417 protein-coding genes, 4 tRNA genes and 1 pseudogene (2 of these 422 only partly in view) are annotated in these 445,877 nt (G+C 67.8%); 222 read left to right on the top strand and 200 right to left on the bottom strand.

What is annotated here, in order from left to right; genetic code table 11:
- From LPB142_RS10905 to LPB142_RS10820, 18 genes are all read left to right on the top strand, one after another.
- Positions 1 to 281 carry the 3' portion of an NADH-quinone oxidoreductase subunit C gene (locus tag LPB142_RS10905; RefSeq protein ID WP_068766647.1) on the top strand. The gene continues 319 nt to the left of window position 1, outside the view, so 281 of the gene's 600 nt are visible here — the last part of the coding sequence; its start codon lies beyond the left edge, outside the window; the stop codon is at positions 279 to 281.
- 54 nt (positions 282 to 335) lie between these two features.
- On the top strand, positions 336 to 1,577 hold the full coding sequence (locus tag LPB142_RS10900; RefSeq protein WP_071166387.1) for an NADH-quinone oxidoreductase subunit D: 1,242 nt from the start codon (positions 336 to 338) through the stop codon (positions 1,575 to 1,577).
- Positions 1,577 to 2,752, top strand: a complete 1,176-nt coding sequence (locus LPB142_RS10895; protein WP_071166386.1) for an NADH-quinone oxidoreductase subunit E — start codon at positions 1,577 to 1,579, stop codon at positions 2,750 to 2,752. The genes LPB142_RS10900 and LPB142_RS10895 overlap by 1 nt, the downstream gene beginning before the upstream one ends.
- 138 nt (positions 2,753 to 2,890) lie before the next feature.
- Positions 2,891 to 4,186, top strand: coding sequence for an NADH-quinone oxidoreductase subunit NuoF (gene nuoF / locus LPB142_RS10890; protein WP_068766650.1), 1,296 nt, complete (start codon positions 2,891 to 2,893; stop codon positions 4,184 to 4,186).
- A gap of 3 nt (positions 4,187 to 4,189) precedes the next feature.
- Complete coding sequence (locus LPB142_RS10885; protein ID WP_156894365.1) at positions 4,190 to 4,480, top strand: hypothetical protein; 291 nt, start codon at positions 4,190 to 4,192, stop codon at positions 4,478 to 4,480.
- 62 nt (positions 4,481 to 4,542) lie between these two features.
- Entirely contained in the window at positions 4,543 to 6,558 is a 2,016-nt protein-coding gene (gene nuoG / locus LPB142_RS10880) for an NADH-quinone oxidoreductase subunit NuoG (protein WP_071166384.1), read from the top strand.
- Between the two features lie 9 nt (positions 6,559 to 6,567).
- On the top strand, positions 6,568 to 6,981 hold the full coding sequence (locus tag LPB142_RS10875; protein ID WP_156894364.1) for a hypothetical protein: 414 nt from the start codon (positions 6,568 to 6,570) through the stop codon (positions 6,979 to 6,981).
- A gap of 24 nt (positions 6,982 to 7,005) precedes the next feature.
- A complete protein-coding gene (gene nuoH, locus LPB142_RS10870) occupies positions 7,006 to 8,043 on the top strand; it encodes an NADH-quinone oxidoreductase subunit NuoH (RefSeq protein WP_068766653.1) in 1,038 nt (345 codons plus the stop codon).
- Between the two features lie 3 nt (positions 8,044 to 8,046).
- Positions 8,047 to 8,538 (top strand): NADH-quinone oxidoreductase subunit NuoI, encoded by a 492-nt coding sequence (nuoI, locus tag LPB142_RS10865; protein WP_068766654.1) that lies wholly within the window; start codon positions 8,047 to 8,049, stop codon positions 8,536 to 8,538.
- Positions 8,535 to 8,945 (top strand): carboxymuconolactone decarboxylase family protein, encoded by a 411-nt coding sequence (locus tag LPB142_RS10860; RefSeq protein WP_068766655.1) that lies wholly within the window; start codon positions 8,535 to 8,537, stop codon positions 8,943 to 8,945. The genes nuoI and LPB142_RS10860 overlap by 4 nt, the downstream gene beginning before the upstream one ends.
- Positions 8,942 to 9,550 (top strand): NADH-quinone oxidoreductase subunit J, encoded by a 609-nt coding sequence (locus LPB142_RS10855; RefSeq protein ID WP_068766656.1) that lies wholly within the window; start codon positions 8,942 to 8,944, stop codon positions 9,548 to 9,550. The genes LPB142_RS10860 and LPB142_RS10855 overlap by 4 nt, the downstream gene beginning before the upstream one ends.
- A 49-nt stretch (positions 9,551 to 9,599) precedes the next feature.
- Positions 9,600 to 9,905, top strand: a complete 306-nt coding sequence (nuoK, locus tag LPB142_RS10850; RefSeq protein ID WP_068766657.1) for an NADH-quinone oxidoreductase subunit NuoK — start codon at positions 9,600 to 9,602, stop codon at positions 9,903 to 9,905.
- A gap of 6 nt (positions 9,906 to 9,911) precedes the next feature.
- On the top strand, positions 9,912 to 12,026 hold the full coding sequence (gene nuoL / locus LPB142_RS10845; RefSeq protein WP_071166383.1) for an NADH-quinone oxidoreductase subunit L: 2,115 nt from the start codon (positions 9,912 to 9,914) through the stop codon (positions 12,024 to 12,026).
- On the top strand, positions 12,026 to 13,561 hold the full coding sequence (locus LPB142_RS10840) for an NADH-quinone oxidoreductase subunit M (protein WP_071166382.1): 1,536 nt from the start codon (positions 12,026 to 12,028) through the stop codon (positions 13,559 to 13,561). Before nuoL ends, LPB142_RS10840 begins: the two co-directional genes overlap by 1 nt.
- A gap of 12 nt (positions 13,562 to 13,573) precedes the next feature.
- Entirely contained in the window at positions 13,574 to 15,016 is a 1,443-nt protein-coding gene (gene nuoN, locus LPB142_RS10835; protein WP_068766660.1) for an NADH-quinone oxidoreductase subunit NuoN, read from the top strand.
- Between the two features lies 1 nt (position 15,017).
- On the top strand, positions 15,018 to 15,767 hold the full coding sequence (locus LPB142_RS10830; protein WP_156506875.1) for a biotin--[acetyl-CoA-carboxylase] ligase: 750 nt from the start codon (positions 15,018 to 15,020) through the stop codon (positions 15,765 to 15,767).
- 11 nt (positions 15,768 to 15,778) lie between these two features.
- Positions 15,779 to 16,555, top strand: a complete 777-nt coding sequence (locus tag LPB142_RS10825) for a type III pantothenate kinase (RefSeq protein WP_068766662.1) — start codon at positions 15,779 to 15,781, stop codon at positions 16,553 to 16,555.
- Positions 16,556 to 16,602: 47 nt separating this feature from the next.
- On the top strand, positions 16,603 to 18,228 hold the full coding sequence (locus LPB142_RS10820; protein ID WP_156506876.1) for a ribonuclease J: 1,626 nt from the start codon (positions 16,603 to 16,605) through the stop codon (positions 18,226 to 18,228).
- A 265-nt stretch (positions 18,229 to 18,493) separates the two neighbouring features.
- Here LPB142_RS10820 and LPB142_RS10815 read toward each other — a convergent pair whose 3' ends face one another.
- Positions 18,494 to 20,191 carry a DEAD/DEAH box helicase gene (locus tag LPB142_RS10815; RefSeq protein WP_083392666.1) on the bottom strand — a complete coding sequence of 566 codons (1,698 nt, stop codon included), beginning with the start codon at positions 20,189 to 20,191 and terminating at the stop codon, positions 18,494 to 18,496.
- A 202-nt stretch (positions 20,192 to 20,393) separates the two neighbouring features.
- Here LPB142_RS10815 and argS point away from each other — a divergent pair, with 202 nt between their 5' ends.
- From argS to LPB142_RS10785, 6 genes are read left to right on the top strand one after another with little or no spacing between them, the layout of a single operon-like run.
- Positions 20,394 to 22,136, top strand: coding sequence for an arginine--tRNA ligase (argS, locus tag LPB142_RS10810; RefSeq protein ID WP_071166381.1), 1,743 nt, complete (start codon positions 20,394 to 20,396; stop codon positions 22,134 to 22,136).
- A 56-nt stretch (positions 22,137 to 22,192) separates the two neighbouring features.
- Entirely contained in the window at positions 22,193 to 23,338 is a 1,146-nt protein-coding gene (locus tag LPB142_RS10805) for an SPOR domain-containing protein (RefSeq protein ID WP_082872955.1), read from the top strand.
- Entirely contained in the window at positions 23,338 to 24,333 is a 996-nt protein-coding gene (locus tag LPB142_RS10800; protein ID WP_071166380.1) for a glycoside hydrolase family 3 N-terminal domain-containing protein, read from the top strand. The genes LPB142_RS10805 and LPB142_RS10800 overlap by 1 nt, the downstream gene beginning before the upstream one ends.
- The gene (locus LPB142_RS10795) at positions 24,326 to 25,135 is read left to right on the top strand and encodes a segregation and condensation protein A (protein WP_071166379.1); all 810 of its coding nucleotides are present in this window, start codon (positions 24,326 to 24,328) and stop codon (positions 25,133 to 25,135) included. The genes LPB142_RS10800 and LPB142_RS10795 overlap by 8 nt, the downstream gene beginning before the upstream one ends.
- Positions 25,128 to 25,772, top strand: a complete 645-nt coding sequence (scpB, locus tag LPB142_RS10790) for an SMC-Scp complex subunit ScpB (RefSeq protein WP_071166378.1) — start codon at positions 25,128 to 25,130, stop codon at positions 25,770 to 25,772. Before LPB142_RS10795 ends, scpB begins: the two co-directional genes overlap by 8 nt.
- On the top strand, positions 25,762 to 25,971 hold the full coding sequence (locus LPB142_RS10785; protein WP_068766668.1) for a hypothetical protein: 210 nt from the start codon (positions 25,762 to 25,764) through the stop codon (positions 25,969 to 25,971). Before scpB ends, LPB142_RS10785 begins: the two co-directional genes overlap by 11 nt.
- Here the strand turns inward: LPB142_RS10785 and LPB142_RS10780 are convergent.
- From LPB142_RS10780 to LPB142_RS10735, 10 genes and pseudogenes are all read right to left on the bottom strand, one after another.
- Positions 25,952 to 26,314, bottom strand: coding sequence for a YigZ family protein (locus LPB142_RS10780; RefSeq protein ID WP_068766669.1), 363 nt, complete (start codon positions 26,312 to 26,314; stop codon positions 25,952 to 25,954). The genes LPB142_RS10785 and LPB142_RS10780 overlap by 20 nt on opposite strands.
- 172 nt (positions 26,315 to 26,486) lie before the next feature.
- Entirely contained in the window at positions 26,487 to 27,566 is a 1,080-nt protein-coding gene (locus tag LPB142_RS10775; RefSeq protein ID WP_068766670.1) for a 2'-deoxycytidine 5'-triphosphate deaminase, read from the bottom strand.
- Between the two features lie 70 nt (positions 27,567 to 27,636).
- Positions 27,637 to 27,714: transfer RNA gene (locus LPB142_RS10770), tRNA-Pro, on the bottom strand.
- A 126-nt stretch (positions 27,715 to 27,840) separates the two neighbouring features.
- A complete protein-coding gene (locus LPB142_RS19590) occupies positions 27,841 to 28,398 on the bottom strand; it encodes a hypothetical protein (RefSeq protein ID WP_071166377.1) in 558 nt (185 codons plus the stop codon).
- Positions 28,399 to 28,664: 266 nt separating this feature from the next.
- Positions 28,665 to 28,838, bottom strand: a pseudogene (locus LPB142_RS19585) (MerR family transcriptional regulator); the annotation flags it as partial.
- A 52-nt stretch (positions 28,839 to 28,890) separates the two neighbouring features.
- Positions 28,891 to 29,193, bottom strand: coding sequence for an integration host factor subunit alpha (gene ihfA / locus LPB142_RS10755; protein ID WP_068766672.1), 303 nt, complete (start codon positions 29,191 to 29,193; stop codon positions 28,891 to 28,893).
- 205 nt (positions 29,194 to 29,398) lie between these two features.
- Positions 29,399 to 30,373, bottom strand: a complete 975-nt coding sequence (locus LPB142_RS10750) for a beta-ketoacyl-ACP synthase III (protein ID WP_068766673.1) — start codon at positions 30,371 to 30,373, stop codon at positions 29,399 to 29,401.
- Positions 30,374 to 30,376: 3 nt separating this feature from the next.
- Complete coding sequence (plsX, locus tag LPB142_RS10745) at positions 30,377 to 31,483, bottom strand: phosphate acyltransferase PlsX (protein ID WP_071166375.1); 1,107 nt, start codon at positions 31,481 to 31,483, stop codon at positions 30,377 to 30,379.
- Positions 31,484 to 31,560: 77 nt separating this feature from the next.
- Positions 31,561 to 31,767 carry a 50S ribosomal protein L32 gene (gene rpmF, locus LPB142_RS10740; RefSeq protein WP_068766675.1) on the bottom strand — a complete coding sequence of 69 codons (207 nt, stop codon included), beginning with the start codon at positions 31,765 to 31,767 and terminating at the stop codon, positions 31,561 to 31,563.
- Positions 31,768 to 32,001: 234 nt separating this feature from the next.
- Positions 32,002 to 32,553 (bottom strand): YceD family protein, encoded by a 552-nt coding sequence (locus LPB142_RS10735; protein ID WP_071166374.1) that lies wholly within the window; start codon positions 32,551 to 32,553, stop codon positions 32,002 to 32,004.
- Positions 32,554 to 32,714: 161 nt separating this feature from the next.
- Between LPB142_RS10735 and LPB142_RS10730 the strand changes: the two genes are divergently transcribed.
- From LPB142_RS10730 to proB, 9 genes are all read left to right on the top strand, one after another.
- Positions 32,715 to 33,176: an outer membrane protein assembly factor BamE gene (locus LPB142_RS10730; protein WP_071166373.1), complete on the top strand. Its 462-nt coding sequence runs from the start codon at positions 32,715 to 32,717 to the stop codon at positions 33,174 to 33,176.
- Between the two features lie 128 nt (positions 33,177 to 33,304).
- On the top strand, positions 33,305 to 34,090 hold the full coding sequence (locus LPB142_RS10725; RefSeq protein WP_071167223.1) for a GNAT family N-acetyltransferase: 786 nt from the start codon (positions 33,305 to 33,307) through the stop codon (positions 34,088 to 34,090).
- A 189-nt stretch (positions 34,091 to 34,279) separates the two neighbouring features.
- Positions 34,280 to 36,112, top strand: coding sequence for an ABC-F family ATP-binding cassette domain-containing protein (locus LPB142_RS10720; RefSeq protein WP_071166372.1), 1,833 nt, complete (start codon positions 34,280 to 34,282; stop codon positions 36,110 to 36,112).
- 158 nt (positions 36,113 to 36,270) lie between these two features.
- Complete coding sequence (locus LPB142_RS10715) at positions 36,271 to 37,389, top strand: CaiB/BaiF CoA transferase family protein (RefSeq protein WP_071166371.1); 1,119 nt, start codon at positions 36,271 to 36,273, stop codon at positions 37,387 to 37,389.
- A 184-nt stretch (positions 37,390 to 37,573) separates the two neighbouring features.
- Entirely contained in the window at positions 37,574 to 37,960 is a 387-nt protein-coding gene (rplU, locus tag LPB142_RS10710; protein ID WP_068766680.1) for a 50S ribosomal protein L21, read from the top strand.
- A 14-nt stretch (positions 37,961 to 37,974) separates the two neighbouring features.
- Positions 37,975 to 38,244 carry a 50S ribosomal protein L27 gene (gene rpmA / locus LPB142_RS10705; protein WP_068766681.1) on the top strand — a complete coding sequence of 90 codons (270 nt, stop codon included), beginning with the start codon at positions 37,975 to 37,977 and terminating at the stop codon, positions 38,242 to 38,244.
- 224 nt (positions 38,245 to 38,468) lie between these two features.
- Complete coding sequence (locus LPB142_RS10700) at positions 38,469 to 39,005, top strand: GNAT family N-acetyltransferase (protein ID WP_068766682.1); 537 nt, start codon at positions 38,469 to 38,471, stop codon at positions 39,003 to 39,005.
- A 131-nt stretch (positions 39,006 to 39,136) separates the two neighbouring features.
- Positions 39,137 to 40,165, top strand: coding sequence for a GTPase ObgE (obgE, locus tag LPB142_RS10695; protein WP_068766683.1), 1,029 nt, complete (start codon positions 39,137 to 39,139; stop codon positions 40,163 to 40,165).
- Positions 40,153 to 41,268 carry a glutamate 5-kinase gene (proB, locus tag LPB142_RS10690; RefSeq protein WP_068766684.1) on the top strand — a complete coding sequence of 372 codons (1,116 nt, stop codon included), beginning with the start codon at positions 40,153 to 40,155 and terminating at the stop codon, positions 41,266 to 41,268. The genes obgE and proB overlap by 13 nt, the downstream gene beginning before the upstream one ends.
- Positions 41,269 to 41,478: 210 nt before the next feature.
- Here proB and LPB142_RS10685 read toward each other — a convergent pair whose 3' ends face one another.
- From LPB142_RS10685 to hemA, 4 genes are all read right to left on the bottom strand, one after another.
- Positions 41,479 to 42,153 (bottom strand): DUF1236 domain-containing protein, encoded by a 675-nt coding sequence (locus LPB142_RS10685; protein WP_071166370.1) that lies wholly within the window; start codon positions 42,151 to 42,153, stop codon positions 41,479 to 41,481.
- 130 nt (positions 42,154 to 42,283) lie between these two features.
- Positions 42,284 to 43,405: a flavodoxin-dependent (E)-4-hydroxy-3-methylbut-2-enyl-diphosphate synthase gene (gene ispG, locus LPB142_RS10680; protein ID WP_071166369.1), complete on the bottom strand. Its 1,122-nt coding sequence runs from the start codon at positions 43,403 to 43,405 to the stop codon at positions 42,284 to 42,286.
- An 85-nt stretch (positions 43,406 to 43,490) separates the two neighbouring features.
- On the bottom strand, positions 43,491 to 44,720 hold the full coding sequence (locus LPB142_RS10675; protein ID WP_071166368.1) for a helix-turn-helix domain-containing protein: 1,230 nt from the start codon (positions 44,718 to 44,720) through the stop codon (positions 43,491 to 43,493).
- Positions 44,721 to 44,831: 111 nt separating this feature from the next.
- A complete protein-coding gene (hemA, locus tag LPB142_RS10670) occupies positions 44,832 to 46,061 on the bottom strand; it encodes a 5-aminolevulinate synthase (protein ID WP_068766688.1) in 1,230 nt (409 codons plus the stop codon).
- Positions 46,062 to 46,268: 207 nt separating this feature from the next.
- On the opposite strand from hemA, the gene LPB142_RS10665 reads away from it, so the two are divergent.
- Positions 46,269 to 47,645: a M20/M25/M40 family metallo-hydrolase gene (locus tag LPB142_RS10665; RefSeq protein WP_071166367.1), complete on the top strand. Its 1,377-nt coding sequence runs from the start codon at positions 46,269 to 46,271 to the stop codon at positions 47,643 to 47,645.
- 150 nt (positions 47,646 to 47,795) lie between these two features.
- Here LPB142_RS10665 and LPB142_RS10660 read toward each other — a convergent pair whose 3' ends face one another.
- Both LPB142_RS10660 and LPB142_RS10655 read right to left on the bottom strand, forming a co-directional pair.
- Positions 47,796 to 49,019 (bottom strand): N-acetylmuramoyl-L-alanine amidase, encoded by a 1,224-nt coding sequence (locus tag LPB142_RS10660; RefSeq protein ID WP_071166366.1) that lies wholly within the window; start codon positions 49,017 to 49,019, stop codon positions 47,796 to 47,798.
- A 51-nt stretch (positions 49,020 to 49,070) separates the two neighbouring features.
- Positions 49,071 to 50,210 carry a pyridoxal phosphate-dependent aminotransferase gene (locus LPB142_RS10655; protein ID WP_071166365.1) on the bottom strand — a complete coding sequence of 380 codons (1,140 nt, stop codon included), beginning with the start codon at positions 50,208 to 50,210 and terminating at the stop codon, positions 49,071 to 49,073.
- A 156-nt stretch (positions 50,211 to 50,366) separates the two neighbouring features.
- Here LPB142_RS10655 and LPB142_RS10650 point away from each other — a divergent pair, with 156 nt between their 5' ends.
- The 4 genes from LPB142_RS10650 (at position 50,367) to LPB142_RS10635 (ending at position 55,727) form a co-directional block, all read left to right on the top strand.
- Positions 50,367 to 51,113 carry a DsbA family protein gene (locus tag LPB142_RS10650; protein ID WP_071166364.1) on the top strand — a complete coding sequence of 249 codons (747 nt, stop codon included), beginning with the start codon at positions 50,367 to 50,369 and terminating at the stop codon, positions 51,111 to 51,113.
- 255 nt (positions 51,114 to 51,368) lie between these two features.
- Complete coding sequence (locus tag LPB142_RS10645) at positions 51,369 to 53,927, top strand: penicillin-binding protein 1A (RefSeq protein WP_068766693.1); 2,559 nt, start codon at positions 51,369 to 51,371, stop codon at positions 53,925 to 53,927.
- Between the two features lie 84 nt (positions 53,928 to 54,011).
- Entirely contained in the window at positions 54,012 to 55,139 is a 1,128-nt protein-coding gene (prfB, locus tag LPB142_RS10640; protein ID WP_068766694.1) for a peptide chain release factor 2, read from the top strand.
- A 3-nt stretch (positions 55,140 to 55,142) separates the two neighbouring features.
- Positions 55,143 to 55,727, top strand: a complete 585-nt coding sequence (locus LPB142_RS10635) for a P-loop NTPase family protein (RefSeq protein ID WP_071166363.1) — start codon at positions 55,143 to 55,145, stop codon at positions 55,725 to 55,727.
- 142 nt (positions 55,728 to 55,869) lie between these two features.
- Here the strand turns inward: LPB142_RS10635 and LPB142_RS10630 are convergent, their stop codons facing one another.
- The 5 genes from LPB142_RS10630 to LPB142_RS10610 form a co-directional block, all read right to left on the bottom strand.
- The gene (locus LPB142_RS10630; protein WP_082872956.1) at positions 55,870 to 57,015 is read right to left on the bottom strand and encodes a Hint domain-containing protein; all 1,146 of its coding nucleotides are present in this window, start codon (positions 57,013 to 57,015) and stop codon (positions 55,870 to 55,872) included.
- Positions 57,016 to 57,262: 247 nt separating this feature from the next.
- A complete protein-coding gene (locus LPB142_RS10625) occupies positions 57,263 to 58,429 on the bottom strand; it encodes a Hint domain-containing protein (RefSeq protein WP_071166362.1) in 1,167 nt (388 codons plus the stop codon).
- A gap of 245 nt (positions 58,430 to 58,674) precedes the next feature.
- A complete protein-coding gene (locus LPB142_RS10620; protein ID WP_071166361.1) occupies positions 58,675 to 59,187 on the bottom strand; it encodes a bactofilin family protein in 513 nt (170 codons plus the stop codon).
- A complete protein-coding gene (locus LPB142_RS10615; protein WP_071166360.1) occupies positions 59,177 to 60,496 on the bottom strand; it encodes a M23 family metallopeptidase in 1,320 nt (439 codons plus the stop codon). Before LPB142_RS10615 ends, LPB142_RS10620 begins: the two co-directional genes overlap by 11 nt.
- 335 nt (positions 60,497 to 60,831) lie before the next feature.
- Positions 60,832 to 61,308 carry a peroxiredoxin gene (locus tag LPB142_RS10610; RefSeq protein ID WP_071166359.1) on the bottom strand — a complete coding sequence of 159 codons (477 nt, stop codon included), beginning with the start codon at positions 61,306 to 61,308 and terminating at the stop codon, positions 60,832 to 60,834.
- 116 nt (positions 61,309 to 61,424) lie between these two features.
- Between LPB142_RS10610 and LPB142_RS10605 the strand changes: the two genes are divergently transcribed.
- From LPB142_RS10605 to LPB142_RS10580, 6 genes are all read left to right on the top strand, one after another.
- Positions 61,425 to 64,898, top strand: a complete 3,474-nt coding sequence (locus LPB142_RS10605) for a hypothetical protein (RefSeq protein WP_083392664.1) — start codon at positions 61,425 to 61,427, stop codon at positions 64,896 to 64,898.
- Between the two features lie 11 nt (positions 64,899 to 64,909).
- A complete protein-coding gene (gene queA / locus LPB142_RS10600) occupies positions 64,910 to 65,959 on the top strand; it encodes a tRNA preQ1(34) S-adenosylmethionine ribosyltransferase-isomerase QueA (protein WP_071166358.1) in 1,050 nt (349 codons plus the stop codon).
- A 69-nt stretch (positions 65,960 to 66,028) separates the two neighbouring features.
- A complete protein-coding gene (locus LPB142_RS10595; protein ID WP_071166357.1) occupies positions 66,029 to 67,279 on the top strand; it encodes an MFS transporter in 1,251 nt (416 codons plus the stop codon).
- Between the two features lie 213 nt (positions 67,280 to 67,492).
- Positions 67,493 to 68,098, top strand: coding sequence for a DUF924 family protein (locus LPB142_RS10590; protein WP_071166356.1), 606 nt, complete (start codon positions 67,493 to 67,495; stop codon positions 68,096 to 68,098).
- A 127-nt stretch (positions 68,099 to 68,225) separates the two neighbouring features.
- Positions 68,226 to 69,620, top strand: coding sequence for a dihydrolipoyl dehydrogenase (gene lpdA / locus LPB142_RS10585; protein ID WP_071166355.1), 1,395 nt, complete (start codon positions 68,226 to 68,228; stop codon positions 69,618 to 69,620).
- Between the two features lie 91 nt (positions 69,621 to 69,711).
- The gene (locus LPB142_RS10580) at positions 69,712 to 70,887 is read left to right on the top strand and encodes an MFS transporter (RefSeq protein WP_071166354.1); all 1,176 of its coding nucleotides are present in this window, start codon (positions 69,712 to 69,714) and stop codon (positions 70,885 to 70,887) included.
- A 154-nt stretch (positions 70,888 to 71,041) separates the two neighbouring features.
- On the opposite strand, the gene LPB142_RS10575 is transcribed toward LPB142_RS10580, so the two are convergent.
- Positions 71,042 to 71,407, bottom strand: coding sequence for a rhodanese-like domain-containing protein (locus LPB142_RS10575; protein ID WP_068766705.1), 366 nt, complete (start codon positions 71,405 to 71,407; stop codon positions 71,042 to 71,044).
- Between the two features lie 268 nt (positions 71,408 to 71,675).
- Here LPB142_RS10575 and uvrA point away from each other — a divergent pair, with 268 nt between their 5' ends.
- Entirely contained in the window at positions 71,676 to 74,546 is a 2,871-nt protein-coding gene (gene uvrA / locus LPB142_RS10570; RefSeq protein ID WP_071166353.1) for an excinuclease ABC subunit UvrA, read from the top strand.
- 132 nt (positions 74,547 to 74,678) lie between these two features.
- Here the strand turns inward: uvrA and LPB142_RS10565 are convergent, their stop codons facing one another.
- The 7 genes from LPB142_RS10565 to LPB142_RS10535 all read right to left on the bottom strand — a co-directional run bounded on the left by LPB142_RS10565 (position 74,679) and on the right by LPB142_RS10535 (position 79,761).
- Positions 74,679 to 75,008 (bottom strand): hypothetical protein, encoded by a 330-nt coding sequence (locus tag LPB142_RS10565; protein ID WP_071166352.1) that lies wholly within the window; start codon positions 75,006 to 75,008, stop codon positions 74,679 to 74,681.
- A gap of 88 nt (positions 75,009 to 75,096) precedes the next feature.
- Positions 75,097 to 75,300, bottom strand: a complete 204-nt coding sequence (locus tag LPB142_RS10560) for a YgaP family membrane protein (protein WP_071166351.1) — start codon at positions 75,298 to 75,300, stop codon at positions 75,097 to 75,099.
- 117 nt (positions 75,301 to 75,417) lie between these two features.
- Entirely contained in the window at positions 75,418 to 76,077 is a 660-nt protein-coding gene (locus LPB142_RS10555; RefSeq protein ID WP_071166350.1) for a Crp/Fnr family transcriptional regulator, read from the bottom strand.
- A gap of 60 nt (positions 76,078 to 76,137) precedes the next feature.
- On the bottom strand, positions 76,138 to 76,572 hold the full coding sequence (locus tag LPB142_RS10550; protein ID WP_156894362.1) for a hypothetical protein: 435 nt from the start codon (positions 76,570 to 76,572) through the stop codon (positions 76,138 to 76,140).
- Between the two features lie 94 nt (positions 76,573 to 76,666).
- On the bottom strand, positions 76,667 to 77,542 hold the full coding sequence (mmsB, locus tag LPB142_RS10545) for a 3-hydroxyisobutyrate dehydrogenase (protein ID WP_068766711.1): 876 nt from the start codon (positions 77,540 to 77,542) through the stop codon (positions 76,667 to 76,669).
- 30 nt (positions 77,543 to 77,572) lie between these two features.
- The gene (locus tag LPB142_RS10540) at positions 77,573 to 78,616 is read right to left on the bottom strand and encodes an enoyl-CoA hydratase/isomerase family protein (RefSeq protein ID WP_068766712.1); all 1,044 of its coding nucleotides are present in this window, start codon (positions 78,614 to 78,616) and stop codon (positions 77,573 to 77,575) included.
- Positions 78,613 to 79,761 carry an acyl-CoA dehydrogenase family protein gene (locus LPB142_RS10535; protein ID WP_071166348.1) on the bottom strand — a complete coding sequence of 383 codons (1,149 nt, stop codon included), beginning with the start codon at positions 79,759 to 79,761 and terminating at the stop codon, positions 78,613 to 78,615. The genes LPB142_RS10540 and LPB142_RS10535 overlap by 4 nt, the downstream gene beginning before the upstream one ends.
- Before the next feature lie 126 nt (positions 79,762 to 79,887).
- Between LPB142_RS10535 and LPB142_RS19060 the strand changes: the two genes are divergently transcribed.
- Positions 79,888 to 80,061 carry a hypothetical protein gene (locus LPB142_RS19060; protein ID WP_156894361.1) on the top strand — a complete coding sequence of 58 codons (174 nt, stop codon included), beginning with the start codon at positions 79,888 to 79,890 and terminating at the stop codon, positions 80,059 to 80,061.
- 27 nt (positions 80,062 to 80,088) lie between these two features.
- Entirely contained in the window at positions 80,089 to 80,877 is a 789-nt protein-coding gene (locus LPB142_RS10530) for a class I SAM-dependent methyltransferase (RefSeq protein WP_071166347.1), read from the top strand.
- 271 nt (positions 80,878 to 81,148) lie between these two features.
- On the opposite strand, the gene LPB142_RS10525 is transcribed toward LPB142_RS10530, so the two are convergent.
- Complete coding sequence (locus LPB142_RS10525; RefSeq protein ID WP_071166346.1) at positions 81,149 to 82,648, bottom strand: CoA-acylating methylmalonate-semialdehyde dehydrogenase; 1,500 nt, start codon at positions 82,646 to 82,648, stop codon at positions 81,149 to 81,151.
- 105 nt (positions 82,649 to 82,753) lie between these two features.
- Here LPB142_RS10525 and LPB142_RS10520 point away from each other — a divergent pair, with 105 nt between their 5' ends.
- The 3 genes from LPB142_RS10520 to coaD all read left to right on the top strand — a co-directional run bounded on the left by LPB142_RS10520 (position 82,754) and on the right by coaD (position 84,789).
- A complete protein-coding gene (locus LPB142_RS10520; protein ID WP_071166345.1) occupies positions 82,754 to 83,653 on the top strand; it encodes a LysR family transcriptional regulator in 900 nt (299 codons plus the stop codon).
- Positions 83,654 to 83,730: 77 nt separating this feature from the next.
- Positions 83,731 to 84,165 (top strand): CBS domain-containing protein, encoded by a 435-nt coding sequence (locus tag LPB142_RS10515; protein ID WP_068766764.1) that lies wholly within the window; start codon positions 83,731 to 83,733, stop codon positions 84,163 to 84,165.
- Positions 84,166 to 84,291: 126 nt separating this feature from the next.
- A complete protein-coding gene (gene coaD / locus LPB142_RS10510; protein WP_068766717.1) occupies positions 84,292 to 84,789 on the top strand; it encodes a pantetheine-phosphate adenylyltransferase in 498 nt (165 codons plus the stop codon).
- A 6-nt stretch (positions 84,790 to 84,795) separates the two neighbouring features.
- Here the strand turns inward: coaD and LPB142_RS10505 are convergent, their stop codons facing one another.
- From LPB142_RS10505 to purB, 6 genes are all read right to left on the bottom strand, one after another.
- Positions 84,796 to 85,428: a MarC family protein gene (locus LPB142_RS10505; protein WP_068766765.1), complete on the bottom strand. Its 633-nt coding sequence runs from the start codon at positions 85,426 to 85,428 to the stop codon at positions 84,796 to 84,798.
- Positions 85,429 to 85,539: 111 nt separating this feature from the next.
- Entirely contained in the window at positions 85,540 to 86,541 is a 1,002-nt protein-coding gene (gene gap / locus LPB142_RS10500) for a type I glyceraldehyde-3-phosphate dehydrogenase (protein WP_068766718.1), read from the bottom strand.
- A gap of 92 nt (positions 86,542 to 86,633) precedes the next feature.
- A complete protein-coding gene (locus LPB142_RS19410) occupies positions 86,634 to 86,777 on the bottom strand; it encodes a hypothetical protein (RefSeq protein ID WP_198037824.1) in 144 nt (47 codons plus the stop codon).
- A 31-nt stretch (positions 86,778 to 86,808) separates the two neighbouring features.
- Positions 86,809 to 87,810, bottom strand: a complete 1,002-nt coding sequence (gene gap, locus LPB142_RS10495) for a type I glyceraldehyde-3-phosphate dehydrogenase (RefSeq protein WP_068766719.1) — start codon at positions 87,808 to 87,810, stop codon at positions 86,809 to 86,811.
- Between the two features lie 813 nt (positions 87,811 to 88,623).
- Positions 88,624 to 89,664, bottom strand: a complete 1,041-nt coding sequence (locus LPB142_RS10490; protein WP_071166344.1) for a flagellar motor switch protein FliG — start codon at positions 89,662 to 89,664, stop codon at positions 88,624 to 88,626.
- 143 nt (positions 89,665 to 89,807) lie between these two features.
- Positions 89,808 to 91,112: an adenylosuccinate lyase gene (gene purB / locus LPB142_RS10485; RefSeq protein WP_068766720.1), complete on the bottom strand. Its 1,305-nt coding sequence runs from the start codon at positions 91,110 to 91,112 to the stop codon at positions 89,808 to 89,810.
- A gap of 78 nt (positions 91,113 to 91,190) precedes the next feature.
- Here purB and LPB142_RS10480 point away from each other — a divergent pair, with 78 nt between their 5' ends.
- The 3 genes from LPB142_RS10480 (at position 91,191) to LPB142_RS18475 (ending at position 93,392) form a co-directional block, all read left to right on the top strand.
- Entirely contained in the window at positions 91,191 to 91,604 is a 414-nt protein-coding gene (locus tag LPB142_RS10480) for a DUF6314 family protein (RefSeq protein ID WP_071166343.1), read from the top strand.
- 173 nt (positions 91,605 to 91,777) lie between these two features.
- Positions 91,778 to 92,563 (top strand): heme-dependent oxidative N-demethylase subunit alpha family protein, encoded by a 786-nt coding sequence (locus LPB142_RS10475; RefSeq protein WP_068766722.1) that lies wholly within the window; start codon positions 91,778 to 91,780, stop codon positions 92,561 to 92,563.
- 82 nt (positions 92,564 to 92,645) lie between these two features.
- Complete coding sequence (locus LPB142_RS18475; protein ID WP_082872958.1) at positions 92,646 to 93,392, top strand: helix-turn-helix transcriptional regulator; 747 nt, start codon at positions 92,646 to 92,648, stop codon at positions 93,390 to 93,392.
- A 238-nt stretch (positions 93,393 to 93,630) separates the two neighbouring features.
- On the opposite strand, the gene LPB142_RS10465 is transcribed toward LPB142_RS18475, so the two are convergent.
- Complete coding sequence (locus tag LPB142_RS10465) at positions 93,631 to 93,939, bottom strand: TM2 domain-containing protein (protein ID WP_071166342.1); 309 nt, start codon at positions 93,937 to 93,939, stop codon at positions 93,631 to 93,633.
- Between the two features lie 140 nt (positions 93,940 to 94,079).
- Positions 94,080 to 96,833 (bottom strand): aconitate hydratase AcnA, encoded by a 2,754-nt coding sequence (acnA, locus tag LPB142_RS10460; RefSeq protein WP_071166341.1) that lies wholly within the window; start codon positions 96,831 to 96,833, stop codon positions 94,080 to 94,082.
- Between the two features lie 403 nt (positions 96,834 to 97,236).
- Between acnA and LPB142_RS10455 the strand changes: the two genes are divergently transcribed.
- The gene (locus LPB142_RS10455; RefSeq protein ID WP_232230884.1) at positions 97,237 to 98,274 is read left to right on the top strand and encodes a DUF1223 domain-containing protein; all 1,038 of its coding nucleotides are present in this window, start codon (positions 97,237 to 97,239) and stop codon (positions 98,272 to 98,274) included.
- 18 nt (positions 98,275 to 98,292) lie between these two features.
- Here LPB142_RS10455 and LPB142_RS10450 read toward each other — a convergent pair whose 3' ends face one another.
- The 3 genes from LPB142_RS10450 to tkt are packed head-to-tail and all read right to left on the bottom strand — an operon-like array spanning position 98,293 to position 102,205.
- Complete coding sequence (locus LPB142_RS10450) at positions 98,293 to 99,216, bottom strand: lysophospholipid acyltransferase family protein (protein WP_083392663.1); 924 nt, start codon at positions 99,214 to 99,216, stop codon at positions 98,293 to 98,295.
- Positions 99,213 to 100,190 (bottom strand): DMT family transporter, encoded by a 978-nt coding sequence (locus LPB142_RS10445; RefSeq protein WP_232230883.1) that lies wholly within the window; start codon positions 100,188 to 100,190, stop codon positions 99,213 to 99,215. The genes LPB142_RS10450 and LPB142_RS10445 overlap by 4 nt, the downstream gene beginning before the upstream one ends.
- Positions 100,187 to 102,205 (bottom strand): transketolase, encoded by a 2,019-nt coding sequence (gene tkt, locus LPB142_RS10440; protein ID WP_071166340.1) that lies wholly within the window; start codon positions 102,203 to 102,205, stop codon positions 100,187 to 100,189. Before tkt ends, LPB142_RS10445 begins: the two co-directional genes overlap by 4 nt.
- A gap of 198 nt (positions 102,206 to 102,403) precedes the next feature.
- Here tkt and LPB142_RS10435 point away from each other — a divergent pair, with 198 nt between their 5' ends.
- Both LPB142_RS10435 and LPB142_RS10430 read left to right on the top strand, forming a co-directional pair.
- The gene (locus LPB142_RS10435) at positions 102,404 to 103,033 is read left to right on the top strand and encodes a hypothetical protein (RefSeq protein ID WP_071166339.1); all 630 of its coding nucleotides are present in this window, start codon (positions 102,404 to 102,406) and stop codon (positions 103,031 to 103,033) included.
- Positions 103,026 to 103,403: a cell division protein ZapA gene (locus tag LPB142_RS10430; protein WP_071166338.1), complete on the top strand. Its 378-nt coding sequence runs from the start codon at positions 103,026 to 103,028 to the stop codon at positions 103,401 to 103,403. The genes LPB142_RS10435 and LPB142_RS10430 overlap by 8 nt, the downstream gene beginning before the upstream one ends.
- Positions 103,404 to 103,622: 219 nt before the next feature.
- Here the strand turns inward: LPB142_RS10430 and purF are convergent, their stop codons facing one another.
- From purF to LPB142_RS10380, 10 genes are all read right to left on the bottom strand, one after another.
- On the bottom strand, positions 103,623 to 105,095 hold the full coding sequence (gene purF, locus LPB142_RS10425) for an amidophosphoribosyltransferase (protein WP_071166337.1): 1,473 nt from the start codon (positions 105,093 to 105,095) through the stop codon (positions 103,623 to 103,625).
- Positions 105,096 to 105,204: 109 nt separating this feature from the next.
- Positions 105,205 to 105,816, bottom strand: coding sequence for a CvpA family protein (locus tag LPB142_RS10420; RefSeq protein WP_071166336.1), 612 nt, complete (start codon positions 105,814 to 105,816; stop codon positions 105,205 to 105,207).
- 21 nt (positions 105,817 to 105,837) lie between these two features.
- Entirely contained in the window at positions 105,838 to 107,205 is a 1,368-nt protein-coding gene (gene radA / locus LPB142_RS10415; protein WP_071166335.1) for a DNA repair protein RadA, read from the bottom strand.
- A 181-nt stretch (positions 107,206 to 107,386) separates the two neighbouring features.
- Positions 107,387 to 107,806 (bottom strand): paraquat-inducible protein A, encoded by a 420-nt coding sequence (locus LPB142_RS10410; RefSeq protein WP_156506877.1) that lies wholly within the window; start codon positions 107,804 to 107,806, stop codon positions 107,387 to 107,389.
- Positions 107,807 to 107,860: 54 nt separating this feature from the next.
- On the bottom strand, positions 107,861 to 108,607 hold the full coding sequence (locus LPB142_RS10405) for an ABC transporter ATP-binding protein (protein ID WP_068766732.1): 747 nt from the start codon (positions 108,605 to 108,607) through the stop codon (positions 107,861 to 107,863).
- On the bottom strand, positions 108,604 to 109,383 hold the full coding sequence (locus LPB142_RS10400) for an MlaE family ABC transporter permease (RefSeq protein WP_071166334.1): 780 nt from the start codon (positions 109,381 to 109,383) through the stop codon (positions 108,604 to 108,606). Before LPB142_RS10400 ends, LPB142_RS10405 begins: the two co-directional genes overlap by 4 nt.
- On the bottom strand, positions 109,380 to 110,429 hold the full coding sequence (alr, locus tag LPB142_RS10395; protein WP_068766734.1) for an alanine racemase: 1,050 nt from the start codon (positions 110,427 to 110,429) through the stop codon (positions 109,380 to 109,382). Before alr ends, LPB142_RS10400 begins: the two co-directional genes overlap by 4 nt.
- 40 nt (positions 110,430 to 110,469) lie before the next feature.
- The gene (locus LPB142_RS10390) at positions 110,470 to 111,171 is read right to left on the bottom strand and encodes a class I SAM-dependent methyltransferase (protein WP_068766735.1); all 702 of its coding nucleotides are present in this window, start codon (positions 111,169 to 111,171) and stop codon (positions 110,470 to 110,472) included.
- A gap of 45 nt (positions 111,172 to 111,216) precedes the next feature.
- The gene (locus LPB142_RS10385) at positions 111,217 to 112,032 is read right to left on the bottom strand and encodes a hypothetical protein (protein ID WP_068766736.1); all 816 of its coding nucleotides are present in this window, start codon (positions 112,030 to 112,032) and stop codon (positions 111,217 to 111,219) included.
- Positions 112,033 to 112,091: 59 nt separating this feature from the next.
- Positions 112,092 to 114,473, bottom strand: a complete 2,382-nt coding sequence (locus tag LPB142_RS10380) for a glycosyltransferase family 2 protein (RefSeq protein ID WP_071166333.1) — start codon at positions 114,471 to 114,473, stop codon at positions 112,092 to 112,094.
- Positions 114,474 to 114,673: 200 nt separating this feature from the next.
- Here LPB142_RS10380 and LPB142_RS10375 point away from each other — a divergent pair, with 200 nt between their 5' ends.
- Genes LPB142_RS10375 through LPB142_RS10365 form a run of 3 tightly spaced genes read left to right on the top strand, consistent with a single transcriptional unit; the run spans position 114,674 to position 118,579 of the window.
- On the top strand, positions 114,674 to 115,420 hold the full coding sequence (locus LPB142_RS10375; protein WP_071166332.1) for an FkbM family methyltransferase: 747 nt from the start codon (positions 114,674 to 114,676) through the stop codon (positions 115,418 to 115,420).
- A gap of 11 nt (positions 115,421 to 115,431) precedes the next feature.
- On the top strand, positions 115,432 to 117,669 hold the full coding sequence (locus tag LPB142_RS10370) for a glycosyltransferase family 61 protein (protein WP_071166331.1): 2,238 nt from the start codon (positions 115,432 to 115,434) through the stop codon (positions 117,667 to 117,669).
- Positions 117,670 to 117,673: 4 nt separating this feature from the next.
- Entirely contained in the window at positions 117,674 to 118,579 is a 906-nt protein-coding gene (locus LPB142_RS10365) for a hypothetical protein (RefSeq protein WP_071166330.1), read from the top strand.
- A 23-nt stretch (positions 118,580 to 118,602) separates the two neighbouring features.
- On the opposite strand, the gene LPB142_RS10360 is transcribed toward LPB142_RS10365, so the two are convergent.
- From LPB142_RS10360 to pyrC, 3 genes are all read right to left on the bottom strand, one after another.
- On the bottom strand, positions 118,603 to 120,093 hold the full coding sequence (locus LPB142_RS10360) for a replicative DNA helicase (protein ID WP_068766741.1): 1,491 nt from the start codon (positions 120,091 to 120,093) through the stop codon (positions 118,603 to 118,605).
- A 218-nt stretch (positions 120,094 to 120,311) separates the two neighbouring features.
- The gene (locus tag LPB142_RS10355; protein WP_071166329.1) at positions 120,312 to 120,992 is read right to left on the bottom strand and encodes an orotate phosphoribosyltransferase; all 681 of its coding nucleotides are present in this window, start codon (positions 120,990 to 120,992) and stop codon (positions 120,312 to 120,314) included.
- 107 nt (positions 120,993 to 121,099) lie between these two features.
- Positions 121,100 to 122,140, bottom strand: a complete 1,041-nt coding sequence (gene pyrC, locus LPB142_RS10350) for a dihydroorotase (protein ID WP_071166328.1) — start codon at positions 122,138 to 122,140, stop codon at positions 121,100 to 121,102.
- 124 nt (positions 122,141 to 122,264) lie between these two features.
- Between pyrC and LPB142_RS10345 the strand changes: the two genes are divergently transcribed.
- The 3 genes from LPB142_RS10345 (at position 122,265) to LPB142_RS10340 (ending at position 123,389) form a co-directional block, all read left to right on the top strand.
- The gene (locus tag LPB142_RS10345) at positions 122,265 to 122,573 is read left to right on the top strand and encodes a hypothetical protein (protein ID WP_071166327.1); all 309 of its coding nucleotides are present in this window, start codon (positions 122,265 to 122,267) and stop codon (positions 122,571 to 122,573) included.
- Between the two features lie 251 nt (positions 122,574 to 122,824).
- Positions 122,825 to 122,986, top strand: a complete 162-nt coding sequence (locus LPB142_RS19055) for a hypothetical protein (protein WP_156894360.1) — start codon at positions 122,825 to 122,827, stop codon at positions 122,984 to 122,986.
- Between the two features lie 91 nt (positions 122,987 to 123,077).
- Positions 123,078 to 123,389, top strand: coding sequence for a hypothetical protein (locus LPB142_RS10340; RefSeq protein ID WP_071166326.1), 312 nt, complete (start codon positions 123,078 to 123,080; stop codon positions 123,387 to 123,389).
- 3 nt (positions 123,390 to 123,392) lie between these two features.
- Here LPB142_RS10340 and LPB142_RS10335 read toward each other — a convergent pair whose 3' ends face one another.
- The 9 genes from LPB142_RS10335 to LPB142_RS10295 form a co-directional block, all read right to left on the bottom strand.
- Complete coding sequence (locus LPB142_RS10335) at positions 123,393 to 124,334, bottom strand: phosphoadenosine phosphosulfate reductase (RefSeq protein WP_232230882.1); 942 nt, start codon at positions 124,332 to 124,334, stop codon at positions 123,393 to 123,395.
- A gap of 168 nt (positions 124,335 to 124,502) precedes the next feature.
- Positions 124,503 to 125,561 carry a glycosyltransferase family 2 protein gene (locus tag LPB142_RS10330; protein ID WP_068766747.1) on the bottom strand — a complete coding sequence of 353 codons (1,059 nt, stop codon included), beginning with the start codon at positions 125,559 to 125,561 and terminating at the stop codon, positions 124,503 to 124,505.
- A 327-nt stretch (positions 125,562 to 125,888) separates the two neighbouring features.
- The gene (locus LPB142_RS10325) at positions 125,889 to 126,476 is read right to left on the bottom strand and encodes a L,D-transpeptidase (protein WP_071166324.1); all 588 of its coding nucleotides are present in this window, start codon (positions 126,474 to 126,476) and stop codon (positions 125,889 to 125,891) included.
- Positions 126,477 to 126,633: 157 nt separating this feature from the next.
- Positions 126,634 to 127,173 carry a translation initiation factor IF-3 gene (gene infC, locus LPB142_RS10320; RefSeq protein ID WP_082872993.1) on the bottom strand — a complete coding sequence of 180 codons (540 nt, stop codon included), beginning with the start codon at positions 127,171 to 127,173 and terminating at the stop codon, positions 126,634 to 126,636.
- A 237-nt stretch (positions 127,174 to 127,410) separates the two neighbouring features.
- Positions 127,411 to 128,238 (bottom strand): ferredoxin--NADP reductase, encoded by an 828-nt coding sequence (locus tag LPB142_RS10315; protein ID WP_269635314.1) that lies wholly within the window; start codon positions 128,236 to 128,238, stop codon positions 127,411 to 127,413.
- A 153-nt stretch (positions 128,239 to 128,391) separates the two neighbouring features.
- Entirely contained in the window at positions 128,392 to 128,763 is a 372-nt protein-coding gene (locus LPB142_RS10310; RefSeq protein WP_071166323.1) for a DUF934 domain-containing protein, read from the bottom strand.
- Positions 128,760 to 129,533, bottom strand: coding sequence for a phosphoadenylyl-sulfate reductase (locus LPB142_RS10305; RefSeq protein WP_394328595.1), 774 nt, complete (start codon positions 129,531 to 129,533; stop codon positions 128,760 to 128,762). The genes LPB142_RS10310 and LPB142_RS10305 overlap by 4 nt, the downstream gene beginning before the upstream one ends.
- Positions 129,508 to 131,169 carry a nitrite/sulfite reductase gene (locus LPB142_RS10300; protein ID WP_071166322.1) on the bottom strand — a complete coding sequence of 554 codons (1,662 nt, stop codon included), beginning with the start codon at positions 131,167 to 131,169 and terminating at the stop codon, positions 129,508 to 129,510. The genes LPB142_RS10305 and LPB142_RS10300 overlap by 26 nt, the downstream gene beginning before the upstream one ends.
- A complete protein-coding gene (locus LPB142_RS10295) occupies positions 131,162 to 131,467 on the bottom strand; it encodes a DUF2849 domain-containing protein (RefSeq protein ID WP_068767048.1) in 306 nt (101 codons plus the stop codon). The genes LPB142_RS10300 and LPB142_RS10295 overlap by 8 nt, the downstream gene beginning before the upstream one ends.
- Positions 131,468 to 131,607: 140 nt before the next feature.
- Between LPB142_RS10295 and LPB142_RS10290 the strand changes: the two genes are divergently transcribed.
- Entirely contained in the window at positions 131,608 to 132,069 is a 462-nt protein-coding gene (locus tag LPB142_RS10290) for an Lrp/AsnC family transcriptional regulator (protein ID WP_068767047.1), read from the top strand.
- Between the two features lie 140 nt (positions 132,070 to 132,209).
- Here LPB142_RS10290 and LPB142_RS10285 read toward each other — a convergent pair whose 3' ends face one another.
- Complete coding sequence (locus LPB142_RS10285; protein WP_068767086.1) at positions 132,210 to 133,391, bottom strand: cytochrome P450; 1,182 nt, start codon at positions 133,389 to 133,391, stop codon at positions 132,210 to 132,212.
- Positions 133,392 to 133,496: 105 nt separating this feature from the next.
- Here LPB142_RS10285 and LPB142_RS10280 point away from each other — a divergent pair, with 105 nt between their 5' ends.
- The 6 genes from LPB142_RS10280 (at position 133,497) to LPB142_RS10255 (ending at position 140,390) form a co-directional block, all read left to right on the top strand.
- Positions 133,497 to 133,940 carry a GNAT family N-acetyltransferase gene (locus tag LPB142_RS10280; protein ID WP_068767046.1) on the top strand — a complete coding sequence of 148 codons (444 nt, stop codon included), beginning with the start codon at positions 133,497 to 133,499 and terminating at the stop codon, positions 133,938 to 133,940.
- A complete protein-coding gene (locus LPB142_RS10275) occupies positions 133,924 to 135,690 on the top strand; it encodes a sensor histidine kinase (RefSeq protein WP_083392662.1) in 1,767 nt (588 codons plus the stop codon). The genes LPB142_RS10280 and LPB142_RS10275 overlap by 17 nt, the downstream gene beginning before the upstream one ends.
- Positions 135,687 to 136,919 carry a sigma-54-dependent transcriptional regulator gene (locus LPB142_RS10270; protein ID WP_071166321.1) on the top strand — a complete coding sequence of 411 codons (1,233 nt, stop codon included), beginning with the start codon at positions 135,687 to 135,689 and terminating at the stop codon, positions 136,917 to 136,919. Before LPB142_RS10275 ends, LPB142_RS10270 begins: the two co-directional genes overlap by 4 nt.
- A gap of 331 nt (positions 136,920 to 137,250) precedes the next feature.
- Positions 137,251 to 138,255, top strand: coding sequence for a TRAP transporter substrate-binding protein (locus tag LPB142_RS10265; protein ID WP_071167217.1), 1,005 nt, complete (start codon positions 137,251 to 137,253; stop codon positions 138,253 to 138,255).
- Between the two features lie 61 nt (positions 138,256 to 138,316).
- A complete protein-coding gene (locus LPB142_RS10260; RefSeq protein WP_071166320.1) occupies positions 138,317 to 138,997 on the top strand; it encodes a TRAP transporter small permease in 681 nt (226 codons plus the stop codon).
- A gap of 4 nt (positions 138,998 to 139,001) precedes the next feature.
- Complete coding sequence (locus LPB142_RS10255; protein WP_071166319.1) at positions 139,002 to 140,390, top strand: TRAP transporter large permease; 1,389 nt, start codon at positions 139,002 to 139,004, stop codon at positions 140,388 to 140,390.
- Between the two features lie 154 nt (positions 140,391 to 140,544).
- Here the strand turns inward: LPB142_RS10255 and tpiA are convergent, their stop codons facing one another.
- The 4 genes from tpiA to LPB142_RS10235 form a co-directional block, all read right to left on the bottom strand.
- Positions 140,545 to 141,288, bottom strand: coding sequence for a triose-phosphate isomerase (gene tpiA, locus LPB142_RS10250; RefSeq protein WP_068767042.1), 744 nt, complete (start codon positions 141,286 to 141,288; stop codon positions 140,545 to 140,547).
- A 78-nt stretch (positions 141,289 to 141,366) separates the two neighbouring features.
- On the bottom strand, positions 141,367 to 141,726 hold the full coding sequence (locus LPB142_RS10245) for a HesB/IscA family protein (protein WP_068767041.1): 360 nt from the start codon (positions 141,724 to 141,726) through the stop codon (positions 141,367 to 141,369).
- A gap of 76 nt (positions 141,727 to 141,802) precedes the next feature.
- Positions 141,803 to 142,876 carry an alkene reductase gene (locus tag LPB142_RS10240; protein ID WP_071166318.1) on the bottom strand — a complete coding sequence of 358 codons (1,074 nt, stop codon included), beginning with the start codon at positions 142,874 to 142,876 and terminating at the stop codon, positions 141,803 to 141,805.
- Between the two features lie 177 nt (positions 142,877 to 143,053).
- Positions 143,054 to 143,416, bottom strand: coding sequence for an SUF system Fe-S cluster assembly protein (locus tag LPB142_RS10235; protein ID WP_071166317.1), 363 nt, complete (start codon positions 143,414 to 143,416; stop codon positions 143,054 to 143,056).
- 214 nt (positions 143,417 to 143,630) lie between these two features.
- Here LPB142_RS10235 and prfA point away from each other — a divergent pair, with 214 nt between their 5' ends.
- The 3 genes from prfA (at position 143,631) to LPB142_RS10220 (ending at position 146,435) form a co-directional block, all read left to right on the top strand.
- Positions 143,631 to 144,686, top strand: a complete 1,056-nt coding sequence (gene prfA / locus LPB142_RS10230) for a peptide chain release factor 1 (RefSeq protein ID WP_071166316.1) — start codon at positions 143,631 to 143,633, stop codon at positions 144,684 to 144,686.
- Complete coding sequence (gene prmC / locus LPB142_RS10225) at positions 144,683 to 145,525, top strand: peptide chain release factor N(5)-glutamine methyltransferase (RefSeq protein ID WP_071166315.1); 843 nt, start codon at positions 144,683 to 144,685, stop codon at positions 145,523 to 145,525. The genes prfA and prmC overlap by 4 nt, the downstream gene beginning before the upstream one ends.
- 310 nt (positions 145,526 to 145,835) lie before the next feature.
- Positions 145,836 to 146,435 carry a DUF4167 domain-containing protein gene (locus LPB142_RS10220; RefSeq protein ID WP_068767036.1) on the top strand — a complete coding sequence of 200 codons (600 nt, stop codon included), beginning with the start codon at positions 145,836 to 145,838 and terminating at the stop codon, positions 146,433 to 146,435.
- A gap of 106 nt (positions 146,436 to 146,541) precedes the next feature.
- On the opposite strand, the gene rsmA is transcribed toward LPB142_RS10220, so the two are convergent.
- The 6 genes from rsmA to lptF form a co-directional block, all read right to left on the bottom strand.
- Positions 146,542 to 147,387: a 16S rRNA (adenine(1518)-N(6)/adenine(1519)-N(6))-dimethyltransferase RsmA gene (gene rsmA, locus LPB142_RS10215; protein ID WP_071166314.1), complete on the bottom strand. Its 846-nt coding sequence runs from the start codon at positions 147,385 to 147,387 to the stop codon at positions 146,542 to 146,544.
- A gap of 172 nt (positions 147,388 to 147,559) precedes the next feature.
- Complete coding sequence (gene pdxA / locus LPB142_RS10210) at positions 147,560 to 148,531, bottom strand: 4-hydroxythreonine-4-phosphate dehydrogenase PdxA (RefSeq protein ID WP_071166313.1); 972 nt, start codon at positions 148,529 to 148,531, stop codon at positions 147,560 to 147,562.
- Complete coding sequence (locus LPB142_RS10205; RefSeq protein ID WP_071166312.1) at positions 148,528 to 149,769, bottom strand: peptidylprolyl isomerase; 1,242 nt, start codon at positions 149,767 to 149,769, stop codon at positions 148,528 to 148,530. Before LPB142_RS10205 ends, pdxA begins: the two co-directional genes overlap by 4 nt.
- Positions 149,770 to 149,824: 55 nt before the next feature.
- Entirely contained in the window at positions 149,825 to 152,080 is a 2,256-nt protein-coding gene (locus tag LPB142_RS10200; protein ID WP_071166311.1) for an LPS-assembly protein LptD, read from the bottom strand.
- Positions 152,080 to 153,186, bottom strand: a complete 1,107-nt coding sequence (gene lptG, locus LPB142_RS10195; RefSeq protein WP_068767031.1) for an LPS export ABC transporter permease LptG — start codon at positions 153,184 to 153,186, stop codon at positions 152,080 to 152,082. Before lptG ends, LPB142_RS10200 begins: the two co-directional genes overlap by 1 nt.
- Entirely contained in the window at positions 153,183 to 154,316 is a 1,134-nt protein-coding gene (lptF, locus tag LPB142_RS10190) for an LPS export ABC transporter permease LptF (RefSeq protein WP_082872990.1), read from the bottom strand. The genes lptG and lptF overlap by 4 nt, the downstream gene beginning before the upstream one ends.
- Before the next feature lie 291 nt (positions 154,317 to 154,607).
- On the opposite strand from lptF, the gene LPB142_RS10185 reads away from it, so the two are divergent.
- The 3 genes from LPB142_RS10185 to tgt all read left to right on the top strand — a co-directional run bounded on the left by LPB142_RS10185 (position 154,608) and on the right by tgt (position 157,909).
- Positions 154,608 to 156,110 carry a leucyl aminopeptidase gene (locus LPB142_RS10185; RefSeq protein ID WP_071166310.1) on the top strand — a complete coding sequence of 501 codons (1,503 nt, stop codon included), beginning with the start codon at positions 154,608 to 154,610 and terminating at the stop codon, positions 156,108 to 156,110.
- Positions 156,110 to 156,568 carry a DNA polymerase III subunit chi gene (locus LPB142_RS10180; protein ID WP_068767028.1) on the top strand — a complete coding sequence of 153 codons (459 nt, stop codon included), beginning with the start codon at positions 156,110 to 156,112 and terminating at the stop codon, positions 156,566 to 156,568. Before LPB142_RS10185 ends, LPB142_RS10180 begins: the two co-directional genes overlap by 1 nt.
- 210 nt (positions 156,569 to 156,778) lie before the next feature.
- Positions 156,779 to 157,909, top strand: coding sequence for a tRNA guanosine(34) transglycosylase Tgt (gene tgt, locus LPB142_RS10175; protein WP_068767027.1), 1,131 nt, complete (start codon positions 156,779 to 156,781; stop codon positions 157,907 to 157,909).
- A gap of 3 nt (positions 157,910 to 157,912) precedes the next feature.
- Here the strand turns inward: tgt and LPB142_RS10170 are convergent, their stop codons facing one another.
- Genes LPB142_RS10170 through LPB142_RS10160 form a run of 3 tightly spaced genes read right to left on the bottom strand, consistent with a single transcriptional unit; the run spans position 157,913 to position 160,536 of the window.
- The gene (locus LPB142_RS10170) at positions 157,913 to 159,163 is read right to left on the bottom strand and encodes an MgtC/SapB family protein (RefSeq protein WP_071167216.1); all 1,251 of its coding nucleotides are present in this window, start codon (positions 159,161 to 159,163) and stop codon (positions 157,913 to 157,915) included.
- Between the two features lie 49 nt (positions 159,164 to 159,212).
- Positions 159,213 to 159,911 carry a nucleoside/nucleotide kinase family protein gene (locus LPB142_RS10165; RefSeq protein WP_232230881.1) on the bottom strand — a complete coding sequence of 233 codons (699 nt, stop codon included), beginning with the start codon at positions 159,909 to 159,911 and terminating at the stop codon, positions 159,213 to 159,215.
- 4 nt (positions 159,912 to 159,915) lie between these two features.
- Positions 159,916 to 160,536 carry a thiamine phosphate synthase gene (locus LPB142_RS10160; RefSeq protein ID WP_071166309.1) on the bottom strand — a complete coding sequence of 207 codons (621 nt, stop codon included), beginning with the start codon at positions 160,534 to 160,536 and terminating at the stop codon, positions 159,916 to 159,918.
- Between the two features lie 96 nt (positions 160,537 to 160,632).
- Between LPB142_RS10160 and LPB142_RS10155 the strand changes: the two genes are divergently transcribed.
- From LPB142_RS10155 to LPB142_RS10140, 4 genes are all read left to right on the top strand, one after another.
- Entirely contained in the window at positions 160,633 to 161,367 is a 735-nt protein-coding gene (locus LPB142_RS10155) for an RNA methyltransferase (RefSeq protein WP_071166308.1), read from the top strand.
- A 39-nt stretch (positions 161,368 to 161,406) separates the two neighbouring features.
- Positions 161,407 to 162,108 (top strand): hypothetical protein, encoded by a 702-nt coding sequence (locus tag LPB142_RS10150; RefSeq protein WP_071166307.1) that lies wholly within the window; start codon positions 161,407 to 161,409, stop codon positions 162,106 to 162,108.
- A 188-nt stretch (positions 162,109 to 162,296) separates the two neighbouring features.
- The gene (locus LPB142_RS10145; protein WP_071166306.1) at positions 162,297 to 163,331 is read left to right on the top strand and encodes a COX15/CtaA family protein; all 1,035 of its coding nucleotides are present in this window, start codon (positions 162,297 to 162,299) and stop codon (positions 163,329 to 163,331) included.
- Entirely contained in the window at positions 163,328 to 164,797 is a 1,470-nt protein-coding gene (locus LPB142_RS10140; protein WP_071166305.1) for a carboxypeptidase M32, read from the top strand. Before LPB142_RS10145 ends, LPB142_RS10140 begins: the two co-directional genes overlap by 4 nt.
- A 133-nt stretch (positions 164,798 to 164,930) precedes the next feature.
- On the opposite strand, the gene LPB142_RS10135 is transcribed toward LPB142_RS10140, so the two are convergent.
- The 10 genes from LPB142_RS10135 to LPB142_RS10090 form a co-directional block, all read right to left on the bottom strand.
- Positions 164,931 to 166,301: a cytochrome P450 gene (locus LPB142_RS10135; RefSeq protein ID WP_071166304.1), complete on the bottom strand. Its 1,371-nt coding sequence runs from the start codon at positions 166,299 to 166,301 to the stop codon at positions 164,931 to 164,933.
- Complete coding sequence (locus tag LPB142_RS10130; RefSeq protein WP_071166303.1) at positions 166,298 to 167,530, bottom strand: alpha/beta hydrolase family protein; 1,233 nt, start codon at positions 167,528 to 167,530, stop codon at positions 166,298 to 166,300. Before LPB142_RS10130 ends, LPB142_RS10135 begins: the two co-directional genes overlap by 4 nt.
- 53 nt (positions 167,531 to 167,583) lie before the next feature.
- A complete protein-coding gene (locus tag LPB142_RS10125; protein ID WP_071166302.1) occupies positions 167,584 to 168,267 on the bottom strand; it encodes a M48 family metallopeptidase in 684 nt (227 codons plus the stop codon).
- 47 nt (positions 168,268 to 168,314) lie between these two features.
- Positions 168,315 to 168,917 (bottom strand): DedA family protein, encoded by a 603-nt coding sequence (locus tag LPB142_RS10120; protein ID WP_071166301.1) that lies wholly within the window; start codon positions 168,915 to 168,917, stop codon positions 168,315 to 168,317.
- Complete coding sequence (locus LPB142_RS10115; protein ID WP_071166300.1) at positions 168,914 to 169,300, bottom strand: hypothetical protein; 387 nt, start codon at positions 169,298 to 169,300, stop codon at positions 168,914 to 168,916. The genes LPB142_RS10120 and LPB142_RS10115 overlap by 4 nt, the downstream gene beginning before the upstream one ends.
- Entirely contained in the window at positions 169,297 to 170,478 is a 1,182-nt protein-coding gene (locus LPB142_RS10110; protein ID WP_071166299.1) for a vWA domain-containing protein, read from the bottom strand. The genes LPB142_RS10115 and LPB142_RS10110 overlap by 4 nt, the downstream gene beginning before the upstream one ends.
- Before the next feature lie 67 nt (positions 170,479 to 170,545).
- A complete protein-coding gene (locus LPB142_RS10105; protein WP_083392660.1) occupies positions 170,546 to 172,030 on the bottom strand; it encodes a DUF2927 domain-containing protein in 1,485 nt (494 codons plus the stop codon).
- A gap of 465 nt (positions 172,031 to 172,495) precedes the next feature.
- A complete protein-coding gene (locus LPB142_RS10100) occupies positions 172,496 to 173,470 on the bottom strand; it encodes a methyltetrahydrofolate cobalamin methyltransferase (protein ID WP_071166297.1) in 975 nt (324 codons plus the stop codon).
- Between the two features lie 2 nt (positions 173,471 to 173,472).
- The gene (locus LPB142_RS10095) at positions 173,473 to 174,363 is read right to left on the bottom strand and encodes a methylenetetrahydrofolate reductase (RefSeq protein ID WP_071166296.1); all 891 of its coding nucleotides are present in this window, start codon (positions 174,361 to 174,363) and stop codon (positions 173,473 to 173,475) included.
- Positions 174,364 to 174,374: 11 nt separating this feature from the next.
- Positions 174,375 to 174,686, bottom strand: a complete 312-nt coding sequence (locus LPB142_RS10090) for a virulence factor (RefSeq protein WP_071166295.1) — start codon at positions 174,684 to 174,686, stop codon at positions 174,375 to 174,377.
- Positions 174,687 to 175,061: 375 nt separating this feature from the next.
- On the opposite strand from LPB142_RS10090, the gene LPB142_RS10085 reads away from it, so the two are divergent.
- Positions 175,062 to 175,430, top strand: a complete 369-nt coding sequence (locus LPB142_RS10085) for a phasin family protein (protein ID WP_071166294.1) — start codon at positions 175,062 to 175,064, stop codon at positions 175,428 to 175,430.
- A gap of 43 nt (positions 175,431 to 175,473) precedes the next feature.
- Complete coding sequence (locus LPB142_RS10080; protein WP_083392659.1) at positions 175,474 to 177,414, top strand: PHA/PHB synthase family protein; 1,941 nt, start codon at positions 175,474 to 175,476, stop codon at positions 177,412 to 177,414.
- 85 nt (positions 177,415 to 177,499) lie between these two features.
- Here LPB142_RS10080 and mnmA read toward each other — a convergent pair whose 3' ends face one another.
- Positions 177,500 to 178,639: a tRNA 2-thiouridine(34) synthase MnmA gene (gene mnmA / locus LPB142_RS10075; RefSeq protein WP_071166293.1), complete on the bottom strand. Its 1,140-nt coding sequence runs from the start codon at positions 178,637 to 178,639 to the stop codon at positions 177,500 to 177,502.
- Positions 178,640 to 178,764: 125 nt separating this feature from the next.
- Between mnmA and sciP the strand changes: the two genes are divergently transcribed.
- From sciP to LPB142_RS19820, 5 genes are all read left to right on the top strand, one after another.
- Positions 178,765 to 179,043 (top strand): CtrA inhibitor SciP, encoded by a 279-nt coding sequence (gene sciP, locus LPB142_RS10070; protein ID WP_068767008.1) that lies wholly within the window; start codon positions 178,765 to 178,767, stop codon positions 179,041 to 179,043.
- A gap of 95 nt (positions 179,044 to 179,138) precedes the next feature.
- The gene (gene ctrA, locus LPB142_RS10065) at positions 179,139 to 179,852 is read left to right on the top strand and encodes a response regulator transcription factor CtrA (RefSeq protein ID WP_068767007.1); all 714 of its coding nucleotides are present in this window, start codon (positions 179,139 to 179,141) and stop codon (positions 179,850 to 179,852) included.
- A gap of 64 nt (positions 179,853 to 179,916) precedes the next feature.
- Complete coding sequence (gene ligA / locus LPB142_RS10060) at positions 179,917 to 182,046, top strand: NAD-dependent DNA ligase LigA (protein WP_071166292.1); 2,130 nt, start codon at positions 179,917 to 179,919, stop codon at positions 182,044 to 182,046.
- On the top strand, positions 182,043 to 184,133 hold the full coding sequence (gene recG, locus LPB142_RS10055; protein ID WP_071166291.1) for an ATP-dependent DNA helicase RecG: 2,091 nt from the start codon (positions 182,043 to 182,045) through the stop codon (positions 184,131 to 184,133). Before ligA ends, recG begins: the two co-directional genes overlap by 4 nt.
- 77 nt (positions 184,134 to 184,210) lie before the next feature.
- Positions 184,211 to 184,333, top strand: a complete 123-nt coding sequence (locus LPB142_RS19820; protein WP_269635309.1) for a hypothetical protein — start codon at positions 184,211 to 184,213, stop codon at positions 184,331 to 184,333.
- Between the two features lie 138 nt (positions 184,334 to 184,471).
- On the opposite strand, the gene LPB142_RS10050 is transcribed toward LPB142_RS19820, so the two are convergent.
- Both LPB142_RS10050 and LPB142_RS10045 read right to left on the bottom strand, forming a co-directional pair.
- On the bottom strand, positions 184,472 to 185,875 hold the full coding sequence (locus LPB142_RS10050) for a methyl-accepting chemotaxis protein (protein ID WP_071166290.1): 1,404 nt from the start codon (positions 185,873 to 185,875) through the stop codon (positions 184,472 to 184,474).
- A 54-nt stretch (positions 185,876 to 185,929) separates the two neighbouring features.
- Positions 185,930 to 186,358, bottom strand: coding sequence for an iron-sulfur cluster assembly scaffold protein (locus LPB142_RS10045; RefSeq protein WP_071166289.1), 429 nt, complete (start codon positions 186,356 to 186,358; stop codon positions 185,930 to 185,932).
- A gap of 58 nt (positions 186,359 to 186,416) precedes the next feature.
- Between LPB142_RS10045 and hisI the strand changes: the two genes are divergently transcribed.
- Positions 186,417 to 186,773, top strand: a complete 357-nt coding sequence (gene hisI / locus LPB142_RS10040) for a phosphoribosyl-AMP cyclohydrolase (protein ID WP_068767002.1) — start codon at positions 186,417 to 186,419, stop codon at positions 186,771 to 186,773.
- A gap of 2 nt (positions 186,774 to 186,775) precedes the next feature.
- Here hisI and gluQRS read toward each other — a convergent pair whose 3' ends face one another.
- The 7 genes from gluQRS to LPB142_RS10005 form a co-directional block, all read right to left on the bottom strand.
- Positions 186,776 to 187,612: a tRNA glutamyl-Q(34) synthetase GluQRS gene (gene gluQRS / locus LPB142_RS10035; RefSeq protein ID WP_071166288.1), complete on the bottom strand. Its 837-nt coding sequence runs from the start codon at positions 187,610 to 187,612 to the stop codon at positions 186,776 to 186,778.
- Position 187,613: 1 nt separating this feature from the next.
- A complete protein-coding gene (gene trmFO / locus LPB142_RS10030; RefSeq protein ID WP_071166287.1) occupies positions 187,614 to 188,951 on the bottom strand; it encodes a methylenetetrahydrofolate--tRNA-(uracil(54)-C(5))-methyltransferase (FADH(2)-oxidizing) TrmFO in 1,338 nt (445 codons plus the stop codon).
- 57 nt (positions 188,952 to 189,008) lie between these two features.
- Positions 189,009 to 189,359: a DUF6614 family protein gene (locus LPB142_RS10025; RefSeq protein WP_068766999.1), complete on the bottom strand. Its 351-nt coding sequence runs from the start codon at positions 189,357 to 189,359 to the stop codon at positions 189,009 to 189,011.
- Between the two features lie 54 nt (positions 189,360 to 189,413).
- Complete coding sequence (locus tag LPB142_RS10020; protein WP_156894359.1) at positions 189,414 to 190,115, bottom strand: hypothetical protein; 702 nt, start codon at positions 190,113 to 190,115, stop codon at positions 189,414 to 189,416.
- Between the two features lie 74 nt (positions 190,116 to 190,189).
- A complete protein-coding gene (gyrA, locus tag LPB142_RS10015; protein WP_071166285.1) occupies positions 190,190 to 192,967 on the bottom strand; it encodes a DNA gyrase subunit A in 2,778 nt (925 codons plus the stop codon).
- Positions 192,968 to 193,153: 186 nt separating this feature from the next.
- Positions 193,154 to 193,636 (bottom strand): disulfide bond formation protein B, encoded by a 483-nt coding sequence (locus tag LPB142_RS10010; RefSeq protein ID WP_068766996.1) that lies wholly within the window; start codon positions 193,634 to 193,636, stop codon positions 193,154 to 193,156.
- Entirely contained in the window at positions 193,636 to 194,214 is a 579-nt protein-coding gene (locus tag LPB142_RS10005) for a YqaA family protein (RefSeq protein ID WP_071166284.1), read from the bottom strand. The genes LPB142_RS10010 and LPB142_RS10005 overlap by 1 nt, the downstream gene beginning before the upstream one ends.
- 175 nt (positions 194,215 to 194,389) lie before the next feature.
- On the opposite strand from LPB142_RS10005, the gene ypfJ reads away from it, so the two are divergent.
- From ypfJ to LPB142_RS09975, 6 genes are all read left to right on the top strand, one after another.
- Complete coding sequence (gene ypfJ / locus LPB142_RS10000; RefSeq protein WP_071166283.1) at positions 194,390 to 195,229, top strand: KPN_02809 family neutral zinc metallopeptidase; 840 nt, start codon at positions 194,390 to 194,392, stop codon at positions 195,227 to 195,229.
- Positions 195,230 to 195,272: 43 nt separating this feature from the next.
- Positions 195,273 to 195,356, top strand: a tRNA-Leu gene (locus LPB142_RS09995).
- A gap of 856 nt (positions 195,357 to 196,212) precedes the next feature.
- Entirely contained in the window at positions 196,213 to 201,339 is a 5,127-nt protein-coding gene (locus LPB142_RS18470; RefSeq protein WP_083392658.1) for a Hint domain-containing protein, read from the top strand.
- A 198-nt stretch (positions 201,340 to 201,537) separates the two neighbouring features.
- Positions 201,538 to 202,317 carry a Hint domain-containing protein gene (locus tag LPB142_RS09985; protein WP_071166282.1) on the top strand — a complete coding sequence of 260 codons (780 nt, stop codon included), beginning with the start codon at positions 201,538 to 201,540 and terminating at the stop codon, positions 202,315 to 202,317.
- A gap of 196 nt (positions 202,318 to 202,513) precedes the next feature.
- Positions 202,514 to 204,721, top strand: coding sequence for a Hint domain-containing protein (locus LPB142_RS19815; RefSeq protein ID WP_083392656.1), 2,208 nt, complete (start codon positions 202,514 to 202,516; stop codon positions 204,719 to 204,721).
- Positions 204,722 to 204,854: 133 nt separating this feature from the next.
- Entirely contained in the window at positions 204,855 to 205,109 is a 255-nt protein-coding gene (locus LPB142_RS09975) for a hypothetical protein (RefSeq protein WP_068766991.1), read from the top strand.
- A 98-nt stretch (positions 205,110 to 205,207) separates the two neighbouring features.
- On the opposite strand, the gene LPB142_RS09970 is transcribed toward LPB142_RS09975, so the two are convergent.
- A complete protein-coding gene (locus LPB142_RS09970; protein WP_068766990.1) occupies positions 205,208 to 205,396 on the bottom strand; it encodes a DUF1127 domain-containing protein in 189 nt (62 codons plus the stop codon).
- A gap of 87 nt (positions 205,397 to 205,483) precedes the next feature.
- Here LPB142_RS09970 and LPB142_RS09965 point away from each other — a divergent pair, with 87 nt between their 5' ends.
- Complete coding sequence (locus LPB142_RS09965; protein ID WP_071166280.1) at positions 205,484 to 206,896, top strand: aminotransferase-like domain-containing protein; 1,413 nt, start codon at positions 205,484 to 205,486, stop codon at positions 206,894 to 206,896.
- Positions 206,897 to 207,052: 156 nt separating this feature from the next.
- On the opposite strand, the gene typA is transcribed toward LPB142_RS09965, so the two are convergent.
- The 4 genes from typA to LPB142_RS09945 all read right to left on the bottom strand — a co-directional run bounded on the left by typA (position 207,053) and on the right by LPB142_RS09945 (position 210,569).
- Positions 207,053 to 208,870 (bottom strand): translational GTPase TypA, encoded by a 1,818-nt coding sequence (gene typA / locus LPB142_RS09960; protein ID WP_071166279.1) that lies wholly within the window; start codon positions 208,868 to 208,870, stop codon positions 207,053 to 207,055.
- A 59-nt stretch (positions 208,871 to 208,929) separates the two neighbouring features.
- On the bottom strand, positions 208,930 to 209,262 hold the full coding sequence (locus LPB142_RS09955) for a DMT family transporter (protein WP_068766987.1): 333 nt from the start codon (positions 209,260 to 209,262) through the stop codon (positions 208,930 to 208,932).
- Positions 209,262 to 209,876, bottom strand: a complete 615-nt coding sequence (locus tag LPB142_RS09950; protein ID WP_071166278.1) for a YitT family protein — start codon at positions 209,874 to 209,876, stop codon at positions 209,262 to 209,264. Before LPB142_RS09950 ends, LPB142_RS09955 begins: the two co-directional genes overlap by 1 nt.
- A gap of 78 nt (positions 209,877 to 209,954) precedes the next feature.
- On the bottom strand, positions 209,955 to 210,569 hold the full coding sequence (locus tag LPB142_RS09945; RefSeq protein WP_071166277.1) for a YitT family protein: 615 nt from the start codon (positions 210,567 to 210,569) through the stop codon (positions 209,955 to 209,957).
- A gap of 253 nt (positions 210,570 to 210,822) precedes the next feature.
- Here LPB142_RS09945 and LPB142_RS19810 point away from each other — a divergent pair, with 253 nt between their 5' ends.
- On the top strand, positions 210,823 to 210,945 hold the full coding sequence (locus tag LPB142_RS19810; protein WP_269635308.1) for a hypothetical protein: 123 nt from the start codon (positions 210,823 to 210,825) through the stop codon (positions 210,943 to 210,945).
- Between the two features lie 130 nt (positions 210,946 to 211,075).
- The gene (locus LPB142_RS09940) at positions 211,076 to 211,309 is read left to right on the top strand and encodes a hypothetical protein (RefSeq protein WP_071166276.1); all 234 of its coding nucleotides are present in this window, start codon (positions 211,076 to 211,078) and stop codon (positions 211,307 to 211,309) included.
- A 53-nt stretch (positions 211,310 to 211,362) separates the two neighbouring features.
- On the opposite strand, the gene LPB142_RS09935 is transcribed toward LPB142_RS09940, so the two are convergent.
- The 4 genes from LPB142_RS09935 to LPB142_RS09920 form a co-directional block, all read right to left on the bottom strand.
- Positions 211,363 to 212,577, bottom strand: coding sequence for an NADP-dependent isocitrate dehydrogenase (locus LPB142_RS09935; protein ID WP_068766983.1), 1,215 nt, complete (start codon positions 212,575 to 212,577; stop codon positions 211,363 to 211,365).
- A 267-nt stretch (positions 212,578 to 212,844) separates the two neighbouring features.
- On the bottom strand, positions 212,845 to 213,441 hold the full coding sequence (locus LPB142_RS09930) for an HD domain-containing protein (RefSeq protein WP_071166275.1): 597 nt from the start codon (positions 213,439 to 213,441) through the stop codon (positions 212,845 to 212,847).
- The gene (locus tag LPB142_RS09925) at positions 213,438 to 213,677 is read right to left on the bottom strand and encodes a hypothetical protein (RefSeq protein WP_071166274.1); all 240 of its coding nucleotides are present in this window, start codon (positions 213,675 to 213,677) and stop codon (positions 213,438 to 213,440) included. The genes LPB142_RS09930 and LPB142_RS09925 overlap by 4 nt, the downstream gene beginning before the upstream one ends.
- The gene (locus tag LPB142_RS09920) at positions 213,677 to 214,336 is read right to left on the bottom strand and encodes an alpha/beta hydrolase (protein WP_071166273.1); all 660 of its coding nucleotides are present in this window, start codon (positions 214,334 to 214,336) and stop codon (positions 213,677 to 213,679) included. The genes LPB142_RS09925 and LPB142_RS09920 overlap by 1 nt, the downstream gene beginning before the upstream one ends.
- Positions 214,337 to 214,534: 198 nt before the next feature.
- On the opposite strand from LPB142_RS09920, the gene LPB142_RS09915 reads away from it, so the two are divergent.
- The 13 genes from LPB142_RS09915 (at position 214,535) to LPB142_RS09855 (ending at position 225,476) form a co-directional block, all read left to right on the top strand.
- Positions 214,535 to 214,993: a Fe-S cluster assembly transcriptional regulator IscR gene (locus LPB142_RS09915; RefSeq protein ID WP_071167211.1), complete on the top strand. Its 459-nt coding sequence runs from the start codon at positions 214,535 to 214,537 to the stop codon at positions 214,991 to 214,993.
- Positions 214,994 to 215,147: 154 nt separating this feature from the next.
- Positions 215,148 to 216,218, top strand: a complete 1,071-nt coding sequence (locus LPB142_RS09910) for a cysteine desulfurase family protein (protein ID WP_068766978.1) — start codon at positions 215,148 to 215,150, stop codon at positions 216,216 to 216,218.
- A 13-nt stretch (positions 216,219 to 216,231) separates the two neighbouring features.
- Positions 216,232 to 217,752, top strand: a complete 1,521-nt coding sequence (gene sufB, locus LPB142_RS09905) for a Fe-S cluster assembly protein SufB (protein ID WP_071166272.1) — start codon at positions 216,232 to 216,234, stop codon at positions 217,750 to 217,752.
- A 102-nt stretch (positions 217,753 to 217,854) separates the two neighbouring features.
- Positions 217,855 to 218,391, top strand: coding sequence for a hypothetical protein (locus tag LPB142_RS09900; RefSeq protein WP_071166271.1), 537 nt, complete (start codon positions 217,855 to 217,857; stop codon positions 218,389 to 218,391).
- A gap of 31 nt (positions 218,392 to 218,422) precedes the next feature.
- Entirely contained in the window at positions 218,423 to 219,049 is a 627-nt protein-coding gene (locus tag LPB142_RS09895) for a hypothetical protein (protein ID WP_068766975.1), read from the top strand.
- Between the two features lie 25 nt (positions 219,050 to 219,074).
- A complete protein-coding gene (sufC, locus tag LPB142_RS09890) occupies positions 219,075 to 219,845 on the top strand; it encodes a Fe-S cluster assembly ATPase SufC (RefSeq protein ID WP_068766974.1) in 771 nt (256 codons plus the stop codon).
- Positions 219,845 to 221,131, top strand: a complete 1,287-nt coding sequence (locus LPB142_RS09885; protein WP_071166270.1) for a SufB/SufD family protein — start codon at positions 219,845 to 219,847, stop codon at positions 221,129 to 221,131. Before sufC ends, LPB142_RS09885 begins: the two co-directional genes overlap by 1 nt.
- A gap of 510 nt (positions 221,132 to 221,641) precedes the next feature.
- The gene (locus LPB142_RS09880; RefSeq protein WP_068766971.1) at positions 221,642 to 222,238 is read left to right on the top strand and encodes a YIP1 family protein; all 597 of its coding nucleotides are present in this window, start codon (positions 221,642 to 221,644) and stop codon (positions 222,236 to 222,238) included.
- Positions 222,239 to 222,255: 17 nt separating this feature from the next.
- On the top strand, positions 222,256 to 223,476 hold the full coding sequence (locus LPB142_RS09875) for a cysteine desulfurase (RefSeq protein WP_071166269.1): 1,221 nt from the start codon (positions 222,256 to 222,258) through the stop codon (positions 223,474 to 223,476).
- Between the two features lie 193 nt (positions 223,477 to 223,669).
- Positions 223,670 to 223,746: transfer RNA gene (locus LPB142_RS09870), tRNA-Arg, on the top strand.
- A 274-nt stretch (positions 223,747 to 224,020) separates the two neighbouring features.
- The gene (locus tag LPB142_RS09865) at positions 224,021 to 224,302 is read left to right on the top strand and encodes a helix-turn-helix domain-containing protein (RefSeq protein ID WP_068766969.1); all 282 of its coding nucleotides are present in this window, start codon (positions 224,021 to 224,023) and stop codon (positions 224,300 to 224,302) included.
- On the top strand, positions 224,299 to 225,213 hold the full coding sequence (locus LPB142_RS09860; RefSeq protein WP_068766968.1) for a helix-turn-helix domain-containing protein: 915 nt from the start codon (positions 224,299 to 224,301) through the stop codon (positions 225,211 to 225,213). Before LPB142_RS09865 ends, LPB142_RS09860 begins: the two co-directional genes overlap by 4 nt.
- Complete coding sequence (locus LPB142_RS09855; protein ID WP_068766967.1) at positions 225,210 to 225,476, top strand: hypothetical protein; 267 nt, start codon at positions 225,210 to 225,212, stop codon at positions 225,474 to 225,476. Before LPB142_RS09860 ends, LPB142_RS09855 begins: the two co-directional genes overlap by 4 nt.
- A gap of 291 nt (positions 225,477 to 225,767) precedes the next feature.
- Here LPB142_RS09855 and LPB142_RS09850 read toward each other — a convergent pair whose 3' ends face one another.
- The 3 genes from LPB142_RS09850 to LPB142_RS09840 all read right to left on the bottom strand — a co-directional run bounded on the left by LPB142_RS09850 (position 225,768) and on the right by LPB142_RS09840 (position 226,710).
- Positions 225,768 to 225,974, bottom strand: a complete 207-nt coding sequence (locus LPB142_RS09850) for a helix-turn-helix transcriptional regulator (protein ID WP_071166268.1) — start codon at positions 225,972 to 225,974, stop codon at positions 225,768 to 225,770.
- A gap of 165 nt (positions 225,975 to 226,139) precedes the next feature.
- Positions 226,140 to 226,481, bottom strand: coding sequence for a hypothetical protein (locus LPB142_RS09845; protein WP_071166267.1), 342 nt, complete (start codon positions 226,479 to 226,481; stop codon positions 226,140 to 226,142).
- The gene (locus LPB142_RS09840) at positions 226,474 to 226,710 is read right to left on the bottom strand and encodes a helix-turn-helix domain-containing protein (protein ID WP_068767080.1); all 237 of its coding nucleotides are present in this window, start codon (positions 226,708 to 226,710) and stop codon (positions 226,474 to 226,476) included. The genes LPB142_RS09845 and LPB142_RS09840 overlap by 8 nt, the downstream gene beginning before the upstream one ends.
- Positions 226,711 to 226,798: 88 nt before the next feature.
- Here LPB142_RS09840 and LPB142_RS09835 point away from each other — a divergent pair, with 88 nt between their 5' ends.
- From LPB142_RS09835 to LPB142_RS09810, 6 genes are all read left to right on the top strand, one after another.
- A complete protein-coding gene (locus LPB142_RS09835) occupies positions 226,799 to 227,395 on the top strand; it encodes a hypothetical protein (protein ID WP_068766964.1) in 597 nt (198 codons plus the stop codon).
- Between the two features lie 267 nt (positions 227,396 to 227,662).
- A complete protein-coding gene (locus tag LPB142_RS09830; RefSeq protein WP_068766963.1) occupies positions 227,663 to 228,253 on the top strand; it encodes a MerR family transcriptional regulator in 591 nt (196 codons plus the stop codon).
- The gene (locus LPB142_RS09825; RefSeq protein WP_068766962.1) at positions 228,253 to 228,870 is read left to right on the top strand and encodes a head maturation protease, ClpP-related; all 618 of its coding nucleotides are present in this window, start codon (positions 228,253 to 228,255) and stop codon (positions 228,868 to 228,870) included. Before LPB142_RS09830 ends, LPB142_RS09825 begins: the two co-directional genes overlap by 1 nt.
- A complete protein-coding gene (locus LPB142_RS09820; RefSeq protein ID WP_068766961.1) occupies positions 228,867 to 230,303 on the top strand; it encodes a phage major capsid protein in 1,437 nt (478 codons plus the stop codon). Before LPB142_RS09825 ends, LPB142_RS09820 begins: the two co-directional genes overlap by 4 nt.
- Positions 230,304 to 230,667: 364 nt before the next feature.
- The gene (locus tag LPB142_RS09815; RefSeq protein WP_068766960.1) at positions 230,668 to 231,744 is read left to right on the top strand and encodes a site-specific integrase; all 1,077 of its coding nucleotides are present in this window, start codon (positions 230,668 to 230,670) and stop codon (positions 231,742 to 231,744) included.
- Between the two features lie 347 nt (positions 231,745 to 232,091).
- A complete protein-coding gene (locus tag LPB142_RS09810) occupies positions 232,092 to 234,152 on the top strand; it encodes a methyl-accepting chemotaxis protein (RefSeq protein ID WP_071166265.1) in 2,061 nt (686 codons plus the stop codon).
- 4 nt (positions 234,153 to 234,156) lie between these two features.
- Here the strand turns inward: LPB142_RS09810 and feoB are convergent, their stop codons facing one another.
- Both feoB and LPB142_RS09800 read right to left on the bottom strand, forming a co-directional pair.
- On the bottom strand, positions 234,157 to 236,028 hold the full coding sequence (gene feoB / locus LPB142_RS09805; RefSeq protein WP_071166264.1) for a ferrous iron transporter B: 1,872 nt from the start codon (positions 236,026 to 236,028) through the stop codon (positions 234,157 to 234,159).
- A gap of 2 nt (positions 236,029 to 236,030) precedes the next feature.
- Positions 236,031 to 236,312 carry a FeoA family protein gene (locus LPB142_RS09800; RefSeq protein WP_068767079.1) on the bottom strand — a complete coding sequence of 94 codons (282 nt, stop codon included), beginning with the start codon at positions 236,310 to 236,312 and terminating at the stop codon, positions 236,031 to 236,033.
- 192 nt (positions 236,313 to 236,504) lie between these two features.
- Between LPB142_RS09800 and LPB142_RS09795 the strand changes: the two genes are divergently transcribed.
- A complete protein-coding gene (locus LPB142_RS09795; RefSeq protein ID WP_071166263.1) occupies positions 236,505 to 237,410 on the top strand; it encodes a ketopantoate reductase family protein in 906 nt (301 codons plus the stop codon).
- A 147-nt stretch (positions 237,411 to 237,557) separates the two neighbouring features.
- A complete protein-coding gene (gene ygiD, locus LPB142_RS09790) occupies positions 237,558 to 238,373 on the top strand; it encodes a 4,5-DOPA-extradiol-dioxygenase (RefSeq protein WP_071166262.1) in 816 nt (271 codons plus the stop codon).
- Here the strand turns inward: ygiD and arsJ are convergent.
- From arsJ to LPB142_RS09775, 3 genes are read right to left on the bottom strand one after another with little or no spacing between them, the layout of a single operon-like run.
- A complete protein-coding gene (arsJ, locus tag LPB142_RS09785; RefSeq protein WP_232231007.1) occupies positions 238,367 to 239,572 on the bottom strand; it encodes an organoarsenical effux MFS transporter ArsJ in 1,206 nt (401 codons plus the stop codon). The genes ygiD and arsJ overlap by 7 nt on opposite strands.
- 50 nt (positions 239,573 to 239,622) lie before the next feature.
- Positions 239,623 to 240,630 carry an ArsJ-associated glyceraldehyde-3-phosphate dehydrogenase gene (locus tag LPB142_RS09780; protein WP_071166260.1) on the bottom strand — a complete coding sequence of 336 codons (1,008 nt, stop codon included), beginning with the start codon at positions 240,628 to 240,630 and terminating at the stop codon, positions 239,623 to 239,625.
- 1 nt (position 240,631) lies between these two features.
- Positions 240,632 to 241,420 carry an arsenate reductase/protein-tyrosine-phosphatase family protein gene (locus tag LPB142_RS09775; protein WP_068766953.1) on the bottom strand — a complete coding sequence of 263 codons (789 nt, stop codon included), beginning with the start codon at positions 241,418 to 241,420 and terminating at the stop codon, positions 240,632 to 240,634.
- Between the two features lie 126 nt (positions 241,421 to 241,546).
- Here LPB142_RS09775 and LPB142_RS09770 point away from each other — a divergent pair, with 126 nt between their 5' ends.
- The 4 genes from LPB142_RS09770 to LPB142_RS09755 are packed head-to-tail and all read left to right on the top strand — an operon-like array spanning position 241,547 to position 243,555.
- Complete coding sequence (locus LPB142_RS09770) at positions 241,547 to 241,867, top strand: ArsR/SmtB family transcription factor (protein ID WP_071166259.1); 321 nt, start codon at positions 241,547 to 241,549, stop codon at positions 241,865 to 241,867.
- The gene (locus tag LPB142_RS09765) at positions 241,864 to 242,916 is read left to right on the top strand and encodes a permease (protein ID WP_071166258.1); all 1,053 of its coding nucleotides are present in this window, start codon (positions 241,864 to 241,866) and stop codon (positions 242,914 to 242,916) included. Before LPB142_RS09770 ends, LPB142_RS09765 begins: the two co-directional genes overlap by 4 nt.
- Before the next feature lie 11 nt (positions 242,917 to 242,927).
- Positions 242,928 to 243,158, top strand: coding sequence for a thioredoxin family protein (locus tag LPB142_RS09760; protein ID WP_156894357.1), 231 nt, complete (start codon positions 242,928 to 242,930; stop codon positions 243,156 to 243,158).
- A gap of 10 nt (positions 243,159 to 243,168) precedes the next feature.
- Entirely contained in the window at positions 243,169 to 243,555 is a 387-nt protein-coding gene (locus LPB142_RS09755) for a rhodanese-like domain-containing protein (protein WP_071166256.1), read from the top strand.
- Here LPB142_RS09755 and LPB142_RS09750 read toward each other — a convergent pair.
- Positions 243,498 to 244,532, bottom strand: coding sequence for an AraC family transcriptional regulator (locus LPB142_RS09750; RefSeq protein WP_071166255.1), 1,035 nt, complete (start codon positions 244,530 to 244,532; stop codon positions 243,498 to 243,500). The two genes, LPB142_RS09755 and LPB142_RS09750, sit on opposite strands and share 58 nt — an antisense overlap.
- Positions 244,533 to 244,650: 118 nt before the next feature.
- Here LPB142_RS09750 and LPB142_RS09745 point away from each other — a divergent pair, with 118 nt between their 5' ends.
- The 8 genes from LPB142_RS09745 (at position 244,651) to LPB142_RS09710 (ending at position 253,735) form a co-directional block, all read left to right on the top strand.
- The gene (locus LPB142_RS09745; protein WP_068767078.1) at positions 244,651 to 245,418 is read left to right on the top strand and encodes an SDR family NAD(P)-dependent oxidoreductase; all 768 of its coding nucleotides are present in this window, start codon (positions 244,651 to 244,653) and stop codon (positions 245,416 to 245,418) included.
- Positions 245,419 to 245,429: 11 nt separating this feature from the next.
- The gene (locus LPB142_RS09740; RefSeq protein WP_083392764.1) at positions 245,430 to 246,623 is read left to right on the top strand and encodes an acetyl-CoA C-acyltransferase; all 1,194 of its coding nucleotides are present in this window, start codon (positions 245,430 to 245,432) and stop codon (positions 246,621 to 246,623) included.
- Positions 246,624 to 246,826: 203 nt separating this feature from the next.
- Positions 246,827 to 247,855, top strand: coding sequence for a BMP family protein (locus LPB142_RS09735; RefSeq protein WP_083392654.1), 1,029 nt, complete (start codon positions 246,827 to 246,829; stop codon positions 247,853 to 247,855).
- A 2-nt stretch (positions 247,856 to 247,857) separates the two neighbouring features.
- Positions 247,858 to 249,426: an ABC transporter ATP-binding protein gene (locus tag LPB142_RS09730; RefSeq protein ID WP_071166253.1), complete on the top strand. Its 1,569-nt coding sequence runs from the start codon at positions 247,858 to 247,860 to the stop codon at positions 249,424 to 249,426.
- Positions 249,416 to 250,465: an ABC transporter permease gene (locus LPB142_RS09725; protein ID WP_068766945.1), complete on the top strand. Its 1,050-nt coding sequence runs from the start codon at positions 249,416 to 249,418 to the stop codon at positions 250,463 to 250,465. The genes LPB142_RS09730 and LPB142_RS09725 overlap by 11 nt, the downstream gene beginning before the upstream one ends.
- Positions 250,465 to 251,409 (top strand): ABC transporter permease, encoded by a 945-nt coding sequence (locus LPB142_RS09720; RefSeq protein ID WP_068766944.1) that lies wholly within the window; start codon positions 250,465 to 250,467, stop codon positions 251,407 to 251,409. The genes LPB142_RS09725 and LPB142_RS09720 overlap by 1 nt, the downstream gene beginning before the upstream one ends.
- On the top strand, positions 251,409 to 252,686 hold the full coding sequence (locus LPB142_RS09715; RefSeq protein WP_156894440.1) for an amidohydrolase family protein: 1,278 nt from the start codon (positions 251,409 to 251,411) through the stop codon (positions 252,684 to 252,686). Before LPB142_RS09720 ends, LPB142_RS09715 begins: the two co-directional genes overlap by 1 nt.
- Positions 252,687 to 252,694: 8 nt before the next feature.
- Positions 252,695 to 253,735, top strand: a complete 1,041-nt coding sequence (locus LPB142_RS09710) for a GlxA family transcriptional regulator (RefSeq protein ID WP_071166251.1) — start codon at positions 252,695 to 252,697, stop codon at positions 253,733 to 253,735.
- Positions 253,736 to 253,847: 112 nt separating this feature from the next.
- On the opposite strand, the gene LPB142_RS09705 is transcribed toward LPB142_RS09710, so the two are convergent.
- Together LPB142_RS09705 and LPB142_RS09700 are read right to left on the bottom strand one after the other, a co-directional pair.
- Positions 253,848 to 255,938 (bottom strand): TRAP transporter permease, encoded by a 2,091-nt coding sequence (locus tag LPB142_RS09705; RefSeq protein ID WP_071166250.1) that lies wholly within the window; start codon positions 255,936 to 255,938, stop codon positions 253,848 to 253,850.
- 111 nt (positions 255,939 to 256,049) lie between these two features.
- On the bottom strand, positions 256,050 to 257,054 hold the full coding sequence (locus LPB142_RS09700; RefSeq protein ID WP_068766940.1) for a TAXI family TRAP transporter solute-binding subunit: 1,005 nt from the start codon (positions 257,052 to 257,054) through the stop codon (positions 256,050 to 256,052).
- Between the two features lie 251 nt (positions 257,055 to 257,305).
- Between LPB142_RS09700 and folE the strand changes: the two genes are divergently transcribed.
- The 4 genes from folE to LPB142_RS09680 all read left to right on the top strand — a co-directional run bounded on the left by folE (position 257,306) and on the right by LPB142_RS09680 (position 260,544).
- Complete coding sequence (folE, locus tag LPB142_RS09695) at positions 257,306 to 258,031, top strand: GTP cyclohydrolase I (RefSeq protein WP_068766939.1); 726 nt, start codon at positions 257,306 to 257,308, stop codon at positions 258,029 to 258,031.
- A 29-nt stretch (positions 258,032 to 258,060) separates the two neighbouring features.
- Positions 258,061 to 258,465 (top strand): DUF2177 family protein, encoded by a 405-nt coding sequence (locus LPB142_RS09690; protein WP_071166249.1) that lies wholly within the window; start codon positions 258,061 to 258,063, stop codon positions 258,463 to 258,465.
- A 243-nt stretch (positions 258,466 to 258,708) separates the two neighbouring features.
- Positions 258,709 to 259,698, top strand: coding sequence for a tRNA dihydrouridine(20/20a) synthase DusA (dusA, locus tag LPB142_RS09685; protein ID WP_071166248.1), 990 nt, complete (start codon positions 258,709 to 258,711; stop codon positions 259,696 to 259,698).
- A gap of 33 nt (positions 259,699 to 259,731) precedes the next feature.
- Positions 259,732 to 260,544 carry a sulfite exporter TauE/SafE family protein gene (locus LPB142_RS09680; RefSeq protein ID WP_071166247.1) on the top strand — a complete coding sequence of 271 codons (813 nt, stop codon included), beginning with the start codon at positions 259,732 to 259,734 and terminating at the stop codon, positions 260,542 to 260,544.
- A gap of 95 nt (positions 260,545 to 260,639) precedes the next feature.
- Here the strand turns inward: LPB142_RS09680 and LPB142_RS19805 are convergent, their stop codons facing one another.
- Positions 260,640 to 261,575, bottom strand: coding sequence for a helix-turn-helix domain-containing protein (locus tag LPB142_RS19805; RefSeq protein ID WP_071166246.1), 936 nt, complete (start codon positions 261,573 to 261,575; stop codon positions 260,640 to 260,642).
- 339 nt (positions 261,576 to 261,914) lie between these two features.
- On the opposite strand from LPB142_RS19805, the gene LPB142_RS09670 reads away from it, so the two are divergent.
- Genes LPB142_RS09670 through LPB142_RS09645 form a run of 6 tightly spaced genes read left to right on the top strand, consistent with a single transcriptional unit; the run spans position 261,915 to position 265,654 of the window.
- Positions 261,915 to 263,072 (top strand): amine dehydrogenase large subunit, encoded by a 1,158-nt coding sequence (locus LPB142_RS09670; RefSeq protein ID WP_198037822.1) that lies wholly within the window; start codon positions 261,915 to 261,917, stop codon positions 263,070 to 263,072.
- The gene (locus LPB142_RS09665; RefSeq protein ID WP_083392651.1) at positions 263,069 to 263,626 is read left to right on the top strand and encodes a MauE/DoxX family redox-associated membrane protein; all 558 of its coding nucleotides are present in this window, start codon (positions 263,069 to 263,071) and stop codon (positions 263,624 to 263,626) included. The genes LPB142_RS09670 and LPB142_RS09665 overlap by 4 nt, the downstream gene beginning before the upstream one ends.
- The gene (locus LPB142_RS09660) at positions 263,627 to 264,223 is read left to right on the top strand and encodes a thioredoxin-like domain-containing protein (protein WP_071166244.1); all 597 of its coding nucleotides are present in this window, start codon (positions 263,627 to 263,629) and stop codon (positions 264,221 to 264,223) included.
- Between the two features lie 11 nt (positions 264,224 to 264,234).
- Positions 264,235 to 264,768, top strand: a complete 534-nt coding sequence (locus tag LPB142_RS09655) for a methylamine dehydrogenase light chain (protein WP_071166243.1) — start codon at positions 264,235 to 264,237, stop codon at positions 264,766 to 264,768.
- A complete protein-coding gene (locus tag LPB142_RS09650; RefSeq protein WP_071166242.1) occupies positions 264,765 to 265,214 on the top strand; it encodes a c-type cytochrome in 450 nt (149 codons plus the stop codon). Before LPB142_RS09655 ends, LPB142_RS09650 begins: the two co-directional genes overlap by 4 nt.
- On the top strand, positions 265,214 to 265,654 hold the full coding sequence (locus LPB142_RS09645; RefSeq protein ID WP_071166241.1) for a c-type cytochrome: 441 nt from the start codon (positions 265,214 to 265,216) through the stop codon (positions 265,652 to 265,654). The genes LPB142_RS09650 and LPB142_RS09645 overlap by 1 nt, the downstream gene beginning before the upstream one ends.
- Before the next feature lie 153 nt (positions 265,655 to 265,807).
- Here LPB142_RS09645 and mazG read toward each other — a convergent pair whose 3' ends face one another.
- Positions 265,808 to 266,641 carry a nucleoside triphosphate pyrophosphohydrolase gene (gene mazG / locus LPB142_RS09640; RefSeq protein WP_071166240.1) on the bottom strand — a complete coding sequence of 278 codons (834 nt, stop codon included), beginning with the start codon at positions 266,639 to 266,641 and terminating at the stop codon, positions 265,808 to 265,810.
- Positions 266,642 to 266,706: 65 nt separating this feature from the next.
- On the opposite strand from mazG, the gene LPB142_RS09635 reads away from it, so the two are divergent.
- From LPB142_RS09635 to LPB142_RS09590, 10 genes are all read left to right on the top strand, one after another.
- Positions 266,707 to 267,870, top strand: coding sequence for a M20 aminoacylase family protein (locus tag LPB142_RS09635; protein WP_071166239.1), 1,164 nt, complete (start codon positions 266,707 to 266,709; stop codon positions 267,868 to 267,870).
- A gap of 284 nt (positions 267,871 to 268,154) precedes the next feature.
- Positions 268,155 to 268,490 (top strand): preprotein translocase subunit YajC, encoded by a 336-nt coding sequence (gene yajC, locus LPB142_RS09630; protein WP_068766927.1) that lies wholly within the window; start codon positions 268,155 to 268,157, stop codon positions 268,488 to 268,490.
- A gap of 15 nt (positions 268,491 to 268,505) precedes the next feature.
- Positions 268,506 to 270,170, top strand: a complete 1,665-nt coding sequence (secD, locus tag LPB142_RS09625) for a protein translocase subunit SecD (protein WP_071166238.1) — start codon at positions 268,506 to 268,508, stop codon at positions 270,168 to 270,170.
- 10 nt (positions 270,171 to 270,180) lie between these two features.
- Positions 270,181 to 271,164, top strand: coding sequence for a protein translocase subunit SecF (gene secF / locus LPB142_RS09620; protein WP_071166237.1), 984 nt, complete (start codon positions 270,181 to 270,183; stop codon positions 271,162 to 271,164).
- On the top strand, positions 271,151 to 271,516 hold the full coding sequence (locus LPB142_RS09615; RefSeq protein ID WP_071166236.1) for an Mth938-like domain-containing protein: 366 nt from the start codon (positions 271,151 to 271,153) through the stop codon (positions 271,514 to 271,516). The genes secF and LPB142_RS09615 overlap by 14 nt, the downstream gene beginning before the upstream one ends.
- A gap of 10 nt (positions 271,517 to 271,526) precedes the next feature.
- Positions 271,527 to 272,171 (top strand): heme ABC exporter ATP-binding protein CcmA, encoded by a 645-nt coding sequence (gene ccmA / locus LPB142_RS09610; RefSeq protein ID WP_071166235.1) that lies wholly within the window; start codon positions 271,527 to 271,529, stop codon positions 272,169 to 272,171.
- A 136-nt stretch (positions 272,172 to 272,307) separates the two neighbouring features.
- Positions 272,308 to 272,964 (top strand): heme exporter protein CcmB, encoded by a 657-nt coding sequence (gene ccmB / locus LPB142_RS09605; RefSeq protein WP_068766922.1) that lies wholly within the window; start codon positions 272,308 to 272,310, stop codon positions 272,962 to 272,964.
- Between the two features lie 83 nt (positions 272,965 to 273,047).
- Positions 273,048 to 273,776, top strand: coding sequence for a heme ABC transporter permease (locus LPB142_RS09600; RefSeq protein WP_068766921.1), 729 nt, complete (start codon positions 273,048 to 273,050; stop codon positions 273,774 to 273,776).
- Positions 273,773 to 273,931 (top strand): heme exporter protein CcmD, encoded by a 159-nt coding sequence (ccmD, locus tag LPB142_RS09595; RefSeq protein WP_083392650.1) that lies wholly within the window; start codon positions 273,773 to 273,775, stop codon positions 273,929 to 273,931. Before LPB142_RS09600 ends, ccmD begins: the two co-directional genes overlap by 4 nt.
- The gene (locus LPB142_RS09590) at positions 273,924 to 274,454 is read left to right on the top strand and encodes a DsbE family thiol:disulfide interchange protein (protein ID WP_156894356.1); all 531 of its coding nucleotides are present in this window, start codon (positions 273,924 to 273,926) and stop codon (positions 274,452 to 274,454) included. The genes ccmD and LPB142_RS09590 overlap by 8 nt, the downstream gene beginning before the upstream one ends.
- A 63-nt stretch (positions 274,455 to 274,517) precedes the next feature.
- Here the strand turns inward: LPB142_RS09590 and LPB142_RS09585 are convergent, their stop codons facing one another.
- On the bottom strand, positions 274,518 to 274,709 hold the full coding sequence (locus LPB142_RS09585) for a hypothetical protein (protein WP_068766919.1): 192 nt from the start codon (positions 274,707 to 274,709) through the stop codon (positions 274,518 to 274,520).
- Positions 274,706 to 275,257 carry a hypoxanthine phosphoribosyltransferase gene (gene hpt / locus LPB142_RS09580; protein ID WP_068766918.1) on the bottom strand — a complete coding sequence of 184 codons (552 nt, stop codon included), beginning with the start codon at positions 275,255 to 275,257 and terminating at the stop codon, positions 274,706 to 274,708. The genes LPB142_RS09585 and hpt overlap by 4 nt, the downstream gene beginning before the upstream one ends.
- Positions 275,258 to 275,347: 90 nt before the next feature.
- Here hpt and LPB142_RS09575 point away from each other — a divergent pair, with 90 nt between their 5' ends.
- Positions 275,348 to 275,806: a type II toxin-antitoxin system RatA family toxin gene (locus LPB142_RS09575; RefSeq protein WP_068766917.1), complete on the top strand. Its 459-nt coding sequence runs from the start codon at positions 275,348 to 275,350 to the stop codon at positions 275,804 to 275,806.
- A 179-nt stretch (positions 275,807 to 275,985) separates the two neighbouring features.
- Positions 275,986 to 277,422: a calcium-binding protein gene (locus LPB142_RS09570; RefSeq protein WP_198037821.1), complete on the top strand. Its 1,437-nt coding sequence runs from the start codon at positions 275,986 to 275,988 to the stop codon at positions 277,420 to 277,422.
- A gap of 56 nt (positions 277,423 to 277,478) precedes the next feature.
- Here the strand turns inward: LPB142_RS09570 and LPB142_RS09565 are convergent, their stop codons facing one another.
- The 4 genes from LPB142_RS09565 to LPB142_RS09550 form a co-directional block, all read right to left on the bottom strand.
- Positions 277,479 to 278,579 (bottom strand): ammonium transporter, encoded by a 1,101-nt coding sequence (locus LPB142_RS09565; protein ID WP_071166232.1) that lies wholly within the window; start codon positions 278,577 to 278,579, stop codon positions 277,479 to 277,481.
- 151 nt (positions 278,580 to 278,730) lie between these two features.
- Positions 278,731 to 279,213 carry a CinA family protein gene (locus tag LPB142_RS09560; protein ID WP_071166231.1) on the bottom strand — a complete coding sequence of 161 codons (483 nt, stop codon included), beginning with the start codon at positions 279,211 to 279,213 and terminating at the stop codon, positions 278,731 to 278,733.
- On the bottom strand, positions 279,213 to 279,692 hold the full coding sequence (locus tag LPB142_RS09555) for a phosphatidylglycerophosphatase A family protein (protein ID WP_071166230.1): 480 nt from the start codon (positions 279,690 to 279,692) through the stop codon (positions 279,213 to 279,215). Before LPB142_RS09555 ends, LPB142_RS09560 begins: the two co-directional genes overlap by 1 nt.
- 1 nt (position 279,693) lies before the next feature.
- On the bottom strand, positions 279,694 to 280,833 hold the full coding sequence (locus tag LPB142_RS09550) for a bifunctional 2-C-methyl-D-erythritol 4-phosphate cytidylyltransferase/2-C-methyl-D-erythritol 2,4-cyclodiphosphate synthase (RefSeq protein ID WP_071166229.1): 1,140 nt from the start codon (positions 280,831 to 280,833) through the stop codon (positions 279,694 to 279,696).
- Between the two features lie 218 nt (positions 280,834 to 281,051).
- Here LPB142_RS09550 and dusB point away from each other — a divergent pair, with 218 nt between their 5' ends.
- From dusB to hflX, 9 genes are all read left to right on the top strand, one after another.
- The gene (dusB, locus tag LPB142_RS09545) at positions 281,052 to 282,026 is read left to right on the top strand and encodes a tRNA dihydrouridine synthase DusB (RefSeq protein ID WP_068766911.1); all 975 of its coding nucleotides are present in this window, start codon (positions 281,052 to 281,054) and stop codon (positions 282,024 to 282,026) included.
- Complete coding sequence (locus LPB142_RS09540; protein ID WP_068766910.1) at positions 282,023 to 283,090, top strand: two-component system sensor histidine kinase NtrB; 1,068 nt, start codon at positions 282,023 to 282,025, stop codon at positions 283,088 to 283,090. The genes dusB and LPB142_RS09540 overlap by 4 nt, the downstream gene beginning before the upstream one ends.
- Before the next feature lie 3 nt (positions 283,091 to 283,093).
- Positions 283,094 to 284,464, top strand: a complete 1,371-nt coding sequence (locus tag LPB142_RS09535; protein WP_068766909.1) for a response regulator — start codon at positions 283,094 to 283,096, stop codon at positions 284,462 to 284,464.
- A 69-nt stretch (positions 284,465 to 284,533) separates the two neighbouring features.
- Complete coding sequence (locus tag LPB142_RS09530; protein WP_071166228.1) at positions 284,534 to 286,813, top strand: sensor histidine kinase NtrY-like; 2,280 nt, start codon at positions 284,534 to 284,536, stop codon at positions 286,811 to 286,813.
- Complete coding sequence (gene ntrX, locus LPB142_RS09525; protein ID WP_068766907.1) at positions 286,810 to 288,216, top strand: nitrogen assimilation response regulator NtrX; 1,407 nt, start codon at positions 286,810 to 286,812, stop codon at positions 288,214 to 288,216. The genes LPB142_RS09530 and ntrX overlap by 4 nt, the downstream gene beginning before the upstream one ends.
- A 220-nt stretch (positions 288,217 to 288,436) precedes the next feature.
- The gene (gene trkA, locus LPB142_RS09520) at positions 288,437 to 289,813 is read left to right on the top strand and encodes a Trk system potassium transporter TrkA (protein WP_068766906.1); all 1,377 of its coding nucleotides are present in this window, start codon (positions 288,437 to 288,439) and stop codon (positions 289,811 to 289,813) included.
- A gap of 9 nt (positions 289,814 to 289,822) precedes the next feature.
- Positions 289,823 to 291,349, top strand: a complete 1,527-nt coding sequence (locus tag LPB142_RS09515) for a potassium transporter TrkG (protein WP_071166227.1) — start codon at positions 289,823 to 289,825, stop codon at positions 291,347 to 291,349.
- 151 nt (positions 291,350 to 291,500) lie between these two features.
- Entirely contained in the window at positions 291,501 to 291,734 is a 234-nt protein-coding gene (hfq, locus tag LPB142_RS09510; protein ID WP_068766904.1) for an RNA chaperone Hfq, read from the top strand.
- 11 nt (positions 291,735 to 291,745) lie between these two features.
- Positions 291,746 to 293,029, top strand: coding sequence for a GTPase HflX (gene hflX / locus LPB142_RS09505; protein WP_068766903.1), 1,284 nt, complete (start codon positions 291,746 to 291,748; stop codon positions 293,027 to 293,029).
- A 164-nt stretch (positions 293,030 to 293,193) separates the two neighbouring features.
- Here the strand turns inward: hflX and LPB142_RS09500 are convergent, their stop codons facing one another.
- Positions 293,194 to 295,659, bottom strand: coding sequence for a penicillin acylase family protein (locus tag LPB142_RS09500; RefSeq protein WP_071166226.1), 2,466 nt, complete (start codon positions 295,657 to 295,659; stop codon positions 293,194 to 293,196).
- 122 nt (positions 295,660 to 295,781) lie between these two features.
- On the opposite strand from LPB142_RS09500, the gene LPB142_RS09495 reads away from it, so the two are divergent.
- On the top strand, positions 295,782 to 296,654 hold the full coding sequence (locus LPB142_RS09495) for an NAD(P)-dependent oxidoreductase (RefSeq protein WP_071166225.1): 873 nt from the start codon (positions 295,782 to 295,784) through the stop codon (positions 296,652 to 296,654).
- Here LPB142_RS09495 and LPB142_RS09490 read toward each other — a convergent pair.
- Positions 296,647 to 297,936, bottom strand: coding sequence for an Nramp family divalent metal transporter (locus LPB142_RS09490; protein ID WP_071166224.1), 1,290 nt, complete (start codon positions 297,934 to 297,936; stop codon positions 296,647 to 296,649). The genes LPB142_RS09495 and LPB142_RS09490 overlap by 8 nt on opposite strands.
- 186 nt (positions 297,937 to 298,122) lie before the next feature.
- On the opposite strand from LPB142_RS09490, the gene mntR reads away from it, so the two are divergent.
- Positions 298,123 to 298,575 carry a manganese-binding transcriptional regulator MntR gene (gene mntR / locus LPB142_RS09485; protein ID WP_068767074.1) on the top strand — a complete coding sequence of 151 codons (453 nt, stop codon included), beginning with the start codon at positions 298,123 to 298,125 and terminating at the stop codon, positions 298,573 to 298,575.
- A gap of 68 nt (positions 298,576 to 298,643) precedes the next feature.
- Here the strand turns inward: mntR and ssb are convergent, their stop codons facing one another.
- Positions 298,644 to 299,171: a single-stranded DNA-binding protein gene (ssb, locus tag LPB142_RS09480; RefSeq protein WP_071166223.1), complete on the bottom strand. Its 528-nt coding sequence runs from the start codon at positions 299,169 to 299,171 to the stop codon at positions 298,644 to 298,646.
- Between the two features lie 227 nt (positions 299,172 to 299,398).
- On the opposite strand from ssb, the gene LPB142_RS09475 reads away from it, so the two are divergent.
- The gene (locus tag LPB142_RS09475; protein ID WP_071166222.1) at positions 299,399 to 300,007 is read left to right on the top strand and encodes a lytic transglycosylase domain-containing protein; all 609 of its coding nucleotides are present in this window, start codon (positions 299,399 to 299,401) and stop codon (positions 300,005 to 300,007) included.
- Between the two features lie 74 nt (positions 300,008 to 300,081).
- Here the strand turns inward: LPB142_RS09475 and LPB142_RS09470 are convergent, their stop codons facing one another.
- Together LPB142_RS09470 and hemB are read right to left on the bottom strand one after the other, a co-directional pair.
- The gene (locus LPB142_RS09470; protein WP_068766897.1) at positions 300,082 to 300,639 is read right to left on the bottom strand and encodes a lipid-binding SYLF domain-containing protein; all 558 of its coding nucleotides are present in this window, start codon (positions 300,637 to 300,639) and stop codon (positions 300,082 to 300,084) included.
- A gap of 124 nt (positions 300,640 to 300,763) precedes the next feature.
- Positions 300,764 to 301,762: a porphobilinogen synthase gene (gene hemB / locus LPB142_RS09465; protein ID WP_071166221.1), complete on the bottom strand. Its 999-nt coding sequence runs from the start codon at positions 301,760 to 301,762 to the stop codon at positions 300,764 to 300,766.
- A 133-nt stretch (positions 301,763 to 301,895) separates the two neighbouring features.
- Here hemB and LPB142_RS09460 point away from each other — a divergent pair, with 133 nt between their 5' ends.
- Positions 301,896 to 302,435 carry a component of SufBCD complex gene (locus tag LPB142_RS09460; RefSeq protein ID WP_071166220.1) on the top strand — a complete coding sequence of 180 codons (540 nt, stop codon included), beginning with the start codon at positions 301,896 to 301,898 and terminating at the stop codon, positions 302,433 to 302,435.
- A gap of 7 nt (positions 302,436 to 302,442) precedes the next feature.
- On the top strand, positions 302,443 to 305,892 hold the full coding sequence (mfd, locus tag LPB142_RS09455; protein WP_071166219.1) for a transcription-repair coupling factor: 3,450 nt from the start codon (positions 302,443 to 302,445) through the stop codon (positions 305,890 to 305,892).
- 150 nt (positions 305,893 to 306,042) lie between these two features.
- On the opposite strand, the gene LPB142_RS09450 is transcribed toward mfd, so the two are convergent.
- The 4 genes from LPB142_RS09450 to LPB142_RS19405 are packed head-to-tail and all read right to left on the bottom strand — an operon-like array spanning position 306,043 to position 310,142.
- Positions 306,043 to 307,359 carry an HlyC/CorC family transporter gene (locus tag LPB142_RS09450; RefSeq protein WP_071166218.1) on the bottom strand — a complete coding sequence of 439 codons (1,317 nt, stop codon included), beginning with the start codon at positions 307,357 to 307,359 and terminating at the stop codon, positions 306,043 to 306,045.
- A 32-nt stretch (positions 307,360 to 307,391) separates the two neighbouring features.
- Entirely contained in the window at positions 307,392 to 308,384 is a 993-nt protein-coding gene (locus LPB142_RS09445; protein WP_071166217.1) for a site-specific tyrosine recombinase XerD, read from the bottom strand.
- Positions 308,381 to 310,006 carry a hypothetical protein gene (locus tag LPB142_RS09440; RefSeq protein ID WP_083392649.1) on the bottom strand — a complete coding sequence of 542 codons (1,626 nt, stop codon included), beginning with the start codon at positions 310,004 to 310,006 and terminating at the stop codon, positions 308,381 to 308,383. Before LPB142_RS09440 ends, LPB142_RS09445 begins: the two co-directional genes overlap by 4 nt.
- Positions 309,996 to 310,142: a hypothetical protein gene (locus LPB142_RS19405; RefSeq protein ID WP_197474243.1), complete on the bottom strand. Its 147-nt coding sequence runs from the start codon at positions 310,140 to 310,142 to the stop codon at positions 309,996 to 309,998. Before LPB142_RS19405 ends, LPB142_RS09440 begins: the two co-directional genes overlap by 11 nt.
- A 220-nt stretch (positions 310,143 to 310,362) precedes the next feature.
- Between LPB142_RS19405 and LPB142_RS09430 the strand changes: the two genes are divergently transcribed.
- Both LPB142_RS09430 and aroB read left to right on the top strand, forming a co-directional pair.
- Positions 310,363 to 310,935 (top strand): shikimate kinase, encoded by a 573-nt coding sequence (locus tag LPB142_RS09430; protein WP_071167206.1) that lies wholly within the window; start codon positions 310,363 to 310,365, stop codon positions 310,933 to 310,935.
- 1 nt (position 310,936) lies between these two features.
- Positions 310,937 to 312,049, top strand: a complete 1,113-nt coding sequence (gene aroB / locus LPB142_RS09425) for a 3-dehydroquinate synthase (RefSeq protein WP_071166215.1) — start codon at positions 310,937 to 310,939, stop codon at positions 312,047 to 312,049.
- A 166-nt stretch (positions 312,050 to 312,215) separates the two neighbouring features.
- Here aroB and LPB142_RS19400 read toward each other — a convergent pair whose 3' ends face one another.
- The 9 genes from LPB142_RS19400 to LPB142_RS09380 all read right to left on the bottom strand — a co-directional run bounded on the left by LPB142_RS19400 (position 312,216) and on the right by LPB142_RS09380 (position 321,545).
- Positions 312,216 to 312,977, bottom strand: a complete 762-nt coding sequence (locus LPB142_RS19400; RefSeq protein WP_198037820.1) for a GNAT family N-acetyltransferase — start codon at positions 312,975 to 312,977, stop codon at positions 312,216 to 312,218.
- A gap of 105 nt (positions 312,978 to 313,082) precedes the next feature.
- Positions 313,083 to 314,642 (bottom strand): glutamine-hydrolyzing GMP synthase, encoded by a 1,560-nt coding sequence (gene guaA, locus LPB142_RS09415; protein WP_068766889.1) that lies wholly within the window; start codon positions 314,640 to 314,642, stop codon positions 313,083 to 313,085.
- A 171-nt stretch (positions 314,643 to 314,813) separates the two neighbouring features.
- Complete coding sequence (locus LPB142_RS09410) at positions 314,814 to 316,145, bottom strand: branched-chain amino acid ABC transporter permease (RefSeq protein WP_071166214.1); 1,332 nt, start codon at positions 316,143 to 316,145, stop codon at positions 314,814 to 314,816.
- Positions 316,142 to 317,149, bottom strand: a complete 1,008-nt coding sequence (locus LPB142_RS09405; protein WP_071166213.1) for a branched-chain amino acid ABC transporter permease — start codon at positions 317,147 to 317,149, stop codon at positions 316,142 to 316,144. The genes LPB142_RS09410 and LPB142_RS09405 overlap by 4 nt, the downstream gene beginning before the upstream one ends.
- The gene (locus LPB142_RS09400) at positions 317,149 to 317,535 is read right to left on the bottom strand and encodes a hypothetical protein (protein WP_071166212.1); all 387 of its coding nucleotides are present in this window, start codon (positions 317,533 to 317,535) and stop codon (positions 317,149 to 317,151) included. Before LPB142_RS09400 ends, LPB142_RS09405 begins: the two co-directional genes overlap by 1 nt.
- A gap of 1 nt (position 317,536) precedes the next feature.
- Positions 317,537 to 318,241, bottom strand: coding sequence for an ABC transporter ATP-binding protein (locus LPB142_RS09395; RefSeq protein WP_068766885.1), 705 nt, complete (start codon positions 318,239 to 318,241; stop codon positions 317,537 to 317,539).
- 55 nt (positions 318,242 to 318,296) lie between these two features.
- Positions 318,297 to 319,106 (bottom strand): ABC transporter ATP-binding protein, encoded by an 810-nt coding sequence (locus LPB142_RS09390; RefSeq protein ID WP_068766884.1) that lies wholly within the window; start codon positions 319,104 to 319,106, stop codon positions 318,297 to 318,299.
- A gap of 106 nt (positions 319,107 to 319,212) precedes the next feature.
- The gene (locus tag LPB142_RS09385) at positions 319,213 to 320,397 is read right to left on the bottom strand and encodes an ABC transporter substrate-binding protein (RefSeq protein ID WP_071166211.1); all 1,185 of its coding nucleotides are present in this window, start codon (positions 320,395 to 320,397) and stop codon (positions 319,213 to 319,215) included.
- 155 nt (positions 320,398 to 320,552) lie between these two features.
- Entirely contained in the window at positions 320,553 to 321,545 is a 993-nt protein-coding gene (locus LPB142_RS09380) for a GlxA family transcriptional regulator (protein ID WP_232231005.1), read from the bottom strand.
- 316 nt (positions 321,546 to 321,861) lie between these two features.
- Between LPB142_RS09380 and LPB142_RS09375 the strand changes: the two genes are divergently transcribed.
- The gene (locus LPB142_RS09375) at positions 321,862 to 323,232 is read left to right on the top strand and encodes a class II 3-deoxy-7-phosphoheptulonate synthase (RefSeq protein WP_068766881.1); all 1,371 of its coding nucleotides are present in this window, start codon (positions 321,862 to 321,864) and stop codon (positions 323,230 to 323,232) included.
- Between the two features lie 64 nt (positions 323,233 to 323,296).
- On the opposite strand, the gene LPB142_RS09370 is transcribed toward LPB142_RS09375, so the two are convergent.
- On the bottom strand, positions 323,297 to 324,040 hold the full coding sequence (locus LPB142_RS09370; RefSeq protein ID WP_071166209.1) for a PAS domain-containing protein: 744 nt from the start codon (positions 324,038 to 324,040) through the stop codon (positions 323,297 to 323,299).
- 233 nt (positions 324,041 to 324,273) lie between these two features.
- On the opposite strand from LPB142_RS09370, the gene LPB142_RS09365 reads away from it, so the two are divergent.
- From LPB142_RS09365 to LPB142_RS09350, 4 genes are read left to right on the top strand one after another with little or no spacing between them, the layout of a single operon-like run.
- Positions 324,274 to 325,152 (top strand): YicC/YloC family endoribonuclease, encoded by an 879-nt coding sequence (locus tag LPB142_RS09365; RefSeq protein ID WP_071166208.1) that lies wholly within the window; start codon positions 324,274 to 324,276, stop codon positions 325,150 to 325,152.
- Between the two features lie 3 nt (positions 325,153 to 325,155).
- Positions 325,156 to 325,797 (top strand): guanylate kinase, encoded by a 642-nt coding sequence (gene gmk / locus LPB142_RS09360; RefSeq protein WP_071166207.1) that lies wholly within the window; start codon positions 325,156 to 325,158, stop codon positions 325,795 to 325,797.
- Positions 325,794 to 326,315: a gamma carbonic anhydrase family protein gene (locus LPB142_RS09355; RefSeq protein ID WP_068766878.1), complete on the top strand. Its 522-nt coding sequence runs from the start codon at positions 325,794 to 325,796 to the stop codon at positions 326,313 to 326,315. Before gmk ends, LPB142_RS09355 begins: the two co-directional genes overlap by 4 nt.
- A gap of 10 nt (positions 326,316 to 326,325) precedes the next feature.
- The gene (locus tag LPB142_RS09350) at positions 326,326 to 326,499 is read left to right on the top strand and encodes a DUF3329 domain-containing protein (RefSeq protein WP_156506889.1); all 174 of its coding nucleotides are present in this window, start codon (positions 326,326 to 326,328) and stop codon (positions 326,497 to 326,499) included.
- A gap of 3 nt (positions 326,500 to 326,502) precedes the next feature.
- Here LPB142_RS09350 and LPB142_RS09345 read toward each other — a convergent pair whose 3' ends face one another.
- The gene (locus tag LPB142_RS09345) at positions 326,503 to 326,901 is read right to left on the bottom strand and encodes a hypothetical protein (RefSeq protein ID WP_156506888.1); all 399 of its coding nucleotides are present in this window, start codon (positions 326,899 to 326,901) and stop codon (positions 326,503 to 326,505) included.
- 169 nt (positions 326,902 to 327,070) lie between these two features.
- On the opposite strand from LPB142_RS09345, the gene LPB142_RS09340 reads away from it, so the two are divergent.
- Positions 327,071 to 328,126 (top strand): ATP-binding protein, encoded by a 1,056-nt coding sequence (locus LPB142_RS09340; protein ID WP_071166206.1) that lies wholly within the window; start codon positions 327,071 to 327,073, stop codon positions 328,124 to 328,126.
- Between the two features lie 65 nt (positions 328,127 to 328,191).
- On the opposite strand, the gene LPB142_RS09335 is transcribed toward LPB142_RS09340, so the two are convergent.
- A complete protein-coding gene (locus LPB142_RS09335) occupies positions 328,192 to 329,778 on the bottom strand; it encodes an alpha-amylase family glycosyl hydrolase (RefSeq protein WP_071167204.1) in 1,587 nt (528 codons plus the stop codon).
- A gap of 203 nt (positions 329,779 to 329,981) precedes the next feature.
- On the opposite strand from LPB142_RS09335, the gene LPB142_RS09330 reads away from it, so the two are divergent.
- The 12 genes from LPB142_RS09330 to LPB142_RS09275 all read left to right on the top strand — a co-directional run bounded on the left by LPB142_RS09330 (position 329,982) and on the right by LPB142_RS09275 (position 345,673).
- On the top strand, positions 329,982 to 332,309 hold the full coding sequence (locus LPB142_RS09330; protein ID WP_156506897.1) for a glycogen/starch/alpha-glucan phosphorylase: 2,328 nt from the start codon (positions 329,982 to 329,984) through the stop codon (positions 332,307 to 332,309).
- A 20-nt stretch (positions 332,310 to 332,329) separates the two neighbouring features.
- Positions 332,330 to 334,489 (top strand): 1,4-alpha-glucan branching protein GlgB, encoded by a 2,160-nt coding sequence (gene glgB, locus LPB142_RS09325; protein WP_071167203.1) that lies wholly within the window; start codon positions 332,330 to 332,332, stop codon positions 334,487 to 334,489.
- A gap of 18 nt (positions 334,490 to 334,507) precedes the next feature.
- Positions 334,508 to 335,779: a glucose-1-phosphate adenylyltransferase gene (glgC, locus tag LPB142_RS09320; RefSeq protein WP_071166205.1), complete on the top strand. Its 1,272-nt coding sequence runs from the start codon at positions 334,508 to 334,510 to the stop codon at positions 335,777 to 335,779.
- A 26-nt stretch (positions 335,780 to 335,805) separates the two neighbouring features.
- The gene (gene glgA, locus LPB142_RS09315) at positions 335,806 to 337,233 is read left to right on the top strand and encodes a glycogen synthase GlgA (RefSeq protein WP_082872976.1); all 1,428 of its coding nucleotides are present in this window, start codon (positions 335,806 to 335,808) and stop codon (positions 337,231 to 337,233) included.
- The gene (gene glgX, locus LPB142_RS09310; protein WP_071166204.1) at positions 337,230 to 339,263 is read left to right on the top strand and encodes a glycogen debranching protein GlgX; all 2,034 of its coding nucleotides are present in this window, start codon (positions 337,230 to 337,232) and stop codon (positions 339,261 to 339,263) included. Before glgA ends, glgX begins: the two co-directional genes overlap by 4 nt.
- Positions 339,263 to 340,888, top strand: coding sequence for an alpha-D-glucose phosphate-specific phosphoglucomutase (locus LPB142_RS09305; protein ID WP_071167202.1), 1,626 nt, complete (start codon positions 339,263 to 339,265; stop codon positions 340,886 to 340,888). The genes glgX and LPB142_RS09305 overlap by 1 nt, the downstream gene beginning before the upstream one ends.
- A gap of 171 nt (positions 340,889 to 341,059) precedes the next feature.
- Positions 341,060 to 342,040: a class 1 fructose-bisphosphatase gene (locus LPB142_RS09300; protein ID WP_071166203.1), complete on the top strand. Its 981-nt coding sequence runs from the start codon at positions 341,060 to 341,062 to the stop codon at positions 342,038 to 342,040.
- A 126-nt stretch (positions 342,041 to 342,166) separates the two neighbouring features.
- Positions 342,167 to 342,859 carry a ribulose-phosphate 3-epimerase gene (gene rpe / locus LPB142_RS09295; protein WP_068766869.1) on the top strand — a complete coding sequence of 231 codons (693 nt, stop codon included), beginning with the start codon at positions 342,167 to 342,169 and terminating at the stop codon, positions 342,857 to 342,859.
- A gap of 119 nt (positions 342,860 to 342,978) precedes the next feature.
- Positions 342,979 to 343,533: a thioredoxin family protein gene (locus LPB142_RS09290; RefSeq protein ID WP_068766868.1), complete on the top strand. Its 555-nt coding sequence runs from the start codon at positions 342,979 to 342,981 to the stop codon at positions 343,531 to 343,533.
- Complete coding sequence (gph, locus tag LPB142_RS09285) at positions 343,530 to 344,195, top strand: phosphoglycolate phosphatase (protein ID WP_071166202.1); 666 nt, start codon at positions 343,530 to 343,532, stop codon at positions 344,193 to 344,195. Before LPB142_RS09290 ends, gph begins: the two co-directional genes overlap by 4 nt.
- 110 nt (positions 344,196 to 344,305) lie before the next feature.
- Entirely contained in the window at positions 344,306 to 344,746 is a 441-nt protein-coding gene (locus LPB142_RS09280; RefSeq protein WP_068766866.1) for a TIGR01244 family sulfur transferase, read from the top strand.
- A gap of 123 nt (positions 344,747 to 344,869) precedes the next feature.
- On the top strand, positions 344,870 to 345,673 hold the full coding sequence (locus LPB142_RS09275) for a helix-turn-helix transcriptional regulator (RefSeq protein ID WP_071166201.1): 804 nt from the start codon (positions 344,870 to 344,872) through the stop codon (positions 345,671 to 345,673).
- Positions 345,674 to 345,925: 252 nt separating this feature from the next.
- Here the strand turns inward: LPB142_RS09275 and tsf are convergent, their stop codons facing one another.
- Both tsf and rpsB read right to left on the bottom strand, forming a co-directional pair.
- On the bottom strand, positions 345,926 to 346,837 hold the full coding sequence (gene tsf / locus LPB142_RS09270) for a translation elongation factor Ts (protein ID WP_068766864.1): 912 nt from the start codon (positions 346,835 to 346,837) through the stop codon (positions 345,926 to 345,928).
- 118 nt (positions 346,838 to 346,955) lie between these two features.
- Positions 346,956 to 347,720, bottom strand: a complete 765-nt coding sequence (gene rpsB, locus LPB142_RS09265) for a 30S ribosomal protein S2 (RefSeq protein WP_156506887.1) — start codon at positions 347,718 to 347,720, stop codon at positions 346,956 to 346,958.
- 411 nt (positions 347,721 to 348,131) lie between these two features.
- Between rpsB and LPB142_RS09260 the strand changes: the two genes are divergently transcribed.
- The 3 genes from LPB142_RS09260 to LPB142_RS09250 all read left to right on the top strand — a co-directional run bounded on the left by LPB142_RS09260 (position 348,132) and on the right by LPB142_RS09250 (position 350,690).
- Positions 348,132 to 349,040 (top strand): PfkB family carbohydrate kinase, encoded by a 909-nt coding sequence (locus tag LPB142_RS09260; protein ID WP_071166200.1) that lies wholly within the window; start codon positions 348,132 to 348,134, stop codon positions 349,038 to 349,040.
- On the top strand, positions 349,037 to 349,951 hold the full coding sequence (locus LPB142_RS09255; protein ID WP_071166199.1) for a pseudouridine-5'-phosphate glycosidase: 915 nt from the start codon (positions 349,037 to 349,039) through the stop codon (positions 349,949 to 349,951). Before LPB142_RS09260 ends, LPB142_RS09255 begins: the two co-directional genes overlap by 4 nt.
- A gap of 67 nt (positions 349,952 to 350,018) precedes the next feature.
- Positions 350,019 to 350,690: a DUF502 domain-containing protein gene (locus LPB142_RS09250; protein WP_156894355.1), complete on the top strand. Its 672-nt coding sequence runs from the start codon at positions 350,019 to 350,021 to the stop codon at positions 350,688 to 350,690.
- Positions 350,691 to 350,694: 4 nt separating this feature from the next.
- Here LPB142_RS09250 and LPB142_RS09245 read toward each other — a convergent pair whose 3' ends face one another.
- Both LPB142_RS09245 and LPB142_RS09240 read right to left on the bottom strand, forming a co-directional pair.
- Positions 350,695 to 351,744, bottom strand: a complete 1,050-nt coding sequence (locus tag LPB142_RS09245; protein WP_071166197.1) for a patatin-like phospholipase family protein — start codon at positions 351,742 to 351,744, stop codon at positions 350,695 to 350,697.
- A gap of 166 nt (positions 351,745 to 351,910) precedes the next feature.
- Positions 351,911 to 352,684 (bottom strand): 3-hydroxybutyrate dehydrogenase, encoded by a 774-nt coding sequence (locus tag LPB142_RS09240; RefSeq protein ID WP_071166196.1) that lies wholly within the window; start codon positions 352,682 to 352,684, stop codon positions 351,911 to 351,913.
- Positions 352,685 to 353,086: 402 nt separating this feature from the next.
- On the opposite strand from LPB142_RS09240, the gene LPB142_RS09235 reads away from it, so the two are divergent.
- The 3 genes from LPB142_RS09235 to LPB142_RS09225 all read left to right on the top strand — a co-directional run bounded on the left by LPB142_RS09235 (position 353,087) and on the right by LPB142_RS09225 (position 355,476).
- Positions 353,087 to 354,922 (top strand): extracellular solute-binding protein, encoded by a 1,836-nt coding sequence (locus LPB142_RS09235; RefSeq protein ID WP_071167201.1) that lies wholly within the window; start codon positions 353,087 to 353,089, stop codon positions 354,920 to 354,922.
- Positions 354,919 to 355,035: a lipoprotein gene (locus LPB142_RS09230; protein WP_068766857.1), complete on the top strand. Its 117-nt coding sequence runs from the start codon at positions 354,919 to 354,921 to the stop codon at positions 355,033 to 355,035. The genes LPB142_RS09235 and LPB142_RS09230 overlap by 4 nt, the downstream gene beginning before the upstream one ends.
- Positions 355,036 to 355,155: 120 nt before the next feature.
- Positions 355,156 to 355,476: a hypothetical protein gene (locus LPB142_RS09225; RefSeq protein ID WP_068766856.1), complete on the top strand. Its 321-nt coding sequence runs from the start codon at positions 355,156 to 355,158 to the stop codon at positions 355,474 to 355,476.
- A gap of 141 nt (positions 355,477 to 355,617) precedes the next feature.
- Here LPB142_RS09225 and LPB142_RS09220 read toward each other — a convergent pair whose 3' ends face one another.
- Positions 355,618 to 356,241, bottom strand: a complete 624-nt coding sequence (locus LPB142_RS09220; protein WP_068766855.1) for a helix-turn-helix domain-containing protein — start codon at positions 356,239 to 356,241, stop codon at positions 355,618 to 355,620.
- 47 nt (positions 356,242 to 356,288) lie between these two features.
- On the opposite strand from LPB142_RS09220, the gene LPB142_RS09215 reads away from it, so the two are divergent.
- The 3 genes from LPB142_RS09215 (at position 356,289) to LPB142_RS09205 (ending at position 359,761) form a co-directional block, all read left to right on the top strand.
- Positions 356,289 to 357,821: a class I adenylate-forming enzyme family protein gene (locus tag LPB142_RS09215; RefSeq protein WP_071166195.1), complete on the top strand. Its 1,533-nt coding sequence runs from the start codon at positions 356,289 to 356,291 to the stop codon at positions 357,819 to 357,821.
- Entirely contained in the window at positions 357,818 to 358,447 is a 630-nt protein-coding gene (locus LPB142_RS09210; protein ID WP_071166194.1) for a DsbA family oxidoreductase, read from the top strand. Before LPB142_RS09215 ends, LPB142_RS09210 begins: the two co-directional genes overlap by 4 nt.
- A gap of 93 nt (positions 358,448 to 358,540) precedes the next feature.
- Positions 358,541 to 359,761, top strand: coding sequence for a multidrug effflux MFS transporter (locus LPB142_RS09205; protein ID WP_071166193.1), 1,221 nt, complete (start codon positions 358,541 to 358,543; stop codon positions 359,759 to 359,761).
- Positions 359,762 to 359,906: 145 nt separating this feature from the next.
- Here LPB142_RS09205 and LPB142_RS09200 read toward each other — a convergent pair whose 3' ends face one another.
- The 6 genes from LPB142_RS09200 to LPB142_RS09175 all read right to left on the bottom strand — a co-directional run bounded on the left by LPB142_RS09200 (position 359,907) and on the right by LPB142_RS09175 (position 367,794).
- Positions 359,907 to 361,466: a trimethylamine methyltransferase family protein gene (locus LPB142_RS09200; protein WP_071166192.1), complete on the bottom strand. Its 1,560-nt coding sequence runs from the start codon at positions 361,464 to 361,466 to the stop codon at positions 359,907 to 359,909.
- Positions 361,467 to 361,535: 69 nt separating this feature from the next.
- Positions 361,536 to 362,621: an ABC transporter ATP-binding protein gene (locus tag LPB142_RS09195; RefSeq protein ID WP_071166191.1), complete on the bottom strand. Its 1,086-nt coding sequence runs from the start codon at positions 362,619 to 362,621 to the stop codon at positions 361,536 to 361,538.
- Positions 362,614 to 364,257 carry an alpha-glucosidase gene (locus tag LPB142_RS09190; RefSeq protein ID WP_071166190.1) on the bottom strand — a complete coding sequence of 548 codons (1,644 nt, stop codon included), beginning with the start codon at positions 364,255 to 364,257 and terminating at the stop codon, positions 362,614 to 362,616. Before LPB142_RS09190 ends, LPB142_RS09195 begins: the two co-directional genes overlap by 8 nt.
- Entirely contained in the window at positions 364,258 to 365,391 is a 1,134-nt protein-coding gene (locus LPB142_RS09185; RefSeq protein ID WP_071166189.1) for a carbohydrate ABC transporter permease, read from the bottom strand.
- Entirely contained in the window at positions 365,391 to 366,386 is a 996-nt protein-coding gene (locus tag LPB142_RS09180) for a carbohydrate ABC transporter permease (protein ID WP_071166188.1), read from the bottom strand. The genes LPB142_RS09185 and LPB142_RS09180 overlap by 1 nt, the downstream gene beginning before the upstream one ends.
- Positions 366,387 to 366,438: 52 nt before the next feature.
- Positions 366,439 to 367,794, bottom strand: a complete 1,356-nt coding sequence (locus tag LPB142_RS09175) for an ABC transporter substrate-binding protein (protein WP_071167200.1) — start codon at positions 367,792 to 367,794, stop codon at positions 366,439 to 366,441.
- Between the two features lie 320 nt (positions 367,795 to 368,114).
- On the opposite strand from LPB142_RS09175, the gene LPB142_RS09170 reads away from it, so the two are divergent.
- The 10 genes from LPB142_RS09170 (at position 368,115) to LPB142_RS09125 (ending at position 376,532) form a co-directional block, all read left to right on the top strand.
- A complete protein-coding gene (locus tag LPB142_RS09170) occupies positions 368,115 to 369,146 on the top strand; it encodes a substrate-binding domain-containing protein (protein WP_071166187.1) in 1,032 nt (343 codons plus the stop codon).
- Positions 369,143 to 370,483, top strand: coding sequence for a GH1 family beta-glucosidase (locus LPB142_RS09165; protein ID WP_071166186.1), 1,341 nt, complete (start codon positions 369,143 to 369,145; stop codon positions 370,481 to 370,483). The genes LPB142_RS09170 and LPB142_RS09165 overlap by 4 nt, the downstream gene beginning before the upstream one ends.
- Positions 370,480 to 371,457 (top strand): glucokinase, encoded by a 978-nt coding sequence (locus tag LPB142_RS09160; RefSeq protein WP_071166185.1) that lies wholly within the window; start codon positions 370,480 to 370,482, stop codon positions 371,455 to 371,457. Before LPB142_RS09165 ends, LPB142_RS09160 begins: the two co-directional genes overlap by 4 nt.
- A gap of 109 nt (positions 371,458 to 371,566) precedes the next feature.
- Positions 371,567 to 371,842: an STAS domain-containing protein gene (locus LPB142_RS09155; RefSeq protein WP_068766842.1), complete on the top strand. Its 276-nt coding sequence runs from the start codon at positions 371,567 to 371,569 to the stop codon at positions 371,840 to 371,842.
- Complete coding sequence (locus tag LPB142_RS09150; protein ID WP_068766841.1) at positions 371,839 to 372,204, top strand: response regulator; 366 nt, start codon at positions 371,839 to 371,841, stop codon at positions 372,202 to 372,204. Before LPB142_RS09155 ends, LPB142_RS09150 begins: the two co-directional genes overlap by 4 nt.
- Positions 372,205 to 372,215: 11 nt before the next feature.
- The gene (locus LPB142_RS09145; protein WP_071166184.1) at positions 372,216 to 374,417 is read left to right on the top strand and encodes a chemotaxis protein CheA; all 2,202 of its coding nucleotides are present in this window, start codon (positions 372,216 to 372,218) and stop codon (positions 374,415 to 374,417) included.
- Positions 374,418 to 374,423: 6 nt separating this feature from the next.
- A complete protein-coding gene (locus LPB142_RS09140) occupies positions 374,424 to 374,885 on the top strand; it encodes a chemotaxis protein CheW (protein ID WP_068766839.1) in 462 nt (153 codons plus the stop codon).
- Positions 374,882 to 375,766, top strand: coding sequence for a CheR family methyltransferase (locus tag LPB142_RS09135; RefSeq protein ID WP_068766838.1), 885 nt, complete (start codon positions 374,882 to 374,884; stop codon positions 375,764 to 375,766). The genes LPB142_RS09140 and LPB142_RS09135 overlap by 4 nt, the downstream gene beginning before the upstream one ends.
- Positions 375,757 to 376,143 carry a response regulator gene (locus tag LPB142_RS09130; protein WP_068766837.1) on the top strand — a complete coding sequence of 129 codons (387 nt, stop codon included), beginning with the start codon at positions 375,757 to 375,759 and terminating at the stop codon, positions 376,141 to 376,143. The genes LPB142_RS09135 and LPB142_RS09130 overlap by 10 nt, the downstream gene beginning before the upstream one ends.
- The gene (locus tag LPB142_RS09125; protein WP_071166183.1) at positions 376,140 to 376,532 is read left to right on the top strand and encodes a hypothetical protein; all 393 of its coding nucleotides are present in this window, start codon (positions 376,140 to 376,142) and stop codon (positions 376,530 to 376,532) included. The genes LPB142_RS09130 and LPB142_RS09125 overlap by 4 nt, the downstream gene beginning before the upstream one ends.
- 173 nt (positions 376,533 to 376,705) lie before the next feature.
- On the opposite strand, the gene LPB142_RS09120 is transcribed toward LPB142_RS09125, so the two are convergent.
- The 10 genes from LPB142_RS09120 to recA all read right to left on the bottom strand — a co-directional run bounded on the left by LPB142_RS09120 (position 376,706) and on the right by recA (position 390,427).
- The gene (locus LPB142_RS09120; protein ID WP_068767065.1) at positions 376,706 to 377,227 is read right to left on the bottom strand and encodes a chemotaxis protein CheD; all 522 of its coding nucleotides are present in this window, start codon (positions 377,225 to 377,227) and stop codon (positions 376,706 to 376,708) included.
- Between the two features lie 14 nt (positions 377,228 to 377,241).
- Positions 377,242 to 378,273, bottom strand: a complete 1,032-nt coding sequence (locus LPB142_RS09115; protein WP_071166182.1) for a protein-glutamate methylesterase/protein-glutamine glutaminase — start codon at positions 378,271 to 378,273, stop codon at positions 377,242 to 377,244.
- A 58-nt stretch (positions 378,274 to 378,331) separates the two neighbouring features.
- Complete coding sequence (locus LPB142_RS18460; RefSeq protein ID WP_083392647.1) at positions 378,332 to 381,475, bottom strand: methyl-accepting chemotaxis protein; 3,144 nt, start codon at positions 381,473 to 381,475, stop codon at positions 378,332 to 378,334.
- A 119-nt stretch (positions 381,476 to 381,594) separates the two neighbouring features.
- Complete coding sequence (locus tag LPB142_RS09105; RefSeq protein ID WP_071166181.1) at positions 381,595 to 382,344, bottom strand: squalene/phytoene synthase family protein; 750 nt, start codon at positions 382,342 to 382,344, stop codon at positions 381,595 to 381,597.
- Positions 382,341 to 383,963: a citramalate synthase gene (gene cimA, locus LPB142_RS09100; protein WP_071166180.1), complete on the bottom strand. Its 1,623-nt coding sequence runs from the start codon at positions 383,961 to 383,963 to the stop codon at positions 382,341 to 382,343. Before cimA ends, LPB142_RS09105 begins: the two co-directional genes overlap by 4 nt.
- Before the next feature lie 57 nt (positions 383,964 to 384,020).
- Positions 384,021 to 385,406: a cysteine--tRNA ligase gene (gene cysS, locus LPB142_RS09095; RefSeq protein ID WP_071166179.1), complete on the bottom strand. Its 1,386-nt coding sequence runs from the start codon at positions 385,404 to 385,406 to the stop codon at positions 384,021 to 384,023.
- A gap of 79 nt (positions 385,407 to 385,485) precedes the next feature.
- Positions 385,486 to 386,265: a class II glutamine amidotransferase gene (locus tag LPB142_RS09090; protein WP_068766831.1), complete on the bottom strand. Its 780-nt coding sequence runs from the start codon at positions 386,263 to 386,265 to the stop codon at positions 385,486 to 385,488.
- A gap of 57 nt (positions 386,266 to 386,322) precedes the next feature.
- Entirely contained in the window at positions 386,323 to 386,613 is a 291-nt protein-coding gene (locus tag LPB142_RS09085; protein ID WP_068766830.1) for a DUF1330 domain-containing protein, read from the bottom strand.
- Positions 386,613 to 389,270, bottom strand: coding sequence for an alanine--tRNA ligase (gene alaS / locus LPB142_RS09080; RefSeq protein ID WP_068766829.1), 2,658 nt, complete (start codon positions 389,268 to 389,270; stop codon positions 386,613 to 386,615). The genes LPB142_RS09085 and alaS overlap by 1 nt, the downstream gene beginning before the upstream one ends.
- A gap of 116 nt (positions 389,271 to 389,386) precedes the next feature.
- Entirely contained in the window at positions 389,387 to 390,427 is a 1,041-nt protein-coding gene (recA, locus tag LPB142_RS09075) for a recombinase RecA (RefSeq protein ID WP_231879034.1), read from the bottom strand.
- Positions 390,428 to 390,662: 235 nt separating this feature from the next.
- On the opposite strand from recA, the gene LPB142_RS09070 reads away from it, so the two are divergent.
- Positions 390,663 to 391,256 (top strand): hypothetical protein, encoded by a 594-nt coding sequence (locus tag LPB142_RS09070; RefSeq protein WP_068766827.1) that lies wholly within the window; start codon positions 390,663 to 390,665, stop codon positions 391,254 to 391,256.
- Positions 391,257 to 391,259: 3 nt separating this feature from the next.
- Here the strand turns inward: LPB142_RS09070 and LPB142_RS09065 are convergent, their stop codons facing one another.
- Both LPB142_RS09065 and LPB142_RS09060 read right to left on the bottom strand, forming a co-directional pair.
- Positions 391,260 to 393,548, bottom strand: a complete 2,289-nt coding sequence (locus LPB142_RS09065) for an ATP-binding response regulator (protein WP_071166178.1) — start codon at positions 393,546 to 393,548, stop codon at positions 391,260 to 391,262.
- Between the two features lie 171 nt (positions 393,549 to 393,719).
- A complete protein-coding gene (locus LPB142_RS09060; RefSeq protein ID WP_071166177.1) occupies positions 393,720 to 394,895 on the bottom strand; it encodes an RsmB/NOP family class I SAM-dependent RNA methyltransferase in 1,176 nt (391 codons plus the stop codon).
- 307 nt (positions 394,896 to 395,202) lie between these two features.
- Between LPB142_RS09060 and LPB142_RS09055 the strand changes: the two genes are divergently transcribed.
- A complete protein-coding gene (locus LPB142_RS09055; RefSeq protein WP_071166176.1) occupies positions 395,203 to 395,604 on the top strand; it encodes a TadE/TadG family type IV pilus assembly protein in 402 nt (133 codons plus the stop codon).
- 3 nt (positions 395,605 to 395,607) lie between these two features.
- The gene (locus tag LPB142_RS09050; RefSeq protein WP_083392646.1) at positions 395,608 to 396,954 is read left to right on the top strand and encodes a pilus assembly protein TadG-related protein; all 1,347 of its coding nucleotides are present in this window, start codon (positions 395,608 to 395,610) and stop codon (positions 396,952 to 396,954) included.
- Positions 396,955 to 397,056: 102 nt separating this feature from the next.
- Here LPB142_RS09050 and LPB142_RS09045 read toward each other — a convergent pair whose 3' ends face one another.
- The 7 genes from LPB142_RS09045 to LPB142_RS09015 all read right to left on the bottom strand — a co-directional run bounded on the left by LPB142_RS09045 (position 397,057) and on the right by LPB142_RS09015 (position 405,536).
- Positions 397,057 to 398,715 carry a cation acetate symporter gene (locus LPB142_RS09045; RefSeq protein WP_198037819.1) on the bottom strand — a complete coding sequence of 553 codons (1,659 nt, stop codon included), beginning with the start codon at positions 398,713 to 398,715 and terminating at the stop codon, positions 397,057 to 397,059.
- A gap of 7 nt (positions 398,716 to 398,722) precedes the next feature.
- Positions 398,723 to 399,022 carry a DUF485 domain-containing protein gene (locus tag LPB142_RS09040; RefSeq protein WP_071166174.1) on the bottom strand — a complete coding sequence of 100 codons (300 nt, stop codon included), beginning with the start codon at positions 399,020 to 399,022 and terminating at the stop codon, positions 398,723 to 398,725.
- A gap of 301 nt (positions 399,023 to 399,323) precedes the next feature.
- Positions 399,324 to 400,499 (bottom strand): anaerobic sulfatase maturase, encoded by a 1,176-nt coding sequence (locus LPB142_RS09035; protein WP_071167198.1) that lies wholly within the window; start codon positions 400,497 to 400,499, stop codon positions 399,324 to 399,326.
- The gene (locus LPB142_RS09030) at positions 400,492 to 401,871 is read right to left on the bottom strand and encodes a sulfatase-like hydrolase/transferase (protein ID WP_071166173.1); all 1,380 of its coding nucleotides are present in this window, start codon (positions 401,869 to 401,871) and stop codon (positions 400,492 to 400,494) included. The genes LPB142_RS09035 and LPB142_RS09030 overlap by 8 nt, the downstream gene beginning before the upstream one ends.
- A gap of 137 nt (positions 401,872 to 402,008) precedes the next feature.
- Entirely contained in the window at positions 402,009 to 403,460 is a 1,452-nt protein-coding gene (guaB, locus tag LPB142_RS09025; protein WP_068766820.1) for an IMP dehydrogenase, read from the bottom strand.
- 68 nt (positions 403,461 to 403,528) lie between these two features.
- Complete coding sequence (locus LPB142_RS09020; protein WP_071166172.1) at positions 403,529 to 404,494, bottom strand: TDT family transporter; 966 nt, start codon at positions 404,492 to 404,494, stop codon at positions 403,529 to 403,531.
- 145 nt (positions 404,495 to 404,639) lie between these two features.
- Entirely contained in the window at positions 404,640 to 405,536 is an 897-nt protein-coding gene (locus tag LPB142_RS09015) for a GNAT family N-acetyltransferase (RefSeq protein ID WP_071166171.1), read from the bottom strand.
- A gap of 82 nt (positions 405,537 to 405,618) precedes the next feature.
- Here LPB142_RS09015 and LPB142_RS19050 point away from each other — a divergent pair, with 82 nt between their 5' ends.
- The 7 genes from LPB142_RS19050 (at position 405,619) to LPB142_RS08985 (ending at position 411,934) form a co-directional block, all read left to right on the top strand.
- Entirely contained in the window at positions 405,619 to 405,765 is a 147-nt protein-coding gene (locus LPB142_RS19050; protein ID WP_156506885.1) for a hypothetical protein, read from the top strand.
- Between the two features lie 145 nt (positions 405,766 to 405,910).
- Entirely contained in the window at positions 405,911 to 407,035 is a 1,125-nt protein-coding gene (locus tag LPB142_RS09010) for an OmpP1/FadL family transporter (RefSeq protein ID WP_071166170.1), read from the top strand.
- A 126-nt stretch (positions 407,036 to 407,161) separates the two neighbouring features.
- On the top strand, positions 407,162 to 408,016 hold the full coding sequence (locus tag LPB142_RS09005; protein ID WP_068766816.1) for an ATPase: 855 nt from the start codon (positions 407,162 to 407,164) through the stop codon (positions 408,014 to 408,016).
- A 54-nt stretch (positions 408,017 to 408,070) separates the two neighbouring features.
- Positions 408,071 to 408,991, top strand: coding sequence for a homoserine O-succinyltransferase (locus LPB142_RS09000; RefSeq protein WP_068766815.1), 921 nt, complete (start codon positions 408,071 to 408,073; stop codon positions 408,989 to 408,991).
- A gap of 207 nt (positions 408,992 to 409,198) precedes the next feature.
- Positions 409,199 to 410,140, top strand: a complete 942-nt coding sequence (gene ppk2, locus LPB142_RS08995) for a polyphosphate kinase 2 (protein ID WP_083392643.1) — start codon at positions 409,199 to 409,201, stop codon at positions 410,138 to 410,140.
- Entirely contained in the window at positions 410,133 to 410,750 is a 618-nt protein-coding gene (locus LPB142_RS08990; RefSeq protein WP_068766814.1) for a TetR/AcrR family transcriptional regulator, read from the top strand. The genes ppk2 and LPB142_RS08990 overlap by 8 nt, the downstream gene beginning before the upstream one ends.
- Positions 410,751 to 410,761: 11 nt before the next feature.
- Positions 410,762 to 411,934, top strand: coding sequence for a pyridoxal phosphate-dependent aminotransferase (locus LPB142_RS08985; protein WP_071166169.1), 1,173 nt, complete (start codon positions 410,762 to 410,764; stop codon positions 411,932 to 411,934).
- A 147-nt stretch (positions 411,935 to 412,081) separates the two neighbouring features.
- Here the strand turns inward: LPB142_RS08985 and LPB142_RS08980 are convergent, their stop codons facing one another.
- Positions 412,082 to 412,711 (bottom strand): LysE family transporter, encoded by a 630-nt coding sequence (locus LPB142_RS08980; protein WP_071166168.1) that lies wholly within the window; start codon positions 412,709 to 412,711, stop codon positions 412,082 to 412,084.
- Between the two features lie 2 nt (positions 412,712 to 412,713).
- Positions 412,714 to 413,160, bottom strand: coding sequence for an Lrp/AsnC family transcriptional regulator (locus LPB142_RS08975; RefSeq protein WP_068766811.1), 447 nt, complete (start codon positions 413,158 to 413,160; stop codon positions 412,714 to 412,716).
- A gap of 198 nt (positions 413,161 to 413,358) precedes the next feature.
- Here LPB142_RS08975 and LPB142_RS08970 point away from each other — a divergent pair, with 198 nt between their 5' ends.
- Complete coding sequence (locus LPB142_RS08970; protein WP_071166167.1) at positions 413,359 to 414,210, top strand: TPM domain-containing protein; 852 nt, start codon at positions 413,359 to 413,361, stop codon at positions 414,208 to 414,210.
- Here LPB142_RS08970 and LPB142_RS08965 read toward each other — a convergent pair whose 3' ends face one another.
- The gene (locus LPB142_RS08965; RefSeq protein ID WP_071166166.1) at positions 414,211 to 415,041 is read right to left on the bottom strand and encodes a DUF2059 domain-containing protein; all 831 of its coding nucleotides are present in this window, start codon (positions 415,039 to 415,041) and stop codon (positions 414,211 to 414,213) included.
- A 228-nt stretch (positions 415,042 to 415,269) separates the two neighbouring features.
- Here LPB142_RS08965 and LPB142_RS08960 point away from each other — a divergent pair.
- The 4 genes from LPB142_RS08960 to LPB142_RS08945 all read left to right on the top strand — a co-directional run bounded on the left by LPB142_RS08960 (position 415,270) and on the right by LPB142_RS08945 (position 422,333).
- A tRNA-Ser gene (locus LPB142_RS08960) sits at positions 415,270 to 415,359 on the top strand.
- A gap of 206 nt (positions 415,360 to 415,565) precedes the next feature.
- The gene (locus LPB142_RS08955; RefSeq protein ID WP_071166165.1) at positions 415,566 to 419,009 is read left to right on the top strand and encodes a transglutaminase family protein; all 3,444 of its coding nucleotides are present in this window, start codon (positions 415,566 to 415,568) and stop codon (positions 419,007 to 419,009) included.
- 23 nt (positions 419,010 to 419,032) lie between these two features.
- Positions 419,033 to 421,444: a circularly permuted type 2 ATP-grasp protein gene (locus LPB142_RS08950; protein WP_068766808.1), complete on the top strand. Its 2,412-nt coding sequence runs from the start codon at positions 419,033 to 419,035 to the stop codon at positions 421,442 to 421,444.
- Between the two features lie 7 nt (positions 421,445 to 421,451).
- Positions 421,452 to 422,333, top strand: coding sequence for a transglutaminase family protein (locus tag LPB142_RS08945; protein ID WP_071166164.1), 882 nt, complete (start codon positions 421,452 to 421,454; stop codon positions 422,331 to 422,333).
- On the opposite strand, the gene LPB142_RS08940 is transcribed toward LPB142_RS08945, so the two are convergent.
- The 14 genes from LPB142_RS08940 to pyrH form a co-directional block, all read right to left on the bottom strand.
- Positions 422,334 to 422,546 (bottom strand): hypothetical protein, encoded by a 213-nt coding sequence (locus LPB142_RS08940; RefSeq protein ID WP_071166163.1) that lies wholly within the window; start codon positions 422,544 to 422,546, stop codon positions 422,334 to 422,336.
- 57 nt (positions 422,547 to 422,603) lie between these two features.
- Positions 422,604 to 423,749, bottom strand: coding sequence for a lipid-A-disaccharide synthase (gene lpxB / locus LPB142_RS08935; RefSeq protein WP_071167196.1), 1,146 nt, complete (start codon positions 423,747 to 423,749; stop codon positions 422,604 to 422,606).
- Positions 423,746 to 424,558 (bottom strand): LpxI family protein, encoded by an 813-nt coding sequence (locus tag LPB142_RS08930; protein WP_071166162.1) that lies wholly within the window; start codon positions 424,556 to 424,558, stop codon positions 423,746 to 423,748. Before LPB142_RS08930 ends, lpxB begins: the two co-directional genes overlap by 4 nt.
- Positions 424,555 to 425,346 carry an acyl-ACP--UDP-N-acetylglucosamine O-acyltransferase gene (lpxA, locus tag LPB142_RS08925; protein WP_068766804.1) on the bottom strand — a complete coding sequence of 264 codons (792 nt, stop codon included), beginning with the start codon at positions 425,344 to 425,346 and terminating at the stop codon, positions 424,555 to 424,557. The genes LPB142_RS08930 and lpxA overlap by 4 nt, the downstream gene beginning before the upstream one ends.
- Positions 425,347 to 425,351: 5 nt before the next feature.
- On the bottom strand, positions 425,352 to 425,813 hold the full coding sequence (fabZ, locus tag LPB142_RS08920; protein WP_068766803.1) for a 3-hydroxyacyl-ACP dehydratase FabZ: 462 nt from the start codon (positions 425,811 to 425,813) through the stop codon (positions 425,352 to 425,354).
- A gap of 93 nt (positions 425,814 to 425,906) precedes the next feature.
- Positions 425,907 to 426,509: an OmpH family outer membrane protein gene (locus tag LPB142_RS08915; protein ID WP_068766802.1), complete on the bottom strand. Its 603-nt coding sequence runs from the start codon at positions 426,507 to 426,509 to the stop codon at positions 425,907 to 425,909.
- Between the two features lie 4 nt (positions 426,510 to 426,513).
- A complete protein-coding gene (bamA, locus tag LPB142_RS08910; RefSeq protein ID WP_071166161.1) occupies positions 426,514 to 428,910 on the bottom strand; it encodes an outer membrane protein assembly factor BamA in 2,397 nt (798 codons plus the stop codon).
- 142 nt (positions 428,911 to 429,052) lie between these two features.
- The gene (locus tag LPB142_RS19395; RefSeq protein WP_198037818.1) at positions 429,053 to 429,223 is read right to left on the bottom strand and encodes a hypothetical protein; all 171 of its coding nucleotides are present in this window, start codon (positions 429,221 to 429,223) and stop codon (positions 429,053 to 429,055) included.
- Between the two features lie 128 nt (positions 429,224 to 429,351).
- Positions 429,352 to 430,731 carry an RIP metalloprotease RseP gene (rseP, locus tag LPB142_RS08905; RefSeq protein ID WP_071166160.1) on the bottom strand — a complete coding sequence of 460 codons (1,380 nt, stop codon included), beginning with the start codon at positions 430,729 to 430,731 and terminating at the stop codon, positions 429,352 to 429,354.
- Positions 430,732 to 430,734: 3 nt separating this feature from the next.
- Positions 430,735 to 431,913, bottom strand: coding sequence for a 1-deoxy-D-xylulose-5-phosphate reductoisomerase (dxr, locus tag LPB142_RS19045; protein WP_068766799.1), 1,179 nt, complete (start codon positions 431,911 to 431,913; stop codon positions 430,735 to 430,737).
- A gap of 11 nt (positions 431,914 to 431,924) precedes the next feature.
- Positions 431,925 to 432,731 (bottom strand): phosphatidate cytidylyltransferase, encoded by an 807-nt coding sequence (locus LPB142_RS08895; RefSeq protein ID WP_068766798.1) that lies wholly within the window; start codon positions 432,729 to 432,731, stop codon positions 431,925 to 431,927.
- Positions 432,728 to 433,402, bottom strand: a complete 675-nt coding sequence (gene uppS, locus LPB142_RS08890) for a polyprenyl diphosphate synthase (protein ID WP_232231001.1) — start codon at positions 433,400 to 433,402, stop codon at positions 432,728 to 432,730. The genes LPB142_RS08895 and uppS overlap by 4 nt, the downstream gene beginning before the upstream one ends.
- A gap of 119 nt (positions 433,403 to 433,521) precedes the next feature.
- The gene (frr, locus tag LPB142_RS08885) at positions 433,522 to 434,085 is read right to left on the bottom strand and encodes a ribosome recycling factor (RefSeq protein ID WP_068766797.1); all 564 of its coding nucleotides are present in this window, start codon (positions 434,083 to 434,085) and stop codon (positions 433,522 to 433,524) included.
- 136 nt (positions 434,086 to 434,221) lie between these two features.
- Positions 434,222 to 434,953 carry a UMP kinase gene (pyrH, locus tag LPB142_RS08880; RefSeq protein ID WP_068767057.1) on the bottom strand — a complete coding sequence of 244 codons (732 nt, stop codon included), beginning with the start codon at positions 434,951 to 434,953 and terminating at the stop codon, positions 434,222 to 434,224.
- A gap of 134 nt (positions 434,954 to 435,087) precedes the next feature.
- Here pyrH and miaA point away from each other — a divergent pair, with 134 nt between their 5' ends.
- Both miaA and LPB142_RS08870 read left to right on the top strand, forming a co-directional pair.
- Positions 435,088 to 435,981, top strand: coding sequence for a tRNA (adenosine(37)-N6)-dimethylallyltransferase MiaA (gene miaA / locus LPB142_RS08875; RefSeq protein ID WP_071166159.1), 894 nt, complete (start codon positions 435,088 to 435,090; stop codon positions 435,979 to 435,981).
- Positions 435,982 to 436,080: 99 nt separating this feature from the next.
- Positions 436,081 to 436,953 carry an AraC family transcriptional regulator gene (locus tag LPB142_RS08870; RefSeq protein WP_232230880.1) on the top strand — a complete coding sequence of 291 codons (873 nt, stop codon included), beginning with the start codon at positions 436,081 to 436,083 and terminating at the stop codon, positions 436,951 to 436,953.
- Positions 436,954 to 436,990: 37 nt separating this feature from the next.
- Here LPB142_RS08870 and LPB142_RS08865 read toward each other — a convergent pair whose 3' ends face one another.
- From LPB142_RS08865 to LPB142_RS08855, 3 genes are all read right to left on the bottom strand, one after another.
- Complete coding sequence (locus tag LPB142_RS08865) at positions 436,991 to 439,219, bottom strand: methyl-accepting chemotaxis protein (protein WP_071166158.1); 2,229 nt, start codon at positions 439,217 to 439,219, stop codon at positions 436,991 to 436,993.
- A 235-nt stretch (positions 439,220 to 439,454) separates the two neighbouring features.
- A complete protein-coding gene (gene adh / locus LPB142_RS08860; protein WP_071166157.1) occupies positions 439,455 to 440,981 on the bottom strand; it encodes an aldehyde dehydrogenase in 1,527 nt (508 codons plus the stop codon).
- 176 nt (positions 440,982 to 441,157) lie between these two features.
- Positions 441,158 to 442,066, bottom strand: coding sequence for a LysR substrate-binding domain-containing protein (locus LPB142_RS08855; protein WP_071166156.1), 909 nt, complete (start codon positions 442,064 to 442,066; stop codon positions 441,158 to 441,160).
- Between the two features lie 96 nt (positions 442,067 to 442,162).
- Here LPB142_RS08855 and LPB142_RS08850 point away from each other — a divergent pair, with 96 nt between their 5' ends.
- Positions 442,163 to 443,188, top strand: a complete 1,026-nt coding sequence (locus LPB142_RS08850; protein WP_156506882.1) for a YeiH family protein — start codon at positions 442,163 to 442,165, stop codon at positions 443,186 to 443,188.
- Here LPB142_RS08850 and LPB142_RS08845 read toward each other — a convergent pair.
- The 3 genes from LPB142_RS08845 to LPB142_RS08835 form a co-directional block, all read right to left on the bottom strand.
- Positions 443,185 to 444,177: a helix-turn-helix domain-containing protein gene (locus LPB142_RS08845; RefSeq protein WP_071166155.1), complete on the bottom strand. Its 993-nt coding sequence runs from the start codon at positions 444,175 to 444,177 to the stop codon at positions 443,185 to 443,187. The two genes, LPB142_RS08850 and LPB142_RS08845, sit on opposite strands and share 4 nt — an antisense overlap.
- Before the next feature lie 115 nt (positions 444,178 to 444,292).
- Positions 444,293 to 445,066 carry an RlmE family RNA methyltransferase gene (locus tag LPB142_RS08840; protein WP_068766791.1) on the bottom strand — a complete coding sequence of 258 codons (774 nt, stop codon included), beginning with the start codon at positions 445,064 to 445,066 and terminating at the stop codon, positions 444,293 to 444,295.
- A protein-coding gene (locus LPB142_RS08835) for a Ppx/GppA phosphatase family protein (protein ID WP_068766790.1) crosses the window boundary here: on the bottom strand, positions 445,066 to 445,877 show its 3' portion. It continues 304 nt past the right edge of the window; the window shows 812 of its 1,116 coding nt (coding positions 305-1,116); its start codon lies off the right edge, out of view; its stop codon occupies positions 445,066 to 445,068. The genes LPB142_RS08840 and LPB142_RS08835 overlap by 1 nt, the downstream gene beginning before the upstream one ends.

The raw sequence follows: 445,877 nt of genomic DNA, 5'->3' as shown, positions 1-445,877 counted from the left end.
CCTCGGCCAACTGGTTCGAGCGCGAGGTCTTCGACATGTTCGGGATCCTGTTCTCGGGCCACCCGGATCTGCGCCGCCTGCTGACCGATTATGGCTTCCGCGGCCATCCGCTGCGCAAGGATTTCCCGACCACGGGCTATGTCGAGCTGCGCTATGACGAAGTGCAAAAGCGCGTCGTCTACGAGCCGGTGAACCTGACCCAGGAATATCGGCAGTTCGACTTCCTGAGCCCCTGGGAAGGCGCCCATTACATTCTGCCCGGCGACGAAAAGCAGGGCTGAGCCCGCCCGGGCCAGCCTCCTGGCCCCGGCCATCGGCAAGCAAAGGTAAAGAACATGGACGGCGACATCCGGCAAAATACCTACGATGACGGCTCGACGGATTTCGTGACCGGCGAACAGAGCATCCGCAACTTCAACATCAACTTCGGGCCCCAGCACCCGGCGGCGCACGGCGTGCTGCGGATGGTGCTCGAGCTCGACGGCGAGATCGTCGAGCGGGCGGACCCGCATATCGGCCTGCTGCACCGCGGCACCGAGAAGCTGATGGAAAGCCGCACCTATCTGCAGAACCTGCCCTATTTCGACCGTCTCGATTATGTGGCGCCGATGAACCAGGAACATGCCTGGTGTCTGGCGATCGAGAAGCTTACCGGCACCGAGGTGCCGCGCCGCGCGCAGCTGATCCGCGTGCTCTATTCCGAGCTCGGCCGGATCACCAACCACCTCCTCAACGTCACCACCCAGGCGATGGACGTGGGCGCGCTGACCCCGCCGCTGTGGGGCTTCGAAGAGCGCGAGAAGATCATGGTCTTCTATGAGCGCGCCTGCGGGGCCCGTCTGCACGCCAACTATTTCCGCCCGGGTGGCGTCCATCAGGACCTGCCGCCGGAGCTGATCGACGATATCGAGAGCTGGGCCAAGGGCTTCCCGCAGGTGCTCGACGATATCGAGGGCCTCTTGACCGAGAACCGGATCTTCAAGCAGCGCAACGCCGATATCTGCATCATCACCGAAGACGAGATCGAACGCTGGGGCTATTCGGGCGTGATGGTCCGCGGCTCGGGCCTCGCCTGGGATTTGCGCCGCGCGCAACCCTATGAATGCTATGACGAATTCGAATTCAAGGTCTGCATCGGCAAGAATGGCGATTGCTATGACCGCTATCTCGTGCGGATGGCCGAGATGCGCGAGTCGACCAAGATCGTGCTGCAGGCCTGCGCCAAGCTGCGTCTGGCCGAGAACCAGGGCGACGTGCTCGCGCGCGGCAAGATGACCCCGCCCAAGCGCGGCGAGATGAAGCGCTCGATGGAGAGCCTGATCCACCACTTCAAGCTCTACACCGAGGGCTTCAAGGTTCCCGCCGGCGAGGTCTATGCCGCCGTCGAAGCGCCGAAGGGCGAGTTTGGCGTCTATCTCGTCTCCGACGGCACCAACAAACCCTATCGCGCGAAGATCCGCGCCCCGGGCTTCCTGCATCTGCAATCGATGGATGAAGTCTCGAAGGGCCACATGCTCGCCGATGTCTCTGCAATCATCGGCACGATGGATATCGTGTTCGGGGAGGTCGACCGCTAATGCTCCGCCGTCTTCATCACGAGCAACCCAGCTCCTTCGCCTTCACGCCCGCGAACCTCGCCTGGGCTGAGGCGCAGATCACCAAGTTCCCGGTCGGCCGTCAGGCCTCGGCGATCATCCCGCTCCTGTTCCGCGCGCAGGAACAGGAGGGGTGGCTCTCCAAACCCGCGATCGAATATGTCGCCGACATGCTCGGCATGCCCTATATCCGGGCGCTCGAGGTCGCGACCTTCTACTTCATGTTCCAGCTCGCGCCGGTGGGCTCGGTGGCCCATATCCAGATCTGCGGCACCACCTCCTGCATGATCTGCGGCTCGGAAGATCTGATCAAGGTCTGCAAGGAGAAGATCGCCGCGCATCCGTTCGAGCTCTCGGCCGATGGCCGGTTCTCCTGGGAGGAGGTCGAGTGCCTCGGCGCCTGCGCCAATGCGCCGATGGCGCAGATCGGCAAGGATTACTACGAGGATCTGAGTGAGGCGAGTCTCGCCAAGCTGATCGACGACATGGCCGCGGGCTCTGCGCCGCGTCCGGGCTCGCAAGTGGGCCGCTTCTCGTCGGAGCCGGCCTCGGGGCTGACTTCGCTGGCCGACAGCAAGGGCGAGCGCGAGGCCGCGAATGCCTCGGTCGGCACCGCGCTCGCGCAGGCTGACGTGGTCAAGAAGATCGACGGCACCGAAGTGCCGCTGCGCGCGCCCTGGCAGATGTCGGGCCAGCATGCGCCGATCGGCATCATGGGGGTGGGCCAGCGCCCGCTCTCCGCCGTGCAGCAGGCCGCCGCCGCGAAAGCGGCCGCCGAGGCCGCTGCTGCGGCGCCCGCGCCTGCGCCGGTTGCGGCCGAGGCCGTGGCCGCCGAAGCCGGCGACGGCGATGACAGCGTCGACGAGAGCGCCGGCGTCAAGCCCGCGGGTCTCGCCGCGCCGCGCGAGGGCCGCGCCGATGATCTCAAGCTGATCGAAGGCATCGGCCCGGTGCTCGAGCAGCGTCTGAACGAGTGGGGGATCTTCCACTTCGACCAGATCGCCGCCTGGGGCGCCGAGGAGATCGCCTTTGCCGACGCCAATGTGCCGCGGTTCAAGGGCCGCTGCAGCCGCGACAAATGGGTCGCGCAGGCGAAAATCATCGTGACCGAGGGGCTCGAGCGCTTCCTCGAGCGCGCCAAGACCAACGACTACTGAGGCTGACCATGGCGGGGATGATGCATCAGGGCCGAACCGACGGGCAGGGCAGCCGCCCGGCCCCGGCCCGCGTCACGCCCGCCGCCGCCACCATCGCGCGCCGGGGCCCCGGCCGCCCGCGCAACTGAGGGACGAAACATGCTGAAAGATCAGGACCGGATCTTTACCAACCTCTACGGGATGCACGACCGCTCCCTCAAAGGCGCGATGATGCGCGGGCATTGGGACGGCACGGCGAACCTGCTGGCCAATGGCCGCGACTGGATCATCGAGCAGGTCAAGGCCTCGGGGCTGCGCGGGCGCGGCGGCGCGGGCTTCCCGACCGGCCTGAAATGGTCCTTCATGCCCAAGCAGACCGATGGCCGCCCGGCTTATCTCGTCATCAACGCCGACGAATCCGAGCCCGCGACCTGCAAGGACCGCGAGATCATGCGCCACGATCCGCATACGCTGATCGAAGGCGCGCTGATCGCCGGTTTCGCGATGGGCGCGAGCGCGGCCTATATCTATATCCGCGGCGAATATGTGCGCGAGAAGGAGGCCCTGCAGGCCGCCATCGACGAGTGCTATGAAGCCGGGCTGATCGGCAAGAACGCCTGCAAATCGGGCTTCGATTACGATGTCTATCTCTCGCATGGTGCCGGCGCCTATATCTGCGGCGAGGAAACCGCGCTGATCGAGAGCCTCGAGGGCAAGAAGGGGATGCCGCGGATGAAGCCGCCGTTCCCGGCCGGCTCGGGGCTCTATGGCTGCCCGACGACGGTGAACAACGTCGAATCGATCGCCGTCGTGCCGACGATCCTGCGCCGCGGCGCGGATTGGTTCGCGGGCTTCGGCCGGCCGAACAACGCGGGCGTCAAGCTCTTCGCGATGTCGGGCCATATCAACACGCCCTGCGTCATCGAGGAGAGCATGTCGATCTCGATGAAGGAGCTGATCGAGAAACATGGCGGCGGCGTGCGCGGCGGCTGGAAGAACCTCAAGGCGGTGATCCCCGGCGGCGCCTCCTGCCCGGTGATCCCGGCGGCGATGTGCGAAGACGCGATCATGGATTACGACGGCATGCGCGCGCTGCAATCTTCCTTCGGCACCGCCTGCATGATCGTGATGGATCAGTCGACCGACATCATCAAGGCGATCTGGCGTCTGTCCAAGTTCTTCAAGCATGAGAGCTGCGGCCAGTGCACGCCCTGCCGCGAAGGCACCGGCTGGATGATGCGCGTGATGGACCGTCTGGTGAAGGGCGAGGCGGAGGTCGAGGAGATCGACATGCTGCTCTCGGTCACCAAACAGGTCGAGGGCCATACGATCTGCGCGCTCGGCGATGCGGCTGCCTGGCCGATCCAGGGTCTGATCCGTCACTACCGCGACGAGATCGAGGACCGGATCAAGGCCAAGAAGACCGGCCGCATGGGCGCGATGGCGGCGGAGTAAGCGATGCATCCTGCGCTCCCCCTCTCGGCTGCGATGGTGCTGGCGCTTGGCGCCTGTGCCCGCCCCGGCGTCGGCGAGGCCCCGCGCGGGGCCCGCACCGCGCCCGAGGGCTATGCGGTGGCCGAGGGCGCGCAGGGGCTCGTGGTGACGCGCGCGGGCCAGCCCTTCGGCTATGCCGATGGCGCCGAGGCAAAACGCGCGGCCAAGGCCTGGTGCGGCCCGCGGGGCGTCGCCTCGGGGGATCTCGACAATTTCAGGGAGGGCGTCTGGCTCTTCCCGGGGGGCTGCGCATGATGGCCCCCGCCCAAATTCAACGCGCGGGCCTCCGCGCCCGAGCCAAGTGACGGATCAGACACATGTCGAACACGCGCAAAATCATCATCGACGGCCATGAGGTCGAGGTTGATCCGAACCTGACCCTGATCCAGGCCTGCGAACAGGCCGGGATCGAGGTGCCGCGCTTCTGCTACCACGAGCGGCTCTCGATCGCGGGCAACTGCCGGATGTGCCTCGTCGAGGTGGTCGGCGGCCCGCCCAAGCCCGCCGCCTCCTGCGCGATGCAGGTCAAGGACCTGCGCCCGGGCCCGAACGGCGAGCCCTCGGTCGTCAAGACCAACTCGCCGATGGTCAAGAAGGCGCGCGAAGGGGTGATGGAGTTCCTGCTCATCAACCACCCGCTCGATTGCCCGATCTGCGACCAGGGCGGCGAATGCGACCTGCAGGACCAGGCGATGGCTTACGGCGTCGATTTCTCGCGCTACCGCGAGCCCAAGCGCGCCTCCGAGGACCTGAACCTCGGGCCGCTGGTCTCGACCTGCATGACGCGCTGCATCAGCTGCACCCGCTGCGTGCGCTTCACCTCCGAGGTCGCCGGCATCACCCAGATGGGCCAGACCGGCCGCGGCGAGGATAGCGAGATCACCTCCTATCTGAACATGACGCTCGACAGCAACCTGCAGGGCAACATCATCGACCTGTGCCCGGTCGGCGCGCTGACCTCGAAACCCTATGCCTTCACCGCCCGCCCGTGGGAGCTCACCAAGACCGAGACCATCGACGTGATGGACGCGCTTGGCTCGAACATCCGCGTCGATACCAAGGGCCGCGAAGTCAAACGGATCGTGCCGCGCAACCATGACGGCGTGAACGAGGAGTGGATCTCGGACAAGACCCGCTTCATCTGGGACGGCCTGCGCCGCCAGCGCCTCGACACGCCCTATGTGCGCGAAAACGGCAAGCTGCGCCCGGCGAGCTGGCCCGAGGCGCTGCGCCGCGCGGCCACCGCGATGAAGGGCAAGAAGGTGCTCGGCCTCGTCGGCGATCTCGCGCCCACCGAAGCCGCCTTCTCGCTCAAGACCCTCGTCGAGGGGATGGGCGGCAATGTCGAATGCCGCACCGATGGCGCGCGTCTGCCGGTGGGCAACCGCTCGGCCTATGTCGGCTCGGCCGCGATCGCCGATATCGACACCGCGCAGCATATCATCCTGATCGGCACCAACCCGCGGGTCGAGGCGCCGGTGCTCAACGCGCGCATCCGCAAGGCCTGGGCGCAGGGCGCGACGGTCACCGTGATCGGCCCCGATGCCGATCTGACCTATGATTACGAGAAGCTCGGCGAAGACCGCGCGACGCTGGCGCGGTTCGCCGCCGAGGCGGTCGCGGTCGAGGGCGCGCTGGTGATCGTGGGGCAGGGCGCGGTGAGCGAGGCCGATGGCGAGGCGGTTCTGGCCCATGCGCAGGCGCTGACCGAGAAGCTCGGCGGCAAGATGCTGGTGCTGCACACGGCCGCGGGCCGGGTCGGCGCGATGGATGTCGGCGCGGTCACCGAGGGCGGGATTCTCGCTGCGGTCGAGGGCGTGCAGGTCGTCTACAACATGGGGTCGGACGAGGTCGAAGTGGCCCCGGGCCCGTTCGTGATCTATCAGGGCAGCCATGGTGACCGGGGCGCGAGCCGCGCCGATGTGATCCTGCCGGCCGCCGCCTATACGGAAGAAAACGGCCTCTTCGTGAACACCGAAGGCCGCCCGCAGCTCGCCTTCCGCGCCGCTTTCGCGCCGGGCGAGGCCAAGGAAAACTGGGCGATCCTGCGCGCGCTCTCGGCCGAGCTCGGTCAGACGCTGCCTTGGGACAGCCTCGCGGGGCTGCGCCGCGCGATGCTCGCCGCGGTGCCGCATCTGGGCCAGGTCGATCAGGTCGTGGAGAATGTCTGGACCCCGGTCGCGCCGCGCGAAATGGGCCGGGCGAGCTTCCGCACCGCGATCCAGGATTTCTACCTCACCAACCCGATCGCGCGGGCCTCGGTCCTGATGGCCGAGCTCTCGGCGCAGGCCAAGGCGCGCCGCGAGGCCGCCTCGGCGGTTGCGGCCGAGTAAGGAGCCCCGATGACCCGTTTCCCCGCCCGTCTTGCGCGCCTCGCCCCCGGCCTTCTGGCCGGGCTGGCGGCCTGCGCGCCGGCGGGGGCCGCGACCGATGCGGGCGCCTCAGCGCCGGTCTATCGCGGGGTCGAGACCCGGCTTCTCGACGGGGATCTGGTGGAATTTCGCGTGGCGGTTTCCGATGCCGCGCAGGGACGTCAGCAGGTCGCGGATTACGCGGTCTGTGCGGCGGCGCAATATGCGCTGATCCGCGGTTATGGCTTCGCGCGCCATGTGCGCACGAAGGTTTCGCACAACGGTGGCATCTGGCGGGCAGATGCGGTCTACACCATCTCGCCCGCGCTGCCCCGCGGCTTGCGGACGATCGACGCGGAAGTGACGGTCGCCGATTGCGCGGATCAGGGAATACCGACGGTTTGAAGATAAGGCGGTCTGAGGGACAAAATGGCTGAGTTTCTGGCAACACCACTGGGCACGGCGCTCCTGATCGTCGTGCAGGCGCTGGGGATCATCGCATTCGTGATGATCTCGCTGCTCTTCCTGGTCTATGGCGACCGCAAGATCTGGGCGGCGGTGCAGATGCGCCGCGGCCCGAACGTGGTCGGCCCCTGGGGCCTGCTGCAATCGGTGGCGGATGCGCTGAAATATGTCGTCAAGGAAATCGTCGTGCCGGCGGGCGCCGACAAGTTCGTATATTTCCTCGCGCCGGTGCTCAGCTTCATCCTCGCGATGGTCGCCTGGGCGGTGATCCCGTTCAACGAGGGCTGGGTGCTCTCGGATATCAACGTGGCGATCCTCTATGTCTTCGCGATCTCCTCGCTCGAGGTCTATGGCGTGATCATGGGCGGCTGGGCGTCGAACTCGAAATATCCGTTCCTCGGCTCGCTGCGCTCGGCCGCGCAGATGATCTCCTATGAGGTCTCGCTCGGGCTGATCATCATCGGCGTGATCCTCTCGACCGGCTCGATGAACTTCTCCGATATCGTCAATGCGCAGAAGGGCTCCTTTGGCCTGTTCAACTGGTATTGGCTGCCGCACCTGCCGATGGTGGCGCTGTTCTTCATCTCGGCGCTGGCCGAGACGAACCGCCCGCCGTTCGACCTGCCGGAAGCGGAATCGGAACTCGTCGCGGGCTTCCAGGTGGAATACAGCTCGACGCCGTTCCTGCTGTTCATGGCCGGCGAATATATCGCGATCTTCCTGATGTGCGCGCTGATGTCGCTGCTGTTCTTCGGCGGCTGGCTCTCGCCGATCCCCGGCATCCCGGACAGCGTGCTGTGGATGGTCGCGAAGATGGCGTTCTTCTTCTTCCTGTTCGCCATGGTGAAGGCGATCGTGCCGCGCTACCGCTATGACCAGCTGATGCGGATCGGTTGGAAAGTGTTCCTGCCGCTGTCGCTCGGTTGGGTCGTTCTGGTGGCATTCCTTGCGAAATTCGAAGTTCTCGGCGGCTTCTGGGCCCGCTGGACGATGGGGGGCTGAGACATGGCTTTCGACTACGCACGCGCTGCAAAATATTTCGTCCTGTGGGACTTCATCAAAGGCTTCGCGCTCGGCATGCGGTATTTCGTGGCGCCCAAGCCCACGCTGAACTACCCGCATGAAAAGGGCCCGCTGTCGCCGCGCTTCCGCGGCGAGCACGCGCTGCGCCGCTATCCGAACGGCGAAGAGCGCTGCATCGCCTGCAAACTCTGCGAGGCGATCTGCCCCGCGCAGGCGATCACCATCGACGCCGAACCCCGCGAGGACGGCTCGCGCCGCACCACGCGCTATGACATCGACATGACGAAATGCATCTACTGCGGCTTCTGCCAGGAAGCCTGCCCGGTCGATGCGATCGTCGAGGGCCCGAATTTCGAATTCGCCACCGAGACCCGTGAAGAGCTCTTCTACACCAAGGAGAAGCTGCTCGATAACGGTGCGCGTTGGGAGGCCGAGATCGCCCGCAACCTCGAGCTGGATGCGCCCTACCGATGACCGAAGAATTCTCGAAACTCTTTTCGGCGATGATGGAGCAGGGGGCGGAGATGGCCCGCCTGTTCAATCCCGCGCTCGAGAGTTTCAACCCCGCCGCCTTCGAGAAGCTGTTTCCGACCATGTCGAAGGACATGATGGAGATCTGGTTCGGCAAGACCTTCAACCGTGAAGGTCTCGATGCCCGCACCCGGCTGCTCGTGACGATTGCGGCGTTGACGGTCTTGGGCGCGCAGGCCGATGCGCAGCTGCGCCTGACGATCCGCCACGCGCTGGAGGCGGGGGCCACCCAACGGGAGATCGCCGAGACGATCTTCCAGATGAGCATGTTCGGCGGGGTGCCCGCCATGACCCGCGCGCTGGAGATCGCGCGTTCGGTCTTTGACGAAAAATCGGGGGAAAACACATGACGGTGTTTGCATTCGCCTTTTACCTCTTCGCCATTACGGCGGTGGTCGCGGGCTTCATGGTGGTCGTGTCGAAAAACCCGGTCCACTCGGTTCTCTGGCTGATCCTGACCTTCCTCTCGGCGGCCGGGCTCTTCGTGCTGATGGGGGCGGAATTCGTGGCGATGCTGCTGATCATCGTCTATGTCGGCGCGGTCGCGGTGCTGTTCCTCTTCGTGGTGATGATGCTCGATGTCGACTTCGCCGAGCTGAAGGGGGAACTGGCGCGCACGATGCCGCTCGGGCTCCTGATCGGCGTGGTGATGCTGGTGCAGATCGGCGCGGGCTTCATGGCCTGGCATTCGGCCGAGGGCGCCGAGGGCTTGCGCGCGGTGCCGCTGGTCGAGGGCCAGCAGAACGCGGTCGCGCTCGGCATGGTCATGTATGACAAATATCTCTACCTGTTCCAGGCGGCGGGGCTTGTGCTGCTCGTCGCGATGATCGGGGCGATCCTGCTGACGCTGCGCCACCGCAAGGATGTCAAGCGGCAGAACGTGATCGCGCAGATGCACCGCGATCCGGCCAAGGCGCTCGAGCTCGTGGATGTCAAACCGGGGCAGGGGCTGTGATGAACACCAAGATCAAGATGAAGACGGGCGCGAACCCGGAGGGACAGCGATGATCGGACTTGAACATTATCTCGGCGTGGCGGCATTGCTGTTCGTCACCGGCATCTTCGGCATCTTCGTGAACCGCAAGAACGTCATCGTCATCCTGATGTCGATCGAACTGATCCTGCTGGCGGTGAACATCAACATGGTCGCCTTCTCGACCCATCTGGGCGATCTGGTGGGCCAGGTCTTCACCATGCTGATCCTGACCGTCGCCGCCGCCGAGGCCGCGATCGGGCTCGCGATCCTGGTGGTGTTCTTCCGCAACCGCGGCTCGATCGACGTCGAAGACGTCAACGTGATGAAGGGGTAAGCGCCAATGGAAACGATCATCCTTCTTGCGCCCCTCGTCGGCGCGATCATCGGCGGCTTCGGCTGGCGCGTGATCGGCGAAAAGGGCGCGATGACCGTCACGACGGGTCTGCTGTTCCTCGCCTGCGCGCTCAGCTGGGTCGTGTTCCTCGGCCAGGACGGCACCACCCGCCACGTCGAGCTCTTGAGCTGGATCCAGTCGGGCGGGCTCGACACCTCCTGGGGGATCCGCGTCGACCGGCTCACCGCGATCATGCTGATCGTGGTCACCACGGTCTCGGCGCTCGTGCACCTCTATTCCTGGGGCTACATGGCCCATGACGACAACTGGACCCATCACGAGCATTACAAGGCGCGCTTCTTCGCCTATCTGTCGCTCTTCACCTTCGCGATGCTTTCGCTGGTGACCGCCGACAACCTCGTGCAGATGTTCTTCGGCTGGGAGGGCGTGGGTCTCGCCTCCTATCTGCTGATCGGCTTCTACTACAAGAAACCCTCGGCCAATGCCGCCGCGATCAAGGCTTTCGTGGTCAACCGCGTGGGCGACTTCGGCTTCTCGCTGGGGATCTTCGGTCTCTTCTTCCTGACCGGCTCGATCAACATGGATGTGATCTTCGCCGCCGCCCCGCAGCTCGCGGAGACCTCGATCCATTTCCTGTGGCGTGACTGGAACGCGGCCAACCTGATCGGCTTCCTGCTGTTCATCGGCGCGATGGGCAAATCGGCGCAGCTCCTGCTGCACACCTGGCTGCCCGACGCGATGGAAGGCCCGACGCCGGTTTCCGCGCTGATCCACGCCGCGACCATGGTGACGGCGGGCGTGTTCCTCGTCTCGCGGATGTCGCCGCTCTTTGAATTCGCGCCCGAAGCCAAGATGTTCATCGTCTATATCGGCGCCACCACCGCCTTCTTCGCGGCGACCGTCGGCCTCGTGCAAAACGACATCAAACGCGTCATCGCCTATTCGACCTGTTCGCAGCTCGGCTACATGTTCGTGGCCGCCGGCGCGGGTGTCTATTCGGCGGCGATGTTCCACCTGCTGACCCACGCCTTCTTCAAGGCGATGCTGTTCCTCGGCGCGGGCTCGGTCATCCATGCGATGCACCACGAGCAGGACATGCGCAACTACGGTGCGCTGCGCAAGAAGATCCCCTTCACCTTCTGGATCATGATGATCGGCACCTTCGCCATCACCGGCGTCGGCATCCCGATGACCTCGATCGGCTTCGCGGGCTTCCTGTCGAAGGACGCGATCATCGAGAGCGCCTATGCCTCGGGTTCGAGCTATGCCTTCTGGGCGCTCGTGATCGCGGCGGGGATGACCTCGTTCTACTCGTGGCGCCTGATCTTCATGACCTTCTACGGCAAGGAAAAGGGCGATCATCATGCGCATGAACATGCCCATGAAAGCCCGATGGTGATGCTGGTGCCGCTCGGCGTGCTCTCGCTCGGCGCGATCTTCTCGGGGATGCTGTGGTACAACAGCTTCTTCGGCGATCATGCCAAGGTGCTGTCGTTCTTCGGCATGCCCTCGCATGAGGTGTCGGCGACCGAAGGCCATGCGACCGAAGCCGCTGCGGGCCATGCGACCGAAGCCGCGACCCATGTCGCGACCGAGGCCGAGACCGCCGGTCTGGCGGCCGAACATGCCACGGCCCATGCCGGCGCTCCGCAAGGCGCGATCTTCATGGCGCCCGACAACCATGTGATGGACGACGCCCACCATGCGCCCGCCTGGGTCAAGGTCTCGCCCTTCGTCGCGATGGTGATCGGCTTCGTGATCTCGTGGATCTTCTACATCGCCAAACCCGCCCTGCCGTCGCGTCTCGCCGCGGCCAACCCCGCGCTCTACGATTTCCTGCTCAACAAGTGGTATTTCGACGAGCTCTATGACGCGATCTTCATCCGTCCGGCGCAGTGGCTCGGCCGCTTCTTCTGGAAAAAGGGCGACGGCGCGGTCATCGACGGGGCCATCAACGGGGTGGCGCTCGGTCTCGTGCCGCGGCTGACCCGTCTCGCTGGCCGGGTGCAATCCGGCTATCTCTTCCACTACGCTTTCGCCATGGTCGTCGGCATCGTGGTGCTCATGTTCTGGGTCGTTCTGACCGGGGGGTCGCACTAATGCAGAGCCTGCTTTCCATCATCACCTTCACGCCGCTCGTCGCGGCGGCGATCCTCGCGCTCGTGATGCGCGGGGGCGGGGAGGCGGCGGACCGCAACGCCAAATGGTTTGCGCTCACCGCGACCACGGCGACCTTCCTGATCTCGCTCTTCCTGCTGGCGGGCTTCGATGCCTCGAACACCGGCATGCAGTTCGTCGAGGACCGGCCCTGGATCATGGGGCTGCACTACAAGATGGGCGTCGACGGGATCTCGATCCTGTTCATCCTTCTCACCACCGCGCTGATGCCGCTGACCATCGCCTCGGCCTGGCATGTCGACAAGCGCGTCAAGGAATACATGATCGCCTTCCTCGCGCTCGAGGGGCTGATGATCGGCGTCTTCGCCGCGCTCGACCTCGTGCTCTTCTACCTGTTCTTCGAGGCCGGCCTGATCCCGATGTTCCTGATCATCGGTATCTGGGGCGGCAAGGACCGGATCTACGCGACCTTCAAGTTCTTTCTCTACACCTTCCTCGGCTCGGTGCTGATGCTGGTGGCGATGGTCGCGATGTATATGAGCGCGGGCACCACCGATATCGTCGCGCTGATGGCGCATGATTTCCCCTCGACCACGCTCTCGGTCTTCGGCTTCACCGTCGTCGGCGGGATGCAGACGCTGCTGTTCCTCGCCTTCTTCGCCTCCTTCGCGGTGAAGATGCCGATGTGGCCGGTGCATACCTGGTTGCCCGACGCCCACGTTCAGGCGCCGACCGCCGGTTCGGTCGTTCTGGCCGCGATCTTGCTGAAGATGGGGGGCTACGGCTTCCTGCGCTTCTCGCTGCCGATGTTCCCGGTGGGCTTCGAGGTGATGACGCCCTTCGTGCTCTGGATGTCGGCGATCGCGATCGTCTACACCTCGCTCGTCGCGCTCGCGCAATCGGACATGAAGAAGCTGATCGCTTACTCCTCGGTCGCGCATATGGGCTATGTCACCATGGGGATCTTCTCGGCGACCCAGCAAGGCATCGACGGCGCGATCTTCCAGATGATCTCGCACGGCTTCGTCTCGGGCGCGCTCTTCCTCGCGGTCGGCGTGATCTATGACCGCATGCACACCCGCGAGATCGATGCCTATGGCGGCCTCGTGACCCGGATGCCGGCCTATGCGCTCGTCTTCATGTTCTTCACCATGGCCAACGTCGGCCTGCCGGGCACCTCGGGCTTCGTCGGCGAATTCCTGACGCTGATGGGCACCTTCCAGGTCAACACCTGGGTGGCGATGGTCGCGACCTCGGGCGTGATCCTGTCGGCGGCCTATGCGCTGTGGCTCTATCGCCGCGTGGTGCTGGGCGATCTGATCAAGGAAAGCCTGAAGACCATCACCGACATGACCGCCCGCGAGAAATGGATCTTCGCGCCGCTCGTCGTGATGACGCTGGTGCTGGGTGTGTACCCGAGCCTCGTCACCGACATCATCGGCCCGTCGGTCGGCCAGCTCATCCAAGACTACCACGCCAGCCTGCCCGCCGAAGTTGCGGCGGCGGCCGGGCACTGAGGGGAAACGACAATGACTTTCGCGGATTTCTCCACGATCCTCCCGGAATTCCTGCTGGCCGTCTTCGCGATGGGCGCGCTTTTGGTGGGCGCCTATGGCGGCAAGGACAAGATCGCCGTGCCGCTCCTGTGGGTGACGGTTGCGGTCATGGTCGCCTTCGGCGCCTGGATCGGGCTGCGCCTGCCCGGTGAGGGCACCGCTTTCGGCGGGCTCTTCATCGACGACGCCTTCGCGCGCTTTGCCAAGGTGGCGATCCTGTTCTCGGCCGCCGCGGTGATCGCGATGAGCGCCGATTACATGCTCCGCCGCGGCCTGCTGCGCTTCGAATTCCCGATCCTGGTCGTCCTCGCCGTGATCGGCATGATGATGATGGTCTCGGCCGGCGATCTGATGTCGCTCTACATGGGCCTCGAGCTGCAATCGCTCGCGCTCTATGTGGTGGCCGCGATGCGGCGCGACTCGGCGCGCTCCTCGGAAGCGGGTCTCAAATATTTCGTGCTGGGCTCGCTCAGCTCGGGCCTGCTCCTCTACGGCGCCTCGCTGACCTATGGGTTCGCCGGCACCACCTCTTTCGCGGGCATCATCTCGGTCGTGACCGAGAGCGGGCATCTGCCGCTCGGCGTGCTCTTCGGCATGGTCTTCCTGATCACCGGCCTCGCGTTCAAGGTCTCGGCGGTGCCGTTCCACATGTGGACGCCCGACGTCTATGAAGGCTCGCCGACCCCGGTCACCGCCTTCTTCGCCACCGCGCCGAAAATGGCCGCGATGGCGCTGATCGCGCGGGTGCTGCAAGATGCCTTCGGTCAGGTCACCGCCGAATGGGGCCAGGTCATCGGCTTCATCGCGCTCGCCTCGATGTTCGTGGGCTCGATCGCCGGTATCGGCCAGAAGAACATCAAGCGCCTGATGGCCTATTCCTCGATCGCCCACATGGGCTTTGCGCTCCTCGGCCTCACCGCCGGCACCGCCGAGGGCGTGCAGTCGATGCTCCTCTACATGGTCATCTATATCGGCATGAACATCGGCGTCTTCGCCTTCATCCTCTCGATGGAGCGCGACGGCCAGCCGGTGACCGAGATCGCCGCGCTCAACATGCTCTCGAAGACCGAGCCGCTGAAAGCCTTTGCGCTTCTGGTGCTGTTCTTCTCGCTCGCGGGCGTGCCGCCGATGCTCGGCTTCTTCGCCAAGTTCGGCGTGCTGAAAGCGGCGGTGGATGCGGGCTATGTCGCGCTGGCGACGGCCGGTGTGGTCGCCTCGGTGATCGGCGCCTTCTACTACCTGCGTGTGGTCTACTACATGTATTTCGGCACCGAGACCGACGCGCTCGACAGCCGGATGCCGGCGGTGCAATGGCTGTTCCTGATCGCTTCGGCGGCGATCATGGTGGCGGGCGCCTTCAACCTCTTCGGCATCGAAGGCGCCGCGCAGGCGGCGGCGGCTGCGCTTGTCCACTGATCTGGGAACCTGGCCCGAGGGCGTGGCGCGCCACGTCCTCGCCCGGGTCGAGACCACCATGGCCGAGGCCTCCCGTCTGGCCCCGCATCTTGCGGGGCCTGCGTGGATTCTGGCCCATGAGCAAACCGCCGCGCGCGGGCGGCGGGGCCGGCCCTGGCGGATGCCGCCGGGCAATTTCGCCGCGACGCTCGTCTTCCACCCGCCCGGCGGGCCCGCCCATGCCGCGCTTTACTCCTTCGTGGCGGCGCTCGCGCTCGACGAGGCGCTGGGATATCTGCTCGGCCCCGCCGCGCGGCTTTCGATCAAATGGCCCAATGATGTGCTCCTCAATGGCGGCAAGATCGCCGGGATCTTGCTCGAGAGCCTCGGCATCGGCGGGCAGATCTCGCATCTCACCGTCGGCATCGGCGTGAACCTCGCCGCGGCCCCGCCGCCCGCGGATCTCGAGCCGGGCGCGATGGCGCCGGTCTCGGTCGCGGGGGAAACCGGGCTCACGATCACGCCCGAGGAGCTCCTGACCCCGCTCGCCGCCGCCTTCGACCGCCGCGCGCGGCAGTTCGAGACCTATGGCTTCGCGCCGATCCGCACCGCCTGGCTCGCCCGCGCCGCCCGGCTTGGCGAGAAGGTCATCGCGCGCACCACCACCGAGACGCATGAAGGCGTCTTCGAAACCATCGACGAGAGCGGCGCGATGATCCTGCGCACCGCCCATGGCCCCCGCGCGATCGCCGCGGCGGACGTGTTCTTCTGAGGAGAGAGCCCATGCTGCTCTGCATCGACTGCGGCAATACCAACACCGTCTTCTCGATCTGGGACGGGAGCGAGTTTCTCGCCACCTGGCGCATCGCGACCGACCACCGCCGCACGGCGGATGAATATTTCGTCTGGCTCTCCGGGCTGATGGCGCTCAAGGGCGTGCCGCGCGGCATCTCGGAGGCGATCATCTCCTCGACCGTGCCGCGGGTGGTGTTCAACCTGCGGGTTCTGTGCAACCGCTATTACGATTGCCGCCCGCTGGTCGTGGGCAAGCCCGATTGCGCGCTGCCGGTGGGGCCGCGGGTCGACCCGGGCACCACGGTCGGCCCCGACCGGCTGGTCAATACCGTCGCGGGCTATGACCGCCACGGCGGCGATATCGTCGTGGTCGATTTCGGCACCGCGACGACCTTCGACGTGGTGGCCTCGGATGGCGCCTATATCGGCGGCGTGATCGCGCCGGGCGTGAACCTCTCGCTCGAGGCGCTGCATATGTCGGCCGCGGCGCTGCCGCATGTCGATGTGACCCATCCCGCGCAGGTGATCGGCACGAATACGGTGGCCTGTATTCAATCCGGGGTCTATTGGGGGTATATCGGTCTTGTCGAAGGGATCGTGCGCCAGATCCGCGCCGAGCGCGACCGCCCGATGAAGGTGATCGCGACGGGGGGGCTCGCCGGGCTCTTCGATCAGGGGTTCGACCTCTTCGACGCAGTCGAGGACGACCTGACCATCCATGGGCTGCGGCTCATCCACGATTACAACAAGGGGCTGAGCCAGTGAGCGAACGGCTGATCTATCTTCCTCTGGGCGGCGCCGGCGAAATCGGCATGAACGCCTATGTCTATGGCTACGGCCGGCCGGGGAAGGAGCGGCTGATCGTCGTCGATCTGGGCGTGACCTTCCCGGATATGGAGGGCTCGCCCGGGGTCGATCTGATCATGGCCGATGTCGCCTGGCTCGAGGAAAACGTCGAGCGGATCGAGGCGGTGTTCATCACCCACGCCCATGAGGACCATATCGGCGCGCTGCCGCACCTCTGGCCGAAGCTGAAAAAGCCGATCTATGCGCGCCGCTTCACCGCCCGCATCGGCCAGATGAAGCTCGAGGAGGCCGGGATCGCCTCGAACGACCTGCATGTCGTCGAGCCGCGCCCGACGGTGATCGAGGCGGGGCCGTTCAAGGTGCAATTCGTGCCGGTCTCGCATTCGATCCCGGAAAGCTCGGCGCTGGTGATCGACACGCCGGCGGGGCGCATCGTGCATACCGGCGATTTCAAGCTCGACGGCAACCCGGTGGTGGGCGAGGCCTTCGACCCGCTGCTCTGGCACGAGATCGCCCATGAGGGCGAGGGCGTGAAGGTTCTGGTCTGCGATTCGACCAACGTCTTCTCGCCGCAGCCGGGCCGCTCGGAGGCAACGCTCGCCGGGCCCTTGGCCGAGATGATCGCGGCTCAGACCGGGATGGTCGTGGCGACCACCTTCGCCTCGAATGTCGCGCGTCTGAAGACGCTGGCGGAAGCGGGGCGCGCCGCGGGGCGGTCGGTCTGCCTCTTGGGCCGCGCGATGAAGAAGATGGTGACGGCGGCCGAGGAGACCAATGTCCTCACCGGCTTTCCCGGCCATGTGCCCGCCGAACAGGCGGTCGAGCTGCCGCGCCAGAACCTGATGCTGATCGTGACCGGCAGCCAGGGCGAGCGCCGCGCCGCCTCCGCGCAGCTCTCGCGGGGCAAATATCTCGGGCTCGAGATGAAGGAGGGGGATACCTTCCTCTTCTCCTCGCGCACGATCCCGGGCAATGAGCGCGGCGTGATCCGGATCATGAACGCGTTTTCGGAAATGGGCGTCGAGGTGATCGACGACCGCGGCGGGCTCTACCATGTCTCGGGCCACGCGAACCGCCCCGATCTCGAGGCGGTGCATGACCTCTTGCGCCCGCAGATCCTGATCCCGATGCACGGCGAACACCGCCACATGCGCGAGCACATGAAGATCGCGCTGGCCAAGGGCATCGCCTCCGAAGTCGCGACCAATGGCACGATGCTCGACCTGACCGGCCCGGCGCCGAAGGTCGTCGAATATATCGAGGCCGGGCGGACCTATCTCGACGGCACGGTGCTGATCGGGGCGATGGATGGCGTGGTGCGCGACCGGATCCGCATGGCGCTGAACGGCCATGTGCTGATCACGGTGATCATCGATGAGGATGACGTGCCGCTCGGCGATGCCTGGGTCGAGCTGATGGGCCTGCCCGAAACCGGCCGCGGCGGCGCCGCGATCGCCGACCGGATCGAGGATGAGCTGGCCGAGTTCCTCGAACGCGCGCCCGACAAGGTGATCGGCAATGACGACAAGATGGACGAGGCGCTGCGCCGGATCGCGCGGCAGGTGACCATGGAAGAGATCGGCAAGAAGCCCGAGGTCACCGTCGTGGTGAGCCGCCTGATGGCGGATTGATCGCCCGATCAGAGAGAGCAAAAGCGGCGGGGGGAAACCTCCGCCGTTTCGCTTTTGGCGGGCGGGCAGGGGGGCGCTGCCCCCCGGCTTCGCCTCCCCCCGGGATATTTATGGCAAGATGAAATCCACCTCTTTCATCTTGCTGCAAATATCCCGGGGGTGAATGGCCGCAGGCCAGAGGGGGCAGCGCCCCCTGACCCGGCTCCAAGAAAAAGCCCCGGTCGCCTAGTGCGCGCCGGGGCTTTTCATCGAAGGGGGCTCGGTCTCAGCTTTCGCTGGTTCCGCTTTGCGGCGCCGGGGTGGGCGCGGCCTCGGGGGCCTCGGCTTTGGGCGCGGCGGTTTCCTGGCTCACCGGCGTCTCGGCGGTTTCGGCTTGCAGATCCTCGGCCTCGGGCTTGGCGGCCGGACGCGGGGTGGTGCGGAAGCTGCGCAGCAGGAAATCGGGCACATGGTCGCCCATGCCGACGACCACCGGGCCGTTGTCGCGGCCGCGACCGCGGTCGCGGTTCTCGCGGCGGGGGTCCTCGCGGCGGGGGTCTTCGCGGCGCTCATCACGACGATCCTCGCGGCGCTCTTCGCGGCGGGGGGCTTGGGCGCGGGGGGCGCTCTCCTGCGGCTCGGGGGCGGCGAGCGGCGTTTCGATCACCTCGGCCTCGAGGGCGCGCGGGGGTTCGGTGCGGTCGCCGCGTTCGGTGCGCTCGCCCCGTTCGCCCCGGCCACGGCCGCCGCGGCTGCGCGATTTGCCCGCGCCGCCACGGCCGGGTTTCTCGTCATATTGCTTGGGTTCGCGATGCGCGGCTTCGGAGAGGGTGAAGCCCTCGGGCGCCTCGACGCGCGGGATCTCCATCTTCACCAGCGCCTCGATCGCGGCGAGATATTTCGCATCCGAGGGCGTCGAGATCGAGAAGGCGGTGCCGAGCCGCCCGGCGCGGCCGGTGCGGCCGATGCGGTGGACGTAATCCTCGGCATGGCTCGGCAGGTCGTAGTTGAAGACATGGCTCACCGCCGGGATATCGAGCCCGCGCGCGGCCACATCGGAGGCGATCAGCAGTTGCAGCGAGCCGTCGCGGAAGCTGTCGAGGGTCTTCATCCGCTGCGACTGCTCGAGGTCGCCATGGATCGGCGCGGCGTTGAAACCGTGCGTTTTCAGCGACTTGGCGACGATATCCACATCCGATTTGCGGTTGCAGAAGATGATCGCATTGGTGCAGGCCTCGCCTTCGGCATTGATCAGCGCGCGCAGGAGTTCGCGTTTGGCCTTGGCGGCCTGATCGCGGCGCGGCGGGGTGATCTCGACGAGTTTCTGGGTGATCGTCTCGGAGGTGGTGGCTTGCCGCGCGACCTCGATACGCTCGGGCGCATGCAGGAAGGTGTTGGTGATGCGTTCGATTTCCGGCGCCATGGTGGCCGAGAAGAACAGCGTCTGGCGGGTGAAGGGGGTGAGCTGGAAGATCCGCTCGATATCGGGGATGAAGCCCATGTCGAGCATCCGGTCGGCCTCGTCGACGACCATGATCTGCACGCCGGTGAGCAGGAGTTTGCCGCGCTCGAAATGATCGAGCAGGCGCCCCGGGGTGGCGATCAGCACGTCGACGCCGCGGTCGATCAGCTTGTCCTGCTCGCCGAAGGACACGCCACCGATCAAGAGCGCCTTGGTGAGCTTGGTGTGTTTGGCGTAGATGTCGAAGTTCTCGGCCACCTGGGCGGCGAGTTCGCGCGTCGGGCAGAGCACCAGCGAGCGCGGCATCCGGGCGCGGGCGCGGCCCTTGGCCAGAAGCGTGATCATCGGCAGCGTGAAGGAGGCGGTCTTGCCGGTGCCGGTCTGGGCGATGCCGAGCACATCCTTGCCCTCGAGCGCGTGGGGGATGGCGCCCGCCTGGATCGGCGTCGGCGTTTCATAGCCCGCTTCGACAATGGCGGTGAGGACCTTCGGGTCCAGCTTCAGGTCGGAAAATTTGGTCATTAGCGTCCTTCGTTGCGGTATCGGACCGCAGGGTGGAGGGACGCGGCCTTTGGCGCCCCGGTCTGCCCGCCGGATGCGGGTCTGCGGCTGCATAGAGGAAATGCGACAAAACGTCAATCTTCGAGGCACGCGGCCCGGGGGGCGGGCATTGACGGCGTGCGCGCGCTCTGGCAGGGGTGAAGGCAACCGAAGGAAAGCCGATATGAACCTGTTTGCCGATATTCGTCTCGCGGTGATCGCCGCTCTGGATGCTCTCGTGGCCGAGGGGGGGCTCCCCGCGGGTCTCGATTATGCGAATGTGGCGGTCGAGCCGCCGCGCGACGCGCTCCATGGCGATATGGCGACGAATGCGGCGATGGTGCTGGCGAAGCCCGCGGGCGCCAAGCCCCGCGACATCGCCGAGGCGCTGGCTGCGAAGCTCGGGGCGGATGCGCGGATCATGGCGGCCGAGGTGGCGGGGCCGGGGTTCCTGAACCTGCGTCTGGCGCCCGGCGTCTGGGCCGATGTGGTGCGCGCGGCGCTCAAAGCCGGGGCGGGCTACGGGCGCTCGAGCCTTGGCAAGGGCGTGAAGGTCAATGTCGAATATGTCTCGGCCAACCCCACCGGCCCGATGCATGTCGGCCATACCCGCGGCGCGGTCTTTGGCGATGCGCTGGCGAGCCTGCTCGATTTCGCGGGCTATGAGGTCACGCGCGAATATTACATCAACGACGGCGGCGCGCAGGTGAATGTGCTCGCGCGCTCGGCCTATGAGCGCTACCGCGAGGCGAACGGGCTCGAGCCCGAGATCCGCGAGGGGCTTTACCCGGGGGATTATCTGATCCCGGTGGGCGAGGCGCTGAAGGCGAAATATGGCGAGAGCCTGCTGGGCCAACCCGAAGAGGTCTGGCTCGCCGATCTGCGCGAATTTGCGACCGAGGCCATGATGGGCATGATCCGCGAGGATCTGGCGCTTTTGAACGTCAAGATGGACGTCTATTCGAGCGAGAAGGCGCTTTACGGCACCGGCAAGATCGAGGCGGCGCTGAAGCGGCTCGAGGATCTCGGGCTGATTTATGAGGGCGTGCTGGAGCCGCCGAAGGGCAAGCTGCCCGAGGATTGGGAGGAGCGCGAGCAGACGCTGTTCCGCTCGAGCCAGTTTGGCGATGATGTCGACCGGCCGGTGAAGAAATCGGACGGCTCCTGGACCTATTTCGCGCCTGATATCGCCTATCACTTCGACAAGGTGGAGCGCGGGTTCGACCAGCTGATCGACGTTTTCGGCGCCGATCATGGCGGCTATGTCAAGCGGATGAAGGCGGCCGTTGCTGCGCTTTCGGAAAACCGCGTGCCGCTCGATATCAAGCTCATTCAGCTCGTGAAGCTCTTCAAGAACGGCGAGCCCTTCAAGATGTCGAAGCGCGCGGGCACCTTTGTCACGCTTCGCGATGTGGTCGAGCAGGCGGGGGCGGATGTCACGCGCTTCCACATGCTGACCCGCAAGAACGACGCGCCGCTGGATTTCGATTTCGACAAGGTGCTCGAGCAGTCGAAGGACAACCCGGTCTTCTATGTGCAATATGCCCATGCCCGGGTGGCCTCGGTGCTGCGCAAGGCGGCCGAGGCGGGGGTGGATGTCTCGGATGCGGCGCTTGGCGCGGCGGATCTGAGCCTCAACACCCATCCCGCCGAGCTCGAGCTCGCCCGCAAGATCGCCGAATGGCCCCGCCATGTCGAGATCGCCGCGCGCGCCAACGAGCCCCATCGGATCGCCTTCTTCCTCTATGAGATCGCTTCGGATCTGCATGCGCTGTGGAATCGCGGCAATGAGGAGCCGGCTTTGCGCTTCGTGCAGGACGATGCCGCGATCACATCGGCGAAAATCGCCCAGGCGCGGGCCTGTGCCGTTGTCATTTCCGCGGGTCTTGGTATTCTTGGCGTGACCCCGGCCGAAGAGATGCGCTGAAGCGTGCCCCGCCGGGTTTTCGGCAGTTGTGTCGGGTGACCGACGGCGAGGCAGGCATGGCGAGCTCATATTCCCGTCACGGGGGCGATTACGGCTATCAGGAGCCGGGCTGGCAGGGCGGTGAGCCCGGGGCCTATGGTGCGCCCGAGCCTGACGCGCCCTATCCTGGCGCGCCGCTCGACCCGGCGGCGCCGGTGCCGGTCGCCTCGCGGCTCGTGCAATATGCCGGCGCGGCGACCTCGGTGGCGCTGATCCTCGGGGTTGTGATCTGGGGCTATCGGCTGGCGGTGCGCGATGTCTCCGGGGTGCCGGTGATCCGCGCGATTGCGGGGCCGGCGCGGATCGCGCCGGAGGATCCGGGCGGGGATCTCGCGCGTCACGTCGGGCTTGCGGTCAATCAGGTGGCGGGGACGGGGCTTGCCGCGCCCGGGCCCGAGCGCGTCGTGCTGGCGCCCGCGCCGAGCGATCTCGCGCCCGAGGATCTGCCGATGACCGGGGTGAAGCTCGACCGCGAGGGGCGTGCGATTGTCGCCAAACCGGCGGCGAGCGTGCAGCCTGCGGCGCTGCCGGTGGCCGAGGTGCCGCGGGTGGGCGCCGGGGCGGTGACCGGCAAGGTCGAGGCCCTGCCCGAGGGCGAGGTCGATGAGGAGGGCGCCGCTGCGCCCGCGCCCGCGCCCGAGGTGGAGGCCGCGCCGCAAGCCGTCGCCCCGCCCGCCGCGCCCGCGCCCGCAGCCGAGGCCGCCGCACCCGAGGTCGCACCCGAGGCTGCGCCGGAGGCGCCGGCGCTCAAGATCATTCCCGCTTCGGTCCCCGGGGTTGCGGTCTCGCCGCGCCCGCTCGCGCGGCCGGGCAAGGATTTCGGCACCGAGGCGCTCGCCGCCGCGCTGACCCGCGAGATCGGCGGCGAGACCGCGCCCGCGGTGCGCGAGGTCGAGGCCGCGAGCCTCAAGGAGGGCACGCGCCTCGTGCAGCTTGGCGCCTTCGACACGCCTGAACTCGCCCGCGCCGAATGGGACAAGGCCGCCACGCGCTTCGAGGCGCTGATGGCGGGCAAGGGCCGCGTCGTGCAGGAGGCGAGCTCGGGCGGGCGCACCTTCTACCGGCTGCGCGTCGAGGGCTTTGCCGATGTCGACGAGGCGCGCCGGTTCTGCGCCGCGCTCGTCGCCGAGGGGCAAAACTGCATCCCGGCGCTGGTGCGCTGATGATCGGCGCGACGATTTTCGGCTGTGCGGGCCCGCGCCTTGCCCCCGAGGAGGCCGCCTTCTTCCGCGCGGCCGCGCCTTGGGGCTTCATCCTCTTTGGCCGCAATATCGAGACGCCCGCGCAGGTCGCCGCGCTCTGCGCCGATCTGCGTGCCGCCGTCGGGCGCGAGGCGGTGATCTTGATCGACCAGGAGGGCGGGCGGGTGCAGCGGCTGCGCGCGCCCCATTGGCGCGAATGGCTGCCGCCGCTCGATCAGGCGCGTGCCGCGCGCGACCCGGTGCGCAGCTTCTGGCTGCGCGCGCGCCTGCAGGCGGCCGAGCTGGCCGCGCTCGGCATCGACGGCAATTGCGCGCCGACCTGCGATGTGGCGGGGCCGCGCACCCATCCGTTCCTGCGCAACCGCTGTTTTGGCACCTCCGCCGCCGAGGTGATCGCGCATGCGCGCGCCACCGCCGAGGGGCTCCTCGCGGGCGGCGTTCTGCCGGTGCTCAAACATATGCCGGGCCATGGCCGGGCCGAGGCCGACAGCCATCTCGACCTGCCCACCGTCACCGCCCCGGCCGCCGATCTGGCCGAGGATTTCGCGCCGTTTGCGGCGCTCGCGGGCATGCCGATCGGGATGACCGCGCATATCCGCTTCACCGCTTTCGATGACGCGCCGGCCACGCAAAGCGCGCGGATGATCGGCCTCATTCGCGAGCAGATCGGCTTTCAGGGCCTTCTGATGACCGATGATATCGGCATGGAGGCGCTCTCGGGCGATATGGGGGCGCGGGCGGCGGCCTCGATCGCGGCGGGCTGCGATCTGGTCTTGCATTGCAAGGGCGACCAGCCCGCGATGGATGCGGTGGCCGCGGCCGCGGGCGCGCTTTCGGGCGCGGCGCTTGCGCGGGCCGAAGCCGCGCTCGCCGCGCGGCGCGCGCCCGAGCCCGTTGACATCTCCGCGCTGGAGGCCGAGTTTGAAAGCCTCCTGAGCGGCGAGGCGCATGGCTGAAGAGGTCCATCTGTTCGAGGCGACGAGTGTCAGCGAGCGGCTTGCGGCCGAGGCGCTGATCGTCGATGTCGAGGGCTTCGAGGGGCCGCTCGACCTGCTGCTCACGCTCTCGCGCACGCAAAAGGTCGATCTGCGGCGGATCTCGGTGCTTGAACTGGCCGAGCAATATCTGCGCTTCGTCGATCAGGCGAAGGCGCTCAGGATCGAGCTCGCGGCGGATTATCTCGTCATGGCGGCCTGGCTCGCCTTTCTCAAATCGCGGCTCCTGCTGCCGCCCGAGCCCGGCGCCGAGGGCCCTTCGGCCGAGGATATGGCCGCGCATCTGGCGTTCCAGCTCGAGCGGCTCGCCGCGATGCGCGAGGCCGCGGCGCAGCTCATGGCGCGCGATCAGCGCGGGCGCGATTTCTTCGTGCGCGGCCAGAGCGAGGAGGTCGCGCGGGTGCGCGCGGTGCGCTATACGGCGACGCTCCTCGATCTCATGCAGGCCTATGCGCGGATCCGCACCCGCGATGAGTTCCGCCCCTATGCCTTTGATCGCAAAGACCTTCTGACGATGGAGCAGGCGCTCGAGCGGATGCGGGCGCTGGTTGGCCATGCGGTCGAATGGACCGATCTCGTCAGCTATCTGCCCGAGGGCTGGGGGATGGATCCGAAAAAGCGCCGCACCGCCACCGCCGCCACCTTCGCCGCCTCGCTCGAACTGGCCAAACAGGGCCAGATCGAGATCCGCCAGAGCGGCACCTTCGCGCCGATCTCGATCCGCGCGCGCACCAGCCCAAGGAGCCGACCCGCCGATGAGTGAGAGCGAGAAATCCCTCTTTGCAGCGCCGCCGATCGCCGAGCAGGAGCGGATGGTCGAGGCGATTCTCTTCGCCGCGACCGAGCCGGTCAGCCTGCGCGAGATGGAGGAGCGGATGCCGCATGGCTCGGACCCCGCCGAGGCGATCGCCTATCTGCGCAAGCGCTATGAGGGGCGGGGCGTGCGGGTGGTGAAGGTCGGCGAGGCCTGGGCGATCCGCACGGCGCCGGATCTGTCGTTTTTGATGCAAAAGGAGGTCGTCGAGACCCGCAAGCTCAGCCGCGCCGCCGTCGAGACGCTCGCGATCATCGCCTATCACCAGCCGGTGACGCGGGCGGAAATCGAGGAAATCCGGGGGGTTGCGGTCAGCCGCGGGACGGTGGACCAGCTGCTCGAGATGGAGTGGATCCGGTTCGGGCGGCGGCGGATGACACCGGGGCGGCCGGTGACCTTTGTGGTCACGCAGGGCTTCCTCGACCATTTCGGCCTCGAATCGGCGCGCGACCTGCCGGGGCTGAAGGAGCTGCGGGCGGCGGGGCTGCTCGATGCCCGCCCGATGCCGGGGGCCGAGGACGAGGACGAGGGCGCGATCGGCCAGAGCGAGCTTTTCGAGGTGTTGGAGGATGGCGATGAGCCTTGAGAAACTGATCCAGATGGTGGTGAACCTGGTGCTCAAGCGGCTGGTGAACCTCGGCGTGACGAAGGGGATCGATCTCGTCGCGGGCAAGGGCAAGCCCGGCGCCAAGATGACCCCCGAAGAACGCGATCAGGCCAAGGGCCTGCGCGAGACGGTCAAACGCGCCCGTCAGGCCGCGCAGATCACCCGCCGTCTGCGCTGAGCGCCTCGAGATAGGCGCGCACCGCGTCCTGCACATGGCGGAAGCGGTCGCCGCCTAGGTGCTTGCCGCCATACCAGCGCGTGACCACGACGAGGTGGCCCTCGAGCCCCGCGCCTTCGAGCATCCGCAAGATGATCGCCCCCGCGCCCGCCTCGCCATCATCGTTCTTCACGCCGCCCTCGGGGCCGAGAAACCCCCAGGAATTATGGGTGGCCTTGGCGTATTTCTTGGCGCGTTTGAGCTCCTTCAAAAGCGCCTTTGCCTCCGCCTCCGAGGCGCAAGGCGCGCCGGATACGGCATATTTCGAGCCGCGGTCGGAGATGATGTTCTCGAGCTGAAGCATGAGGCGAGGGGTAAGCAATCGCGCTCGCGCGCGCAAGAGGGGCCGGGGAGGGGGGCGCTGCCCCCCGGCTTCGCCTCCCCCCGGGATATTTAGGGCAAGATGAAAGGGCTGTTTTCAACGATGCCGAAATATCCCGGGGGTGAATGCCGAAGGCAGAGGGGGCTGCGCCCCCTTACCCCGCGCGGAAATGTTTGGCGAGTTTGAGGCCCTGGCCCTGGTAGTTCGATTTCAGATCGGCGCCGTAAAGGTGCTCGGGGCGGTCTGCCATGCGTTCATAGACGAGCCGGCCAACGACCTGTCCATGCTCGAGCGCGAAGGGCGCCTCATGGCAGCGCACTTCGAGCACGCCGCGCGAGCCGGTGCCGCCAGCCGCGCCATGGCCGAAGCCCGGGTCGAAGAAGCCCGCGTAATGGACGCGGAATTCGCCGACCATGGCCAGATAGGGCGCCATTTCGGCGGCGAAATCGGGCGGGATCGTCACCGCCTCGCGCGAGACGAGGATATAGAAGGCGCCGGGGTCGAGGATGATCCGGCCCTCGCGCGTGCGGATTTCTTCCCAGAAATCCGAGGCGGGGTAATGGGCGATGCGGTCGAGGTCGATCACGCCGGTATGGGGTTTGGCGCGGTAGCCGACCAGATCGCCGCTCTCGGGGCGCAGATCGACCGAGAAACCGAGGCCGTGGTCGATCACCGCGGTGCCCGAGACGAGCGGCTCGGCGGCGTGCAGGGCCTTGAGCTCGGCATCCGAGAGCGCGGCCTGGCCTGCGCGGAAGCGGATCTGGTTGAGGCGCATGCCGGGGCGGACGAGGACCGAGAAGCTGCGCGGGCAGATCTCGGCGTAAAGCGGGCCCGCGTAGCCTGCGGGGATACGGTCGAATTCCGTGCCCTCATCGGTGATCACCCGGGTCAGCAGGTCGAGCCGGCCGGTCGAGCTTTTCGCATTGGCGACGGCGGTGATGCCCTCGGGCAGCGCCAGCCCCTCCATCAGCGGCACGAGATAGACGCAGCCCTTTTCGAGCACCGCACCCGCGTCGAGATCCATCCGATGCATCTCGAACTCGCCGAGTTTCGTCGCGATCGGCTGGCCCGGCCCGGCGAGGAAAGAGGCGCGGATCCGGTAGGCGATGCGCCCGAGCCGCAGATCGAGGCTCGCGGGTTGGATCTGGCCGGGGGTGACGGGCTCGGAGGCGGTGATCTCGCCGCGCGCGATCATGGCGCGGATCGAACGGTCGGGCAGGACGCCTTGGGTCATCTCGGGCTCCCCTCCTGGGCGCGGATATGCGAACGCCCACCCCGGGTTACGGAGTGGGCGTTGTTCGGATTGGTCGGGCCGGAGAGATTCGAACTCTCGACCTTCCGCCCCCCAGACGGACGCGCTAACCAGGCTGCGCCACGGCCCGACGAGGGGCATATAGAGGCAAGCGGGCCCCGGGCGCAAGCGGCAAAACGCAGATTTTTGCAACGACTTGCACGGGGCGGGGCGGCGGCGGCGGGGCGGCGGGCGCAGGCGCCTTTGGGCGCGGCGCTCACGCCGATTTCGGCGGCTGGCCGAGGCGCCCGGCAAGGCCGCGCAGCCGTTCGCGCGCGATCACGAGGCGGGTGCGTTCCTGGGCGCTGAGCGCGCCGGGCGCGAGCGCGGCCAAGCGCAGGGCGAGGCGGGCGAGAGGCGTCGGCTCGGGCGCGGGCAGGGGCGCGGCCTCGGCCTCGGCCCCGGGCGCGGTTTCGGGCGCGGCGGGCGCGGGCGGCGCTTCGCGGGTGGGAATCATCAGGCTGACCACTTGGGCCGGCGCGGCCGCGGCTGCGGGCTCTTCGGGCACATCGAAGGCGAAGGGCGCCTCGGGGGCCTCTTCCGGGGCGCTCGCGGGAGAATCACTTTCGAGCAGGGGCTCGTCCGGCTCGTCGGGCGGGTCGTCGAAAAGCGAGCGCTGTTGCCAGCCGCCCTTGCGCACCGGCGTGGGGCGGATGATCCGCGGCGCGGCGGCCGGGGGCGGTGCGGGCTCGGCTTCGGCTTCAGGAAGGTCGGGGTCGAGCGGGAACAGCGCCTCCGCGGCGGGCGGTTCGACGGCCGGCGCGAGCGGCGGCAACGCGATCGCCGCCTCGGGCGCCTCGGCCTGTGCGGTGGCGGGCGCTTCCTCGGGGGGGCTTCCACGGCAGGCGCGGCGTGGAGCGTCACCACCGGCGCGGGCTCCGGCGCCTCGATCAGCGAGGCGACAGTCTGCGCGACATCGGCGCCCTCCTTCTCGGAGCCAAGCTCGAGCCCGGAGAGCGCCATCACCGCCCGGGCGCCCTCATCCTTCAGGATCTTCTGCACGCCGCGGATCGCAAGCCCTTGTTCATGCAGCAATTTCTTGATGCCGCCGAGGAGCATGACATCATCGGGGCGGTAATAGCGCCGCCCGCCCGCGCGCTTCACCGGCTTGATCTGGGGAAAGCGGCTTTCCCAGAATCGCAGCACATGGGTGGGCGTTTCCAGCAGGTCGGCGACCTCGGAAATCGTGCGGAATGCTTCGGCTGATTTGGACATCACACCGCCTCGCTCGGGGGCTCAGGCCCGCCCGGGGCCCGATCCGGGCCGATTATTTGGAATTGCCCGCGGCGACGCGTTCTTTCATCAGATGCGAGGGGCGGAACGACAACACCCGGCGCGGCGAGATCGGAACCTCCTCGCCGGTCTTCGGGTTGCGGCCCATGCGCGAGCTCTTTTCGCGCACCGAGAAGGTGCCGAAGGAGGAGATCTTCACCGTCTCGCCCGCGGCCAGCGCGTCGGACATGTGTTGCAGCACGCTCTCAAGGAGCTGCGCAGATTCGTTGCGCGACAGGCCGACCTCGCGGAACACCGCCTCGCTCAGATCCATACGCGTAAGGGTCTTCTCGGACATATCATCCCCCCGGAGTGATTTTGGCCACGATGGGCGCAAAGAAATCCCGAGTCAATATCAATGACTTGCGCGGCGCAGTTGAGGCAGGATTGCGGGCCGAAAACTCTGTGGTTCCGCCTTCTTCTTGGACCAAATACGCAAAATCGCGGCCGCCACGCGGGCTCAGGCCGGGGTATGCGTATTTAGGGCCAAGAAGAAACGGCACTCACCAGCGCAGGACGACCGCGCCCCAGGCCAGCCCGCCGCCGATCGCCTCGGTGACGATCAGATCGCCGGTCTTGATCTGGCCGCGCGCGCGCCCGACCGAGAGCGCGAGCGGGATCGAGGCGGCGGAGGTATTGCCGTGGTCCTGCACGGTCACGACGACGCGCTCCATCGGCACCTGCATGCGCTCGGCGGTGGCTGAGATGATCCGCAGATTGGCCTGATGGGGGACGATCCAGTCGACATCCTCGCCCGAGAGGCCAAGCTTGTCGAGCGCGGCATGGGCGGTTTCGGCGAGCTTGTGGACGGCGTGTTTGAAGACCTGGTTGCCCTGCATGCGCAGATGGCCCGCCTGGCCGGTCGAGGAGACGCCGCCGTCGACATAGAGGAGTTCGCGGTAGCGGCCGTCGGAATGCAGATCGGTCGCCAGCACGCCGCGGTCGCCGTTCTGGCCCGAGCCGGTGGCGGCCTCGAGCACGAGCGCGCCCGCGCCATCGCCGAAGAGCACGCAGGTGCCGCGGTCGGTCCAGTCCATGATCCGCGAGAAGGTCTCCGCGCCGATCACCAGCACCCGTTCGGCCTGGCCCGAGACGATCAGGCCGTTGGCATTGGCGAGCGCATAGATGAAGCCCGCGCAGACCGCCTGCACATCATAGGCGAAGCCGCGGGTCGAGCCGAGGCCGGCCTGGACCATGGTCGCGACCGAGGGGAAGGTGAGGTCCGGCGTCGAGGTGGCGACCACGATCGCGTCGATCTGGTCGGCGCTCATCTCGGCGTCGAGGAGGGCGGCCTGGGCGGCCTTGATCGCGAGCTGCGAGGTGGTCTCGCCCTCGGCGGCGAAATGGCGCCGCTCGATGCCGGTGCGGGCGCGAATCCAGTCATCGGTGGTCTCGAGCGAGGCTTCGAATTCGGTATTCTCGACGATACGCTCGGGCAGGTAATGGCCGACGCCCCGAACCACGGCTCTGATTTTCATCTTTTACTCGCTGACTGCCTCGATATCGGGCGCATCCTGCCCCGAGACTGACGCAGAGGCAACCCGTGCCGCGAGTTTTGCCCGGAAGCCCGAGCGTGCGAGGCGCGCGGCGAGTTCGAGCGCGGCGGCAAAGCCCGTGGCATCGGCGCCGCCGTGGGATTTCACCACCGTGCCATTCAGCCCGAGGAACACGCCGCCATTGGCGCGGCGCGGGTCGATGCGGGCCTTCATGCGTTTGAGCGGGCCCATCGCGAGCAGCGCGCCGAGTTTCGACAGCCACGAGGCGGTGAGCGCGTCCTTCAAGAGATCGCCCGCGAGTTTCGCGGTGCCCTCGCCGGTTTTCAGCGCGATATTGCCGGTGAAACCGTCGGTCACGATCACGTCAACGCGGGCCGAGGGCAGGTCATTGCCTTCGACGAAGCCGATGAATTCGAACTGGCCGGCGTCCTGGGCCGCGCGCATCAGCTCATAGGCGGCTTTCAGCTCGGCATGGCCCTTGTGCTCTTCGGTGCCGACGTTGAGCAGGCCGACCCGCGGGCGGGTGAGCCCGAGCGCGTTGCGCGCGTAAGAGGTGCCCATCAGCCCATAGGTCAGCAGATCGGGCGCATCGGCCTTCACATCGGCGCCCATGTCGAGCATCACGTTCCAGCCCGACGGGTTGCGCGAGGGCCAGAACGAGGCGATCGCGGGGCGGTTCACGCCCGGCATCTTGCGCAGCCGCAGCATCGAGACCGCCATCAGCGCGCCGGTGTTGCCGCAGGAGACGGCGACCTCGGCCTCGCCGGCGCGCACCGATTCGATCGTGGACCACATCGAGGTGCCCTTGCCGTTGCGCATCACCGCGGAGGGTTTGTCGTGCATGGTGACGACGCCCTCGGCGTGGCGCAGCGTGCAAACGCCGGACAGCCCGCGGGCCGCGAGCAGCGGCGCGAGCGTGGCTTCGGGCCCGTGCACGATGAAGCGCAGGGCAGGAGAGGATTTCGCAACGATCGCCACCCCGTCGAGCACCGCTTCCGGGCCGCGATCGCCGCCCATCGCATCGACAGAGATGACAAGGGCGCCGGAGGTTCCCGGCGCCGTCGTGCCAAGAGCGTGAACTGCGTCAGCCATATCGATCGGAGACAGATTTGCAAGGCGCGGCGGGCCGGGGCCCGGGCGTCGGCAAAGCCGTGCGCGAGCGGCGCGGCTTACGCCGCGTCGTCGTCCAGATCGGTTTCGGCGGTCTGCGCGACCACTTCACGGTCATCATAGTGACCGCAGGCGCCACAGACGTGGTGCGGGCGCTTGAGTTCGCCGCAGTTCGGGCATTCCGCCGGGTTGCCGGCGACAAGAGCATCATGCGCGCGGCGCATGTTGCGGCGGGAGCGCGTGACTCGGTTCTGGGGGACAGCCATGTCTCAACCTCGGGTCTGATTGGGCGCGAAGGCCCTGATTTTCCTAGAGTTTCGTCACTGGAGCGCGCTGGCGAACCGGGTGCGAACCCAAACTTTGAATGAGGCCGGGAACATACTGCGATTCTGTCCCGGCGCAAGTCCTAAATTTCGCTTTTTTTGTCGGGTTCCGGGCGGGCCGGAACGGGGCGAAAAAGGCGCTTGCGAGGGGCCCCGAGGGGCCGCCGCGGGGGTGCTTTACTCGCTTTCGTCGCGTTTGGCCAGCAAATCACGCAGGTTCGCGAAGGGGCGCGTCGCTTCCTCGGTGAGCGGCGCGGCGCCCTCGGGGGCGGCGGAGAGTTTCGCCTCGTCGGCATCGGGCGCGCGCGGGTAGAGCGGCAGCGCGAGCTCGAGCGCCTCGAGCGCCACCGCCGCGAGGTCGATCTCGGTGCCGAGCCGCTCGAGGCTGTCATCCTCGGGCATCTCGACCTCCTCGCCCTCGGGTTCGGGCAGATCGGCGACATAATGGCGGGTGACGGTCTCGGCGAGCGCGGTCTTCACCGGCTTGAGGGTGACGGCGCAGGGCTGCACGACGCGGGCCGCGAATTCGGCCTCGAGCTGCCAGTCGTTGCGCCCGCGCGGCGTGAGCTGGCCCTTGAAGGTCAGGCTGTCGAGCGCGGAAATATCGGTCCATTGGGCCACCGCGGCGCGCAGATCCTCGGGCAGGCTGAGCGCAAAGCGGGTCGGTTTGCGGCCGTTGAGATCGGCCACGCGCAGCGGCGCGCTCCAAGGCAGGGCGTCTTCGGTCATCGCGGGCTCCTTCGAATGGGCGGTCAAGGCGGCGGGGCGGGGGCGGCGGGGGCCGCCGGCCGCGGGCGCATCGCGCTTGAGGGCCGGGCCGGGTTGTTGTAAGCGGGATAAAAGGCCGCAGGCTCCGAGGCAAGAGGGGGATCGAGGTGGGACACGACGCGATGAGCGGATCGGGCATGACCCGGCGGGTGACGCTGGCGCTGTGCCTTGGCGCGATGATGGCCGTGGGCGGGTGCGCCGCGATCTATCGCAACCATGGCTACGTGCCCGAAGATGCGGATCTGGCGCAGATCGTGGTCGGCAAATCGACCCGCGAGGAGGTTGCCGCGGCGATCGGGCGGCCGGCCTCGACGGGGCTGATGGAGGGGGCGAGCTGGTATTATGTCGGCTCGCGCTGGAAATATTACGGCGCGCTGCCGCCCAAGGAAATCGACCGGCAGGTCGTTGCGGTGAGCTTCGACGGCGCCGACAAGGTCGCCAATGTCGAGCGGTTCGGGATGGAGCGCGGCGAGGTCGTGGTGTTGTCGCGGCGCGTCACGGCGAGCTCGGTCAAGGGCATGGGCGTGATCCGCCAGCTCCTCGGCTCGCTCGGCCGCGTCTCGGCGGGGCAGATCGTCGACTGATCGCCCCCGCGCGGGGGTCGGGATCAGAGAAACCGCCGGGCGCGCTGCGCTGCGGCGGTTTTGCTTTGCCGCGGGCGGGGGTTGGGCTATGCTCGGCCCGGGTCGGGCCATGCATGGGTGAGGCGAAGATGCAGGTGTTCGAGAAGGGCCGCTACCGGGTGCGTCTGGCGACGAGCCCCGAGGATCTGGCGGCGGCGCAGGCGCTGCGCTGGCGGGCGTTCGTGGGGGCCCGGGGTGGGGCCCGGGGTGAGGCTCGGGGCGGGGCTGAGGCGCCGGCGGAGAGCGCGCTCGATGCCGATGATTTCGATGCGATCTGTCGGCATGTGCTCGTCGAGGAGATCGCGGGCGGGCGTCTGGTGTGCTGTTTCCGGCTCTTGCCGCTCAAGGACGGCTCGGAGATCGGGCGCAGCTATTCGGCGCAATATTACGAGCTCGACGCGCTGCGCGATTTCAACGGGCCGATGGTCGAGATGGGGCGATTCTGCATCGACCCGGAGGTGACCGACCCCGATATCCTGCGCCTCGCCTGGGGGGCGATGACGCGCTTCGTCGACGAGGCGGGGGTGGAGATGCTGTTTGGCTGCTCCTCCTTCATGGGCACCGATTGGGAGGGCTATGCGGATGCGTTCGCGGTGCTGGCCGAGCGGCATCTGGCGCCGAAACGCTGGTGGCCAAGGGTGAAGGCGCCGAAAGTGGTGCGCTATGCGCGCGCGCTGATCGGGCGGCGGGGCGATCCGAAACAGGCGATGCTGAAAATGCCGCCGCTTTTGCGCACCTATCTGATGATGGGCGGCTGGGTCAGCGATCATGCGGTGGTGGATACCGATCTCAATACGCTCCATGTCTTCACCGGGCTCGAGATCCGGGCGATCCCGCCGGCGCGGGCGCGCGCGCTGCGCCTCGTGGCAGGCTGAGGAGGGGGGCGCTGCCCCCCGGCTTCGCCTCCCCCCGGGATATTTGGGGCAAGATGAAAAGCGGAGTGGGTTTCATCTTGCCATAAATATCCCGGGGGGCTGCCCGCAGGGCAGTGGGGGCAGCGCCCCCTCCGCGCTCGCCGCTGCGCCCCCGTTGACGTTTTGCCCGCGCGCCTGTAGCCCGGGCGCATGGCACGCGCACCTCTTCTCCAGCTTTCCGGCATCACGCTGACTTTCGGCGGTAACCCTGTCTTCGACGGGCTCGATCTCACCGTTCAACCGGGCGACCGGGTGGCGCTGGTCGGGCGCAACGGCTCGGGCAAATCGACCTTGATGAAGGTGATGGCCGGCCTGGTCGAGCCCGATCAGGGCGAGCGGGTGGTGCCGGCGGGCGTGCGGGTGGGCTATATGGAGCAGGAGCCGGATCTTTCGGGCTTTGCCACCTTGGGCGATTTCGCGGCCTCGGCCTTGGGGGATGCGGAGCGTTACAAGGTCGAGATGGTCGCCCAGGGGCTGAAATTCCGCCCCGAGACGCCGGTCGAGACCGCATCGGGGGGCGAGCGGCGGCGCGCGGCTTTGGCCAAGCTTCTGGCCGAGGCGCCCGAGCTCATGCTGCTTGACGAGCCCACCAACCACCTTGATATCGAGGCGATCGGCTGGCTCGAGGCCGAGCTGCGCCAGACCCGCACCGCCTTTGTGCTGATCTCGCACGACCGGGCGTTCTTGCGCCATCTGACCCGCGCGACCCTCTGGATCGACCGCGGCACGGTGCGCCGCACCGAGCAGGGGTTTGAGGGCTTCGAGGAATGGCGCGAGCGGATCTGGGCCGAGGAGGACGAGGCGCGCCACAAGCTCGATCGCAAGATCAAGGCCGAGGCGAAATGGGCCGTCGAGGGGATCTCGGCGCGGCGCAAACGCAATATGGGCCGGGTGCGCGCGCTCGAGGCCTTGCGGGCCGAGCGCGCGGGCCAGATCCGCCGCCAGGGCACCGCCGCAATGGAGCTCGAAACCTCCGGCCCCTCGGGCAAACGGGTGATCGAGGCCAAGGGGCTCGAGAAGGTCTTTGGCGAGAAGGCCATCGTCAAGGGGTTCGATCTGCGCGTGCTGCGCGGCGACCGGGTGGCTTTTGTCGGCCCGAATGGTGTGGGCAAGACCACGCTTCTGAAGATGCTCACCGGCGAGGTGGCCCCCGATGCGGGCGCGGTCACCCAAGGGACCAACCTCGAGATCGCGGTCTTCGACCAGGCCCGCGCCACGCTCGACTTCTCGATGACGCTCTGGGATGGCATGGTCAACGACCCCGATATGCGGGTCTCGGGGCGCTCTGATCAGGTGATGGTGCGCGGCACGCCCAAACATGTCGTGGCCTATCTCAAGGATTTCCTCTTCGACGAGCAACAGGCCCGCGCGCCGATCGGCTCGCTCTCGGGGGGCGAGCGCGCGCGGCTGCTGCTTGCGCGGATCATGGCGCGGCCCTCGAATGTTCTGGTGCTCGACGAGCCGACGAACGATCTCGATGTCGAGACGCTCGATCTGCTCCAGGACATTCTGGGCGAGTATGACGGCACCGTGCTCCTCGTCAGCCACGACCGCGATTTCATCGACCGCGTGGCCACCACCACGATCGCGATGGAGGGCGACGGGCGGGCAACCGTCTATGCCGGCGGCTGGTCCGATTATCAGGCGCAAAAACTCCTGAGCGCCGAAGCGCCCGCAGGCGCCGCGACGAAGCCCGCGCCGAAGAAAGACGCCCCGAAAGAGGCCGCCCCCGCCGCGAAAGAGGCGCCGAAGAAATCGGGCCTCTCCTTCACCGAGAAACACCGCCTCGAGGCGCTGCCCGGGGTGATGGAAAAGCTCGAATTCGAGATCCGCAAACTCGTCGATCTGCTCGCCGACCCGGAGCTCTTCTCGCGCGAGCCGGTGAAGTTCAAGAAAGCCACCGAGATGCTCGCCGAGCGTCAGGCCTCGCTCGAGGCGGCCGAGGAGGAATGGCTCGCGCTCGAGGAAAAGGCGGGCGGCTGAGCCTGAGGCTGGCCGCGGACGCCTCCGGCGGGCGTATTTGGGCCAAGAAGAAACGGATGACGTCGCGTCACGAAATCCCCGGCTTCCCCTTCATCTTGCCTGAAATATCCTGCGGGGGTCCGGGGGTGCAAAACCCCCGGCTTGCAACGGGAGCCTTCATGACTGACCAGCCCGCCCGCGGCCCGCTTGCCGGCCTGCGCCTCGTCGAGATCTCGGGCCTCGGCCCCACGCCCTTCACCGCCCAGCTCTTTGCCGACCTCGGCGCCGAGGTGATCCGCATCGCGCGGCCCGATTCCGCGGGCGCGGCCCATAATGTGCTCGGCATGGAGAACGACCCGCTCGAGCGCGGCCGCGATGTGCTCGAGCTCGATCTGAAGGCGCCGGCTGATCTCGCGGTGGCGCGGGCGCTGATTGCGCGCGCCGACGGGCTGATCGAGGGGATGCGGCCGGGCGTGATGGAGCGGCTCGGCCTCGGCCCCGCCGATTTCCCCGATCACCCCGCGCTTGTCTACGGGCGGATGACCGGCTGGGGCCAGACCGGGCCGCTCGCGCAGACCGCGGGCCATGACATCAATTTCATCGCGCTCTCGGGCGCGCTCCATGCGATCGGCACGCCCGAGACGCCCACGATCCCGCTCAATCTGGTGGGCGATTTCGGCGGCGGCACGCTGTGGCTTGCCTTCGGGATGATGGCGGCGCTCTGGCGCGCGCGGGCGACGGGGCAGGGGCAGGTCGTCGATGCCGCGATCACCGACGGGGTGGCGGGGCTGTTGGGGATGATCTGGGGGCTCAAGGGCAACGGGCTCTGGGCCGAGCGGCGCGGGGTCAACCTGCTCGACGGCGGCGTGCCCTATTACGGGATATACCCCTGCGCCTGCGGTGGCCATATGGCGATCGGCCCGATCGAGGAGAAATTCTGGCGCCTCTTTCAGGAGTTGATGGGCTTTGCCCCGGGCGATCTGCCCGACCGGGGCGACCGCGCCGCCTGGCCCGCGCTGCGCGCCGCGATCGGGGCGCGGTTTTTGGAGCGCAGCCGCGACGACTGGGCCGCGATCTTCGAGGGCTCGGATGCCTGTGCGACGCCGGTGCTCAGCCTCTCCGAGGCCGCGGCGCATCCGCATAACATCGCGCGCGGGGCCTATCTCGAGCATGAGGGCATGACCCAGCCCGCGCCGGCGCCGAAGTTTTCCGCCACCCCGGGCGCGATCGGCCCGGGCTCGACGCGCGCGCGGATCACCGCGGCCGAGGCGCTGGCGCGCTGGGGGGCGGCCCTGTAACAGCGGGCGATCGGGGCTTGACAGGGGGCGCCAGTTCACCGATAAGCCGCAGACCCGGCGGGAGGAGTCTCTTCTCGCGGGGGTTTTGTTTTCACACCGCCCCTCAGGGGCGCGCTGTCCGAGGCGGGGCAACCCGGTAAACCGCAAGGTGCCACAGGGCGCGGCTGACACGAAGGAATGGCCCATGTTTGCGGTCCTCAAGACTGGCGGCAAGCAATACAAGGTTCAGGCGGGCGATGTGCTCCGCGTGGAGCTGATTGCCGCTGAAGCTGGCGACAAAGTCCAGTTCAATGAAATTCTGATGGTCGGCGGTGACACCCTGACCGTTGGCGCCCCGCTCGTCGAAGGTGCCGCGGTCGTTGCGGAAGTCATCGACAACATCAAGGCCGACAAGGTCATCACCTATCACAAGCGCCGCCGGAAACATTCGTCGCAGCGCACCCGTGGCCACCGTCAGAAACTGACGCTGGTGCGCGTGACCGAGGTTCTCGCCTCGGGCGCCGCTGCCTCGGGCGTGAAGGAAGCCGTCGGCACCGCTGCTGCGCGCGTCGCCGCGCATGAAGCGAAGTAAGAGGAGACTGACAGATGGCACACAAGAAAGCAGGCGGTTCGTCCCGTAACGGTCGCGACTCCGCTGGTCGTCGCCTCGGCGTCAAACTCTACGGCGGCCAGGCGGCCATCGCCGGCAACATCATCGTCCGTCAGCGCGGCACCACCTGGTGGCCGGGCGAAGGCGTCATGATGGGCCGCGATCACACCATCTTCGCCGTCACCGAAGGCAAGGTTACCTTCCGCAAGGGCCTCAAGGGCCGCACCTTCATCTCGGTGCTCCCCGTTGCGGAGGCGGCCGAGTAAGCCGAGCGCTACCCGGATACGCATTTGGGGGGGATCGGCGAAACGCCGGTCCCCCTTCGCGTTTCCGGGCCCCCGCTTGGGTCCGGTTGGGAGGCCGGATCGGAGCGGGCAGGGGGCAAGCGCCCGTTCATCAATAAAATTTCAACGGGGTTGGGTTAAATTGTCATCAACCCGCCCCATTTAAGGGCCAAGGTCAGAATGACCGCGTTCGAGGAGGAGCGCCCATGTTTCAGGAAACCATTACCGCGCAACCCGTGATCGAGGCCGGCCGCTTCGTTCTGCGCCCGCTGCGCCGCTCGGATGCCGGGCTGATTTCCCTGTATACCGCGGATAAACGGGTCGCCGAAGGCACCCGCGCGATCCCCCATCCGCTGCCGCCGGGCGCGACCGAGGCCTATATCGCCCGCGCCCAAGGGGCGGATCGGCGCGAGGATGTCTGGGCGCTCGACGGCTCGGGCCAGGGGCTCGCCGAAGTGCTCGGCGTCGTCTCGCTCACCCGCATCGAACCCGATCAATCCGAGGTCGGCTTCTGGGTCGCGCCGGGGTTCTGGAACACGGGCTTCGCCTCCGAGGCGGTCGCGGCACTGGTCGCCGCCAATCCCCATGACAGCCGCACCCTCTTTGCCGAGGTCTTTCAGGATAACCCGGGCTCCGCGCGAGTGCTGAGCAATTGCGGCTTCGACTATCTGGGCGATGCCGAGAGCTGGTCCGTCGCCCGTGGCGCCCGCGTCCCGACCTGGACCTATCTGCGCAAGATGTAACCCCCTTCATCTTGCCCAAAATATCCCGGGGGCGCGGGGGCAGCGCCCCCGCATCCTGCGCTCCCCAAGCCGGGCCTTGATCAAACGCCCCGCGCGGCGTAAACGGACGCCTTGCAACAAGGGCTCATGCGATGAAATTTCTCGATCTTGCGAAAGTCTATATCCGCTCCGGCGGCGGGGGCGCGGGCTGCGTCAGCTTCCGGCGCGAGAAATTCATCGAATTCGGCGGCCCCGATGGCGGCGACGGCGGCAAGGGCGGCTCGGTCTGGGCCGAAGCCGTCGACGGGCTCAACACGCTGATCGACTTCCGCTACCAACAGCATTTCTTCGCCCAATCCGGCCAGCACGGCATGGGCTCGCAGCGCACCGGCAAGGACGGCGACGATATCGTGCTGCGCGTGCCGGTCGGCACCGAGATCATCGACGAGGATGAAGAGACGGTGATCGCCGATCTGACCGAGGTCGGCCAGCGGATCCTGCTCGCCAAGGGCGGCAACGGCGGCTGGGGCAACCTGCATTTCAAGAGCTCGACCAACCGCGCCCCGCAACGCGCCAACCCCGGCCAGGAGGGCGTCGAGCGCACGCTCTGGCTGCGCCTCAAGCTGATCGCCGATGCGGGGCTTCTGGGCCTGCCCAATGCCGGCAAATCGACCTTCCTCGCCGCCGTCTCGAACGCGCGCCCGAAGATCGCCGATTACCCCTTCACCACGCTGGTCCCGAACCTCGGCGTCGTCGGCATCGACGGGCGCGAATTCGTGATCGCCGATATCCCCGGCCTGATCGAGGGCGCCTCCGAGGGCCGCGGCCTTGGCGATCAGTTCCTCGGCCATGTCGAGCGCTGCTCGGTGCTCCTGCACCTCGTCGACGGCACCTCCTCGACGCTGACCAAGGATTACCGCACGATCATCGCCGAGCTCGAGGCCTATTCGCCCGAGCTCGCCGACAAGCCCCGCGTGACCGTGCTCAACAAGATCGACGCGCTCGACCCGAAGACGCTCTCGAACCGCAAACGCGCGCTCGAGAAAGCGGTCGAGGGGCCGGTGTTCCTGATGTCGGGGGCGGCGAAAAAGGGCGTCAACGAGGTGCTGCGCGCGCTCTGGGCCGAGATCTCGGAGGATCGCGCCGAAGCGGGCGATGAGGGCGGGGCGTGGCATCCGTGAAACCTGATGTGCGGGCCGCCCAGCGGCTGGTGATCAAGATCGGCTCGGCGCTTCTGGTCGGCGCCGAGGGGCTGAAGACCGAGTGGCTGCATGCGCTTGCGCTCGATGTGGCGCAGGCGCGGGCGCGCGGCGCCGATGTGGTGATCGTCTCCTCGGGCTCGATCGCGCTCGGGCGCCGAGTGCTCGGCCTGCCCGCGGGCGCGCTGCCGCTCGAGCAAAGCCAGGCCGCCGCCGCGGTGGGCCAGATCCGCCTCGCGCGCGCCTATGAAGAGGTGCTCGCGCCCCACGGCGTGAAGACCGCGCAGGTGCTGGTCACCCTCGAAGATACCGACGACCGCCGCCGCTATCTCAACTCGCGCGCGACGATGGAGACGCTTCTGGGCCTCGGCGTCGTGCCGATCGTGAACGAGAACGACACGGTTGCGACCGACGAGATCCGCTTTGGCGATAACGACCGGCTGGCGGCGCAGATCGCGGTGACGGTGGGCGCCGATCAGCTCGTGCTGCTCTCCGATGTCGACGGGTTCTACACCGCCAACCCGAAGGAAGACCCGAGCGCCACGCGCTTTGAGCTGGTCGAGCATATCACCCCCGAGATCGAGGCGATGGCGGGCGACCCGATCTCCGGCCTCTCGAAGGGGGGTATGAAGACGAAACTCCTCGCCGCGAAAACCGCGGTCGCGGGGGGCTGTGCGATGGCGATCATGGAGGGCTCGGTCGCGCGCCCGCTGACCGCGCTCGCCGAGGGGGCGAACACCACCTGGTTCCTGCCCGAGGGCGACCCGCAGGCCGCGCGCAAACGCTGGATCGCGGCGATGAAACCGCGCGGCGAGATCTTCGTCGATGCCGGCGCGGTCGAGGCTCTGGCTTCGGGCAAATCGCTGCTGCCGGCGGGGGTGACGAAGGTGGTGGGCCGTTTTGGCCGCGGCGAGCCGGTGGCGATCGCCGGGCCCGACCGCGCGGTGCTGGCCAAGGGGCTCGTGCGCTACACCTCGGAAGAGGCGCGCGCGATTGCCGGCCACCATTCGCGCGAGATCGGCGAGATCCTCGGCTATCCTGGCCGCGCGGCGCTGATCCACCGCGACGACATGGCGATCGGCTGAAGCTGACGCCGGGGGCGAAGGGGGCGCTGCCCCCTCTGGCCTGCGGCCATTCACCCCCGGGATATTTGCACATCATTGAAACGCAGGAGAGACTGCTTTCAACGATGTCGAAATATCCCGGGGGGAGAGGCAACGCCTCCGGGGGCAGAGCCCCCGATCAGCCCGCCGAAGGGGAGGAAGGCCGGGCGCGAGGTCCGGCCTCCCCAAGGCTCAGTTCACCACATAGAGGATCTGGCGCGTCTCCGGCTCGACGAGCACCGGCCGGTCGTTGACGTTGAGATAGGCGTAGGTGGTGTCGGGCACCGGGACGAGGGTCACGGTCTCGGGCAGGATCGCGCCGGCGGTCACTTCGCCCTCGAGATAGATCGGGTCGACCGGATGCGCCTCGACATAGGTCACGACCTGTTCGTCGGGCACGCTCGCCGCCGCGCCGAGCGAGCCGCCGATGATCGCGCCGGCGATCATCGCCGCCGGGCCGCCGACCGCGGTGGCGGCCACGGCGGCGCCGGCGGTCATGCCGGCGGCGGTTGCGCCCTCATGCTCTTCATGCTCGGCCTTGTCGACGTAAGTCACGGTTTTCACGGTCAGATCCTTCGGCCCATCGGAGAGGGGGATGATCGCATCGCCCGATTTCACCGCGATCTCGGTGCCGCGCAGCCAGCCCATCTGGCCGCCGGTCTTCACCTCGCACCAGTCGCGGGTATCGAGACAGCCGTTCACCTCGAGCGCGGTCTGGGCGTTCAGCCCGGTCAGCACGGCGGTCTCGGCGCTCGGGCCCGCGCGCAGGTTCGAGGGCTCGGTGGTCACCGCCTCGAAGGCCGAGGCCGAGCCCGCGATCATCACGCCGGCCAAGGTCAGCGGCAGCAGGGTGTTCCGAAGGGTCATGGTCTTTCTCCTCACTTTCGCGCGGGCCGTTCGGGCGCCGCGCCCTATGGGGAAAGAACACCGCCCGGGCGGAGAGGTTCCGGCCCGGGCGGTCACGATGTTTTCAGGGTCTCGGCGGGAACCCGCGCGCTCAGCCCTTGGCGCTTTCCTCGGCCTCGATGGCGGCGGCGCGTTTCTCGACGAGCTCGACGATATGGTCGATCATCTTGTCATTGGAGAGTTTGTGGTCCTGTTTGCCGGCCAGATAGACCATGCCCGACCCCGCACCGCCGCCGGTGAAGCCGATATCGGTCATCAGCGCCTCGCCCGGGCCGTTCACCACGCAGCCGATGATCGACAGGCTCATCGGCGTCTTGATATGCTCGAGGCGTTTTTCCAGCGCCTCGACGGTCTTGATCACGTCAAAGCCCTGCCGCGCGCAGGAGGGGCAGGAGATGATCTGCACGCCGCGCGTGCGCAGGCCGAGCGATTTCAGGATCTCGTAGCCGACCTTGACCTCCTCGACCGGATCGGCCGAGAGGCTCACGCGGATCGTGTCGCCGATCCCCATCCACAACAGGTTGCCCAGCCCGATCGCGGATTTCACCGTGCCCGACATCAGCCCGCCAGCCTCGGTGATGCCGAGGTGGATCGGCGCGTCGGTGGCCTCGGCCAGCGCCTGATAGGCGGCCGCGGCGAGGAACACGTCGGAGGCCTTCACCGAGATCTTGAACTCATGAAAATCGTTGTCTTGCAGGATCTTGATATGGTCGAGCCCGCTTTCGACCATCGCCTCGGGGCAGGGCTCGCCATATTTCTCGAGCAGATGTTTCTCGAGCGAGCCCGCGTTCACGCCGATGCGGATCGAGCAGCCGTGGTCCTTGGCGGCGCGGATCACCTCGCGCACGCGGGTCGCATCGCCGATATTGCCGGGGTTGATGCGCAGGCAGGCCGCGCCCGCCTCGGCCGCCTCGATCGCGCGTTTGTAGTGGAAATGGATATCGGCCACGATCGGCACCGGGCTCTCGCGGCAGATCTCCTTCAGCGCGCGGGTCGAGGCCTCATCGGGGGTCGACACGCGCACGATATCGGCGCCGACATCGGCCGCGCGCAGCACCTGATCGAGCGTCGCCTTGACGTCGGAGGTGTCGGTGTTGGTCATCGTCTGCACCGAGATCGGCGCATCGCCGCCCACGGGCACGCGCCCGACCATGATCTGACGCGAGGTGCGGCGGTAGATATTGCGCCACGGGCGAACGGGGTTGAGCGACATATGGAGCCTCCGACACTGAGCCGCCCCAGACATAGGACAGCCGTCGCCCGAGGGCAACGGCTGGCAGAGCGCGGCGCGCGGAAGGTTATTCGACCGGCACCGGGGCGCCGCTGTCGGCAACCGCGACCATCTTGGCCAGATCGCTGTCCGAGGCCATGTCGGCGGCGGCATATTTCGCGCTGAGCGCCTCGGCGGAGAGCACGATGCCCTTGGTGACCTCGCCGCGCGCGCCGACCGGGCCATGCGCGACGCCATTCACCGCGAAATAGATCGCGCCGGATTCGCCGGTGCGCATCTGCGGCGCTTCGGCGAGTTTGGGCAGCGCGAAGCGTTCGCCCGCATCCATGACCTTCTCGAAGATCACCGTGCCGTCGGCTGCCGAGATCCGCACCCAGGAGGGCCGGACGGCGAGCACTTCGACCTCGGGCGCCTCGGCGCCGAGCGTGCGCACGACCGCGGGGCCGGAGGGCAGGGCGCTTTCGCCGGCTTCGGCGAGCGCCATCTCGATCGAGTTGCCGGCGGGCGCGGCGGGGGCCGCGGCGCCGGTGCCGACGAGGAGCCCCGCCTGCGCCGGGTCGATCGCGGCGATCGGGCCATCGCGGGCGATCAGAACCGGGGTGTCGAGCGCGGCCGGGCGATAGATCCGGTCGAGCGCTTCGGCGGAGGGGAGCTCGGGCAGGCTGTCCTCGGCCGAGGCGGTCTCGGTCTCGGTCTCGGCGGGCTGCGCCGCGGCGAGCGGGTCGAGCTCGGCCACCACGCCCGGCGCCTGATCGACGGGGGCGAGCTGCACGCGCTGGACCTCTTGCAGGACCGACCAGCCGCCGTAGCCGATGCCGCCCGCGAGCAGCGCCAGCACCAGCACCGAGCCTACCGCGCGCGGTTCGATCTTCGTCCAGAAGGCCTGGCCGCGCGGGATGAAGGAGGCGTTCGGATTGGCCAGCGCCTCGGCCACTTCGGCGGGGCGGCGCTGCGGTTTCGGGCCCGAGGCGGCGGGCGCCATGCCATGGGTCGGCTGGAAGCCCGATTCGGCGCAGAACCGCGCGAAGGCCCAATCCGGGTCCATGCCGAGATAGCGCGCGTAGGAGCGCACATAGCCCGCGATGAAGGAGGGGGTCTCGAAGGCCGCGACATCGCCGCTTTCGATCGCGGCGATATAGGCGGCCTTGATGCGCAGCTCGCGCTGCACATCCAGAAGGGATTTCGCGAGCGTTGCACGCTCGCCGCGCATCAGGTCGCCGAGCTTGAGCTCGAAATCGTCGAAGCCTTTCGGCTTGTCCTCAACCTGCGTCGAAGGTTTGCTCCTCCGCCCGATCATGTGCCTGTCCCTGCCTCAAACGCTAATGGTGGACGATTCGGGCCCCCAAGCCCGTGATCCTTAGCCGCTGTTTATCACAAGCCAGAGAGCCGTGCACCCGCAGAACGCGGCTCAGGCCGAGGCTTCGGCGCGATTCAGCGCACAGCGCGACCAGAGCGCATCCATCGCATGCACGAGGTGGTCGATCTGCCCCAGATCGTGCACCGGCGAGGGCGTGAAGCGCAGCCGCTCGGTGCCGCGCGGCACGGTCGGGAAGTTGATCGGCTGGACGTAGACGCCGAATTCCTCGAGCAGCATGTCGGAGAGCGCCTTGGTATGCACCGGGTCGCCGATCACCACCGGCACGATATGCGAGCCGTGGTCGATGATCGGCATGCCGAGCGCCTTGAGGCGCATTTTCAGCACCTTGGCGTGGAGCTGTTGCGCATCGCGCAGCTTCTGCCCCTCGGCGGTCTTGAGAAACGCGATCGAGGCGGCGGCACCGGCGGCCACCACCGGCGGCAGCGAGGTGGTGAAGATGAAGCCCGGCGCATAGGAGCGGATCGCGTCGACCATCTTTTCCGAGGCCGCGATATAGCCGCCGAAAACGCCAAACGCCTTGCCGAGCGTGCCGTTGAAGATGTCGATGCGGCCCATTTCGCCGAGCTTCTCGGCAAGCCCGGCGCCGCGCGGGCCATACATGCCCACCGCATGGACCTCGTCGAGATAGGTCAGCGCGTTGAATTCCTGCGCCAGATCGCAGATCGCCGAGATCGGGCCGAAATCGCCATCCATCGAATAGACCGATTCAAAGGCGATCAGCTTCGGCGCCTGCGGGTCATCGGCGGCCAAGAGTTCGCGCAGATGGGCGGTGTCATTGTGGCGGAAGATGCGCTTGGCGCCGCCGTTGCGCTTGATGCCCTCGATCATCGAGGCGTGGTTGAGCTCGTCGGAATAGATGATCAGCCCGGGGAACAGCTTGTGCAGCGTCGAGAGCGTCGCGTCATTGGCGATATAGGCCGAGGAGAAGACGAGCGCGGCTTCCTTGCCATGCAGATCGGCCAGCTCCGCCTCGAGGCGCTTGTGATAAACCGTGGTGCCCGAGATGTTGCGCGTGCCGCCCGAGCCCGCGCCGGTGGCGTCGAGCGCCTCATGCATGGCGGCGAGGACGGCGGGGTGCTGGCCCATGCCGAGGTAATCGTTGCCGCACCAGATGGTGATCTCCTTGCGGCTGCCGTCGGGACGGGTCCATTCCGCTTTCGGATAGGCGCCCTTCTCACGCTCGATATCGATGAAAACGCGATAGCGGCCTTCGTCGTGCAGCCGTTGGATCGCGGTATCGAGTGCGTGATTGTAGTCCATGTCGTTTCCCTCGCCAAAGTTCGCTGGGGTGAGCCATACCGGCCCGGTTCGCGTCGGGCATTGATAAAGGTCAAACTCATAAAAAGGGAGCGCAAAAATGTCGCGGATTGAAATCGGGGCGGCGGATCTGTCTCGAAATGCAGGGCAGGGCTGCGCTGGACAGTGGCGCGCGGGGTGCTAGGGTCTGGCCAAGACAAGGAGAAGACCATGACCCTCGAAAGCGTTTTGACCCGGATCGACGAGAGCTTGCCCGAAGCGATGGAGCGGCTGATGACGCTCCTGCGCATCCCGTCGATCTCCACCGATCCGGCCTATAAGGCAGAGTGCGAGAGCGCCGCCGACTGGCTCGTTACCGAGTTGAATTCGCTCGGTTTCAAGGCCGAGAAACGGAGGGTGCCGGGGCACCCGATGGTGGTGGCGCGCCATGAAGGGCCGGGGCCGCATCTGCTCTTTTACGGCCATTATGATGTGCAGCCGGTCGATCCGCTCACGCTGTGGGATCGGCCGCCGTTTGAGCCCGCGATCGAGGAGGGCCCGAACGGCCCGGTGATCCGCGGGCGCGGCTCCTCCGATGACAAGGGCCAGCTGATGACCTTCCTCGAGGCCTGCCGCGCTTACAAGGATGTGACCGGCACGCTGCCCGGCAACCTGACGATCTTCTTCGAGGGGGAGGAGGAATCGGGTTCGCCCTCGCTCATTCCGTTCCTCGAGGCCAACCGCGACGAGCTCGCCTGTGACCTCGCGCTGATCTGCGATACCTCGATGGTCTCGCCCGGCGTGCCCTCGATCGCGGGGCAGCTGCGCGGCATGCTGAAGGAGGAATTCACCCTCCACGGGCCGCGGATCGACCTGCATTCGGGCCATTACGGCGGCCCGGCGCTGAACCCCTTGCGCGAAATCTCGAAGCTGATCGCGAGCTTCCATGATGAGGCGGGCCGGGTCGCGGTCGAGGGCTTTTACGAGGGCGTCGCCGAGGTGCCGGCCGAGCTCAAGCGCCAGTGGGAGGCCTGCGGCTTCGACGAGGCGGCCTATCTCGGCCATGCCGGGATGACGGTCGCGCATGGCGAGGCGGGCTATTCCGCGCTCGAGCAGCAATGGGCGCGGCCCACGCTCGAGATCAACGGGCTCTGGGGCGGCTATCAGGGCGCGGGGTCGAAAACCGTGATCCCGGCCGAGGCGCATTGCAAGATCACCTGTCGGCTCGTCGGCGCGATGGAGCCGGGCGATGTGCGGCGCAAGCTGCGCGCCCATGTCGAGGCGCGGCTGCCCACCGATGCGCGCATCACCTGGGACAGCGATCTCGACGGCGCCCCCGCGGCGGTGATGGATACCTCGCGCCCCGAATTCGAGGCCGCGCGGCAGGCGCTCTCGGAGGAATGGAACCGCGAGGCGGTGATCGTCGGCATGGGCGGCTCGATCCCGATCGCCTATTACTTCAAGTCGATCCTCGGGATGGATGCGATGCTGATCGGCTACGCCAATGACGATGACGCGATCCACAGCCCGAACGAGAAATACGACGTGAAGAGCTTCCACAAGGGCATCCGCTCCTGGGCGCGGATCCTCGACCGGATCGCCAAGTGACTTGCGCCGGGGGCTGTCTGCCCCCGGACCCCCGAGGATATTTGGACATCATTGAAGGAGGGGCTTTTCCCCTTCAACGATGTGAAAATATCCCGGGGGTGAATGCCGCAGGCAGAGGGGGCAGAGCCCCCTTCGCCGCTCGGCCCGGGGTTACTGGCGCAAGAGGCGCGCCTCGGCGGCATCGGCTTGCGCCCAGGTCATCACGCCTTGCGCCGCGGCCTGCGCCATGCGGGCCCGCCATGCGTCATCGAGCAGGCGCTGGCGGTCGGCCTCGGAGGAGAGAAAGCCCAGTTCGAGCAGCGCCGAGGGGATGTCGGGCGATTTCAGCACCGAGAAATTCGCCCCCTGCACGGCATGTTTGTGCATCTTGAGCCCTTCGGATTTGATCGCGCCGGCAAGGGTTTGCGCAAGGCGCAGGCTGCGCGGCTGGGTCTCGGTGCGCGCCAGATCCATCAGCACCATCGCCACCGCATCGTCATGGCCGGCGAGATCCACCCCGGAGAGCAGATCGTCGCGGTCATGGCGCTCGGTGAGTTTTTGCGTCGCGGCGGTCTCGGCGGTTTCGGCGAGGTGATAGACGGTGGCGCCGGTCGCCTCGCCCTCGGGCAGCGCATCGGCATGCAGCGACAGCAGCAGATCCGCCCCGGTTGCGCGCGCCACCGTGATCCGGGTTTCGAGCGGCACGAAGACATCCTCCTCGCGCGTCATCACCACCTCGACGCCCGCCCGCGTCAGCGCCTCTTTGAGCGCGCGCGCGAAGGTCAGCACCAGAACCGCCTCCGATTGCGCGCCGGATTCGGCGCCCGGGTCGATGCCGCCGTGGCCCGGGTCGAGCACCACGCGCAGCGGGCGGGTGCCGTCCTGGCGGCGGTGGGGGGGCTCGGTCGCGGCGGGTTGCGGCAGATCCCAGAGCGCGGAGGAGGGCGCGCCGACACGGGTGGCGAACTCCTCCTCGGCCACCGGCAGGAGCCGCAGGCGCACCTGCGCGGCGCCGGGCTCAGTCAGCTCCACCGCTTCGGCGATCTCGACGGGGGTGTTGAGCTCGGCCACGAGCCGCGACCAGCCGGGCCGGAACCGGCCCCAGCGCAGGGTCGCGACCGCGCCGGCGGGGGCGAGCGCCTCCGCGCGGGTCGCGGAGAAATCGACCTCGCGGAAATCCACCACGAGGCGGCGCGGGCTGTCGAGCAGATAGGCGCGAAACGGCACCGGCTGGCTCAGCCCGAGCGTGATCTCGGTCGCGGCGCCTTGCGCCACGATCGCCGAGCGCGCGGGCTCGAGCCGCGCCAGCGCTGCGAGCTCTTCGGCGCGCGCGCCCGTCAGAGCCCCGAAAAACGCCAGGAACCCCAGCGCGAGTGCCGCGAAAATCCGTTTCATCTGCCTGTCCGGTTGACCCCGTTTGCGCCACTATAGCGCGGGGCGCGCGTCTCAGCGAGAGGCCATGAAGGCGGTCAGCCGCGCCAGCCCCTCGGCGATATCGGCGCTCGCGCGCGCGTATGAAAAGCGCAGCGTCCGGCCGCCGCGATGGGGGTCGAAATCGAGCCCCGGGGTGACCGCGACGCCGGCTTTCTCGAGGATCTCGGCGGCGAGCGCGCGGCTGTCCTCGGTCAGGTCCGAGACATCGGCGTAGATGTAGAAGGCGCCATCGGGGGGGGCGATTTTCGTGAAGCCCGCGCGCGGCAGGCCCTCGAGCATGAGGCGGCGGTTTTCGGCATAGACGGCGCGGTTGGCCTCGAGCTCGTCGATCCCCTCGAGTGCCGCAAGTGCGGCGATCTGGCTGGCGTGGGGCGGGCAGATGAACATGTTCTGCGCCAGCCGCTCGACGGTGCGGATATGGCTTTCGGGCACCACCATCCAGCCCACCCGCCAGCCGGTCATCGAGAAATATTTCGAGAAGGAGTTGATCACGAAGACCTCGTCGGAGAGCTCGAGCGCGGTGACCGCGCGGGCCTCGTAATGGAGCCCGTGATAGATCTCGTCGGAAATGAAGGCGATGTCGCGCGCGCGCGCGGCCTCGATCAGCGCGCCGAGCTCGGGCGCGCCGAGCATCGTGCCCGAGGGGTTGCCGGGCGAGGCCACGATCAGCCCCGCGACGCCTTCGGGGATCTCGGCGGGCACCGGCTGGTAACGGTTTTCGGCGCGGGTGGGGATGCCGACCGGCTCGACCGACATCGCGCGCAGGATCTGGCGATAGCTCGGATAGCCCGGCTCGCCGAGCGCGACGCGATCACCGGCATCGAAAAGCGCCGAGAAAGCGAGCAGGAACGCCCCCGAGGAGCCCGCCGTGACCACCACCCGCGCGGGGTCGAGCTCGACGCCATACCAGCGCTTGTAAAGCGCCGCGATGCCCGCGCGCAGCTCAGGCAGGCCGAGCGCCACCGTATAGCCAAGCGCCTCGCGCTCGAGCGCCGCGGCCAGCGCCGCGCGCGCGACCGCGGGGGCGGGCGTCGAGGGCTGGCCCACCTCCATATGGATGATGTGTCGCCCCGCAGCTTCGGCGGCGCGCGCGGCCTCCATCACATCCATCACGATAAAGGGATCGACCTGACCACGGCTTGAGAAACGCATCTTTCGGCTCCATGCTTGGGAGGCTTCGCGATAGGCCGGCGGCCGGGCGCGGTCAAGACGCGCGACCCGGTGCCGCGCCCCCCTTGCGCCGCCCGCCCCGAGCCGCCACTGTGCCGCCCAACCGCCCCCCGGGGCCCCACCGATCCAGGAACCGCCATGATCCGCACGACTTTCGCCGCTCTCGCCCTCTCGACCGCGCTCGCCGCCCCCGCCGGCGCGCTCGACCTCTCCGCCATGACCGATGCCGAAAAGGCGGCCTTTGGCGAGGCGGTGAAGGCCTATCTGATGGAAAATCCGCAGGTTCTGGTCGAGGCGATCAATGTCCTCGAAGAGCGCCAGCAGGCCGCCGAGGCGCAAAACGACAAGGTTCTGGTGGCGACCAATGCCAAGGACATCTTCGAGGCGCCGGCCGATTGGGTCGGCGGCAACCCCGAGGGCGATGTCACCGTGGTCGAGTTCATGGATTACCGCTGCACCTATTGCCGCAAGGCCTATTCGGAGGTGGAGGAGCTCCTCAAACAGGACGGCAACATCCGCTTCGTGGTCAAGGAATTCCCGATCCTCGGCCAGGAAAGCGAGCTCTCGGCGCGCTTTGCGGTGGCGGTGAAGCAGATCGCGGGGGATGCGGCCTACAAGACCATCCACGACGCGCTGATCGGTTTCCGCGGCGCGATCACGCTCGAAAGCCTCACCCGGCTCGCCGAGGAGAACAAGCTCGACGCCAAGGCGATCATGCAGCGGATGAACGAGGAAGAGGTCACCGCGGTCTTGCGCGCCAACCACCAGCTCGCCGAGCGGATGCGGATCTCGGGCACGCCGGCCTTTATCATCGGCGAGGAGCTGATGCGCGGCTATGCGCCGCTTGCGACGATGCAGGAGATCGTCGACGGCCAGCGCGGCTGAGCCCGGCGGGGAGGGGGGCGCTGCCCCCCGGCTCCGCCTCCCCCCGGGATATTTATGGCAAGATGAAATCCCCCCTTTCATCTTGCTTCAAATATCCCGGGGGTGAATGGCCGCAGGCCAGAGGGGGCAGCGCCCCCTGCGCCGCTTCAGATGAGCGAAGGGGCGCCGTTTTGACACCAAGTTGTTTTGACCCGGGCCCGCGCGCGCGATATAGGGGGCGCGACATGGGGGCGGGTGCCCTCCGGGGGTAAGTCTTTGATCCGTTTTCTTCTGTCCTCGATCGGTGGTCTGTTCTCGTGGATCGTCACCGCGTTGTTCTTCGCGGCGCTGACGATTGGTGCGATTTTCTGGATGTATTCGCGCAATTTGCCGAGCCATGAGCAGCTCGCGCAATATACCCCCAAGACGATCTCGCGGATCTACAGCGGCGAGGGCCGTTTGATCGACGAATTCGCCGAGGAGCGGCGGATCTTCGTGCCGATCAACGACATGCCCGACCTCGTGAAGAACGCCTTCGTCTCGGCCGAGGACAAGAATTTCTGGGTGCACAAGGGCTATGACGCGCGCGGCATGATCGCGGCGATGGTCGATGCGGTGCGTTCGGGCGGCAAGGAGATGCGCGGCGCCTCGACGATCACCCAGCAGGTGATGAAGAACTTCCTGCTCTCCTCCGACCGTTCGGTCGAGCGCAAGATCAAGGAGTTGATCCTGGCGAGCCGGGTCGAGGAGGCGCTCTCGAAGGACCGCATTCTCGAGCTCTATCTCAACGAGATCTTCCTCGGGCAGAACTCCTACGGCGTGGCCGCGGCTGCGCAGACCTATTTCAACAAGACGCTGGCGCAGCTCGATGTGGCCGAGGCCGCCTATCTCGCCGCGCTGCCGAAAAAGCCCGCGCAGCTGCACCCGGTGCGCAATTATGAAGAGGCGCGGCTGCGGCGCAATTATGTGCTGCGGCGGATGTATGAGGACGGCTATATCGACCAGCCGACGATGGAGGCCGCGCAGGCGAGCGAGCTCAAGACCGTGCAGCGCGGCGATTATGCGCCGTTCCGCGACCAGCTGCCGCCGCGCGATTATTTCACCGACGAGATCCGCCGCCAGCTTTCCAAGACCTTCGGCCATGATGAGTTCTTCGGCGGCGGTCTGACGATCAGGGCGACCGTCAACCCCGACATGCAATCGGCCGCCGCCAAGGCGCTGCAGGAGGCGCTCGAGAAATATGACCGCGGGCAGGGCGTCTGGCGCGGCACCGGCGCGGTGATCGGGGCCGACAGGCTCGGCACCGAGGCCGACTGGCGCGCCGCGCTGGCCGAGGTGCCCACCGACAAGGCGCCGCGCGATATCGAGGGCTGGCACCCGGCGGTGGTGCTCGAGCTGGGCGACAGCGCCGCGCGGATCGGCATCGAGGGTATCGCCGAGGATGAGGACGGGCATTGGATCCCGGCCGAGGATGTCACCTGGGCGCGCAAGCGGCTCGAGGGTGGCAAGCTCGGGCCGAGGGCGCGCAAGGCGGGCGATCTCGTTTCGGTGGGCGATGTGGTTCTGGTGCGCGCGCTCGGCGGCGACGGGGCCGATTTCAAGCGCTGGTCGCTGCGTCAGGTGCCGGTCGTCGAGGGCGCCTTCATGGCGATGGATGTCAACACCGGTCGCGTGATCGCGATGCAGGGCGGCTTCTCCTATCAGGCCTCGGTCTTCAACCGCACCACTCAGGCGCAGCGCCAGCCGGGCTCGAACTTCAAGCCCTTCGTTTACGCCGCCGCGCTCGATTCGGGCTTCGCGCCCGAGACCGTCGTCGTCGACGCGCCGATCGAGGTGAACACGCCGCAGGGCCTGTGGCGCCCGAAGAACGCCTCGAACAAATATTACGGCCCGACGCCGATGCGCACCGGGCTCGAACAATCGCGCAACCTGATGACGGTGCGGATCGCGCAAGAGATCGGCATGGAGACGGTGGCGCAATATGCCGAGAAGTTCGGCGTCTACAACCCGATGAAACCGTTTCTCGCCAATGCCTTGGGCTCGCAGGAGACCACGATGTATCAGATCGTGAGCGCCTATGCGATGTTCGCCAATGGCGGCGAGCGGGTGGAGCCGACGCTTGTGGACCGGGTGCAGGACCGCTGGGGCCGCACCATCTACCGCCATGACCAGAGCGTGTGCGAGGATTGCGCCGACGAGGTTCTGCCGGCCGGCCTCGGGCCGCGGGTGCGCACCGACCGCGAGCGGGTGATCGACCCGATCACCGCCTATCAGATGATCTCGCTGATGGAGGGTGTGGTGAAACGCGGCTCGGGTTCCGGGGTCAACCTGCCGGTGCCCGTCGCGGGCAAGACCGGCACCACGAATGACGCGAAAGACGTGTGGTTCACGGGCTTTACCTCGAATATCGTGGCGAGCTGTTACATGGGCTTTGACCAGCCGCGCTCGCTCGGGCCCGGCGCCTATGGCGGCACGCTCTGTGTGCCGGTTTTCAACGCTTTCATGAAAGAGGCGGTGAAGGAATATGGCGGCTCGAAGTTCAAGGTGCCGCCGGGGGGGCATTGGGTGAAGTTCAACCGCTTCACCGGCGAGCGGCTCTCCGACGATGCGACGGGCGATTTCGTGCAGGCGGAATATCTGCGCGACGGTCAGGAGCAGATGGCGGGGCTCGGCCTCGTGGTCGATGGCGGCTTTGCGATGGGCGCCGATCTGCCGCTCTTTGCGCAGGGCGAGACCGACGAGGGCGATGCGACGGTCACCACCTCGACGGGCAAGACCAAGGTGATCCCGAAGAAGGCCGATTTCGGCACGGTGAGCTCGGGCGGGCTTTACTGAGGGCGCGCGGGCGCGGGCAAGGCTTGCCCGCGCGCGGGGGAGGCTGTATCACCGCGACCAAGATAAAAAGAGGACTGCAGCGAGATGCGCGCCGAGACGCTCAATACCGTGGAAGCGATCAAGAAATCGCTGAAACTTCTGGCCCAGCGGATGGATTGGGAAACCGCCCCGCACCGGCTGGAGGAATTCAACGCCATGATCGAGGACGGCGATCTGTGGTCCGACCCGGCGCGCGCGCAAAAGCTGATGCGCGAGCGGCAGATGCTGATGGACAAGGTCGAGACCTATCGCAAGATCGAGCGCGAGCTGACCGACAATGTCGAGCTGATCGAGCTCGGCGAGGCCGAGGGCGACCCGGAGATCGTCGCCGAGGCCGAGAAATCGCTCAAGGAGACCCGCGAATTCGCCGCCGCGAAGGAGCTTGAGGCGCTGCTCGATGGCGAGGCCGATGGCAACGACACCTTCCTCGAGATCAACGCCGGCGCGGGCGGCACGGAGAGCTGCGATTGGGCCTCGATTCTGGCGCGGATGTATGTGCGCTGGGCGGAGAAAAAGGGCTACAAGGTCGAGCTGCAGTCGGAATCGGCGGGCGACGAGGCGGGGATCAAATCCGCCGCCTACAAGATCTCGGGGCCCAATGCCTATGGCTGGCTGAAATCGGAATCGGGCGTGCACCGGCTCGTGCGGATCTCGCCCTATGACTCGGCGGCGCGGCGGCATACCTCGTTCAGCTCGGTCTGGGTCTATCCGGTCGTCGACGACAATATCGAGATCGACATCCCCGCCAGCGATATCCGCATCGATACCTATCGCTCCTCGGGCGCGGGCGGCCAGCACGTCAACACCACCGACTCGGCGGTGCGGATCACCCACTTGCCGACCAATATCGTGGTGACGAGCTCGATGAAATCGCAGCACCAGAACCGCGAGATCGCGATGAATGCGCTGCGCTCGCGGCTCTATCAGCTCGAGCTCGAGAAGCGCAACGCGGCGATCAACGCGGCCCATGAGGCCAAGGGCGATGCCGGCTGGGGCAACCAGATCCGCTCCTATGTGCTCCAGCCCTATCAGATGGTGAAGGATCTGCGCACCGGCTACGAGACCTCCGATACGCAAGGCGTGCTCGACGGCGATCTCGACGGGTTCATGGCGGCGACATTGGCGATGGGCGTCGAGGGCAAATCCCGCGCCGATGCGCAGGCGGAGGATTGATCCATGGCGGCGCGGGTCTATATCACCGGCGCCGCAGGATCTGGAACTTCCTCTCTCGGGCGCGCACTCGCCGAAAGGTTGAGCGTGCCCCATCTCGATACCGATGATTTCTTCTGGGCGCCGAGCGAGGTGCCCTATACCGCCAAGCGCCCGGTGGCCGAGCGGCTGGCGCTGATCGCGGCCGCGCAGGCGGGGCAGGAGGCGGCGGGCGCGGCGGCGGGCGAAACCGGCGGCTGGGTGCTCTCGGGGGCGGCCGATGGCTGGGGCGAGCCCGCGATCGCGGGGGCCGCTCTGATCATCCTCGTGCTCACGCCGACGCCGGTGCGCCTTGCGCGGATCCGCAAGCGCGAGGCGGGAAAGTTCGGCGCGCGGGTGAAGCCCGGCGGCGATCTCTATCACAATCACGCGGAATTCCTGAAATGGGCGGCTTCTTATGACGAGCCCTATTTCGGCGGCCGCTCGCTCACCCGCCACCGGGCCTGGCTTGCGGGGCGCGATGAGCCGATCCTCGAACTTTCCGGCGCGCGCCCGGTCGAGGAGATCACCGAGGCGGCGCTGGCGCGGCTCGCGGCGCTGGGCGTGCTCTGAGGGTCTGGCGGCGCGCCCGCTGAAGGGTCGGAATTTGCGTATTTTTTCCAAGAAGAAGGGGGGAGTGCCGCCCCTGGTTTCTTCTTGGTCCAAATACGCAAGCGCGCTCGGGCCGGGGCGCGCGGCCGGGCGGGGGCGGCGGTCAGCCTGCCATCACCAGGGGTTTGTGGTTCTTGGCGTGGCGCAGGCTGAGCTTCCGGCCAATCCGGCCATTGGCCAGCGGGCGGGCGGTTTCGGGGGCGGCCTCGGGGCGGCGCAGTTCGGGGAAGAGCTCGAAGATCTCGGCGCGCGCGGCGCGGGTCAGGCTGCGCAGCGCCTGCGCGCCAGTGTAGAGCGATTCCGCCTCGGCGCCATTGGCGAAGACCACCTCATGGCGGTCGAAGAGCAGGTGCAGGTAGCTCACCGGCCCCGCGCCGGGCGGCATCTGGGTGATGCCCGGATAGCCGACGAGATGTTTGGCGCCGATCAGCACCTCGCGCGCGCCGCTCATCCGCTCGGCGATGGCGGAGCGCAGCAAGATCCGATGTTGGGGCGAGACGAGGAGATCGTGGCGTGGCAGGCCGCGGCCGAGTGCCTCGGCGCGGATCCTGACCGGCGCGAGATGGGGCGCGGCGGCGAGCGCGGTCGCGTCGAGATCGCGCCGGCCGATCCAGCGCAGCGGTTGCAGCCCGTGATCGAGTGTGCGCACCCGGTCGCCCGGGCGCAGCGTCTCGATCGCGCGCGGGCCGGTTGCGGTTTCGATCAAGGTGCCCGCGCAAAAGCAGATCGGGTCGAGCGCGGTATAGGCGTCGGAGAAATCGAGCTGGCCGTCATTGTCGCCGACCGTCGTATCGCCCTGCTCGTCGGTGGCGTAATAGGTCAGCGTGGTCGGCTGGGTCGGCAGATTGCCGGAGAGATCGAGCAGCAGAAACTGGCCGTGCCCTTCGAAGACGATGTAATCATCGCCCGCGCCGAGGCCCGCGACGAGGTCGTTCTTCGGGGTGAGGTTGCCAAAACCGGGCGAGGCGCTCCAGCCGCTGTTGCCGGTCGTCGGGTCGCCGTCCTTGTCGATGCCGGGGGTATAGACCTCGAGTTTCCAGAACTGGCCGTTCGAGAATTCGGTCGCGGAGGCGTTCTTGTTGCCGGTCCAGACGAGGCGATAGAGCGTGTCGGAGCCCGAGAGCGCCTGGGCATTGGGCAGCACGATCCCGAAATTCGCGTCGCCCGGGTTGCCCAGATTCGTGGGCTGCCCGGAGAGCTTCGCCAGCATGTCGCCGGTGAGATAGATCGGGTCGGTATAGGTCGCCATGGCCTGCCTTGGGGATCGCGCGCGACCGCGCCCGGGGGGGGGCGGGGGCGGCGGGATCGGGTGGGTCTGCTCGGTCGTCCGTCTTGGCGGCGGATCGTGGTAAATTTCTGTTAACCAAGCTGCCACAGAATGGCCGCAAAGCAAGCAAAACCCGCCGAAAGCGGCGGGTTTTGGCGGGGTTTGCGCGAAGGTGAGGGGGATCGGCCACGATTTTGGCCGCCCCGGGGGGGGGCGGTGCCGGTCGCGCTCAGCCTTGGGGCGCGCCGATCACCCGCGGCGGCGGCGCGCGCAGGCCGTTCGCGCCCGGTTCGACGAGGGCGCGGGCGTTTTGCAGATGGCGCTGGGCGAGGCGGCGGCCGAGCCGGCCCGAGAGGATCAGCCGCGCGGGCTCGGGCGGGGTCGGGGCGGCGAGAAGCTCGGGGAACAGCGTCAGGAGCTCGCGCCGCTGCGCGCGGGAGAAGGCGCGCAGCGCCTGTTGGCCGGTGTAGAGCGACTCGCTCGCCGCGCCGTTCGCGGTCACGATCTCATGGCGGTCGAAGAGCAGGTGCAGATAGACCACGCCTGTGCAATCGGTATCGACGGTGATCCCCGGCAGGCCGACGAGCTGTTTGGCCGCGACCAGCACTTCGCGCGTGCCGCTCATCCGCTCGGCGATGGCGGAGCGCACCAGCATCCGGTGCTGGGGCGAGACGCGCAGCGCGCGCGCGGGCAGGCCCGGGCCGAGCGCGCCCGGCGCGATCACGATCGGGCGCAGCTCGGGGGCGGCGCGCAGCACCTGAGCCGAGAGCCGGCGCTTGCCGATCCAGCGCAGCACCTGCGCGCCGTGGCCCTGGGTGGTGACGAGATCGCCGACCCGCAGCCGCTCGATCGGGCGCGGGCCGGTGGGGGTGAGGATCTCGGTGCCGGGGGTGAAACAGGGCACCACGCTTTGATAATCATTCGCGCTGCCCGAGACATAGGTGAGCGGCACGCCGACCGGCGGCGCCGGCCCGTCCCAGGCGAAGCCGATCAGCGAGCTCGAGACCCCGCCATCGGGCGAGAGCGAGATGCCGACGAAGCGATAGGTATTGGTGCCATCGGTCAGCGTCACCTCGTATTCGTCCTGGATGACATTGCCGTCGGCGGCGAGATAGGTCACGCCGTTCACGGTGATGTCGTTCATCAGGATCTGGTGGCTGCTGTCGTCATCGAGGCTTTGCGCGGAGAGGGTCATCGCCGGGTTCCAGCTCGGCGTGCTGCCGTCGAGATCGGTGTCTTCGATCAGCGCGGTGACGGCAGGGGCGGCGGTCATCGTCAGCCCCGCGCCCGCGACGTTCGGCCAGCCGCCGTCGGAGAGGTTCCAATTCGGGGTGAACCAGGCGGGCGAGAAACTGGCCGCCGAGAAGGAGAAGATCTGGAGCGAATAGAGCGCCATCTCAGCGCCCCCGGGCGGCGGCGGGGAGGGCGAGCGGGGCGACAGCGGCAGGCATTTGCGAAAATCCGTTCAGGGCAGGTCTCAAAACGCTTTGGATTCAAGATCGCCGCACCTTCGAGCCGGATTGGGCCGAAATTATGGTGAAAATTCGGTAAATTCATTCGGGGCGCCCGTGACTTGGCGGCAGCCTGCTGAATGAAAAAGAGCAGCCCGGGGGCTGCTCCTCAAAGCGCTGTGCGGCGGGCTCAGAGGCCCTGCGCGGGGTCTTGCGGCGCGGCGGGCGCGGGCGGCGCGAGCTTCGGCGCGCCGGCGCCTTGCAGCGGGTCTTCCTGACGCTGCACCGAGCCTTCGAAATGCGCGCCCGACTCGATCGCGATGGTCTTGTGAATGATGTCGCCCTCGACGCGGGCGGTCGAGGTCAGGCGGACCTTGAGGCCCCGCACCCGGCCCACGACGCGGCCGTTGATCACCACGTCATCGGCGATGATCTCGCCCTTGATGGTGGCGGTTTCGCCGACGGTGAGCAGATGGGCGCGGATATCGCCCTCGACCACGCCCTCGACCTGAACGTCGCCGGTGGTCTTGATATTGCCGACCACGGTCAGGTCGGAGGAGAGCACCGAAGCCGCGGGTTTGCCGCGCGCGGTGGGCACGAAATCGCCCATCGGACGCGAGGGCACCGAGGTCTCGGCCTTCGGCTTCTCGGTTTCGGCGGCGGCCTTGGGGCCCGGCTCGTGGATTTTGCTCTTAGAAAACATCTCTGGCAGCCTTGATGAAGGTCATCGGGTTGGTGGGTGAACCGTCCACCCGGATTTCATAGTGCAGATGCGGCCCCGTGGACCGTCCGGTATTGCCCATATCACCGATGCGATCCCCGCGCGAGACTTTTTGCCCGACGCTCACGCGGATTTTGGACAGATGGCCGTAGACGGTCGAGATCCCGAAATCATGGCGGATCTTGACGACGTTGCCGTAGCCGCTTTCCCATTCGGCGGCGGTGACGGTGCCGTCGGCGGGTGCGGTGATCGGCGTGCCCACCGAGCCCGCGAGATCGACGCCCGCATGCAGCCGCCCCCAGCGATAGCCGAAGGGCGAGGTGAAGCGGAAGTTGCCCGGCCGCACCGGCAGCGCGAAGGGCAGCTTGTCGAGCGCGATGCGATACATGTTCATCGCGTCGAGATGCTTGAGGATGTCATTGGCGCGCGCGGCATCGGCGGAGAGATCGGCGACGCTTTTCGACGAGATCGAGACCGGCATCAGCGGCCCGCCGGTGCCCGAATAGCCGCGCCGCACCTGGCTGAGGATGGTGTCGGGGTTCATGCCGGCGGCCTTGAACATCTTGTCGAGCGGCGCCATCGAGATCTGCACCGCGCCTTCGAGGGTGGTGAAGATCTCGTCGTTGCGCTCTTCGAGCAGGCGTTTTTCCAGCGCGATCTCATCGGCTTCGGAGCGCGCCGCGGCGGCGTCCTGGCTGGCCTGATCGCGCTCGGTCGCGACCTGGCCGAGCGCGGCCGAGAGCATGTCGACGGTGCTCTCCATTTCCTCGGCGCGCAGGCTCGGCGTGCGGCCGGCGGCGCCGGTGCCGGTCTCGGCGGCGGCGAGCTTGATGCGCGCGGCGTCGCGTTCGGTCATCGTGCGGCGCAGCGTCGATTGGATGACGTTGATCCCGGTCTGCAGCTCGCGGTTGCGCTCTTCCGAAGCCAACAGCGCCGATTGCATCTGCGAGACCTGCTCGAGCGCGGTCTGGAAACGGTTTTGCGCGGCCAGCGCCTCGGCGGCGCGGCTGTCGCGCTCGCGGGCGAGGCTGTCGAGGCGGTTCTCGAACGCCGCACGCGCGATCGCGGCCTGGTCGCGCGCCGAGCCCGAGGAGATCCCGTCGATGAACAGCAGCGCCGAGGCGATGACCGCCCAGGTGAACAGGAGCGCCGCCCCCGCCAGCCCGGCGAGCTGCGTCAGCGGGCGCAGCCGCACGAAGCGGGTGGTGTCGTCGGATTTCATGAACAGACGTTGCTCGGGCAGCCAGCGCTCGAGGCTCGCGTTCACGCGGAGAAGAAGGCGTTTGGGCAAACCGGAAGTCCTGTGTCGCAGCCATCGGGAGGCCCTCGGGGCGGGGCGGCGGCGGGCCGCGCCACCCGAAGGGGCCGCGACGGACTTAGCAAGCGCGGGCGGCGCGGCGCAACCGCTTTCGCCCGGACGCGGCGTCGCAGGGCGCGGGGCGGGCGGGTTTGGGCGAGATTCTGCCGAAGGCCGGGGGCGCGAAAGGCGGGCGCTGCGCCGACCCCGGCGGGGCTTGCGTATTTTTGCCAAGAAGAAACCAGGGCGCGCGCAGCTGTTTCTTCTTGGTCCAAATACGCACGCTTTGCCCGCAACCGGGCGCGGCGCCGGGCAGGGGCGGGGGCGGCTCAGCCGAGCGCGCGCACCGCTTCGAGCACCTCCTCGGCATGGCCCGCGACCTTCACCTTCGGCCAGACCTGCGCGACCTTGCCCGCGCCGTCGATCAGGAAGGTCGCGCGCTGGATGCCCATGGAGGTGCGCCCATACATGCTTTTCTCGACCCAGGTGCCGTAGCGCTCACAGGTGTCGCTCTCGGCATCCGAGACGAGCACCACGCCGAGCCCGTGTTTGGCGCAGAATTTCTCGTGTTTGGCAGTGGTATCCTTCGAGATCCCGATCACCGTCGCGCCGGCGGCGGCGAATTCGGCCCCGAGGCGGGTGAAATCGAGCGCCTCGGTGGTGCAGCCGGGGGTATCGTCCTTGGGGTAGAAATAGAGCACGACCTTGCCCGGGCGCAGCGTCGAGAGCGTCAGCTCGGCGCTCTCGGTGCCCGCTTCGGTGCGGGGCAGGGTGAACTCCGGCGCGGTTTCGCCGATGGCAATCATTTGTCTCTCCTTTTCCTGCGCAAGGCTGCTAAACTCCTCACGAAGTTAGGTCGTCTCGCCGAAATGTAAACCGGAGGCCGCGAGAGCGCCGGGGGCGGGGCGGCACATGAGGGTTGATGAGCGAAGAGCGTCCAGACGGTGATCCTCGCGCGTGGCGCGCGCGGCCGGAGAGCGCCCCTCTGGGGGAGGCTGACGGCTGCGCGGTTGCGCCCGATGCGGCGCCCGATGCGGCGCCTGATGCGGGGGCGGCGCCGCTTTCCGGGGGGGCGCGGGCCGATCTGGTGATGGCGGTCGCTGCGGCGCGGGGCGCGCGCGCGGGCGCGCGGGCGGAGCCGCCGCCCTGGCGGGCGCTGCGCCGGCCGCGCTTCGGGCTCGTCGTGGTGCTCGCGGTGCCGCTTTTGCTGATCGCGGCGCTCTTTGCGGCGATGGTGGTCACCCATCAGCCGGTGCCGGTGCCGCGCGCGCTCGTCGACCGGATCGAGACGCGCGCCAATGCGGCGCTCGGCGGGCGGCTCAAGGTCACGCTCGGCGGCGGGGCGGAGATCTTCGTCGATGAGGGGTTCTTGCCGCGGGTGCGGTTTCGCTATGTCGAGCTCACCCGCGCCTCGGGGTTGCCGATCGCGGTGCTGGGCGAGCTGCGCGCGACGCTCGACACCGAGGGCCTTTTGGCCGGGCGGCCGGGGCTGAAGAGCCTGCGGGTGCGCGGCGCGACGGTGGCGCTGCGCCGGCTCGAGGATGGCCGGATCGACCTCGATCTCGGCCAGGCGCCGATGCCTTTCACCACGATCACCGCCGCGCTCGACGCGTTCGAGGCGGCCTTCGCCACGCCCGCGCTCAAGGGGCTCGAGCAGATCACCGCCGAGGAGCTGACGCTGCGGCTGCGCGATGAGCGGCTCGGGCGCAACTGGGAGGTCTCGCAGGGGCGGCTGCGGCTCAGCCAGGATCCGCAGGCGATCGGGCTGACGCTCGCCTTCGATGTCGGCGAGGCGGGGCGGCTGCCCGCGCAGGTGGCGCTCACCGCCTCGACGCGCAAGGGCAGCCCCGAGGCGAGTTTCGGCGCGGCGGTTACCGATGTGCCCGCCCGCGATCTGGCGCTGCAATCGCCCGCGCTCGCGGTCCTTGGGCTGATCGATGCGCCGATCTCGGGCAGCCTGCGCTCGGGGCTCGATGCGGCGGGCACGCTCGAGCGGATGGATGCCACGCTCGAGCTCGGCCAGGGCGCGCTCAGCCCCGCCGAGGGCGCGCGCCCGATCCCCTTCGAGGGCGCCCATCTCGCGCTCGCCTATGACCGCGGCGCGCAGCGCGTCAGCGTCTCGGAGCTGAGCTTCACCAGCCGCGCGCTGCGTTTCAAGGCGGCGGGGCAGGCGCTCTTGCGCGAGTTCCGCAAGGGCCTGCCGCAAAGCGTGCTGACGCAGGTCTCGCTCTCGGATCTGCAGCTCGACCCCGAGGGCGTGTTCGAGCGCCCGGCGCGGTTCTCGGAAGGCGCGGTCGATCTGCGGCTGCGGCTCAAGCCCTTCCGCGCGGAACTCGGCCAGCTCCAGCTCGTCGAGGGCGACCACCGGCTGAGCGCGCGCGGCGCGGTTTCGGCCGATGCGGCGGGCTGGCGGGTGGCGGTCGATACCGGCATCGACCGGATCAGCCATGGCGATCTGCTCGCGCTCTGGCCGCCCGCGCTCGTGCCCCATACCCGTAATTGGGTCGATCTCAATGTCGCCACGGGCGAGCTGCAAAACGTGCGCGCGGCGCTGCGGCTTGCGCCCGGCGCCGAGCCGCAGCTGGCGCTCGGATATGAGTTCCGCGGCGCCGATGTGCGGGTCCTGCGCGAGCTGCCGCTGATCCGAGAGGGGCGCGGCTTTGCCACGATCCATGCCTTCTCGCATGCGCTGATGGTCGAGGAGGGGCATGTGATCGCGCCCGCGGGCGGGCAGATCGAGGTGGCCGATTCGACCATGGTGGTGCGCGATATCCGGGTGAAACCCGCGCCCGCCGAGGTCCATCTCGTCACCCGCTCGCCGATCCCGGCGGCGCTGTCGCTCCTCGATCAAAAGCCCTTCGAATTCATGACCAAGGCCGGGCGCGGCACCGATATCGCCGAGGGCTGGGCCGAGGCCGAGACCAATCTGCGCTTCGTGATGAAGAAGAAGCTGCCGCCCAATGAGGTCGATTTCGACGTGCGCGCGAAACTCATGGATGTGCGCTCGGAGAAGATCGTGCCGGGGCGGGCCTTCACGGCGGATCTCTTGCGCCTCACGGCCGATCGCAAGGGGCTCGTGATCTCGGGGCGCGGCGCGCTCGACGGGGTGCGGTTCGACGGGCGCTGGGCGCAGAATTTCGGGCCCGAATACAAGGGCCTCTCCGCGGTGCGCGGCTATGTCGAGATCACGCCGGCGGGGCTCGAGACCTTCAAGGTGGGCTTGCCGGCGGGGATGGTCTCGGGGGCGGGCTGGGGCTCGCTCGCGGTCGATCTGGTGCAGGGGGGGCGCTCGGGCTTCCGGCTCGAGACCGATCTCAAGGGGCTCGCGCTGAAGATCCCCGAGGTGGGTTTTGCCAAGGCCGCGGGCCCGAAGGGGAATTTGCAGATCGCGGGCGCGCTCGGCGCGCCGCCCGAGATCGACCGGATCGCGCTCACCGCGCCGGGGCTTTCGGGCGAGGGGCGGCTGGCGGTGGCGGCGGGGGGCGGGCTCGAGCGGCTGAGCCTGTCGAAGCTGCGGCTGGGCGGCTGGTTCGATGGCGCGGTCGATCTGGTGGGGCGCGGCGCGGGGCGCGCGCCCGATGTCGAGGTCAAGGGCGGCGCGCTCGATCTGCGCAAGATGAACCTCGGCGCGGGCGGCAAAGCGGCGGGCGGGGGCACGCGAATCTCGGGCCGGCTTGATCGGCTCACCGTCGCAGAGGGGCTCGCGCTGACCGGGCTGAAGGGCGCCTTCACCACCCGCGGCGGCTTTTCGGGGAGCTTCACCGGCCAGATCAACGGCGGCGCGGCGGTGGCGGGGCTGGTCGAGCCCGGGCCCGGCGGGCGCCCGGCGGTCAAGGTCTCGGCGCGCGATGCGGGGGCGGCGCTCGCCTCGGCCAATATCTTCGGCAAGGCGCGGGGCGGCGCGCTCGGCCTCACGCTCACCCCCACCGGTAAGCACAGCTATGACGGCTCGGCCACCGCCACCAACCTGCGGGTCAAGGATGCGCCGGTGCTCGCCTCGATGCTCTCGGCCGCCTCGATCATCGGGCTTCTCGAGCAATTGAACGGCGAGGGGATCTTGTTCTCCACCGCCGAGGCGCGCTTCCGCTTGACGCCGGAGGGGCTCAGCCTCACAAGGGGCGAGGCTCTGGGCGCCTCGATGGGCGTCACGATGACGGGCAATTACTATCCGGGCAGCGGGCAGATCGACATGCAGGGCGTGATCTCGCCATTCTATATCGTCAATGCGATCGGCCAGATCTTCGCCCGCAAGGGCGAGGGGCTCTTCGGCTTCACCTATAGCCTGACCGGCGCGGCCAAGGCGCCGAAGGTGGTGATCAACCCGCTCTCGATCTTCACGCCGGGGATGTTCCGCGAGATCTTCCGCCGGGCGCCGCCCAAGCTGGTGACGGAATAACGGGTAAGGCCATGAAACTCGACGATTTTGATTTCGATCTGCCGGAGGGGCTGATCGCGACCCGGCCCGCGCGCCCGCGCACGGCGGCGAAACTGCTGGTGGCCGAGGGCGACACGATCCGCGATCTGCATGTGGCGGATCTGGTCGATCTCTTCCGCCCGGGCGACCGGCTGGTGCTGAACAATACCAAGGTGATCCCGGCGCGGCTGTCGGGCACGCGGGCGCGGGTCACCGGGCAGGGCACCGCGGTCGCGCGGATCGAGGTGACGCTTCTTGAGCCCGCGCCGGGCGGCGCGTGGATGGCGCTCGCGAAACCCCTCCGCAAACTCGCCGAGGGCGAGGAGATCCGCTTCTCGGACGCGCTCTCGGCGCGGGTCGAGGCGATCGCCGGGGGCCAGATGCGCATCGCCTTCAACCTGACGGGGGGCGATTTCGACGCGGCGCTGGCAGAGGCGGGGGCGATGCCGCTGCCGCCCTATATCGCGGCGCTGCGCGCGCCCGATGAGGCCGACAAGACCGATTACCAGACGGTCTTTGCCCGCCATTCGGGCGCGGTGGCGGCGCCGACGGCCTCGCTGCATTTCACCCGTGAGCTGCTCGAGGCGCTGGCCGCCAAGGGGGTCACCTTCACTGAGGTGACGCTGCATGTGGGCGCGGGCACCTTCCTGCCGGTCAAGGTCGAGGATGTGACGACCCACAAGATGCATGCCGAATGGGGCGAGGTCTCGGAGGCCGCGGCGGCCGAGATCAACGCGACGCGCGCCGAGGGCGGGCGGGTGATCCCGGTCGGCACCACGGCCTTGCGGCTGATCGAGAGCGCGGCGCCCGAGCCGGGCCGGGTCGCGCCCTTCCGCGGCACCACCGAGATCTTCATCTACCCCGGCTACCGCTTCAAGGTGGCCGATGCGCTGATGACCAATTTCCACCTGCCGAAATCGACGCTGATGATGCTCGTCTCGGCGCTGATGGGGCCGGAGCGGATCCGAAAAATTTATGACCATGCGGTCAGGAACGGCTATCGTTTCTTTTCTTATGGCGATGCGTCGCTTTTGATTCCCTGACGTCGCCCGCGACACTTGGCTTTCCGAGGCGCCGCGCTATCTGCGGCGCTCCGACTTGAGGAGTTTTCGATGCTGACCGTGCTGCGCCAATCCTGGCCCCTGCTTCTGGGGGTGATGTTGTTCATGGTCGGCAACGGCATGCAGGGCACGCTGCTCGGCATCCGCGGCGGTATCGAAGAGTTCGGCACCTATGAGATGTCGATCGTGATGTCGGGCTATTTCCTCGGCTTCCTGTTCGGCTCGCAGATGACGCCGGTGATGATCCGCCGGGTGGGCCATGTGCGGGTTTTCGCGGCGCTGGGCTCGATGATCTCGGCGGTGCTGATCCTTTACGCCGCGGTGCCGCATTGGGTCGCCTGGGCGCTGATGCGGGTGGTGATCGGGTTTTCCTTCTCCGGCGTCTATATCACCGCCGAGAGCTGGCTGAACGCCTCGTCGACCAACGAGACCCGCGGTCAGGCGCTCTCGGCCTATATGATCGTGCAGATGATCGGCATCATCGCGGCGCAGATGCTGATGAACACCGCCGACCCGGCGGGCTGGCTGCTCTTCGTGATCCCCTCGGTGCTGGTCTCGGTGGCCTTCACGCCGATCCTGCTCTCGGTGGCGCCGGCGCCGGCCTTCGCAGAAGTTCAACGGTTGAACTTTGGCAAGCTGTTCCGGGCCTCGCCGCTCGGCGTGGTGGGGATGTTCCTGATGGGCGGCACCTTCTCGGCGCTCTTCGGGATGGTTTCGGTCTGGGGCACGCGGGCGGGGCTCACCGTGCCGCAGATCTCGACCTTCGTCGCGATGATCTATGTGGGCGGGCTCGTCGCGCAATATCCGATCGGCTGGGCCTCGGACCGGATGGACCGGCGCAAGCTGATCCTCGGGGTCTCGGTCGCGGGGGCGCTGGCGATGCTGGTGGCCTTTGTCTTCTCGCCGGGGTTCTGGGTGCTGGCGGGCTTGGGCGCGGTGATCGGGGGGGTGGCGAACCCGCTCTATGCGCTGCTCGTGGCCTATACCAACGATTACCTCTCCAAGGAGGATATGGCGGCGGCCTCGGGGGGGCTTCTGTTCGTCAACGGCATCGGCGCGATGGCCGGGCCGCCGATCACCGGCTGGCTGATGGAGACGGTGGGCAATGGCGGCTTCTTCCTGTTCCTCGCGCTCCTGATGAGCGGGATCGCGGGCTATGCGGCCTGGCGGATGACGCGCCGGCCGTCGCTCTCGCCGGAGGTGACGGGCGCCTATGCGGTGCTCTCGCCCACGGCGACCGCGCTGGCGGTCGATGCGGCGCTCGGCTCGGCGCAGGAAGAGGGCCCGCCCGCGGGGGGGTGAGTCGGGGGCGCGCTGAGCGCGCTGCGGCGCGCGGATGCCGCTTTGCGGCATATTTGCCGCCGCGCTGCCGCTTTGTGCGCCGCATAACCGCCCATTTACCGGGCAAACCCCTTTTTTCATTGGTTGCGCGGCGGGCAGGTCGCGGTTTTTCTTGCCCGCTCGCGGCTTTGTGTCATGGTCTCGACACGTCCACAAATCGAAGGCAAGTCTCTGATGGAACAGGTCACTTCCGTGATCGCGTTCTGGCGTGACGTGGTCGGGCCGGAACGCTGGTTTGATGCCGATCCCCTCCTTGATCAGGAGCTGCGACTCCGGTTCGAGCGCCTTTGGCGCAAGGCGCGGGTGGGGGCGCTCGAGGGCTGGGAGGAGAGCCCCGCGGGGCGGCTCGCGCTCATCTTGCTCCTCGACACTTTCCCGCGGCGGATGTTTCGCGGCACCCGCGAGGCGTTTCTCGGCGATCCTGTGGCACGCGGGGTGGCCGACCGGGCGCTCGCGCGCGGCGATGATGCCTGCCACGGCGCGGGCTGCGGGGCGGATCCGCTCGAGGGGGCGGTGCGGCTGTTCTTCTACATGCCCTTCCTCCATGCCGAGGATCTGCGCGCGCAGGAGCGCGGGCTTGCGCTCATCGCCGAACATATCCGCGGCGCGGCCGAGGAGGATGCGCGCGCGCGCCACATGGTGATCCGCCGGTTTGGCCGGTTCCCCTGGCGCAATGCCGCGGTCGGGCGGCACAGCTCCGACGAGGAGGCGGCGTTTCTCTGGGCGGGCGGCTATGACTGGGCGCTGCGGGCGCAACGCCCGCGCGGGCGCGCCGCCTGAGACCGCTGCGATCGGAAGGCTCCGGGCCCGGAGGTGTGACGGCACCCCCGGGCTTTTCTCATTGGCCTGTTGCTGCGCTGGCAAAAATAGTTTAATGCCAAACTAGTTTTCAGACGGAGGAGAGACCATGGCCGCCAGCAGCTTCGACATGATCGTGATCGGCGCCGGGCCCGGTGGCTATGTGGCCGCCATCCGGGGCGCACAACTCGGGCTCAAGGTGGCCGTGGTGGAGCGCGAACATCTGGGCGGTATCTGCCTCAACTGGGGCTGTATCCCGACCAAGGCGCTGTTGCGCTCGGCCGAGGTGTTCCACCTGATGCACCGCGCCAAGGAATTCGGCCTCTCGGCGGGTCAGATCGGCTATGATCTCGACGCGGTGGTGGCGCGCTCGCGCGGGGTGGCCAAGCAGCTTTCCGGCGGCATCGGCCATCTTCTCAAGAAGAACAAGGTCACCGTGGTGATGGGCGAGGCCACGCTGCCGAAGGCGGGGATGGTGTCGGTCAAGACCGAGAAGGGCACCGAGGAGCTCAGCGCGAAGGCGATCGTGCTCGCCACCGGCGCGCGGGCGCGCACGCTGCCCGGGCTCGAGGCCGATGGCGATCTGGTCTGGACCTACAAGCACGCGCTTGCGCCCAAACGGATGCCGAAGAAGCTCCTCGTCATCGGCTCGGGCGCGATCGGCATTGAATTTGCGAGCTTCTTCAACACTTTGGGCGCCGATACCACGGTGGTCGAGGTGATGGACCGGGTGCTGCCGGTGGAGGATGCCGAGATCTCGGCGATTGCGAAAAAGCAGTTCGAGAAACAGGGGATGAAGATCCGCGAGAAGACCACGGTGGTCAAACTCGACCGCGCGCCGGGCAAGGTCACCGCGCATCTCGAGGCGGGCGGCAAGACCGTCACCGAGGCGTTCGACACGGTGATCTCGGCGGTCGGCATCGTCGGCAATGTCGAGGGGCTGGGCCTCGAGGGGCTCGGCGTGAAGATCGACCGCACCCATGTCGTCACCGATGAATTCTGCCGCACCGGCGTGCCGGGCCTCTATGCGATCGGCGATATCGCGGGGGCGCCCTGGCTTGCGCACAAGGCCAGCCACGAGGGGGTGATGGTGGCCGAGCTGATCGCGGGCGGGCATCCGCATCCGATCAAGCCGGGCTCGATCCCGGGCTGCACCTATTGCCACCCGCAGGTCGCTTCGGTCGGGCTGACCGAGGAGAAGGCGAGGGCCGCGGGCCATGAGGTCAAGGTCGGCCGCTTCCCCTTCATCGGCAACGGCAAGGCGATCGCGCTGGGCGAGCCCGAGGGCCTCGTGAAGACCGTGTTCGACGCGAAGACGGGCGAGCTTCTGGGCGCGCATATGGTCGGCGCGGAGGTCACCGAGATGATCCAGGGCTATGTGATCGGGCGCACGCTCGAGACGACCGAGGCCGAGCTGATGGAGACCGTCTTCCCGCATCCGACGCTGAGCGAGATGATGCATGAATCGGTGCTTTCGGCCTATGGGCGGGCGATCCACTTCTGACCTTTCGGTCAAATCGCTTGACGCCGCGGCGCGGCAGGCAAAGATATCAGGGCCCGGGCATGCGCTCGGGCCTTTCGTTTCAGGGGGCGCGATGCGCGACGAGACCGAGGCGCGGTGGGGCGCGATCTTTGCGCTGTGGTTCGCGGCGCTCTGCGCGGCGGGGCAGTTTGCCAAGGTCGGGGTGATCTTGCCCGAGCTCGGCGCGCGCTGGCCGGGGCAGGGGGCGCTCTTGGGGCTCACCGTCTCGGTCGTGGGCGGCATGGGGATCGTGTTTGGCACCACGGCGGGGCTGGTGGTGGCGCGGGCGGGCGCGCGGCGGCTGATGATCGGGGCGCTGATCGCGGGCGGGCTGATCTCGGGGGTGCAGGCGCTCGGGCTGCCGTTCTGGGCGATGCTGGCGAGCCGGGTGGTCGAGGGGGTAGCGCATCTGACGGTGGTGGTCGCGGGGCCGGTCTTGATCGCGGGGGCGGCGGGGCCGCGCCATCAGGCGGCGGCGGCGACGCTCTGGTCGACCTATTTCGGCCTCGCCTTCACGATCGTCGCGATCTTCGGCCTGCCGCTGGTGCGCGCCCATGGCCCCGAGGCGCTCTGGGCGGTGCATGGCGCGCTGACGCTCGTCTCGGCGGCGGTGCTCGCGGTGGTCTTGCCGCGCGAGGTGGTGCTGCCGGCGCCGCCCCTGCGGCTCGGGCGGCTACTGGCCGATCATCTCGAGATCTACCGCAGCCCCTGGCTCGGCGCGCCGGCCTTCGGCTTCATCTTCTACACGCTGATCTTCGTGGCGATCGTGACGGTGACGCCCGGCCTCGTGCCCCCCGAGAGCCGAGGCACGACCGCCGCGCTGATGCCGCTCCTGTCGATCCTCGTCTCGATGAGCCTTGGCGTGCAGATCAGCCGCCGGCTGAGCGCGGTGCTCTGCGCGCAACTGGGCTTTGCCGGGGGGGCGGCGGCGGCGCTTTTGTGGGCCTTCGCCACCGGGCCGCTGGCCGTGCTCGCCGCCTGCGCGATGGCGGCCAGCCTCGGCCTCTCGCAAGGCGCGAGCTTCGCCGCGGTGCCCGAACTCAACCGCTCCGCCGAGGACCGCGCCCGCGCCTCCGGGGCGCTCGCGCAGATGGGCAGCCTCGGCAATACGCTCGGCACGCCGATCCTCGTGACGCTGATCGAGGCGCAGGGGCGCGGCGCGCTCACCGCCTTCGTGCTGCCGGTCTGCCTTGGCGGCATCGCGATGCATCTGTGGCAAGCCAACCGCCGCGCGCGCGCCCCGAGATGAAAAAAGAGGCCGCAGCCCCTTCATCTTGCCACAAATATCCCGCGGGGGTTCGGGGGCGCGAAGCCCCCGGCGCGGGGCTTGTGGAAAGCGCGCGGAGGCGCTGCCCCCCTGCCTCCGGCAGTCCCCCGGGATATTTTTACATCATTGAAACGGATCAGACCCGCTCGATTGCGCCCCCGGCGGCGTGCCAGTCGTAGAGCCCGCCGAGGTTGTAGACCGTCTTGTAGCCCATCTGCGCCAGCATCTGCGCGGCGCCGGCGCTGCGCGCGCCCGAGGCGCAGTAGAGCGCGACCGGCTTGTCGACCGAGAGCTGCTTGAGGCATTCCGGGCTCGAGGGATCGCATTTCATCCGGATCGCCGCCAGCGGCACATGCAGCGCGCCCTTGGCCTTGCCGCTCGCCTTGAGCTCCATGCCGTCGCGCACATCGATCACGACGAGCTCGCCCGCCGCCGCCTGCGCCACCGCATCCTTGCCGCTGATCCGCGCCGCGCCGCCCGAAGGCCGAAGGAAGTTGAACATTGCGAAAACCCTTTCCGTGCGGGCCGGAGGCGGCCCTGCTGCGCCTGATTTGGCAGATCGGGCGGTTAAATCAAGCCCCGGCACCGCGCCGCCGCGAAAATAATATTCACAAAGGCGAATATCAGCCGGGCGGGCCGCGGCGCCTGCCTGCGGTTTGTGCATTTTCCGTGCCGGGCGGCGCGATGTTCGGCCTTCGTTCGCATATTTCGGTTGGAGACTCGCGCGCCGCCCCCTATCTAGGGCGGGTGACCGGGTTCAGGGGTGCGACATGGCCGAACAGAAGTTCATCGAGGTGCGCGGCGCGCGCGAGCATAACCTCAAGGGGGTCGATCTCGACATCCCGCGCGATGCGCTCACCGTGATCACCGGGCTCTCGGGCTCGGGCAAGAGCTCGCTCGCCTTCGACACGATCTATGCCGAGGGCCAGCGCCGCTATGTCGAGAGCCTTTCGGCCTATGCGCGCCAGTTCCTCGACATGATGGGCAAGCCCGATGTCGACCATATCTCGGGCCTCTCGCCCGCGATCTCGATCGAGCAGAAGACCACCTCGAAGAACCCGCGCTCGACCGTCGGCACGGTCACCGAGATCTATGATTACCTGCGGCTTCTCTTCGCGCGCGCGGGCACGCCCTACAGCCCCGCGACCGGCCTGCCGATCGAGGCGCAGCAGGTGCAGGACATGGTCGACCGGGTGATGGCGATGGAGGAGGGCGCACGCGGCTATCTGCTCGCGCCGGTGATCCGCGACCGCAAGGGCGAGTATCGCAAGGAATTCGCCGAATGGCGCAAGGCGGGCTTCCAGCGCGTCAAGGTCAATGGCGCGTTTTACGACCTGGAGGAGCCGCCGACCCTCGACAAGAAATTCCGCCACAATATCGATGTGGTGGTCGACCGGATCGTGGTGCGCGAGGGGCTCGAGACGCGGCTGGCCGACAGTTTGCGCACCGCACTCGACCTCGCCGACGGGATCGCGCTCTGGGAGGAGGCCCTGGCCCCCGATGCGCCCGAGGGCACCGAGCCCGCGCGGATCACATTCTCGGAGAAATTCGCCTGCCCGGTTTCGGGGTTCACGATCCCGGAAATCGAGCCGCGGCTCTTTTCCTTCAACGCGCCGTTTGGGGCCTGCCCGGTCTGCGACGGGCTCGGGGTCGAGCTTTTCTTCGACGAGCGGCTGATCGTGCCTGATGCGGCGCTTTCGATCCCGGGGGGGGCGATCGCGCCCTGGGCGAAATCGAAAAGCCCCTATTTCACCCAGACGGTCGACGCGCTCGCCAAGCATTACGGCTTTGATAAACGCAAGCCCTGGAAGGACTTGCCGGACAAAGTCAAAGCGCTTTTCCTGCGCGGTTCGGGGGCGGAGGAGATCCCGTTCCGCTTTGACGAGGCCGGGCGCGTCTATGAAGTCAGCCGCACCTTCGAGGGCGTGATCCCCAATATGGAGCGGCGCTGGCGCGAGACCGACAGCGCCTGGGTGCGCGAAGAATTCGAGCGCTATCAGAACAACCGCCCCTGCGGCGCCTGCGGCGGCTACCGGCTGAACCCGGCGGCGCTCGCGGTGAAGATCGGCGGGATGCATATCGGCCAGATCGTCGAGCTCTCGATCCGCGAGGCCCATGACCGGATCGGCGAGGTGCCCGCGCATCTCACCGGCCAGCAAAACGAGATCGCGCGGCCGATCCTGAAGGAGATCCGCGAGCGGCTGGGCTTTCTGATCAATGTCGGGCTCGATTACCTGACGCTGAGCCGCGCGGCGGGCACGCTCTCGGGCGGCGAGAGCCAGCGGATCCGGCTCGCCAGCCAGATCGGCTCGGGGCTCACCGGCGTGCTCTATGTGCTCGACGAACCCTCGATCGGGCTGCATCAGCGCGACAATGACCGCCTGCTCGCCACGCTGAAAAACCTGCGCGATCAAGGCAATACCGTGCTCGTGGTCGAACATGACGAGGATGCGATCCGGCATGCGGATTATGTCTTCGACATCGGCCCGGGGGCGGGGGTGCATGGCGGGCAGGTGGTTGCGCGCGGCACGCCCGAGGAGATCGCGGCCGACCCCGCGAGCCTCACCGGCCAATATCTGAGCGGGGCGCGCGCGATCGAGGTGCCGGCGCTGCGCCGCGAGGGCAATGGCAAGAAACTCACCGTGGTGAAGGCCTCGGGCAACAACCTCAAGGATGTGACGGTCGAGTTCCCCTTGGGCAAATTCGTCTGCGTGACCGGGGTGTCGGGCGGGGGCAAATCGACGCTGACGATCGAGACGCTCTACAAGACCGCCGCGATGCGGCTCAACGGCGCGCGCGAAACGCCCGCGCCTTGCGAGCAGATCAAGGGCTTCGAGCACCTCGACAAGGTCATCGACATCGACCAGCGCCCGATCGGCCGCACCCCGCGCTCGAACCCCGCGACCTATACCGGCGCCTTCACGCCGATCCGCGACTGGTTCGCGGGCCTGCCCGAGGCGCAGGCGCGCGGCTACAAGCCGGGGCGGTTCTCCTTCAACGTCAAGGGCGGGCGCTGCGAGGCCTGTCAGGGCGATGGGGTGATCAAGATCGAGATGCATTTCCTGCCCGATGTCTATGTCACCTGCGAGACCTGCAAGGGCCAGCGCTACAACCGCGAGACCTTGGAAATCAAGTTCAAGAACAAGAGCATAGCGGACGTTCTTGAGATGACGGTTGAGGATGCGCAGGGCTTCTTCAAGGCGGTGCCCTCGATCCGCGAGAAGATGGATGCGCTCGTCGAGGTGGGGCTTGGCTATATCAAGGTCGGCCAGCAGGCGACGACGCTCTCGGGCGGCGAGGCGCAGCGCGTGAAGCTCTCCAAGGAGCTCAGCCGCCGCGCGACGGGGCGCACGCTCTACATCCTCGACGAGCCCACCACGGGGCTGCATTTCGAGGATGTGCGCAAACTCCTCGAGGTGCTGCACAGCCTCGTGGATCAGGGCAATACGGTGGTGGTGATCGAACACAACCTCGATGTGATCAAGACCGCCGATTGGGTGATCGACATCGGCCCCGAAGGCGGCGACGGCGGCGGCGAGATCGTCGCGACCGGCACGCCCGAGGCGATCGCCGCGAGCCCGCGCAGCCACACCGGGCGCTATCTCGCGCCGATGCTGGGGATCCGCACGGCCGCCGAATAGGGGGCGCTGCCCCCTCGGGCTTCGCCCTCACCCCCGGGATATTTCGACATCGTTGAAAACACCCCGTTTCAATGATGTGCAAATATCCCGGGGGGCTGCCCGCAAGGCAGCGGGGGCAGCGCCCCCTCCGGGCTAACGGCTGCGCGCGGGGCCCACCACCTCGATCACGAGATGGCTGTCGGCCGCAACCTTATAGATCATGCGATTGACGAGGTAGTAGCGCCACGGGCCATCGACGGGCGCGAGCCCGTAGCGGTCGAGTTCCATCAGCATCGAATGATCATAGACCGGGAAGGGGTCGCCCACCGCATAATCGGGGGCGCGGGCGTTTTGCAGCACCCAGCGGTTGCCCTGTTTGCAAAACCGGTCGCCCGTGCTTTGCATGATGCGACATTCCTCGGCCCGCGCGAGGCTCGGCGCGAGGGTCAGGAGGGCGAGGAGGAGCGGTGCGGCGGAGCTCATGGGGTCAGTTTACCCCAGCCGCCGCACGGGCCAAGAAAAAACCGCCCGAAGCTTCCCCCGGGCGGTCCAAGCGGTTGAAAACCTCCGCTTATTTCTTCATCGGGCAGGTGTTCATCCCGAAGATCGAATAGGCCGGGCAGCTGCCCAGGATGCCGGTGAAGAGCGGGATGATCCCGATCAGATAGGCCCAGCGGTAGGTCGCTTCGGTGTTGAGGAAGAAGCCCGCGATCAGCGCGAGGCCGAGGACGATGCGCAGCACGCGGTCGATACCGCCGACGTTATATTTGAACATGATCTAAGCTCCCTGATCATTCGGATGGTCGTCGGGCGCGGGCGCGCCCTGGATAAGGCCTTCTTAACCTGAGTCGGCGTCCATGTCTGTGACATGATCACCAAGGGCCGGCGGGGCTCAGCCGGCCTCGCAAAGCGCCAGCCGCTCGAGCGCGCGCGGATCGAGGATCTGCACCGCGCCGCGCTCCGTCGCGACCCAGCCGCGCCGGGCGAAGGCGTCGAGCCGGCGGGAGACGACCTCGCGCGCCGAGCCGATCTGGGCGGCGATCTCGGCATGGGTGGCGGCGACGCGGCCCGCTTCGGCGCGCGCGCAGAGCCAGCCCGCAAGCCGCGCCTCGACCGATTGGAACGAGACCCGTTCCATCAGCGCGATCATGCCGTTCATCCGCTCGGCGAAAGCGGCGAAGACCATCTGTCGAAAGCTCGGCGCGCGGTCGATCAGCTCGAGAAAGAGCCCGCGCGGCACGAGCACGATGCGGGTCGGGCGCGTGGTGACCGCCTCGCCCGCGTAATCGCCCCCGCCGAGCAGCCCGAGCGTCGTCTGCACGCAGCTTTGCCCCGGCTCGACCGCGTAGAGCAGAAGCTCGCGCCCGTTCGCGCCGGTCAGGAAGACCTCGATCCGCCCCTCGAGCACGATCGCGAAGCCCGCCACCGGCTCGCCCGGGCGAAAGAGCACCGCGCCGCGCGGCAGATCCATCGGCACAAGCGCGCCAAGTGCGGCGCGCGCGGCGTCGTCAAGGCCGGTGAGGGCGGGGGAAAGCTGGGTCCAGTCGCTCATGGCGCTGTTCTAGCGGCTGGGGGCGGGCGGCGAAAGGGGCGCCGCCCGTCCGGCGGCCGATCAGTTCAGCAGATCGGTCATCAGCCCGACGACGGCGAGCACCTTCATCGTGGTGTCGTCGACGCGCACGATGGTGCCGTCGATCACCCGGTAGTGCTGATGATCGGGCAGGCGCGGCAGCCGTCCGTCATAGCGGCTGCGGTCGATGATCACCCAATCGCGGGCGTCATCGCCCAGATGCGGGCCGCGTTGCAGGCCCGGCGCGCGCACGCCCGAGGGCGTCACGCCGAGCTGCGGGGGCGTGGCTTTGTGGGCCTTGTCATGGCCTTTGCCCGGGTGCTTTTGCGGCGCGCTCTCGCACAGCATCTGGCCATTGCCGAGCGCGATGCAGCCGGCTTGCGATTTGGACCCGGCCAGCGCGGGCGGCGCGGCGAGCGTCACGCCGAGCGCGCCGATCAGCGCGACGAAAGCGGGCCGGGACATATGGCGAAACATGGATCTCTCCCCTCGAGTGCTTTGGCTATAAACACCCTCGGGGCGAGAAGGTTCCAGCCTCCCGGCCCGTTTGTCGCGCGGATGTGACCGCGCGTCAGGCGCCGTGAGGCCGCGCCGCGAGCCGCGGCAGCATCGCGGAGAAATCGCGGCCGCGGCCGTCCTCCTCCTCGACGAAACGGCCGTAGAGCTCGGCCGCGAGCGCGCCCATCGGCGTATCGGCATCGGCGCCCGCCGCGGCTTGCTGGCTCAGGCGCAGGTCCTTGAGCATCAATTCCGCCGCGAAGCCAGGCTTGTAGCCGTTGTCGGCGGGCGAGCTGGGGCCCACCCCCGGCGCCGGGCAATAGGCGTTGACCGACCAGCTCGACCCAGACGAGGTCGAGACCACGTCGAAGAGCTTTTGCGCCTCGAGCCCGAGCTTTTCGGCCAGCGCGAAGGCCTCGCAGGTGGCGATCATGGTGACGCCGAGGATCATGTTGTTGCAGATCTTCGCCGCCTGGCCCGCGCCCGCCGCGCCGCAATGCACCGCCTTCTGGCCCATCACCTCGAAGAGCGGCAAGACGGTGGCAAAGGCCGCGTCCGTGCCGCCGACCATGAAGGTCAGCGTGCCCGCGCTGGCGCCGCCGACGCCGCCCGAGACCGGGGCATCGAGCGCGCCGAGCCCGGCCGCCGCCGCCATCTCGGCCACCGCGCGCGCACTCTCGACATCGACCGTCGAGCAATCGCACAGCACCGCGCCCGGCGCCATCGCCGGGATCAGCTCGCCCGCCACCGCGCGCAAGATCGCGCCATTGGGCAGCATGGTGATCACCACCGCGGCGCCGGTGGCCGCCTCGGCCGCGGAGGCGGCGCGCTGCACCCCCTCGGGCGGCGCGGCCGCGAGGTCGAAGCCCATCACCTCATGGCCCGCTTTCGCGAGATTGGCCGCCATCGGCCCGCCCATGTTCCCAAGTCCGATAAAACCGATTTTCATGTGTCCTCCCAAGACATTACGAGCCGTTCTTCAGGCGGCGAAAGGGATTTCCCAGCCTTTCGGCAGGGGCTCCAGAAGCGCCGCGACCGCCGCTTCGGGCAGCGTTTCGAGGCTGTATTTCCAGACCGGCTTGCGGTCCTTGTCGATGATCTGGGCGCGCACGCCCTCGAGGAAATCGGCGTGTTCGACCGCGCGCAGCGTGAAGCGGAACTCGTTTTCCAGCGCCGAGCGGATGTCGGGCGTGGCGCGCGTCATCCGCACCAGCCGCAGCGCCGCCTCCATCGAAAGCGCCGAGTTGCGCCGGATCGTGGCGAGCGTCTCGGCGGCGAAAACCGTGCCCGCCGTTTCCAAAGACGCAACAATCTCGCGCAGGTTGGCGCCGCCGAAGGCCGCCTCGATCTGCGGCCGACGATCGGCGAGAAAGCCCTTCGCCTCCGGCATCCGCCCGCGCGCGATCACGCCGAGATCGGCGGTCTCGACAAGCCGCGCCTTCAGCGCCTCCCATTCCGCCTCCGGAGCGTAAACATCGGCAAAACCTGCATAAATCGCATCCGCCGCGCCGATCCGCGCGCCGGTCAGGCCGAGATATTCGCCCACCCGCCCGGGCGCGCGCGCCAAAAGCAGCGTGCCGCCGACATCGGGGATCAGCCCGATCCCGCATTCCGGCATGGCGATCTGCGTGGTGTCGCCGACCACGCGGCAGGTCACATGGCCGCCGACGCCGACGCCGCCGCCCATCACGAACCCCTGCATGAAGGAAACAATCGGCTTCGGATATTCGGCCAGATCGGCGTTCATCCGATATTCGTCGCGCCAGAATTTCGGCCCGGTGGTGAAATCGCCCGCGCGGCCCTGATGGTAGATCTTGGCGATATCGCCGCCCGCGCAAAAGGCGCGCGGCCCGACTGCGTCGATCACCACGATCTCGACCTCGGGGTCGTCGCGCCAGGCGACGAGCGCGCGCTCGATCGCCATCGCCATATCGAAATCGAGCGCGTTGAGCGCCTTCTCCCGGTTGAAGGTCAGCCGCCCCGCGCGGCCTTCCTTGCGCACGATCATCGTCTCTTCGCTCATTCGCCCCGCTCCGCTTTCATGGCGCGGCTGATGATCAACCGCATGATTTCATTGGTGCCTTCGAGGATCTGGTGGACGCGCAGATCGCGCACGATCTTCTCGATGCCGTAATCGGCGAGATAGCCGTAGCCACCGTGCAGCTGCAGGCATTGGTTGGCCACCTCGAAGGCCGCGTCGGTGACGTAAAGCTTTGCCATGGCGCAGAATTTCGTCGCGTCCGGGGCGCGGTTGTCGAGCTTCCAGGCCGCCTGGCGCAGGAAGATCCGGGCCGATTGCAGCTTGACCTCCATCTCGGCGAGGCGGAATTGCAGCGCCTGGAACTGATCGAGGCTCTGGCCGAAGGCCTGGCGCTCGGACATGTAGCGCTGCGTCGCGTCGAGCGCGGCCTGCGCGCCGCCGAGCGCCGAGGCCGCGATGTTGAGCCGCCCGCCGTCGAGCCCGGCCATCGCATAGGCAAAGCCGCGCCCCTCCTCGCCGATCAGGTTCTCGGCCGGCACCGGGCAGGCGTCGAATTGCACCTGCGCGGTGGGTTGGGCGCGCCAGCCCATCTTGTCCTCGGCCGCGCCGAAGCTCAGCCCCTCGGTGCCGGCCTCGACGACGAGGGTCGAGATCCCTTTCGGGCCGGGGCCGCCGGTGCGGACCATGGTCAGATAGGCGTCGGAGTAGCCGCCGCCCGAGATGAAGGCCTTGGTGCCGGTCACCGCCCAGCCGCCCGGCGCGGCTTCGGCGCGGGTGCGCAGCGCGGCCGCATCCGAGCCCGAGCCGGGTTCCGTCAGGCAGTAGGAAAACACCGTCTCCATCGTGCAGAGTTTGGGCAGCCAGCGCGCCTTGTTCTCGGGCGTGCCGAATTTGTCGATCATGCCGCCGCACATGTTATGGATCGACAGAAACGACCCGACCGCCGGGCAAGCCATTGCCAGCGCTTCGAAAATCAGCGTCGCATCGAGCCGCGAGAGGCCCGAGCCGCCCCAGTCCTCGGCGACATAGATCCCGCCGAGGCCAAGCTCGGCGAGCTTTGGCCAGAGGCTTTTGGGGATCGTGCCCTCGGCCTCCCAGGCGCGGGCATGGGGCGCGATCTCGGCTTGGCCAAAGGCATGGGCCATGTCGAAAATCGCCTGTTGTTCCTCGCTGAGTGCAAAATCCATGAGCTCCTCCCGAAGTCGTCTGGGTCAAAGTGTCTGCGCCGCGCGGCGCGAAGGCAAGGGTGCGCTTGTCGGGCGCGGGGGGCGTTGATAGGGGGGCCGCCGAGCCCAGAAGGAGAGCGCCCCAGAATGTCTCAGACCCCGACGCCCGAGCCCGCCCCGACGCCCGAAGCGCTCGACATGGCCGCGGGGTTGAAAGACGCGCTGAAGACCGTCGACGGCCTCTTCGGCATCGAAAAGATGCTGCGCGACGAGGGCGAGGACCGCACCAAGATCTATTACGAGCAGTCGCGGATCGGCTAGGAGAAGTTCTACAGCCAGCGCGGCTGCATGCATCTTGCGATCAACATGGACCGTGTCTACCACCCCTCGGGGTTCCGCGCGCAGGCGGTCATGGTCAAGCGCAAGATCGTCAACCGCGGCGCGAAACGGGTGCTCGAGCTGGGCGCGGGGATGGGGTTCAACGTGCTGCATCTGGCCGAGCAGCTGCCCGAGGTGGAGTTTGTCGCGCTCGATCTGATGCCCGCCCATGTCGCGGCGATCCGGGCGCGCGCGGCCGAGCTCGGGCTGACGAATGTCACCGCGGTCGAGGCGAGCTACGAGCCGATCCCGGCGGAGCTGGGCACCTTCGATGTGGTCTTCAGCGTCGAGACGCTGTGCTATGCGGTCGATCTCGACGCGGTTGCGGGCGCGATCGCGCGGGTTCTCGCGCCGGGCGGCTGGTTTGTCATGTTCGACGTGTTCCGCAACCTGCCCTTCGAGGACTTCGCCCCCGAGATGCAGCGCGCGGTGAAGCTCTATGAAATCTCGATGGCGGTGAACAACGGCTTTTCCAACGCCCCGGCCTGGGAGGCGGCGCTGACGGGGGCGGGGATGGCGATCGAGAGCTGCGTCGATCGCAGCCTCGAGGTTCTGCCGGGGCTGTGTGATCTGCACCGGCGCACGGCGCCCTTCGTCGGCGACTGGAAGGCGCGGCTCGCGGTCAAGGCGGTGCCCTATCTGGCGCGCAACGCCGTCGCGGGGATCCTCGGCCCCTATGTCTATGCGCAGTTCGAGCTGCCCGCGGGGCGCGAGACCGGGCCGCTCAGCTACATGCGGCTGTCGGCGTTCAAGCGCTGAGGCGGGCCGCGGGGGCGCGGTGATTTCCATGGTTTCCTCCCCGAAACTCTGGAAATGAACTATCGTTTAATTTTTTCGGCGAAAGCAAGAGGCGCCAGCGCGGCGCCTCTTGAGAGCGGGGTGGGGGCGCTGCCCCCCGGGCCTTGCGGCCCTCCCCCCGGGATATTTGGGGCAAGATGAAAGCGGATGCGTTTCTTCTTGGTCCAAATACGCAAATCCGGGGTCGGGGCCGGGCGCCGCCCTTGCGAGGAGGGCACCCGGGCGCGAGGGCTCAGTCGAGCGCCTTGAAGTTCAGGCTCGCGCCTTCCTTGATGCCCGAGAACCAGCGCGCGGTGACGGTCTTGGTCTTGGTGTAGAAGCGGAAGGCGTCGGGGCCGTATTGGTTGAGATCACCAAAGGCCGATTTCTTCCAGCCGCCGAAGCTGTAGTAGCTGAGCGGCACCGGGATCGGGAAGTTGATGCCGACCATACCGACATTGACGCGCGAGGCGAAATCGCGGGCGGTGTCGCCGTCGGCGGTGAAGATCGAGGTGCCGTTGCCGTATTCGTTGTCGATCACGAGCTTGAGCGCCTCTGCGTAGGTCTCCATCCGCACGGTCGAGAGCACCGGCCCGAAGATCTCCTGTTTGTAGATGTCCATCTCCGGGGTCACGTCGTCAAAGAGGGTCGGGCCGACGAAGAAGCCGTTTTCATAGCCCTGGATCTTCAGCCCGCGGCCGTCGACGACGAGGGTGGCGCCCTGATCCACGCCCGAGCCGATCAGCCCGGTGATCCGGTCGAGCGCCTGTTTGGTGATGACGGGGCCGAAATCCACGTCCTCGCCGGCGGTATAGGGGCCGACCTTCAGCTTCTCGATCTTCGGGATCAGCTTTTCGATCAGCTTGTCGGCGGTTTCCTTGCCCACCGGCACCGCGACCGAGATCGCCATGCAGCGCTCGCCCGCAGCCCCCATCGAGGCGCCCACCAGCGCGTCGGCCGCCTTGTCGAGATCGGCGTCGGGCATGATGATCATGTGGTTCTTCGCGCCGCCGAAGCATTGCGCGCGTTTGCCGTTATTGGCGGCGCGGCCGTAGATATATTGCGCGATCGGGGTCGAGCCGACGAAGCCCACCGCCTGCACGGTCTCGTTGTCGAGGATCGCGTCGACGACCTCCTTGTCGCCGTTGACGACCTGGAGCACGCCATCGGGCAGGCCCGCTTCCTTCGCGAGCTCGGCCAGACGCAGCGAGGTCGAGGGGCAGCGCTCGGAGGGTTTGAGGATCATCGCATTGCCCGCCGAGAGGGCCGGGCCCATCTTCCACAGCGGGATCATCGCCGGGAAGTTGAACGGCGCGATGCCCGCGACCACGCCGAGCGGCTGGCGCATCGCGTAGAGGTCGATGCCGGGGCCGGCGCTGTCGGTATATTCGCCCTTGAGCATCGCCGGCGCGCCCATGCAGACCTCGATCACCTCGAGGCCGCGCTGCACATCGCCGCGCGCATCGGGCAGCGTCTTGCCGTGTTCGGCCGAGACGAGGGTGGCGAGTTCTTCCATGTGCTGGTTGATCAGATCGCCGAATTTCATCATCACGCGGGCGCGGCGCTGCGGGTTGGTGGCGGCCCAGCCCGGTTGCGCGGCTTCGGCGGCGGCGACGGCGGCGTCGAGCTCGGCCTTGGTCGCGAGCGAGACCTTCGCCTGCACTTCGCCCGTCGCGGGGTTGTAGACATCCGTGAAGCGGCCCGAGGTGCCCGCCACGAGCTTGCCGTTGATCCAGTGACCGATCTCTTTCATCGCATCCTCCCAAGGATTGGTTCGGGGCGAGATTATGATTGCGAAAATGCCGAGAAAAGCGGAAGTGTGGCAAAAGCGTTTTGCATTTTTGCAAAGGGAGCGGCGATGGATTGGGATGATCTGCGGGTGTTTCTGGCGGTGGCGCGGGGCGAGAGCCTGTCGGCGGCGGGGCGGGCGCTGAAATGCGATGCGGCGACGGTGGGGCGGCGGATCGGGCGGCTCGAGGAGGATCTGGGCGCCAAGCTCTTCGTCAAATCGCCGCAGGGCTATCAGCTGAGCGAGGCGGGCGGGCGGCTTTTGCCCCATGCCGAGGCGGCCGAGGCCGCGATGAGCGGCGCGGCGGAGGAGCTGTCGGGCGCGGCCGGGCGGCTCACCGGCCAGCTCAGGATCGGCGCGCCCGATGGCTGCGCCAATTACCTGCTGCCGCAGGTCTGCGCGGCGATCTGCGACGCGAACCCGGGGCTCGAGATCCAGATCGTCGCGCTGCCGCGGGTCTTCAACCTCTCCAAGCGCGAGGCCGATATGGCGATCGCGGTGTCGCGGCCCTCGGCGGGGCGGCTCACGGTGCAAAAGCTCGCCGATTATCACCTGCATCTGGCCGCGCATGAGGATTACCTCGCGCGCACCCCGCCGATCCGCGCGAAAGCCGATCTCGCGGGGCATCGGATGATCGGCTACATCCCCGACATGATCTTCGACAAGGAGCTCGATTATTTCGCCGAGACCGGGGCGGGGACGGTCGGGCTCGCCTCGAATTCGGTCTCGGTGCAGATGCAGATGGTGCGCGCGGGCGCGGGCGTCGGCATCGTGCATGATTTCGCGATCCCGTTTTGCCCGGGCGTGCGGCGGGTCTTGCCCGGCTCGGTCGCGATCGCGCGGACCTTCTGGCTGATCCGTCATGCCGACGACCGCCGCTCCGAGCGCCTCACGCGGCTGGCCGAGGCGCTGGGGCAGGGGGTGCGCGCCGAGGTCGCCCGGCTCGAGGCGCTGGCGGCGCAAGAATAGTTAACGCTAACATTCCGGCTTGACAGATTCTTGCGTGGCGGTGACGCTAAGGCATGGCTGCGCAAGGGGAGGATGCGATGCAGGTTCTGCAAATTCTGAAGACCAAGAAGGACGACAGCGTGACCACCGTCGCGCCGGGCACGAGCGTCGCCGAAGTGGCCGAGATCCTCTCGGCGCGGCGGATCGGCGCGCTGATCATCTCGCGCGATGGGCGCCATGTCGACGGGATCGTCTCGGAGCGCGACGTGGTGCGCGAGCTCGGCCGGCGCGGCGCGGCGGTGCTGGCGCTGCCGGTCGATGAGATCATGACGAAAAACGCCATCGGCTGCACCCGCACCGATACCACCGCCGAGGTGATGGAGCGGATGAGCAAGGGCGGCTTTCGCCACATGCCGGTGATGGAGGGCGAGGTGATGGTCGGGCTGATCTCGATCCGCGACGTTATCGCGGCGCGGCTCGCTGAGCTCAACATGGAGAAAGAGGCGCTCACCGGGATGATCATGGGGAGCTGAGCGGCGGGCCGACGCGGCGGTCACGGGCCCGTGACGCTGCGCCGCGGCGCTTCGGGGCTTGCAAAAGGGCGCGCAATATCGTTGCGTGCCCTGAACCCTTGCTGAAACGGTCTCGAGGAGGAGCCCATGCGCGTCGGTCTTTACCCCGGAACCTTCGATCCGGTGACCCTGGGGCATATCGACATCATCCAGCGCGCGCTCGCGCTCGTCGACCGGCTGGTGATCGGGGTCGCGATCAACCGCGACAAGGGGCCGCTGTTCTCGCTCGAGGAGCGGGTCGAGATGATCGAGGCGGAATGTTCCGAGATCACCGCGCGCTGCGGCGGCGAGATTGTCGTGCATCCGTTCGAGAACCTGCTGATCCATTGCGCGCGCGATGTGGGGGCGAATGTGATCATCCGCGGGCTGCGGGCCGTGGCGGATTTCGAGTATGAATTCCAGATGGTTGGCATGAACCGCGCGCTCGATTCCTCGGTCGAGACGGTGTTCCTGATGGCCGATGCGCGCCGTCAGGCGATCGCCTCGAAACTGGTCAAGGAGATCGCGCGGCTCGATGGCGATGTCTCGCGCTTTGTGACGCCCGCGGTCAAGGACCGGCTGCTCGAGCGCCTCGGCAAGGCCTGAGCCGGCTCAGCCCGCGTAAGCGGGCAGCACGCCGATCGTGACCAGCGCCTTCAGCACCGCATCGACCGCCACCGCGGCGAGGATCATGCCCATCACCCGGCTGATCACCGCCGCGCCCGTCGTGCCGATCACCCGCACCAAGGGCCCCGCCGCGAGCAAGATCCCGAGCGTCGCGCCCAGCACGAGCGCCATCAGCCCCGTCGTAATCGCCTGATGGGCGAGCGAGAAGCGGTCGTTGTCGGTCAGGATCACCACGGTGAGCATCGCGCCGGGCGAGGCGATCGAGGGGATCGCGACCGGAAACACCGAGGTCTGGCGCACGCGTTCGGCCTCGGCGATCTCCTCCTCGGGCTTGGAATGGCCGAAGATCATCGTCAGCGCGAAGAGAAACAGCACGATCCCGCCCGCGATCTGGAAGGCCGGCAGAGCGAGGCCGAGCGCATCGAGCACGACCTGGCCGAGCACGATGAACACGGTCAGCACCACGAAGGACACCGTCACCGCCCGCAGCGCCACCGAGCGGCGCTGCGCCGCGCTCATCCCCGCGGTGACGGCGAGAAACACCGGCAGCGTGCCGATCGGGTCGATGACGACCCAAAGCGTGATGAATTCCTGCAAGATCTGGGCGGGGGAGAGCAAATCGGATCCTTTCGTGAGCCCGAGCACTCTAGCGGCGCATCCGGGAAACGACAAAGGGGCGGGCGGTCACATTCCCGCCAGCCCCTTCATTTTGCGCAAAAAATCCGCGTCTCAGATCAGCTTGCCCATCGCGACGGCGGTATCGGCCATGCGGTTGGAGAAGCCCCATTCGTTGTCATACCAGCTCAGCACCCGGATCATGTTGCCTTCCATGACATGGGTCTGGTCGAGCGCGAAGGTCGAGCTGTGCGGGTCGTGGTTGAAATCGATCGAGACATTGGGCCGCGCGGTATAGGCGAGGATGCCCTTGAGCGGCCCCTCGGCGGCGGCGATGATCGCGGCGTTGATCTCCTCGACGGTGGTGTCGCGCTCGGCCTCGAAGACCAGATCGACGACCGAGACATTGGGGGTCGGCACCCGCACGGCCACGCCGTCGAGCTTGCCCTTGAGCTGCGGCAGAACGAGCCCCACCGCGCGCGCCGCCCCCGTCGTCGTCGGGATCATGCTCATCGCCGCCGCGCGGGCGCGGTAGAGATCCTTGTGGAACGTGTCGAGCGTCGGCTGATCGCCGGTATAGGAGTGGATCGTGGTCATGAAACCCTTGGTGATCCCCACCGTCTCGCTCAACACTTTCGCCACCGGCGCGAGGCAGTTCGTCGTGCAGCTCGCATTCGACACGACGAGCTGATCGGCGGTCAGGCTGTCATGGTTGACGCCGTAAACCACGGTATTGTCCGCGCCTTTCGAGGGCGCCGAGACGAGAACCCGGCTCGCGCCATTCTCGAGATGGATCGCGGCCTTCTCGCGGTCGGTGAAGATGCCGGTGCATTCCATGACGATATCGACATGCGCCCAGGGCAGCTCGGCGGGGTTGCGCACCGCCGAGACCTCGATCGGCCCGCGGCCGACGTCGATCGTGTTGCCGGCGGTTTTCACCTCGACGGGGAAGCGGCCGTGAACGGAATCGAATTGCAGCAGATGGGCGTTGGTCTCCACCGAGCCGAGGTCGTTGATCGCCACCACCTCAATGTCGGTGCGCCCCGATTCGATGATCGCGCGCAAGACATTGCGCCCGATCCGCCCGAAGCCGTTGATTGCCACTTTAACCGCCATCTCTGCCTCCTCTGGCCACGCGCCACACTGCGGCGCAGCGTTGGCGCTAACATCGCACGAAAGCACGAAAGGTCAACAGAAGATAGCGCGGCTCAGCGCCAGAATTCGACCCAGTCGATCAGCAGGAGCATTTTTCGGGCGAGAAAAAGCATTGCGCCCCAATCGTTGGCAAAGCCGTCGATCAGAGCGCAAAGAATGATCAGCGATGCAAGCCCGATGGCGATAGGGGTGTTCATCCGTCCCTCGTCCCCCGGGCCCGCCCGGGTGTTAGATGAGCCGCCCGATCGCGCCGGCCACATCGGCCATGCGGCAGGAGAAGCCCCATTCGTTGTCATACCACGCCAGCACGCGCACCAGCTTGCCGCCGGTGACCTTGGTCTGGTCGGGGGCGAAGATAGACGATTGCGTGGTGTGATTGAAGTCGATCGAGACTTTCGGTTCCGGGTCATAGCCGAGCACGGCGCCCATATGGCCCGCGGCGGCCTCGCGCACGATCTCGTTGATCTCGTCGCGGGTGACCGATTTGCCGGCGATGAAGGTCAGGTCGACCGCCGAGACATTCGGGGTCGGCACGCGCAGCGCGGTGCCGTCGAGCTTGCCGGCGAGTTCGGGCAGCACCTCGCCGATCGCCTTCGCAGCGCCGGTCGAGGTCGGGATCATCGCCATCGCCGCGGCGCGGGCGCGGTAGAGATCCTTGTGGCGGCGGTCAAGCGTCGGCTGGTCGCCGGTGTAGCTGTGCACCGTGGTCATGATCCCCGATTCGATGCCGACGGTGTCGTTGAGCACCTTGGCCAGCGGCGCGAGGCAGTTGGTGGTGCACGAGCCGTTCGAGACGACGAGATGCTCGGCGCGCAGATCGCGGTGGTTCACGCCATAGACGATGGTCTTGTCGGCGTTGGTCGCCGGCGCCGACACCAGCACGCGTTTCGCGCCGCGGCCGAGGTGGACGGCGGCCTTGTCGCGCGAGTTGAACTTGCCGGTGCATTCCAGAACGACATCGATGCCGTCCCAGTTCAGCTCATCGGGGTTGTAGGTCGACATCACCTCGATCGGGCCCTGGCCGAGGTCGAGCGTCTTGCCCTCGACCTTCACCGGGCCGCCGAACCGGCCGTGGACCGAGTCGTATTTCAGCAGATGCGCGTTGGTCTCGATCGGGCCGGTGGCGTTGATCTTGACAACCTGCACGTCGTTGCGCGCGGCTTCCGCGATATGGGCGAGGGTGCAGCGGCCGATGCGGCCGAAACCGTTGATCCCGATGGTGACGGTCATAGCGCTCTCCTGACTAGGTAAAGGGGCCAAGGCAATCGGAGCGATTGCGTTGCAAGGCCGATACCATGGCTTTGCCGAGCGGAAAACCCGCAGTTTCAGGGTGGTAGCGGAAACATCTTCTGGTGGCGGTAACGTTAGCGGCCACGGTGTGCCATTGTGCACAAAGCCGCCGATCCGCGGTCCGGCCCGCCGCCGGAATTGGGCGCGCAAAGCCCCGCCGCCGCCCGCAGCCCCCGGTCTGAGTCGCGCCAGCCCCGCCCCGGTCCTGCGGCCCGAGCCCCGCAGGACCGGGGCCGCAAGCCCCGCGGCCTTGCCGCCCGCGCCCAAGGCCCGGGGCGCGCCCGCCCTGAGCCGGATCCGCCGCCGGGCCCGACAGCCCGCCCGCCCGCGGCCCCGTCGCCCGCGCCCAAGGCCCGGGTCGCGCCCGCCCTGCGCCGGATCCGCCGCCCGCGCCCCGCAGGACCGTGACCGCAAGCCCCCGCGGCCCCGCCGGCCGCATCCGAGGGTCGCGGTTGGCTTGCCTGTGCCGGATCTGCCACCGACGCCTGATAGCGCGGCCGCTCGAGGCGCCGCGGCCTTGCCGCCCGCGCCCAAGGCCCGGGTCGCGCCCGGCCTGACCCGGATCCGCCGCCGACGCCATGCAGGGCTGCCAACGGAAGCCCTGTTGCACCGGCCCGCGAATCCCACGTCCCCGCCGCCCAAAGCCCCGCCGAGCCTCCGAGCCGCCGCGCCCGGTATCGCCCGCGCCCGGCCCCGGCTTTCAACGATGCCGAAATATCCCGGGGGAGGCCGCAGGCCGGGGGCAGAGCCCCCTTACTCCTCGTCCTCCGCGACGAGGAAGATCTCGCCCGAGGCTTCCATCTCGCGGATCGCATTGACGACTTCGTTCGCGGCTTCCTCGGCATCCTTTTCCTTGACCTTGCCAAGGTTCGCCATCTCGTCGCGCAGACTTGCCGCCATCCGCTGCGACATGTTGGTGAGGATGAATTCCGCAGCCTTCTCCGCCTCGCCCTTGGCGCCCGCCAGCGCGGTGATGAGCCGCGCCTGATCGACATTGCGCAAGATCTTCGGGATATCGCGCGGATCGATCCGGGAGGGGATATTGGTAAAGGTGAAAATCGCCTTGCGGACCTGTTCGGCGAACACCTGATCCTCCTCCTCGAGCCCTTTGAGCACCGCATCGCGGGTCGCGGCGGGGGAGTAGTTGAGGATCGCGCCGACGCGCTCCACCGGGCCGGTGTCAAAGGCCTTGGGCGGCGCCGCATCGAGCTGCTGGGCGAGGGCGAGGCCGATCCGATGCACCGTCTCGGGCGCGACATTGCCGGTCAGCGACACCGCATAGGCGATCCGCCGCGCCTTCTCGCCCGGCAATTTCCCCAGGATTTCCGCGGCCTTGGCGACCGAGAGCTTGGAGAGCACGACCGCCCCCACCTCGGTGCTTTCCGCCTCGATCACCGGCAGAAGCACCTGCGCGTTGAGCCCGGCGAGCCGCTCCCAGGGGTCGGCGCGCGAGCTGCCCGAAGCGAGCCGGCGCAGCCGGGTCGCGGCGGAGGCCGAGAGCTGCCCATCGAGCAGCGAGAGCGCGCCATCGAGCCCGCCGGGGAAGGCGAGCCCCACCGCCTCGAGCTCATGGCAGAATTCCTCGACAACCTCCTGCAGCGTCTCCTTGTCGACGAGTTTCATCGCCGCGATATGCTCGGTCAGCTGCGTCTGCTGATCCTCGCTCAGATCGGTCAGCGGCACCTTCAGCCCCTCGGCCGACAGAAGCCGCACGATGATCGCGGCCTTTTGCTTTTTCGACAGCACCGGCCGCGCCGAGCCGCCAAAGCCCGTCAACTGACCCAAGGGCTGCATCTGAGCGATCGCGTTCACCCGTTCCTCCGATTCCTGCGGCTTTCCGGCAGGGTGGCACGAAGGCGGTTAAGGCGCGGTTACCATCGCCCCGTCGCCCATGCAAAAGGGGCCCCGAAGGGCCCCCGGATCGCGCGTCGCGCCGATCACGCGCCAAACACGCGGCGGAAGATCGTGTCGACATGTTTGGTGTGATAGCCGAGGTCGAATTTCTCCTCGATCTCGGCGGGCGAGAGCGCGGCGGTGACCTCGGGGTCGGCCAGGAGCTCGGTCTTGAAATCCGCGCCCTGTTCCCAGACTTTCATCGCGTTGCGCTGCACCAGCCGATAGGCATCCTCGCGCGACACCCCCGCCTGCGTCAGCGCCAGCAAAACCCGCTGCGACATCACCAGGCCTTTGAACTTGTTCATGTTCTTGAGCATGTTGTCGGGGTAGATCACGAGGTTCTCGATCACGCCGGCGAGCCGGTTGAGCGCGAAATCGAGGGTGATCGTCGCATCCGGGCCGATGCCGCGCTCGACCGAGCTGTGCGAGATGTCGCGCTCATGCCAGAGCGCCACGTTCTCCATCGCCGGCACGACCGCCATCCGAACCAGCCGCGCAAGCCCGGTGAGGTTCTCGGTCAGCACCGGGTTGCGCTTGTGCGGCATCGCCGAGGAGCCCTTCTGGCCCTTCGAGAAGAACTCTTCCGCTTCCAGCACCTCGGTGCGCTGCATGTGGCGGATCTCGATCGCGACATTCTCGATCGAGCTCGCGATCACGCCGAGCGTCGCGAAGAACATCGCGTGACGGTCGCGCGGGATCACCTGGGTCGAGATCGGCTCGGGGCGCAGGCCGAGCTTCTCGCAGACATGTTCCTCGACCGCCGGGTCGATATTGGCGAAGGTGCCGACCGCGCCCGAGATCGCGCCGGTGGCGACCTCCCAGCGCGCCTTCTCGAGGCGGTTCTTGTTGCGGTCCATCTCGGCGTAGAAGCGCGCGAATGTCAGGCCCATGGTGGTGGGCTCGGCGTGGATGCCGTGCGAGCGGCCGATGCGCACCGTGTCCTTGTGCTCGAAGGCGCGCTTTTTCAGCGCCGCGAGCAGCCGGTCCATGTCCTTGAGCAAGATATCGGCGGCGCGCACGAGCTGCACGTTGAGCGTGGTGTCGAGCACGTCCGAGGAGGTCATGCCCTGGTGCACGAAGCGCGCCTCGGTCGAGCCGATATGCTCGGCCAAATGGGTCAGGAAGGCGATCACGTCATGTTTGGTGACGGCCTCGATCTCGTCGATCCGCGCGACATCGAATTCGACATCCTTGGCGGTCCAGACGGCGGCGGCGCTTTCCTTCGGGATCACGCCGAGAGCCGCCTGCGCGTCACAGGCATGGGCCTCGATCTCATACCAGATCTTGAATTTCGTGGCGGGTTCCCAGATGTCGACCATCTCTTTGCGGGAATAACGCGGGATCATGGCGGGCCTCTTGCTTGTGGCGGATCTGGCGCGCTTCTAGACTGGCAGGGGCTTTGGGGCAAGGCGGATGGGGGGCGGATGGCGCGGAAACTGGCGGATTTTGCGGGGGAATGGACGGTTGCGCGGCGGATCCGGGCGGCGGGGCAGCCCGAGGCCGCCTTCACCGGCCGCGCCTGGCTCCGACCCGAGGGCGGGGGGCTTGCCTACCGCGAGGAGGGGGAGCTCCTGATCCCCGGCGCGCGCCCGATGCGCGCCGAACGCGCCTACGCTTGGGCCGAGGAGGGCGGCGCGATCGCGGTCCATTTCTCCGACGGGCGGTTCTTTCACCGCTTCTCCCCCGATCAGACCGCGGCCGAGGCGCAGCATTGGTGCGACCCCGATGATTACCGCGTGCGCTATGATTTCTCCGTCTGGCCCGCCTGGCGCGCCGAGTGGCGGGTGCGCGGCCCGCGCAAGGATTACACGATGATCTCCGATTACCGGCGGGCGTGAAGGGGGCGCTGCCCCCTCTGCCTTCGGCATTCACCCCCGGGATATTTGGAGCAAGATGAATGAGCCCCCTTCATCTTGCCAAAAATATCCCGGGGGGAGGCGAAGCCGGGGGGCGGCGCCCCCCTGCAGCGTTGGGTCTTGCGCGGCGCCCGGTTCGGCGCGAGCTTGGCGCCATGAGCCCGATTCTGCAAAACCGTCTGTCGTTTGCCCCCTGGCATGATCCGCGCACCCGTCGTTTGCCCGGGGTGGTGCCGATCGAGATGGCGGACTGGCTCGAGGTGGATGACGCCTATAGCGCGCAGATGGCCGAGCGGGTGCGGCTGATCGAGGGCGATCGGGCGGCGGTTCTGGCGCTTGCGGAGGCGGCGCGTCCGGCGGCGGAGGAGCTTTATGACCTGGTTCTGGGCCTCTTGCCGGGGCTTGGGTTCGAGTTCGCGGGGGGCGAGGTGCGGCGCCCGGATGGGGTGTGGGTCACGCTCGAGCGCGCCGATCCGCTCGCCACGCTCGGGCGCCTCGTGCAGGAGGATTTCTGTCTGATGGAGGCGGGCCCCGAGGGCCATGTCCTGACCGGGGCGGTGCTCTGTTTCCCCTCGGGCTGGCGTCTGGCGGAGAAATTCGGCCGCCCGATGATGGGGATCCATGTGCCGGTCAAGGCCTATACCGAGGAGATCGGCGCGCGGGTGCAGCGGCTGCTCGACGGGGTGCAGCCCGGCCGCCCCTTGATGCGCGGCACGGCGCATTTCTCCGATGCGCCGCTCCACAACCCGCGCGGCGAGGCCGAGGACCGCGCCTTGCATGGCGCGGCGCCCTTCATCCGGGTCGAGCGGCAGGGCCTCGTGCGGCTGCCCGAGAGCCGGGCGGTGGCGTTTTCGATCCACAGCTATTTGGTGCGCCCCGAGGCGCTCAGCCCCGATCAGGCCGCCTCGCTCGCGGCGTTTCCGATCCGCGCCTCGCAATAACCTCGGCGCGCCGCTTTCGCGCTTGAATGGCGCGGGCGCTCGGGTCATCTGAGAGGAGGGCAATTGAGGCCGTGGGGACAGGATGCGTCAGTATGAGCTGGTGGGGTTGGCCGAGCTATTGCGCGCGGCCGAGAACCCCTATGAGATTTTTGATCGTTTCTTGCGCGACCATGGGGGTGTGGGCTGGTTTTACGGTTTTGCCGCGATGCCCTCGGATCTCTTGACCCTGCCCTATACCCGCGCGCTCTATTTCCACCACACCTACCCCGAGGATTGGGTGCAGGCGGTGGGCGCGGGCACCTTGCTCGATCACGATGCCTCGCTCGAGTTGCTGGTGAATGGCGCCGCCGAGGTGCAATGGGAGCCGCCCGATCTGGCCGGCTGGATGGCGCAGATGCGCCCCGAGCAGCGCGCGCAATTCGAGATCGAGCGCGATCTGGGGATGCGGTTTGGCGTGAGCCTGCCGATCAGCGCCGATCCTGCGGGGCGGGTCGTCGCGGGGCTCGGCGTGTGGCATGGCGCGACGGCGGCGCCGGCCTATCGGCGCGACTGGGAGGCGCAGGGCGCCACGATCCGCGCGGCGGGGCGGCTTCTCGATGCGCGGGTGCGGCGCGACCGGGCCAATGATTTCGTGGGCCTCACCCCGCGCGAGCTCGATTGTCTGAGCTATCTCGCGGCGGGGTTGCGCCCGGCGGAGATCTGTTTCCGGCTGGGGATCTCGGAGAAGACCTTCGAGAAGCATATCGCCCGCGCCAAGGACCGGCTGCGCGCGCGCACCCGCGATCAGGCGGTGGCCAAGGCCTTGATCCTGAACATCGTCACGCCCTGAGCGGGGGGGCTGAGCGGGGGGGGGCTGAGCGACTGACCCGGGGCGCGGCAGGCCCCCGGCGAATGGACCCCGGCGGCTGGCCCCCGGCGAATGGCCACCGGCCCGGGGGCCGATGGCAGAGGGTCTGAAAAGCCTGGTGAAAACCGGCTCCGGGGCGGTGTGTCGCCAAGGCGCCGTGGCCCATCGTGGCGGGCGGGGGCGTGCCGGGCCAGAGGGGGAATTTCCCCGCTTGTCGTGGTTAACCGCCGTAGGCGATCTGGGCGCGCAAGATGGCGCGGTCGGTCGCGATCATCCCGGGGATCAGGAGCGCATCGAGCAGCCACCAGAGCCCGACGAGCGCGAGCGGGATATAGCCCACCAGGATGAAGGCCAGCGCCGAGCCGATCCCGAAGAGCACGAGCATGATCAGCCCCGAGAGCCAGCGCCCGAGGTAGAAGCGATGCGCGCCGAACATGCCGAGGAAGAACCACAGCAGGTAAGCCACCAGCGCCGAGGGGCTTTCATTGGCGACGCGTTGTTCGATGTAGAGCGCGCGGGTGTCGGTCATGTGAACCTCCTTAACATGGGGGAGATATGGGGAGGGCCGGGCGGTTGCGCAAGGGGGGAGGGCCTCGCCCGGCGCAGCCCCTCGTCGCGCAATGCAAAAGGCCCCGCAAGCGCGGGGCCTTTCGGTTCGGTGTGGGGCGCTTACGACTTGGCGAGGTTGCGCAGCACGTAGTGCAGCACGCCGCCGTTCTTGAGGTATTCGATCTCGACCTCGGTATCGATGCGCGACTTGAGCTGGATGGTTTTGACGGTGCCATCCTTGAAGGTGATCGTGCAGGGCACGAGCGAGAGCGGCTTGATATCGCCTTCGAGCCCTTCGATGGTCACCACTTCGTCGCCGGTCAGGCCGAGCGACTTGCGGTTTTCGCCGCCGGTGAACTCGAACGGGATGACGCCCATGCCGATCAGGTTCGAACGGTGGATCCGCTCGAAGCTCTCCGCGATGACCGCCTTGACGCCGAGCAGGTTGGTGCCCTTCGCCGCCCAATCGCGCGAGGAGCCCGCGCCATATTCGATGCCGCCGAAGATCACCAGCGGGATGCCGGCCGCCTGGTATTCCATCGAGGCGTCGTAGATCGAGGTCTGCTCGCCGTTCGGGCCCTTGGAATAGCCGCCCTCGACGCCGTCCAGCATCTCGTTCTTGATGCGGATATTGGCGAAGGTGCCGCGCATCATGACTTCATGGTTGCCGCGGCGCGAGCCGTAGCTGTTGAAGTCGACCGGCTTCACGCCGCGCTCGGTCAGGTATTTGCCGGCCGGGGTGGTCGGCTTGAACGAGCCCGCGGGCGAGATGTGGTCGGTGGTGATCATGTCGCCGAGGATCGCGAGCACGCGCGCGTTCTTGACGTTCGAGATCACGCCCGGCTCTTGCGACATGCCGCGGAAGTAGGGCGGGTTCTGGATGTAGGTCGACTCGGCCGGCCAATCATAGGTCTCGCCTTCCGAGGTCTGCACGCCCTGCCATTTGGCGTCGCCCTTGAACACATCGGCGTATTTCGACAGGAACGCCTCGCGCGTCACGGTCTTCTCGACCAGCTCGGCGATCTCGGCATCGGTCGGCCAGATGTCCTTGAGGAAGACATCCTTGCCCTCCGGGGTCTGGGCGATCGGATCCTTGGTGATGTCGATGTTCATGTCGCCCGCGATCGCATAGGCGACGACGAGCGGCGGCGAGGCGAGGAAGTTCGCGCGCACATCGGGCGAGATCCGGCCTTCGAAGTTGCGGTTGCCCGAGAGCACGGCCGCGGCGACGAGATCGTTCTCGTTGATCGCCTTCGAGATCGCCGGGTCGCCGAGCGGGCCCGAGTTGCCGATGCAGGTGGTGCAGCCGAAGCCGACGATGTTGAAGCCCATCGCGTCGAGATCGTCTTGCAGGTTCGCCGCGGCGAGATATTCCTGCACGACCTGGCTCCCGGGGGCGAGCGAGGTCTTCACCCAGGGTTTCGATTTGAGCCCGAGCGCGCGCGCCTTGCGGGCGACGAGACCGGCGCCGATCAGCACATAGGGGTTCGAGGTGTTGGTGCAGGACGTGATCGAGGCGATCACCACCGAGCCGTCACCGACCGAATAATCCTTGCCCTCGACCGCGACGGTCTTGATCCCCGATTTCGGCGCGACCGCGAGGCCGCCTTCATCGGTCATTTCCTTGGCGGGCGCGCTCATGTCCACGCCGCGGTAATCGGCGACGACCTTGGCGAAGGCCGGGGCGGCATCGGTCAGCGGCAGGTAATCTTGCGGGCGTTTCGGGCCCGAGATCGCCGGCACGATCGCGCCCATGTCGAGCTCGAGCGTCGAGGAATAGACCGGCGCGTAATCGGCGCCGCGCCAGAAGCCGTTTTCCTTGGCATAGGCTTCGACGAGCGCGATGCGGTCCTCGTCGCGGCCGGTCTGGCGCAGGTAGCGCAGGGTTTCATCGTCGATCGGGAAGAAGCCGCAGGTCGCGCCATATTCGGGCGCCATGTTGGCGATCGTCGAACGCTGCGCGAGCGGCAGGTTGTCGAGGCCTTCGCCGTAGAATTCGACGAATTTGCCGACCACGCCGTGTTTGCGCAGCATCTGCACGACTTTCAGCACGAGGTCGGTGCCGGTGCAGCCTTCCTTGAGCTTGCCGGTGAGCTTGAAGCCGACGACTTCGGGGATCAGCATCGAGATCGGCTGGCCGAGCATCGCGGCTTCCGCCTCGATCCCGCCCACGCCCCAGCCGAGCACGGCCATGCCGTTGACCATGGTGGTGTGGCTGTCGGTGCCGACGAGGGTGTCGGGGTAGGCCACGGTCTCACCGGCCTGGTCGGTATCGGTCCAGACGGTCTGGGCCAGATATTCGACGTTCACCTGGTGGCAGATGCCGGTGCCGGGCGGCACCACGCGGAAGTTGTCGAACGCGCCCTGACCCCATTTGAGGAACTGGTAGCGCTCCATGTTGCGCTCATATTCCAGGTCGACGTTCTTCTGGAAGGCGCGCGGGTTGCCGAATTCGTCGATCATCACCGAGTGGTCGATCACCAGGTCGACCGGGACCAGCGGGTTGATCTTCTTGGCGTCGCCGCCGAGCGCCTTGATGCCATCGCGCATCGCCGCGAGGTCGACCACGGCGGGAACGCCGGTGAAGTCCTGCATCAGCACGCGCGCCGGGCGATAGGCGATCTCGCGCGGGTTCTTGCCGCCCATCTTGGCCCAGTCACCGAAGGCTTTGATGTCTTCGACCGAGACGGTGAACCCGCCATCCTCGAAGCGCAGCATGTTCTCCAGAACGACTTTCAGCGAAGCGGGCAGCTTCGAGAAATCGCCCAGGCCCGCGTCCTGCGCGGCGGGGATCGAATAATAGGAAACGGATTTGCCGCCGACCGTCAGCTGACGGCGGGTCTTGGCGGTATCCTTGCCGGTAACGATGGGCATCAGATGGCCTCCCTTGGCTCTCTAGGGTGTCGCTGGGCAAGTGTTTGCCCCTTTTGCGAGAGTCGATCAAGGGGGGGGTGGCAAATTTGTATACCATTGCACACAGTTTTTGCCGATGCGCCGGGGCGCCGGCCGCAGGCGGGCGCGGGCGGTTTGGCGGGCGGCCCGCCTCTATCTGGACCGGAAACCGCCTTGGGGGCAAGGCCGGATCGGCCTGCGGGGCCGGGAAAGCGCGCGCGCGGGCGTCGGGGCGCGGGCGTCGGGGCGCGGGCGTCGGGGCGGGGGCGTCGGGGCGGGGGCGTCGGGCTGTGCCGCGGCGCGGCGCCGGGCGCGCCTCGCAAAACCTTGATTGGCAAAGGCCCCTGCGGCGTTTTAGGTAGGGGACAGCTACGACAGAGGCAGTATGGCACGCGCGACGATCAACGCAGCTTTCGGTGGATGGATCGCCCTTGTGGCGCTCGGGTTTGGCGCGGGCACGGCCCTTGCGCAGGCCGTGGGCGCGGCCTCGGGCGGCGCCGATACGGCTGCGGGGGCGGCCAATGGCGCGGGCCCGGGCGGCGCTGGCCCCGCTTCGGTGTCTGGGCCCGCCTCTGGCGCCGCGTCGGGCGCGCTCTCGGCGGCAGGCTCGGCGGCCTCGAATGTCGCGGGCGCGGCCTCGGCGGTCGCCGGTGCGGTGACGGGCGCGGTTTCCGGTGCGGTTTCGGGCGCTGTCGCGGGCGCCGTTTCGGGCCCCGCCGGCCCCCTCAGCGCCCCTGAGATGGCCGCCACCGCGAGCCGCCCGCCGGTGCAAAGCCCGATCGTCGTCGAACTCTTCACCTCGCAGGGCTGTTCGGCCTGCCCGCCCGCCGATGCGCTGATGGCCAAGATCGCGCCGCGCACCGATATCATCGCGCTCGCGCTGCATGTCGATTATTGGGATTATCTCGGCTGGGAGGACCCTTTCGCCCAGCCCGCCTTCACCGCCCGCCAGAAGGCCTATGCCCGCGCCAAGGGTGAGCGGATGATCTACACGCCGCAGATGATCGTGGGCGGCGCCGAGGCGCTCGTCGCGCCTGAGGCGCCCGCGCTCGAGGCCGCGGTGGCGAAGGCCGCCGCCGCGCCGAGCCCGGTCGGTATTCAGGTTTCGGGCGGCGCCGGGCAATATCAGATCGAGCTCTGGGCCAACCCGCCGCTCACCGAGGGCACCGTGGTGCAGATCGTGCGCTATGCGCCGCAGGCCCGGGTCGAGATCCTGCGCGGCGAGAATGCCGGGCTTGAGCTCGATTACGCCAATGTCGTCACCGCCTGGCATGCGGTGGCCGAATGGGACGGCACCGCGCCGACCCGGCTCAACGCCAAGATCGAGGGCGAGCAGCCCGCCGTGGTGATCGTGCAGCGCGCCCATCCGGGCAAATCGGTGCCGCTGCCGGGGGCGATCCTCGCCGCGGCGCGGTTGCAGTAACCCCCTGATTTCGCGGGCTCAGTCGATCTCGCCTCGGGCGCGGGCGAGCTCTTCCTCGTGGTTCCAGACCTTCCAGCGCCGATGCACCCAGAGCCATTGCTCCATATGGGCGCGCACCTGCGCCTCGAGCCGGTCGTTGAAGGCCTGTGACATCTCCTCGGGCGTGCCCGACGGGATCGGCGCCTCGACGGTGATCTCGAAGCGCAAGCCATCGGGCAGGCGGCGGGCAAAGATCGGGATCAGCGGCGCGTCATATTTCAGCGCGAGCTCGGCGGCCGAGAGGGGGGTGTTGGCGATCTGGCCGAAGAAGGTCAGCCGCGCGCCGATATGGAAGAACTGGTCGATCGCGAGCCCGACCATGCCGCCCTCGCGCAGATGGCGCAGCATCTGGCCCATGCCGCGTTTGTCGCGCGGCCACATCGGCCCGGCGATGCCCTGGATCGCGGCGACATAAGCGTCGTTGAAGGCGCGGTTGTTCATCGGCCGGTAGAGCGCGCCGACGGGGTAGCCGCGCTGGCCGAGTGCGCCGCGCCAGGCGTCGTAATTGCCGTAATGGCCGGTCACCAGCACGGCGGGCTTGCCCTCGGCCTTCAGGCTTTCGAGGAGCGCCGCGCCGGGGCCGGTGAGCGGCAGATCGCGCACCCGGGCGAGGAATTCGGGGCCGGCGTAGATCTCGGCGAGCGAGCGGCCGATATTGTCGGGCACCGCGCGGGTGAGCCGCGCGACCTCCTCGGGCGGCAGATCGGGGCAGGCGAGCGCGAGGTTCTCGCGGATCCGGCGGCGCCAGCCGATCAGCGGCGCGAGGCCGCGCGCGATGGCGCCGGCGGTGGCGATCCGGCGCGGATAGGGCAGGCGCCCGAGCGCGCCCATCGCCAGCGCAAAGCCGCGCGCGACGAGGCGGTCGGTCAGCGGCGCGGGGGAGGTGGGGTCAGTGTCGCTCATGGCTCGAAAGGATCGGGGGCGGGCGCGGGCCGCGCCGCACGGCGTTCTCGGGCCCAGACATAAACACCCGCGCCCACGATCACAAGCGCACCGAGGCAGGTCGCGACGTCAGGCAATTGCCCGAAGATCAGCGCGCCCCAGAGGCTCGCGAAGATCAGCCCGAAATAGCCGAACGGCGCGAGCGCGCCGGCCTCGGTCTCGGCGAAGGCGCGCAGCAAGAGGAGCTGGCCCAGCGAGCCGAGCCCGCCGAGCGCCGCGAAAAGCCACAGATCGGCGAGCGCAGGCGGGGTCCAGACGAAGGGCAGCGCGAGCGAGGAGGCCAGCACCCCCACCAGCGCCGACCACAGAAGCGAGGTGCCGATCGGCTCGTCGCGCAGCACCCGCGTGAGCAGCGCGCCCGCGGCATAGGTCACCGCACCCGCGAGCGCCAGAAGCGCCACCGGGTCGAAGGCCGCCACCCCGGGGCGCAGGATGATCAGCGCGCCGACAAAGGCCGCGCCGATCCCCGCAAGGCGGCGCGGCCCGAGCCGCTCGCCCAGAAAGAGCGCCGCGCCGAGCGAGATCAGCACCGGGTTGATATCGAAAAGCGCGGTGACCTCGGCAAGGCCGAGCCGGCTCACCGCGGCGAAGAAGAGCGTCACCGTCGCCACCTGCGCGAGCGTGCGCGCAAGCTGCAGCCCCGGCTGGCGGCTGCGCAAGAGCCCCGGCACCCGGGCGCGGAAGATCGCGAGCAGGATCAGGAAGTTCAGCGCGAACCGCACCCAGACGATCTCGAACGGATGGTAGCGCGTGCCGAGGAATTTCGCCGTCGCATCCATCAGCGTGAAGAGCGCGAGCGCGCCGAGCAGATAGGCGATGCCGCGCGCGCTCGCGCCCTGCGGCGGGGCGGCGGGGGCGGCGGCGGAGGGGCACGAAATGGCAGAGGGGGCCGCGGCCGGCCCCCCCTTGGATGTCTCCTGCGCGCTCAGGCTCACAGCAGGGCCTTGACCTTGGCGACGATCGCCTCGGGGGTGATGCCGAATTCGGCATAGAGCCGCTCGGCCGGGGCGGAGGCGCCAAAGCCCTCCATGCCGACAAAGCCCGCCTTCTTCTCGGAGCCGCGCTCGCCCAGGAGCCAGCGATCCCAGGGCTGGCGCACCGCGGCCTCGACCGCCACACGCACCGCGCCGGGCGGCAGGATCTTGCGCCGGTAGGCCTCGTCCTGCGCCGCGAAAAGCTCCATGCAGGGCATCGAGACGACGCGGGTGCCGATCGCCTCGGCTTGCAAGAGATCGCGCGCTTTCAGCGCGATCTCGACCTCGGAGCCGGTCGCCATCAGGATCACCTGACGCTTGCCCGCCGCTTCCTCGAGCACATAGGCGCCCTTGGCGACCATGTTGGTCGCGGTGTGCTTGGTGCGCAGCGTGGGCAGGTTCTGGCGCGAGAGCGCGAGCACCGAGGGGGTCTTCTCGGCCGAGAGCGCGAGCTCCCAGGCCTCGGCGGTCTCGATCACATCGGCGGGGCGGAAGGTCCAGGTGTTCGGCGTCGCGCGGCAGATCGCGAGATGCTCGACCGGCTGGTGGGTCGGGCCGTCTTCGCCCAGGCCAATCGAGTCATGGGTCATGACATAGACCGCCGGAACCCCCATCAGCGCCGAAAGACGCATCGCGCCGCGGGCGTAATCGGTGAAGCAGAAGAAGGTGCCGCCATAGGGGCGCACGCCGCCATGCAGGTAGAGCCCGTTCATCGCCGCCGCCATGCCATGCTCGCGGATGCCGTAGCGCAGGTAACGGCCCTTGCGGTTGTCGGGCATGAAATCCGAGATGTCGGAGGTCTTGGTCAGGTTCGAGCCGGTCAGGTCGGCCGAGCCGCCCATCGTCTCGGGCACCACCGGGTTGACGGCGGCCAGCACCATCTCGGAGGCCTTGCGGGTCGCCACCTTCGGCGCGGCCTCGGAATTGGCCTTCTTGAAGGCGCGGATCGCGGCGCCGAGCTTCTTCGACACACCGCGGCTCATCTGCCGCTCGAACTCGGCCGCTTTCGCCGGCGAGAGCGCAGCCAGTCGCGCCTCCCACTCGGCCCGCTCCGCCGCGCCGCGCGCGCCGATCGCTTCCCATTCGGCCTTGATCTCGGCCGGGATCTCGAAGGGCCCATGCTCCCAGCCATAGACCGCCCGCGTCGCGGCGATCTCGGCATCGCCCAGCGGCGCGCCATGGACCGAATAGCTGTCGGCCTTGTTGGGCGAGCCGAAGCCGATGATCGTCTTGCAATCGACCAGAACCGGGCGCTTGGCCTTTTTCGCCTCAGTCAAGGCGCGGTCGATATCGGCCGGGTCATGGCCGTCGCAGGCCAGCACATCCCAGCCCGAAGCGGCAAAGCGCGCGTGCTGATCGGTGATGTCCGACACCGTGACGCGGCCATCGATGGTGATGTTGTTGTTGTCCCAAAGCACGATCAGGTTGTCGAGCTCCTGCTTGCCCGCAAGGCCGATCGCCTCCTGGCTGATGCCCTCCATCAGACAGCCATCGCCCGCGATCACCCAGATCTTGTGATCGACGACCTTGGCGCCAAAGCGCGCCTTCATCGATTTCTCGGCGATCGCCATGCCGACCGCGGTCGAGATCCCCTGGCCGAGCGGGCCGGTGGTGGTCTCGACGCCCTCGAGATGGCCGTATTCCGGGTGCCCCGCCATCCGCGAGCCCCATTGGCGGAAGGTCTTCACTTCGGCCAGCGTCGCCTGGGCATAGCCGGTCAGATGCAAGAGCGCATAAAGCAGCATCGAGCCATGGCCCGCCGAGAGGATGAAACGGTCACGGTCCGCCCAGTTGGGGGCCGAGGCATCGAATTTGAGGTGGTTGCGGTAGAGCACCGTGGCGACATCGGCCATGCCCATCGGCATGCCGGGGTGGCCCGAATTCGCCGCCTGCACGGCATCCATCGCAAGCGCGCGGATCGCGGTGGCGAGTTTCCAATGGTCGGGGTGCGCGGCACGCAAGCTGGCGATATCCAAGAGCCTGTCCTCATTGCGGTGATAACGGTAACTTGCGCCCCTGATAGCAGGGATCGGCGCGAGATCAAGCGCGGCGCCCAAGTCCTTGATGCAAAAGGGTGGGCTTGGGGTGCGCTTGATGTGTAAACTGTTACGAAAGAGCCCCAGGTGCGATTCGCGCCGCCAGGGGCGGGTTTGCGGGGGCAGGGAAAGAGGCCGATGAGCGAGATTGCCGAATATGAACGCCGGATCAGTTTCGCGCTGGAACGGATCTCGCGCGGGGTCGAGACGCTGACCAGCCGCCCGGCCGCGCCCGAGGCAGGGACGGTCGAGGAGGAGGCGGTCGAGACGCAGCCCGAACCCGCGCCCGAACCGCAGCCCGAAGCCGCGCCCGAAGCCGCGCCTGAGATCCCCGCAGTGCTGGCCCGCGCCGCCGAGCAACAAGCCGCCGCCGCCGCCCAGGCCGAGATCGCGCGGCTGACCGAGGCGCTCGAGGCCGAGCGCACCGCCAATGCCCAGCTCTCCGAACGCGTCCGCGCGATCCGCGAGAAACAGGAAACCATGGTCTCGGCGATGGAAAAACGCCTCGCGCAGACGATGAAGAGCTATGAGGCCGCGCAGGTCGAGATCGCCCGGCTGCGGCGGGTCAACAAGGATCTGAGCACCGTCAACGCGGAATTCATGGAATCGGGCACGTCGCCCGCCGCGCATCTGATCAACCGCGCCGCGATGGCCGAGCTCGAGGCGCTGCGCGCGGCGCGGGCGAGCGAGGCGGCGGAGATCGAAGAGGTGCTGGGCGCGATCGAGCCGCTCTTGGCGGCCAAGGAAACGGGGGCGGAACATGCCTGAGGTGAAAGTCACGATCGGCGGGCGCGATTTCGACGTGGCCTGCCAGCAGGGCGAGGAACATTTCCTGCGCGCCGCGGCCGGGATGCTCGATACCGAGGCGCAGGTGATCATGGGCCAGATCGGCCGGATGCCGGAATCGCGGATGCTCCTGATGGCGGGGCTGATGCTCGCCGACAAGACCGCCTCGATGGAGGATCAGCTCCGCCTCGCGCAGGAAAAGCTCGACGCGCTCGAGGCCGAGATCGCCGATCTGCGCGCCAACCCCGCGAAGGTCGAGGTGCCGGTGATCCCCGCGCAGGTGAGCGAGACGCTGGCCGAGATCGCGGCGCGCGCCGAGGCGCTGGCCGAGCGGGTCGAAGAGGCGCTCTGAGCCCCGCCGGGCGCCTTTGGCCCGCGGGGATTTGCGTATTTGGCCAAGGAGAAGAGGGAGGGCGCGCGCCTCTGCCCCAAGTCTCTTGCCCGGACCTTGCCGTTTCTTCTTGGCAAAAATACGCAAAATCCGACAGCGCCCGCTCCGCAGACCGGTCGGGCAGGAAAAAACCGGCGCGCGAGGGCTCCGCACGCCGGTTTTTCATTTCAGGGCAAAGGCTTACTCGGCGGCCTTCATCTGGAAGCCATGCGCGATCCGATCCGAGGGCGCGATCGGATATTCGCCCGAGAAACAGGCGTCGCAATATTGCGGGCAGGCGTTGTTGCGCCCGCCGCTTTCGCCCGCGGCGCGGTAGAGCCCGTCGAGCGAGATGAATTTCAGGCTGTTCACCCCGATCCAGTCGCGCATCTCGTCCTCGGTCATCCGCGCGGCGAGGAGCTTGTTGCGATCGGGCGTATCGACGCCATAGAAGCACGGCCAGGCGGTCGGCGGGGAGGCGATGCGGAAATGCACCTCGGCCGCGCCCGCATCGAGGATCATCTCCTTGATCTTGCGCGAGGTGGTGCCGCGCACGACCGAGTCGTCGACGAGGATCACCCGCTTGCCCTTGATGATCGACTTGTTGACGTTGAGCTTCAGGCGCACGCCCATGTTGCGGATCTGCTCGGTCGGCTCGATGAAGGTGCGGCCCATGTATTGGTTGCGGGTGATGCCGAGCGCGAAGGGGATCCCCGACTGGTGCGAATAGCCGATCGCGGCGGGGGTGCCGCTATCGGGCACCGGGCAGACGAGATCGGCCTCGACGGGGGCTTCTTTCGCGAGTTCGACGCCGATCTGGAAGCGCGTCTCATAGACCGAGCGGCCGCTGATGATGCTGTCGGGGCGCGAGAAATAGACATGTTCGAAGATGCAGAAGCGGCCTTTCGAGGGGCCGAAGGGGCGCGAGCTCTCGACCCGGCCGTCCTGGATCACCACCATCTCGCCCGGCTCGATCTCGCGCACGAATTCCGCGCCGATGATGTCGAGCCCGCAGGTCTCGGAGGAGAGCACGAAGCCGTTGTCGCCGATCCGGCCGAGCACCAAGGGGCGCACGCCGAGCGGGTCGCGCACGCCGATCAGCTTGGTGCGCGTCATCGCGATCACCGAGAAGGCGCCCTCGACGCGGCGCAGCGCATCGGCGATGCGGTCGGCGTGGTGCTTCTGGATCGAGCGCGCCATCAGGTGGATGATGCATTCCGAATCCGAGGAGGATTGGAAGATCGCGCCGCGTTCGATCAGCTCGAGGCGCAGCGCCTCGGCGTTCGTCAGGTTGCCGTTATGCGCGATCGCGCAGCCGCCCATCGAGAATTCGCCGAAGAAGGGCTGGATATCGCGGATCACCGCGCCCTTCGAGCCCGCGGTCGAATAGCGCACATGGCCGATCGCGAGCGGGCCCGGCAGGGTCTCCATCAAGGAGGCCTTGGTGAAATTGTCGCGCACATAGCCGAAGCGATGGGCGGAGTTGAAGCCCTTCTCGGGGTGATGCGAGACGATGCCGCCCGCTTCCTGGCCGCGGTGTTGCAGCGCGTGGAGCCCGAGCGCCACGAAATTCGCGGCATCCGCCACGCCGATGACGCCGAAGACGCCGCATTCTTCCTTGAGCTTGTCGTCGTCGAACGGGTGCGAGAGGAACGGGCTGGCCGGGTGGGTCATGGGGAGCTGTCCTTGGTCCGGGAGGCTTGCGAGGGTCATTTAATGCGAAACGGGAGGGCTGCAAAGCCCTCCCGCCTGGAAAGTTGTCACCTTGATGTCACTTTCGCGCTCAGTTCGCGGGCGCGGTCGTGGGCGCGGGCGTCGCCGCAGGTGTCGCGGGCACGGCGGGCGCCACGCATTTCGACACGAGCTGCTCATAGCGCGCCACGATCCAGCCGGGCGCATCGGCGGGCATGGTCTCATCCATCTGCCCGCTCATCCGCGAAAACACCTTGGCCGAGCGCGAGGCCTCGACCACCGGGATCGCATCGGAGACCACCACCCGGTCATAGACCACGAAGGCCACCGCCACGAGCACGACCCCGCGCAGCACGCCAAAGAGGAAGCCCAGGCCCTGATCGAGCCCGCCGAGCGCCGAGCGCTGCACCGCCGAGGCAAAGAGCGGCGTCAGGATCGAGAAGACCACGAGCGCGAGCGCAAAGACCGCCGCAAAGCCGCCGATCGTGGCGAGCTCGCAGCTGTCGGCGAGGAATTTGTTCAGCACCGGCAGCTGCGCGATCAAGGGCCGCGCCGCATCGGCGAAGATATAGGCCACGACCGCCGCCGCGACCCAGCCCGCAATCGCGAGCCCTTCGCGCACGAAGCCGCGGCTGTAGGCGAGGATCGCCGAGAGAATGATGACGATCGCCACGATGGCGTCGATGATGGTAAAGCCGTCCATGCGTCCCCGCTTCAGGGCGCGTCACCCCGCGCCGAACATGTCCCCAACGAATGTCACGAGATCCGGCAGCTGTCGCAGCCGCATCCCGGCGCCGCCCGCGACCTTGGTCCCTTGCGGCAGGATTGCCTGTGAGAAACCAAGTTTCTCCGCCTCTTTCAACCTGTTTTCCGCCTGACCGACCGGCCGCAGCGCCGCCGAGAGGGAAATCTCGCCGAAAATCACCATGTCTGGCGGAAGTGCCACATCTTCGCGCGCGCTCAGAAGCGCCGCGGCGAGGGCGAGATCGGCGGCGGGCTCCATCACGCGCATGCCGCCCGCGACGTTGAGAAACACATCGAGCCCGGTGAAGGGGATGCCGCAGCGGCTCTCGAGCACGGCGAGGATCGTCGAGACGCGGCCCGAGTCGAGCCCCACCACCGTGCGCCGGGGCGAGGCGAGCGAGGAGGGCGCGACGAGCGCCTGGATCTCGGTCAGAACCGGGCGCGTGCCCTCGATGCCGGCAAAGACCGCAGAGCCCGGCGCGGGCTGGCCGCGCTCGCTCAGAAACAGCGCCGAGGGGTTGGCGACCTCGGCCAGCCCCGCGCCGGTCATCTCGAAGACGCCGATCTCGGAGGCCGGGCCGAAGCGGTTCTTGACCGCGCGCAGGATGCGGAACTGATGGCCCCGCTCGCCCTCGAAATAGAGCACCGTGTCGACCATATGCTCGACGACGCGCGGGCCCGCGATCTGACCCTCCTTGGTGACATGGCCAACGAGCACGATCGAGACGCCGCGCGATTTCGCGAAGGTGACGAGCTCATGCGCGGCCGCGCGCACCTGGCTGACCGAGCCGGGCGCGGCCTCGACCGTGTCGACCCACATCGTCTGGATCGAATCGATCACCGCGAGATCGGGGCGCTCGGCCTCGAGCGTGGTCAGGATATCGCGCAGATTGGTCTCGGCACCAAGCGCCACCGGCGCATCCGCAAGCCCGAGCCGCGCGGCCCGCATGCGCACCTGCGCCGAGGCCTCTTCGCCGGAAATGTAGATCGTTTTCAGCCCCTTGCGGGCAAAACTTGAGATGGCTTGCAGCAGCAGCGTGGATTTCCCGATGCCCGGATCGCCGCCCACCAGGATCGCCGAGCCCGGCACCAGCCCGCCCCCCAGCACCCGGTCGAACTCCGCCATCCCCGAGAGCGTGCGCGGCGGCGGCGGCTCTTCGACCGAGAGCGTGGTCAGCGCGATCTGGCGCCCCTTGACCCCGCCCAGCCCCTTGCCCGAAGGCCCCGCCGAGAGCGGCGCCTCCTCGATGATCGTGTTCCAGGCGCCACAAGCCTCGCAGCGCCCGGCCCATTTCTTGTGGGCGGCGCCGCAGGCGGTGCAGGTGAAAAGAGCGGGTGCTTTGGCCATGGCCCTTCATGGCAGAGCCCCGCGCGGGCGGCAAGGGCGCTCGGGGGCGCTGCCCCCCCGAGGCAGAGCCTCGGTCCCCCGGGATATTTGCACATCGTTGAAAGCAGACGGTTTCCCTTCAACGATGTCGAAATATCCCGGGGGTGAGGGCGTAGCCCGAGGGGGCGGCGCCCCCTGGCGCTCAGGCCTTGCGCGGCGGCAGATGCGAGAGCGCGAGCGAGGCGAGGATGCAAAAGCTCAGCAGGTAAAGCCCCCAGCCGGTCTCGAGCCGGCCGACGCCGACGCCCTTCGCGATGACAATATAGAGCGCGATCAGGAAGATATCGGCCATTGCGAGGCGGCCGAGGGCGGTGAGCGGGCGGGCGAGGCGGGCCGGCGCGCGGCCCGATTGCAGCGCGATCAGGCCGAGGAGCTTCAGCCAGGGCGCGACGATGGCGAAAAAGGCCACGAGGAGCGCGAGCAGGATATCTTTTTCCCAAAGCGCCGCGAGGCCGGAGAGGACCGAGATTTCCTCGAGGCCGAAGATCGGCAGGAGCCCTGCGCGCAGCAGCGGCGCCGCCCAGGCGATGGGGAAGAGAAGGAGCAGCGCAAAAGGCGCCATTTGGAAGAAAAATGATTTCAGCTCAGGGGATTGCGGTGTGATCTTCATGCGGGGTCAGCGCAGCGCGGCGATCGGGCCGGTGGCGCGGCCATGGATGAACTGTTGGACGTAAGGGTTTGAGGTTGCGTCCATTTCCGTGATCGGCCCGGCCCATTCGATACGCCCCTGATAGAGCATCGCGACGCGGTCGGCGATGGCGCGGACCGAGGTCATGTCATGGGTGATGGTGATCGCGGTGGCGCCCATTTCGGTCACGATCTCGCGGATCAGGTCGTTGATCACGCCGGCCATGATCGGGTCGAGGCCGGTGGTGGGTTCGTCGAAGAAGATCACCTCGGGCTCGGCGGCGATGGCGCGGGCCAGCGCCACGCGTTTTTGCATGCCGCCCGAGAGTTCGGCGGGGTAGAGATCGGCGACCTCGGGGGCGAGGCCGACGCGGCGGAGCTTTTCGACCGCGATCTCGCGGGCCTCGGCGCGGGGGCGTTTGAGGCGCCCGCGCAGCAGCCGAAACGCCACGTTTTGCCATACCGGCAGGCTGTCGAAGAGCGCGCCGCCCTGAAAGAGCATGCCAAAGCGCGCCAGAAACGCCTCGCGCGGGGCCTCGCGGACATCGCGCCCCTCGAGCCGGATGACCCCGCCATCTGGTTCAACAAGGCCGAGGATGCATTTGAGAAGAATGGATTTTCCGCTGCCCGAGCCGCCGATCACCACGAGGCTTTCGCCGCGCGCGACGGAAAGGTCGAGCCCGCGCAGGACGGCGTTCGGGCCGAAGGATTTGGTGACGCGCTCAAGCTCGATCATGACCGGAAGAACGCCTCCGTGAGCAGGTAATTCGAGCCGAGGATCGCGATCGAGGCGAGCACGACGGCCGATTTCGTGGCCCGCCCCACGCCCTGCGCGCCGCGCCCCGACTGCATCCCCGCATAGCAGCCCGCGAGCGCGATCACCGCGCCGAAGACCGCGCCTTTCACCAGCCCCGAGCCCACATCACAGGGCTCGAGATAGGCCCAGGTGTTGTCGAGATAGGCCGCCGCGTTGAAGCCGAGCCGCCCGGTGCCCACGAGCCACCCGCCCAGGATCCCGATCGCATCGCCCACCGCGACGAGCGCCGGCACGCTCACCACTGCCGCCAGAAGCCGCGGCGCCACGAGATATTTCATCGGGTTGGTCGAGAGGGTGACGAGCGCGTCGATCTGTTCGGTGACCTTCATCGTGCCGATTTCGGCCGCGATCGAGGAGGCCACGCGCGCCGCCACCATCAGCCCGCCGAGCACCGGGCCGAGCTCGCGCACCATGCCGATCGCGGTGATCGTGGGGACAACGCTTTCGGCCGAGAACCGCGAGGAGCCTGCGTAGATCTGCAGCGCGAGCGCCGCGCCGGTGAAGAGCGCGGTGAGCCCGACGACCGGTAGCGAGAGCCAGCCGATCTGCAAAAGCGCCTGGCCGAATTCGCGCGGGTAGAAGGGCGGGCGGACGATATGGCTCGTCGCCCGCGCCGCGAAGAGGGCGCCGCGTCCGAGGCCCGCGAGCGCGCCCAAGGCGGCGCGGCCGAGGCCTGCGAGCGCGGCAGCGATCACCGCGCGCCCTCGACATAGTGGCGCGCGTAGCGCTGGCCGAGCCCGGTCAGGATCTCATAGCCGATCGTGCCCGCGACATCGGCGACATCATCGACCCCCTGACAGGGCCCGAGCAGGTCGAGCCCGGCGGGGATCTCGCTCAGATGGGTGACATCGACGGTGATCAGATCCATCGAGATCCGGCCGACGACCGGGCAGGGCACATCGCCCGCCCAGAGCGTCGCGCGCCCGCCGAGCGTGCGGTGGATGCCGTCGGCATAGCCCGCCGAGACGGTGGCGATGCGGCTCGGCCCCTCGGCCTCCCAGGCGTTGGAATAGCCCACCGTCTCGCCCGGCGCGACCTCGCGGACCTGCACCACCGGCAGGGTCAGGCGCACAACGGGCTCGGCCGCCTCGAAGGGCAGCCCGCCGTAAAGGCCGATGCCGGGGCGCACCACGTCGAAGTGGAAGGCCGGGCCCATCAGGAGCCCGCCCGTCGCCGAGAGCGAGCGTTTGACGCCGAGCCCGTCGGTCATCGCGTGGAATTGCGCGAGCTGGGCGGCGTTCATCGGGTGTTCGGGCTCATCCGAGCAGGCCAGATGCGACATCACGAGTTCGGGGCCCTGCGGCAGCACGATCGGCGCGACGGCCTGCCATTCGGGCGCCTCGAAGCCAAGCCGGTTCATGCCGGTATCGAGCTGGATCCCGAAGGGCGCGCCGGGCAGGGCCTCGAAATGGCGGGTGACCTGATCGAGCGAGTTGAGCATCGGCGTCAGCCCGAGATCGGCGATCATCTCGGTATCGCCCGCCATATGGCCGGAGAAGATGAAGATCTGCGGCCCCTCGCCGAGCGCCTGACGCACCGCCACGCCCTCCTCGGTGCAGGCCACGAAGAACTTGCGCGCCCCCGCGCGGGCCAGCGCGCGCGCCACGCGCGCCGCGCCGAGCCCGTAGCTGTTGGCCTTGACCACCGCGCCGGTTTCGGTGGCGGGGCCCGAGAGCGCGTCCAGCGCGCGCCAGTTGGCGAGGATTGCGTCGAGGTCGATGCGGAGCGAAGCGGTGGCCATGGTCTATCCGGTCTTGGTCTGGGAGGGAGGGGGGAGGGCGTCAGTCGTGGACGTAATGGCCCTGGATCGGCGGTGCGTAGGGCGGCGCCTCGAGCGGTTTGCGCGCGGCATAGACGATCATATGCGGGCCCTCGAGGAAGCGCTCGCCGCCGCGGGGCTGGCCGGTCGGATCGGGGATCTCGATCAGCTGGCCGGGGAAGGCGCGCGGCGCGATCGAGACCTCGAGCATCTCGTAGCCGCGCGCATGGTGCCAGTAGCGCCAGGGCACATCGGGCCCGGTCTGGAAGAAGCCATGCCCGAACCAGCCATCGGCCGCGACATAGGACATCACCACGCCGCCGGGTTTGAGCAGCTCATGGCAGGTATCGAGCGCGGCGCCGATGTGGAAGATATGTTCGGTCGTGCCGCCATCGAGCACCACGTCGAACTGGCCGCGCAGATGGTCGGGGCAGGGGTGGTTGAGGTCGTGCACATGCTGCGCGCCCTCGGCATCGGTGAAATCGAGCGCCTCCATCTCCGGGTAGCCGAGCGCGGTGAAGAGCGCCTCGGTGAAGCCGTCCTCCTGGCGGATCTGCTCCTCGGTGAGCGGCTTGCCCATCGCGGCCATCATCTTGAGAAAGCGCACGACGCGGCGGTCGCGCATGTGCAGCTTTTGCCGCCCGAGCACCAGCCCGCGGCCTTCGGGGGCGACATGGGCGGCGTTGCGGGCCAGAAACAGCGCGGGGATCAGGGAAATGCCCATGGTCGTCCTTTCAGGTGCGGGGGGCGGCGGGCCCCCCGACCGGGATTATTCCTCGAGCGCCTTGGCCGGGTCGACGCCGGTCTGCGCGGCCATCCGCGCGGCATAGGAATTCTCGAGCGGCACGTTCTTGCGCCACCAGGGCTTGGTGCCGTTGGTGTAGAGATGGACCGAGAGGGTCGCATCGGTGAACCAGCCCTCGACGCGGCCATAGGGGTCGTAGAAGATGTCGTTGAGCTGGAACGGCACCGGGTAGAGCACGTCGTGGCTGAGCGCCTTCTCGTAATCGCCGGTCTGCTGGGCGAAATAGGTGAAGGCCTGCGGGCCAAAGGCGGTGCGCTCGGCGTTGTAGATCCGCACCGCCTGCGGCAGCGAGGTGTCCTGCTTGGCGATCCGCTTGCGTTGCTGCTTGTTGAACCACGGCGGCGCCTCGGGGAGGTTTTCGTAGTAATCGAGCAGCACGTCGATCAGCTCGCCCTCGCGCGGGATATAGACCACCCCGCAGTTGAGCGCGCCGCGGAAGCCGTGGCCGGCGTAGATGTTCTGCATCTCGTCGGGGAAGGGGCGGTGGCAAAACGCATCGCAGTCGATCCAGACCGCATCGGTCTTCTTGATCATCTTGTAGCGGAACACGTTCGACAGGAACGAGGCCGAGGTCTGCTCGACGATCGCCATGTCGATATCCATGATCTCGGTCGCCGGGCGGACCTCGACGCCCTCGGGGACATTGGTCACCGTGTCGGTGCAGTAAAGCGTGGTCGGGTGGCCGGCCTGGACATGGGAGAGCAGGCACATCTGGTTGAGATAATGCAGGCGCTCGCCGATCCAGAGCGAGGCGACGGGGCGGCGGATGGTGTTCGACACGGGAAGGCGGCCTTTCGCTTTGGCCGCGCGCGGCGCGCGGCGGCGGGGTTTCTCAAGGGTTACAACTCGCCTGCCCCTCGGGCAAGGTCGGAGTTCGGGGCAAGGTCGGCGTTCGGGGCGGTCTCGTCGGTCCGGGGTTCGGCGCCCTCGGCCCCGTCGGTCTGGGGCTCGTCGCCCTCGGACTGCGCCGCTTTCTTGCGCTTGCGCGCCTCGCGGGCGGCGGGGTCGGGCGGGGCGAGGCCATAGCCATAGCCGCGCGTCAGGTTCGGGTCGAAGCCAAAGCCCTGCACAAAACCGCGCGGCTCGATCAGCGCGTCATACTCCGCCAGCCGCGCGCGATGGGCCTCGAGGAGCCGGCCATGGAGGAACACCAGCCCCGGCATCGGGCAATCGGGCCGCCCCGCATGGGCGAGGATCGCGGCGAAGACCTCGGGCGAGATCCGCGGATCGGCGAGCAGCAGCGCCTGCGGGCGGCGCGCGGCGATCTGGGCGAGGATCGCGCCGGCCGGGTCGGCGCCGAGCGGCGCGGCGATCAGCTCGGGCGCGCGGGTCAGATCGCGGCCGTTTCGCGCCGCGATCAGCCGCAGCGCGGCGGCGAGCCCTTCGTCCTCCTCGGCCATCGCGAGGGTCAGATCGGGGCGCACCGCCGCCAGATGGCCCATCACGAAGCCCACCCCCGCGCCGATCTCGAGCACGCTGGCGCCCTGCGGCAGCACCGAGGGCATCCGCCGCGCGAGCCCGCGGTCGAACTTGCCCTTGCCGATCACGCCGAGCATCGGGGTGTTGAAGATCCGGTGGTCGAGCGGCAGCTCCATCGTGTGGTTCTTGACCCAGTCGCCCGCATAGGGCGGCTCGGTCACCACCGGCCCGGCGACGAAATTGCCCAAAGGCACCGTCTCGATCGGCTCGCGCGGGCCCGCGGCCTTGCGCTCCTCGCGCGCTTTCAGCCCGCGCTGGCGCTCCACCTCGCTCATCAGCGCGGCGATCTTCTCGCGGTCGCGCGCCTGCGGGGGTTTGGCGACGATCTGGCTCAGCGGCACCGCCGAGGCGGCGGCGAGATCCTCGACGAGCTTGACATAGGCCTCGGTGCCCTTGATCTCGGCCAGCCGCGCCTCGGCGCGCGCCACCGCGGCATGGTGGAGGCGGTTGAGCACCGGATCGGTCAGCAGCTCGGCAATGATCGCATCGCGCCGCGCCTTGTAGCGCAGCATCGTCTCGTCGCGCACCTCGTTGCGGTCCTGCAGCGACCAGTAATCGGAATTATACTTGTCTTTCTTGTTGTTGACATTGCCGCGCAGCTTGCGGATCGCGTAGCTGTCGACCGATTTCACCGCGTAATGGTTGAGCTGCACCCAGTCATAGCCGACCGTGCGCGTGATCGAGCGCCAGCCGCGGAACTTGAAGTAATCCTCCATCTCGCGGCCCGAGCCGTTGAGCCATTTCACCTGATCGGGGAACTCGGTCTTGATGTGGCGGGTCTTCATCTTCGGGCGGTGGATGCCGAGCTTCCAATACTCCGGGTCGAAGGTGAACAGCGTCTTCACCCCCCAGCCCTTGTTCCATTCGGGCGGTGCGGCCATCAGATATTGCTCGCTCACCGGCGCGCGCGACCATTCGACGACGCCGCCCGAGCCGAAGATCCGCCAGGTGATCACGATGCCATTGGCGCCTTGCTCCTTGGCGGCGGCGATCAGCTGATCGAGCGTGCCATCGCCGTATTTGATCGAGACGAATTCATCGGCATCGAAGACCAGAACCCAGTCGGAGAGCCCGACGAGCGGGTCGTCCTGAGCGTAGTTGAGCGCGGAGGGCTGCGGGCGGATGCCTTCGGGGATCACGTTGCGCCGGTGATGCGCGAGGCCGAGCTCCTCGAGGCGGATCAGCATGTCATCGGTGCCGTCCGAGCAATCATTGGTGTAGACGATCAGGTCGGTGAAGCCGATCGCGAGGTGATGGGCGACCCATTCGATGACATAGGGGCCTTCGTCCTTCATCATCGAGACGGCGGTCACCTGACCGTGGGGCGAGACATGGCGCTTGAGCGAGAAGGGCACGGTGCCCCACAGCGGCGCCGCGCCGCGCGGGCGCTCGGGGTGGCGCTCGGCCTCTTCGCGGGCGGCTTTCAGGCGGGCGCGCGGCGAGGGCTGGCCTGCGGCTTCGGCGGCGGCCTCGCGCGCCTCGTCGTCATCGGGGCTGTCGAGATCGTCCTCGCCAAAGCCCTCCTCCTCGGCCTCCTCCTCGGCGTGGGGGGGCTTGGCCTTCGCCTTGGCGGCGGCCTTGGTCTTGGCGGCGGCCTTTGCGCCGCCCTGGCCCTTGGCTTTGCCCTGGCCCTGGCCCTGGCTCTTGCCCTTGGCGGGGCGCTCACCCGCCGCGCGCGCCGCGTCGTCGCCCGGGGTCGCCGCCTCGGCCTCTTGCCCCTCGGGCGATGCGTCCTTGGTCATCGCTTGCCTTTCTGCCCCGCCGGGGTAATGCCCGCTCGTAAACCGTTTATTTCCATATTTTCGCCAATTTATCGCAGGATCCTCTGCAACGGCAAGGGGCGGTGCGGCATTGGCCGGTTTTGGGGTGACAGCCCTGTTAACCGTCTCTATTCTGGAAACAATGCCCGGACGTGGCGGACCAGACACAAAGGTGAGGCAGGATGAGCAATATCGACACGCAAGCGGCCTTCGCGGCGCCGGATCTCGAAACGCCGGGCGCGAAGGTGCCCTATGGCGCGCTGCTTGCCGTCTATCACGGCGTCGAGGTGCTCAACATGCCGCATTTCACGCCGCGGATGCGCGGGCGGCTGCGCGAGGGCGGCTATGAGGGCAAGGAGGTCGCCTGCGGCCTCAAGGCGATCCCGCGGGGGGCGCGGCTGCTCGAAATGGGCGCGGGCTCGGGCGTGGTGGGGGCGGTTCTGGCCAAGAACCTCGATCTCGCCGCGGTGCTCTCGATCGAGGCCAACCCGAAGATGATCGACCCCGCGCGCGCGCTTTACGCCCATAACGGGCTCGCCGACCGGATCGAGCTGCGCCATTCGGTGGTGTTTTCCGCCCCCGATGCGCCTGAGCATGTCAGCTTCCATGTCGCGACCAATTTCCTCGGCTCGGGGCTCGATGCCTCGAAGGCGGCGGCGGGCACCGCGGTCGAGGTGCCGGTGATCCGCTATGCCGATCTGAGCGCCGAATTCCCCCATGATGCGATCATGATGGATATCGAGGGGGGGGAGCTGCCGTTCCTGCGCGATGCCGATCTGAGCGGGGTTTCGGTGCTGGTCTTCGAGGTGCATCGCAAGATCTATGGCCGCGAGGGGATGCGCGAGATCCGCCATATCCTGCGCGACAAGGGCTTTGAGCAGGACGAGGAAAACTCGCTGCCGGGTGTGCATATCTATCGCAAGGGTTGAGGAGAGCGGCGATGAAGCCGGAAGAAGCGGCCGGGGTGCTGGACGAGACGCGGGCCGCGCAGGGGCAGGGTGAGGCGCCGGAGGAGACCCGCGCGCCCGAGGATCTGGCCGAGGACGGCGATGGCGCGGATGATCAGGAGCCGGGGCTGAGCCGGCCCTATCCGGCGCTCTTTGAGACCCCCGAAGAGGCGCCCGACGCCGCCGCGGCCGCGGGGCGCGCGGCGTTTGTGCTGCGCGCGGGGCTCGTTGATGCGTGGTTCCTGCACCGCTCCGACACGCTCTGGGTGACCTTCGACAACCTCAATTCGATCGGCGAATATGACCCGCCGCAGCCCTGGTTGCAGGGCCGCGCGGCCAAGGCCGGGGCCTCGATCCTCGGGATCATGGCCTCGCGCAAGGATTGGTATCGCAATGCCGAGACGGCGGCGGTGATCACCGCGCTGCGCGAGGCGGGGTTCTTCGCGCGGTTTCGCAACATTCTCTTCGTCGGCGCCTCGATGGGCGGCTATGCGGCGCTGGCCTATGCGGGGCTGGTGCCGGGGGCGCGGGTCTTGGCGTTTTCGCCGCAGACGACGCTCGCGCGCAAGATCGTGCCCTTCGACAAGCGCTACCGCTATGCGCAGCGCAAATGGGATTGGAGCGAGGAGCTGCCCTATCGCGACGCGGCCGCGGCGATCACCGATCAGGAGGTGACGCTGGTCTATGACCCGCTCGAGCATGAGGACCGGCTGCATGCCGCGCGGATCGCGGGGCCGCGGGTGACGCGGCTGATCGCGCCGCTCTTTGGCCATCGGGCGATCCGGATGGTCAAGGAGCTCGGCGTCTTGCAAGATCTGATCGAGGCGGCGGCGGCGGGGCGGGTCGATGCGCAGGCCTGGGCGCGCGCGATGCGCGGGCGGCGCGATCTGCATGGCTGGCGGCGCGGGTTGATCAAATCGGCCGATGCGCGCGGCCATGATGCGCTGGCGGCGCGGGTGGCCGAGCTCAGCCTCGAGATCGACCCGGAGATGAAGGCCGCGCGGCGGCTCTTGCGCAAGCAGCGCAAGGCGCGGCGCGCCGAGAAGGAGGCGCGCGGGCGGATGAGCGCGGCGCGCGCGGAGGGCGATGAGCGGATCCTCGTGCCCGGCGGTGCGGCCGGGGTGTTCACCGGCGAGATCCTGTCGCTCGGCGCGGCGCTTGTGGTGCCCGAGCGCGAACATGACACGCCGCTGGCCTCCGGGGTGATCGACGCCAAGGGCGACTGGGTCGAGCTCTCGAAAGCCTGGATCCGGGCGCGCAAGACCACGCCCGCGCCGACCATCCACCCCGAGGACGAGATCGAGGAGCTGGCCGGGCGGCACCTCTTCTGCGGCCATTTCCGCGGCCATTTCGGCCATTTCCTGGTGGAATCCTCGGCCCGGCTCTGGGCGCTCGACCATATCGAGGGCGGCGTCGACGGGCTGATCTATCTGCCCTATCGCGGCGCGATCGAGCCGGTGCGGCGCGCGATCGAGGGGCAGGCGGGGTTCTTCCAGACGCTCGGCATCGACCTGCCGGTGCGCAGCTTTGCCCATATCCAGCGCGTCGAGCGGCTGTTCGTGCCCGAGCTCGGCTTTGGCTGGAACGAGCGCTATGCCGGCTCGCCCGCCTACCGCGCCTTCATGCAGGGCCGGCTCGGCGCGGCGGCGCCCGCGGCGGGGGGCGAGAAGCTCTATGTCTCGCGCGCGCGGCTGCCGGCGCAACGCGGCGGGGTCCTGGGCGAGACGGTGATCGAGGAGAACCTCGCGCGGGCGGGCTATGAGATCTTCTACCCCGAGAAGGCGCCGCTGACCGAGCAGATCGCCCATTACAAGGCCGCGCGGCAGATCGTGGCGCTCGATGGGTCGGCGCTGCATCTGGCGGCCTATGTGATGCCCGCGGGCGGGCGCGTGGGCATGATCTTGCGCCGCTCGAAGGCCAATGCGGCCGATTACGACCTGCAATTTCGCAACTTCTGCGGCATTACCCCGGATGTGATCGATGTGATCAAGGCCGATTGGGTGGCGGGCGATGCGGCGCGGGTCGATTTCCGCTCGATCGGCGAGCTCGATTTCGGTGCGCTCTTCGCGCAGCTGATCGCGCGCGGCTATCTGCCGGCCGATTTCCGCCCCGAGCTGCCCAGCGAGGCCGAGATCCGGGCGCTTCTGGAGAGTTATGAGGAGCGCCGGGGCGAGCCGTTCCGGGCGCTGGGCGCGCAGGAGCGCCACCCTGAGGACGAGGAAGAGGAGTAACGAGATGGCGCCGCGGATGACCGTCTATTTCATTGTCGAGCCGCCGAGCTATCAGATCATGGCCTGTTATCTCGCCGCCTCGCTGCGCGAGCAATTCGCCGAGGGCGAGCTCGCGCTCGTCGGCTATTGTCCGGCGCCGCGGATGGGCGAGGTCTCGGGGGATGTGCGCAAGGTTCTCGACCGGCTCGGCTGCGATCTGCGCCCCTTCGAGGTCGAGGGGCGGTTCGACCCGCCCTATCCGCATGGCAACAAGCTCCTCGCCACGCTCGAAAAGCGCGACACGCCGTTTTCGTGCTTCATGGATTCCGATGTGCTGTGCATCCGGCCGAACGTGGTCGAGGCGCTGGCGCGGCCCGGGCATGTGTCGCTCTCGAAGGCGGCCTCGATGAACTGGGCGCCGCAGACGATCTGGGACGATATCTACCGGGTGTGCGGGATGGAGATCCCCGAGGAGCGCTTCAAGCTGATGAAGCAAAAGCGCGGCGAGGAGCGGGTGCCCTATTTCTCCTCGGGGCTGTTTTGCTTCCCCGAGGATCATCGCTCCGCCGAGGGGCTGAGCTTCCCCGAGGTCTGGATGCAGGTCGCCCAGGAGATCGACGCCGCGCCCGAGATCCCGAAAAAGCGCCCCTATCTCGACCAGATGTCGATGCCGCTCGCGATCCGCCGGGCGGGGCTGGCGTGGAACATCCTGCCCGATGAGCAGCACTGGATCCTCGGCGGGCGCTCGCGCGGCGAGCCCTTGCCGGCGGATCGCGAGATTTTCACGGTGCATTACCGCAATCTCGAGGTGCTGCGCGAGGTCGGCCTTGTGCGCCCGGCGAAGAATTATCTCGAGAAATGGGCGGGCGTGCGCCGGATCGGCCAGATCAAGAACGCCGCCCCGGCCGCGGCCGGCGAGGCGCTGGAATAGGCCCGAGGCGGGGGGGGCGGGGCTCAGAAGCCCTCGCCGCCCTCGCCCTGCCAGGGTTTGGCGAGATCGGAGAAGCGGGTGAAGCGGCTCTCGAAGGCGACCTCGACGGTGCCGATCGGCCCGTGGCGCTGCTTGCCGAGGATCACCTCGGCCTTGCCATGCACCCGCTCGGCCTTCTGCATCCATTCGGCGAATTTCGGGTCGTCTTCCGGCGGTTTCATGCGCTCGTGGTAATATTCGTCGCGGTAGACGAACATCACCACGTCGGCGTCCTGCTCGATCGAGCCGGATTCGCGCAGGTCGGAGAGCTGCGGGCGCTTGTCCTCGCGGCTTTCCACCGTCCGGCTGAGCTGCGAGAGCGCCATCACCGGGATGTTGAGCTCCTTGGCGATCGCCTTGAGGCCCATCGAGATCTCGCCGATTTCCTGCACGCGGTTGTCGGTGCGCCCGGTGCCGCGCAGCAGTTGCAGGTAGTCGACGATCACCACATCGAGCCCGTGGGTGCGCTTGAGCCGCCGGCAGCGCGCCGCGACCTGGCTGATCGGCAGCGCGGGCGTGTCGTCGATGTAAAGCGGGCAGGTCTCGAGCGCCTTCGCCGCCTCGACGAAGCGGCGGAACTCGGCCTCGGTCATGTCGCCGCGGCGGATCTGTTCGGAGGGCACTTCGGAGGCCTCGGAGAGCACCCGCGCGGCGAGCTGCTCGGCCGACATTTCCAGCGAGAAGAAGCCCACGACCCCGCCCTCGACCGCGCCCTCCGAGCCGTCGGGGCGCTGGCCGCGCTTGTAGGCCTTGGCGATGTTGAAGGCGATGTTGGTGGCGAGCGAGGTCTTGCCCATCGAGGGGCGCCCGGCGAGGATCAGAAGGTCGGACGGGTGCAGCCCGCCGAGTTTCTTGTCGAGATCGCGCAGGCCCGTCGAGACGCCGGCGAGGCCCCCCTCGCGCTGATAGGCGGCATTGGCCGATTGCACGGCCTCGGTCACCGCCTTGAGAAAGCTCACAAATCCCTTCTCGGCGGTGCCGGTCTCGGCGAGCTTGTAAAGCGCGCCCTCGGTCTTCACGATCAGCTCCTCGGGCTCGATGCCGACATCGAGCTTGGTGGCCGAGGCCGAGAGATCCTTGCCGAGCCGGATCAGCTCGCGGCGCAGCGCGAGGTCATGGATCATCTGCGCATAATCGCGCGCCGCATAGGCCGAGATCGCCGCGCCCGCGAGCCGCGCGAGATAGGCCGGCCCGCCGAGCTCCTTGAGCCCCGGGTCATCCTCGAGATAGCCCTTGAGCGTGACCGGCGAGGCCAGCGCATTCTTCTGGATCCGCGCGATCGCGGTTTCATAGATGCGCCGGTGCACCGGCTCGTAGAAATGCTCGGGCCGCACGATCGCGGCGATCCGGTCGAAGATGTCGTTGTTGGTCAGGATCGCGCCGAGAAGCTGTTGCTCGGCCTCGATATTATGCGGATCGATGTCTTCCGCGGCGGTTGCGGGCATTTCGGTGGGGATCGCGGCAAGGGTGGTCATCGTCGCCTCTGTCTGCTCAAGGGGCTCTCTTAGCGGAGCCTGCGCCGGTTCGGCTATCTGGATAAAAATGGGGATAAGCCCGGCCGCGGGGCCGAGCTTGGCGGGTTTGATGTGGGGGGCGCGGGGGCGCACCGCAAGATCTGGGGGCGCGGGGCGGGGCGGGACGATTCGGCGCGCGAACCGTCCCCAACCTGTCCACAGGCTTTTCCCCCGTTATCTCAGCCCTGCTTGCGGGCCTCTTGCCAGGGGCGCGGATCGCTCAGGAAGGCCTCGACCTCATCGAGGGTCTCCTTCGAGAAATGCCCCTGCGCGCGGGCCTCGGCCAGCACATCCCACCAGGTGCACAGGTAATGCAGCCCGACGCCATGCTCCTCGAGCTTGCCCACCGTCTCGGGGAAGATCCCATAATAGAAGATCACCGCCGTATGCGCACAGCTCGCCCCGGTCTCGCGGATCGCGTCGACAAAGCTCAGCTTCGAGCCGCCGTCGGTGGTCAGATCCTCGACGAGGAGCACCCGCTCGCCCTCGGTCATCACGCCTTCGATGCGCGCGTTGCGCCCGTAGCCCTTCGGCTTCTTGCGCACATAGGTCATCGGCAGCGCGAGCCGCTCGGCCACCAGCGCCGCGAAGGGGATCCCCGCGGTTTCGCCGCCCGCGATATTGTCGAAGGCCTCGAAACCCGCCTCGCGCATCACCGTCACCGCCAGGAAATCCATCAAGGTCGCGCGGATCCGCGGGAAGCTGATCAGCTTGCGGCAATCGATATAGGTCGGGCTCGGCAGGCCCGAGGCGAGGATGAAGGGCTCCTCGGGGCGGAAATTGACCGCGCCGATTTCCAGCAACATCCGCGCGCTGAGGCGGGCGATTTCGTCCTTCGCGGGGAAGCTCGTCGGGATCATCTCTGTCGTCCTTTCATGCTTTCATCTTGCTCCAAATATCCCCCGCGGAGCGTCCGATGGCGGGGCCGGGAGCCTCCGGCGGGGATATTTATGGCAAGATGAAAGGGTCAGTCTTTCACATGCCAATAGACCGGGAAGCCCGGGTTGAAAACGGTCACGGGGCCGGCGCCGGTGACGATCTTTTCGGGCCAGGCGGCGGGGGCGTCGGTTTTCACCAGCGTCAGCCGCGCGGTGTTCACCGGCAGGCGGTAGAAGGCCGGGCCGTTCTCGGAGGCGAAGGCGGCGAGGTTGGCCAGCCGGCCCTCGGCCTCGAAGACATGGGCCAGGAGGCTCATCGTGTTGGTGGCGGTGAAGCAGCCCGCGCAGCCGCAGGCGGATTCTTTCAGCTCGTCGATATGGGGCGCCGAGTCGGTGCCGAGGAAGAAGCGCGCCTCGCCGCTGGTTGCCGCTTCGACCAGCGCTCGGCGGTGGATCTCGCGTTTGGCGACCGGCAGGCAGTAGTAATGCGGCTTGATCCCGCCCACGAGGATGTGGTTGCGGTTGATGATCAGGTGATGGGTGGTGATCGTCGCGCCGAGGTCATCGCCCTGAGCGCGCGCGTAATCGACGCCGTCCTTGGTGGTGATATGTTCCATCACCACCCGCAGCCCCGGGGTGGCGCGGCGGATCGGGTCGAGCACAGTGTCGATGAACACCGCCTCGCGGTCGAAGATATCGAGCTCGGCGGTGGTGACCTCGCCATGGACGCAGAGCGGCAGGCCGATCTCGGCCATTTTCTCGAGCACCGGGCGCACTTTATCGAAATCGCGCACGCCGGAGGCGGAGTTGGTGGTGGCGCCGGCGGGGTAGAGTTTGACCGCGCGCACGAGGCCCGTGGCGGCGGCCGCGGCCACGTCCTCGGGGTCGGTCTCTTCGGTCAGGTAGAGCGTCATCAGCGGCTCGAAGGCCATGCCGGGCGGCAGCGCGGCGCGGATCCGGTCGCGGTAGGCCGCGGCCTGCGCCCCGGTCACCACCGGCGGCACGAGGTTCGGCATCACGATGGCGCGGGCGAAATGGCGCGTGGTTTCGGGCAGGACACCTTTGAGCATTGCGCCATCGCGCAGGTGCAGGTGCCAGTCGTCGGGGCGGGGGATGCTCAGCTCGGTCATGGCGTTGCTCTAGCGCGGGCGGGGGTGAAAATCCAGTGGCATGATCGCGCCGATGTGAGGGGCGGGGCGTTGCGGGGCGCGCGGGGGCGGTGCATCTTGGCGCAACTGTTTCCGGGAGGTTTTGATGATCCGATCCGCTTTGACGCTGAGCTGTGTGGCGGCTCTTCTGGCCGGGTGCAACGACCCGGGCTTTCGCGGCGTGCCCGGCGTGCGGGTGGCCGAGGCGGGCGAGGTCGGCGCGTGTCGGATGGTCTCGCATATCTCGATGCGGCCCTCGGTCTATGGGCCGGTTCTGGCCGAGGAGGGGGTGAAATACGCCCGCAACAAGGTGCTCGAATCGGCGCAGGCGGATGGCGCGAATACGGTCGTCTTCGAGACCGTGGTGCCGGGCGAGCCGGTGCTCGAGGTGAAGGGCACGGCCTATAGCTGCTGAGGGCGGCCGGGGAGGGGCTCCGCCCCGCCGGGCAGGCCCGGCCCCCGGGATATTTCGGCATCGTTGAAGGGGCGGGCTTGCGCGGGGCGCATGGCCGGGTTGCCTGGCGCTGGCAGGTCAGGTCAGCAATATTGACGCATCCTGAGATCCGGGAGAACCCTCCCTGGACCCGATCTCAGGAGGTTTCGATGGCTTTCACTCTTTCTCGGGCCCCGCATTTGTCCGGTTTGCGCCGGGCCTTGGCCCCGTCCGTGGCGCATTTTGGCGCGGCGGTGACGGCCTATCTTGAGCGACAGGGCCGCGCGGGCGAGCTTGCGCGGCTCGAGGCCAAGAGCGATGCGGAGCTCGGGGCGATGGGGGTGAGCCGCGCGCGTCTGGCCGGTCACCTCTATCGCGACCGGTTTTATTGTTGAGGCGGGCCGGGGGGCGGGGCGCGGTTGCCTCTTGCGGCGGGCGGCGCGCGGGCGGATAGTCGGGGCGGGCCAGCCGAGCCGGGAGGACGCCATGACACAATCCGCCTTTACTCTCATCGAATGCCGCGGCGATCTCGTTCTTGCGGCGCTTTGCGTGGGGCAGTTCCGGGCGCCGTGCCAGATCGAGGCGGATCGGCTGATCGTGCGGGCGGGCGAGCCTGTGATGGCGGCGCTGCGGGCGCTGGGCATCGATGTGGTGCCGGCGCCGGAGGGGGCGGTCTTCACCCCCGCGCCGAGTTTCGCGCCCGAGGGGCCGCATCTGCGCGCCGCGCGCACCCATGTCAGCCGCCACCACGACGACGAGGCGCCCGACGAGGATTTCTCGCCCGGTTCGAACGCCTGAGTCTCAGCCCTCGCGGGGCTCGGCGCGCATCGGCGGCAAGCTGATCTCGCGGGCTTCGAGTTCTTCCTCGAGCTGGCTCAGCCGGGCGCGGAAGCGCGGGCCGTTGATCCGGGTGACCATGGTGCGGCAGGCCAGCGCCTCGAGATAGGGGCGGTCGGCCTCGGCGAGGCGGGCGAGCAGCGTGCGCAGGTAGCGCGGCGTATCGCGGCGCGCGCGGTAGAGGCGCCAGAACCGCGCCGCATCGAAGCTGCCCGCGCAGGCGCTGCGCAGCAGCTCCTCGAGGATCCCCATTTCGACGAACATCCGTTCCACCGCGCGCCCGGCATGGGGGCAGGGCAGGAGCATGACATTGGGGCGCGCGTAGAGCGCGGCATGCATCGCATCGAGCGCGACATGGGGGTCGTAGAGGATATAGGCGGCCTCGGCGCCGTCGATCATGTCGGGGGCGAAGCCGTAGCGATCGGTGAAGGAGGTGCGGCGCATGAAGCGGAAGCGATCATCCCAGCCGGCGAGGCGGGCCTCGAGCGTGGCTTGCGGCTGGGCGGCGATCACGATCGCGCCGGGGGCGGCGACGGAGAAGGCGGCGGCCGCATAGCCGCAGGGGCCCGAGCCGTAAAACACCACCCGGTCGAAATCGGCGAAGAAGGCCTCATCGACCAGCCGGTCGAAATAGGCATAGACCGCCGGGTCGCGAAACCAGGTCTCGCGGTCGGCGATCAGCGTCAGGCTCGAATGGCCCTCGGCCTGGGCGAGCGTGAAGCCGCTCGGCAGATGGTCCTCGTTGCGGCGCCGGATCTGGGCGCGCGTCTCGAAGGTGACGAGCAGCACCGGCCCCGCATCTGAAAACAGCGCGCAATGGCTCGCGCCGAGGGGTTCGAAATAACCGGCCTCCTCGCCGATCTCCTCGATCCGGCCCTGCCAATCGGCATCGCTGAGCGCTTCCATGGGTCTATGCCTGTCCTCAATGGTCGTCATCCTGTCCTCCCCGGGAAGATACGTCAGAGTGTCAGGTTAATAGTTAATCTATCACTAGCGGACTGCGGCCGAAATGAGGGGATGTTCAGGAATTTCAGGGGATTGATGCGTGGGGCGGGGGTAATCCGGCGCTTTGGCTCAGATTGTTTCCCCTGCGTCACCTGCCGCCCGCGCCCGCATCCCGAGCTCGAGCATCCGCCGCGCCAAGGGCGCCGGCAGCGGCCGCGACGGCGGGGTCAGCATCAGCCGCCCGAAGAGGCTGCGATAGTCCTCCTCGAGCATCAGCGCGTCGATTCGCGCCCGCCGCCAGGCCACCGCCCGCTCGTGCAGCGCCCCAAGCACCGGATCGGCGCGCAGCTCGGCCAGAATCGCGCCCGAGGCCGCCGCCATCCGCGCGATCGTGCGGTCCTCCTCGGCGCAGAAATTGCGCTCGACCCAATAGGAGATGTCGAAGGGGCTCGCCTCGCGGTTGGCGCGCCCGCGCGCGGCCTTGAGGACATAGCTCTGCATCGCGCCGAGCGCGTAATGGTTGAGCTGCACGAGGCGGTGGCAATCGAGGCCCGGGGGGGTGAAAATCCGCGAGCGGGCGTAATCGGGGGGCAGGGGCGTGCCCGAGCCGTCAAACCAGCGCGCCGCGCCGATCCGGGCGGGGTCGGGCTGGCGGGGGCGGTGGACGCCGAGCTTGCCATAGGTGCCGTCGTTGCGAAACAGCGTCTTGAAGAGCGAGGCGCGCCAGGGCCAGAGCATCGAGGAGGGGGCGGCGCGGGTGAATTGCTCGGTCACCGGGGTGTCGCGGTAATCGACCACGCCGCAATTGCCGAAAAACCGCCAGGTGAGCGGGATCGCGCTGGCCTCGGGCAGGGCGGCGCGCAGCGCGTCGAGGGTGCCGTCGCCGGCGTGGATGTTGACGAATTCATCGACGTCGAGAAACAGGATCCAGTCGGCGGCGCGGGTCAGCGGGTGGCGGTCGGCGGCCTTCAGCGCGGCCCATTGCGGGCCCTCGGGCCAGGGGCCGGGGTTGGGCACATGGCTGAGCCACCCAAGCGCCGCGAGCCGCTCGAGCATCGCATCGGTGCCATCATCGCAATCGTTTGAAAAGACGAGGAAATCCGTGAAGCCCACGGCGCGGTGGTGGGCCAACCATTCCAGCAGAAAGGCGGCTTCGTTCTTGACGGTGAGAATGGCGAGGCTGCGCATGGCGCCAAGGTGCCCGCTCCGCGCGCCGATGTAAAGCGCGCGGCGCTTTCGCCAAAATGTCGCAGGGACGGTGCGCCCGGGTTTGACCTAGGTCAAAGTGAGCGCCCCGCCCGCGCGGCTATCAAAGGGCATCGGGTTCGTGATCTCCCTGAAATGCGGCGGCAGCCGCCGGAGCCCGAAACAGGATGCGACGCTCTCCCTCGTAGCATCCCATAACGCGCTGCGGGCCTCCCTCCCGCAGCGCTTTATTTTTTGGCGGGGCGGAATGAAGGGAAATCAAGGGGTTAGATGTCGCCCCTTATTTGCGAATTTCGCCAAATAACGAAATCAGATGATCTTCACCCGGCTGCCCACCGGGCAGAGCTCATAAAGCTCGGCGATCTTCTCGTTGAAGAGCCCGATGCAGCCCGAGGAGCTCTTGCGGCCGATCTTCCGGGTGTCATGGGTGCCGTGGATGATATAGGCGGGCCAGCTCAGATACATCGCATGGGTGCCGAGCGGGTTGTCGGGGCCGGGCGGCATGTAATGCAGGCTCGGGTCGCGCGCGAGCATGGATTGCGTCGGCGTCCAGTCGGGGCCCACCTTCTTGCGCGTGATCTTGGTGTAGCCGCGCTTGGTCAGCTCCTCGCTCATCGGCACCGAGGTCGGGTAGAGCCGGTATTCGGCGCCGTCCTTGGCCCAGTAATGGAGCGCTTTTGACCGCGTGTCGGCGATCAGCGTCACGGTGTCGAGCGTGTCGAAATGGTCGCGCCAGTCGATCTCGCGAAAGCCCGAGATGTTGTGGTTGAGCGCGGGGGCGACGATGGCGGGCTGCTCGGCCATCGGGATGTCTTGCGTGGCGGCGCGGGCGAGAGCGGGGGTGAGCAAAAGCGCTGCCCCCGAGGCGAGCGCCCGGCGGCGGGTGAGGTGGGTCATGGGTCCTGTCCGGTTGTCGCGTGTCCGGGGGCAGGGTCTCACGGGGGCGCGCCGGGGGCAAATCACGCCCGCTCACAGCGCCGCGAGGGCCCATGAAAAAACCCTCCCGCGGGGGAGGGTTTCGGGGGGGGGGGGGGGGGGGATGCCGCGGGCCGGATTACTTCGGCGCGATCATCATCACCATCTGGCGGCCTTCGAGCTTCGGCATCGACTCGACCTTGCCGGCCTCGCCCACGTCATCCTTGACGCGGTTGAGCAGCTCCAGGCCAAGCTGCTGGTGCGCCATCTCGCGGCCGCGGAAGCGCAGCGTGATCTTCACCTTGTCGCCATCCTCGAGGAAGCGCATCACCGAGCGCATCTTGACCTCGTAGTCATGGGTGTCGGTGCCGGGGCGGAATTTGACTTCCTTGATCTCGATGATCTTCTGCTTCTTGCGGGCCTCGGCTTCGCGCTTTTGCTGTTCGTATTTGAACTTGCCGTAGTCCATGATCTTGCAGACCGGCGGGACCGCGGTGGGCGAGATTTCCACGAGGTCGAGCCCGGCCTCTTCGGCCATCATCAGCGCCCGCTGCGGCGTCACGACGCCCACGTTCTCGCCATCGGCGCCGATGAGGCGAATCTCGGGCGAGCGAATGCGGTCGTTGACGCGGGGGCCGGTGTCGCGCTGAGGCGGGGCATTGTGCGGTCTGCGGGCTATGGCTGTGATCCTTCTGTGGCCAAGCGTGAATGGCGCGCAAAATAGGCACGCACGCGCCGGTATTCAACCGAAAAACGGGGGGCGGGCGCAAATCCCGCGGGGGGAAGGGGGCGCTGCCCCCTCGGCGCCAGGGCGCCTCACCCCCGGGATATTTAGGGCAAGATGAAGAAGCGACCCTTTCATCTTGCCCTAAATATCCCGGGGGAGGCGAAGCCGGGGGCAGAGCCCCCTCTACGCTCAGATCCCCTCGCCGACGAAGGCTTTCTCGACGACATATTCGCGCGGCTCGGAATTCGCGCCCTCGCGCAGGCCGAAATGCTCGAGCACTTCCATGACATCCTTGTTGAAGGCCAGCGAGCCGCAGACCATCGCGCGGTCATGTTCGGCATCCATCGGCGCGATGCCGAGGTCTTCGAAGACCTTGCCGCTCATCAGGTTGTCGGTGATGCGTCCGCGGTGGTGGAACTCCTCGCGCGTCGCGGTCGGGTAGTATTTGAGCTTGTCGCCGACCAGTTCGCCGATCAGCGGGTCGTCTTTCAGGCTTTCCACGAGCTGGCGGCCGTATTCGAGTTCCTCGACCGTGCGGCAGGTGTGCATCATCACGACTTCTTCAAACTTTTCATAGGTTTCCGGCTCGCGCATCAGCGAGGCGAAGGGCGCGATGCCGGTGCCGGTGGCGAGGAACCACACCCGTTTGCCGGGCAAGAGCGCGTCGATCACCAGCGTGCCCACGGGTTTCGGGCGCAAGATGATCTCGTCGCCCACCTCGATATGTTGCAGCCGCGAGGTCAGCGGGCCATCGGGGACCTTGATCGAGTAGAATTCGAGTTCTTCATCCCAGGCGGGCGAGGCGATCGAATAGGCGCGCAGGAGAGGTTTGTTCTTGTCGTCGAGCAGCCCGATCATCACGAATTCGCCCGAGCGGAAGCGCAGCGTCTGCGGGCGGGTGACGCGGAAGGAAAAGAGCCGGTCGGTCCAGTGGCGGACCGAGGTCACGGTCTGGGCGTCGGGGAGGTGTTTGACGGGCGGGATGGTGGCGGTCTCGGTCACGTCGGTGTCTTTCACTTGGGCCCCGCGCGGGGCAGAGGGGCGCGCAGCGGACGCGCGCGGCAAACATATGCCGCAGATACCTCTTCGCGCGGGGTCGATTCCTTGATTTGGCTCAAGTCGGTGGCTGAAAGCCTCATAGGCAAGAAAGGTTAAGGCGGGAAGAAGAAATCAGCCCATCAGCCGCGCGCGATAATCATGGGCCTGCCAATCGGCGCGCGCGCGCCATTGCTCGGGGCCCTGACGGGCGGCGAGCTCGTCGGAGATCTCGACCTCGTCGAAGCCCGCGCGCCGCGCCATGGCGTATTGATCGGCGAGCACATGGCCCGCCGCGCGCAGCCGCCCCGTGAAGCCCTGCGCGCGCAGCCAGCGGGCCAGCGTGAAGCCGCGCCCGTCGGAAAAGGCCGGGAAGGCCACCCGCACGAGCCCCGCCCCCGCGGTCAGCCCCGGCAGCGCCTCGGGCGCGGTGTCGGGGGCGATCTCGACCATGGGGCCGGTCCAGTCCTCGGCGTGGAACCCGTCGTCGCGGATGATCGTGCTCATGCGACTTTCTCCTTGTTTTCAGGCGCTTCCGCCTCGTTCTTGATGCGCACGGCCTTGCCGCCGATGAAATGGATCCCGCATTCGGTCTTGGCTTGGCCGCGCCAGCGGCCCGCCCGCGGGTCTTCGCCGGGTTTCACCGGCGAGGTGCAGGGCGCGCAGCCGATCGAGGGGTAGCCCTTGGCCACCAGCGGGTGCCGCGGCAGCCGGTTCTCGACCATGTATTCCTCGAGATCTTCCCGGCCCCAATGCGCCAAGGGGTTGATCTTCATGCGCTTTTCGGTCTCGACCTCGAAGAAGTCGATGGTCTGGCGGGTCGCGCCCTGATAGCGTTTGCGCCCGGTGATCCAGGCATCGAAGCCCGAGAGCGCGGCCTCGAGCGGCACTGTCTTGCGCAGCGCGCAGCAGGCATCGGTGTTGAACTGATGCAGCGTGCCGTCCGGGTCGTCGAGCTTCAGCGCCGCCTCGCTCGCGCGGATCGTGCGGACATCGGTCAGCCCCAGCTGCGCCGCGACATCCTGTTGATAGCGCAGCGTTTCGGGGAACAGCATCAGCGTGTCGATGAAGAGAACCGGCGTGCCCGGCGCGATCACCGAGACCATGTGCAGGAGCACGACCGATTCCGCCCCGAAGGAGCTGACCAGCGCCACCTCGCCGGTGTCGGGGTCTTTCAGCGCCTTTTCCATCACCGAAACCGCCGCGTGATGGCGGTAGCGGTCGTTGAGCGCGGCGACGCGCGGGCCGATCTCAGGCAGCATTGCGGGCCTCGCCATAGAGGGCCTCCTTGAACGGCGCGGGGCCGAGGCGGCGGTAGGTCTCGATGAAGGTCTCGGCCGGGCTTGCGCGATGCGCGAGATAGGCGCGCAAGAGCCGCTCGACCGCGGGCACCACCTCGTCATAGGCAAAGCCCGGGCCCGCGCGCTCGCCGATCGCGGTCTCGGGGCCCGCGTCGCCGCCCAGCGTGATCTGGTAATTCTCCACGCCCGCCCGGTCGAGGCCGAGGATGCCGATATGGCCGATGTGGTGATGCCCGCAGGCATTGATGCAGCCCGAAACCTTGATGTTCAGCTTGCCGACCTCGCGTTCATAGCCGAGAGCCTTGAACTGCAACGCGATTTTCTGCGCGATCGGGATCGAGCGGGCGGTGGCCAGCGCGCAGTAATCCATCCCCGGGCAGGCGATGATATCGGAGAGCAGCCCCGCGTTGGCGGTGGCGAGGCCCGCGCGCATAAGCTCGGCATGGAGCGCCGGCAGATCGGCCTTCGCCACATGCGGCAGCACCACGTTTTGCATATGCGAGATGCGCAGCTCGCCATAGCCGTAGCGATCGGCGAGATCGGCGAGAAGCCGCATCTGCTGCGCCGAGGCGTCGCCCGGGGTCGCGCCATGTTCCTTCAGCGAGACCGTCACGATCGCGTGGTTGGCCTCGCGATGGGCGGTCAGGTTGGTCTCGGCCCAAGCCCGGAAGAGCGGGTCGACGGCGCGGGTCTGCTCGAAATGATCGGGCGCGGTCGGCGCGAAGGCGGGGGGCGCGAAATGGGTCGCGATCTCGGCCAGCGCCGCCTGATCGACGCCGCTGAAGAGCGGGCGCACGCGGGCGAACTCGCCCTCGACGGCGGCGCGGAAGGCCTCGATCCCGGTCTCGAAGACGGTGATCTTGATCCGCGCTTTATACTTGTTGTCGCGCCGGCCGATCAGGTTATAGGCCGAGACGATCGCCTCGAGATAGGGCAGAAGATCCGCCGCGGGCAGGAAATCGCGCAGCTCGGGCGCGACCATCGGGGTGCGGCCCAAGCCCCCGCCGACGAACACGCGGAAGCCGATTTCGCCATCGCGCTCAATGAGTTGCAGGCCAACGTCATGGGCGCGGATCGCGGCGCGATCCTCGGGCGAGCCGGTGATCGCGATCTTGAACTTGCGCGGCAGGAACTGGAACTCGGCATGGTCGGTCGACCATTGCCGGATCAGCTCGGCATAGGGGCGGGGGTCGGCCACCTCATCGGCGGCCGCGCCCGCGAACGCATCGGTCGTGACGTTGCGGATCGTGTTGCCCGAGGTCTGGATCGCATGCATCTGCACATCGGCCAGCGCGTCGAGAATATCCGGGATCTCGGTGAGCTTGGGCCAGTTGAACTGGATGTTCTGGCGGGTGGTGAAATGGCCATAGCCCTTGTCCCAGCGCTCGGCGATCAGCGCGAGCTGGCGCATCTGCGCCGAGGAGAGCGTGCCATAGGGGATCGCCACGCGCAGCATATAGGCGTGGAGTTGCAGATAGACGCCGTTCATCAGCCGCAGCGGGCGGAACTCGTCCTCGGTCAGCGCGCCCGAAAGGCGGCGCTCGACCTGGGCGCGGAATTGCGCGGTGCGCGCGCGCACGAAGGCTTCGTCGAAATCCGAATACTTATACATGCGCGGTCTCCTGCTTGCCGTGGGCGTAGTTCGAGGGCCCGCGCGTGCGGAAAGCCTCGCGGAAATGGACGGGCTCGGGGCCCGCGGCGCCGGCGCGCGCCTCGGCCAGATAGGCGCCGACCACACGCTCGCCCTGGCCCATCGCCGCGATCAGCCGCAGCTCGGCGATCGCCTCATCCTCGATGAGCTCGGCCTCGTGGTGGTGCTCCGACCAGGCGCCCGCGGCGGTCATATAGACCACGAAGCCTTCGCGCAGGTCGTTCGCGGTGACGACTTTCGGGGTGAATTTGCGGCTCATGGCGGCCTCCGGGGCTGGTTTCTGCCCTGCAATATAGAAAATTGTTCCCCTATTTCGCCAGCCGCCCTTGCGAATAAGGATCGTTGTTCTATTCTGGCGCGGAATGGGGATAGGCTTCCCCGGATCAGGAGAAAACGCGAATGGCCGTCCGGCTCGATGACATGGATCGCAAAATCCTCTCCCAGCTGCAGGAGGACGCCAGCCAGTCGCTCGACGAGATCGCGCGCAAGGTGGGCTCGTCGAAAACCCCGGTGTGGAACCGAATCCGCAAGATGAAGGAGCTCGGCGTGATCGGCCGCCAGACGGTGCTGCTGGACCCGGACTCGCTCGGGCTCGAGGCCTGTTTCTTCGTGCTGATCCGCACCTCGGAACATGAGGCGAGCTGGCAGCAGGCCTTCCTCAAGACCCTGCGCGAGCGCCCCGAAGTGCTCGAGGCGCACCGGCTGGCGGGGGATATCGATTATATCCTGAAGGTGCGGGTGAAGAACGCGCGCGCCTATGATCAATTCTATCAGGCGCTGATCTCCGAGGTGAAGATCTACAATGTCACCGCGCTGCTGAGCATGGAAGAGATCAAGTCGACGACGCTTCTGCCGCTCTGAGGGCGGAGGGGGGGCGCCGCCCCCCGGCTTCGCCTCCCCCCGGGATATTTGGGGCAAGATGAAATCAGCTCTTTTCATCTTGCTGAAAATATCCCGGGGGTGAATGCCGAAGGCAGAGGGGGCAGCGCCCCCTTCTTGCCTCAGTACCGCACGCGCAGCCGCTCGAGCCCGTGGAAATGGTAGAGATCGGCGTAGCGCGGCGCGTCGTCGAGCGCGAGCGCGGGGAGCCGTTTGAAGAGCGCGGGCAGCGCGAGGCTCATCTCGAGGCGCGCAAGCGGCGCGCCGATGCAAAAATGCGCCCCCGCGCCGAAGCTGAAATGGGTCTGGATGGGTCTGCCGGGGGAGAAGGTTGCGGGCGTCTCCCAGGGCCCCGGGTCGCGGTTCGCGCCGGCGAGCAGGAGCCCGATCCGATCGCCGCGCCGAAACTTTTGCCCCGCGATTTCAAGATCTTCGCGCACCCAGCGGGTGAAGAGGTGGAGCGGCGGGTCGAAGCGCAAGAGCTCCTCCACCGTGCCCTCGACGCGGTTGCGGGTGAGCCAATAGGCGCCCGCGCCGCTCTCGAGCAAGGTCTTCACGCCATTGCCGAGGCTGTGGACGGTGGCCTCGTGGCCTGCGTTCAGAAGCAGGATGCAGGTCGAGATCAGCTCGGCCGTGCTGAGCTGTTCGCCCGCTTCCTCGGCCGCGATCAGATCGGTGATCAGGTCATCGCGCGGCGTGCGGCGGCGCTCGGCGATATAGCCCTCGAGGAAGGCCACGAAGCGCTCGGTCGCGGCGACGGCTTCGGCCTCGATCTCGGGCGTGCGCCGCGCCTGATACATCGCGACCATCGCGTTCGACCAGGCGAGCAGATCGGGCGCGCGTTCCTCGGGCACGCCGAGCAGCCGCGCGATCACGATCACCGGCAGGGGTTTGGCGAAATCTTCGATCAGATCGGCCCCGTCTGCGGGCAGCGCGTCGATCAGCCGGTCTGCGAGCGCGGTGATCTGTGGCGCGAGGGCGGCGATGCGCGCCGAGGTGAAGGCGCGCGCGACGAGCCGGCGCAGGCGCGCATGGCGCGGCCCGTCAAGCTCGAGCATCGATTGCGCCTCGACGGCGTAGAACGGCGCGAGATGGGCGGGCGGTTCGGGCGCAAAGCCCGGAGGCGCCTCGCGCCCGAGCCGCCGGTCGCGCAGCGCCGCCCCCACCACCGTCGCCCGCGCGCTCACCGTGAGGTCATAGTCGTCCCAGCGCGCGAAGGGCCCCGCCGCGCGGATGCGGTCGTAAAACGGGTAGGGGTCTTGCACGAAGCCGGGGTCGGTCGGCGATTGGCTGAGGCTTTGCATCGGGTCTCCTGTCGGGCGCAGGGTGCCGTGCAAATGCGGCATCGGCAAGGGCTTGATCTGCGCGCGCGCGCCGGGCACACCGGGGGAAAGCCAAGGGAGACCCGCATGAGCCTGACGATCCGCCCGGTGGAGGGACCCGACCGCGCCGCATGGGAGACGCTGTTTCGCGGCTATGCGGCCTTTTACGCGACCGATCCGGCGCCGGTGCTCGAGCGGGTCTGGGGCTGGGTCACCGACCCTGAGGAACCCTATTGGGCTGAGATCGCTTGGGGCGAGGCCGGCCAAGCCCTTGGTCTTGTGCAATATTCGCTGATGCATCGCTCGCTTTCGGGCGGGGCGGTGGTCTATCTCTCCGATCTCTTCACCCAGCCCGCGGCGCGCGGGCTGGGCGTCGGGCGGGCGCTGATCGAGCGGGTGCGGGCGTTTGCGCGCGAGAACGGTTACCCTTCGGTGCGCTGGCTCACCGCCGAGACGAATGCGCCGGCGCGCGCGCTTTATGACAGTTTCGCCCCGGCGTCGGGGTTCATCCTCTATGCCGTCGCGCCCTGAGCCGCCGCCTGCCGGGGCGCCGCCCGACGCCGCCCCGCGCGAGCCGATCCTGCGCCGGATCGGGGTTCTGGCGGCGGGGCTCGGGCTGATCCTCTGGGCCTCGGTTGCCGTCTGGCAAGGCGCGCTGGCCCGCGGTCTGATCCAGCTCGAGGAGCGCGGCGCGGCCGATCTGCGGCTCGCCTCGAACCGGCTCGTCGCGGCGCTCGCGGCCTATCGCGAGGTGGTCGCGATGGCGGCGGCCCATCCCTATATCGTGGCGCGGGCCGAGGGCGCGGCCGAGCCCGGCGCCGAGACCGTGGGCGCGGTGTTGCGCCGCATCGCCGATCAGGCCGGCGCGCGCGATCTGGCTCTGCTCACCCCGTCGGGCGAGGTGCTGGCGAGCTCGGGCGGCGTTGCGCCGGGCGCGCGGCTCGACCCCTCCGCGGCCGATCTTGCGCGCGCGGCGCAGGGCGCGGCAGGGGCCTTTCACTTCGTCGATCCGGCCACCGGCGAGCGGCTCTTTCGTTATGCGGCGCCGGTCTTTTCGCGCGCGGGGCCGGTCGCGGGGCTTCTGGCGCTGAGCTTTGCCGCCGAGCGGGTCGAGGCGCCCGGGCGGGGCGACCCGGTGCCGGTCTGGTTCACCGATGCGGCGGGGGTGGTCTTTGTCGCCAACCGCTCCGAGATGCTTTTCGCGGCGGAGCCCGGCGCGCTGCGCCCCGCGCCGCTGATCGGGGTCGATCTGGTCACCGGCGGCGGCTATCTGCCGCGCTATGGCCTCCTGCTCACGCGCGATCTGCCGGTGATCGAGATGGTGGGCCATTCGATGGCCGATGCCGGGCCGCTCCTGCGGCTCGCGCGGGCGCAGGCGCTCTCGGTGGCGCTGGCGCTCTTCGGCTTTGGTGCGGTGATCCTCGCGCTCCTCGAGCGGCGCCGGACCTTGGCCGAGCGCCTCGCCGCCGAGGCCCGCGCCAAGGCCGAGCTCGAGGCGCGGGTGGCGGCGCGCACCGCCGAGCTCAGCGCCGCCAATGACTTGCTCACCCGCACCCAGGCCGAGCTCGTGCAGGCGGGCAAACTCTCCGCGCTCGGCCAGATGTCGGCGGGGATCAGCCATGAGCTCAACCAGCCGCTGATGGCGATCCGCTCGTTTGCGGAAAACGCCGAGCTGCTGCTCGAGCGCGGCCGCGTGCCCGAGGCCGCCGCGACGCTTGGCCGGATCTCGGACATGGCGCGCCGGATGGGGCGGATCATCAAGAACCTGCGCGCCTTCGCCCGCGCCGAGACCGAGCCCGCGACGCGGGTGGGGCTCGCGGCGGTGGTGGAAAGCGCGCTTGAACTCTTGCAGCCCCGCCTTGCCGCCGCCGGGATCGCCCTTGATTGGCGCCGCCCCGAGGGGCCCGCGGTGGTGATGGGCGGCGAGGTGCGCCTTGCGCAGGTCGTCGTCAACCTGATCGCCAATGCGATCGACGCGATGGAGGGGCGGGCGCTGCGCCGCCTGACCATCCGCATCCGCCCCGAGGGGGCGCGGGTGCGCCTGACGATCCGCGACACCGGCCCCGGCATCGCCGAGCCCGAGCGGATCTTCGACCCGTTCTATTCGACCAAGGAGCCCGGCTCGGGCGAGGGGATGGGCCTTGGCCTCTCGATCTCCTATGGTCTGGTGCAGGGCTTTGGCGGCACGCTCACAGGCGAGAACCCGCCCGGCGGCGGGGCGCTCTTCACGCTCGGGCTGGTCGCGGCGCCCGAGATCGGCGGCGAGGGAGGGGCGCGATGATCGGCAAGGTGCTTTTGGTCGATGACGACCGGGCGGTGCGCGAGGCGCTGGGCCAGACGCTCGATCTGGCCGGGCTCACGCCGGTGCTCGCCTCGAGCTATATCGAGGCCAAGGATCACGTCGGGCCGGCCTTCGAGGGCGTCGTCGTCTCCGATATCCGAATGCCCGGCAAGGACGGCTTCGCGCTCCTCGAACTCGTGCAAAAACGCGACCCGGAGCTGCCGGTGATCTTGCTGACCGGCGAGGGCGATGTGCCGATGGCGGTGCGCGGGATGGCGGGGGGCGCTTTCGATTTCCTCGAAAAACCCTGCGCGCCCAAGGCGTTGCTGGCCGTGGTCGAAAAGGCGCTGAAGACCCGCGCCTGGGTGATGGAGAACCGCAAACTCTCGCGCGAGGCGAAACGCGGCGATGCGGCGGCGCGGATGCTGGTGGGGGCCTCGGCGGTGGCCGAGGCGCTGCGCGAGGCGGCGCGGGCGGCGGCGCGCTCGGGCGCCGAGGTCTTGATCACCGGCGCGCCGGGCGCGGGCAACGCCAAGGTCGCCGAGGTCATTCATCTGCTCTCCGCCGCCGCGCCGCGCGCCTTTGTCAAACAGGCCGCGGCCGGCCTCGCCCCGGAAACGCTCGGCGCGGAATTTGCCCGCGCCGAGGGCGGCACGCTCTACCTCGACGAGGTGGCCGACCTGCCGCCGCCCGCCCAATTCGCCCTGATCGAGCTGCTCGAGGCGCGCCCCGCAACGCGGCTGATCGCGGGCACCTATCGCGACCTCGCCGCCGAGGCGCAGGCCGGGCGCTTCCACCCCGAGCTCTTCTGGAAGCTCGAAGGCGTCAAGCTGCGCATCCCCTCGCTCGCCGAGCGCCCCGAGGATATCCCGCTGCTCTTTCGCCACTACGTCCAGCAGGCCTGCGAGCAATCGAACCTGCCCGCGCCCGAGATCACCCCCGAGCTACTGGCCGCGCTGATGGCGCGCGATTGGCCGGGCAATGCGCGCGCGCTGATGGCGGAGGCGCTGCGCTTTGCCACCGGCGGCGCCGCGCCCCCCGCGCCCGAGGCCGCGGCGCTGGGCCTGGCCGCGCGGATGGCCCAAGTCGAGCGCACGCTCTTGACCGAGGCGCTCGCCCGCGCACAGGGCAACGCCACCGAGGCCGCCGCGGCGCTGAAACTGCCGCGCAAGACCTTCTACGACAAACTCGCGCGCCATGGCCTCAAACCCGAAGATTTCCGCCCCTGAGCCTGCGGGAGGCCTCTCCCTGCGCCCGCCCGGGGCCGAATCCTCCCCGTTTCTTCTTGGCCCAAATACGCAAATCCCGCCCTCACCCCGAGGCGCGCGGCGCGCAGGGAAGCCCCAGAGATGTGCGGATTTCCGCACATTCGCCCCCTCGGCCTTGTGCGGAAATCCGCACGGCCCGCGCCGCGCCCGCCGCCCAAAAACTCCCCAAATCCCTGATATAAAACAATTTCCAACCCCCATCACGGGCTCTTCACGAAACACTTGATCGACGCGCCCGGCGCAGGATTCTTCCGCCAAGCGCCCGCTGGGGGCGCAAAGGGAGGATACCATGATCAAATTCAGCGCGACCCTCGCGGCGCTTGCCCTCACCACCTCGGCCAGCGCGGCGCTCGCCGCCGGCGCCTGCGACCCGGGCGAAATGGTGATCAAGTTCAGCCATGTGACGAACGCCGACAAACATCCCAAGGGCATCGCCGCGCAGCTCTTCGCCGACCGGGTGAACACCGAGATGAACGGCAAGGTCTGCGTCGAGGTCTATCCGAACTCGACCCTTTACGATGATGATCAGGTGCTCGAGGCGATGCTGCAGGGCGATGTCCAGATGGCCGCGCCCTCGCTCTCGAAATTCGAGGCTTTCACCAAGGTTTTCAACCTCTTCGATCTGCCCTTCATGTTCAAGAACATGGAAGCCGTCGACGCCTTCCAGACCTCCGAGATGGGGCAGGAGATGAAGGGCTCGATGGAGCGGCGCGGGCTCAAGGGGCTCGAGTTCTGGCATTCGGGGCTCAAGCAATTCTCGGCCAAGAAGCCGCTCCTGCTGCCCTCCGATGCCAAGGGGCTGAAGTTCCGCGTGCAGCCCTCCGATGTGCTGGTGGCGCAGATGCAGGCGCTCGGCGCCTCGCCGCAGCCGATGGCGTTTTCCGAGGTCTATGGCGCGCTGCAGACCGGCGTGGTCGATGGTCAGGAGAACACCTGGTCGAACAGCTATGGCCAGAAATATTACGAGGTTCAGGACAGCATCACCGAGACCAACCACGGCCTGCTCGACTATCTCGTCGTGGTCTCGACCGATTGGTGGGACAGCCTCGACCCGGCGGTGGCCGAGCAGATCGCGACGATCCTGAACGAGGTGACGCTCGAGCGCAACGCGGCGGTGAACGAGGTCGAGATGCAGGCGCGTCAGTCGATCCTCGATGCCGGCGGCAAGATCAACGAGCTCACCCCCGAGCAGCGTCAGGCCTGGGTCGATGCGATGAAGCCGGTCTGGGCGCAATTCGCCGAAGGTGTCGGCCAGGACAAGATCGACGCGGCTCAGGCGATCAACGCCGCGCACTGAGGCCCAAGGCCCGGCGGCGTGAGGCCCTCGCGCCGCCCCAACCCCTCTCGGGAGACAGACCATGAGCGCGAGATATGCGCCGAAAACCCCGCTCGGGCGGGCCGTCCACGCCTTTGAGGAGACCGCGATCGCGGTGATCCTCGGACTGATGACGGCGATCACCTTCATCAACGTGGTGCTGCGCTACGTGTTCAACCATTCGCTCCTGTGGGGGCTCGAGGCGTCGCTGATCCTGTTTGCCTGGCTCGTGCTCTTTGGCATGTCCTATGCGGTCAAGGTCACGGCGCATCTGGGTGTCGATGCGGTGCTGGGCATGGTCTCGCGCGGGCCGCGGCGCGTGATGGCGCTCGTCTCGGCGGCGCTCTGCCTGCTCTATGCGGTCTTCCTGCTCAAGGGCGCGTGGGATTATTTCGCCCCCTTCGCCGGGCTCGAGCAGACCAGCGGCCGCTGGTTCCCCACCGGCTTTGTGAAAACCCGCGATCAGGCCTGGTATGAGACCGAGACGATCCCGATGCCGGGCTTCCTGCGCTTTCTCGAGGGGTCGATGAACGGCGGCGAGGAATATCGCAAGCTGCCGCGGTTCATCCCCTATTTCATCCTGCCCTTCGGCTCGGCGCTGCTCCTGTTCCGGCTGGCGCAGGCGAGCTGGGAGGTGCTGCGCCACCGCCGCGAGGCGCTGATCGTCAGCCACGAGGCCGAAGACGCCGTGGCCGATGTCGCCCATATGAACGCCGAGGAGTGATCCCATGGATGTCATCATTCTGTTTGTCATGGTGATCGGCTTCATGCTGATCGGCGTGCCGATCGCGATCTCGCTGGGGCTGAGCTCGATGCTCTTCCTGCTGCTGTGGTCAGATACCTCGCTCGCCTCGATCGCCCAGGCGCTTTACCAGGCGATGGAGGGCCATGCGACGCTGCTCGCGATCCCGTTCTTCATCCTCGCCTCGTCCTTCATGTCGACGGGGGGCGTGGCCAAACGCATCATCCGCTTCGCGGTGGCCTGCGTGGGGCACCTGCCGGGCGGGCTTGCGATCGCGGGGGTGCTGGCCTGCATGCTCTTCGCCGCGCTCTCGGGCTCCTCGCCCGCAACCGTGGTCGCGATCGGCTCGATCGTGATCTCGGCGATGCGCCAGGTCGGCTATTCGAAGGATTTCGCCGCCGGCGTGATCTGCAACGCGGGCACGCTGGGCATCCTGATCCCGCCCTCGATCGTGATGGTCGTCTATGCCTCGGCGACCGATGTCTCGGTGGGGCGGATGTTCCTTGCGGGGGTGATCCCGGGGCTTCTGGCCGGGGGGATGCTGATGGCCACGATCCTCGTCATCGCGATCTACAAGAAGCTGCCCAAGGGCGAATGGCAGGGCTGGGGCGAGGTCTGGGCGAGCTTTCGCGATGCCTTCTGGGGGCTGATGCTGATCGTGATCATCATGGTCGGGCTCTACGGCATCCCGGGCATCACCGGCGGGATCTTCACGCCCACCGAAGCCGCCGCCGTCGCCGCCGTCTATGCCTTCCTCGTGGCGAATTTCGTCTACCGCGACATGGGCCCGCTCGATGCCGGCACGGCGAAGATCCCGCTGTGGAAAAAACCGCAGGCGCTCCTGACGGCCTTCGCCCACCCGGGCACCCGCGCGACGCTCTTCGAGGCCGGCAAGCTCACCGTGACGCTCATGTTCATCATCGCCAACGCCTTGATCCTGAAACATGTTCTGACCGATGAACAGATCCCGCAGAAGATCACCGAAGCGCTCCTCGGCGCGGGCTTGGGCAAGATCATGTTCCTCGTGATCGTCAACGTGATCTTGCTGATCGGCGGGCAGTTCATGGAGCCCTCGGGGCTGATCCTGATCGTCGCGCCGCTGGTCTTCCCGATCGCGATCGAACTCGGCGTCGACCCGATCCATCTGGGGATCATCATGGTCGTGAACATGGAAATCGGGATGATCACGCCGCCGGTGGGGCTCAACCTCTTCGTGACCTCGGGCGTTGCGGGGATGCCGATCATGCGGGTCGTGCGTGCGGCGCTGCCGTTCCTTGGCGTGCTCTTCGCCTTCCTGATCCTGATCACCTATGTGCCGGTCCTGAGCACCTGGCTGCCGACCTCGGTCATGGGGCCCGAGACGATCGTCAAGTGACCGGCAAGCCGGGGGGCGCCGCCCCCGGACCCCCCGGGATATTTGCAGCAAGATGAAAGGGAAGGGGCCTCGCGCGACCGGGGCCCCTTTCATCTTGCCAGAAATATCCCGGGGGTGAATGCCGCAGGCAGAGGGGGCAGCGCCCCCTGCGCCCTCAGGCCCGCTCGAGCGCGCTGATGATCGCGCCGAAATCGGCGGCTTTCAGCGAGGCGCCGCCGACCAGCGCGCCATCCACATTCGAGGTCGCGAAGATCTCGGCCGCGTTCGAGGGTTTGACCGAGCCGCCGTAGAGGAGCCGGATCAGCCCGCCCTCGGCGCCAAACCGGCCGACGAGTTCGGAGCGCAGGAAATCATGCACTTCGGCGATCTGCGCGAGCGTCGGCGTGCGGCCGGTGCCAATCGCCCAGATCGGCTCATAGGCGATCACCGTGTTGGTGCCGGTCGCGCCCTCGGGGGTCGAGCCGAAGAGCTGGCGCCCGACCACCTCGAGCGTGGTGCCCGCATCGCGCTGGGCCTCGGTCTCGCCGAGGCAAATCACCGCGACAAGCCCCTCTGTGCGCGCGGCTTCGGCCTTGGCGCGCACCATGGCGTCAGTTTCGGCGTGATCGGCGCGGCGCTCGGAATGGCCGAGGATCACATGGGTCGCGCCCGCATCCTTGAGCATCCGGGCCGAGATATCGCCGGTATGGGCGCCCGATGTCGCGCTGTGGCAATCCTGACCGCCGACGCCGATCCGGCCCGCAGCCTTGGCCGCCATCGCGCCCACCAGCGTGGCGGGCGGGCACAGCAGCACCTCGCAGCCCGGGTTCGGATGCGCCGCGATCAGCGCCTCCACCTCGGCCAGGCTCGCGCCCGTGCCATTCATCTTCCAATTGCCTGCCGCGAGTTTTCTGCGCATCCGCCCCTCCATCTTTGCCGCCAATCTAGGCCGAAGGGCGGGCGGGCGCAAAGGGCAAATCGGCGCGGGCGGGGGCGATCAGCTCTCCGCCGTGTCGCGGAATTTCACCGACTCGCCGCAGCCGCAGGCCTCGACGACATTGGGGTTGCGGAATTTGAAGCCGCTCTCAAGGAGGCCCACCTCATAGTCGATCTCGGTGCCGAGCAGGAACATCTGCGCCATTGGCGCGATCAGCACCCGCGCGGCGCCCTCCTCGACGACGATATCCATCGGCCCCGCCTCGGCCGCGATCTCCATCGTATATTCCATGCCCGCGCAGCCGCCCTTCTTGACCCCGATACGGAAGCCCGCGGCGCCCTCGCGCGCCATCAGCCGCGCGATCTGGTCGATCGCGGCCTGGGTGAGGGTGACGGGCGGTTTCCCGGGAATGGCGAACATCGGTCTCTCCTGTGGCGCGCCCCTAAGATAGGCGCGCGGCCCGGGCAGGGCAAGGCGCCCCGCCCGGGTCCGGGTGTCAAAGCGTCGGGTAATCGGTATAGCCCTCGGCGCCGCCGCCATAAAGGAGCTCGGCGCGCAGCGGGTTGAGCGGCGCATCGCGTTTGAGCCGCTCGACCAGATCGGGGTTGGCGATGAACGCCCGCCCGAAGGCCACCGCCGCCGCGCGCCCCGCCGCCACCGCCTCGAGCGCCATCGCGCGGCTATAGCCGTTGTTGGCGATATAGGGCGCGCGGATCTCGCCGCGCAGCGCCTCGAGCGCGCCCTCGGGCCACTCCCGCGGGCCGCCGGTCTGGCCCTCGACCATATGCACGAAGGCGAGCCCGCGCGCATTGAGCGCCGCGATCACCGCGCCAAAGAGCGCAGGCGTGTCGCTGTCGATGCCCACATTGTTCGCGTTCGAGAAGGGCGAGAGGCGGATGCCCACCCGCCCGGGCTCCCAGGCGCCGGTGACCGCATCGACCACCTCGGTCAGGAACCGCACCCGGTTCTCGATCGCCCCGCCATAGGCATCGGTGCGCTGGTTCGAGGTATCGCGCAGGAACTGGTCGATCAGATAGCCGTTCGCGGCATGGATCTCGACGCCATCAAACCCCGCCGCGCGCGCGCAGCGCGTGGCATGGGCGTAATCGGCCACCGTCGCGGCGATCTCCTCGAGGCTCAGCGCGCGCGGCTCGGCCGTCTCGACAAAGCCCGCGCCGTCAAAGGTCTTCGAGGCCGCGCCGATCGGCGAGGGGGCCACGGGCTGCGCGCCGCCCAGCACATTGGGGTGCGAGATCCGCCCGACATGCCACAGCTGCACGACGATCTTGCCGCCCGCCGCATGGACCGCCTCGGTGACCTTGCGCCAGCCCGCGACCTGCGCCTCGGTGTGAATGCCCGGCGTCCAGGCATAGCCCTGTCCGATCGGCGAGATCTGCGCGCCCTCGGTCACGATCAGCCCCGCGCTCGCGCGCTGGCGGTAATATTCCACCGTCAGATCGGTGGGCACGCCCTCGGGCGCACGGTTGCGGGTCAAGGGCGCCATGACGAGACGGTTGGCGATCTCGATCGCGCCGAGCTGGCCTTGGGTGAAAAGCATCGGTTGGGGCATGAGGGGCTCCATGTTGATCCGCCCGCAGGCGGGAAGTGAACTGCTGCGTTCAGAAATACGCCGCCCCGCGCCCAAGACAACGCCGCGCCCACGCACAGCGCCGCCCGCTTCTGTGCACGGACGCAAATGAAAACGGCGCCCCGAGAGGCGCCGCCGCATCCGCCCGCAGGGCCCGGCTCACATGAAGCCAAGCTCAAGCCGCGCCTCGTCGGACATCATGTCCATCCCCCATTGCGGATCGAAGGTCATCTCCACATCGACCTCGCGCACGCCGGGCACACAGCTCACCGCATCTTGCACCCAGCCGGGCATGTCGCCCGCCACCGGACAGCCCGGCGCGGTCAGCGTCATGATGATCTTCACCGCGTTTTCCGCGCTGATCTCGATCGTGTAGATCAGCCCGAGGTCATAGATATTGACCGGGATCTCGGGGTCGAACACCGTCCGGCAGGCCTCCACCACCGCCTCATGCAGCGGATGGTCGGTCGTCGACGGTTTGATCAGCGGCGTGCCCTCGAGAGGCGGCTCGGCGTCGGTCATGATCGGAAATCCCGGGTTCGCGCGAAAGTCGAGGGTTTATATAGGGAAAGCCCGGCCGAAGGTAAAGGTCGCCTTTGTCACAGTTTCCCCCCCTTCATCTTGCCGAAAATATCCCGCGGGGGTCCGGGGGCGCGAAGCCCCCGGCGCCGCCACCCCGCGCCGCCCTCACGCCGCTCCGCTTGACGCGCGCGCCCAACCGCGCCAAACCCCGGGCATGGTTCCGCTCGATACCCTTGCCCAGATCACCCAGCGCTTCGAATTCCTCGAGGCCCGCCTCGGCGCGGCCGCAACCCCCGCCGAGATCGCCGCGCTCTCGCGCGAATATGCCGATCTGCGCCCGGTGGTGGCGGAAATCGCGGCCTATCGCCAACTCCTCGCCGATCTCGCCGAGGCCGAGGGCTGGCGCGCCGACCCCGAGCTGCGCGGCCTCGCCGAGGAGGAAATCACCCGCCTCTCCGCCGCGCTGCCCGCCGCCGAGGCGGCGCTCAAACGCGCGCTCCTGCCCAAAGATGCCGCCGATGCGCGCCCGGCGATCCTCGAGATCCGCCCCGGCACCGGCGGCGAGGAGGCGGCGCTCTTCGCCGCCGATCTCCTGCGCATGTATCAGCGCTACGCCGAGGCCAAGGGCTGGCGCTTCGAGCTGCTCGATTTCGCCGCCTCCGATCTGGGCGGCGTGCGCGAGGCGGTGGCGCGGATCGAGGGCGAGGGGGTCTTCGCGCGGCTCAAATATGAAAGCGGCGTGCACCGGGTGCAGCGCGTGCCCGAGACCGAAGCGGGCGGGCGCATCCATACCTCCGCCGCCACCGTCGCGGTGCTGCCCGAGGCCGCCGAGGTCGATATCGAGATCCCGGCCGCCGATATCCGCATCGACACGATGCGCGCCTCGGGCGCGGGCGGCCAGCATGTCAACACCACCGACTCGGCGGTGCGGATCACCCACCTGCCGACCGGGCTGGTCGTGACCTCCTCGGAGAAGAGCCAGCACCAGAATCGCGCCAATGCGATGGCGGTGCTGCGCGCGCGGCTTTACGAGATCGAGCGCGCCCGCGCCGCCGATGCCCGCGCCGCCGACCGGCGCGCGCAGGTCGGCTCGGGCGATCGCTCCGAGCGGATCCGCACCTATAATTTCCCGCAAGGCCGCCTGACCGATCACCGCATCAACCTCACGCTCTACGCGCTCGCGCAGATCCTCGCGGGCGATCTCGACCCGGTGATCGAGCCGCTGATCGCGCAGGATCAGGCCGAAAAACTCGCGGAGCTCGAAGGATGATCGCGCAAGCCGCCCTTGTCGCGGCCACGCGGCGGCTCGCGGGCGCGGGCATCGAGGGCGCCGCGGGCGATGCGCGCCGGCTTTTGGCCCATGCGCTGGGCCTCGCGCCCGAACGCCTGACGCTCGCGCTGCAAGACCCGCTCTCGGAGGCCGCGCAGGCCACCTTCGAGGCGCTGATCGCCGCCCGCGCGGCGCGCCAGCCGGTTGCGCAGATCGTCGGCGAACGGCTCTTCTGGGGCGCGCCCTTCCGCGTCACCCGCGACACGCTCGACCCGCGCCCGGAGACCGAGATCCTGGTCGCGGCGGCGCTCGAGGCGCCGTTTGCGCGGGTGCTTGATCTGGGCACCGGCACCGGCTGCATCCTGATCTCGCTCCTGCGCGAGCGGGCCGAGGCGACCGGCCTCGGGGTGGATCTCTCGCCCGCCGCGCTCGAGGTGGCCGCGGAAAATGCCGCGGCGCTCGGCGTCGCCGCGCGGTCGGAGTTTGCGGTCTCGGATTGGTTTTCGGGCGTGGCGGGGCTGTTCGATCTGATCGTCTCGAACCCGCCCTATATCGCCGAGGCCGAGATGGCGGGGCTCTCGCCCGAGGTGCGCGGCTGGGAGCCCGAGGGCGCGCTGACGCCGGGCGGCGACGGGCTCGCGCCCTACCGCGTCATCGCGGCCGAAGCGCGGGCGCATCTTGTGCCCGGCGGGCGGATCGGCTTCGAGATCGGCCCGACCCAGGGCGCGGCGGTGGCGGGGATGCTGCGCGCGGCGGGCTTTGAGGCGGTCGAGATCCGCCCCGATCTCGACGGACGGGATCGCACGGTTCTGGCGCGCGCGCCGCTTGACCACGCCTGAGCGCGGAAAATCGCGCAAGCCTTCACGGAATCGCAAGAAAATTCCCCGAAAATAGCGCTAACCGGGGGTTTTGGCACAGATTCCCGCTTGCCAGCCTGCCCGGCGCATGGTTAGTCAAACCTGTGCCGGGAGGAAGTCGATCCCCCGCACGGCTCAGCTTCACACTGCGGGTCTTGATGGTCTTCTCGGGCGCGGCCCGATCTGTGAGACCGATCCGCGGGAAGCGGCTCCTATCCGCGCCGGATTTCCGGTCCCGGTCCCGGGCCGTATCAGGATTTCAGCGCCCTTTGGGCAAAACGAACGAAAGCTCATGAGATCTTCCAAATCCCGTTCGCGCAATAAATCGAACCGTCAGCGCTCGATCGGCAATATCATCAACCGGGTGTTCGACAGCTCCGGCCCCGAGGGCAAGGTGCGCGGCACGCCGCAGCAGATCATTGACAAATACCTGATGCTGGCGCGCGATGCGCAGCTCTCCAATGACCGCGTGGCGGAGCAGAATTTCCTGCAGCACGCCGAGCATTACACCCGCATGCTGGGCGAGGCGCAGCGCGAAATGGCCCGCGAGCAGGAAGAGCGCGCGCGTCAGGGTGGGCAGAATTTCAACGGCAACACCGGTCAGAACGGCGGCCAGAACGGCAACCGCGAGCGGTTCGAGCGCGCCGAGCCGCGTGAGGATGAGGCCCAGGCCTTGCCCGAGGTGAGCGCCGAGGACGAGGGCTCGACGCTCGTCGAGACGCCCGAGATGCGCGCCGAGGCCGAGCCGGTGGCCGAAGAGGCCGCGCCCGCCGCCGCGCCCGAGGGCGAGGCGAAAGCCCCCCGCTCGCGCTCGCGCCGCAGCCCGCGCAAGCCGCGCGAGCCGAAGGCCGAGGGCGCGCCCGAGGCCCCGGCGACCTCCGCGCAGGACTGAGCCCGCGCAGGACATTTTTCAGCCGCGTGCCCCCGGGCGCGCGGCTTTTTCCTGGCCCGCGCCGGGGCTCTGCCCCGGACCCCGGGATATTTCGACATCGTTGAACTCAGGCGGCGGCTTTCACCAGCCGGGCGAGGTGGCAAAACTGCTCGAGGCTGACCTGTTCGGCGCGTTCGGTGGGCGGGATGCCGGCCTTAAGGAGCAGCTCCTCGATCCGCGGATGCACGCCCTTGAGCGAGGCGCGCAGCATCTTGCGGCGTTGGTTGAAGCCGGCGGCGACGATCCGCTCGAGGGTTCTGGCGTCGGCCGGGAAGCGCGGCTCGGGCAGCGCCTTGAGGTGGACGACGGCGGAATGGACCTTCGGGGCGGGGGTGAAGGCCTCGGGCGGCAGGACCATGACGATCCGCGCCTCGGCCCGCCATTGGGCGAGAAGGGCGAGGCGGCCATAGTGGTTCGTGCCCGGTTTCGCGACGATCCGCTCGGCGACCTCCTTTTGGAACATCAGCGTCAGGCTCTCCCAGAAGGGCGGCCAGTCGGGCGGGGTCAGCCAGCGCACCAGAAGCTCGGTGCCGACGTTATAGGGCAGGTTCGCGGCGATCTTGATCGGCGGGGTGAGATGGGCGCGCACATCGACCTCGAGCGCATCGCCGTTGATCACCTCGAGCCGGCCGGGGTAATGCGCGGCGATCTCGGCAAGCGCGGGCAGGCAACGGCTGTCCTTCTCGACCGCGAGCACGCGCCGCGCCCCCTCGGCCAGAAGCCCGCGGGTGAGGCCGCCGGGCCCGGGGCCGACCTCCAGAACATCGGCGCCGGTCAGATCCCCCGCCGCCCGGGCGATCTTCGCGGTGAGGTTGAGATCGAGCAGGAAGTTCTGGCCGAGGCTCTTCTTGGCCACGAGCTCATGGTCGCGGATCACGTCGCGCAGCGGTTTCAGCCCGTCAATCGCCGCCATCCCGGCCTCCTGCTTTCATCTTGCCACAAATATCCTCGGGGGTCCGGGGGCAGACAGCCCCCGGCGGTCGTCTCTAGGCCGGGCGGTTGGCAGGGGGCGCTGCCCCCTCGGCCTGCGGCCTCACCCCCGGGGTATTTCAGGCAAGATGAAAGGGCAAGGGGCGGGGCCGGGCTCAGCGCCGTGCGGCGCCCATCTGGGCGGCCATTTTCAGCGCGGCGATCAGGCTGGAGGGGTTGGCGCGGCCTTGGCCGGCGATATCATAGGCGGTGCCATGGTCGGGCGAGGTGCGCACGAAGGGCAGGCCGAGGGTGACATTCACCCCCTCGTCGAAGGCGATCGTCTTGATCGGGATCAGCGCCTGGTCGTGATAGGCGCAGATCGCCGCGTCATAGCGGGCGCGCGCCGCGGGGTGGAACATCGTATCGGCGGGCAGCGGCCCGGCGAGCGCATAGCCCTCGGCGCGCAGGCTCTCGATCTCGGCCGCGATCCAGTCGCGCTCCTCGCAGCCCATCGCGCCGCCTTCGCCGGCATGGGGGTTCAGCCCCGCCACCGCTAGGCGCGGGTTCTCGATGCCGAAATCGCGGCGCAGGCCCTCGGCGGTGATCCGCACGACCTCGCGCAGCAGCTCCGGCGTGAAGGCGCGCGGCACGTCTGCGAGCGCGATATGGATGGTGGCGGGCACCACCCGCAGCGCGGGCGCGGCGAGCATCATCACCACTTTCGCGCCGCCCGCGAGATGGGCGAGATATTCGGTATGGCCGGGGAAGGCGAAGCCCGCGCCGTCTTTGAGCGCCTTCTTGTGGATCGGCGCGGTGGTCAGCGCGAGCCCCTCGCCGCGCATCACCAGATCGACGCCGCGGGCGATCACGTCGATCACCGCGCGGGCGTTTTCCGGGGCGGGCTGGCCGGGCAGGGCGGCGGCCGGGAAGGGGTGGGGCAGCACCGGCAGCCCCGCACCCGCCGCGCTCATCGCCTCGGCGGGGCTCGCCACTTCGCGCAGCCGCGTGCCGCGCGGCAGATGCGCGGGGTCGCCGATCCAGACGAAGGGCAGCGTCGAGCCGAGCGCCTCCCAGGCCTTCGCGGCGAGCTCGGGGCCGATGCCCGAGGGGTCGCCGCAGCTCAGGATGACCGGCGCGTCGCTCATTTGCGGGTGATCACCGCCTGTGCCATCAGATCGGCCAGATCGGCATCGGCATAGGCGTTGAGCGCCTGATTGGTGAGGTTTTGCGCGACCTGATTGCGGTCGGGCTTGGCGGCCTCGGTGCCCTCGGCGGGCAGCGCGCTGCGCGCGCAGAGCATCACCAGCTCGGCATTCGCGCCGCGTTGCAGGACCGTGCTTTCGCCGATATCCATCGCGCCGAGCGCGAGCGAGAGATCGGCGGGCAGCGCGCCTTGCGCGCCGCTTTCGCGCAGGAGCCGTTCGGCCGGCAGACCCTTCGCGAGCCCATAGAGATCATCGCAGCGATCGGCGCCCGCTTTCAGCGTCGCGATCAGCGCGGAGGTTTCCGGCGCGCCGGCGGGACCCGCGATAAAGCGCGCGTAATCAAGCTGTTGCGGGGTGTTCTTCACGTTGCCCTTGTCGTCGATCCCGCGCAGCATGAAGACCGCGACGGCGTTCGGGATGGCGAGGGGCGCGCTCGCCTGACCGGGTTTGAGGCCGAGGATCACCGGGCGCAGCTGCGGCGGCAGGTTGTCGAGATCCATCCAGTCGAGCCGGCCGCCGCGCTCGGCGGAGGGCGCGGCGGAGATCTCGCGCGCGAGCGCCCCGAAGCTGCCGTCGCCCGAGGCCGCCGAGGCGCGTTTGGCCGCCGCCATCGCCTCGGCCTCGCGGCCGGGCGGCGCGGGGACGATGATTTCCGAGATCAGCACCCGCGTGCCTTGCCCGCGCGCTTGCGTCTCGAGCAGGAGCGCGCGGTCGATATCGGCATCCGACACCCGCACCTTCTGCGCGTATTTCTGCTTGACCACCTCGCGCCAGAGCATCCCCGCCTCGACGAAATCGCGGAAGGTCTGCGCCTCGACGCCGCCCTTGGCGAGCTCGGCGAGGAATTGCTCGGTCGAGAGGTTCGCGCGGCTGGCGAATTCCGCCATCCCCTGCGCGAGGCCTTCCTTGTTGAGCGTGATGCCCATGCGCTTGGCCTCGCCGATCCGCAGCCGGTCCTCGATCAGGCCCTTCTCGGCCTCCTTGCGCAGATCGCCCGGCTGACGCAGCAGCGTCATGAATTTCATCCGCTGGTCGATCTCATAGCCGGTGATGCCGAGATCATTGACCAGGATCACCGGCGCGAAGGGGTTTGCCGATTGGGCGGGCGCGGGCGCGGGGGCGAGCGCCGCGAGCGTGAGCGCCAGCGTGGTGGCCAGAAGGGGAAGGGGTCGCGTCATCACTCGGTCCGTCATCTGTCTCATCTCTTCTCCGGGCTCGGCCTCTTGTCCGGGCTCAGCCGCCACAGCTGCGCCGCGCGACGTTGTTGGCCGCCGAGGCGCCGAAGCCGATCAGTTCCACCGACAGGCCGATCCCGGTTTCGGGCTTCACACTAGAGGAGGATGTGAAGCGGCGCGAGAGGGAAAGATCGACGGCGAGGCACTCGGTGGCGTATTGCAGCCCAAGCGCCGCCTTGGTGGCGCGGTTGGCGGTGAAATCATAGCGCGCATCGAAGCTGCCCGACCAGCCCTCGGCCAAGCGCCAGTCGCTCTCGAAAAGGAGCTCGGAGGTCGCCACCGCGCGGCCCTCGGCGGCATTGGCCTCCATCCACAGATAGCCCGCCGCGACCGTGCCGCGCGCCGCGCCATAGCCCATCCGCAGCTCGCCGCGCGAGATGTCGAAGCCGCTGTCGAAGAGCATCCGGTTTGACAGGATCAGCCCGGCCTCGGTGGTCAGATGGGTGGCGAGCAGCCAATCCGAGAGCTCGCCCGAGAGCCCGGAGCCGGCGGAGAACTGGCCCAGATCCTCGGCGCGCACCACCCGCCCCGCGGTCACGCCGAGCGACCAGCCCGAGGCGTCGTGGCGCGTCCAGCTCAGCCCGAGATTCGCCCGCAGCCCGCGCTCGCGCGCGTCCTCGCCGGGGAAGCGGGTCATCGAGAAGAGGTTGCCCTCGTCGAATTCGGTCAGCCAGCTATCCTCGTCGGGGAAGGGTTTGAGGCTGCCGCGGCTCCACACGATCTGGGCGACCGGCTCGATCACATGGGCCGCGCGCCCCGAGGTCTGCACCCAGGGCCAGCGCAGCTCGAGCCCCGCCGAGGGCAGCGCGCGGGTCATCGTCGAGCCATAGGCCGGGTCTTGATTGACATGAACCGCGTCGAAGGCGAGCGCGGCCTCGGTCGCGGCGATGATCCCGCCCGAGAGCAGGTAATTGCGCCGCCAGTCGGTCTTCAGCGTCAGCCGCGTGCGGTCGCGCCCGTCGGAGATCGTGTCGAAATCGGCGCCGTCGGTGGTGGCATCCGAGGCGCGGCGCGCGCTCGAGAGGCTCGCCTCCACCGTCGCCTCGCCGCCCAAGCCCGCCGGCCGGATCACCCGCACCCAGCGCGCATCGCCCGCCAGCATCGGCTCGGTCGAATTGCTCTCGCCCTCGCGGATCGAATGGGTGTTGCCGATCCGCGCCCAGATCAGCTCCTCGGCGCGCACCCGCTCGAGCGTGACGCCCGACCACAGGCGATCCTCGTCGGTCACGTCGTAGTTGAGCAGATAGCTGTCGTCGGAGGTGGTGCGGATCTGCAGGCCGAGCTTGAACTCATCGGCGAGCGCGAAGCTGCCATCGGCGAAGAGATAGCCGCGGGTCTCGCCCGGGCGGATGTCATCGCGCGAGAACGCGCCGGCGATCTCGAGCGCGCCCGCGTCGAAGGCCTGGCGGTAGCGCCCCTCCAGCGTGCGGGTGCGCGAGGTCGAGACATAGGGGGTGAGCGTCAGATCGCGGCTGGGCCCCAGCGCGAGGAAATAGGGCAGCTTGATGCCGGTGCCGAGGCTCGAGGTGGTGCGGACCTCGGGGCGCAGGAAGCCCGACATGCGCTCGACCGTCGGGTCGGGCATGCGCAGATGCGGCAGATAGGCGAGCGGCACGCCCATCGCGCGGAACTGCGCGCCCTCGAACAGAAGCTGGCGGGTTTCGGCGTCATGGGTGATCTTCTTCGCGCGGATCTCCCACAGCGGCACCGGGTCGGTGATGCACACCACGCAAGACGAGGCGGTGACATGGTCGAGCTCGGTATAGCGCCCGTCGCGGCGCTCGATCTTGGCGGCGGCGAGTTGCAGCTCGCGCGCCATCACCATCCGCGCGCCGATCAGGATACCGTCTTGCAGATCGCGCGAGAGCTCGGCCTGTTCGGCGAGGATCACCGAGCCGGTCTGGCCCGGTTCGATCAGCTTGATCGGGCCCTCGATGCTGAGCGTGTCGGTCTTGCGGTCATAGGTGAGGCGCGTGGCGGAGAGCCGGTTCGAGCGGTAATAGACCTCGACCGCGCCCTCGGCGATGAGCTGATCCGAGCCGGTGAGCAAGATCCGGTCGGCCAGAAGGGTGGCGGCATTGTCGACGGGCTCGACGACCGGCGCGGGGGCCTGTGCGGAGGCGGGCGCGGCGGCCTCCTGCGCGCGGGCAGGCGCGAGCGCCCAGAGCCCCGCCAGCGCCGCGGCCGAGCACAGCGCCAGCGCGCGCGCGCGGCGCGCGGCGATGTTGCGAGGGGTATCGGCGCGCGCGGCCATCAGCCGTCCTCCAGATGCAAAAGCAGCGTCATCGCGAGCATCAGCGCGATCGCCGGCGGCGCCCAGCCCGCCAGCAGCACCGGAATCTGCCCGTTGTCGCCCAGAACCTGCGCGATATTGCGCAAGAAGAACACCCCCAGACCGGCGATGAAGGCCAAAAGCACCATCACCCCGGTATGGCCAAAGCGCGCCGGGCGCATGGTGAAGCCCGCCGCGATCAGCACCATGGCGGCGAGCACCAGCGGCTGGGCGAGCTCCATGTTGAGCCAGACCTGATGGCGGCGCGCCGAGAAGCCGGCCTTTTGCAGCGCCGAGATGAAGCTCGGCAGATCCCAGATCGGCACCGCCGAGGGGGTGCCGAAGCTGTCGCGGATGCGCTCGGCGGTCAGGTCGCTCTCGAGGCGCAGGCTCTCGGCGCGGGTCGCGTCGCGCTCGGGGTTGGTCGAGGCGCCGAGCGGCCAGTCCTTGACATCGGTGAGCTGCCAGGCGCCGGGCGTGAGGCGCGCGGCGCCCGCGTCGATGCGGCGCACCGGGCCCTCGTCGGGGGCGAAGATCAGGAAGGTCACGTCGTAAAGCTCGGTCGCGTCGAGATTGGCGCGCGCGGCGCGGATCACCGCCTGGCCGCCCGCGATCTCGTCGGAGCCCTGGCGCATCCAGACCCCCTCGCGGCCGATCGAGACGGTGGCGAGCCCGCCCTGCTTGTAGCGGCTGACGAGCTCTTCATAGCGGTTCGAGGTGGCCGAGACGATCGGGTTGCCAAGGCCGATGGCGAGCAGGCCCACGAGGAGCGCCACCGTGACCGGCGCGGCGAGCATCCGCAGCGCCGAGCGCCCCGAGGCGCGGATCACCACGAGCTCGGAGCTGCGCGCGAGCCCGATGAACATCACCACCGCCGCGAGCACCACGATCAGCGGCAAGATCGTGTAAAGCGAGGCGGGCACGTTGAGCGCGGCGAGCTCGGCGGCCTGACCAAGCCCGACCCGCGCGGCGTCGAAGGCGCGGATCTTCTCGACCAGGTCGATCAGGAACAAAAGCCCCCAGAACGCGCCGAGCACGAGCCCGAGCGCGCGCAGGAAGCGCCGCGCGAGATAGAGCGAGAGCGTCATGCCGCGGCCTCCGCGCGGTCCGCATGCGCGCAGATCTTGCGCGGCCGCCCCGCGAGCCACAAGATCGCCGCCGCCGCGCCGAGCCCGGCCAGCGCGGGCAGGTAACTGAGCCACCAGGCCTCGGGCATCGCGCGGCTCGCCGAGGCCGCGGCGTTGAGCGCGAATTGCACCACGATCAGCCCGAGCACCGCCCCCGCGATCTGGCGCCAGAGCCCGAAGCGCGAATAGCCGCCGAGCATCAGGATCGCGGCGCCGAGCAGCGAGACGGCCAGCGGCAGGAGCGGCTGGGCGAGGCGCTGATGAAGCGCGCGCGCGATCTCGCGCGCCGCGAGCCCGGTCTCGGCGCCGACCCGCTCGGGGAAGCGCAACAGCGTCAGCGTGGCGAAGCTGTCGATATCGCGCGGGCCCGAGGCGCCGCCGGTCATCAGCGCGCCGATATCATAGGTGAAATCGGAAAACCGCGTGATTGCAAGGCTTTGGTCGGCTGTGCGCAGGGTCTGGGCCATGCCGTCGAACATCACGAGCTTGGGCCCGGTCTCGGAGCGGGTGATCAGCGCGCGCTCGGCGGTATAGCTGGTGCGATGGCTCGGCGAGCGGCTGTCGGAGAGGAAGAGGTCGCGAAACTCGCCAAGCTCGGTGATCTCGCGGATATAGATCGTGACGCCCGCGGCGGGGTGCTGGAAGGAGCCCTCGATCAGAAAGCGCGCGGTGACATTCTCGGCGATCTGCGCCTGCCGCTCGGCCAGCCGCGCCGAGGCGAGCGGCACGAGGAGATTGACGAGCACCACCATCAGCGCCCCCACGATCAGCCCGAACACCGCCACCGGCCGCGCCAGCCGCCAGGGCGAGGCGCCGGTCGCCTGCATCACCACAAGCTCGCTGTCCTGGCTGGCGCGGTTGAGCGCGTAGACGCTGGCCGCAAAGGCCGCCACCGGCAGCACGAGGCGGATCACATTGGGCAAGGTGAGCGCGGTGAATTCGAGCACGACCCAGGCCGTCTGGCCATCGCCGATCAGCCGGTCGAAGAGCCGAACCGCCTGGTTGACCCAGTAGACCGACACCAGAACCAGCGCGAAGAAGCCGAACAGCGCCATCAGCTGCGCCAGAATATATCGGTCCAACCGCGTCAAACTTGCTCATCCCCCCGGATGTTTTGTCCTCTCTAACCCGTCCGGGGCGCGCGCGAAAGCCCCCACGGCGGGCGGCGGTGGTGGGCGGCGGATTTGCGTATTTGGGCCAAGAAGAAGGGGGAAGGGGCCGCGCTCCCCCGGCCGTTTCTTCTTGGCAAAAATACGCACTGTCCCGCGCGCGGGGCGGGGCGCGCGGCGGGGGATGGGCGCTTTTCATTTCCGCGGGCGCGGCATAGGCTCGGGGGCGAACCGGCCAACCCGGCCCTGTCTGCCCTGATCTTCGAGGACCCCATGACCCATCCCGTCGCGATCCAGTTCCGTGAGACCGATCCCGCTGCCCTCGCCGCGCGCGAGGGGGCGATTGCGCTGCTCGTCGATCCGGGGGCGGGGCTCGGCGCGGCGGGGCGGCGGCTTGACAAGCTCGCGCGCGGGGCGCTGAGCCGGGCGCTGGCGAGCGAGGCCTGGGGCAAGGCCAAGCCCGGCGAGGCGCTCGAGATCGGCTATCCGGCGGGGCTCGCGGCGGAGCGGGTCACGCTGATCGCGCTGCCGCGCCGGGCGGGGGTCGAGGAGGCGCGCAAGGCGGGGGCGACGGTGGCCAAGGGGCTCGGGCCGCAGGGCGCGCTGATCGTGGCCGAGGGGCATCCGCGCGCGGCCGAGGTGGCTTTCGGGCTCGCGCTGCGGGCCTATCGGTTCGATTACCACACCGCCGAGAAGCCCGGCTTCGGCCCGGTCGAGATGATGGTCGCGAAGCCCGAGGAGGTGGCGCGCCGCGCCGCGCCCCATGCGGCGCTCGCCGAGGGGGTGTTCTTCACCCGCGATCTGGTCAATGAGCCCGCCAATATCCTGACCACCGATGATTTCGCCGCCCGTCTGGCCGCGATGCAGGAGCTCGGGCTCGAGGTCGAGATCCTCGAGGAGGCCGAGCTCGAGCGGCTCGGGATGCGCGCGCTTCTGGGGGTGGGGCAGGGTTCGGTCAGCCCCTCGAAGGTGGTGGTGATGCAGTGGAAGGGCCTGCCCGACGAGGAAGACAGCTGCGGCGTGGCCCGGCCCGTCGCGCCGCTCGCGCTCGTTGGCAAGGGGGTCTGTTTCGACACCGGCGGGATCTCGATCAAGCCCGCGGCGGGGATGGAAGAGATGACCATGGACATGGGTGGCGCGGCGGTTGTCGCGGGCGTGATGCGCACGCTTGCGCTGCGCAAGGCGCGGGCCAATGTCGTGGGGCTCGTGGGGCTGGTCGAGAACATGCCCGATGGCGCCGCGCAGCGCCCCGGCGATATCGTCAAATCGATGAAGGGCGATACGATCGAGGTGATCAATACCGATGCCGAGGGGCGGCTCGTGCTGGCCGATGTGCTCTGGTATGCGCAGGAGCGCTTCGCCCCCGCCGCGATGATCGATCTGGCGACGCTGACCGGGGCGATCATCGTCGCGCTCGGCCATGAGCACGCCGGGGTATTCACCAATGACGACGGCTTTGCCCATGAGGTGCTGAAGGCCGCCAAGGCCGAGGGCGAGGGCGCCTGGCCGATGCCGCTGACGCCTGCCTATGACCCGCTGATCAAATCGCGGCTGGCCGATATCAAGAACACCGGCGGGCGCTGGGGCGGCTCGATCACCGCGGCGGCGTTTCTCAAGCGCTTCGTCAAGGACGAGACGCCCTGGTGCCATATCGATATCGCGGGGGTTGCGCTGCCGCCGGGCGAGACCACGCTCGCGCCGAAGGGGGCGACGGGCTGGGGGGTGATGACGCTCGACCGGCTGGTGCGGGAGCGGTTCGAGCCCAAGGAGGGCTGATGCCGGCGCTCTTTTATCATGTGACCCAATCGCCGGTGGAGGATGTCGTGGCGATGCTGCTCGCGCGCGCGCTCGAGCAGGGCTGGCGGGTGGAGCTGCGCGGCCGCGCGCCCGATCAGATGGCGCGGTTCGATCATCGGCTCTGGCTCGGCCCCGAGGAGGGGTTCCTGGCCCATGGCCTTGCGGGCGGGCCCCATGATGCGCTCCAACCAGTGCTGCTCACCACCGGGCCGGTGGCGGGGGCGGGGCGGTTTCAGGCGGTGATGTCGGTCCATGGCGCGGAGGTCAGCGCCGCCGAGACCGAGGCGCATGAGCGGGTCTGGATCCTCTTTGACGGCCATGACGGGCAGGCGGTCGAGCACGCCCGCGGCCAGTGGCGCGCGCTGACCAGGGCGGGGGCGAAGGCGCAATATTGGAACGACGAAAGCGGGCGGTGGCAGAAGAAAGCGGAGGCGTGAGGCTCAGGCCCGGCCGCGCGCCCCTTGCGGCGGTGCTTTTGCGTATTTGGACCAAGAAGAAGGGAGAAGGCGCGCGCTTGCCGTTTCTTCTTGGCAAAAATACGCATGCCGCCGTCGGGCCCGGGCGCGCGGCGGGGCAGGGGCGATCGCCCGGCTTCCCATCGGGGCGCGCTTGCGCTACACCCGGCGCCTGATCCGCAGGAGGCCCCCATGGCGCAAAACTTCGCCTTCACCCTGAACGCCACCGATGGTGCGGCGCGCACCGGCGTCATCTCGACCCCGCGCGGCGAGATCCGCACGCCCGCTTTCATGCCGGTGGGCACGGCGGCGACGGTCAAGGCGATGCTGCCGGAAAGTGTGCGCGCGACGGGGGCGGATATTCTCCTTGGCAACACCTATCACCTGATGCTGCGCCCCACCGCCGAGCGGGTCGCGCGGCTCGGGGGCTTGCACAAGTTCATGAACTGGGAGCGGCCGATCCTGACCGACTCGGGCGGGTTTCAGGTGATGAGCCTCGCCTCCTTGCGCAAGATGACCGAGGAGGGGGTGACGTTTTCGAGCCATATCGACGGCTCGAAACATTTTCTCAGCCCCGAAAGAAGCATGGAGATTCAACGGCTTCTGGGCTCGGATATCGTCATGGCCTTTGATGAATGCCCGGCGCTGCCGGCCACCGACGAGGAGGTCGCGCGCGCGATGCGGCTCTCGATGCGCTGGGCGCAGCGCTCGCGCGACGCTTTTGGCGACCGGCCCGGGCATGCGCTCTTCGGGATCATGCAGGGCGGCGTCACGCGCGAGCTGCGCGAGGAAAGCGCCGAGGCGCTGAAGGCGATCGGGTTCGACGGCTATGCGATCGGCGGGCTTGCGGTCGGCGAGGGGCAGGCGGCGATGTTTGGCGTTCTCGATTACGCGCCCGGGTTCCTGCCCGCGGACAAGCCGCGCTATCTGATGGGGGTGGGCAAGCCCGATGACATCGTTGGCGCGGTCAAGCGGGGCGTCGACATGATGGATTGCGTGCTGCCCTCGCGCTCGGGGCGCACGGGCCAGGCCTGGACGCGCCGCGGTCAGGTCAATATCAAGAACGCCCGCCATGCCGACGACCCGCGCCCGCTCGACGAGGCCTGCTCCTGCCCGGCCTGCACCGGCTATTCGCGCGCCTATCTGCACCATGTGTTCCGCGCGGGCGAGATGATCTCAGGGATGCTGCTCACCTGGCACAACCTGCATTATTTCCAGGAGATCATGCAGGGCATGCGCGAGGCGATCGCGGCGGGGCGGTTTGCGGAGTTCGAGGCGGAGTTCCACGCGCGCCGCGCCGAGGGCGATATCGCGCCGCTCTGAGGCCTAGAGGAGCGCCCAGGCGGCCCCTCCCGCGGCCAGCGCGGCGAGGCTGGCAAGCCCGAGCGGCGCCCAGAACCGCGCAGGCCCCGCAGCCGCCGCGAGCGCGACTTTGCCCACCGTATTGGCGGCGAGCGCGACAAGCACCGCGCGCGCGATCAGATCGGGGCCGAGCGTGGCCGGGTCAAGGCGCAGCGCGCTGAGCACCGCCACATCGACATCGAACAGCGCGGAAAGCGCCGAGCTGGCGAGCAGGCTGGTCGCGCCAAAGCGCCCCACCAGCGCGGCGTTGGCCACCGAGAGCGCGGCGAAACCGGCCGCGAAGGCCAGAAGCGCGCGCAGATCAAAGGGGTTGCGCAGCGGCTCGGGCGCGGGGGCGGCGGGCGCGCCGCGCGCGATCAGCGCGCCGCCCGCGAGCGCGAGCACGAGCCCGCCCGCGCCGACCGGCCCCGCGATATGGGGCAGGAGCGCGGGGGTCAGGAGCGCGACCACCCCGCTCACCCGCAGGATCGACACGAGCGCCGCCAGCATCGCCGCCCCGGCCAAGGGCCGCGCCGCCCCCTCGCGCGCCATCCGCGCGAGCGCCACCGTCACCGCCGTCGAGGAAACGAGCGCGCCCGCAAGCCCGCTCACCAGCACCCCGCGCCGTGCCCCGAGCACCCGCACCGCGATATAGCCCGCGTAGGAGATCGTCGCGATCAGCACCGTGAAGAGCCAGATCTGGCGCGGGTTCAGCCCGCCCCAGGGGTCGATCGTGCGATCAGGCAGGAGCGGCAGCACGATCGCGCTCATCACCGCAAGCACCAGCGCCGAACGCAGCTCGGCCCAGCTCAGGCGCCGCAGACCCGCGTGCAGCACCTCGCGGCTGGCCAGAAGCGCGGTCAGCGCCGTGGCCGCGGCCACCGCCACCCCCCGGTCGCCCAGCACCGCCAACGCGCCGAGGCCGAAGGTCGTCAGCCCCGCAAGCAGCGAGGTCACCGAGAAGGTGCCGTCATGCACCGCCTCGCGCCACTGAAACGCGCCAAAGAGCAGCGCAAAGCCGAGGAACCCCGCCGCGAGGACGCTCGCCGCGCCCGAGGCCACGCTCAGCGCCGCAAAGACCCCGCCCATCAGCCCGAAGATGCCGAAGCTGCGCAGCCCGGCGGTGCGGCTGCCCTCCGGGTCGTCGCGCTCGCGCCAGCCGCGTTCGAGCCCGACAAGGAGCCCGATCGCGAGCGCGGTCGCGAGATCGAGAAGCAGGGTTTCGGTCGGGGTCATCGGGGCCTCCGCGCCGATCATGGCGCAAGGGCGGGCCGGAGGGAAGGGCTCAGCCGGCGATGACGAGATCGGCGGCGCGGTTCTCGGTGCGCAGCAGCCGGCCGTTGGGCAGATCGTTCTCCTCGATCTTGCGGGCGGCCTCGTCGGCGGGCAGATCGGCCCAGCGCGCGGCGAGGCGGGCGCGCAAGGTGGCCTCGGGCACCGCGAGGCGGATCGTGAGGTCGAACAGCGGGAAGAGATCGCGCCAGCCCGGGCGGGTCAGGAGCAGATAATTGCCCTCGACGATCAGATGGCGCGCGGTGGCGGGGATCGCGGCGCCCTCCGGGTCGGGCTCGTCGGCGGCGCGGTCGAAGACCGGCACGAGATGCGCGGTGCCGGGCGCGCGGATCGCGCCGAGGCTGCGCGAAAGCCCTTCGATATCAAAGGTTTCCGGCGCGCCCTTGCGGGGCAGCAGGCCGCGCTCGGCGAGCACCCGGTTGGGCAGGTGAAAGCCGTCCATCGCCACCACCACCGCCGAGCCGGGCGCGTGGGCGTTCAGTTCGGCGGCAAGTTCGGCGGCGAGATGGCTCTTGCCCGAGGCCGGCGCGCCGACCACCGCGATCAGCGCGCGCGGCGCCTCGATCTGGCGGATATAGGCGGCGAGATCGGCGCGGTCGACGCGCAGCTCGCTGGCCATGAAGGCGCCCACGTCGCCCATCGGCCCGTCGCTGTCGCCCAGCCAGAATTCGCGCGCCTCCCCCGCCTCCATCGGCTCAGCCCATCGCCGCGATCAGCCGGCCGAGCGCGGCGGCCGGGTCGTCCTCGGCCCAGATCTCGGCGCCGATGCCGAAGAAATCGGTCTTCGGCGCGAGGGCGGCGACGAGATCCGCATCGAGCGCGCCCTCGGCCACCACCGGCACCTCGATCATCTCGGTCCACCATGCGAAAAGATCGGCCTCGGCGCGCGCGCCATGGCCGAGCGCGGAGGCGCCCGCCGGGCCGAAGGCCACATAATCGGCCCCCGCCTCGCCCGCGTTCATCCCCTCATGTTTCGAGGCGCCACAGAAGGCGCCGACGATCGCATCGGGGCCGAGCGCCTTGCGCGCGGCGCGCACCGAGCGCGCGCCATCGGTCAGATGCACGCCATCGAGCCCGTGGCGCTCGACGAGCGCGATGTGATCCTCGATCACCAGCGCCACGTCATGTTCATGCGCCACCACCCGCACCGCATCGGCCGCGCGCATCACCTCATCCTCGTCGCGCGAGGCGAGCGCGAGGCGGATGCAGGCGACCTCATGGGCGGCCAGCACCCGCGAGAGCGTGGCCGGGAAGGTGTCGAGCGAAAAGCTCGGCGGCGTGATGAGGTAGATCTGCGGGCGTTCGAGCTCGGCCATGGCGCGTCCTTTCGGTTTGCCGAGCCTTCTAGCGCAGGGGGGCCGCCCTTGCCAGAGGGTTTGCGCGCGCGTATGGGGGGGCCGAAAGGAGCCACCATGACCCCAACGCCCCCGCTTTTCATCCTCGTGCGCCCGCAGATGGGCGAGAACATCGGCGCCGCGGCGCGGGCGATGCTGAACTTCGGGCTGGAGCGGATGCGGCTGGTGGCGCCGCGCGATGGCTGGCCGAACCCGAAGGCGGTGGCGATGGCCTCGGGCGCGGCGGGGGCGGTGCTCGAACATGCGGGGGTGTTTGACGATCTGCCGGCCGCGATCGGGGATTGCGATTTCGTCTTCGCGACGACGGCGCGCGCGCGTGAGCTGACGAAGCCGATCTACACCCCCGAGACCGCGATGGCCGAGGCGCGGGCGCGGATCGCGGCGGGGCAGCGGGTGGCGGTGCTTTTCGGGCCCGAGCGCACCGGGCTCGAGAACGACGATGTGAGCCGCGCCAATGCGATCATCTCCGTGCCGGTGAACCCGGCCTTCCCCTCGCTCAACCTCGCGCAGGCGGTGCTGCTGACGGGCTATGAATTCATGCGCCAGGAGGTCGGCGCGCTGCCCGTCGACCCGGGGCTCGCGGGGGCGGATCCGGCCAGCCGGATCGAGATCGAGAAGCTCGGCGATCATTTCGAGGAGAAGCTCGAGGCGGCGGGGTTTTTCTATCCGCCGACCAAGGCCGCGCCGATGAAGCTCAACCTGCGCAACCTGTGGTCGCGGATGCCGTTCACCCGCGCCGATGTGCAGACGCTGCACGGGATGCTGCGGCAAATCACCCGCTCGCAGGGCTGAGCCCTTGCCGCGCGCGCGCCCAGGCGTCACCTTTGCGGGATGCGGGCGCTGAAACTCTCCCTTCTGGCGATGGTGGCGGGCGGGCTCTTGGGGCTCGGCGCGCTGGTCGCGTTCCTGCCGGTGCTGCGCGGGGCATTGGCGCCGGGGGCCTATGGGCTCGCCGAGGCGGCGCCCGGGGTCTTCGTGGAGGCCGGCATGGCGGCGCCCGAGCGCGCAGCGCTCCTCGCCGAGATCGCCGCCGCGCGGGCCAATGTCGCGGCCTTTTACGGGCCCGCCCGGGCGCATCTGCGGATCCTTGCCTGCGCGAGCGCGGCCTGTGACCGCGCGCTCGGCGGGCGCGGGGCGGCGGCGGTGACCTATTCGCTGGGCCCCGTGTCGGTGGTGCGGCTTGCGCCACGCGGGCTCGGGCTGACGATCCTCACCCATGAGCTCGCCCATACCGAGACCCATGCCCGGCTCGGCCTTTGGGGGCAGCTCAGCGGCCGGATGCCGACCTGGTTCGACGAGGGGCTCTCGGTGCTGATCTCGCAAGACCCGCGCTATCTCGGCCCGCCGCCCGCGCCCTGCCTGCGCCCCCCGCGCGCCGATCTGCCGCAAAGCCCGTTCGATTGGGCGCCGGCCGCGGCCCTGGACCGGATGCTCTACGCCGAAGCCGCCTGTGCGGTGTATCTGTGGGCCGAGGCGCGGGGCGGGCGCGCGGCGGTGCTCGCGGCGCTCGCGGCGGGGGCGCGCTTGCCCTGAGGCCGGAGGGGGCGCTGCCCCCGCCCGTTCCGGGCCCCCCGGGATATTTCGACATCATTGAAACGGCTTGTCCTCTTCAACGATGTGCAAATATCCCGGGGGTGAATGCCGCAGGCAGACGGGGCAGCGCCCCCTTGCTCCCGCCCGGGCCAAAGCCTAGGGTCGGGGCGACGACCAAGGGGGAGCTGATGGGCCAAAAGCGCAGCATTTTCGAAGAGGTGGGCGCCGAGAGCCGCCCGCAGGCGCCTCGTGGGGGCATGATCGACGCAGGCCCGAAGGGCGGGCGCGGCGCGGTGCGGCTTTGGCTTGCGGCTCTGGTGGCGCTGATCGGGGCGATGCTGCTTCTGGGGGGCGCGGCGCGGCTTCTCGATCCGGCGCTGGCGGGGGCGGGGCTGGAGCTCGGTTGGTTTGCGCCGGTGCCTGGTGCCGAGGGTGCGCCGGGGGCGGTTCTGCCATGGCTTGCGGCCTCTGCGGGGCGGGGGGCGCTTCTTGGCTGGGTCTTGGGCGTGCTGGGCTTTGGCCTGACCGGGCGGTTGCCGAAGGGGCGCGGCTGGGCGATTGCGGGCATTGGGCTCACGCTTGCGGGCGCGGGGGGCATGGGCGGCTGGCTGCCCGGGCTTTCGGGCGTTTCGGCGGCGGTGGCGACGGGCTCGTCGGTGCTGGGCGGCTTTGCGGCGCTTGGCATGGCGGCGGGCAGCTGGCTGCGGCTGGCGCGCCCCGAGGCCGCGCTCTTGCAGGCGCGCCGGCTTGGCGAGCGGCGGCTTGCGGGGCTCGCGACCGGGGTGATGCATCTGAGCCTCGTGCAGATCCTGCTTGGCGGCATGCTCGCCGGGCTCGACGCCGGGCGCAGCTTCACCGATTGGCCCTTGATGGGGGGCGCGCTCTGGCCCGCGGGGGCGCTTGACGGCGCGCTGTGGGAGAACACCGCGCTGATCCAGTTCGCGCATCGCGGCCTTGGCTATCTCGTCGTGATCCTGGCGCTCGTCGCGGCGCTGAAGGGCCGCCGTTCGGCCCATCCGGTGACGCAGACCGCGTTTCTCTGGCTCGGCGCGCTGGCGATCTTGCAAGCCGCGCTCGGCATCGCGAGCGTGGTCCATGCCGCGCCCTTGAGCTTTGGCCTCGCGCATGGCGTGGGCGCCATCCTGCTCTGGCTCGCCACGATCCGCGCCCGGATCCTCGCCCGCCTGCCCATCGTGCAATCCATCCGAGGAGGAGCAAAATGACCGCATTTCAGGAGCTTATGACGTTCCAGCGGGAGACGGAGGCGCTCTCGGGCATCGCCGAGCGGCTCGGCTGGGATCAGGAGACGGTGATGCCGCGCGGCGCCGCCGATCAGCGCGCCGAGGAAATGGCGGCGCTCGAATCGGTGCTGCATGCGCGGCGCACCGACCCGCGGATCGAGGATTGGCTGGCGCGGGCGGAGGCCACCACCCCGGCCGAGGCGCGCAGCCTCGATCTCGTGGCGCGCAGCTACAACCGCACCACGCGGATCCCGGCGCGGCTCGCGACCGAACTGGCGCGGCTCGTGTCGCGCGCTCAGGGCATCTGGGCCGAGGCGCGGGCGAACGAGGCGCCTGCGGCCTTTCTGCCGACCCTCGAGGAGGTCGTGCGGCTCAAGCGCGAGGCGGCGGCCTGCCTCTCCGAGGGCGATCTTTACGACGCGCTCCTCGAGGATTACGAGCCCGGCGCGACCCATCGCCAGATCGGCGCGATGTTCGACCGGATGCGCCCGCGGCTCGTCGCGCTGCGCGAGAAGGTGCTCGGCGCCGAGCGCCGCGTGCCGGTGATCGCGGCGGGCTTTCCGGAGGCCACGCAGCTGCGCCTCGCGCGGATCGCGGCCTCGGCCTTCGGCTATGACTGGACACGCGGGCGGCTCGATCTTGCGGTGCATCCGTTCTGCTCGGGCTCGGGGCAGGATGTGCGCATCACCACCCGCGTGGTCGAGGCCGAGCCGTTCAACTGCCTCTATTCGACGATCCATGAAACCGGCCATGCCTGCTATGAACAGGCGATCGAGCCGGCCTATCTGCTCACCCCGCTCGGGCGCGGCGCCTCGATGGGCGTGCATGAGAGCCAAAGCCGGATCTACGAGAACCAGCTCGGCCGCTCGCGCGCCTTCACCGGCTGGCTCTTCACGCGGATGGTCGATGCCTTCGGCGACTTCGGGGTGCGCGATGCCGAGGAGTTCTACGCGATCGTGAACCGGGTCAGCCCCGGCTTCATCCGCACCGAAGCCGATGAGCTGCACTACAACCTGCATGTGATGCTGCGCTTCGATCTCGAGCGCGCACTGATCGGCGGGTCGCTCGAAGTGGCAGATCTCGAGGAGGCGTGGAATGCGCGGTTCGAGGCGGATTTCGGGGTGAAGGTCGACAAGCCCTCGCACGGGTTCTTGCAGGACGTGCATTGGTCTTGCGGGCTCTTTGGCTATTTCCCGACCTATGCGCTCGGCAATGTCTACGCGGGCTGCCTCAACCAGGCGATGCGCGCGGCGGTGCCGGGGCTCGATGCGGCGCTGGCCGGGGGCACGGCCAAACCCGCGACCGACTGGCTGCGCGAAAACCTGCAACGCCACGGCAGCCTGCGCGCGCCGGCCGAGACGATCGCGGCGGCCTGCGGCTTTGCGCCGAACGAGGGGCCACTTCTGGACTATCTCGAGGCGAAATTCGGCGCGATCTACGGGGTTTGAGCGACGACGGGGGCTTTGCGCCCCCGCACCCCCGCAGGATATTTCTGCATCATTGAAGACGGTGTCGTTTCAATGATGTGCAAAGATCCCGGGGGTGAGGCCCGCGCAGGGGCAGCGCCCCCTGCGCGGGCGGTCACGCGCGCGGCGTCAGGTGTAGCCAGATGCCATCCTGGCCGCGCACGGTCAGATGCGCGACCGGCACGGGCGCGCGCCCTTCGACGGGGGCCACACGAAATTCCTTGAGGATCATTGCGAGGATCAGCGGGCCTTCGGCCATGGCAAAGCCTGCGCCGGGGCAGACGCGCGCGCCTGCCGAGAACGGGATATAGGCCGTGCGCTGGCCCTCCTTGCCGTTTTCGCTCTCCCAGCGGCCGGGGTCGAAATCGTCGGGGTTGTCCCAGATCCGTTCATGGCGGTGCAGGTGCCAGGGGCTGATCACCACCTGCGCGCCGGGCGCGACCGCGCGGTCGCGGAAGCGTTCGGGGCAGCGCGCCTCGCGCACGAACATCGGCACCGGCGGGTAGAGGCGCATCGCCTCGCGAAACACCGCGCGGGCGGTTTTCAGCCGGCTCAGGACCGAGAAATAGGGGATCTCGGGGCCGATTTCGGCGCGGGCTTCCGCGGCCACGCGGTCTTGCCACTCGGGCGCGCAGGCGAGCAGATAGAGCGACCAGGCGAGCGCCGAGGCGGAGGTTTCATGGCCTGCGAGAAAGAAGATCGCGACCTGATCGACCATTTCCTCGGTGCCGAAGGTTTCGCCGGTCTGCGGGTCGGGGGTGGTCATGATCTTGGTGGCGAGATCGTCAGGCGCGGTGCCGGCGCGGATCTCGCGGGCGCGGGCGGCGGTCAGGCTCTCGATCAGGGCGCGGATCTTGCGCGCGGTGCGTTTGGTGGCGCGGGAGTGAAAGCGCGGCACCCAGCGCGGCAGCGGCAGGAGCGCGCCGAGGTTCACCACCGGGGCGGAGCGTTGATGGGCGCGGAACTCGGCGAAGACGGCTTGGGCGGTTTCATTCTCGATCGGGATCGAGAACAGCGTGCGGAAGATCACATCGGCTGCGGCGTGTGAGGTTTCCGCCTCGATTTCAAGGGGTTCCGGGCCGATCTTCATCCTCAGCCGGGCGGTGCAGGCCTGGGCTGCATCCCACATCGCGGGGAAGGTCTCGCGTAGTTTGCCGCCCTCGAAGGCGGGGTCGATGATCCGGCGTTGGCGCGCCCAGGTCTCGCCATTGGTGATGAAGACGCTCTCGCGCAGGAGCGGTTTGAGCCCCTCGCGGATCCGGTCGGATTTCGGGAAATCCATCGGGCGCTCGCGCAGGACGAGATCGACGAGGGCGGGGTCGTTGCACAGGTAGGAGCGGAAGAACGGCGTGCGGAACTCGGCCATCCAGGCGCGGTAGAGGCGGGCGGGCTGGGCCGAGAGGATATCGGCGCGAAAGAGCCGCAGGTAGCGCCAGAGCGAGACCTTGTCGGGGCGGGCGGCGGGTTTGGGCGGGCGCGGGGTCATTCTGTCGTGGTATAGCGATTGACGGCGCGCTCAATGCGGCTTTTTGACGGGGGGCGGCCGGCGTAGCGGGCGGCGAGGGTTTTCGGCCCCGCGGTGAGGCGGAAATAATCGTAATCGCCCGGCCGGTCGAAGGCGCACAGATATTGAAAATGCAGCCGGAAGAACCGCCAGCGGAGCTCAGCCCAGCGTTCGGGCGAGAGCGTCTGGGTGAAGGCGGCGGAGAGGATAAGGGGCTGGTGCTGATCGGCGGGGGCGACGCCCGAGACCTTGACCGGGTCACAGAGCGCGAAGGCGCAGCCATCGCCGGGCGCGGTGACATCGACCCAGGCGAGCGCGCGGGTGGCGCCGAGGAAGGCCAGATCAGCGCGCAGGCGTTTGGCCGCGGGCAGGAAGCTCACCATCGGCACGACCTGGCCCAGCGTGAGGAGCGCAAGCGCCGGGCCGCCCGGCCGCGGGGGGGCTTCGCGGATCAGATCGGCGAGGATCGAGATCGCGAGATGCGCGCCCGAGCTGTGGCCGACGACGAGCACCTCGTCCCAGTCCTCGCTCAGCGCCTGCGCGATGGTGGCGCGGAATTCGGCCATCCGGGCCTCGAGCGCGGGCGGGTTGGCGCCGCCCCAGCGCGCCGAGAAGGCGTAATCATGCATCAGGTAATAGGCGTAGAAGCGCCCGTCCTGGCGGCGAAACCAGCGCAGGGTCGCCACGAAGGCCGCAAGGCCCGCCGCCGCGCCCGCGAGCCCCGCGCCGGGCAGCGGCACCTGCGCGATCAGCGCGCCGAGCGCGGCGCCGAGCCCGAGCCCGAGCGCGGCCTGCAAGAGCAGCGCGAAGATCGGGTAGAGCGCGGCGATGATAGGCCCCTTGCGCAGCCGCATCAGCCGGAAGAGCGCGCCGGTCAGGATATAGGTGGCGGCGGTGCGGGCGAGCTGGGCATAGGTCGCGCCGATCGAGGCGCCCATGCTGGCGCGCACGATATCGGACCAGACCAGCACCTCGACATCGGCCTCGGTCGCGGCGCCGTCCTGGCGGGAGGTGACATGCCAGCCATAGGGCCCGCCCGCGCGTTTGGGCGCGAGCGCGATCTCATAGCCCGAGATCGCGGCCTGGGCGGCGGCCTCCTTGCGGTAGAGCTCGCGGTAGCGGCGGGGGTGAATCGGGTCATAGCCGGGGATGTAGAACACCCGGCGGCGGCGCACGGCGGCGTGGTCTGGCGGCGGCTCTGGCTCGGTCATCGGCCCTCTCTCGGGGCCGAGATTAGGCGAGTTTTCCCGCGCGCGATAGGGGGTTAGCGCCAGCGCGCGGCATTGGCCTCGATCGCGGCAATGCGTCTGGGGGTCGCGGGGTGGCTCAGCAGCCAGGCGGGCGTGGCGCCGCGCGCGCCGCCGGTGAGCGCATCGAGTTTGGCTAAAAGCGAGATCTGCGGCGCGGCGCCGATCCCGGCCTTGATCAGGAGCGCGGTGGCGAAGGCATCGGCCTCGAATTCATCGCGCTGGCTGAGCCGCGCGGCGAGCGCCGAGGTGACGAGCCCCGCAAGCCAGGGCCCGACGCCCGGCAAGGCGCGCGCGAGCAGCGTGCCCAGCGCGAAGCGCAGCGCGTTTTGCCCGGAGAAATCGATCATCCGGCGGCGCGAATGGCCGTGGGCGACATGGCCAAGCTCATGGGCGATGACGGAGGCGAGCTCCTCGGGGGTGACGCGGCCCGCGTCGAGCGCAGCGAGAAAGCCCTGGGTCAGGAACACCCTTCCATCGGGCGCGGCGAGGCCGTTGATCGGCGCGATCCGGTAGAGATAGACCGGCACCTCGGGCAGATCGAGGGCGCGGGCGAGGCGGGCGAGCACCGGCGCGAGGCGGGGGTCGGTGAGGCGGGTGGAGTTCGCGCTGAGCTGGCGGGCGAGCGCGCGCGCGGAGAGATGCCACATCACGAGGCCGCCGAGGAGCGCGAGCAGGAGGGGCAGGAGAAGCCGGATCATGGCAGGGATATGGGGGCGCGGCGGCGGGCGGTCAAGCGGGGGGCGGCTCAGGGACGGGGGCTCTTGGCCGCGCGCCAGAGCCACCAGCCAAAGCCGAGGGCTGCGCCCGCGCCCGCCATCATGCCAAGCGCGTTGGTGGCGAGATCGGCGGCGGCTTCGAGGTTTGCGCCGAAGGTGATGCCGAGGCCGACATAGACCGAGACCCAGACGAGCTCGCCCAAGACCCCCGCGAGGGTGAAGCGCGGATGGGCAAAGCCCGAGGCGCCGGCGGCGAGGTTCACCCAGGGGCCGAGCGCGGAGAACATCCAGCGGGTGAAGAACACCGCCACAGCGCCGCGCCGCTCGAGCTGGGCCAGCGCGCCCGCGACGAGGCGGCCGCGGCGGCTCTCGGGGGCGGGCAGGAAGCGCCCGGCGCGCCGGCCGAGCCAGAAGCCGACCTGATCGCCCGAGACCGCGCCCGTGAGCGCCGCCCCCGCCACCGAGGCGAGCGCCAGATCGCCCGAGCCCACGAAGGCGCCCGAGGCGATCATCATCAGCGAAGACGGCACCGGGATCGCGAGGCAGCTCAGGAAGGTCGTGAGCCCGAGCAGCCACGGCCCCCAGACCGGCAGGAGCGTCAAGATCCAGTCGGTGAGCGCGGTCTGGCTCATTGCGGCGCGCCCGGGGCGGGCGCGTCGGGGTCGGCGCCCTCGGGCAAGGGCGCGATCTGCGGCAGCGCCCGGGTGAGCTCGTCGATCAGCACCTCGACCGGGATGCCGCGCGCGCGCGCGATATCGGCGAGGCGCTGGCGGCCCTTGCCCTCCTGCGGCGCGCCGAGCAGATCGACGAGCGCGCCATTGGGCAGATGCCAGCTGCGCGCGATATAGCCCGGCGTCATCCAGGGCTCGGGGGTCTGGCGAAGATGCGCGGGGTCGGCCCAATAGAGCGCGCGGCTGACCGTGCGGGCGCCGAAAAACACCATCAGCCCGAGCGCGAGGCCAAAGCCGATCATCGCGAGGCGCTGCTCGCGCCAGAGGCGGCGCAGCACGTTCATCCCATCGCCTTCATCGCGGCGGTGATCCCCTCGAGGGTGAGCGGATACATCCGGTCTTCGAAAATCTCGCGCACAAGCCCGATCGAGGCGGTATGGCCCCAGGCGCGCTCGGGCACCGGGTTGAGCCAGGCGTGCGCCGGCCATTGCGCGCGCGCGCGGGCAAGCCAGACATGGCCCGCCTCCTGGTTCCAATGTTCATTGGCGCCGCCGGCATGGGTGATCTCATAGGGCGACATCGACGCATCGCCCACGAAAATGCATTTGTAATCAGGCCCGTAGCGGTGAAGCACCTCGAAGGTCGGGGTCACCTCGTCCCAGCGGCGGCGGTTCGATTTCCAGACGCCCTCGTAGAGGCAATTGTGGAAATACCAATATTCGAGGTGTTTGAACTCGGCCTTGGCGGCGGAGAAGAGCTCCTCGACGAGGCGGATATGGGCATCCATCGAGCCGCCGACATCGAGAAACAGCACGACCTTGACGGCGTTGTGGCGCTCGGGGCGGGTTTTCACGTCGATATAGCCGGCCTCGGCGGTGGCGCGGATCGTGCCGGGCAGGTCGAGCTCCTCGGCGGCGCCATGGCGCGCCCAGCTGCGCAGCCGTTTGAGCGCCACCTTGATATTGCGGGTGCCGAGCTCGACATTATCGTCGAAATCGCGAAATTCTCTTTTGTCCCAGACCTTTACGGCGCGTTGGTGACGGCTTTCATGCTGGCCGATGCGCACCCCTTCGGGGTTGTAGCCATAGGCGCCGAAGGGCGAGGTGCCGCCGGTGCCGATCCATTTGTTGCCGCCCTGGTGGCGGCCCTTTTGCTCCTCGAGGCGCTGCTTGAGGGTCTCCATGAGCTTCTCGAACCCGCCCAAAGCCTCGATCTGGGCCTTTTCCTCCTCGGTCATGGTGCGCTCGACGAGCTTGCGCAGCCATTCCTCAGGCAGCGCGACGGCCTCCATCACCTCACTTGAAGAAATCGCTTCAAGGCCTTGGAAAGCCTGAGAAAAGGCGCGGTCGAAGCGGTCGAGGAAGCGCTCGTCCTTGACCAGGGTCGCGCGGGCGAAATAGTAGAAACCCTCGATGTCATAGGTGCAAAGCCCGGCCGCCAGCCCCTCGAGAAAGCTCAGATATTCGCGCAGGCTGACCGGCACGCCGCCCGCGCGGAGCTTTTCGAAAAACGGCAGGAACATCGGCCCTCCTTCGCAGCCGCGCGCCGCGGGCGGGCCCGCGGCGGCGCATCTTCGGGCCCGGGCCCGCTCAGTTCATCCGCGCCCCGGCATCGGCGAGCGCGGCGACCTCGGCCGCCCGCGCGCGCACCGCGGCATCTGAGCCAAAGCCATAGCGCGCCCATTGCGCCGAGTCGAGGCGGGCCTGCGCGGCCTCGGCGGTGTGACCGAGCGTCTCATAGGCCTCGGCGCGGATCAGGTAGAGCGTCGCCATCAGCGCAGCGTTCTCCTCCTCGAGCGCGGCCGAGAGCGAGCGGTTGACGAGCGCGATCGCGTCCTGCGCGCGGCCGGCCGAGAGGGCGAAGGCGGCGAGCTGCATGTCGACATGGGCGGCCTGGATGCCGGCGCCGGGGGTGGCGCGGTAGATCGCGCCCGCGTTGAGGAAGGCGCGCAGCGCGGTCTGCGGGTCGTCCTTCATGCTCAGCCGGCCGAGCGCGAACCAGGCAAAGCCCGCGCGGGTATCGGTCCAGCCCTGGCCCGCGGCGATCTGCACGGCCTCCTGCGCGGCGGCGGTGCGGCGCGCGCCGCGCGCCTTGGCGCCAAGCGCGCGCTCGATCGCGGCGATATAGGGGCGCGGGGTCGGGTCTTCGCGCAGCCGGGCGACGGCGCCGCCGGCGGGGTTGATGCGGGCAAAGACCTTCGGAAGCGCGGCGGCGACCTCGGGTTGGCTCATGCCGGAGCGCAGCTCGGGCGCATAGCTCGCGCGCAGGATCGTCATGTCGTAGCGGGTCAGGACGGTGTGGAAATTGTCGTCGTTCCAGACCGTGTCGGGGAGCCGGTAGAGATCGTTGAGCGGCCCGAGCGCCTGGCTGATTTCCTCATGCAGGCAGTCGCGGACCTCTTGCGGGGCGCTGTCGGAGGGCACGAAGACGGTGGCGGCGGTGCGGGTGGCGAGCGCCGCCCAATCGGCGCGCGGGGTGCGGCGGGCGGCGCGGTAATCGGCCCAGCCGGTGACATTGGGCACCACGAAACAGGCGGCGTTGGGCACCTCGGCCTGCATCTGGCGCTTGGGCACGAATTCGACGGTGATGCGGTTCGCGGCGCCCGCGCCGGTGGAGATATCGAGCCCGGCCTCGGAGCGCAGGCGGGCGACGAGGCGCTCGAGCTCGCGCGGCGCAGTGGCGGGCACCGGGCCCGAGAGGGTGATCGAGATCGGCCCCTCGAAGCGGGTGAAGCGCGGCAGGGCGCGGCCCGATTCGAGCGCGAAGCTCAGTTCGAGGAAATCGCGGGTCAGCGCCGCATTCGAGGGCAGGCCGGCGCGCGGCACCGGATCGCGCGCGCCGAGCGTCGGATCGGCGAGCGGCAGGGCGATCGCGGCCGAGGAGGCACGCGTGGTCGGCGCCTCAGGCGGCGGGGTCACCGTGCAGGCGCTCAACGCCCCGGCGAAAACGAGCCCCGAGAGGGCTTTGAGGAGGACCCCACGGCGCGCCCCGGCGGCAGAGCGCAGGGCGGCGGGGGCCCGGGCGGTCTCCGTGGCAGCGGAGACCGCCTCAGGCGGCAGACATGTGTCACGCATGGCAGTGCGTATTCCCAGGTTTGTGTCTGGAGCTTAGCCACAGAACTTTAACTTCGACTAGCAAATCTTTGGATTGTAATGAGATTTAATTGTGGCGGGGCCAGATATAGTGTCCGGCCCGCGCCGCGGACACGCCTTATTGTTGCCACAATTGGGCGCGGAAGGCGGGATTGGCGCGTTTTCCGAAACAGATTGATGCCGATCACAGCGAATCGCGCCGCCGTGATCGCGCTGGCGCGACGGGTTGTTTCCAAAACGGTGATCCGATTTTTGCCGGCGGGCGGCGCGGCGGGGGGCGGCGCGGGCGGTTTGGCGGGGGTGGGCGCGGGCCGGGGCCGGGGACGGGGACGGCGCGCGCCGGATTTGTGCGCGATCGCAAAACAAAACCCCGGAGCGCGGGGCGCTCCGGGGCAGAGTCAGGGTCAAGGCGAGGGGAAAATCGCGCGCGATTTCCCCCCTATGGGCTCAGCCGCGGCCGCGGCGGCCGCGACGCCCGCCCGCCGAGGTGGCGGCGGCCGAGGCCTCGGCGAAGGTCGCGCCCTCTTTCATCGCCTCGAGCACCTTCGAGAGCTTGATCCACTCCATCGCGTTATCGTCGTGGTTCATCAACAGGTTGGCGGCGCGGATCGCCTCCATCTCCTGCGCGCGCACCGGGTTCATGATGGCCGAGGTCATCCCCGCGCCGATCGCCATCGGCAGGAAGGCGGCGTTGACGCCATGGCGGCCGGGCAGGCCGAAGGAGATGTTCGAGGCACCGCAGGTGGTATTCACGCCGAGCTCGCTGCGCAGGCGCTGCACCAGGGTGAAGACCTGACGCCCCGCCGAGGCCATCGCGCCCACCGGCATCACCAGCGGGTCGACGACGATATCATGCGCGGGGATGCCGAAATCGGCGGCGCGCTGGACGATCTTGCGGGCGACTTCGAAGCGGACATCGGGGTCTTCCGAGATGCCGGTATCGTCGTTCGAGATCGCGACGACGGGGACGTTGTATTTCTTCACCAGCGGCAGCACGCGCTCGAGGCGCTCTTCCTCGCCGGTGACGGAGTTCAGCAGTGGCCGCCCCTCGGCCGCCTCGAGCCCCGCCTCGAGCGCGCCGGGCACCGAGCTGTCGATACAGAGCGGCACATCGACCACCGCCTGCACCCGCGCGACGAGCTCGCGCATCAGGGGCGGCTCGACGAAGTTGTTGTCGGCATAGCGCGGGTCTTCGGCCATCTTGTTGGAGAACACCGCGCCCGAGTTGATGTCGAGCACCGTCGCGCCGCAGGCCACCTGTTCGAGCGCATCGCGCTCGACGGTCGTGAAATCGCCCATCTCGAGCTCGGCGGCGAGCTTCTTGCGGCCGGTCGGGTTGATCCGCTCGCCGATCACGCAGAAGGGCTCGTCAAAGCCGATCACGACGGTCTTGGTCTTGGACTCGATTACGGTGCGGGTCATGGTCAGCCTTTCGTCTTTTCCGCGATCCAGGTCGCGTTGGCGGTGATCCCCCCGAGGGGGAAGAAATGCACATGTTCGATGCCGAAGGCCGGGTTGGCGGCCTTGTGGGCGGCAAGCTCGGCCACGAGCTCGTTCGGCTCGAAGGGCAGCAGGAGCTTGGTGACATCTTTCGCGCGTTTTTGCAGCACTTTCAGCGAGGGGCCGACGCCGCAGGAGATCGCGAATTTCAGAAGCGTTTGCAATTTCGCCGGGCCCGCCACGCCGATATGGATCGGCATCGAGATGCCCTCGGCCGCCAGCCGGTCGGCCCAGGCGATGATCGGGCCCGCCTCGAAGGCGAACTGGGTCACGATCGCCATGTCGGCATCGGTGCGGTTGGCGAAATCCTGTTTGAATTTCAGCGCGTCCATCACCACGCGGTCGCCGCCGGCGGGGTCGATGTCGCGGTTGCCTTCCGGGTGGCCGGCGACATGGAGCCGCGCGAAGCCGTTGAACGCACCCGTCTCGACGAGCTGCATCGAATTGTCGAAATCGCCCGCCGGGGTCTTCACGCCGCCGCCCAGAAGCAGCGCCTGTTGGACATCGGCCTCGCCCTTGTAGCGCGTCACCCAGTCGTTGAGCTCGGCCGCATCGCGGATCAGCCGGGCGGGGAAATGCGGCATCGGCTCGAAGCCCTCGGCGCGCAGCCGTTTCGCCGTCTCGATCATGTCCTCGATCGGCGTGCCCTCGATATGGGCGATATAGACGCGCGTGCCCTGCGGCAGGAGCGGGCGGAAATCGTCGATCTTGGCGGCGGTGCGCGGCATCACCTCGATCGAAAAACCTTCGAGGAAGGCGGTCACGGCCCCGTTGGCGGGGGTCTCTTGATCACGACGAAACTTCAACAGGGCCATTCCTCTCTCCGTCAGGCGGGCGGGGCGTTTTCCCAGCCATCGGTTGCAATCAGCGCGGCGATGCGCGCGGGCGTGTAGTCCGAGAGGATCCGGTCGAGTTCGGCATCCGCCGCCTGGGCCTCGTCGCCGGGGCGTTCGCCCATCGCGACCTTGCGCCATTCGGCGAGATAGGCATCGCTGTCGCGCGCCCCCACTTTCATCGCGCAGCGGTCGATGGCTTGCTCGAACCGCTCGGGCAGCGCGCGTTTGGCGCCGCGCCGGCCTTTGCCTGCGATGATCTGCGCGGGGATGTCGCGCCAGAAGACGATGGTGATCTCGGCCATGTGATTCCCTCCTGATCCACAGATACGCCCGCGAGCGACCTGCCCGATGACGAATTTCGACATTTGGCGAGGGGTTGGCGACCTCGCGTCAGATGCTTAGCGGGCGGCGCGGCGCGGCGCTACCGGGGCGGAGTGGAAAAATCCGCACCAAGATCATGAGCGCGGCTCATGCGGGGGGCGAGGCGGGCTAAATCTGCGGTTGATTCGGCGCCGCGGCGAGAGGCGGATGCGGCGGCGCGGCATTTACGGGCAAATATCGGGCGCGCGGGGCCGGTTTGGCGGGGCGAGGCCCGTAAAACTTGCGGCAAATCAATTCTGCACATGCAAAATTATGCTAATGTTTACATTGTTGACCCAAGCTAATGGAGGACAGACATGGGAACGATGAAGAAGGATTTGATCGGCGGTTTGCCGATGCCGGGTCTTGATATGGCGATGTTCCTGCGCCCGCAGGTGCGCATGGCCGAGGCTCTGCTCAAGCAAAACGTCGAGGTGCTCGATTTCCTGAAGGTGCGGTTCGAGAGGGACCGGGCGCTGATGGGCGAGCTGGCGAAGGCTGCCGACCCGCAGGAAGCGATGGCGATCTGGTCGGGGTTCTGGCAAGGCGCGCTCGGGGATTATGCGAGCGAAACCAACAAGCTCGCGGCTGCGGTGACGGAAATCGCCGAACAGGCCGTGCGCACGGCGACCGAGGAGGGGGCGGCCCTCACCAAGGTCATGACGCCGGTGACGAAAGCCGACTGAACTTACCGGGCGGGCGAACCGCCCGCCACAGGAGACGAGACGAATGAGCGATAAAGCCCCGAAAGCGCGCGCGTCGCGCGCCAAGGTTTCGGCTGCGGTTTCGGCCGCGGCCGATGAGGTGATCGAGGCCAAGCCGGCCCGCGCGCCGCGCAAGGCCGCGCAGGCCGAGACGGTGGGGCTCAAGACCGAGCCCAAGACCAGCCTGCCGGTGCCGGTGATGGCGGCGATGGGGGAGACGGCCGAGAAGAAGGCCGCCGAGGAGGCCTTCATCAGCCTCGACCGCTATGTCCATGCCTTGATGGGCAAAACCGGCGGCGGGCTGTCGCCGATCTCGCTCGCGCTCGCCTATGGCGACTGGGCCGCGCATCTGGCGATCAGCCCGGGCAAACAGGCCGAGCTCGTGTGGAAATCGGCCCGCAAATGGCAGCGTCTGGCGGCCGAGATGATGTGTCAGCTCTCGGGCGGGGCGGGCGATGGCTGCGTGCAGCCGCTCAAGCAGGACCGCCGCTTCGCGGGCCCCGAATGGCTGCGCTTCCCGTTCTCGCTCTATTCGCAAAGCTTCCTGCTCTCGCAGCAATGGTGGCACAATGCGACGACCGATATTCACGGCGTCGAGGACCGGCATGAGAAGATCGTCGAGTTCTACGGGCGGCAGATGCTCGACATGTTCTCGCCCTCGAACTTCCTCGCGACGAACCCGCTCCTGATCCAGAAGACCCTCGAGGAGGGCGGGCGCAACCTCGTGCGCGGCGCGCAGTTCTTCGCCGAGGATGCGATGAAGCAGGTCACCGGCCAGACCGCGGTGAAGCCCGAGATGACGCCGGGGGTCGAGGTCGCGCTGACGCCGGGCAAGGTGGTGTTCCGCAACCGGCTGATCGAGCTGATCCAATATGCGCCGACGACGGCGAGCGTGCATTCGGTGCCGCTGCTGATCGTGCCGGCCTGGATCATGAAATACTATATTCTCGATCTCACGCCGCCCGAATCGATGATCAAATGGCTCGTCGATCAGGGCTTCAGCGTGTTCTGCATCAGCTGGAAGAACCCCGATGAGGGCGACCGCGATCTGGGCTTTGACGATTATCGTCAGCTCGGCGTGATGGCGGCGATCGATGCGATCACGGCGATCACCGGCGCGCCGAAGGTGCATGGGCTGGGCTATTGCCTCGGCGGCACGCTTCTGTCGGTGACGGCGGCGACGATGGCGCGCGATGGCGATGAGCGGCTGGCCTCGCTGACGATGCTCGCCGCGCAGGTCGATTTCACCGAAGCGGGGGAGCTCTCGCTCTTCACCAACGAAGATCAGCTCTCGCTGATCGAGGACATGATGTGGGAAGAGGGGTTCCTCGAGAAAGAGGCGATGGCCGGCACCTTCTCGATGCTGAAATCGCAAGACCTCGTCTGGTCGAAGATCGTGCGCGAATACATGCTGGGCGAGCGCGAGGCGCCGTCTTCGCTCGGTGCCTGGAGCCATGACGCGACGCGGATGCCCTACAAGATGCATTCGGAATATCTGCGCAAGTTGTTCCTGAACAATGACTTGGCGGATGGCCGGATGGAATCGGGCGGCGCGCATATCTATCTGCAGGACATCTCGGCCCCGGTCTTTGCGGTGGCGACCGAGCATGACCATATCGCGCCGTGGAATTCGGTCTTCAAGCTCACCTATCTGATGCATTCGCCGGTGACCTTCGCGCTGGTGTCGGGCGGGCACAACACCGGGATCGTGGCGCCTCCGGGCAGCCCGCGGGCGAAATACAAGATGATGGCGCATGAGCAGGGTCGCGCGCATCCGGGGCCGAAGGAATGGGCGGCGAGCGTGCCGAAGGTGACGGGCTCGTGGTGGCAGCCCTGGGCCGAGTGGCTGCGCGGCACGGGCGTTGCGGCCGGGGGGGCGGAGATTGCGCCGCCGGCGATGGGCAATGTCGAGGCCGGGTTTGCGCCGCTCGAGGCGGCGCCGGGCAGCTATGTGCTGATGGAGTGATCGGCGGCGGGCGCCGGGGCTCTGCCCCGGACCCCGGGATATTTCTGGCAAGATGAAAGGGCGGGGCTTTGGCTCCGCCCTTTCCTTATCGGCCTTTCCAGATCCAGCCGCCGCCGAGGATCCGCGAGCCGCCGGTTTCGTAGAAGACGCAGGCCTGGCCGGGGCTGACGCCCTCTTCGGGGGCGAGGAGCTCGACCTCGGCCTCGGTGGCCGAGAGCGGGCGCAAGATCGCTTCGCGCGGCGGGCGCGTCGAGCGGATGCGCACCGAGACATGCCATTCGGGGCGGCTGTCGAACGGGGTGTCGCCGAGCCAGTTGATCTCGCGCACGGGCACGGTGCGGGTGGCGAGCGCCTCTTTCGGGCCGACGATCACGCGGCGGGTGTCGGGATCGAGTTTGACGACGTAGAGCGGCTCGCCAAGGCCGCCGATGCCGAGCCCGCGGCGCTGGCCGATCGTGTAATGGATCACGCCGCGGTGTTGGCCGAGCACATTGCCCGCCAGATCGACGATTTCGCCGGGGTCGGCCGCGCCGGGGCGCAGTTTCTCGATCACCGAGGCGTAATTGCCGTTGGGGACGAAGCAGATATCCTGGCTGTCGGGCTTGTCGGCGACGGCGAGGCCGTATTTGGCGGCGAGCGCCCGGGTCTCGGCTTTCGAGGCGAGGTGGCCGAGGGGGAAGCGCAGATAGGCGAGCTGTTCGGGGGTGGTCGAGAACAGGAAATAGCTCTGGTCGCGGTTGGCGTCGGCGGCGCAATGCAGCTCGGGGCCGTTCGGGCCGAGCTTGCGCTGGATGTAATGGCCCGTCGCCATGCAATCGGCCTCGAGATCCTTGGCGGTTTCGAGCAGATCCTTGAATTTCACCCGCTCGTTGCAGCGGATGCAGGGCACCGGCGTCGCCCCGCCGAGATAGGCGTCGGCAAATTCCTCGATCACCGCCTCGCGGAAGGTGTTCTCGTAATCGAGCACGTAATGCGGAAAGCCCATCGTCTCGGCGACGCGGCGGGCATCGTGGATATCCTGGCCCGCGCAGCAGGCGCCCTTTTTCGCCAGCGCCGCGCCGTGGTCGTAAAGCTGCAGCGTCACGCCGACGACATCATAGCCTTCCTCGGCGAGTTGCGCGGCCACGACCGAGCTGTCGACGCCCCCCGACATCGCGACGACGACGCGGGTTTCGCTCGGCGGCTTGGCGAAACCGAGCGAATTGACAGGGATTTCCTTACGCATCTGAAGGGTCCTTTAACCAGAACCGCAGGAATATAGGAAAATCCGAACTACTCACAACCCCGCGTTTCACCCGTCGTTAAGGCGATCGCGCCATTCTTGGGCCAGAAAGACGAAGGGGTGTGCCCATGTATCTCAAGAAAGTCGATGGACCGCGGGCGGTTACGCTTCCCGATGGCACGATTCTCACCCGTGCGGACCTGCCGCCGAAGGAAACGCGTCGCTGGGTGGCGAGCCGCAAGGCCACGCTCGTGCACGCGGTGGCCTATGGTTTGATTCCCCGCTCCGAGGTGCTCGAGCGCTATGATCTCTCCGAGGAGGAGTTCGATCTGTGGAGCGAGGCGATCCAGAAACATGGAATCGCGGGGCTCAAGGTCACGGCGATTCAGAAATATAGACAACTTTAAGTTGCAAAGTAAGTAAATGCTGCGAGAGTAACTGGGTGTTAACCATTTGGTGCAAGTCTCGATGGTGATCGAGGGATTAATGCGGAGAACCCAGGATGCGGATTTTGTTGGTGGAGGACGACCCTACGACCTCGCGCAGCATTGAGCTTATGCTCACGCATGCGAACTTGAACGTCTATTGCACCGATCTTGGCGAAGAAGGCATCGACCTCGCCAAGCTCTATGATTACGACCTGATCTTGCTGGATCTGAACCTGCCGGACATGAACGGGCATGAGGTTCTCCGGCAATTGCGCCTCGCGCGGGTCGATACGCCGATCCTGATCCTGACCGGGGCCGACGACACCGAGAACAAGATCAAGGGCTTCGGATTCGGCGCCGATGATTACATGACGAAACCCTTCCACCGCGAAGAGCTCGTCGCGCGCATCCATGCGATCATCCGCCGCTCGAAGGGGCATGCCCAATCGGTGATCCGCACCGGCAAGATCTCGGTCAACCTGGACGCGAAAACCGTCGAGGTCGAAGGCAAACCCGTGCATCTGACCGGCAAGGAATATCAGATGCTCGAGCTCTTGTCGCTGCGCAAGGGCACCACGCTCACCAAGGAGATGTTCCTCAACCATCTCTACGGCGGCATGGATGAGCCCGAGCTCAAGATCATCGACGTGTTCATCTGCAAGCTTCGCAAGAAACTCGCGGAAGTGACCGGCGGCGAGAATTACATCGAGACCGTCTGGGGCCGCGGCTATGTGCTGCGCGATCCCGATCCGGGCGAGATGGAGCGTCGCGTCGCGATCGGCGCCTGATCTCCCCCTCTGGACGCCCCCGGCGGCTGACCCTAAACCTTGAGGTCAGCCGAGGGGAGACAAGATGACGGCAGAAGACAAGATCGACGTCGCTCAGTTGAGCCGGGATGCCGCTGTGGCGGAGGTTGCGGAGTTGACCGCACGGCTCGTGGCCGCCAATACCGCCTATCATACCCTCGATCGCCCCGAGATCTCCGACGCCGAATATGACGCCCTCAAGCGCCGCCTCGCCGAGATCGAAACCCGCTTCCCCGATCTGCAAAGCCCCGACAGCCCGACCCTCAAGGTCGGCGCTGCGGTGGCGGATGGGTTTGCCAAGGTCACCCATGCGCAGCGGATGATGAGCCTCGAAAACGGCTTTTCCGAAGAGGATATCGCCGATTTCGTGGCCCGGGTGCGCAGCTATCTCGGCCTTGCCGAGGATCACCCGGTCAGCTTCACCGCGGAGCCGAAAATCGACGGGCTCTCGCTGTCGCTGCGCTACGAAAACGGCCGTCTCGTTCAAGCGGCCACCCGGGGCGACGGCGCGGTGGGCGAAAATGTCACCGAAAATGCCCGCACGATCGCGGATATCCCGGGCGAGCTGCCATGCGCGCCGGAGGTTTTGGAGGTGCGCGGCGAGGTTTACATGGCCAAAGAGGATTTCGAGGCGCTCAACTCCCGCCAGCTTGCTCGCAGCGAGAAGCCCTTTGCCAATCCGCGCAACGCCGCCGCGGGGTCGCTGCGCCAGCTCGATGCGAAAATCACCGCCGCGCGCCCGCTGCGTTTTTTCGCCTATGCCTGGGGCGAGCTCTCCGCCCCACTGGCCGAGACCCAGTTTGACGCGATCGCCCGCCTCGCGCGTCTCGGCTTCCAGACCAACCCGCTCACCGTCCTGTGCCAGACCCCGGCCGAGCTCCTCGCCCATTACCGCCGGATCGAGCAGCAGCGCGCGACGCTTGGCTATGACATCGACGGCGTCGTCTACAAGGTCAACGACCTCGCCCTGCAACGCCGCCTGGGCTTCCGCGCCACCACGCCGCGCTGGGCGATCGCGCATAAATTCCCCGCCGAGCTCGCCTGGACGCGGCTCGAGAAAATCGAGATCCAGGTCGGCCGCACCGGCGCGCTCAGCCCCGTCGCGCGGCTCGCGCCGGTCACCGTCGGCGGCGTCGTCGTCTCGAATGCGACGCTCCACAACGAGGATTACATCGCCGGGCGCGATTCCCGCGGCGCTGAAATCCGCGGCGGCAAGGATATCCGCGAGGGCGATTGGGTGCAGGTCTATCGCGCGGGCGATGTCATCCCCAAGGTCGCCGATGTCGACCTCTCGCGCCGCAACATCCACGCGCAACCCTTTGAATTCCCTCATCTCTGCCCGGAATGCGGCTCCGAGGCGATCCGTGAGGAGGGCGATTCCGTGCGCCGCTGCACGGGCGGGCTGATCTGCCCGGCGCAGGCCGTCGAGAAGCTCAAACATTTCGTCTCGCGCGCGGCCTTCGATATCGAGGGGCTCGGCGCGAAACAGGTCGAGGCCTTCTACAAGGACGGCTGGATCCGCACCCCGGCCGAGATTTTCACCCTGCGCGCGCGCTTTGGCCCGGGCAACCTGCGCCAGCTCGCCAATCGCGACGGCTGGGGCGAGAAATCCGCGCTCAAGCTCTTCGACGCGATCGACGAGCGCCGCCGCATCCCGCTCGCGCGCTTCCTCTTCGCGCTCGGCATCCGCCATATCGGCGAGAGCACGGCGGCGCTTTTGGCCAATCATTACACCTCCTGGGCGCGGCTCGCCGAGGCGGTCGCGGCCGCCGACAGCTTCACCGGCCCCGCCTGGGAGGAGCTGCTCGCGATCGATGGCGTCGGCGAAACCACCGCGCGCTCGCTGATCGCGACGCTCAACCACTCCGCCGACAAGGCCGCGATCGCGGCGCTGCTCGAGGAGGTCACCCCCGAGGACGCCGAGATCCGCGACACCTCGGGCAGCCCGATCGCGGGTAAGACGCTGGTTTTCACCGGCACGCTCGAGCGGATGACCCGCGCCGAGGCGAAGGCGCGCGCCGAGGCGATGGGCGCCAAGGTCGCGGGCTCGGTCTCGGCCAAGACCGATCTCCTGATCGCGGGCCCGGGCGCGGGGTCAAAGGCGAAAAAGGCCGCCGAGCTCGGCATCGAGGTGATCGACGAAGACGCCTGGATCGCGCTGGCGGGCGGCGTATGACGGGCCGCCCGGAGGCGCTTTTTCCGCTCTTCGCGGGCGCCGAGGTGCTCCCCGGCGTCGGCGCGAAATCGGCGCAGGCGCTCGCGCAGATCGGCGTGACGCGGCCGCGCGACATGGCGTTCACGCTGCCCTATTCGGTGATCGACCGCCGCCCCGTCGCCACGATTCGCGGCCTCGCGGCGCCGCTTGTCGTCACCGTCGAGGTCGAGGTCGAGGCCCATATCCCCGCGCGCCGCCGCGGCGGGCCGGCGCGGGTCTTCGTGCGCGACGCGGCGGCGGAATTGCAGCTCGTCTTCTTCCACGCGCGCGGCGACTACCTCGAAAAGATCCTGCCGCAGGGTGCGCGCCGGCTCGTTTCGGGCAAGCTCGAGGTCTTCGACGGCATCGCGCAGATCGTCCACCCCGATCACATCCTGCGCCCCGAGGAGGCCGATCAGCTGCCGCGGTTCGAGCCGGTCTATCCGCTCGGCGCGGGGCTGACGCAGAAGCTGATGGCGAAGGCGGCGGCCGGGGCGCTGGCGCGGCTCCCGGCGCTGGCCGAGTGGATCGACCCGGCGCTGAAGGCGCGCGAGGGTTGGCCCGATTGGGCCGAGGCGCTGCGCGCGGCCCATGCGCCGCAGGCGCAGGCCGATCTCGCGCCGACGGCACCGGCCCGGGCGCGGCTCGCCTATGATGAACTCTTCGCGCATCAATTGACGCTTGCGCTGGCGCGCCGCACGGCGCGGCAAAGCCCCGGTCGCGCCACGCTCGGCACTGGAACTATGTCGCGCAAGGTTATGGAATCGCTTGAATTTGCGCCGACGGGGGCGCAGCGGCGCGCGGTGGCCGAGATCGCCGAAGACCTCGCCAGCGGGCGGCGGATGAACCGGCTTTTGCAAGGCGATGTGGGCTCGGGCAAGACCTTGGTGGCGCTTTTGGCGCTCCTGATCGCGGTTGAGGCGGGCGGCCAGGGGGTGATGATGGCGCCGACCGAGATCCTGGCGCGGCAACATTTCGAGGCGCTCGCGCCGCTTGCCGCCGCCGCCGGCGCGCGGCTCGCGATCCTGACCGGGCGCGACAAGGGCGCCGAGCGGGCGGCGAAGCTCGCCGATCTCGCCTCCGGCGCGATCGACCTGCTCGTCGGCACCCATGCGGTGTTTCAAAAGGACGTGGCGTTTCACGATCTGCGGCTCGTGGTGATCGACGAGCAGCACCGGTTTGGCGTCGCGCAGCGGATGGAGCTTGGCGCGAAGGGGCAGGCGGCGGATGTGCTGGTGATGACCGCGACGCCGATCCCGCGCTCGCTCGCGCTTGCGCAATATGGCGACATGGATGTAAGCGTGCTCGACGAAAAGCCGCCCGGGCGCCAGCCGGTGCGCACGGCGTTGATCTCGACCGAGCGGCTGGGCGAGGTGGTGGCGCATCTGAGCCGCGCGGTGGCCGAGGGGCGGCAGGCCTATTGGGTCTGTCCGCTGGTCGAGGAGAGCGAGCGGGTCGATCTGACCTCGGCGGAGGAGCGATTCGCGATGTTGCGGGCGGCGCTTGGCGAGGGGGTGGTCGGGCTCGTGCATGGCCAGATGCCGGTGGCCGAGAAGGACGCGGCGATGGCCGATTTCGTCGCCGGGCGCAGCCGGGTTCTGGTGGCGACGACGGTGATCGAGGTGGGGGTGAATGTGCCCAACGCCTCGATCATGGTGATCGAGCGGGCGGAGAGCTTTGGGCTGGCGCAGCTCCATCAGCTGCGCGGGCGGGTCGGGCGCGGGGCGGCGGCCTCGACCTGCCTCATGCTCTATCAGGCGCCATTGAGCGAGAGCGGCGAGCGGCGGTTGCAGATCCTGCGCGAGACCGAGGACGGGTTCCGCATCGCCGAGGAGGATCTCGCGATGCGCGGCGCGGGCGATGTGATCGGCACCGCGCAATCGGGGCTGCCGCGGTTTCGCATCGCCGATCTTGAGCGGCAGGCAGGGTTGATGGCGGTGGCGCAAAGCGATGCGCGTGCGCTTTTGGTGCAAGACCCGGAGCTTGCGGGCCCGCGCGGGCGGGCGGCGCGGGCGTTGCTTTGGTTGATGGAGCAGGACCGGGCGATCCGGCTGATGGAGGTCGGCTGACGGATGTTCTTAAAAAGTTCTTTACTTGGCGGCACAGATATGAGAACAAAATAGCAACAAGCAACAGGAGGTCACCGATGCACCGCGACGTTCACGATGTTCTCAGCCGCAGCGCGGCGACGCTTCTTCCCGATGCGCTCGGGGCGGCCTCGCTCTGCGTGACCTTCCTTGCGCTGTTGTTCATTCCGGGCCTGTTCTGAGGCCCACCTGCTCACTGCCTTGCGCTTTCGCGGTCTCCTGTCCCCAAACGCCTGACCGCCTGTCCCGAACGGCTTATGCCTGAGAGCGCAGACTCGCGCCGCCATCCCCCAAAGATGGCGGCGTTTTTTCTTGGGGGCTCAGAATTTGTAGCCGATCCGCAGCCCGCCCCAATGGCGCCCGCGCACCACGATCGGCGCGGAGAGGTCTTTCATCAGCACGAATTGCCCGCCGCCCATGTCGCGGCGGTAGATCTGCAGCACGAAAGGCGCGGTCGATTGCCCCGCGCGCAGGCCCACCCGGTCGTTGAAGAGGCGCCGGTTGCGGCAATTGGCGCTGTTCCAGACCGGATCGCCGCTTTGCGGTTGCGAGAATTTGCGATTGTGGGTCGGCAGATAGCCCTGTCGGTCCACCGCGGCGCAGAACACCACCCGCGGGTCGGTCTCGAGCGCGCTTTCCTGCAACGGTGTGAAGAGCGTATCGGTCAACCGGGTGAAGGGCGCCATATATTGCGGCGGGTTCGTGCCCGGGATCGGCGCGTAGCTCTGGCTGAAGAGATCGGATTCGGTGATTCGCCCCTCCTCGATCGCTGCGCCGAGCAGCCGGCCGAACTCGCCCGCCGTGGTCTGGGCGAAATCGATCAGCAGGCTGTCCGAGGTCGAGCCGCCCATCACCACCGCGTCCTGCACGATGGTTTCGCCCGCCTCGATCAGCCCGTTGGTGCGCCCGCGCGCGGTGTCGATCTGTTTGACGGTCAGCTCCATCGCGCCGGCCATCCGCTGGAAGGCGGGGCCGAAGAGCGCATTGGCCTGGCGCACGGTATCGGCGCGCGCGGCGATATCTTGCACGGCCGAGCGGGTGCGGCTGACGCTTTCGGTCATCTGGCCGAGCGCCGTGTCGCTTTCCGAGGCGCCCGAGAGCACCGCGGCGGCGTTTTCGGAGATCGTGCCGGCCTCCTTGCGCAGCCCGTCGATGCGCTCGGAGAGCCCGCCCACCGCGGTGCCGATCCCGTCGGCGGCGTTCGCGGTCTTGCGCGAGAGCTCGTTGATCGCCTCGGCCACGACCGCAAAGCCGCGCCCCGCGTCGCCCGCGCGCACCGCCTCGATCTTGGCGTTGATCGCGAGAATGTTCACCTGTGTCGCGATCGAGCGGATCTCGGTATTCTCGGCGCGCACCTCGCTCAGCGTCTCGGTCACTTCGGCCATCCGGCTGACGACCGATTGCACCCATTCGGCGATCTTCTGGGCATGGGCGCCGGTCTGGCGCAGCTGGCCCACCGCCTGGCTCACCGCGGACATCGTATCCTCGGCGGCCTGCGAGACCTGATCGACGCCCGCCGTCACACGGCCGTTGGCCTCCTGCACGGTGCCGGCGGCCGCGCGCGCCTCGGCGAGCAGCGCCAGCTGCGCGTCCGCCGCCTGCGCGAGCGTATCGAGCGCCGCAGCGATATCGACGATATCGCGCCCGAGCCCGATCGCCTCATTCGCGATCCGGTCGAGCATGTCATGCGCCGGCGGATGCGGCGTGTGGGAGAGATCGTTCATGGCGCCTCCGGCCTCGTTTGGCCCGCAGAGTCGCACAGCCGCCTTTATTAGCGGTTAATTTCCCCTCAGCGCGGCGCGCGTCGCCTCGGGCGCGAGCAGGATCGAGGCATGGCGGTTGGGGTAATCGCGCGCGGCGGTCAGCACCTCATACTCCGCGAAGGGCGCGGCGGGCACCGGGGCGCCCTTGAGCATGGCGGCGAGCGTGTCACAGAGCGCCGCGATCTCGGCCGGTGTGCGCCCGATCACCGCCGCGCCGAAGATCGCCGCCGAGGCCTGGCCGAGCGCGCAGGCATGCACCTGCTGGCTGTAGCCGGTGATTTTCTCGCCGTCGAAGGTGAGCGCGACGGAGACCGTCGAGCCACAAAGCGGCGCGCGTTTGGTGGCGCTGTGGCTCGGCGCGGCGAGCGGCTCGGTCAGCGGCATGTCGGCGGCGAGCGCCAGGATGCGCTGCGAATAGAGCTTGAAGAGATCGGTGTCGCTCATGGCTTTCCCCGGGAGGCTTTGGCGGATAGATAGGGCGGCACAGCGACGGAGAAAAGCCATGTTCGACCCTGCGAGCCTCACCTATGACGCCAACGGCCTGATCCCCGCGATCGCGCAAGATCATGCGACGGGCGAGGTGCTGATGATGGCCTGGATGAACGCCGAGAGCCTGGCGCGGACGCTGGCGAGCGGGCAGGTGACCTATTGGTCGCGCTCGCGGCAGAGCTTCTGGGCGAAGGGGGAAAGCTCGGGCCATGTGCAGCGGCTGGTCGAGCTGCGGGTCGATTGCGACCGCGATTGCCTTCTGATGCTGGTCGATCAGGCGGGGCCGGCCTGCCACACCAACCGGCGCAGCTGTTTTTATACGGCGGTGCGCGGTGGTGACGAGGTCGAGATCCTCACGCCGATGGTGTGAGCCTAAAGCCCGATCAGGCGGCGGATATCGGCGGGGCTGGCGCCTTCGGCGCGGTAGGTCGCAAGCGCGCGGGCATCGTCGCGCTTGGCGAGGCGCTTGCCGGCTTCGTCTCGGATTAACATGTGGTGGCAATAGGTTGGCGTGGGAAGCTCAAGCAGTTTCTGAAGTGTGACATGGATCTTTGTGGCCTCGAAGAGATCGGCGCCGCGGGTGACATGGGTGATGCCCTGCGCCGCGTCGTCGAGCACCACGGCGAGGTGGTAGGAGGTGCCCATCTCGCGCCGCGCGAGCACCACATCGCCTACCTCGCGGATCATTTCGGCGCGGGTGATCGCGTGGCGGCCCCGGTGGATCTCACAGATTTCCTCGAAAGAACAATCCGTTGCCGCGCGTTCTTGATTGAGGCGCAAGACCGCGTCGGGGAGCGGTTGGCCCGGGCGCGGCGCGCCGCTCGCGCGGCAGGTGCCGGGGTAGATGATCCCGTCGGGGCCGTAGCTCACGCCTTCCTGCGGCGCCGAAGCCGCCGCCTCGATATCGCGCCGCGAGCAGGTGCAGGCGTAGAGAAAGCCGCGATCCCATAGCTTTTCAAGGGTTTGGCGGTAGATGTTGAGACGCTCGGATTGGCGCATCACCGGCCCGTCCCAGCTCAGACCGAGCCAGCGCAGATCGTCAAGGATCTGCGCCTCCCAGGCGGGTTTCGAGCGTTGCCGGTCGATATCCTCGATGCGCAGCAAGAACCGCCCGCCCGCGGCCCGCGCCATGTCATGGGCGCGGATCGCGGCATAGGCATGGCCGAGGTGAAGGGGCCCGGTGGGCGAAGGCGCAAACCGGGTGATCACCTCAGCTTTGCTCCGCAAGCCATTGAGAAAAGGCCTCTTTTGCGCGGTCGGTATAGGCCTTGTAGCGGTCCTTCCGGCCGCGGCGGCCGCCCTTTGCCTCGATCGGCGGGAACAGGCCGAAGTTCACGTTCATCGGCTGGAAGGTCTTGGCCTCGGCGCCGCCGGTGATGTGGTTCACGAGGCTGCCCATCGCGGTCTCGAAGCCGGGCGGCGGCAGGGTCGCGCCCTTGATTTCGGCCGCGGCCATCCGGCCCGCGAGGAGGCCCATGGCCGCGCTTTCGACATAGCCCTCGACGCCGGTGATCTGGCCCGCAAAGCGGATCCCGGGGCGCGATTTCAGCCGCATCTGGCTATCGAGCAGCGTCGGCGAGTTGATGAAGGTGTTGCGGTGGATCCCGCCAAGGCGCGCGAAGGACGCATTCTCGAGCCCGGGAATCATTTTAAAAACAGCGGTTTGCGCGCCGTACTTCATCTTCGTCTGGAAGCCGACGATATTGTAGAGCGTGCCGAGCGCATTGTCGCGGCGCAGCTGCACCACCGCATAGGCCTTTTCCTCGGGTTTGTGCGCATTTGTCAGGCCCACCGGCTTCATCGGCCCATGGCGCAGCGTCTCGCGACCGCGTTCGGCCATCACCTCGATCGGCAGGCAACCGTCGAAATAGCCCGCGGTCTCGCCCTCGTGGAACTCGGTCTTCTCGGCCGCGAGCAGCGCGTCGATGAAGGCCTCATATTGGTCGCGGGTCATCGGGCAGTTGAGGTAAGCCTTCTGCTCCTCCTCGGTCTCGCCCTTGTCGTAGCGGCTTTGCCGCCAGGCGACCGACATGTCGACCGTCTCGGCATAGACGATCGGCGCGATCGCGTCGAAGAAGGCGAGGCTCTCGGCGCCGGTGGCGGCGCGGATGCTCTCGGCCAGCGCGCCCGAGGTCAGAGGCCCCGTCGCGATGATCCATTTTCCACTTGAGGGAAGCTCCGTAACCTCTTCATTTGAAAAGGAAATCAGCGGATGCGCGCGGAGCGCTTCGGTGACCGCCGCGGAGAAGGCATCGCGGTCGACCGCGAGCGCGCCGCCCGCCGGGAGCTGATGGCGATCGGCCATCTGCATGATCAGCCCGCCCGCGGCGCGCATCTCCCAATGCAGGAGCCCCACCGCGTTGCGCTCATCATCATCGGAGCGGAATGAGTTCGAGCAGACCATTTCGGCGAAATCGCCGGTGCGATGCGCGAAGGTGGCCACATGCGGGCGCATTTCGTGCAAGACGACCGGCACGCCGGCCTCGGCCGCCTGCCAGGCAGCCTCCGAGCCGGCCATGCCGCCGCCGATGATGTGAAGCGTTTCCATGGCGCGGTGATAGCGCCGCGCGGGGCCTCGCGCAACGGGGCGCGCGCGCGTGCGCGGTCAGATCAGCGCGATGCGTTCGCGCCGCTCGGGGTCGGGGAAGGGGCGGTAGAGGCCCATCTCGGCCGAGGCGATCATCGCATGCATCAGATCATAATGCCGGGTCATGCCCTCGGGCAATTGGCCGACCGTGCGGAAGGCCTGATCGAGCGCCGACATGCTCGCCACCTCGATCTCGAGCAGGAAATCGCTGTGCGAGGAGCCGGCGAGGCCAAGTTTGCGCCGCATCAGACGCCAGTTGCCGATCAGCCCGCGGGCGGAAAGCTCGCTCATCCATTGTTCGAGCGCGCTGGCGAAGGCCAGCGCCTTCGCGTCGCTCTTCAGTTCGATCATGCAGTGATAGAGGTTCATGCTGTCCTCCCTTCGTGACGAGAAGAGCATGAACCTCTTGAAACTGCGTTAAGATCAGAGGCCGGGGACGAAGTCCTGGATGCCGCGGCCCGAGAAGGTCACGCCCTTGCCCTGGCCGAAGGTGGCCTTCAGGCCGACGCCGACGAAGCTTTCCGCATCCATGCCGTCGCCGTCATAGAGGCCGAGCTCGCCGGTGGCGCGCAGGCCGGGGGTGAGCTGATAGCCGGCGGTGGCGGCGGCGCGGTAGCTCATCTGGCCCTGGCCGTGCATCGCGGCGACCTTGCCGCCCAGATCGAGCGCCTCGGTCATCGCGAGGGCGCCTTCGCCTTGCAGGGCGTTGGCGTTCTGGCCGTTGCCGTTGAGGTGGGTATAGGCGGTCTGCCAGCTCACGCCGTTCATCTCGCCCGCAGCCTCCAGGCCGAAATGCTGGATGTTCTGCCCGTCGAGCCAGTCATGGCCGCCAAAGGCGCCGATCTTGGTGCCGTTGCCGATGTCATAGGCGCCATGCGCGGTGAAGGTCGTGCCGTTCCAGTTGCTCAGGCCGTAGTAGCGCTGCGCGAGGTCGCCCTGGACGGTGAATTGCGGGGTGATCGCATATTCGAGCGCGCCGCCGAGGGTCGCCTTGTTCACATCGCGCGCGCCGCCATCGGCGAGCATCGAGTAATTGAAGCCGATTTCGGCATTGGTGACCTCGGCCAGCGCCGGGGTCACGGTGAGCGCGGCGAGGGTGAGGGCGAGGGGGAGGAGTTTGGACATCATTTGCCTCATGCAAGACGCGCCCCCGGGATGGGGGCGCGAGGGGTGCCGCCCTTGGCGGGCGGTCGTTTCGGTTATTCGGGGGTCGGGCCGGCGGCCTCTGCGGGCACGGCGTCGGGTGCGGTCTCGGCCTCGGCCTCATCGCCCTGATCGGCGATGCGGGCGACGGTGACGACCTCTTCCTCGGCGCCGGTGTTGAACACCTTGACCCCGCCCGCCGAGCGCGAGCGGAAGGAGATGCCGGCGACCGGGCAGCGGATCGACTGGCCCGTCGAGGTGGCGAGCATGATCTGATCCGAGGTCTCGACCGGGAAGGAGGCGACGAGCGCGCCCGAGCGGCCCGACATCTTGAAGGCGCCAACGCCCTGGCCGCCGCGGCCGCGCACCGGGTAATCATGCGAGGAGGAGATTTTGCCGAGCCCGGTCGCGGTGATCGTCAGGATCAGATCCTGCGCCGCGCGCATCTCGGTGTAACGCTCATCCGAGAGCTGGCCCTCGGCCACCGGGGTATCCTCCTCGGCATCGGCCTCGAGCTCCTCTTCCGCGCCCAACTCGGTGCGGAAGCGTTTGAGGAACTCCGCGCGCTCCCAGGCTTCGGCCTCGAAATGGCGGATCACCGACATCGAGACGACCTTGTCGCCCGCCGCCAGCCGCACGCCGCGCACGCCCGTCGAGGAGCGGCCCTTGAAGACGCGCACCTCCGGCACCGGGAAGCGGATCGCACGGCCCGAGGCGGTGACGAGCATGATGTCGTCCTCCTCCGAGCACATCCTCGTATCGACGAGCGTCACCCCCTCGGGCAGCTCCATCGCGCGTTTGCCGTTGCGCATCACCTTGGCGAAATCGGAGAGCGCATTGCGGCGCACATCGCCATCCGAGGTCGCGAAGAACACCTGGAAGGCGTCCCAATCTTCCTCGGGCGCATCGACCGGCATCAGCGAGGCGATCGAGACGCCCTGCGGGATCGGCAGGATATTGACGATCGCCTTGCCCTTCGAGGTCCGCCCCGCGAGCGGCAGGCGCCAGCATTTCAGGCTGTAGACCATGCCATCGGTGGTGAAGAACAGAAGCTGGGTATGGGTGTTGGCCACGAAGAGCGTGGTCACCACATCGTCTTCCTTGGTGGCCATGGAGGCCAGCCCCTTGCCGCCGCGGCGCTGCGCGCGGAACTCGGCCAAGGGCGTGCGCTTGATATAGCCGCCCGAGGTGATGGTCACGACCATATCCTCGCGCTCGATCAGATCCTCGTCGTCGAGATCGCCCGCCCAGTCGACGATTTCGGTGCGCCTCGGCACCGCGAAGAGCTCTTTGACCTCTTTCAGCTCGGTCGCGATGATCTCCATGATCCGCGCGCGCGAGGCCAGGATCGCGAGATAATCGCGGATCTTGGCGGCGAGCTCGGCCAGCTCGTCGGTGACTTCCTTGACGCCGAGCTGGGTCAGCCGTTGCAGCCGCAGATCGAGGATCGCACGCGCCTGCACCTCGGAGAGGTTATAGGTGCCGTCCTCGTTCATCGAGTGCAGCGGGTCGTCGATCAGGCGCAGATATTCGGCGATGTCATGGGCCGGCCAGCGCCGCGCCATCAGCCGCTCGCGCGCCTCCGCCGCATCGGAGGAGGAGCGGATCGTCGCGACCACCTCATCGACATTCGAAACCGCCACCGCGAGGCCGCACAGCACATGGCTGCGCTCGCGCGCACGGCGCAGCTCATAGGCCGTGCGCCGCGCCACCACTTCCTCGCGGAAGGTGATGAAATGGGTGAGGAAATCGCGCAAGGTGAGCTGCTCGGGGCGGCCGCCGTTGAGCGCGAGCATGTTGCAGCCGAACGAGGTTTGCAGCGGCGTGAAGCGGTAGAGCTGGTTGAGCACGACATCGGGCGTCGCGTCGCGCTTCAATTCGATCACCACCCGCACGCCGACCCGGTCGCTCTCATCGGCGATCGAGGAGATCCCCTCGAGGCGCTTGTCGCGCACCAGTTCCGCGATCTTCTCGATCATCGCGGCCTTGTTGACCTGATAGGGGATCTCTTCGACGATGATCGCATGGCGGTCCTTGCGGATCTCCTCGATGCGGGTCTTGGCGCGGATGATCACCGAGCCGCGGCCTTCGAGATAGGCCTTGCGCGCGCCGCCGCGCCCCATGATCTGGGCGCCGGTCGGGAAATCGGGGCCGGGGATGATCGCCATGATCTCCTCGGTCGTCATGTCGGGGTTTTCGATCAGCGCGAGTGTGGCGTCGACCACCTCGCCGAGGTTGTGCGGCGGGATGTTCGTCGCCATGCCGACGGCGATGCCGCCCGCGCCATTGACGAGCATGTTGGGGAACCGCGCCGGCAGAACGGTCGGCTCGCGGTCCTTGCCGTCATAGTTGTCCTGGAAATCGACGGTGTCCTTGTCGATATCGGCCAGCATGAAGGCCGAGGGCTTGTCCATGCGCACTTCGGTGTAGCGCATCGCCGCCGCCGAGTCGCCGTCCATCGAGCCGAAGTTGCCCTGCCCGTCAAGGAGCGGCAGCGACATCGAGAAATCCTGCGCCATCCGCACCAGCGCATCATAGATCGCCGCATCGCCATGGGGGTGGTATTTCCCCATCACATCGCCAACCGGGCGCGCCGATTTGCGGTAGGGCTTGTCGGCGGTGTTGCCGGTCTCGTGCATCGCATAAAGGATGCGCCGGTGCACGGGCTTGAGCCCGTCGCGCAGGTCCGGGATCGCGCGCGAGACGATCACGCTCATCGCGTAATCGAGGTAGGCCGTCTTCATCTCCTCGGCGATCGACACCGTCGGCCCGTCATGAACGGGGCGTTTCGGGCCTTCCTCGAGGGTTTCGGGCGTTTCGGGAGTGTCGGTCACGCGCGTCTCGTTCTTCTAGATCTTGTTGGCCTGTTTTATAGCCACCCGAGGGCTTGGGTGCAATCACTCAGGCGGCTGCGCGGGCGGCACGGTGCGGAATTTGCGTATTTTTGCCAAGAAGAAGGGCAGGGGCAGCGCGGCACCTTGCCGTTTCTTCTTGGTCCAAATACGCAAGCCCGGCCAGCCTCAGGCGCCGCGGCGGGCCTTGGCGAAGGCGATCAGCCACCAGACGACGAGCCCCGCCGAGAAGACGGCGTTGAGGTTGGGCATGGTGATGCCGAAGATGTCCCAGACGATCTCGTCGCAGCGCACGAGCGGCGCGGTCTGGATCTGGGCGAGCAGGTCGGTGGCGTTGAGCCCGGTCACGCCGTTCGAGGTGCAGCTCGTCGGGCCCTCGAAGATATGCCGCTCGACGCCCGAGTGATAGACGCCGAGCGCCGAGGTGGCGGCGGCGGCGAGCGCGCCGGCGATCAGCGTCACCGCCGGCAGGCGCAGCGCCAGATAGGCCGCGCCGATCAGCGCCGCGGCCAGATGCGGCCAGCGTTGCAAGATGCAGAGCTCGCAGGGCGCAAAGCCGAGCGACTGGAAGATCAGCGCGCCGATCAGCAGCCCCGCCGAGCCCGCCACCGCGAGCGCGACCATCTGGCGCGAGGAGAGGGGCAGGGTCATCACAGATACCTCAACAGATAGAAGCCGCCCGCGAGGCCGACGACGAAGACGGTGAAGACGAGGCCGAGCCGGCGCTCGATGAAATCGCGGATCGGCGCGCCGAATTTCCACAGCAGCCCCGCCACGATGAAGAATCGCAGCGCCCGCGCCAGCACCGAGACGCCGAGAAACAGCGGCAGCGAGAGCTGCGTCGCGCCCGAGAAGATCGTGATCACCTTGTAGGGGAAGGGCGTCACCCCGGCGATCAGCACCGCCCAGCCGCCCCAGTCGTTGAACCGCGCGGCGAGCTCGTCGAACTTGTCGGCCTTGCCGTAGAACTCGAGGATCGGCTGGCCGATCGCATCCATGAACCCATAGCCGATCGCATAGCCGAGGCAGCCGCCGAGCACCGAGGCGAGCGTCGAGACCAGCGCGATCTGGAAGGCTTTTTCGCGCGCGGCGAGCACCATCGGGATCATCAGCACATCGGGCGGGATCGGAAACACCGAGCTTTCCACGAAAGCCACCGCCGCCAGCGCCCACATCGCGTGACGCGAGCTTGCGAGCCCCATCGTCCAGTCATACAGCCTGCGGATCATGCCTGTCCCCGTTTGGGCCCCCATTTTCGCCAAGGCTTCGCCCGGCCTGCGGCCAAGGTCAAGCCGGATCGGCGGGCGCGCGGGGCGGGGCGGGGCGAAATTCCCCTCTCAAAGCGCTGTCATTGTCGCGCCGGGGGGGCTAATCTCGGCTTCGTGAACGGTGGGAGGGCTTTCGATGAAATGGCAGGGGCGGCGCGGCAGCGACAATATCGAGGATCGGCGCGGGCGCTCGGTGGGCGGGGTCGGCGGCGTGACCGGGCTTGGCGCGGTGGCGGTGCTGCTGATCGGCTATTTCCTCGGGGTCGATGTGACGCCGCTGCTCGAGGGGGGGCCGAGTGTGCAATCGAGCGGCCAGCTTAGCGAGCGCGACCGGCAGATGGGCGATTTCGTCTCGGTGACGCTCGCCGATACCGAGGAGATCTGGGCCGATATCTTCCGCGAGGATCTCGGGCGGACCTATCATCCGGCGACGCTCGTGCTTTATTCGCAGCTCACCCAATCGGCCTGCGGCAATGCTTCGGGGGCGACGGGGCCGTTTTACTGCCCCTCCGACAAGAAGGTCTATCTCGACACCGATTTCTTCGCGACGCTGGCGGGCGAGCTCGGCGCCGAGGGCGATTTCGCCGCGGCCTATGTGGTCGCCCATGAGGTGGCGCACCACGTTCAGGACGAGCTCGGGATCCTGGCGCAGGTGAACGGGCTGCGCGCGCGCTCGAGTGCGGCGCAAAGCAACGCGCTTTCGGTGCGCATCGAGCTGCAGGCGGATTGTTTCTCGGGGATCTGGGCGCGCCGCGCGGCGGAGGATTTCGGCTCGATCGAGCCGGGCGATATCGCCGAGGCGATGACGGCGGCGGCGAAGATCGGCGATGACCGGCTGCAACGCGCGGCCGGGCGGGTGCCGGTGCCCGACAGTTTCACCCATGGCACCTCCGAGCAGCGGCAGCGCTGGTTCGCGACGGGCTTTCGCGCGGGCGATCTCGGGGCTTGCGACACCTTCGCGGCGCAGACGCTCTAAAGCGCTTGTCTTGGCGCGCGGGGGCGGCTAGAGGAGGAGCCGTGCCCGAGTGGTGGAATGGTAGACGCAGGGGATTCAAAATCCTCCGCCGCAAGGCGTGCGAGTTCGAGTCTCGCCTCGGGCACCAGCTTCAAGCAGAATCTCAAGCCGGACATCCCGGCCGCGCGGCCAGGGCGAGGGCCGGTGTTTTCTTGAGCAAACCGAAGTCAAGGCGCGGGGCGCGGCTCTGCGCTCTTCTCGCCGGTGCGGGCCGCGCGGGGCGGTCGCGATTCGGGCGATTCGCGCGCTGCAGCAACAAATCCGGCAGAAGCCCCGTTTTGATCGCGATTTGCGGACAATCTTTGTGGTGAATTGTTCAGCGATTGGCACGAATGCGATACAGGGACGGAAACCGCGGGGGCGGGCGGGCTGTTTCCGGGGCGGCAACAGTCGGTCCGGGCGGGCTGCGGGCGGGGCGGGGCGGCGGCAGGGTTAAGGCGCCGTTAGTCTTCATTCACCGCAGATTCACCTTAAATTGAAGCAAAGTCAGCGCTTCCGTGAGGAAACAATCGGGAACGAAGCAGGGCCGAAATTGGGCGCGGCCCCCCGCAAATGCGGCGAGGCGGGGCGATATCTGGGCATTTTCGTGGCAAATTCTCCTTCCCCCGGCGTCAGCCACGCGGTAATTTGATCCTGCCCGATTGGGGGGCAAAATGGCCATGGGGGTGGCCAGTGAAGAGTTGAAGGCACTTCCGGGTGCCTGTTGTCGAAGGTGCTGCCAGAGAACGAGGCGCTGCTGCTTGGTTCTTGATGTGATCGGGACGGAACATGCTTTCGCATGAGTCCCTTGCTGCGCCCTCAGCCGACAGGCGTCGCTCCTTCTCTTTTCAAGTTCATTTTGCGGGCCTTGACCGGCCTTGCGGGGATTTCACTGGCGCTGCCAATCGCGCCGATCAAACGGCGTGCGATTGCCAGATCGCAGGGCGGTGAAGGAGAGGGTTGAGATGACGTTCTTTATCAACTGGTACAACTCGGCGCCCGATGCGCGCAACGACGTGGCGAGCACCGATTTCAATTCGGCGGTGACGATCGCGGTTCTGAAGAACGACACGGACCCGAATTGTGACAAGCTCACCGTCACCAAGGTGACCGACCCGCTCGGCGGCACCGCCTCGATCAACGCCGACGGCACCGTGACCTTCACGCCCGATGCGGGCTTCGTCGGCACGACCTCCTTCTCCTACACCATCTCCGACGGCAAAGGCGGCTATGATACCGCGACCGTCTCGGTCACCGTCTGCGAGCCGGAAAGCGACGGGATCGTGTCGGGCACCGCGGGCGATGACCTGATCGACGGGGCCTATACGGGCGACCCCGATGGCGACATGGTGGACCACAAGGATGCGATCCTCGCGGGCTATGCGGGCGATGATGACCTGATCAAGGCCGGCGCGGGCAATGACACCGTGATCGCGGGCGCGGGCAATGACGACGTTTACGGCGAAGATGGCGATGACTCGCTTTCGGGCGGCGCGGGGGCGGATTACCTCTCGGGCGGCGCGGGCGATGACACGCTCTCGGGCGGCGCGGGCAATGACACGTTCAACGGCGGCACCGGCCTCGACATCATCGATTACTCGAATTCGACCGCGGGGGTGAATGTCAACCTCGGCACCTCCGTGCTCTCGGGCGGCGAAGCCTCGGGCGATGTGATCGAATCGGGCGTCGATGGCGTGCTTGGCTCGGGCTATGCCGATACGCTGACCGGCTTCGACCATCAGGGCACCTCGGCGGCCGACACCTATACCAACGTCTTCTACGGCAATGGCGGCGATGACATCATCTCCGGCGCCGGCGGCGACGACAGCCTCTATGGCGGCGCCGATGATGACAGCATCTCGGGCGGCACCGGCAATGATTACATCGAGGGCGATGGCGCCTCTCACGATGCGGGCACCGGCGCGGGCACCGAGCTCACGCTCGACTGGTCGGATCTGGGCGCGTCGGGCTGCGGGCTGAGCTCGGGCGCGTCGGTCGATACCGGCGGCGTCAAGGTCACCTTCGGCTTCCAGGCGCAGGATTCCGGCGCGACCGCCTCGGTCACCAATGAGGTGCAATATGTCGAGAGCGGCGACGGGCTCGACGCGGCGGGCGGGCTGAAGCTCTACGGCTGCGGCGGCGAGGGCGGGGTCGACAACACCTCGACCACCACGATGACCTTCTCCTCGACCAACGCCGCCTATGGCGACGCGGTCACCGATGTCAGCTTCCGCATCAATGACATCGATATCGGCACCTCGGCCGATTACCACCAGGATATCGTCACCGTTCACGCCTATGACGCAGACGGCAACGAGCTGCCGGTGACCTATACGCTCGAGGGCGGCCAGACCGTCTCGGGCAACACGATCACCGGCCATGATGTCGACAGCGGCACGATTTCCTCGGCCTCGGCGACCGGCTCGGTGCTGGTGCAGATCGACGGCGCGGTGGCGAAGATCGTTGTCGATTACGACAATGGCGGCAATACCGATCAGGCGATCTACCTGACCGATGTGAATTTCTCGACCACCTCGGCGACCGATGACGACGGCGAGGAGGGCGATGACACGCTCGACGGCGGCGAGGGCGACGACACGATCCTCGGCCAGGGCGGCAATGACCTGCTGACCGGCGGCGCGGGGGCGGACAGCCTCTCGGGCGGCGCCGACCGCGACGTGATCCACGCCGATGCGGGCGATACCGTCGACGGCGGCGCGGCGGGCGATGATTACGACACGCTCGATCTGACCGGCCAGGGCACCTACCGGGTGGTCAACACCACCCAAGACAGCAACGGCAACGGCCTCGACGGCACCGTCGAATTCCTCGACGCGACCGGCGCGGTCACCGGCTCGGTAGCCTTCACCGAGATCGAGGCCATCCTGGGCGACAATGCGGCGCCCGATGCGGTCGATGATACCGCCAGCACCGCCTATAACACCCCGGTCACTGTCGCGGTTCTCGGCAATGACAGCGACCCTGATGGCGACACGCTGAGCGTCACCGGCGCGACCTCGGCCAATGGCACCGTCAAGATCAACCCCGATGGCTCGATCACCTTCACCCCGGCGACCGGCTTCACCGGCGTGGCCGAGGTCGATTACACGATCTCGGACGGGCAGGGCGGCGTCGATACCGCGACGGCCTATATCACCGTGGCGGGCCCGGCGCTCGACGGCGTGGTCGAGGGCACCGCAGGCGCCGATCTGATCGACACAGCCTATACCGGCGACCCGGAAGGCGACCGGATCGACAATAATGACGCGCTCCTGCCCGGCGAAGCGCCGCAGGACGATATCGTGCAGGCCGGCGCGGGCAATGACACGGTCTATGCCGGGCTCGGCAATGACGATGTCTACGGCGAAGACGGCGACGACAAGCTCTATGGCGGCGACGGCGACGACAAGCTCGACGGCGGCGCGGGCAATGACCTGCTCGACGGCGGGCCGGGGGCCGATACGCTGCTGGGCGGGCTCGGCAACGACACGCTGATGGGCGCCGAGGGCGGCGATTATCTCGACGGTGGCGAGGGCAATGACTCGATCACCGGCGGCACCGATGCCGATACGATCCTCGGCGGCGCGGGGGCGGATACGCTGCGCGGCAATGCCGGCGACGATACGATCACCGGCGATGCGGGCAATGACACGATCGACGGCGGCGACGGCGATGACAGCCTCTCGGGCGGCGCCGACAATGACAAGATCGACGGCGAAGCGGGCGATGACACGATCCTCGGCGGGCTCGGCAACGACACGATCACCGGCGCGACCGGCAATGATCTGGTCGATGGCGGCGACGGCGCGGATTACATCAACACCGCGAACGGCTCCTATGCGCCCGACCGCGGCTACCCGGGCTTCTTCGCCGGCGACACCAACCCGAGCGACGATCTCGACACGGTCATCGGCGGCGCGGGCAATGACACGATCCTCACCGGCGATGACGCCGACAGCATCGACGGCGGCACCGGCGATGACAGCATCGACGCGGGCTGCGATGACGACACCGTCACCGGCGGCGCGGGCAACGACTTCATCGTCGGCGCCGAGGGCTCGGATCTGATCGACGGCGGCGACGGCAATGACACGATCTATGCCGGCCTGACCCCGAACTACCCCGATGCGCTCAACATCCCCGACGCGACCGATCTCGTGCAGGACAATGGCATGGACACCGTCCATGGCGGCGCCGGCAATGACGTGATCTATGGCGGCGACGACGATGACGCGCTCTATGGCGATGCGGGCAACGATTACATCGACGGCGGCATCGACGAGGACACGATCTCGGGCGGCACCGGCAACGACACGATCCTCGGCGGCCAGGGCGCGGACCTGCTCTCGGGCGATGACGACCGCGATACCTTCGTCGTCTCGACCGCCGAAGCCGGCGCGGGCGACTTCGTCGACGGCGGCGAGGGCGGCGACGACTTCGACGTGCTCGACCTGACCGGCGCGGGCCCGGTGAACATCATCTATGCCAACGACAACCCGGAAAACGGCACCGTCCAGTTCCTCGATACCGATGGCAATGTGGTCGGCACGCTCGATTTCGTGAATATCGAGAATGTCATCACCGACGGCGGTGACGGGATCGTCGAGGGCACCGATGGCGCCGATCTGATCGACTACAGCTATACCGGCGACCCGGAAGGCGACATGATCGATCACAACGACGCTCTGCTCGCCGGCGAAGCGCCCAATGACGACATCGTTGTCGCGGGCGCGGGCAATGACACGATCTACGCCGGCGCGGGCGATGACGATATCTATGCCGGCGCGGGCAATGACGTGGCCCATGGTGGCGATCAGAACGACATCATCCGCGGCGAAGACGGCAATGACACGCTCTTTGGCGAGGGCGGCCGCGATACGCTCGAGGGCGGCGCGGGCGATGACAGCCTGTCGGGCGGCTATGACGAGGACAGCCTCTCGGGCGGCACCGGCAACGACACGCTCGATGGCGGCGATGCGCGCGATACGCTCGAGGGCGGCGCGGGCAATGACTCGATCCTCGGCGGCGAGGGCGATGACCTGCTCTCCGGCAACGAGGGCAATGACACGCTCGACGGCGGCACCGGTCAGGACACGATCTACGCCGGCGCGAACGACGACGTGGCCTCGGGCGGCGAGGGCGATGACCGGCTCTATGGCGAGGACGGCAATGACTATCTGACCGGCGGTCAGGGTCAGGACAGCCTCGACGGCGGCGCGGGCGACGATACGCTGATCGGCGGCGACGGCGTCGACACGCTCTTCGGCGGTCAGGACAGCGATACCTTCATCGTGACCTCGGCCAATGACGGCAACCACGACCTCGTCGATGGCGACGAAGACGCCGATGGCAGCGACTGGGACGTGCTCGATCTCTCGGGCGTCGGCCAGGGCAACTTCAACATCATCTACTCGACGCCGGACCACGAGAACGGCACCGTGCAGTTCCTCGATAGCTGGGGCAATGTCACCGGCTCGATGAACTTCGCCAATATCGAGCAGATCGTTCCCTGCTTCACGCCGGGCACCCTGATCGCGACCCCGAAGGGCGAGCGTCTGGTGGAAGAGCTGCAGGTCGGCGACCGGGTGATCACCCGCGACAACGGCATCCAGGAGATCCGCTGGGTCGGCCGGCGCGACCTGAACCGCGCCGAACTGATCGCCGCGCCGCATCTGCGCCCGGTGATGATCCGCGCGGGCTCGCTCGGCAACGGTCTGCCCGAGCGCGACATGCTGGTCTCGCCCAACCACCGGATGCTGGTCGCCAATGAGCGCACCTCGCTCTACTTCGAGGAGCACGAGGTTCTGGTCTCGGCCAAGCATCTCGTCGACAACCGCGGCGTGATGGCGGTGGAAACGCTGGGCACCAGCTACCTCCACTTCATGTTCGACCGTCACGAAGTGGTGCTCGGTAACGGCGCCTGGACCGAGAGCTTCCAGCCCGGCGATCAGACCCTCGGCGCGATGGGCAATGCCCAGCGCAACGAGATCTTCGAGATCTTCCCCGAGCTGAAGACCGAAACCGGCATCGAGGCTTACGGCGCGGCCCGCAAGACCCTCAAGCGCCACGAAGCCAAGCTCCTGCTCGGCTGATCCAAGAGACGATATGGGGGCATCGGCGCCCGGGGGGCTTTCCCCCCGGGCCCTTTCCCGTTCCCGCTGGGGAAACTCTGATATTCGGGTCTTTATGACAACTTCGAGGCAATTTGGATTTTATTAAGGCTTTTCGTGGAGTATGGTTGCATTGGGGGCGCACGATGTCTTGGAACCCCAAGATGGATGGGCGTTAAGATGACTGCAACCGACCTGCGACTGAGCCTTGAGGGCGATTTGAGCTTCCGGACGCGCCTTGAGGGCGGGTTTGCCGAGCGTGGCGACAGCGCCACGCGGGAGCTTCGCTTCATCTTCTCGGATTACGACCTCGCCGACGGCGTGGTGCAGGCGCGTGATCGCAACAGCAATCGTGTCTTTTCGGGAACCTTGAGCGCTTTCTCCGGCGCGGTTCCCTGCTTTACCCCCGCCACCCAGATCGCAACGGGCCAAGGCCTGATCGCGGTCGAAGATCTGGTGCCGGGGATGCGCGTGGTGACGCGCGACAACGGGTTGCAAACCGTCCGCTGGGTCGGGCGCCGTCGCTTCGGCTGGCGTGCGCTGGGCCTGATCCCGGCGTTGCGACCCATCAAGATCCGGGCTGGCGCGCTCGGGAACGGCTTGCCGGAACGCGATATGGTGGTCTCTCCCAACCATCGCTTCCTGACGCAAAGCCCGCTCCCGTGGGACCGCGGCGAAGGTCTTGTGCAGGCCAAGGATATGACCGTATTCGACGGGGTGACCTCTGACACCCGCCCCGAAGTCGAGTATGTGCAGATCCTGTGCGACCGGCATGAGCTTTTGCTGGCGGATGGCTGCTGGTCCGAGAGCTTCCGGCCGACCCGCGCCTCGCTGCCGCTTCTGAGCGAAGCCGATGCGACAGGGTTGCTGGAGGTCCTGCCTGAGCTCGCTCAGACCGATCCGGCCTATCAGGGCGTGCGCCCCGATCTGGTCGCCGATCCCGGGCTCGCAACGGCCTGACGGCCGGGCAGGGGAACGCCTGCCCGGCCGGCCAACCACCCGCTCCGACCTCGCCCGCGCCGCCACCGGGCCGCGCGTTGCCCTGCGGGCGCCACAATCTCGCCGTTCAATTAACCTTACCGCGTCCCAAAACCGTCCGCTTCCGTCGCCATAACGATCCCACGTTCCGAGGGAGGTCGGGGCGCGTGAGGGTGTGATGGCGACGATTACCGGAAACAGTTTTGGCAATACTTTGAACGGCACGGCCGATGCCGACACGATCACCGGCCTTGGCGGCAACGACCGTCTGACCGGCTATGCGGGCGACGATCTTCTCGACGGCGGCACCGGCAATGACACGCTCGACGGCGGGGATGGCAATGATTCCCTCCTCGGCGGCGATGGCACCGATTCGATCCTCGGCGGCACCGGCAATGACACGATCGAGGGCGGCGCCGGCAACGACACGATCCGCGCCGGCGCGGGCGATGATGTCTGGTTCGCCGGCGACAGCCTCTCGGGCACCGATCTCGTCTATCTCGAGGACGGCAATGACCTCGCCTATGTCGGCTGGTTCACCGCAGGCTCGCCCGACACGATCGACGGCGGCACCGGCAATGACACGATCTCGCTCCAGTCGATCCCCGACACGACCGATTTCGGCATCACCCTCAACGATGACGGCACCTCGACGACGATCCTCTTCGGCACCGTCGTCAACAATTTCGAAAACGTCATCGGCAACGGCGCGAACAACGCGCTGACTGGCAATTCCGCGGCCAACTCCCTCTCGGGGCTCGCGGGTAACGACACGCTCGTCGGCAATGCTGGCAATGATACGCTCGATGGCGGCACCGGCGCCGATAGCCTTTCGGGCGGCGCCGACAATGACACGCTGATCGGCGGCGACGGCAACGATACGCTCGATGGCGGCACGGGCAATGACTGGCTCACCGGCGATACCGGCGCGGATAGCCTGCTCGGCGGCGATGGCAACGACACGCTCCTCGGCGGCGCCGATAATGACACGCTCTCGGGCGATGCGGGCAATGACACGCTTTCGGGCGGCACCGGCAATGATGCGCTCTATGGCGGCACCGGCAATGACACGCTCGCGGGCGGCGCCGGGGCGGATATCCTGTCGGGCGGCTCCGGGATGGACTACGCCGATTACACCGCCTCGGGCAGCGGCGTGTCGGTCAACCTCGCCGCCGGCACCGGCGCGGGGGGCGATGCGGCGGGCGACAGTCTCTCGGGTATCGACGGGATCTACGGCTCGGCCCATGACGACACGCTGATCGGCTTTGACGGCGAGGTCACCTCGGGCACCGATGCCTATACCAACGTGTTCTACGGCGGCGCGGGCAATGATTACATGGACGGCGCCGGCGGCTCCGATTCGCTTTACGGCGATGAGGGCAATGACACGATCCTCGGCGGCGCGGGCAATGACCTCGTCGCGGGCGGCACCGGCAATGATTCGCTCGACGGCGGCAGCGGCAACGATACGGTCGATGGCGGCGATGGCGATGACACGGTTCTCGGCGGGGCGGGCGATGACGCGCTCACCGGCGGGGCGGGCAATGACCTGCTCTATGGCGGGGCTGGCGCCGATACGATCACCGGCGGCGCGGGCTCCGATACGATCGTCATCTATGCGGGCGAGTCGGCGGGCGATGTCATCATCGGCGCCGAGGATGCCGATAGCAGCGATTACGACGTGCTCGAGCTGCATGGCGATTACACCGTCGTGCGCGACCCGAACGACTGGGAGAGCGGCACGATCCTGTGGGCGGATGGCTCGACGACCTCCTTCCAGAATATCGAGAAAATCATCCCCTGTTTCACCCCCGGCACGCTGATCGAGACCCGTCGCGGGCCGGTCGCGGTCGAAGATCTGGCGCCGGGCGACCGGGTCTTGACCCGCGACAACGGCTATCAGCCGATCCGCTGGATCGGCCAGCGCGCGCTCGGGCCCGCCGATCTCGTGCTGCGCCCGCAGCTTCAGCCGGTGCGAATCGCGCGCGGTGCGCTCTCCGCCAACGAGCCCGAGGCCGATCTGATCGTCTCGCCGCAGCACCGGATGCTGCTCTCCGGCTCGCGCGCCGAGCTGTTCTTCGGCGAGCCCGAGGTGCTGGCCGCGGCGCTCCACATGGTCGGCCGGCCCGGCATCACGCGCCTGACCTGCGCGCGCGTGACCTATCTGCACCTGCTCTTCGACAGCCACGAAATCATCCGCGCAAACGGCGCCTGGACCGAGAGCTATCAGCCCGGCAAGGCCACGCTCGGCGCGATGAGCGACCCGCAGCGCAAGGAAATTCTCGATATTTTCCCGGAGCTTGCCGAGATCGAGGCGGAGAATGGCTGGGCCGCGGCGCGGCTCTCGCTGAAGGCCCATGAGGTGCGGCTGATGCTCGCGGCCTGAGCGGATTGTGGCCTGCGTGCCGCAGATCGGGCCCGGCGGGGGCGGTCTCACAGCGCCGTGAATTGACCGGGCCCCGCGGCGGGCGCATCTAGAGCTTACCGAAAATAAAAACAACTCGGGCAGTTCAGAAAAAATGGCACAATCCGCCTACCACACCTCCGCCGGGGGGTTCGATTATATTGGTCTGCGCAAGGGCGCGCGGGGCGCCGTCGAGATCGTCTATGACGATGGCGTGGCGCGGCGCCGGGTCTGGCGCGTTTTGGGCGCGGTGAGCGAAAACCAGCTCGGCGATGCGATCGCGCGCGCGGCGCGGCAGGTCAAGGTGCTGCCCGCGCTCTATGACGAGCTGCGCAAGCGCTCGATCTCGGTGGAAGCGGTCCTGCATTAAGATCGCTCCCCAAGGCATTGTTTTGTAAATAAAAAAGAGGCCGGGCAAAGCCCGGCCAAGGAAGAGGATCCGACAGGGGACTGCGGGTCCTTTGGGAGTTAGAAGAGCCGGCGCGCCTCGCGCGTGGCTCTGGTCGTATCAAGCCCGACATCGGCCAAGAGCCGCGCATCGAGCCGCCCGAGGGCGCGGCGGCTGCGCAGGCGCGCCAGCCAATCCGCAACCTGCCGGCGCAGGGTCTTCGCCGGGACGCGGGCGGAGAACGGGCGGTGCAGCGACGGGCTGAACATGGGGCACCTTTTCTGTATTGATACAATCCGGGGATCTCTGATAGGTTGACCCTATCCGAGGGATACAATGCAATCCAGAGAAACATTGTGACAGATACAAGTTGGGCGCCGAACCTGGTGGCGCAAACCGGGCCGAAATATCTCTCGCTGGTGCGGGCGCTGCGAGAAGGCGTGCGGCGGGGCGATCTCGCGCCGGGCACGCGCCTGCCGACGGTGCGAAATCTGGCGTGGAAACTGGGGGTTACGCCCGGCACCGTGGCGCGGGCCTATCAGATCGCGACGCAGGAGGGGCTCCTGGAGGCGGCCGTCGGGCGGGGCACGTTTGTATCGACACAATCGCGCCGCCTCGGCCCGACCGAGCCGCTCTACCGCCATCCGCTCACCGACCCGAATGATGACGACGGCGTCGTCGATCTCCGCTCGCCGCAGCTCCCCGATGTCGGCCAGGTCGCCGCGCTCGCGCAGGCGATGGCCGAGGCCGCGGGCGAAATCGGCCGGCAATATCTCGAATATCCGGGCCTGCGCCGCGACCGCTATTGCCGCGAGGCCGCGCTCGACTGGTTCGAGGGCTATTCGATCGCCGGGCAGATCGACGCCGATGACCTCGTGCTGACCCATGGCGGGCAAAACGGCATCAATATCGTCATGCAATGCTGCCTGCGCGGCGACCGGCCGGTGGTGTTTTGCGAAGAGCTCGCCTATCCGGGCTTCCGCCATGCCGCGCGGCTCAATCGCGCCGAGGTGGTTCCGATCGCGCTCGATGCCGAGGGGATGGTGCCCGAGGCGCTCGAGGCGGCCTGCCGGCGCCATGGCGGGCAGATGGTCTGCATCACGCCCGATGCGCAGAACCCGACCACCGCGCGGATGTCGAACGCGCGCCGCCACGCGATCGCCGAGGTCGCGCGGCGCCATGATCTGCAGATCATCGAGGATGATTGCTATACCGCGCCGGTGTCCGGGCTCGACAGCCTGCGGGTGATCGCGCCCGAGCGCGCCTGGCATGTGACCTCGCTCTCGAAGACGATCTCGGCGGGGATGCGCTTTGGCATCGTGGTGGCGCCCGAGGGGATGGGCGAGGCCGGGCGGCTGACGGCGCAGCACGCTTTCTTCGGCCTGCCGCGGCCGGTGACCGATATCATCACGCGGCTCTTCCGCTCGGGCGAGGCGATGCGGCTGCGGCACGCGGCGCAGGAGGTGATGTCGCGGCGGCTGCAGATGGTGGTGCAGGCCTTTGGCGATCAGGATATCGGCTGGCAGCCGGGGCTGAGCTTCATCTGGCTCCGCCTGCCGACCGGCTGGCGCGGCTCGACCTTCGCGCGGGTGGCGGAGGCCGAAGGGGTGCTCTTGCGCTCGGCCGATGAATATGTGCTCCAGGATGGCCATGCGCCGAATGCGGTGCGGATCGCCATGGCGGGGGGCGTGCCCGAGGAGCGATTCCAGCGCGCAATCTCGCGGCTCGTGCGGATCCTGGAGAAGCCGCCGCTCGATCTGCCGGTGTAGGGGGCGCTGCCCCCTCGGCCCTTCGGGCCTCACCCCCGGGATATTTCGGCATCGTTGAAGGGGGAGGGATCCCTTTGGTTTCAACGATGTCCAAATATCCCGGGGGGTGAATTTGCGCAGCAAAGAGGGGGGCAGCGCCCCCCTTTTCTTATCGTCTCACTCGGCGCGGGCGGCGCGTTTGCGCTCATGCGGGTCGAGGTGGCGTTTGCGCAGGCGCACGATCTTCGGCGTGACCTCGACCAGTTCGTCGTCGTTGATATAGGCGATCGCCTCTTCGAGCGACATCCGCACCGGGGGCGTGAGGCGCACGGCTTCGTCGGTGCCGCTCGCGCGGACGTTGGTCAGCTTCTTGCCCTTGAGCGGGTTCACCTCGAGATCGTTGTCGCGCGAATGTTCGCCGATGATCATGCCGGTATAGACCTGCTCCTGCGCGCCGATGAACAGCTTGCCGCGCTCTTCGAGGTTCCACAGCGCATAGGCCACCGAGACGCCGTTCTCCATCGAGATCAGCACGCCCTGGCGGCGGCCCTGGATCGCGCCTTTATAGGGCGCCCAGCTGTGGAAGATGCGGTTCAGCACGCCGTTGCCGCGGGTGTCGGTCATGAACTCGCCCTGGTAGCCGATCAGGCCGCGCGAGGGCACATGGGCGACGATGCGGGTCTTGCCGTGGCCGGCGGGGCGCATCTCGACCAGATCGCCCTTGCGGTTGCCGGTCAGCTTCTCGATCACCACGCCCGAGAATTCGTCATCGACATCGACGATGACCTCTTCGATCGGCTCGAGCCGCTCGCCGCCTTCCTCGCGGAAGATCACGCGCGGGCGCGAGATCGAGAGCTCAAAGCCCTCGCGGCGCATGTTCTCGATCAGAACGCCCATCTGAAGTTCGCCGCGGCCCGAGACGATGAAGGCCTCGCCGCCGGGGGTATCCTCGACGCGGATCGCGACATTGGTCTCGGCCTCTTTCATCAGGCGCTCGCGGATCACGCGCGATTGCACCTTGGTGCCGTCCTTGCCCGCGAGCGGGCTGTCGTTGATGCCGAAGGTGACCGAGATCGTCGGCGGGTCGATCGGCTGCGAGGGCAGGGCGGTCTCGACATCGAGCGCGCAGAGCGTATCGGCGACGGTCGCTTTCGACATGCCCGCGATCGAGACGATATCGCCCGCGACGGCTTCGTCGATCGGCTGTTGGGTCAGGCCGCGGAAGGCGAGGATCTTGGTGCAGCGGAACTGCTCGAGCTTTTCGCCCTCGCGCGAGAGCGCCTTGAGCGGATCGCCCACTTTCAGCGTGCCGGCCTCAACGCGCCCGGTCAGGATGCGGCCGATGAACGGATCGGCGCCGAGCGTGGTGGCGAGCATCTGGAAGGGCTCGTCGGCGCGGAATTCCTGTTTCGGGGGTTCGACATGTTCGAGGATCAGATCGAACAGCGCCGAGAGATCCTTGCGCGGCCCGTCGAGCTCCAGATCCGCCCAGCCGCCGATGCCCGAGGCATAGACATGCGGGAAATCGAGCTGCTGATCGGTGGCGCCGAGGTTGGCGAAGAGGTCGAAGACCTCGTTGAGCGCGCGGTCGGGTTCGGCGGCGGGCTTGTCGACCTTGTTGAGCACCACGATCGGGCGCAGGCCGAGGGCGAGCGCCTTGGAGGTGACGAATTTCGTCTGCGGCATCGGGCCTTCGGCGGCGTCGACGAGCAGGCACACGCCGTCGACCATGCTGAGGATCCGCTCCACCTCGCCGCCGAAATCGGCGTGGCCGGGGGTGTCGACGATATTGATGCGCGTGCCCTTCCATTCGACCGAGGTCGCCTTGGCGAGGATGGTGATGCCGCGTTCACGTTCGATGTCGTTGCTGTCCATCGCGCGTTCGGCGACGGCCTGGTTCTCGCGGAACGCGCCGGATTGCTTGAGGAGTTGGTCGACGAGCGTGGTCTTGCCGTGGTCGACGTGTGCGATGATCGCGATATTGCGAATGTCCATTGGTCCGCCTGTTCGTGGTTTGGGGCGGCCATAGCCGAAACCGCCCGCTTGCGCCAGCCTCAATGGCTGGCAGAGTTGGAAAACAGGTTGATGACAAGGATTCCGGCGATAATCAGCGCGATTCCGGCGATTGCCGCCCAATCGAGGCGCTGTCCGAAGATCAGCCAGCCCGAGCCCGCGATCAGCACCATGCCGATCCCCGACCACATCGCATAGGTGATGCCGAGCGGCAGCACCTTGAGCACCAGCGTGAAGAAGTAAAACGCGCCGGCAAAGCCGAAGACCACGCCGACGGTTGGCCAGAAGCGGGTGAATTGCTGGCTGGCTTGCAGACAGCTCGAGCCGAAGGTCTCGAACATCACGGCGATCAGGAGGAAGAGATAGGTGCGCATCAGGTCACGATATACCAGTCTCGGCGGTGATTGAAAGCGATCACGAAATTCAGGATCACCGCGCCAAGGAGCGACCAGGCGACGCGGTCCCAGGGCAGGAAGGCGAGGGCGAGCGCAAAGAGCGCGAGGTCGTGGATGAGCTGCGTCCAGCCGGCCTTGAAGCCGAAGCGGTCTTGCAAGATCACCGCCACGATCGAGACGCCGCCGAGCGAGCCCGAATGGCGAAAGAGCCCCAAAAGCCCGACGCCCGCCGAGACCCCAAAGAGCGCCGCCGCCACGCCCGGCTGGATCTGGCCGACGGTGAAGAGCGGTTTGAGCGCCTCGGCCATCAGCGAGACCAGCGTCACCGTGGTCAGGCTTTTCAGGCAGAAGGTCAGCCCCCGCGCCCAATAGGCAAAGCCGTAAAACGGGATATTGATGAGGAAGAACACCGCCCCGAAGCTCCAGCCGGTGATATAGGACAGGATCAGGGCCAGACCGGCGGTGCCGCCGGTGACAAGCCCCGCCGCGCGCAAGAGGTGGATCCCCAGCGCGGCTTGGGTGGAGGCCAGGATCAGCCCCTGGATATCCTCGAAGAGGGTGTAATGTTTGTTGGGGGCAAGGTCAGCACTCATGACCTAACTCTGCCGCAAGCCGCGCGCGCTGTCCAGAGGGCGCGCGGGCGGGCGGGGTTGCGCGGCGCGCAGGGCTCGTCAGGCGATATAGCGGTCGCGGCGGTGGTTCATCGCGATCACGAGGTTGAGCACCAGCGCGCCGAGGAACGACCAGGCCACCGTCGTCAGATCGCGCAGGCTGAGCGCGATGGCAAAGACGCAGGCGTCGAAAATGAGCTGCGTCCAACCCGCCTTGAAGCCGGTTTTATCCTGCAGATACAAGGCCATGATCCCCACGCCGCCGAGCGAGGCGCCATGCCGGAAAAGCGCCAGCAGCGCCGAGCCCGAGATGAAGCCGATCAGCACCGCGCCAAGGAGCGGGTTGAGCGTGGCAAAGCTCACATAATTCGGCAGCACCATCGAGAGCCCCGACAAAAGCGCCACCGAGGCGAAGGTCTTGAGCACGAAGATGCCGCCCAGCCGGCGATAGCCGAACCAGTAGAACGGCAGGTTGACCGCGAAGAACACCGGCCCGAAGCCCCAGCCGGTCGCATAGGAGATCAGGATCGCGAGCCCCGCCGTCTGGCCGGTGACGAAGCCCAGATGGGTCAGCATCACGATGCCAAAAGCCGCCATCACCCCGCCATAGGCGAGGCCCTGGGCATCGTCGAGCAGCGTGTGGCGGGCGGGGTTTTCGGGGGTGATCTCGGTCATGGCCCTCTCTCTCACGGCGCGGGGGCGCTCGCAAGGGGCGGGTGGGGCCGGGCGGTTTCGTTTCTTCTTGGCCCAAATACGCCCTGCGACGCGGGGGCCCGGGCGTTGCTTGCGTATTTTTGCCAAGAAGAAGGGCTGTTACGAAATCGCCGCAGGGGCGCGGCGCGCGGTGACAGGGAAATAAGGGGTTGCGCCGACTCGCCCGCGCGGGGATCGTCTCGCCATCCGGCAATTTCAGACAGGAGGGCGGATCATGACCAGTCTCGCATTCGCCCCGACCGCCGGGTGGCTCAAGACCCGCGCCGCGACCTATCTGGTCGCTGCAACTGGCAAGCCTGTCGCGCCCGCGTATCGACGCGCCCGCCGACAGGCCTGATCCGAGCCCGGGGCGCCACGCCCCTGACAGCCTCGTCTGACCCTTCCGCCCGGTCTCTCTCTCCCGTCAGGGTCGCTTTGGTCCGGGCTTTCCAACCCCCAAAATGAGGCCGGCGCCCGCCGGAGATCCCATGACCGGAACCGACCCTTTGGCACCCTTTGGCGCACCCCTTGAAGAGATCATCGCGCATTTCGGCCTGCACCGGGTGCTTCTTGCGGCGCTTGGCGCGCAGATTGCGCGCCACCGCGCGCGGCCGCTTTCGAGCCTTGTCGCGCTCGATGATCACTTGCGGCGCGACATCGGCCTGCCGCCGAAAGCGGCCTCGCCGCCGCCGCTGCCAGATGTCCTCACCCATCTGAGGTGAAACGAAAAAGGCCGGCGCAGGCGCGCCGGCCCCCCTCCCGCGCGGCGGCCTCCTCAGCCCGCCAGCGCCTTGTTCAGATATTCGTCGACCTTCTCGAGGAAGCCCATCGTGGTGAGCCATTTCTGATCCGGGCCGACGAGAAGCGCGAGATCCTTGGTCATGAACCCGTCCTCGACGCAGGCCACGCAGACCTTCTCGAGCGTCTCGGCAAAGCGCGCGAGCTGCGCGTTGCCATCGAGTTTCGCGCGGTGCTTGAGCCCGCCCGTCCAAGCGTAGATCGAGGCGATCGAGTTCGTCGAGGTCTGCTTGCCCGCCTGATGCTGGCGGTAGTGGCGCGTCACCGTGCCATGCGCGGCCTCGGCCTCGACGGTCTTGCCATCGGGCGTCATCAGCACCGAGGTCATCAGCCCGAGCGAGCCGAACCCTTGGGCCACCGTATCCGATTGCACATCGCCGTCGTAGTTCTTGCAGGCCCAGACATAGCCGCCCGACCATTTCAGGCAAGACGCCACCATGTCGTCGATCAGCCGGTGCTCATACCAGATGCCCTTGGCCTTGAAGGCTTCAGCGAATTCCTCCTCATAGACCTTCTGGAACAGGTCCTTGAAGCGGCCGTCATAGGCCTTGAGGATGGTGTTTTTCGTCGAGAGATAGACCGGCCAGCCGAGGTTCAGGCCGTAATTGAGCGAGGCGCGGGCGAAATCGAGGATCGAGGCGTCGAGGTTGTACATGCCCATGTAAACACCCGCGTCGGGCGCGTCATAGACCTCGCGCTCGATCGCCGTGCCATCCTCGCCGACGAATTTCATCGACAGTTTCCCCTTGCCGGGGAAGCGGAAATCGGTGGCTTTGTATTGATCGCCAAAGGCGTGGCGGCCGACGACGATCGGCTTGGTCCAGCCGGGCACCAGACGCGGCACGTTGCGGCAGATGATCGGCTGGCGGAAGATCACGCCGCCGAGTATGTTGCGGATCGTGCCGTTGGGCGATTTCCACATCTGCTTGAGGCCGAATTCCTCGACGCGCTGCTCGTCGGGGGTGATGGTGGCGCATTTCACGCCGACGCCATATTCCTTGATCGCATTGGCCGCATCGATGGTGATCTGGTCGTTGGTGCGATCGCGCTCCTCGATGCCGAGGTCGTAATATTTCAGATCAATGTCCAGATAGGGCAGGATCAGCTTTTGCTTGATGAAATCCCAGATGATCCGGGTCATCTCATCGCCGTCGAGCTCGACAACGGGGTTCTCAACCTTGATCTTCGTCATGCGTGGCTTCCTCGGTTGGGTGACTCACTCGCTGGCGTGTCATAGCGCATTTTGACGCAGGGTTCCAGTCATTGTATGCAATTGCATACCGAAATTTGCGCCACCCCCCCTTTGGCGCGCATGGCGGGGTGGGACGCTCCGCGGGGGATATTTGGGGCAAGATGAAAGGGAGAGGGCTCCGCTCTTTCATCTTGCCAAAAATATCCCCGCCGGAGGCATCCGACCTCAGGTCCGGGTGGGCCAATCGAGAGGGTGGAGTGGCCGGGCTCAGCGGCCGCGGGCGGTGAACCAGGGGCGGATGCGCGCCTGCACTGCCGCCCAGACGCCGGGCAGCCCGCGCGCGATCTTGGCGCCGACGCGGGTTTCGAGCTGGTCCCAGCTCACATCATATTCGAGCCAGGAGCCGCCGCCGCCGGCGAGGTTGAGCATCACCGGCTGCACCCGGTCGAGCGATTTCGCATAGATCGCGGTGGGGGTTTCGGCGGCCTCGAACTCGTGCCAGAGCGCATGGAGATCGTCGCCCAAGGGCTTGGGAAGAAGGCCAAAAATCCGCTCGGCGGCTTTCGCCTCGGCGGCCTGGATTGCGGTGGAGGAATGCGCCGTGCCGCCTTGCGAATGGATCGGCACATCGCCCAGGTCGATCTCGACGAGATCATGGATCAGGAGCATCTTGACCGCGCGCATCACATCGACGCCGGGCGCGGCCTGATCGGCCAGAACCAGCGCATAGAGCGCCAGCGTCCAGCTATGTTCGGCCGAATTCTCGCGGCGCGAATTATCGGCGACGGGGGTCGCGCGGCTCACCGATTTGAGCTTCTCGATCTCGAGAAGGAAGGCGAATTCCTTGTCGAGGGGCGCGCTCATTCGCCCTGGCTCTCGGCTTCGGCGCGGCGCTGGCGCAGCACCTGTTCGAGATAGGCGCGGCCGCGCTGCTCGGAGAGGCGCAGCCGGCAGGAGGTCATGAAGGCCTCCTGCAACGATGGCGAGGAGGTGCCGATCACCTTGCCGACATCCATGTAGAGCCGGTCATCGCCGAGCTCGGCCATCGCCGCCATCGTATCGGCGGCGAGGGCATCGGCGAGCTCGTCGAGCAGCGCCATCAGCGCGAGCCTTCCGTCAGGCGGCGCTTCACATAGCTCTGCACCGTGTCGATCATCGGCTTCATATGCGCCTCGTCATCCTTGAAGAAGTGGTCCGCGCCCTCGACCTCTTCATGGGTGATGGTGATGCCCTTTTGCTCGCGCAGCTTCGACACGAGGTTGGCGGTATCCTTCGGCGGCGCCACGCGGTCAGCCGAGCCGTTGATGATCAGCCCCGAGGAGGGGCAGGGCGCGAGGAAGGAGAAATCATACATGTTCGCCGGCGGCGCGACCGAGATGAAGCCGGTGATCTCGGGGCGACGCATCAGCAACTGCATGCCGATCCAGGCGCCGAAGGAGAAGCCCGCGACCCAGCAATGTTTCGAATTCGGGTTCATCGCCTGCAGGTAATCGAGCGCCGAGGCCGCATCCGAGAGCTCGCCGATGCCCTGATCATATTCGCCCTGGCTGCGGCCGACGCCACGGAAGTTGAACCGCAGCACCGTGAAGCCGATCTTGTGGAAGGCATAATGCAGATTATAGACGACACGGTTGTTCATCGTGCCGCCGAATTGCGGGTCGGGGTGCAAGATGATGGCGATCGGCGCGTCGGGGGCGGGCTGCGGGTGATAGCGGCCCTCGAGGCGACCTTCGGGACCGGGGAAAATGACTTCGGGCATCGTCTCTCGCTGCGATCTCATCTCTGCCCCGGGGTGCGACGGCGCGCTAACTTGACGCTTTCGCTCGGACACCCTAGGACGGAAGTACCCGGCGGGATGCCGGGAATTCGGGTGTTCAGGAGTTAAGCGGCCAAGCGCGCGGCGTCAATGGCCGGGCCCGTTTTTGCGGGCAATCAGGCCGCGGCGGGGGAGGCTGAGATGAAACTTTCGACCAAAGGGCGCTATGCGATCGTGGCGCTGGTGGATCTGGCGATCGCGGGGGCCGATCAGATGACCTCGCTCGCGGCGATCTCGAAGCGGCAGGATATCTCGCTGCCCTATCTCGAACAGCTCTTCGTGCGGCTGCGGCGCGCAGGGCTCGTGGTCTCGGTGCGCGGGCCGGGGGGCGGCTATCGGCTGGCGCGCGCGCCCGAGGAGATCCGCATCTCCGATGTCTTCGAGGCGGTCGATGAGACGGTCTCGGCGCTGCATGTGGGCGCGGGGGCCTCGGGGGGGGTGTGCGGCTCGCGCGCGCAATCGCTCTCGAACCGGCTCTGGGAAAGCCTCTCGGCGCAGGTCTTCGTGTTCCTGCATCAGACGACGCTCGCCGATGTGGTGAAAAACGGGCTCAAACCCTGCCCGGCGGTGCCCTCGCTCTTTTCGGTGGTGGACGAATGAGCCTCCGGCGCGCCTCTGGGGGAGGTCGGACGCCTCCGGCGGGGGCGTATTTGGGCCAAGAAGAAACCCGGGGGCTTTCGCAACTTTCCCGTTTCTTCTTGGTACAAATACGCAAATTCAGCGAAATGGCCGGGTGCGCGGCTTGGGGGGCGTGATGCGTCCGCGGCTCTATCTCGATTGGAATGCCACGACGCCTTTGCGCGCCGAGGCGCGGGCGGCGATGATCGCGGCGATGGATCTCGTCGGCAATCCGTCTTCGGTTCATGCCGAGGGGCGCGCGGCCAAGGGGCTGTTGGAGCGGGCGCGCGCGCAGGTGGCGGCGGCGCTTGGCGCCGAGGGGCAGGATGTGATTTTCACCTCCGGCACGACCGAGGCGGCGGCGCTTGCGCTCGAGGGCAAGGGCTTTGCCTGCGGTGCGGTCGAGCATGATGCGGTTTCGGCCTGGTGCGTGGCGGATCTGCCGGTCGACGGCTATGGGCGGGTCGCGGTGGCCGAGCCTGCGCGCACGGCTTTGCAGCTTGCCAATTCCGAGACCGGGGTGATCCAGGATCTGCCGGCGGGTTTGGCGGTCTCTGACCTGACCCAGGCCTTTGGGAAAATTCCCTTTGCGTTCAACTGGCTCGGTTGCACGGCGGGGCTGGTCTCGGCGCATAAGCTCGGCGGGCCGAAGGGGGTTGGGGCGCTTGTGGTGCGGCGCGGCACCGAGGTTGCGGCGCGTCTGCGGGGCGGCGGGCAGGAGATGGGCCGCCGCGCGGGCACCGAGAACATCCTTGGCGCGGTGGGCTTTGGGGCCGCGGCCGAGGCGGCGGCGCGCGATCTGGCCAATGGGGTTTGGGAGGAAGTTGCCGAAATTAGAAATATTCTAAAAGAGGCACTGGAAAACCCGACAAAAGACCTCTATTTTCCCGGCTGGGAGACAGCGACAGGGGAGATCGGGACGCCGCCGGCGATCCTGCCCAATACACTGTCGGTTGTCACGCCCGGCTGGAAGGGGGAGACGCAGGTGATGCGGCTCGACCTGATGGGATATGCGGTGTCGGCCGGTTCGGCCTGCTCCTCTGGCAAGGTCCGCGCGAGCCGGGTGCTTACCGCGATGGGCTGGCCCGAGGCGGCGGCGGGTTCGGCGCTCCGGATCTCGATCGGCCCGGGGGTGACACGGGAAGAGGTATTGCGCTTTGCCGAGGACTTCGGCGCGGCACGTGAAAAACATCGCGCAAAAGTCTGACGCGGAAAGGAAAATGATGGTGGAGCAAGAGCTGGAGATCCGCGAGGGCGTGGACCGGGAAACGGTTGAGACCGTGGCCAACATGGGCTCCTACAAATATGGCTGGGAGACCGAGATCGAGATGGATTATGCCCCGAAGGGCATTTCCGAGGAGATCGTGCGGCTGATCTCGGCCAAGAATGACGAGCCCGAGTGGATGCTCGAGTGGCGGCTCGCGGCCTATCGGCGCTGGGTCACGATGGAGGAGCCGCAGTGGGCGCTCCTCGATGTGCCGAAGATCGACTATCAGGATCTCTACTATTACGCGCGCCCGAAAAGCATGGCGAAGAAGCCCAAATCGCTCGACGAGGTCGATCCGAAGCTCTTGGCGACCTATGAAAAGCTCGGCATCCCGCTGAAGGAGCAGATGATCCTCGCCGGGATCGAGGGCGCCGAGAACATCGTCGAGGGCGAGCGTCAGGTCGCGGTCGATGCGGTGTTCGATTCGGTCTCGGTCGGCACCACCTTCAAGGCCAAGCTCGCCGAGGCGGGGGTGATCTTCTGCTCGATCTCCGAGGCGATCAAGGAGCACCCGGAGCTGGTGAAGAAATACCTCGGCTCGGTCGTGCCGCAATCGGACAATTTCTTCGCGACGCTGAATTCGGCCGTGTTTTCCGACGGGTCCTTCGTCTACATCCCGCCGGGCACGCGCTGCCCGATGGAGCTCTCGACCTATTTCCGGATCAACGCCGAGAACACCGGGCAGTTCGAGCGCACGCTGATCGTGGCCGACCGGGGCGCCTATGTGTCCTATCTCGAAGGCTGCACCGCGCCCAAGCGCGACACCGCCCAGCTCCATGCCGCGGTGGTCGAGATCGTCATCCTCGAGGATGCCGAGGTCAAATATTCGACCGTGCAGAACTGGTTCCCCGGCGATGAAGAGGGCAAGGGCGGGATCTACAATTTCGTCACCAAACGCGCCGATTGCCGCGAGGCCCGCGCCAAGGTGATGTGGACCCAGGTCGAGACCGGCTCGGCGATCACCTGGAAATATCCGTCGTGCATCCTGCGCGGCGATGAATCCCAGGGCGAGTTCTACTCGATCGCGATCGCCAACAACTACCAGCAGGCCGATACCGGCACCAAGATGATCCACCTCGGGCGCGACACGCGCTCGCGGATCGTCTCGAAGGGGATCTCGGCGGGGCGCGCGCAAAACACCTATCGCGGGCTCGTCACCATGCACCCGAAGGCGAAGAATTCGCGCAACTATACCCAGTGCGACAGCCTGCTGATCGGCGACAAATGCGGCGCCCATACCGTGCCCTATATCGAGGTGAAGAACAATTCGAGCCGCGTCGAGCACGAGGCCACCACCTCGAAGGTCGATGACGATCAGCTCTTCTACTGCCGCGCGCGCGGCGTGGGCGAGGAAGAGGCGGTGGCGCTGGTCGTCAACGGCTTCTGCCGCGAGGTGTTGCAGGCGCTGCCGATGGAATTCGCCATGGAGGCGCAATCGCTGGTGGCGATCTCGCTGGAGGGGTCGGTCGGGTGAGACAGACCGTCGCAGGTCACGGCTTTTGCCTCGATTTGCCTAAATTCGGGCAAATTCAGGCGCTTAACCTTTCCTCGGGACGACCGGGGGAAGGGCTTGGCCATGGCGGTATCGACAACCACGTTCAACGAGCGGCTGCGGCGCATCGAGGCCGAGCGCGCGCGCGCCAAGGGGCGGATCCTGCTCCATGTGGGCGGCGAGGAGATCGCGGTGCGCTCGCTGGCCGAGATCGCGCCGGAGATCTGCGCCGAGAAACCGCGCCGGTTCGGGGCGGTCAAGGTGGTGCTGGCCTTTGCGCTCGGGGCGCTGGCGGTGGCGCTCGCGGTCGCGCTCAAGGTGCGCTTCATGCCGGTCTCGGTCGAGCAGGCGCTGAGCTTCGGCGAGGGGCAGACGGTGGTGATGCTGGCGCTCGGCGCGGGGCTGTCGTTTGTCTTGACCTTTGCCTTCGGGCTGCGGGGCGGGGCGGCGATGACCGGGCAGATGCTCGGCGTGGTGCTTGCCGTCTCGGCGCTGCACAACCTCGCCTTCTGGGCGCCCGGCGCGGCGGAGATGCTCTTCACCAAGGATTGGGTCGAGGTGCAGCGCGTCTCGGCGGTGCCCGATTCGCTGATCTTCCGGGGCGTGGTCTACACGCTCTGAGCGCCCGGCCCGCGGGCCTTGGGGGCGCGCGATGAGCGGCGCGCCCAAACCCGGCCTCTCGGCTGCGCCCGCCGCCGCGCAGGCGCCCGCGCTGACCTTGCCGCCGGCCGAGGCCGAGGCGCTTGGCGCGGCCTATGGGGCGGCCGAGGTGATCTTGGAATATGGCTCGGGCGGCTCGACGGCGCTCGCCGCCGCGATGCCCGGCAAGCGGATCTTCTCGGTCGAGAGCGATGCGGCCTGGGCGGCGGGGCTTGGCGCGTGGTTCGCCGCCAACCCCGGCGCGAGCCCGGTCACGCTGCATCACGCCGATATCGGCCCGACGAAGGACTGGGGCCACCCGGTCAATGCCGCCGCCTTCCGGCGCTGGCCGCTCTATGCGCTCTCGGTCTGGGATCGGGAGGATTTCGTCCACCCCGATGTGGTTTTCGTCGACGGGCGCTTCCGCGCGGCCTGTTTCCTGACCACGCTTTTCCGCATCACCCGGCCGGTCACGCTGCTGTGGGACGATTACGCCGACCGCCCCGCCTATCACGAGATGGAAGATTTCGCCCCGCGCACGGGGTTGATCGGCCGCATGGCCATCTTCGATCTCACCCCCGCCCCCATCCCGGCCGATCGCCTCGGCCAGATCTTGCAAACCTATCTCCGACCGCTCTGAGCGGCGCCGAAACGGGACCCTGAAAATGTTGGAAATCAAGAACCTGCACGTCAAACTGGAAGAGCATGACAAGGTCATCCTGAAAGGGGTGAACCTGACGATCGGCGCGGGCGAGGTGCATGCGATCATGGGCCCGAACGGCTCGGGCAAATCGACGCTCTCCTATGTGCTCTCGGGGCGCGACGGCTATGAGGTCACCGAGGGCTCGGCCGCGCTCGAGGGCGCGGAGTTGCTCGAGATGGAGCCCGAAGAGCGCGCCGCGGCGGGGCTGTTCCTGGCGTTCCAATACCCGGTCGAGATCCCGGGCGTGGGCAACATGACCTTCCTGCGCACCGCGGTGAACGCGCAGCGCAAGGCGCGCGGTGAGGAGGAATATTCGGCCGGTGAGTTCCTCAAACTCGTGCGCGAAAAGGCCAAGGCGCTCAAGATCGACGCCGAGATGCTCAAGCGCCCGGTCAATGTGGGCTTCTCGGGCGGCGAGAAAAAGCGCAATGAAATCCTCCAGATGGCCATGCTCGAGCCGAAGATGTGCATCCTCGACGAGACCGATTCGGGGCTCGATGTCGATGCGATGCGGCTCGTGGCCGAGGGCGTGAACGCGCTGCGCGATGCCAACCGCTCGTTCCTCGTCATCACCCATTACCAGCGCCTTCTGGACCATATCAAACCCGATGTCGTCCATATCATGGCCGATGGCCGGATCATCCAGACCGGCGGCCCGGATCTCGCGCTCGAGGTCGAGGCGAACGGCTATGCCGAGATCCTCAAGGCCCATGGCATCGAGGGGGTGCTCTGATGTCTGCGGCCGAGAAGATGACCCCGCTCGAGGCGCGTCTGGCGGCGCTCGGGCCGCTTTCCGGCGCGGCCTTCGGCGCGGCGCGGGCGGCGGCGCGCGCGCGGCTTGGCGCGATGGGCCTGCCGGGCAAGCGCGATGAATATTGGCGCTGGACCGATGCGAGCGCGCTCAACGCCGCGCAGCCGCCGGCGGCCGCGCCCTTTGAGGCGGGCGATGAGGCGCCGGTCTTTGGCGAGACCGACCGGCTCAAGATCGTCTTCGTCGATGGCGTCTTCGACGCGGCGGCCTCCGACCCGCTCGAGCTCGCCGGGCTCGAGATCTCGCGCCTTGCGCTCGCGGGCGAGGGCCATTGGGCCGAGGGGCTTTACGGCGCGCTCGAGGCCGATGGCCAGAGCCCGGTTGCGCGGCCCTTCGCGGCGCTCAACACCGCGGTCGCGAGCGATGGCGTCTTGATCCGCGTGACGGGGCGGCCCGCGAAGCCCGTGCATCTGATCTATATCCATGCCGATGCGACCTCGGACCCGGTGCTGCACCATTTGATCCGGGTGGAAACCGGCGCCGAGCTGACCGTTCTGGAAAGCGGCCCGGCGGGGGCGCGGTTCAACAAGGCGATGGAGGTCGATCTGGCCGAGGGCGCGCGGTTCCACCATATCCGCGTGCAGGGGCGCGACCATGAGCGCCGCGCCGTCACCGGCATCTTCGCGCGCCTCGCGGCGGGGGCGCTGTTCAAGAGCTTCACGCTGACCGCGAACGGCGTGCTCACGCGCAACGAATGTGTGATCGACATGCAGGGCGATGATGCGGTGGCCCATGTCGCGGGGGCGGCTCTGGGCGACGGGGCGCGCGCGCCCTTCCACCATGACGACACCGTGTTCATCACCCATGGCGCCGAGCGCGGCGAGAGCCGGCAGGTCTTCAAGAAAGTGCTCAAACACGGCGCGGTCGGCGTCTTTCAGGGCAAGATCCTGGTCAAGCCCGGCGCGCAGAAGACCGACGGCTATCAGATCAGCCAGTCGCTCCTGCTCGATGACGACAGCCAGTTCCTCGGCAAGCCCGAGCTCGAGATCTATGCCGATGACGTGAAATGTTCGCATGGCTCGACCACCGGCGCGATCGACGAGACGGCGCTCTTCTATCTGCGCTCGCGCGGTGTGCCGGTGCAGGAGGCGGTCTCGCTTCTGGTGCTGAGCTTCCTCGCCGATGCGATCGAGGAGGTCGAGGATGAGGCGCTGAAAGACGAGATCGTCGGGCGGCTCGAGGGCTGGCTGGCGCGGCACCGCGACTGAGCTTTGGGGGGCCGATGAGCGCCGTTGACGATATCTTCCGCAGCTACCGCGCGCCGCGGGCGGTGGTGCGCGCGCATCTGGCGCGCGGCCGCTCCGAGCCGCGGGCGCTGACCTTCCTGCTGGCGGCGCTCGGGGTGATCTTCGTGGCGCAATGGCCGCGGCTGTCGCGGCTGGCCTATCTCGAGCCCGATCTGCCGATGACCGGGCTGATGGTGGGCACGGGGCTTGCGCTTCTGGCGATGATCCCGGTGTTTTACCTGCTCGCGCTTGGCGCGCATGGGGTGGCGCGGCTCGCGGGCGGGCGCGGCAGCGGCTATGGCGCGCGGCTGGCGCTCTTCTGGGCGCTCTTGGCGGCCTCGCCGCTCATGCTGCTGCAAGGGCTCGTCTCCGGCTTTCTCGGCCAGGGGCTTCAGCTTTCGCTCGTCAACCTCTTGATTTTCGCCGCCTTCGGGCTGATCTGGGGGCGGGGATCCGGGTGGCGGAATTTGACCTCCCCGCAGGAGAGCGCGGATGAGCACGCCCGATGTCAAGGAGCTTCTGATCGAGACCTTCCGCGCGCCGAAGGATTTGGCGCGGCGGCTCATCGCGATGAACCTGCCGCTGCAGGCGCGGCTGATCGCGCTTGGCGCGGTGGTGGCGGCCTCGGCCGCGCTTGGCACGCTGGCCGAGATCCTGTTTGCCTTCATCACCAAGATCGACCTCGGCGCGGTCGGCAGCCCCTTGCCGATGGCGGTGGTGCAGGGCGTCTTGATCCTCTACGGCGCCTTTGCGATGGTGCTGGTGGGGGGCTGGTTTGGCGGGCGCGGGCGCTATGCGGATGCGCTTTTGCTGATGGTCTGGATCGAATTCGTGCTGATGGTCGCGCAGATCGTGCAGGTCTTGATCATGGTGTTCTTTCCGCTCACCTCGGTGGTGGTGTCGCTCGCGGTGGTGGGGCTGCTCTTTTGGCTGCTGGTGCAGTTCACCGCGGCGCTGCACGGGTTCACCGAGATGGTGCCGGTCGCCTTCGGGGTGATCGCGACGTTTTTTGTCAGCGCGCTGATTGCGGGCGTGCTGCTGGTCAGCCTCGGGATCGTGCCGGTGCCGGTCGCCGGGGCGGGCGCCTGAGGGCGAGGAGTTGGGCGATGTATGATGTGACGCAGATCCGCGCGGAGTTCCCGATTCTGGCGCAAAAGGTCAACGGGCGGGCGCTCGTCTATCTCGACAACGGCGCCTCGGCGCAAAAGCCACGCGCCGTGATCGACGCGATGACGCGCTTTTACGAGGAAGATTATGCCAATGTTCACCGCGGCTTGCATCATCTCTCGACGGTGGCGACCGAGGCTTATGAGGGCGTGCGCGGCAAGATCGCGCGCTTTCTGAACGCGCCCTCTGAGGAGCATATCGTCTTCACCACCGGCTCGACCGAGGGGATCAACCTGGTCAGCTATGCCTGGGCCGCGCCGCGCCTCGAGGCCGGCGACGAGATCGTGCTGAGCGTGATGGAGCATCACGCCAATATCGTGCCGTGGCATTTCCTGCGCGAGCGGCAGGGGGTGGTGCTGAAATGGGTCGAGCCCGAGGCCGATGGCGCGCTCGATCCGGCGCGGGTGCTCGAGGCGATCGGGCCGCGCACGAAACTCGTCGCCGTCACCCATATGTCGAACGTGCTCGGCACGCTTGTCGATGTCGCCGCGATCACCCGGGGCGCCCATGAAAAGGGCGTGCCGGTCCTCGTCGATGGCTCGCAGGCGGCCGTCCACATGCCCGTCGATGTCGCCGCGATCGGCTGCGATTTCTACGCGATCACCGGGCATAAACTCTATGGCCCCTCGGGCTCGGGCGCGCTTTATATCCGCCCCGAGCGGATGGCCGAGATGCGCCCCTTCCTCGGCGGCGGCGACATGATCGACACGGTGACGCGCGAGGCGGTCAGCTATGCCAAGCCGCCGATGCGCTTCGAGGCGGGCACGCCCGGCATCGTCCAGCAAGTGGGCCTCGGCGTTGCGATCGATTACCTCACCGGGCTCGGCATGGCCAATATCGAGGCCCATGAACAAAGCCTGCGCGCCTATGCCGAAGAGCGGTTCCGCGGCCTCAACTGGTTGAATATCCAGGGAAATGCTCCGAAAAAGGGGGCGATTTTCTCGATGACCCTCGACGGGCCGGCGCATGCCCATGATCTCTCGACGATCCTCGACAAACGCGGCATCGCGGTGCGCGCGGGCAGCCATTGCGCGATGCCCTTGATGCAATGGCTCGGCGTCTCGGCCACCGCGCGCGCCTCCTTCGGGCTCTATAACACCCGCGAGGAGGTCGATGCGCTGGTCAGCGGGCTCGAGCTCTGCCACGAGTTGCTCTGCTGACCCCGGCCGGGGATTTTGCGTATTTTTGCCAAGAAGAAACAGCGCCCCGGCAAGGGGGAAACCGGGGGCTGCGCGCCTCCCGGTCTCTTCTTCTTGGCATAAATACGCCCTTGCGCGGTTTGGCCCGGGCGTGGCGTTTTGAGTGATTTTGCCCGTTGCAGGGGGCGAGAGCCTCGTTTATACCCGCCCGCAGGCACCCATAGCTCAGCTGGATAGAGCGCTGCCCTCCGAAGGCAGAGGCCAGGGGTTCGAATCCCTTTGGGTGCGCCAAACAATTCCAGACGCTTAGCGGCGTTTCAGAGGCTCGGATTTTCGGCGGAAGTTGCACGATCGTGCAGTTTCCCCCGAATTCGGGCCTTTTTCGCGCCTTCGGAGGCCGGAATCGGCATCTCGGCACAGGGAGCCTGACAAAGGAAAACCCCGGCCATGCCGAGGGCGCGACCGGGGTTCAAGGATTGTCATTTGGGCAAATGACCCCGGCAGAATATGGGCTCTCGTCGTCTCGCACAAGCGCCAAGACGGCATTCAGCGGGAGGGCGGCGGCATGAGCCACGAAGCCACCCTTTGGGCCGTCAGGGCCTGCGACGTGCCGCTCGATGAGCGGATGGTGCTGGTCTACCTCGCCGACTGCCATTGCCCGGACAACGGGTGTCTGGTGACGCCCGAGCGGCTCGCCAAGGAAGCAGGGATCGACGTCAGCGAGCTGCACGGGATCCTCGACCGGCTCGAGGCGCGCGGGAAGGTCATCAGGTTCGCGGACACGGACAGATGGTTGCTCGAGTTCGAACCGGTGTTCGCCTCCTTGGCAGAGGGGGCGCGGGCATGAGCTACCAAGCCACCAACTGGGCCATGAAGCAGCGCGACATGAAGCCCGCGACGAAGACGGTCCTGCTGTGCCTCGCGGATCGCCACAATCCCGAGAACGGGTGCTTCCCATCCCACAAGCGCATCGCGACGGACGCCTGCATGTCGGAGCGGAGCGTCCGAAACCATCTGGCCGAGCTTGAGGCGATGGGCCTCCTGCGGCGGGTGAAGGGCACGGGCGGGCGGCTCAAGCGCGCCGCGACTCGGTACGTTTTCGCGTTCGAGGACGGCTTCGAGGCTGTGGATAACTCGGCCGAGCGCGCCGAAAGTCGACGGCAAAAATGCGCGGAAAGTCGACGGCAAATTTTGCCGCCTAACACTGTAAGAGAACCCTTAAAGGAGGAGGACGCGCGCGAGGCGCCGGATTCGAATGATCTTTTCGAAGGGGTGAAGCGGGCGGTGGGCTTCGGACCAAACGCCATCCTCCCGAGCTGGTGGCGCGAGCGGGCCGCGAGAGACCACGTGATCGGATGGACGAAGCGCTTCGGGCTGACCGAGGCAGAAATCCTCGACGTGGCGGCAGCGACGCGGAAGGAACACCCGATCCCGCCTGACGGGCCGAAGGCGCTCGACAGGGCGATGGAGCGCCGGTGGCGGGCGAAGCAGGCTGCGAAGAGCGGGGACAAGCGCAGGCGGCACGACAAGCGCCCCAGCGCGGCACCTGCGAAGCCGGTGTCAGAGCACGATGCGCTGAAGCTTCGGGCCGAATGGCTGAACGGTGACCGATACGTGCCGCCCACCCTGATCACGAACGTGCACGTGGCACGGTTGCTCGAGACCGGGATGGTTTCGCCCGAACGGTTCCGGAGGCACAATCTTGGCCACCTGCTGCCGAGCGGCGCGGTGGGATCGAGAAGGGAGGCGGTGGCATGAGCGAAGACGATCTGGTGGCTGAGCTGGCGCACGAGCTCGACCGGCTGATGCTTGAGTTCGTCGGGCGCGGCCTGCCGGGCCTGCACGTCCTCAGCGCCGCGCACGGCCACATGGTGGGGCGCCTCGCGGCGATCTGCGGGCCGGAGGGCACCGCAGCCCACCTGCGGGCCACAGCGGCCTCCGTGGGCCGTCTCCCAGCCAAGCACGAGGCACGGACACCCGCGCAGGTGCTGGCGGCTGCGAAGCCTGCAGGGCACGCCTGAGCATGAGGGGGGGCGCGCGGAACCGGGGGGGAGCCAGAGAACAGGCGCGAAGCGCCTCGCGGCTGGTTTCGGGCGGCGCGGCGCTAGGAAAGCAGGGCGCGGGCGGCTCGGAAATCGCCTCTCGCGGACTCCTCGCGGGCCACCCCCCCCCGGCTTTGGTTCCTCCTGCGCGCCAAACGTATGCGGGGGGCGGAAGCGCGCTAAGTCTCTAGCGTCAAAGGATTTTTACGGGTTTCCACCCTTGGGTTTCCACCTTTGGGTTGCCGGGTTGCCACCCGGTTTTCGGGCCGGTCAGCCTTTCCGAACGACGGGGGTTTTCAGCCACTCGCGGATCGCGTCCTCGTGGTAAAAGACCTTCCGACCGACCTTGATCAGATCGGGGCCGATCCCTTGCGTCGACCATCGCGCGACGGTGTCTCTCGTGACGCCCAGCTTCTCGGCCAGCTGCTCGCGAGTGAGATACCCCTCGAAAATGTCGGCTTCTTGCTGCTCTGCCATCCGTTCCTCCGGTTCTGGTCAGCGGTTGATCGCGGCGCGCCGGGCCTCGACGCCTTGCTGGTGCTTGGCTTCGCGATCGGCGATGCCAGCCTCCACTCGGTTCGCGGCCAGCTTGAGTGACCACAGCTGCACGAGGCGCTGCTCGAGCGTGGCAGGGCCCAGCCGCTAGAAGTCGCCAGACAGATCGGCGAGGCGCGCGCGCAGCGAGGTCACATCGGCCAGAGCCTGCTCCATCTCATTGTCCAGCTGCTGCCTCGCTCCCGAGTGGAAGTTCCCGTTCGCGGCCATCAGCGCATGCCAGTTTGCCTTCACCTTCGGCACGCGGGACGAGAGGTCGCCGAGCTGCTCGCCAATCTCGGCCGCGAGACGCCCGGCCTCCATCGCATGATCGCCGGTTCGGAACCGCGTGTTCTGGCGAAGCGCGAAGACGGAAAGCACGATGGCCAACAGCGAAACCACCAAGGCGATCCAGTCGACCGAAAGCGACGTCGGGATCCACTCAGGCATTGCGATCTCCTTTCAGGCGGACGCCAACGCCCGCGGTCTCGGTGGCCTCGATGAATTCCACGCCCGCTTCTTCCAGCGCCGCGCAGATCGCCTCGACTGTTCTTGGCCGCAGCGTGTCACCGCGCTCGAGCCTTGCGACGGTATCGATGGCGACACCCGCGCGCTGGGCGAGCTCCCGAATGCCGAAGCCGACTGCCGCCCGCGCCATCCTGCATTGCACCGCGTTCATCGGAATCCTGTCCTGATTTAAGTTGACGGCTTGCGCGCCTATCCTCATTCGTAACCGTGTCACGAATTCAGAACAAGGACCGAAGCCCATGCCGCTACCAGGACAGAGCCTGTTCAGCATCGATGAAGTCTCGGCACGGTGGATCGCTGCGCCGCATCAGGTGGCGCAGTGGGCTGCCCAGGAGCGCCTCGAGGTCACCACCAGCATTCCACCGGTGCATGCGGGCAGCGAGGAAGTGGCCGGGCTGGTCGTGGTCGCCATGGCTGACCTTCTGCCGATGTTCCGGCGCGATGGCTCGGGTCCGACGTCGATGCGCTTGCGGCGGCTGCGCAGGGTGGGCGAGCGCGAGTGGCGAACGGTGAGCGATCCTGCGGATGGCGTGATGGTCGCGGCAGGTGACCTGCTGATCGACGTCGCCGAGATGGGGCGGTTCGAGGACGAGCACGAGCTGATGCGCCGCCCGCACGCAGGGAAGGGACCGGAACCGAAGTACGATTGGGACGGCTTCTGGCGCGCGGTGGCGATCTACGTTCACCAGCACGGGGTTCCGCCCACTCTGAAGGAGTTCACCGAGGCCATGTCGAATTGGTTTCTGGACCAGACGCACGGCGCGGAATGCCCGAGCGACAGCGTCATCAGGAAGAAGCTGAGCCCGCTCTGGAACGAATTGCGCCGCGAAGCCTGACCAGCATTTGCGCAAGGTGGCTAAAGGAATGGATGCCCAGCGCCCCCTTCGAAATGGGGTGTCCTGCAAAACCGCGAATTTCTCACGTTTCCCAATGCCTTAAAGGCGAATCACCGAGGGCGCTGCGGATGAAACCCGCACAAAGCGCGCTGTAGGACGCTGCGGACGCCGCTCAATTGGACGAGCACGCGCAACGCTTGGCTCGCTGCAAGTGGCGAACGCGATTACCTTGTTTCCAATAGCTTACGGGAACGGGGTGGCGCGAAAATGGCAGATCATGGGCGGATACGACTGAGCGATTTCGCGACCTTCGCGGGCGAGAGCGTCGATGTGATCAAGAAGCGGCGCGGCGCTGGCATGCTCCCCTTCGAGGCTGACGGAACAGGGCAACGGACCTATGGGCCTGCCGACCTTCTTGCGTGGAAGCTGCAGGACGCGCTGACGGCGCAGGGGATGGCGATCCGCACAGCGGCGCTGTCCGTCCTTGCCTCTCGCGCGGCTCACGCTTTCCTCGGTGCTCTGGCGCTGGGCCACGACGTCTCGGACCTGCACCTTGTCGCGTGGCGCGAAGGCGAAGACGGCTGCGATGGCCGCGAGGTGAACCATCGTGCCGCGACCATGACGGGCGACGAGCTCACCGAGCTGCGCCTTGATCGCCCGGTGCCTGACCGGACGTGGCGGCGCCTCGACAAGGACGGAAACGAGACCGAGGTGCGGCACGCCACACCGGTTGGTCCGATTTCGATTACCTCGGTCCAGATCGCTCGCCAGTGGCGGGCTGCGGTCGAACGCGCGCGCGCAGCCGGTCTGGACCTGCTTCCGGGCTCGGTGGCGGTGCTGTCGGAGGATGCGGCCTGATGGATCGCCCCACCTTTCGGATATCCGGCTACATCGGCGCTGGGCGCAACACCGCCCTGGCGCTGGCCGAGTTCCTCGCCGGGCATTCTGGCCGCGACGTCGACGTGATCGTCAACAGTCCCGGTGGAGATGCTTTCGAGGGCGCGGCAATCCTCGCCGAGGCGGAGGCCCATGGCCGGGTGCGGTTCCGGGTGCGCGGCGTGGCCGCGAGTTCGGCCTCGCTGCTGATCTGCGGTGGGGCCTCTGTGCTGATGCACCCAGCAGCGTTCTGGATGGCTCACCACCCGTGGTCGATCATCGCTGGTGACGCAGACGCCCACCGCAAGGAAGCCGAGTTGCTCGAGAAGGTCGGACGGACCGACGCGGAAATCTACAGCCGCTTCTCTGGTCAGCCGGTGGCGCGGGTCCAGGCATGGCTCGCCGAGGAAACATGGCTCAGCGCCGAAGAGGCGATCGCGCTGGGCTTCGCGGACGGCCTCGATGGCGATGCGAAGCCCGAAGCGCCAGCAGAACACGACTACACGAAGCACTCGGCCGCACCGTCGGCCTTGCAGCGCCTCGCGCGCGAAAACGGCTGGGCGGCCGTCCCGTCCGAACCCAAAGGAGGCGAGCAATGAACGCACCCACCCAAATCCAGCCGCCCGCGCGGCTCTTGGCGCAAGCGCGCCTCTTCGCCCAGGAGCGGAAGCTTCCGGCGATCATGGCCGACGTCCTCGCGGCGCGGCCGCAGATGACGATCAAGCGCATGGAGACGCTGGCACCGGGTCTCGAGCTGATCCGCGACCTGACCGAGAAGAACAAGGTCGCCGCGGATGATCTTGCCAAGGCCGTGAAGGACTATCTCGCGGAAATCGATACCGAGCAGGATCCCGAAACCGACAAGGTCCAGCAGACGGCTCGGACCGTGGTGTTCTCGATGCTCGCCGACGCCAGCGTTCGCGACTACGGGCCGACGCGCGAATTCAGCACGGTGGGCACGGACTGGAACAGTGGGCCCGGCTTGCATGCGCGTGTGCGTGACGCTGTGGAGGCGCGGCTTGACCGGAGCCACACTCCCACCCTCGGACGCGACCTTGCCGGTGACTGGGGCGACATCATCATGGCGATCTGCGAAGGGCGCGGGGAGCGTGTTTCCAGCCGCACTCAGGCAGCGCGCCTGATGAGTAGCGGCACCCACACCGCAAGCGACTTCGCGATGATCACCGCCGACGCCATGTCGAACGTGGTTGCCCGGCAGTTCGCCCAGCGTGTCCCTGATCTGGCACGGGCCTCGCGGGAAATCCCGCGCGACACGTATCACCAGGGCAAAGCTCTGACCCTGTCGGCATCGGGCATGCCGCAAGAGATCGCCGAGGCCGGCGAGATCGAGTTCGTCACCATGGACGAGAAGGGCGAAGCGCTGCCGACGCCGCGTGACTTCGGCGCGGGCTTCAACCTGACCAACACCGCGCTGGTCAATGATCCGACCGGGCTGATGCAGCAGGCATCGGAGCGGATGGTTCGCGGCGCGGTCGAGCGGCTGCGGCGGGTACTCCTGGAACCCCTCGAGGCGAACGCGGGCGCTGGGCAGACGATGGCCGATGGACAGCCGATGTTCCACACCTCGCACGGCAACACGACCAGCACCGGGGCCGCGCTGAGTGTCACCAGCCTCTCCGAGGCGCGTGTGGCACTGCGCAAGGCCAAGGGGCTACAGGGTGAGCTCTACGCGATCGAGCCTTGGGCGCTGGTGGTCCCGGCAGAGCTCGAGACGGTGGCGCAACAGGTGGTGGCCGAAATCCAGGCGACGAAGTTCTCGGACGCGAACCCCTTCTCGGGCAAGCTCGAGATCATCGTGGAGCCCGGCCTCGCGGACGATGGCGCATGGTACCTGATCGGGAACCCTGCGCTGCACGACGGCCTCGCCCATGCCTTCCTGACCGGCCAGAGCGCGCCTCGGGTCGAGTCCCGGCCTGCCTGGGAAACCCTCGGGATGCAGTACCGCCTCGTCTGGGCGGTCGACGCCAAGTTCATCGAGACGGCGGCTTGGTTCCGTAACCCCGGCGCCTGATCCTGAATCACCGGGCGGAAAGGCATCCCGCCCGGTGACACCAGCAGTTCTCTCGGGCTGCGGAGCCCAGCGGGCGGTGGCGAATAACACCCGCAGCATCGGCGCATCACTCCGACGCGTGACGGTGCACTCAGCCGCGCTGGGCCTCGATGCGAGGATGATGCGCCCGAACGCCCAGCGCGGCACTCCACCAGGACGGGTTTGCGATGCAAGACAGACCGCTAGCCACATTGGACGAAGCCGCGCATGAATTGGGTGTTCCGAAGATGTCCCTTCGGAATGCAGCTGAAACACATGGCCTGCTCGTCCGAATGGGGTGCGCTCTGCGCATCGAGCGGGCCTCTTACCCGGAGTTGATCGAAGCATGCCGCAAAAAGCCAAGGGAGCCCGCCTGCACCAGCGGAAGACAGGTATCTGGTACATCCGCGATACCGGCCGCCACGACATATCGACCGGCACGCGAAGTCGCAGAGATGCTGAAATCGCGCTCGCCAACTACATCGCCACGCGCGGAAGGCCAACTGGTCCCGCTGCAGCGGAAGAAATGACGGTGGGCGGCTTGTCCATCTACGGCACCGAGCACGCTCCGCACGTCGCTGATCCGGTGCGCATCGCCTGCGCGATCCTCCCCCTCGATCGCTTCTTCGGAGGCTTGAAGGTTTCTGCGGTGACCGGCGCGACCTGCCGCCGCTACGGCAACACCCGGGTGAAGCCGGGCAAGCGGGATCCCGAGACGAAGGAAGTTCTCGAATGGCTCCCGGTCTCGCCCGGCACGATCCGGCGCGAGCTGGGCGTGCTGCGCGCGGCGCTGCAGTACTGCCACAGGGAAGGGCACCTTCTGTCGGTTCCGGGTGTGGCGCTGCCTGATAGGCCTCCCTCCAAGGATCGATGGCTCACCGAGAAAGAGGCAGCGCGCCTCCTGCGCGCGGCTTGGCGGAATCCGCACTCGAAGCATCTGGCTCGGTTCATCCTCGTCGGCCTCTACACCGGCACCCGCAAGACAGCCATCCTCGGCCTGCAATACCATCCCAACACAACGGGCGGCTGGGTCGACCTCGAGCGCGGCCTCATGCATCGGCGCGGCAACGCGCAGCGCGAGACAAAGAAGCGCCAGACGACAGCACGCATTCCTCAGCGGCTCTTGGCTCACCTGCGGCGCTGGGCGGGCGCAGGAAGCCGTCACGTGGTCTCGGAAGGGGGAGCGCGCATCGGCGACATCAAGACCGCCTGGCGGCGCGCCTGCCGCGAGGCTGGGCTGGCGGACGTCACTCCCCACACCCTCCGGCACACCGCGATCACGTGGGCGATGCAGAACGGCGCCCAGAAGTGGGACGTCGCCGGGTACTTCGGGGTGAGCATGGAAACCCTCGAGCGAACCTACGGCCACCACCACCCAGACTATCAGGCGACGGCGGTCGAGGCGATGGAGCGGAGACGGTGAAACTGCACGCTCGTGCAGCTTGACTTGTTTCGAAGTCTACGGAACCAGAACAAAACAAGGAGATTTGGGCAAATGAAAGGTGAACAAATGGGCTGGCATAGTCCTCCGAAGGCAGAGGCCAGGGGTTCGAATCCCTTTGGGTGCGCCATTTCCCTCAATATGACCCCCGGTAACGGGGGCGCTGCGGCGCCGATCGCCGGGTTTGCGCCTGTGATTTGGTGGATTTGAAGCAAATCCTCTTTGCAATCCGTCAACCAATCGCAACAATTCTAGGCAATCCGGCTTGTCGAAAATCATTGTTTAAGGGTTTGGGGGCAGGGTTGCGGGCATCCAAGTCGAGGTGCTCCATGTTTTTCAATCGCCGTTCCGCCGCCATCACCCCCCGCGATCCCGCCACGCTCGCCGCCGCCAACACCGCGCTGGCGATGATCTGGTTCGATCCTCAGGGCACGATCCTCGACGCCAATACGAATTTCTGCGCGGCGCTCGGCTATGATCTGGCGGAGATCGTCGGGCAGAAACATGCGATGTTCCTGCGCCCGGGCGAGACCGAGCGGGCGGAGTATCGCGCCTTCTGGGAGGCGCTGCGCGCGGGCAAGACCCAATCCGCGACCTTCGCGCGCCGCCGCAAGGATGGCGAGATGGTCTTCATCGAGGCCTCCTATGTGCCGATGACCGATGCCGCAGGCGCGGTGACCGGCGTGGTCAAATTCGCCGCCGATGTCACCGCGAAAACCCGCGAGGCGTTGCGCGCGAAGGGCTGGACCGAGGCGATCAACCGCTCGAATGCGGTGATCGAATTCACCCCCGAGGGCAAGGTTCTCGACGCCAACGAGGCGTTTCTCAAGACGCTCGGCTATGAGAAATCCGAGATCGTCGGCCAGATGCACCGCATGTTCATGCCCGCCGATGAGATCGGCCAGCCCGCCTATCAGCAATTCTGGGCCGATCTGCGCGCCGGCAAGTTCCGCGCGGGCGAGTTCCTGCGGATCGGCAAGGGCGGGCGCGAGGTCTGGATCCAGGCCTCCTACAACCCGGTCTTCGCGCCCGATGGCTCGGTCGCGAGCGTGGTGAAATTCGCCTCCGACATCACCGCGCAAAAGCTGCGCGCGCTCGATGCCCGCGGCCAGCTTGCCGCGCTCGATCGTGCGCAGGCGGTGATCGAATTTGATCTGTCCGGCAAGATCCTGACTGCGAACGATAATTTTCTCTCGGCGCTCGGTTATGAACTTTCCGAGGTGGTCGGCAAGCATCATTCGATCTTCGCGCGCCCGGGCGAGCGCGGCACGCCCGCCTATGCCAGGCTCTGGGAGCAGCTCGCCGCGGGCCAGTATCAGGAAGCCGAATATTGCCGGGTGACCAAATCCGGCGGCGAAATCTGGATCCAGGCGACCTATAACCCGATCCTCGACGCGCGCGGGCGGCCCTACATGGTGGTGAAATTCGCCACCGACATCACCGCGCGCAAACGCGCCGTGCAGCAATTCCAGGCGGCGGTGGGCGAGCTGGCGAGCGGGGATCTCGTGCATCGGCTGAGCCAGAAGATGCCGGGCGAGCTCGAGACGCTGCGGGGCGATTACAACGGCGCGGTGGAGCGGATGGCGGGGCTGATCGGCGCGATCCTCGGCGCGGCCGATGCGATTCAGGGCGAGGTCTCGACGATCCAGCAGACCTCGCTCGAGCTGGGCCGGCGCACCGAGACGCAGGCGGCCTCGCTCGAGGAAACCGCGGCCGCGCTCAATGAGCTGACCTCCTCGGTGGCCTCGGCGACCGCGGGGGCGCGCGAGGCGGCCGGCGCGGTGTCGCAGGCGCGCGAGCGCTCGAGCGCCGGGCGGCAGGTCGTCGATCAGGCGATCACGGCGATGAATGCGATCGCGGCGAGCTCGGGGCAGATCTCGAAGATCACCTCGGTGATCGATGATATCGCCTTCCAGACCAATCTGCTCGCGCTCAACGCCGGCGTCGAGGCGGCGCGGGCCGGCGAGACCGGGCGCGGCTTTGCGGTGGTCGCCTCGGAGGTGCGCGCGCTTGCGCAGCGCTCGTCGGAGGCTGCGCGCGAGATCGCCGAGCTGATCGCGACCTCGGAGAAACAGGTGCGCGACGGGGTGTCGCTCGTCGATCGCTCCGGGCGCGAGCTTTCCGAGATCGACACGCTGGTGCGCACGGTGGCCGATCTCGTGCATGAGATCGCCAATTCCGCATCCGAGCAATCGGTGGGGCTGGCCGAGATCAACACCGCGATGAACCATCTCGATCAGGTCACCCAGCAAAACGCCGCGATGTTCGAGGAGACCTCGGCCGCGGTGACCACGCTGCGCGATCAGACGCAGGATCTGGTGCGCGAGACCTCGGTCTTCACCACCGAGGGCGGCGGCCGGGCGGAGCCCGAATACCGCTACGCCTCCTGAGGGCTCATGCCCCGAAGGCGCGCGCGATGTGATAGGTGAGGAAGGCCGCGAGATAGGCCAGCGCGAACATGTAGCCAAGCGCCACCCACATCCAGCGCGCCCCGCCGGTCTCGCGTTTGATCACCGCGAGCGTCGAGATGCATTGCGGCGCGAAGACATACCAGGCGAGGAAGGCGAGCGCGGTGGCGAGGCTCCACTGTGACGAGAGCGCCATCGCGACCGAGGCTTCGGTGCCCGCGACCGCGTAGACCGTGGCCAGCGCCGCCACCGCGATCTCGCGCGCGGCCATGCCCGGCACCAGCGCCACCGCGATCTGCCAGTTGAAGCCGATCGGCGCGAGGAGCGGCGCGGCGAGATGGCCGATCTGCGCGGCAAAGCTCGTCTCGATCGCGGGGCCGGTATGGCCCTCGGGCGGCAGCGGGAAGGTCGCGAGCAGCCAGATCACCACCATCGCGAGGAAAATCGTCGTGCCCGCGCGGCGCAGGAAGGCCCAGGCGCGTTGCCACAGCCCGAGCGCCACCCCCTTCAGCCGCGGCAGCTTGTAATCGGGCAGGTCGAGCATCAGCGGCGCTGCGGCCTCGTGGCGCCGGAACAAGAGCCGCGCGGCGAGCGAGACGCCGAGCGCGCTGATGATCCCCGCGGCGTAAAGGCCAAACATCACAAGGCCTTGCAGCCCGAGCCCGCCGAGCACCGTCTTTTGCGGCACGAAGGCCGAGATGATCAGCGTATAGACCGGGATCCGCGCCGAACAGGTCATCAGCGGCGCGATCAGGATCGTGGTGAGCCGGTCGCGCCGGTCGCCGATCACCCGCGCCGCCATGATCCCCGGGATCGCGCAGGCAAAGCTCGACAGAAGCGGGATGAAGGCGCGCCCGTGCAGCCCCGCCGCGCCCATGATCCGGTCCATCAGGAAGGCCGCGCGCGCCATGTAGCCGAGGTCTTCGAGGAGCAGGATGAACAGGAACAGGATCAGGATCTGCGGCAGGAAGATGATCACCGAGCCGACGCCGCCGATGATCCCGTCGACGAGGAAGGAGCGCAACAGCCCGTCGGGCACGACCCGCGTGACGAGCTCCCCCGCGAGGCCAAAGCCCGCGTCGATCAGCTCCATCGCGGGCGCGGCGCCGGCAAAGACCGCCTGGAACATCGCAAAGAGCAGCGCGAGCAGGAAGATCGGCCCGAAGACCGGGTGCAGGAGCCAGCCATCGACCCGCCCGGTCAGGGTGCGCGGGCGCGGCGGCGCGGTGACGGCGGCGGCGAGCACCCGGTCGGCCTCGCGCTGCAACGCGCGCAAGCTCGTCGCGCTCGGCTCGGCCCAGGCGCCCGGGCGCGGCGCCGGCAGCCCCGCGCCGATCATCTCGTCGAGCCGCGTCCAGAGCGCCTCCATCCCGCCCCGGCGCACCGCCGTCGAGGCCACGACCGGCAGGCCGAGCTCGGCCGCAAGCCGCGCCTCGTCGATCCGGATGCCGCGGTGGCGGGCGATGTCGATCATGTTGAGCACGAAAAGGATCGGCCGGCCGGTCGCTTTGAGCTCCTGCACGAGGCGCAGCGCGCCGCGCAGGTTGGTCGCATCGGCCACCATCACGATCAGATCGGGCGGGGCGGTATCGGCGCGCTGGCCGAGCACCACCTCGCGGGTGACCGCCTCATCGGGCGAGCGCGCGCGCAGGCTATGGGTGCCGGGCAGGTCGATCACCGCGAGCGCAAAGCCCGCCGGCGTGCGGGTGCGGCCGATCTTGCGCTCGACCGTGACGCCCGAATAATTGCCCACCCGCTGGTTCGCGCCGGTCAGCGCGTTGAACAGCGAGGTCTTGCCGCAGTTCGGCGCCCCCACCAGAGCGATCTGGAGCTCCGCCGCCGCATCCTTGGAAGCCATTGTTATTCCGCCAGAATTGCCATGGCATCGCGGCGGCGCAGGGCCACCGTGGCCGAGCCCACCCGCACCGCGATCGGGTCGCCGCCAAAGGGCGCCTCATGGAGCACCTCGAGCTCGACGCCCTCGATGAAGCCGAGCTCGATCAGCCGCCGCTCGAGTTCCTCCGGGTCGAGCCGGCCCATCGCCTTGAGCGGCAGAAGGCTCACCAGCCGCCCGCGAAAGCCCTTGCGCGCCTCGGCGAGGCTCAGGGCACAGGTTTGGGGCGCAGTTTGGTCGGTTCGCATGGCATCCTCGCTTGCGGTTTCCGAGTAAAGCGCTCGGAAATTGCGGGCAAACTGCACCCTTTCGCGCGGCGCTTCAACTGAAATAGTCAAGAATGCCCTTCACAATTTTCGGCCCGGGCGTTTTGTCGCGGCGCCGGGCTGGCGGGGGCGGGGCGGGGCGGCTAGATTTCCGCCCAGACACAGGAGGGCGCGATGGCGGGCAAGGTTGCGGTGATGGGCGCGGGGGCGGTCGGCTGCTATTACGGGGCGAAACTTGCGCAGGCGGGCGAGGCGGTCACGCTGATCGGGCGGCCGGCGCTGGTCGAGGCGGTGGCGGCGCGCGGGCTGATCTTCGAGACGGGCGGTGAGACGCACGCGGTCGCGCTTGAGGCGAGCCTGGACCCGGGCGCGGTGGCGGGGGCGGATCTGGTGCTCTTCGCGGTCAAATCGGGCGATACCGAGGCGGCGGGGCGCGCGATCGCGCCGCATCTGGCGCCCGGCGCGGTCGTGCTGAGCTTGCAAAACGGGGTCAGCAATGCCGAGCGGCTTTCGGCGGTGCTCGGGCGGCCGGTGGTGCCGGTGGTGGTCTATGTGGCGGCGGAAATGGCGGGGCCGGGGCATATGCGCCACAACGGCCGGGGCGAGCTGATCCTGGCGCAGGCGCCGGGCGCCGAGGCGGCGGCGGCGCGGCTCGCGGCGGCGGGGGTCGCGGTCGAGGTCTCGGCCGAGGCGGCGGTGGTCATGTGGACGAAATTCACCGTCAACTGCGCCTTCAACGCGATCTCGGCGGTGGCGCGGCTGCCCTATGGGCGGATCTGGCCGCAGCCCGGGGTCGAGCAGTTGATGCGCGATGTGATGGGCGAATGCGTGGCGGTGGCGGCCGCCGAGGGGATCGTTCTGCCCGAGACGCTCTGGGAGGTGATCCACGCGGTCGCGGTGCAGATGGAGGGGCAGTTTTCCTCGACCGCGCAGGACCTTATGCGCGGGCGCCCGAGCGAGATCGATTATCTCAACGGCGAGATCGTGCGCCGCGCGGCCGCCTTGGGGCTCCCGGCGCCGGCCAACAACGCGCTGTGGGTGATGGTCAAGCTGATCGAGGCGCGGCTGGTCGAGGCGTGATTGCGAACAAATCGGGGAAAGTCATTCGCGAGTAGCGCTGTTTCATTCTGAAACGGGCTGGGCCATATCTCTCCCATGCCCCGCGGCCAGCGTGCCGCACCGGGTCCCCTCTTTGGGCGCCTCGTCGCCCGTCTGAAAGGAACGATCATGAGCCTCGCTTCCGCCCTGCAAAGCCTGCGCGACCGCTTCAAGACCACCGAGCGGATGCCGCTCGTCTTCCTCGGCCATGGCAGCCCGATGAACGCCATCGTCGAGACCGATTACGCCCGCAATTGGGCCGCGCTCGGCCGCGCGCTGCCGCGCCCGCAGGCGATCCTCGTCGTCTCGGCGCATTGGATGAGCCGCGGCACCACGCTCGTCGATGTCTCGCGCCTGCCGCGCACGATCCATGATTTCTACGGCTTCCCCGAGGCGCTTTACGAGCAGCAATACCCCGCCCCGGGCGCGCCCGACATCGCCCGCGAGGTCGAGACGATCCTCGCCTCGCACCATGCCGAGGGCGATGACCGCTGGGGCCTCGATCACGGCGCCTGGTCGGTGCTGAAATGGCTCTTCCCCGAGGCCGATGTGCCGGTCTTCCAGCTCTCGATCGACATGTCGCGCGATCTCGACTGGCAGCTCGAGATCGGCGCCGCGATCAAGGATCTGCGTCGGCGGGGGATCTTGATCCTCGGCTCGGGCAATGTCGTGCACAACCTGCGCCGGATGCGGGCGGGGAGCCCCTGGGATTGGGCGATCGAGTTCGATCAGGGCTTTGCCGAGCGGCTCGAGGCGCGTGATTTCAAGGCCTTGGCCGACCGGCGCGGGATGGGAGCGCTCTTTGATCTCGCCCATCCGACGCCCGATCACTATCTGCCGGCGCTCACCGTGGCGGGGGCGGCCGAGGCGGGCGACGAGCTTCTCTTCATGAATGACTCGATCGATATCGCCTCGGTCTCGATGCGCAGCTTCGTGTTCTACTGAGCCCCCTCGGGGCGGGGGATCCGCCCCAGCCGGCGCGCGGCGAGCCAGCTCGCCGCCGCCATCGCCCCCGCCGTGGCGAGGCAAGCCGGCAGGCCGCCGAGCTGATAGCTCAGCCCCGAGAGCGCCGTGCCCGCAAGCCGCCCCGCGGCATTGGCCATGTAGTAAAACCCCACATCGAGGCTCACCCGCTCGGCCCCCGCGAAAGCGAGGATCAGATAGCTGTGGAGCGAGGAATTGACCGCGAAGACCGCGCCGAAGAGCAAGAGCCCCGCAATGAGCGTGGCGGTGAGCCAGGGCGCCGGGGCGGGGGCGAGCGCCACCGCGAGCGCGAGCGCCAGAGGGATCGGCACGAGCGCGCCCGCCCAGTGCCGCGCGGCGCCCTCGAGATCGGCCTCCGAGCGGCGCGCGGCGCCAAGGAGGCGCGGCGCGAAGGCCTGCACCGCGCCATAGCCGATGATCCACAGCGCCATGAACCCGCCGACGAGGAAGAAGGCCGCGCGCCCGCCCTCCGGCGTGCCATCGTCAAACAGCGCGCTGAAATAGATCGGGATACCGACCACGAACCAGGTATCGCGCGCCCCGAACAGAAAGAACCGCGCCAGCGACAGCCCGTTCACCCGCGCATCGCGCGAGAAAATGGCGGAGACCTTCGCCCCCTTCTTGCCCGCCGGCAGCCCGGGCGGCAAAAACGCCACGATCGCGCCGAGAATGAGCGCCAGCCCCGCCGCCATGACCCAGAGCGCGGGCCGGAAGCCGATCAGCCCGAGCAGCGCCGCGCCGAGGAAAAACCCGAGCCCCTTGACCGCGTTCTTCGAGCCGGTGAGCGCCGCGACGAGCCGGAAGAGCGCCCCCTCGGCCGCCGGCGCCAGGAGCTTCACCGCCGATTTCGCCGACATCTTGGCGAGATCCTTGGCCACGCCCGAGAGCCCCTGCACGACCATCACGAAGACGACCGAGGCGCCCACCCCCCAGGCCGGATCGAGCTGCGCCAGCGCGCCGAGCGCGAGGATCTGGAGCGCGAGCCCGCCGTAAAGCGTGCTCGCGAGCCCAAAGCGCGCCGCGATCCAGCCCGCGGCGAGATTGGTCACCACCCCGGCGATTTCATAGAGCAGAAAGAGCCACGCGAGCGTCAGCGCCGAGAAGCCCAAGCCGTTGAAATGCAACAAAACCAGCATCCGGAGCGCGCCATCGGTCAGCATGAAGCCCCAATAAGCCGCCGTCACCGCCCCATAGGCGCGCAACGGCCCGCTCACGCGAGCCCCCCGACCAGCCGCGCCACATCGACGAGCCGGCAGGCATAGCCCCATTCATTGTCATACCAGGCGTAGAGCTTGAGCTGGGTGCCCGCGGTGACGAGCGTCGCGCCCGCGTCGATCACGCCCGAGCGCGCATCGCCCAGATAATCGCAGGAGACCAGCGGGCGCGTCTCATAGCCCAGGATCCCCGCGAGCGGCCCCTCGGCCGCGGCCTTGAGCGCGGCATTCGCCTCCGCCACCGTGGTCTCGCGCGCCAGCTCGAAGGTCGCATCGGTGAGCGAGGCATTCACGAGCGGCACCCGCACCGCATGGCCCGCGATCCGCCCGGTGAGCTCGGGGAAGATCTGGGTGATCGCGCTGGCCGAGCCCGTCGTCGTCGGGATCAGGTTCATCAAGGCCGAGCGCGCGCGGCGCATGTCCTTGGCGGGGCGGTCGATGATCGTCTGGGTGTTGGTCACGTCATGGATCGTGGTGAAGGAGGCATGACGGATCCCGAAGCTCTCGAGCACCACCTTGACCATCGGCGCGAGGCAGTTCGTCGTGCAGCTCGCCGCGGTCACGATCGGGTGGCGGTCGGGGTCATAGCTGGCGTGGTTCACGCCATAGACGAGATTGGCGACGCCCTCGCCCTTGACCGGCGCCGAGACGACGACCCGCGCGACGCCCGCCGCGAAATAGGGGGCGATCTTCTCGGGCGTCTTGAAGACGCCGGTGCAGTCGATCACCAGATCGACCCCCATCGCGGCGAGCGGCAGATCCTCGATCGTGCGGGCCTGGGTCAGCGCGATCTCGCGCCCGCCGAGGGTGAGCGCGCCGGGGCCATGGCCGACGCTCTGCCAGCGGCCCTGCGCGCTGTCGAATTCCATCAGGAGCGCGAGCTGTTCGGGCGTGCCCGCGGGTTCGTTGATCAGCACGATATGGCCGCCGAGGCCGAGGTTGAAGAGGCGGCGCAGGGCGAGTTTGCCCATCCGGCCAAGGCCGTTCAGCGCGATGCGGGTCATGTCAGCACTCCATCTGGTCAAGGCCGATCCGGTCGAGCGCGGCCTGAAGGCCCGCGCGGTCGAGATCGGGGGGGAGGGTGGAAAGCGCGGTGATCCGCGCGTTGAGCGTTGAAAAGGCTTGCGAAAAGGCCTCCGGGCTGGCCGCGCGCACGGGGTCGGGCAGGCCCCAATGCGCGGCCAGCGGCGCGCCGGGCCATTGCGGGCACTCCTCGAAAGCGGCCTGATCGCAGAGCGTGAGCACGAGATCGGGGGGCGGCGCCTTGGCGAGCGCGGTGAGGCCTTGCGGGCGGTGGCCGGGGGCCGCAAGGCCCCGCGCGGCGAGCTCGGCCAGCGCCAGCGGATGCACCGCGCGCGCCGGCCGCGTGCCCGCCGAATAGGCCGCCATCCCCGGCGCCCGCGCCGCCATCAGCGCCTCGGCCAAGATCGAGCGCGCCGAATTGCCCGAGCAGAGGAAATAGACCACCCGCGGCGCGCGCGCGGGCGGCGCGGCGGGGGCGAGGCCCGCGCGCCCGCGCGCGCAATCGAGGCTGAGATAGTCAAAGAGCTCGGCCACCCGCGCGGGCTCGACCCGGTAGAGCCGGCCGCGCCCGACCCGGGCATGGGAGATCAGCCCGGCGGCCTCGAGATCGGCCAGATGATGCGAGAGCGTGTTGTGCGGCAGCCCCATCGCCAGCGCCATCTCGCGCGGGCGCCCGCCCTGCGGCGCGAGGCGCAAGAGCATCCGAAAGAGCGCAAGCCGGCCCGGATGGGCCAGCGCGGCGAGGGGTTTTATGGCGTCATTGAGTTCCATGATTCTGGAATACTCAAAATTCGGCGCGCCGGCCAATGAAGGTTTTGTAACGGCTTTTCGACAGGGCTGCGGCGCGTGGTCACGGGGGGCAGGGCGCGCTTGCACCGACTCGCGCCCGGGCAGAACATGCGCCTGACCGCATATGCGCGAGGCCGCACCTTGCCGCTTGATCTGCTCACCGCCCTTGCCGAACCGACCCGCCTCGGCGCGCTGCGGCTTCTGGCCGATGGCGGCGAGCATTGCGTGTGCGAGCTGATGGCGCGGCTCGGGGCCACGCAAAGCCGGATGTCGCGCCACATGCAGGTGCTCAAGGCCGCCGGCCTCGTCATCGACCGGCGCGATGCGCAATGGGTGCGCTACCGGCTGAACCCCGATCTCGCGCTGCCCGCGCGCGCGATCCTCGAGGCGGTTCTGGCGGCGGCGAACCATGAGGAGGCCCTCGCATGAGCTTGATTTCCCATGAAAATCCACCCCGCGAAAACCCCTGGCTGTGGAGCCTCGCGCTCGCGGCCGGCCTTGTGGGCTGGGTCGCGCTCTATCGCGAGCTCCCCGCGCTTTCGGCCGCGCTCGTCCGCCTGACGCCGCTCGACCCGGCAAGCCCCGCCGGTTCGGCGCTCGCCTTCTTCTTCTATGACGTGCCGAAGGTTCTGATGCTGCTTGGGCTCATCGTCTTTGCGATGGGCGTGCTGCGCAGCTTCTTCGCGCCCGAGCGCACGCGCGCGCTGCTGGCGGGGCGGCGCGCGGGGGTGGGCAATGTCCTTGCCGCGCTGTTGGGCGTGGTGACGCCGTTTTGCTCCTGCTCGGCGGTGCCGCTCTTCATCGGGCTCGTCTCGGCCGGGGTGCCGCTGGGCGTGACCTTCTCCTTCCTGATCGCGGCGCCGATGGTCAATGAGGTGGCGCTGGTGCTGCTCTTTGGCCTCGTCGGCTGGCAGGTGGCGGCGGTCTATTTCGGCTTCGGGCTCGGGCTTGCGATGGTCGCGGGCTGGGTGATCGGGCGGCTCGGGCTCGAGGGCTGGTTGCAGCCCTGGGTGCGCGATCTCCTCGCCACCGCGCCCGCCGAGGCCGAGGTCGCGGCGATGCCGCTCGTGGCGCGCTACCGCGCCGGGCTCACGGCACTTGGCGAGATCTTCGGCCGCGTCTGGATCTGGGTGATCCTCGGCATCGCGATGGGCGCGCTGATCCACGGCTATGTGCCCGAGGGGCTGATGGTGCGGATCATGGGCGCCGAGGCGTGGTGGAGCGTGCCGGCGGCGGTCGCGCTCGGGATCCCGATGTACACGAATGCCGCGGGGGTGATCCCGATCGTCGAGGCGCTCCTGGGCAAGGGCGCGGCGCTCGGCACGGTTCTGGCCTTCATGATGAGCGTGATCGCGCTGAGCCTGCCCGAGATGATCATCCTGCGTCAGGTGCTCAGCCTGCGGCTGATCGCGGTCTTCATCGGCGTCGTGGGGGCCGGGATTCTGGCCGTTGGATATCTCTTCAACATACTGTTCTGAAAGGATAAATCATGGATATCAAGGTGCTCGGGACAGGCTGTGCGAAATGCCGCGCGACGGTCGATCTGATCGAGAAGATCGCCGCCGAGACGGGGGCGGAGATCGCGCTCGAGAAGGTCGAGGAGATGCGCGCGATCGTGGGCTATGGGGTGATGTCGACGCCGGCGGTCGTGATCGACGGCAAGGTGGTGCACAAGGGCTCGGTGCCGGCGGCGGAGATGGTCCGGGGCTGGCTGGCGTGAGGGGGAAAATATGAACGATTTCAAGGAACTGCCGGAGCTTCGTGAGATGTGCCCGACCTCGAGCCGCAAGGCGCTTGGCGATGGCGCGGTGCTCCTCGATCTGCGCGCGGCGGCGGATGTCGCGCGGGTGGGGTTTGCGGGCTGCAAGGTGATCGCGATCCCGCTCGAGGCGCTGGAGGAGCGGCTGGGCGAGCTGCCGCAGGGCCGCCAGATCATCGCCGTGGCCGAGACCCCGGAGGGCGCGAAGAAGGCTGGGTATTTCCTGCTTTATCAAGGCTTTGAGCGGGTCGCGGCGATGAACCCGGGGCTTGCGCGCTGGGTGGCGAAGGGCTTTCCGACCTATGGCGATACGGCGGCGCTCGGGGGCTCCTGCGGGGCGGGGTGTTGCTGCGCCTGAGCGGCGCGGAAGGCCGCCGGGCTGGTGCCGCGCCAGCCGCGAAAGGCGCGGTGAAAGGCGCTCGGCTCGCTATAGCCGAGCTCGGCCGCGATCTGCGCGATCCCCAGCGCGCCGTCGCGCAGCATCTCCTCGGCGCGGCGCGCGCGCAGCTCGTCGCGGATCGCGGCGAAGCTCTGCCCCTCCGCCGCGAGCCGCCGGCGCAGCGTCGCGGGCGAGAGGCCAAGATCGCGCGCGGCGGTCTCGTGGCTGGGCCAGCGCGCGGCGGGCAGGCTGCGCAGGCGCGCACGGATCTGGCCGGAGATCCCCTGATCATGGCGGTAGCGCACCAATAAATTCCCCGGCGCCTCGCGCAGAAAGGCGCCAAGCGCGGCTTCCGAGCGGATCGGCGCGAGGGCGAGATAGCGCGCATCGAAGCCCAGCGCGCTGACCTCCGCCTCAAACCGCACCGGCGCGCCGAAAAACTGCCGGTAATCGCCCCGGTCGGGGGGCGCGGCGCAGGCGAAATCGACCTGCGCGAGCGCGATCCGCCGCCCCGTGAGCCAGCACGCCAGCCCCATCACGATCAGCCAATAGGTCCGGTCGGCGAAGGCGCTGCGCGGCGCGGGGCCGCTCAGGGTGATCGTCGCGCGGCCCTCGGCCTGGGTGAGCCGCCCGGCGGGCGCATCGAGCACGATGGTCAGGAATTCGAGCATCCGGCGCAGCGCGGCCTCGAGGCTTGGCGCATGGAGCGCGGCCTGCGCCATCAGCGCAAAGGCCCCCGGCCGCATCGGGCGCGCGCCAAGGCCGAAGAATTCGCAGCCGATCGCCCGCGCGATCCGCCGCCAGAGCCGCCCGTAAAGCTCATGCGAGATCGGATGGCTCACCGGGGCGGTGAGGCCGAGCGGGCCGAGCACGGCCTCGGGCGCGCCGCCGGCCGCGATCAGCGCGGCGAGCGCATCCTCGACAAAACCGGGGGCGATGGTGCGGCGGGGGAGCATCTTGTCTCCGGGGTGACAGTCTCGCTCACGATATTGGAGCCGGGATGTCATTGTTTGCAAGTCAATTGCGGTGCAATCTGACGCCGCCGCCGGGGAGGGCGGCCTGAGGGAGGATGCGATGCAGATCAGCGAAAGCGTGATCGCGATCACCGGCGCGGGCTCGGGGCTCGGCGCGGCGGTGGCGCGGATGGTGGTCGAGGGCGGCGGGCGCGCGCTCCTGATCGATGTGAACGCCGAGGCGGGGGCGGCGATGGCGGCCGAGCTCGGCGGGGCGGCGCGGTTTCAGCGCACCGATGTGACGAGCGCGACCGAGGGCGCGGCGGCGATTGCGGCGGCGGTGGAGGCCTTCGGGCGGCTCGACGGGCTGGTCAATTGCGCCGGGATCGCGCCGGGCGAGAAGATCGTGGGGCGCGAGGGGCCGCATGATCTCGAGCGGTTCGCGCGCGCGATCGCGGTGAATTTGACGGGCACTTTCAACATGTTGCGCCTTGCTGCGGCGCAGATGGCGGGGAATGCGCCGGGCCCGGGCGGCGAGCGCGGGGTGATCATCAACACCGCCTCGATCGCGGCGTTCGATGGCCAGATCGGCCAGGCGGCCTATGCGGCCTCGAAGGGCGGGGTGGCGGCGCTGACGCTGCCCGCCGCGCGCGAGCTTGCGCGCTCGGGGATCCGGGTGATGACCATCGCGCCGGGGATTTTCGAGACGCCGATGATGGCCGGGCTGCCGGCGGAGGTGCAGGCCTCGCTTGGCGCCTCGGTGCCCTTCCCCTCGCGGCTCGGGCGGGCGGCGGAATATGCGGCGCTCGTGCGGCATATCATGGAAAATCAGATGCTTAACGGCGAAGTGATCCGGCTCGACGGGGCGCTTCGGATGGCGCCGAAATGAGCGGGGGCGAGATGGATCCGGTGGTGATCGTGGGGGCGGCGCGCACGCCGATGGGGGGCTTTCAGGGCGCGCTCGGGGCGCTTGCGGCGGCCGAGCTTGGCGCGGTGGCGATCCATGGCGCGCTTGGCGCGGGGCCGATGGGGGCGGGGCTCGCGGCCGAGGCGGTCGAGGAGGTGGTGATGGGCTGCGTTCTGCCCGCGGGCCAGGGCCAGGCGCCGGCGCGGCAGGCCGCGCTCGGGGCGGGGCTACCGCTTGGGGCGGGGGCGACGACCGTCAACAAGATGTGCGGCTCGGGGATGAAGGCGGCGATGTTCGGCGCCGATCTGATCGCGGCGGGTTCGGCGCGGGTGGTGGTCGCGGGGGGCATGGAGAGCATGTCGAACGCGCCCTATCTTTTGCCGAAAGCGCGGGCCGGGCTGCGGATGGGGCATGGGGCGGTGCTCGATCACATGTTCCTCGATGGGCTCGAGGACGCCTATGACAAGGGCCGCCTGATGGGCACCTTCGCCGAGGATTGCGCCGAGGAATTCGGCTTTTCGCGCGAGGATCAGGATGCGTTTGCGCTGCAGTCTCTGGCGCGCGCGCAGGCCGCGATCGCCGAGGGGCGGTTTCGGGCCGAGATCGCGCCGGTGGCGGTTTCGGGGCGGGCGGGCGCGGTCGAGGTGGCGATCGACGAGCAGCCCGGGCTCGCGCGGCCCGAGAAGATCCCGCAGCTCAAGCCCGCCTTCCGGGCGGGGGGCACGGTGACGGCGGCGAACAGCTCCTCGATCTCGGACGGGGCGGCGGCGCTGATCTTGATGCGCGCTTCCGAGGCCGAGGCGCGGGGGCTCAGGCCGCTTGCGCGGATCGTGGGGCATGCGAGTTTCGCCGATGCGCCGGCGCGATTCCCGACCGCACCGATCGGCGCGATGGAGCGGCTTCTGGCGCGCGTCGGCTGGTCGAAGAACGACGTGGATCTCTTTGAAATCAATGAGGCTTTCGCGGTTGTTGCGATGGCGGCCACGCGCGCGCTCGGGCTTGATCCGGCCCGCGTCAATGTCAATGGCGGGGCCTGTGCGCTTGGCCATCCGATCGGCGCCTCGGGGGCGCGGGTGCTGGTGACGCTTCTGGGCGCGCTCGCCGATCGGGGCTTGCGGCGCGGGGTGGCGAGCCTGTGCATCGGCGGCGGCGAGGCCACGGCGATGGCGATCGAGCGGCTCGACTGAGCCCCGCGACGCCGGGTCGCGCGGGTTTGTGCCCAAATACGCGCCATGGTGCTTGCAAAAGCGGCGATCTGGGTGGAGAGTTTGCGCGCGGCTCCGGCCCCGGTCGGGCCTTGCGGCGCGGGCCTTGACCGGAGGGGGGCGAAAGTTTTTCCATTCGGTCGAATCCCGACCCCGGTCGCTTTACATCCCCTGAGGAGGACCCCATGGCTGCTGATCTGACCCGCTCGTTTGCGCCCTCGCGGCGCGCATTCCTGCAAAGCTCGCTCGCGGTGGCGGCGCTGACCGGCCTCGGCGCGGGGCGTGCGCGGGCCGAGGGCGAGGTGCTCAAGGTCGCGGGGATCTATACCGTCCCGGTCGAGCAGCAATGGGTTTCGCGCATCCATGTCGCGGCGATGGCGGCCAAGGAGCGCGGCGAGATCGACTACACCTATTCGGAAAACACCGCCAATACCGATTACCCGCGCGTGATGCGCGAATATGCCGAGAGCGGCTACAAGCTGATCGTGGGCGAGATTTTCGGCGCCGAGCAGGAGGCGCGCGAGGTCGCCGCCGAATACCCCGAGGTGGCGTTCCTGATGGGCTCCTCCTTCGCGCCCGATGCGGCGCTGGCCAATCTCTCGGTCTTCGACAATTACATCCAGGACGCCTCCTATCTGAGCGGCATCATCGCCGGCGCGATGACCAAGACGGGCAATATCGGCATGGTCGGCGGCTTCCCGATCCCCGAGGTGAACCGGCTGATGCATGCGTTCATGGCGGGCGTGAAGGAAACCCGCCCCGATGCCACCTTCCAGGTGAGCTTCATCGGCTCGTGGTTCGACCCGCCGAAGGCCAAGGAAACCGCTTATGCGATGATCGAGGCGGGCGCCGATCTGCTCTATGCGGAGCGGTTTGGGGTCTCCGATGCGGCCAAGGAAAAGGGTGTCCTTGCGATCGGCAATGTGATCGACACCCAGGCCGATTACCCCGAAACGGTGGTCGCCTCGGCGCTGTGGAACTTCCAGCCGACGCTCGACGCGGCGATTGCGGCGGTCAAGGCGGGCGCCTTCACCGCGGCCGATTACGGGCAATATTCCTTCATGAAGGCCGGGGGCTGCGCGCTCGCGCCCCATGGCACGTTCGAGGGCAAGATCCCGCAAGCCGCGCTCGACAAGGTCGCCGCGCAGGAGGCCGCGATCAAATCGGGCGCCTTCACCGTCGCCATTGACGATTCCGAGCCGAAATCCTCCTGATCATGGCGCAAGAAGCCGGGGCGCAGCCGGTGGTGCTGCGCCTGTCCGAGATCTCGAAGAGCTTCGGCGCGCTCAAGGCGCTCGATGGCGTCAGCCTGAGCCTTGCGCGCGGCGAGGTTCTCGCTCTTCTGGGCGAGAATGGCGCGGGCAAGACCACGCTGATGAACGTGCTCTTCGGCCAATATACCGCCGACCGGGGCTCGGTCGAGGTGATGGGGCGGGCGCTGCCGCCCGGCGCGCCGCGTGCGGCGCTCGCGGCGGGCGTGGGGATGGTGCATCAGCATTTCACCCTCGCGGGCAATCTCACCGTCTGGGAAAACATCGTCCTTGGCACGCAGAGCCTGTGGCGCGGGCGGATCGGGGCGCGCGCGGCGCGTGCGCGCATCGCCGATCTCGCGGCGCGGTTTCATCTCGCGGTCGACCCGGAGGCGAAGGTCGGGCGGCTGAGCGTGGGCGAGCGTCAGCGCGTCGAGATACTCAAGGCGCTTTACCGCGACGCGCGGATCCTGATCCTCGACGAGCCGACTGCGGTGCTCACGCCGCAAGAAAGCGACGCGCTTTTTGCGACGCTGCGCGAGGCGGTGGGGCAGGGGCTCTCGGTCGTGTTCATCTCGCACAAGCTCCATGAGGTGATGGCGATCGCCGACCGGGTGGTGGTCTTGCGCCATGGGCGGATGGTGGCCGAGCGGGCCGCGGCCGAGACCTCGGCGCCCGAGCTCGCGGCGCTGATGGTGGGCGGCGCGCTGCCCGAGAGCGAGATCGCGCCGCGCCCGGCGGGGCCGGCGCTCTTGCGCCTCTCGCAGGTCTCGACCCGGCCCGAGGGCCGCGCGCCGGGGCTGCGCGAGGTCACGCTCTCGCTGCACGCCGGCCAGATCACCGGCCTTGCGGGCGTTTCCGGCAACGGTCAGCGCGCGCTCTCCGATCTCGTCTCGGGGCTGGTGGCGCCGAGCCTTGGCGGCTTCGAGATCGGCGGCGCGCCGGTCTCCCGCTGGAGCCCGCGCGCCGCGATCGCGCGCGGCATCGGCCGGATCCCCGAGGACCGCCACCGCACCGGCACGATCGCCGATTTCGACCTGACCGAGAACGCCGTCCTCGAGACCTATGCGCGCGATTTCGCCCGCCATGGCTGGCTCGACTGGCGCGCCGCGCGGGCCCATGCCGAGGCGCTGATCCGGGGCTATGACGTGCGCTGCCCGGGGCCCGGCACGCGGATCCGGCTGCTCTCGGGGGGCAATATGCAAAAGCTGATCCTCGGGCGCGTGCTCGAGACCGGGCCGCGGATCATCCTCGCCAACCAGCCGGTGCGCGGGCTCGATATCGGCGCGGTGACCTATGTGCACAACCGCCTCGCGGCGGCGCGCGATGGCGGCGCGGCGGTGCTCCTGATCTCGGAGGATCTCGACGAGGTGATGAAATTGTCCGATGTGATCCATGTGATCTCCGAGGGGCGGCTCAGCCCGCCGTTTGCGCGCGGCGCGGTCTCGGTCGCGACCTTGGGGGAATGGATGGCGGGGGCGCATTTCGCGCCCGCGGCGGCCGGGAAAACGGGGGGCGCCCATCATGCGGCTTGAGCCGATCGCGGCGCCCTCGCTCGCGCGCCGTATCCTGCCGCCGGCGCTGGCGATTCTGGGGGCCTTTGTCGTCGCGGCGGTGCTGGCGCGGCTCGCCGGGGGGGCGCCGTTTGCGGTCTTTTCCGGGATCGTGACCGGCGCGGTCGGCTCGAAATTTGCCGCCCTCGAGACGCTCAACCGCGCGACGCCGCTGATCTTCACCGGCCTTGCCGTGGCGGTGGCGTTTCGCGCGAAGCTGTGGAACATCGGCGCCGAGGCGCAGCTTTACGCGGGCGCGCTGGTCACTGCGGTGCTCGGCACCGGCGCTCTGCCCTTGCCCGCGCCGCTTCTGCTGCCCTTGATCTGCGCGGTGGCGATGCTGGCGGGGGCGGCGCTGCTCTTCGGGCCGGCGGTGCTCAAAACCCGGCTCGGCGTCGACGAGGTTGTCACCACGCTTCTGTTGAACTTCATTTTCCTGTTGTTCGTCAGCTATTTGCTCGAAGGGCCGCTGAAAGACCCGATGGGCATGGGCTGGCCGAAATCGGCGCGTCTGGTGCCCGAGGCGCGGCTGCCGCGGATCGTCGAGGGGCTGCGGCTGCATTGGGGGTTCGTGCTCGCGCTGATCGCGGCGGCGCTGGTCTGGGTGATCAACGCGCGCACCACGCTCGGCTTCGAGATGCGCGCGGTGGGCGCGAACCGCGAGGCCGCGCGTTTTGCCGGGATCCCGGTGACCGCGGTGACGCTGAAAACCGCGCTTTTGTCGGGCGGGCTTGCGGGGCTTGCGGGCTTTTCCGAGGTCTCGGGGCTCAAGGGCGCGCTCACGCTCGATCTGAGCCCGGGCTATGGCTATAGCGGCATCGTGGTGGCGATGCTGGCGCTGTTGCATCCGCTCGGCGTGGTGGCGGCGGCGCTCTTTGTGGCGGCGATCTTCGTCGGCGCCGATGCGATGAGCCGCGCGCAAGGCGTGCCGACATATCTCGCCGATATCATGCTCGCCGCGGCGCTTCTCTTCATGGTTCTGGCGATCCTCTTGACGAAATTCCGGGTGGTGAGGGACTGATGGAGATCTTCGACATTCTCGCCTCGGCCGCCTTCTGGGCCGCCGCGATCCGCATCGCCTCGCCGCTCATCTTCGCGACGATGGGCGAGCTGATCTGCGAGCGCGCGGGGGTTTTGAACCTCGGCATCGAGGGGATCATGGTGGCGGGGGCTTTCGCGGGCTGGATCGCGGTCTGGGCGGGGCTGCCGCTTTGGGGGGGCGTGGCGGTGGCCTTTGCGGCGGGCGCGGCGTTTGGGCTCCTCCATGGTGTGCTCTCGGTGCCCTTCGGGCTCTCGCAGCATGTCGTGGGGATCGGCATCACGCTCTTGGCGACCTCGCTGACCTTCTACACCTATCGGGTGGTACTGCCCGAAGTGTCCTCGCCGCCGAAGATCGTGGCTTTCGCGCCCTGGCCGGTGCCGGGGCTGTCGCAGATCCCGCTGCTTGGCCCCGCGCTCTTCACGCAGACCCCGCTGACCTATCTCGCCTTCGGGCTCGTCGGGCTCGTGAGCCTCGTGCTCTACCGCACGCCCCTGGGGCTTGCGCTGCGCGCGGCGGGCGAGGCGCCGGCGGCGGTGGCGGCGCAGGGGCTCTCGGTCACCGGGCTGCGGCTTGGGGCGGTGGTGGTGGGCTCGGGGCTGATGGCGGTGGGCGGCGCGTTCCTGACGCTTTCGGCCTTCGACAGCTTCTTTTTCGACATGGTGAACGGGCGCGGCTGGATCGCGATCGCGCTGGTGGTCTTTGGCGCGTGGCGGCCGGGCAAGGCGATGCTGGGCGCGATCCTCTTTGCCGCCTTCGACGCGCTGCAAATCCGGTTGCAACAGACCGCGCTCGGCGCTTTGGTGCCTTATCAGGTGTTCCTGATGCTGCCCTATGCGCTCTCGATTCTCGCGCTCGTCGCCATGTCGCGGCGCGCCGAGGTGCCGGCGGCGCTGATGGTGCCGTTCAACAAGGGGGAAAGATGATGCTCGATCTGCTGGTGCGCGGCGGCACGCTGCCCGATGGGCGGGTGGCCGATATCGCCATTCAGGGCGACCGGATCGTCGAGATCGCGCCGCGGATCGAGGCCGAGGCGGTCCGGGTGATCGAGGCGGCGGGCGATCTCGTCAGCCCGCCCTTCGTCGACCCGCATTTCCACCTCGATGCGACGCTGAGCTACGGGCTGCCGCGGGTCAACGCCTCGGGCACGCTTCTCGAGGGGATCTCGCTTTGGGGCGAGCTGCGCGATCTGGCCACGGTCGAGGAGATGGTGGCGCGGGCGCTCGCCTATTGCGACTGGGCGGCCTCGATGGGGCTTTTGGCGATCCGCAGCCATGTCGACACCACGCCCGATCATCTCAACACCGTCGCCGCGATGCTCGAGGTGCGCGAGAAGGTCAAGGATTACATCGACTTGCAGCTCGTGGCCTTTCCGCAAGACGGGCTGTACCGGGCGCCGAACGGGCGGGCGAACCTGTTGCGCGCGCTCGATATGGGGGTCGGGGTGGTCGGCGGTATCCCGCATTTCGAGCGCACCATGGCGGCGGGCGCCGAGAGCCTGCGCGATCTGTGCGAGATCGCGGCGGCGCGGGGGCTTTGCGTCGATATCCATTGCGACGAGACCGATGACCCGATGAGCCGCCATATCGAGACGCTGGCGGCCGAGACGCTGCGGCTCGGGCTCGGCGGGCGGGTGGTCGGCTCGCATCTGACCTCGATGCATTCGATGGACAATTATTATGTCTCGAAGCTCTTGCCGCTGATCGCCGAGGCGGGGATTGCGGCGGTGCCGAACCCGTTGATCAACATCGTCTTGCAGGGCCGGCACGACAGTTTCCCCAAGCGGCGCGGGCTGACGCGGGTGCGCGAGATGCAGGCGGCGGGGATCGCGGTCGGCTGGGGGCAGGATTGCGTGCTCGACCCGTGGTACAGCCTCGGCACGGCCGATATGCTCGATGTGGCCTTCATGGGGATGCATGTCGCGCAGATGACCCATCCCGAGGAGATGGCGCGCTGTTTCACCATGGTGACCGAGACCAATGCGGCGATCCTCGGGCTTGGCGATTACGGGCTGCGCAAGGGGGCTTTGGCCTCGCTCGTGGTGCTTGATGCGGCGACGCCGGTCGATGCGCTGCGGCTGCGGCCGGCGCGGCTCGCGGTCGTCTCGAAGGGGCGGGTGATTGCCGAGAGCGCGCGCGGCGATGCGGCGCTTGCGCTGCCCGGGCGGCCGGCTTCGGTGCGCCGGCGCGCGCCGCGGCTCTGAGGGCCCCCATGTCGAGCGAGGAGTCCGCCACCGCCGCGGTCGTGCCGATGGGCGCGGCCTTCTTCCCGGTGGCGCCGGGGGCGGTGACGCGCAAATATGCCTTCATCCTGGTGCCGGGGTTCACGCTTTTGGCGTTTTCCTCGGCGGTCGAGCCGCTTCGGATCGCCAATCAGCTCTCCCAGCAGCCGCTTTACCAATGGCGTCTGATGTCGGAGGGGGGCGCGGCGGTGGCCTCGTCTTCGGGGATTTCGGTCTGTGTCGACGGGGCGCTCGCGCCTTTGGGGCGCGATACGCGGGCCTTCGTCTGTGCGGGCAACCCGCCGCAGGCCGCGGCGGCGGCGCCGGTGGTGGCGCTCTTGCAGCGTCATGCGCGCTTTGGCGGCGCGGTTGGCGGGATCTGCACCGGGGCGGTGGCGCTGGCGGCCGGCGGGCTGATCGGGGGGCGCGAGTTCACGCTGCATTGGGAGAACCAGCCCGCCTTTTGCGAGGATTACCCCGAGCTCAGCCCATCGGCGAAGAAATTCGAGATTTCGGGCGGGGTGATGACCTGCGGCGGCGGGGCGGCCTCGACCGACATGATGCTCCAGCTCATTGCCGAGGACCATGGCGCGGAGTTTTCGGCGATGGTGTCGGAGATGTGTCTGCGCAAGGTGATGGTGGGGGTCGAGCAGGAGCAGCGCAGTTCGCTCTCGGTGTTGATCCGCTCGCGCAACCCGGGGTTGTTGCGGATCGTCGGGCTGATGAACGCCCATATCGAGGATCCGCTCACGCTCGAGGATCTGGCGCAGGCGGCGGGCTATTCGCGCCGGCATATCGAGCGGATGTTCCTCTCGGTTCTGGGCGAGACGCCGGGGGATTATTACCGGGGGCTGCGGCTCGACCGGGGGCGGAGCCTGTTGTCGACGACGGATATGGAGCTTCTGGAGGTGGCGACGGCCTGCGGCTTTGGGTCGGTCGCGCATTTCTCCAAGAGCTTCAAGGCGCGGTTCGGGATGGCGCCGACGAAGTACAACCGCCGGCTTGTGCGCGGCGGGCGCCGGGGGGGCTGAGGGCGCTGGCCGAGGCGGGCTGAGGGGGCTCTGCCCCCGGCTGCGCCCCCCCGGGATATTTTCGGCATCGTTGAAGGGGGCGCGGGGGGCGCCCCCTTCGGTTGTTCGGGGCTCAGGCGGGGGCGGCGCCGGGGCCCTTGCCCTTGAAGAGGAGCTGGCGCGCCGCGATCGGGGCGACGAGGCCGAGGCCCACGGCGGTGGCGGTCAGGTTCGGCGCGACGAGCAGGAGCGCGGCCAGGACGAGGACCGCGCGTTCATACCAGTGCAGCGGCGCGAAGAGCCAGCTCGAGACCGCCGAGGCCAGCACCCAGATGCCGAGCGCCGCGCCCGAGAAGGCCAGCGCGAAGGCCTCCCAGGTGAAGCCATCGGTGACGATCAGGAGCGCGGGCTGGAAGGCGAAGACGAAGGGCACCAGCGCCTTGCCCATCGACAGGCGGAAGGCCGTGTTGCCGGCCTTGAAGGCATTGGCGCCCGCGATGCCCGCGCCGGCATAGGCGGCCATGGCGACGGGGGGCGTCACATCGGCGAGCACCCCGTAGTAGAAGACGAAGTAATGCGCCACGAGCGGTTGCACGCCGAGCAGGCCGAGGATCGGCGCCGCCACCGCGACCATGATGATATAATTCGCCGTGGTCGGGATGCCGCAGCCCATCAGGATGCAGACCACCGCCGTCAGGATCAGCGTGAAAAGCAGCGTGAGCGTGGGCACGGTCATCAGCTCGAAGGGCAGGACAGTGAGCAGATCATGGGCCGAGACCGCCCAGCCCTGTGCGATCGAGGTCACCATATAGGCGATCTTGAAGCCGACGCCGGTCAGCGTCACGACGCCGATCACCACGCCCACGAGCGCGGCCGCGGCGGTCACCGAGAGCGATTGCTTGGCGCCGAGGATGAAGCCCTCGAAGACGCCATGCGCGGTGGCCCTGAGGCCCGCGCCGAGGCCGCCCGCGCGGATCTGCTGGATCGCGAGGACCGCGATACAGGCGGTGATCGACCAGAAGGCCGCCGCGAAGGGGGTGCGCCCGGAGAGCAGCACCGCGACGAGGATCGCGAGCGGCAGGACCGAGAGCCAGCCCGCCTTCAGCACTTTCCAGGCGTTGGGCAGCTCGGCCGGCGAGAGCCCGCGCAGCCCGAGCCGGCGCGCCTCGAGATGGACCTGCACCAGCACGCCGAAGAAATGCATGAAGGCCGGCACCAGCGCCGCGGTCAGGATCGTGGTGAGCGGCACGCCGAGATATTCGATCATCAGGAAGGCCACCGCGCCCATCACCGGCGGCGTGATCTGCCCGCCGGTGGAGGCCGCAGCCTCGACGGCGGCGGCGAAATGGCGCGGGTAGCCGATGCGGATCATCGCCGGGATGGTCAGCGCGCCGGTGGTCACGGTATTGGCGATCGAGGAGCCCGAGATCGAGCCCAGTAGCGCCGAGGAGAGCACCGAGACCTTGGCGGGCCCGCCCGCATAGCGCCCGGCCAGCGCCGAGGCGACATCTATGAAGAGCTGGCCGAGGCCAATGCGGGTCGCCATCACGCCAAAGAGCACGAAATGGAACACATAGGTCGCGATCACGCCCAGCGCGGTGCCGTAGATGCCTTGCGAGGTCAGGTAGAGGTGGTTGACGATATTGGACCAGCTCGCACCCGGGTGGACGAGGATGCCGGGCATGGATTTGCCGAAATAGGCATAGGCCATGAACAGGATCGCGATCACCGGCAGCGGCCAGCCCATCGAGCGGCGCACCGCCTCGAGCAGCACCCCGATCAGCACCGTGCCCATGACGATATCGATCGGCAGCGGGTTGCCGACGCGGAAGGCCAGCGCGTCATAGATCCAGGGCACATAGAGCGCGCTGACCACGCCGGCGAGCGCGAGCGCCCAGTCCAGGAGCGGCATCCCGAAGGGCGCGCGCCAGCTCGGCGCGACTTCCTTGCGCCCGAAGGCCGCGAAGCTGAGAAACACCACCATCAGCGTGACGCCCAGATGCAGCCCGCGGTGCACCGTCGCCTGCGGGATGCCGAAGCCGGCGGTGTAATAATGATAGCAGGAGAGCGCGAAGAGGATCACCGAGGCCGCGATCGCGAGCGGCCAGGCCAGCACCCGAAAGCGCAGCTCGGGGTCGAATTCTTCCTCGATCGCCTGCAGCTCATCGGCGCTCAGGTGGCGGATCTCATCATGGTCGCCGGCGGGCGGGCTCTTCTCGGTCATCGGGCTCTCCTTGAGGGGCAGGGGGAGGAAAGGAGTAAAGGAGGAAAGGGCGAGGGGCCGCGATCGCGCGCGGCCCCCCTGATCTTGCGCACAGGGCCGAAGCCTTGCGGGTTATTTCAGAAGGCCGGCTTCCTTGTAGAACTTCTCGGCGCCCGGATGCAGCGGGATGCCGATGCCGTTGAGCGCGCTCTCCTTGGTGATCATCTTGCCCTTGGCATGGCCCGCGTCGAGCTGCTTGCGGGTGGCGTCGTTCCACAGCGCCTTGGTGATCTCGTAGATCAGCTCTTCGGGCTGATCGGCGCTCGTCACCCATTGCGCGCCGACCGAGAGGGTCTTCACGTCGTCGGGGTTGCCCTCATAGGTGCCGCCCGGCACGGTATCGGCGGAGAAGAACTTGAAATCCTCGCAGATCTTCGGGGCTTCCTCGCAGCTGATCGGGATCAGCTTGACGGCATGTTGGCTGGCAAGCTCCGAGATCGCGCCGGCCGGATAGCCGCCGACGAAGAAGAACGCATCCATCGCGCCGTCGCGCATCCGGTCGGCGGCCTGATCGGGCTTGAGATATTCGGGTTTGATATCGCCCTCGGCGAGGCCATAGCCCTCGAGGATGATCTTGGCATCGACGAGCGTGCCCGAGCCCGGCTCATCGAGCGAGACGCGCTTGCCCTTGAGATCGGCCACGCTCGAGATGCCGGCTTCGGCGCTGGCGACGAGGTGGATGCTCTCGGGGTAGAGATTGGCGATCGCGCGCAGTTTCTCGACGGGCGGGTTGCCCTCCCACAGGCCGGTGCCGGTATAGGCCCAGGTTGCCACGTCCGATTGCGAGAAGCCCGATTCCAGCGAGCCGCCGGCGATGGCGTTGATATTGGCGACCGAGCCATTGGCCGAGAGCGCCGAGGCGATCAGCCCGGGCACGCCGCACGAGCCGCCCTCATCGCAGCCGCGCGAGCCGGGCGGGTTGGAGATCGCATTGGCCAGAAGGCCGCCGATCGGGTAATAGGTGCCCGCGGTGCCGCCGGTGCCGATCCGGAAGAACGACATCTGTTGGGCGCCGGCCGCGGCGGCCGTGAGGCCAAGCGCCAGGGCGACGCCGGTGAAAATCTTTTGATGCTTCATCAGATATCCTCGCTGTCAACGGATGAACTGCCCAAGACTACGCCCATTTGTCATGCGTTAACAAGTTTGACCGGGCAGAAAATTTTTCCGCGCCCGCGGGGGCGAAACTTCTGGCGCGAGTGATCCGGGCGGCGGGCTCGGCCGTAGGAAGGGGATCAGCAGGGCCGCGCCGCGCTCTGCGGTGTCCGGGCGGGGCCCGGGTTGGTGGTCACATGGCGCGGGCGCGGCCCGCCGCAAGATGGAGAAAGACGATGCTGGACCGTTCCCTGAGCGATCGGACGCCGCCTGCCGAGGCTCAAGACAGCCTGCCGGTCTCGGAGCGGATCCGGGCGCGGCTGACCGAGAGCGGGCAGCGCTTTCATGCCAATGACAATATCTCCGCGGTGCTGCGCGAGGGCGAGCTCGACGCGCTGCGCGCCGAGGTGGCGGCGCGGATGCAGGGCGTGCTCAGCGCGCTGGTGATCGACACGGCGTCCGACCACAACACCGCCGAAACCGCGAAACGGGTGGCGAAGATGTTTGTCGACGAGGTGTTTGGCGGGCGCTATCGCCCGGCGCCCGAGCTGACCACCTTCCCCAATGTCACCCGCCTCAACGAGCTGATGATCGTCGGCCCGATCACCGTGCGCAGCGCCTGTTCGCATCATCTGTGCCCGATCATGGGCCGGGTCTGGATCGGGGTTCTGCCCAATGCCGGCTCCGAGCTGATCGGGCTGTCGAAATATGCCCGGCTGACCGAATGGATCATGGCGCGCCCGCAGATCCAGGAGGAGGCGGTGGTGATGCTGGCCGATGAGCTCGAGGCGCGGATCCGCCCCGACGGGCTTGCGGTGGTGATGGAGGCCGATCACTTCTGCATGCATTGGCGCGGGGTGAAGGACAGCCAATCGGTGATGACCAATTCGGTGATGCGCGGCGCGTTCCGCACCGATGCGGAGCTGCGCCGCGAATTCCTGAGCCTGCGCCGCGACGCGTGAGTGACAGCCCGAGCCCGACGGAGCCCCCGATGCCCAGCTATGCCGCCCTTTACGCCCTCACCGCCGTCGCCTTTCTGGGGCTCGACATGATCGGGATCCGGCTTCTGATCCGGCCGGTCTTCGAGCGCCATGTCGGGCATCTGCTCGCCGATCCGCTGCGGCTCGGGCCGGCGGCGCTCTTTTATCTGGCCTATGTGGCGGGGCTGTTGTGGTTCGTCTCGGTGCCGGCGCTGAAGGCGGGGGCGCCGCTGCAGGCGCTCGTCGGGGGGATGGTGCTCGGGCTTTTGTGCTACGGCACCTATGAGATGACGAATTACGCGACACTCGAGGATTGGTCGGTGCGGCAGGTGGTGATCGACGGGCTGTGGGGGACGGTGCTCACGGGCTTTGCCGCCTGGGTCGGGGTGGCCGCGCTCACGGGCAAGCTCGCCTGAGCGGCGGGGGCTTGATCTCCGGCCCGCGCGGGGGGCCGGCCCGGGCGGGGCGTGGGCGCAAAGCCCCCTCGGGCCGCCCCCGGCCCGCCAAACGCGCCGCGAAGCCCGGCGCCCGGGCGGCGCGAAACCGGCTCTGGCCCGGCCGTTCGCTGTGACGACGGGTTGCGGGCGGCCCCCGATCGCGGGTAAACCGGCCGGGGGCGCAGGCCCTGTCAGCATCGCCACCAGCTCGTGAACCCGGATATGACATTGCAAACCCGCGCCGCCGCGCGCCTCTCCGTCGCACCCATGATGGACTGGACCGACCGTCATTGCCGGGTCTTCCATCGGCTGATCTCGCGCGAGGCGCTGCTTTACACCGAGATGGTCACCGCGCCGGCGGTGATCCATGGCGATCGCGACCGGCTTTTGGGGTTCTCGCCCGCGGAGCACCCGGTCGCGCTCCAGCTTGGCGGTTCGGACCCGGCCGAGCTCGGCGCGGCGACGCGGATCGCGGCCGAGTGGGGCTATGACGAGATCAACCTCAACTGCGGCTGCCCCTCGGACCGGGTGCAATCGGGGGCCTTTGGCGCGGTGTTGATGAAAAGCCCCGATCTGGTGGCGGAGTGCGTGGCCGAGATGATCGCGGCGAGCCCGGTCGAGGTGACGGTGAAATGCCGCATCGGCGTCGATGAGCAGGAGCCCGAGGAGATCTTGCCGCGGTTTCTCGAGACGGTGGCGGCGGCGGGGGTCAGACGCTTCACGATCCATGCCCGCAAGGCCTGGTTGCAGGGGCTCTCGCCGAAGGACAACCGCGAGATCCCGCCGCTCGATCACCCGCTCGTGCACCGCATGAAAGCGGCCTTCCCGGAGCTGCATCTGTCGCTCAATGGCGGGATCGCGAGCCTCGCGGCGGCCGAGGCGGAATTGGCGGCGGGGCTTGACGGGGTGATGGTCGGGCGCGCGGCCTATCATGAGCCGATGAACATCCTCGGCGCGGCCGATATGCGGATCTTTGGCGCGGGCGCCGAGGCCGACCCGTTTGCGGTGGCGCGCGCGCTTTTGCCCTATATCGAGGCCCATCTCGTCGCGGGTGGGCGGCTTCATCAGATCTCCCGGCATATCCTCGGGCTCTTTCATGGCCGGCCCGGCGCGCGGCTGTGGCGGCGGGTGCTCTCCGAGGGGGCCTGCCGCGAGGGGGCGGGGGTCGAGCTTGTCGAGAAGGCGCTGGCCGAGGTCGAGGCGGCGCGGTAAGTCTCGCGGGTTGGCCTTGAGGGGAGCGAGAGGATGGATCTGAGCACGCTGGCGCCGCTTGTGGCGATCTTGATGGCGGTGGGGGTGTTCGCGGGGGTGCTTGCGGGGCTCTTGGGCGTTGGCGGCGGGATCGTTCTGGTGCCGGCCTATTTCTATCTCTTCTCCGGGCTCGGCTATGGGTCGGAGGATCTGATGCAGATCTGCGTGGCGACCTCGCTCGCGACGATCATCGTCACTTCGGCGCGTTCGGTGATGGCGCATCACCGCAAGGGGGCGGTCGACTGGACGATCTTGCGGCAATGGGCGCCGCCGATCGCGGTCGGAGCGGTGGTGGGGGTGCTCGTGGTGGCGCAGCTCCATACCCGCAGCTTGCAGATCATCTTCGGGGGGATGCTGATCTCGATCGCGCTTTACATGATCTTCGGCAAGGCGAGCTGGCGGATTTCGGATCATCTGCCGGGGCGGGGGTTTCGGCTTTCGTTCGGGCCGGTGATGGGGTTCATCTCGGTGCTGTTGGGGATCGGCGGGGGCTCGATCGGCACGCCGATGCTGACGCTGCATGGGGTGCCGATCCACCGGGCGGTGGCGACCTCGGCGGGGTTCGGGGTCACGATCGCGCTGCCCTCGGCGGTGGGGTTTCTGCTCACGCCGGTGGCGGCGGCGCCGCCCTGGACGTTGGGGGCGGTGAATATCCCGGCGTTCTTGATCACCATCGCGATGACCACGCTCAGCGCGCCCTGGGGTGCGGCGCTCGCGCATCGGCTCGATGCGAGGCTTCTCAAGCGGGTGTTTGCGGGGTTTCTGTTGCTGGTGGCGCTCAACATGTTGCGCAAGGCGCTGATGTGAGCGGTTGAGCGGGGGTTTTGCACCCCCGCGCCCCCGCAGGGTATTTTGGCATCATTGAAGGGGGGCGGCTCAGGCGGGCCGCTCAGGCAGGCGGCTCAGGGGCGGGCGCGTTTGCGCGTGGCCGAGGGGCTTTCGCCGAATTGGGCGCCATAGGCGGCCGAGAAGCGCCCCAGATGGGTGAAGCCCCAGGCCATGGCGATTTCGGTCACGGTGCGTTCGGGGGGGGCGGCGAGCAGGGCGCGGCGCGCGCCGTCGAGGCGGTAGCGGCGCAGCCAGTCGGTGGGGCCGAGGCCGGTCGTGTTGAGAAAGGCGCGGCGCAGGGCGGGCACTTCGAGGTCGAGGGCGGCGGCGAGGGCGGAGACGGTCGGGGTTTCGAGCGCGCCGTCGCGGGCGAGCGCCTCGGCGCGGCGGAAGATGCGGTAATCGGCGCGGCAGGCGGGGGCGAGGGCGCGCGCCTCGCGCCGGGTGCGGCCCCAGAGCCGGCCGAGGTTATAGAGCATCAGATCGGGGATCAGGGCGCTCATCGGGGCGGGTTCGCGCAGCAAGAGCGCGAACCATTCGGCGAGCGCGCGGATCTCGGCGGCTTCGGGCAGGGCGAGGAAGGCGGTTTCGAGCAGGAGGCTGCGCGGCGGCTCGCCCAGATCGCGGGCGAGCAGCTCGGTATCGGCCTCGACCATCAGCACCTCGGCGCCGGCGGGCAGGACCGCGAGATGTTCCTCGCCGCCGCGGATGAAGCCGGTCAGCCCCGCCATGCAGCTTTGCGCGTTGAACCGCCAGGGGCCGGCGGGCACCAGCGTCTGGCAGAAGATCACCCGGCCCGCGGGGGGGGCGGTGCTTTGCTCGACCGCGCAGGCGACGCTTTCGCGCGAGATCGCGAGGCCGGGCAGCTCCAGCCGGTCGATGCGCCCGGCATAGGGGCCCGGGTCGCATTGGGCATAGCGTTGCTCCCAGCCGATCAGGCCGCGCTCCTGTTCGGAGCTGTCGGCGTAGCGGTGGGAGCTCAGGCGATGGGGCGCGGGAATCGGGGTCATGGCGGGTGGCTGATGGGTCCGGGGCGGGCAGGGCGCGCGGGCGCGGCGGGCCTTGGCCCGGGCGACGGCGCCCCGGTATCGCGCGCCGCGCTGCGGCATCTGTAAAGCCCGGGGGGCGGATCGCGGGCGGTTTGCTGCGCGGATGCGCCGGCTCTGGCGGGAAATGCGCCGGCGCCGCGGCGGGCTGCCCGAAATTTGATCAAATCGCGCGAATCACCGGGGCGGGCTCTTTCGCGCTTGCCTGAATTTTAAGCGCAATTGGCGGGCTGCGCCGGATAGCCGCCGCCGCCCGGGCTCTTCTAGCCTGAGCGAAGACCCCAACCGATGGAGTGACTGCCCGTGTCTGATCCGACCTTCCCCCGCCGCGCCTTGCGGCCCCTGATCCTCGCGCTGCCGCTCGGCCTCGCGCTGCTGGCCCCGGCGCTCGCCGAGGAGTTCACCCCCGAAGTCGTCACCACCAAGGAGACCATCGACCCCGGCGCGAATGTCTTTGTCTCGCAGCAACAATGGATCGGCGCCGGCTCGATCGCGGTTTTCGATCAGGAAACGCTCAAGCTCAAGGAGCTGTTGCCGACCGGCGCGATGAGCCTGATGCTGATCTCGCCCGACGGCAAGACCGCCTGGGCGCAGAGCTCGTTCATGAAGCGCATCACCTATGGCCCGAACGAGATGGTGCTGACCTCCTATGACATCCCGACCGGCAAGATCGGCCCGGAGGTCGTCTTGCCGCCGAAGGCCGCGATGGCGCTGGGCTATTCGTCGCTCCTCAAGGTCACCGCGGATGGCAAGTTCATCCTCGTGCAGAACGCCACGCCCGCCTCCTCGGTGACGGTGGTCGATCTGGCCAAGGGGACGGTCGCGCAGGAGCTGCCGACGCCCGGTTGCTGGGGGATCTACCCCGCGCCCGAGGGGGCGAAATTCTCGACGATCTGCGGCGATGGCTCGTTTGCGAGCTACACGCTCTCCGAAGATGGCGCGAGCGCCGAGAAGGCCGCGAGCGCGCCGGTCTTCGACCCCGAGGCCGACCCGATCTTCATCCAGGAGGCCCGGATCGGCGACACGCTCTATTTCGTGACCTATGGCGGCAAGCTGATCGGGGTCTCGGACAAGGGCGCGGCGCCCGAGAAGGTCTCCGAGGCCGATTTCGTCGCGGGCACCGAGGGGGCCTGGGCGCCGGGCGGCTATAACCTGCTCACCGCCAATGCCGAGAAGGGCGTCCTTTTCGTGACCATGCATCCGGGCGCCTATGACGGCAGCCACAAGCTCGCCTCGAAGGAGATCTGGGCGATCGAGGCGGCCTCGGGCAAGGTCTTGGCGAAATCGGAGGCAGAGGGGCTCGGCTCGATCTCGGTGACGCCGGGGGCGGAGCCGGCGCTCTTTGCCACGACCGAGGAGGGCCATCTCTACAAGTTCACCATGGATGGCGATTACAAGCTGACCAAGGCGGGCGAGGCGGGGCTTGCGGGCTTTGCCATGCATGTCGCGGTGGTCGAATGAGCGCGCTGGCCGATGGCGCGGCGATGGCTGCGCTCGCCTCGGCGGCGGTGGCGGCCTTCGCGGCGTTTCTCTTTGCGCGCGCCGCGCTCCACAAGGGCTGGGATTTCACCGCCTTCACCGGCTTCGTGCAGGATTATGCGCTCCTGCCCGAGCGGCTGGTGAAACCGGCCTCGGCGGCGCTGATCGGGGCCGAGGGGGCGGTGGTGGGGCTGATGCTCCTGCCCGGCGGGCGGGCCTTCGGGCTCATCCTCGCGGCGGCGCTGGTCGGGCTCTACGCGGTGGGCATGGGCGTCAATCTCGCGCGTGGGCGGCGGCATGTGGAATGCGGCTGCGGGGGCGCGGTGCAACCGATCACGCCCGCGCTTTTGGTGCGCAACGCGGTGCTGGCGGGGCTCTTTCTCTTCGGCGCGGCGCTGCCCGCGGCGGGGCTGGGCCTGGCCGAGACGCTTGCGGCTCTCGCCGCCGCGCTGATCGCCTTCGCCGGCTATGTGATGGCCGATCAACTTCTCTCGAACGCCGCCTATCTGGTGCGGCGCGAACAAGGAACCCATTGAATGACTGCTCTGACCTTTCTCGTGGCCGTGCTCTTTGCGATGGTGATCGCGCTGACGGTGGCCGTTTTCGCGCTGGCGCGGCAGGTGGGGGTGCTCTTCGAGCGCATCGCGCCGATGGGGGCGCTCGTCAATGACAGCGGCCCGAAGATCGGCGAGGCGAGCCCGCGGTTTACCCTCGAGACGCTGACCGCCACCGCCCCCGTCGTGATCGGCCCGGCCGAACGCGCCAAGCTCGTGTTCTTCCTCTCGCCGACCTGCCCGGTCTGCAAGAAACTCCTGCCGATCCTGAAATCGGCGCGGGTCGAAGAGGCGGGCTGGCTCGATGTGGTGCTCGCCTCGGATGGCGAGGAGGCCAAACTCAAGCGCTTCATCGACACCGCGGAGCTCGGCGATTTCCCCTTCGTCAACTCGACCGAACTCGGCCTTGCCTATCGCGTCGCGCGGCTGCCCTTCGCGGTCGTGCTGGCCCCCGATGGCACGATCCGCTCGAAAGGGCTGATCAACTCGCGCGAACAGCTCGACAGCCTGTTCAACGCCCATGACCTCGGCGTGCCCTCGATCCAGAGCTGGCTCGACCGCCCGGCAATCACCTCCTGAGGAGCAAATCCATGAGCATTTTCGACAAGATCACCGACTGGATGGACCGCGCCACCGAAGCGGGCGTGCGCTCGGTCGCGCATAAATCGGGCCGGCGCAGCTTCCTTGCGCGGGCGGGGCTCGGCCTCGTGGGCGCGGCGGTGCTGCCGGTGCTGCCCTTCGATCGCTCGGGCAGCGGCGGGCGCGCTTTCGCGGCGCAAACCTCCGATGAATATGCCTGCGATTACTGGCGCTATTGCGCGCTCGACGGCAACCTGTGCAACAGCTGCGGCGGCACGCTGACGCAATGCCCGCCGGGCTCGGAGGTCTCCAAGGTCAGCTGGGTCGGCACCTGCACCAACCCCACCGACGGCAAGGATTACCTCGTCTCCTACAACGATTGCTGCGGCCGCTCGGAATGCGACAACTCGCCGTTTTGCAACTCGAACGAGCGCGAGCGTCCCGGCTACCGGATGGGCCTGCACAACGACATCAACTGGTGCATGGCGAATGCGAGCCAGGGCTATCACTGCACCGTCGCGGCTCTGGTGGGGATCGCCGAATGAGCTCGACCCTGTTTGCGGGGGCCCTCGTGGCCCTCGCTCTCTCGATGGGCGCCTCCGCGGCGCTGGCCGCCGAGGGCGCCACGATCTTCGCCGATGTCTGCGCGGCCTGCCATGGCCCCGAGGGCGTCGGCACCCCGGGCGTCGCACCGCCCTTGCAAGACCCGCCGCTCTGGGCGGCCTTGGGCGACAAGGCGCCGGGCTTTGTGGCAGGCGTGGTGATCTCCGGGCTCTCGGGCACGATCATGTCCCAGGGCGTGGGCTATTACGGCCTCGTGATGCCGCCGCAGAGCGACTATTCCGATGAAGATCTCGCGGCCGTGGCGAGCTATGTGCTCAAGGATCTCGCCAAGGTCGAGGGCGTGGTGACGCCCGAGATGGTGGCCGAACGCCGCGCCGCGCCGCTCAGCCACAAGGAGCTGATGGCGATCCGCGGGGGAGGGATGTGATGCGGCTGGCGGCTTATCTCGTGCTCGCACTCGGCGCCGCCCCGGCGGGCGCGGCCGAACTCTCGGCGCAAACCAATTTCGTGCTGCGCTGCACCGGCTGTCACGGCATGGACGGCTCGGGCAGCGAACAGGCCGGCATCCCCGATTTCCGCGGCTATGTCGGCTCCTTCGCCCGCTCCGCGGACGGCCGGCGCTACCTGATGCATGTGCCCGGCGTGGTCAGCTCCTCGCTCACCGATGCCGAGATCGCCGCGGTTATGAATTACGTCATGACGACCTATGCGGGCGCCTCGCTTGCTCCCGAGGCCAAACCCTTCACCGAGGCCGAGGTGACGCAATTGCGCGCCGAGCCGGTCAAGGATGTCGTCGCCCTGCGCCGCGAGGTCGCCGCGCGCTACAAGGCCGATGGCTGGCCCGTCGCGGGCTATCCCTGGCCCTGAGGCCCGGCTTTCATCTTGCCAGAAATATCCTGCGGGGGTCCGGGGGTGCAAAACCCCCGGGCTCTCCAGAGGCACACCGGTCGGAGGGGGCGCTGCCCCCGCCGGGGCAAGCCCCGGCCCCCCGGGATATTTGCACATCGTTGAAGGGCGGGCCTATTTCACGCCCGCGCGTTTCGCCGCCTCCCAAAGCGCGTCCATCTCGGCCAGATCGCTTTCGCGCGGATGCTTGCCGCGCGCTTCAAGTTCGCGCTCTATGTAGCTGAACCGATTGGTGAATTTGCGGTTCGCGGCGCGCAGCGCGGCCTCCGGGTCGAGGCCGAGGTGGCGGCCGAGATTGACCATCACGAACAAGAGATCGCCATATTCCTCGGCGAGCTCCTCGGGCCCGAGCCTCTCGCGCGCCTCCTCGAGCTCGCGCGCCTCCTCGACGATCTTGTCGAGCACCTCGGCTGTCGACGGCCAATCGAACCCCACCCGGGCCGCGCGGTTTTGCAGCTTGAGCGCGCGGGTGAGCGCGGGCAGCCCCAGCGCCACCCCGTCGAGCACGCCTTTCTCGGCGCGGCCCGCGCGTTCGGCGGCCTTGATCTTCTCCCAATCCTCGGTCTGCTGCGCGGAGGATTTGTCGCGGCTCTCCGCGCCGAAGACATGCGGATGGCGCGCGATCATCTTGGCGTTGATCGCGCCGATCACATCCTCGATCGCGAAATGCCCGGCCTCGGCGGCCATCTGCGCGTGAAACACCACCTGCAGCGCCAGATCGCCAAGCTCGCCCGCCAGCTCCCCCCAGGCCTCGCGCGCGATCGCATCGGCGACCTCATGGGCCTCCTCGATCGTATAGGGCGCGATCGAGGCGAAATCCTGCTCGATATCCCAGGGGCAGCCCGCCTCGCGGTCGCGCAGCTGCGCCATGATCGCGACGAGCCGCTCGAATTGCGCGCCCGCCCCGCCGGTATCGTCGAAGAAGATCGGATCGGTGGATTTCGCCATTGCAACGCCCCGCGCTTGGGTTGATCTTGCCCCGGTCTACCCCCCTCAAGCCGATAGAGTCCACCATGCCCGTGATCAATAGTCTTGCCGCCCTCGCCCCGGAAATGGCTCAGTGGCGCCGCTGGCTGCACCGCCACCCCGAGCTCGAATTCGACCTGCCCGTGACCTCGGCCTTCGTCGCCGAGAAGCTGCGCGGCTTTGGTGTGGACGAGATCCACGAGGGGATCGCGACCTCGGGCATCGTGGCGCTCATTCGTGGGCGCGGCGAGGGGCCGGTGATCGGGCTGAGGGCCGATATGGATGCGCTGCCGATCACCGAGCTGACCGGCAAGGATTATGCCTCGGAAAACGAAGGGAAAATGCATGCCTGCGGGCATGATGGCCATACCACGATGCTGCTTGGCGCGGCGAAATATCTCGCCGAGACGCGCAATTTCGCGGGCACGGTGGCGCTGCTGTTCCAGCCTGCGGAGGAATCGGGCGGCGGCGGCGAGGTGATGGTGCGCGAGGGGGTGATGGAGCGCTTCGGGATCACCGAGGTCTATGGCATCCATAACGCGCCGAATGTGCCGCTCGGGCATTTCTACACCACCCAGGGGCCCTTGATGGCGGCGGTCGATACCGCTTGGGTGACGGTCACCGGCAAGGGCGGCCATGCGGCGCAACCGCAAGATTGCACCGACCCGGTTCCGGCGATCGCGGCGATGGTCACGGCGCTGCAGACGATCGTGAGCCGCAACCTCTATCCGATGGATGAGCTGGTGGTTTCCGTGACCCAGATCCACACCGGCTCGGCCGACAATATCATCCCCGAGGATGGCTGGTTCTGCGCCACGATCCGCTCCTTCACGCCGGCGGTGCGCGATCTGGTCGCGGCGCGGTTTCGCGAGATCGTGCAAGGGGTTGCGGCGGCCTTCGGGGTCTCGGCCGAGATCCGCTATGAGCGCGGCTACCCGCCCACGATCAACGACGCCGAAAAGGCGCGCTTTGCCGCGGGCGTGGCGCGCGAGGTCGCGGGCGAAGACGCCGTGCGCGACAATTTCGGCCGCGAAATGGGCGCGGAGGATTTCGCCTATATGCTCGAGGCGCGGCCCGGCGCCTATCTCTTCATGGGGATCGGGCCGGGCGAGGGGCTGCACCATCCGGGCTATGATTTCAACGATGCCGCGGCGCCTTATGGGGCAAGCTTCTTTGCGCGGCTCGTGGAACGTGCGCTGCCGTTCGGCTGAGGTTTCCTTTCATCTTGCCAGAAATATCCTGCGGGGGTCCGGGGGTGCAAAACCCCCGGCGGCGGGGCTTGTGAGGCGCCGGGCAGGGGGCGCTGCCCCCTCGGGCTTCGCCCTCACCCCCGGGATATTTTGGGCAAGATGAAAGGGCGGGGCGCACTTCTGACAGGGCCGTGAGGCGGGGCGGTGTCGCCTTGCCAAGGCGGAGGGCGCCGGATAGGGTGCGCCCCGACACCCGCTGCCGCGCCTTTCGGGCGTGGCTCAGGCCCTAAAGAGAGGACCACACCATGTTCGCAACGCCCGCTTTCGCCCAGGCCGCTGGCGCCCCCGCCGGGGCTGCCGCTTTCGGTCAGTTCCTGCCGCTGATCCTGATCTTCGTGATCATGTATTTCCTGCTGATCCGCCCGCAACAAAAGCGCGCCAAGGAGCACAAGGCGATGGTCGAGACGCTGCGCCGGGGCGATCAGGTCGTGACCCAAGGCGGGATCATCGGCAAGGTCTCGCATGTGCGCGAAGATGGCGAGCTCGAGATCGAGATTGCGCCGAACGTCAAGGTCCGCGTGATCAAATCGACCATCGTCCAGGTTCTTTCGAAGACCGAACCGGCCGCCAACGCCGGCTAAGGAAGGCGCCCCGCCATGCTGCAGATTTCGCTCTGGAAGCGCGTGCTGATCATCGGGCTTTGCCTTCTGGGGCTGGCCATGGCGGCGCCGAACCTGTTTTACAACCGCGTCGAGGGCCATAACGACGCGCTCGCGGCCTTCGAGAAGACCGGCGCCATGACCGCGGCGCAGGAAGAGGCGCGCGCGGGCTGGCCCGATTGGCTGCCCTCGGGGCTCGTCAATCTCGGGCTCGACCTGCGCGGCGGCGCGCATCTTCTGGCCGAGGTCAAGGTCGCCGAGGTCTACAAGGCGCGGATGGATGCGCTCTGGCCCGAGATGCGCAAGGCGCTCGCGGCCGAACGCGCCACGATCGGCTCGGTGCGGCGGATGCCTTCGGGCGAGGATGAGCTGAAGATCCAGATCGGCGAGCCCGGCCAGATCGCGCGTGCGGTCGAGATCGCGCGCACGCTCGCGACGCCGGTCGTCACGCTGACGGGCGTCGGCCAGAACGACATCGAGGTCACCGGCACGGGCGACACGATCACCGTGCGGCTGAGCCCCGCCGAACAGGCCGCGACCGATGAGCGCACCATGCAGCAATCGCTCGAGATCGTGCGCCGGCGGGTCGATGCCGCGGGCACGCGCGAGCCGACGATCATGCGCCAGGGCAATGACCGGATCCTGATCGAGGTGCCGGGCATCGGCTCGGCGGCCGAGCTCAAGGATCTGATCGGCACGACCGCGAAGCTGACCTTCCAGCCGGTGGTCGGGCGCGGATCGAACCCGAATGCGAACCCCGGCGCGGGCAATGAGATCCTGCCTGCGGCCGATGACGCCAACCTCTTCTACACGCTCGATAAAGTTCCGGTCGTCTCGGGCGACGAGCTGACCGATGCGCGCCCCGATACCGATCAGAACGGCACCCCTGCGGTCGCTTTCCGCTTCAACCCGACCGGCGCGCGCGCCTTTGGCGATTATACCGCCAACCATATCGGCGAGCCCTTCGCGATCGTGCTCGACGGCAAGGTGATCTCGGCGCCGGTGATCCAGTCGCATATCGCGGGCGGTTCGGGGATCATCACCGGGCGCTTCTCGGTGCAGGAGGCGACCGACCTGGCGCTCCTGCTGCGCGCGGGTGCGCTGCCGGCGGGGATGACCTTCCTCGAGGAACGCACGATCGGGCCGGAGCTCGGTCAGGACAGCATCGACGCGGGGCGCATCGCGGCCGTGGTCGGGCTGGTCGCCGTGGTGGGCTTCATGATCGCCACCTATGGGCTCTTCGGGGTCTTCGCCTCGCTCGCGCTGCTGATCAACATCGCGATGATCTTCGGCTTCATGTCGATGATCGGGGCGACGCTGACGCTGCCCGGGATCGCGGGGATCGTGCTGACCATGGGCACCGCGGTCGATGCGAATGTGCTCGTCTTCGAGCGGATCCGCGAGGAGCTGCGCACCGCCAAGGGGCCGGCGCGCGCCATCGAGCTCGGCTATGAAAAGGCGATGTCGGCGATTGTCGACGCCAACGTCACCACCTTCATCACCGGCGTGATCCTCTTCGTTCTGGGCGCGGGCCCGGTGCGCGGCTTTGCCGTCACGCTGATCGTGGGGATCGTCACCTCGGTCTTCACCGCGATCTGGGTGACGCGGGTCATGGTCGCGGCCTGGTATGCCCGGCGCCGCCCGAAAACCATCACGCTCTGAGGAGAACGACATGTCCTTCCGGCTCAAACTCGTTCCCGACCACACGAGCTTCGACTTCTTCAAACATGCCTGGCTGACCTTCGGGGCGTCGGTCGTGGCGGTGATCGCCTCGGCGGTGATCGCGCTGGTGATGGGGCTCAACTTCGGCATCGATTTCAAGGGCGGCACCACGATCCGCACGGAATCGACCCAGGCGCTCGATATTGCCGGCTACCGCGCCGCGCTGAGCCCGCTCGGGCTTGGCGATGTCGCGATCACCGAGGTCTTCGACCCGAATTTCGCCGCCGATCAGCATGTCGCCTCGATCCGCATCCAGGCGCAGGGCGATGCCGAGGCGGTGACGCCCGAAACCATCACCAAGATCGAGGCCGCGCTCCAGGCCGTCGACCCGGAGGTGCGCTTCATCTCGACCGAATCTGTCGGCCCGAAAGTCTCGGGCGAGCTGATCTGGACGGCGGTCTGGTCGGTGCTGGCGGCGACGGCGGCGATCGTGGTCTATGTCTGGGTGCGCTTCGAGTGGCAATATTCGATCGGCGCGCTGGCCGCGCTCGTCCATGATGTCGGCCTCACGATCGGGATCTTCTCGCTCTTCCAGATCAAGTTCGATCTGACGATCATCGCGGCGCTGCTCACCATCCTCGGCTATTCGATCAACGACACCGTGGTGGTCTTCGACCGGCTGCGCGAAAACCTGATCAAATACAAGACGATGCCGCTCAAGGATGTGATGAACCTCTCGGTCAACGAGACGCTCTCGCGCACCGTGATGACCTCGGGCACGACGCTGATCGCGCTGATCTCGCTTCTCGTGCTTGGCGGCGATGTGATCCGGGGCTTTGTCTTCGCGATGACCTGGGGCGTGATCGTGGGCACCTATTCCTCGGTCTATGTCGCCAAGAACATCGTGCTCTTCATCGGGCTCGATCGCGACAAGCAACCCGAAGATCCCTCGGCGATATTCTTTACCGAAGGGGGGGCGAATGCCGATCCTTGAGGCCGAGTTCGGCTCCGCTCTGCCGGTCGATGGCTATGGGCCCGGGGTGTTCCGGGTCGCGGGGAAGCTGATCCGCGGCGCGATCGTGATCGAGGCGGGCGGCGTCAGCGCCTGGGGCGGCTATGACGACCGCGCCACGCTGGCCGGGCTGGCTGGCAAGGTCGAGCTCCTCTTTGTCGGCACCGGCCAGGAAATTGCCTATCTTCCCAAGGATTTCGTGGCCGAACTTGAAGCGCTCGGGATCCTTTGCGAGGCGATGGCCAGCCCCTCGGCCGCGCGCACCTATAACGTGCTGCTCTCCGAAGGCCGGCGCGTGGCCGCGGCGCTCCTGCCGCTGCCCGAGGCGCCGTGAGGGGGGCCGCATGACGCTCCTTTCGGTCGAAAACCTCACCGTCACCCGCGGCGGGCTCGCGGTCCTCGAGGGGGTGAGCTTCACGCTCGGCGCGGGCCAGGCGCTGGTCTTGCGCGGGCCGAACGGCATCGGCAAGACGACGCTCCTGCGCACGCTCGCGGGGCTGCAACCGCCGCTCGCGGGCCGCGTCTCGATGCCGCCCGAGGCGATGGCCTATGCGGCCCATGCCGATGGGTTGAAGGCGACGCTGTCGGTCGCGGAAAACCTGCGCTTCTGGGCCTCGGTCTATGGCACCGGGCCGATCGGCGGCGCGCTCGAGCGGATGAACCTGCGCGCGCTCGAGACACGCGCGGCGATGAGCCTCTCGGCGGGGCAAAAGCGCCGGCTGGGGCTCGCGCGGCTCCTCGTCACCGGGCGGCCGGTCTGGGTGCTCGATGAGCCCACCGTCTCGCTCGACGCGGCCTCGGTCGCGCTTTTCGCCGAGGCCGTGCGCGCCCATCTCGCCACCGGCGGCGCGGCCTTGATTGCCACCCATATCGACCTCGGTCTCGCCGAGGCCGAGGTGCTCGACCTTGCCCCCTTCAAGGCGCGCCCGCCGCATCTGGGCGGCCATAAAGGCGCCTTTGACGAGGCCTTCGAGGAGGGCTTCGCATGAGCGCATCTGGCAGCTTCGGGACGCTCCGCGGGGGATATTTGGAGCAAGATGAAAAGCGAAGGATGTCCGACTTTCATCTTGCCATAAATATCCCCGCCGGAGGCATCCGCGGCCGGGCCGAGACGGGAGGCCGGGCATGATTGCGGTTTTGCTGCGCGATTTGCGGCTCGCGGTGCGGGCGGGGGGCGGATTTGGCCTCGGGCTTGCGTTCTTTCTGATCGTGGTGACGCTGGTGCCGTTCGGGGTCGGGCCGGAGGGCGGGGGCTTGGCGCGGATCGCGGCGGGGATCTTGTGGATCGGGGCGCTTCTGGCCTGTCTGCTCTCGCTCGACCGGATTTTCGCGCTCGATTTCGAGGATGGCTCGCTCGATCTGCTGGCCACGGCGCCGATCCCGCTCGAGGCGGTGGTGTCGATGAAGGCGCTGGCGCATTGGCTCACGACCGGGCTGCCGCTGATCCTTGCGGCGCCGGTGTTCGGGGTGCTCTTGCATCTGCCGGGGCCGGCCTATCTGTGGCTGGTGATTTCGCTCTTGCTCGGCACGCCGGCGCTTTCGGTGCTCGGCACCTTCGGCGCGGCGCTCACCGTCGGGCTCAAGCGCGGGGGGCTCTTGCTCTCGCTCCTCGTGTTGCCGCTCTATGTGCCGACGCTGATCTTCGGGGCGGAGCTGATCAAGCGCGGCGCGAGCGGGATGGCGGTGGAGGTGCCGCTTCTGATGCTCGCGGGGATCACTGCGGCGGTGGTTGCGGTGGTGCCTTTCGCCTCGGCGGCCGCGATCCGGGTCAATTTGCGGTGAGTTTGACCCTCGTCAAATGGTCGCGTTGCAAAACGTGGCAAAGGCCTTAGGCAGAAGCGCGAACGAACAGGGAAATCCGGCAGATGTCGATTTGGGAATACGCCAACCCGGTGAAATTCATGAAGACCTCGAGCTATGTTCTGCCCTGGGCGGCGGGGCTGGCGGGGGTTTGCATCGTCACCGGGCTTGTCTGGGGCTTTTTCTTCACGCCCGAGGCCACGAATTTCGGCTCCACCGTCAAGGTGATCTATGTCCATGTGCCGTCCGCGATGATGGCGATCAACATCTGGGCGATGATGCTCGTCACCTCGCTGATCTGGATCATCCGGCGCCACCATGTCTCGGCGCTGGCCGCCAAGGCCGCGGCGCCGATCGGGGCGGTGATGACGCTGATCGCGCTGATCACCGGGGCGATCTGGGGCCAGCCGATGTGGGGGACCTGGTGGGAATGGGATCCGCGGCTGACCTCGTTTCTGATCCTGTTCCTGTTCTATCTGGGCTACATGGCGCTCTGGGGGGCGATCGACAACCCCGATACGGCGGCCGATCTGACCGGGGTCCTGTGCCTCGTGGGCTCGGTTTTCGCGCTGTTGAGCCGCTATGCGGTCAATTTCTGGAACCAGGGCCTGCATCAGGGCGCGACGCTCTCGCTCGACGAGAAGGAGAATATCTCCGATGTCTACTGGTTCCCGCTGCTGATCTGTATCGCGGGGTTTGTGCTGTTCTTCGTGGCGCTGGTGCTGTTGCGCACCCGCACCGAGATCCGGGCGCGCCGGCTCAAGGCGCTTGAGCAGAGGGAGCGGATGGCATGATGCCGGAACTGGGGAAATATGCGGTCACGGTGCTGGGCTCCTATGGGGCGACGGTGGTGTTGCTCGCGGGGCTGGTGGCGGTGTCGCTGTGGCGCGGGGCGAAGGTGAAACGCGCGCTCGAGGCGCAGGAAAAACGGATGAAGAACCATGGCTAAGCCGTTGATGTTCCTGCCTCCGGCGCTGTTTGCGGCGCTGGCGGGGATGTTTGTTTGGGGGATGAACCGCGAGGATCCGAGCCAGCTGCCGACGGCGCTGGCGGGCAAGCCTGCGCCGGCGGTGCAGCTCGGCTCGCTGGAGGGCGCGCCGGTCTTTACCCAGGCCGATCTGGCCGACGGGCAGATGAAGCTGGTGAATTTCTGGGCCTCGTGGTGCGCGCCGTGCCGGGTCGAGCACCCGAACCTCGAGGCGCTCGCGCGGGATGGCGTGACGGTGCTCGGCGTCAATTACAAGGACGACCCGGAGAAAGCCGCGGGCTTTCTGGCCGAGCTCGGCAACCCCTATGCCAAGATCGGCACCGATCGCGAGGGGCGGATGGCGCTCGACTGGGGGGTCTATGGCGTGCCGGAGACTTTCGTTGTCGATGGCGAGGGCAAGATCGTGTTGCGCTTTGCCGGGCCGATCACTGAGAAGGTGATCGAGGAACAGCTCTCGCCCTATCTCGGCGGCGAGGGGGAATAATCGTTCCGGGGCAGGGGTTTCGGGGCCGTTCTTAACGTAATGGGGCGCCGCGCGGCGCCCTGTTCATTTCAGATGCGGCACCGAGAGCGTGCCGCGCGGGCGCTCCATCTGCGCCCAATCGGGCCAGAGCCCCGCCCAGTCGAGCGTCACGATCACCACCACCACCGCGACCACGGTCAGCACGATGTAAAGCTGGCGCATCGAGGGCGGGTGGCGCACCCAGCGCGCCATCCGCACCAGCCACATCAGGTTCATGCGCCGCTCTCATCGGTGAAGCGCACCGTGCCGATGAACGGCAGGTTGCGGTGGTTTTGCGCGAAATCGAGCCCGTAGCCCACCACGAATTTGTCGGGGATCTCGAAGCCCGTCCAGGTGGCGCGCACATCGACCTCGCGGCGCGAGGGTTTGTCGAGCATCGCGCAACATTCGATCCGCCGGGGCCCGCGCGCGCGCAAGAGCTCCATCACCTTCGAGATCGTGTGCCCGGTATCGACGATATCCTCGACGACCAGCACATCGCGCCCGCCAATATTGCCGCGCAAGTCCTTGAGAATGCGAACCTCCCGGCTCGAGGTCGTTTCATTGCCATAGCTCGAGGCCTCGAGGAAATCGACCTCGCAGGGCAGGTCGATCTCGCGGATCAGATCGGCGATGAACAGGAACGAGCCGCGCAGAAGCCCGATCACCACGAGCTTGTCGGTGCCGCGGAAGCTCTCCGAGATCTCCCGCCCGAGGGCCTCGACCCGCGCGGCGATCTGTTTGGCCGAGATCATCTGCTCGATGACATAGGGGGGCTGCGACATCCGTTTCTCCTTGGCTGCCCGGCGGTTCCGGGCCTTGAACCCGCCCCCGGTTTATCGCAACAAGGGGCGGGAAGGAACCGGGGACGAGCGATGCCGACACATTCCGAAAAGCGTGTGATGCCGTATTCTGCGCAGCAGATGTATGATCTCGTGTCGGATGTGGCGCGCTACCCGGAGTTTCTGCCCTGGAACTCGGCCGCGCGGGTGCGCACGCGCCGCCCGGGCCCGGAGCCGGGCTCCGAGGTGCTCGAGGCGGATCTGGTGATCTCGTTCAAAGTGTTTCGCGAGCGGTTTGGCTCGCGCGCGGCGCTCTACCCCGGGCGGCACCGGGTCGAGGTCGACTATCTCGACGGGCCGTTCAAATATCTGCGCAGCTGGTGGCAATTCGCCGATCGCGCGGAGGGCGGCTGCGATGTCGAGTTTTTCGTCGATTTCGAGTTCCGCAACGCGATCTTGCAAAAGGTGATCGGGGTGGTCTTCGACGAGGCGATGCGGCGAATCGTGCGCGCTTTCGAGGACCGGGCGGTGGCGCTTTACGGCAAGGCCTGAGCGGAAACAATCGCGCGCCATGGCGCGGATTGTTTCGCGCGCGCCTAGCGCCGACTGTCGTAACCCGCTGAAATCTGGCGAAATCAAGGTTAACGATTTCGTGATCCGTGGTATCTTCAGGCTGGCCGTTTGGGCCGTCAGCCTGGGGGGGCTGCATCAAGTATCTAGGGCTTATGGTTTTGGCGTTTCTGCCGGCGATTGTCGGGATCGGCTTTGCGGTGGAGGCGTTTGACGAAGACGAGGACGAGGACGAGCCGGGGGAGCCCGCGCCCGAGGCGGGGCAGGATCTGCTCGGCAGCCAGGGCGCCGATACGCTCGAGGGCGGCGATGGGGCCGATACGCTGACCGGGCTTGGCGGGGCTGATCTGCTTGCGGGGGGCGATGGCTGGGATGCGATCACCGGCGGGGCGGGCGATGATACGCTTGCGGGCGGCGCGGGCCGCGATACGCTGATCGGCGGGTCTGAGCGCGATCTGCTCAACGGCAATGCCGGCAACGATCAGGTTTCGGGCGATGACGGCGCCGATACGATCCGCGATTTTGACGGGCTCGACACGCTTCTGGGCGGCGACGGCGATGATCTGATCCTCTCGGACGACGCGGAGGCCGATTATATCGGCGGCGGGCCGGGGGCGGATAGGATCACGCTCGGCGCGATGGCGGAGGATACCGTGAACGCGGGCGGCGGCGATGATGTGATCACGGCGGCGGGCGGCGTGGGGGTGATCCGCGGCGAGGATGGTGATGATCTGATCTCGGTCGGCCAGGCCGATGACGTTGCGGTCTGGGCGGGGGCGGGCGCCGATACGGTGATCGCGAGCGGCACCGCGACGATCTGGCTCGACGAGGAGGGCGGATCGGCCGCCGATGTGCTCGAGCTCGGGCTCTGGGAGAACCAGGGGTTCCCGACCGTGGCCGATTTCGTGGTGGGCACCGATCTTTTGCAGCTCGCCGATGGCAGCGACCCGGCCGATCATGTGATCGGCGGCTATGACACCGATACGGGCGCGCTCGTGGTGACGCTCGACGGCGCGGAGATCGGGTTTTTCACCGGGCTCGCGGGCACCGATCCGGCGGCGCTCTTCACGCGCGCGACGGTCCATGAGATCACCGGCACCGCGCTTTCGGATACGCTCGTCGATACCGCGGGCGATGATCTTCTCTCGGGGCTTGGCGGCGGCGATACGCTGATCGGCACCTCCGGCGCGGATACGCTTTCGGGCGGGGCGGGCGGCGATTTTCTCGATGACGGGATGATCCAGAACCCCGCGCATCTCTCCGATTTTGCGGCCGATGATGCGGCGGTGATCGAGGGCGGCTCGGGCAATGATACGATCACCGCCTCGAACGCCGATACCGTCGCGGGGGGCTCGGGCGCAGATCTGATCGTGGTCGAATATGGCGAGGGGACCGAGCCGGTTCTGATCACCGATTTCGAGCCGGGGGTGGATGAGCTCTCGGTGCAATATGCCGGGGGGGATGCGAGCGGGATCTGGTCGACGCAGCTCGCCGCGAGCGGCACCGATCTCGAGATCGTCGATGAGGCCGGGCGGGTCTATGTGATCTTGCAGGGCATCACGGCGCTTTCGGTCGCGGATTTCCCGCAGATGGCCTGAGCGCGAAAGGCCGCCCCAGGGGGGCGGCCTTTTTCTTTCCTATCAACCGGTTGCGGTCAGGAGTTCATGTCATAGGCGCGCTCGCCATGGGTGGAGAGATCGAGCCCGTTCGTCTCGGCCTCGCGGTCGACCCGCATCGGCAAGACGAGCGCCACGGCCTTCGCGAGGAGCCAGCTCACCGCGAGCGTATAGACCCCGACCACCGCCAGCGCGCCGAGCTGCGCGACCCAGGTGCCGTGGCCGAAGACCGCGATCATCACCGTGCCGAAGATCCCGCCGACACCATGGACGGCGAAGACATCGCGCGTGTCATCGACGCCGATCCGCTCGCGGATCAGCACCACCGCCTCCTGGCACAAGATCCCCGCGAGCGTGCCGGTGACGATGCCGACGAGCGAGCTGCGGCCGAATTTGATCCGCTCCCAGGCGGCCCAGCTCAGGCTCGCGGCGGCGGCGGAGAGATGCGTGACCGTGATCGCCATCGCCGCGCCGCCATCGGCCGCGAGCTGCGAGCCGCCGTTGAAGCCAAACCAGCCGACCCAGAGCATGCCCGCGCCCATCGCCACCATGCCGGGGCTGTGCGGCGGCGTGGTGCGGTGGCGCCGCGGCCCGATCATCACCGCCAGAAGCAGCGCCGCGAGCGCCGCGGTCTCATGCACGACGATGCCGCCGGCGAAATCGCGCGTGCCGGTCGCGCCCCAGATCCCGCCATCGGCCATCAGCCCGCCGCCCCAGATCCAATGCGTGACCGGCGCATAGACGGCGAGCATCCACAGCCCCGAGAAGGTCATCACGAAGGCGAAATTCACCCGCTCGACAAAGGCGCCGAGGATCAGCGCCGGGGTGATCACCGCGAAGGTCATCTGGAAGGCGAAAAACGCGATCACGGGGAGGGTGCCGCGCAGCGTCTCGGGCCCGACGCCGAGGAGCGCGACCCGCCCGAGCCCGCCCCAGACGCCGTTCGCCCCGCCAAAGGCGATCGAATAGCCCAGAAGCAGCCACAGAACGCTCATCAGCGCCGCGATGCCGAAACATTGCATGAAGACCGAGAGCACGTTGCGCGCCCGCACCAGCCCCCCATAGAACAGCGCCAGCCCCGGCAGCGTCATGAACAGCACCAGCGCCACCATGATCCAGGCGGTATCCGCCCCGTTCATCCCCGAATCCCTCCGATTTGCCTATTGCGCAGGCAAGGCGCATGAATTGGGCGTTCGGAAAATCGGCAGATGCGCGGATTGGGCGCTTAAATCGACGGCAGTTCGAGGAGTGCCGTTTGTTTGGGCGATATTCTGGCGCGCGGGGTGAAAATTAGGCGCCTTCCGAAGCGCCCAACGCCGCTTCCAACAGCCCGAGCGCATGATCGCGCGCCGCGGCGCGCACCGCGGAGCGGCCAAGCGCGCCGAACTCCACCGTCTCGACCCGCGTCGGCGCGCCCTTGCGGGCGAGGCCGAAACAGACCCGGCCTTCGGGTTTGAACTCCGACCCGCCGGGGCCGGCGATGCCGGTGATCGAGACCGCGAGATCGGCGAGCGACCGGGCGAGCGCGCCCTCGGCCATCTCGCGCGCGACGGGCTCGGAGACCGCGCCATGGGCGGCAAGCGTCGCGGCCGAGACGCCGAGCATCGCCTCCTTGGCGGCGTTGGAATAGGTGACGAAGCCGCGCTCGAAGACATCGGAGGCGCCCGGGATCTCGGTCAGCGCGGCGGCGACGAGCCCGCCGGTGCAGCTCTCCGCGGTGGCGATGCGGGCGCCTTGGGCGCGGGCGGCGGCTAGGATCCGAACTTCAGACATTACATGAAGAACCCGTGGTAAAGCCCTGCAAGAATGAGCGTTCCGATCCCGGCGAAGAGGCCCGCCCAGAGGTCGTCGAGCATCACGCCCGGCGCATCGCCGCGCCGATCCGCGCGGCCGACGAGCCAAGGTTTCCAGATGTCGAAGAGGCGAAACAGCAAAAAGGCCGCGAACGGGCCGGGCCAGACCATCGGCACATCGCGCATCCAGAAGCCGAAGGCCGGGAACAGCAGCGCGAGCCACATCCCCGCGACCTCGTCGATGACGATCTCGGACGGGTCTTCGCCGGGGCGGCCGCGCAGCTCGACCCCCACCGCCCAAAAGCCGAGCGCGGTGACCGCGACGGTGGCCACCGCGAGCGGCCAGGCGCCCCAGAAATGCTCGATCGCCCAGCCAAGGAGCACCGCCACGAGCGAGCCCCAGGTGCCCGGCGCCGGGCGCATCAGGCCGACAAAGCCGAAGGTGGTGATCGCGCGCATGTTACTCTCCGATCAGCGTGGCGGTGGCGATGGCGGCGATGCCTTCCTCGCGGCCGGTGAAGCCAAGCCGCTCCGAGGTGGTGGCCTTGACCGAGATCCGGCCCGCCTCGAGCCCCATGATGCGGGCAAGTTCTGCCGCCATTTCAAGGGCATGCGGGCCGATCTTCGGGCGCTCGCAGATCAGCGTGACATCGCAGTTCGAGATCCGGTAGCCCTTGGCCGCGGCGAGTTTCACCGCGTGATCGAGGAAGATCCAGCTCGCCGCGCCCTTCCATTGCGGGTCGGAGGGCGGGAAATGGCGGCCGATATCGCCCTCGGCCAGCGCGCCATAGATCGCATCGGTGAGCGCATGCATCCCGACATCTGCATCAGAATGGCCCAGCAACCCCTTGGAATGCGGGACTTTTACCCCGCAGAGCACGACATGGTCGCCCTCGCAGAACGCATGCACATCATAGCCATTGCCCAGCCGCACATCCATCGCGCGCTCCTTTCTGGCCCGCAAGATCGCCTCGGCGCGGGCGAAATCCTCGGGATAAGTGATTTTCAGATTGTCCTCCGAGCCCGCGACGATGTCCACCGCGAGGCCTGCGGCACGCGCGACCTCCACATCATCGGCCGCGCCGCCCGGATGGGCGCGATGCGCGGCGAGGATCGCGTCGAAGCGGAAGCCCTGCGGGGTTTGCGCGCGCCACAGGCCCTCGCGCGATTGGGGGCCCGCAACGCGCCCTTCGGCGCCGCGCCAAAGCGCATCCGAGACCGGCAGTGCCGGCGCCGCGGCGGGGCCCCGGTCGAGCGCCTCAAGCACGCGCCGGGTCACCTCGGCGGGCACCAGCGGGCGCGCACCGTCATGGATCAGAACCTTGGAAATATCCATGCCCTCAAGGGCTTCGAGCGCGTTCTTCACGCTCTCCGAGCGGCTTTCCCCGCCCGCGACCAGGGTCGCCGAGCCGCCGAGCAACGCCGCGCCGCGCGCCATATCCTCGGGGTGCAGCACGACCACGATCCGCCCCAGCCCGCGAAAGGCCGCGACGGTCCGAGCGAGCACCGGCAGGCCCGCCAGATCGCACCATTGTTTGGGCTCGGCCGTGCCCGCGCGCGTGCCGCGCCCCGCGGCCACGATCACCACTGCCACCGTCATCCCCGACTCCTCGCTGCTCAAGCCTTGGGCTACAGGCTTAGGTCATGCGCGCATCCCATGCAATCCGCGCCTTTCGGTCGCAGTTTGGCGCGCTAACAGGGCTTGCATGCTGAAATATTAGGCTGATGCTGATTTTTGCCGCCGTTTTCGCGCGGCCGGAATTGTGATTCCCCCGCGAAACCGTTAGCGAGAAGACACATCAACCCAAGGTAGCCTGCGTGACCATTCATCTCGACGATCATCGCCTCGATCCGCCGGTGCTGCTTGCGCCGATGGCGGGGATCACCGATCTGCCGTTCCGGCGGATGGTGGCGCGGTTTGGCGCGGGGCTCGTGGTGTCGGAGATGGTCGCTTCGGGCGAGATGCTGACGGCCAAGCCTTCGGTGCGGGCCAAGGCGCGCAGCGAGCTCGGGCTCGATCTGCCGTCTTCGGTGCAGCTTGCCGGGCGCGAGGCGCGGCCGATGGCGGAGGCGGCGAAAATGGTCGCCGACATGGGCGCGCGGATCATCGATATCAACATGGGCTGCCCGGCGAAAAAGGTCACCGGCGGGGCCTCGGGCGCGGCGCTGATGCGCGACCCGGACCATGCGTTGCGGCTGATCGAGGCGGTGACGGCGGCGGTTGACGTGCCGGTGACGCTGAAGATGCGGCTCGGCTGGGATGACGAGAGCCGCAACGCGGCCGATCTGGCGCGCCGGGCCGAGGGCGCCGGGGTCAGGATGATTGTCGTGCATGGCCGCACGCGGATGCAGTTTTATCAGGGCCAGGCCGATTGGTCGGCGATCCGCGAGGTGGTCGAGGCGGTTTCGGTGCCGGTGGTGGCCAATGGCGATATCACCGATGCGGCGAGCGCGCGGGCGGCCTTGGCGGCGAGCGGCGCGGCGGGGGTGATGGTCGGGCGTGGCGCGCAGGGGGCGCCTTGGGTTCTGGCGGAGATCGGTCATGCGCTGCATGGCGGGCCGGCCCCGCGCATCCCGCGAGGCAACGAGCTTTCTGACCTGATTTCAGAGCATTACGAGGCGATGTTGAGGTTTTACGGGGGCGATGTCGGGCTGCGGCTCGCGCGCAAGCATCTGGGCTGGTATGCCGACCGTCTGGGGGCGCCCTTGCGCGCCGAGATGATGGTGGCGCAAAGCCCGGAGGCGGTGCTCGCGCTGATCCGGGCGGCCTTTGGCGAGAGGGCTGCCGCATGAACCTGCCGCCGCCCGGGATCATCTGGAACTCGCTGCCGACGCCGGCGTTGTTGATCGACGAGAACGACCGCATGGTCGAGGTCAATCCGGCGGCGGAGCTTTTCTTGAATCTGTCCGCCAAGTCCTTGAAAGGGCAGTCTATTCTCGAACGTCTGGCGATCACCGCGCCGCTGGAGGAGATCTTCTTTCGGGTGCGCAAGAACCGCGCCTCGCTGTTTGTGAACGATGTCGATGTCACCACGGGCGAGAAGGCGCCGGTGCAGTGCAACCTGCAGGCGGCGCCGGTGGGCGAGGAGCCGGGCACGGTGCTTCTGCTGATCAGCCCGCGCGAGATCGCCGACCGGCTGGGCCGGGCGAGCATGGTCAAATCGGCGGCGCGTTCGGCGATCGGGATGGCGGAGATGCTGGCCCATGAGATCAAGAACCCGCTCGCGGGGATCGCCGGGGCGGCGCAGCTCCTGAGCATGAACTTATCCGGCGAAGACCTTGAATTGACAGATCTTATTGTCGATGAGACCCGGCGGATCGTGAAGCTGCTCGAACAGGTCGAGCAGTTTGGCAATGTCCGCCCGCCGGAGAAGAAATCAGTCAATATCCATGACGTTCTCGACCGGGCGCGCAAATCCGCGATGGTGGGCTTCGGCGCGCATATGACGATCCTCGAGGATTACGACCCCTCGCTGCCGAACACGCTTGGCGACGCCGATCAGCTCACTCAGGTGTTCCTCAATCTGCTCAAGAACGCCGCCGAGGCGGCCAAGGGCTCGGGCACGATCCGGCTGCATACCTTCTACGATTTCGGGCTGCGGCTGCGGCGCGCCGATGGCAAGGGCCAGGCTCTGCCCTTGCAGATCGAGGTGATCGACGACGGCCCCGGGATCCCGCCCGATCTCGCCAATTCGATCTTCGAGCCCTTCGTTTCGGGGCGCGAAAACGGCACCGGCCTCGGCCTCGCGCTGGTGTCCAAGATCATTTCCGAACACGACGGCTGGATCAGCCTCGATTCTGTGCCTGGGCGCACCGTGTTCCGCATTTCACTCCCTGTCGCCCCGAAGGAGACTTGACCGATGGACGGCACCGTTCTCGTAGCTGACGACGACCGCACGATCCGCACCGTGCTGACCCAGGCGCTGACGCGCGCGGGCTGCAAGGTCCATGCGACGGCGTCGCTGATGACGCTGATGCGCTGGGTCGAGGAGGGCAAGGGCGATCTTGTGATCTCCGACGTGATGATGCCCGACGGCAACGGGCTCGAGGCGCTGCCGAAGATCGCGCAGGAGCGGCCCGGGCTGCCGGTGATCGTGATCTCGGCGCAAAACACGATCATGACCGCGATTCAGGCGGCCGAGGCGGAGGCTTATGACTATCTGCCCAAGCCTTTCGATCTGCCCGATCTGATGAAACGCGCCGCGCGCGCGCTCGAGCAAAAGCGGCGCGCGCAGGTGGCGCCGAAGGTGATCGAGCCGCGCACCGAGGGGGGCGATCTGCCGCTCGTCGGGCGCACGACCTCGATGCAGGCGCTCTACCGGCTCGTCGCGCGGGTGATGAACGCCGATCTGCCGGTGTTGATCCTTGGTGAAAGTGGCACCGGCAAGTCCTTGATCGCGCGGGCAATTCACGATTTCTCCGACCGGCGGACGCTGCCTTTCGTGGTGGCGCAGGCGGCCGATCTCGCGGGCGCGGACGGCCCTTCGAGCCTTCTGGCGCGGGCCAAGGGCGGCTCGCTCGTCTTTGACGAGGTGGGCGATTACGACGACGATACCCAGGGCCGGATCGTGCGGATGCTCGACGCGCTGCCCGACCCCGCGCCGCGGATCATGGCCACCACCCAGATCGACCTCTCGGCGCAGATGGAGGCGGGCAAGTTCCGCCAGGATCTCTTCTATCGGCTCGGCGGCGTCACGCTTGCGGTGCCGAGCCTGCGCGAGCGGGTCGAGGATATTCCGCTGCTCTCCGACCATTTCCTGACCCGCGCCGAGCGCGACGGGCTCGGCACGCGCCGCTTCTCGGCCGATGCGATGGCGCTGGTGCGGGCCTATGCCTGGCCGGGCAACGTCCGCCAGCTCGAGAACACGATCCGCCGCCTCGTGGTGACCTCGTCGGAGGAGGAGATCAGCCGCGCCGAGGTCGAATTCGTGCTCGGCAACCAGCCGGCGATCGAGCCGTTGCGTCAGGGCGGCGAGGGGGAGAAGCTCTCCGCCTCGATCGCGCGGCATCTGCGGCGCTATTTCGACCTGCATGGCGGCAACCTGCCGGCGCCGGGGCTTTATGACCGGATCCTGAAGGAAATGGAGGGGCCGCTGATCGAAATCGCGCTCGATGCGACCGGCGGGAACCAGGCCAGATGTGCCGATTTGCTGGGCATCAACCGCAATACCTTGCGCAAGAAGATCACCGATCTGGATATTCAGGTGACACGGCGCCGCAAACTGATGTAAACCCGCAACAGGGGGTTGTGGCAAATCTGCCCGTCGGATTCGCCACCCGCCCTGTTGTTGGGGGGTCGCTTGAGCGCGCTTGCACATCGTTCCGTGTGGGACCAATTCGTTCGTTTGCGCCGTCAGCGGCGCTTTCAGAACGCGGCCACGCTGGGCCTCGTCGGGCTCGGGCCGGTGCTCGCGCTTGGCACGTTCACGGTGCTCGGCCCGTTCGGTCAGGGCGCCGATTCGACCGCGCTGCGGCTGATCCTGCTGGGCGATTTCATCTATTTCCTGCTGCTCGCCGGGCTGATCGTGATGCGCGTCGTGCAGATGCTGGCGGCGCGGCGCGCGCGGGCCTCGGGCTCGCGGCTGACGCTGCGGCTGACCGGGGTTTTCGCCGGGATCGCGCTGGTGCCGACGGTGCTTGTCGCGCTGTTTGCCGGGCTCACGGTGAATATCGGCCTCGAGGGCTGGTTTTCGGACCGGGTGCGCGAGGTGGTGGGCACCTCGCTCACCGCCGCCGAGGCCTATCAGGACGAGCACCGCCGCGATCTGACCGCGGATGCCGAGGCGCTCGCGGGCTTCATCAACCTGCGCGGTCAGGCCGCGACCTTCATGTCGGATGGCGATCTGCGCGAGGTTCTTGTCGCCGGCCAAGCGGGCATCCAGCGCGGCCTCAAGGAGGCCTATGTCATTGACGGAACAGGCGAAATCATCGCGCGCGGCGATCGCTCCTATCTCTTTGACTTTGAAAAACCCGCGCCTGAAAAGCTCGTCGCCGCGCAAAAGGGCGAGACCGTCCTGATCGAGGATTGGCCGAACAGCGAGTTCCGCGCGCTGATCCAGCTCTCGGCCTTCGTCGACCGCTATCTCTATGTCTCGCGCTCGGTCGACGGCAAGATCCTGTCGCTGCTCGACGACACGCGCGCCACCGTCCGGCTCTATCAACAGCTCGAGGCGACGCGCGGGCGGGTGCTTTTTGAGTTCGGCCTCGTCTATATCGGCTTCGCGCTGATCCTGATTCTCGCCGCGGTCTGGATGGGGCTGTGGTTCGCCGAGCGGCTCTCGCGGCCGATCGGGCGGCTGGCGGCGGCGGCCGAGCGGGTCGGCGCGGGCGATCTCGACGCGCAGGTGATCGAGGCGGAGGGCGATGACGAGATCGCGACGCTGGGCTCGGCCTTCAACCGCATGACGCGGCAGCTGAAGGGCCAGCGTGTCGCGCTGATCGAGAACCACCGCGCCACCGAGGAGCGCCGGCGGCTCTTTGACTCGGTGCTCTCCTCGGTCACTTCGGGGGTGATCGGGCTCGACGCCGAGGGGCAGGTCGATTTCCTCAACCGCTCTGCGATCCGGCTCTTGGAGCTCGAGCGGAGCCGTGACCACGACCGGGCGCTCGCCGAGGCTGTCCCGGAGTTTGAAAGCCTTTTCAAACGCTTGCAGGACGGTCTTCACGAGGTGGTTCAAGAAGAGGTGCGGGTCTCGCGCGGCGGGCGGCTCGAGAGTTTGCTCGTGCGGATGGCGGTGCGGCGCGGCGATGATGGCGCGCCGGAGGGCTATGTGGTGGCCTTTGACGACGTGACCGAGCTCGTTTCGGCGCAGCGGCTCGCGGCCTGGGGCGATGTCGCGCGGCGGATCGCCCATGAGATCAAGAACCCGCTGACGCCGATCCAGCTCTCGGCCGAGCGGATCAAGCGCAAGTTCTCGAAAGGTCTGGGCGCGGAGGAGGCCGAGGCGCTCGATCAGCTTACCGGGGTAATCGTGCGCCAAACCAATGACTTGCGGCGCATTGTTGATGAGTTTTCGCGGTTCGCGCGGATGCCCGAGCCCGACCGGCGCGACCATGATCTCGCGCAGCTCCTGCGCGATGCGGTGACGCTGCAAGAGGGCGCCTTGCATGGCGCGACGCTTGCCGCGACGATCCCGGCGGGGCCGGTCACCGTCGAGCTCGATGCGACGATGATCTCGCAGGCGGTCACGAACCTTATCAAGAACGCCGGCGAAGCCATTGAATCGCTTTATGAAAAGGGCGCGCCTGAGGGCTATGTGCCGCAGGTGCGGGTGAGCCTCGAGGAGAGCCCCGAGCAGGTCTTGATCCGCATCGCCGACAATGGCATCGGCCTGCCGCCCGAGCGCGCGCGGCTCTTCGAGCCCTATGTCACGACGCGCGCCAAGGGCACCGGGCTCGGCCTGCCGATCGTGAAGAAGATCATTGAGGAACATGGCGGGACGTTGAGCCTTCTCGACGCGCCCGTCTTCGAGGGCTGCGCGCATTTTGGCGCATTGGCCGAAATCCGGCTGCCGCGCGCGCGCGCGGTCGCCCGGGCGATCAAGGAGCGGGGGGCGGAGACCTCCGGGGATCTCACATGAGCGATATTCTGATTGTTGACGACGAAAAGGACATCCGCGAGCTGATCGCCGATATTCTGGGCGATGAGGGGTTCGCGACGCGGATGGCGGCGAATTCCGACGAATGCATGGAGGCGATCAACGCCGAGGCGCCGGCGCTGATGGTGCTCGACATCTGGCTCAAGGACAGCCGGATGGACGGGATCGACATCCTGAAAACCGTCAAGCGCGACAACCCCGATATCCCGATCATCATCATTTCGGGCCATGGCAATATCGAGATCGCGGTCGCGGCGATCAAGCAGGGCGCCTATGATTTCATCGAAAAACCCTTCAATATCGACCAGTTGATGGTGGTGATCGGGCGCGCGATGGAAACCGCGCGGCTGCGGCGCGAGAATTCGAGCCTGCGCCGGCGCGATCTGCATCAAGGCGAGATGCTCGGCACCTCCGCGGCCTTCCGCAAGCTCAAGGACCAGCTCGAGAAGGTCACCAAATCGAACGGGCGGGTGATGCTGACGGGCGAGCCGGGCTCGGGCAAGGAATCGGCCGCGCGCTTCATCCATCAGCATTCGAGCCGCGCCTCGGCGCCTTTCATCACCGTCAATTCCGCCTCGATCGCGCCCGAGCGGATGGAGGAGGTGCTGTTTGGTCGCGAAACGCCCGAGCGCGGCATCGAGAAGGGCTTGCTCGAGCAGGCCCATGGCGGGGTGATCTATTTCGACGAGGTGGCCGAGATGCCGCCGGGCACGCAATCGAAGATCCTGCGGGTGCTCACCGAGCAGCAGTTCATGCGGGTGGGCGGCGCCGACAAGGTGCGGGTCGATCTGCGGGTGATCTCGTCGACGACGCGCGATCTGGCGGCCGAGATCGCGGCGGGGCGGTTCCGCCAGGAGCTCTTCGACCGGCTCAACGTGGTGCCGATCGCGGTGCCCGCGCTTTCCGAGCGGCGCGAGGATGTGCCGCTTCTGGCGAGCCATTTCATCGAGGCCTTCAACCGCACCCAAGGCCTGCCCGCGCGCGAGATCTCCGAGGAGGCGGCGGCGGCGCTCCAGACGATGGAATGGCCCGGCAATATCCGCCAGCTGCGCAATGTCATCGAGCGGGTGCTGATCCTCGGCGAGGGGCAGGGCCCGATCGAGGCGCGCGAGCTGCCCGGCGAGGCCGCGCCCGCCGAGGAGGGGCGGATCGTGCTCGGCGGCCAGCTCGCCACGCTGCCCCTGCGCGAGGCGCGCGAGCTTTTCGAGCGCGAATATCTGCTCACCCAGATCAACCGCTTCGGCGGCAATATCTCGCGCACTGCGAATTTCGTCGGCATGGAACGCTCGGCGTTGCACCGCAAGCTGAAATCGCTCGGTGTGGTGACCTCGGCCAAGGCCGGCGGGCGCGTCGCGCATTTCGAGGACGAGGACGAAGAGGTCTGAGCCGCGCCCCCGGGCGGCTGTCGGATTTTGCGTATTTGGGCCAAGAAGAAGCGGAAGTTGCGTTTCATCTTGCCGCAAATATCCCCGCCGGAGGCATCCGCCGCCCGGGGCCGCGGCGCCGGCGGGCAGGGGCGCGGGGCCGCGCGATTGACCGCCCGCGCGGGCACGCATAGAACAGCCCTTGGGCCCGCGGGCCGCGAAGGGCGCGAAAGGACAGCATATGAAGGTGATCATCTGCGGCGCGGGTCAGGTCGGTTGGCAGATCGCGCGCCATCTTGCGGGCGAGCGCAACGATGTGACCATCGTCGACAGCAACCCCGAGCTTGTGCGCCGCGCCTCCGATACGCTCGATGTTCAGGGCGTGGTGGGGTTTGCCTCGCATCCCGATGTGCTCGAGCGTGCCGGCGCGCGCGATTGCGATCTGATCATCGCCGCGACCCATTCCGACGAGGTCAACATGGTGACCTGTCAGGTCGCGCAATCGGTCTTCGGCATCACCCGCAAGATCGCCCGGATCCGCGCCCAGACCTATCTCGCGCCGCAATATGCCGACCTTTACCGCCGCGATCACCTGCCGATCGATGTGATCATCTCGCCCGAGCGCGAGGTCGCCGAGGCCGCGTTGCAGCGCCTTGCCGCGCCCACCACCTTCGACACCGAGAGTTTCCTCAAGGGCCAGATCCAGCTCCTCGGCATCGTGCTCGATGACGATTGCCCGGTGCTCAACACCCCCCTGCGCCAGCTCACCGAGCTCTTCTCGACGCTCCGCGCGCTGGTCGTGGGCGTGCGCCGCGACGGGCGGCTCTTCGCGCCCGAGCCGGGCGATCAGCTCTTCGCCGAGGATCAGATCTATGTCTTCTCGCACAGCCAGGATGTCGGGCGCACGCTCGAGATCTTCGGCAAGGCCTCGAAGAAGCAGGAGCGGATCGTGATCATCGGCGGCGGCAATGTGGGCCTTGGGGTCGCGCGGGCGCTCGAGGCGCGCTCGGACCGGGTGCGGGCCAAGATCATCGAGAAGGACCGCGCGATTGCCGAACGCGCCGCCGATGCGCTCGAGCGCACCATCGTGCTCAACGGCGATGGGATGAGTGCGGAGCTTCTCGAGGAGGCCAATATCGAGCGCGCCGATGCGGTGCTGGTCGTCACCGATGACGACAAGACCAATATCCTCGCCGCGGTGCGCGCCAAGCAGGCGGGCTGCAAGATGGCGATCTCGCTCGTCAACGACCCGACGCTGGTGCCCTTGATGGCGCCCCTCGACATCGACGCCTATATCAACCCGCGCGCCACCACCGTCTCCTCGATCCTGCGCCATATCCGGCTCGGCCGCGTGCGCGCGATCTATTCGATTGGCGACGCCGAGGCGGAGGTGATCGAGGCGCAGGTGATGGGCACCTCGCCGATGGCGGGCAAGATGGTGCGCGACATTGATTTCCCCGAGGGCGTGCTCCTCGGCGCGGTGATGAAGGGCGAGAAGGTGATCAAGCCCGCGGGCGATACCAAGATCGAGGAGGGCGATGTCGTCGCGATCTTCGCGCTCGCCGCCGATGTGCCGGTCGTCGAGCGGCTCTTGCAAGTCTCGATCGACTTCTTCTGAGGCGGGGGCATGTTGCAGCGCATCGGGCGCCAGATCCAGGAGCTGCCGCTGATCCTCATCGAGATGGGGATCGGCGCGGTGGCGATGCTCCTCCCGGCGCTGCACGGGTTCTTCCTGCGCGATTATGATGCGGCGCGGCCGTTTCTCTATTCGCTGATCCTGTTTGGCGTGCTGACCGCGCTGCTCGCGCTCGCCACCGGCGCCAACCCGCGCGGGCCGCAGGGCCGCAGCCAGCTCCTCGCCATGCTCGCGACCTTCACGCTCTTGCCGGTGATGCTCGCGGTGCCGTTCAACGAGGCGGTGCCCGATACCGGGTTCTTCAACAGCTGGTGGGAGATGGTCTCCGCGCTGACCACCACCGGCGCGAGCCTTTACGCGCCCGAGCGGCTGCCCGCCACGCTGCATCTGTGGCGCGCCGAGGTGGCGTGGCTGGGCGGGTTCTTCATGCTGGTGATGGCGATTGCGGTGCTCGCGCCCCTGCGGCTTGGCGGCTTCGAGATGTTCGTCTCGGGCGGGGCGAGCTCGGCGCCGCTTCTGGCGGCGGGCGAGGACAGCGCGGAGCCCGGCGAGCGGATCGTGCATTATACGCTCAAGCTGCTGCCGGCCTATCTCGGGCTGACGGCGCTTTTGTGGCTGGCGCTGCTTGTCGCGGGCGATCCGCCGCTGATCGCGCTCATTCATGCGATGTCGACGCTCTCGACCTCGGGGATCTCGCCGGTGGGCGGGGTCGGCGGCGCGCCTTCGGGGATCGTGGGCGAGATGCTGATCTTCCTGTTCCTGATCCCGGCGCTCTCGCGCAGGCTCTGGCCGGGCGGGGGCGAGCTGCGCGCCTCGGCGCGGCTCATCGACGACCCGGAGCTGCGGCTGGCCGCTGCGCTGGTGGCGCTGGTGCCGGTGGTGCTGTTCTTGCGCCACTGGATCGCGGCGCTCGAGGTGCAGACGCCCACCGCGCTCGGGCCGATCGTGAAATCGCTCTGGGGGGGCGCGTTCACCTCGCTCTCCTTCCTGACGACGACCGGCTTCGAGGGCTCGACCTGGGATGATGCGCGCAACTGGTCGGGGCTTGGCACGCCCGGGCTCGTGCTGGCCGGGCTCGCGATCACCGGGGGCGGCATCGCCACCACGGCGGGGGGCGTGCGGCTCTTGCGGGTCTATGCGCTCTTGCGCCACGGCGAGCGCGAGCTCGACAAGCTGATCCACCCGACCTCGATCGCGGGCGGCGGCGACATGGCGCGGCGGCTGCGCCGCGAGGGCGCCTATATCGCCTGGATCTTCTTCATGCTCTTCGCGCTCTCGATCGCGGTGGTGATGATGGCGGTCTCTTTCGTCGGGCTGCCCTTCGAGCCGGCGACGATTCTCTCGATCGCGGCGCTCTCGAACACGGGGCCGCTCGCCTCGGTCGCCGCCGATACGCCCTTGCAATGGGCCGAGCTGAGCGAGGCCACGCGCGCGATCCTGGCGATGGCGATGGTGGTCGGGCGGCTCGAAACGCTGGCGATCATCGCGCTCTTCAACCCCGAACTATGGCGCGCCTGACACAAGGCGCCGCTTTTGCCCGCTAACGGGCTGTTTTTGGGGCTGGAATCTGGCGGTTTCTTCCGCATACTGATTCTGAGCGGGCAAAACGCCCGCCCAGACGCGCGACATGAGCTCCGCGGAGCTTCAAGAACATAAAGGCATAATAAAAATGGCAGCCGATAAACAGAATTTGCAGGACGCGTTCCTTAACCACGTCCGCAAGACCAAGGTGCCGGTCACGATTTTCCTGATCAACGGGGTGAAGCTGCAAGGGGTGATCACCTGGTTCGACAATTTCTGCGTGTTGCTGCGCCGCGATGGCCAGAGCCAGCTCGTCTACAAACATGCGATCTCGACGATCATGCCGGGCGCGCCGATCTCGCTCTATGAGGGCGAGGACTGAGCGGCGCCGCGGTGACCGAACCCGTCTTTCAGCGTGAGCGCCCGACCCGGGCCTATGTGCTGCATCCCGATCTGAAGGCGCAGGACGCGCGCCGCATGCCCGAACACCGCCTCGCCGAGGCGGTGTCGCTCGCGGTTGCGCTGCCGATGCTCGAGGTGGTGGGGGCCGAGGTCGTGCGCCTGCCCAAACCCCATGCCGGCCATCTCTTCGGCACCGGCAAGCTGGCCGAGCTGAAAGAGCGCCTCGCCGAGGCCGAGGTCGATCTCGTGCTCGTCGACGGGCCGGTCAGCCCGGTGCAGCAGCGCAACCTCGAGAAGGAATGGGGCGTCAAGCTCCTTGACCGCACCGGGCTCATTCTCGAGATCTTCGCCGATCGCGCCCGCACCCGCGAGGGGGTGCTGCAGGTCGAGCTCGCCGCGCTCTCCTATCAGCGCACGCGGCTGGTGCGCGCCTGGACCCACCTCGAGCGGCAAAGGGGCGGGCTTGGCTTCGTCGGCGGCCCCGGCGAGACCCAGATCGAGGCCGACCGCCGCGCGATCGACGATCAGGTGGTCAAGATCCGCCGCCAACTCGCCAAGGTCGTGAAAACCCGCGAATTGCACCGCGCCGCGCGTCGCAAGGTGCCGTTCCCGGTCGTCGCGCTGGTGGGCTATACGAACGCGGGGAAATCGACGCTGTTCAACCGGATGACTGGCGCCGATGTGATGGCGAAGGACATGCTCTTTGCCACCCTCGACCCGACGATGCGCGGCATCACGCTGCCCAACGGGCGCAAAGTGATCCTCTCGGATACGGTGGGCTTCATCTCCGAGCTGCCCCATGAACTCGTCGCGGCCTTCCGCGCCACGCTCGAAGAGGTGCTCGAGGCCGATCTGATCTTGCATGTGCGCGACGTGGCCCACCCCGAGACCGAGGAACAGGCCGCCGATGTCGGCGAGATCCTCGAGAGCCTCGGCGTGGCCGAGGATGTGGCGCTGCTCGAGGTCTGGAACAAGATCGACGCGCTCTCGCCGAGCCTGCGCGCGGCGCTTCTGGCGCAAGACGCGCGGCGCGAGGAGGTGCAGGCAGTCTCCGCGCTCACCGGCGAGGGGATCGAGGCGCTCTACGCCGCGATCGAGACGCGGCTGGGCGAGGAGCGCTTCGACGAGGCGCTGATCCTGCCCTTCGAGAAGGGGCGCGCGCGGGCCTGGCTGCATGAGCAAAATGTCGTGCGCTCCGAGGTCGAGACCGAAGAGGGCTGGCAGCTCGAGGTGAACTGGGCCGCAAGCCAGCGCGCGCGCTTCCGCGCACTTTGATCCGCCGCGCAGGGGGGCGCCGCCCCCCTCGGGCTGGCGCCCTCACCCCCCGGGATATTTGCGGCAAGATGAATGAGAACGTTCTTACTCTTTCATCTTGCTCCAAATATCCCCGCCGGAGGCTTCCGCCGGGTGGGGGAGGCGACCGGCCGGGGGGCTCGGCCTCAGGGCGCGGGGGCGGGTTCGAGCCGGGTGATGCCGGCGGCGGCGGCGCGGGCGAGTTCGGGGTCGAGCGACATCGGGATATAGTCGCCGCGGCGCCATAGTTCCGCCAGATCGTCGTAATGGCGCGAGAACGGGTGGCCCGATTGACCGGTTGCGATGATGAAGACCGAGCTGTCGGGGTCGGCGAAATCATAGACGCCGCGGAAGCCCGCCGCATGGACGTTCTCGAACGGCATCGCGCCCGAGCCGCGGGTCATGCCGCGCATCAGCGTGAAATCGCCCCCCGAGGTCGATTGGCGGATATTCGTCAGCCAGCCGAAGAGCCGCGCGCGGCCGAGCACCTGGTGTTGATGCACCGCCTCATGGGCATCGCCCCAGCGCCAGCTCTCGATCTTCGGGCCGTATTTTTCGCTGAGCGCAAGCAGCGCCTCGTCGAGCGCGATCCGCGCGATATCGGTGCAGCTCTCGACCGGCGCCGATTGCATCACGTCGCACCAGCGGGCCGCGCCTTCGGTGTTGCGGAACACGCGTTCGATGAAGAGCGGCTCGAGGTGTTTGAACTCGCTCGCGAGCGGGCCGAGCTCGTCGCGGATCAGCCGGTTTTGCAGCGCCCGCATCCAGGCCGCGTAGATCAGCGGCTCGGGGAGGTGTTCGTTCATCTCGCCGTCCCAGGCCGCGAGCAGCTCGAGCGCGCGTTGGCGCATCCGCTCGGGCGTGCCCTCGGGCGCGGGGGCGGCGGTGAACCACAGATCGGCGCCGACGAGCGGCAGGAGCCCGCGCGCGGCGGGGCTCACGGTATCGAGCTGGGCGGCGATGAAGCTCTCGCGGGTATGGACCTCGCGCTCGCCCATCAGCCGGGTGAGGCGCTGCACGCGCTGGCTGTCGCCCCAGTCGAAGCTGACATGATCGGGGAAGGGGCGCTCGACGGTCTTGTTGTTGGTGTTGATCACGATCCCGCCCTCCGGGTCGAGAAAGCGCGGGTTCTTGGCGAAGGGGGCGCGGCCCTGCCAGCGGTTTTGCGCCTCCCATCCGGGCGAGGGCATCCGCCCTTGGGTGACATGGCCCGGGTCGCGCGCGGGGATCGCGCCGACGGTGACCATGCCCACCCCGGTCTGATCGGCGAGGATCAGGTTTTGCGCGGGCGCGATATAGCGCTCGCCCGCCGCCGCGGCCTCGGCCACCGAGCCCGCGCGCATCAGCGCGAGCCCTGCGCTCATCGAGGTATCGGCGGTGTCGAGCGCGGTCCAGCTCATCGAGACGACATGATCGGGCGGCGTGATGGTGGCGAGGTTGAAATGCCCGCCGGGGATCACGGGGCCGTTTTCGGTCCAGCGCAGGGTGATCGTGACGGGCTCGGCGTCTTTCACCTGGATGATCTCGCGGCGGGTGGTGAAGCTGGCCCAGCCCTCGGGCGTGCGGTAGCGCTCCGGGCGCGCGGGGTCGAGCGCCTCGATATGCAGGTCGAGATCGTCGACATAGGCCGAGGTGATGCCCCAGCCAAGGCGCGGGTTGCGCCCGGTGAGCACCAGCGGGATCCCCGGGATCGTGCCGCCGATCACGCCTCCCGAGGCGAGCTCGAGGCGGGCGAGATACCAGATCGAGGGGGCGGTGAGGCCGAGATGGGGGTCGTTGGCCATGAGCGAGCCGCCCGCCGCCGAACGCCCGGGGGCGGCGGCGAATGCGTTCGAGGCGCCGGCGAAATCGCGCCCGGGGAAGGGCGAGAGCGGCGGCGGGGCGCTTTCGGCCACGCGCGCGGCGCGCGGCGTGCCGGGGAAGAGGGCGGCATAATCGGGCAGGGCGGCGGTGCCCTGGCCGGGCATGTCGGGCAGGATGTCGCGCACGAAATCCTGGCCGAGCATCGAGACGCGGGCGCGCAGGACCTCGGTCTCGATCTGGCTTTCGAGCTGCACCGCGAGGAGTTTCAGGATCGAAAGCGAATCCTCGGGGGTCCAATAGGCGATCGGCGCGTCGAAGAGGAAGAACTCCGGCGCGCCACGGCCGCGCGCGCCTTCGTTCACCAGCGTGATCCATTGGTTCACGCCCGCCGCATAGGCCTCGAGGGCGGCGCGGGTATCGGCGTCCTGGGCGGCAAGCGATTTGCGCGCCGCGCCCGCCAGATCGAGCCGGCGCATCAGCTCATCGGTCTTCAGCGTATCGGCGCCGAACACCTCGGAGAGGCGGCCCTGCACGGTGCGGCGCAGCATGGTCATCTGCCAGAGCCGGTCCTGCGCATGGGCCAGACCCAGCGCGAAGAATACATCGCGGTCGGTCGCGCCGAAGATATGGGGCACGTCTTCGGTCGAGCGCACGATCTCGACGGGCGCCGAGATGCCGGAGACCTCATAGGTCGCGTTGTAATCGGGCAGCGAGCGCGCCGCGAAATACCAGATGAAGAAGCCCGCGACGAGCAGCGCCAGAAGCGCCGCCGAAACGATCCGGACCATCCATTGGAAGAGCTGATACATGGCGCCTCGCGTGATTTGGCCCGGGCCTGGTTGACGGCGCGGGCGAGGGCGTTACTAAGTCAGGCCAGACAAATGATCAACGCGCGTTTCGCGCGCGAGGGCACAGCTTGGCGGAGGCTTGCATGGCGAAAGTGGCGTTTCTCGGGCTCGGGGTGATGGGCTTTCCGATGGCGGGGCATCTGGCCGCGGCGGGCCATCAGGTGACGGTCTATAACCGCACCGTCTCGAAGGCCGAACATTGGGTGCGCGCGAAGGGCGGCGAATGGGCGGCGACCCCTGCCGATGCGGCGCGCGATTGCGATTTCGTGATGGCTTGCGTGGGCAATGACGATGACCTGCGCGCGGTTTGCACCGGGCCCGAGGGGGCTTTCGCGGGGATGAAACCGGGCGCGATCTTTGTCGATCACACCACGGTTTCGGCGCAGGTCACGCGCGAGCTCGCGGCGGCGGCCGCGGCGGCGGGGCTCGGCTTTGTCGATGCGCCGGTGTCGGGCGGCCAGGCGGGGGCGGAAAACGGCGTGCTCTCGGTGATGTGCGGGGGCTCGCAGGCCGATTACGCCGCCGCCGAGCCGGTGATCGCGGCTTACGCCAAGATCTGCCGCCGGATGGGCGAGAGCGGCGCGGGCCAGCTCACCAAGATGTGCAACCAGATCGCGATCGCGGGGCTCGTGCAGGGCCTCTCGGAGAGCCTGCATTTCGCCGAGAAGGCGGGGCTCTCGATCTCCGACGTGGTCGAGGTGATCAGCCAGGGCGCCGCGGGCAGCTGGCAGATGGCCAACCGCTTCAAGACGATGGAGGCGGGCGAGTTCGCCTTCGGCTTCGCGGTCGACTGGATGCGCAAGGATCTGGGCATCTGCCTCGCCACCGCCGAGGAAACCGGCGCGGGGCTGCCGGTCACCGCGCTCGTCGATCAGTTCTACAAGGATGTGCAGGCGATGGGCGGCGGGCGCTGGGATACCTCGTCGCTTATTGCGCGGCTGCGCAAGCTCAGCTGAGATAGGGGATCGGCAGGCCGAACGCCTCGGCCAGCAGCACGAAGTTCAGGCTCAGGACCACCCCCGCGCCGACGATCGCGAGGGTGCGGGTGAGCGGGCGCGTGGCATGCGCGCCCATGATGTCGCGCCGCGAGGTGAAGACGATCAGCGCCACCATCGGCACCGGCAGCGCGATCGAGAGCACGACCTGGCTCATCACCAGCGCATCGGTCGCGTTGACCCCCGCCGCCACCACCGCGAAAGCCGGCACCATGGTGATCGCGCGGCGCAGCCAGACCGGGATATACACCCGCAGAAAGCCCTGCATGATCATCTGGCCCGCCATCGTGCCCACAACCGAGCTCGAGACCCCCGAGGCGATCAGCGAGACGAGAAACACCCCCGCCGCGGCCGCGCCCAGAAGCGGGGTGAGCGTGTGATAGGCGCTCTCGATCTCGGCCACCTCGGAATGGCCCGCATGGAAGGCCGAGGCCGCCATCATCACCATCGCCATGTTGATCATCCCCGCGACCGCGAGCGCCACCACCACCTCGATATTGGAGAAATGCAGCATCCGCCCGCGCTCGGCCTCGTTGCGAAACTGCGCGCGCGCCTGGGTCAGGCCGGAATGGAGATAGATCGCATGGGGCATCACGGTCGCGCCGATGATGCCCACCGCGATGGTCAGCGCCGCGGCATCGGGCATCGCGGGGGTGACGAGGCCGAAGCCCGCCGCCTCCCAATCGATCGGCGCGATCAGCACCTCGGCGAGATAACAAAGCCCGATCACACCGACGAGCGCGCCGATCACCAGCTCCATCGGCCGGAACCCGCGGCTTTCAAACATCAAGAGCGCATAGGTGATCACCGCCGTGACCCCCATGCCGACGATCAGCGGCATGTTGAAGAGAAGCGCCAGCCCGATCGCGCCGCCCAGAAACTCCGCCAGATCGGTCGCCATCGCGGCGATCTCGCTCACCACCCACATCGCGAGCACCACCGGGCGGGGGAAGGTGTCGCGGCTGAGCTCGGCGAGGTTCTTGCCGGTCACGATCCCGAGCCGCGCCGAGAGCGCCTGAAACAGCATCGCGATCAGATTGGCGAGCAGCACCACCCACAGGAGCGTATAGCCATAGCCCGCGCCGGCCTGGATGTTGGTCGCGTAATTGCCCGGGTCCATATAGGCCACCGATGCGATCACCGCCGGCCCCGCCACCACCAGCACCGCGCGCAGCCCGTGCCGCTCGCCGGCAAGCACCTGCGAGAGGCCGGTGCGGGTCTTTTCGGTCAGGCTCGTGCGCATCGGTCCGTCCTTGCATCCTGTCGCGGCTCAAAAATATAGCCTTGGCTTCATTTTCCGCAAGCGCCAATCCGCGGCGGGGCGCAAAAAGGGCAGGGGCTCTGCCTCACTTTGTCGCGAGGGGCTGGCGGGGCGGCGGGTTTTCATATTGAAGCCGAGGCTATAGAATATGCGCAAATGGGGGGCGAGATGGCCGAGGACGAGAGTTTCGAGAGCGCCGATGAGGCCGAGGGCGCGTTGCCCGAGCGCTTTGCCCATGCGCGGGTGGCGCAGGCCTCGGCAGTGCTGGAGGATTACGTCGAGATGATCGGCGATCTGATGGCCGATCATGGCGAGGCGCGGATCGCCGATATCGCGGCGCGGATGGGGGTGACGCATCCGAGCGCGACGAAGGCGGTGGCGCGGCTCAAACGCGCGGGGCTCGCCGTGTCGCGGCCCTATCGGGGGGTGTTTTTGACCGAAGCGGGGGCCGATCTCGCCGCGAAGGTGCGCGCGCGGCATCGGGTGGTGGTGGATCTCCTGATCGCGGTGGGGGTGCCGCCCGAGACCGCCGAGATGGACGCCGAGGGGATGGAGCATCATGTCTCGGAGGCGACGCTGCGCGCCTTCGAGGCCTATCTGGCGGGGCGCGCGGGCGGCTAGGCCCGGTGCATGAACTTCGCCCGCCAAGGGATTGAAAAGAAAAGGGCGCCTCTCGGGCGCCCTTGGTCTTAGAAGGGGATTTCGTCGTCGAAATCCGGCCGGCCGCCGCCGCCGCCACCCGAACGGCCGCCGCCGCCCGCGCCGCCACCATAGGACGGGCCGTCATCATAGCCGCCGCCATAGCCGCCACCCGAGGCGCCGCCGCCGTAATTGCCGCCGCCGCCGCCGCCCGAGCCGCCGCCATCGCGCCCGTCAAGCAGCGTCAGGTTGCCGGTGAAGGGGCGCAGCACGACCTCGGTCGTGTAGCGGTCCTGGCCCGATTGATCTTGCCATTTGCGGGTCTCGAGGCTGCCCTCGATATAGACCTTCGAGCCCTTGCGCAGATATTGCTCGGCGATTTTCGCCAGCGGCTCGGAGAAGATCGCGACGGAATGCCACTCGGTGCGCTCCTTGCGCTCGCCCGATGCCTTGTCGCGCCAAGTTTCCGAGGTCGCGATGCGCAGGTTGCAGACCTTGCCGCCGTTGGCGAAGCTGCGCACCTCGGGGTCGCGCCCCAGATTGCCCACCAAAATGACCTTGTTGACGCTGCCCGCCATGCTTCCTCCGCCGATTGAGCCGCACGGCAGGGGCGCGCGGCGATTCTGAACCTTGTCCGGGAGGTATAAAGCAGGTGCGGCCCGGGGCATAGGGGGCGCGGCCCGGGCCGGTGAGCCAAACCCTGCCGATGCGGAAAATCCCCAGGGAACCCGTTGGTCTCGCGGCTTTTCAGGGCGCGAAAAATCCCGTATAGTCGCGCGAGTTTGGGGCTGTGGGTAGAGAACGCATGCGGAAATTCGCCGGTGGGATCGTGCTGGGGCTGGCTGTCGGGCTTGCGCCGGCGGGGGTCATGGCTGAAGGCCTGTCGCTGAAGGGCGCGTCGTCGAAATCGCGCGCGCTGCTGTTTCGCAACCAGACGCAGCTTCTCGACAGCCGCGCCTCGCAACAATACGCCAATTCCGGCCGGCTCAAGCCCAATGCCGGCGCCGAGGTCACGGCGGCGGCGGCTCTGCCGCGCTACAGCGGCGCCTATCGCGGCGAATATATGACGCTCGCGCGGGCGGCGGCGGCGCGCCATGGGGTGCCGGAGGATCTGTTCTTGCGGCTTGTGCAGCAGGAAAGCGGCTGGAATGCGGGGGCAGTCTCGCCCAAGGGCGCGACGGGGCTTGCGCAGCTGATGCCGGAAACCGCGGCGCTTCTGGGTGTGAACCCGAATGACCCCAAGCAGAACCTCGAGGGCGGCGCGCGCTATCTGCGGCGGATGTATGAGCGCTTCGGCAATTGGCGCCATGCGCTCGCGGCCTATAACGCCGGGCCGGAAGCCGTTGAGAAATATAACGGAATCCCGCCCTATGCGGAGACGAAGAATTATGTGCGGGTGATCTACGGAAGCTGATTTCCGTTTTCGTTCAACCCGTTCTGGGCCGAGCTTCGGATGGCGCATGAAGATCATGCGCCATCTTTTTGTTTTTACGGGATAATCCGGGTATATTTGGTGCCCGCGAGCGTCGCCCCCGCGATCAGCCCCGATTGCCCGAAGACCAGCGCGATCACCGGCGCGAGCGAGGTGGTGGTATCGGCGCCGATCGCGCCGCCGCGGTCGGGCAGCGCATAGCGCGCATCCGCGCCCATCTCCCAGCCCGGGTTGCGGCGGAAATCGGCGAGCGCCTCTTGCGTCATGAAGAACAGCGCATGGGCATATTGCTGCGCGCCGATCTGGAAGCCGAAGGAGGCCGAGGCGGCGGAGTAATAATCCACCGTGACATTGTTGATCCGCAGCGCGCCGCGCCCATAGGCGCCGCCGATCCCGAAGCCCGCTTCGGTCATCAACGGCATGTAGAGCACGCCCACCGATTTGTTCATCAGCGTATCGGTGCCGGGGTATTTCTGAAGGAGGTAGTTGCGGGTGGCATCGACCCGGGCGTCAAGCCGTGCCGCGCCCTGGCTGCCGACCCCGTTGCCGCAGGCCGCAAGGCCCAAGCCCGCGCCGCCGAGGGCCAGAAGACCGCGTCTGGTGAAATGCGTCATGTGCTGCTCCGCTCCTGTGATCGGGCGTCATCCGCGCCCGTTGGCACAAACTATAGGCAAGATTATGCGCCCTGTCACTCATTCTTGAGAGCGACGGGCGGGCTCTTGCCGATCGGTGGCGCGCTCAGGCGCCCAGAAGCCGCGCCGCGGCGGGCGCGAAATAGCTCAGCACCCCGTCGCAGCCCGCCCGGCGGAACGCCATCAGGCTCTCCAGCATCACCTTGTCATGGTCGAGCCAGCCGTTCTTCACCGCCGCCATGATCATCGCATATTCGCCCGAGACCTGATAGGCATAGGTCGGCACGCCGAAGCTCTCCTTCACGCGCCGCACGATGTCGAGATAGGGCATGCCGGGTTTGACCATGACCATATCGGCGCCCTCCGCGAGATCGCGCGCGACGAGCCGGATCGCCTCGTCGGAATTGGCCGGGTTCATCTGATAGGTCTTCTTGTCGCCCTTGAGCGCGCCCGAGGCGCCGACCGCGTCGCGGAAGGGGCCATAGAAGGCCGAGGCATATTTCGCGGCATAGCTCAGGATCGTGACATCGGCGTGGCCCGCGGCCTCGAGTGCGCTGCGCATCGCGCCGATCCGGCCATCCATCATATCCGAGGGGCCGAGGATATCGGCGCCAGCCTCGGCCTGAGCGATCGCCATTTTCACAAGACATTCAACGGTTTCGTCGTTGAGGATCACGCCGTCGCGGACCAGCCCGTCATGGCCGTTGGCGTTATAGGGGTCGAGCGCGATATCGGTCATGATCGCGATCTCGGGCACCTCGGCCTTGATCGCGCGGATCACCCGGTTCGAGATATTCTCCGGGTTCCAGGCCATTTCGCAGCCCTCGGTCTTCTCGGCCGGGTCGGTATAGGGGAAGAGGCAGATCGCCGGGATCCCGAGGCGCGCGGCCTCTTCGGCGGCGCGCACCGCGCCCGAAAGCGTGAGGCGCATCACCCCCGGCATCGAGGCGATCTCGCAATCGGCGCCCGCGACATCGGTGATGAAGATCGGCCAGATCAGATCCTTGACCGAGAGCCGGTGCTCCTGCGCCAGATCGCGCAGCGCCTCGGTGCGGCGCATGCGGCGCAGGCGGGTCGTCGGGAAGGGCGGAAGGATCGGATGCATGGGCTCACTCCTCTGGCTTGGCCTTGGGGTGCCACGGATCGGCGGAGGCGGCAAGTCAAACCGTGCTGGGAGCGGGTTGGAGCCGCCCCGGCTTTGGTCTAGTCTGGCGCAAATCACTCTCGCGGACGCTCAGGTGCAGATCCTCAATATCCTCCTTTCGCTGATCGACATGCGGTCGTTTTCCAACCTCTGGTATTGGATCGCGCTCGCCGTGACCTGGTCGACGGCCTCGCATTGGGTGCTCGGCGTGCCGTTTGACATGGTGCTGCGCGCGCGCCGGCGGGGCGGGGCCTCGGCCGAGGCGCTGCTCGATCAGACGCGGATCTCGACCGAGCGGCTGCTGGGCATCGGGCGCGAGGCGGGCATGGTGCTCGCGGTGGTGATTCCCTTCGTGCTGAGCGTGCTCGTCGTGCTCGGCTTTGGCTATGACATGGAGTTCGCCCAGGCGCTCGCGCTGATCCTCGTGCCGCTCGCGGTGGTCTGGCTGATCAGCCTGCGCGCCGCGGCGCGGCTCGCGCCGGTTCTGGCCGCCGCGCCGCGCCCCGAGGCGGTGGCCGAGGCGCTCACCCACCACCGCTTCCGCATCCAGCTGATCGGCATCGCGGCGATCACCGCGACCGCCTTCTGGGGGATGATGCAGAACCTGCGGCTCTCCAGTTTCGGGATTCATTGAGGCGGTGATGGCGCATTTTCTCTATTCCGGCGCGCCCGAGGGGTTTGATGCGCGGCTGATCGCGCAGGAATTGGCCAAGGGCCAGCCGGTGATCCATGTCGCGCGCGATGATCGCCGGCTCGAGGCGATGCGGGCGGCCTTGGCGTTTTTCGCGCCCGAGGCGGTGGTGCTGAATTTTCCGGGCTGGGATTGTCTGCCCTATGACCGGGTCTCGCCCAACCCCGATATTTCGGCGACCCGGATGGCGACCTTGGCCGCGCTCAGCGCGGGCGTGCCGGGGCCGTTTGTGCTCTTGACCACGCTCTCGGCCGCGATGCAGCGCGTGCCCGCGCGCGCCACCGTCGCGGGGGCGAGCTTCACCGCGCGCGTCGGCGGGCGGATCGACGAGGCGCGGCTGCGCCAGTTTCTCGCGCGGATGGGCTTCTCGCCGGCCTCGACCGTCTCCGAGCCCGGCGATTACGCGGTGCGCGGCGGCATCATCGACATTTTCCCGCCCGGCGAATCCGGCCCGGTGCGGCTTGATCTCTTCGGCGATGTGCTCGACGGGGCGCGCCGCTTCGACCCGGTGAGCCAGCGCACCACCGAAAAGCTCACCGCGATCGAGCTCGCCCCGGTCAGCGAGGTGATCCTCGACGAGGCCTCGATCAGCCGGTTTCGCCAGAATTACCGGGTCGAATTCGGCGCGGGCGGCGCGGAGGATCCGCTTTACGAGGCGGTCTCGGCGGGGCGCAAACATGCGGGGATGGAGCATTGGCTGGGCTTCTTCCATGACCGGCTCGAGACGATTTTCGACTATCTCCCCGAGGCGGCGGTGCTCTTGGATGACCAGACCGGCCCGCAGCGGATCTCGCGCTGGGAAGGCATCGCCGATCAATATGATACGCGCCGCGAGGCGATGAGCCGGCGCGACCGGCTCGACAGCGTCTACAAACCCGCGCCGCCCGAGCTTCTCTATCTCGACGAGGCGGCCTGGGGGGCGGCGCTCGCGCCCCGGCGGGTGTTGCAGCTCCAGATCCTGCGCGCCCCGCCCGGGCCCGGGGTCGTCGATGCGGGCGGGCGCATCGGGCGCAATTTCGCGCCCGAGCGGCAGCTTGAAAATGTGAGCCTTTTCGGGGCGTTGAAGGATCATCTTCTCAAACAGCTCGCGCTTGGCCCGGTGGTCGTCGCGAGCTGGTCGGAGGGCGCGCGCGAGCGTCTGAAGGGGCTTTTGGAGGATGAGGGGCTGAGCGGCGCGCGCGCCATTCGCGACGCGCGCGAGATCGGGCCCGGCGTGAACCTCGCGGTCTGGCCGCTCGACGCGGGCTTCGAGGTCGAGCGCGCGGCGGGCGGGCTCACCGTCATCTCCGAGCAGGATGTGCTCGGCGACCGGCTCGTCAGCCGCCCGAAGAAAAAGCGCAAGGCGGAGAATTTCCTGACCGAGGCGCAGAGCCTCACGCCCGGCGATCTCGTCGTCCATGTCGATCACGGGGTCGGGCGCTACAAGGGGCTCGAGACGGTCTCGGCGCTCGGCGCGCCGCTCGATTGTGTGCTTTTGGAATATGCGGGCGGCGATCGGCTCTATCTGCCGGTGGTGAATATCGAGCTTCTGAGCCGCTATGGCCATGAGGAGGGGCTGCTTGACAAGCTCGGCGGCGGCGCCTGGCAGGCGAAGAAGGCGCGGCTCAAGGAGCGGATCCGCCAGATCGCCGATAAACTCATGCGGATCGCGGCCGAGCGGCTGTTGCGCGCAGCCCCGATCCTCGAGGCGCCGCATCACGAATGGGAGGCCTTCGCCGCGCGCTTCCCCTATAGCGAGACCGAGGACCAGCTCAGCGCGATCGACGATGTGGTGAGCGATCTGGGCACGGGGCGGCCGATGGACCGGCTCGTGGTGGGCGATGTGGGCTTTGGCAAGACCGAGGTCGCGATGCGCGCGGCTTTCATCGCGGCGGTCTCGGGGGTGCAGGTGGCGGTGATCGCGCCGACCACGCTGCTCGCGCGCCAGCATTACAAGACCTTCGCCGAGCGCTTCCGCGGCACCGCGGTCAATGTCCGGCCGCTGTCGCGCTTTGTCTCGGCCAAAGCCGCCGCCGAGACCCGCGCGGGCCTCGCCGAGGGCTCGGTCGATATCGTGATCGGCACCCATGCGGTGCTCGCCAAGGCGGTGAAATTCCGCAACCTCGGCCTGCTGATCATCGACGAGGAGCAGCATTTCGGCGTCAACCACAAGGAGCGGCTGAAAGAGATGCGCTCCGAGATCCATGTGCTGACGCTCACCGCGACGCCGATCCCGCGGACGCTGCAACTGTCGCTGACCGGTGTGCGGGATCTCTCGATCATCGGCACGCCGCCGGTCGACCGGCTCGCGATCCGCACCTATGTGAGCGAGTTCGATACCGTCACGATCCGCGAGGCGCTCTTGCGCGAACGCTTCCGCGGCGGGCAGAGCTTCTATGTGGTGCCGCGGATCACCGATCTCGCCGAGGTCGAGGAGTTCCTGAAAACCCATGTGCCCGAGGTGAGCTATATGGTCGCCCATGGCCAGATGGCGGCGGGCGAGCTCGATGAGCGGATGAACGCGTTTTACGACGGCAAGGCCGATGTGCTTTTGGCCACCACGATCGTGGAAAGCGGCCTCGATATCCCGACCGCGAATACGATGATCGTGCACCGCGCCGATATGTTCGGCCTGTCGCAGCTCTACCAGATCCGCGGCCGGGTCGGGCGCTCGAAGTTGCGCGCCTATTGCTATCTGACCACGAAACCGCGGATGCCGCTCACCCCGCAGGCGACCAAGCGGCTGCGGCTTCTGGGCTCGCTCGACAGCCTCGGCGCGGGGTTCAATCTGGCCAGCCAGGACCTCGATCTGCGCGGCGCGGGCAATCTTCTAGGCGAGGAACAATCGGGCCATATCAAGGAAGTGGGCTACGAGCTCTATCAGGCGATGCTCGAGGAGACGATCGCCAAGCTGAAATCGGGCGAGCTGACCGAGATGGCCGAGGATGGCGAATGGTCGCCGCAGATCAACCTTGGCGTGCCGGTGATGATCCCCGAGGCCTATGTGCCCGATCTCGATGTGCGGCTGGGGCTTTACCGGCGGCTCTCGGGGCTGACCACCAAGGTCGAGCTGGAGGGCTTCGCCGCCGAACTCATCGACCGCTTCGGGGAGCTGCCCAAAGAGGTCAACACGCTGCTCCTCGTCGTGCGGATCAAGGCGATGTGCAAACGCGCCCATATCGCGCGGATGGATGCCGGGCCGAAAGGCGCCACGGTGCAGTTCCACGCCGACAAGTTCCCCAACCCGGCGGGGCTCGTCGAATTCCTGCAAGCCCAGCGCGGCCAGGCCAAGATCGCCGGCAACAAGGTGGTGGTGCAGCGCGATTGGTCCTCGGATGCCGAGAAGATCAAGGGCGCTTTCGCGATCGCCAAGGATCTGGCCGAGAAGGTCATCGAGGCGAAGAAGGCTGCGAAAAGCTGAGGACCGGGCAGGGGGGCGCCGCCCCCCTCGGGCTGCGCCCTCACCCCCCGGGATATTTCGGGCAAGATGAAATCAATCCCTTCATCTTGCCGAAAATATCCCGGGGGTGAATGCCGAAGGCAGAGGGGGCAGCGCCCCCTGCGCGGCGGGTCAGGGGGCGAGCGGCGCGAGCGGGCGGATCTTGAGTTTGGTGATCCGGTTGTCCTTGCGCTCCATCACCTCGAAGCGGAAGCCATGGAAGGCAAAGACCTGCCCCGCCTCGGGGATCGTTTGCGCCTCATGGATGACGAGGCCCGCGATGGTGTTCGCCTCCTCATCGGGCAGCGTCCAATCCGTCTCGCGGTTCAGATCGCGGATCGTCATCGCGCCTTCGACGAGGTAATCGCCGCTTTCGGTGGGTTTGAGCATCCGCTCGGCCTTCGGGTCGAATTCATCGGTGATCTCGCCGACGATCTCCTCGAGGATATCCTCGAGCGTGAGCAACCCCTTCAGATCGCCATATTCATCGACGACTAGCGCGAAATGCGTGCGCCGCTTGAGAAATTCGCGCATCTGCTCGTCGAGCGGCGTCGTCTCGGGGATGAAATAGGGTTTCATCATCACCTTGGTGATGTCGAGATCGGCGACGCTGTCGAGGTTGCCGTCGCCGGTGCGCAGGAAGCGTTCGACCGCGCGCAGCAGGTCCTTGGCGTGGATCACGCCGATGACATTCTCGCGCTCGCCCTTGTAGAGCGGCAGCCGCGTATGGGGCGAGTTCAGCACCGCCGTCAGGATCACATCGGGCGCGGCCTCGGCGTCGAGCATCTCGATCTGGCTGCGGTGGAGCATGATCTCCTCGACGGTGCGGTTGCCCAGATCGAGCGCGCCGATCAGCCGGTCGCGGTCTTCCTTGTCGACCGTGCCCTCCGAGGTGCCGATCGCGAGCGCGCCCATGATCTCGTCATGAATCGAGAACATGTGCTGGCCCGCCTCGATCCGCTGGCCGAGGATGAAGAGGAGCCCCCGCACCACCAGCCGCACCACCGCGACGAGCGGCGAGAGCAGCCGGATCACCCAGCGGATCGGCAGCGCGACCCGCGCCGCGACCGCTTCGGGCTGCGAGATCGCATAGGTTTTCGGCAGCACCTCGGCGAAGATCAGCACGAGCACCGTCATCACCAGCGTCGCCAGCGCCACGCCCGAATTGCCGAAGAGCTGGGTGAGCAGCGAGGTGGCGAGCGAGGCGGAGAGGATGTTGACGACGTTGTTGCCCAAAAGCACCGCGCCGATCAGCCGCTCGCTATCCTCGGTGACCTCGAGCGCGGCGGTCGCGCCGGTCTCGCCCTTGTCGGCGCCGGCGCGCAGTTTCGCCCGCGAGGCGGCGGTGAGCGCGGTCTCGGAGCCCGAGAAAAACGCCGAAAAGCCCAGAAGGGCGAGGATTCCGGCGGCGGTGAGCCAGAAGGAGGTGTCGAGAACGGTGGTATCCATGGCGCTCAATCTGGGCAAGGCCCGCGGCGAGTTCAAGAGGGTTTGCGGGGGGCGGGCTCGGGCGCGGGCGCGGGTTCAGGGGCGGGGGCGCGCGCGAGCGGGTGATGGTCGAGCACCAGCGCCTTGAGATGGGCGTCGAGCACATGGGTATAGATCTCGGTGGTGGAGAGATCGGCGTGGCCGAGCAGCGTCTGGATCGCGCGCAGATCGGCGCCGCCTTCGAGAAGATGGGTCGCGAAGGCGTGGCGCAGCACATGCGGCGAGACCCGCGCGGGCGCGATCCCGGCTGCGAGCGCGAGGCCCTTGAGCAGCACCGCGAAGGCCTGGCGGGTGACATGGCCCTCCTTGCCCGAGGAGGGGAAGAGATAGCGCGAGGGCGGGATGCGGCGGGCGAGGCGGGCCTCTTCCTCGGCCGCGTCGCGCAGCGCGAGCCAGTCGGCCAGCGCCGCGCGGGCCGGGGCGGTCAGCGGCACGATCCGCTCCTTGCCGCCCTTGCCGCGGATCAGGAGCACCTGCGGATTGCCGCGCGCGGCCGCCACCGGCAATCCGACGAGCTCGCTCACCCGCATGCCGGTGGCGTAGAGAAGCTCAAGCAGCGCGCGGTTCCTCGCCTGTTCGGCGGCCGAGCGGCCGTGCTCCTGCGCCTGAGCCAGGATCGCCTCGACCTCGGAGCGCGAGAGCACCTTGGGCAGGCGCGCGGGCTTGCCCGGGCCCTTGAGCCGGATCGCCGGATCCTCGGCGCGCCAGCCCTCCTCATAGGCGAAGCGGAAGAGCTGGCGGATCGCCGAGAGGCGGCGCGCGCGGGTCGCGGGGCCAAGGCCCTCGGCCTCGCAGCGGATCAGGTAGCTCTCGATATCGTCCTGGGTGAGCGTCGCGAACTCGAGGCCCTTGTGGGCGGCAAAGCCCGCGAAATCCTCCAGATCACGGGCATAGGCGAGGAGCGTGTTGCGCGCCGCGCCCGCTTCGGCGGCCATCGCCTCGAGGAAGGTCTCGATCCAGCGCCGCGCGAGGGGGGGCGGGGTCATCCGTTGCGCTCGAGGATCACAAGCTCAAGCGCGGCGCGGCGGGCAAGCGTCTCGAGCCCGGTATAGCGCAGGAGGTTCAAGCCATTGACAACGCGGGGGTAATCGCCCTTCGCGCCCTCGGTCACATCGTCGATCGCGCTGAGCAGGGCGAGGCCGAGCTGGCCGGGCAGGAGCGCCTGATAGGGCGCGGGCACCGCCGCGGGGGGCGCGTCGAAGACCTGTTTGAGCACCAGCCCGAGCTGGTCCTGCGCGGGCACGCCGGCGGTGGCGCCGCGCGCCAGCCCGATCAGGAGCCGCTCGTCGAGATCGGCGGGCGTGCGCGCGGCGGCCACCGCCTCGAACTCCTCGGACAAGAGCCCGAGCCGGAAGGCCAGCGCGCCTGGCTCATAGGGCAGGCCGAGCGCCGCCACGCGCGCCCCGTAAAGCTCGGCGAGCGCGGGTTCGAGCTCCTGGGCCTGCATCGCATCGAAGGTCGCGGGCAAAAGCTGCGCCACCCGCGCCGCCCGCCCCGCGCCAAGCGCCGCATCGAGATCGGAGACGAGCGAGACCCGGTCCCAGACCCCGCCCGAGGCCGCGGCCCTTTGCTGGGTATAAAGGCCCAGAAGCTGGTTCGGGTCGAGCGCGCCCATCCGCGTCAGCCGCTCGGCCGCCTCGATCTGCGCCTTCCAGCCGGTGTTCGAGCGCAGATCGGATTGCGCGAAGGCGACCGGCAGCGGCCCGGTCGGCAGCGGCTGGCCGATCGCCTCCATCATCCGGAAGACAAGCGGCGAGGGGCGCGCGGGCGGCGGCAGATCCTCGGCGCCCTCGGCAAGCTCGGGGTCGAGAAAGCGCGCCAGCAGCGGCTCGAGATCGGGCTCGATCTGGCCAAGCGTGGCGCCGGTGTCGAAGGTCAGCGCCGCCGCCTGCCAATCGCCGCGCCGCGCGAGGCAGAAGATCCGCGCGGGGTAGGAGGGCGCGAGCGCGGGCGTCTCCTCCATCACCTTGCAGGCCTCATCCTCCTGCCCGAGCAGCAGCGCGGTATCGAAATGGCGGCGGAAAATCTCCGGGTCGGTGGTGTCGGCGGCCTCGAGCATGGCAAGCGCGGGCTCGAGCGCGCCGATATCGAGCAGCCGGTCGATCCGCGCAAGGAAGAGCACATTGCGCCCCTCGGGCGCGGGCGTGACCGGCGGGCGCAGCTCGGCCAGAAGCAGCTCGATCAGGAAGGATTGCACCGCCGGCAGCGTATCGAGCCGCTCCTTGTGCAGCGCGGCGGCGAGATCGGCCTCGGGCGTGGTGCCCCACAGATCGGGCGGCAGGCCGGTGCGCGCGGTCGGCAAAAGGCCAAGCGCATTGGCGGAGGGGGTGTCGAGCGAGGCCACCGAGACATCCTCGAGGCTCACCCCGCCCGAGACGGGGGGCTCGCCCGCGCGCGCGCCGTGGCCGGGGGCCGGCGTCGCATGGCTGCCGGGCAGGGCGCCGGGCGCCATCGCCGCGGGCGTGACGACCGAGCGCGAGAGCCAGTCGATCGCCGACATCGGCGCGGATTTCTGGGCAGAAGCGCCCTCGGCCCGGGCCTCTGCCCCGGGGCTCGCGGCCAGCGCCGCGCAGATCAGAAAGGGGAGCGCGTGCCGCTCAGGTCCCACTCGGCGCCCCCGGAAGGGTGATTTCCTGCACCGCGGGGGCCTGCACCGGCGCCATGTCGCCCAGATAGGCATAGCCCACCACCGCAAGCGCCGCCAAAATCACCAAGACCACGATCGCCTGAAGAATTCGCCCCATGAGTTGCCTTTCGCTTCGCCTGTGCGCGCTCTTGCGCGTCCTGTCCTGCGGAGCCCTGCCGCCTGAGTGCCGCATGGCGCCGATTTGCCCCGGGAGCAAGCCCCGAAAACTGCCTCGGGCGGAATTATATATGGCAATTGGCGGAAGTTCACGCCATTCAGGGGGAAAATGATCACGTTTGCGCAAGGCCCCGCCGAAGGGCCCGCGCGAGGGAGGCCCGATGACCGACAGCCCGCAAACCCCGCCCGCGAGGGCGCCGCTGCGCAAGACGATCGTTCTGGTGGGGATGATGGGCTCGGGCAAGACCGCGGTGGGCACCGCGCTCGCGCGGCTCTTGGGCGTGCCGTTTCTCGACAGCGACGAGGAGATCGTGAAGGCCGCGCAGATGTCGGTGGCGGAGATCTTCGCCCGCGATGGCGAGCCGTTCTTCCGCGCGCGCGAATCGGAGGTTCTCGAGCGGCTGCTCTCGGGGCCGCCGGCGGTGGTCTCGACGGGGGGCGGCGCCTTCTTGAGCGCGCATAACCGCGAGATGATCGGGCGGATGGGGGTGTCGGTCTGGTTGCAGGCCGATCTGGAGCTCTTGTGGAACCGGGTGCGCCACAAGACCACGCGGCCGCTTTTGCGCACCGACAACCCCTATGAGACGCTCAAGGGCTTGCTCGCGGCGCGCGAGCCGGTCTATGCGCTGGCGCAGGTGGCGGTGGGCGCGGAGCCGGGGCTGTCGATCGAGGAGATGGCGCGCAAGGTCGCGCAGGCGCTGGCGGAGCAGCCGGGGCTGTTTGGGGAGGGTTGAGATGCGCGAAACGGTGCGGGTGGAGCTCGGCGAACGGGCCTATGAGGTGCGGATCGGCGAGGGGCTGATCGCGCGGGCGGGCGCCGAGATCGCGCCGCTGTTGCGCCGCAAGCGGGTGGCGGTGGTGACCGACGAGAACGTCGGCGCGCTGCATCTGGAGGCGCTGCGGGCGGGGCTTGGCGATGTCGAGATGGTGTCGCTCACGCTCCCGGCGGGCGAGGCCACGAAATGCTGGGCGCAGTTCGAGCGGGTCTGCGAATGGCTGCTCGCCGAGAAGGTCGAGCGCAAGGATATCGTGGTGGCCTTCGGCGGCGGGGTGATCGGCGATCTGGTGGGCTTTGCGGCGGCCGTCCTGCGCCGCGGCGTGCGGTTTGTGCAGGTCCCGACCTCGCTTCTGGCGCAGGTCGACAGCTCGGTCGGCGGCAAGACCGGGATCAATGTCGCGGCCGGCAAGAACCTGATCGGCGCGTTTCACCAGCCGAGCCTCGTGCTCGCCGATATCGATGTGCTGGGCACGCTGACCGCGCGCGATTTCCTCGCGGGCTATGGCGAGGTGGTGAAATACGGGCTTCTGGGGGATGCGAAATTCTTCGACTGGCTTGAGGAGATGGGCCCGAAACTGGCCGCGGGCGACCGCGCGGCGCGGCTCGCGGCGGTGCGCCGCTCGGTCGAGATGAAGGCCGAGATCGTGGCGCGCGACGAGACCGAGGAGGGCGACCGCGCGCTTTTGAACCTCGGCCATACCTTCTGCCATGCGCTCGAATCGGCGACGGGCTATTCCGACCGGCTCCTGCATGGCGAGGGGGTGGCGATCGGCTGCGCCTTGGCCTTCGAGCTCAGCCAGCGGCTGGGGCTGTGCTCGCAAGAGGCGCCCTCGCGCGTGCGCGCCCATCTGCGCGACATGAAGATGAAGGTCGATCTCTCTGATATCGAAGGGGAATTGCCCGACGCCGAGGGGCTGATCGCGCTGATGGCGCAGGACAAGAAAGTGCTCGACGGCAAGATGCGCTTCATCCTCGCGCGCGGCATCGGCGAGGCTTTCGTGACGGCCGATGTGCCGCGCGATGTGCTCAAGACGCTCCTCGAGGAGGCCCTGGCGGCGCGCCGGGTCTGACCGGCGCAGGGGGCTTTCCGCCCCCTCGTCCGGGCTCCGCCCGGCCTTCACCCCCGAGGATATTTCAAGCAAGATGAAAGGGTTGGGAGGCGCTCCTTACCCATTTCATCTTGCCCTAAATATCCCGGGGGGCGGCGAAGCCGCGGGGGCAGCGCCCCCTCCGCGCTCAGCCCAGCGCCGCGAAGGCGGGGGCATGGGTGACGGGCCCGGTCGCGAGAGGTTTACCACTCAAGTTCAGCATCTGGAAATGCGCGCCCGCATAGGGGCTCGGATAGGCGCGTGCGGGCGCGGCGGCAAAGCCGAAGCGGGCGTAATAGGCCGGATCGCCCAGCACGAAGAGCGCCTCGATCCCGCGCGCGCGGGCGATGGCGATGCCGTCCTGGATCAGCGCTGCCGCGATGCCCTGGCCGCGGGCGGCGGCGCGCACCGAGACGGGTGCCAGCGCCCAGGCGCGGATCGGCCCGGTCATTGGCGAAAAGGCGGCATGGCCGAGGAAGGCGCGGCCCGCCCGCGCGGTGAGCGAGAGCGCCAGATCGCCGGCTTCGCGCAGCGCGTCGATCAGCTCGGCCTCTTCGGGGGCGTCGAAGGCGGCGCGGGTGAGCAGGTAGATCGCGCGGGCATCCTCGGCGGTTTCGGGGGCGATCTCGGGGCGGATTGCGCGGATCGTATAGTCGCGCCGGAGGCCTTGGGTGGCGGCGCCCCAGCGGCTTGCGGCGGCGCGGGTCTGATGGGCGGCGAGGGCGGCTTTCGAGGCGAAGATCTCGTCGACCTGCCAGACCATCGGATCGGCGCTTTGGGCGATATTGAAGCTCAGGCAGCCCGGCTCGCGGACGGTGGCGCGGATATGGAGCGGCAGTTCGGTCAGAACCAGACGGCGTTCGGCCTCGCTTGCGCAGATCAGGCGGCCGGTCAAACGGGTCAGTGTCATGCGCTCCTCCCGGGGGCGGGGCCGCGCCTTTCTCTCGCCGGGCATAGCGCGGCGCGAGGGGTGCGGCAAGAAAAACGGCGCCGCGAGGGCGCCGTTTTCAAGGGATCATTCCCACTCGATCGTGCCCGGGGGCTTCGAGGTGATGTCATAGGTGACGCGGTTGATGCCTTTCACCTCATTGATGATCCGGGTGGCGGTCTCGCCGAGGAACTCATGCGTGAAGGGGTAGTAATCCGCGGTCATGCCGTCGACCGAGGTCACCGCGCGCAGCGCGCAGGCGTAATCATAGGTCCGCCCGTCGCCCATCACGCCCACGGTCTTCACCGGCAGGATCGCGACGAAGGCTTGCCAGATTTCGTCATAGAGCCCGTGTTTTCGGATCTGGTCGATATAGACGGCGTCCGCCTTGCGCAGGATCTCGAGCTTTTCGCGGGTGATCTCGCCCGGGCAGCGGATCGCGAGGCCCGGCCCCGGGAAGGGGTGGCGGCCGATGAAGCTCTCGGGCAGGCCGAGTTCGCGGCCAAGCGCGCGGACCTCGTCCTTGAAGAGCTCGCGCAGCGGTTCGACGAGCTTGAGGCCCATTTTCTCGGGCAGGCCGCCGACATTGTGGTGCGATTTGATCGTGACCGAGGGGCCGCCGGAGAAGCTCACCGATTCAATGACATCGGGGTAGAGCGTGCCCTGGGCGAGGAATTCGGCATCCTCGATTTCATTGGCGTATTTCTGAAACACGTCGATGAAGAGCCGGCCGATCGTCTTGCGCTTGACCTCGGGGTCGGAGACGCCTTCGAGCGCGCCGAGGAAGAGATCGCTCTCATCGGCCGCGATCAGCTTGATGTTGTAATTGTCGCGGAACATGGCGACGACCTGTTCGGCCTCGCCCAGCCGCAGCAGGCCGTGGTCGACGAAGACGCAGGTGAGCTGATCGCCGATCGCCTCGTGCAGCAGGATCGCGGTGACCGAGCTGTCGACGCCGCCCGAGAGGCCGCAGATGACGTGGGATTTGCCGACCTGGGCGCGGATCTGTTCGATCGCCTGTTGGCGGTAGCCCGCCATCGTCCAATCGCCGGTGAAGCCCGCGAGGCGGATGAAATTCTCGTAGAGTTTCGCGCCGTTCGGGGTGTGGTGCACCTCGGGGTGGAATTGCACGGCGTAGAAATTGCGGCTGAGATCGGCGGTGATCGCGAAGGGGGCGCCGGGCGAGGTGCCGAAGACCTCGAAGCCCGGGGCGAGGCGCGAGACGTGGTCGCCGTGCGACATCCAGACCTGTTCGCGGCCCTCGGTGAACCAGCCCTCGAGGATCGAGAGGCTCTTCTCGGTGGGCGTCACATAGGCGCGGCCGAATTCGGCGGTGTGGCTTTGGCCGGCTTCGACGAGGCCGCCGAGGTCTTGCATCATCACCTGCTGGCCATAGCAGATGCCGAGGACCGGCACGCCGAGCTCATAGGCGGCGCGCGGCGGGCGGGGGGAGCCTTCACGGGTCACCGAATCCGGGCCGCCCGAGAAGATGATCGCTTGGGGGGCGAAATCGCGCAGGAACGTGTCGGTGACGTTCTGATAGGGGTGGATTTCGCAGTAGACGTTCAATTCGCGCAGGCGACGCGCGATGAGCTGCGTGACCTGGGAGCCGAAGTCGATGATGAGGAGGCGTTGATGCTGGGTCATGGCGAGGGAATAGGCGGGGTTGGGGCGGAAAGCAAGGGTTTGCTGGGGGGAGAGCGGGGGGGAGGGCAAGCCGGGGCTCTGCCCCGGACCCCGGGATATTTTGGGCAAGATGAAAGGGGGGGCAGGTGTGAAAAGGGGCCCCGCGGGGCCCCTTCTGGATCTGATCTCGGATCAGCGTTCGGGCAGCAGGCCGCGTGGGCTGAAGCGCAGCACGAGGATCAGCACGAGGCCCATCACGATCAGCCGCATATGGGCCGCGGAATCGACCAGATGTTGTTTGAAGGCGCCCTCGCCCAGATGGGCGGTGATCATCGCCATGATCTCGGGGCCCCAGGCCTCGGCCTTGATCCAGAGATACCAGATCAGGAGCCCGCCGAGCACCGAGCCCCAGTTGTTGCCCGAGCCGCCGACGATCACCATCACCCAGATCAGGAAGGTGTAGCGCAGCGGGTTGTAGGAGGCGGGCGTCATCTGGCCGTCGAGCGAGATCATCATCGCGCCGGCGAGCCCGATCACCGCGGCGCCGAGCACGAAGATCTGCAGGTGGCGGCGGGTGACGTTCTTGCCCATCGCGGCGGCGGCGATCTCGTTGTCGCGGATTGCGCGCATCATCCGGCCCCAGGGCGATTTCAGCGCGAGCTGCGCGCCGATCAGGAGCAGGGCGAGCACGGTGGCGAAGAGCCCCGCGTAGAGCAGCTTGACGAAGATCGTCGAGGCGGTGACCGGGTCGAGGCCGAGCTTGGCGGCGCGGGCGACGAAATCGGCCGAGTTTTGCAGGTCGATCTCATAGGGCACGGGCCAGGGGCGCGGGATGCCGTTCACGTTCAACACGCCGCGGTCGAGCCATTCCTCGTTTTTCAGCACTGCGACGATGATCTCGCCGATGCCGAGCGTCGCCACGGCGAGGTAATCGGAGCGCAGGCCGAGCGCGGTCTTGCCGACGAGCCAGGCCGCGCCGGCGGCGAGTGCCGCGCCCACCGGCCAGGCGAGCAGGACCGGCAGGCCGAGCCCCCCGAGATAGCCCAGCGCCGAGGGGTTGATCGCCTGCACCGCGTCAACGGCCGGGTCGAGCACCGCGCGGTAGACAAAGAAGCCCGCGACGAGGGTGGCGATCATGGCGGCGGCTTTCGCGCGGCCCTTCAGCCGCCCGTTGAGCCAGACCGCGGCGATCAGCACTGCCCCCGCGATCACCAGCGCGCCGAGGATCCGCCAGCCGCCCGCGGCCATCGCGCCCGCGGTCGGCGGCATCGCCACCAGCACCGGCGCGAGGCCACCGAGCGCGATGAAGCCCACGACGCCGGTGTTGAAGAGCCCGGCGTAGCCCCATTGCATGTTGACCCCGAGCGCCAGGATCGCCGAGATCAGCCCCATGTTCAGGATGCCGAGCGCGCCGTTCCAGCCCGTCGAGAGCCCCTCGATCACGATCAGCACCGCCATCACCGCGAAAAACGCCGGCGCGCGCAGCTTGCCGCCCTTGGCGGCGGTCGGTTGATGGGTGCTCATACCGATTTCCCCTTGAAGATGCCGGTGGGTTTGAACAGAAGCACGATGATCAGGATCGCGAAGCTCACCGCGAATTTATATTCGGTGGACAGCAGTTGCAGCAGCCCCTCGGACTCGAAGCCGGGGATCAGATAGGTCGCCACCTTCTTCCAGGCATAGGTCACGCCGACCTCGGAGAAGGCGATGATGAAGCCCCCCGCGATCGCGCCGAGCGGGTTGCCGAGCCCGCCCACGATGGCGGCGGCAAAGATCGGCAGAAGGAGCTGGAAGTAGTTGAAAGCCTTGAAGCTTTTGTCGAGCCCGTAGAGCACGCCGGCGGTGGTGGCGAGTGCGGCCGCGAGGATCCAGGTCACCGCGACGACGCGGTTCGGGTTGATGCCAGAGAGCAGCGCGAGGTCTTCGTTGTCGGAGAAGGCGCGCATCGATTTGCCGGTGCGGGTGTGGTTGAGGAACCAGAAAAGCGCCCAGACCACCAGCGCCGCGATCGCGAGCGTGAGAAGCTGGGTCGAGCGGATCGCGAGGGGTTCGGCGAGCCCGGTCGCAGCCTTGAACTCGGCCGCCGAGATCGCAAACCGCGCGCCATCGGCAAAGCGGATCTCATCGACGCCGATCAGGAAGCGGGTGACGCCGTTCATCACAAACATCACGCCCACCGAGACCATCACCAGGATCACCGGCGCCGCGCGCACCTTGCGGTAATAGGCATAGACCATCCGGTCGGTGGCGAGAACGAGCGCCGCCGTCGCCGCGATGCCGAAGGGCAGGGCGATCAGCGCAGTGGGCAGCGGGCCGAAGCTCACCCCCAGCGATTGCAGCCCCCAGGTGACGATGATCGTGATCGCGGTGCCAAAGGCCATCGTGTCGCCATGGGCGAAGTTCGAGAACCGCAAGATCCCGTAGATCAGCGTCACGCCAAGCGCGCCGAGCGCGAGCTGGGCGCCATAGGCCGAGGCGGGGACCACGACATAATTGAGTATCGCGACAAGCGCGTTGAGGAAATCCATCAGCTGTCCTCCCAGCAGGCGCCGTCGAAGGTGATGCCGAGGGGCTTGCCCTCGGCTTGGGTATGTGTCGTCATGAGCGCCCCGCCCTCTTCAAAGACGCTGACGAAATAGCTTGCGTTGTCAGCGGGTTCGGAGACGAAGCTCACCTGGCCCGTGGCGGTGTCGATGCCGCCCGAGAGGGCGAGCTCCTGGGTCTCGTCGCGCAGCGTTGCGCCCGCGCCCTCGACCTCGAGGAGGATGTCATGGTTTTCCTCGCCACAGCCGCCGCCGCTGCACGAGCGCGAGAAATGGCAGCGCAGCACATAGGCCACGTCGTCGGTGATGTCCTGCGCGGGCGCGGGCTGCGCCAGCACGAGGGCGCCGAAGGCAAACAGAAGGTGTCGCATCTCAGCCCCCCAGGAAGGTGCGCCGAACCTCGGGGTCGGCCATCAGCGCGGCGCCCGTGTCGGTGTATTTGTTGGCGCCCTGTACGAGCACATAGCCCTGATCGGCGATCTCGAGCGCCTGACGGGCGTTTTGCTCGACCATCAGGATCGAGATCCCGGTGCGCGCGACCTCGATGATCCGGTCGAACAGCTCGTCCATCACGATCGGCGAGACGCCGGCGGTGGGCTCGTCGAGCATCAGAAGCTTCGGCTTGGTCATCAGCGCGCGGCCGACGGCAACCTGCTGGCGCTGGCCGCCCGAGAGCTCGCCTGCGTTCTGGTGGCGCTTGTCGCGCAGGATCGGGAACAGCGCATAGACCTGCTCCATCGTCTCGCGGAAATCATCCTCGCGGATGAAGGCGCCCATTTCGAGGTTCTCCTCGACCGACATGGTCGGGAAGACGTTGTTGACCTGCGGCACGAAGCCCATGCCCTTGCGCACCCGCTCTTGCGGCGAGAGCGTGGTGATGTCCTCGCCGTCAAGCGTGACGCGGCCCGCGCGCAGCTTCAACATGCCGAACACCGCCTTCATCGCGGTCGATTTGCCGGCGCCGTTCGGGCCGACGATCACCGCGATCTGACCCTTTTCGACCTTGAGGGTGCAGCCATGCAGAATATCGGCAGCACCATAGCCGCCGGTCATGTCAGAGGCATCGAGAAAGCTCATGCGTTACCTCCGGTAAGGCGTGCAACACCCTGTTTCTTCTTGGAAAAAATACGCATTACCCGGCCACCCCGTTGCGCAGGGTCGCGGCTTCCGCCTTGACCTTGTTCTTCAGACCGCGGCCCAGATAGGCCTCGATCACCGCCTCGTTTTGCATGATCGTGGCGGGCGGGCCCTCGGCCAGCACCTTGCCCTCGGCCATCACGATCACCGGGTCGCAGAGCCGACCGATGAAATCCATGTCATGCTCGATCACGCAAAACGTATAGCCGCGCTCGCGGTTGAGCCGCACGATCGCGTCGCCGATGGTGTTGAGAAGCGTGCGGTTGACCCCCGCGCCGACCTCGTCGAGGAACACGATCCGGGCCTCGACCATCATCGTGCGACCAAGTTCGAGGAGCTTTTTCTGGCCGCCCGAGAGATTGCCGGCGCGCTCGTTCTTCAGATGCGAAATCGTCAGAAAATCAAGGACTTCATCGGCCTTCTTGAGAAGCTCCGCCTCTTCCTTCTCGATCCGGGCGCGGTGGAACCAGGCGTTCCAGAGCGTCTCGCCCGATTGGCCGCCGGGCACCATCATCAGGTTCTCGCGCACCGTCATCGTCGGGAATTCATGCGCGATCTGGAAGGTGCGCAGCAGCCCCTTGTGGAAGAGCTCGTGCGGCGAAAGCCCGGTGATATCCTCGCCCGCCATCGTCACGCGCCCTGAGGTTGGTTTATGAACCCCGGCTATGACGTTGAAAAGCGTGGATTTACCGGCCCCGTTCGGGCCGATCAGCCCGGTGATGGAGCCCTTGGCGATCTCGAGCGAAGCGCCATCGACGGCATGGAAGCCGCCAAAGTGCTTATGCAGGTTCTCAACCCGTATCATGCAGTCCCCTGACTTCATGCGTTGCATGAAGAATGCTGTTTACAGCCTTGTTTTTGAATGAGAAACAGCCCGGAAACCCGGGCTGTCTCCAGCTTGCCCGCCGGTCTCAGCGGTATTTCACGGTCTCGATCTTGCCGTCCTTGATCTCGATCTCGCGGAAGGTGCCGGCGGATTCGCCCGCGCCGATCAGCTCCACCGAGGAGGCGCCGTCATAATCGATATCCTGGCCCGCGGCCAGAAGCTCGAGGCCTTTGCCCAGCTCGCCGGGCAGGATCTTCTCGCCCGGGCCGTTCGCGATCTCCATGATCTTCTCTTTGTAGACCGCCGGGTCGGTCGAGTTCGCCGCCTGCATCGCGAGCAGCATCAGCGCCGCCGCGTCATAGGCCTCACCCGAATAGACCGAGGAGCCATCGAAGCCCGCGGCTTTCGCGAGTTCGATGAATTTCTCCTTGCCAGCGCCTTCCGAGGACGGGATCTGGCCGAAGGAGCCGTTGATTTCCGGCCCGAAGTTCTTTTCGAGAACCTCGCCGACCATGCCGTCGGGGAAGACGAAGGTCGAGAAGGCGCCGGTGTCGAGCGCGCCGCGCAGGATGCCCGAGCCGCCCTGGTCGACATAGCCCGCGATCACGAGCGCGTCGCCGCCGGCCGAGGCCAGCGCGCCGACTTCGGCGGCGTAATCGGCCTTGCCGTCGTCATGGGCGGCGTTGATGGTGACCTTGCCGCCCTTGGCCTCAAAGGCCGCCGCGAAGCTGTCGGCGAGGCCCTTGCCGTAGTCGTTGTTGGTATAGGTCACGGCGACCGATTTGATGCCGCGCTCCATGATCTCGTCGGTCATGACTTCGCCTTGACGGGCGTCCGAGGGCGAGGTGCGGAAGAACAGGCCGTTGTCTTCGAGCGTCGAGAGCGCGGGCGAGGTGGCCGAGGGCGAGACCATCACGATGCCGTTCGGCATGGCGACGTTTTGCAGCGAGGCGGTGGCTTCGCCCGAACACATGCCGCCAACGATGCCCTTCACCTTTTCGGCGGTGATCAGGCGCTCCACGGTGGCGGTGGCGGCGGCGGCGTCGATGCAGGTCGAATCCCCGCGCACGCCGGTGACGGTGGTGCCGCCCAGCAGTTTGCCCGAGTCCGACACTTCCTTCATCGCCATCTCGGCGCCCTGCGCCATGGCCGGCGACATCGATTCGAGCGGGCCGGTGAAGCCCAGCGAAATCCCGAGCTTGACCTCTTCGGCGAAGGCCCCGCCGGCGACAAGCGCGGTGGCGGCGGTGGCGAGAAGCAGCTTTTTCATATGTTCACTCCCTGTTGGAACGGCGTGCCGGCGGCGAGGTTAGAGCGCGGCATGGGAAAAGAAAAGCGCCTGCGCCGTCGCAGGCGTGTCGATTTCCGACCGCATGGCCAAATTTTTCGCGCCGCGACGCAAGGGAAGGCGGCCCCGGCGCGCCTTCAGTCGAGCGCATCGAGGTCGAGATCGTCGAAATCGGCGTCGAAATCCTCGGCCGGGTCGAGCAGGGGAGACTCGGCCTCGGCGCCGGGCGTGCCGGAGGTGCCGCGCTCGCGGTAGGGGGTGGTCGAGTAATGCGCGCGGTAGCATTTCGAGAAATGCGAGGGCGAGGCAAAGCCGCAGGCCAGCGCCACGTTGATCACGCTCATCTCGGTCTGCATCAGCAGGTTGCGCGCCTTTTGCAGGCGGATTTCCATGTAATAGCGCTTGGGCGAGCGGTTCAGATAGCGGCGGAACAGCCGCTCGAGCTGGCGCGTCGACATGCCGACCTCGGTGGCGAGCACCGCGGGGCTGATCGGCTCCTCGATATTGGCCTCCATCCGCTGGATCACCTGGGCGAGCTTGGGGTGGCGCACGCCGATGCGGGTCGGGATCGAGAGGCGCTGGCTGTCCTGATCGGTGCGGATCGCGTTGTAGATGAGCTGATCGGCGACGGTATTGGCCAGCCCCTCGCCATGGTCGCGCGCGATCAGTTTCAGCATCAGGTCGAGCGAGGCGGTGCCGCCCGCCGTGGTCAGCCGGTTGCCGTCGATCACGAAGACCGATTTGGTGAGCTTCACCTCGTCGAAATCCTCGCAAAAGCTGTCCTGATTCTCCCAGTGGATGGTGGCGCGCTTGCCATCGAGCAGGCCCGCCTTCGCCACCGACCAGGCGCCGGTGCACAGCCCGCCCACCGCCGCGCCGCGCCGCGCCTCGCGCCGCAGCCAGTTGAGCACCGGCTTCGTCGTGGCCTCGGCGACATCGATGCCGCCGCACACGAGCACGGTATCGTCGCGGGTGATTTCCTCGAGCCCCATATCGACGCGCATCGTCACGCCGTTCGAGCACGACGCATCCGAGCCGTTCGCCGAGGCGAGCTTCCAGCTGTAGAGCTTTTGCCCCGAGACCTGATTGGCGAGCCGCAAGGGCTCGATGGCCGAGGCGAAGGCCATCATGGTAAAGCGTTCCAGCAAAAGGAAAATATAGCGCCGGGGCCGCTCAAGCGTGGCGACGCGGACGGTGCCCTGCGAGGGGGCGGGGCGGGTATGGCTGCGAGGGGTCGAGGAGGGGATGCGCATTTGCGACCTTGATATGTCGTTTGGGCGACGAAATCAGGCTTTCACGGCGCCCGCAAGAGGGATCGTGGGGCGCGTTGAACGGCGCGGGCGGCTGTGCTTTCGGCGCCCGGGCGGGGCGCCCAAAATTGGGGTTTGTTCTCGCTAACGGCAGGCTTTATAAGCGGCGAACGAATTTGAGAGCTCGGAGGGGAAGATGGGCAAGGGATGGATGAAATCGGACTGGCGCGCGAAACCGCGGGTGCAGATGCCGGACTATCCCGACCAGGCGGCGCTGAACGCGGTCGAGGAGCAGCTGGCGAAGATGCCGCCGCTCGTCTTCGCGGGCGAGGCGCGCCGGCTGAAGGCGGATCTGGCGAAGGCGGCGCGGGGCGAGGCGTTCTTGCTCCAGGGCGGCGATTGCGCCGAGAGTTTCGCGGAGTTTTCCGCCGACAATATCCGCGACACGTTCAAGGTCATGTTGCAGATGGCGATCGTGCTGACCTGGGGCGCGAAAGTGCCGGTGATCAAGGTCGGCCGGATGGCGGGGCAGTTCGCCAAGCCGCGCTCGGCGCCGACCGAGATGATCGGCGGCGTCGAATATCCGAGCTATCGCGGCGATATCATCAACGGCTTTGACGCCACGATGGAGGCGCGTCTGCCTGATCCGGCGCGGATGTTGCAGGCCTATACCCAGGCCGCGGCCTCGCTGAACCTGCTGCGCGCGTTTTCGACCGGCGGCTACGCCGATATCCACCGCGTGCAGAGCTGGATCGCGGGCTTCACCGACGAGGATGAGGCGGCGCGCTACCGCGAGGTTGCCGGCCGGATCGCCGATGCGATGGATTTCATGTCGGCTGCGGGCGTCACCTCGGCCACCGCGCAGGAGCTTGCCAAGGTCGATTTCTACACCTCGCACGAGGCGCTGCTTCTGGAATATGAAGAGGCTCTGTGCCGGATCGACTCGACCTCGGGCCTGCCGGTCGCGGGCTCGGGCCATATGATCTGGATCGGCGACCGCACCCGTCAGCCCGACGGCGCGCATGTCGAATTCGCGCGCGGGGTGCAAAACCCGATCGGGCTGAAATGCGGGCCCTCGACCACTGCCGAGGATCTCAAGGTGCTGATGGCCAAGCTCAACCCCGAGAACGAGCCCGGGCGGCTGACGCTGATCGCGCGGTTCGGCGCGGGCAAGGTCGGCGAGCATCTGCCGCGGCTCATTCGCGCGGTGGCCGAAGAGGGCGCGAATGTGCTCTGGTCGTGCGACCCGATGCATGGCAACACGATCAAATCGGCCTCGGGCTACAAGACGCGGCCCTTCGACTCGGTGCTGCGCGAGGTGCGCGAGTTCTTCGCGGTGCACAAGGCCGAGGGCACGATCCCGGGCGGGGTGCATTTCGAGATGACCGGCAAGGATGTGACGGAATGCACCGGCGGCGTGCGGGCGGTGTCGGACGAGGATCTCTCGAGCCGCTATCACACCGCCTGCGACCCGCGGCTCAATGCCTCGCAATCGCTCGAGCTTGCGTTCCTCGTCGCCGAGGAACTGCAGGACCGGCGCGCGATGCAAAAGGCCGCGAACGCCTGATTTCGCGATAAATCAAAAAGTTACGGCCCGAAGTTCATGCTCCGGGCCGTTGCTTTTTCGGGGCTCATTCCTCCGAGGCCACAACCCGGAACATCGCGCGGCGTTGTTCGGGCGTGGTGGCGGTGACGGCCGGGCGCGGCGCTTGCGGCGCGGCGGCGCCGGGTTTGGCGACGCGCGGCACGAAGGGCGTTTGCGGCTCGGCAAAGCCCATCTCGCGCAGCCGCTCCGCGGCCACCGGCGCGGGGCCGGCGAGCGGTTCGCCCGCGACGATCTCGGTCACCTCGACCGACACCACCTCGAAGCGGCGCGGCGTGCGCCCGATCGCCTCGCCCTCGGCCACGAGGCAGCCAAGCGCGCGGGTGACATCGCCCAGATCCGATTTCAGCGGCAGCATCAGCAGTTTCGCGGTCAGCGGCGGCTTGCCCACCCCGGTTTCGCCGGCGAGCGTCAGTTCGACCACCGCGGGGGAGTTGAACATCACCTCGGTCGCGTCGGCCACGCGTTTGCGCGCCTCGGGGGTGAACATCGCGGTGAGCGGCATGCCGCGCACTTCCATGCCCATCAGGTCGTTGAGATGCATGCCGGCGAGACGGAAGCGGCCCATGCCCGGCGCCACGCGTTCGATGATGAACGCATATTCGAGCGCCCGCTCGATGCCACGCGGGTCGACCTCGGAGCGCGGCGGCACGAGACGCCCGCGCCGCAGCCCTTCCCAATAGGCCCGAACCTCCGCCGCCACGCGCCGCGCGGTGCCCGCCTGGTTCACCATCGAAACCACCTTCCCGAAGCTTCCGTTGTCGCGTTCCATCTTGTCACCCGTTCATTCGTCCGCCCGCACGCTTTGCGGGATGCTATACTGTGAGGGCTCCGAGGGCTTCTGCCGTGCTGGTCTTCTTGACCACGGGAGCGAAATGCTTACGAAACTCTTAATACGCCTTTTTTCTGCCTTAGTGGGAACTAAAGTCTTAAATGGTTAAAGCCGATCCTGCGCAACGCGCGCCGCACCCCCCCTCCCAGCCCCCCTTCGCCGGGCCGGTTTCGATGACCGGATTTGCCGCCGCGAGCGGCCATGATCTGGGCCATGACTGGGCCTGGGAGATCCGCTCGGTGAACGGCAAAGGGCTCGATCTGCGGCTGCGGATGCCCGAGATCGAGGGGCTGGAGGCGGCTGCGCGGGGCATGGTTGCGGCCCGGGCGGCGCGGGGAAATATCCAGCTGAATCTGAGGCTTGGGCGGGTTGACGCGGGCGAGGGGATGCGGCTGAGCGGGCCGGGTCTGGCGGCGGCGCTCGCCGCGCTTGCCGAGGTCGAGGCGCGCGCCGCCGAGCGCGGGATGGTGCTCGCGCCGACCTCGGCCGCGGAGGTGATTTCGTTGCGCGGCGTGATCGAACAGGGGCCGGTCCAGACCGAGGACCCGGGCCCGCTGCGCACGGTTTTGTTAACACATCTCGACCGGGTTTTGGGCGAATTTGTGGCAATGCGGCGCGCCGAAGGGGCCCAGATCGGGGCGGTGATTGCGGCACAATTGGGCCGAATTGAGGCATTAACCGAGTCGGCGGCCACAATTGCCACCGCGCGGAAGGACGATTGGGCGGCGCAGATGCGCGCCAACCTTGCCCGGGTGATGGAGGGCGCGCCCGGCGCCGACCCCGACCGCGTCGCGCAGGAGCTCGCGCTCCTTGCCGTCAAGGCCGATGTCACCGAGGAGGTCGACCGGCTGCGCGCCCATGTGGCGGCGGCGCGCGCGCTTTTGGCCGAGGCCGCGCCGATCGGCCGGCGGTTCGATTTCCTGACCCAGGAATTCGTGCGCGAGGCGAATACCTTGTGCTCGAAATCGGGCTCGAGCGAGCTGACCGCGATCGGGCTTGACCTCAAGCAGGTGATCGACCAGATGCGCGAGCAGATCCAGAATGTGGAGTGAGCCATGACCCCGACCCGCCGCGGCCTTCTGATCATCCTGTCCTCGCCCTCGGGGGCGGGCAAATCGACGCTGGCCAAGCGCCTGATGGCCTGGGACGCGAACCTGCGCTTCTCGGTCTCGGCCACGACGCGCGCGCCGCGCCCGGGCGAGACCGACGGGGTGGAGTATTATTTCCGCTCGAAGCACGACTTCGAACAGATGGTCGCCGAGGGCGAGATGCTCGAACATGCCGAGGTTTTCGGCAATTTCTACGGCACGCCGAAAGCGCCGGTCGAGGCGGCGATGAAGGCCGGGCAGGACACGCTCTTTGATGTCGATTGGCAGGGCGGGCAGCAGATCCGCCGCTCGAGCCTTGGCAAGGATGTGATCTCGATCTTCATCCTGCCGCCCTCGATCGCCGAGCTCGAGAGCCGGTTGCGCGGGCGCGCGCAGGATAGCGACGCGGTGATCGCGGGGCGGATGGCGAAGAGCATGCATGAAATCAGCCATTGGGCGGAGTATGATTATGTCGTGGTGAACCACGATGCCGATCAGGCGGCCGAGGAGCTGAAGGTGATCTTGCGCGCCGAGCGGGCGCGGGCCGAGCGCCAGCCCTGGCTGACCGAATTCGTGCGCGGGCTGAACAAGGAGTTTGAAGCGCGATGATCTATGAGCTTGACGGGGTGGCGCCGGTTCTGGGCGCGGGGGCGTGGGTTGCGCCGGATGCCAATCTGATCGGCAAGGTGGTGCTCGAGGCGGAGGCTTCGGTCTGGTTCGGCTGCACCTTGCGCGGCGACAATGAGGAGATCCGGGTCGGGCGCGGCTCGAATGTGCAGGAAAATGTCGTGATCCATACCGACATGGGCTATCCGCTGGTGATCGGGGCGAATTGCACGATCGGCCACAAGGCGATGCTGCATGGCTGTCTTATCGGCGAGGGGACGCTGATCGGGATGGGGGCGACGGTGCTCAACGGTGCGAAGATCGGGCGGGGCTGTCTGATCGGGGCGGGGGCGCTGATCACCGAGGGCAAGGAGATCCCCGATGGCTCTCTCGTGATGGGTGCGCCGGGCAAGGTGGTGCGGGCGCTCGATGAAGAGGCGCAGGTGCGGCTTCTGAAATCGGCCGAGCATTACCGGGCGAATGCGGCGCGCTATGCGCGCGGGCTCAAGGCGCTCGGCTGAGGGCGGGGGGATGCGGCTTTTCGACCCGCAAGAGCCGATGTTTCGGCCGCTCTGGGTGCGGATCGCGGTGTGCGCGGTGCCGCTGATGGCTTCGGCTTATGTCTTCGCGGTGGGCTATGTGCTGCCCGGGGCGCTTTTGGCGGGGCTGGGGGGCTGGGTGTTTCGGCGGATGTTCCTGCCGTAACGCTCAATCGGGGCGCGGATGCACCTCGAGGATGTCGAAATCCACCTCGGGCCAGATCTGTTGCACCTCGGCGCGGATCAGCCGCGCGTTCGGCACCGGCTGGCAATAGGCGCGCAGCGCGCCACTATAGCCGAGCTTGTGCAGCAGCCGGGCGAGATCGAGGATGTCATGTTCGGGGCTCAGGAGGGGCGCGAGCACCACATCGGGCGTGGCGCGGGCGAGGAGTGCCGCATCGATCATCGCGAGGCGCGCGATGGTGACCGAGGCCCCGGCCACGCCGCGCAGCGCAAGCGGCAGCGTTTGCGAGGGTTCGACGACGAGAATACGCCGCCCGCCAAGATCGTCACGCAGGCCTGGCAGGCCCGCGGGGCGCTTTGGAAAGAACACTGGTGGAACCGTCATCCATCCATCCCATTTGTCGCCCGTGCGACACAACCAGAAGCTGATTCTGATTAATAAGCTACACTTAATTCCTTAACTGCCCGTTTACGCTCTCTCAAGATCGGTCGGTCCATGGTTTACTCGGTCAAGGATTTGGTCAAGGTTGAGCATTGAAAATCCGGGGGAAATTATGTCGGTCTGGTTAACAATGCCGCTGCTGGAAGCGATACCGTTGCCGGTTATCGTGGTAAACGCGCAGGAGCGGGTGGTGGCGGTGAACTGCCGGGCGGAGGCGCTGCTCGGGCAGGGGATCGTCGGGCGGCCGTTCGTGACGGTGCTGCGCCAGCCCGCGCTTGGCGCGGCGCTCGAGGCGGTGCTGCGCGGCGGCGCGGCCGAGCAGGTGCGGATCCGGCTTGGCACGCCCGCGCAGGAGATGCTCGCGCAGGTCACCGTGGCGCCGCTCGCGCCGATGCCGGAGAGCGGTTTGGCCGAGGCAGGCGCGATGCTGTCGATCGAGGATATCACCGCGACCGAGGAGGCCGAGGCGATGCGGCGCGATTTTGTCGCCAATGTCAGCCATGAGCTGCGCACGCCGCTGACCGCGCTGATCGGCTTTGTCGAGACGCTGCGCGGGGCTGCGAAGGACGATCCGGTCGCGCGCGAGCGGTTCTTGTCGATCATGGCGCGCGAGGCGGGGCGGATGAACCGGCTCGTGGGCGATCTTCTCTCGCTCAGCCGCGTCGAGGCGGAGGAGCGGCAGCGCCCGCGCGCGACGGTCGATATTTCAGCGGTGTTGCGCGGGGCGATGCAGACCCTGCAGCCGGTGGCGGAGGCGGCGCAGGTGCGGCTGTTGCGCTCGGGCGAGACGGGGGCTTTGCCGGTGGTGGGCGACCCCGACCAGCTCACGCAGGTTTTCTCGAACCTCATTGAAAACGCGGTGAAATATGGCGGCTCGGGGGGCGAGGTGACGGTTCATGTCGAGGCGCTGGCGCATGAGCCGGTGAGCCGGGGGCCGGCGCTCAAAGTCGCGGTGATCGACCGCGGCGAGGGGATCGAGGCGCTGCATCTGCCGCGGCTGACGGAGCGGTTCTACCGGGTCGACACGCATCGCTCGCGCGAGCAGGGGGGCACGGGGCTCGGGCTTGCGATCGTCAAGCATATCGTGGCGCGGCACCGTGGGCGGCTGAAGATCGAGAGCGAGAAGGGCAAGGGCAGCACGTTTTCGGTGATCTTGCCGCGCGGGTGAGGGCGGAGGGGGCGCTGCCCCCGCGGCTGCGCCGCCCCCCGGGATATTTTTGCATCGTTGAAGGCTCAGGCGAACCAGATCGCGGCATTGGGCCCGAGGTGCAGGCTCTGGCCGCGGATCTCGGCGGCGCGCACCGGGCCGGTCGGGCGGCCGGGCGGGGCGGGCAGGGTGACGGGCACCGGGCCGAGGTTGAAATAGCAGGTGAGCCGGGCGCTCTCGGTCTCGCGGCGGAAGGCGAGCACCGGGTCGGGCGCGTCGAGGAAGGTGGTGCGGCCGCGGCGGAGCGGCGCGGTGGCGCGGCGGAAGGCGAGCATCTCGCGATAGTAATGCAGCACCGAGGCCGGGCGGGCCTCCTCGGCGGCGACGTTGCGGGCGGCCTGTTCGGGTTTGACCGGCAGCCAGGGTTTGCCCGTGGTGAAGCCCGCATTCGGGCCCGCGTCCCAGACCATCGGCGTGCGGCAGCCATCGCGGCCCTTGTTCTCGGGCCAGAAACGCAGCCCCGGCGGATCGGTCAGCTCGTCATAGGTGAGCTCGGTCTCGGTCTGGCCGAGCTCCTCGCCCTGATAGAGGCCGATCGTGCCCTCGAAGGAGGCCAGGAGCGCGATCGCCTGTTTGGCGAGCGCCTCGGGGGTGCCGTGCTCGGCCCAGCGGGTGACGTGGCGGTTCACGTCGTGGTTGGAGAACGACCAGCTCGGCCAGCCATCCGGCGCGCCCTGGAAGAACCCCTCGAGGATCTTGCGGAAATGCGCGGGCGAGAATTTCGGGCCGAGCATGTCGAAGCTGTAGGCCATGTGCAGCCGCTCCGAGCCGGCGGTATATTGCTTCATCAGGGTGAGCGCGCGATGGGGTTGTTCGCCCACTTCGCCGATCAGGCAGCGGCCCTCGTAGCGGTCCATCAGCGCGCGCATTTTCTTCAGGAAATCAAGGTTTTCCGGCTGGTTCTTATCGTAGATATGATCTTGCATGTCATAGGTGTTGACGGGCGGCCAGCGCTCCGGGTCGGGGGGCATCGGCGGGTTCGGGCGCAGGGCCGCGTCGTGGATGTAGTAGTTGACCGTATCGAGGCGGAAGCCGTCCACGCCGCGCTCGAGCCAGAAGCGCAGCACCTCGAGCATCTCGGCCTGCACCTCGGGGTTGCGCAGGTTCAGATCGGGCTGCTGGATCAGGAAATTATGCAGGTAATACTGGCCGCGCTCGGGGGCATATTCCCAAGACGAGCCGCCGAAGACCGAGAGCCAGTTGTTGGGCGGCGAACCATCGGGGCGCGGATCGGCCCAGACATACCAATCCGCTTTCGGGCCGCGGCGCTTGGAGTCGAGAAACCACGGATGGCGGTCGGAGCTGTGCGAGAGCACCTGGTCGATGATCACCTTCAGCCCGAGATCATGCGCCCGCGCGATCAGCGCGTCGAACTCGGCCAGCGTGCCAAAGAGCGGCTCGATGCCGCGATAATCGGCGACATCATAGCCCATGTCGGCCATCGGCGAGGGGAAGATCGGCGAGAGCCAGATCGCATCGGCGCCGAGCCGGGCGACATGATCGAGCCGCGCGGTGATGCCTGCGAGGTCGCCGATGCCATTGCCGGTGCTGTCCTGGAAGCTGCGCGGATAAATCTGGTAGATCACCGCGCCGCGCCACCATTCCTTTACCATGATCTGCTCTCCTGCCTCAGATTCGGGCAAAGCATAGCCCTCTTCGCGCGCGCGGCAAATCTTTCTCGACGGGCGCTTGACGGGGACGGCCGCGCGGCCCATCAATTGGTTAAAGGACGCAGAAAGGTGTGACCGTGAAAGATGTTATCGCCCCCTCCGCCGATGATCTGCGTCAGGATATCCTGCGGCATCTGACCTTCACGATGGGCAAGGATGCCGATCACGCCTCGGTTTATGACTGGCGGATGGCGCTCAGCTTCGCGATCCGCGACCGGATCGTCGAGCCTTGGTTCGCGGCGACGAAACAGACCTGGGAGCAGGGGCGCAAGCGGGTTTATTACCTCTCGATGGAGTTTCTGATCGGGCGGATCCTCGAGGATGCGGCGATCAACCTCGGGCTGCGGGCGGCGGCGCGCGAGGCGATCGAGGGGATGGGGCAGAGCTGGTCGGCGGTGGTCGAGGATGAGCCCGATGCGGCGCTCGGCAACGGTGGCTTGGGGCGGCTTGCGGCGTGCTACATGGAGAGCATGGCGACGCTCGGCTGCCCGGGCTATGGCTACGGGATCCGCTATGAACACGGGCTTTTCAAGCAGCGCTTCGAGGGCGGCCGGCAGGTCGAGGCGCCCGAGGATTGGCTCAAACAGCGCCACCCGTGGGAGTTCGAGCGGCCCGAGGCGGCCTATGAGATCGGCTTCAAGGGCGCGGTCGAGATGCGGGCGGGCAAGGCGGTCTGGATCCCGTCGGAGACGGTGCTGGCCGAGGCATTCGACATGCCGGTGATCGGCTGGAAGGGGCGGTGGGCCAATACGCTCAGGCTCTGGTCGGCGAAACCCACGACGATGTTCGACCTTGCGCGGTTCAACCATGGCGATTACGCGGCCGCGGCCGAGCCCGAGGCGCTCGCGCGCACGCTTAGCCGCGTACTCTACCCCGATGACACGACCTATCAGGGCAAGGAGCTGCGGCTCAAACAGGAATATTTCCTGACCGCCGCGGCGCTCCATGACATCATCCGCCGCCATCTCGCGGGGGGCTACCGGCTCGAGGATCTGCCCGCGCATGTCGCGATCCAGATGAACGATACGCATCCGGCGATCGCGGGGCCCGAGCTGGTGCGGATCCTCGTCGATCTCTATGGCATGAGCTTCGAGCAAGCCATTGAGATTGCGGTGAAATGTCTCGGCTATACGAACCATACTCTGCTGCCCGAGGCGCTTGAACGCTGGGCGTGCTATCTGATGGGCTCGGTGCTTCCGCGGCATATGCAGATCATCGAGCAGATCGACGCCTGGCATCTGAAGACCAACCCGAACCGGCCGCATTATGTGGGCGTGGTGAAGCACCAGGAGGTGCGGATGGGCGAATTGGCCTTCATCACCGCGCATAAGGTCAACGGCGTCTCGGCGCTGCATACCAAGCTGATCAAGCAAAACCTCTTCCCCGAGCTCGACACGCTGCACCCCGGGCGGATCGTCAACCAGACGAATGGCATCACCCCGCGGCGCTGGCTCAGGATGTCGAACCCGGCGCTGTCGCGGCTGATCACCGAGACGATCGGCGAGGGCTGGGAGGCCGATCTCGACAAGCTGCGCGCGCTCGAGCCGCATGTCGAGGACCCGGGCTTCCGCGACGATTTTGCGGACGCCAAGCGGCGCAACAAGGATGCGCTGGCCAATTGGATCGCGCGCGAGCAGGGGATCAAGATCGACCCGGCGGCGATGTTCGATGTGCAGATCAAGCGCATCCATGAGTATAAACGCCAACTCCTGAACATCCTCCAGACGATTGCGCAGTGGCATGAGATCCGCGAGAACCCGCAGGCGGACTATCAGCCGCGGGTCAAGATCTTTGGCGGAAAGGCCGCGCCGGGCTATCAGACGGCGAAGGAAATCATCCGTCTTATCAACGATGTGGCGACCGTTGTTAACGCGGACCCGCTGGTCGGCGACCGGCTCAGGATCGTCTATCCGGCGAATTACAACGTCTCGATGGCCGAGCGGCTGATCCCCGCGGCGGATCTGAGCGAGCAGATCTCCACCGCCGGCAAGGAGGCCTCGGGCACCGGCAACATGAAATTCGCGCTCAACGGCGCGCTGACCATCGGCACGCTCGATGGCGCCAATGTCGAGATCCGCGAGGAGGTGGGGGCGGAGAATTTCTTCCTGTTCGGGCTCACCGCCTCGGAGGTGATGGAGCGGCGCAAGGACCCCGAACACGCCCGCCACGCGATCTTGCAAAGCCAGGCGCTGCAAGATGTGTTGCAGATGATCGCCGAGGGCCGGTTCAGCCCCGATGAGCCCACGCGCTATCACGGGCTCGTCCACAACATGTGGCATTCGGATTACTTCCTCTGCGCCTCCGATTTCGAGGCCTATCGCGCGGCGCAGGTCGAGGTGGACCGCGCCTTCGCCGACCCGGAACGCTGGTGGCGGATGGCGGCGCTCAATACCGCGCGGATGGGCTTTTTCTCCTCGGATCGCGCGATCCAAGGGTATATGACGGAGATATGGGGCACGGAGTCGGCGCTCTGATCCCGGAACGGCAGGACGATATGGAACTGATCGACCACGGCGCGGCACAGGCTCTGGCAGAAGGCCGGCACGGGGATCCTTTCGCGGTTCTGGGCTGGCATGAGGGGCCGGGCGGCGGGCGGATCGTGGCCTTGGTGCCCGATGCCGATCGGGTCTGGGCGCTTGGCGCGCGGGAGGTTGAACTTCAGCGCGTAAGGGACGGAGTTTTCGCGGGTTTGTGGTCTGCGGGGCGGTATCGGCTGCGGGCGCAGAACGCCACGGCGACCTGGGATTTCGAGGACCCCTATCGGTTCGGCCCGGTGCTTGGCGAGATCGACGAATATCTGATCGGCGAGGGCACGCACCGGCAGCTCTGGCACGCGCTTGGCGCGCATGTGATCGTGCATGAGGGCGTGCGCGGGGTGCATTTCGCGGTCTGGGCGCCCTCGGCGCAGCGGGTCTCGGTGGTCGGCGGGTTCAACAACTGGGACGGGCGGCGCCATCAGATGCGCAAGCGCGGCGCGACCGGGGTCTGGGAGATTTTCGTCCCCGGCATCCAGGCGGGCGAGGCCTATAAATACGAGATCCTCGGCGCGGAGGGCACGCTCTTACCGGTGAAGGCCGATCCGCTCGGGTTTGGCGCCGAACATGCGCCGGCGACCTCGTCGGTGGTGCGCGAGTTGGGGCTGCACCCCTGGGGCGATGGCGCCTGGATGACCAAGCGCGAGGCGCAGCAGAACATCCACACGCCGATCTCGATCTATGAGGTGCATCTGGGCTCGTGGCGGCGGGTCTGGGAGGACGGCGGACGGCCGCTGAGCTACTTTGAGCTCGCCTCGCAACTCATTGATTATGTTGTGGATATGGGGTTCACCCATATCGAGCTCCTGCCGATCACCGAACATCCGTTCGACGGCTCCTGGGGCTATCAGCCGATCGGGCTCTATGCGCCGACGATCCGCCACGGCCGGCCCGAGGAATTCGCCGCGCTGGTCGATGCGGCGCATCGGCGGGGCGTGGGCGTGATCCTCGACTGGGTGCCCGGCCATTTCCCGACCGATGACCACGGGCTGCGCCGCTTCGACGGCACCGCGCTTTATGAACATGCCGACCCGAAAGAGGGGTTCCATCAGGATTGGAACACGCTCATCTATAATTACGGCCGGCGCGAGGTGTCCAATTATCTTCTGGCTAACGCCTTGTTCTGGCTGGAGGAATATCACCTCGACGGGTTGCGGGTCGATGCGGTGGCCTCGATGCTCTACCGCGATTATTCGCGCTCGGCGGGCGAATGGGTGCCCAACAAATTCGGCGGGCGCGAGAATCTCGAGGCGATCGAGTTTCTCAAGGCGATGAATGCGCAGGCTTATGGCGGCGCCAAGGGGATCGTGACGATCGCCGAGGAAAGCACCGCCTTCCCCGGCGTGAGCCGCCCGGTCGACCGCGGCGGGCTTGGCTTCGGCTTCAAGTGGAACATGGGCTGGATGAACGACAGCCTGCGCTATTTCGCCCGCGACCCGATCTATCGGCGCTTCCACCATAACGAACTTACCTTCGCTAGTTCATACACTTACAGCGAGAACTTCATCCTGCCGATCAGCCATGACGAGGTGGTTCACGGCAAGGGTTCGATGATCAACAAGATGCCGGGCGATGAGGCGGAGAAATTCGCCAACCTGCGCGCCTTCTACGCGTTCCAATGGGCCCATCCGGGCAAGAAGCTTCTGTTCATGGGGCAGGAATTCGCGCAATGGCGCGAATGGGCTCATGCGGAGGCGCTCGATTGGGGGCTGCTCGACGAGCCGCGCCATGCCGGCGTGCAGCGGCTCGTGCGCGATCTCAACCGTCTCTATCGCGCGCGCCCGGCGCTGCATTGGGGCGATTGCGAGCCTTCGGGCTTTTCCTGGATCGAGGCCGATGATTCCGAGACCTCGGTCTATGTGTTCGAGCGCCGTGCCCCCGGGGCGGCGCCCGTGGTGATTGCCGCCAACCTCACGCCGGTCGAGCGCACGATGCGCATCGGCCTGCCGCAGGGGGGCGAGTGGTTGGAAATTCTCAACACCGACAGCGCGCATTACGGGGGGGCGAACTGGGGGAACTTGGGCTATATTTCGGCCGAAGAGATCCCGTGGTCGCGGCGCGCCTTCAGCGCAGAGGTCTATCTGCCGCCCTTGGCGGTGGTCATGTTCGCGCCCGATTGAGGCGTGGGGGGAGGGATTATGAAACCGCAACCGAACCAGAGGCTTTCGTCGCAGGCGATGGCATTCGTGCTTGCCGGCGGGCGCGGCTCGCGGCTCAACGAGCTGACCGACCGGCGGGCGAAACCGGCGGTCTATTTCGGCGGCAAGACCCGGATCATCGATTTCGCGCTCTCCAATGCGCTCAATTCCGGCATCCGCAAGATGGCGATCGCGACCCAATACAAGGCGCACAGCCTGATCCGCCACATGCAGCGCGGCTGGAACTTCTTCCGCGCCGAGCGCAATGAATATCTCGACATCCTGCCCGCGAGCCAGCGGGTCGATGAGAGCAAATGGTATATGGGCACCGCCGATGCGGTCGCGCAGAATATTGATATCATTGAAGATTATGGCGTGAAATATGTCGTGATCCTGGCCGGCGACCATGTCTACAAGATGGATTACGAGATCATGCTGATGCAGCATGTCGAGACCGGCGCCGATGTCACGATCGGCTGTCTGACGGTGCCGCGGCGCGAGGCGAGCGCGTTTGGCTGCATGGCGGTGGATGCGACGGGGCGTATTACCGAGTTTCTCGAAAAACCGAAAGACCCGCCCGGGATGCCCGGCGATCCGAGCCAGACGCTCGCCTCGATGGGGATCTATGTCTTCGATTGGCAGTTCCTGCGCGAGCTGCTGATCCGCGATGCCGAAGACCCGCATTCGAGCCATGATTTCGGCCATGACCTGATCCCGCAGATCGTCAAATACGGCAAGGCGATGGCGCATAAATTCTCGGAAAGCTGCGTCACCTCGGGGCTGGAGACGGAGCCCTATTGGCGCGATGTCGGCACGGTCGATGCGTTCTGGCAGGCCAATATCGACCTGACCGATTTTACGCCCAAGCTCGATCTTTACGACAACGCCTGGCCGATCTGGACCTATGCCGAGCTCGTGCCGCCGGCGAAATTCATCCATGACGAGGACGGTCGGCGCGGCTCGGCGGTGAGCTCGCTGGTCTCGGGCGATTGCATCGTTTCGGGCTCGGAGGTGCGCAATTCGCTGCTGTTCACCGGCTGCCGGGCGCATAGTTTCTCGAGCCTCGATTACACGGTGGCGCTGCCTTACGTCGATATCGGGCGGGGCGCGCTCCTGAGCCGTTGCGTGGTCGATCGCGGCGTGAAGATCCCGGCCGGGCTCGTCGTCGGCGAGGATCCGGAGGAGGACGCGAAATGGTTCCGGCGGACCGAGGGGGGCGTGGTGCTGATCACGCAAGCGATGCTCGACCGCCGCGCGGCGGTGCTCGGCTGAGCGGCGAAATGGCCGGGGAGGGCGCGATGAAACGGGTTCTGTCGGTGGCATCCGAGGCGGTGCCGCTCGTGAAAACCGGCGGGCTGGCCGATGTCGTGGGGGCGCTGCCGGCGGCGCTCGCGGGGCAGGGGTGGCAGATGCGGGTGATGATCCCGGCCTATCCCGGGGTTCTGGCGAAGCTCGCGCCGGCCGAGGAGGTCTGGAAGACGGCCGATCTCGGCGGCGGCCCGGCGCGGCTGATGCTCGGCTCGGTGGGCGGGGTCGAGGTTCTGGCGCTCGATGCGCCGCATTTCTTCGACCGCGCGGGCGGGCCTTACGCCGATATGTGGGGCGATTACGGCGACAATGCCGAGCGGTTTGCGGCGCTCTCTTGGGTGGCGGCGGTGGTGGCGCGCGACGGGGTGGCGGGCTGGAGGCCCGATGTCGTCCATGCCCATGACTGGCAGGCCGGGCTCGCGCCGGCGTTCTTGCGCTATTGGGGCGTGGCGGTGCCCTCGGTGATGACGATCCACAACATGGCGTTTCAGGGCCGGGTGGGGGCGGCGAAAATGGCCGCGATGCGGCTGCCGCCGGAGCATTTCAACCGCGAGGGCTTCGAGTTCTGGGGCGATATCTCGACGCTGAAGGCGGGGCTGATGGCGGCCGATGCGATCACCACGGTCAGCCCGCGCTATGCCGAGGAGCTGATGCGGGCCGAATTCGGGATGGGGCTCGAGGGGGTGATCCAGGCGCGCGCGGGCGTTGTCCATGGTATCCTGAACGGCGTCGATACCGCGGTTTGGGACCCGGAAACCGACCCCGAGATCCAACCGTTCTCGGCCGCGAAATTTTCCGCAAAATCGCGCAATCGCAAGGCTTTGCAGCGCGAATTTCATCTGGATGTGCCGGGGCCGCTCGCGATCCTCGTCTCGCGTCTGACGCCGCAAAAGGGCATCGATCTGCTGCCCGGCGCGGTGGCCGATTTCGTCGCCGCGGGCGGCGGGCTCGCGATCCTGGGCTCGGGCGACCCTTGGGCCGAGGATATGGTGCGGGGCTTGGCCGCGCGCTTCCCCGGCCGGGTCGGCGTCAAGATCGGCTATGATGAGGGGCTCAGCCACCGGATGTTTGCGGGCGGCGATGCGGTGCTCGTGCCCTCGCGGTTCGAGCCTTGCGGGCTGACCCAGCTTTACGGGCTGCGCTACGGCACGGTGCCGGTGGTGGCGGCGACCGGGGGCTTGGCCGATACGGTGATCGGCGCGAGCCCGGCCACCGAGGCCGCGGGCGCGGCGACGGGCGTGGTCTTCCACCCGGTCGATGAGCTCGCCCTGCGCCAGGCGCTGCGCCGGCTCGTCACGCTTCATGCCGATCGCAAGGCCTGGGCGGCGATGGCGAAACGCGGGATGAAGGCCGCGCTTGGCTGGGAGGCCTCGGCCGCGCGCTATGCCGCCCTTTACGAGGGGCTGATCGCGCGATGATCATCGAGCCGGGGCGCGGCACGCATCTGGGCGCGACGCTGGTGGGCCCGGCCGATGCGCCCGAGGGGGTGAATTTCGCGCTCTTTTCCGCCCATGCGGAGCGGGTTGAGCTCTGCCTTTTCGAGGGTGGGCGCGAGACGCGGCTCACGCTGCCCGAGCGCTCGGGCGAGGTCTGGCACGGCTTTGTGCCCGGGCTTGGCGCGGGGGCGCGCTATGGCTACCGGGTGCACGGGCCTTGGGCGCCCGATCTCGGCCATCGGTTCAACCCGGCGAAACTGCTCCTCGACCCCTATGCCCGCGCGCTCAGCGCGCCGCTCATCTGGGATCCGCTGATGCAAGGCGGGGTTGGCACCGCGCGCCCCGATCGGCGCGACAGCGCCCCGGTGATGCCGCGCGCGCAGGTCTGCGCTGTTGAGAAACTGGATTGGGAACGCCCCGCAACGGCTTGGTCCGAAACGATTATTTATGAGGCGCACCCGAAGGGGCTGACGATGGGCCACCCCGAGGTGCCCGCCGCGCTGCGCGGCCGTTTCGAGGGGCTCGCCTCTGAGCCGATCCTGCGCCACCTGCGCCATCTCGGCGTCACCACGCTCGAGCTTCTGCCCTGCGCGGCCTTTCTCGACGACCGCTTCCTCGTCGAAAAGGGCCTGCGCAATTATTGGGGCTATCAGCCGGTCGGCTTTTTCGCGCCCGACCCGCGCTATGGCGGGCCCGAGGCGTTTCGGCGCATGGTGCGGGGGCTGCATGGCGCCGGGATCGAGGTGATCGTCGATGTGGTGTTCAACCATTCGGGCGAGGGCGATGGCGCGGGCCCGACGGTGAGCCTGCGCGGCATCGACAACGCCGCCTATTACCGGCTGGCCGAGGGCGGGCGGGCCTATGTCAACGACACCGGCACCGGCAATACGCTCGATCTCTCGCATCCCTTCGTGCTGCGGATGGTGATGGATTGTCTGCGCCACTGGGTCGAGGATCTGGGCGTCGACGGGTTCCGCTTCGACCTCGCCGCGACGCTCGCGCGCGATGCGACGGGGGCGTTCAACGCGCAGGTGTCGTGTTTTCTGGCCGCGATCCGCCAGGACCCGGTGCTCGCGCAGGTCAAGCTGATCGCCGAGCCTTGGGATATCGGGCCGGGGGGCTATCAGCTCGGCGCCTTTCCGCACCCTTTTGCCGAGTGGAACGACCGCTTTCGCGACGGGATGCGCAAGTTCTGGCGCGGCGATGCGGGGCAGATGCCGGAGGCGGCGCGGCGGTTGGCGGGCTCGGCGGAGGTGTTCGACCATTCCGGCCGGGCGCCTTGGGCGAGCGTGAATTTCCTCTCGGCCCATGATGGCTTCACCCTGCAAGATCTTGTTTCCTATAGCGAAAAGCAAAACCAGGCGAATGGCGAGAACAACCGCGACGGCCATAATGCGAATTTCTCCGAGGCGCTGGCGGAGCCCGGCGCACGGGGGGCGCGCAAGCGGGCGATGCTGGCGGCGCTGATGCTCGGGCAGGGGGTGCCGATGGTGCTGGCGGGCGACGAGATGGGCAACACGCAAAGCGGCAACAACAACGCTTACGCGCAGGATAACCCGCTTGGCTGGGTCGATTGGGGGCGCGAGCCGGAGCTTGTCGACTTTGTTGCGCGGCTCGCGCGGATCCGGCGGGCGCATCCGGTCTTGCGTCAGCGGCGGTTCTTGCACGCCAATATCCGCGCCCAGGACGGGATCCGCGATCTGATCTGGCGGCTGCCGAGCGGGCAGGAGCCCTGCCCGCAGGATTGGCACGACCCGCAGGCGCGATGTCTGTGCGCCGAGATCCGCGGTGCGGCCGAGGGCCCCGAGGGCGGCGCCGCGCGCGAGGCGGTGTTCGTGATCTTCAACGCCGGCGCCGCGGTCGAGGTGGCGCTGCCCGAGGGGCGCTGGACCCAGATCCTCGACAGCGCTGCGCCCGATGCGCCGGAAACCGCCTGCGACGCCGCCACGGCTTGCGTCGCGGCGCAATCTGTTCAACTCTTCACCCGGCCAACCGCGCCACAGGAGCAATGATGACGACCTTCCCGACCCGGCCCTTTGACGGCCAGAAACCCGGAACCTCGGGCCTGCGCAAGAAAACTCCGGTCTTCATGCAATTGAATTACCTTGAGAATTTTGTTCAGGCGACCTTCGATGCGATTGGGGGCGTGGCGGGCAAGGTTCTGGTTCTGGGGGGCGACGGGCGCTACTTTGGCGCCGAGGCGGCGCAGGTGATCGTGAAGATGGCGGCGGCGAACGGGGCGGCGCGGGTGATCGTCGGGCAGGGCGCCTGGCTCTCGACGCCGGCGGCCTCGAACCTGATCCGCACGCGCGGCGCCGATGGCGGGATCATCCTCTCGGCGAGCCACAATCCGGGCGGCCCGGAGGAGGATTTCGGCGTCAAATACAATATGGCGAACGGCGGGCCCGCGCCTGAGGCGGTGACCGAGGCGATCTTTGCGCGCACCAAAGAGATCACCGCATTTCATAAGCTCGAGGCGCCGGATGTGAACCTCGAGGCGATCGGCGAAAGCGCGCTCGGGGGGATGGTCGTCGAGGTCGTCGACCCGGTGGAAGCCTATGCCGACATGATGGAAGAAATCTTCGATTTCAAAGCCTTGCGCGGCCTTTTTCATGAAGGTTTCACGATGCGCATGGACAGTATGTGCGCGATCACCGGGCCCTATGCGGTCGAGATCTTCGAAAACCGGCTTGGCGCGGCGAAGGGCACGGTCGTGCATGAGCAGCCGCTGCCCGATTTCGGCGGCATGCACCCGGACCCGAACCCGACTTGGGCGCATGAGCTGATGGCGGAGATGATGGGCGATGCGGCGCCCGATTTCGGCGCGGCCTCCGATGGCGACGGCGATCGCAACATGATCGTCGGGCGCGGGGTCTATGTCTCGCCCTCCGACAGTCTCGCGGTGATCGCGGCCAATGCGCATCTGGTGCCGGGCTATGCGGGCGGGCTGAAGGGCGTGGCGCGCTCGATGCCGACCTCGGCGGCGGTCGACCGGGTGGCCGCGGCGCTCGGGATCGATTGTTACGAGACGCCGACGGGGTGGAAATTCTTTGGAAATCTGATGGATGCGGGGCGTGTTTCACTCTGCGGCGAGGAGAGTTTCGGGACCGGCTCGGACCATGTGCGCGAGAAAGACGGGCTCTGGGCGGTGCTGATGTGGCTCAATATCATCGCCGCGCGCGGGCAAGGCGTGGGCGAGATCATGGCCGATCATTTCGCGCGGTTCGGCCGGAATTACTATTCGCGCCATGATTACGAGGCGCTGCCGGTCGATGAGGCGAACGCCATGCTGGGCGATCTGCGCGACCGGCTCGAGGGGCTGAAAGGCAAATCTTTCCAAGGGCTTGTGGTCGAAAGCTCAGATGAGTTCTGTTACACGGACCCGGTCGATGGCTCGGTTTCGGCGCATCAGGGGTTCCGGATCCTGTTCGAGGGCGGCTCGCGGGTCGTGCTGCGGCTCTCGGGCACGGGCACCGAGGGCGCGACGCTGCGCGTCTATCTCGAGCGCTATGTGGCCGGGCCCGAGGGGCTCGACGAAGATCCGCAGGCCGCGCTCGCACCGATCATCCGCGCAACCGAGGAGATCGTCGGGATCGCCGCGCGGACGGGGCGTGAAGAACCGAACGTAATTACCTGATTAAACGCAGAAATCGGCGCTCGCAGGGGTGCCGGTTTCCCGCCACCAATAGCGCCGATAATCGGTATTATGGAAAATATGCACGCATTTTGGGGGCCCTGAGCGCGGACTGGCCTTGCAAAGCCCGTGCGATGAGCGCAACAAGTCCCCAACCAGCGCAAGGAGTTTGCCATGTCTCTCGATCTCGACGGTTTGGATCTCGCGCCCGATCTGGCCGATGTGATGCAGCGGTTGACGGTCGTCGGTGTCGAGCTCGCGCGGCTGATTGCGCGCAGCGGGCTTGAAGGCGATCTGGCGGCCGCGCAAGGCACGAACGCCGGCGGCGACGGTCAGAAAGCGCTCGATGTGATGGCCGACGCGGCTTACTTGCGCGCGCTGCATGGCTCGGCGGTCGCCTATTATGCCTCCGAGGAGGAAGACGAGATCCTGACGCTCGGGCCCGGCACGCTGGCGCTGGCGGTCGACCCGCTGGACGGGTCTTCGAATATCGACGTAAACGTCTCTATCGGAACGATTTTTTCGATCTTCCCGGCGGCCGGCAACGCCGAGGCGAGCTTCCTGCGCAAGGGCTCGGAGCAGATCGCGGCGGGCTATATGATCTTCGGGCCGCAATGCGCGCTGGTCGCGAGCTTTGGTCGCGGCGTGCATCTGTGGATCCTCGACCCCGATACCGGCCGGTTCGAGCGGCTTCCCGATATCGCCGGCGTGCCGCGCGACACGGTGGAATTCGCGATCAACGCCTCGAACCGGCGCCATTGGCCCGCGCCGATCCGCGCCTATATCGACGACCTGATGGCCGGCGTAGACGGCCCGCGCGGGCGCAATTTCAACATGCGCTGGATCGCGTCGCTGGTCGCCGAGACGCATCGGATCCTGCGCCGCGGCGGGGTTTTCCTCTATCCGGGCGACAGCCGCGCGGGTTATGAACGCGGCCGCCTGCGCCACGTCTATGAATGCGCGCCGATCGCCTTTGTGGTCGAGCAAGCCGGTGGCGAGGCGACCGATGGCTACCACCCGATCCTCGATGCGGTGCCGAGCTCGATCCATGCACGCACGCCGTTCGTCTTTGGCTCGGCGCCGAAAGTGCGGCGCATCGCGCGCTATTATGATGATGCGGAACAGGCCGCGCTGACCCCGGACGAGCATCTGTGAGCCTTGCGTGCGGGCGGGTTTTGCGCCAAACAACGGGCGCGCGCCCTGCCCGCTTGGCCGCGTGGATGAACTTCGCCTTGTAACCCCTTGACTGGGCAAGCTAAGCCCTCTCGCCGCGAGGATGCCATGACCGCTTTTGACCGTTCCATCAAGATCGCCCCGTCGATTCTCTCCGCCGATTTCGCCAATTTCGGCCAGGAAATTCAGGCGATCGAGGCCCAGGGCGCCGATTGGGTCCATGTCGATGTGATGGATGGCCATTTCGTGCCGAATCTGACCTTCGGGCCGCCGCTGTGCAAGGCGATCCGCCCGCATATCAAGACGGTGATGGATGTTCACCTGATGATTGCGCCGGTCGACCCCTATATCGAGGCCTTTGCCGAGGCCGGAGCCGATGTGCTGACCGCCCATCTCGAGGCCGGGCCGCATATCCACCGCACGCTGCAGGCGATCCGCGCGGCGGGCTGCAAGGCGGGTCTCGCGCTCAACCCGGGCACCGGGCTCGACGCGCTCACGCATCTGCTCGACATGATCGACCTGGTCTGCATCATGACCGTGAACCCGGGCTTCGGCGGGCAAAAATTCATTCATTCCCAAGTGGATAAGGTAAAAACTTTGCGTGCGATGATCGGCGATCGGCCGATCCATATCGAGATCGACGGCGGGATCACGCCGGAGACCGCGCCGCTGATGGCGGCGGCCGGGGCCGATGTTCTGGTGGCCGGGTCCGCCGTTTTCAAGGGCGGTTCGGTGGCCGACCCCGCCCCCTATGGCGCGAATATCCGCGCGATCCGGGCCGCAGCGGAGGCCGCGCGTTAAGATCGGCGCGCAAGGTGCTGAAAAGATAAGAAAAGCGACGGCGTGATCACTTTTGATCCGCCGCCGCTTGCGTTCAGGGCCGCAGCGGTTACCCTGAGGAAAATTCGCAGGAGAGACCGATGGCCGTCAGCCCGCCCGTGTGTGATTTCGGCGCCCCCGCGCCCGGCTTTCGCTTGCCCGGCACCGATGGCCGCGCGTGGAGTTTCGAGCAGATCCGCGGCCCGCGCGGCACCTTGATCCTGTTCATCTGCAACCACTGCCCCTATGTCATGGCGGTGCTCGACCGGATCCTGCGCGATGCCGAGGGGCTGATCGCCGCCGGGATCGGCGTCGCGGCGATCTCGTCGAATGATGTCGAGGCCTATCCCGAGGACAGCTTTCTCAACATGGTGCGCCTGAGCCGCGAAAAGGCCTTCCCCTTCCCCTATCTCTTCGATGAAAGCCAAGAGATTGCAAAGGCTTACGGGGCGGTCTGCACACCGGATTTCTTTGGCTACAATGCCGAAGACGCGCTGCAATACCGCGGTCGGCTCGATGCTTCGGGGCGCTCGGCGGGCCCGCCCGAGGCGCGGCGCGAGCTTTATGAGGCGATGCTAGAGATCGCCGAAACCGGCCGCGGCCCGGCCGATCAGATCCCCTCGATGGGCTGTTCGATCAAATGGAAAAACGCATGAGACCCGCTGCGCTGATCTTCGACCTCGATGGCACGCTGATCGATTCCGCGCCCGATATTCACGCCGCCTCGAACGAGGTTCTGACCGCGCATGGGTTTGCGCCGCTCGACATGCCCGCGGTGCGCAGCTTTGTCGGCCGCGGTGTGCCGCATCTGGTGCATTGCCTGCTCAAAGCCTCCGAGGCGGACCCGGATGGGCCGCTCCACGCCCAGATGGTTGCGGAATTTACCGCGCATTATCATGGGGCTGTGGGCCTTACTTCACTTTACCCCGGGGTGCGCGAGGCGCTTGAGGCGCTGGCCGCGGCGGGCCATCCGCTCGGCATTTGCACGAACAAGCCGCTCGGGCCGACGCGGGCAGTGTTGCGGCATTTCAACCTCCTTGATCTTTTCGCAACGATCGTTGGCGGGGACAGCCTGCCCCAGCGCAAGCCCGCGCCCGAGCCGCTTCTGGCCGCGCATCTCGCGCTTGGTCAAGGGCGCGCGCTGTTCATCGGCGACAGCGAGGTGGATGCCGAGACCGCGCAGCTGGCGGGGCTGCCGTTCTTGCTCTTCACCGAGGGCTATCGGCGCAGCGCGGTGGCCGATCTGCCCCATGCGATCGCCTTTTCCGATTTCGCGATGCTGCCCGGCATCGTGGCGCATTTCCCCTGGGGTGCATGAACTTCGCATTTGAATGTGTTGATCGGTAACGAAATTCCGGTTTTGCGCGATGGGCGCTTGATCCCGGGCGCGGGGCGCGGCAAAGAGAGAGTTGAGAGCGGGAGAGAGCCATGGATTTGCGCAAGATCACCCCTGAATTCGCGGTCGCGCCGCAGCTTCTGCCCGAGGATATCGCGGCGGTAGCGGCGCTTGGGTATCGGGTGTTGATCGACAACCGCCCCGATGAGGAGACCGACCCCGGTCAGGACAGCGCCGCGATGGCCGCGCTCGCCGCGGCGGCGGGGCTCGGCTTTCATTACCTGCCCTATTATCCGGGCCTGATGACGCCCGATCTCGTCGCCGATTTCGAGGCGCTGATGGCGGGGCTCGAGGGGCCGGTGCTCGCCTATTGCCGGTCGGGCACGCGCAGCTCGCATCTTTGGGCGATGTCGCAGGCCGGGCGGATGCCGATCGAGGAGATCGTCGGCGCCGCGGCGCGGGCGGGCTATGACCACACCGGGCTGATGCCGCTGTTGGCCGCCCATGGCGCGGCGCGCGTGAAGAACGGCTGACAAGCCCCCAATTTCAAAGCTATTTTTCTCGCGGTCTGGCCAAGGTCTGACGCTCGGGCGCGGCTTGTCAACGGGGTTGCGAGGCTGTTACAGTGATGCCAGGGTTTGATGGCGAGGGTGAGAATGCTCGATCACCTCGAGAAGTTGCTCGATTGTCGCACGATCGAGGGGGTGTGGGCGCTGCATTGCGACCGCATGACGGGCTATGGTTTTGACCGTCTGCTCTACGCCTTCACCCGGTTTCGCACCGCCAACGGCTTTGGCAGCCTCGATGACACGCTGATCCTGTCCAACCACGACAGCGCCTATCTCGACGAATTCGTCGGCGGCGGGCTGTTTGAAGATGCGCCGATGGTGAAATGGGCGGCGAGCCATGAGGGGGTGTGTTCGTGGCACTGGATCGAGGATCTGGCGCGTTCGGGCAAGATGACGGCGGCCGAGCAGCGGGTGGTCGATTTCAACCTGCGCCACGGGGTGCGCGCCGGGATCTCGATCTCGTTTTCCGATGTGAATGCGCGCACCAAGGGCGGGATCGGGCTTTGCGCCGAGCCGGGGCTGCGGCAGGTCGATGTCGATGCGATCTGGGCCGAGCATGGGCGCGAGCTCTTGGTGCTCAACACGCTCACCCATCTGCGGATTTCCTCGATGCCCTTCGCCACCGCCCGGCGCGCGCTGACGCGGCGTCAGCGGGAGGCGCTCGAATGGGTGGCCGATGGCAAGACCGCCGCCGATATCGCGACGATCATGGGGCTGACGGTGGCGACGGTCGAGAAGCATCTGCGGCTCGCGCGTGAGGCGCTTGATGTCGATGCGACCGCGCAGGCGGTGCTCAAAGCCTCTGTGCAGAAACAGATTTTTCTCCGCGGCAGTCTGCATCCGGCGCCCGTCGAAGACGGGGCGCGGGCGCGAAAAGTCAGGAAAACCTGACTGCCACGGCCTGCCGCTTTATGGTCAAATTCTCGGGTTCCGAGAGTGGTGGCTTCGGCCAGGAACAGGGGGAGCTGAGCGAATATTGGTCCGTGAGGGCCCCCACCGGGCAACCGGATTGGGCCGGGCGCGCGTATTTTCGGGCGCTCGGCCTTTTCCGGGGGGCGGGTGCCCTGCCCCGGCCAAATCCGAAACGGCCAAATGCAAAACGCCGCCCCGGGGGGCGGCGTTCGCATTCGGTGGTCCGAAGGATCAGGCGTTGCCCAGGGTCTTGGCGACCTCGGCGGCGAAATCCTCTTCCTTCTTCTCGATGCCTTCGCCAACCGCGACGCGGGCATAGCCGGTGATCTCGACGCCGGCTTCCTTGGCCGCCTGTTCGACGGTCAGATCCGGGTTGATCACGAAGGACTGGCCGAGCAGCGTGTTCTCGGCGAGGAATTTCTTCATCCGGCCCGGGATGATGTTGTTGTGGATCACCTGCTCGGGCTTCGGCTTGGCCGAGGTGGCGTTCTCTTCGAGCGCCTTGGCGGTTTGCACCTGCAGTTCGCGCTCGAGCAGCGCCGGGTCGAGGGTAGCTTCCGACAGCGAGAGCGGGTTGGTCGCCGCGATATGCATCGCGAATTGCTTGCCGATCTCTTGCGCCTTGGCCGCATCGCCCTTCAGCGCGACGAGCACGCCGATCTTGCCCATGCCATCGGTGGCGGCATTGTGGACATAGGAGACCACGGTCTCGCCTTCGAGCACATGCATGCGGCGGAAGGTCATGTTCTCGCCGATCCGCGCGATCGCGTCGGTGAGGACTTGCTCGACGGTCTGGCCGTTGAGGTCAGCCGCCTTCACCACCTCGATCGACTCGCCGGTTTGCAGCGCGATCTTGGTGATTTCGCGCACGAGCGACTGGAAGTCGGCGTTCTTGGCGACGAAGTCGGTTTCCGAGTTGATCTCGATGGCGACGCCGCGGCCGGCGTCGACGGCCACGCCGATCAGGCCTTCAGCGGCCACACGGTCGGCCTTCTTCGCGGCTTTCGCGAGGCCCTTGGTGCGCAGCCAGTCGATGGCGGCTTCCATGTCGCCATTGGTCTCGGTCAGCGCCTTCTTGGCGTCCATCATGCCTGCGCCCGAAGTCTCGCGCAGCTCTTTCACCATCGCAGCGGTAATCGCCATGGGATCTCTCCTCTGAATAGGGTCTGGGCGGGTATAAACCGGCCCCGTCTCAGGACTGTGACGAAGCGCGCCCCGGGGCCCGAGACGCGCGAAAGGGGGGCCGAAGCCCCCCCGAGGCTCAGGCCTCTTCGGTAACTTCTTCGACCGGCGCGTCTTCGAGGGCGCCAAGGTCGACGCCGGCGGCGCCGAGTTGGGCCGACATGCCGTCAAGTGCGGCGCGCGAGACGAGGTCGCAGTAGAGCGAGATCGCGCGGGCGGCGTCGTCGTTGCCCGGGATGATGTAATCGACGCCCTTCGGCGAGCAGTTGGTGTCGACAACGGCGACGACCGGGATGCCCAGCTTCTGCGCTTCGAGGATCGCGAGGTCTTCCTTGTTCACGTCGATGATGAACAGCAGATCCGGCAGGCCGCCCATTTCGCGGATGCCGCCGAGCGAGGCTTGCAGTTTGACCTGCTCGCGTTCCATCTGCAGACGCTCTTTCTTGGTCAGGCCCTCGGCGCCGGCGGCGAGCACTTCGTCGATGTGCTTCAGACGCTGGATCGATTGCGAGACGGTTTTCCAGTTGGTGAGCGTGCCGCCCAGCCAGCGGTGGTTCATGTAGTATTGCGCGCATTTCTCGGCGGCGTCGGCGATGGCTTTCGAAGCCTGACGCTTGGTGCCGACGAAGAGAACGCGGCCGCCCTTGGCGACGGTGTCACGCACGACTTGCAGAGCCGCGTCGAGCATCGGCACGGTCTGGGTCAGGTCGACGATATGGATGCCGTTCCGCTCGCCATAGATGAACTCCGCCATGCGCGGGTTCCAGCGTTGCGTCTGGTGACCAAAGTGAACGCCAGCTTCGAGCAGCTGACGCATGGTGAAATCGGGAAGCGCCATGTCCATTTCCTTTCCGGTTTGCGCCTGAGCGGAGGTTCTGAGGGTTTGCCCCAACCGGTGGACCTGACCGGGATGTCTCCCCGGAAGGCCCGCCTCCGCCTGTGAAGTGCGCGCCGTATAGCCGCCGCCGCTGGTGCTGACAAGCCCCCTGCCCGGCCGAATACGCGGTTTTGCGGGCAGATTTTGCGTATTTTTGCCAAGAAGAAACGAAAGTCGCGGCCAACCCCAGCCCCTTTCATCTTGCCCCAAATATCCCGGGGGGCTTTCGCCGCCAGGCGAAGGCGGGGGCAGCGCCCCCTCGCGGGCGGGGCTTGCGCCGCCTTTCCCCTTGCGCGCGCCCGCATCTCCTTTCCTCTTGCGCGTGCCCGCACCGCCTTTCCCCTTGCGCGTGCCCGCGCGGGCAGGCACCAAAGGCTCATGACCCAGACACCCGACATTCTCTGCATTGGCTCGGTGCTGTGGGATATCATCGGCCGCGCGCGGCTTCATATGCGCGCAGGCTCCGATGTCCCCGGCCGGATCGAGCGCCTGCCCGGCGGCGTCGCGATGAATATCGCGATGACGCTCACCCGCTTTGGCCGTCGGCCCGCCGTGCTCACCGCGATCGGGCGCGACCGCGAGGGCGAGGAGCTCGTGCGCGCCGCCGAGCTTCTCGGCATCGACTGTAGCTTTGCCTATCGCTCCGAGGATCTGCCGACCGACAGCTATCTCGCCATCGAGGGCGCGAACGGGTTGATCGCGGCGATCGCGGATGCCCATTCGCTCGAGCGCGCGGGCGAGAAGATCCTGCGTCCGCTCGAGGATGGCCGTCTCGGGCGGCCCGGCGCGCCCTGGCGCGGGCCGGTGGCGCTCGATGGCAATCTCACCCAGGCGCTTCTGGCCGAGATCGCCGCCTCGCCGCTCTTCGCCGAGGCTGATCTGCGGGTGGCGCCTGCCTCGCCGGGCAAGGCCGAGCGCCTCGCGCCGCTGCTCGCCCATCCGCGCGCGACGCTCTATCTCAACCTCGAGGAGGCCGGGATCCTCTGTCAGGCCGAGTTTGCCACCGCCGCCGAGGCTGCCGAGGGGCTGATCGCGCGCGGCGCGCGCCATGTGCTCGTCACCGATGGCGGGCGCGCGGCGGCCGATGGCGCGGCCGAGCCGGGCGCGGGCCCGCGCGTGATCGAGGCCGCCCCGCCCGCCGTTCTCGTCACCCGCGTCACCGGCGCGGGCGATACGTTCATGGCCGCCCATCTCGTGGCCGAAGCCGCCGGCGCGCCTCGCGCCGAGGCCCTCACCCAGGCGCTCGCCGCCGCCGCCCGTTACGTCTCCGGAGATCTTGCCCTATGACCGCCCCCCTCACCTTCTCCCCCGAAGTTCGCGCCGCACTCGACGCAGGCCGCCCCGTCGTCGCGCTGGAATCGACGATCATCACCCATGGCATGCCCTATCCGCAAAATCTCGAGACCGCCCGCGCGGTCGAGGCCGAGGTGCGCGCCGCCGGCGCCGTGCCCGCCACGATCGCGGTGATGGGCGGCCATATCCATATTGGCCTGACCGAGGCCGAGCTCGAGCGCCTTGCCCAGGCCCAGGGCGTGATGAAACTCTCGCGCGCCGATCTCGCGGTCTGCCTCGCGGCCAATGCGACCGGCGCCACCACCGTCGCCGCGACGATGATCTGCGCCGCGCTTGCGGGCATCGCGGTCTTTGCCACCGGCGGCATCGGCGGCGTGCACCGCGGCGCCGAGGCGAGCTTCGACATCTCCGCCGATCTGGCCGAGCTCGGGCTCACCCCGGTCACCGTGGTCGCGGCGGGCGCCAAGGCGATCCTCGATCTGCCCAAGACGCTCGAGGTGCTGGAGACGAATGGCGTGCCGGTGATCGCCTATGGCCAGGATGAGTTCCCCGCCTTCTGGTCGCGCAGCTCGGGCCTCAAGGCGCCGCTGCGCGCCGATACCGCCGCCGAGATCGCCGCCGCGCACCGGATGCGCGCGCGCCTCGGGCTCGCGGGCGGCCAGCTGGTCGCGAACCCGATCCCCCCCGAGGCCGAGATCCCCCGCGCCGAGATCACCCCGGTGATCGAGGCCGCGCTGGCCGAGGCCGAGGCGCAGGGCATCGCCGCGAAAGCGGTCACGCCGTTCCTGTTGCAGCGGATCTTCGAGCTGACCGAGGGGCGCTCGCTCGCCTCCAATATCGCGCTGGTTCTGAACAATGCGCGCCTTGGCGCCGCGATCGCGGCAGAAATTGCGGCGCAGCGTTAGCGCCCCCATTGCGCCCGGCCCGGCGGCCCCCTAACTATCGCCTGAGCCGCGCGCCCCGAGGAGCATCATGACGCACACCGAGCCCAGACATCGCCGCAGCCTCTTTGCCGGGCTGCGCGCCTCTTTCCTGACCGGGCTCGTGGTGATCGCGCCGATCGGGCTCACCGTCTGGATCATGTGGACGGTGGCGGGCTGGGTCGATGGCTGGGTGCTGCCGATGGTGCCCGCCGCCTGGCAGCCCGAGCAATATATCGGCGTGAACCTGCGCGGCATCGGCGTGGTGATCTTCCTGATCTTCACGGTAGTGGTGGGCTGGCTCGCCAAGGGGCTGATCGGGCGCTCGCTCCTGCGCGCAGGTGAGCGGCTCGTCGACCGGATGCCGGTGGTGCGCACGGTTTATGCCGGGCTCAAGCAGATCGCCGAGACGGTGTTCTCGCAGGGCGAGACGAAATTCGACCGCGCCTGCCTCGTCGATTACCCGCACCCCGGGGTGAAGGCGATCGCCTTCGTCTCGGCCCGCGCCAAGGGCGAGATCGCCGCGCGCGGCACCCGGGAGGATCCGCTGATCACCGTCTTCATGCCGACGACGCCGAACCCGACCACGGGGTTCTTGATGTTCCTGCCCGAATCGCAGGTCGAATATCTCGACATGAGCGTCGAGGATGCGGCCAAGCTGATCATCTCGGCGGGCCTCGTCTACCCCGCGCCGAAAGAGGCCCCCGCCGCGCCGGCGCCCTGATCGCTCAGGAGAAGAGCGCCGCCAGATCGACCGAGGCGCGGGTGCCGAGATCGCCGGCATGGGCGGAGAGAAACCGATCCGCCGCCGCCTGACCGGCCGCCTTGAGCCGCTTGAGCGTGCCCTGCGTGGGCGTGACCTTCTCCGCCGCGCCAAGCTCGACCATCACCTCGTCATCGCCGACGATATGGATGAGCACATCCTTCATCGCCCCCGCAGGCAGGCGCTCCTCCGCGATCAGCCGGCGCACGAAGCTGATCGCACGCAGCTCGCGCAGCAGGCTCGAGTTGAAGGAGATCTCGTTGATCCGCTCCTCGATTTCGGCGGGGGTCTTGGGCACCCCCTCGCGCGCCATCGGGTTGATCGCGACAATCAGCACATCGCGCGGGAATTGCGGCTCGAAGAGCGGAAACAGCGCCGGGTTGCCGGTATAGCCGCCGTCCCAGAAGGCCTCGGTGCGCCCGGTCGTCTCGTCGAAGATCTCCACCGCGCGAAACAGCGTCGGCAGACAGGCCGAGGCGAGGATCGCCTGCGAGCTGACCTCCTTGCCAGAGAAGACGCGGATCTTGCCGGTGCGCACATTGGTGGCCGAGACGAAGAACTGCGGCCCACTCTCGGCGCAGACATGCTGGTATTCGAAGCGCTCGACGATCCGCTCGAGCGGGTTGACGTAAAACGGCCCGCTGTCATAGGGCGAGACCATCCGGGTGATCTGATCGACCCAGGCCGCGGGGCTGAAGGCCTGCATCCAGCGGCCGATCAGCTCGGGGTTGGGAAAGAGCGCCTGCACCCAGCTGTCGAGACGCAGATCATTGACCTCGGAGACCTGCGACCAGAGCCAGTCGAGGTTCTCTCGCGCGGCCATGCGCCCGCCCTTGGCCCCGCCGCGCGCAAGCCCCGCCTTCAGCGCCGCGCCGTTGAGCGCCCCCGCCGAAGTGCCCGAAATCGCGTCGATCTCGAGCCAGCTCTCATCGAGCAGCCGGTCGAGCACGCCCCAGGTGAACGCCCCCAGGGCGCCGCCGCCCTGCAGGGCGAGGTTGATATGCCGGGTTTGCATCGTCGGTCCTTCTGACAAGGGGCGCAGGGGGCGCTGCCCCCTCTGCCTGCGGCATTCACCCCCGGGATATTTATGGCAAGATGAAAGGTCGCCGTTTCATCTTGCCATAAATATCCCGGGGGGAGCCCGGAACGGGCGGGGGGCAGCGCCCCCCTCGCCCCGCGTCTCAGAGCGCGGTCCAGCCGCCATCGACCGAGATCGTGGTGCCGGTGATCTGGTCTGCCGCGGCCGAGCACAGGAACACCGCCGTGCCGCCGAGCTGTTCGACGGTGGCGAATTGCTTCGAGGGCTGGCGCGTCAGCATCACCTCGCGGATCACCGTTTCGCGGTCCATGTTGTGCACCTTCATCTGATCGGGGATCTGCGCCTCGACGAGCGGGGTGAGCACATAGCCCGGGCAGATCGCATTGGCGGTGATCGGTTCTTCGGCGGTTTCGAGCGCGGTGACCTTGGTGAAGCCGACGACGCCGTGTTTGGCCGCGACATAGGCCGATTTGAACGGCGAGGCGGTCAGCCCATGCGCCGAGGCCACGTTGATCACCCGCCCCCAGCCCGCTTCGCGCATCTTCGGCAGCGCCGCCGCCGTGGTATGGAAGGCCGAGGACAGGTTGATCGCGATGATCCGGTCCCAGGTCGCGGGCGGGAAGCTCTCGATCCCCTCGACATGCTGGATGCCGGCGTTGTTGACCAGGATATCGCAGCGCCCCGCCTGTTCGATCAGCGCCCGGCATTCCTCGCCCTTCGACATATCGGCCTTGACATAGCGCGCGCTGACGCCGAATTCGGCGCCCAGATCGGCGGCGAGCTTGTGGTCTTCCTCCCGGTCGGTGAAGGAGTTCAGCACCACATCCGCCCCCGCCCGCGCCAGTTCGCGCGCGATGCCAAGGCCGATCCCCGAGTTCGACCCGGTGATGACGGCGGTTTTTCCCTTCAGGCTCATGACGGCCTCCTTTGCTGTCTGTCGTTGCCTTGGACATTAGCCCGAAGCGGGCGCGCGTCCATGCCCCAATCACACAGTTGTGGTTCGCCTTTGCGCAGGGCTTCGGCCAGAACGCCCCCCGCGCCCCTCAGCGCGGCCCCTCAGGGCGGGCGGTCGGGGCGGGCGGCCTTGCCCCTGCCCCGGCCGGTCCTGCGCCCGGCCTCCCCTCAGCGCCAAAAAAAACGCCCGCTCGAGGCGGGCGTTAAGTCATGAGGCAGGTTTCATACAGGCAAGAAACCTATCGAGCAGTGAGATCTTTATAAGCGTTTCATCGCCGGCTTGAAAGGGAAAAGTTTGCGCCCGCCCGCCGGCGCGGCTAGCTTCCTGCCTGAAATTGCAGGCAAACCGGGGATTGTTGCGATGATGCGATCTGTTTTTTTCCGCGCCGTGAGGGCGGGGGCGCTCGCGCTGGCCCCTGTATTTCTTGGGTCGGTAGCGGTTGCAGGGCCGGGGCTCGGCCCCCAGCCCGCGATTGCGATGTATGGCGCGCCCGCCCTGCCCCCGGATTTCGATCATTTGCCCTATGCCAACCCCGAGGCGCCCAAGGGCGGGCGGATAAGGATGGGCGAATCGGGCAGTTTCGACAGCCTCAACCCCTGGATCTTGCAGGGCCGCCCCGCGGCGGGCATCGCCTCTTATGTGACCGAATCGCTCATGGCGCGCTCAATCGATGAGCCGTTCACGCTTTACGGGCTCCTGGCCGAGAGTATCGAGACCGATGCCGAGCGCTCCTGGGTCGAATTCACCCTGCGCCCGGAGGCGCGGTTTTCCGATGGCCAGCCGGTCACCGTCGAGGATGTGATCTGGTCCTACGAGACGCTCGGGCGCGACGGCCACCCGCGCTATCAGAACGCCTGGCGCAAGGTCGCCCGGATCGAACAGACCGGTCCCCGCAGCCTCAAGATCACCTTCACCGAGCCCGACCGGGAGCTGGCGCTCTTGATGGGGATGCGCCCGGTTTTGCAAAAGGCGCAATGGGCGGGGCATGAGTTTGCCACCGAGACGCGGCTCGTGCCGGTGGGCTCGGGGCCCTACAAGGTCGGGCGCGTCGAGATGGGCCGCTTCATCAGCCTCACGCGCGACCCGGCCTGGTGGGGGGCTGCGGTGAATTTCAACAAGGGGCTGCACAATCTCGACGAGCTGCGCTGGGATTATTTCGGCGATGGCGGGGTGGTGTTCGAGGCCTTCAAGGGCGGCGAGATCGACCTCTTCCGCGAGACGAACGCCGCGAAATGGGCGCGCGATTACGGCTTCCCGGCGGTGCGCGAGGGGCGCATTACCCTCTCCGAGATCCCCCATCAGCGCCCCTCGGGGATCACCGGGCTCGTGATGAACACCCGCAAGCCGGTCTTTGCCGATTGGCGGGTGCGCGAGGCGATGATCCTGGCCTTCAACTTCGAGTTCATCAACAAGACGCTGAACGGCGGGGTCGAGCCGCGGATCACCTCCTATTTCGCCAATTCCGCGCTCGCGATGCGGCCGGGGCCGGCCGAGGGGCGGGTGGCCGAGCTGCTCGCGCCCTTCGCCGCCGCGCTGCCGCCCGGCACGCTCGAGGGTTATGCGCTGCCCGCCTCGGACGGCTCCGAGCTCAACCGCGCCAATGCGCGCAAGGCGATGAAGCTCCTGCGCGAGGCGGGCTGGACGGTCGATGACGCGGGCGTGCTGCGCGATGGCGCGGGCGCGCCCTTCCGCTTCGAGATCGTGCTGCAACAGGGCGCGGCCGAGACCCAATCGATCGTCGATATCTATGTCGAGGCGCTCAGACGGCTCGGCATGGAGCCGCAGGTCACCACCATCGACGACGCCCAATATCAGGCGCGCACCAATGCCTATGATTTCGATATGGCCTGGTACACCCGCGCGCTCTCGCTCAGCCCGGGCAATGAGCAGATGCTCTACTGGGGCGCGCGCGGGGTGAGCGAGCCGGGTTCGCGCAACTGGATGGGGATGAAGTCGCCCGCGGCCGAGGCGATGGTGCAGGCGATGCTGACCGCGACCGATGCCGAGGAGTTCACCGCCGATGTGCGCGCGCTCGACCGGGTGCTGACCGCGGGGCGCTATGTGATCCCGACCTGGTATCCGGCGGTTTCGCGCCTCGCGCATAACCGCGCCCTTCACTTCCCCGCGCGTCTGCCCTTATATGGAGACTGGCCGGGCTTTCAGCCCGATGTCTGGTGGTATGATGAGGCAGAGCAATGAAAAAACTCCTCCTTCTGGCCGCCCTCGCGGCGGGTCTGGCGGGCTGTAACACGGTGGCGGGCGTGGGCGAAGATGTCTCGGGCACCGCCCGCACGGTGCAGGGCTGGCTCTGAGGCCGGGTATCAATTGATTCAGATTGCGGCGCGATTTCCCTTTTCTCGCGCGGCGTCCGGACGCAAACTTGGGCTGTGCCCGCCTGGGAGGGGCGGCGTCGCCGAGGGAAGGAGACTGCGATGAAATGGCAGCATGTTCAGGAAAATTGGCCGGCCTTTGCCGAGGCGATCCTCGATCGCTGGCCCGAGGCCGATGAGGCCGAGCTCGAGGCGATCGACGGCGATCAGCGCGCCTTCATCGGCTATATCGCCGAGCTGACCGGCCAGGAGCCCGGCGAGGCGCGCGACGAGATCCGCGAATGGCTGGTGGGGGAATTGCCCTCCGATGTCGTCATGGACCCGCGCCACGACAACCATTCGATCGCGCTCTCGGCGAAATATGTCAACGAAGGCGAGGATGAGTTCGACGACGATTCCCGCTTTGGCGACGACGACGCCTGAGACATCGCGCGCAGGGGGCGCTGCCCCCTCGGCCCTGCGGGCCTCACCCCCGGGATATTTGCACATCGTTGAAGGGGGAGATCCTGCGTTTCAACGATGCAGAAATATCCCGGGGGGCAGCGCCCCCTCCGCCGGCCTCCCTCAGCTCAGCGAGGTGACCCAGAGCACGCTCGCATCCTCGGGGCTGACCGAAATCAGGTTGTGCCCCATCGTTGCGTCATAATAGGCGCTGTCGCCGCGCTTGAGCTCGACCGGCTCGTAGAACTCGGTGAAGAGCTTCACCACCCCGGTCAGCACGAGCAGGAATTCTTCGCCGTCATGGCGCACCCAGCCGTTGAACTCCTCGACCGAGCGGGCTCGGATCCGCGCGCGATAGGGCAGCATTTTCTTGGTGCGCAAGGGGCTTGCGAGGAGCTCATGTTCATAGGTCGTGGTGATATGGGCCTGGCCCTCGCCCATCTTGGTGACCGCCATCCGCCCCGTCACCTGGCCCGCGGCGGGTGGCGTGAAGAGCTGCGGCACCGAGATCTCGAGCCCCTCGGCGAGCTTTTTCAGCGCCTCATAGGTCGGGCTCATCAGCCCGTTTTCGATCTTGGAGAGCGTCGAGCGCGCGAGCCCCACCGAGCGCGCCGCCTGTTCGAGCGTCCATCCCCGCGCCAGCCGCAGCTCGCGCACCCGTTGCGCGAGATCGACCGGCTGGGGCGCGATTTCCTCGCCGTTTTCCCGCGCGATGCGGATGATTTTCGCCTGTTCGATCTCGCCCATCGCGGCCTCCGGCTTGCATCGGCAGGCCCCAGCCACTAGCAGGAGGCATGCTCTCTGTCCATGCCTCGCCCGCCCTGCCCGCCCCGCCCGGCCGCTTCAACCTCGCGGCCCATGTGCTGGCGCGCGCGCCTGCGCTCGGCGAGCGCTCGGCGTTGCAGATCCTGCGCCCGACGGGGGCCGAGCGGTGGTCCTATGCGCGGCTCGAGGCGGCGGTGCGCGGTGCGGGCACGGGGATGCTGGCGCGTGGCCTTGTCCCCGGCGACAGGGTGCTCTTGCGGCTCGGCAATACGCCCGAGTTCCCGGTGGCCTTTCTCGGCGCGATCGCGGCGGGGCTCGTGCCGGTGCCGACCTCGGCGCAGCTCACCGCGCCCGAGATCACGAAGCTCGCCGCCGAGCTCGCGCCCGCGCTGGTGATTGCGGGGGACGGGATCGCGCGGCCCGATCACCCCGCGCCGGTGCTTTCGGAGGCCGAGCTGCGCGGCTTCGAGGCGCTCGCGCCCTGCGCCTATGATCTGGGCGCACCCGATCGGCTGGCCTATCTCGTCTATACTTCGGGCAGCTCGGGCCGGCCGCGCGCCGTGATGCATGCCCATCGCGCGATCTGGGCGCGGCAGATGATGCATCAGGGCTGGTATGGGCTCGCCGAGACCGACCGGCTGATGCATGCGGGCGCCTTCAACTGGACCTATACGCTCGGCACCGGGCTGATGGACCCCTGGAGCCTCGGCGCGACCGCGCTGATCCCGGGGGCGGGTGTCGGGGCGGAGGCTCTGCCGCTCCTGATGCGCCGCTTCGATGCGACGATTTTTGCAGCTGTTCCGGGGGTTTACAGGCAGATCTTGAAGCATCACGAGCACCTCGCTCTGCCGAAACTCCGCCATGGGCTGAGCGCGGGCGAGGCGCTGCCGGGCTCGGTGCGGGCGCGTTGGCGCGAGGCCACCGGCACCGAGATCCATGAGGCGCTCGGCATGTCGGAATGTTCGACCTTCATCTCCGGCGCGCCGGGCCGGCCCGCGCCCGAGGGGGCGATGGGCTATCCGCAGGCGGGCCGCCAGATCGCGGTGCTGGGCGCCGAGGGCGCGCCGGTGCCGCGCGGCGCGGGCGGGGTTCTCGCCGTCCACCGCTCTGACCCGGGGCTGTTTCTGGGCTATTGGGGCGCGCCCGAGGAGACCGCGGCGCGCTTCACCGCCGATGGCGCGTGGTTTCTGACCGGCGACAGCGTGGCCATGGCCGAGGAGGGCGCGATCACCTATCTTGGCCGCGAGGATGACATGATGAACGCGGGCGGCTTCCGGGTCTCGCCGCTCGAGGTGGAGGCGGCGATGGCGGGCTGCCCGGGCGCGGGCGAGGTCGCGGCGGTGGAGATCCGGGTGAAGGCCGAGGCCTCGGTGATCGCGCTGGCCTGGACGGGCCCGGCCACCGAGGCCGAGATGGTCGCTCAGGCCGAGGCGCAGCTCGCGCGCTACAAGACCCCGCGGCTCTGGCGGCCGATACCCGCCCTGCCGCGCAACCAAAATGGCAAGATCGACCGCCGCGCGCTGCGCGTGGAATGGTCTCAACTTCTCGGTGCAAACCCATGATTACGCTCGATATCTTTGCGGACCCCGTCTGCCCCTGGTGCCTGATCGGCAAGGCGCGCCTCGACCGCGCGCTCGAGGCGCGCCCCGGCCACCCCTTCGCGATCCGCTGGCAGCCCTTCCAGCTCAACCCGACGATGCCCGAGACCGGCATGAGCCGGCCCGCCTATCTCGAGGCGAAATTCGGCCGCGAAGGCGCCGCGCGCGCCTATCTCGAGGTGCTCGAGGCCGCCAAGGATGCGGGCGTCACCCTCGATCTCGCCGCGATCCAGACGATGCCCAACACGTTCGATGCGCACCGGCTTCTGCATTGGGCCGAGCTCGAGGGCCGTCAGACGCCGGTGATGGCGGCGCTTTTGCGCGCCTATTGGCGCGAGGGGCGCGATATCGGCGCGATCACTGTGCTCACCGAGATCGCCGCCGAGGCCGGGATGGACCGCGCCCTCGTCGCGCGGCTGCTCGACGGCGCGGCCGATGTCGAGGAGATCCGCGCCCGCGAGGCCCATGCCCGCGAGCGCGGCGTGCGCGCGGTGCCGACCTTCATCCTCGACAACCGCTATGTTCTGGCCGGCGCGCAGCCGACCGAGACCTGGCTGCAGGTGATCGACGAGCTTGCCGCACAGGGTTGAGGGCGGCTGAGCGCTGATGCACAGCGCGCGGCGGAATGGGCTCTGGCCCTCGCAGCGCGAGAGATTATGGTGGCGCCAAACAGGAGCCCCCCGATGTCCGCCCCCTCCCCCCGCGGCGCGCCTGAGCGTCGCCTTTCGCTGCCCGAATTCACCGCCATGCTCGCCGCGCTGACGGCCACCGTCGCTTTCTCGATCGATGCGATGCTGCCCGCGCTGCCGCAGATCGCCCAGACGCTTTCGCCGGGCGATATCAACCGCGCCCAGCTCGTGCTCACCGCCTTTGTGCTCGGCATGGGGCTTGGCACCTTCCTGATCGGGCCGATCTCCGATGCGCTCGGCCGCAAGCGCACCCTCGCGGGCGGCATCGTCGTCTATATCCTCGGCGCGCTCCTTGCCACGCAGGCGCAAAGCCTCGAGGCGCTGCTCGCGGCGCGGGTGTTGCAGGGGCTGGGCGCCTCGGCGCCACGGATCGTGCCGATGGCGCTGGTGCGCGATCTCTACGCCGGGCGCGAGATGGCCAAGGTCACCTCCTTCATCATGATGATCTTCATCCTGGTGCCGGCGCTGGCGCCCTCGATCGGGGCGGTGATCATCGGCTTTGCCGGCTGGCGGGGGGTGTTTTTCGCCTTCGTGCTGTTCGGGCTGCTCGGCATGAGCTGGGTGGCGCTGCGCCAACCCGAGACGCTGCGCCCCGAAAACCGCCGCCCGCTGCGCCTTGCGCCGCTCTACGCGGGCGCGCGCGAGGTGCTGGCCAGCCGCGAGGTGCGGCTCTACACGGTGGTGATGACGCTCGGCTTTGGCCAGATGTTCGCGCTCTTGTCCTCCTCGCAACAGCTCTTCGCGGCCTATGGGGTGAGCGAGAGCTTCCCGAAATGGTTCGCGGCGATGGCGCTTCTGGCGGGCTCGGGCTCGGTGCTGAACGCGCGCTTCGTGATGCGGCTCGGGATGCGGCGGATCGTGTCGATGGCCTATTGGATGCAGGTCGTGGTGGCCGGGGCGATGATCGTGCTGCTCGCGCTCGGGCTCACGCAAGGGGGCTTCGGCTTTGCCGCGATCTTCCTCTGGGCGGTCAGCCTGTTCTTCATGGCGGGCGTCACCTTCGGCAACCTCAATGCGCTCGCGATGCAGTCGATGGGCCATCTCGCCGGGATGACGGCCTCGGTGGTGAGCGCGCTCTCGACCTTCGGCGCGGTCCTGATCGCGGCGCCGGTCGGGCTGATGTTCAACGGCACCGCCTGGCCGGTGGTGGGCGCGGCGCTGATCTGCTCGCTCATCGCGGCGCTCCTGATGCGACGGGCGAGCGAGCCGAACTGAGCGACGAAAAAAGGGGGCGCTGCCCCCTCGCCCCTGCGGGGCTCACCCCCGGGATATTTGATCATCATTGAAGGCAGGCCTTTCAACGATGGATAAATATCCCGGGGGGGCGAAGCGGGGGGCAGAGCCCCCCTCCCCGGGTTTTTCACATGAAGGCGTCGGGCACGGCGGCCTTTTTCTTCGCCACATATTCGGCCAGCGCCTCGGCCACGCCCGGGTCGATCGCCGGGGCCTGGAACTCGCCGAGCATCTTCTTCACCCGCGCCGAGGCGAGCGTCGAGGTGTCGCGCGCGCCCTCTTCTTCCCAGGTCTCGAAGGGTTTGTAATCGAGCAGGTCGGTCTTCCAGAAGGCCGATTTGAAGTTCTCCTGGGTGTGGCCGCAGCCGAGGAAATGCCCGCCCGGGCCGACCTCGCGCAGCGCGTCCATCCCCTGCCCGTTCGCGCTCATGTCGATGCCTTGCGAGAGCCGCTGCAGCGCGCCGAGCTGATCGGCATCCATCACGTATTTCTCGTAGGAGGACACGAGCCCGCCCTCGAGCCAGCCGCAGGCGTGGAGCATGAAGTTCACGCCGGCCAGGAGGCCGATGTTGAGCGTGTTCGCGGTCTCATAGGCCGCCTGGGCATCGGGCAGTTTCGAGCCGCAGAACGAGCCCGCCGAGCGGAACGGCAGCCCCAGACGCCGGGCGAGCTGGCCCGCGCCCAGCGTGATATGGGCGGCCTCCGGGGTGCCGAAGGTCGGCGCGCCCGAGTTCATGTCGATCGAGGTCACGAAGGCGCCGAAGATCACCGGCGCGCCGGGGCGGATCAGCTGGCTGTAGGCCACGCCCGCCAGAACCTCGGCCAGAACCTGGGTCAGCGTGCCCGCGACCGTCACCGGCGCCATCGCGCCGCCGACGATGAAGGGCGAGATGATGCAGGCCTGGTTCGCGCGGGCATAGACTTCGAGCGCGCCCATCATCACCGAATCGAAGGTCAGCGGCGAGTTGATGTTCACGAGCGAGGTCATCACCGTGTTCTGATCGACGAAGTCCGAGCCGAACAGGATCTTCGACATCTCGACCGAATCCGCGGCGCGCGAGGGCTCGGTCACCGAGCCCATATAGGGCTTGTCGGTGAGCATCATATGCGCGTGCAGCATGTCGAGGTGACGCTTGTTCACCGCCACATCGGTCGGCTCGCAGACGGTGCCGCCCGAGTGGTGGACATATTTCGACATATGTCCAAGTTTCACGAAATTCCGAAAGTCCTCGATCGTCGCATAGCGGCGCCCGCCTTCCAGGTCGCGCACGAAGGGCGGCCCGTAAACCGGCGCCAGCACAAGGTTTTTCCCGCCGATGGTGACGTTGCGCTCGGGGTTGCGGGCGTGTTGGACAAATTCGCGCGGCGCGGTGGCGCAGAGTTTGCGCGCCAAGCCCCGGGGGATCCGCACCCGCTCGCCCTGCACATCGGCGCCCGCCGCACGCCACAGATCGAGCGCGGCCGGGTTCTCGACGAAGTTCACGCCGATCTCTTCGAGCACCGTCTCGGCGTTATGCTCGATGATCTCGAGCGCTTCCTCGTTGAGGATCTCGAGATTGGGGATCCTGCGCTCGATGAAGCGCGCAAATTCGATCTTCGGCGCGGTGCGCTCCGCCCGCCGTGCCGCCCCGCCGCCGCCGCGTGCCCGACGACCTGCCCCCGCCGATTGCTCTGCGATCTCGTCCATGAAGTCCTCCGGTGAAACTTTTCCCCGTTTTACCCCGCGCCGCCGCCCGGCCATGCGCGGATTGCGACTTCAGCGGTAGAGAAGCGACCGCCCGCCCGCGAAAAGATGCACCTTGGCGGGGTCGGCGGTGAGCGACACGCTGTGCCGGCGCAGCCCGGTGTGGATGCCGGGCAGCTTCGCGATCAGCGCGGGCGCGCCCGGGGCGTGGAGGAAATGCAAAAGCGTCACCTCGCCGAGCGCCTCGACCATATCGACCGTGCCGGTGAAAATCGCCGCGCCCGGGGTCGGCACGAGATCCTCGGGGCGCAGCCCGATATTGACCGCGCGCCCGAGATCGCCCGCCGCCGTCGGCACGCTCGAGACCGCCTCCCCGCCGCCGGCAAGGCGCACCCGCGTTTGCGCCCCGGTCGCGATGATCTCGCCGGGCAAGAGGTTCATCTGCGGCGAGCCGATGAACTGCGCGACGAATTCATCGACCGGGCGCTCGTAGAGCTCGAGCGGCGTGCCGACCTGCGCGATGCCCTTGTTGGCGAGCACCACGATCCGCGAGGCGAGCGTCATCGCCTCGACCTGATCATGGGTCACATAGATCATCGTGCGCCCGGGCATCGCCTCCTTGAGCTGGGCGATTTCGAGGCGCGTGGCGACGCGCAGCGCCGCGTCGAGGTTCGAGAGCGGCTCGTCGAAGAGATAGACCTTCGGGTCGCGCACGATCGCGCGGCCGATCGCGACGCGCTGGCGCTGGCCGCCCGAGAGCGCCTTGGGCAGGCGATCAAGATAGGGGGTGAGTTGCAGCATCCCGGCGGCTTTCTCGACCGCCGCGGTGATCTCGGCGCGCGGTTTGCGCGCGATCTTCAGCGCGAATTCCATGTTCTCGCGCACCGTCATATGGGGGTAGAGCGCGTAGCTCTGGAACACCATCGCGATCCCGCGCGAGGCGGGCGGCACGTCGTTGACGCGCGCCCCGTCGATGAAAAGCTCGCCCCCCGAGATCTTCTCGAGCCCCGCGATCATCCGCAGAAGCGTCGATTTCCCGCAGCCCGAGGGCCCGACGAAAACGATCAGCTCGCCCGCCTTGATCTCGAGGTCGATGTCTTTCAGGATCGAGACCTCGCCATAGGATTTCGCGAGTTTGCGCAGCGAGAGATCAGCCATGGCGGCCCCCCTGGTTGAGCAGGAGCGAGGGCTGCCAGGGCCCGAGATGCAGGCTGTGATCGGGCAAGGGCCGGGTCGAGCCGAGCTCGCCGCCGATCGTGACCCAATCGCCCGCGGGCACGGTGGTCTCGGCGGGCGCGTCGGAGAGGTTGAAGAGGCACAGGATCTCTTCGCCCTCGACGCTCCGGCGGAAGCTCAAGACCGCGCCGCGCACTTCAACCTCTTTCATAACTCCGGCCCGCAAGGCCTTGTGATGTTTACGAAAAGCCACGGCACGGCGGTAGTGGTGCACGAGCGCGGCGGGGTCGGCCTCGGCCGCATCGGCGGCGAGGCCGTAATGCGCCGCGGCCACCGGCAGCCAGGGTTTGGCGGGCGAGAAGCCGGCGTTCACCGCGTCCTTCTCCCAGGCCATCGGCGTGCGGCAGCCATCGCGGCCCTTGAACTCGGGCCAGAACTCCTTGCCATAGGGGTCTTGCAGGTCTTCAAAGGCGATCTCGGCCTCGGGCAGGCCGAGCTCCTCGCCCTGATAGAGGCAGGCCGAGCCCTTGAGGCACATCAGGAGCGTCGTGTAAGCCCTTGCCGCCGCGGCAGAAAGACCCCAGCGCGAGAGATGGCGCACGACATCGTGGTTGGAATAGGCCCAGCAGGGCCAGCCCCCCGGCGCGGCGCGTTCGAGATCGGCGAAGACCCCGGCGATATAGGCCGCCGAGAGCGGCTCATGGCCGGACAAGAGCTCGAACGCATAGGACATCTGCATCTTGTCCTCGCCCGAGGTATACTCGCCCAGGATCTCGAGCCCGCGCTGGCTATCGCCGACCTCGCCCACCGCGGCGGCGTTGTAGCCGTTCATCAGCGTGCGAAGTTTGCGAAGGAATTCAACGTTCTTCGGGTGGTTCTTGTCGTAGATGTGGCGCTGGTGGTTATAGGGGTTCACCTTCGGCGCGGTCTGGTCGTTGCGCTCGTCTGGCGGCAGAGGCGGATTGTCGCGCAGATGCTCGTCATGCATGTAGAAGTTGATCGTATCGAGCCGGAAGCCATCGACCCCGCGGGTGAGCCAGAACTTCGCGACCTCGAGGAGCGCGTCCTGCACCGCCGGGCAATGGAAATTCAGATCGGGCTGCGAGGTCAGGAAATTATGCAGGTAATATTGTTCGCGCCGCGCATCCCACGCCCAGGCCGAGCCGCCGAAGATCGACAGCCAGTTGTTCGGCGGCGTGCCATCGGGTTTGGGGTCGGCCCAGACATACCAATCGGCCTTTTCGCCCGTGCGCGCCTTGCGGCTCTCGGAAAACCAGGGGTGCTGGTCGGAGGTATGCGAGAGCACGAGGTCGATCATCACCTTCAGCCCGAGCGCATGGGCCGTGGCGATCAGCTGGTCGAAATCGGCGAGGCTGCCGAACATCGGATCGACATCGCAATAATCCGAGACATCATAGCCGAAATCGCGCATCGGCGAGGTGAAGAACGGCGAGATCCAGATCGCATCGACGCCGAGGCTGGCGACATGGGGCAGCCGGCGCACGATGCCCAGGAGGTCGCCCACCCCGTCGCCATTCGTGTCCTGAAAGCTGCGCGGATAGATCTGATAGATCACCGCGCCGCGCCACCAATCGGGATCCTTGCGGAGCATGGTCATTCAACCCCCTTTCACCGAGCCGGCCAGCAGGCCGCGCACGAGGTATTTCTGCATCGCGAAGAACACGCCAAGCGGCACCGCGATCGAGACAAAGGCCGAGGCGGCGAGGATTTCCCAATCGCCCCCGCGTGAGCCCAGAAGTTCGCGCAAGACGCCGGTCATCACAAGCTGATCGCGGCGGTTGCCGAGGAAAACGGTGGCGACGAGCAGATCGTTCCAGACCCAGAGGAACTGGAAGATCGCGAAGCTCGCGAGCGCGGGGAAGCTGAGCGGCAGGATGATCCGCCGGAAGATCTGAAACTCGGTCGCGCCATCGACGCGGGCGCTCTCGATGATCTCCCTGGGCAGGCCGACCATGTAGTTGCGCAGGAGATAGATCGCGAGCGGCAGGCCGAAGCCCGTATGCGCGAGCCAGATCCCCATGTAGCCCTTGCCGAGCCCGATTTCGTTGTGGAATTTCAGGAGCGGGATCAGCGCGAGTTGCAGCGGCACGACGAGGAGCCCGACCACCGCCGCGATGATCAGCGCGCGGCCCGGGAACTGCATCCAGGCGAGCGCATAGGCCGCGAAAGCCGCGATCAGGATCGGGATCACGGTGGCGGGGATGGTCACGGTGAAGGTGTTGAGAAACGCCTGGCCGAGCCCCTCGGCGCCGATCACGCGGGCGTAATTCTCGAGCGTCATCCGCGGCGGCGTGACGGTGGTGACGAAAATCCGCATCCCGCGGGCCTCGGTGAAGGCGGCGGGCGCGCTCAGCCGATAGGCTCCGTCCGCCGCCACGGAGAGCGTCGCGCCGTCTTTCAGCTCGGCCACCTCGCCCGGCGCAAAGGCCGCCGGCGCGCGCGCGCTCACCCCCCAGGCCGAGAGGCTTTGCCCGGGCGCGAGCACATGGCCCGCGATGACGTAGAGATCGCCCTCGCGGATCTGCTCGCCCGCGCCGCCCGCGCGCACGAAATCCGACGCCTCCGACGACAGCGCCGCGCGCCACCAGCCCGAGGTCACGATCTGGTCGCGGTCGCGGAAGGAGGAGACGAGCAGCCCGAAGGTCGGGATCGTCCAGAGCACGACGAGAAGCGCCGCCGCGAGGTTCACCGCCCAGGTGAGATGGGCCTTTTGCCCGGCCATCTGGCTCATCACGACATCTCCCGCCGGGCGTTGCGGATGTTCCAGATCATGATCGGCGTGACGAGCGCCATGATCACCAGCGCAATCGCCGAGCCGCGGCCGTAATCGGGGGCGCCGCGGAACATCCAGTCATACATGAGATTGGCGAGCACCTGGGTTCCCCATTGGCCGTTCGTCATCACGAAAACGATGTCGAAGACCTTCAGCACGACGATGGTGATCGTGGTCCAGACGACCGCGATCGTGCCCCAGATCTGTGGCACCTTGATCTGGAAGAACACCTGCCAGGGGCTCGCGCCATCGAGCACCGCGGCCTCGAGCGTCTCCTCGGGGATGCCGCGCAGCGCCGCCGAGAGGATCACCATGGCAAAGCCGGTCTGGATCCAGATCAGCACGACCATCAGGAAGAAATTGTTCCAGAAAGGCAGGGTGAGCCAGGTCTCGGGCGGGTGGCCGAGCGCGGTCCAGATCGCGTTCAGCAGGCCGATCTGATCCTGACCCTCGGCGCGGAAATCATAGATGAACTTCCAGATCACCCCGGCGCCGACGAAGCTGATCGCCATCGGCATGAAGATCAGGCTTTTGGCGAGATTGCCCCAGCGGATCCGGTCGGTGATCTGCGCGGCCAGCAGGCCCAGCACCGTCGCCGCGCCCGGCACGATCAGGAGCCACAGCAGGTTGTTGGCGAAGGCCTCGCGGAATTTCGCATCCTCCAGAAGCCAGCGGTAATTGGCGAGCCCCACGAAATGGCGGCTGTCGGCGTCTTGCAGCGAGCGCAGGACCGAGGAGAAGACCGGGTAGACGAGGTAGAGCGCGAGGAAGAGCACCGCCGGGCCGATGAAGAGCCAGGGCCGGACGAGGTTCGCGCGGGTGATATTGCGCCCGGCATGGGCCCCGCGCGGCGGCAGCGCGAGGTCAAGCAGCCCGTTTGCGCCCCAAAACCACGCCACGCAGCCAAAGACGCCCGCGACGATCGTGGTGGTGGCGTAAAGCAATTGGTCCATGGCGCCCTCCCCGAGGGCCCGCTCCGGGGTCCGGCACGGGCGGCGGCGGTGGTTACTTCAGCGTATCCCAGGTGGTCTGGATGGATTTCGCGACCTCTTCGGCCGGTTTGCCGCCCGCGTAATCGACCATGCCGGTCCAGAAGGCGCCCGCGCCGATCGCGCCGGGCATCAGATCCGAGCCATCGAAGCGGAAGGTCGTGGCGTTGAGCAGGATCGCGCCCATTTTCTTCAGCGTTTCATCGCCATAGACCTCGGGGTTGACCGCCTTGTAGGGGGTGACGAAGCCGGTCTGCGCCATCCAGATCTCATGCGCGATCGGGCTTTCGAGGAAGCTGATGAAGGCGTCCGCCGCCGGGTTGTCGGTCATTTTCGCAAACATCGTGCCCGCGCCGAGCACCGGCTGGCCGAGATCCTGGCTCGCATAGGCCGGGAAATAGAAGAAATCGGCGTCCTGGCCGATCACCGTGCCCTCGGGGAAGAACGAGGGGATGAAGCTCGCCTGGCGGTGCAGGTAGCATTGCGGGGGCGCGGCGAAGAGCCCCTTCGGGCTGTCGCGGAAATCGGTCGAGGCGACGGCGCCCGCGCCGCCTGCGACGAATTTGTCATTGCGCGCGAACCAGCCGAAATCCTCGATCGCGGCGATCACCTTCGGGTCGTCGAATTTCAGATCATTGGTCGTCCAGGCGTCGTAATCGGCGGGGCTGTTGAGGCGCAGCATGAAATCCTCGACCCAATCGGTCGCGGGCCAGCCCGTCGCGCCGCCCGAGCCGAGCCCGATGCACCAGGGCGTGCCGCCATCGGCGACGATCTGCTCGGTGAGCGCCTTGAGATCCTCCATCGTCTGCGGCACCTCATAGCCCGCATCGGCGAAGTTTTCCGGCACATACCAGACGAGCGATTTCACATCGGCCTTGAAGGGGAAGGCATATTGATGGCGCGCGCCATCGGGGCCCGGGTAATTGCCGTAGGCCGCCCAGCTCTCGCCCGCGGCGTAGTTTTGCTTGATCCAGTCCTCGGTGCCTGCGGCGAGCGGTTTGAGATGGCCCTTGCGCGCCAGATCGGCCGCAAGCCCCGGCTGCGGGAAGATCGCGACATCAGGCGGCGAGCCGGCTTCGGCGTCGATCACGATCTGCTGCTCGAAACTGTCGGAGCCCGAATAGTCCACCTCGACCCCGGTCGCGGTCTCGAAATAGGCCAGAACGCTTTCCACGAGATCCTTGTCGGCCGAGAGCCAGGGCCCGAGCACGGTCAGCTTCTGGCCCTTCAGATCCATGGATTTCAGCGCCTCATAGGAAGCCCAGTTGAAGCGCGCATCCTCCCCGGGCGGGAATTTCAGCTCGCCCGCGGTGGCAGCGCCCGCCAACAGCGCCAGCGCCGCGGCAGAGAGGTGGAGCGTTTTCGTCGGCATCATCAAGCAGTCCTCCCAGACCGGGGCGCGCGGAGGGCGCCCTCGCATGTGTGCTGCAACTTTGGCGGGAAATTGCCCCCGAAGGCCAAAGCGTTTTGGATGCCTGAGCCTCCCGCATCGGGGCGCGAAAGTCAATCGGCGCCTTTGCCGCATGCGCAAGATAAGACGGGGAAATCGCCTTCGCATCCGCAGCATCCCGGCGCGGCCGTCATGCTGCGGTGCAGGAATTGACCGGCGCGGGGCGAGGGTATAATTTGAAAGGACATCAAACCGCTTTGAGAGCCGTTTGAAGGCGCGTTCCGGTTGATAGGGCCCCTCCGATGACCTTGAAAGAGCTTGCCAATCTGCTTGGCCTTTCGCCGACGACCGTGAGCCGCGCGCTCAACGGCTACCCCGAGGTCAATGCCGAGACGCGGGCGCGCGTGGCGGCCGCCGCGCTGGCCCACAACTACCGCCCCAACACCCAGGCCAAGCGCCTCGCCACCGGCCGCGCGATGGCGATCGGCCATGTGATCCCGATCTCGATCCGCCATGAGATCGTGAACCCGGTCTTTGCCGATTTCATCGCCGGCTGCGGCGAGATCTATGCCCAGCAGGGCTATGACATGGTGCTGACCATCGTCCCCGATGCCGATGAGGCGCGCGCCTATCGCGAGGTGCGCTCGAAGGGCAATGTCGACGGGATGATCGTGCATGGCCCGCGGCTGAATGACCCGCGGATCGCGCAGCTCACGGAAATGGGCCTGCCCTTTGTCGTCCATGGCCGCGCGATGGGGGTCGAGACGCCCTATTCCTGGGTCGATGTGAACAACACCCGCGCCTTCACCCGCGCGACCGAGTTTCTCGCCGATCTCGGGCATCGGCGGATCGCGCTGATCAACGGCATCGAGGAGATGGATTTCGCCGCGCGGCGCCGGCGGGGGTTTGAGCGCGCGATGGCCGAGCGCGGGCTCGAGGTGGACCCCGCGCTGATGGTGGCGGGCGAGATGACCGAGGCGCAGGGCTATGATGCGGCGCGCGCGATGCTGGCGCGCCCGGCGCCGCCGACGGCGTTTCTGACCTCGTCGCTCCTTTCGGCGATGGGGGTGCGGCGCGCGGTCGAGGCGGCGGGGCTGCGGCCCGGGCGCGAGGTCTCGATCGTCACCCATGATGACGAGCTCGGCTTCCTGAAGAACGGCGCCGAGGATCCGGTCTTCACCGCGACGCGCTCCTCGGTGCGCGAGGCGGGGCGGCGCTGCGCGCGGATGCTTCTGGAGATGATCGCGCAGGGCGAGCGCGCGCCGCGCCACGAGCTTCTCGAGGCGGTGCTGGTTGTGGGCCAGTCGAGCGGCCCCTGCCCGGTGCGGCCATGAGCGGCGCCGCGCTGCCGCCCCGCGCGGCCTTCCCCGCGGGCTTTCTCTTCGGCACCGCGACCTCGGCCTATCAGATCGAGGGCCATGGCTTTGGCGGCGCGGGCCAGACGCATTGGGACACTTTCGCCGCCACGCCAGGCAATGTCACCCGCGCGGAAAACGGCGCGCGGGCCTGCGATCATTACCACCGCTGGGCCGAGGATCTCGATCTCGTCGCGGGCGCGGGCTTTGATGTCTATCGCTTCTCGACCTCCTGGGCGCGGCTCCTGCCCGAGGGGCGCGGGCGGGTGAACCCCGAGGGACTGGCCTTCTATGACCGGCTGATCGACGGCATGCTCGCGCGCGGGCTGAAACCGGCGCTGACGCTCTATCATTGGGAGCTGCCGGCCGCGCTCGCCGATCGCGGCGGCTGGCGCAACCGCGAGATCGCCGATCATATCGCCGAGTTTGCCGAGATCGTGGGGCGCGCCTATGGCGACCGGCTGTGGTCGGCCGCGCCCTTGAACGAGCCTTATTGTGCGGGCTGGCTTGGCCATTTCGAGGGGGTTCATGCACCGGGCCTGCGCGATATCCGCGCCACCGCGCGCGCGATGCATCACCTGCTTCTGGCGCATGGCCGGGCAATCGAGGTCTGGCGGGGCCAAGGGCTGCAAAACCTCGGCGCGGTGTGCAATTTCGAATATGCCCTGCCCGCCGATGAAACCCCTGAGGCCGCGGCGGCCGCGCGCCGCTATGATGCGATCTACAACCGCTTCTTTACCGAGGCGCTGTTTCTGGGCCGCTACCCCGAGGAGGTGCTCGAGGGCTTTGCGCCCCATCTGCCCGCGGGTTGGGAGGCGGATTTCGCCACGATCCAGGCGCCGCTCGACTGGTTCGGGCTGAATTATTACACCTGCGCGCGGATCGCGCCGGCGCCCGGGCCCTGGCCCGCGCTTGGCACCCGCCCGGGCCCCGGCCCGAAGACCGAGATGGGCTGGGAGATCTGCCCCGAGGGCCTCGGCGCCTTTCTGCGGCGCATCGCGCGCGACTATACCGGCGCCCTGCCCCTCTATATCACCGAAAACGGCATGGCCGCGCCCGACCGGGTGATGGATGGCGCGGTGGAGGATGCCGACCGCATCGCCTATACCGCCGCCCATTTGGCCGAGGCGCGCGCGGCGATTGCGGCGGGGGTGCCGCTGCGGGGCTATATTGCCTGGTCGCTTCTCGATAATTACGAATGGGCCCTCGGCTATGAGAAGCGCTTCGGCCTTGTCCATGTCGATTTCGAGAGCTTGCGACGCACCCCGAAGGCGTCCTATCACGCCTGGAGAACGGCATTGGAGACGCGCGCATGAACGATCAGACCCGCCTGAGCCTTCTGGCCGATATCGGCGGAACGAATACCCGCGTGGCGCTGGCCGAGGGCGGGCGGCTCCGGCCCGAGACGATTGCGCGGTTCACCAACGCCGGGCGCGCGAGCCTCGAGGAGGTGCTGGCCGAATATTGCGCCGCGCGCGAGATCGGTGCGCTGGCGGGGGCTTGCGTGGCGGTGGCGGGGCCGGTCGCGGTCGATGGTTCGAGTGCTGTGATGACCAATCTCGATTGGCAGATCCGCGCCGAGCGGATCGCCGAGGTCACCGGCGCGGGGCGCGTGGCGATCCTCAACGATCTGCAGGCGCAGGGCTATGCGCTCGGCCATCTGGCGCCGGGTGCGACGCGCGTGATCCTGCCCGGCGCGCCCGCGCCGCGCGCGGCGGGGCAGCTCGTGATCGGGCTCGGCACCGGCTTCAACGCGGCGCCGGTGCATGAGGCGCATGGGCTGCGCTTCGTCGCGGCCTCGGAATGCGGCCATATCTCGATGCCGGTGCAAAACGCGCGCGACATGGCCTTGATGCATTATGTGCAGGGCAAGCATCTCTTCGCCTCGGTCGAACATGTGCTCTCGGGGCGCGGCTTCGAGCGGGTTTACGGCTTTGTCACCGCCGAGGCCGGCACCGAGACGCTGCGCGCGGCGGCCGAGATCATGGCCGGGCTCGAGGCGGGCGAGGCGCTGGCGCAAAGCGCGGGCCGGCTCTTCGTGCGGATGCTCGGGATGACGGCGGGGGATCTGGCGCTCGTGCACCTGCCCTTCGGGGGGATTTACCTTTGCGGCGGCGTCGCGCGCGCCTTCACACCCTGGCTCGAACGATTCGGCTTTGCCGAGGCCTTCCATGCCAAGGGCCGATTCTCGGAAATGATGGAAAAATTTCCGATTTCCGTGATTGAAGACGATTATGCCGCGCTCACGGGCTGCGCGGCCCATCTCGAGACGCTTGCCGCGCGAAAATAACCGCGTGCGTCAAACCAATCTTAACTGGTGGCGGGTTAAGCCTCTTTCATCTGGAATGAAAGGGGAACACGGTGCGCCTTTTCCTGACCACTCATTTTGAGGTCGTGCGATGACAGTGCTCGCGCTTCCTCCTCGGGTCGATCTCTCGCATGTGGGCGAGCTCACGGCGCAATTGCGCGCCGCTCAGGGCGCGCCGCTGACACTGGATGCGGGGGCGGTGACCCATTTCGGCGGCCTCGGGTTGCAAGTCTTGCTGGCCTCGGCCCGCAGCTGGCGCGCCCGGGCCCTGCCCTTCTCAATTTCGCCGCGCTCGGAGGCCTTTGACGAGGCTCTGGCGATCTTCGGCGTGGAACTCAGTGATGTGCAATCCGAGGAGGCCGCATGAGCCTGACAGTCCTTGCGGTCGATGACAGCCGCACGATCCGCGATATGCTCAAACTCGCCCTGACGGAGGCCGGGATCACCCTGCATCTGGCGGAAGATGGCGTGCATGGGCTCGAGGTGCTCGAGGGCATCGCCCCCGATGCGATCATTTCCGACATCAACATGCCGCGGCTCGACGGTTTCGGCTTCATCGAGGCGGTGCGGGGGCAGGACAAGCACCGCGCCACGCCGATCCTCGTGCTGACGACGGAATCCGCGCCCGAACTGAAGGCGCGCGCCCGCGCCGCCGGCGCGACCGGCTGGATCGTCAAACCGTTCGATCCGCCCAAGCTGATCAAGGCCCTGCAGATGGTTGCGGGCTGAAGGAGGAGACCATGGCGACCGACCCGATGGCCGAAATCCGGGCAAGTTTCTTCATCGAATGCGAAGAACTGCTCGAAAGCCTGCAAGATGCGCTCTCCGACATGGACGAGGGCAACTACGACAATGAGACGATCAACGTCGTGTTCCGGGCTGTTCATTCGATCAAGGGCGGTGCCGGGGCCTTCGGCCTCGATGCTCTGGTCGGCTTCGCCCACCGTTACGAGACGGTGCTCGATGAGCTGCGCTCGGGGCGGCTCGAGCTGACCCCCGAGGCGATGAAGCTGTTCTTCCACGCGGCGGATCTGCTCGGCGACCATGTGCGCGCGGCGCGCGATGCGGGACCGGTGCCGCCGGGCTCGGAGGAATGTCTGGTCGAGCTCGAGAAGCTGATCGGCGGCGGCGCCGGCCCCGCCGCGGAGGAAGAGGTCACCGATTTTCAGCCGATGGGGCTGAGCTTCGATTTCGGCGGCGCTCTGGACGAGGATCTCGCGCCCGAGGAGGCGGCCTCGGAATTGCCGGTCTGGACCGTGGTGATGCGCCCCAGCGCGGCGCTCTATGCCTCGGGCAATGAGCCGCTGCACCTGCTGCGTGCGCTCGCTGCGCTCGGCGAGGCTTCGGTGCTTTGCATCGAGGACAGCCCCGCCGATCTCGACGCGCTCGACCCGGAGGCGGTGACGCTGCATTGGCAGATCACCCTCACCGGCGACATCACCGATGCCGACATCCGCGAGGTCTTCGATTTCGTCGAGGATGTCTGCCAGATCGACATCACCGAAGGGGCCGCGGGGCTGCCCGATCTGGCGCCCGCGCTTTCGTCCGCCCCCACGCTCGCCGCGCTCCCCGACAGCGCGACCGAGGACACGGGCTTTGGCTTCTTCGAGGATCCGCCCGCGCCGACTGCGGCCGCCGCGCCCGCCCCGTCCAGCGCCGAAGCGCCGGAGAGCGCCGCCGCCCTGTCGGCCGTGGTTGCCCCTGCGGCGGCGGCGGCCAATTCGAAAGAACATGCCGAGGCCTCGGCCACCGTGCGCGTCGATCTCGACCGCATTGATCGTCTCGTGAACCTCGTGGGCGAGCTGGTGATCAACCAGGCGATGCTCGCGCAATCGGTCGCCGAAGCCGGCTTGCCGCCCAATTCCGCGGTGATGACCGGGCTCGAAGCCTTCATGATGCTGACCCGCGACATCCAGGACAGCGTGATGATGATCCGCGCCCAACCGGTCAAACCGCTGTTCCAGCGCATGGCCCGGATCGTGCGCGAGGCCTCGCATGCGGTGGGCAAGGAAGTGCGCCTGCGCACCGAGGGCGAGGCCACCGAGGTCGACAAGACCGTGATCGAACGCCTTGCCGATCCGCTCACCCACATGATCCGCAACGCGGTCGACCACGGGCTTGAAACCCCCGACACGCGCGTCGCCGCCGGCAAACCGACCGAGGGGGTGATCACCCTTTCCGCGCAACACCGCTCGGGCCGCGTGGTCATCGAAGTCTCCGACGATGGCGCCGGCATCAACCGCCCGAAAGTGCGCGATATCGCCATCGCCAAGGGGCTGGTCGCCCCCGATGCGCAACTCAGCGATGCCGAGATCGACAATCTGCTGTTCCTGCCCGGGTTCTCGACCGCCGACAAGGTCTCGGCGCTCTCGGGGCGCGGGGTCGGCATGGATGTGGTGCGCTCCTCGATCCAGTCGCTCGGCGGGCGGATCAGCATCTCCTCCGAACCCGGCAAGGGCACCCGCTTCTCGATCTCGCTGCCGCTGACGCTCGCGGTGCTCGACGGGATGGTGGTCAGCGTGGCGGGCGAAACCCTCGTCGTGCCGCTCTCCTCGATCCTCGAAACCGCGACGCTTTCGGGCGAGGATATCCGCGCGCTCGGCCCGGAAACCAATGTGATCCATGTGCGCGGCGCCTTCGTGCCGCTCTATGACCTCGGCGCCGAACTCGGCTACCGCTGCCCGCGCGCCAATTACGAGGGCGGGATCGTGCTCCTCACCGCACAGGAAAACGGTGCGCGCAGCGCCCTGATCGTCGATGCGATCCTCGAACAGCGCCAGGTCGTCATCAAGGGCCTGCAACGCAGCTATGGCCATATCCCCGGTGTCGCCGCGGCGACGATCCTGGGCGACGGTCAGATCGCGCTGATCCTCGACCCTGCCGACCTCGTGCAGAACGCTTCCGGCCGGACCCGCGGCCCCAACCTCGCTCTTGCAGGATAACACCCCATGGCTGACCATAGCTCCAACACCTCCGAACTCGAACTGCTGTCGTTTCGCCTTGCCGAGGAAGAATACAGCGTCGACATCATGTCGGTGCGCGAGATCCGCGGCTGGACCCGGGCGACGCCCCTGCCCCATGCGCCCGCCTATGTGCGCGGCGTGATCAACCTGCGCGGCACGGTGCTGCCGGTGGTCGACCTCTCGGTGCGCCTCGGGATGGCGCCGGTCGAAGGCGATGCGCGCAACGTCATCATCGTCGTTCAGGTCGGCAGCCAGACGGCGGGCCTGCTCGTCGATGCGGTCTCCGACATTCTCGCGCTGCCGCGCAATGAGCTTCAGGCCCCGCCCGAGCTTGCCGCCGACACCGCCCACAGTTTCATCGAGGCCCTCACCATCGTCGATGGCCGGATGATCCGCGTTCTTGATCTCGGGGCCGTGCTCCCCGACGAAGCCTCGGAAGCCGCATGACACAAGCCTTCCCCCCTCCCTCCGGGCATCAGCCCCCCAGCGCGTCGGAATTGCAGGCGATCGCGGCCATTCTCTATGAATATGCCGGGATCGTCATCAATCCGAACAAGAGCTCGATGGTTCAATCGCGCCTTGCCAAACGCCTGCGCAAGCTGGGTCTGAGCGACTATCAGGGCTACATCGCCTTGGTGAAATCCGAGGAAGGGGCCTCCGAACGGCGCGAGATGATCTCCGCGCTGACCACCAATGTGACCCATTTCTTCCGAGAAAAGCACCATTTCGATACGCTGCGCGAAAAGGCCCTGCCGCCGCTTCTGGCGCGGGCCAAGGCGGGCGGCCGGGTGCGGATCTGGTCGGCGGGCTCGTCCAATGGCCAGGAAGCCTATACGATCGCGATGGTGCTGACCGAGATGTGCAGCGAGGTCGGCTCGCGCGATGTGCGCATCCTCGCCAGCGACATCGACCCGGTGATGATCGCGCGGGGCACGCGCGGTGTCTATGACAGCGCCGCGCTCGATGGCATCCCGGAGCCGTTGCAAAAGAAATACACCCGCCCCCACCCCGAGGGCTTCGAGATCGTGCCGCAATTGCGCCAGCTCGTCTCGTTTCGGGAACTGAACCTGCACGAAACCTGGCCGATGAAGGGCCGCTTCGACATCATCTTCTGCCGCAACGTGGTGATCTACTTCGACCAGCCGGCGCAAACGCGCCTGTGGCAACGGTTCGAAGCCTGCCTGAACCCCGGCGGCTGGCTGTTTGTCGGCCATTCGGAGCGGGTGCCGCTTGGCGGCGCATCGCGGCTCGAGACCGCGGGCATAACAACCTACCGTCTCCCCGAGGAGGGAGCGGTGCAGACAATCGGAGAGAGCAGATGGCCCTGAGAGATCAATTGAGAATCATGGTGGTCGATGACATGTCGACCAGCCGCGGCCTGATCACGCAGGCCCTCGATGCGATGGGCATCCGTCAGGTCGGCTATGCGACCGACGGTCCGGGCGCGCTGCAAATCCTTGAAAAGACGCCGGTCCATCTGGTGATTTCGGATTACAACATGCCGGGGATGGACGGGCTGCAACTTCTCCATGCGCTGCGCACCAATCCGCGCACCAAGGGGCTCGGCTTCATCCTGATCACCGGCCGTGCCGACAAGGAAATCATCGACACCGGCCGCAAGCTCGGGATGAACAACTTCCTCAAGAAACCCTTCACCCCGCAGGATCTGCGTGCCTGCATCGAAGCGGTTGTGGGGCGGCTATGATCAATGCCCTCCCCCATGACACGCTGGAGCCCGCGCGGCGCGACCTGCCGCTCGACGCGCTCGCCGCCCGGATCGGAGATGAGCTCGACACGCTCGCGCGCCTCTCCTCCGAGGTCCAGAAAGCCCTTTCGATGTGCCATTTCGCCGATCATACCGATCCGAAAGCGATCATGGGCTTGCAAGGGATCGACCGGATCACCCAGGCGCTCGAGGATCTCGGGCGTCTGATGGCCGCGGTCTCGGGCGAAATGCCGTCGGATGTGAAGCTGCATGCCGTGCCGATCCTGTCGCGGCTGCGCCTTCATGAGCTGATCAACAATCTCGACCCCGAGATGCCGAAGATCTCGGTTCAGGAGGCCGCGGACGAGGGTGAAATCCAGTGGTTCTGAGCACCTCCGAGAGGTGCTCGGATCGGTAACGGGGCAAAGGCCTCGCCAGACGATGTGACGGATGCGTCGGCCTCTCGGGCCGATTTTTTTTTGCCTTCGGTGCGGCGGCGTTGACGCAAAGGAAAACGGCCGCGCGGGGCGCGCGCGGCCGTTGGTCTGAGGGGGTGGCGGCGTCAGAAGAGCTCGACCTCGTTGCCTGGGGTGACCGGCGGCGGCGCTTCAAAGACCTTCGCCTCGCCGAGCAGCTTTTGCCGCGCCCGGCCGGAGTGCGGCCAGAACTCGATCCGCCGGGCCTGATTGCCGCCAAGGCTCTGCCCCGTGCATTCGATCCCCTCGCGGCGCAGGAAATCCAGCACGAAGGCGGCGTTCTTCTGGCCGATATCCGACAGACCCGCGATCATCCGCGCGCCGCCGAAGACCTTGGCCTTGAGCCGCGGGCGCGCGGCGCCGTGCTTGATCATGTCATTGATCAGAAGCTCCATCGCATTGACGCCGAAACTCGCCGCCTGGGTTGTCGTTCCGGTGCTCTCGGGCAGCAGAAAATGGTTCATCCCGCCGACGCCGGCTTGCGGATCATAAAGGCAGGTCGCCACGCAGGATCCGAGGATGGTCGTGATCGCACGTTCATCCGTGCGGCCGGAGGCATATTCTCCTTGCGAGATGTGCTGCGGACGAAGGGGTGCGCGGTGGGTCATGGAGGCCTCGACGATCACACCGACACAGCCGAAGTGCGGCCGGTCAGTTGCAGGATGTTCTGGGCGATCCGGCCGAGCGGCACGGCCCGTTCAGCCGCCCCGATCTCGAGCGCGGCGCGCGGCATGCCGAAGACGACCGAGGTCGCCTGGTCCTGGGCGATGCAGGTGGCCCCGGCTTGACGCAGCGCGAGCATCCCCTCGGCGCCGTCGCGGCCCATCCCGGTCAGGAGGCAGGCGACGGAGCGTTGGGCGATCGGGCGGGCCGAGTCGAAGAGTACATCGACCGAGGGCCGGTGGCCGTTGCGCTTCTCGTCGCTCAGGAGTTTGCATTTCGGGGTATCGCCGCCGGAAACGCCGAGGTGATAGGCGCCACCGGGCGCGATATAGACTTTGCCTTGCAGCAAAGGTGCGTTGTCGGTCGCAAGTTCGAAGCGCGGGGCAATCTTCGGGGCGAGGCGGCGCACGAAACTCTCGAGGAAGGTTTCGGGCATATGCTGGGTGATCAGCGTCGGCGGACAGTTCTCCGGGAATTCGGAGAGGATCGTTTCGAGCGCATCGACGCCCCCCGTCGAGGAGCCGATCAGCACATAGCGGCCGTTCCAGCGAAAGCCGGTGGCTGGATCGACGGGTTTGCGCAGCCCCGGTTCGCGCAGGCGCGCGTCCGCCGCGGCGACCAGCAGATCGCCGAGATTCTGGAACGCTTCATCGAGCGCGCCGCTCGCCGGCTTGCCGATACAGTCGATCGCCCCCAGAGACAGCGCCTCGAGAGCCGCCGCCGAGCCCTTTTGCGTCTCGGTCGAGACCATGACCACCGGCATCGGCCGCAGACGCATCAGCTTTTCCAGGAAGGACAGGCCATTCATCCGCGGCATTTCGACATCGAGCGTGATGACGTCGGGGGCGAGATCCTTGATCTTCTCGCGCGCTTCGTAGGGGTCGCCCGCTTCGCCAACCACCCGCAGCCTGCGGTCATTGGCGAGCAAGGTCCGGATGAGCTGACGGATCGTCGGCGAGTCATCCACGATCAGGACGCGTTTTGCCCCCATAGTCAGCCCTTCCCGTTGGCGGTGCATAAACAAACCACTGTTCCTTCTTCAATCTTGCTCAGAAATCTTCCCAGTCGTCCTCCTCGGCGGCGGCTTTCCGAGCGAGATTGCCTTGCCGAAGCGGAGCGCTGGCGGGCGTCTTGCGGTCGGGCATCGGCGTGTCGACTGCGCGCGCGGCCGGAGCGATGACGGAGGGGGCGACGACCGAGGGGGGGGCTGCGGGGGCGGAGGGCGCCGCAACCGGTGCCGCGCTGGCGCGCCGGCCCGTGCCTTGTGGCGTGCGGAACCGGTTCGTGGTTTCGGTCAGCGCCTGGGCGCCACGGGTCAGCGAATGGCTCGCCGCAGTGGTCTGTTCGAACATCGCGGCGTTTTGCTGCGTCACCTGGTCGAGTTGGTTCATCGCGGTGTTGATCTCGGCAAGGCCCGAGGCCTGCTCGCGCGACGAGGCGGCGATTTCGGAGACTCGGTTGGCGATGTCGATGACCGCGGCAAGGATACCCTCGAGCGCCTCGCCCGTTTCGCCCACAAGGCCGACACCCTGGCGGACATGTTCCGAGGAGGTGGTGATCAACGCATCGATCTCGCGCGCGGCATCGGAGGACCGCTGCGCAAGGGCGCGCACCTCCGAGGCGACGACTGCGAAGCCGCGCCCCGCCTCGCCGGCCCGGGCCGCCTCGACGCCCGCATTGAGCGCCAGAAGATTGGTCTGGAAGGCGATATCGTCGATCACCGAGATGATCCGCGAGATCTTTTGCGAGCTCTCCGCGATCTTGCCCATCGCATCGACGGCCTGTTGCACGATCTGGCCCGAGGTCTCGGCGCTGCCTTGCGCCTGTTTGACGACGCGATCAGCTTCGGTCACGCCCGCGGTGGCGGTGTTCACCGACGAGGTCAGCTCGTCGAGCGCGGCGGCGGTCTCTTCGAGCGTGGCTGCCTGGCGCTCGGTCCGGCGGCTGAGATCTTCCGCCGCATTCGAGATCTCGTGGGCCTCGCTGTCGATCGCTTCGGCGTTGTCGATCACCTCTTGCATGGCGCGGGCGAGATTGCCGACCGCGGCGTTGAAATCGGCGCGCAGCTGCTCGTATTCGGGCGAGAATTTCGCCTCGATCGGGCTCGTCAGATCGCCATCCGAGAGCCGGGTCAGGCCGACGCGGAGCGCCTCGACCACGGTGCGTTGTTCGGCATGCATCGCCTCGTTGCGCGCCTGGATCTCGCGCAGACGGGTCTGCGCTTCGGTCACATCATTGGCGATCAGGACGATCTTCAGCATCCGGTTGTTGCGGTCGGGCACCGGCGTCAGGCTGCCCTCGACGATCACGCTGCGGCCATCCTCGCCCGGCAGGTAGAAGCGCCCGAGCACGGTTTCCATGGCTTGAGCCCGCGTCCAGTAATCGGCGCTTTCGTCATCACCGCACAGAACGGACTCATGCGAGCGGCCGAGGAGTTCGGCCTCGGGCAGGCCGATTGCGGCGGCGAAATGCGCATTGGCGCGCGTGATCCGGCCGGCGGGCGAAAATTCGCAGACCACCTGATTGTCGTTGAGCGCGTTGAGCAGGGCGCGGTTCATCCGCAGCTCGGTCACATCGCGCCATTCGACGACGAAGCCGATCGGCCCCTGTTCGGGCGTCGAGATCATGTTGACATCGAGCCCGAAGCGGCCCTCGCCGACCACGATATCGGCGTGATAGGGGAAATTCTTCGGGTCCGAGAGGATTTCGCGGGCGCGGGCGGGCAGCTTGTGGAAGGCGTCCATTGAGCGGCCGACGAGCTCCTCGGCGACGATATCGGGCGTCACGGTGCGGAAATCATCGAGGCGCGAGCTGACCAGTTTGATCATCGCGGGGTTGTTGTAGGTGATCTGGAAGTCGCGATCGACGATCATCATCGCGGCCGAGGAGCAATCGAAGGCGGTGCCCTGCATCGCGGCCTGACGCTGCACGACGGCGGCCTCGGCGAGATCGACGCGCAGGGTCTCGATCGCGCGGGCGATGGTGCCGACCTCGTCATTGCGCTTGGTGTTGCTCACCTCGACGGTGTGATCGCCATTCGAGATCGCGCGGACGGTCTCGCTCATCCGGCCGAGCGGGCGGGCGATCGAGCGGGCCATCAGCCAGGCGAGGAAGGCGAGCACCGCGGTCATGCCACCAGCTTGCAGCAACATCTCTTTGCCGAGTTTGCGCGCCGGGCCGAAGAGTTCGGCGGAGGCTTGTTCGGCGACGCCCACGACCTTCAGACCGAAGATCTCGATCGGCGTATAGGCGGCCACGACCGGCGTGCCGCTGATGCCGGTTTCTTCGATGAAGCCGGTTTCGCCGCGCAGCCCGGCCTGGAAGGCATTGTTGGCGGCGTTCTTGACCAGACGTGCGCTCGCCGAGGCATTGCGCAGGTTGTTCAGGAGCACCCCCGATTGCGAGACGAGATAGGCCTGGCCGGTCTCGCCCAGGGCGCGGGGCGATTCCATGATCGTGCCGATCGGGGTGATCGAGACGTTGAAAGCGATCACCCCGAGCGCGACGCCTTGCGGGTTGAGCACTGGCGCGGCGATCACCATGCCCGAGACATTGCGCCCCTTGGCCGCCGAAGAGCGGAAGAACTCGGTCGTCGCGGTCTTGCCGCGGCCGAGCGTCACCGCCTTGCGCGCGGCCTGGGCGAGCGGGGTATCCTTGAAGGGGCCGTTATTGAGATTGGTGGTGAACTCGCCGTCCTTGGCCAGCGAATAAAGCACCGTGCCATCCGGCGCGATCAGGTAGATATCATTGATATCATGGGTTTTTGCGAACTCGACAAGGGCCGGGTGATAGCGGCGATGCGCGATCGAAAACTCCGTCACATCGCCGGCATAATCATAGGCGAGCCGCTCGCCCTCCGGGTTCGGGTTCTCGGTCACATAGGCGTTGAGCAGATAGCCCGCCGGATCGGCGCCGAGCGTCTTCCACGAAGCGGTGAAATCGCGCAGCGCGCGCGAGGTGCTTTGCGCCGCGGTCAGCTCGGCAATCGCGCTCGAGGTCTTTTCCGCCCAGAGCTCGAGCGACTCGCGGCGCATATCGAGCGCGCTCTCGATCCGGTCGGTGCCCTCCTTGGCGAGCAGCGCACGCGCATCGCGATAGGCGTTGACCCCCATGACTCCCATGGCGAGCAAGGAGATCGCGACCAGCATAAGGGGCAGTTTGACCCCAAGTTTCTGATTGTGAATCAGATTCATCCCAGATCCTCCGACGGTTCCGCGCCTAGGCACAGAATCGTGACGTCATCCAAAAGGCAGCGCCCATTGGGAGGAACATGAATGGAACAACTGAAGATTCGTTTAAGGCGTTCAGCTTTTTAACCGAGACGCAGCGCCTGCCAGACAAGCCCCGCGCGGCGGCCAAATTCGCTGCCCCTGAGCCGGCCTTCGGCGACCCGCGCGGGCTCTTTCGCGGCGGCGCGGAGCCAGCCGCGCGCCTGCCAGCCGGGCAAGAGCGCCGCGCGCAGGGGCGCGGGCGTTTGCGCAAGCCCCCGCTCGAGCGCCGCAAGCCCCTCGCGCGCGAGCGCCGCCACCGCCTCGGGGCGGCCATCGACCAAGGGCAGACGGCCGCGCGCCTCGAGCTCGGGCACTGCCGCGAGCCAGGCCGCCACCCCCGCGCCAAAGCCAAAGGCGCGCACCGCCCCCTCGGCCTCGGCCCCCGCCCCGATGCGCCGCGCCGCGGCCCAGTAAAGCCCGCCCGAGGTCGCCTGAAGATAGTCGACGAGCGCGGCCTGATCCTCGAAGGGCTCGCGCCAGCACTCCCAGCGCCGCGCCTCGGCAAGCGCCTGCAAAAGCCCCGCCTCGGCGCGCAGATCGGCAAACTCCGCCCCGAGCTCATGGGCCGGGGCACGCCCCTCTTCGGCGAGCGCGGCAAAGGCATCGACCCACCATTGCAGGCGCATCTCCGCCACGATCGGCTCGGCCGAGGCCCAGGGCGCGCGCGCAATCTCGAGGTTTGCCGCGTAAAGCGGCCAGAGCCGCGCGCGCAGATCCGCCCGCGTCGCCATCAGCGCGGCGAAGCGATCGGGGTCGCCCGCCGCCAGCATCTCGGCCGCGCGCGCGCTCATACCGGCGCCGCCCCGTCGCGCAGAAGCTTCCAGGTGATCGAGTCGAGAAGCGCCTCGAAAGAGGCATCGACGATGTTCGGGCTGACCCCCACCGTCGACCAGCGCTGGCCCTTGCCATCCTCGCTGTCGATGATCACCCGCGTCACCGCCTCGGTGCCGCCCTGGGTGATGCGCACGCGGAAATCGACCAGTTTCATGTCGTCGATGAAATGCTGATAGGGGCCGAGATCCTTGGCGAGCGCCTTCGAGAGCGCGTTGACCGGGCCGCCGTCCGAGCCATCCTCGACGATCCCCTCCGAGACCGAGAGCGTGCGCTGACCGCCGATATTCACCACCACCACCGCCTCGGAGAGCGAGCCGATCCGGCCGCGCGCATCGCGCTTGCGCTCGACTGTGACGCGGTAGCGCTCGACCTCGAAAAACGCGGGCAGAAGGCCGAGCTCGCGCCGCGCGACCAGCTCGAAACTCGCCTGCGCGCCGTCATAGGCATAGCCATGATCCTCGCGCCGCTTGATCTCATCGAGGATCGCCGCAAGCCGCGGGTCCTTCGGCTCGACCTCGATCCCCATGCCCACGAGCCGCGCGCGCAGGTTCGACTGGCCCGCCTGGTTCGACATCGGGATGAGCCGCGCATTGCCCACGAGAGAGGGCTCGACATGCTCATAAGTCGTGGGGTCCTTCAGGATCGCCGAGGCATGCAGCCCCGCCTTATGCGCAAAGGCCGAGGCCCCGACATAGGGCGCCGAGCGCAGCGGCACGCGGTTGAGGATATCGTCGAGCTTGCGCGAAAGCTGCGTGAGCCCGGCCAGCGCCTCGCGCGAGATCGCGGTCTCGAAGCGGCTCGCGAAAGGCTCCTTGAGCAGGAGCGTCGGGATCAGCGAGGTGAGATTGGCATTGCCGCAACGCTCGCCCAAACCGTTCAGCGTGCCCTGGATCTGGCGCGCCCCCGCCATCACCGCCGCAAGCGAAGCCGCCACCGCCTGGCCGGTGTCATCGTGACAATGGATGCCCAGATGATCGCCCGGCACCCCCGTCGCGATCACCGCCGCCACCGCCTCGGCCACCTCATGGGGCAGCGTCCCGCCATTCGTGTCACAGAGCACGACCCAGCGCGCCCCCGCCACATAGGCCGCCTGCACAGATTCAAGCGCATAGGCCCGGTTCGCCTTGAACCCGTCGAAGAAATGCTCGGCATCGAACAGCGCCTCGCGCCCAGACGCCACCACATGCGCGATCGAGGCGCGGATATTCTCGAGATTCTCCTCGAGCGTGATCCCGAGCGCGGCGGTCACATGATAATCATGGCTCTTGCCGACGAGACAAACCGCCGGCGTGCCCGCGTTCATCACCCCCGCAAGCACCTCGTCATTGGCCGCCGACCGGCCCGCGCGCTTGGTCATGCCAAAGGCCGTGAACACCGCCTCGGTCTCGGGGCGCACGGCGAAAAACTCGCTGTCGGTCGGGTTCGCGCCCGGCCAGCCGCCCTCGATATAATCAATGCCGATCGCGTCGAGCGCCTCGGCCAGCGCGATCTTCTCGGCCACCGAAAACTGCACGCCCTGGGTCTGCTGGCCGTCGCGCAGCGTGGTGTCATAAAGATAAAGTCGCTCGCGGCTCATGGCTGGCTCCTCCCGACCTGTTCCGTTTCTTCTTGGCTCAAATACGCAAATCCGCCCTCAGCCAAGCGCGGGCAGCTTGGCCGCATCGAACCCCGGCCCCGCCAGAAGCTCGACCCCCGCCTTCGACATGCGCACCTCGACCCCCGCCGCGATCAGCGCCGCCTTCATCGCATCGACCGGCGCGAAATCCTTGCTCGCCATCGCGCGCGCGCGCAGATCGGCCAAAGCCGCCGCATGCGCCGACAGATCCGCCCCCGGCGCCGCCGCCCATGCGCCCATGCCGTCCTCCAAAAGCCCCAGAAGCGCCGCCGAAGCCTTCAGCTCGGCCGGGTCCTTGATCGCATGCAGCGCCGCGATCGCCCCGGCGGTGTTGAGATCATCCGAGAGCGCCTCGATCACCGCTTGCGCCGGCGCGCTCGCCGCAACCCCCGCCACAGCCGCGCGCCATTTGCGCAAGGTGGCCTCCGCCTGCGCGGCCTTCTCCGCCGTCCAGTCCATCGGCTTGCCGTAATGGGTCTGCAAGAACACGAAGCGGATCACCTCGCCCGGGATCCCCTGCCCCAGCAAATCGCGCACGGTGAAGAAATTGCCGAGACTTTTCGACATTTTCTTGCCCTCGACCTGCAACATCTCATTGTGCAGCCAATAGCGCGCAAAGCCCCCCTCGGGATGCGCGCAGCAGCTCTGCGCGATCTCGTTCTCATGGTGGGGGAATTGCAGGTCGATCCCGCCCGCATGGATATCAAAGGACGCGCCGAGGAGTTCATAGGACATCGCCGAACATTCGATATGCCAGCCCGGCCGACCGCGGCCCCAAGGGCTCTCCCAGCCCGGCAGATCGGCGTCCGACGGCTTCCAGAGCACGAAATCCATCGGGTCTTCCTTGAAGGGCGCTACCTCGACCCGCGCCCCCGCGATCATGTCATCGACCGACCGCCCCGACAGCGCCCCATATCTGGTATAGCTGCGCACCCGGAAGAGCACATGGCCGTCCTTGGCATAGGCATGGCCCTTCGCGATCAGCTCCTCGATCATCGCGATCATCGCGCCGATGAAATCGGTCGCGCGCGGCTCGAGATCGGGGCGCAGCGCGCCGAGCGCATCCATATCGGCATGATACCAGCCGATCGTCTCCTCGGTGCGCGCGCGGATCAGCTCCTCGAGCGTGCCGGGGGCGCCTGCCTCCTTGCGCGCCAATGCGGTCGCGTTGATCTTGTCATCGACATCGGTGAAATTGCGCACATATGTCACCGCGCCCACGCCATATTTGAGCCGCAGCAGCCGGTAGAGCACGTCGATCACCACGACCGGGCGCGCATTGCCCAGATGCGCGCGGTCATAGACCGTCGGCCCGCAGAGATAGAGCCGGACATTGGTGGCGTCGATCGGCTCGAAAACCTCCTTGCGGCGGCTGAGCGTGTTGTGCAGGCGGATCTCGGTCATCGGTCTTCTCGGTCTTGGAACGTCGCGGGCTTAGCAGGTTCGGCGCGGCATGGGAATGGCGCGGCGCCGGCGCGGGGGCTCAAATCGGCGGACAGAACGGGCTGATCTCGACCGATTTTCCGTCGAAAATGCAAAACGAGCCGGGCGGAACCTCCTCCCAATCGCGCTGATCCTCCTCGAGCGGCTCGGAGACCACCGCCCGCCCCCGCCTTGTATCGGACCATTTGTGATAGAGCGTCGGCGGCGCCGCGTCGGAGGCGTGGCGCACCGCGTAAAGCCGCGCGCCATCGGAAAACGCCGCCGTCAGCCGCATATGGGGCGCGGCGCCGCGCTGTCGGGCAAGCTCGGTCAGCCGCGCCGTCGCGCGTTCGAGTGCGCATTTCGGATCGGCCTCGAGCCCCTCGGCCAGCGCCAGCAAGAACAGCGCCTCGCTGTCGGTCGCGCCCTTGCGCTGCGGGTAGAGCGCGTCGGGGATCAACATCTCGCCCGCGCGGCGGAAGTGCTCATAGCCGCCGATCTGGCCGTTGTGCATGAAGCTCCAATGGCCGACGACGAAGGGGTGACAGTTGTTGCGGCTCGTCGCGGTGCCGGTCGAGGCGCGCACATGGGCCAGAAACAGCCCCGATTTCACCGTCGCGGTGAGCGAGCGCAGGTTCGGGTCCGACCAGGCCGGCATCACATCGCGGTAAAGCCCGGGCTCGGGGCGCTCGCCATACCAGGCCACGCCAAAGCCATCGGCGTTGATCTGGGTATGGCACTGCGTCGCGCAATGGCTCTGGTGGATCAGCGAGTGCCCGGGCCTGCTGATGATATCCTCAAGGAAGATCGGTTGCCCGATATAGGCGGCCCAACGGCACATGGCGGCTCCTCGGGGGCCCGGCGGCCCGGTGGGGAGGGGGCGCGGGCGCCCCCGCCGTTATTCCATCGCCTCGACGATCACGAGGTCGCGCTCGGAGGCGCCGATCGCATGGGCGAGCGCGGCCTGATAGGCGGGCCCGCGGTAGCAGGCCTCGGCGGCCTCGAGGCTCGGGAACCAGGCGAGCACATTGCGCTTGCGCTCATTGCCCTCGAGCTGGACGTAGCGCGACCCGCGGGCGAGGAATTTCCCCCCCGCCGCGGCGATCGCGGGGCCCGCGGCCTCAGCATATTTGCCATAGGCCTCGGCGTCGAGAACGGTCACATGGGCGATCCAGTAAGCGCCGGGCATCAGACTTCTCCTGCAATCACGGCCTTGACGGCGGCCACCGCCTCATCGGCCTTCGACGGGTCGGCGCCGCCGGCTTGCGCCATATCGGGCCGGCCACCGCCGCCCTTGCCGCCAAGCGCCGCCGCCGCGGCCTTGACCATATCCACGGCCGAGATCACGCCGGTCTTGTCGGCGGTGACGCCCGCCGCGACCGCGGCCTTGCCGCCGGTATCGGCCACCACGAGCACCGCGCCCGAGCCGATCTTGTCCTTGAGGCTGTCGACCAGCGCCGGCAGATCCTTGCCCGACACCCCGGAGACGACTTGAGCCATGAACTTCAAGCCGTTGATATCAATGGCTTCCGGCCCGCCCGCGCCGCCGCCGCCGATGGCCAGCTCGCGGCGCAGCTGCGCCACTTCATTGGCGAGCGCCCGGCGCTCTTCGGCGAGCGCCTGAACCCGCTCGACGAGATCGGCGGTCGAGGTTTTCAGCACCGCCGCCGCTTCCGCAGCCAGGGCTCCTTGGGCCTTGAGATGATCGAGCGCCGCCTGCCCGGTCAGCGCCTCGATCCGGCGCACGCCGGCCGAGGACGCGCTGTCGCCGAGCAGAACGAAGGCGCCGATCTCGCCCAGACGCGCGACATGGGTGCCGCCGCACAGCTCGATCGAATAGGTCTTGCCACCCGTGCCCTTGCCCGAGCCGAGAAGCTCGCCCATCGACACGACGCGCACCTCATCGCCGTATTTCTCGCCAAACAGCGCCTGCGCGCCGAGCGCACGGGCGTCATCGGGGGTCATGATCCGGGTCTCGACAACGGTGTTTTGCCGAATGAAATCATTGACTTCGCGCTCGACGGTGGTGAGCTCCTCAGCGCTGAGCGCCTTGGTATGCGAGAAGTCGAAGCGCAGCCGGTCCTCGGCGTTGAGCGAGCCCTTCTGCGCGACATGGGCCCCGAGCGCGCGGCGCAGCGCCTCGTTCAAGAGGTGCGTGGCCGAGTGGTTGGCGCGGATCGCGGCGCGGCGGCCGTGATCGACCTCGAGCTTGGCGGGCTGGCCCTTCACGACCTTGCCCGCGACGACCTCGCCGATATGCAGGAACACGCCCGCGACCTTTTTCGTGTCGCTCACGCGGATCTCGGCGGTTTCGGTGCGGATGATCCCCGCATCGCCGACCTGACCGCCCGATTCCGCGTAGAAGGGCGTCTGGTTGACGACGACGGTGACCGCGCCGGTGGCCTCGCCGACCTGCGCGCCGTCTTGCACGAGCGCGAGGATCTGGCCCTCGGCGGCTTCGGTGTCATAGCCGAGGAATTCGGTCACGCCCTTGTCCTCGGCGATCTCGAACCAGAGCTTGCCGTCGCTGGCCTCGCCCGAGCCCGCCCAGCTCGCGCGCGCCTTCGCCTTCTGCTCGGCCATCGCCGCGTCGAAGCCCTCGGTATCGACCGCCCGGCCCTTCTCGCGCAGCGCATCTTGCGTCAGATCGAGCGGGAACCCATAGGTATCGTAGAGCTTGAAGGCCGCAGCCCCCGGCAGATCGGCCCCCGCGGGCAGCGCCGCGAGCTCGTCATCGAGCAGTTTCAGGCCGCGGTCGAGCGTGACCTTGAAGCGGGTCTCCTCGAGCTTCAGCGTCTCCTCGATCAGCGCCTGCGCGCGAGTCAGCTCGGGGTAAGCCGCGCCCATCTGGCGCACGAGTGCGGGCACCAGCGAATGCAGCACCGGATCCTTGGCGCCGAGCATATGCGCATGGCGCGCGGCGCGGCGCAGGATGCGGCGCAGCACATAGCCGCGCCCGTCGTTCGAGGGCATCACGCCATCGGCGATCAGGAAGGAGGTCGAGCGCAAATGGTCCGCGATCACCCGGTGGTGGACCTTGCCCGGGCCATCGGGGTCGGCCGAGGTGGCATGGGCCGAGGCCTCGATCAGGCTGCGCATCAGGTCGGTGTCGTAGTTGTCATGCTTGCCCTGCAAGAGCGCGCCGATCCGCTCGAGGCCCATGCCGGTGTCGATCGACTGCATGTCGAGCTCGACCATCGAGCCGTCCTCGAACTGCTCGTTTTGCATGAAAACGTTGTTCCAGATCTCGATGAACCGGTCGCCGTCCTCGTCTTTCGAGCCGGGCGGGCCGCCCCAGATATGGTCGCCGTGGTCGTAGAAGATCTCGGTGCAGGGGCCGCAGGGGCCGGTCGGGCCCATCTGCCAGAAATTGTCCTTGGTGGCGATGCGGATGATCCGGTCATCGGTCAAGCCCGACACCTTCTTCCAGATCGCGGCGGCCTCGTCATCGGTGTGGTAGACGGTGACCAGAAGCCGCTCCTTCGGCAGCGCGAAATCCTTGGTCAGCAGCTCCCAGGCATAGGTGATCGCCTGTTCCTTGAAATAATCGCCAAAGGAGAAATTCCCCAGCATTTCAAAGAAGGTATGGTGGCGCGCGGTATAGCCCACGTTGTCGAGGTCGTTGTGCTTGCCGCCGGCGCGGACGCATTTCTGCGCGGTGGTGGCGCGGACGTAATCGCGTTTTTCGACGCCGGTGAAGCAGTTCTTGAACTGCACCATGCCGGAGTTGGTGAACATCAGCGTCGGGTCGTTGCGCGGCACGAGGGGCGAGCTCTCGACGACACGGTGGCCGTTGCGCTCGAAGAAGTTGAGGAAGGTCGAACGGATGTCGTTGAGGCTGGGCATGTCTTCGGGCCTTTTCGCGGATTTCCTCCCCGTTTAGCGCCCGCGCCCCGCCCCGTCCAGTATTCAAAAGGCGCCGCGGGGTCAAAAGGCCGGGCGGGGCCCGGCCTTTGAAGATCTCAGTCCTCGGTCAGCTCTTCGCCTTCGGCCGCGCCGAAATCGAGCCCGTGGCTGGCGCGGATCTTGTCCTCGATCTCATAGGCGATATCGGGGTGGTCGCGCAGGAATTGCTTGGCGTTTTCGCGGCCCTGGCCGATACGCTCATCGCCGTAGGAATACCACGCGCCCGATTTCTCGACGACGCCCGCCTTCACGCCAAGGTCGATCAGCTCGCCGACCTTCGAGATCCCCTCCCCATACATGATGTCGAATTCGACCTGCCGGAAGGGCGGTGCGACCTTGTTCTTGACGACCTTGACGCGGGTCTGGCTGCCGACCACCTCGTCGCGGTCCTTGATCGCGCCGATGCGGCGGATATCGAGGCGCACCGAGGCGTAGAATTTTAGCGCATTGCCGCCCGAGGTGGTCTCGGGGTTGCCGAACATCACGCCGATCTTCATGCGGATCTGGTTGATGAAGATCACCATGCAGTTCGAGCGGCCGATCGAGGCGGTGAGCTTGCGCATCGCTTGCGACATCAGGCGCGCCTGGGCGCCGACGGTGGCGTCGCCCATGTCGCCCTCGATCTCGGCCTTCGGCGTCAGCGCCGCGACCGAGTCGACCACGACGAGGCTCACCGCGCCCGAGCGCACCAGCGTGTCGACGATCTCGAGCGCCTGCTCGCCGGTGTCGGGCTGCGAGATCAGCAGTTCATCGAGGTTCACCCCGAGTTTCTTGGCATAGAGCGGGTCGAGCGCATGTTCGGCGTCGACAAAGGCGCAAACGCCGCCCTTTTTCTGCTCCTCGGCGATGCAATGCAGCGTCAGCGTGGTCTTGCCCGAGCTTTCCGGTCCGTAGATTTCGACGATCCGCCCCTTCGGCAGGCCGCCAATGCCGAGCGCGATGTCAAGGCCGAGCGAGCCGGTCGAGGTCGCCTCGATCTCGGCCGCCGGGTTGTCGCCGCCGAGCTTCATGATCGAGCCCTTGCCGAACTGCCGCTCGATCTGCGCCAGCGCCGATTCCAGCGCCTTTTGCTTGTCCGCCTTGCTCTTGTCGTTCATTTCAAAAAGACCTGCCATGTTCCCGAGTCCATCCCTTATCCCACAGCCCGCCGCGCTTTGGCAATTCATCGCGAGACAGGTGTTTGTTCGCCCCTTGTTCTCATCGTTATGCGCACAAAAAGAGAACAATTCAAATGAAATCTTCATAATCACTCTGCAGGGGCTTGGTTAAAGAAGTGTTTACGCGATCCGGCGGAGCGCCTAAGGAGAGGAAAACAATGCAGGGCGAGGAAAAATGCTGATTTTCTGGGAGCAGCGGCTGGTGTTTCTGGCAACGCCGAAGGCGGGTTCGACCGCGGTCGAGGCCGCGCTCGAGCCGCTTGCCTCGGTGACGATGCAGCGCCCCGTCGAGCTCAAACATATGAGCGCGCAGGATTTTCAGCACCATATCGCACCTTACCTTACGGCGCGCACCGGCGAGCGGTTCACCACCGTTGCGCTGATGCGCGAGCCGATCGGCTGGTTGCGGTCGTGGTATCGCTTCCGTCAGCGCGATGTCTTCGATGACCCGAGCCACGCGATGGCCGGGCGCAGTTTCGAGCAATTCGCGCAAGATTACATGGCGCCCGCGAGCCCGGCCCATGCCGATATCGGCAGCCAACGCGCGATTCTCACCGATGCCGAGGGGCGGCCTGCGGTCGATCGGATCTTCCGCTATGAGGCGATCGACCAGTTCGTGCATTTTCTCGAGGATCGGCTCGATTGCGCGATCACCCTGCCCCGCGTCAACGTGCCGCCGGCCGCGGATGTGAAGCTCTCCCCGGCGACGACCGCCGCGCTCGAGGCCCATATGTCCGACGATCTCGCGCTCTATCGCAGCCTTGCCTGAGGCTCAGCCGAGCTGGTTTTGCACCGTCGCGGTGAGTTCGCTCAGCGAGAAGGGTTTGGGCAGGAAGATCGAGTTCGGCACCGGCGGGCGACCGTCGCGGAACACATCCTCGGCATAGCCCGAGACGAAGACGACCGCGGTATCGGGGCGCGTCTTCAGCGCGATCGAGACCCAGGTCGGGCCATCCATGCCGGGCATGATCACATCGGTGACGAAGACATCGACCTTCAGGTTCTGATCGGCCAGCAGCTCGAGCGCCTCTTCGGCATTTTCCGCCTCGAAGACGGTATAGCCGCGCAGCTTGAGCGCGCGCGAGGCGAAGGCGCGCACCGGCGCCTCATCCTCGACGAGCAGGATCGTCGCGGTGGCGGGCTCGGCGACGAGATCGGCGGTCGGCGCGGGGCGCTCGGCCTCGGCCTCGGGTTCGGCGATCTGGTCATGGGCGGGCAGATAGATGGTAAAACAGGTGCCCGAGCCGATCACCGAGTCACAGAAGATATAGCCGCCGGTCTGTTTGACGATGCCATAGGCGGTGGAGAGGCCAAGCCCCGTGCCCTCGCCGGTGCGCTTGGTCGTGTAGAAGGGCTCGAAGATCTTGGTGAGCTTGTCGGGCGCGATGCCGGTGCCTTCGTCGGTGACCTTGACCACGACATAATCGCCGCGCGGCACCGCGGCGCGGTCGCGTTTGAGGTCTTCGGTGAGGCTGACATTGGTGGTGTCGATGCGGATCTCGCCGCCGCCGGGCATGGCGTCGCGGGCGTTCACCACGAGGTTCATGATCACCTGTTCGAGCTGGCGTTTGTCGGCGCGGATCGGGCGCAGCTCGGGGTCATGCGAGAGCGTCAGGATCACCTTTTCGCCGACCAGCCGGTTGAGCAGATGGGTGAGGTCGGAGAGCGTGTCGCGCAGGTCGATGATCCGCGGCTTCAACGTCTGTTTGCGCGAGAAGGCGAGCAGCTGGCCGACCAGCGAGGCGGCGCGGTTGGCGTTCTGGCTGATCTGGTCGAGATCGGCATAATCCGGGTCGCCCTTGTCATGGCGCAGCATCAACAGATCGCAATGCCCCGAGATCGCGGTCAGCAAGTTGTTGAAATCATGGGCAACCCCGCCGGCGAGCTGGCCGATCGCCTGCATCTTCTGGCTCTGGACGAATTGTGCCTCGAGCGTCTTGAGCTGGGTCGCGTCGGAGAGCACCGCGACGAGGCTCGGCAGCCCGTCCTCGACCACCCGGCTCAGCGTGACCTGCAAGAACACCTCGCGGTCGCCGCGGCGGGCGCGCAGCACCTCGGGGCGGCGGTCGGCGCGGCCGGTGAGCGCATCGGCGACCCAATCCTCGACCGGGCGGCCAAGGCCTTCGAGCAGATCGCCAAGCCGCGCCTCGGGCGGGATCTCGCCCATCAGCGCGCGCGCGGCGCGGTTGACGGCGGTGACGCGCCCGTCGGCCATCAGGCGCATCAGCGCGACCGGCAGCGCCTCGAAGGAGGCCGGGTCGCGCGCCGATTGGCGGCCGGTGGCGAGCGGCAGCAGGTAGATCTCGTCGCGCCCGCCCGGCCCCTCGATCTCCGCCACGGTGCAGCGCAGGCTGCCCTCGGGGGTGGCGATTTCATGTTCATCGCCCGAGCGCAGCGGCAGTTCGGTGAAGATCCGGTCGAGGGTGCGCACCCGCTCCCCCACGATCCGCCGCGCGGCCTCGTTCATGAACAGGATCGTGCCGGATTTCGAGGCGGTGAGCATCGGCAGGCTGATCGTCTCGGCGCCGCGCCCGCCGGTGGGGCGTTCGGCCATGTCCTCGAGCCGCCACAGAAAGCCGTCGCGCCCGACCTGATGGACCGAGAGCCGCACATGGCCGCGCCGGGTGACCAGATCCTCGCGCGCCGCGCCAAGCGCCGCGGCCTTGCTTTGCAGCCGGGTGAGCACCGCGCCGGGGTTGGCAAACATCTCGCCGAGCGCGCGGGTCAGCGTCTGGCCGCCGCGCGCGCCGAAGCGGTCGAAGGCGGCGCGGTTCTGAAAGCCGATCTCGCCATCGACATCGGTGGTGAAGGAGGGCGCCGCATCATGGGCGATGAATTCCGCGATCTGCTCATGCAGGCGCCCGCGCGCGAGCGTCTCGCGCGCCCGCGCCGCGCGCACGAGCCCCGCCAGCACCACGAAACTGCCCGCCACCGAGAGCAGCACGATCGTCATCACCTGATTGTCGACCAGGAAGGCCGCGCCCCCGACCATCACCCCGAAGAGCGCCAGATAGAGCGCCCCCGGAGCCAAGGATGCGGCAACGCGGTTGAGTGGCAGCATGGGCGGATCGGTATGCGCCACGGATCGGGTCCTCTCAGAATCGGTTCCTTGCATTGGGCGCGAAAACACTTAATGCCTGTTTAATCGCATCAAAACACAACCAAGAATTGTGTCAACCAAAGCCGTGATTTTGCGCGAAAAAGCTCAGGCGGGCGGATCAGGCGGGGCGGCTCAGGCGGGGCGGCGGAGCTGGGCGCAATAAAACCCGTCGGCGCCCTCGAGCGGGCTGAGCGCGCGGCGCGCCACCACCGGCCAGCCGGTCTCTTGCGCGATCCAGTCGGCCTGCGCGTCATTCTCGGCGCGCAGGAGCGAACAGGTCATATAGGCCAGCGTGCCGCCCGGCGCGACAAGCGCCACCGCGGCCGTGAGGATCTCGCGTTGCAGCGCGGTGAGCTCGGCCAGCCGCGCCGGCGTCAGGCGCCATTTCGCCTCGGGCGTGCGCCGCCAGGTGCCCGAGCCCGAACAGGGCGCGTCGACCACCACCAGATCATAGGGCCCGCCGGGCTGGCCGGGGCGCAGCACCTTGATCCGCGCGCCCGCCCGCGCCGCGCGCTCGGGCAGATCGCGCATCCGGCCCGCATCGATGTCATGGGCGGAGATCTGCGCCGCGGGCGCGCGCGCGGCGAGCGCGAGCGCCTTGCCGCCGCCGCCGGCGCAATAATCGAGCACCCGCGCCCCGGGCGCGAGCGGCAGCGTCTCGGCCACCGCCTGCGAGGCCGCGTCCTGCAACTCGACCAGCCCGTCGCGATAGGCCGCACAGCCCGCGATCTTGCGCGCCCCCGCCCTCACCTCGAGCGCCGAGCCCGCGAGCGCCACCGGCACCGCCTCGATCCCCTCCGCGGCAAGCGCCGCGATCGCCGCGGTGCGCGAGATTTGCGCGAGATTGACCCGCAAGAACACCGGCGCGCGGGCGCGCATCTGCGCGAGCACGGCCGCCGCCGCCGCCGCGCCGAGGCTGTCCTCGAGCGGCGCGAGGAGCCACGCGGGCCAATCGGCGCGCGCGAGCGCCTCGGCCGGGGGCGCGGGCGCGGCGAGCGCGGCGACCTCGGCCTCGGTCAGCGGCGCGGGGGCATGGCGCGCCCCGTCAAAAAGCGCCGCCGGATCCTCGCCGCGCGCGCGCAGGGCGCCCAGCATCAGCGCCCGCCCCCCCGCGCCGCCACCAAGCGCCGCGAAACTGCCCCGGCAGCGCAGCGCGTCATAAACCAGATCGCGGATCGCCGCGCGATCGCCCGAGCCCGCGAAGCGATGCGCGCGCGCCCAATTGGTCAGCACCTGTTCGGCGGGCGCCCCGGCTTGGGTGAAATCGAGGATTTCGATGGCGGCCTGAAGGCGAGCGGCTGGGGTCATGGGCACTCCTTTGCCCCTCCCTAGCGCCGCCCCCCGCGCCGGTCGAGAGATTCGCGCCCTTCCGCCGGGGAAAGCCCGCCCCGCCGCGCCGCGCGCCCCGGGGGCCGGCCTGCCCCGCTTTGGCCACACGGGCGCCACAGTGCCGCACCGAGATCTTAACCCGGGGTAAAAATTCCGGGGGGATAAACAGCATTTTAAGCACAAACCCAGTCTTCTTCCCCGATCGCGCCAGAGTCTCGCCACATCTTGCCACACTTCTATCTCTTGCGCCCCTGCGAGCGCGCCCTGCAACCCTGACGAGGATCCGATGCCTGTCGCCCGCCCCTTCCGTGCCTTCCTGCGTCGCGACGATGGCTCCGCGACGATCGAGGCCGTGCTGTGGCTGCCGGTCTTCGTCTATATCCTCGCGCTCAGCGTCGATGCCTCGATGGCCTTCTTCACCCATTCGCGGGTGCTCGGCGTCGTGCAGGATATCAACCGCTCCTTCGCGCTCGGCCGGATCGAGACCGCGGCGGCGGCGCAGACGGCGCTCCTCGATCGGCTCGCGCCGAGCTACGGCAGCGAGGTGCAGGTGACGACCACCCTCACCGACGGGGTGATCGACACCACCGTGACGGTGCCGATGTCGAAGGTTCTGGTGCTCGGCGTGCTGCCCGGTTGGGCGATCAGCGCGATCTCGGTGCAGGCCTTCCAATACAAGGAGATCTGAGCGATGCTTTCGGCTCTCAAGGCGCCTCTCGCCGCCCAGCCCGCCCCTCTCGCCCCTCTCGCCGCGCCGCTGGCCCGCTTTGCCGGGGAGGAGCGTGGCTCGATGACGGTGCTGTCGATCTTCTGGCTGTGCATCCTGTGCGCGCTTGGCGGGATCAGCCTCGACATGGCCCATGCCTATCGCGCGCGCACCGTCTTGCAACGCACCGCCGACAGCGTGGCGCTCGGCGGGCTCTATCAGCGCTCGCTGGCCTCGCAGGAGGAGGCGCGCAGCAAGGCGCTCACACTCGCCGCGCTCAACCTCGGCGCCACCAATGCGGGCGCGGTCACCGCGGGCGATATCGCCTTCGGCACCTGGGATGAGGAGAGCCGGACCTTCACCGAAGACCCGAATGCGCGCACCGCGCTGCGGGTGCAGGCCGCGCATCTGGCCGCGCGCAACACCGAGCTGCCGACCTTCCTGCTGCGCATCATCGGGCAGAACTCGTGGGATGTGGCGGCCGAGGCGGTGGCCGAGACCTATCAGCCGACCTGCCTACGCGAGGGGTTCATCGCCGAGGGCACGCTCGATCTGCAATCGAACAACCTGTTCACCAACGGCTTTTGCATGCATTCGAACACCGCGATCTCGATCAACCAGAACAACACCTTCGAGAGCGGCACGATCGTGTCGATGCCGAGCACCGATCTGCTCGACGCGCCGGCATCGGCCTTTGACAAGAACGAGGGCCTCGAGGAGGCGCTGCGCGAGAGCTTCTACAATATCCGCATCCTCGACCGGATCGAGCCGATCCTGACCGCGCTCGCCTCCGCCGATACCGAGGTGCTGCCCGATTACGTCACCGACAGCACGATCAAGACGATCTCGGGCAAATCCGCCGATACCTCGGCCTTCCTGCCCGGCCATATCTATCGCATCACCTGCACGGGCGGCAAATTCACCATCTCGGGCGGCACGATGAGCCAGGTCGCGGTGATCACCTCCTGCCCGGTGACCTTCGGCAAGGGCGTGGCGCTCGAGGATGTGCTCTTCGGCACCACCTCGACGGATGCGCAATCGATCTATGCGCCCTCCGGGCTGCGGCTGGGACGGGCGGATGGCTGCGCCGAGGGCGGGGGCGCGCAGATCGTGACGATGGGCGGGGTCAAGGTCGCCTCCGGGCTCGAGCTGCATGGCGCGCAGATCCTCGCGATGGGCGATGTGAATTTCGAGGCCAATGCCGACGGGATCGAGGGCGCCTCGATCATCTCGGCGGGCAATATCGACGGCACCTCGAACGCCACCGCGGGCTATTGCGGCGCGGGGATGGAGGATAATTTCGAGCTCGATTACTTCCGGCTGGTGAAGTAACCCGCCGCCCCGGCCCCGGCCCCGGTCAGGACGCGCGCGCAGGGAGGAACGCAAAAGGCCCCGGTTTCCCGGGGCCTTTCGATGTCTCTCGGGCGATCAGGCTCAGTGCGAGACCGCACCCGCCGCGCCAAGGCCGGTTTCCGAGCGCACGAATTGCGCGTCATAGCCCGCCTTGTCGATCTCGGCGCGTTTCGACTTGTCGGTGATCGAGAAGAACCAGATCCCGAAGAACGAGGCCGACATCGAGAACAGCGCATATTGCGACCAGGGGAAGATCGGCTTTTCATTGCCGAGCACATCCACCCAGACCGCCGGGCCGAGCACCACGAGCACCACCGAGACGATCAGCCCGAGCAGGCCGCCGATGAAGGCGCCGCGGGTGGTGGTGCCCTTCCAGAAGATCGACAGCGCCAGCACCGGGAAGTTCACCGAAGCCGCGAGGCCGAAGGCGAGACCCACCATGAAGGCGATGTTCTGGTTCTCGAAGGCGAGGCCGAGCACGATCGCCAGCACGCCAAGCACCAGCGTCGCGATCCGCGAGACGGCCATTTCCGACTTGTCCGAGGCTTTGCCCTTCTTGATCACCGAGGCGTAGAGGTCATGGGCCACCGCCGAGGCGCCCGAGAGCGCGAGCCCCGAGACCACCGCGAGGATCGTGGCGAAGGCCACCGCCGAGATGAAGCCGAGGAACAGGTTGCCGCCGACCGCTTTGGCGAGATGGATCGCCGCCATGTTGCCGCCGCCGATCACCGCGCCATCGGCGCCGAGGAACTCGGGGTTCTTGCCGACCAGCGTGATCGCCAGCAGGCCGATCGTCACGGTCAGAACGAAGAAGTAGGAGATGAAGCCGGTCGCGAAGAACACCGATTTGCGGGCTTCCTTGGCGTCGGGGACGGTGAAGAAGCGCATCAGGATATGCGGCAGGCCGGCCGGGCCGAACATCAGCGCGAGCGCGAGCGAGATGCCCGAGATCGGATCGGTGACGAGCTTGGTCGGGAACAGGATCTCGGTGCCCTTGGCGTGGTTTTCGAGCGCCGCGTTCATCACGTTCTCCGGCGAGAAGCCGAAGTGCGCAAGGCCGAGGAGCACCAGAATGGTCGCGCCCGAGAGCAGCAGGACCGCCTTGACGATCTGCACCCAGGTGGTGGCGAGCATGCCGCCGAAGGTCACATAAAGCACCATCAGCACGCCCACGAGCAGCACCGCATAGCCGTAATCAAGCCCGAAGAGGAGCTGGATCAGCTTGCCGGCGCCCACCATCTGCGCGATCAGGTAGAACACCACCACGGTCAGCGCGCCAAAGGCCGAGAGCGTGCGGATCCGGGTCTGTTCGAGACGGAACGACGAGATGTCGGCGAAGGTGAACTTGCCGAGGTTGCGCAGCCGTTCGGCGATCATGAACAGGATGATCGGCCAGCCGACGGTGAAGCCCACGGTATAGACGATGCCGTCGACGCCCTTGGCGAAGACCATGCCCGAAAGGCCCAGGAAGGCCGCGGCCGACATGTAGTCGCCCGCGATCGCGAGGCCGTTCTGGAAGCCGGTGATGCCACCGCCCGCGGTGTAGAAATCCGAGGTCGATTTGGTGCGCGTCGCGGCCCAGGCGGTCAGGCCCAGCGTGGCGATCACGAAGAACATGAACATCCCGATCGCGGTCCAGTTGGTCGCGGCCTTCTGGACCTCGCCCTGGATCGCTTCGCCGGCCGCAAAGGCCGGGGCGGCGGCGAGGATGAGCGCCGCGCTCGTCAGAATACGTTTCATCATCGCCTCAGTTCCGCAGGGTTTCTTTCAACAGCGCATCGAATTCGCCATTGGCGCGCCGGGTGTAGATCCCGGTCACCAGGAACGAGAAACCGAGCACGAAAAAGCCGCAGATCAGCCCGTAGGACCAGATCGTGAGCCCGAGAAACGGCTTGGCGAAGAACGTCGGCGCGAAGATCGCCATGACGTTATATGCGCCGAACACCAGCAAAGTGAGCGCCGTCAGCGTGAAGGAAAACCGGTTGCGACGGGCAACCAGTTCCTTGAACCGCGGATTGGCGAGGATCTTTTCTTGAACGGGGTCCATACCTACCTCCTCGTAAAGCATTGCGCCGGGGATATATCGGCCATGACTTGCGAGAAAGAGTCGTGAGGGGCGGCGCGCAATAATATTTCGCACAAAAAGCTTGCAGCGGCCGAATCCGATTCGGAATGTTGCAAAGCCTTTTCTGGTGTTAATGCTGCTTTGCAGAATAGCAAAGTTGTTGCCCGAAAATTGTGCAAAAACAACGGATTTCCCGAGTTTACGCCGCGGCGCAGAGAATGCGACGATTCGGCACGGGCGGAAATCTGCCGATTGGTCTTAGACGGCTTTGCCCGAAAATTGCTCAGATCCGCGCCGCCAGCGCCGCGAGCCGTTCGCCCGCGTGGCGGAAGAACATCATGTAGCTTTCGCAGAAGTAATTATGCCCCGCCTCGCCGTCGCGGGCGCGCGCGATGCGGTGTTTGGGGCAGCCGCCGTGGCAGGCGAACCGATAGGCGCAGGCGCGGCATTGGGCGGTGAGCGCGTCGCGCTTGGCCGCGCCGAACTGCGCCGCGCGCGCCGAGCCGGCGAGCGCGCCGATCGGCGCGCGGGCGATATTGCCCAGCCGGAACTCGGGGTAGACGTAATGGTCGCAGGCGTAGAGATCGCCATTGTGCTCGAGCGCGAGCCCGGTGCCGCAAGTTTCGGCAAAGACGCACAGCGCCGAGGGCAGCCCGCGCCAGAGCCCGACCTGCACATCGAAGAACTGCACGAAGACCCGCCCGACATCTTGCCGATACCAGATGTCGAAGGTCTCGCACAGGAACTTGCCATAGGCGCGCGGGCTGACGCTCCACTCGGTCACCGCAAGGCCCGGGTCGGCGTCGATCTCGGGGGCGCGGGCGAGCCCGCCGGCGGGCGCGCGCCGCTCGACGATCGGGATGAATTGCAGATGCGTGGTGCCCAGATCGCGCAGGTAGCGGTAGAGCTCCTTGCCCTTGCCGACATTGGCCCGGTGCAGCGTGCACAGGATGTTGAACTCGACCCCGGCCGCGCGCAGATGCGCAAGCCCCGCCATCACCGCCTCATGGGTGCCCCGCCCCGCCCGGTCGCGCCGGTAGCGGTCATGGAGCGCGCGCGGCCCGTCGATGCTGACGCCAAGGAGGAAGTTTTCCTGCGCGAGAAACGCGGCCCAGTCGGCGTCGATCAGCATCGCGTTGGTTTGCAAACTGTTGCTCACCCGCAGCCCGGGCGGCGCGAGGGCGCGCTGCAGCTCCACCGCGCGGCGGAAAAAACCAAGCCCCGCGAGCGTCGGCTCGCCGCCCTGCCAGGCGAAGGCGACCTCGCCCTGCCCCGCCGCCACCGCCGCCCCGATCAGCTCGCGCGTATAGGTCTCGAGCATGGCCTCGGACATGCGAAAGCGCTTCTCCTCGGGGTAAAGCGCTTCCTTTTCAAGGTAATAGCAATAGCTGCAATCAATATTGCAGCGCGGGCCCATCGGCTTTGTCATCACCGAGAAGACCGGCGCGGGCTCAGCCATGTTCGGGCTCATCCGCGCCATCATCGGAGCCCGGCTCGGAGAACGTATAGCCGTTTTGCCCGGCCCAGGCCTCGAGCGCGGCGCGCATCGGGCCGAAGGCCGCATCCCCCGCACCCAGATCGCGCAGCTGCCAGGGGTCTTCCTCGACATCGAAGAGCTGGAAGCTGCCGTCGGCATAGCGGATGATCCGGTAGCGCCCCTTTCGGATCGTGATCGAGCGTTTGTAGAAGGAGGGCACCACGCGTTCGGGCGCGCGCGCGCCGAAAAGCATCGGGCGCAGCGAGAGCGCCTGTTCCTCCGGGCTCATCTCGATGCCGAGCAGGTCGAGGATCGTCGGGCCGAGGCTGATCAGCGCGACCGGATCGGTGATCTCGCGCGGCGTCGGGTTGTCCGGGTCGAAGATGATCAGCGGCACGTTGAGCGATTGTTCCCAAAGCGTGGTCTTGCGGAACAGGTTGCGGTTGCCGAGGTGGAAGCCATGGTCGGCAAAGACCAGGATCAGCGTGTTGCGCGCATGGGCCGAGCGCGCCAGCGCGCCGAGCACCCGGCCGAGGTGATAATCGCCGTGGCTATAGGCCGAGAAATAGTTGCGCACGCTCTTGCGCCAGTGATCCTCGTCGCGGAAGGCCTCGTTTTCGGGGATATGGCGGCGGATGTACTCGGTCTCGGCGAGATAGCCCGCCCAATCGGCCGGGCGGCGGAAGGCCTCGACGTCATACATCTCCTTGAAGCGCGCGGGGGTGATATGGGGCGCATGCGGGCTGAAAAGGCCCAGCTCGCGAAAGAACGGCGCCTCGCCCTCATAGCTTTGCAGGAAATCGATCGCGCTGTCGGCCGATTGGCGGTCGAAGTAGAAATCCTCGTGCTCGCCATCGCGGGTGGCGCGCCCGTCGCGGTGGCCGCCGAAGGAGAGCGAGCCCTTGCGGATCTCGCGCGGCAGCCGCAGATCGACCGAGAAGGCCTTGCGCGCATCGCTGTAAAGGGCGCGGTGATAGGGGCGCGCGAGGGTCGGCGAATGGTGGATCTTGCCGCCCGAGGAGGTGTAATAGCCCGCCGCCTTGATCCGCGAGATCCAGAACCGCTCGGTGCCGACGCGCTCGAAGATATTGAGCGAATTGTCGAGCACGCCGGTTTCATGCGGCCAGGTGGTGGTCATCGCGCTCGCCCGCGAGGGGCCGCAGATCGGCGCCTGGGCATAGGTGGCCTTGAAGGCGGTGGCGCCGGTGCAGAGCTTGTCGAGATTGGGCACCCGCAGCGGCGTGCCGAAGGCGGTCTTGTAGCGCCAGGGCGCCACCGCATCGTCGAAGCTGACGAGCAGCAGGTTCTTGCGGCGCGGGGCTGCGTCCTGGGGCGGGGCCTTGGGCTGTTCCACGGGGTCTCCTCGGGCGGGCGCCCCCTGTTTGGCCGATCGCGCGGGCCATTGCAAGGGCGGCCCCCGCGCCGGGCTGCGGCGAAAGGAAACGGCGCGCGAGGTCCCCCCCGCGCGCCGCTTTCGATCTCAAAAGCCGCTCAGCCGACCCGGTAGTTCGGGCTTTCGCGGGTGATCTGCACATCGTGGACGTGGCTTTCCTTCAGCCCCGCGCCGGTGATCCGCACGAACTGGCAGTTCTTGCGCATTTCGGCCACGGTGGCGTTGCCGGTGTAGCCCATCGAGGCGCGCAAGCCGCCGACCATCTGATGCAGCACCGCCGCGACCTGGCCCTTGTAGGGCACCTGGCCTTCGATCCCCTCGGGGACGAGCTTGTCGGAGGCCGCGTCCTTCTGGAAGTAGCGGTCGGCCGAGCCGCGCGCCATCGCGCCGAGCGAGCCCATGCCGCGGTAGCTCTTGAACGAGCGGCCCTGATAGAGGATCACCTCGCCCGGGCTCTCATCGGTGCCCGCGATCATCGAGCCGACCATCGCGACCGAGGCCCCGGCCGCGATCGCCTTCGAGAAATCGCCCGAGAACTTGATCCCGCCATCGGCGATCACCGGCACATCGCCCGCCGCGCCCGCGCAATCCATGATCGCGGTGAGCTGCGGCACGCCGACGCCCGCCACCATCCGCGTGGTGCAGATCGAGCCCGGGCCGATGCCGACCTTGACCGCATCGGCGCCCGCCTCGATCAGCGCTTTCGTCGCCGCCGCCGTGGCGACGTTGCCCGCGATCACCTGCACCTTGTCGCCAAAGGTCGCTTTCGCCCGCGCCACCGCCTCGATCACGCCCGCCGAATGGCCATGCGCGGTGTCGATCACGATGATGTCGACGCCCGCATCGACGAGCGCCTCGGAGCGCGCAAAGCCCGCGTCGCCCACGCCCGTCGCCGCCGCAACCCGCAGCCGGCCGAGCTCATCCTTGCAGGCCGAGGGGTTGAGCACCGCCATTTCGGTGTCCTTGAGCGTCAAAAGCCCGGTCAGGTGCCCCTGCGCATCGGTGACCAAGAGCTTCTCGATCCGGCGCGCTTTCATCAGCGAGATCGCCTCGTCGCGGTCGGCCGGCTCGCGCAGGATCGCGAGATTGTCCGAGGTCATCACCGCCGAAACCGGCGTGTCATCGGCGGTGGCAAAGCGCATGTCGCGGTTGGTGACGATGCCGACCACGCGGCGCTCGGCATCGACCACCGGGAAGCCGGTGAAATTGTATTGCGCCGAGAGCGCGCGGGCGTCGGCGATCGTCTGATCGGCGGTGAGCGTGACCGGGTTGTAGACGATGCCGCTCTCGAACCGCTTGACGCGGCGGACCTCGGCGGCCTGGGCGGCCACGTCGAGGTTCTTGTGGATCACGCCGATCCCGCCCGCCTGCGCCATGGCGATCGCCATGCGCGCCTCGGTCACGGTATCCATCGCCGAGGACATCAGCGGGATGTTGAGGCGGATCTTGCGGGTGACGAAGGTCGAGGTTTCGGCGGTCGAGGGCAGCACGCTGCTCGCGGCGGGAACCAACAGGACGTCGTCGAAGGTGAGGGCCTCACGAATCTGCATCGGGTGCTCCTTGGCAGGGGACGTTTGGCACGCCCCTGTTTCACGGACCCGCGCCGGATGCAAGCCCTTTACGCGATCGCGGCGTTGGATTTGACGGCGAGCTGGCCGTTGGCCCAGAGTTTGAAGATCCGAAACGCGATCGGCAGGATCAGCACCGTCGCGCCCACCAGCATCACCGCCCCCGGCAGCCGCCAGAACCCGCCCATCAAGAGCCAGAAATTCGCCGTGGCGGCGAGCGGGAAGGTGAAGGCGCCCCAGAACGGGGTGAACCCGCCCGCCAGCAGCCAGCGGATCCGCAGCCCGAAGAGCACGACGAGCATCAGCGCGCCGATCGCGAAGACCTGCGCGATGCCCTGCGCGCCGAGGCTTTGCGCGGCCGAGCCGAGCAGCGCCACCGGCGCCAGATGGATCGCGAGGAAGGGGCGCAGCGGCGCGGGCACGCTTTCGCGCGAGAATTGTTGCAGCGAGGCCGTCCAGATCCCCACCGCGGCGAAGAGCGAGACCCAGAAGAGCCCGATCGCGAGGTTGAAAAGGCCCAGCACGAGCGCGGAATTCGCCGCGACGATCCAGCCGGTGAACATCAGATGCCAGACCGGGCTGACGCGGCGCTGCTCGGCCGGGCCATGGGCAAAGCCCCAGATCACCGCGCCGGTGAGCGCCAGATGCATCACGATGCCCGCGAGCAGGATCGGGCGCGCCTGTTCGGGCGAGAGCGGCGCGAAGACCGCGGCGAGCAGATAGACCGAGAGCACCAGCGTCGCGAGCCCCGCGCGGCCGGGCAGGATCTTGAGATCCTCGAGCACGACCGCGGGGCGGCGCATGAATTTCACCGCATAGGTCAGCAGCGCAAAGAGCGCAAACAGCGTCACCGCGCCCAGAAGCATGTCGGCAAGCCCCGGCGGCAGGGCGAATTCCCCCATCCCGCGGCGCCAGCCGAGCGCCAGCCCCAAAAGCCCCAGAGTCGGCGGGAACACCGCCGGCGGGGTGCGCCGCCACAAGCCTTTCGGCGTGGGGGAAGGTGCCTTGAATGCCATGCGCAAAGTCCTGTTTCGTCAAACGCCCCCGGATTAACCGTGACGCGGGCTCCCGGCAAGCGTCTTGCCGGAGAAGAGCGGCAAATTCCGGGAGAGATTGTGGCGCGGCCCGGGCGAAGCGGCGCGCCGCGCGCGCCACGCAGGCTCAGGGCAGCACCAGCGCGCTCGCCCCGAGGCTTTGCGCGACCGCCCCGGTGCCGAGCTTGAAGCGCATCAGCCCCGCCCCGGCCTCGGAATTGATATCGCCCAGATCGAGTCGGCGCACCCCCGCCCGGCGCAGCCGCAGCCCCGCCTGCCACAAGAGCAGATTATGCGCGCCCCGCGCCCGCCCCTCCTCGCCCGACCAGCCGATCTGATAGCTCGCGCCGCGGCCGTGGCGCAAGAACACCCCGCCCGCGATCTTCTCGCCCGCCTCCGAGAGCACCGCGAGCGCCAGAACCCCGCCCGGGCGCGCGATCTCCCAGGCGCGGATGAACTCCCCCGGCAGCGCCTTGTAGCCGCGCGCGGCGCGCTGATCGGCCTCGGCGCGGATCAGCCAGCCGGGCTCGGGCTCGGGCACAAGGCGCAGCCCCGCGCGCTCGGCCGCGGCCAGACGGTTGCGCCATTTCGCCTCGAGGCCTGCGCGCAGATGCGCCTCCTCCGGGCCGAGCGACCAGATCGCCTGATGGCGCGCGGTGACGAGCGGGATCAGCCCAAAGCCCGCCACCGGCTCCTCCGGCGTGACGAGGGTGACGCCCGGCAGCGCGCGCGCCACCGCCCGCAGCGCCGCGCGGCGCAGATCGGGCGCGAGCCCGGGCGCGAACACCGGCCCGCGGCTGATCAGCCACAGCCCGCGCCGCCCGATCGCCTGCGCCAGCCCGATCCGCTCGGTGCCCTGCCGGATCTCGAGCCGCCGCACCCGCCGCCCCGCGCCCGCCGCAATCACCCCATAGGCCCAGTCCTGTTGCAACGCGCCCCCCCCCGCGCCCGGCACCAGGGCCTCGCCCGCCAGCTCCCAGCCGGCGCTATCACAGGGGCTATCGAAGACATCGAGGGTTTTCATGACCCCGTTAAGCCAGAATTTACCTAACAGCAGTTTAATGGCCGCAAGAAATTTACGAAGGCCAGAAGTCATGGAGGCCAGAATGGCTCGAAAACCCGCCGCGACGCGCCGCGCGCCCGCCCCCCTGCCCGCCCCGCGCTACACGCCCTGGGCCGCGACGCTCGTCGCGCTGACGCTGTGCCTTTTGTGGCTCGCCGCGCTCGGCGTCTTCGGGCTTGCCTCAAATTGAACCGATCAGTCGTGTTGACGAAGACACAAGCCGCAGCGCAGCATGGCCGGGCGACGTAGCGTCAGGCCGCAGCCCAGATTGATTCACGTTTTCGTCATGTTAGGGTCGGTCAATCACAAATCTAACACGTAGGGATGAGGATCAAATGGGACGTGTTGCAATGATGGCCGGTGTGCTGGCCATGGGGGCATCTGCAGCTTCCGCCGGGGGGATCGAGCGCTCGACGCAGCCGATCGGCATTCTGTTCGAAGAGGGCGCGAATTATGTCGAGCTGTCCTATGGGCGCGTGCGCCCGTCGGTGGACGGCACGGGCGTGTTCACCGGCATCGGCACCGGCGGCGTCGCCGGCAACCACTACCTGCCGGGGATCGCGATCAAGCACGAGTTCAACGACAAGCTCTCGGGCGCCTTCATTTACGACCACTTCTACGGCGCGGATATCGAATATCCCGCGACCGGGGCGCCGGAGCTTGCGGGCACCTACGCCAATGTGCAGTCGGAAGGCTATACCGCGCTTCTGCGTTACAAGTTCAACGAGAATTTCTCCGCCCATGGCGGGGTGCGCTTCTCCAACGCTTCGGCGGCGGTGGGCCTGAGCGGGCTCGGCTATGGCGCGATCTCGGGCTACAAATCGGCCCTCGGCAACAGCTGGGGCACCGGCTATGTGATCGGCGCGGCCTATGAAAAGCCGGAAATCGCGCTGCGTGTCGCGCTGACCTATCAATCGAAGGTCAAGCACAGCTTCGACACGATCGAAACCGCGCCGGTCTTTGCGCTCGTCGGCCTGCCGGCCTCGGTGCTCTCGACCACCGATGTGAACACCCCCGAGGCGCTCAACCTCGACTTCCAGACCGGCATCGCGCCGAACTGGCTGGCCTTCGGCTCGATCCGCTGGGTGCACTGGAAACAGTTCAAGATCGATCCGGTCGCGCTGAACACGATCACCGGCTCGGGCCTCGTCGACCTCGAGAATTCGACCACCTACACGCTCGGCGTCGGCCACAAGTTCAACGACACCTGGTCGGGCTCGGTCTTCGCGACCTGGGAAAATGTCGGCGGCGACAAGAATGTCTCGCCGCTCTTGCCGACCGATGGCTACAAGGGCATCGGCGTCGCGGCGATCTACAAGCGTGACAACATGAAGGTCACCGCCGGCGTGCGCTATCTCAAGCTCGGCGATGCCAGCGCCGCGACCGCGGGCGCCGCGCGCGCGAATTTCAACGACAACTACGCCGTTGCCGCCGGGATCAAGGTGGGTTTCACCTTCTGAGCCCCCGCCGGACCAAGCCTTTGCAAAGCCCCGCCCGGTTCGGCGGGGCTTTCGCATCTCCGGGCAAAACCCGCGTGACGGCGCGCGCCGGGCGCGGTAGAACCCGGCCGAGGCAAGAGGTGAGCGATGATCTATCAGACCCGCGCGGAATGGCTCGCGGCGAGCCAGAAAAAGGTGCTGTTCTTCGGCATGTCGGGTCTGGGCAAGACCTATCTCTCGGCGATGCTGCGCGGCGCGGGGTGGTTCCACTACTCGGTCGATTACCGGATCGGCACGCGCTACATGGGCGAGTATATCGCCGACAATTTCAAGCGCGAGGCGATGAAAGTGCCGTTCCTGCGCGAGTTGCTGCTTTCGGATTCAGTCTTCATCGCGTCGAACATCACCTTCGACAATCTCGCGCCGCTCTCGACATATCTCGGTAAACCCGGCTCCGAGGCGAAGGGGGGCCTGCCCTTCGAGGAATACATGCGCCGCCAGAACCAGCACCGAGCGGCCGAGAAATCGGCGCTGCTCGACACGGTGCATTTCGTCTCCCGCGCCCGCGAGATTTACGGGATCGGCAATTTCGTCTGCGACTCGGGCGGTTCGATCTGCGAGGTGGTGGACCCGGAGGACCGCGCCGATCCGATCCTGCGCGCGCTCTCCGACAACCTGCTGATGATCTGGATCGAGGGCTCGGAGGCCCATACCGAGGAGCTCGTGCGCCGCTTCGACCGCGCGCCGAAGCCGATGTATTACCAGCCGCAATTTCTCGAGCGCAAATGGGTCGAATACCGGGTCGAGCGCGGCCTGAAGGAGGAGGAGGTCAACCCCGATGATTTCGTCCGCTGGACCTACGCCCAGGCGCTCGACCACCGCCAGCCGCGCTACGCGGCGATGGCGCGCAACTGGGGCGTGAAGCTGCGCGCCGAGGATGTGGCCCTTGTCCGCGACGTCAAAGACCTTACATCGCTGATCGCGGCCGCCCTGCCCGGCTGACCCCGCGCGCCGACCTGTTGACCTTATTCCGGCCAGAGAGCCCCGGAGACCATCATGCCGATCACCCTGCCCGAAACGCTCCCCGCCTTCGAGATCCTCTCGCGCGAGGGGGTCATGGTGATGACGCCCGAACGCGCCGCCCGTCAGGAGATCCGGCCGCTTCGGATCGGGCTTCTCAACCTGATGCCGAAGAAGATCCAGACCGAGAACCAGTTCGCCCGGCTGATCGGCGCGACGCCGATCCAGATCGATTTCCAGCTGATCCGGATGACCGAGCATCAGACGAAGAATACCGCCGCCGAACATATGGAGACCTTCTACCGCCCCTTCGCCGAGGTCGAGGCCTCGGGCGAGAAATTCGACGGGCTGATCGTGACCGGCGCGCCGATCGAGAAGATCCCCTTCGAGGAGGTCACCTATTGGGAGGAGCTGACGCGGATCTTCGACTGGACGCAAAGCCATGTGTTCTCGACCTTCGGCGTGTGCTGGGGCGGCATGGCGATGGCCTATCATTTCCACGGGATCCAGAAACACCCGCTCGATCACAAAGCCTTCGGCTGCTTCCGCCACCGCAATCTCGCGCCCGCCTCGCCCTATCTGCGCGGGTTCTCCGATGATGTTCTGGTGCCGGTGAGCCGCTGGACCGAGATGCATCAGGACGAAATCGCCGCCGCCGGGCTGAAGACCCTGATCGCCTCCGATGAGACCGGGCCCTGCCTCGTCGAGGATCCGGGCCACCGCGCGCTCTATATCTTCAACCATTTCGAATATGACAGCGGCACGCTGAAGGAAGAATACGACCGCGATGTGGCCGCGGGCAAGGCGATCAACGTGCCGAAGAACTACTACCCCGAGGATGATCCGGCCCGGGTGCCGACCAACCGCTGGCGCAGCCACGCGCATCTGCTCTACGGCAACTGGATCAACCAGATCTATCAGGACACGCCCTACGATCTGGCCGACATCGGCGCCTGATCCAGAGGTCGAGGGGGCGCTGCCCCCGCCCGTTCCGGGCCCCCCGGGATATTTTTGCATCATTGAAGCGCAGGGTTTTCCTCTTCAACGATGCCGAAATATCCCGGGGGTGAGGCCCGCGAGGGCCGAGGGGGCAGCGCCCCCTTCCTGCCTTGCGGCGCCCTCGCGCGGGTTTATAGTGGCCTGAAATCCTGACAGGAGGCGCGGATGGGCAAGAAAAAGGACAAGGCCGGGAAAAAGGCGCCGAAGGCCCCGATCGCGGCGCCCGAGCCGGTCGAGCCGGGGATTCCCTTCGTCGGCGACATCACCAAATTCCTCAACGAGGAGGCGCCCGCCGAGCTCCGTGCCGCGATCGCGGCGCGCAAGAAGGATGAGATCCTCTCGCCCTCCTATCCTTATCGCGCGGAGATGTCGAAGAAGGACTACGAGGCGCAGATGGAGCGGCTTCAGATCGAGCTCGTCAAGATGCTCTGGGATCTGAAGGCGACCGGCAAGCGCCTGGCGGTGGTGTTCGAGGGGCGCGACGCGGCCGGCAAGGGCGGCACGATCAAGCGCCTGACCGAGAACCTCAACCCGCGCTCGGCCTATGTCGTGGCGCTGCCCAAACCCTCGGAGCGGGAGGCGACGCAATGGTATTTCCAGCGCTATGTCGATTGGCTGCCCGCCGCGGGCGAGATCGCGATCTTCGACCGCTCCTGGTATAACCGCGGCGTGGTCGAGCCTGTCTTCGGCTTTTGCACCCCGGTGCAGCGGCGCCATTTCTTCGCCCAGCTCCCCGATTTCGAGAAGATGCTGGTCGAGGAGGGCATCATCCTCGTCAAGATCTGGCTCTCGGTCGACCGTGCCGAGCAGCTCCTGCGCTTCCTCGAGCGCGAGGCCGATCCGCGCAAGCAATGGAAGCTGAGCTGGGTCGATGTCGAGGGGCTGAAGAAATGGCAGCCCTATACGGAGGCGATTGCCGAGACGCTGGCCTGTTCGGATACCAGGCACGCGCCCTGGACGGTGATCCGCTCGGACGACAAGATGCGCGCGCGCATCGCCGCGATCCAGACCGTGCTGAACGCCGTCGATTACGCGAAGAAAGACCTGCAAGCCATTGGCAAGGTGGATAAATCCATCTGCGGGGGGATCAAGCTCCTGAATGGCTAAACAGGGCTATCATCACGGCAATCTGCGTCAGGCTCTGGTCGATGCGGCGCTCAAGCTGATTGCCGAGCGCGGGCCGGTCGGCTTCACGCTTTCGGAGGCGGCGAAGGATGCGGGGGTGACGCCGGCGGCGGTCTATCGCCATTTCGCCGGCCGTGAGGATCTGATTGCGGAATGTGCGCGCCAGGGCTTCGCGATTTTCGCCGATCTCCTGGAGCATGCCTGGGCGGGGGGCAAACCCTCGTCGCTATCCGCCTTCGGGGCGGTCGGGCGCGCCTATCTCGCCTTCGCGCGGCGCTTCCCGGGCCATTACATGGCGATGTTCGAAAGCGGCCTGCCGCGCGCGGGCCACCCCGATCTCGCCGCCCAGGCGCGCCGCGCCGAAGAGGCGATGTTGCGCGCGACCGAGGCGCTCACCGCCGCGATCCCGCCCGCGCGGCGCCCGCCCGCGGCGATGGTGGCGGCCCATGTCTGGGCGATGAGCCATGGCGTCGTCGAGCTCCACGCCCGCGCCGCCCCCGGCGCCGCCGCCCCCTTCGAGCCCGAAGCGCTTTTGGAAAGCGGGATCGGCATTTACCTGCGGGGGCTCGGCCTGCTCCCGCCCGACAGTTGAAAGGACATTCGATGGAACTGGCACGGCGCGTCGCCCATATGTGCGGCACCGGCGGCAATGGCTGGGAGCTGCTGATCCGCGCGCGCGGCATGATCGCGGCGGGCGAGCCGGTGACCATGCTCTCGATCGGCGAGCCCGATCACAAGACCGACCCGATGATCCTCGCGGCGATGGCGCAATCGGCGGCGAGCGGTCACACCGGCTATACCGAGATCCAGGGCATCCGCGCGCTGCGCGAGGAGATCGCCGCGCGCGTCACGGCGCGCACGGGCGTGCCGACCGGGCCCGAACATGTGCTCGTCACCCCGGGCGGCCAGGCGGCGCTCTTCACCGCCCATCAGCTGCTCCTCGATCCGGGCGATGCGGGGCTCTTCATCGCGCCCTATTACGCGACCTACCCCGGCACGATCCGCGCGGCGGGCGCCGAGGCGCGCGAGGTGGTGGCGCTTCCCCAGGACGGGTTTCAGCCGAAGGCGGCCGCGATCCGCGCCGCGGCGCCGGGCGCGAAAACCTTGCTGATCAACTCCCCCAACAACCCGACGGGCGTCGTCTATACCCCGGAAACCATTGCCGATATCGCCGCCGCCTGCGAGGCGGAGGATCTGTGGCTGATCTCCGATGAAGTCTATGAGACGCAGGTCTGGGAGGGCCCCGCGCTCAGCCCGCGCGCGCTTCCCGGCATGGCCGAGCGCACGGTGGTGCTCGGCTCGCTCTCGAAAAGCCATGCGATGACCGGCTCGCGGATCGGCTGGATGATCGCGCCCGAGGCGGTGGTTCAGGCGGGGTTCGAGCTCGCGCTGAACTCGACCTATGGCGTGCCGGGCTTCATCCAGGATGCCGCGCTCTTTGCGCTGCGCCGGGGCGCGAGCTTCGAGGCGGCGGTGGCGGCGCCCTTCCGGCGCCGGCGCGAGATCGTGCGACGGGTGCTCGGCCAGGTGCCGGGGCTGCGGCTGATCCCGCCCTCGGGCGCGATGTATGCGATGCTCGATATCCGCGAGACCGGGCTCTCCGGGGCCGCGTTCGCGAGCCGCCTGCTCGATGAGGAAAAGATCTGCGTGATGCCGGGGGAGAGCTTCGGGGCGCCGGCGGCGGGGCATCTGCGGATCGCGCTCACGCTCGAGGATGCGGCGCTCGAAGCCGCGCTGATCCGGCTGCGCGATTTCGCCGCCGCCCTGCTGCGCTGAGCGCGGAGGGGGCGCTGCCCCCGCCCGTTCCGGGCCCCCCGGGATATTTCGACATCATTGAAGAGGAAAGCCCTGCGCTTCAATGATGCAAAAATATCCCGGGGGGCCCGCAAGGGCCGAGGGGGCAGCGCCCCCACGACGGTCGTGTCAGGCGATCAGCTGGCGCAGCGCGCCGCCAAGCGCCCAGATCCCGAAAGCGGCCATCGTCAGGCTCGATGCGCGCGCGACCCAGAGCGCGAACCCGGGCGGCAGGCGGTGGTGAAGTGTCGCGACTGTGGCCGAGAGGAAGATCCACCACAGCATCGAGCCGGTGAAGACGCCCGCGACGGTGGTCGCGGCGGCGGCGGGGTTGGCCTCGCGTGCGAGGCCAAGGCCTGCGAAGATCGCGGCGAAGCTCAGGATCGTGGCGGGGTTGGTGAGTGTCAGAGCGAAGGTCGTGGCGGTGGTCGCCCAGAGCCCGCGGGTGGCGGGGGCTTGCGCGGCCAAGGGCGCCGCCGTCTTGCGCGGCCAGCCCTTCCAGCCAAGCCAGAGCAGGAACCCGCCCCCCGCGAGGCCGAGCGGCAGCGAGATGCGCGTCAGCACCGCCGCGAAGGTGGCAAAGCCCGCCGCCGCGGTCGCGGCATAGGCGGCATCGGCGAGTGCGGTGCCGATCCCGCCCGCAACGCCCGCCGCCAAGCCGCGCGCGAGCGTGCGCTGGATGCACAGCGCCCCGATCGGCCCGAGCGGCGCCGCGATCGCGAGCCCCATCAGCAAGGCCTTGAAAAACAACAGATCCATCCTCACCCCCGGAAGAGAAACGGCGCTTCGACCACGCTCGAGAGCGCGATCATCGTCTCCGAGCGCGCGATCCAGCCCACGGCTTTCAGCCCCGCCAGAAAGCCCTCCACCGCGCCGAGCCCCGCCACGCGGATCTGCACGAGATAGGACCAGGGGCCGGTGACGTGGTGGCAGGCGGTGACCTCGGGCGCGGCGGCCATCGCGGTGCGAAAGCCCGCCTCATCGGCGCCGGGGGCGAGCGCCACCCAGACGAAGGCCGCGACATCGAGCCCGAAGGCCTCGGGGTCGCAATCGGCGCGCATCGCGCGGATCGCGCCGCGGGCGCTCAGCCGCCGGATCCGGTCGTTGACGGCGGAGGTGGAGAGCCCGACCTCGGCGCCGATTTGCGCCATCGAGAGGCGGGCATCGCGGGCGAGCGCGGCGGCGATCTTGCGGTCGAGGATATCCATCGCATCAGATCCTGTAGTGTGGCCTTTATGGGATGATTCATCCGCCGCATAGGCTTTGCAACGGGTGAATTTCCGCCACCGGACCGGATCCGCCGGGCGGCTTTGCGGCGCGGACCTTTCCGGCCCCGGTCCGGCGGCGGCGCGCTTGACCTGCGGCGCCGGGGCGCGGAAAGTCGGTGCAGATCAGGGAGGCGGGCGATGTGGCGAGGAATCCTTCGGAGTTTTGCGGTGATGGCGCTGCTGCTCGGGCTATGCGGGGCGGCGCAGGCCGAGCCCTGGCCCGCGCCCGGCGAGCTTGCGGTCAATGATTTTGCGGGCCTTCTGCCGCGCGAGGCCGCCGCGCGGATCCGCGCCGAGCTCAGCGATCTGCGCGCCCGCACCGGCATCGAGGCGGTGCTCGTCACCCTGCCCACGCGCGCCGATTACGACCCCGCGCCCTCGCTCGAGGCCTTTGCGACACGGCTCTTCAACGGCTGGGGGATCGGCGACGCCACCCGCAACGACGGGATCTTGATCCTCATCCTCGCCGAGGATCGCGAGATGCGCATCGAGCTCGGCGCGGGTTACAGCCCCGAGTACGACATCCCCGCGCAGGATGTGATCGACCGGGTGATGCTGCCCGCCTTTCGCGAGGGGCGGATGGCCGAGGGGATCGAGGCGGGGGTGGGCGCGGTGCTCACCAAGATCGCCGAGCGCCACGCCGCGGGGCTCGCGCCCGCGCCCGCGCCGCGCAGCTGGGCGGGCGCCCTGCCCTTCGCGCTCTTCGCGGCGGCGGCGGCGTTCCTGGTGCTGCGCGGGCGGGTCTGGCGGCTCGGCGGGCGGCTTGCGCGCTGTCCGAGCTGCGGGCATCGGGGGATCTTGCGCGACGAGGTGGTCGAGGAGGCCGCCACCGCCACCGCCAGCGGGCGCGGCCTGCGCCGGCAAAGCTGCCCGGCCTGCGGCTGGCGCGAGAGCCGGCCCTATGCGATCGCGGCGCGCGGGCCCGGGGGCTCGGGCGGCGGCTTTGGCGGCGGGCGCTCCTCGGGGGGCGGCGCGAGCGGGCGGTGGTGATCAGAGCGCCTCGGCGGTCAGCCGCCGCGCCAGCGCCCGCCCGAGCGCGCCCGAGCTATGTTCAAACACCCGATCAAAGCCGCGGTTTTCCGCCGAAAGCAGCGCGCGCCCGGCGGGGCTTGCGGTGAACTCGGCCACGCGGGTGATCTCCTCAGGCGTGAGCGGGCTCAGCGCCAGGAACAGATAGGCCTCGACCCAGGCCGCGACATCGGCGCGGATCTCGCCCTCCTGCGCGACGACGGCGGCGATCATCTCGGGCTCGCTCACGTCATAGGGCACCCCGCCCCCGGCCGCGAGCGCGCGGTAAAAGGCGAGATTCGCATTCAGCCCGCCGGTGACATTGTTCTCGACCAGATCGCCCGCCGCGATCAGCCCGCGCACCGCCGCGATGCGCGGATCGCCCCGGTCGGCGGCCTCGGCGGCGGTGGCGAGCGCGGCGGCCTCGGCCTCCGGGTCGAGCAGCGCGCGCCGCGCGGCGATTTCGAGCGTGATCACCCGCTGGCCGAGATCGGAGGCGAGCCAGGCCTCGATCCGCGCCTGATCTGCCCCGCCAAGCGCCGCGGTGAATTCGGCGCGATAGGCCGGGATCATCCGCTCGGGCGCATGGATCGCGCGCAGCTCGCGGATCCAGCCGGGATCGGCGGCGCGGCCGAGCATCTCCTGCGAGAGGTCCTCGCCGTAAGCCACCCCCTCGTCGCGCAGGATCTCGAAGAGCGGCTCGATCTGTTGCAGATCGAGAATCCGCGCGGGGTCGGCCGCCACGGGCGCCGCGCAGAACATCACCGCAACGGCAAGCGCGCCGCGCAGGCGGGTCGCAGAGATTCGGCCCATGCGTCTCTCCTTCGTCATCCTCGCCCCCGAGGCTAGCCGATCGCGCCGCCCGCGGCCAGCCACCACCGCCCCCGCGCCCGGCCCCCGCGCCAACAAATCAAGGCCCGGATCGCGGCGCGCGCCCGAGCCTCGCAGCCCTCTCTGAAGGAATTGCAAAAATCGTGCAAAAAGCGGTTGCATGTGCCGAAAAGCCCCGCTAAATCCCCGCCTCACGAAGACCCCTGACGCGGAGAGGTGGCAGAGTGGTCGAATGCGGCGGTCTCGAAAACCGTTGTCGGTGTGAGCCGACCCAGGGTTCGAATCCCTGTCTCTCCGCCACTTTCCCCTTGATCTGAAAGTGTTTATCCGCCCCGGGCGCGCGCGACGGGCGGTTTTGCGCGGGCTCCTGCCCGGCGCCTGTCTGCCCAAAATTTCAGCGCCCGCATAGAAACCTTGCATCCCCCGCGCGAAACCGCGGCTTTTGACGTGAAGCCCCGCCCGCGCCCGCCTAAACTTGCCCCGAGCGCAACCAAAAGGCGGGCCCCATGGCGATCTACGCATCCATCCATCACCTGACGCATTACAAATACGACCGCCCCGTCACGCTGGGCCCGCAGATCATCCGCCTGCGCCCCGCGCCGCATTCGCGCACCCGCGTCATCTCGCACAGCCTCAAGGTCAGCCCCGGCGGGCATTTCGTGAACCACCAGCAAGACCCCTATGGCAATTGGCTCGCGCGGTTCGTGTTCCCCGAGCCCGTGACCGAGTTCAAGATCGAGGTCGATCTGGTGGCCGACATGACGGTCTACAACCCGTTCGATTTCTTCGTCGAGGAGAGCGCGGAATTCTGGCCCTTCGACTACCCCGAGGAGCTGCGCGAGGATCTGTCGATCTACCGCACGCCCGAGCCCGAGGGCCCGCTTCTGGCGCAGTTCATGGGCAGCGTCGATTACGCCCCGAAGCGCACCGTCGATTTTCTCGTCATGCTGAACGCGCGGATCTCGCAGGAGGTCAATTACACGATCCGGCTCGAGCCCGGCGTGCAGACGCCCGAGGAAACGCTCTCCAAACGCTCGGGCTCGTGCCGCGATTCGAGCTGGCTTCTGGTGCAGGTGCTGCGCCATCTGGGCTTTGCGGCGCGCTTCGTCTCGGGCTATCTGATCCAGCTCACGCCCGATGTGAAATCGCTCGACGGGCCCTCGGGGACCGATCACGATTTCACCGATCTGCATGCCTGGTGCGAGGTCTATCTGCCCGGCGCGGGCTGGATCGGGCTTGATCCGACCTCGGGGCTCTTGACCGGCGAGAGCCATATCCCGCTCGCCGCGACGCCGCATTTCCGCAATGCGGCCCCGATCGTGGGCGGCTTTTCCGCCGCCGGCGCGCCCGAGGTCGATTTCAATTTCGACATGGAAATCAAGCGCGTGGCCGAGCACCCCCGGATCACCAAGCCGTTTTCCGACGAGGCCTGGGAGCGGCTCAACGCGCTCGGCCAAAAGGTCGATGCCGAGCTCGCGGCGGGGGATGTGCGCCTGACCATGGGCGGCGAGCCGACCTTCGTCTCGATCGACGATTTCGAGAGCGCGGAATGGAACACCGCCGCCGTCGGCCCGCAAAAGCGCGGCCTCGCCGACGGCCTGATCCGGCGGCTGCAAAGCCGCTTCGCGCCGGGGGGCTTTTTGCATTACGGCCAGGGCAAATGGTATCCGGGCGAGAGCCTGCCGCGCTGGACCTTCTCGCTTTATTGGCGCCGCGATGGCGTGCCGGTGTGGCAAAACCCCGATCTGATCGCCCGCGAGGCGGCGCCCGAGCCGATGGGCGCGGCCGAGGCGGGCGTGTTTCTGGCGCGCTTTGCCACCAAGCTCGGGCTCGATCCGAATTACGCCCAGCCCGCCTATGAAGACCCCGCCGAGTGGATCCTGAAGGAGGCCAACCTCCCCCCGAATGTCAGCCCGGAGAATTCGAAGCTGAAGAACCCCGAGGACCGGGCGCGGTTTGCGCGGGTGTTCTCGCGCGGGCTGACCGAGCCTGCGGGCTATATCCTGCCGGTGCAGCGGCTCTGGCAATCGGCCGACAAGCCCGCGCAATGGCGCTCGGAGCTGTGGAAGCCGCGGCGCGGCCATATCTTCCTGATCCCCGGCGACAGCCCGGTGGGGTTCCGCCTGCCGCTCAACGCGCTCCCCTATATCCCGCCCGCGCAATACCCCTACGCCACCCCCGCCGACCCGACCGTCGCCGTCGGTCCGCTCCCCGATTTCCACGCCCGCATCGCCGAGCGGCGCCGCGCCGCGCAGGAGGAGATCGACCGCATCGCCCGCGAGGAGGCCGAGCGCGCCGAGATGATGCCGCCCGTCAGCCCCGGCCATGCGCAGGGCTTCACCGCCGGCGCCAAGCCCGCCGAGCGGCAAAAATGGATGCCGCAGGACGCCCATCTGGGCGAGGGTGTCGACCCCGCGGGCGGCTGGGTGCGCACCGCCCTCGCCATCGAGCCGCGCGACGGCAAGCTTTGCCTCTTCATGCCGCCCTGCGACACGCTCGAGGACTATCTCGAGATCATCGCCGCGGCCGAGGCGACCGCCGCCGATCTCGGCCTGCCGATCCATATCGAGGGCTATGCGCCGCCCCATGATGCGCGCCTCAACGTGATCCGCGTGGCGCCCGACCCGGGCGTGATCGAGGTCAATATCCACCCCGCCTCGAGCTGGGAGGAGTGCGTCGCCACCACCGAGGCGATCTATGAGGAGGCGCGGCTCTCGCGGCTCGGCGCGGATAAATTCATGATCGACGGGCGCCATACCGGCACGGGCGGCGGCAACCATGTCGTCGTCGGCGGCGCCACGCCCAATGACAGCCCGTTCCTGCGCCGCCCCGATCTGCTCAAATCGCTGATCCTGATCTGGCAGCGCCACCCCTCGCTGAGCTATCTCTTCTCCGGCCTCTTCATCGGCCCGACCTCGCAGGCCCCGCGCATCGACGAGGCGCGCCACGACACGCTCTATGAGCTCGAGATCGCGCTCAGCCAGATCGGCGACCCGGTTGCGGGCGGGCCCTTGCCGCCGCCCTGGCTGATCGACCGGCTGCTGCGCAACATGCTCACCGATGTCACCGGCAACACCCACCGCGCCGAGATCTGCATCGACAAGCTCTACTCGCCCGACGGGCCGACCGGCCGGCTCGGCCTTGTCGAGTTCCGCGGCTTCGAGATGCCGCCGCATCCGCGGATGTCGCTCGCTCAGCAGCTTTTGTTGCGCGCGATCATCGCGCGGTGCTGGAAGGCGCCGGTCAAGGGCCGGCCGGTGCGCTGGGGCACGGTGCTGCATGACCGGTTCATGCTGCCCCATTACCTCTGGGAGGATCTGCTCTCGCTCTTGGCCGATCTCAAGCACCACGGTTTCGAGATGGACCCGGTCTGGTTCGAGGCGCAGGCCGAGTTCCGCTTCCCGTTCTGCGGCCAGATCGCGGCGGAGGGCGTGCATCTCGAGCTGCGCCAGGCGCTCGAGCCCTGGCATGTTCTGGGCGAAACCGGCGCGATCGGGGGAACCGTTCGCTATACCGACAGTTCTGTCGAGAGACTTCAGGTGAAACTGACCACGCTGCATCAGGATCGTTACCGCGTCATGGTGAACCGCCGCCCCGTGCCCTTGGCCCGCACCCAGACCTCCGGCGTCTCGGTCGGCGGCGTGCGCTTCAAGGCCTGGCAGCCGGCAGAGGCGCTGCACCCGGTCTTGCCGGTCAACGCGCCGCTCACCTTCGACATCTATGATGACTGGACGGGCCGCGCGCTGGCGGGCTGCACCTATCACGTCGCCCACCCCGGCGGGCGCAATTACGACACCTTCCCGGTCAATGCCTATGAGGCCGAGGCGCGCAGGCTTGCGCGGTTCGAGCCGTGGGGTCATACCGGAGGCAGCTACACCCCGGCAACGGAGATCCCGCACCCGGAATTCCCGTTGACGCTTGATCTGCGGCGGCCCATAGGGCTCGTCTGACCTCTCAGGAGCCGGTGCCCCCGATGGCCGAAGCGCAGAAAACCCCGCCGCAAGACCTGTTTGCGGCCTATGGCCTGACCCCGGGCGTCGCGGATGAACTCTTCGACGCCCAAGGCCAGATGCGCCCGGTGTGGCGCCGCTTCGTGGAGCGCTTCACCCGCCTGAGCGATGCCGAGATCGCCGCGCGGTTCGAGCGCGGCAACCAGTATCTGCGCGATGCGGGGGTGTTCTTCCGGCAATATTCCAACGACCCGCTGGCCGAGCGCGAATGGCCGCTCTCGCATATCCCGGTGATCTTGCACGAGCGCGAATGGGAGGGGATCTGCGCGGGGCTGGCCGAGCGCGCCGATCTGCTCGAGCGGGTGATGGCCGATCTCTACGGGCCGGGGCGGCTCGTCGCCGAGGGCCATCTGCCGGCGGAGCTCATCGCGGGCTCGCGGCAATGGCTGCGCCCGATGGTCGGGGTGGCGCCGAAGGGCGGGCATTACCTGCATTTTCTCGCCTTCGAGATCGGCCGCTCGCCCGACGGGTCGTGGTTCGTGCTGGGCGATCGCACGCAGGCGCCCTCGGGGGCGGGCTTTGCGCTCGAAAACCGGATGGCGACCGGGCGGATCTTCCCCGAGCGCTTCCCGCGCGCCCATATCCATCGGCTGGCGGGCTTTTTCGGCGCCTTCCGCACCGCGATGACGGGGCTCGCGCAGGGCCCCGGCGGGCGCGAGCGCGGCACCGCGATCCTGACGCCCGGCCCCTCGAACGACACCTATTTCGAGCAGACCTATATCGCGCGCTACCTCGGCATGATGCTGCTCGAGGGCGAGGATCTTCTGGTCGAGGACGGTCAGGCGATGGTGCGCACGATCATGGGGCCGCAGCCCTTGGGCGTGCTCTGGCGGCGGATCGACGCGGCCTTCGCCGACCCGCTCGAGCTTGACCCCACGAGCCAGATCGGCGCGCCGGGGCTGATGGAGGCGGTGCGGCAGGGCAATCTGGCGATGGTCAATGCGCTCGGCTCGGGCGTGCTCGAGATCCGCGCGATGATGGCGTTTTGGCCGCGCATCGCCGAGGTGCTGACCGGCAAGCCGCTCGCGATCCCCAATATCGCGACCTGGTGGTGCGGCGGCGGGCCCGAGCGCGCCTATGTCGAGCAAAACGCCGCGCGGATGATGATCGGCTCGGCCTATGCGGTCGATCTGCCCTTCGATCTGGGCGCCACCACCGCGCTTGGCACGAAATTCCGCGACAGCGCGCGAGAGAGCATCGCCGACTGGCTCACCCAGGAGGGCGGCCAGCTCGTCGGTCAGGAGGCGGTGACGCTCTCCACCACGCCCGCCTGGGTCGAGACCGAGGCCGGCGGGCGCGTGCTGCCGCGGCCGATGACGGTGCGGGTCTTTGCCGCGCGCACCCCCTCGGGCTGGCAGTTCATGAAGGGCGGCTATGCGCGGATCGGGCGCACGGGCGATGCGGGCGCGCTCGCCATGCAGCGCGGCGGCTCCGTCGCCGATGTCTGGGTGGTCGCCGATCAGCCGGTGAAGCCCGAAACCCTGATCCCGCCCAGCACCGAGTTCCGCCGGACCACCTCGGGCACGCTGCCCTCGCGCGCGGCCGACAATCTCTACTGGCTCGGCCGCTATGTCGAGCGCACCGAGGATGCGATCCGGCTGATCCGCGCCTATCACCTGCGCCTCGCCGCCACCGACAACCCCGCCGACCCGCGGCTCAAGGCGCTCGAGAGCTTCCTCGCGCCCTATGGTTACACGCTCGACGAGCCGATCCCCGAGGCGCTGATCGGGCGCATCGAGATCGCGCGGGGCTGTGCGGCGAAGGTGCGCGACCGGTTCTCCACAGATGGCTGGGCGGCGCTCGGCGATCTGGTGAAAACCGCCCGCCAGATGAGCCGCACCGCGCGCCCGGGCGATGATTGCGCGCGCGCGATGTCGGTTCTGGTGCGCAAGATCACCGGCTTTTCCGGCCTCGTGCATGAAAACATGTATCGCTTCTCGGGCTGGCGGTTCCTCAGCTTCGGCCGCGCGCTCGAACGCGCCGATGCGCTGGCGGCGATGCTTACGGTCTTTGCCGATCCGCAGGCGCCGGCGGGCTCGCTCGACATTGCCGTCGAGGTCGCCGACAGCGTGATCACCCACCAGCGCCGCTACCGCGTCGAGACCTCGCGCGATACGGTGATCGACCTGCTCGCGCTCGACGGCGACAACCCGCGCTCGATCCTGTTCCAGATCCAGCGGATGCGGGCGCTCGCGATGGCGCTGCCCGATGCGGTGACGAACGGCCGCCTCGCGCCGCTCTCGCGCGCGCTCGTGCCGATCCAGAGCGCGCTGCAGGTGGCCGAGCCGCGCGAGATCACCTCCGAGCGGCTGATCGCGCTGCGCGGCGAGATCGCGGCGGCCTCCGATCTGCTCACAACCGCCTATCTGCGCTGAGGGGCCCATGCGTTACGACATCCGCCTCGTGATCGATTACAGCTACGCCGCCCCCGCCGATCACACGCGCAACCTGCTGCGGCTCTTGCCCTCGGATGCGCCCGGCACCCAGCGCGTGACGCGCCGGCTCCTGAGCATCGACCCGCTCCCCGATGAACGCCGCGACAGCCTCGATTTCTTCGGCAATGCGATGACCTCGGTCGCCTGGCACAAGCCGATCTCGGCCGCGGCCTTCACCCTCACCGCCACCGTCGAGCGCGCCGCGCCCCCTCCCGTGCTTGACCTCTCGCCGCCGCTCGCGGGCCTTGCCGCCGAGATCGCGGCCGAGCAAAGCCTCGCCCCGCAGGCGCCCCACCATTTCCTCGGCGCCTCGCCGCGGATCCGCCCGGTGCCCGAGATCACCGCCTTCGCCCGCGCGCTGATCACCCCGGGCATGACCGCCTTCGCCGCGATCGAGGCGATCGGCCGCGCGCTTCACCGCGAGATGCGCTTTGACGCCGAGGCCACCACCGTCGACACCGCGCCGCTCGAGGCCTTCACCGCGCGCCATGGCGTGTGCCAGGATTTCGCGCAGGTGATGATCGCGGGCCTGCGCGGGCTCGGCATCCCGGCGGGCTATGTCTCGGGGTTTTTGCGCACCTTCCCGCCGCCCGGCCAGCCGCGCCTCGAGGGCGCCGATGCGATGCATGCCTGGGTGCGGGCTTGGGCGGGGGCGCAGATGGGCTGGGTCGAGTTCGACCCGACGAATGACCAGCCCGCCGGGCTCGATTACATCACCGTGGCGATCGGGCGCGATTATTCCGATGTCGCGCCGGTGCTGGGCGCGCTGCGCACGGCGGGCGCGCATGAGAGCCATCAGGCGGTCGATGTGGTGCCGATGGAGCGCTGATCAGCGCAGGGCGAGCCAGGCGGCGATATCGGCGGCGGCCTGCGGGCCGGGGGTGTGGTGCGTGGCAAGATAGGCGCTGAGCCAGGCCGCGAAATCCTCGGCCGTGCGCGCCCCCGCGCTTTGCGCCACGAGTTTCGCCGGGTCGCGATGACAGCGCGCGCAGGCCTTCTGATAGGCGGCGGCGCCTGCGGCCGGGTCGGGCGTAGCCGCCATGCCCGCCGGCGAAGTCAGGGCAAGTGCGAGGATAATCAAGAGCTTACGCGTCGTTCTTCATCCAAGCTTCGCAAGCACCGAGCGCGCCGCGCGCAGCCCCGGCGCCTCGCCGCCCTCGCCCAGCCGCGCCATCGTCACCTCCATCGCCGCCGCCTGCGCGCCGCGCGCGCCCGCGTTCTCCAATAGCTCGAAAAGCGCCGTCGCGATCAGCCCGGGCCGGCAGCGCGGGCCGAGGAACTCCGGCACCGCCCGGGTCTCGGAGACCAGATTGACCAGCGTCACCGTGTCGATCTTCACCATCCGCGAGGCGATATGCCAGGTCAGGAAATTCGCGTCATAGGCGATCACCATCGGCGTGCGGTTCGCGGCGAGCTCGAGGCTGACCGTGCCCGAGGCCGCGAGCGCGAGATCGGCGGCGGCGAAGGCCGCGCGCTTGTCGGCCGTCTCCTCGACGACGATCGGCGCGACCGGCCAGCGCGCGGTCATCTCGCGCACGAGCGGCGCCACGCCGCGCACGGTCGGCAGCACCACCCGCAGCCCCGGCTCGCGGTCGCGCAGCCGGATCAGCGCCTCATCGAACCGCGGCCCGAGGCGCGCGACCTCGCCCCGACGCGAACCCGGCAGGCACAGCACCAAGGGCTGTTCGGGGCCGATCATATGGGTCTCGCGGAAGGCCGCCGCCTCGGCGCGGCTCGCGCGCGGCTCGGCCACGACCGGGTGGCCGACGAAATCGCAGCTCATCCCCGCGGCCTCCATATAGGGCGGCTCGAAGGGCAAAAGCGCGAGCACATGGTCGATGACCTCGGCCATTTTCGCCGCCCGCCCGGGCCGCCAGGCCCAGACCGAGGGCGCGACATAATGGATCGTGCGCAGCTCCGGCCGCGCCGCACGCGCGGCCCGCGCGACGCGCAGGCAGAAATCCGGGCTGTCGATGGTGATCAGCGCATCGGGGGCAAAACCGGCGACGGCCTCGGCGGTCTCGGCGATGCGGCGTTTGAGGGCGCGGTATTTCGGCAGCACCTCGACGAGGCCCATCACCGACAGCTCCTCCATCGGGAAGAGGCTCTCGAGCCCCTCGGCCGCCATCAAGGGCCCGCCGACGCCCGCGAAACTGACCCCCGGCGCGAGGCTTTTCAGCCCCGCCATCAACGCCGCCCCGAGCTTGTCGCCCGAGGCCTCGCCGGCGATCAGAAAAAGCTTCAAGCCTCCCGCGCCCATAGGAAAACTCCTGCGTTTTCAGCGGCTTTGATGGTTTCCTCGCGGTCGAGGAGCAAGATCCCCCCGGCCTCGAAGGCGATCCCCGCAAGGCCCGCGGCGGCGGCGTTCGCCACCGTTTGCGGCCCGATCGCGGGCAGATCGACGCGCCGGTCCTGGCCGGGTTTGGGCGCCTTGTAAAACACCCCGCGCGCGCCCGCGGGCTCGGGCAGGATCGCGCGATGAGCGCCCGCGAAGGCGAGCATCGCATCGGTGCCGGGCAGGCTTTCCACCGCAAGACAGAGGCCCTGCGCCACCACCGCGCCCTGCCCCACATCGGCCGCGCCAAGCGCCGCGACGATCTCGGCCGCGCGCGCGGCGTCTCGGGTATCGGCCTCCGAGGGCGCGCCCGCGAGGAGCCCCGCCCCGGGCACGAGCGCGGGCGCGATCTGATCGGCGCCGACGACCTCGAGCCCCCACTCCTCGAAGAGCCCGATCACCGCGCGCAGGCTCGCATCATCGCCCGCCTGAAACGCCGGCAGAAGCCGCGGCACGAGGCTCGCGGTGCGCATGTCGAAAAGCTCGGGCTCGAGCCGCGGGCGCCGGATCGCGCCGGCGAAACAGACCTGGGTGATGCCGCGCTCGACCAGCGTGTCGAGGAAGGGCACCAGCCGTTCGATGCGGAAGACGAGCGGCTCGGCGCCCGCGACCGCGCAGGCAAAGCCATGGAGTTCACAGATCAGCATCCCCGGCCGCGCCGCCGCCAGAAGCCCCGGCAGCGCCCCCGTCCCCGCGATCAGCGCCACATCTGCGCTCATCGCGGCGTCAGGAAGCTGCGGTCCGAGGGACCGAGGATGAAATCGAGCACCTCGCGGGCGAGATCGCCCTCGACGCCCTCGTCATGGAGCTTGCGGGCCTGTTCGCGGAAATTGCCCTCCGAGAGCGCCATGTAGAGCTCGCGCAGCGCGCTGATCTCGGCGCGCGGCGTGCCGCGGCGCTTCAGGCCGACGAGGTTGAGCCCCTCGAGCCCCGCCCGCGGCCCGGCCACGAGCGCATGCGGGATCACATCCGAGGTCACCATCGAGAGCGCGCCGATGATCGCGCCGCGCCCGATGCGCACCCATTGATGCACCCCCGAGAGCCCGCCGACGATCACGTCATCCTCGAGATGGCAATGCCCCGCCACCGCGACCGAATTGACGAGGATCACCCGGTTGCCGATCGTGACATCATGGGCGACGTGACAGTTCGCCATGAAGAGCCCGTCATCACCCACACGTGTCACGCCGCCGCCGCCCTCGGTGCCGGCGTTCATCGTCACATATTCGCGGATGCGGTTGCGCGCCCCGATCACAAGGCGGGTCTTTTCGCCTTTGAATTTAAGGTCTTGCGGGATCTGGCCGAGCGAGGCGAAGGGGAAGACCGAGGTCTCGTCGCCGATCTCGGTATCGCCCGCGATCACCACATGGCTTTGCAGCCGCACCGCGCGCCCAAGCCGCACCTCGGGGCCGATCACGCAAAACGGGCCGATCTCGCACTCGGGGCCGATCACCGCGCCGGGCTCGATCACCGCCGCAGGGTGGATCTTGGCGGAGGGGTCGATCATCGCGATCAGCCCTTCAGATCCATCATCGCGGTGAACTCGGCCGAGGCCGCGAGCTCGCCCTCGACCAGCGCCCGGCCCTCGAATTTCCAGATCTTGCCGCCGCCGCGCAGCGCCTTGACATGCAGCTCAAGACAATCGCCCGGCACCACCATGCGGCGGAACTTGGCCTTGTCGATGCCCATGAAATAGGTCAGCAGATCCTTGCCGATCACATCCATCGACACGCCGACGAGCACCGCCGCGGTCTGCGCCAGCGCCTCGATGATCAACACCCCCGGCATGATCGGTTTCGCCGGGAAATGGCCCTCGAAATGGGGCTCGTTGGCGGTGACCATCTTGATCCCCACGGCGGTCTCGTTCGGCACGATATCGCGCACCTTGTCGACGAGGAGGAACGGATAGCGATGCGGGATGATCTTCTTGATCAGATCGAGATCGGCGGTGGTGTGGGGGGCAGCTTCGGTCATCGGATCTCCGTCGATCTGGGGCGCGCTCGGGCGCGGTCAGCCACTTGCTAGCAACCCCGGGCAGGCTTGGCAAGAATTGAGGCGCCGCGCGGGTTATTCGGGGGTGGCGGGGGTGGCGGCAGGCTGGCCCGCGCCCAGTTTCTCGTCGGCGAGCGCGATCAGCTCGTCGGTCACGTCGATCCCCGCCAGCGCGCGGATGATCACCCGCCGGTCGATCACCATCGCCGCCTTGTGCTCGGCCAGAAAGCCGTCGAGCAGCGGCACGAGCGCGGCGATGAAGGCCTGCCGTTCGGCCTCGAAGCGGCGGTTGAGCGCCTCGGCCTTGGCGTTTTGCGCGGCGCGGATCTCGGTCGCTTTCTTGTCGAAGGCCTGCGCCTCGGTGCGGAAGGCGGCGGGCTCCATGCCGGCGCGGCGGTCGGTGAGGGCTTTTTCCTCGGCGACGAGATCATCGGCGATGCGGTTGTTCTCGGCGGTGAGCGCGGCGCCCTCGGCGGCGATCTCGGCCTGCACCCGCTTGCCCCAGGCCGAGCCGTCATAGAGCTCTTCCCAGTCGAGGGTCAGGATCTGCGCGCCGGGCGGCACATCGACCGGGGTCTGGGCGGGCGCGGCGGGTGCGGCCAGAAGCAGCGCGCCGAGCGCCAGCGCGCCCGCGATCCGCCCCCCGAGCGCCGCCGTCCCTGCCCCGCGCCGCGCCATCGGCTCAGAACTTCGTCGAGATCGTCATGTCGAAGGACTGTTCCTTGTCGTAGTCCTCTTTCTTGATCGCCTTCGAGAAGTTGAAGCGCAGCGGCCCGAGCATCGTATCCCAGAACACCGAGAAGCCGACCGCCGAGCGCCAGTTCAGCCCGTCGTCGATCGAGCCCGCGCAGACCGAGGTCACGGGCGTCGCGCAGGCGCCCGCGGTATCGTCGAGCCCCCAGACCGAGCCCGCATCGAGGAACAGCCCGCCATGCACGCCATATTCCTCCGGCAGGCCGACCGGGAATTCGGTCTCGAGCCGGACGGCGGCGAAATATTTGCCGCCGAGCGCATCCTGGTTGGGCGCGTTGAGGTCGCGCGGGCCATAGCCGTTGGTCTCGAAGCCGCGGATCTTGCCGTTGCCGGTGAAGCGGTCGAGCAGGATCAGGTTCGAGCCCGAGCGCGCATGCACCGCGCCGCCCTCGATCTCGGCGCGCAGCGTCACCTCTTCTTGCCAGACCTTGCGCTCGACGCGGGCGAGCGCGGTCGTGGTCAGCGCATCGACATCGCCGCCAAAGCCCGCCAGATCCTGGTTGAGATCGAAGGTGAAGCCCCAGCGCGGGTCGAGCCCGGTCAGGCGCGTGTCATAGCTATAGGTGTAGCCAAAGGCCGATTTCGCGCGCTCGCCCTTCAGCTCTTCGGCATAAAGCACCGGCGAGGAGCCGGAGAAGATGCCATCGCCATCGGGGTCGGCGATCTGTTCGACATCATAGATCTTGTCGCGCGAATAGGTATAGCGCAGCTCGAGCCGGCCGTTTTGCGACAGCGGGAATTCGATCGCCGGCGAGATGCCGATCGAGCGGGTCGAATATTCCGAGCTGTCATCCTCGGAGGTATTGTACCAGAGGTTGAATTTGCCCTGCAGATCGCGGCCCAGCAGATAGGGTTCGATGAACTTGATCTGGTTTTGCTTGGTGCCCGAGGTGGTGGCGAGCGAGATGCCGAGATATTGGCCGCGGCCGAGGAAGTTCTGCTCCTCGAGCGAGACCGCCGCGCCGATCCCGGCCGATTTGCCGTAGCTCGCGCCGAAGGAGAGCGAGCCGGTCGGCTGTTCCTTGACGTTCACATCGACGACGACCTGATCGGGGCCGGAGCCCTGTTTGCTGTCGACCTGCGCATCCTCGAAGAAACCGAGCGCGCGGATCCGTTCGGCGGAGTTCTTGATCTCGCGCGGGTTGAAGGCATCGCCCTCGGCGGTGTGGAATTCGCGCCGGATCACCTGGTCCTGGGTGGTGGTGTTGCCCTCGATGTCGATCCGCTCGACGAAGACGCGCGGGCCGCGGATCAGCGCGAAATCGATATCGAGCGTCTGGTCGCGGTCATTGCGGGTCACGCGCGGCTCGACGCGGACGAATTGCGCGCCCTTGCGCAGCGCGAGCTCTTCCATCCGGGTCACGGCGAGGTCGATCGCATTGGGCGAATAGACCACGCCTTCGCGGATCTTGGCCTGTTTCTGGAACTCGGCGGCGTCGAGGCCCTCGATCTCCGAGCTGGTGGTGATCTTGCCGAATTTGAACTGCTGGCCTTCGCGGATGTTGAAGGTCATGAACACGCCATCGCGCGCGCGGGTCATTTCCGAAGAGACGCCGGTGACCTGCACATCGACATAGCCGCGCGAATGGTAAAAATCGGTCAGCAGCTGGCGGTCATAGGCGACGCGATCGGCGACATAGGTGTCGCGCTGGATCAGGGTGCGGAAGACGCCGGCCTGTTTGGTGTTGACCACCTGGCGCAGGCGGCGGTCGGTATAGGCGCGGTTGCCGGTGAAGGAGAGCCGCTCGACCTCGGTGACCTTGCCCTCGGTGATCTCGAAGGCGACATCGACGCGGTTGTTGTCGCGCTTGATCACCTTCGGGTTGACCGAGACGTTGATCCGGCCGGCCTCGGCATAGGCCTTGGCGATGGCGGCGGCATCGGCCTCGACGAGCGCGGGCGAGAACACCTTGCGCGGCTGGGTCGAGACGAGCTTGCCGAGGTTTTCATCCTTCAGCCGCTTGTTGCCCTCGAAGTTCACGACATTGACGGTCGGGTATTCCTTGACGGTGATCACCAGAGTGCCGCCCTGCGGCGCGATCTCGACCGATTCAAACAGGCCCGAGCCCTGCAGGCGCTGATAGGCGTCGTTCAGATCGCCCGAGCTGATCGTCTTGCCGCGGGCGATTCCGGCGTAGGAGATGATCGTGGCGGGCTCGATCCGCTCGTTGCCGACGATTTTCAGCGCCGAGAACTGATAGTTCTGGGCCTCGGCGAACTGCGGCGTCGCGGTGCAAACCATTGCCACAGAAAGCAAAATTGCCGCCCGTTTGGACAGTTCCGCAGTGATGCTCCGACCGGCGCCGCGCTGCAGCAGATGTTTCATCGTCAGTCCCCGTTTTCGCGCGGTTTGCGCCCTTCACAGACGTGACTAGCGGGAAAGACGGGGCTTGTCAAAACGCGAAGGCGCGGGAGGGCCCGCGCCTTTCGAGAGAGCAGATTTCCGCCGGTTTTGCGGCGTTTTTGCCTCAGACCTGAGCCGGCAACATCTCGGGGGTGATCACGTCGATCAGCTGCGCGCCGAGCAGCGTGCCCGCGGCGAGCGCCACGAGGATCGCAAGCGGCACCAGGATTCGGTCGAGGTTCAGCTCGACCATCGCCGACAGGCCGCGCACGCCTTCGTTCAACACCATTTGCATCGCACCATCCTCCAGACTTCGGCTCTCCTGCACTCATTACCGGTGGAATGGGGCCGAAATGAGGCGCGGCGGCGCGAAAATCAAAGGGCGCCCGCGGGCGCCCTTTCGGTGGTCCGGCCGGGGCGGGCTCAGGGGCAGAGGAGATCGTTCGAGAGCCCGAAGATCATCATCGTGAAGACCAGCGCCATGCCGAGCGCCATCAGCCCGTTGAAGACCTTTTCCGAGGGCGGTTTGCCCGCCACCGCTTCCCAGGTGTAGAACATCAGATGCCCGCCATCGAGCATCGGGATCGGAAAGAGGTTGAGGAAGCCCACCGCCGTCGAGAGCATCGCGATGAACCAGATGAAATCGGGCATCCCCGATTTCGCCGCCGCCGCCGAGCCCTCGGCGATGCCGATCGCGCCATGCAGGTTGCACGAGGAAATCTCGCCCGCGATCATGCTCCACAGCCCCGAGAGCGAGGTGGTGACGATCGTCCAGGTGGTGGCGACCGCGCCGGTGAGCGCCTCGCCAAGGCCGGTCGCGCGGGTCTCGGGCTCGAAGGCGAAGGAGCCGGTCGCGCCGATCAGCCAGCGGGTCTCGAAGCCGCCCTCGGGCAGCGGCAGATCGGTGCGTTTGGGGGTGAGCGTGACCTCGAAACGCGTGCCCGGCAGCGCGGCCGGGCTGCCCGCGGCGCCCTCGTCCACCGCCTCGGGGCGCCAGATCGAGAGCGTGAGCGGCGCGCCATCGCCCGCGCCGACGATCTCGCGCAGCGTCTCGAAGCGCCAGACCGGGCGGCCATCGACCGCGGTGATCACATCGCCCGCCCGAAGATCGGCCGCATAGGCCGCCGATTGCGGGGTGACGCCGGCGAGCCGCGGCGGCAGGAGCTGCGGGCCCTCGATCTCGGTCTCGCCGCCTTCGCGCGCAACCCGGTAGCGCAGCGTCGCCGTCGCGGCGGGCGCGGCATCGGCGGCCTTGTTCAGCGCGGCATAATCGGGCGTCGCGAGCCCCTCGACCGCGACGATCCGGTCGCCCGCGCGCAGGCCCCCCGAGCCCTCGGGCAGCGCCACGATATCGCCCACGGTGGGCTCATCGGTCGCGGTGCCGGAGTAGAGCATCAGCCCCGCGATCACCGCGATCGAGAGCAGGAAGTTGAAAACCGGCCCCGCCGCGACGGTCGCGGCCCGCGCCCAGAGCGGCGCCCCCGCCATCGTGGCGCGCAGCTCCTCGGGCGAAAGCCCCGCGACGGCTTCGGCATCGGTGCCCGCCGAGGCCGCATTGGCATCGCCGAGGAATTTCACATAGCCCCCGAGCGGGATCGCGGCGATCTGCCAGCGGGTGCCGCGCCGATCGACGCGCGAGACGAGCTTCGGCCCGAAGCCGAGCGAGAACACCTCCGCCTTGATCCCCGACCAGCGCCCGACGATGTAATGGCCATATTCATGCACCGCCACGATGATCGACAGCGCGACGACAAAGGAGCCCACCGTCCAGAGGGCGCTCAGGAAGCCCGGCAAGATGTCCAAAACTCAGACCTTTCCGCTCGAAATGCTTTGGTGAAGGCGCGCGCGCGCCTCCGCATCGGTTGCCATGACGTTATCGAGGCTGATCGCGACATTTCCAAGGCCCTGGCGCGCTGACATTTCAGAGAGCACGCTTTCGACGCCCCGCGCCATGTCGAGAAAGCCGATCTGGCCGGCGATGAAGGCATCGAGCGCGGCCTCCTTGGCGGCGTTGAAAGCCGCGCCCGCGGTGCCGCCGATCGCCATCACCTCACGCGCGAGCGCCAGCGCGGGGAAGCGGGTCAGATCGGGGGCGCGGAAGGTGAGCGCGCCGATCGCGGCGAGATCGAGCCGCGCGACGGGCAGATCGCGCCGCGCGGGCCAGTTCAGCGCATAGCCGATCGCATGGCGCATATCGGGCGCGCCCAGATGCGCCATCAGCGCGCCATCGGCGAAGCCCACCAGCGCATGCACGAGGCTCTCGGGGTGGACGAGAACCTCGATCTTCTCCGGCGCGATCTGGAAATATTCCTTGGTTTCAATGACTTCGAGCGCCTTGTTGAACATCGAGGCGCTGTCGATCGTGATCCGCTGGCCCATCGCCCAATTCGGATGGGTCGAGGCCTCGGCGACGGTGGCACGGGCCAGCCGCTCGAGCGGCCAATCGCGGAAGGCGCCGCCCGAGGCGGTGATGATCACCCGCTCGACCGCCGAGATCTCCTCGCCGACGAGCGCCTGAAAAACGGCGGAATGTTCGCTGTCGACCGGCAGGATCCGCGCGCCGTGCCGCGCCGCCTCGGCCAGCAGCAGCGGCCCGGCGGTCACCAGGCTCTCCTTGTTGGCGAGCGCGAGCGTCGTGCCATGTTTGAGCGCGGCAAAGCCCGGCGCGAGGCCGGCGGCGCCGACGATCGCGCTCATCACCCAATCGGCGGGCCGCTCGGCCGCCTCGACGAGCGCCCCCGCCCCCGCCGCGGCCTCGATCCCGGAGCCATGGAGTGCGGCGCGCAGCGCGGGCAGGCAGTCTTCATGGGCCGTCACCGCGATCTCGGCGCGCAGGCTGCGGGCCTGGCTTGCCAGGAGATCGACATTGCGCCCGCCGGTCAGCGCGACCACCTGATAGGCCTCCGCGCCGCCCTGGCGGGTCAGCAAATCGAGCGTATTCACCCCGATCGAGCCGGTGGCGCCAAAAACCGAAACCCTGCGCATGATCTTTCCTTTCAGAGCGCCGTGAGCACGAGGCGCACGACGAGCACCGCCATCACCGCCCCGATCAGCGCGTCGAACCGGTCGAGCACGCCGCCGTGGCCCGGGATCAGCGTCGAGCTGTCCTTGACGCCCGCGCGCCGCTTGAGCCAGCTCTCCGCGATATCGCCCATCTGGCCGGCGAGCGCGAAGACGGGCGAGAGCCACAGGAGCAGGTGCGGCCCCGCAAACGCCATGAAGGCCGCCCCGACGAGCCCCGCGCCGACCCAGCCCGCCACCGTGCCCGACCAGGTTTTCTTCGGGCTGATCGCGGGCCAGAATTTCGGCCCGCCGACCGCGCGGCCGACGAAATAGCCCGCGATATCGGAGGCGATGACGAGCGCGATCAGCCACAGGATCTCGGCCGAGCCGAAGCCCTGGCGCAGCGCCACGAGCCCGTAGCCGGTGAGCATGATCGCGAGCGCATAGACCGAGGCGAGCGGCTTGTCGCGGCGCGCGCCGACGGTGAGCAGCATCGAGGGCAGCGCCAGAAGCGGCATCAGGAACGGGTCATGGCGGAACAACACCGCCGCCAGCGCGCCCGCGCCGATCAGGCCGATGAGCTTGGCATTGCCCGGGCGCGCGGGCGCGGTCATCGCGGCGAGCTCCCAGATCATCAGCCCGGTGACGAGCACCGCGAGCGCGGCGAAAGCGATCCCGCCCGCCCAGATCGCGCCGCCGCCAACCACCACCATCGCCAGCGCCGAGAGCGTGCGCGCGCGCAGATCGCCCCAGCGGCCGCCGCCGCCCGCCCCCGCGCCGGCTGTGCCGCCTGCGCTCATGCCTTGGCCCCGCCGAAACGCCGGTCGCGGGTGCCAAAGCGGCTCAGGATCTTGGCGAGCTCCTCGGGGGTGAATTCGGGCCAGAGCGTCTCGGTGAATTCATATTCGGCATAGGCCGCCTGCCAGGCGAGGAAATTCGAGGTCCGCGTCTCGCCCGAGGTGCGGATCACGAGATCGGGGTCGGGCAGGCCCACGGTATCGAGCCGCGCGGCGAGCGCCTCTTCGCCCAGATCCTCCGCCGAGATCAGCCCCGCGGCATGGTCACGCGCGAGCCGCGCCGCGGCGCGGGCAAGCTCATTGCGCCCGCCGTAGTTGATCGCGACGGTCAGCGTCAGGCGGGTGTTGTCCTTGGTGCGCTCCTCGATTCCGCCCATCAGACGCGCGAGCTTGCCATCGAGCCGCCCGCGTTCGCCGATGAAGCGCATCCGCACGCCGAGCGAGGCCAGCTCATCGGCCTCCTTCTCGATGTAGCGCGCGAAAATCCCCATCAGACCAAGCACTTCCTCGGTCGAGCGCTTCCAGTTCTCGGTCGAGAAAGCGTAGACGGTGAGGTAGCGCACGCCCATGTCGGGCGCGGTGCGCACGATCTGCTTGATGCGCTCGGCGCCGCGGCGGTGGCCGGCGAGGCGCGGCCAGCCGCGGTTGGTGGCCCAGCGGCCGTTACCGTCCATGATGATCGCCACATGCGCGACGCCGTAATCGACGCCACAGATCGGCGCCTCGGGGTCGGCGGGGGCAACGGGAGCGGATTTGCGCGCCATGGGGAGGCCTTTCGCTGCGAGGCCGGGCCTCAGACGTGCATGATCTCGGCTTGTTTGGCCTCGAGCGCCTTGTCGATCACCGCGATATGCTTCTTGGTGAGCTCCTCGACCTCGGCTTCCCAGAACTTCACATCGTCTTCCGACATGCCGTTGCCCTTGGCCTTCTTGATCTGGTCCATGCCGTCGCGGCGCACGTTGCGGATCGCGACGCGGGCGTGTTCGGCATATTGGGCGGCGACCTTGGTGAGCTCCTTGCGGCGCTCCTCGTTGAGCTCGGGGATCGGCAGCATCACGATCGTGCCGTTGGTCTGCGGGTTGATGCCGAGGCCGGAATCGCGGATCGCCTTTTCGACCTTGGCGACCATGCCCTTGTCCCAGACGTTGATGGTGACCATCCGCGGCTCGGGGACGTTGATCGTGCCGACCTGGTTGATCGGCGTGAGCTGGCCATAGGCGTCGACCATCACCGGCTCGACCATGGTGGCCGAGGCGCGGCCGGTGCGCAGCGTGCCGAATTCATGTTTGAGCGAGGCCATCGCGCCTTCCATGCGGCGTTCGAGGTCGTCGGTGTCGATTTCGAGTTCGTCGGACATGGGTCCTCCCGGGGTCTTTGCATTCGGAGTGGTTGTAGCGGGCTTTCGGCCCTGTGGGTAGGGGGAACGGGGGCGCTGCCCCCGAACCCCCGAGATATTTGGGGCAAGATGAAAGGGATAGGCGGGGCGCCGCCGGTCAGCCCTGCACGCGGGTATAGGTGCCCTGCCCCGCGAGAATCCCGCGGAAGCCGCCTGGCTCGTCGAGCGAGAAGACGATGATCGGCAGGTTGTTGTCGCGCGCGAGCGCAATCGCGGAGGCATCCATCACGCCGAGGTTCTTTTGCAAGACCTCGTCATAGGAGACGGTGTCGTAGCGCTTGGCGTCGTCGAATTTCTTCGGGTCCTTGTCGTAGACGCCATCGACCTTGGTGCCCTTGAAGATCGCCTCGCAGTTCATCTCGTTGGCGCGCAGCGTGGCGGCGGTATCGGTGGTGAAATAGGGGTTGCCGGTGCCGGCGGCGAAGATGCAGATGCGCTTCTTCTCGAGGTGGCGCACGGCGCGGCGGCGGATATAGGGTTCGCAGACCTGATCCATCGGGATCGCCGAGATCACCCGGGTGTGGATGTCGAGCGCCTCGAGCTGCGCCTGCATGCCGAGCGCGTTCATCACGGTGGCGAGCATGCCCATATAGTCGGCGGTGGTGCGCTCCATGCCCTGCGCCGAGCCCGCGAGGCCGCGGAAGATATTGCCGCCGCCGATCACCATGCAGATCTCGACGCCCATGTCATGGACCGTCTTGACCTCGCGCGCGATGCGGGCGACGGTCGGCGGGTGCAGGCCGTAGCCCTGGTCGCCCATCAGCGCCTCGCCCGAGATCTTCAGCAGAACGCGTTTGTATTTCACCGCCGGTTCATTCTCGACAGTCATCTCGGGGCCCCCAATCTTGCGGTTGTCATTGCGCCGCAAAATGTCGCAAATGGCGGGCGGGTTCAACCTCGGGAATTCCCTGCTTTGGGGGGAATTTTCGTTTCGCTTCGGCCACGCAGGGGAAAACAGGGTAAATGACCGCAATTGCCGCAAAAATCCCCGCCGATCGGCCGGTTCTGATCGCCGGGCCGACGGCCAGCGGCAAATCGGCGCTTGCGCTCGAGATCGCGGCGGGCGCGGGCGGGGTCGTGGTCAATGCCGATGCGTTGCAGGTCTGGTCGTGCTGGCGGGTGCTTTCGGCGCGGCCCTCGGCGGGCGATGAGGCGGCGGCGGCGCATGCGCTTTATGGCCATCGCGCGCCGGGTGAGGACTATTCGGTGGGCCATTGGCTGCGCGAGGTGGCGGCGATTTTCGCGGCCCATCGGGCCGGGGCCGGGCCGCGGCCGATCGTCGTGGGGGGCACGGGGCTTTATTTCACCGCGCTGACGGAGGGTTTGGCCGAGATCCCGCCGACGCCGCCCGAGATCCGCGCCGAGGCGGATGCGCGGCGGGTGGCGGAGGGGCATGCGGGGATGCTGGCCGAGCTCGATGCGGCGAGCGCGGCGCGGGTCGATGCGCGCAACCCGGTGCGGGTGCAGCGTGCCTGGGAGGTGATGCGCGCGACCGGGCGGGGGCTTGCGGCCTGGCAAGACGAGACGCCGGCGCCGATGCTGCCGCTCGGGGGGGCGACGGCGCTGGTGATCGAGGCGGAGCGCGATTGGCTCGCCGAGCGGATCGACCGGCGGTTTGATCTGATGCTGGCCGAAGGGGCGCTCGAGGAGGCGCGCGCGGTCTTGCCGATCTGGGAGCCCAGGGCGCTTTGGGCGCGCGCGATCGGGGCGCCCGAGCTCGTCGCGCATCTGCGCGGCGAGCTGAGCCTCGCGGAGGCGCGGATCCGCGCTCAGGCCGCCTCGCGCCAATATGCCAAGCGCCAACGCACATGGTTTCGTGCCCGGATGGGGGCTTGGCACAAGATCCTGCGCGGGTGAGCGAGCTTTGCAACACTTCGCCGATTTTCCAGAAAACTGTTGGAAATAAAGGGCTTCGCGCCTATTCTTCACGCAAGTTCCGCAGACCCGAGGCCCGACGTGAAGCTTTTTTCGACCCCGCCGCTTTCGCAATTTGCCAAGGCCAAGCCCGGCCCCGTGGCGCAGCCCGCGCGCCTTGAGGGCGGCGCCGAACCCTCGGCCGCGCGGTTGATCCCGATCCAGCGGCTGGCGCAGGGCGGGCGGTGGCGGGTCGAGGCGATGCGCGCGCATTCCGAGCCCTGCCTGCTGTGGTTCACCCGCGGTCAGGGGCGAATCACGATCGGCGGCGTGACGCGGGGCTATGGGCCGCATAATGCGATCCTGATCCCGGCCGGTGTCATGCATGGCTTCGAGGCCGGGCCGCAAACCCATGGGATGGTGCTCTTCTTCGGGCGGAACTCGGGGATCGATCTGCCCATGACGGTGCAGCATCTGCGGATCCGCGAGGCGTCGAAACAGGCGGAGCTTTCGGCGATTTTCGAGGCGATCCAGCGCGAGCTGGGCTCCGACAAGGCCAATGCCGCGCGCGCCGCGCAGCATCATCTGGGGTTGCTCGGCGTCTGGCTCGAGCGGCAGGTCGAGGCGGCGAGCGACGAGGCCCCGCGCCCGACTGCCTCGAAGCGGCTCGCCGCGCGCTTCACCCAGCTGCTCGAGCGCGATTTTCGCACCGGGCTCGGGGTGGCGGATCTGGCCGAGAGCCTTGGCGTGACGCCGACGCATCTGTCGCGGGCGTGCCGCGAGACCTGCGGGCGCTCGGCCTCGGATCTGTTGCAAGATCGGCGCCTGTTCGAGGCCCGGCGGCTTCTGGCCGATACGGAGCTGCCGATCAAGGAGATCTCGCGCAGCCTCGGCTTCACCAGCCCCGCCTATTTCTCGCGCGCCTTCCAGCACCGCGCCGGCAAGACCCCGAGCGCGTTTCGCCGCGCGGGCTGAGCGCGCCGGTTGAGCGCGCCCGGGCCGGCCGTGGTGCTCATTCGGCCGCGATTGCGGTCTGATCGGGCGCCGAGCTCGGCAGGACGAAGATATTGACCGCATCATTGAGCGCGGTGCTTTCCGAGGCGAGCGAGCGCCCGGAGGCGTGGATTGCATCGAACATCGCCGAGGTCTGTTGGGTGGTGCGGTCGAGCTGGTTCACCGCCGCGTTGATCTCGACGATGCCGCTGGCCTGCTCGCCCGCCGAGGCGGCGATCTGGATCACGCGGGAGGAGATTTCGGTCACCGATCCCATGATTTCCGAGAGCGCCTGGCCGGTCTTGCCGACGAGTTTCACGCCCGAATGGACCTGTTCGTCCGAGGCGGCGATCAGCGTCGAGATTTCCTTGGCGGCCTCGGAGGAGCGTTGTGCGAGCGCGCGCACCTCGGAGGCGACGACGGCAAAGCCGCGCCCCGCCTCGCCCGCGCGCGCGGCCTCGACGCCGGCGTTGAGCGCGAGCAGGTTGGTCTGGAAGGCGATTTCCTCGATCACCGAGGTGATGCGCGAGATCGCCCGGGCCGAGGCCTCGATCTCCGACATCGCGGAGATTGCCTGTTCGACGACTTCGACGCCGAGCTCGGCGTTGCGCCGCGCGGCGCCCGCGATCTCGGTCGCTTCGCGCGCGCCATCGGCGGCCGATTGCACCGAGGCGGTGAGTTCGTTGAGCGCGGCGGCGGTTTCCTCGAGCGTTGCGGCATTGGTTTCGGTGGTGCGGCTCAAATCATCGCTCGAGCGCGCGATCAGCGCGGCCTCGCCATCGATGCGCTTGGCGCCATGGCCGATTTCGCCGAGCGCGAAGGCGAGCTGGTTGAGCGTGTCATTGTAGTCGAGACGCAGCTTTTCATAATCGCCCGGCAGCGGCTCGGTCAGGCTCGCGCTGAGATCGCCGCGGGCGAGCGCCTCGAGCCCGCGCGCAAGCGCGCTGACCACGGCGGATTGTTCGGCAAGGCGCGCCTGCGCCTCTTCCTCACGGGCGCGCGCGGCCTCCATCTCCTCGGCCTCGGCGCGGGCGCGGCGTTCCTCTTCGGCGCGGGCGGCCTCCTGGCGGGCGGCTTCGGCGCGCGCTTCCTCGGCGCGGCGGGCCTCTTCGCTGGCTTGCAGTTGCGCCTCCTCGGCGCGCAGCGCCGCTTCGATCCGGGCGGTTTCGACGAGATTATCGGCAAAGACGCGCAGCGCGCGGGCCATTTCGCCGAGTTCATCGCCGCGTTCGGTGCCACGGATCTCGACATCGGTCTGGCCGGTGGCGAGGGCGACGGTGGTGCGGCTGAGCGCCGCGATCTGGGCGACGATGCCGCGCCCGAAGCGCAGCGCGAGCGCGAGCGCGAGCCCCACGGCCAGCAGCGTGACCAGCGCGGTGACGAGCTTGCCCTCGGTGACGAGGCCGTCATAGATCGCGGTGGGGGCGGCGACGGTGAAGATCCCGGCGACCTTGCCCTCATAATCGGTGACGGCGATGGCGCGCAGCATGTGGCGCGCCTCCTCGAGGGTCACGCTCGCATCATAGGTGCCGCCCGCGCGCAGCGCGGCGATCTCGTCAGGGCCGAGCAGCGCCGCGCCCTGAAAGCTCGCCGCGACCCGCAGATCGGCGCTCTTCGCCGGATCGAAACGCGCGATTCCCTCCTCGGGCAGGGCGTAATATTCATAATCATTGCCAGTGGCGGCGGCGAGCGAGGCGAGAAACTCCTTGCCAAGGCTCAGCCCGACCTCGACGGTGCCGACCGGCGCGCCCTGATGGCGCACCACCGCGACGCCGCGCGCACCGAGCCCCGCGCGGCCCCGTTCGAGCGCGGCGAGCGATGTCCCGGAGGCATTGGCATCGACCACGGTCTTGCGGAAGGCGGAGAGATCATCGCCGCGCTTGTCGAGCGCATGGACGCGCAGCAGCGAGGTCGCGGGCGGGATATGGAATTGCAGCTGCTCGACCCCGGTCTGATCGCGCAAGACCTCCCAGCCGGGCGCCATCATCGCCTCGAGCGCGGCATCATCGCGCCGCGCCACCGCCTCTTGCACCGCCGGCAGCCCCGCGATCAGCTCGGCGCGGGCGAGCGCCTCGGCCTCGGTGCGAGCGATCGCGCTGCGCAGCCCGGTTTCGGCGATCTCGAGTTCGCGCCCGCGGGTGATCCGGTCGGAGACCGCGCCGAGATAGACAAGGCCCGCCGCCATCAGCGCGCAGGCCAGCACCGAAACCGCGATCGGCAGGGCGATGATTTGGCGGGAAATATTCATGGCGGGCCTCATTCGTTTTGCCCGGCATAGCGCAAACTCCCTAATCTTTGGTTTCCGCCGCCCCGCGCCCCGCCCGCGCCGCGCGCAAAGCGACCCGCGCGCGACGGGAAGGACTGCACGCGGGCCTGTCATTGGCGCCGGGGGTGGCGCCAACGACAGAGGCGCCCCTTGCGGAGCGCCTCTTGGGGTGTCCGCCTCGGGGGGCCGAGGCGGACCAAGCCGGGATGAGGAGGTATCAGAAGAACCCGAGCTTGTTGGGGTTGTAGCTGACCAGCATGTTCTTGGTCTGCTGATAGTGGTCGAGCATCATCTTGTGGTTCTCGCGGCCGATGCCCGATTGCTTGTAGCCACCGAAGGCGGCGTGCGCCGGGTAGGCGTGGTAGTTGTTGACCCAGACGCGGCCCGCCTGAATGTGGCGGCCGAAGCGGTAGCAGGTGTTGATATCGCGCGACCAGACGCCGGCGCCGAGGCCATACATCGTGTCATTGGCGATATGCAGCGCCTCTGCCTCGTCCTTGAAGGTGGTCACCGAGACGACCGGCCCGAAGATTTCCTCCTGGAACACGCGCATCTTGTTGTGGCCCTTGAGGATCGTCGGCTGGATGTAGAAGCCGTTCGCCAGATCGCCGTTGAAGCGCGCCGCATCCCCGCCGACCAGCACTTCGGCGCCTTCCTGACGGCCGATCTGCAGGTAGGACATGATCTTGTCGTGCTGTTCCTGGCTGGCTTGCGCGCCGACCATGGTTTCCATCAGACGCGGGTCGCCCTGTTTGATCGCTTTGACGCGGGCGATGGCGCGTTCGATGAAGGCTTCGTAGATGTCTTCCTGGATCAGCGCGCGCGACGGGCAGGTGCAGACCTCGCCCTGGTTAAAGGCGAAGAGCACGAAGCCTTCGACCGCCTTGTCGAGGAAGGCGTCATCTTTCGCCATCACATCCGAGAAGAAGATGTTGGGCGATTTGCCGCCAAGCTCGAGCGTCACCGGGATCAGGTTCTCGGTCGCGGCCTGCATGATCTTGCGCCCCGTCGCGGTCGAGCCGGTGAAGGCGATCTTGGCGATGCGGGTCGAGCGGGCGAGCGACGCGCCAACCTCGGCGCCGTAGCCGTTGACGATGTTCAGCACACCGCCCGGCAGCAGGTCGGCGACGAGCTCGGCCAGAACCATGATCGCGGCCGGGGTCTGTTCGGCGGGTTTCATCACGATGCAGTTGCCCGCCGCGAGCGCCGGGGCGAGCTTCCACGCCGCCATCAGGATCGAGAAGTTCCACGGGATGATCTGGCCGACGACGCCGAGCGGCTCGTGGTAGTGATAGGCCACGGTGTCATTGTCGATTTCCGACATCGTGCCCTCTTGCGAGCGCAGCACCCCGGCGAAATAGCGGAAATGGTCGACCGAGAGCGGGATGTCGGCGGCCGTCGTTTCGCGGATCGGCTTGCCGTTGTCCCAGGTTTCGGCGGCGGCCAAGAGGTCGAGATTGGCTTCGAGGCGGTCGGCGATCGCGAGGAGCACGTTCGAGCGATGCGCGGCCGAGGTGGTGCCCCAGGCGTCTTTGGCGGCATGGGCGGCGTCGAGCGCGAGCTCGATATCGGCGGCGTCCGAGCGCGCCACTTCACAGATCTTCTCGCCGGTGATCGGCGTGACGTTGTCGAAATACTTGCCGTTGACCGGGGGCACGAACTTGCCGCCGATGAAGTTGTCGTAACGGGTCTTGAACGGCGAGACCATCACGCCTTTGAACTCGGGTGCCATATCGTTGGCCATGTGTTTTCCTCCCTGGATAGCCAGCCCTCCGCTGGCCGATGAGAGGAGCCTGCCGCGTTGCGCGCCTCATGCATAGCCGATTTGCATTGAATGAATAACGATGTGTCTCGACCCCGAGACAGGTGCAGGCGCGGAAGGCCATGCCGCGGCGCAGCATCGGTGACGTAGCGGCAAGATCAGCCTTGCGGGCATGGCGCGAAGAGCGCGAGCGCCGCCTCGAGCGCGCGGGTGCGGTGGCGCTCGGGGTGGGTGAGGAGGGTGAAATTGCGCCGCGGGCGGGTAGATTCGGGGCCCCAATCGACCTCCGCCCCCCCGAGCCCCGGCGCCCCGGCGACCGCGCGTTCCGAGAGCATCGCCACCGCCCCGCCCGCCCGCAGCGCCGCCGCCACCGATTCATTCGAGGGCAGTTCGAGCACCACATCGAGATCGCGCGCCCCGAGCCCGAGCCCGGCGAGATGCGCATCAAAGACCGCGCGCGAACCCGAGCCCGGCTCGCGCAGCACCCATGAGAGCGCGCGATACTGCGCCGCCCCGAGCCCCCGCGCCGCCGCCCGCGCCAAGACCGGGTGCCCCGCCGCCGCGACCAGAACCAGCCGGTCCTGCGCTACCACCCGCGCGCGCAGATCGGCGGCGGGCGCCTCGCCCTCGACAAAGCCGAGATCGGCCGCGCCCTCGCGCACCGCCTGCGCGGCCTGGGCCGAATTGCCGGTGGCGAGGCTCACCTCCACCCCCGGATGCGCGCCGCGCAGCGCCATCAGCCGCGGCGGCAGCCAGGTGCCCGCCACCGTCTGCGAGGCAAAGATCCGCAGCCGCCCGCGCGTCGCCCGGCCGAGATCTTCGAGCGCGATCCGCGCACGCTCGGCCTGCGCCAGCACCGCGCGCGCCTCGGGTAGAAACCGCGCGCCCTCGTCGGAAAGCTCGATCCCGCGGCCCACCCGGTCGAAGAGCCGCAGCTGATGGGCGCCCTCGAGCGCCGCAATCGCCGCGGACACCGCCGATTGAGTGAGGCCGAGCGCCTCGGCCGCGCGGGTCATGTGGCGGCGTTCGGCGACGGCGAGAAAGATGCGGAGCTGATCGAGGGTCATGGGAAATCATCGAATATTTCGATGATTCCGGCAAGAACAATGCGTTGGACGGATGGAACGGCGCGCGCGAGACTGGCGCCAAAGACGGAGATTGCCATGACACCCCAGCCCACCGCCCTGCCCCTCGGCCTTGCCGCGCGCACGCGCACTGCGCTCATAGCGCTCGCGCCGGGGCTCGGGCTCACGCTCGCGATGGCTCTGGGCGCGATGGCGCTCGCGCGGGGCTTGGGCGTTGCGGCGCTCACCCCGATGGGGATCGCGATGCTGGGCGGCGTGGCCTTGCGCAACCTGACCGCCCTGCCCGCCCGCTTCGAGCCCGGCGTTGCCTTCACGCTCAAACGCATCCTGCGCGCCGGCGTGGTTCTGCTCGGCTTTCGGCTCACGCTCGGCGATGTCGCGGCGGTGGGCGCGCCGGGGGTGGCGGTGATCGCGGTGGTGCTCGGCGCGACGTTTGTCTTCACCAAGGCGCTCGGCCGGGCGATGGGGGTCGAGCGGGGTCTGGCCGAGCTGATCGCGGCGGGCACCTCGGTGTGCGGCGCCTCGGCGGTGCTCGCGGTCAATACCGTGACGCGAGCCGAGGAGGAGGATGTCGCCTATGCGATCGCTTGCGTGACCCTCTTCGGCACCCTCTCGATGCTCGGATTTCCGTTGCTGGCCAATGCCTTGGGGATGGATGCGGCGCAGTATGGGCTCTGGGCCGGGGCGGCGATCCATGAGGTGGCGCAGGTCGTCGGCGCGGCGTTTTCGCAAGGCGAGGCGGCGGGCCAGGCGGGCACGGTGGCGAAGCTCACCCGGGTGATGATGCTCGCGCCCTTGATCCTCGTGCTTGGCGGGCTCGCCCGGGCGCGCGGCGGCGCGGCGGGCGGGCGCGCGCCCGCGCCCTGGTTCGTCTTCGGCTTTCTGGCGGCGGTCGGGGCGAATTCGACCGGGCTCGTGCCCGCCGCGGCGCATCCGCCGGTGGCGGAGGCGACCGGGCTGATGCTGACCGCGGCGCTCGCAGCGATGGGGCTCGGCACCGATCTGCGCAAGCTGCGGCTGAAGGGGCTGCGCCCGCTCCTTCTCGGCGCGGCGGGTTGGCTCTTCATCTCGAGCCTCGCCGCCGGGCTCGTGCGCCTCGTTTAAACCGCGACGCCGAGGGCCTTGGCCTTGCGGTAGAAGGTCGCGCGCCCGATGCCGAGATCGCGCGCCGCGGCCGAGACATTGCCGCGCGCCCGCGCCAGCGCGCGCACCATCTCGGCGCGCTGCGCCTCCTCGAGCCCACCGCCCGGCGCGGCCTCGCGGCCCGGGTGGAAGAGATCATCAGCGGGCAGATGGCCGATCTGATCTGCGTTGATATTCAGCGCTTTACGCGCCGCGCGGGTGGCGCCGATGACGAGATCGTCGCGGTTGAGCGCCAAGAGCATCACCCCCGCCGGGCCGCTTTCCACCGCGCTCGCGCCGCCCGTCGAGAGGATCCGCGCGCCCTCGAAGGAGGCGCGGAAGAGATCGGCCTCGATCCGGCTCGCGGCATCTTGCACGGTCAGCGCGACGAGGCGGGCATAGCCCTCGGTCATGTCGGCGCGTGCCGAGGAAATGTCGATCACGCCCGCAAGCTCGCCCTCGGCGCCGAAGACCGGCGCGCCGGTGCAGGTCAGCCCGGTGTTCGTCGCGCGGAAATGCTGGTCGCGCCAGACGGTGACGGCGCGGCCCTCGGCCAGACAGGTGCCGATGCCGTTCGTGCCCTCGGCGCCCTCCGACCAATCCGAGCCGGGCGCGAGGTTCGAGGCATGGAAATCGCGCTTGTCGCCCGCGCGCACGCGTTCATCGAGGATGAACCCGCCGGCATCGGACAAAAGCACCGTGCAGCCCGAGTCGCAGGCCGCCCGCGCCAGCCGGTCGAGCACCGGCTCGGCGATGCGCAGCAAGAGCCCCGAGGCTTCGCGGCGGGCGCGCACCTCGGCCGAGCTCAGCCGCTCGATGCCGCCGCCCTGACCCGGGTCGAGCTTGTGATGCACGAGCGAGCGGCGCCAGCTCGCGGCGAACCCCGCGCGCCCCAAGGCCGCCGAGGATGTCACCACGGATTTGACAATCTCTGCGTGATTGCGCGGCGCCCCGCGAGACAGCGACGTCATGGCGAAAAGCCTCCCCTCTTTCCGAATGCGTCCGGCCTCAGGTTACGGCAGATCGGCCGCAGAACAACTGCTATTTAAGTCGTAGAGGCGGGGGCTGTCTCAAAAGTGAGACAGCTCAGCCGAGCGGGCCGGCCTCGTCGTCCTCGGCGGTTGGCAGGCCCTCTTCATGGCGCTTGCCGCGGAAGCCCTGGGCGACGACGAATTTCTCCGAACTGTCCTTGCGCGAGCTCGGCGGCTTGACGTTCACCACCTTCTCGAAATTCTTCTTCAGGATCGTCATCAGCCCCTGTTCGGCGCCGCCCGCGAGCACTTTGGCGACGAAAGTGCCGCCCTCCTCGAGCACGTCGAAGGCGAAATAGGCGGCGTGTTCGCACAGCGTGATGATCCGCAAATGGTCCACCTGCTGGTTGCCCGAGGCCGAGGCCGCCATATCCGACATCACCACATCGGCCCGCCCGCCGAGCCAGGCCTTGACCTGATCATCGGCGCCGTCCTCGAGGAAATCGAGCACATGGACCTCAGCGCCCGCGATCGGCGCGACCTCCTGCAGATCGACGCCGAGCACCGTGCCGACCCGCTTGCCGCCCTTCTCGCCGAGCGCATTGACCCGTTTCACCGCCACCTGGCACCAGCCGCCGGGCGCACAGCCGAGGTCGACGACCCGCGCGCCGGGCACGAGGAAGCGGAATTTTTCGTCGAGTTCCAGGATCTTGAAGGCCGCGCGGCCGCGGTAGCCCTCTTTCTTGGCGCGCACGACGTAAGGGTCGTTGAGCTGGCGCTCCAGCCAGAGCGTCGAGGAGAGCTTGCGGCCCTTGGCGGTCTTCACCCGCACCCGCAGATCGCGCTGGCCGCGCCCGGAGGTGTTCTTGCCGGTCGGCGTTTTCGTCATCAGATCGATCCCAGTTCTTCGAGCACGCCATCGGCGGCCATTTGTGCATAAAGGAGGCCCTCGCGCAGGCCGCGGTCGGCCACCGACATCCTGTCGGTCGGCCAGACCCGCATCAGCGCCTGCAAGATCGCCGCGCCCGACATGATCAGCGTATGGCGGTCGCGGCCGATCCGCGGATCGGCGCGGCGGCCCTCGGGGCCGAGCGAGAGGAAATTGCGGATCACCGCGTCGATCTGCCCGGACGACATGGTCAGCCCGTCGACGCGGGTGCGGTCATAGCGTTTGAGCCCGAGATGGCAGGCGGCGACGGTCGTGACCGTGCCCGAGGTGCCGATGATCTGGAACCCCTCCTGCGGGCAGCCCGAGGCATAGGGGGTGAAATCGGCGAGCTTTTCCTCGAAAAACCAGCTCATCAGCGCAAACCGCGCGGCGTCGTCCTCGACATCGCCGAACTGGTCCTTCAGCGTCGCGACCCCCAAGGGCACCGAGATCCAGTCGACGACGCGGGCCGCGGGCTCGGCGGTTTCGGGCTGATGAAAGCCGCCCGAGAGCCGCATGATCGCGCGGGCGCGGTCAGGTGGCGGCACGCGCGAGAGGTCGATCCAGACGAGCTCGGTCGAGCCGCCGCCGATATCGACGACGAGGAGCTGTTCGGTGCGCGGGCTGACCAGCGAGGCGCAGGAGATCACCGCAAGGCGGGCCTCCTCCTCGGGCGGGATGATCTCGAGCGGCAGGCCGGTCTCGCGCCGCACGAAGCGGATGAAATCGCGCGCATTGCCAGCGCGCCGACAGGCCTCGGTCGCGACCAGAC

The organism is Rhodobacter xanthinilyticus (genome assembly GCF_001856665.1).
Lineage (GTDB): Bacteria > Pseudomonadota > Alphaproteobacteria > Rhodobacterales > Rhodobacteraceae > Rhodobacter > Rhodobacter xanthinilyticus.
This window is presented reverse-complemented; position numbering and strand designations above follow the sequence as displayed.

Bases quoted from the DNA above. Each gene is read 5' to 3' on its own strand.
- LPB142_RS10325 (WP_071166324.1), bottom strand. From the start codon at position 126,476: ATGACCCACCTCACCCGCCGCCGGGCGCTCGCCTCGGGGGCAGCGCTT.
- LPB142_RS09835 (WP_068766964.1), top strand. From the start codon at position 226,799: ATGCCGCTACCAGGACAGAGCCTGTTCAGCATCGATGAAGTCTCGGCA.
- ppk2 (WP_083392643.1), top strand. From the start codon at position 409,199: ATGGGCAAGAAAAAGGACAAGGCCGGGAAAAAGGCGCCGAAGGCCCCG.
- LPB142_RS09830 (WP_068766963.1), top strand. From the start codon at position 227,663: ATGGCAGATCATGGGCGGATACGACTGAGCGATTTCGCGACCTTCGCG.
- LPB142_RS09500 (WP_071166226.1), bottom strand. From the start codon at position 295,659: ATGTATCAGCTCTTCCAATGGATGGTCCGGATCGTTTCGGCGGCGCTT.
- LPB142_RS19805 (WP_071166246.1), bottom strand. From the start codon at position 261,575: ATGACCCCGATTCCCGCGCCCCATCGCCTGAGCTCCCACCGCTACGCC.
- LPB142_RS09760 (WP_156894357.1), top strand. From the start codon at position 242,928: ATGGATATCAAGGTGCTCGGGACAGGCTGTGCGAAATGCCGCGCGACG.
- LPB142_RS09405 (WP_071166213.1), bottom strand. From the start codon at position 317,149: ATGGATTTCCTCAACGCGCTTGTCGCGATACTCAATTATGTCGTGGTC.
- LPB142_RS08895 (WP_068766798.1), bottom strand. From the start codon at position 432,731: ATGAGCGCAGGCGGCACAGCCGGCGCGGGGGCGGGCGGCGGCGGCCGC.
- LPB142_RS09780 (WP_071166260.1), bottom strand. From the start codon at position 240,630: ATGACCCGCATCGCGCTGAACGGCCTTGGCCGGATGGGCAAACTCGCC.
- LPB142_RS09120 (WP_068767065.1), bottom strand. From the start codon at position 377,227: ATGACCCACCGCGCACCCCTTCGTCCGCAGCACATCTCGCAAGGAGAA.
- LPB142_RS09225 (WP_068766856.1), top strand. From the start codon at position 355,156: ATGAAATGGCAGCATGTTCAGGAAAATTGGCCGGCCTTTGCCGAGGCG.
- LPB142_RS09230 (WP_068766857.1), top strand. From the start codon at position 354,919: ATGAAAAAACTCCTCCTTCTGGCCGCCCTCGCGGCGGGTCTGGCGGGC.
- LPB142_RS08855 (WP_071166156.1), bottom strand. From the start codon at position 442,066: ATGACCCTCGATCAGCTCCGCATCTTTCTCGCCGTCGCCGAACGCCGC.
- LPB142_RS09725 (WP_068766945.1), top strand. From the start codon at position 249,416: ATGCGGCTTGAGCCGATCGCGGCGCCCTCGCTCGCGCGCCGTATCCTG.
- LPB142_RS10220 (WP_068767036.1), top strand. From the start codon at position 145,836: ATGAGATCTTCCAAATCCCGTTCGCGCAATAAATCGAACCGTCAGCGC.
- LPB142_RS10735 (WP_071166374.1), bottom strand. From the start codon at position 32,553: ATGACCGAAGACGCCCTGCCTTGGAGCGCGCCGCTGCGCGTGGCCGAT.
- LPB142_RS10120 (WP_071166301.1), bottom strand. From the start codon at position 168,917: ATGAGCCAGACCGCGCTCACCGACTGGATCTTGACGCTCCTGCCGGTC.
- LPB142_RS19410 (WP_198037824.1), bottom strand. From the start codon at position 86,777: ATGAACACCCCTATCGCCATCGGGCTTGCATCGCTGATCATTCTTTGC.
- LPB142_RS08945 (WP_071166164.1), top strand. From the start codon at position 421,452: ATGCGTTACGACATCCGCCTCGTGATCGATTACAGCTACGCCGCCCCC.
- LPB142_RS10840 (WP_071166382.1), top strand. From the start codon at position 12,026: ATGCAGAGCCTGCTTTCCATCATCACCTTCACGCCGCTCGTCGCGGCG.
- LPB142_RS19820 (WP_269635309.1), top strand. From the start codon at position 184,211: ATGCACCGCGACGTTCACGATGTTCTCAGCCGCAGCGCGGCGACGCTT.
- LPB142_RS10255 (WP_071166319.1), top strand. From the start codon at position 139,002: ATGGATGTCATCATTCTGTTTGTCATGGTGATCGGCTTCATGCTGATC.
- LPB142_RS09165 (WP_071166186.1), top strand. From the start codon at position 369,143: ATGAGCGGCGCCGCGCTGCCGCCCCGCGCGGCCTTCCCCGCGGGCTTT.
- LPB142_RS10200 (WP_071166311.1), bottom strand. From the start codon at position 152,080: ATGGCCGCGCGCGCCGATACCCCTCGCAACATCGCCGCGCGCCGCGCG.
- prmC (WP_071166315.1), top strand. From the start codon at position 144,683: ATGATCGCGCAAGCCGCCCTTGTCGCGGCCACGCGGCGGCTCGCGGGC.
- ssb (WP_071166223.1), bottom strand. From the start codon at position 299,171: ATGGCGGGCAGCGTCAACAAGGTCATTTTGGTGGGCAATCTGGGGCGC.
- acnA (WP_071166341.1), bottom strand. From the start codon at position 96,833: ATGCCCATCGTTACCGGCAAGGATACCGCCAAGACCCGCCGTCAGCTG.
- LPB142_RS09855 (WP_068766967.1), top strand. From the start codon at position 225,210: ATGAGCGAAGACGATCTGGTGGCTGAGCTGGCGCACGAGCTCGACCGG.
- LPB142_RS19060 (WP_156894361.1), top strand. From the start codon at position 79,888: ATGTCTCAGACCCCGACGCCCGAGCCCGCCCCGACGCCCGAAGCGCTC.
- LPB142_RS10160 (WP_071166309.1), bottom strand. From the start codon at position 160,536: ATGGCCGAGCTCGAACGCCCGCAGATCTACCTCATCACGCCGCCGAGC.
- LPB142_RS19395 (WP_198037818.1), bottom strand. From the start codon at position 429,223: ATGCAAATGGTGTTGAACGAAGGCGTGCGCGGCCTGTCGGCGATGGTC.
- LPB142_RS10025 (WP_068766999.1), bottom strand. From the start codon at position 189,359: ATGAACCTCTATCACTGCATGATCGAACTGAAGAGCGACGCGAAGGCG.
- LPB142_RS10005 (WP_071166284.1), bottom strand. From the start codon at position 194,214: ATGATCCGCAGGCTGTATGACTGGACGATGGGGCTCGCAAGCTCGCGT.
- LPB142_RS09810 (WP_071166265.1), top strand. From the start codon at position 232,092: ATGTTTTTCAATCGCCGTTCCGCCGCCATCACCCCCCGCGATCCCGCC.
- mmsB (WP_068766711.1), bottom strand. From the start codon at position 77,542: ATGAAAATCGGTTTTATCGGACTTGGGAACATGGGCGGGCCGATGGCG.
- scpB (WP_071166378.1), top strand. From the start codon at position 25,128: ATGAGTGAGAGCGAGAAATCCCTCTTTGCAGCGCCGCCGATCGCCGAG.
- LPB142_RS10700 (WP_068766682.1), top strand. From the start codon at position 38,469: ATGTTTCAGGAAACCATTACCGCGCAACCCGTGATCGAGGCCGGCCGC.
- LPB142_RS08990 (WP_068766814.1), top strand. From the start codon at position 410,133: ATGGCTAAACAGGGCTATCATCACGGCAATCTGCGTCAGGCTCTGGTC.
- LPB142_RS09140 (WP_068766839.1), top strand. From the start codon at position 374,424: ATGGCTGACCATAGCTCCAACACCTCCGAACTCGAACTGCTGTCGTTT.
- LPB142_RS09015 (WP_071166171.1), bottom strand. From the start codon at position 405,536: ATGAAAACCCTCGATGTCTTCGATAGCCCCTGTGATAGCGCCGGCTGG.
- LPB142_RS09975 (WP_068766991.1), top strand. From the start codon at position 204,855: ATGGCACAATCCGCCTACCACACCTCCGCCGGGGGGTTCGATTATATT.
- LPB142_RS09010 (WP_071166170.1), top strand. From the start codon at position 405,911: ATGGGACGTGTTGCAATGATGGCCGGTGTGCTGGCCATGGGGGCATCT.
- LPB142_RS10100 (WP_071166297.1), bottom strand. From the start codon at position 173,470: ATGACCCGCACCGTAATCGAGTCCAAGACCAAGACCGTCGTGATCGGC.
- LPB142_RS10045 (WP_071166289.1), bottom strand. From the start codon at position 186,358: ATGAGCGACACCGATCTCTTCAAGCTCTATTCGCAGCGCATCCTGGCG.
- LPB142_RS10565 (WP_071166352.1), bottom strand. From the start codon at position 75,008: ATGAGCTCCGCCGCACCGCTCCTCCTCGCCCTCCTGACCCTCGCGCCG.
- LPB142_RS10420 (WP_071166336.1), bottom strand. From the start codon at position 105,816: ATGGACGGCTTTACCATCATCGACGCCATCGTGGCGATCGTCATCATT.
- LPB142_RS10785 (WP_068766668.1), top strand. From the start codon at position 25,762: ATGAGCCTTGAGAAACTGATCCAGATGGTGGTGAACCTGGTGCTCAAG.
- LPB142_RS10630 (WP_082872956.1), bottom strand. From the start codon at position 57,015: ATGGCGACCTATACCGACCCGATCTATCTCACCGGCGACATGCTGGCG.
- LPB142_RS10450 (WP_083392663.1), bottom strand. From the start codon at position 99,216: ATGAGCGACACTGACCCCACCTCCCCCGCGCCGCTGACCGACCGCCTC.
- prfA (WP_071166316.1), top strand. From the start codon at position 143,631: ATGGTTCCGCTCGATACCCTTGCCCAGATCACCCAGCGCTTCGAATTC.
- LPB142_RS10720 (WP_071166372.1), top strand. From the start codon at position 34,280: ATGGCACGCGCACCTCTTCTCCAGCTTTCCGGCATCACGCTGACTTTC.
- LPB142_RS09930 (WP_071166275.1), bottom strand. From the start codon at position 213,441: ATGAGCGCGCCCCTCGACAAGGAATTCGCCTTCCTTCTCGAGATCGAG.
- purF (WP_071166337.1), bottom strand. From the start codon at position 105,095: ATGACCCACCCGGCCAGCCCGTTCCTCTCGCACCCGTTCGACGACGAC.
- LPB142_RS09245 (WP_071166197.1), bottom strand. From the start codon at position 351,744: ATGCAAACCCGGCATATCAACCTCGCCCTGCAGGGCGGCGGCGCCCTG.
- LPB142_RS10490 (WP_071166344.1), bottom strand. From the start codon at position 89,664: ATGCAGCCCTTGGGTCAGTTGACGGGCTTTGGCGGCTCGGCGCGGCCG.
- LPB142_RS09880 (WP_068766971.1), top strand. From the start codon at position 221,642: ATGAGCACGCCCGATGTCAAGGAGCTTCTGATCGAGACCTTCCGCGCG.
- nuoF (WP_068766650.1), top strand. From the start codon at position 2,891: ATGCTGAAAGATCAGGACCGGATCTTTACCAACCTCTACGGGATGCAC.
- LPB142_RS10345 (WP_071166327.1), top strand. From the start codon at position 122,265: ATGATCCGATCCGCTTTGACGCTGAGCTGTGTGGCGGCTCTTCTGGCC.
- LPB142_RS09920 (WP_071166273.1), bottom strand. From the start codon at position 214,336: ATGCCCGAAGTCATTTTCCCCGGTCCCGAAGGTCGCCTCGAGGGCCGC.
- LPB142_RS09250 (WP_156894355.1), top strand. From the start codon at position 350,019: ATGACGCACACCGAGCCCAGACATCGCCGCAGCCTCTTTGCCGGGCTG.
- LPB142_RS09825 (WP_068766962.1), top strand. From the start codon at position 228,253: ATGGATCGCCCCACCTTTCGGATATCCGGCTACATCGGCGCTGGGCGC.
- LPB142_RS09655 (WP_071166243.1), top strand. From the start codon at position 264,235: ATGAGCATTTTCGACAAGATCACCGACTGGATGGACCGCGCCACCGAA.
- LPB142_RS09040 (WP_071166174.1), bottom strand. From the start codon at position 399,022: ATGGACCCCGTTCAAGAAAAGATCCTCGCCAATCCGCGGTTCAAGGAA.
- rpmF (WP_068766675.1), bottom strand. From the start codon at position 31,767: ATGGCTGTCCCCCAGAACCGAGTCACGCGCTCCCGCCGCAACATGCGC.
- uvrA (WP_071166353.1), top strand. From the start codon at position 71,676: ATGGCCGAACAGAAGTTCATCGAGGTGCGCGGCGCGCGCGAGCATAAC.
- LPB142_RS09375 (WP_068766881.1), top strand. From the start codon at position 321,862: ATGGGCAAGGGATGGATGAAATCGGACTGGCGCGCGAAACCGCGGGTG.
- ntrX (WP_068766907.1), top strand. From the start codon at position 286,810: ATGAGCGATATTCTGATTGTTGACGACGAAAAGGACATCCGCGAGCTG.
- frr (WP_068766797.1), bottom strand. From the start codon at position 434,085: ATGTCCGACGAACTCGAAATCGACACCGACGACCTCGAACGCCGCATG.
- ccmD (WP_083392650.1), top strand. From the start codon at position 273,773: ATGATGCCGGAACTGGGGAAATATGCGGTCACGGTGCTGGGCTCCTAT.
- mnmA (WP_071166293.1), bottom strand. From the start codon at position 178,639: ATGCGTAAGGAAATCCCTGTCAATTCGCTCGGTTTCGCCAAGCCGCCG.
- LPB142_RS09365 (WP_071166208.1), top strand. From the start codon at position 324,274: ATGACCGGATTTGCCGCCGCGAGCGGCCATGATCTGGGCCATGACTGG.
- LPB142_RS09565 (WP_071166232.1), bottom strand. From the start codon at position 278,579: ATGAACGGGGCGGATACCGCCTGGATCATGGTGGCGCTGGTGCTGTTC.
- LPB142_RS09160 (WP_071166185.1), top strand. From the start codon at position 370,480: ATGAACGATCAGACCCGCCTGAGCCTTCTGGCCGATATCGGCGGAACG.
- LPB142_RS10730 (WP_071166373.1), top strand. From the start codon at position 32,715: ATGAGCGGATCGGGCATGACCCGGCGGGTGACGCTGGCGCTGTGCCTT.
- LPB142_RS09305 (WP_071167202.1), top strand. From the start codon at position 339,263: ATGACGACCTTCCCGACCCGGCCCTTTGACGGCCAGAAACCCGGAACC.
- LPB142_RS09475 (WP_071166222.1), top strand. From the start codon at position 299,399: ATGCGGAAATTCGCCGGTGGGATCGTGCTGGGGCTGGCTGTCGGGCTT.
- LPB142_RS10105 (WP_083392660.1), bottom strand. From the start codon at position 172,030: ATGCGTGACACATGTCTGCCGCCTGAGGCGGTCTCCGCTGCCACGGAG.
- LPB142_RS10095 (WP_071166296.1), bottom strand. From the start codon at position 174,363: ATGGCCCTGTTGAAGTTTCGTCGTGATCAAGAGACCCCCGCCAACGGG.
- LPB142_RS10895 (WP_071166386.1), top strand. From the start codon at position 1,577: ATGCTCCGCCGTCTTCATCACGAGCAACCCAGCTCCTTCGCCTTCACG.
- lptG (WP_068767031.1), bottom strand. From the start codon at position 153,186: ATGACGCTCTCGCTCTATCTCGCGCGGCGCTTCCTGCGCGCGCTCGGG.
- LPB142_RS10270 (WP_071166321.1), top strand. From the start codon at position 135,687: ATGATCGGCAAGGTGCTTTTGGTCGATGACGACCGGGCGGTGCGCGAG.
- LPB142_RS08985 (WP_071166169.1), top strand. From the start codon at position 410,762: ATGGAACTGGCACGGCGCGTCGCCCATATGTGCGGCACCGGCGGCAAT.
- tsf (WP_068766864.1), bottom strand. From the start codon at position 346,837: ATGGCGATTACCGCTGCGATGGTGAAAGAGCTGCGCGAGACTTCGGGC.
- LPB142_RS09660 (WP_071166244.1), top strand. From the start codon at position 263,627: ATGACTGCTCTGACCTTTCTCGTGGCCGTGCTCTTTGCGATGGTGATC.
- LPB142_RS10125 (WP_071166302.1), bottom strand. From the start codon at position 168,267: ATGATCCGGCTTCTCCTGCCCCTCCTGCTCGCGCTCCTCGGCGGCCTC.
- LPB142_RS10260 (WP_071166320.1), top strand. From the start codon at position 138,317: ATGAGCGCGAGATATGCGCCGAAAACCCCGCTCGGGCGGGCCGTCCAC.
- nuoG (WP_071166384.1), top strand. From the start codon at position 4,543: ATGTCGAACACGCGCAAAATCATCATCGACGGCCATGAGGTCGAGGTT.
- LPB142_RS09345 (WP_156506888.1), bottom strand. From the start codon at position 326,901: ATGACGGTTCCACCAGTGTTCTTTCCAAAGCGCCCCGCGGGCCTGCCA.
- LPB142_RS10525 (WP_071166346.1), bottom strand. From the start codon at position 82,648: ATGAAAGAGATCGGTCACTGGATCAACGGCAAGCTCGTGGCGGGCACC.
- LPB142_RS10310 (WP_071166323.1), bottom strand. From the start codon at position 128,763: ATGAGCACGATCATCCGCGACGACGGGTTCCACGCCGAGGACTGGACC.
- LPB142_RS10660 (WP_071166366.1), bottom strand. From the start codon at position 49,019: ATGAAACGGATTTTCGCGGCACTCGCGCTGGGGTTCCTGGCGTTTTTC.
- lpxA (WP_068766804.1), bottom strand. From the start codon at position 425,346: ATGATCGACCCCTCCGCCAAGATCCACCCTGCGGCGGTGATCGAGCCC.
- ccmB (WP_068766922.1), top strand. From the start codon at position 272,308: ATGATTGCGGTTTTGCTGCGCGATTTGCGGCTCGCGGTGCGGGCGGGG.
- pyrH (WP_068767057.1), bottom strand. From the start codon at position 434,953: ATGACTGTCGAGAATGAACCGGCGGTGAAATACAAACGCGTTCTGCTG.
- LPB142_RS09895 (WP_068766975.1), top strand. From the start codon at position 218,423: ATGAGCGGCGCGCCCAAACCCGGCCTCTCGGCTGCGCCCGCCGCCGCG.
- LPB142_RS09130 (WP_068766837.1), top strand. From the start codon at position 375,757: ATGGCCCTGAGAGATCAATTGAGAATCATGGTGGTCGATGACATGTCG.
- LPB142_RS09720 (WP_068766944.1), top strand. From the start codon at position 250,465: ATGGAGATCTTCGACATTCTCGCCTCGGCCGCCTTCTGGGCCGCCGCG.
- LPB142_RS10855 (WP_068766656.1), top strand. From the start codon at position 8,942: ATGACGGTGTTTGCATTCGCCTTTTACCTCTTCGCCATTACGGCGGTG.
- LPB142_RS09735 (WP_083392654.1), top strand. From the start codon at position 246,827: ATGGCTGCTGATCTGACCCGCTCGTTTGCGCCCTCGCGGCGCGCATTC.
- LPB142_RS10610 (WP_071166359.1), bottom strand. From the start codon at position 61,308: ATGATTGCCATCGGCGAAACCGCGCCGGAGTTCACCCTGCCCCGCACC.
- LPB142_RS18475 (WP_082872958.1), top strand. From the start codon at position 92,646: ATGCGTCAGTATGAGCTGGTGGGGTTGGCCGAGCTATTGCGCGCGGCC.
- LPB142_RS10815 (WP_083392666.1), bottom strand. From the start codon at position 20,191: ATGACCAAATTTTCCGACCTGAAGCTGGACCCGAAGGTCCTCACCGCC.
- LPB142_RS10825 (WP_068766662.1), top strand. From the start codon at position 15,779: ATGCTGCTCTGCATCGACTGCGGCAATACCAACACCGTCTTCTCGATC.
- ccmA (WP_071166235.1), top strand. From the start codon at position 271,527: ATGACGCTCCTTTCGGTCGAAAACCTCACCGTCACCCGCGGCGGGCTC.
- gap (WP_068766719.1), bottom strand. From the start codon at position 87,810: ATGACCGTCACCATCGGGATCAACGGTTTCGGCCGCATCGGCCGCTGC.
- LPB142_RS09820 (WP_068766961.1), top strand. From the start codon at position 228,867: ATGAACGCACCCACCCAAATCCAGCCGCCCGCGCGGCTCTTGGCGCAA.
- LPB142_RS09215 (WP_071166195.1), top strand. From the start codon at position 356,289: ATGCTCTCTGTCCATGCCTCGCCCGCCCTGCCCGCCCCGCCCGGCCGC.
- fabZ (WP_068766803.1), bottom strand. From the start codon at position 425,813: ATGACCGAAGCTGCCCCCCACACCACCGCCGATCTCGATCTGATCAAG.
- LPB142_RS09020 (WP_071166172.1), bottom strand. From the start codon at position 404,494: ATGGCATTCAAGGCACCTTCCCCCACGCCGAAAGGCTTGTGGCGGCGC.
- LPB142_RS10675 (WP_071166368.1), bottom strand. From the start codon at position 44,720: ATGATCGGGCGGAGGAGCAAACCTTCGACGCAGGTTGAGGACAAGCCG.
- sciP (WP_068767008.1), top strand. From the start codon at position 178,765: ATGTATCTCAAGAAAGTCGATGGACCGCGGGCGGTTACGCTTCCCGAT.
- LPB142_RS08955 (WP_071166165.1), top strand. From the start codon at position 415,566: ATGGCGATCTACGCATCCATCCATCACCTGACGCATTACAAATACGAC.
- LPB142_RS09390 (WP_068766884.1), bottom strand. From the start codon at position 319,106: ATGATACGGGTTGAGAACCTGCATAAGCACTTTGGCGGCTTCCATGCC.
- aroB (WP_071166215.1), top strand. From the start codon at position 310,937: ATGCGCGAAACGGTGCGGGTGGAGCTCGGCGAACGGGCCTATGAGGTG.
- LPB142_RS09885 (WP_071166270.1), top strand. From the start codon at position 219,845: ATGTCTGCGGCCGAGAAGATGACCCCGCTCGAGGCGCGTCTGGCGGCG.
- rpmA (WP_068766681.1), top strand. From the start codon at position 37,975: ATGGCACACAAGAAAGCAGGCGGTTCGTCCCGTAACGGTCGCGACTCC.
- LPB142_RS09105 (WP_071166181.1), bottom strand. From the start codon at position 382,344: ATGAGCGCGCGCGCGGCCGAGATGCTGGCGGCGGGCGACCCCGATCGC.
- LPB142_RS09540 (WP_068766910.1), top strand. From the start codon at position 282,023: ATGAACCTGCCGCCGCCCGGGATCATCTGGAACTCGCTGCCGACGCCG.
- LPB142_RS10430 (WP_071166338.1), top strand. From the start codon at position 103,026: ATGCCTGAGGTGAAAGTCACGATCGGCGGGCGCGATTTCGACGTGGCC.
- LPB142_RS10665 (WP_071166367.1), top strand. From the start codon at position 46,269: ATGACCCTCGAAAGCGTTTTGACCCGGATCGACGAGAGCTTGCCCGAA.
- ypfJ (WP_071166283.1), top strand. From the start codon at position 194,390: ATGAAATGGCAGGGGCGGCGCGGCAGCGACAATATCGAGGATCGGCGC.
- LPB142_RS08915 (WP_068766802.1), bottom strand. From the start codon at position 426,509: ATGGCGCGGCGCGGGGCAGGGACGGCGGCGCTCGGGGGGCGGATCGCG.
- mfd (WP_071166219.1), top strand. From the start codon at position 302,443: ATGGCGCATTTTCTCTATTCCGGCGCGCCCGAGGGGTTTGATGCGCGG.
- LPB142_RS10380 (WP_071166333.1), bottom strand. From the start codon at position 114,473: ATGACCAAGGACGCATCGCCCGAGGGGCAAGAGGCCGAGGCGGCGACC.
- LPB142_RS10520 (WP_071166345.1), top strand. From the start codon at position 82,754: ATGGATTGGGATGATCTGCGGGTGTTTCTGGCGGTGGCGCGGGGCGAG.
- LPB142_RS10650 (WP_071166364.1), top strand. From the start codon at position 50,367: ATGATCCGCACGACTTTCGCCGCTCTCGCCCTCTCGACCGCGCTCGCC.
- feoB (WP_071166264.1), bottom strand. From the start codon at position 236,028: ATGGCTTCCAAGGATGCGGCGGCGGAGCTCCAGATCGCTCTGGTGGGG.
- LPB142_RS09745 (WP_068767078.1), top strand. From the start codon at position 244,651: ATGCAGATCAGCGAAAGCGTGATCGCGATCACCGGCGCGGGCTCGGGG.
- LPB142_RS09710 (WP_071166251.1), top strand. From the start codon at position 252,695: ATGTCGAGCGAGGAGTCCGCCACCGCCGCGGTCGTGCCGATGGGCGCG.
- obgE (WP_068766683.1), top strand. From the start codon at position 39,137: ATGAAATTTCTCGATCTTGCGAAAGTCTATATCCGCTCCGGCGGCGGG.
- typA (WP_071166279.1), bottom strand. From the start codon at position 208,870: ATGGACATTCGCAATATCGCGATCATCGCACACGTCGACCACGGCAAG.
- LPB142_RS10185 (WP_071166310.1), top strand. From the start codon at position 154,608: ATGACCCATCCCGTCGCGATCCAGTTCCGTGAGACCGATCCCGCTGCC.
- LPB142_RS09590 (WP_156894356.1), top strand. From the start codon at position 273,924: ATGGCTAAGCCGTTGATGTTCCTGCCTCCGGCGCTGTTTGCGGCGCTG.
- LPB142_RS09085 (WP_068766830.1), bottom strand. From the start codon at position 386,613: ATGCCCGGCGCTTACTGGATCGCCCATGTGACCGTTCTCGACGCCGAG.
- LPB142_RS10410 (WP_156506877.1), bottom strand. From the start codon at position 107,806: ATGGCGCCTTTTGCGCTGCTCCTTCTCTTCCCCATCGCCTGGGCGGCG.
- LPB142_RS09350 (WP_156506889.1), top strand. From the start codon at position 326,326: ATGCGGCTTTTCGACCCGCAAGAGCCGATGTTTCGGCCGCTCTGGGTG.
- LPB142_RS10365 (WP_071166330.1), top strand. From the start codon at position 117,674: ATGGCGCCGCGGATGACCGTCTATTTCATTGTCGAGCCGCCGAGCTAT.
- LPB142_RS10375 (WP_071166332.1), top strand. From the start codon at position 114,674: ATGAGCAATATCGACACGCAAGCGGCCTTCGCGGCGCCGGATCTCGAA.
- LPB142_RS10240 (WP_071166318.1), bottom strand. From the start codon at position 142,876: ATGCCCCAACCGATGCTTTTCACCCAAGGCCAGCTCGGCGCGATCGAG.
- LPB142_RS10465 (WP_071166342.1), bottom strand. From the start codon at position 93,939: ATGACCGACACCCGCGCGCTCTACATCGAACAACGCGTCGCCAATGAA.
- trmFO (WP_071166287.1), bottom strand. From the start codon at position 188,951: ATGGAAACGCTTCACATCATCGGCGGCGGCATGGCCGGCTCGGAGGCT.
- LPB142_RS09395 (WP_068766885.1), bottom strand. From the start codon at position 318,241: ATGAGCTTTCTCGATGCCTCTGACATGACCGGCGGCTATGGTGCTGCC.
- LPB142_RS10530 (WP_071166347.1), top strand. From the start codon at position 80,089: ATGCATCTTGCGATCAACATGGACCGTGTCTACCACCCCTCGGGGTTC.
- LPB142_RS09180 (WP_071166188.1), bottom strand. From the start codon at position 366,386: ATGGACCAATTGCTTTACGCCACCACCACGATCGTCGCGGGCGTCTTT.
- LPB142_RS09550 (WP_071166229.1), bottom strand. From the start codon at position 280,833: ATGACGGTGGCAGTGGTGATCGTGGCCGCGGGGCGCGGCACGCGCGCG.
- LPB142_RS09330 (WP_156506897.1), top strand. From the start codon at position 329,982: ATGGGCAAGGATGCCGATCACGCCTCGGTTTATGACTGGCGGATGGCG.
- LPB142_RS10085 (WP_071166294.1), top strand. From the start codon at position 175,062: ATGGGAACGATGAAGAAGGATTTGATCGGCGGTTTGCCGATGCCGGGT.
- LPB142_RS10110 (WP_071166299.1), bottom strand. From the start codon at position 170,478: ATGTTCCTGCCGTTTTTCGAAAAGCTCCGCGCGGGCGGCGTGCCGGTC.
- LPB142_RS09740 (WP_083392764.1), top strand. From the start codon at position 245,430: ATGGATCCGGTGGTGATCGTGGGGGCGGCGCGCACGCCGATGGGGGGC.
- LPB142_RS10555 (WP_071166350.1), bottom strand. From the start codon at position 76,077: ATGAGCGACTGGACCCAGCTTTCCCCCGCCCTCACCGGCCTTGACGAC.
- folE (WP_068766939.1), top strand. From the start codon at position 257,306: ATGCTGGACCGTTCCCTGAGCGATCGGACGCCGCCTGCCGAGGCTCAA.
- hisI (WP_068767002.1), top strand. From the start codon at position 186,417: ATGTTCGACCCTGCGAGCCTCACCTATGACGCCAACGGCCTGATCCCC.
- LPB142_RS09800 (WP_068767079.1), bottom strand. From the start codon at position 236,312: ATGCGAACCGACCAAACTGCGCCCCAAACCTGTGCCCTGAGCCTCGCC.
- LPB142_RS10080 (WP_083392659.1), top strand. From the start codon at position 175,474: ATGAGCGATAAAGCCCCGAAAGCGCGCGCGTCGCGCGCCAAGGTTTCG.
- LPB142_RS09125 (WP_071166183.1), top strand. From the start codon at position 376,140: ATGATCAATGCCCTCCCCCATGACACGCTGGAGCCCGCGCGGCGCGAC.
- nuoN (WP_068766660.1), top strand. From the start codon at position 13,574: ATGACTTTCGCGGATTTCTCCACGATCCTCCCGGAATTCCTGCTGGCC.
- yajC (WP_068766927.1), top strand. From the start codon at position 268,155: ATGTTCGCAACGCCCGCTTTCGCCCAGGCCGCTGGCGCCCCCGCCGGG.
- secD (WP_071166238.1), top strand. From the start codon at position 268,506: ATGCTGCAGATTTCGCTCTGGAAGCGCGTGCTGATCATCGGGCTTTGC.
- pyrC (WP_071166328.1), bottom strand. From the start codon at position 122,140: ATGACCGAGCTGAGCATCCCCCGCCCCGACGACTGGCACCTGCACCTG.
- hemB (WP_071166221.1), bottom strand. From the start codon at position 301,762: ATGCATCCGATCCTTCCGCCCTTCCCGACGACCCGCCTGCGCCGCATG.
- LPB142_RS09205 (WP_071166193.1), top strand. From the start codon at position 358,541: ATGTCCGCCCCCTCCCCCCGCGGCGCGCCTGAGCGTCGCCTTTCGCTG.
- LPB142_RS10010 (WP_068766996.1), bottom strand. From the start codon at position 193,636: ATGACCCTGCCCCTCTCCTCGCGCCAGATGGTCGCGCTCGCGGTGGCG.
- LPB142_RS10455 (WP_232230884.1), top strand. From the start codon at position 97,237: ATGGCACGCGCGACGATCAACGCAGCTTTCGGTGGATGGATCGCCCTT.
- LPB142_RS09680 (WP_071166247.1), top strand. From the start codon at position 259,732: ATGGATCTGAGCACGCTGGCGCCGCTTGTGGCGATCTTGATGGCGGTG.
- hfq (WP_068766904.1), top strand. From the start codon at position 291,501: ATGGCAGCCGATAAACAGAATTTGCAGGACGCGTTCCTTAACCACGTC.
- ctrA (WP_068767007.1), top strand. From the start codon at position 179,139: ATGCGGATTTTGTTGGTGGAGGACGACCCTACGACCTCGCGCAGCATT.
- gmk (WP_071166207.1), top strand. From the start codon at position 325,156: ATGACCCCGACCCGCCGCGGCCTTCTGATCATCCTGTCCTCGCCCTCG.
- sufB (WP_071166272.1), top strand. From the start codon at position 216,232: ATGATGGTGGAGCAAGAGCTGGAGATCCGCGAGGGCGTGGACCGGGAA.
- LPB142_RS10575 (WP_068766705.1), bottom strand. From the start codon at position 71,407: ATGTTCAACTTCCTTCGGCCTTCGGGCGGCGCGGCGCGGATCAGCGGC.
- LPB142_RS10330 (WP_068766747.1), bottom strand. From the start codon at position 125,561: ATGCGCAGCCTCGCCATTCTCACCGTCAAGAACGAAGCCGCCTTTCTG.
- LPB142_RS09370 (WP_071166209.1), bottom strand. From the start codon at position 324,040: ATGGAACGCGACAACGGAAGCTTCGGGAAGGTGGTTTCGATGGTGAAC.
- LPB142_RS19050 (WP_156506885.1), top strand. From the start codon at position 405,619: ATGGCTCGAAAACCCGCCGCGACGCGCCGCGCGCCCGCCCCCCTGCCC.
- LPB142_RS10290 (WP_068767047.1), top strand. From the start codon at position 131,608: ATGGCCGTCCGGCTCGATGACATGGATCGCAAAATCCTCTCCCAGCTG.
- LPB142_RS09970 (WP_068766990.1), bottom strand. From the start codon at position 205,396: ATGTTCAGCCCGTCGCTGCACCGCCCGTTCTCCGCCCGCGTCCCGGCG.
- LPB142_RS09635 (WP_071166239.1), top strand. From the start codon at position 266,707: ATGCCCGTGATCAATAGTCTTGCCGCCCTCGCCCCGGAAATGGCTCAG.
- LPB142_RS09430 (WP_071167206.1), top strand. From the start codon at position 310,363: ATGACCGACAGCCCGCAAACCCCGCCCGCGAGGGCGCCGCTGCGCAAG.
- glgB (WP_071167203.1), top strand. From the start codon at position 332,330: ATGGAACTGATCGACCACGGCGCGGCACAGGCTCTGGCAGAAGGCCGG.
- LPB142_RS09240 (WP_071166196.1), bottom strand. From the start codon at position 352,684: ATGAGCCTGAAGGGAAAAACCGCCGTCATCACCGGGTCGAACTCGGGG.
- LPB142_RS09490 (WP_071166224.1), bottom strand. From the start codon at position 297,936: ATGCGCACGAGCCTGACCGAAAAGACCCGCACCGGCCTCTCGCAGGTG.
- queA (WP_071166358.1), top strand. From the start codon at position 64,910: ATGAAACTCGACGATTTTGATTTCGATCTGCCGGAGGGGCTGATCGCG.
- tgt (WP_068767027.1), top strand. From the start codon at position 156,779: ATGGCGCAAAACTTCGCCTTCACCCTGAACGCCACCGATGGTGCGGCG.
- plsX (WP_071166375.1), bottom strand. From the start codon at position 31,483: ATGGCTGACGCAGTTCACGCTCTTGGCACGACGGCGCCGGGAACCTCC.
- adh (WP_071166157.1), bottom strand. From the start codon at position 440,981: ATGGCCAACGATATGGCACCCGAGTTCAAAGGCGTGATGGTCTCGCCG.
- LPB142_RS10170 (WP_071167216.1), bottom strand. From the start codon at position 159,163: ATGACCCCGACCGAAACCCTGCTTCTCGATCTCGCGACCGCGCTCGCG.
- LPB142_RS08940 (WP_071166163.1), bottom strand. From the start codon at position 422,546: ATGGCGGCTACGCCCGACCCGGCCGCAGGCGCCGCCGCCTATCAGAAG.
- LPB142_RS19810 (WP_269635308.1), top strand. From the start codon at position 210,823: ATGACCAGTCTCGCATTCGCCCCGACCGCCGGGTGGCTCAAGACCCGC.
- hpt (WP_068766918.1), bottom strand. From the start codon at position 275,257: ATGTCGCAGCCCCCCTATGTCATCGAGCAGATGATCTCGGCCAAACAG.
- LPB142_RS08975 (WP_068766811.1), bottom strand. From the start codon at position 413,160: ATGGATATCCTCGACCGCAAGATCGCCGCCGCGCTCGCCCGCGATGCC.
- LPB142_RS10140 (WP_071166305.1), top strand. From the start codon at position 163,328: ATGACCGCATTTCAGGAGCTTATGACGTTCCAGCGGGAGACGGAGGCG.
- ispG (WP_071166369.1), bottom strand. From the start codon at position 43,405: ATGTCGCTCAACCCCGTTCGCCCGTGGCGCAATATCTACCGCCGCACC.
- LPB142_RS09950 (WP_071166278.1), bottom strand. From the start codon at position 209,876: ATGAGTGCTGACCTTGCCCCCAACAAACATTACACCCTCTTCGAGGAT.
- LPB142_RS10150 (WP_071166307.1), top strand. From the start codon at position 161,407: ATGCGGGCGCTGAAACTCTCCCTTCTGGCGATGGTGGCGGGCGGGCTC.
- guaA (WP_068766889.1), bottom strand. From the start codon at position 314,642: ATGACCCAGCATCAACGCCTCCTCATCATCGACTTCGGCTCCCAGGTC.
- LPB142_RS10020 (WP_156894359.1), bottom strand. From the start codon at position 190,115: ATGTCCAAACTCCTCCCCCTCGCCCTCACCCTCGCCGCGCTCACCGTG.
- LPB142_RS10605 (WP_083392664.1), top strand. From the start codon at position 61,425: ATGAGCGAAGAGCGTCCAGACGGTGATCCTCGCGCGTGGCGCGCGCGG.
- LPB142_RS10535 (WP_071166348.1), bottom strand. From the start codon at position 79,761: ATGGATTTTGCACTCAGCGAGGAACAACAGGCGATTTTCGACATGGCC.
- LPB142_RS18460 (WP_083392647.1), bottom strand. From the start codon at position 381,475: ATGAATCTGATTCACAATCAGAAACTTGGGGTCAAACTGCCCCTTATG.
- LPB142_RS10795 (WP_071166379.1), top strand. From the start codon at position 24,326: ATGGCTGAAGAGGTCCATCTGTTCGAGGCGACGAGTGTCAGCGAGCGG.
- LPB142_RS10685 (WP_071166370.1), bottom strand. From the start codon at position 42,153: ATGACCCTTCGGAACACCCTGCTGCCGCTGACCTTGGCCGGCGTGATG.
- LPB142_RS09300 (WP_071166203.1), top strand. From the start codon at position 341,060: ATGTCTCTCGATCTCGACGGTTTGGATCTCGCGCCCGATCTGGCCGAT.
- LPB142_RS09775 (WP_068766953.1), bottom strand. From the start codon at position 241,420: ATGGAACTCAATGACGCCATAAAACCCCTCGCCGCGCTGGCCCATCCG.
- LPB142_RS10275 (WP_083392662.1), top strand. From the start codon at position 133,924: ATGCCGTCGCGCCCTGAGCCGCCGCCTGCCGGGGCGCCGCCCGACGCC.
- LPB142_RS09845 (WP_071166267.1), bottom strand. From the start codon at position 226,481: ATGCCTGAGTGGATCCCGACGTCGCTTTCGGTCGACTGGATCGCCTTG.
- LPB142_RS09055 (WP_071166176.1), top strand. From the start codon at position 395,203: ATGCCTGTCGCCCGCCCCTTCCGTGCCTTCCTGCGTCGCGACGATGGC.
- LPB142_RS09195 (WP_071166191.1), bottom strand. From the start codon at position 362,621: ATGGCTGATCTCTCGCTGCGCAAACTCGCGAAATCCTATGGCGAGGTC.
- dusA (WP_071166248.1), top strand. From the start codon at position 258,709: ATGACATTGCAAACCCGCGCCGCCGCGCGCCTCTCCGTCGCACCCATG.
- LPB142_RS10130 (WP_071166303.1), bottom strand. From the start codon at position 167,530: ATGACCGAGCCAGAGCCGCCGCCAGACCACGCCGCCGTGCGCCGCCGC.
- LPB142_RS10900 (WP_071166387.1), top strand. From the start codon at position 336: ATGGACGGCGACATCCGGCAAAATACCTACGATGACGGCTCGACGGAT.
- ligA (WP_071166292.1), top strand. From the start codon at position 179,917: ATGACGGCAGAAGACAAGATCGACGTCGCTCAGTTGAGCCGGGATGCC.
- LPB142_RS10775 (WP_068766670.1), bottom strand. From the start codon at position 27,566: ATGACCCAAGGCGTCCTGCCCGACCGTTCGATCCGCGCCATGATCGCG.
- LPB142_RS10625 (WP_071166362.1), bottom strand. From the start codon at position 58,429: ATGGCGCTCTATTCGCTCCAGATCTTCTCCTTCTCGGCGGCCAGTTTC.
- glgA (WP_082872976.1), top strand. From the start codon at position 335,806: ATGAAACGGGTTCTGTCGGTGGCATCCGAGGCGGTGCCGCTCGTGAAA.
- LPB142_RS10435 (WP_071166339.1), top strand. From the start codon at position 102,404: ATGAGCGAGATTGCCGAATATGAACGCCGGATCAGTTTCGCGCTGGAA.
- LPB142_RS10335 (WP_232230882.1), bottom strand. From the start codon at position 124,334: ATGGAAGCGCTCAGCGATGCCGATTGGCAGGGCCGGATCGAGGAGATC.
- LPB142_RS09035 (WP_071167198.1), bottom strand. From the start codon at position 400,499: ATGGCTGAGCCCGCGCCGGTCTTCTCGGTGATGACAAAGCCGATGGGC.
- LPB142_RS10800 (WP_071166380.1), top strand. From the start codon at position 23,338: ATGATCGGCGCGACGATTTTCGGCTGTGCGGGCCCGCGCCTTGCCCCC.
- LPB142_RS10180 (WP_068767028.1), top strand. From the start codon at position 156,110: ATGCCGGCGCTCTTTTATCATGTGACCCAATCGCCGGTGGAGGATGTC.
- LPB142_RS10480 (WP_071166343.1), top strand. From the start codon at position 91,191: ATGGCGCGGAAACTGGCGGATTTTGCGGGGGAATGGACGGTTGCGCGG.
- LPB142_RS09280 (WP_068766866.1), top strand. From the start codon at position 344,306: ATGGATTTGCGCAAGATCACCCCTGAATTCGCGGTCGCGCCGCAGCTT.
- LPB142_RS08850 (WP_156506882.1), top strand. From the start codon at position 442,163: ATGACACCCCAGCCCACCGCCCTGCCCCTCGGCCTTGCCGCGCGCACG.
- LPB142_RS09985 (WP_071166282.1), top strand. From the start codon at position 201,538: ATGACTGCAACCGACCTGCGACTGAGCCTTGAGGGCGATTTGAGCTTC.
- LPB142_RS10540 (WP_068766712.1), bottom strand. From the start codon at position 78,616: ATGAGCGAAGAGACGATGATCGTGCGCAAGGAAGGCCGCGCGGGGCGG.
- LPB142_RS09840 (WP_068767080.1), bottom strand. From the start codon at position 226,710: ATGAACGCGGTGCAATGCAGGATGGCGCGGGCGGCAGTCGGCTTCGGC.
- LPB142_RS08865 (WP_071166158.1), bottom strand. From the start codon at position 439,219: ATGAATATTTCCCGCCAAATCATCGCCCTGCCGATCGCGGTTTCGGTG.
- LPB142_RS09650 (WP_071166242.1), top strand. From the start codon at position 264,765: ATGAGCTCGACCCTGTTTGCGGGGGCCCTCGTGGCCCTCGCTCTCTCG.
- LPB142_RS10115 (WP_071166300.1), bottom strand. From the start codon at position 169,300: ATGAACGTGCTGCGCCGCCTCTGGCGCGAGCAGCGCCTCGCGATGATC.
- LPB142_RS09380 (WP_232231005.1), bottom strand. From the start codon at position 321,545: ATGATGGCCTTCGCCTCGGCCATCGAGCCCTTGCGGCTCGCCAATCAG.
- LPB142_RS09210 (WP_071166194.1), top strand. From the start codon at position 357,818: ATGATTACGCTCGATATCTTTGCGGACCCCGTCTGCCCCTGGTGCCTG.
- LPB142_RS09705 (WP_071166250.1), bottom strand. From the start codon at position 255,938: ATGACCGAGAAGAGCCCGCCCGCCGGCGACCATGATGAGATCCGCCAC.
- LPB142_RS09925 (WP_071166274.1), bottom strand. From the start codon at position 213,677: ATGGCGCTGCTCGACGAGCTCGCCGATGCCCTCGCCGCCGATACGATG.
- LPB142_RS10715 (WP_071166371.1), top strand. From the start codon at position 36,271: ATGACTGACCAGCCCGCCCGCGGCCCGCTTGCCGGCCTGCGCCTCGTC.
- LPB142_RS10805 (WP_082872955.1), top strand. From the start codon at position 22,193: ATGGCGAGCTCATATTCCCGTCACGGGGGCGATTACGGCTATCAGGAG.
- LPB142_RS09940 (WP_071166276.1), top strand. From the start codon at position 211,076: ATGACCGGAACCGACCCTTTGGCACCCTTTGGCGCACCCCTTGAAGAG.
- LPB142_RS09135 (WP_068766838.1), top strand. From the start codon at position 374,882: ATGACACAAGCCTTCCCCCCTCCCTCCGGGCATCAGCCCCCCAGCGCG.
- LPB142_RS09910 (WP_068766978.1), top strand. From the start codon at position 215,148: ATGCGTCCGCGGCTCTATCTCGATTGGAATGCCACGACGCCTTTGCGC.
- LPB142_RS09115 (WP_071166182.1), bottom strand. From the start codon at position 378,273: ATGGGGGCAAAACGCGTCCTGATCGTGGATGACTCGCCGACGATCCGT.
- LPB142_RS09185 (WP_071166189.1), bottom strand. From the start codon at position 365,391: ATGAGCCAGATGGCCGGGCAAAAGGCCCATCTCACCTGGGCGGTGAAC.
- LPB142_RS09715 (WP_156894440.1), top strand. From the start codon at position 251,409: ATGCTCGATCTGCTGGTGCGCGGCGGCACGCTGCCCGATGGGCGGGTG.
- LPB142_RS09535 (WP_068766909.1), top strand. From the start codon at position 283,094: ATGGACGGCACCGTTCTCGTAGCTGACGACGACCGCACGATCCGCACC.
- LPB142_RS10595 (WP_071166357.1), top strand. From the start codon at position 66,029: ATGCTGACCGTGCTGCGCCAATCCTGGCCCCTGCTTCTGGGGGTGATG.
- rsmA (WP_071166314.1), bottom strand. From the start codon at position 147,387: ATGGCGGCGATTGACGGGCTGAAACCGCTGCGCGACGTGATCCGCGAC.
- ygiD (WP_071166262.1), top strand. From the start codon at position 237,558: ATGAGCCTCGCTTCCGCCCTGCAAAGCCTGCGCGACCGCTTCAAGACC.
- LPB142_RS09665 (WP_083392651.1), top strand. From the start codon at position 263,069: ATGAGCGCGCTGGCCGATGGCGCGGCGATGGCTGCGCTCGCCTCGGCG.
- LPB142_RS09900 (WP_071166271.1), top strand. From the start codon at position 217,855: ATGGCGGTATCGACAACCACGTTCAACGAGCGGCTGCGGCGCATCGAG.
- LPB142_RS09645 (WP_071166241.1), top strand. From the start codon at position 265,214: ATGCGGCTGGCGGCTTATCTCGTGCTCGCACTCGGCGCCGCCCCGGCG.
- LPB142_RS09445 (WP_071166217.1), bottom strand. From the start codon at position 308,384: ATGACCCCGCCCCCCCTCGCGCGGCGCTGGATCGAGACCTTCCTCGAG.
- LPB142_RS10405 (WP_068766732.1), bottom strand. From the start codon at position 108,607: ATGATCGAGCTTGAGCGCGTCACCAAATCCTTCGGCCCGAACGCCGTC.
- LPB142_RS09175 (WP_071167200.1), bottom strand. From the start codon at position 367,794: ATGCCGACGAAAACGCTCCACCTCTCTGCCGCGGCGCTGGCGCTGTTG.
- LPB142_RS10820 (WP_156506876.1), top strand. From the start codon at position 16,603: ATGAACGCCTATGTCTATGGCTACGGCCGGCCGGGGAAGGAGCGGCTG.
- LPB142_RS09585 (WP_068766919.1), bottom strand. From the start codon at position 274,709: ATGAACCTGATGTGGCTGGTGCGGATGGCGCGCTGGGTGCGCCACCCG.
- LPB142_RS09065 (WP_071166178.1), bottom strand. From the start codon at position 393,548: ATGCTGCCACTCAACCGCGTTGCCGCATCCTTGGCTCCGGGGGCGCTC.
- LPB142_RS08965 (WP_071166166.1), bottom strand. From the start codon at position 415,041: ATGGGCCGAATCTCTGCGACCCGCCTGCGCGGCGCGCTTGCCGTTGCG.
- LPB142_RS19400 (WP_198037820.1), bottom strand. From the start codon at position 312,977: ATGACACTGACCCGTTTGACCGGCCGCCTGATCTGCGCAAGCGAGGCC.
- alaS (WP_068766829.1), bottom strand. From the start codon at position 389,270: ATGCCCAGCCTCAACGACATCCGTTCGACCTTCCTCAACTTCTTCGAG.
- nuoK (WP_068766657.1), top strand. From the start codon at position 9,600: ATGATCGGACTTGAACATTATCTCGGCGTGGCGGCATTGCTGTTCGTC.
- LPB142_RS09385 (WP_071166211.1), bottom strand. From the start codon at position 320,397: ATGAAAAAGCTGCTTCTCGCCACCGCCGCCACCGCGCTTGTCGCCGGC.
- LPB142_RS10620 (WP_071166361.1), bottom strand. From the start codon at position 59,187: ATGTTTTCTAAGAGCAAAATCCACGAGCCGGGCCCCAAGGCCGCCGCC.
- hemA (WP_068766688.1), bottom strand. From the start codon at position 46,061: ATGGACTACAATCACGCACTCGATACCGCGATCCAACGGCTGCACGAC.
- nuoH (WP_068766653.1), top strand. From the start codon at position 7,006: ATGGCTGAGTTTCTGGCAACACCACTGGGCACGGCGCTCCTGATCGTC.
- cimA (WP_071166180.1), bottom strand. From the start codon at position 383,963: ATGAGCCGCGAGCGACTTTATCTTTATGACACCACGCTGCGCGACGGC.
- LPB142_RS09190 (WP_071166190.1), bottom strand. From the start codon at position 364,257: ATGACCATGCTCCGCAAGGATCCCGATTGGTGGCGCGGCGCGGTGATC.
- LPB142_RS10285 (WP_068767086.1), bottom strand. From the start codon at position 133,391: ATGCAAAGCCTCAGCCAATCGCCGACCGACCCCGGCTTCGTGCAAGAC.
- LPB142_RS10655 (WP_071166365.1), bottom strand. From the start codon at position 50,210: ATGCGTTTCTCAAGCCGTGGTCAGGTCGATCCCTTTATCGTGATGGAT.
- nuoI (WP_068766654.1), top strand. From the start codon at position 8,047: ATGGCTTTCGACTACGCACGCGCTGCAAAATATTTCGTCCTGTGGGAC.
- LPB142_RS10635 (WP_071166363.1), top strand. From the start codon at position 55,143: ATGGCGGCGCGGGTCTATATCACCGGCGCCGCAGGATCTGGAACTTCC.
- LPB142_RS08840 (WP_068766791.1), bottom strand. From the start codon at position 445,066: ATGACGAAAACGCCGACCGGCAAGAACACCTCCGGGCGCGGCCAGCGC.
- LPB142_RS09755 (WP_071166256.1), top strand. From the start codon at position 243,169: ATGAACGATTTCAAGGAACTGCCGGAGCTTCGTGAGATGTGCCCGACC.
- LPB142_RS09795 (WP_071166263.1), top strand. From the start codon at position 236,505: ATGGCGGGCAAGGTTGCGGTGATGGGCGCGGGGGCGGTCGGCTGCTAT.
- tpiA (WP_068767042.1), bottom strand. From the start codon at position 141,288: ATGCGCAGAAAACTCGCGGCAGGCAATTGGAAGATGAATGGCACGGGC.
- LPB142_RS10300 (WP_071166322.1), bottom strand. From the start codon at position 131,169: ATGTATAAGTATTCGGATTTCGACGAAGCCTTCGTGCGCGCGCGCACC.
- LPB142_RS10340 (WP_071166326.1), top strand. From the start codon at position 123,078: ATGACACAATCCGCCTTTACTCTCATCGAATGCCGCGGCGATCTCGTT.
- LPB142_RS09450 (WP_071166218.1), bottom strand. From the start codon at position 307,359: ATGGATACCACCGTTCTCGACACCTCCTTCTGGCTCACCGCCGCCGGA.
- glgX (WP_071166204.1), top strand. From the start codon at position 337,230: ATGATCATCGAGCCGGGGCGCGGCACGCATCTGGGCGCGACGCTGGTG.
- mntR (WP_068767074.1), top strand. From the start codon at position 298,123: ATGGCCGAGGACGAGAGTTTCGAGAGCGCCGATGAGGCCGAGGGCGCG.
- argS (WP_071166381.1), top strand. From the start codon at position 20,394: ATGAACCTGTTTGCCGATATTCGTCTCGCGGTGATCGCCGCTCTGGAT.
- LPB142_RS10235 (WP_071166317.1), bottom strand. From the start codon at position 143,416: ATGACCGACGCCGAGCCGCCTCTCGAGGGCACGCCGCTGATCAAACCG.
- LPB142_RS09050 (WP_083392646.1), top strand. From the start codon at position 395,608: ATGCTTTCGGCTCTCAAGGCGCCTCTCGCCGCCCAGCCCGCCCCTCTC.
- LPB142_RS18470 (WP_083392658.1), top strand. From the start codon at position 196,213: ATGACGTTCTTTATCAACTGGTACAACTCGGCGCCCGATGCGCGCAAC.
- LPB142_RS09000 (WP_068766815.1), top strand. From the start codon at position 408,071: ATGCCGATCACCCTGCCCGAAACGCTCCCCGCCTTCGAGATCCTCTCG.
- LPB142_RS09410 (WP_071166214.1), bottom strand. From the start codon at position 316,145: ATGAGCACCCATCAACCGACCGCCGCCAAGGGCGGCAAGCTGCGCGCG.
- dxr (WP_068766799.1), bottom strand. From the start codon at position 431,913: ATGCGCAGGGTTTCGGTTTTTGGCGCCACCGGCTCGATCGGGGTGAAT.
- prfB (WP_068766694.1), top strand. From the start codon at position 54,012: ATGCGCGCCGAGACGCTCAATACCGTGGAAGCGATCAAGAAATCGCTG.
- LPB142_RS09875 (WP_071166269.1), top strand. From the start codon at position 222,256: ATGTATGATGTGACGCAGATCCGCGCGGAGTTCCCGATTCTGGCGCAA.
- LPB142_RS09515 (WP_071166227.1), top strand. From the start codon at position 289,823: ATGTTGCAGCGCATCGGGCGCCAGATCCAGGAGCTGCCGCTGATCCTC.
- LPB142_RS10295 (WP_068767048.1), bottom strand. From the start codon at position 131,467: ATGAGCCGCAAATTCACCCCGAAAGTCGTCACCGCGAACGACCTGCGC.
- LPB142_RS09560 (WP_071166231.1), bottom strand. From the start codon at position 279,213: ATGTCTGAAGTTCGGATCCTAGCCGCCGCCCGCGCCCAAGGCGCCCGC.
- LPB142_RS09850 (WP_071166268.1), bottom strand. From the start codon at position 225,974: ATGGCAGAGCAGCAAGAAGCCGACATTTTCGAGGGGTATCTCACTCGC.
- LPB142_RS10155 (WP_071166308.1), top strand. From the start codon at position 160,633: ATGACCCCAACGCCCCCGCTTTTCATCCTCGTGCGCCCGCAGATGGGC.
- LPB142_RS09260 (WP_071166200.1), top strand. From the start codon at position 348,132: ATGACCCAGACACCCGACATTCTCTGCATTGGCTCGGTGCTGTGGGAT.
- trkA (WP_068766906.1), top strand. From the start codon at position 288,437: ATGAAGGTGATCATCTGCGGCGCGGGTCAGGTCGGTTGGCAGATCGCG.
- mazG (WP_071166240.1), bottom strand. From the start codon at position 266,641: ATGGCGAAATCCACCGATCCGATCTTCTTCGACGATACCGGCGGGGCG.
- LPB142_RS09700 (WP_068766940.1), bottom strand. From the start codon at position 257,054: ATGAAGCATCAAAAGATTTTCACCGGCGTCGCCCTGGCGCTTGGCCTC.
- LPB142_RS08980 (WP_071166168.1), bottom strand. From the start codon at position 412,711: ATGGATCTGTTGTTTTTCAAGGCCTTGCTGATGGGGCTCGCGATCGCG.
- LPB142_RS08970 (WP_071166167.1), top strand. From the start codon at position 413,359: ATGTGGCGAGGAATCCTTCGGAGTTTTGCGGTGATGGCGCTGCTGCTC.
- gap (WP_068766718.1), bottom strand. From the start codon at position 86,541: ATGGCGGTTAAAGTGGCAATCAACGGCTTCGGGCGGATCGGGCGCAAT.
- LPB142_RS09470 (WP_068766897.1), bottom strand. From the start codon at position 300,639: ATGACGCATTTCACCAGACGCGGTCTTCTGGCCCTCGGCGGCGCGGGC.
- rplU (WP_068766680.1), top strand. From the start codon at position 37,574: ATGTTTGCGGTCCTCAAGACTGGCGGCAAGCAATACAAGGTTCAGGCG.
- LPB142_RS09865 (WP_068766969.1), top strand. From the start codon at position 224,021: ATGAGCCACGAAGCCACCCTTTGGGCCGTCAGGGCCTGCGACGTGCCG.
- LPB142_RS10515 (WP_068766764.1), top strand. From the start codon at position 83,731: ATGCAGGTTCTGCAAATTCTGAAGACCAAGAAGGACGACAGCGTGACC.
- LPB142_RS09750 (WP_071166255.1), bottom strand. From the start codon at position 244,532: ATGCTCCCCCGCCGCACCATCGCCCCCGGTTTTGTCGAGGATGCGCTC.
- LPB142_RS09170 (WP_071166187.1), top strand. From the start codon at position 368,115: ATGACCTTGAAAGAGCTTGCCAATCTGCTTGGCCTTTCGCCGACGACC.
- rpsB (WP_156506887.1), bottom strand. From the start codon at position 347,720: ATGGACATGGCGCTTCCCGATTTCACCATGCGTCAGCTGCTCGAAGCT.
- LPB142_RS09155 (WP_068766842.1), top strand. From the start codon at position 371,567: ATGACAGTGCTCGCGCTTCCTCCTCGGGTCGATCTCTCGCATGTGGGC.
- arsJ (WP_232231007.1), bottom strand. From the start codon at position 239,572: ATGCTGACCGATGGCGCGCTCCGGATGCTGGTTTTGTTGCATTTCAAC.
- LPB142_RS09600 (WP_068766921.1), top strand. From the start codon at position 273,048: ATGTCGATTTGGGAATACGCCAACCCGGTGAAATTCATGAAGACCTCG.
- LPB142_RS10750 (WP_068766673.1), bottom strand. From the start codon at position 30,373: ATGAAAATCAGAGCCGTGGTTCGGGGCGTCGGCCATTACCTGCCCGAG.
- LPB142_RS10560 (WP_071166351.1), bottom strand. From the start codon at position 75,300: ATGTTCAAATATAACGTCGGCGGTATCGACCGCGTGCTGCGCATCGTC.
- LPB142_RS09340 (WP_071166206.1), top strand. From the start codon at position 327,071: ATGTCGGTCTGGTTAACAATGCCGCTGCTGGAAGCGATACCGTTGCCG.
- LPB142_RS10305 (WP_394328595.1), bottom strand. From the start codon at position 129,533: ATGGCGAGGCCCGCAATGCTGCCTGAGATCGGCCCGCGCGTCGCCGCG.
- glgC (WP_071166205.1), top strand. From the start codon at position 334,508: ATGAAACCGCAACCGAACCAGAGGCTTTCGTCGCAGGCGATGGCATTC.
- nuoL (WP_071166383.1), top strand. From the start codon at position 9,912: ATGGAAACGATCATCCTTCTTGCGCCCCTCGTCGGCGCGATCATCGGC.
- LPB142_RS19405 (WP_197474243.1), bottom strand. From the start codon at position 310,142: ATGGGGCGAATTCTTCAGGCGATCGTGGTCTTGGTGATTTTGGCGGCG.
- LPB142_RS09400 (WP_071166212.1), bottom strand. From the start codon at position 317,535: ATGCGACACCTTCTGTTTGCCTTCGGCGCCCTCGTGCTGGCGCAGCCC.
- lpdA (WP_071166355.1), top strand. From the start codon at position 68,226: ATGGCCGCCAGCAGCTTCGACATGATCGTGATCGGCGCCGGGCCCGGT.
- LPB142_RS09945 (WP_071166277.1), bottom strand. From the start codon at position 210,569: ATGACCGAGATCACCCCCGAAAACCCCGCCCGCCACACGCTGCTCGAC.
- LPB142_RS09220 (WP_068766855.1), bottom strand. From the start codon at position 356,241: ATGGGCGAGATCGAACAGGCGAAAATCATCCGCATCGCGCGGGAAAAC.
- LPB142_RS10245 (WP_068767041.1), bottom strand. From the start codon at position 141,726: ATGTTCGCCATTCCCGGGAAACCGCCCGTCACCCTCACCCAGGCCGCG.
- radA (WP_071166335.1), bottom strand. From the start codon at position 107,205: ATGGCCAAAGCACCCGCTCTTTTCACCTGCACCGCCTGCGGCGCCGCC.
- LPB142_RS09955 (WP_068766987.1), bottom strand. From the start codon at position 209,262: ATGCGCACCTATCTCTTCCTCCTGATCGCCGTGATGTTCGAGACCTTC.
- LPB142_RS10590 (WP_071166356.1), top strand. From the start codon at position 67,493: ATGGAACAGGTCACTTCCGTGATCGCGTTCTGGCGTGACGTGGTCGGG.
- secF (WP_071166237.1), top strand. From the start codon at position 270,181: ATGTCCTTCCGGCTCAAACTCGTTCCCGACCACACGAGCTTCGACTTC.
- LPB142_RS10550 (WP_156894362.1), bottom strand. From the start codon at position 76,572: ATGTTTCGCCATATGTCCCGGCCCGCTTTCGTCGCGCTGATCGGCGCG.
- LPB142_RS10090 (WP_071166295.1), bottom strand. From the start codon at position 174,686: ATGGCCGAGATCACCATCGTCTTCTGGCGCGACATCCCCGCGCAGATC.
- ihfA (WP_068766672.1), bottom strand. From the start codon at position 29,193: ATGTCCGAGAAGACCCTTACGCGTATGGATCTGAGCGAGGCGGTGTTC.
- LPB142_RS10165 (WP_232230881.1), bottom strand. From the start codon at position 159,911: ATGGAGGCGGGGGAGGCGCGCGAATTCTGGCTGGGCGACAGCGACGGG.
- recG (WP_071166291.1), top strand. From the start codon at position 182,043: ATGACGGGCCGCCCGGAGGCGCTTTTTCCGCTCTTCGCGGGCGCCGAG.
- LPB142_RS10145 (WP_071166306.1), top strand. From the start codon at position 162,297: ATGGGCCAAAAGCGCAGCATTTTCGAAGAGGTGGGCGCCGAGAGCCGC.
- LPB142_RS10475 (WP_068766722.1), top strand. From the start codon at position 91,778: ATGAGCCCGATTCTGCAAAACCGTCTGTCGTTTGCCCCCTGGCATGAT.
- LPB142_RS09935 (WP_068766983.1), bottom strand. From the start codon at position 212,577: ATGACGAAGATCAAGGTTGAGAACCCCGTTGTCGAGCTCGACGGCGAT.
- LPB142_RS10050 (WP_071166290.1), bottom strand. From the start codon at position 185,875: ATGAACGATCTCTCCCACACGCCGCATCCGCCGGCGCATGACATGCTC.
- miaA (WP_071166159.1), top strand. From the start codon at position 435,088: ATGACCGCAATTGCCGCAAAAATCCCCGCCGATCGGCCGGTTCTGATC.
- LPB142_RS09045 (WP_198037819.1), bottom strand. From the start codon at position 398,715: ATGAAACGTATTCTGACGAGCGCGGCGCTCATCCTCGCCGCCGCCCCG.
- gph (WP_071166202.1), top strand. From the start codon at position 343,530: ATGAGACCCGCTGCGCTGATCTTCGACCTCGATGGCACGCTGATCGAT.
- LPB142_RS09235 (WP_071167201.1), top strand. From the start codon at position 353,087: ATGCGATCTGTTTTTTTCCGCGCCGTGAGGGCGGGGGCGCTCGCGCTG.
- LPB142_RS10205 (WP_071166312.1), bottom strand. From the start codon at position 149,769: ATGACGCGACCCCTTCCCCTTCTGGCCACCACGCTGGCGCTCACGCTC.
- guaB (WP_068766820.1), bottom strand. From the start codon at position 403,460: ATGCAGATTCGTGAGGCCCTCACCTTCGACGACGTCCTGTTGGTTCCC.
- LPB142_RS09690 (WP_071166249.1), top strand. From the start codon at position 258,061: ATGCCCAGCTATGCCGCCCTTTACGCCCTCACCGCCGTCGCCTTTCTG.
- LPB142_RS19815 (WP_083392656.1), top strand. From the start codon at position 202,514: ATGGCGACGATTACCGGAAACAGTTTTGGCAATACTTTGAACGGCACG.
- LPB142_RS09555 (WP_071166230.1), bottom strand. From the start codon at position 279,692: ATGCGCGCGATCACCACCTTCGGCTTTGTCGGCCTGATGCGCCCGGCG.
- LPB142_RS09575 (WP_068766917.1), top strand. From the start codon at position 275,348: ATGCCGACACATTCCGAAAAGCGTGTGATGCCGTATTCTGCGCAGCAG.
- LPB142_RS09860 (WP_068766968.1), top strand. From the start codon at position 224,299: ATGAGCTACCAAGCCACCAACTGGGCCATGAAGCAGCGCGACATGAAG.
- LPB142_RS09060 (WP_071166177.1), bottom strand. From the start codon at position 394,895: ATGACCCCAGCCGCTCGCCTTCAGGCCGCCATCGAAATCCTCGATTTC.
- LPB142_RS09495 (WP_071166225.1), top strand. From the start codon at position 295,782: ATGGCGAAAGTGGCGTTTCTCGGGCTCGGGGTGATGGGCTTTCCGATG.
- LPB142_RS08950 (WP_068766808.1), top strand. From the start codon at position 419,033: ATGGCCGAAGCGCAGAAAACCCCGCCGCAAGACCTGTTTGCGGCCTAT.
- LPB142_RS10280 (WP_068767046.1), top strand. From the start codon at position 133,497: ATGAGCCTGACGATCCGCCCGGTGGAGGGACCCGACCGCGCCGCATGG.
- cysS (WP_071166179.1), bottom strand. From the start codon at position 385,406: ATGACCGAGATCCGCCTGCACAACACGCTCAGCCGCCGCAAGGAGGTT.
- LPB142_RS09765 (WP_071166258.1), top strand. From the start codon at position 241,864: ATGAGCTTGATTTCCCATGAAAATCCACCCCGCGAAAACCCCTGGCTG.
- LPB142_RS09290 (WP_068766868.1), top strand. From the start codon at position 342,979: ATGGCCGTCAGCCCGCCCGTGTGTGATTTCGGCGCCCCCGCGCCCGGC.
- LPB142_RS09200 (WP_071166192.1), bottom strand. From the start codon at position 361,466: ATGGACGAGATCGCAGAGCAATCGGCGGGGGCAGGTCGTCGGGCACGC.
- sufC (WP_068766974.1), top strand. From the start codon at position 219,075: ATGTTGGAAATCAAGAACCTGCACGTCAAACTGGAAGAGCATGACAAG.
- LPB142_RS09005 (WP_068766816.1), top strand. From the start codon at position 407,162: ATGATCTATCAGACCCGCGCGGAATGGCTCGCGGCGAGCCAGAAAAAG.
- LPB142_RS10780 (WP_068766669.1), bottom strand. From the start codon at position 26,314: ATGCTTCAGCTCGAGAACATCATCTCCGACCGCGGCTCGAAATATGCC.
- rpe (WP_068766869.1), top strand. From the start codon at position 342,167: ATGACCGCTTTTGACCGTTCCATCAAGATCGCCCCGTCGATTCTCTCC.
- LPB142_RS09070 (WP_068766827.1), top strand. From the start codon at position 390,663: ATGCTGATTTTCTGGGAGCAGCGGCTGGTGTTTCTGGCAACGCCGAAG.
- LPB142_RS09770 (WP_071166259.1), top strand. From the start codon at position 241,547: ATGCGCCTGACCGCATATGCGCGAGGCCGCACCTTGCCGCTTGATCTG.
- LPB142_RS09915 (WP_071167211.1), top strand. From the start codon at position 214,535: ATGAAACTTTCGACCAAAGGGCGCTATGCGATCGTGGCGCTGGTGGAT.
- LPB142_RS10725 (WP_071167223.1), top strand. From the start codon at position 33,305: ATGCAGGTGTTCGAGAAGGGCCGCTACCGGGTGCGTCTGGCGACGAGC.
- LPB142_RS09355 (WP_068766878.1), top strand. From the start codon at position 325,794: ATGATCTATGAGCTTGACGGGGTGGCGCCGGTTCTGGGCGCGGGGGCG.
- LPB142_RS09730 (WP_071166253.1), top strand. From the start codon at position 247,858: ATGGCGCAAGAAGCCGGGGCGCAGCCGGTGGTGCTGCGCCTGTCCGAG.
- LPB142_RS09255 (WP_071166199.1), top strand. From the start codon at position 349,037: ATGACCGCCCCCCTCACCTTCTCCCCCGAAGTTCGCGCCGCACTCGAC.
- LPB142_RS09275 (WP_071166201.1), top strand. From the start codon at position 344,870: ATGCTCGATCACCTCGAGAAGTTGCTCGATTGTCGCACGATCGAGGGG.
- LPB142_RS10135 (WP_071166304.1), bottom strand. From the start codon at position 166,301: ATGACCCCGCGCCCGCCCAAACCCGCCGCCCGCCCCGACAAGGTCTCG.
- LPB142_RS09150 (WP_068766841.1), top strand. From the start codon at position 371,839: ATGAGCCTGACAGTCCTTGCGGTCGATGACAGCCGCACGATCCGCGAT.
- LPB142_RS08845 (WP_071166155.1), bottom strand. From the start codon at position 444,177: ATGACGTCGCTGTCTCGCGGGGCGCCGCGCAATCACGCAGAGATTGTC.
- LPB142_RS10355 (WP_071166329.1), bottom strand. From the start codon at position 120,992: ATGATCCCGACGAGCTTCCCCGCGAAGGACGAAATCGCCCGCCTCAGC.
- LPB142_RS10885 (WP_156894365.1), top strand. From the start codon at position 4,190: ATGCATCCTGCGCTCCCCCTCTCGGCTGCGATGGTGCTGGCGCTTGGC.
- LPB142_RS09090 (WP_068766831.1), bottom strand. From the start codon at position 386,265: ATGTGCCGTTGGGCCGCCTATATCGGGCAACCGATCTTCCTTGAGGAT.
- LPB142_RS10360 (WP_068766741.1), bottom strand. From the start codon at position 120,093: ATGACCACCCTTGCCGCGATCCCCACCGAAATGCCCGCAACCGCCGCG.
- LPB142_RS09815 (WP_068766960.1), top strand. From the start codon at position 230,668: ATGCCGCAAAAAGCCAAGGGAGCCCGCCTGCACCAGCGGAAGACAGGT.
- LPB142_RS08930 (WP_071166162.1), bottom strand. From the start codon at position 424,558: ATGAGCGCAGATGTGGCGCTGATCGCGGGGACGGGGGCGCTGCCGGGG.
- LPB142_RS10580 (WP_071166354.1), top strand. From the start codon at position 69,712: ATGCGCGACGAGACCGAGGCGCGGTGGGGCGCGATCTTTGCGCTGTGG.
- purB (WP_068766720.1), bottom strand. From the start codon at position 91,112: ATGATCCCGCGTTATTCCCGCAAAGAGATGGTCGACATCTGGGAACCC.
- coaD (WP_068766717.1), top strand. From the start codon at position 84,292: ATGCGCGTCGGTCTTTACCCCGGAACCTTCGATCCGGTGACCCTGGGG.
- LPB142_RS10390 (WP_068766735.1), bottom strand. From the start codon at position 111,171: ATGGGCATTTCCCTGATCCCCGCGCTGTTTCTGGCCCGCAACGCCGCC.
- LPB142_RS10860 (WP_068766655.1), top strand. From the start codon at position 8,535: ATGACCGAAGAATTCTCGAAACTCTTTTCGGCGATGATGGAGCAGGGG.
- LPB142_RS10875 (WP_156894364.1), top strand. From the start codon at position 6,568: ATGACCCGTTTCCCCGCCCGTCTTGCGCGCCTCGCCCCCGGCCTTCTG.
- LPB142_RS09335 (WP_071167204.1), bottom strand. From the start codon at position 329,778: ATGGTAAAGGAATGGTGGCGCGGCGCGGTGATCTACCAGATTTATCCG.
- bamA (WP_071166161.1), bottom strand. From the start codon at position 428,910: ATGAAACATCTGCTGCAGCGCGGCGCCGGTCGGAGCATCACTGCGGAA.
- alr (WP_068766734.1), bottom strand. From the start codon at position 110,429: ATGGCCACCGCTTCGCTCCGCATCGACCTCGACGCAATCCTCGCCAAC.
- pdxA (WP_071166313.1), bottom strand. From the start codon at position 148,531: ATGAGCGACGCGCCGGTCATCCTGAGCTGCGGCGACCCCTCGGGCATC.
- LPB142_RS09145 (WP_071166184.1), top strand. From the start codon at position 372,216: ATGGCGACCGACCCGATGGCCGAAATCCGGGCAAGTTTCTTCATCGAA.
- recA (WP_231879034.1), bottom strand. From the start codon at position 390,427: ATGAACGACAAGAGCAAGGCGGACAAGCAAAAGGCGCTGGAATCGGCG.
- uppS (WP_232231001.1), bottom strand. From the start codon at position 433,402: ATGGACGGTAACGGCCGCTGGGCCACCAACCGCGGCTGGCCGCGCCTC.
- LPB142_RS10370 (WP_071166331.1), top strand. From the start codon at position 115,432: ATGAAGCCGGAAGAAGCGGCCGGGGTGCTGGACGAGACGCGGGCCGCG.
- LPB142_RS09615 (WP_071166236.1), top strand. From the start codon at position 271,151: ATGCCGATCCTTGAGGCCGAGTTCGGCTCCGCTCTGCCGGTCGATGGC.